We start from the raw sequence: 453,375 nt of genomic DNA on the forward strand, positions 1-453,375 counted from the left end.
CCGCCGAGTTCCTCCTCGCCCACGGCCTGGTCGACGCCGTGCTGCCGCGTTCCCGCCACCGCGACGCGCTGGCCACCCTGGTGCGCGCCGCCACCCGGCGGGACGCCCCGGCCGGCGGCCCGGCCGACCACGGCGCCATCGTGCGCGACCCGGCGCTGCTGCCCGTCCGCCCGGCCTGGGACGCGGTACGGACCGCCCGGGACACCGCCCGCCCGACCACCTTGGACCATCTCGGCCGCCTGCTGGACGAGTTCGTGGAGCTGCACGGCGACCGGGCGAGCGGCGACTGCCGTGCGGTGGTCGCCGGACTCGGGCTCCTCGACGGCCGCCCGCTGGCCGTCATCGGCCACCAGAAGGGCCACACCACCAAGGAACTGGCCGACCACGAATTCGGTCTGGCCACCCCGGACGGCTACCGCAAGGCGGCCCGGGTGATGCGGCTCGCCGCCAAACTCGGCGTCCCGGTGCTCACCCTCATCGACACCCCCGGCGCCTACCCCGGTGTGGACGCCGAGCGCAACGGCCAGGCGGTCGCCATCGCGGAGAACCTGCGGCTGATGTCCCAGCTGCCGGTCCCGCTGGTGGCCGTCGTGCTGGGCGAGGGCGGCAGCGGCGGCGCCCTCGCGCTGGCTGTCGCCGACCGGGTGCTGGTCGGCGAGAACGCCGTCTACTCGGTGATCAGCCCGGAGGGTTGCGCCGCCATCCTGTGGCACGACCGCGCCGCCGCCCCGGAAGCCGCCGAGGCGCTCGGGCTGGACGCCCGCTCGCTGCTCGGCCACGGCCTGGTGGACGGGGTCGTCCCGGAACCCGAAGGGGGCGCCCAGCGCGACCCGGACCAGGCCGCGGAACGGCTGCGCGGGGCGGTACGGGCCGCCTTCGGCGAGCTGGCCGGCGTTCCGGCGCCGGAGCTGGTCGCGGCCAGGCGCCGCCGGTTCCGCCGGACCGGGGTGGCCCCGCCCGGCGGGTCGGAACGCCGTCCCGGCCGTTCCCCGGACCTCACCTCCCCACCCCCGGACCCACCCTTCGATCCGCCCGAGGACAAGGACCTGGCATGACCACCAATCACTACGCCAAGGAGTTCGAACCCTTGAAGACCGGCCAGGACGCCATCCCGGAGCTGACCCCGGGAGCGGCGGCCGAACGGCTCGCGCACACCGCGACCCGGCTGGCGCACGCCCTCGACGCCCCGCTGCGCCGCATCCGCGTCCAGCAGGGCGAGACCAGCGTCGAGCTGGAATGGCCCGAATACGGCGCCCCCGAGGCCGAGGCGGTGACGGCCCGAGCCGAAGCGGCGGCCACCGCGCCGGCCCATCTCACCGGCGCCGCCGCGGAGGCCACCGGCCCGGCCGGCGATCCGCCCGGCGCGTGTGTCACCGCGCCCATGGTCGGCACCTTCTACCACGCCCCCGAACCGGGTGCCGCCCCCTTCGTCCAGGTCGGCGACCTGGTGGAGAAGGGCCAGCAGATCGGCATCGTGGAGGCGATGAAGCTGATGAACCCCATCGAGTCCGACACCCGCGGCCGGGTCACCGCCCTGCTGGTGGAGGACGGCCGCCCGGTCGAGTACGACCAGCCGCTGGTGGCCCTCGAACCGGTGGCCGACGACGAGGCCGACGCCTCCGACCCGGCCCCCGGCCCGTCCGCCCTGTCCGCCCGTGAACCCGTGTGAGCGCATGTTCTCCAACGTCCTGATAGCGAACCGGGGCGAGATCGCCGTCCGGGTGGCCCGGGCCTGCCGCGAACTCGGCATCCGCAGCATCGCCGTGCACTCCACCGCGGACCAGGGCTCCGAGGTGCTGCGGCTCGCCGACGAGACCGTGCAGATCGGCCCGGCCGCCGCCCGCCGCAGCTACCTCAACCCGGCCGCCGTGATCTCCGCCGCCCTGCAGACCGGTGCCGAGGCGATCCACCCGGGGTACGGCTTCCTCTCCGAGGACCCCGACTTCGCGGAGATCTGCGAGGCGTACGGCATCACCTTCATCGGCCCGCCCGCGCCGCTCATGCGCGACCTGGGCGACAAGGCCCGGGCCCGCGCGCTGATGGCCCGCGCCGGGCTGCCCACGCTGCCCGGCAGCGACGGCCCGGTGCAGGACGAGGCCGCCGTCGAGGCGGTCGCCGCCGAGGTCGGCTTCCCGCTGATCGTCAAGGCGGTGGCGGGCGGCGGCGGACGCGGCATGGCCGTGGTGCACGACGCCGCCGAACTGCTGCCGGTCTACCGCAAGACCCGGGCCGGCGCCCAACTGCTCTTCGGCGACGGCCGGGTCTACCTGGAGCGCTACCTGCCCACCGCACGCCACGTCGAGGTGCAGGTCCTCGCCGACGCGCATGGCAACGTTGTCCACCTCGGCGAGCGGGACTGCTCCGTCCAGCGCCGCCACCAGAAGCTGCTGGAGGAGACCCCGGCACCCAACCTGCCGGCCGAAGTGACCGGGCGGATGGGCGAGATGGCCGTGCGGGGCGTGCGGGCCCTGGGCTACACCGGGGTGGGCACCTTCGAGTTCCTGGTGGACGAGGCGGGCCGGTTCACCTTCATGGAGATCAACGGCCGCATCCAGGTGGAGCACCCGGTGACCGAGCAGGTGACCGGGATCGACCTGGTCCAGGAGCAGATCAAGGCCGCCGCCGGGGTGCCGCTCGCCATCCGCCAGGAGGACGTGCGGCGCACCGGCGTGGCCATGGAGTGCCGGGTCAACACCGAGGACCCGGCCCGCGACTTCACCCCGACCGCGGGCACGCTCACCGACTTCCGGGTGCCCGGCGGCCCGTTCACCCGGGTCGACTCGCACGCCTACACCGGCTGGCGGGTCCCGGCCGACTACGACTCGCTGCTGGCCAAGGTGGTGGTGTGGGCGCCGGACCGGGCGGGCGCGGTGGCCCGGATGGACCGGGCCCTGGCCGAACTGGTGGTTTCCGGCCCCGGGGTGCACACCACGGCGGACTTCCTGCGCGCCGTCCTCGCCGAGGAGTCGTTCCGGGCCGGCCGCCACACCACGTCCATCGTGGCGTCGATGGCGGCGGTCGGCGCCGACGGTCACCGCCGCCCCGGCGGTTAGCGCCGCGTCAGTCGCGGGCGCGCACCTCGATGTGGCCGTCGCGCACCCGGGTCTCGTACACCGGCTGCGGGGAGGAGGCCGGGCCGTGCACCACGGTGCCGTCGGCGAGCGAGAAGGTGCTGCCGTGCCAGGGGCAGGTGACGCAGCCGCCGGAGATCTTCCCCTGGTCGAGCGGGCCGCCCAGGTGGCTGCAGGTGTTGGCGAGGGCGTGGATCGCACCGCCGGAGCGGTGCAGCAGCACCACCGCGTCCCCGGCCCGCACCGCGCGCTGCGCTCCCTCGCCGAGTTCCGACTCGGCCAGCACCGGCGTCCACTCGCCGGGACGCTGCTCGAACGCGGTGCGGTTGGCGTTGACCACGTCCACGAAGGTCAGGTGGCCGCCGAGGTAGCCGCCGGCCATCAGCGCCCCGAGGCCGGCCAGCCCCAGCACCCGGCCCCGGCCGCGCCGCCCGGCGCACCGCGCGGCCAGCGACGCCGTGTAGAGCACCAGCGCCGCCGAGTTGGCCGCCGCGTGCGCCACCCCGACCCGGCGGGCCCCGCCCTTGGTGTCCGACCAGTCGTTCCACCCGGCCGCGGCGGTCGGCAGCGCGGAGAGGACCCCGGTGACCACCAGCAGGTCGGCGGCGCGGCGGGAGCGGCGCCCGCCGGCCAGGTCCAGCAGCGCGGACATCGACCACGCCCCGATCGGCACGTCGGTGAGCACCGGGTGCAGCGGGTGGCCGAGGTTGGTGCCGCTGAGCAGGTCACGCAGCGGCTGGCGGCGGGCGAGGAAGCCGCGTACCGCCCGGGAGAGCGGTTCGGCTGCCGCGTCGAGCGCCGTCATGTGCTCCAGACGCTTGGCGAGTTGGTGAAGGACGGCCATCGCGTGCACTCCCTGTCGGACGGGTCGGTGTGCTGCGTTCGGTGGTGCTGCGTGCCCCCCAGGGGTAACCGGAGCGGCCGGAGGGCAAACGCACCAACCGGGTGGGCGCCGCCCGGCCACGGTCAGCGACGCGCGCCCGCGTCGCGCGCGCCGCCCGGCGAACGCGGCGTACCGGAGGCGTCGGGGGTCTCCTGCTCCAGCAACGGCGAACGCCCGAGCACCAGCACCGCGGTGACCACCGCCGCCCCGCCGGCCAGCGCCACCAGCAGATACCAGCCGCCCCGCACCTGCTCGTGGAAGACGAGCACCCCCCACAGCACCGACACCAGCGGGTCGGTGAGGGTGAGCCCCGGCTGCGCGGCCAGCAGGTTGCCCGAGTGCAGCGCCGCCTGGAGCAGCATCATGCCGATCAGCCCGGTGCCCACCATGACGTACAGCTGCCAGGAGGTGACGACCGCGCCGACGCCCTGGTCGGAACGGCTCATCGCGCCCTTCATCAGCGCCGCGGTCAGCCCGAACTGCGCCCCGGCGGCCACCCCGTAGGCCGCCGCCGACCTGCTGCCGCCCGCCGTGCCGTCCCGCGTCCGGCCGGTGCGCCCCCACCGGACGAGGACGGCGACCACGAGGAGGTTGACCCCGACCGCCAGCACCCACTCGTACCAGGGCACCGTGAGCGCGTCGCCGGGGGAGGGGTCGAGCGCGTAGAGCAGCGCGGCGAGTCCGGCGGTCATGGCGATGGCCGGCACCCACTCCCGGGACCGCAGCCTGGCGCCGAACACCCACGAGGCGGTCAGCAGCGTCAGCGGCAGCTCGAAGACGAGGATCGGCTCGACCACCGACAGATCGCCATGGGCCAGCGCGGTGGCCTGGAGCAGGAAGCCGGCGATCACCGCCAGGACGCCCAGGCACCACACCGGGCGGCGCAGCAGCACCAGGATCAGCCCGGGCCCCGGCCCGTGACCGGACGGCAGCTCCCGGTTGGCCTTGCGCTGGAGCACCGAGGCGGCGGCGTTGGCGCACGCCGCGAGCACGGCCAGCAGATAGGTCAGCAACGCAGCCTTCTCCTGCCTCGCGTACCGGAACGGGACCTCGCGTCCGGCGTGGCCAGTCCCCGTGCAGTGTCGCACGGGGACGTCGGGGCGGCCCGACGGGTGGTGCGGTGTCCTCCCCGGTCCACGGGTTCCCCCGACGCCTCGCGGGTACCCGCCTGGCGCGACGGTCATGGCCGGGCACCCGGCCGCCCGGCCGTCCGTTGGCTCCGGCGGAGGCGTATGAGTGAAGAGAACTCGGGTAATTCATCACATTACGTACATATCTCAGTACCGTGTGAGGTAGGGATCGGCTCTGCGGGCTGCCGAGCAGACCCTCAACGACGAGGAGCGTCCATGCGGGACCGCGCGCCCTTGGAAACGGCCCGGACGGCCACGGCGGGGACGGCGCCACGCCGGGCCCCGGTGGTCACCCCGATCCGGCCGCGTGCCGCCGGCCCGGGCACGGCCCCGGTCGCCATGGTCACCGGCGCCTCCTCCGGCATCGGCGCCGCGGTGGCCGCCCGGCTCGGCACGGCCGGGGACTGGGAACTGCTGCTCAACGGCCGGGACGTGGAACGCCTGGCCGCCGTCGCCGGCCGCACCGGCGGCATCTCGCTCCCCGGCGACCTGTCCACCCCCGAGCGCTGCCGCCAACTCGCGGACCGCGCGCTCGGCGTGCACGGCCGGGTCGACGTGCTCATCGCCAACGCCGGCATCGGCTGGGCCGGCCGCTTCACCGACATGCCCGCCGACGCCGTCGACCGGCTGCTCGCGGTCAACCTCGCCTCCCCGGTGCACCTGGTACGGGCGCTCCTGCCCGGCATGGTGCGGCGCGGCGGCGGCCACGTGGTGCTGGTGGCCTCCATCGCCGGAAGCGTCGGGGTGGGCGAGGAGGCGGTCTACTCGGCGACCAAGGCCGCCGTGTGCGCCTTCGCCGACAGCCTGCGGTACGAGGTCAGCGGCGACGGCGTCCACGTCTCGGTGGTCGTCCCCGGCGTCGTCGACACCCCGTTCTTCGCCCGCCGCGGCGCCCTGTACACCCGGCAGGCCCCGCGCCCCGTGCCGCCCGAACGCGTCGCCGCGGCCGTCCACGGGGTGCTGCGCAGGCCCCGCGAGGAGGTCTTCGTCCCCGGCTGGATGCGGCTCCCGGCCCGCCTGCACGGCGCCGCCCCCACGGTGTTCCGCCGCCTGGCCGCCAGATTCGCCTGACGGACGCGGGTATTCGGCCCGCAGGCCGGCACCGGACCGCCGGGGTCAGCGGGGCGGGGGGTGCGGGGTGGCTACGGGGGAGTCGGCGAGGCCGGCGGCGCGGGCCACGAGGGCGGCCGGGTCGGCGGTGAACAGGGCGCGGCCGGCGGCTATCCGGGCCCGGCGCAGGGGGCCGTCGGCGGCGAGGGCGGTCACCTCCGCCAGCAGCCGCCCGGGGCGCTCGACATGGCTGGAGAGCCCGTCGGCGGCCATCCGGCGGGCCCCGTCCACCCCGTGCCCGGGGATCGGACGGTAGCCGACCACCGGAACCCCGGCGGCCAGCGCCTGCGCCGCGGTCTGCCCGGCCGCGTTCTCCACCAGCACCCGCACCGCGGAGAGCACCGCCGGCATGTCGTCCACCCACCCCAGCGGCAGCGCCCCGGGTATCCGCGCGACCCGCCTGCGCAACGCCTCGTTGCGACCGCACAGCACCACCGGCAGGCAGCCGCCCCGGCTCAGCGTCTCCACCGTCCGCGCCAGCCCCGCGCCCACCCCCCAGGCCCCGCTGGAGACCAGCACCGGGGTACGCCCCGGGGCCCGCCGCCCGAACCACCCGGCGTACCCGGCGTCGGGCGGGCCCCCGGCGACCTCCTCGAACCCCGGTGGCACCACCGGCCCCGGGGCGCGGGCGTCGCCGCCGCCCAGCGCGCGCACCTGCTCGGCGACCCGCGGCGTCGGACACAGATGCAGGTCGTTGGCGGGGTGCACCCACTGCCGGTGCGCGGCGAAGTCGGTGACCACCACCACGCTGGGCACCTGGAGCTGCCCGGCCGCGCGCAGCCGCCCGCACGCCTGCGCCGCCAGGTGGAACGTGGAGACCACCGCCCGCGGCGGCCGGTCCGCCCGGGCCAGCAGCCGGGCCAGCGCGCGCGCCGCCGGGACCACCACCGGCGAGGTGTCGGCCACCGGACGGCCGCGCGGGGTGAAGAACGCCCGGTAGATCCCCTCGTACAGCGGTGGCGCGTACCGCACGGTGGTGGCGTAGAAGGCCCGCAGCGCCGCCCCCGACCGCCCCGGCAGCAGCCCGAGGACGTCCACGATCCACGGCGCCGCCCCCCGCTCGCCCAGCCGCCGGGCCAGTTCGCCGGCCACCGCGTCATGGCCGGCGCCCATCCCGGCGCTGAGGATCACCACCCGTTCCGCCACGTTTCCACCGCCTTGTCCGGCCCCCCGGCGCCACGGCCGCCGAACCGGCCGCGAAACCGTGCGTGCCCTTGCTCCTTCCGGGTACCCCGTACCCTTGCCGACCCCCGCCGGGGCGCTGAGCCACCAGTACCCCGGCGGAACGTTCCGAACCGGCCAGGCCGTCCCGCACGGCCCCGGCGCCGCGGCGTCATCCGCAGTCGAAGGGAGCCACGACGCGTAACGCGACCACGGCACCGCGCACCGTCCGCCCCGGCCGTCCGGCGAGCCCACCGGCCGGGGCGGCGGCGGACGCGCGGGCCCCACGTACCGCACGGGCGGGTCTGGCGGCGGCGGCCATGGTGGCGGCCTGGCACATCGGGCCGGCCGCCACCTGGTTGCCGCCGGTGCGCCGCGTGCTGTGGCCGGCGCTCGACGGGCGGGGCAGGGCCGACCACGTCGCCCTGACCTTCGACGACGGCCCCGATCCGGTGAGCACGCCGCTGTTCTTGGACACCCTGGACCGGCTGGGCGTCCGTGCCACGTTCTTCGTGCTCGGCCGGCCGCTGCGCCGCGACCCCTGGGTCGCCCGCGAACTGGTCGCCCGCGGCCACGAGGTGGCCGTGCACGGCTGGGAGCACCGCCGTCCCTGGCGGCCCGGGCCGCGGCGCGATCTGCGGGAGACCGGCTGGGCGGTGGAGGCGGTCACCGAGGTGTGCGGGACCCCGCCGCGGTGGTACCGCCCGCCCTACGGCATCCTCACCGGCGGGCTGTGGGCCGCCGCCCGCCACCACGGGCTGCGGCCGGTGCTGTGGTCGGCGTGGGGCCGCGACTGGGTCGCCGGGGCCACCGCGCGCGGGGTCCTGGACACCCTCGCCCCGGGGCTGCGGGGCGGGGCGACCGTGCTGCTGCACGACTCCGACCGCACCTCGGCCCCGCGCTCCTGGCAGGCCACGCACGCCGCCCTTCCCGCCCTGATATCCCGCTGCCGCGAACTCGGCCTGACGGTGGGCCCGTTGAGCGACCACCAGGTGGACGGCTGACGGTGCCGGGGCTCAGCGCGGACGCTCGTCCACCACGCGGCGTATCTTGCCCACCGACCGCTCCAGCGTGCCGGGGTCGACCACCTCGACCTCCACGCTGACCCCGACGCCGTCCTTGACCCCCCGGGCTATCCGGGCGGCGGCGCGGCCGCGTTGATCCGCGTCGGCGTCGGGGCGGGCCTCGACGCGCACCGTCATGTGGTCCATGCGTCCGCGGCGGGCCAGCCGGATCTGGAAGTGCGGGGCCACCGCGGGGGTGCGCAGCACCACCTCCTCGATCTGGGTGGGGAAGACGTTGACACCGCGCAGGATGATCAGGTCGTCGCAGCGGCCGGTGACCTTCTCCATGCGCCGGAACGCGGGCCGGGCGGTGCCGGGCAGCAGCCGGGTCAGGTCGCCGGTGCGGTAACGGACGACGGGCAGCGCCTCCTTGGTCAGCGAGGTGAGGACCAGCTCCCCGGCCTGGCCGGCGGGCGGGGCGGCGTCGGTGAGCGGATCGACGGTCTCCGGGTAGAAGTGGTCCTCCCAGATGTGCAGCCCGTCCTTGGACTCCACGCACTCCTGGGCGACCCCGGGGCCGATCACCTCGGAGAGCCCGTAGATGTCGACCGCGTGGAGGTCCAGCCGTTCCTCCATCTCGCGGCGCATCTCCTCGGTCCACGGCTCGGCGCCGAAGATGCCGACGCGCAGGGAGGTGGAGCGCGGGTCGACGCCCTGGCGCTCGAACTCGTCGAGCAGGGTGAGCATGTAGGAGGGGGTGACCATGATGATCTCGGGGCGGAAGTCCTGGATCAGCTGGACCTGGCGGGCGGTCATGCCGCCGGAGGCGGGTATGACGGTGCAGCCCGCGCGTTCGGCGCCGTAGTGGGCGCCGAGGCCGCCGGTGAACAGGCCGTAGCCGTAGGAGACGTGCACCTTGTGGCCGGGGCGCCCGCCCGCCGCGCGGATCGAGCGGGCGACCACGTCGGCCCACACCGACAGGTCGTGATCGGTGTAGCCGACCACGGTGGGCCGGCCCGTGGTGCCGGACGAGGCGTGGATGCGGCGCACCCGTTCCATCGGGACGGCGAACATCCCGAACGGATACGTCTCCCGCAGGTCGGCCTTGGTGGTGAAGGGGAAGCGGGCCAGGTCGTCGAGGGTGCGGCAGTCGTCGGGGGTGACCCCGGCGGCGTCGAACTTGACGCGGTACAGCTCGACGTTGTCGTAGGCGTGGCGCAACGTGGCCCGCAGATCGGCGAGTTGGCGGGCGCGCAGCTCGTCCACGCTCAGCCGCTCGCCCGCGTCCAGCAGCGCGGCCGGCGGCGGATCGCCCAGCCGCGCCCCGGCACCACGGGCGGGGGCGGCCTGCCCGGGCCTGCTCACCGGGGACATCGGCTCGCCGCTCATCACCACTCCTCGGGTGCCGGGGTCGCGCTACCGACCGAACATTCGGTTAGCCTGTGATGCAGTCAAACCCGCCCCCGGAGCGACTGTCAAGGGGGCGCACACACCACGCAACAGGAGCGCCCGTGCCGCCGCGCGCCCCCCGCACCACGCCCCCGGACGCCCCAGGCCCGGAAGGACGGCCCCCAGCCCCCTCACCCCACCGGCATGTCCTGCTGCCGCACCTCCACGTGGCCGTGGGTGAGCGCCGACAGGTCGCGGCGGGCACGGGCGAGGTCGCCGTGGACGCCGACCTCGACGACGCCGCGGGTCCAGGACTTCTCGTCACCGGTGGAGACCGAGACGAGCTGGTAACCGGTGCTCTTGTCGGGTCGGCTGAGCAGCGGTTCGACCTCGGCGCGGAACTCCTGGAGTTCGCGCTGGGAACGGGGGGCGTCGCGCAGCGCGATGCGCTGGCCGGTGTGCAGCTTGGCCAGGGCGGCGTCAAAGGCGGCGCTCGGCTTGCGGTAGACCACCAGGCGGTCGCCCTCGTTGTCGACCGACAGACCCGTGTAGCTGTCCGGGTAGGAGGCGCCGAGCTGCTCGACCGCGTTGGCGGCCTTGTCCAGCTCCTCCTGGTGCGGCCAGGCGGACTGGACCGGGCGGGCCGGGGTCGCCGAGGAGGAGGCCGGGGCGGGCGTCGCCGGGGTGGCCGGGTGGCCGGCGGCCCGCTGGCCACCGCACCCCGCGGCCAGCAGCACCGCGCCGACCGCCAGCACCGTACCGGCGGCCCGCAGCGCCATGGACGGCGTACGAGCGGACGACAACGGCGTACGAGCAGATGACATGGGACAACCGCCTTGTCTCGACACCAACGTGGACCTGGCTCCCGCACCGGGGGCCGGCCGGACGCGCCACCCGCCGGACCGGCGTACCGCCACCCCGGCCCTGGACGACCCGGCCGGTGCCCCACCGTAGCCTCCCGGCGCACAATGACCGGCACCACGACGTGATCAACGCACAGGACGACCGATTCCGACCGTTCGCCGCCGACCAGTGAAAGGCACCGGTGACGTGACCCACGACCGGCCATCCCCCGCGGACCCGCGCTCCCCGCTCGACGGCATACTCGTCGCCGACTTCGGACGGGTGCTCGCCGCCCCCTACGCGACCATGCTCCTGGCCGACCTCGGAGCCGACGTGATCAAGATCGAGCATCCGGACGGCGACGACACCCGCGCCTGGGGGCCGCCGTACGCGCACGACGAGGCCACCTACTTCCTCTCCGTCAACCGCAACAAGCGCTCGTTCCAGGCCGATCTGCGGCAGCCCGCGACCCTTGGGCACGTCACCGAACTCGTCCGCCGCGCCGACGTCCTGGTGGAGAACTTCCGCCCCGGCACCATGGACAAGTACGGCCTCGGACCCGCCGAGGCCCGCCGGCTCAACCCCGGCCTCGTCTACTGCTCGGTCACCGGATTCGGCGCCGGGAAGGGGGCCGCGCTGCCCGGGTACGACCTGCTGCTGCAAGCCGTCGGCGGGCTGATGAGCGTCACCGGGCCGGGCCCCGGGCAGCCGGTGAAGGCCGGGGTGGCGCTGGTGGACGTGCTCACCGGGCTCCACGCGACGGTCGGCGTCCTCGCCGCGCTGCGCCACCGCGACGCCACCGGCGAGGGCCAGCACGTCGAGGTGAACCTGCTGACCACCCTGCTGTCCAGCATGGTCAACCAGTCCGCCGGATACACCCTCGCCGGGGCCGTCCCCGGCATCCTCGGCAACCGCCACCCGTCCGTCGCCCCCTACGAACTCTTCGCCGCCGCCGACCGGCCGATCGTCGTCGCGGTGGGCAACGACCGCCAGTTCGCCGCCCTGTGCCGCGCGCTGGACGTCCCCCACCTGGCCACCGACCCGCGCTTCTCCACCAACTCCGGCCGGGTGGCGCACTGCGGCCGACTCGCCGCGCTCCTCGGCGAACGGCTGCGGCAGCGCACCGCCGCCGAGTGGTTCGAACTGCTCACCCCGCTCGGCGTGCCGTGCGGCCCGGTCAACGACCTCGCCGACGCCTTCGCCCTCGCCGAACGGCTCGGACTCGACCCGCTGGTACGCCTCGACGGCCCCGGCGAGGAACCGATGGACCTGGTGGCCAACCCCATCGGGCTCTCCCGCACCCCGCCGCGCTACCGGCGCCGGCCACCCCGGCTCGGCGAACACACCGACGACCTCACCGCCTGGCTGGAGGGCCCGCCCTGACCCCGTCCGGCCCGCCGGTGCTGGCCAGGGCCGGGCGGCTGCGGCAAGGTCGCCTGCCATGGACGACGACCCCGGTTTCCTCGCCCTGACCCGGCACCGCACCACCACCGGCCAACTCCTCGCCGACGCCGCCCGCCGCCGGGGCATGGCGGTCCGCACCCTGCCCGGCGGCCGGGTGCCGCCGGAGCTGCGGGGCCGCCGCGACGCCCACTACTTCGGCGGCCCCCGCTACGGTGCCGCCGTCGCCGGTGACCTGGGCGTCGCGCTGCTCGCCCCGCCCGACGCGTGGCTGACCACGCTGCCGTACGAGTTCACCGGGCGCCGCATCACCGCGGCGACCCTCGCCGAGGCCCGGGCGCTCACCCGGCCCGCGTTCGTCAAACCGCCCAGCGACAAGAGCTTCACCGCCGCCGTCTACCCCGACGGCGGCGCCGTGCCGCACACCGCCCGGCTCGCCCCCGGCACCCCGGTGCAGATCGCCGAACCGGTCCACTTCGCCGCCGAGTTCCGCCTGTTCGTGCTCGACGGCGCGGTGCGCACGGGCAGCCAGTACGCGCGCCACGGGGTGCCGCGGGCGGCGCCGCTGGACGGCCATCCGCACCGGGAGGCGGTGCACGCCTTCGCCCGCCGGCTGCTGGATGCCTGCGGCGGGACGCTGCCCAGCGCGGTGGTCGTGGACGTCGGGCTGATGCGCCGCCCGGACGGCGGCGAGCCGCGGTGGGCGGTGGTGGAGGCCAACATGGCGTGGTTCAGCAACGCCTACGCCGCCGACCCCGAGCGCGTCCTGGACGTCGTGCTGCGCGCCGCCGGGCCCCGGCACCGGGTGGAACCCCGGGACCTGGCGTTCACCGGCGGGACGGGGTGAGACGGGGGAGGGGCGGCCTCACTCCTCCGCGGTGCGGTCGCGTTCGGCCCGCAGCATGGCCGCCTGCCACATCGCCAGGGTGTCCTCGCGGGTGCTCCCGGCGTCGGCGGCCCAGCCGGTGAGGCTCTCCGCGCTGCGGGCGGCGAGGCGGGCCACCAGACGCCGGAGGTCCCCGGCGTTCATCGGCAGGACGAGCGCGGCGAGTCCGTCCGCGTCGTCGCGCAGCGCGCACGCGATCGCCGCGTCGGCGGTCCGGTCGAGATCATGGCCATCCATGCGCCACCTCCGGCGGGATCGTGCCCATCCGTCCGCTCCGTCAAGCCCCTGACCGCCACCTTTCCGCCGTACGTGGTCCCCGGCGTACCCCGGCGCGCGCGGCACCGTCAGCCGCAGCGCAGCAGCCCGGCCCGCTCCTTGGCGACCAGGACGTGCCGGGCGCCGCGTCCGACGGCGGCGCGCAGCCCGGCGTCGGAGGGGAGCCGGGCCAGGACGGCGGCCGTCATGGCGGGCAGCGAGGCGGGGTCGGCGGTGAGCACCAGGTCGCCGCCGGCGCCGAGGAAGTCCACGGCGCGGTCCCCGGGCGGCACCGCCCGTACCGCGGCGGCGTGCCCCAGGTCGTCCGAGACGACGACGCCGTCGAACCCCAGGTCGCCGCGGAGCATGTCGCCGATGACGACGGGGGAGAAGGCCGCGAGGTGCGCCGCGTCGATGCGCGGGTAGCGGGCCGAGGAGATCATCACCAGCGGGACGCCGGCCCGCACGGCCCGCCGGAACGGGGCCAGGAACGCGTCGTCGCGCGTGGTCGTCGCATCGGTCACGTCCGCCGTGAAGTCGGTGTTGCCGGTGACCCGCCCGAGCCCGGGGAAGTGCTTGGCGGTGGCGAGCACCCCGGCCTGGTCCAGCCCGCGCAGGAACGCCGTGCTGTGGGCGGCGACGGCGGCCGGGTCGTCGCCGTACTCGCGGGAGAGCCGGCCGATCGGGGCGTTGGCCGCGCCCAGCCCGGGCGGCACGGTGTCGGCCACCGGGGCCAGGTCCACCGTGACCCCGGCGGAGCGCAGCTGACGGCCCCACCCGGCGGCCAGCTCCTGGAGGCGTTCCGGGGCCAGCCGACCCTGCCGCACGGCGGACGGGATCGTGGTGAACCCCGGCCCGCCGAGCACCTGCACGGTGCCGCCCTCCTGATCGGTGGCGACCAGCGGCGGCACCCGGACCCCGCCGGCCGTCACGGCGAGCGCGTCGAGCGCGCGGGTGACCTCCCGCACCCGGGCCACCCCGGCGGTGCTGTGGCCCATCAGCATCACCGACCCCACCGCGTGCGCCCGCAGCGGGGCCTGGCCGCCGCCCGTGGTGGGCGCCGAGACCATGAACACCTGCCCCACCCGCTGGACGTCGCTCATCCCGGCGAGCACCCGCCCCACGCAGTCCGGCGCGGACGGGGCACCGGTCGGGGCCGGCGTCGCGGGGGAGTTGGCCGACGGCCGCACGGTCGGGGTCACGCTCGGGGCCGCACGCGTCACCGACGGCGCCATCGGCGGCGGCACCGGGGAACCCGCCGCCGTGCGGGCGGCCGTCCGGCCACCCCCGCCCCCACCGCAACCGGCCACGGCCACCGCCACGGCCAGCACCACCCCGACGGCCCCGGCCCGCCGCCCGGTACGGACCGTACGGCACCCTCCGGCACCCGACGCGCGGGAACTCCTCGACCCGGCCACGACCCGACGCCACCTTTCGTCGACAACGGCGAACCCTGCCCATCCGGCGTTCCCCAGCGCACCACACCCCCGGCGCCACCGCACCTCGTGCACCCCGCCCCGCCGCAACACCCCACAAGCGGCGTTCCGTCCCTCCGCGCCGCAGACTGACAGTGGGGACAGCACAGGTTGGGGTGCATGCCGTATGGAACTCAACGCCGCGACCGCGCCGGTGGCGCCGCGTAATCCGGGGCTGAGGCGGGACATCGGGCTGATCGGGCTGATCTGGACCTCGGAGGGGTCGATCATCGGGTCGGGCTGGCTGTTCGGGGCGCTCTTCGCGGCGCAGGCGGCCGGCACGGCGGCGCTGGTCTCCTGGGGGATCGGCGCGCTGGCGATCATCGTGCTCGCCTTCGTGCACGCCGAACTCGGCGCGACGTACCCGGTGGCGGGCGGTACCGCGCGCTTCCCGCACTACGCGTTCGGCAGCGTCGCCGGTGCCTCCTTCGGCTGGTTCTCCTGGCTCCAGGCGGTCACCGTCGCCCCCATCGAGGTGATGGCCTCGCTCAACTACCTGAGCGTGCACGCCCCCTGGGTGCAGTCCGGCAAGAACCACCTCACCGGCGCCGGCTACGGCCTCGCCGTCGCCTTCATGGCCTTCTTCGTCGTCGTCAACCACTTCGGCGTCAAGTGGCTCGCCCACACCAACAGCGCCGCCACCTGGTGGAAGGTGGCCGTACCGGTGCTCACCATCGTGGTGCTGGCGGTCACCGCGTTCCACGGCGGGAACTTCGCCCACCAGGGTTTCTCGCCGTTCGGCGCGCGTGGCGTGCTCTCCGCCATCAGCACCAGCGGCATCATCTTCGCCCTGCTCGGCTTCGAACAGGCCGACCAGCTCGCCGGGGAGAGCCGCGACCCGGCCCGGGACATCCCGCGCGCGGTCATCGGCTCCATCCTCATCGGCGCCCTGGTCTACTGCGCCCTCCAGGTGGTCTTCATCGCCGCCCTGCCGCCCGGCGCGTTCGCGCACGGCTGGGCCGACCTCACCTTCAGCGGCAAGGCCGGACCGTTCGCCGGGCTGGCCACCACCGTCGGCCTGGGCTGGCTGGCCACCCTGCTCTACGTCGACGCGGTGATCTCCCCGAGCGGCACCGGGCTGATCTACACCACCGCCACCTCCCGCGTCTCCTACGGGCTCTCCCGCAACGGCTACGTCCCGGCCGTCTTCGAACGCACCACGCGGCGCGGCGTGCCCTGGGTCGGCCTGCTGTTCGCCTTCGTGGTCGGCCTGCTGATCTTCCTGCCGTTCCCCACCTGGCAGAAGCTGGTCGGCTTCGTGACCTCGGCGAGCGTGCTGATGTACGCCGGGGCGCCGCTGGCGTTCGGCGCGCTGCGCAAGCAGGACCCGGACCGGCCGCGTCCGTACCGGCTGCCGGCCGGCGGGTTCTGGGCGCCGGTGGCCTTCGTGGTCGCCAACCTGATCATCTACTGGGCCGGCTGGGACACCCTGTGGCGGCTGGGCGCCGCCATCGTGCTGGGCTACCTGCTCCTCGGCGCCTGCGTGGTGCTCCGGCTCAACCCCGAGGTGCCGCGCCTGGACTGGCGCTCCGCGAGCTGGCTGCCGGCGTATCTGCTGGGCATGGGCGTCATCTCCTGGCAGGGCGGCTTCTGCAGCACCGGACCGGCCGCCACCCGGGCCTGCGGCGCCACCGGACGGCTGCCGCTGTGGTGGGACGTCCTCACCATCGCCGCCTTCAGCCTGGCCATCTACTACTGGGCCCGGTGCGTCCGGCTGCCGGACGCCAGGACGCACGCGTACATCGGCTCGGTGGAGACCGTCTCCGCCGGATGACCGATCCCGCACCGGGTACCCGTACGGTTGCCCCGCCCGGGGCACGGGCCGATCATGGAAGGACGACAGCACGGTGGGCTGATGCCATGAACGCATGGGACGCGGCGGACAGCGGCGATTTCCGGGGCCCCCTCGACGTGCGCGAAGCGGCCACCGTGGTGGTCGACGCGGCCGGCGTGGTCACCGGATGGAGCCCCAGCGCCACGGAACTGCTCGGCCACCCGGCCGACGAGATGCTGGGCCGCCCGCTGCGCGAGCTGCTGGTGGACTCCGCCCCGGCACGCGACGAGACCTGGCCGGACGGCCTCCTCGGCGACGGCACGGTCCGCAGCGGCGCGCTGGAACTGCGCCACCGGGACGGCCGCGCGGTCCGCATCGCCATGGCCGTCTGCCCGCTCGCCGAGTCCGGGCACGGCGCCGCCGCCGTACTCGTCGCCGCCGAGCTGTGCGCGCTGCGCCAGTGGGAGGGCACCCAGGCGATGCTGCGCGGCCTGGCCACCCAGTCGCCGGTCGGGCTGAGCATCTACAACACCGATCTGCGCATCGTGTGGGCCAACGCGGCGGCCTGGCAGGAACTCGGCGGACCGCTGGCCCAATTCGCCGACCAGGGCGCCGACGAACTCTTCCCCGAAGGCCGGGTGATCTCCCCGGAGCACCCGGAGAGCCTGGAGGAGCTGATGCGCCAGGTCCTCGAAGGCGGCGAACCCGTGGTCGACCTGCACTACCGGGGGCGCACCCCGGCCGACCCGGAGCACGAGTGCGTCTGGTCCTGCTCGTACTACCGGCTGCTGGACGCCCGGGGCGAACCGCTCGGGGTGTGCGAGGAGTCCGTCGACATCACCGACCGCTACCGGGCCCAGCAGCGGCTCGGGCTGCTGGTGCGCGCCGGGGCCCGGATCGGCAACTCCCTGGAAGTGGCCGACACCGCCCGGGAGCTGGCCGCGGTGTGCGTACCGCAGTTCGCCGACAGCGTGCTCGTGGAGGTGGTCGAGCCGGTGCTGGACGGCCGGGAACCCGGACCCGGCGGGGCGGCCGGCCGGCGGCTGGTCCGGATCGAGGAGCCCGGCCGCGCCGGACCCGGTACCCCGCGCACCCCGGTGGACTACCCGCCCTCCTCCCCGCAGGCCCGCAGCCTCGCCTCCGGCCGGGCCATCATGGACCCCCCGGTGCGCACCGCGCCCCCCGGCGACCCGGCCGGCGGCGCCCGGCTCTACGTGCCGTTGCGCGCCCGCGGCTCCACCATGGGGCTGGTCACCTGGTGCCGGGAACGCGAACGCGACCCGTTCGACGTCGGTGAGCTGGCGCTCGCCGACGAACTCGCCGCCCGCACCGCCGTCTGCTTCGACAACGCCCGCCGCTACACCCGCGAACACGCCGCCGCCCTCACCCTCCAGCGCAACCTGCTGCCCCGGCACGTGCCCTGCCGCACCGCGGTCGAGGTGGCCCACCGTTACCTGCCCGCCGACAGCCGGTTCGGGGTGGGCGGCGACTGGTTCGACGTGATCCCGCTGTCCAGCACCCGGGTCGGGCTGGTCGTCGGCGATGTGGTCGGCCACGGCCTCCAGGCGGCGGCCACCATGGGCCGGCTGCGCACCACGGTCCGGGCGCTGGCCCAACTCGACCTGGCGCCCGACGAGTTGCTGTCCCGCCTCGACGACCAGATCCAGCAGACCGACGCCCCCGGCGGCCCGGACGACGCCGCCGAGGAGGCCGAACCGGCCGGCATGACGTTGCTGTACGCCGTCTACGACCCGGTCTCCGGACGCTGCTGCCTGGCCCGGGCCGGCCATCCGCTGCCCGCCGTGGTGGACCCGGAGGGCAAGGTCACCTTCCCTGAACTCCCCGCCGGACCACCGCTCGGCCTGGGCGGGCTGCCCTTCGAGACCGCCACCGTGCACCTGCCCGAAGGCAGCCTGCTGGCGCTCTTCACCGACGGCCTGGTGCAGGCCCACGAACGCGACCCGGACATCGGCCTCGGCCGCCTGGCCGCCGTCCTGGCCGACAACCGGCGCCCGCTGGAGGAGTTGTGCGACGAGGCGCTGGCCATCCTGCCGGCTGGCCCGCCCCGGGACGACGCCGCGCTGCTGCTGGTGCGCACCCGCGCGCTCGACCCGGAGCGGATCGCCGAGTGCGAGCTGGCCACCCGGCCCGCCGCGGTGCAGGACGCCCGTGCCTTCGCCGGCGAGCGGCTGCGCCACTGGGGCCTGGACGACCTGGTCTTCACCACCGAACTCGTCGTCAGCGAACTGGTCACCAACGCCATCCGGCACGCGGTCGGCCCGGTGCGGCTGCGGCTGATCCGCGAGTCCGCGCTGATCTGCGAGGTCTCCGACGGCGGCCACACCTCCCCGCACCTGCGGCACGCCGCCACCGACGAGGAGGGCGGGCGCGGGCTCTTCCTGGTCGCCCAGCTCACCCAGCGCTGGGGCACCCGCTACACCGCCACGGGCAAGACCATCTGGACCGAACAGGCCCTCCCCGAGCGGGAGTTCCGCAGCCGCCACGCTGCCTGACGTAGCGTTAGGTAAACGTTACGGCAGGTGTTGGCGAGGAAGCTCCGGCCAGTCTTGACGGCGGCGGTCACGGCCGCTTTGCTGTGCGTGATCACACAGGTCCATTGCTGTGACGCCGTACCACACCGGCCACTTGCGTGTCGCCGGAGGAGCACCTGCCGAGCGGACGCCCCGACCAGGCATCCGGAGGGGACGTACGCCGTGGAGGAAGCCCGCACATGACGCCTCCACCGCCCTGGCGCCGGATGCGTCACGCGGACGGCCCGGCCCTCGACCCCGCCCTGGACGACACCCCGCTGGCCACCGTGCGCGACGCGCTGGCCCGGGGCCGCTGGGCCGAGGTACGCGCCCTGCTCGCCGAGACCGGCGAGGACTGGGACCGCCGCGGCCACCGCCTGGTGGTGCTCGGCGAAGGCAACGCCAGCGCGGTGTGGGCCCGCGAATGGCAACTGGCCGAACCGGACAGCCCGGACGCCGCCGCGCTGCTCGCCTGCGCCACCGTCTTCCAGGCCGTCCGCGGCAAGGAGACCCCCGACACCGCCCGCCGCCACTGCCTCACCGCCGCCACGCTCGCCCCCGCCGACCCCTCACCCTGGCTCGGCCTGCTCATCCTCGCCCGCCGCACCGGCACCGACGACGAACGCGCCCGCGCCTTCGACCAGGTCCGCGCCCGCCACCGGGAACACCACCACGCCCACCACCTGATGGCCGCCTGCCTCGCCGAACACCACGAGGCCCACGACGACCCGCTGCACGAGGTCTACGACTTCGCCGCCTGGGCCGCCGAACAGGCCCCCGCCGACTCGCCGTTGGCCGTCCTGCCGGTGGTCGCCCACGCCGAGCGCTACCGGGTCCTCGCCCGGGCCGGCGCCGCCGCCGGCGACCCGGCGGCCTCCGGGCACTGGACCACCCGTCGCGCCCGCCAGGTGATGAAGGCAGCCTTCGACTGGTGGCTCGAATGGGGCGGCGAGGACCACCACCACCCCCGGCACAAGGTGGACCTCAACTACCTCGCCCACGCCAAGTACCACGCCGGCCGGCTCGCCGAGGCCGCCACCCTGATCACCCGCATCGGCCCGCACGTCACCCATGCCCCCTGGAGCTACCCGGACCGGGACCCGGCCGCCGAGTTCCGCGCCGCGGCCGACGCGGCCCTCGGCCCCGGCTGACCGGCGGCCCACCCACCCGGCACGCCGCCCCCGTTCCGACCGACCCGGAAGGACCAGCCCATGCTGACCGGCAGTACCAGCGAGATCAGCACCTACCTCGGCCAGGGAAGGCGGCTGCGCGCCGACCGGATCGGGCTGGCCGGACTCCTGCTGTCGGTGCTCGCCGCCAGCGCCCCGCTGATGGTGGTGGCCGGCGTCATGCCCACCACCTACGGCGTGATGGGCATCGTCGGCCAGCCGCTGCTCTTCGTCATCCTCGGCGTCGTCCTCGTCCTGTTCAGCTTCGGCTACGCGGAGATGAGCCGGCACGTGCACAACGCCGGTGCCTTCTACGCCTACATCGCCCGCGGCCTGGGCGGCACCGCGGGCGCCGGCGCCTCGGTGGTGGCCCTGGTCGCCTACAGCGCCATGCAGGTGGGCATCTACGGCATCTTCGGCTTCGAGATCTCCACCCTGCTCGCCGAGCACCTGCACACCACCCTCCCGTGGTGGGTGCCGGCGCTGGCCGCGGTCGCCGGCACCGGGGTGCTCGGCTGGCTCAAGATCGACATCAACGCCAAGGTGCTCGGCGCGCTGCTGCTGATCGAGGTGGCGCTGGTGGCCGTCTTCGACGCCGGCTGGCTGGCCTCGCCCGGACCTCAGGGCCTCTCCCTGCACGCCTTCGACCCCGCCACCCTCGGCGGCGCCGGCCTGGGCACCGCGCTCTGCTTCGCCATCGCCGCCTTCGTCGGCTTCGAGCAGGCCCCGGTCTACGCCGAGGAGGCCAGCCGCCCGCAGGTCGTGGTGGCCCGCGCGATGTTCCTCACCGTCACCTTCGTCGCCCTCTTCTTCGCCCTCAGCTCCTGGATCCTCGGCGTGGCGACCGGCCCCGCGCACATCGTCGACGCCGCCCGCAAGCAAGGCTCCGAGCTGCTGTTCACCCTCAGCCACGCCCGGCTCGGGACGGGCTTCACCGACGTGCTGGAACTCTTCCTCGTCACCGGCATCTTCGCCGCCATGCTCAGCTTCCACAACGTGGTCGCCCGCTACGCCTTCGCCATGGGCCGCGAGGGGCTGCTGCCGGCCGCCTTCGGCCGCACCAGCCGCACCTCCGGCGCCCCCGCCTCCGGCTCACTGCTGCAAACGGCCGTCTCCCTCGTGGTGGTCGCCGTCTTCGCGGTCACCGACCACGGCCCGGCCGGCGACCCCACCGCGCCGGTGCTCCACCTGTTCACCTGGATGGGCAACGTCGGCGCGCTCGGCATCATCCTGCTGATGGCCGCCGCCTCCTTCTCCGTCATCGCCTTCTTCACCCGCCGCGGCGCCGCCCGGGCCCAGGCCGCCCGGATCGTCAGCGCCGCGCTCGCCGGGCTCGCCCTGCTGGCCATCACCGTCTTCACCGTCAAGGACTTCGGCGTGCTGCTCGGCGCCGACCCCGGCTCGCCGCTGAGCTGGATCCTGCCCGGCGTCGTCGGCGCGGCCGTCGTCGTCGGCCTCGGCTACGGCCTCGTGCTCAAGGCGGTACGGCCACGGGTGCACGCCCGCATCGGCCTGGGCAACGAGGCGTTCCAGCTCGAACGCGCCGCCGAGGCCGCCGACCGTACCGCCTGACCGCCCCCGCGACCCGTACCCGTACCGGAAGAGCCGACATGACCGACTGCTGCCACCCGCGACCCCAGGCCGGACCGCACACCGCCGCGGCGCGGCCGGCGCCGCACCCGCTCGACCCGCTGACCGCCGAGGAGATCACCGCGGCCCGCCGCGTCCTGGCCGAGGCCGGGAAGGTCACCGACGACACCCGCTTCCCGCTGGTGCTGCTGGACGAGCCCGACCGGCACGCGGTCACCGCCCACCGGGACGGCGACCCGGTCCCGCGCCGACTGCGGGTCACCCTGCTCGACGCGGCCACCGGCGCCGCCGCCGAGGCACTGGTGGACGTCACCGCCTCCGTCCTGCTGAGCCACCGCGACCTCGACCCGGCCGCCGAGGGCCAACCGCCGCTCACCTTCGAGGAGTACGACATCGTCGAGGCCGTGGTCAAGGCCGACCCCGGCTGGCGCAAGGCGATGGCCGACCGCGGCGTCGCCGACCCCGGCCTCGCCATGTGCGCCCCGCTCGCGGCCGGCTGCGCGGACCCGGCCGCCCCGCCCGGCCACCGGGTGCTGCGCTCGCTGACCTGGATGCGCTGCTCGGCCACCGACAACCCGTGGTCCCACCCGGTCGGCGGCCTCGTCGCCGACGTCGACCTGATCGAACGCCGCGTGATCCGGCTGATCGACACCGGCGCCGTACCACTGCCGCCCCGATGCGACCGCTACGAACCGGAGTTCAACGGACCGCCCCGCACCGACCTCGAACCACTGGAGATCCGCCAGCCCGACGGCCCCTCCTTCCACCTCGACGGCAACCAACTGACCTGGCAGGGCTGGCACTTACGCATCGACTTCAACGCCCGCGAGGGACTCGTCCTCCACCAGATCACCCTGCGCGACGGCGACCGCCGACGCTCCGTGCTCCACCGCGCCTCACTCGCCGAGATGGCCGTGGTCTACGGCGACCCCGACCCGGTACGCAACTGGGTCTCCTTCCTGGACGCCGGCGAATACTCCCTCGGCCGCAACGCCAACGCGCTGCGCCTCGGCTGCGACTGCCTCGGCGAGATCCGCTACCTCGACGCCGTCCTCGCCGACGACCACGGCCGCCCGCAGACCCTGCCCAACGCCGTCTGCGTCCACGAAGAAGACATCGGCCTGCTGTGGAAACACACCGACATCTTCAACGACATGCGCGCCGAGTCCCGCCGCGCCCGCCGCCTGGTCGTCTCCTTCATCGCCACCGTCGGCAACTACGACTACGCCTTCTACTGGTACTTCCACCAGGACGGCACCATCGCCTTCGAGGCCAAGTCCACCGGCATCGTGCAGACCAGCGCCGTCGAACCGGGCACCGGCTCGCCCCACGGCACCGAACTCGCCCCCGGCCTCCTCGCCCCCTACCACCAACACCTGTTCTGCGTAAGGCTGGACGCGGCGGTGGACGGCCCCGCCAACACCGTCGAGGAGGTCGACGTCGTACCGCTGCCGGAAGGCCCCGGCAACCCCAACGGCAACGCCTTCACGATCCGCGCCACCCCGATCACCGACTCCGCTCACGCCGGACGCCTCGCCGACCCGCTCGCCGGACGCCGCTGGCGCATCACCAACCCCGCCTCACCCGGCCGCGACGGACAACCCGCCGCCTACACCCTCATCCCCCAACCCGGCCCGGTCCTACTGGCCCGTCCCGGCTCCCCGGTCGCCCGCCGCATGGCCTACGCCACCAAACACCTCTGGATCACCCGCCACCACCCCACCCGCCGCTACCCGGCCGGCGACTACCCCAACCAACACCCCGGCGGCGCGGGACTTCCTCGGTGGACCACCGCCGGCGAACCCCTGGACAACACCCAACTGACCCTGTGGCACACCTTCGGCCCCACCCACCTCCCCCGCCCCGAGGACTGGCCCGTGATGCCGGTCGACCACTGCGGCTTCACCCTGAAGCCCACCGGCTTCTTCGACCGCAACCCGACGCTGGACGTGCCGGCGGAACGCGGTCGCTGAGCGCGGTGCGCCCGCCCCTGGCCTCCGGCTCGTCCGCGGCGTGGACACCCGGTGGGCCAAGGGGGGCGGCGCCGCTTCTCAGGCCGTCAGAAACCCGCGGAACGGCGCGGGGCGAGTGCCGTCACCGTGACAGCTCGGACACGTCACCTCGGTGCCGCCGGAAGGATCGGCAAGAAACCGGGTGCCGCGCCCTTGGCAGGGCCCGCACGACACGCGCGGCGTGGTGGCCCGATGCCGGTGGATGGCCTCGACCGTTGCCGCGTACTTCGGATCGACCCAGCCCATGGAATGCCTCCTGTCGTTCCGGCCAGGGTACGGCCCGAGCGTTCTCCTTGCGGGGGTCTCGCGGCTCGGGCATGGGCTCGATCGCGCGCTCTTCGGAGTGCTGGCAATTGGCCGCGACCGGAATGGTGCCGTCCGCCGGGCTGCGCCACAGGTCCGTGTCGATGTCGAACCCCACGCTGCGGATCCGGGCCTGTGTGCGGGACAGGATGTCCGGGTCGTAGAACGTAGGGTCGTACCCGGGCGAGTGGTGGACGAACGGGCCGAAGCGGTCACACAGCGCGGCGTACAGGCGGGTGTGGAGGATCAGAGCGTGCCATCCCTCGTCCACGACGCGGCTGGGCGCCAGGGGGACGCCGGGGAAGTTGGCGGCGGCTACGACGAATTTGATCCCCTCGGTGACGATGCGGCCGGCCATGTCCTCGGTCATGCCGGGGTTGTTGCCGAGCGCGGTCGCGCGGACGGCGTCGAACTCCCGCTCAGTGAGGATGTTGCGGGCCCCGGCCGGAGCGGCGGCCGTCCCGGGGACGTTCGGTTGTACGCTCATTCCGATCTCCTTCGGAGGTTGCCGCTCCGGTGCCGCGGATCCTTGACAGATGTGGCGGCACCGGAGCGGGTGCGATACGGACGTGCTGAGCCCGGTCCAGTCATGCGGGTGCGGGCCCGGTACGGACGCTGAGGTCCACCTGCGCAAGGAATCCCCAGCGCCGTACGGCAGTTGGCTCAGTCAGGACGTTTGATCGGGACGGCTCGCGGTGCTGGCGGGAAGGCCCATGCCATCCCCGGGCGCGTCCGCGGGATCCCGTCCTTGAAGGGAAGATCCGTGAGTGGGATCAGCCCCAGCTCGGTTCGGCAGTCGAGGCAGGCGTAGTAGGACGGCCCGGTGATCGTCGCCCCCTGCTCGAAGCCGACGAGAACGAGGTCCGGCCCCGGGCCCCGGTGCCACGAACATACGTTCACCCGGTCCACCCGCCCGTAAGCGGGACGCCGAGTGCGTCCCTCCCCGGGGCGGGGAGGTGCCGCGGCACCCCAGTCGGATTGCTCACCGACTTCCGGTGGTCGTCCGGCGTGACGCGTTCACCGAAACATGTCTCCACCCGTGCACCGAGCCCCACGAGCCGCCGCACGAGGATGTCACGCTTCGCCCGGTCGTTGCTGATCCGGTCCCAGTCGAGAACTAGGCACACGCGGACGCGTTCCTTGTCGGCCGCCGCGATGGCGCGCATCAGCCGCTCGAAGTTGGGACGTTGGTTGAGCAGCAACGCCGCGTCGCCGGTGTCCACGAACCAGCCGCCGACGTCCCAGCCTTGGTCGTCGGCGTAGGCGGCGCAGGTTCTGGCCCGCATGGTGAGCAGGGCCTTGTTGCCGGCCAAGTGCCGGTCGTAGACGAACGCCAGGGGCGGTGCGGTTGCTCTGATCGTCATGGGCGGCTCCATGGACGCTGCGTGTTGTGTTGGTCACAGCGTGCCGATGGGGCGGGAGGGCGAGTTTCACCGAACGGTGCAACTCCCCACCATCAAACCGTGCTAGACCCCCACCCACTCCGCGTAGTGCGCCAACGAACTGCTGCGGATCCGCTCACGCCGCTTCAGCATCAGTACCGTCTCGCGCACCGTCGGGTGATATCTGGTCTGCTGAGGCGCGATCTTGCGCGCTCGCAGCAGGCAGGCCAACGCTTTGTCCGGATGCCCGGCCCACGCGTGCACCCGTCCCAGGTCCATCCAGTGATGCCCGGACCTGGACCTCGACCAGCCGGCCGGGATCCGTACGTTCTCCGCCAGGCGGATCGCCTGGTCCCATTGTTCCAACTCGGAGGCGATCGCCACCGCGTGCACGCCCACGTTCGGTGTGCCCCAGGTCAGTCCGTAGTCGGGAAGCTCGCCCGTCCGCTCGGCGATCGCCGCGGCTTCGGCCAGGCGAGCCTGCGCGGAGTCCTGGTCCTTCGCCCGGCCGGAGAGGACCGCGGCCCGCAGATGCAGGCTTCCACGCAGCGCGTCGATGCTTTGCGGCCGACGCGCATCCTGCCCGTCGAGCTCGCGCAGCGCCCGGTCGACCACCCTCAGCCCGACGTCGTACCGGCCCGACGACAGGACCGTCTGCGCCCGCAAATAAGCGTGGATGGCGGCCAGGCCGGGCTCGTCGGCCGGCGGGGCGCAGATGGCGATCCGGTCGAGGGCGACCGTTGCCAGGTCGATGTATCCGAAGCTCCAGGCCAGGGTGAACACGCAGCGGAACGCCCCGGCCAGGCACTCGTGTGCCAGCCTGCGCGCTTCGCCGTCGGTGGTGTGGACGGCGTGCACGGTCTCATCGATCAGGGCGGGCAGATCACGGGCCATGGGTACGTAATCGGCCTCACGGCGCTGATCGAGGGCGCGTTGGATGTCCGCGCGGATGAGGGGGACCGGCCGAGGCGGCGTGTCCCAATCCAGGGGAACGTCCCAGTTCTCCATGCCGATACGGATGGGTTGAACAAGGTCGTCCATGCGGTCACGGCGCAGTTCCTCGACGTAGGGCTGGCCCAGGAGGTCGGAGGTGGTGACGCTCAGGGCCCGCGCACATGCAGCGATCAGCGCGGGGGAGGCGGGCTTGTGCCCGGCCTCGACCTTGGAGAGCAGGGATTTCGAGATGTGGGCGCGCATCGCCAGGCCTTGTTGCGTGAGACCTCGCTGCTTGCGGTAGCGCGCCAGCCGTGCGCCAGTGTGCTCGTCAGCGTGCTGCGGCATGCTGGTTCTCCGTTCCGGCCTTCGACACACAGAACCGTACCCCCGCCCGCCAGCCATGACGCTCACGGGACGTAGACGCCCGCCCCCCGCCCCGCGGGCGCGGTCAGCGCAGGGCGCGGGCCCGGCGGCGTTCGCGCCACAGGACGCGCAGGGCGCCGGGCAGGGGCGGGCTCGCGGAGCCGCTCAGCAGGGCGGGGCCCTTGGCTTCGGCGGCGTCGGCGGTGAGGAGTTCGACGTCGATCAGGGCGGAGACCAGGGGCCGGCCGCCGGGTACGGCGAGGGTGGTGAGGGGACGGGCGGAGCGCAGGGTGGTGCGGGCCTGCTCCAGCAGATGGCGCAACAGCTCGCGTACCGCGGGGAGGTCGCGGCCGGCGGCCAGGTCCTCGGGGGTGACCGAGAAGCGCTGAAGGGTCTCGCGCGGTACGGCGAGGCGGCCGGCCCGCAGGTCTTCGGCGAGGTCGTTGACGAAGTCCAGGCGCTGGCTGCCGTCGATGTAGGTGCGGCAGGCGGCGCGGTAGCCGTCCGGGTCGTCCTCGGGCGCCAGCAGGCAGGCCACCAGCATGAAGGCGGGGAGCGAGTAGGCGTCGACGTACGCCTGGTAGTCCGCCTCGGTGTCGAAACCGGCGAACTCCAGTTCAGCGGTGGCCGTTTGGAGATAGTGTTCGACGTGGTCGCGCAGCCGGGGATGGGCCGCCACGGTGGCCAGCAGGGTGCGGATCAGCGGGTCGGCGCTCTCCCCGGTGGCCAGCGCGGCCCGCACCTGGTCGCGCCAGGCCGCGTAGGCGGCGGGACGTTCCTGCGGCGGGCCGCTGTCCAGCAGGTTGTCGCCGTGGTGCATGAAGGCGGTGGCGGCGATGACGTGGGGCACCAGCGCCCTGGGCAGCAGCAGCCGCGCGGCCAGGTACGAGGTACGGCGGAACCGGGCGACCACTTGGCGCTGTGCGCCGAAGTCGGAACGGATGCCGGGGTCACGAAGGCCGGCGGCGTCGAGAGCCTGGTTCCACGCGTTCATGGGGATGATCGTAGGGTGTGCGGGCCCTGGGGGTTCCGACGGGACCATCGGTGGGGAGTGACGGATGCGGCAAGCTGTCGTACTGGGGTCGAGCATCGCGGGACTGCTGGCGGCACGGGTGCTGGCCGAACACACCGAGGACGTGGCGGTCCTCGAACCGGATGACATGGCGGCGGACGGCGCGTTGCGTCCCGGCGCACCGCAGGGCGTCCAGCTCCACGTCCTGCTCGACATGGGGCGTATACAACTGGAGCGATGGTTCCCGGGGCTCACCGCCGCGCTGGTGGCCGACGGCGCCGTCCACGCCCAGGGCACCGAATTTCACTCGTACGTGGACGGGGCGCTCAAGGTACCGGTGCCCGGCCACGAGATGATCGGCGCCACCCGCCCCTTCATCGAGCACCGGATCCGCCGCCGCGTGCTGGCGCTGCCCAACGTCCGTACCGTGCGCGGCCGGGCCGACCGGCTCGTCCTCACCGGCGGCCGGGTCACCGGCGTCGGCTACCGCACCGCCGACGGCGGCCGGGCGGAACTCACCGCCGACTTCGTGGTGGACGCCACCGGCCGGGCCAGCCGGCTCGGCGCCTGGCTCACCGAGGCGGGGTGGCCGGCCCCGCCGGTGCGGCGCATGCCGATCGACCTGGGGTACGCCACCGCGTACTTCCGCCGCGGCGCCGAACTCCCCGGCGTCAAGATCGCCGCCTCCGTGGTCAGCCCGCCGCGCCCGGGCGAGGCGCAGCGGGACGGCAACGCCATGGCCGAGGTGGAGGGCGGCCGGTGGATGGTGATGATCGGCGCCTACGCGGACGGCCGGCCCGGCAAGGACCCCGACGAGTTCCGCGACCGCCTCGCGCGGGCCGCCGCGGCGCCGTTCCGCACGGTCGCCGCCGAGTGCGAGATGCTCGGCGACGTGGCGGTGCACCGGACCCCGGACAGCCGCCGCCGGGAGTTCACCGCGCTGGACCGCTTCCCCGGCGGGCTGGTGGCGGCCGGGGACGCGGTGGCCGCCTTCAACCCCGTCTACGGGCAGGGGATGTCCTCGGCGGCGCTGCACGCCTCCTGCCTGTCGGCGTACCTGCGCTCGGGGGCGGCGCCCGGGGAGCCGGCCCTGGGGTACTTCCGGCGGATACGGGTGGTGGTGGACGCCGCCTGGTCGCTGTCCACCCTCGGCGACCTCGCCCAGCCGCACGTGCCCGGCCCCTACCCGCCCGGCTACCGGATCAGCCAGTGGTACAGCACCCTGCTGGTCCGGGCCACCGTCACCGACCAGGAGACGCACCGCCGCTTCCTGGACGTGGTGAACATGCGCGCCCACCCGAGGCTGCTCTCCCGGCCCGACACGGTGTGGCGGGTGGCCAGAGCGCTGTGGTCCGCGCCGAACTGACGATACGTCAGCTCTGGACGGCCGGGCCGGTCTCGTTGCGCCGCTCGGCCAGCACCTCCCGTACCAGCGGATGGCCGAGCGCCCGCGCCACCCGTACCAGATGGGCGCGTTCGCGCTCCGGGGCCACGTCGGCGGGGCGCGGCGTGGCCCGGTAGCCGGGCGGTTCGCCCCGCCCCTTGCGTTCGACGGCGTCCAGCAGCATGGCCGCCGACGCCAGCGCCCGCACCTCCTCGGGCGGCAACCGGCGCCGCCGGCCCGCCTCTTCGGCCACCACCGCCAGCCGCGGGTTCATCCACGGGGACAACGCCCGCTCCGCGTCGCAGATGTCGGCCAGCCGCCGCAGCAGCAGCCACGCCCCGGCGCTCAGCAGCGACCAGCGCTCCACCAGCCGGCCGGGCGGGGCGAGCGCCACCGTGCGTTCCGCGCCGCCCACCGCCGTCTCCCACAGCACCCGCAGCCGCCGGTAGTCACGGCGGTCCCGCCACCAGGTCTGCACCGTGGAGCCGGACATCCCCCAGTTGAGGATGACCGCCCCCACCGTCCCGGACAGCGAGCCCACGTCCGTCAGCACGTCCAGTTGGTGGTGGCCGGCCGCCGCGCAGGCCAGCGACGGGCCGGCGAAGACCACGTACCCGAAGATGAAGAGCGAGGCCACGCTGATGTGTCGCAGCCCCCTGCGCAGCCGGGGGTTGTCGGTACGGGCGCCCCGGCGGCACTCCCAGGCGGCGGAGAGCATCGAGTACGACAGCCCGGCCATGAAGACCACCAGGAAGACGACGGTGTCCGGGTCGTCGGCGTGGCTGACGTTGAACGCCAGCGGCCGTTCCGGACCGCCGCCCCGGGTGCGCCAGAACGCCGCCCACATCGCCGCCAGGATCACCGCGTAGCTGACCAGGTGGACCACGATGCGCACCCGGGGCACCGGGGTGTGCCCGACCTCGGCGGCCCAGACCACCGCCAGCATGTGGCCGTGGGCGCCGTACAGCACGATGCACGAGTAGACGATCAGCGAGGCGAAGCCGATGCGCCCGGCCGCGCCGTCCAGCGTCCGGTAGACCACCGGGGCCTGCACGAAGAACGCGGAGACCCCGGTGATCAGGGAGGAGGTGATCACCAGCACCGAGAGCGAGAAGCCACGGCGCAGCGCGGCCACCTTGATCCCGGCGCTGGCGATGCCGAGGACGGCGATCACCAGGTAGAGCACGTCGGCCGTCCGCTCAGACACCTGGCCTCCGGTTCTCCAGCGCCCAGGTGTAGGCGCCGGTGGCGGCCCGGCCCGGGGTCAGGTCGAGCATCTGCATCAGCTCGGTGCCCCCGATCTCGGCCAGGCGCTCCACCGCGTCGTGGTCCTCCGCGCCGGCCAGGCAGCGGCCGAGCAGCACCATCTCCACCATGTCCGCCCCGAGGCCGGGCATGAGGGCCCGGGCGGTCTCCTGGTCGATCGGGCCGTCGTCGGGCGGCGCGTCGTCGTGGAGCAGATGGAACAACTCATGGCAGACGATGACGATCTGGAGGAACGGCGGCGCGGTCTCGTCGACCACGATGACGTCCCGGTCGGGCTGGACCGCGCAGAACCCGGTGACCCGGGGGGCGAGTCTGCGCCGGACGATCTCGATCGGCTTGCCGCTCCGGGCCGCGCCGACCGCGTCGACGAGGTCGGCGAGCGTGAGCGGGCGGCCCTGGGGGAGGGCGAGTTTCTCGCGTATGTACTTACGGGCTCGGCGCCGGTCGCTGCTGATGCCCATCAGTCCCCTCCTGTAGCGCGTCACATGGCCCGGTCGGTTCGCAGCGGCGTTGACGCCGATCGTAGTGGCCGTCACTGACAACGCGTGGCCGCGCGGCTGCGCTCCGCCCACCCGGTCCGGAATGTCCCGCCCCGGTGCGGCGTCCGCGCGGGACGCCCGCGCCGGTCCGTGGGCGCCGGTCCGGCGCCCGCGTTCTCCGTCAGCCCGGCCAGCGCTTGTTGAGCACCCGGCCCACCACGCGCTGGACCCGCTCGTCGCGCAGCGCGATCAGCATCCGCAGCGAGTCCTCGATCTCCCGCACCGCGGGCGAGTCGTCCTCCGCGGTCAGGTAGACCTCGGCCACCAGGAAGTGCTGGGCCACCGGACGCACCGGGCCGTGCACGAAGTAGGGCAGGCCGACGTCGAAGAAGTGGGCCAGCGCGGTGGCCACCGGCAGCCCGGGTTCGTTGAGCCCGGCCCGCAGGTTGCCGATGTACTGCCCCGACTTGCCGACCGCCGCGCCCACCTCGCGGTTGGAGTAGGGGCGGCCGGTCGCCGGGGATATCCGCAGGCACAACTGGTCGAGGCGGGCGGCGAAGGCGTCGCCGGCCGGCGGCACCGCCGCGCACATCCGGCGGATCTCCTCCACCGGCACCCCGGCCGCCTCGGCCACCTCCTGGTGTGTCCAGGGGCCGCGGCCGGCCGGGTAGATGTCGGAGAAGAGCAGGTTGAGCCGGCGGGCGAGGCGCTGGGCGGTGCCGATCAGCGGGGCGTCCTCCGGCGCGGTCAGCCACTCCTCGGCCACCCGGAAGTGCCGGGCCACCGCGCCGACCGCCGCCTCGTCGGCCAACTCCGCGCCGGTCAGCAGCCGTTCGACCTCGGCCAGCGGAAGACGGCAGGACTCGGCGACCTCCTGCGGCGTCCAGGGGCCGCGGCCGGCCGGGTGGACGTCGGCGAAGAGGGCGCGCAGCCGACGGGCGATGCGCCGGGCACGCTCGTCGGCGGGCTTGCGCATGCTCATTCGGCGGTCGCTCTCTTCCGGCGGTGCGGGGCCGGCACCGGTCTCCTCCGTGCGTCACGGGCCACCCCGCACGGTATCTGACGACCGGTCATGATCACGCCGGGTGACACTGCGCGCTCCTTGATCTTGGCTCCTACTGTGGCAGCGCCGGTCAGGCTCCGGCAAGAGCCGCAGCACGTCGCGGCCCGTGCGCACCGGCCGGAACTGCTCGCGTGGGCACGGGACTTGGCTGATCAGGGCAACGCGGACGGGTGAAAGTATACTTGACAAGGTATCGGCCCGTGGATCAGGATCGAGCCAACGGCAACTGATGGTCCCCGGTTCGTCACGGAGGCCCTCGGGTGCCTGGTATCGGGGGTAGTCGCAGCTCAAGGCGCACATCCGGTGCGCCTTGAACTGTGGCTCCGACGCATCCCCCGCCCCCGGGGCGCCGCCGTGCGCCCGGCTGGGTGTCGCGCGCCCCTCTCACGCGCTCCTCACCACTCTCCGTTGTCACTCGCGCCCCCTGCGTTCCGTGTCCCTCCCCGGCTCCGGATGAGAGACTGGACAAAAGCGCGCAAAATTGTTATGCGGCATCGTTCGGAAAGGGCAGCGATGGCGGCGCAGACGGACGCGGAGGCCGGGCCGGCCCGCGGGCCCACCGGCCGGCGGCGCGGCGCCCGCTCGTCGTGCGCCCGCCGGGCCGGCGCCCTCGCCCGCCTCCTCACCTCACCCGATCTGGCGACCCTGGTCACCGAGGCGATGTCCGCCGGGCTCACCGACGCGGGGGCCACCGGCGCCGTGCTCTACCTCACCGCGGACGACGCCACCCTGCGCCCCGCCGCCGGCACCGGGGCCGGCGCCAGGGCCACCGCCGAGCCCGAACCGCTCCCCGCCGACGCCCCGCACCCGGCCGCCACCGCCGTCCGCACCCGCCACCCCGCCCACGCCCAGGACCCCGCGCGGTCCTCCTCGGTCGCCTTCCCGCTGCTCACCGACGGACGCTGCCTCGGCGCGCTGCTGATCGTCCGCCCCACCACAGCGCCGCCGGACCAGGACGGGACGGCGGCCATCGAAGCGGTGGCCGCGGTCTGCGCCCACCGGATCGACCGGCTCCTCGCCCCCGAACCCCTCCCCGCCCCCTCGGTCGGACCCGCACTCGACCTCGCGCTGCGCCGGGTCGCCGGCGCCACCCGCGCCGCCCGCCTCGAACTCGCCATGAGCAGCGCCGACATCGGCGCCTTCGACTGGGACATGACCACCGGCTCGGTGCTGTGGGACGAACGGCTGTGCCGCCTGTTCGGCCTGGACCCCAAGGAGTTCGACGAACGCATCGAGACCTTCTTCGAGGCCGTCCACCCCGCCGACCGGCCCCGGGTGGAACGGGCCGTCGCCGACAGCCGGCGCACCGGCGAGTTCGCCGTCGACTACCGCATCGTCCGCCCCGACGGCGTCCTGCGCTGGCTCACCGCCAAGGGCCACGTCCTCGACGACCGCGAGGGCCGGTCCACCCGCATGGTCGGCGTCGCCCAGGACCGCACCGACGAACGCGAACGCCAGCGCCGGGAACGCGAACGCCAGCGCCGCGAGCGGGAACGCCGCGAATTCGTCCTCACCACCACCCGCGCCTTCACCGCCGGCAGCACCACCCGCGACGTGGTCGACACCATGACCGGCATCGTGCTGCCCGCCCTCGGCGCCAGCGCCCTCGCCCTCCACGTCGAACAGCACGGCCGGCTGCGGCTCGCCGGCGCCCGCGGCTACTCCGCCGACGGCATGCGCCGCCTCGGCGAGATCGGCCGGCTCGACGCCACCACCCCGCTGACCGCCGCGCTCGCCTCCGGCCGCCCGCTGTTCATCACCTCCCGCCGCCGCTACCTCGCCGCCTTCCCCGGCACCGGCGCCCTGCCCGAACCACGCCACCACGCCTGGGCCGTGCTGCCGCTCACCGCCGGCCACGCGGTCGTCGGCACCTGTGTCATCTCCTACGACGCGCCACGCCACTTCACCGAGGACGACGAGGCCCAGGCCACCGCGCTCTCCGGGATTTTGGCCCAATCCCTCGCCCGCGCCCGGCTGTCCGACGAACGCCGCCGCCAGATGACCGAGCTGCAACGCATGATGCTGCCCCGTTCGCTCCCCGACCTGCCCGGCCTCGCGGTCGCGGTGCGCTACCTGCCCGGCACCGCGGGGCTCGACGTCGGCGGCGACTGGTACGACATCCTGCCGCTCGCCGACGGCCGGGTCGGGGTGGTCATCGGTGACGTCCAGGGCCACAGCGTCCAGGCCGCCGCCGTGATGGGCCAGGTCCGCACCGCGCTGCGCGCCTACGCCGCCGAGGGCCACGACCCGGCCACGGTGATGTCGCGCACCAACACCATGCTGTGCGCCCTGGACACCGAACTCTTCGCCACCGCCGCCTACGTGGAGATCGACGGCGAGGCCGACCGCGCCCGGGTGGTCCGGGCCGGCCACCCCTACCCGGTGCGCATCCAGGCCGGCGGCGCGGTGGACGAGGTGCAGGCGGCCGGCGGCCTCCCGCTGGGCTGCGAGGCCCGGCAGGAATACCCGGTCCACGAGGTCGAACTGCCGCCCGGCGCGGGGCTGTTGCTCTACACCGACGGCCTGGTGGAGCGCCGTTCCGTCTCCTACGACGCATCCGTCGAGCAGCTGCTGCGGGTGCTCGCCGGCTGGAGCGGCACCGGCTCGCCCGACGACCCGCGCCAGGAGCTGGAACTCCTCGCCGACCACGTCACCGCCGCGGCGGCGTCCATGGCGGAACGCGACGACGTCGCGGTGCTGCTGGTGCGCCGGCACCACCCCGGGGGGTGCCCGCGGCCCGCGGCCGGCCGCCGCGCCGACTGGCGGATCGCCCCCGGCGACCTGCGCGGCGCCCACCGCGCCCGGCACGCCCTCGACCGGGAACTGGCCCACTGGGGCTTGTCCGCCGTCGGCCCGGACGCCGCACTGCTCACCGGTGAACTCCTCGCCAACGCCGTCCAGCACACCGAGGGCCCGGTCGAACTGTGCGCCCGCCACACCCCGGGCACCCTCCGCGTCGACGTCCTCGACCACAGCCACCACCGGCCGCTGCCGCCGCGGCCGGCGGTCGGCAGCGCCTCGCTGCTCGGCCGCGGGCTGCGGGTGGTGGACGCCGTCGCCGACCGCTGGGGGTGGGAGCCGCGCGGGGAACGCAAGTCGGTCTGGTTCGAACTGGGCACCGGGGAGCGGCGCGAGGCCGGCCGGCCGTGATCAGTGCTCGTGGGGCTCGTCGCGGTGGACGGGGCCGTGCGCGTCGGCGCAGTGGCCGCCGTCGCCCCCGTCGGCGTGGCGGGCGCCGGGCGGGATCAGCGCGAGGATCTGCTCGGGGGCGTGGTCGACCTGGAGCGTGGCGTGCGTGATGCCGTACTCCTCACGCAGCACGTCCTCCATGTCGCGGCGCACCGCGTGGCAGTCCTCGTCCGGCTCCACCAGGATGTGCGCGGAGAGCGCGGGCTGGCCGGAGGTGATCTGCCAGACGTGCAGGTCGTGCACCTCGACGACGTTGGGCCGGGAGACCAGGCGGTCGCCGAGCGCGTCCGGGTCGATGCCGGCCGGCGCCGCCTCCAGGAAGATCCGGCCCGACTCGCGCACCAGCCCGGTGCCCGCCTTGAGCATCAGCACCACCACGACCAGCGAGGCGATCGCGTCCGCCCGGGAGAACCCGGTGGTCAGCACCACCAGACCGGCCACCGCGGTGGCGATGAAGCCGTACAGGTCGGTGAGGATGTGCTGGAAGGCGCCCTCGACGTTGAGCGAGGTGCGGTTGGCGCGGGAGATGCACCACGCGGCGGCCACGTTGACCACCACCCCGACGAGCGCGGTCACCAGCACCGGACCGCCGGTGACGGCGGGCGGCGAGATCAGCCGGCGCACCGCCTCGTACCCCAGCCACACCGACAGCAGCAGCAGGGTGATGCCGTTGGCCTGCGCGGAGAGGATCTCGGCGCGTTTGAGGCCGTAGGTGAAGCCGCCGCGGGCGGGGCGGGCGGAGAGCCGCATGGCGACCAGGGCCAGCACGATGGAGGCGGCGTCGGTGAGCATGTGCGCCGCGTCCGACAGCAGCGCGAGCGAGTGGGCCAGCAGCCCGACCACCACTTCGGCCGCCATGTAGACCACGATCAGGGCGAGCGCGATGGTCAGCCAGCGCCGGTCGGCGTCGGCGGCGACCCCGTGCGAGTGGCCGCCGTGCCCGTGATCGTGGTCGTGGGCGGCCCCGTGCTGCTTGCCGTCGGCGTGCGCGTGCCCGTCGCCGTGGTGCGTCTCGGCACTCATCCCGTGTCCGTTCCCCTTCGCCGCAGTGCACCGGCCCGTGCTGTCCGTACCACGGGTACCCGGGCGCCTTCGCGCGCCCGGCCCCCATGCAGTCAACCGTGAATCGGCGGGAGATCCAAAGACTGCACTGGCAACGGTTATCGGCAGCGGTAGCACGGCGCTGACCTGCGGTTTTCTCAGGAGGACCGATTCACCCGGACGGCCGTGCCGGACGGGTTCGGGGACGGGCGCGTCAGCGCTTGGTGACCGCCCACTGGGTCACCGGCATCGCCGGGCGCCAGCCGGTGAAGCCGCCCACCGGGGCCGCCGAGGCGACCGCGATACGGACCAGGTCGCCGCCGTGCTCGCGGTGCCAGGCGGCGAGGACGGCCTCGGACTCCACGGTGACCGCGTTGGAGACCAGCCGCCCGCCCGGGCGCAGCGCCGACCAGCAGGCGGCCAGCAGCCCGTCCACGGTCGCGCCGCCGCCGACGAAGACCGCGTCCGGCGCCGGGAGCCCGTCCAGCGCCCGCGGCGCCGGGCCGACGACCACCCGCAGCCCGGGCACGCCGAGGGCCTCGGCGTTGCGCTCGGCGCGGGCCGCCCGCACCGGGTCCCGTTCGACCGCCACCGCCCGGCAACCGCGGTGCGCCCGCATCCACTCCACCGCGACGCTGCCGGAGCCGGCCCCGACGTCCCACAGCAGTTCGCCCGGCGCGGGGGCCAGCGCGGCCAGGGTGACCGCGCGCACGTGGCGCTTGGTGAGCTGTCCGTCGTGTTCGTACGCCGCGTCCGGCAGCCCGGGGACCAGGGAGAGCCGCGGCGTGCCGGGGGCGGCCCGGCACTCCAGGGCGATGACGTTGAGCGGATCGCCGGGCGGGTGCGGCCAGTCGTGCGCGGTGCCCTCGACGCGGCGTTCGGCGGGGCCGCCGAGCTGTTCGAGCACGGTGAGCGCGCTGGGGCCGAAGCCCCGGTCGCACAGGAGCGCGGCGACCTCGGCCGGGGTCGCGGCGCCGGCGCTGAGCACCAGCAGCCGACGGCCGTGGTGGAGCGCCGCGGCGAGGGCGGCGGCGGGCCGCCCCACCAGGCTGACCACCTCCGTCTCGTCCAGCGGCCAGCCCAGCCGGGCGCAGGCGTAGCTCACCGAGGACGGATGGGGCAGCACCCGCAGCCGGTCCGCCCCGGCGACCTCGGCCAGGGCCCGGCCGATGCCGAAGAACATCGGGTCACCGCTGGCCAGTACGGCGACCTCGCGGCCGGCGTGACGGGCGAGCAGACCGGGCACGGCGGGCCGCAGCGGGGAGGGCCACTCGACCCGTTCCCCCGGGCATTGCGGCGGCAGGAGGGCGAGTTGACGCGCGCCGCCGATCACCACCTCGGCCCTCGTCAGCGCCTCCCGGGCGGCCGGCGGCAGCCCCGCCCAGCCGTCGGCACCCACGCCGACGACGGTCAGGGAACCGGCTGCGTCTGCACTGGACACGTCGAAACACCTCGGGGTTCACGGCGGCGGGGGTCCGCAAGGAACCCTACTTGCGGGCCACCGGACGCGAGAACCGGGTGCGGGTCCGCTGTGGACCCGCACCCGGTTCCCGGTGATGCGGTGCTACCTGCGCGGTGTTCAGAACGCGAACACGTAGCGGCTCGCGTCCTGTGCCCGGCACGCGTTGGGGTACACGTGGCTGTAGGAGACCCGCTGGCCGTGCCAGACGCCCTCGGCGGTCAGGACGACCGGGTTCCACAGGTCCGGGCAGATCCGGCCGGAGTGGGTGTCGACCAGCGCCGCGAAGTCGCCCTGGGCGGCGTTGAGTTCGGCGCACGCGTCGGCCGGTGCCGGGTGGTCGCCGCCCGGGGTGGGCGTACAGCGCAGCGAGACCGCCCGCTGCACGGCGGCGTTGGTGGTCGTCTGGCCCTTGCCGATGGTCAGTACGAGCTCGGTGGGCGCGTACAGACTCGTCGGACGCGCGGGCGCGGCGTGGGCCGTGGCCGTGCCGGCCAGCGTCCCGGTGAGGCAGACCGCCGCAGCCGCCATCACGCCCAACGCCCTCTTGGTGTACCGCATTTCGAACACTCCTCAGTGCCTGGTCGCGGATATCGGACGGAAGTCTTATGGAAGATTCGGAGGAACGCACATCGAACGATCGCTTTTGGTCACCGTCCGCCATGTTTTGGTGGCGCATTGGTGACCAAGCGTCGCCCGTGGATCCCGTTCTGACCAGTGCGGCCGGATTTTCGGGCGTACCGTACGAGCGTTCGGTCGACGCGCTCCAGTCGCCCCAGCTCGACCGGATAGTGCCGGTGTACGGGCAATGGCGGGGTAACGGCGGACGAATGCGGATGTAACAAAGACCCCGCACCCCACAACGGCCAGGGACCGCGCCGCGCAACGGTCAAGACCCCGCACCGCACAACGGCCAGGGCCCCCGGCGCACACGCGCCGGGGGCCCTGGAGGAGGGGTGGGAGGGCGGCCTCAGCCGTCCCTGCGCAGCCGGGCCAGCGGCGCCGGGGCGACGATGAACCCCTCGGCCCGCGCGCTCGCCAGGCCGATCCGCGGCAGCTGCGAACTCTTCTCGAACAGCAGGAAGCGCGGCTCCCAGATCGGGCGGTACTTGGCGTTGGCCCGGTACAGCGACTCCAGCTGCCACCAGCGGGAGAAGAACATCAGCGCCGACCGCCACATCCGCAGCACCGGGCCGGCGCCAAGCCGCGCGCCCTGCTCGAAGACCGAGCGGAACATGGCGAAGTTGAGCGACAGCCGCTCCACCCCGACCTGCGCCGAACCCTGGATCAGATCCAGCACCATGAACTCCACCAACCCGTTGTCCGAGTTGCGGTCGCGGCGCATCAGGTCCAGCGAGAGCCCCTTGGGACCCCACGGCACGAAGCTGAGCAGCGCGCGCAGTTCGCCCTCGGCGTCGTGGCACTCCACCATCACGCACTGGCCGTCGGCCGGGTCGCCCAGGCGCCCCAGCGCCATCGAGAAGCCGCGTTCGGTCTGGCCGTCCCGCCAGCGGTCGGCGGCGGCCAGCAACTCGGCCATCTCCTCGGCCGGGATGTCGGTGTGGCGGCGGATGCGGGTGGTGTAGCCGGCCCGCTTGATCCGGTTGTACGCCTGGCGCACCCCGCGCATCGCGCGCCCCTCCAGGGTGAAGTCGGCGGTCTCCACGATGGCCTCGTCGCCGAGTTCCAGCGCGTCCAGGCCGTGCCGGGCGTAGACGTTGCCGCCCTCCTCGCTGGCGCCCATCACCGCCGGGATCCACGCGTGCTCACGGGCCTCCGCCAGCCACGCGTCGATCGCCCCCGGCCACGCCTCCACGTCGCCGATCGGGTCGCCGGAGGCCAGCGTCACCCCGCCCACCACCCGGTAGGTGATGGCGGCCTTGCCGGACGGCGAGAAGATCACCGACTTGTCGCGGCGCAACGCGAAGTAGCCCAGCGAGTCCCGGGCGCCGTGCTTGTCCAGCAGCGCGCGCAGCCGGTCCTCGTCGTCCCGGTCGAGCAGCTCCCGGCCGCGCGGCGAGCGGAAGAGCGCGTAGAGCACGGCGAGGAAGAGCAGCAGACCGGTCAGGTTGATACCGGTGCTCACCCAGGCGGCCACCCGCAGGGTGGGGAAGTCCTGGTCGCTGCTGAGCGTGGCCAGCCGCAGCGCCACGTACCACACCCGGTCGCCGACGCTCGTCTGGTCCGTCCCCGCGGCGGTCACCAGCGTGGTGCCGACCAGGACGGAGACGAGCGCGCCCGCGCCCAGCACCGCCAGCGCCAGCTGCGGGTTGGTCGGGTCGCCCTTGGCGTGGTTCTCCCGGCGGCCCAGCACCGCGAAGGCCAGCACCACCACGGTGATCGCGGTGGAGATCCAGTTGAACGGGTGCTCCCGGTACTCGGGGAACGTCAGCAGCCACACCGACAACGCCGCGTAACCACCGCACAGCAGCATGAAGACGATCCACGCCACCCGCTTGCGCCGGGCCAGCATCATCGCCATGAAGATCGCCGCCGCCGCCGAGCCGAACCCGGCGAAGAGCATGAACGGGGTGAACAGCTCACCGGAGTTGTGGTGGTGCACCTGCTCACGCAGGGGGAACGACACGGCGGTGAGCAAGTTCACCAGGCCGACCAGGCGCAGGTACCAGATCGGTACGGCGGCACTGCGCCGGGACAGCGCACCGCCCCGGCCCGACTTCCGTGGCTGCTGCCCGCCCGACCCCGCCCCGGTGCCGTTGTCGGCACGCGACGGGACCTTGACAGCATTGCTCATCTACGACGCCTCTCGAAATCCGCTGAACTCCTGGCCACCCGGCGCTGCGCTCCCCCCGTCGCGACGGCGTGCCACACCGTCGGCCGACGATACCAACCGCACGAAAAAGGCGACACCCACTCGTGTTCGGGCAAAGCGTCACGCACAGGCGCATAAGTGGCATCCGACGCCGCACGGGCGCGCGCGGCGGCTCGTAACCAAGACGACGTGCGCCCGCCGGAGGTTGCCTCCCGGCTCACAGGTCACGTGGCGTGACCGCTTGGTGACGCCGGGACCGCACCGCCGATTGCGTCACGCGCAACGACGCCGGGGTCGCCCGGGCGCCGGAGGTGGCCTCGGCCCGCGGGGCCGCTACTGTGCTGGCATGGCGACCAACGGGGCGGAACACGGCGGACCCGGCTACGTGTTGCTGCTGGCCTCGGCACCACCGGGCCGGCACCGCGTACTGGACACCGAGGCGGCGCTCGCCCAGCTCGCCGCGGTGCCCCCGGGGCGGCTCACCGGTTCCGCCGCCGGCACCAGCGTCGTCCAGCTCGTGGACCCGGTGGACGCCAACACCGTCACCACCCACCTGCGGACCGCCGCCGCGGCACCCGGCCCGCTGCTCGTCCACGTCTGCGGGCAGCTCACCTTCGACCGACGCCAGCGCCTGCCGCACCTCACCCTGGGCCGCACCACACAGGCCACCGTGCGCTACACCGCGCTGCCCTGGCACTGGCTGGCCGCCGCCTTCCAGGGCCGCCCGCCGGGCACCACCACCGTCCTGGTCGACGTGGTCGCCGACGCGGGCGCCTGGCCGCGGCTGGCCGCCGAACCGGACCTGCTCACCCGCGAACTCGCCGCCGGCGGCGCCGCCGTGCACGGCCTCCTCGGCCCCCCGCCGGCCAAACGCACCACCGCCCCCTGCGGTTACACCAAGGCTCTCGCCGAACTCCTGCGCACCACCGCGCACCGCCCCGGCACCGCCGCCCTCCATCACGACGCCCTCGCCGCCACCCCCGGCCTCACCGGCCACGAGATCCCCCTCTCCGCGCTCCCCTCCCTCCCCGCCGCGCACCTGGCGCCCGCGGTGCCGTTGGCGGTGGGCGACGGGGGCGCGGTTCCGGCGCCGTCCGGCCCGCCGGTGTGGGAGTCGTTCGTCGCGGAAGTGGAAGTGGCGCCTGCGGTGAGCCAGGGCGCGGCGGTGCCGTTGGCGCGGCCGGAGGAGTCCGTGGGGGACCGGGGTGCCGTCCCGGCACCGCCTGCCGTGTCGGCCGTGCCGCCCGTGCGGCTGGTGAAGTCGTCGGACGAGGAGCCTGCGACTGCCGGCGCGCGGGCGGGGTCGGACGCGGTGCCCGCGGCGGGCGAGGGTGCGGTTGTACCTCCGGCGCGGCCGGGGGAGTCCGTGGGGGACCGGGACGCGCTTCCGGCGCCGTCCGGCCCGCCGGTGCGGGATGTTGTGTCCGCGGAGTCGTCCGTCGCGGAGGCGGACGGGGGCCCCGCGCCGGACGGGGGTGCGACGCTGCCTCCGGCGCGGCCGGGGGAGTCCGTGGGGGACCGGGACGCGCTTCCGGCGCCGTCCGGCCCGCCGGTGCGGGATGTTGTGTCCGCGGAGTCGTCCGTCGCGGAGGCGGACGGGGGCCCCGCGCCGGACGGGGGTGCGACGCTGCCTCCGGCGCGGCCGGGGGAGTCCGTGGGGGACCGGGACGCGCTTCCGGCGCCGTCCGGCCCGCCGGTGCGGGATGTTGTGTCCGCGGAGGCGGGCGAGGGTGCGGCGGGGCCGTCGGCGCGGCCGGAGGAGTCTCCCGCCGCGGAGGCGGTCCCCGCGCCGGTGGTGCCGTCGGCGCGGCCGGGGGAGGGTGGCGTTGCGGCGGCGCCTGCCGTGGGGCTGCCGGCGGGGGCCGGGGCGGAGGCGGGTTCCCGGGCGGCGGATCCGATCGCGGTGGCTCAGGCGTACGCGGCGGAGCAGGCGGCGCCGGCGCCGTTGGTGGTGCCGTTGCCGCCGAGTGTGCCGCCGGGGGCGCGGCGGGGGGACCCGCACGCGTTGATCCGGGACGCGGCGCGGGCCGGACGGCACGGGGAGGCCGCCGCGATCGCCGCCGCGTGGGAGCAGGAGGCGTTGCGGGCGGGGGGTCCGGGGTCGCCGGACGCGATCCACTGGGTGGAGGTCCGCGCCGACCTGGCGATGCTCTCCGGGGACACCGCCCGCGCCTGCGAGTTGTGGATGACCGCGGCGTCCGCCCGGCTCAGCGCAGGCCAGGACGCGCGGGAGGACGCGGTGGCCGACGCGGTCGACCGGGCCCACCACTGCTGGACGCGGATCGCCGACCACCGCCGGGCGCGTGCCGTCGCCGCGGAACTGCTGCGGCTGCGCACCCGGGTGCCCGGGCGCCGGCCGGGCGCGCTCCAGGCGCTGCGGCAGCGGATGGAGCTGCTCGACACGGCACCGGACGGCGACCCCGTCCGGTGACCGGGGCCGCCCTCAGCGCGCGTCGCGCCGCGGCCGTTCCAGGGTGAACCGGTCCACCGGCACCATCGCCCCGGCCGGGCCGGTCACCGCGTAGTAGGTGACGTGGATCCGGGTCCGGCCGCCCGGCGTTCCCGGGTCGACGTCGAAGGCGCAGAACCCGTACGGGTTCTCCTTGTCCCGGAAGGCCGACCACGGGGCCTCCTCGTGGACGTAGACGGGCTGGTAGTGGCCGTTGGGGCCGGGCGTCCGGGTGTCGCCGCGGGCCACGATCACCTTGGCGGAGGGCCGGTCGCCGAGCTTGCCGTTGGAGCTGATGCCCATCCCGCCGCCGCCGATCACCAGGTGCACCGTGCCCTTGCCGGTGTCGGCCACCGCGCGGTCGGTGGAGACCGGTATCGGGGTCGCCGTGGCGTTGGGCAGCTGACCGCGGATCGGCAGTGACCGCTCGTAGTGGTGTTCGTGGCCGCAGACCACCAGGTCGACCCCGTACCGGTCGAACAGCGGCAGCCACGCCTGACGCACCCCGAGGTCGGCGCCGTTGAAGTCGGCGGTGGAGATGACCACTTGGTGCATGCAGACCACGATCCAGTCGATGTCCGCGTCGGCCCGGGTGCGCCGCAGTTCGCGTTCGAGCCAGCGCTGCTGGGCGCCGCCGGAGTAGCCGTGGATGTAGGAGCCGCCGGCGTCCTGGTAGGCCACGTCGTCGTTCTGCAGCACGATCACCCGCACCGAGCCGGCCGTGAAGGCGTACCACAGCCCCCGGAACTCCTCCTCGGCGCCGTTGCCGGGCAGGTCGAAGTAGGTCTGGTAGCCGCGGAAGCCGATCGGGCCGTTGCCCAGCTCGTTCTCGTGGTTGCCGGCGGCCGGCATCCACGGCCGGTTCCGGGCCGAGCGGCTGTTGTTGGCGAACCAGTCGCGCCACACCCGGGTCGGGTCGGCCGACAGTTGCGCGTAGCACAGGTCCCCGTTGAGCAGGTGGAACAGGGGCGCGACGCGCTCCACCGCGCTGGTGGTGTCCCCGGCGTACTGCGAGCCGAAGTTGTCCTGGCCCCACAGCCCGTTGCCCTGGGCCTTGTTGACCTGTGGGGTGGCCTGGTCGCCGAAGCTGGTGAAGGTGAACGGACGCCGGCCGCGCGGCGCGGTGCGCAGCGTGCCCGCTTCCGGGGTGGCCCCGTCGTGCACGGCCACGTACAGGTACTCGGTCTCCGGGCGCAGGCCGGTGAGGCGGGCGTGGTGGGCGTGGACCTCCTCGCCGGTCACCGGGTCCCGGTACGTCCTGGTGTGCGCCGCGACGCTGTGGCCGACGCCGTCGCCGACGGTGCCGAGCAGCACCCGGGGCCTGCGTACCGGGATGGGGGTCTGCCAGGAGACGGTGGCCTCGGTGGCGGCGTCGGCGCCGAACTGGAGGTGCACCCCGCTCAGCGACGGGGCGTCCAGCCGGCTCGGGCCGCGCAGCAGGAGCGGGGAGGGGGCGCCGGCCACCGAGGGGGAGGCCGCCGCGGGGGAGGGCACCGCGAGCGCGGAGGCGCCGGCCCCGGCCGCGGCGAGCAGCCCGCGGCGGGAGACGGAGGTTTCGCTACGACTCATGTGCCACGACGATGCCGACGCGCGGTTGCCGTGACGCGTCCCCCGGGCGTGCGGCAGGCGACACCACGGCGAAGTCCGCCGGTGCCCGGGCCCCCTCCGCCGCCGGACCCCGGTCCAAGGTTGTGTGCACCAAGCAGTGTCGTTTCACGCTATGCTTGCTGGGCACAAGCAATGCGCGGTGGTGCCGCATTCTCCCGCACCACGATTCCGACATGACGTACCGGACACAGCGTACCGATGGCGACGCACCGGACATGACATGCGCGACATGACATGACACACCGAACTTGATGTTCAGGGTATGACGTACGAAAGCGGAGGGCGATGGACAAGGGGACGGTCCATGGCGGCGTTCCGGCCACCCCGGAGGTCACGGCCGCGTCGAGCCTGGCCGACGCGGCGGCCGGACTGGGGACCGAGATCGTCCGGTTCACCCGGCTGATCGCGGCCTGGAAGCAGCGCGCCAAGCACGAGCCCGGGGCGGCCGACCGGGTCCTGCTCGCCCGGCTGGTGCTCGGAGGGGAGCGGAGGGCGACGGACCTGGCCGCCGACGCCTTCCTCGACCTGTCGACGGTCAGCCGCCAGGTCCGCTCGCTGGTCGAGCGCGGCCTGGTGGCACGCCACCCCGACCCGGAGGACCGGCGCGGCTCGCTGCTGTCGGCGACCGAGAGCGGACGGGCCGCCTTCGAGATGTACCGCAAGCAGCGGGACAGCGAACTCGCCAGCCTGCTTCGGACGTGGTCACCGCAGGACCGTGCCGACCTGATCAGGCTGCTGGCACGCCTCAACAACGACTTGGTGGAACAACAACAGGCGACGCAGTGCCCCGGCAAGGTCCCGGGCAGCGCGGCGGAGCAGGGAGACATACGAGTATGAGCACTACCGCGTCCCCGCCGACCGGGGGAGCAACGGCGGCGGCCCCGCCAGGGGCGTTGAGCCACCGGCAGATCCTGACCATCCTCAGCGGTCTGATGCTGGGCATGTTCCTGGCCGCGCTGGACCAGACGATCGTCAGCACCTCGATCCGGACCATAGCCGACGACCTGCACGGCCTCAGCCAGCAGGCGTGGGCGACCACGGCCTACCTGATCACCTCGACGATCGCCACCCCGCTGTACGGCAAGCTGTCCGACCTGCACGGCCGCAAGCCCTACTACCTCTCCGCCATCACCATCTTCGTGATCGGCTCGGCGGCGTGCACCTTCTCCACCTCGATGACCGAGCTGGCCGCCTTCCGGGCCTTCCAGGGTCTGGGTGCCGGTGGTCTGATGTCGTTGGCGCTGGCGATCATCGGTGACATCGTGCCGCCCCGCGAGCGCGCCCGTTACCAGGGCTACATGCTCGGTGTCTTCGCCACCTCCAGCGTGGCCGGCCCGCTCATCGGCGGCTTCCTGGCCGGCCAGAGCACCCTGCTGGGCATCACCGGCTGGCGCTGGGTCTTCCTGGTCAACGTGCCGATCGGCGTCATCGCGCTCTTCGTCGTCGCCAAGGTGCTCAACCTGCCGCACACCCGCCGCGACCACCGCATCGACTGGTGGGGCGCGGTCACCATCGCCATCGGCGTGGTGCCGCTGCTGCTCGTCGCCGAGCAGGGCCGGGAGTGGGGCTGGGGCTCCACCCGCTCGATCCTGTGCTACGCGATCGGCGTGGTCGGCATCATCGCCTGGGTCTTCGTCGAGCGCTGGGTCGGCGACGACGCGCTGATCCCGATGCGGCTCTTCCGCAACGGCACCTTCAGCAAGACCAGCCTGCTCTCCGTGCTGATCGGCATGGGCATGTTCGGCGGCATGCTGATGATCCCGCAGTACCTCCAGATCGTGAAGGGCGCCAGCCCCACCAAGTCCGGCCTGGAGATGCTGCCGCTGATGCTCGGCATGATGATCGCCTCGGTGGTCAGCGGCCAGATCACCTCCAAGACCGGCCGCTACAAGATCTTCCCCGTCATCGGCACCGCGCTGATGGTCGCCGCGATGCTCCTGTTCCACTTCGAGGTCCAGTGGGACACCCCGCTGTGGCAGACCATGGTCTACATGCTCGTCTTCGGCCTCGGCCTGGGTTGCTGCATGCAGACGCTGGTGCTGGCGGTGCAGAACGCGGTGCCGCCGAAGGACATGGGTGTGGCGACCGCCTCGTCCACCTTCTTCCGGCAGATGGGCGCCACCGCGGGTACCGCGATCTTCCTGTCGGTGCTCTTCAGCAGCGTCGGTGACAAGATCGCCTCGGCGTTCCGCTCGGCCGCCGGCACCGCCTCGTTCCAGGCCGCGCTGCACGACCCGGCGGTCCTGAGCGACCCGGCCAACAAGCCGGTGCTGATGATGCTCAAGCACCCCGGTGCGGCCGGCTCCGGCGGCGGCGTGCTCAGCGACTCCTCCTTCATCCAGAAGCTGGACCCGCGGCTGGGCGCCCCGTTCAAGCAGGGCTTCGCCGACTCGATGCACGGGGTCTTCCTGCTCGGCGCCATCGTCATCGCGGTCGCCTTCGTGCTGGTGCTCTTCGTCAAGGAGGTGCCGCTGCGCCAGGTCTCCGGCCTCCAGGCGCGGGCCGCCGCGGAGGCCGAGAACGCGGCCGGCGGCGAGGGCGGCGGTGCCCCCGAGGGCGTCGCCACCACCGCCGAACTGCCCGCCCCGCGCGGCGGCGGCGCCCACCGGGCCGGACCCCGGCCGGAACCGGCCCCGCAGCCCGCGCCGGCCACCACCGCGGTGCTGGACGCGGTCGCCCCGGCCACCGGTCCGGCGGTGACCGGGTCCGTCCGGGACGGCGAGGGCCACCCGGTGGCGCAGGCTGTGGTCACCCTGATCGACGCCGGCGGCCGTCAGCTCGGCCGCACCGTCACCGGTGAGGACGGCGGCTACGCGATCGCCACCCCCGGCGCCGGCACCTACGTGCTGATCGGCTCGGCCGGCGCCCGCCAGCCGCAGGCGGCCACCGTGGTGGTCGGCGACGCCCCGGTCCCGTTCGACCTGGTGCTGGCCGGCGCCGCGGGCCTGGCCGGTGAGGTTCGTCAGGAGGCCGGCGGCGCCCCGGTGCCCGGCGCCCTGGTGGTCGCCACCGACGTCCGCGGCGAGGTCGTCGCCTCCGGCGCGGCCGGTGCCGACGGCGGCTTCACCTTCGGCGAGCTGGTCCCCGGCGTCTACACCCTCGCGGTGAGCGCCGAGGGCCACCGCCCGGCCGCCCTGCCGGTCGAGGTGACCCCCGGTACGCCCAACTGGTACGAGGTGCGGCTGGCGGCCGGCGCCCGGATCGGCGGCACCGTGCTCACCCCGCAGGGGCAGCCGGTGGACGACGCCCGGGTGACCCTGGTCGACCCGGCCGGCAACGTGGTGGGCACCGCGATCACCGGTGCCGACGGCGTCTACGGCTTCTCCGACCTCGACGGCGGCGAATACACCGTGATAGCCAGCGGCTACGCCCCGGTGGCCACCCCGCTGCGGATAGACGGCCCGGGCCGCACCGAGTTCGACGTGGACCTCGGACACGACCCGGCCAACTGACACAACGTCAGGCACAGTCGACGCCCGCCCCGGCCCCGCCGGGGCGGGCGCCGTCGTTCCCGCCGCGCCCTCGCCGTAGAATCCGGGCGAAACGCCCGCACGCCGCCGTGCCGCCCCCGAACCGGAGCCACCCGCACCCCATGACCCACCGGCCAGCCACCACCCCGGACCCCGCCCGGCCCCCCGGCCCGCCGCCCGGCGTCCAGGCGCACGACCCCTACGTACGGGTACGCGGCGCCCGCGAGCACAACCTGCGCAACGTCGACGCCGACCTGCCGCGCGACGCCCTGGTCGTCTTCACCGGCGTCTCCGGCTCCGGCAAGTCCTCGCTGGCGTTCGGCACCGTCTACGCCGAGGCGCAGCGCCGCTACTTCGAATCCGTCGCCCCCTACGCCCGCCGGCTGATCCACCAGGTGGGGGCGCCCAAGGTGGCCGCCGTCAGCGGACTGCCGCCCGCGGTCGCGCTGGAACAACGCAGAACGGCACCGACCTCCCGTTCCTCGGTGGGCACCGTCACCACCGTCTCCAACCTGCTGCGCATGCTCTACTCCCGGGCCGGCGACTACCCGCCGCAGGCCACCGGGCGCCTGGACTCCGACGCCTTCTCGCCCAACACCGCGGCCGGCGCCTGCCCCGAGTGCCACGGCCTGGGCACCGTGCACCGGGTGACCGAGGAATCCCTCGTCCCCGACCCGGACCTGACGATCCGTCAGGGCGCCATCGCCGCCTGGCCCGGCGCCTGGCAGGGCAAGAACCTCCGCGACATCCTGGACGCCCTCGGGTACGACATCGACCGCCCCTGGCGCGAACTCCCCGCCGAGCAGCGCGAATGGATTCTCTTCACCGACGAGCAGCCGGTGGTCACCGTCCACCCGGTACGCGACGCCGACCGCATCCAGCGCCCCTACCAGGGCACCTACAGCAGCGCCCGGCGGTACGTGCTGCGCACCTTCGCCGAATCCCGCAGCGCGACCCTGCGCGCCCGCGCCGAACGCTTCCTGGTCAGCGCCGCCTGCCCCACCTGTCACGGCCGCCGGCTGCGCCCCGAGGCGCTGGAGGTCACCTTCGCCGGACGCTCCATCGCCGAACTGGCCGCGCTGCCGCTGGCCGAACTGGCCCGGGTGCTGCGGCCCACCGCCGACGCGCCCGGCGACCACGCCGCCGCCACCCTCGCCCGCGACCTGGTCGCCCGCATCGACGTCCTGACCGAACTGGGCCTGGGCTACCTGGCCACCGACCGCCCCACCCCCACCCTCTCCCCGGGCGAACTCCAACGGCTGCGCCTGGCCACCCAGTTGCGCTCCGGCCTCTTCGGCGTCGTCTACGTCCTGGACGAGCCCTCGGCCGGCCTCCACCCAGCCGACACCGCCGCCCTGCTCACCGTCCTGGACCGGCTCAAGGCGGCCGGCAACTCGCTCTTCGTCGTCGAGCACGACATGGACCTGGTGCGCCGCGCCGACTGGATCGTGGACGTCGGCCCCGCGGCCGGCGAACACGGCGGCCAGGTGCTCTACTGCGGCCCGGTCGCGGGGCTGGCCGGCGTACCGGACTCCGCGACCCGCCGCTTCCTCTTCCCCGACGCCGGCCCCGGTACCGTCCCCGCCGCCCCCCGCGAGCCCACCGGATGGCTGCGGCTGCGCGGGGTCACCCGGCACAACCTGCGCGGCCTCGACGCCGACGTCCCGCTCGGCGTGCTCACCGCCGTCACCGGGGTCTCCGGCTCCGGCAAGTCGACCCTGGTCGGCCAGGTCCTCGCCGGGGCGCTCGCCGCCCACCTGGGCACCCCGGCACCGGCCCCGGAGGACGAGGAGGGGCCGGCCGCCACCGTGGACGGGGCCGCCGTCACCGCCGAGGGACTGGAAGCCGTCGACCGGCTGGTCCGCGTCGACCAGAAGCCCATCGGCCGCACCCCGCGCTCCAACCTCGCCACCTACACCGGGCTCTTCGACGCGGTCCGCAAGGTCTTCGCCGCCACCGAGCAGGCCCGCGCCCGCGGCTACGGGGCCGGCCGGTTCTCGTTCAACGTGCCCGGCGGGCGCTGCGAGAACTGCCAGGGCGAGGGGTTCATCGCCGTCGAACTGCTCTTCCTGCCCGGCACCTACGCCCCCTGCCCGCAGTGCCACGGCACCCGCTACGCCCCCGAGACCCTGGAGGTCACCTACCGCGGCGCGACCGTCGCCGACGTGCTGCGGATGACCGTGGAGACGGCCTCGGAGTTCCTGGCCGACGTACCCGCCGCCGCCCGCGCCCTGCGCACCCTGCGCGAGGTCGGCCTCGGCTACCTCAGACTCGGCCAGCCCGCCACCGAACTCTCCGGCGGCGAGGCCCAGCGCATCAAGCTCGCCGCCGAACTCCAGCGCGCCCACCGCGGTCACACCGTCTACCTGCTCGACGAACCCACCACCGGCCTCCACCCGGCCGACACCGAGGTGCTGCTGCGGCAACTGCGCCGGCTGGCCGACTCCGGCAACACGGTGGTCGTCGTCGAACACGACATGGACGTGGTCGCCGCCGCCGACTGGGTGATCGACCTCGGCCCCGGCGGCGGCGACGCCGGCGGGAGGATCGTCGCCGCCGGACCGCCCCGGCGGGTCGCCCGCGTCTCCGGCAGCCGCACCGCGCCCTATCTCGCCGCCCGGCTCCGCCCCGGCGAGTGAAACCGGCGGCAACGGGAAGGAACCGCGGCGGGCGGCGCACCCGGCGCGAGTACGCACCGGCCACCCGCGACGCCGCCGACGAAGGAGGACGCCCCGTGCGCATCGGACTGCTGGGCACCGGACCCTGGGCCCGGCGCGCCCACGCGCCCGCCCTCGCCGGCCACCCGGACGTGGAGTTCACCGGGGTGTGGGGCCGCCGCCCGGAAGCCGCCGCCGCCCTCGCCGAGGAGTACGCCACCACCGCCTACCGGGACGCCGACGCGCTGGTGGCGGCGAGCGACGCGGTGGCCCTCGCCCTCCCGCCGGACGTCCAGCCGGACCTCGCGGTGCGCGCCGCCCGGGCCGGCCGCCACCTGCTGCTCGACAAGCCGCTGGCGCTCACCGTGGAGCAGGCCCGGCGGGTGGCCGACGCGGTGGACGACGCCCAGGTGGCCGCGGTGGTCTTCTTCACGCTGCGGTTCCGGCCCGCCGTCCAGGAGTGGCTGGACCGGCAGGCCGCGCTCGGCGGCTGGTTCACCGCCCGGGCCGACTGGCTCGCCGCGGTCTTCACCGCCGATACGGCCAGCCCGTACGCCGCCTCCCCGTGGCGCCGCGAGCACGGCGCGCTGTGGGACGTGGGGCCGCACGCCCTCTCGGTGCTGCTGCCGGTGCTCGGCGACGTGGTGGAGGTGACCGCGGCGCACGGCCCCGGGGACACCACGCAGTTGTTCCTGCGCCACGACCGCGGCGCCGCCAGCAGCCTCACCCTCAGCCTCACCGCGCCGCCCGCCGCCGCCGGGGTCACCGTGGAACTGCGCGGCGACCACGGCGTGGCCACGCTGCCGGCGGACGACGGCGAGGGGCCGGTACCGGCGCTGCGGCGGGCGGTGGACGCGCTCGCCGAGGCCGCCCGTACCGGCCGCCCGCACCCCTGCGACCCGCGCTTCGCGCTGCGCGTCACCCAACTGCTCGCCCAGGCGGGCCACCTCACCCTCCGGAGGGAAACCCCGTGACCGAACGCACCAAGGGCCACCACGTCACCGTGGCGCCCAGCACCCAGCACGTCCGGGTGGTCATCGACGGCCAGGTGGTCGCCGACACCCGGCGCCCGGTCGTCCTGCGCGAGACCGGGCTGCCGATCCGCTACTACCTGCCCCCCGACGACGTCGACCTCACCCTCTTCGAGCCCACCGCCACCCGCACCACCTGCCCCTTCAAGGGCGAGGCGGCCTACTGGACGTACCGTGGCGAGGACGGCTCCGAACACCGCGACGTGGTGTGGGCCTACCCCGACCCGCTCCCCGAAGTCGCCCTGATCAAGGGCCACTTGTCGTTCTACGACACGGTGGCCCGGATCACCGTGGAGGGCGAGCCCCCGGCCGCCCCCGGGGCGTGAGCGGGGCGCCTCACTTGGCGTCCGCGTAACACTCCACCACCTGCGTGCCCAGCGGGAACGGCACCGGGGTCGGGCCGAAGACCAGCGCGGTGGCCTCCGCCGCGGCGTCCGTGACGGCCGAGGCCACCACCGGGGCGAGGGCGGCGGGGCAGTGCACGACGACCTCGTCGTGCACGAAGAAGACCAGCCGCGCCCCGGGGGAGCCGGCCAGCCGGCGGCGGAGCGCGGCCAGCAGCGCCAGCGCCCAGTCGGCGGCGCTGGCCTGGACGACGAAGTTGCGGGTGAAACGGCCCCACGCCCGCGCCGCCCGCTGGGCCGGCGAGGCATCCTCCTCGTCCCCCGCGGCCCCGGCTGCCGCCTGCTGCCAGTCGTCGGCCGGCCGCGGTGAGGTGCGGCCCAGCCGGGAGCGGACGGTGCCGCCGGCCTCGCCGGTGCGCGCGGTGGCCTCCAGCAGCTCCATCGCGGCCGGGAACCGCCGGCGCAACTCGGCCACCAGCCGGCCCGCCTCGCCGCCGGTCTGCCCGTACATCGCGGCGAGCAGCCCGATCTTCGCCCGCGACCGGTCGCCGTCGAACGCGGCCCGGGCCAGCCCCGCGTACAGGTCGCCGCCGGCCGCGGCGCGCACCAGACCGGGGTCGCCGGACAGCGCGGCCAGCACCCGGGGCTCCAACTGCCCGGCGTCGGCCACCACCAGCCGGTGCCCCGGATCGGCCCGCACCGCCGGACGCAGCAGCCGGGGGATCTGCAACGCCCCGCCGCCCCGGGTGGCCCAGCGCCCCGAGACCACCCCGCCCACCACGTACTCCGGGCGGAACCGGCCGCCGCGCACCCACTGCTCACGCCACGCCCAGCCGTGCGCGGAGTGGATCCGGGACAGCTCCTTGTACCGCAGCAGCACGGCCGCCGCCGGATGGCGGGACTCGCGCAGCACGTGCGAACGGGTCGAGGGCAGCGCCACCCCCGAGCGCGCGAAGGCCGCCAGCACCTGGGCCGGCGAGTCGGGGTTGACCGGGGCGCCGACGGCCCGCTGGAACTCCTCGGTGAGCCGGCCGAGCACCTCGGGGCGGGCGGTGCCGGCCGGGCGCGGCCCGAGCAGCGAGGTGAGGACGGCGTCGTGTTCGTCGGCGCTCCACGGCAGCCCGTCCCGGCCCATCTCCACCGCGGCCAGCGCCCCGGCCGACTCGGCGGCGCACAACACCCGCAGCCGGCCGGGGTGCCCGGCCTCGGCGACCCGGCCGAGCTGGGCGGCGTGCACGGCGACGACGGCGGCCAGGTGGTCGGTGCCGGGCGGCAGCCGGTGGCGGTCGGCGGCGAAGAGCGCCGGCTGGTCGTCGGCGCCGGACTCGCGCGGGTCGGCGGGCTCGGGCAGACCGTGCAGCCGGGCCCAGGCGGCGCCGAGCGAACGCGGCCGGGCGTGCCGCTCCTCGTACCCCAGCAGCAGGGCCTCGACGAGCTTGAGGTCGTGGCAGCGGGCGAGGCGCACCGGGAGCCGGTCCAGCAGCCGGGCGTACAGCTCGTCGGTGGCGGCCCACACCCAGCGCGGCGGCCCTTCGGCCTCCCGTTCGGCGACCGCCCGGGCCAGGTCGGGCACGGTGCGCGGCGGGCCGAGCGGGGTGCCGTCGTCGGCCAGCGGCTGGAGCCGGCCGCCCGGGCCCACCGGATCGGGGGCCACCGCCACCCGTGCCGAGGCCGCCGCGGACGCGGGCGGCGGGTCGGGTCTGCCGGACGGTACGGAGGTCATCCGCCGAGCGTATGCGGTGGGTCGGACAGCCGGGGCGTCAGAAGCCGGGGGCGAAGTCGACGGACTGCCGGGTGGCGATGAGCACCGCGAGGATCACGATGTCGGCGACCCCGAGGGCGAGCCCGAGCAGCGCCCGTCCCCGGCGCCGGGTGCCGCGCCCCAGCGAGACGCAGGCCAGCACGATGGCCAGCGGCCCGAAGACCGCGTTGAACAGGAAGGTGCCGAGCAGCCCGATGACGAACGAGGCGACGGCGGGCCCGTCGGCGTCCTGCCGGGGGGAGGCGGGGGTACGGGTGGTGCGCGCGGAGGTCGCGGAGGTCACGGAGTTCACTTCCCTGGGCGTCACGGGGACCACTTCCCTGGACGAGGAGTCGGCGCGGCCGGTCCGCCGGTGCTCCGGCGGACCGGCCGCCGTCAGTGCTGCTGCTTCGCCCGGCCGGCCCGCTCGCGCACCGCGAACGCCAGCAGCCAGCCGCCGATGACCAGCGCGGCCAGCACCAAGACGGAGGCGGGCGCGTACGCGGCGGCGCCGAAGAGCGTGCCGAGGGCGATCACGATCAGTGCCAGAGCCATGACGGACCTTTCTGCGATCAGCGGTGGACGTCGAACGAGCCTGGCGGCGCGTCCGGCTCACCCGGACGCGCACTCGGTGAACAAGTGGGATGACAACTGTTCACTGACAACTCCAGCCTACCCTGGCGCATTTGGGAGAACGATTGTTTACTGGATGATGTGAGTCACACCATCGGAGCCCCGCCGGGCCCCAAGCCGCTCGGCGCCCGCCAGGCCCAGAAGCAGCGCACCCGCCAGGCCCTGCTCGACGCCGGGCTGCGGCTGCTGGAACACCAGAGCCTGTCCAGCCTCGGCCTGCGCGCCGTCACCCGCGAGGTGGGCGTCGCCCCGGCCGGCTTCTACCGGCACTTCCGCGACATGGAGGACCTCGGCGTCGCCCTCGTCGAGGAGTCCTTCGGCTCCCTGCGCGAACTCGTCCGCGCCCTGCGCGGCCGGCGGGCCCGCCCGGACGAGATGATCGACGGCACCGTCGAGGTGATCGCCGCCTACGTCCACGACCACCGCGCCCACTTCCGCTTCATCGCCCGCGAACGCCACGGCGGGGTACGCCGGGTACGCGAGGCCATCGCCGCCGAACTCGCCCTGTTCGCCGACGACTTGGCCGGCGACCTGGCCGACCGACCGGAATCGGACGGCTGGACCGGCTCCGATCTGCGCATGCTCGCCGACCTCTACGTCGACCACATGGTGCTCACCGCCGCCGCGTTCCTGGAGGCCCCGCCCGACGACCCGGCCGCCACCGAGGCCATCGCCGACGCCGCCCGCCGCCAGCTGCGCCTGATCCACCTCGGCCGCAGCCACTGGCTCGACGGCTGACCACCCCCATCGCCCGCCCCGCGCACCCCACTTGACCGTAGGCTGAGCCTGCGCGGAAGAAGAACCAGCCAGGGAGGCGACGTGGGCCACAGCCGGTCAGAGGCAACCGACGAACCCGGCGGGCGGCTGCCATGAGCCTGCTCGCCATCAGCGATCTGCACGTCCGGCACACCGAGAACCGGGAGATCGTCGAGGGGCTGCGCCCCGAGTCCGACGACGACTGGCTGATCGTCGCCGGCGACGTGGGGGAGCGCACCACCGACATCCTGTGGGCCATGGAACTGCTCGCCGCGCGCTTCGGCACCGTGGTGTGGGCACCGGGCAACCACGAACTGTGGACCCCGCAGGACGACCCGGTGCAACTGCGCGGCGACGCCCGCTACCGCCACCTCGTCGACGCCCTGCGCGGCTTCGGCGTGGTCACCCCCGAGGACCCGTACCCGACGTGGACCGGCCCCGACGGCCCGGTCGTCGTCGCCCCGCTGTTCGTGCTCTACGACTACACCTTCCGTCCCGAGGGCGCCCGCACCAAGGAGGAAGGGCTGGCCATCGCGTACGAGAGCGGCATCGTCTGCACCGACGAACACCTGCTGCACCCCGACCCGTACCCCACCCGGGACGCGTGGTGCCGGGCCCGGCTGGCGTACACCAAGGCCCGGCTGGACGCGGTGGACCCCACCGTGCCCACCGTGCTCGTCAACCACTTCCCGCTGGTCCGCGAGCCCACCCGGGTGCTGCGCTACCCGCAGTTCGCCCAGTGGTGCGGCACCGAGTCCACCGCCGACTGGCACGTGCGCTACCGGGCCGCCGCGGTGGTCTACGGCCATCTGCACATCCCGCGCACCATCGAGTGCGACGGCGTTCCCCACCTGGAGGTCTCCTTGGGTTACCCGCGCGAGTGGCGCAACCGTCCCCGTCCGCCCGAGGGCCCGCGCCGGGTGCTGCCGGCCGCCCGTACCGTGCGGGCGGGGCGCTGATGGCGGCCGAGGCGGCGGCCGGCCGGGCCGCGGGGACCACGGCCGCCGGCCGCCCCGCCGACGGGCTCATGCCGCACCTGCTCCCCGAGGACGTCGAGGTCGCCGAGGCCTTCGCCGACCCGCCGCACGCCGAACTCTTCCCGCAGGAGGCCGAGGCGGTGGCCCGCGCGGTCGACAAGCGCCGCCGCGAATACACCACCGTACGGATGTGCGCGCGCACCGCGCTGGGCCGCCTCGGCATACCGCCGGTGCCCATCCTGCGCGGCCCCAAGGGCGAGCCCCGCTGGCCCGCCGGGATCGTCGGCAGCATGACGCACTGCGACGGCTACCGGGCCGCGGCGGTCGCCCGCGACGACCGCGTCGCCTCCCTCGGGGTGGACGCCGAACCGAACCAGCCGCTGCCCGACGGCGTCCTGGAGACCGTCACCCGCCCCGAGGAACGCCCCCACCTCGCCCGGCTCGCCGCCGCCCACCCGGCCACCTGCTGGGACCGGCTGCTGTTCTCCGCCAAGGAGAGCGTCTACAAGACCTGGTTCCCGCTGACCGGCCGCTGGCTCGGCTTCGAGGAGTGCGTCGTCGTCCCCGACCCCGACGACGGCACCTTCACCGCCACCCTCACCGTCCCCGGCCCCCGCGTCGCCGGCCGCGAAATCACCCGCTTCACCGGCCGCTGGCGCACCTGGAACGGCCTGGTCGCCACCGCCATCGCGGTCACCGGGTGACCTGGTGCCGCGCCGGCCAGGGTTCGCCCGGTGAGGAGCGGCGTCCGGTGCGGTGGATCGCAAGGCGCCGGATCGGCCTCGCCCCCTGCCTCCGTCGGGGGGACCCCCGGGGCCTACTCGGTCGATCCGGCAACGCCGCGAGGCGCCGTGCCGGGCGTCGCGACGGGGCGAACCCTGGCCGGCGCGGCACCAGCCACCCCGGCGGGCGACGGCCCCGCCGGGGTGGCCCCGGCATGCCCGGACCGCGGCGGGGGCACCCGATCCTCCACACAGGCAACGGGGCGACGCGGCAGGGAGGACGGCATGGCAGCAGCCGGCGAACGGCGGAAACCACAGGCCACGTCACAGGCGACCGGGGCGACGGTCACCACCTCGGTCCCGGCCCGGCTCGACCGGCTGCCGTGGTCGCGGTGGCACTGGACGGTGGTGATCGGCCTCGGCACCGTATGGATCCTCGACGGACTCGAAGTGACCGTGGTGGGCAACATCGCCTCCCGGCTGGCCCAGCCCGGCAGCGGACTGCACATCACCAGCGCCCAGGTCACCGGGGTCGCCGCCGCCCTCTACGTCGCCGGGGCCTGCGTCGGGGCGCTCTTCTTCGGCCGGCTCACCGACCGCTACGGACGCAAACGCCTCTTCCTGGTCACCCTCGGGCTCTACCTGGCCGCCACCGCGCTGACCGGCCTGTCCTTCCAGCCGTGGTGGTTCTTCCTCTTCCGCTTCCTGACCGGCTTCGGCATCGGCGGCGAGTACGCGGCGATCAACTCCGCCATCGACGAACTGATCCCCTCCGCCCACCGTGGCCGGGTCGACCTGATCATCAACGGCAGCTTCTGGCTCGGCGCCGTCGGCGGCTCCCTGCTGTCCATCCTGATGCTGGACACCGCCATCCTGCCGGCCGCTCTCGGCTGGCGGCTCACCTTCGCGCTCGGCGTCCTGCTGGGCCTGGTCATCCTGCTGGTACGGCGCCATGTGCCGGAGTCCCCGCGGTGGCTGTTCATCCACGGCCGCGGCGAGGAGGCGGAAGCCCTGGTGGCCGACGTCGAGCGCCGGGTCACCGAGGAGACCGGCCGCGAACTGCCCGCCCCCGCCGGGGAGATCACCATCCACCAGCGTCGCGACATCGGATTCGCCGTCATCGCCCGCACCGTCTTCCGTCACTACCCGCGCCGCACCGCCCTCGGGCTCGCCCTCTTCGTCGGGCAGGCGTTCCTGTACAACGCCATCACCTTCGGCTTCGGCGCCATCCTCACCCGGTTCTTCGCCGTCCCCGCCGACCGCACCGGCTACTACTTCGCCGTCATCGCCATCGGGAACTTTCTCGGCCCGCTCGCCCTCGGCAAGCTCTTCGACACCGTGGGCCGCCGCCCGATGATCTCCGGCACCTACCTGGGCAGCGCCGTGCTGCTGTTCGGCACCGCCGCGCTCTTCGGCGCCGGCCGGCTGACCGCGGTGACGCTCACCGCCTGCTGGTGCGCGGTGCTCTTCCTCGCCTCCGCCGGGGCCTCCAGCGCCTATCTGACGGTCAGCGAGGTCTTCCCGATGGAGACCAGGGCGATGGCGATCGCCTTCTTCTACGCCGTCGGCACCGCGGCCGGCGGCATCAGCGGCCCGCTGCTCTTCGCCGACCTGACCGGCTCCGGCGTGGTCGGCGACACGGTGCTGGCGTTCTGCGTCGGCGCCGGACTGATGGCCGCCGCCGGGGTGGTGGCGGCGTTCCTCGCGGTCCCCGCCGAACGCCGCTCCCTGGAGGAGATCGCCACCCCGCTGTCGGCCGCCCCCGCCACGCCCCGCCCGGCCACCCCCTCGGCGCCCGCCTGAATCACGCTCGTTCCCCCGAACCGCCCGCACCGGATGCCGTACCGGTGCGGGCGTCCCACGATGGAGCCGACCCGAGCCGGTCCTGGCTGCCCGAGGAGTGAGCCGTGCCCCACCGCCGTCGCCGCAACGCCGCCCGCAACCGCCGCCGCAGCGCCCTGGCGGGCTCGGCGCTCGCCGTCCTCGCCGCGCTGACCGCCGCCGCCCCGCCCGCCGCCGCCCACACCGCCCGCCACCCGCGCACCAGCATCTGGACGGACGAGGACGCCGCCGGCTTCTGGACCGAGGAACGGATGGCCGACGCCACCCCGCCGGACACCCGCCGCGACACCGACGAGACGGCGGCCCCGCCCGCGTACGGCAGCCGCTCGACGGTGCTGCGGGCCCGCACCTTCGCCGGGGTCCCCACGGTCGGGGTGCTCTTCTCCCTCGGCGCCGGGATGCGCGCCCACCGCTGCACCGCCAGCGTCGTGCACAGCCCCCGCCACGACCTGATCGTCACCGCCGCCCACTGCGGCACCGGCACCCACCAGGCGTTCGTCCCGATGTACGACCGCTACCGGGACGGCCGCCACCAGCCGTACGGGGTGTGGGCGGTCACCCGCGGCTGGCGTCCCGCCCACTACCGCACCACCGGCGCGGGTACCAACTACGACGTGGCCTTCCTGCGGGTACGCGCCGACGCCCGGGGCCGCCACGTCGAGGACCTCACCGGCGCCAACCGGCTCACCCGGGTGTCCGGCTACGTCCACCGGGTCACCGTCATCGGCTACCCGGCCGCCACCCGCCACCACGGCGACCGGCCGGTCATCTGCACCACCCGCAGCACCCGGCTGCGCACCACCCGGCAGATGCGCATCCTCTGCGGCGGCTTCTACGGCGGCACCTCCGGCGCCCCCTGGCTGACCGCCTTCGACCCGCGCACCGGCACCGGGGAACTCATCGGCAACATCGGCGGACGCGACGGCGGCGGACCCGACGACGTGATCTCCTACTCGCCCCGCTACGGGCGCGCCGTCTTCCGCCTCTACGCCGAGGCCACCGGCACCGCCCGCGGCTGACCACCCCGGCCGGTGGAATCCCTCCGCCGCCACGCGTGTTGGAAACGGGTGTGACCGCAGCGACGCCCGCCACCGTGCCCCTGTCCGTCCTCGACCGTTCCCGGACCCGGCAAGGGCAGGACACGGCGCGGGCGCTGCGGGACACCGTCGCCCTCGCCCGGCACGCCGAACGCCTCGGCTACCACCGCTTCTGGGTCTCCGAACACCACGGCGTCCCCGGGGTGGCCGGCTCCGCGCCCACCGTGCTCGCCGCCGCCGTCGCGGCGGCCACGGAACGCATCCGGGTCGGCACCGGCGGGGTGATGCTCCCCAACCACCGGCCGATGGTGGTCGCCGAGCAGTTCGGCGTGCTCGCCGCCCTCCACCCCGGCCGCATCGACATGGGCCTGGGCCGCTCGGTGGGGTTCACCGACGGGGTACGCCGGGCGCTCGGCCGCGCCAAGGACGACGCCGACCGCTTCGAGGAGCAACTGGCCGAACTGCTCGGCTGGTTCACCGGAACCCAGCGCTCCTACCCCGGCGTCCACGCCCGCCCCGCCGAGGGCCGGCCGGTGCCCGCCTACGTCCTGGCCACCGGGGCCGGCGCGCGGATCGCCGCCACCGCCGGGCTGCCGCTGGTGATCGGCTCGGTCCGCGGCGAGGAACGCATGCTCGCCGCCATCGACGACTACCGCGCCGCTTTCCGCCCCTCCGACCAGCTCGCCGCGCCCTACGTCATCGTCTCCGGCACGGTGGCCGTCGCCGCCACCACCGAGGCCGCCCGGCGGCTGCTGGTACCCGAGGCGTGGGCCGCCGCCCACACCCGCACCCACGGCGAGTTCCCGCCGCTGGCCCCCGCCGACGAGATCCTGGCCCGCACCATGACCCCGCGCGAACGCGCCGCCTTCGAGGAGGCCATGGCCGGCCACATCGCCGGCACCCCCGACCAGGCCCTCGACGCGTTGAACGGCCTCGTCGCCCGCACCGGCGCCGACGAGTTCCTCCTCACCACCAGCACCTACGACACCGGCGAACTGCTGGAGTCCTACCGGCTGCTGGCCGCCGCCGCGGGGCTGTCCGGCTGACCGTCGGACGCGAAACGCTCGGCGACCTCCATCGGACCGAACGGCCAGGTGCCGGTGCGCCGCCCCCACGTCCCGGTGGGCGTGATCAGCGGGATGAAGAGCATCGCCGTCCAGGTGAACGGGAACGGCATCAGCCGCCCGGTGCGGTACTGGAACGCCTCCCGCAGATACGCGTAACTGCCGCCCGCCCCCGGCATGGCCGCGCCCAGCTCGGCCCGGACCAGACCGTCGGCGAGGGCCGGCACCGCCCCGGCGAGCCAGCCGGTCACCGCCTGCGGCCCGCCGAACGCGCCCACCATCGCCGGAACGGTGATGAACGGGCCGATCCGGCGGACGAACCCGCCCGCGCCGGGCGGCGGCACGAGGAGGTCAAGTCCAACTCCCTTACAGAATGCGGTCAAGGGTGGTGACAACCAGGCCCGCGTACCCTGAAGGCCCGCAACCGCCCCGCACCGGCCAGGAGGAGACGCTGAACGGCGTGAACGGCCCCGGACGGCCCCCCACCGCCCCCGACGGCCCCGGCGGCAGGCCCTGGAACCGCACCGCGCTGCGCGGCCACAACGAACGCGTCCTCCTCGACGCCCTGCGCGCCGCCGGCACCACCTCCCGCGCCCAACTCGCCCGCACCACCGGCCTGTCCAAGCCCACCGTCTCCGCCGCCCTGGCCGGGCTGGAACGCGCCGGACTGGTCCGCCGCACCGGCGAGGTCAGCAAGGCCCAGGGGCGCGGCCGGGCCGCCGTCCTCTACCAGGCCGACCCCACCGCCGGATACGTCGTCGGCGTCGACATCGGCCGCGACTGGATCCGGGCCGCCGTCGCCGACCTGGACGGCACCGTCGTCGGACGCCGGGACACCGCCAACAAGGCCCGCACCTCCGGCGCCATCGTGCGCACCGCCGCCGGGCTCGCCCGCTCGGTGGTCCGCGAGGCCGGCCTGGAGTGGGACACCGTGGTCCACACCGTCGTCGGCAGCCCCGGCGTCACCGACCCCGCCACCCACCGGGTGCGCTACGCCGGCAACCTGCCCGGCTGGGGCCGCAGTGGCCTGTTCGACCGCCTCCACGCCGAACTCGGCACCGGACTCGACGTCATCAACGACGCCAACCTCGCCGCGCTGGGCGAATACGCCCTCGGCGCCGGACGGGGCACCCGCCTCTTCGCCTACCTGTGGGTCGGCACCGGACTGGGCGCCGGCATCGTCGCCGACGGCCGGATCTTCCCCGGCGGCCACGGCGCGGCCGGCGAGATCGGCTACCTGCCGATGTCCCCGCTGCCCGCCGGCGACCGGCCGCCGGCCGAACCCACGCCGCGCCGCGGCACCCTGGAGGAATCGGTCGCCGCCGACGCCGTGGTCCGCCTGGCCCGCACCATGGGCCTGGCCCACGCCGCCACCGCCAAGGACGTCTTCGCCGCCGCCCGCTCCGGCGACCCGGTGGCCTGCGCCGTCACCGCGCGCGTCGCCGCCCGGCTCGCCCACGCCGTCGCCGCCCTCGCCGCCGTCATCGACCCCGAACTCGTCGTACTCGGCGGCGGCATCGGCCGCAACACCGATCTGCTGCTCGCCCCGGTACGCGCCGCGCTGCGCGACCTCACCCCGCTGCGCCCCAAGGTGGCCGCCTCCGCGCTCGGCTCGGACGCCGTCCTGCTGGGCGCGGTCGCCACCGCGGCGAAGGCGGCCCGCGAGCACGTCTTCGACACCCGCGGCGGCTGAACCGGCTCCCCCCAGGACCGAGTCAGCGCGGTGCCTTGCGCGCCGCCCGCAGGAACTCCCGGTTCATCGCCGCGATCGACGGCAACGGGATCCCCTTCGGACAGGCCACCGCGCACTCACCGGTGTTGGTGCAGCCGCCGAACCCCTCCGCGTCCATCTGCCCCACCATGTCCAGCACCCGCGACTCGCGCTCCGGCGCCCCCTGCGGCAGCACGTTCAGATGCACCACCTTCGCCGAGGTGAACAGCATCGCCGAACCGTTGGGACACGCCGCCACGCACGCGCCGCACCCGATGCACTCCGCGTGCTCGAACGCGGTGTCCGCCACCGGCTTGGGCACCGGCGTGGCATGGGCCTCCGGCGCGCTGCCGGTCGGCGCCGTGATGTAACCGCCGGAGCCGATGATCCGGTCGAACGCCGAACGGTCCACCACCAGATCCTTGACCACCGGGAACGCCGCCGCCCGCCACGGCTCGACGTCGATGGCGTCACCGTCGGAGAAGTGCCGCATGTGCAACTGGCAGGTGGTGGTGCGTTCCGGGCCGTGCGCCTGCCCGTTGATCACCATGCCGCACGCGCCGCAGATCCCCTCCCGGCAGTCGTGGTCGAAGGCCACCGGCTCCTCGCCACGCGAGATCAGCTCCTCGTTGAGGGTGTCCAGCATCTCCAGGAACGACATCTCCGGCGAGATCCCGTCGACCTCGTACCGGGTCATGGCGCCCGGTTCCTCGGGACCGCGCTGGCGCCAGATGCGCAGGGTGAGCCTCATGCGTAACTCCGCTGGGTGGGGTGGACGTACTCGAAGACCAGGTCTTCCTTGTGCAGGACGGGGGCGTGGCCGGCCCCGGTGAACTCCCAGGCCGCCACGTAGCCGAAGCGTTCGTCGTCCCGGGCCGCCTCGCCCTCGGGCGTCTGGCTCTCGGTACGGAAGTGGCCGCCGCACGACTCCTCGCGGTGCAGGGCGTCCAGACACATCAGCTCGGCCAGCTCGAAGTAGTCGGCGATCCGGTTGGCCTTCTCCAGCGCCTGGTTGAGGTCGTCACCGCTGCCGGGGACCTTCACCCGGCGCCAGAACTCCGCGCGCAGCTCCGGGATGCGTTCCAGCGCCTTGCGCAGCCCCGCGTCGTCCCGCGCCATGCCGCAGTCGTCCCACAGCAGCTCGCCCAGCTCCCGGTGGAACGAGTCCGGCGTGCGGTCCCCGTCCACCGCGAGCAGCCGGGCCAGCCGCTCACGCACCCCCGAGACGGCCTCGGTGACCGCCGGATGCGCCGGGTCGACGGTGTCGTGCGGATGACGGGCCAGGTAGTCGCCGATGGTGGACGGCAGCACGAAGTAGCCGTCGGCGAGCCCCTGCATCAGCGCGGAGGCCCCGAGCCGGTTGGCGCCGTGGTCGGAGAAGTTGGCCTCCCCGATGGCGAACAGCCCCGGCACCGTGGTCTGCAGGTCGTAGTCGACCCACAGCCCGCCCATCGTGTAGTGGATCGCCGGATAGATCCGCATCGGCACCTCGTACGGGTCCTCCGCGGTGATCCGCTGGTACATCTCGAAGAGGTTGCCGTACTTCTCGGCGACCTTCTCCCGGCCCATCCGCGCGATCGCGTCCGCGAAGTCCAGGTAGACGCCCTGCCCGCCCGGGCCCACCCCGCGACCCTCGTCGCAGACGTTCTTCGCCGCCCGCGAGGCGATGTCCCGCGGCACCAGGTTGCCGAACGCGGGGTAGATCCGCTCCAGGTAGTAGTCGCGCTCCTCCTCCGGGATCGCGGCCGGCGGACGGGTGTCGCCCTTGGTCCTCGGCACCCAGATCCGCCCGTCGTTGCGGAGCGACTCGCTCATCAGCGTCAGCTTCGACTGGTGGTCGCCGGAGCGCGGGATGCACGTCGGATGGATCTGCGTGAAGCACGGGTTGGCGAAGTACGCGCCACGCCGGTGCGCCCGCCACACGGCCGTCGCGTTGGAGTTCTTCGCGTTGGTCGACAGGTGGAAGACATTGCCGTAGCCACCGGTCGCCAGCACCACCGCGTCGGCGAAGTAGGTGTCGATCCGGCCGGTCACCAGGTCCCGCGCCACGATGCCCCGGGCCCGCCCGTCCACCACCACCAGATCGAGCATCTCGGTGCGCGGATGCATCTCCACGTTGCCCGCCGCCATCTGCCGGGTCAGCGCCTGATAGGCGCCGAGCAGCAACTGCTGCCCGGTCTGGCCGCGCGCGTAGAAGGTCCGCGACACCTGCACCCCGCCGAACGAACGGGTGTCGAGCAGACCGCCGTACTCCCGGGCGAACGGCACGCCCTGCGCCACGCACTGGTCGATGATCTCCACCGAGATCTGCGCCAGCCGCCGCACGTTGGACTCCCGCGCCCGGAAGTCTCCGCCCTTGACGGTGTCGTAGAAGAGCCGGTGCACCGAGTCGCCGTCGTTGCGGTAGTTCTTGGCCGCGTTGATGCCGCCCTGCGCGGCGATGGAGTGCGCCCGGCGCGGCGAGTCCTGGTAGCAGAACTGCACCACGTGGTAGCCCTGTTCGGCCAGGGTCGCCCCGGCCGAGCCGCCGGCCAGGCCGGTGCCGACCACGATCACCGTGTACTTGCGGCGGTTGGCCGGGTTGACCAGCTTGGCGGTGAAACGCCGGCGGTCCCAGCGCTCCTCGATCGGCCCGTCCGGGGCCTTGGTGTCGGCGATCGGCTCGCCCACCGTGTAGCCGGTGTACGAGGTCATGTCAGCTCACCACTTTGGTCATCACCGAGACGGGCACCGCGATGAACCCCGCGGTCAGGACGAGGGCCAGCACGTTGGCGCACACCTTCAACGCCCGGTCCCGGCGCCTGCCGTTGACCCCGAGGGTCTGCGCGGCGCTCCAGAAACCGTGCCGGATGTGCAGCCCGACGGCGAGCATGGCCACGATGTAGATCACGTCGGCGTACCAGTTGCGGAAGTCGGCCACCACGTTCTGGTACGGATGGCCCTGCTCGCCCAGCGGGTTGACCGTCAGCGTCGTCATGTCCAGCAGGTGCCAGACGATGAAGAGCGCCAGGATCACCCCGCCCCAGCGCATGGTGCGGGTGGCGTAGCTCGCCCGGGGCCGGCTATGGACGTAACCGGTGGGCCGGGCCGCCAGGTCCCGCCGGCTGAGCTGCGCCGCGGCCACTCCGTGCAGCACCACGCAGGCCACCAGCCCGACCCGCATGATCCACAGGAACCACGCGTAGTGCAGCACCGGTTCGCCGATGGTCCGCAGCCAGTGCGCGTACCCGTTGAAGTCGTCCGGGCCGAAGAACACCTTGAGGTTGCCCGCCATGTGCGCCACCAGGAACAGCAGCATCAGCACGCCGGTGACGGCCATCACCGTCTTCTTGCCGACGGTGGAGTGCCACAGCACCGCCACGGTGGACGGGCGCCGGGCCGCCCGCGGTGCCGGTGCGGTCGCCGCGGACTTCGCGGGCTTCGCGGTGGAAGGGGTCGCCTGTGCCATGGACACGACGGTAAGGAGCGAACACTACATCGGTCCAAGACATGGTTCCGCTCATTTCCATAGGCAACAGCTATCATCACTCGTGTGCAGCTCCACCAGCTCGCCTACTTCGTCGCCGTCGCCGAGACCCGCCACTTCACCCGGGCCGCGGCCCGCGCGCACGTCGCCCAGCCCTCGCTCTCCCAGCAGATCCGCGCCCTCGAACGGGAACTGGGCGCCGAACTCTTCCACCGCGCCCGCGGCCACATCGGCCTCACCGACGCCGGCGAGGCGCTCCTGCCGCTGGCCCGGCGGATCCTCGCCGACACCGAGACCGCCCGCCGCGAGGTGCAGGAGGTCGTCCAACTGCGACGCGGCCGGGTCCGCCTCGGCGCCACCCCCAGCCTGTGCGCCAGCCTCGTCCCCGACGTCCTGCGCGCCTTCCGCGACCGCTACCCCGGGGTGGACCTGGTGATCCACGAGGACGGCTCGCAGGACCTGGTACGGGTGCTCGCCGCCGGCGAACTCGACCTCGCCCTGGTCATCACCCCGCTCGCCGCGCAGGCCCCCGCGCTCACCACCGCCGAACTGCTGCGCGAGGACCTCGTCGTGGTCTCCACACCCGGCGCCCCCGCCCCGGGCGGCCGGCGCGCCCGGATCCGGGTGGCCGACCTGCGCGACCAGCCGCTGGTGATGTTCCGCCGCGGCTACGACCTGCGCGAGTTCACCGTCGGCGCCTGCCGCGCCGCCGGCTTCGAGCCCTCCTTCGCCGTCGAGGGCGGCGAGATGGACGCGGTCCTCGGCTTCGTCCGGGCCGGCCTCGGCATCGCCGTCCTCCCCGGGATGGTCGCCACGCGCTCCGGCCTACGGGTGACCCCCTTCGCGGGTCCGGGCCTGCAACGGACGATCGCGGTCGCGCACCGCAAGGACGTGCAGCCCCCGCGGGCCGCCCGCGAACTCACCCGGGTCCTCCGCGACCACCTCGCCACCGCCTCCGCCGCCGGCACCCTCCCCCCGAGCACGGTCCTCCCCTGACGGTTCGCTCGCGCTGGCGGTCAGCCATGACGTGGTGGCCGGTTCGCCCGTTTCGGGTTGCGGGGTCGCCTCCGGCAGGCCCGGTGTGGCGGGGGTACCCCCGAATCCCCGCACTGGCGCTTGCCGTTGCCGTGGTGGCCGGTTCGCCCGGTTCGGGGTTCCGGGGTTGCCCCGGCGGCCCCTGTCCGGTGGGTGGTTGGTGGGGTTTTTGGTTTGGTGCGGCACCGGGTGGGTTCGCCTTGGGTGCGTTGGGGGTCGGGGGCGCGCCGGGGGTGACTCCTCGCTCCCCGTATCCGCCAAGGCTTGGCTCCGGCTACTGGGTCGCTGCGGGGACACCCCCGGCACACCCCCTCCTGTCCGGTTGGCGGGTGCCTCTCTTCGCGGGTGGGGGTGAGTGAGGAGGTTGGGGTCACCCCGGTCTTTTTCTCACCCCCTCCGTGCCGCAGCGCGGAACGAGACCGGACGGGGGCGTGCAGGGGTGTCCCCGCAGCGACCCAGTAGCCGGAGCGCAACTGTGGCGGATACGTGGAGCGAGGAGTCACCCCGGAGGGCCCCCGGGAACCCAGGCAGACAGTGCGCATCCCGCGCTGGACGAATACAGCCACGGGTGGGCGGGGGAAAACATCTGTGACGTCCGCCACGACGAAAGGGGAACGGGCGCGCCCCGGGGAGGTAATGGCTGACCGCCAGCGCGAGCGCCGCGCCACGACGAGACGGGGGACCGGGGGCACCCCCGGTTGGGAGCTAGTCGCCGTCGGCCTTCGGCCGACGGCGGAGGACGAGCACGGTGGCCCCGCCCGCCAGCGCGAGCAGAACCGCTCCGTCGGCCACCTCACTCATCCCCGACCCCCCCATCACACTCCCGCCCAGCCCCGCCTTCGCCCCCATCACCGGGACCGGGGTGCCCTCCCCGGGCACCCGGACGGTGCTGGTGGTGGTCGTCCCGTGGTCACCGCAGCGGATGGTCACCCGGTAGGAGCCGGGCTTCGCGGTGACCGGGACGCGTACGTCGGCGGACATGTGGCCGACCCCCGCGGCCAGTACCACCGTGCCGAAGAGCGGCGAGGTCGCCTTGGCGCCCTTCGTCATGTCGTCGCACCGGCTGTCGTCGTTGATCAGCAGGATCTGACCGGGCTGGACCGGTTGCGGGGCCACGCTCGCCCAGGCCGCCGGGGCGGCGAGCGAGACCGTGGCGGCCCCGGCCAGTGCGACGGCGGCGGTACGACCAGCGTGCATGGGACTCTCCTGTGCCGGACGCGGACACGGTGACCGCGATCGACGAAACCGGCCTTGGGGGGATCAAAACCCGGCCGGTCCCCGCTCGCCAGGCGGAAACGCCCGACGGGGTCGGAGCCGCCCCCGCACGGGCCCCGTCACGCAGGGAAAACGGCACGTCACCGTATGCGCACCGCCGAACGGGTGGGATCGTCCCCGGTGCGCCGTCCGGGTGAGGCGGAGCCGGCGCTCAGCGCTCGTCGAGCCATGAGCGCAGTTCGGCCCGGTCCGTCTCGCCCAGTGACGCCGGGGACCACACCGGGGCGCGGTCCTTGTCGACGAGGGCGGCCCGTACGCCCTCGGCGAAGTCGTGGCCGGCCGCCACCCGGCAGGCGAGCCGCAGTTCGCGGGCGAGGCATTCCTCCAGTGAGGATCCGGCGCCGCGGCGCAGCAGTTCGAAGGTGAGGAAGAGGCTCGCCGGCGACATCCGGCCGAGTACCGTCAGTGTCTCGCGGGCCCAGTCGTCCCGTTCGGCGGTGAGCCGGTCGAAGACCTCGTCCAGCGTGGGCGCCGAGAAGCAGCGGTCGATGGCCGGGTAGTGGCCGCGCAGTTCGGAGGCGGGCGGGGCGGTGGCGAAGCCGGCCACCAGTTCCGCGGTGCGCGTCCCGCCGCCGTCCCGCAACGCCGCCTCCAGCGCGGGAAGTTCGCTCGACGGCAGGTAGTGCGTGGCCAGCCCGCACTCCACCGCCGCGGCGCCGGAGATCCGGGTGCCGGTCAGCCCCAGGTACATCCCCACCGAACCGGGCAGCCGGGGCAGGAAGTAACCGGCGCCGATGTCGGGGAAGAAGCCGATCGCGGTCTCCGGCATGGCCAGCCCGGCCCGTTCGGTGACCACCCGCAGCGTGCCGTGCACCGAGATCCCCAGGCCGCCGCCGAGCGCGAAGCCGTCGATGAGCGCGAGGTACGGCTTGGGGTAGCCGGCGATCGCCGCGTCCAGGGCGTACTCGGCGGCGAAGTACGCGCGTACCGCCGCCAGGTCGCCGCGCAGCGCCGCCTCGCGTACCGCCCTTATGTCGCCGCCGGCGCAGAACGCCTTGGGGGAGGTGCTGGCGATCACCACCGCGTGGACCGAGTCGTCGTCGCGCCAGCGGTCCAGCGCGGCGGTCAGCAGCCGGACCATCTCCAGGTCGAGCGCGTTGAGCGCGGCCGGGCGGTCCAGCAGCAGCCGGCCGACGCCGCCGTCGGCGACGGCGCGTACCGGGGGGTGGTGCGGGTGGGGTGCCATGCCGTTCCTGTCCTGGTAGTGCCGTTCAGGGGTCAACGGCCGCGTTCCGCACCGCCGTTGACCTGGATGATCTGTGCCGTGACCTGGCCCGCGCCGGGGGCGGCGAGCCAGCGCACGGCGTCGGCGACGTCCGCCGGGGTGCCCGCGCGGCCGGTGCTGGTCTGCTCGATCAGGGCCCGTTCCCGTTCGGCCGCCAGGCCGCCGGAGAAGAACTCGGTGTCCCGGATGTAGCCGGGGGCGACCACGTTGACGGTGATCCCGCGCGGCCCGAGTTCGCGGGCGAGGTCGAAGGCGTAGGGGTGGAGCGCCGCCTTGGACGCGGCGTACGAGCCGGTGCCGGAGCCGCGCAGGGCGGCGATGGAGCTGATCAGGACCACCCGGCCGCCGGGGGAGGCCAGCCGGTCCTTGAGCGCCTCGGTGAGCAGCACCGCGGTCAGGGTGTTGACCCGGAAGTTCTCCGACCAGGCCCACGCGGTGCGCTCCAGCCCCTCCGGGATCGCCTCGCCGCCGTGCGCCGCCGGGTTGCCGCCGGCGTTGGCGACGACCACGTCCACCCGGTCGAAGCGCGCGGCCACCTCGTCGGCGACCCGGCGCGCCCCGCCGGCCGAGGACAGGTCGGCGGCGACGGTCAGCGGTTCGGGCAGCCCGGGGTGGGCGGCGGTCAGCCGGCCGGCCGTCTCGCGCAGCACCTGCTCGCGGCGGCCGGTGAGCACCAGGTGCGCCTCCTCGGCCGCGAACTCCCCGGCGACCGCCGAACCGATCCCGCTGCCGCCGCCGCTGACCACCACGACCCGTGTCATCTCCACCTCCGGCGCTCCGGCGGACTCCGGCGGCCCGCCGGTGATCACCGTACCGAACCGGGGCGCGCGCCCGGTCAGACGGACGGCCGGGACCAGCGGTGTTCGACCCGGGCCAGCTTCCAGTAGGCCAGCGCGCAGGCCCAGACCACCACGAACAGCCCGGCGATCAGGAAGCCGGCGTTGCCCAGGTCGAGTCCGGAGATCCAGCCGGTGACCGGGTCGGCGAGGCCCAGCTTGTCGCGGAGGACGCCGACCAGTTCGACCGTTCCGATCAGGAAGGCGACGGCGATGGAGAGCCCGGTGATGGTGAGGTTGTAATAGACCTTGCGCACCGGGTTGCTGAACGCCCAGTGGTAGGCGACGTTCATGAAGGTGCCGTCGAGGGTGTCGAACAGGCTCATCCCGGCGGCGAAGAGCAGCGGCAGGCAGACGATGGCGTACCAGGGCAGGCCGGCCGCCGCGCCGCTGCCCGCCATCACCATCAGCGTGACCTCGGTGGCGGTGTCGAACCCGAGGCCGAACAGCAGGCCCACCGGGAACATCTGCCCGGAGCGGGTGATGGAGCGGGTGAGGCGGCCCAGGATGCGGTTGAGGAAGCCGCGCGAGTCGAGGTGGGCCTCCAGCTCCGACTCGTCGAACCGTCCGGCGCGCATCGCCTTGAAGACCCGGACGATGCCGGCGAGCGCCACCAGGTTGAGCGCGGCGATGACGTAGAGGAAGCCGCCGGAGACGCAGGTGCCGATCAGCCCGAGGGCGCGGTGGGTGCGCGAGTCGTCGCTCATCAGTGTGCCGGCCAGCTGTGCGCCGCCCGCGATGAGCGCGGCGAGCAGGATCACCATGCTGGAGTGGCCGAGGGCGAACCAGAACCCCACCGACAGCGGGCGTTTGCCGTCGGCCATGAGCTTGCGGGTGGTGTTGTCGATGGCCGCGATGTGATCGGCGTCGAAGGCGTGCCGCATGCCCAGGGTGTACGCGGTCACCCCCAGGCCGACGCCGAACACCTGGGAGCCGACGGTGTAGTGACGCGGCACCACCAGGAGGAAGAGCACCCCGAAGGCGGCCAGGTGCAGCGCGGTGATGACGGCGAGCAGCCCCGCGGTGCGCAGGGTGTCCCGGCGCTGCCAGCGCAGGGCGGGGGGGACGGCGGATATCGCGGGGGTGGCGGTGGGATCTGCGGCAGGCAGGGTCATTCGAGGATCACGCTCCAGCACCTCGTGGACGTCTTCGTGAGATGCCGTGGCCGGTCTCCTGGCTGACGGGTGGTGCTCGCGCCCGGCCCTGCCTTCCCGGCCGCGCGAACGGCCAGTGGTTCCCCGCGCCGTGGCCGGCGCGCGGAACGGGACGGGAACTCCCCGATCACAGTGGCGAGGGCCGCTCCGGTCTGGGACCCCCTGACGAGGGCCTGTCACCGGTATTCCCGAACACCACGGCCCGCTCACTGTACCGGTCCGGGGGGCCGGCGGCACGGGGCCGCCGGTACCCGTCCGTTGCCCCGGACGGCCGACTATGTCTCAGATACCGGTAAAACCCCCATCTTTACGGTATCCCTCGACTGCCCAGGCTCGTTGTACAGGGCCCCAATCACGACTCGTCCCTTGGAGGCAGTCGCATGAAGTCCCTCAAGCTCTCATCCGTCCGGGCGGCCATGGTGCTGGCCGGCGGCGCCGCCGCGCTGCTGCTGGCGGCGGGCACCTCCGTCGCGGCCGGCGCGGACAGCCCCCGTCCGCTCCCCGGCCACCAGGTCAAGGGCCATGAGCACGGCCACCACCGGCACCACGGCCACCGGCACCACCACCACTACCACCACGGCCACCACCGTCTGTCCCACCACTCCGGCTGGTTCCACGAGGGCGGGCGCGAGCACGGCCGCGAGGGGCGCGAGCACGGTCGTGAAGGCCGTGAGCACGGCCGTGAGGGCCGCGACCGCATGGAGCGGGGCCTCGGCGGCGAGCGCGGCATGCGGCACAGCTGACCCGCCCGGCCCCCGGTGAACGGCCACCGCGCGGCGCTCCAACCCCTCCCGGGGCGCCGCGCGGTGGCGTTGTCGTCACCGCCGCCGGGCGGCGCGGTTCAGGTCAGCAGCCCGGTGGCGGTCACCGCGCGCAGCCCGCGCCGCCCGAGCCCGGCCAGCAGCCCCGGCAGCGCCCGTACCGTGCCCTCGTGGCCGAGGTGGAGGCTGACCACCGAGCCGGGGCGCACCTGGCCCAGCACGGTGGAGGTGACCGCCTGCGGCCCCGGGTCGGTCCAGTCGAGGGAGTCGACGTCGTAGGAGAGCACGTGGGGGTAGCCCGCCTTGCGGGCCAGCGAGATCACCAGCGGGGTGGCGTACCGGGCCTGTGAGGGGCGGAACCAGCGCCCGGGGCTTCCGGTGAGCCGGCGCAGCCGGTCGGCGCAGCGGTTGATCTCGGCCGCCGCGGCGTCGGCGGCCATGGTGCACACCGGACCGTGGTTCTGGGTGTGGTTGCCCAGTTCGTGGCCGCCGTCCAGGATCCGGCGGGCGATGCGCGGGTAGGCGTCCAGCCAGCTGCCGACCGCCAGGACGGTGACGTGCGCCCCGGCGTGTTCGGCCGCGGTGAGCAGCGCGGTGGCGAGCGCGGGGTCGCCCTGGCCGTGGAAGGTGAGGGCGACCAGCGGCCGGTCCCGGGGGCCGTGCTCGATCTGGTCGGGCAGGGTGGCCGGCAGCGCGGCGGGCGAGGGGGTGGCGGACGGAGCGGCCGGCCGGGCCGGACGCGGGGTCCCCGGCGCGCAGCCGCCGACCACCGCCCCGGCGGCGACCCCGCCCATCGCGGCCCGCAGCACGCTGCGGCGGTCCACGCTCATCGGCCCGCACCCCCGGTCGGTCGTCCTAGGGAAATCCGGCTGCCCGATCCTTGCCCGCGCCGCCCCCGGGTGCCCCGGCGTGGCGCGGGCATTCACCCGATCGCCGCCGTCCCCGCGGTCCCGCGCCGTTCAACGGCTCGTAAAAGCCTTGCTGTCATGGCTGCGTCACACGGTAGCGTCCGGGCGTGTTGTCAGCTACGCGGAGAAACCGCGCTTCCCTGCTCGCGGTGGCGGTGGCGGTGCTCGTCACCACGCTGCTCGCCGCCTTCACCGCCCCGGCCGGCGCCGTACCGCCCCCCAGGCACCCCACGGAGAGCCGGCCCGTCTACTCCTACGCCGGCGCCGTACGGGAGACCGTCTGGGTCGACACCGGGCTCGACGGCAACCACGACGGCCGCCCCGACCGGGTGGCCGCCGACATCATCCGCCCCGCCGAACCGGCCAGGGCCGGGGTGCGCATCCCGGTGATCATGGACGCCAGCCCCTACTACTCGTGCTGCGGACGCGGCAACGAAAGCCAGCTCAAGACGTACGACAATAGCGGGCGGCCGGTGCAGTTCCCGCTCTACTACGACAACTACTTCGTGCCGCGCGGCTACGCCGTCGTCCTGGTCGACCTGGCCGGCACCAACCGCTCCGACGGCTGCGTGGACGTCGGCGGCCCCTCCGACGTCACCTCCGCCAAGGCCGTCATCGACTGGCTGAACGGCCGCGCCACCGGACACAGCGCCCGCAGCGGCGGCACCACCGTCCGCGCCACCTGGGCCAACGGCTCGGTCGGCATGATCGGCAAGAGCTGGGACGGCACCATCGCCAACGGCGTGGCCGCCACCGGCGTCGCCGGGCTGAAGACCATCGTGCCGATCAGCGCCATCAGCTCCTGGTACGACTACTACTTCGACCAGGGCGCCGCCCTCTACGACGGCGGCCCGGACGAACTCGCGAGCGCCGTCGAGGACTCCGGCGACGCCCGCACCTGCGGCGCCCAGCAGCAGGCGCTGCGCGACGGCGCCCCGCGCGACGGCGACTGGACGGCGCTGTGGCAGCGGCGCGACTACGTGGCCGACGCCGCCAAGGTCCGCGCCAGCGTCTTCGTGGTCCACGGCATGCAGGACCTCAACGTCCGCACCAAGCACTTCGGCCAGTGGTGGGACGCGCTCGCCGCACACGGCGTACCGCGCAAGATCTGGCTCTCCCAGACCGGCCACGTCGACCCGTTCGACTACCGCCGCGCCGCCTGGGTGGAGACCCTGCACCAGTGGTTCGACCACTACCTGCTCGGGGTGGACAACGGCATCGACCGCGCCCCGATGGCCGACGTCGAGCGCACCCCCGACCACTGGACCACCGACGCCCACTGGCCCGCCCCCGGCACCTCGGCCACCACCGTCGCCCTGGCCGCCGGCTCCACCGCGGGGCTGGGCACCCTGTCTGCCACCGGGCCGGCCACCGGCACCGAGACGTACACCGACGACCCGGCCGAGAGCGAGACCGACTGGTCGGCGGCGGCCGACCGGGCCACCGGCGACAAGGTCTCCTTCACCACCGGCGCGCTCCGGCACGACCTGCGGATCTCCGGCGGCGGCAGCGTCACGCTGACCGCCACCCCGTCCACCACCAGCGCCCACCTGTCGGCGGTCCTGGTCGACCTCGGCCCGGCCACCATCCGCGACTACAGCGCGGACGGCGAGGGGATCACCACGCTGACCACCCGTTCCTGCTGGGGCGCGAGCACCGCCGGCGACAGCGCCTGCTTCCTGGACACCGCGGCCGACACCATGAGCACCGGCTACACCGTCTTCAGCCGCGGCTGGGCCGACCTGGGCCACTACGACCCGTCGCTGCACGGCGTGGCGCTCACCCCGGGCACGCCGTACACCATCACGATCAAGCTGGCCGCCACCGACCACGTCGTCCCGGCCGGCCACCGGCTCGCCCTGATCGTCGGCGGCACCGACAAGGGGCTGATCACGGCCCCCGGCAGCACGCCGGACATCACGCTGGACCTGGCGCGCTCCAGCGCCTCGCTGCCGCTGGTCGGCGGTCTGCCCGCGCTGCTGCGGGTGCAGGGCCCGGCCGCCGTGGCGCACGCCGTCCACCCGGCGGGACGGCAGTTGTCCGGGATGCGCCGTCCGGCCCCGGCGTGGCGGGGGGTGGCCGACCGGCTGGGGTGACGTCCGCCTCTGGCCACCGGGCCGGATCCGGGGGAAGGTGGGCGGGGGTGCCGGGGATCTTGGCCCGGTGGCCGCCCCGGCACCGCCGCCACCGTCGTCACCCAGGGGAGATGGAATGGAACACGCAGGCCGGCTCGCCGCGCTCTACCGCGATCTGCACGCCCACCCCGAGCTGTCCTTCGCCGAGCACCGCACCGCCGGCATCGCCGCCCGGCACGCCGAGGCGGCCGGCTGGACGGTGACCCGCGGCGTCGGCCGCACCGGGGTCGTCGCCGAACTGCGCAACGGCCCCGGGCCCACCGTGCTGCTGCGGGCCGACATGGACGCCCTCCCGGTGCGCGAGCGGACCGGCCTGGAGTACGCGTCCACGGTCACCGCCACCGACCCGGACGGCGTGGAGGTGCCGGTGATGCACGCCTGCGGCCACGACGTCCACGTCACCTGCCTGATCGGCGCGGTGGAGGAGCTGACCCGGCAGCGCGACCGGTGGTCGGGGACCGTGCTCGCCGTCTTCCAGCCCGCCGAGGAACGCGGCGGGGGAGCGCGGGCCATGATCGACGACGGCCTCTACGACCGCTTCCCCGTCCCCGACGTCGTCCTCGGCCAGCACGTGTCGCCGATGCCGGCCGGGATGGCGGGGTGCCACCCGGGTCCCGCGTTCGCGGCGGCCGACGTGCTGCGGGTGCGGATGTTCGGCCGCGGCGGCCACGGCTCGCGTCCGGAGACCACGGTGGACCCGGTGGTGATGGCGGCGGCCACCGTGATGCGGCTGCAGACCGTGGTCGCCCGGGAGGTCGCCGCCGCCGACACCGCGGTGGTCACCGTCGGCATGCTGCGGGCCGGCAGCAAGGAGAACGTCATCCCCGACGAGGCCGAACTCGGCATCAGCGTACGGAGTTTCACCGAGCCGGTACGGGCCCGGGTGCTGGAGGCGGTGCACCGGATCGTCCGCGCCGAGGCCGCCGCGGCCGGCGCGCCCAAGGAACCGGAGATCACCACCGACCGCGGTTTCCCGGTGGTGGTCAACGACCCGGACGCCGCCGCCCGTACCGTGGCCGCGCTGCGCGGCGCGCTCGGCGCCGAGCTGGTGATCGACCCCGGACCGGTCAGCGGCAGCGAGGACGTGGGCCACCTGGCCACCGCCGCCGGGGCCCCGCTGTGCTACTGGCTGCTCGGCGGCGCCGACCCCGAGGTGTTCGCCCGGGCCACCGCCGATGGCACCGTCGACCGCGACCTGCCGTCCAACCACTCGCCGCACTTCGCCCCGGTCGTCGAGCCCACGCTGACCACCGGGGTGCGGACGCTGACCACGGCGGCCCGGGAGTGGCTGGACTGACCGGCGTCCCCGGTCAGGTGGCCGAACCGGCCGCCGAGCCGGTGCGCAGCTCTGGCCCCCAGCGGTCCAGCGCCGCCTGGAGGTCCAGCGGGAGCAGCCGCACCGGCTCGTCGGCGCCGGGCCAGTCCTCCCGCGGCACCCGCCACATCACCTCGAACTCGTTGCCGTCCGGGTCCTTGGCGTACAGCGACTTGGACACCAGGTGGTCGGTGGCGCCGACCAGGGCGTCCCGGGCGGTCAGCTCACCCGCGATGGCGGCCAGCTCACCGAGGGTGCCGACCTCCCACGCCAGGTGGTACAGGCCCACCCGGCCGTGCTCCGGGCCGGGCGCCCGGTCGCCGACCGCGAAGAGCCCGAGGTCGTGGTCGTTGCTGGTGTCCGGCGCGCTGAGGAAGACGGCGCGGCCGGGCAGTTCGGTGGCGACCCGGAAGCCGAGCACCTCGGTGTAGAACCGGGCGGCCCGGGACACGTCGCGCACGTAGAGCACCGCGTGGTTCAGACGGCGTACGGGCATGGCGACCTCCTTGTGCGGGGCGGGCGCCGTGCGGTCCGGCGGTGCCGCCGCTTCCACGGTACGCCACACTTACTTGAAACCTCAAGCAACTGGTTCCGGCCGTTCCCGCACCGTCCGTGCCCCGGGCGCGGCCTGCGCGACAAGGCCGCGCCCGCCCCGGCAGAATGCAGGGCACAAGCTCAGCGACGAAGCGGATCGGATTGTGACGACAACGTCTATCGGGACCCCCGGCACGGCCGGGTCCATCGGGCAGCGGATCGCCGACGAACTCGGGGTCCGCGTCAGCCAGGTCGACGCCGCCGTCGGCCTGCTGGACGGCGGGGCGACCGTGCCGTTCATCGCGCGGTACCGCAAGGAGGCCACCGGCGCCCTCGACGACGCGCAACTGCGCACCCTGGAGGAGCGCCTGCGGTACCTGCGCGAGCTGGAGGAGCGGCGCACCGCGGTCCTGGAGTCCGTCGAGGCGCAGGGCAAGCTCGACGACGAGCTGAGGGCGCGCATCCTGGCCGCCGACTCCAAGGCCCGGCTGGAGGACATCTACCTGCCCTTCAAGCCCAAGCGGCGCACCAAGGCGCAGATCGCCCGGGAGGCCGGCCTCGAACCGCTGGCCGACCGGCTCCTCGCCGACCCCGGCCTCGACCCGGCGGGCACCGCGGCCGGCTACGTCGGCGAGGCGGTCGCCGACCCGGCCGCCGCGCTGGAGGGCGCCCGGGCCATCCTGGTCGAACGGTTCGCCGAGGACGCCGACCTCATCGGCACCCTGCGCGAACGCATGTGGACCCAGGGCCGGCTCACCTCCCGGGTACGCGAGGGCAAGGAGGAGGCGGGCGCCAAGTTCGCCGACTACTTCGACTTCGCCGAGCCCTTCGAGAAGCTCCCCTCGCACCGCGTGCTGGCGATGTTCCGCGGCGAGAAGGAGGAGGTGCTCGACCTCACCCTCGACCCCGAGCCGGCCGGCGCGGAGACCGCCGGACCCTCCGGGTACGAACGCGCCGTCGCCGCCAGGTTCGGCATCGCCGACCGGGGCCGCCCCGCCGACGCCTGGCTCACCGAGACCGTTCGCTGGGCCTGGCGCACCCGCATCCTGGTCCACCTCGGCATCGACCTGCGCACCCGGCTGCGCACCGCCGCCGAGGACGAGGCGGTCCGGGTCTTCGCCGCCAACCTGCGCGACCTGCTGCTCGCCGCGCCCGCCGGGGCCCGCGCCACCATGGGGCTCGACCCCGGCTACCGCACCGGCGTGAAGGTCGCGGTCACCGACCCGACCGGCAAGGTGGTGGCCACCGAGACCATCCACCCGCACGTGCCGCGCCGCCGCTGGGACGAGTCGCTGGCGACCCTCGCCGAGCTGTGCGCCGCGCACCGCGTCGAGCTGATCGCCATCGGCAACGGCACCGCCTCCCGCGAGACCGACAAGCTCGCCGCCGAACTGATCAAGCGCCACCCGGAGCTGCCGCTGACCAAGGTGGTGGTCTCCGAGGCCGGCGCCTCGGTCTACTCCGCCTCCGCCTACGCCTCCCAGGAACTGCCGGAGCTGGACGTGTCGTTGCGCGGCGCGGTCTCCATCGCCCGCCGCCTGCAGGACCCGCTGGCCGAACTCGTCAAGATCGACCCCAAGTCCATCGGCGTCGGCCAGTACCAGCACGACCTGTCCGAGACCAAGCTCTCCCGCTCCCTCGACGCGGTCGTCGAGGACTGCGTCAACGGCGTCGGCGTCGACCTCAACACCGCCTCCGCGCCGCTGCTGCGCCGGGTCTCCGGCATCACCGCCACCCTCGCCGACAACATCGTCGCCCACCGCGACGCCAACGGCCCGTTCCGCACCCGTCGGCAGCTCAAGGACGTCGCCCGGCTCGGCCCCAAGGCGTTCGAGCAGTGCGCCGGCTTTCTGCGCATCCCCGGCGGCGACGACCCGCTGGACGCCTCGGCCGTCCACCCCGAGGCGTACCCGCTGGTGCGCCGGATCGCCGCGGCGGCCGGCGGCGACGTCAAGGCGCTGATCGGCGACACCGCCACGCTGCGGACCCTGCGCCCGGCGGACTTCGCCGACGACACCTTCGGCGTCCCCACCGTCAGCGACATCCTGCGCGAGCTGGAGAAGCCCGGCCGCGACCCGCGTCCCGCCTTCCGCACGGCCACCTACAAGGAGGGCGTCGAGGAGATCAAGGACCTCACCCCCGGCATGCTGCTGGAGGGCACCGTCACCAACGTCGCCGCGTTCGGCGCCTTCGTGGACGTCGGCGTCCACCAGGACGGCCTGGTGCACGTCTCGGCGATGTCCAAGTCGTTCGTCAAGGACCCGCGGGACGTGGTCAAGCCGGGCGACGTGGTGCGGGTGAAGGTGCTGGAGGTGGACATCGCGCGCAAGCGGATCGGGCTCACCCTGCGGCTCGACGACGACGTGCCGGCCGCCGGCGCCCCGCGGGAGCCGCGGGGCCGGGGCGAGCAGCGCGGCAAGGGCGGCGGCGGGCGCCGTCCGGCCCCGCCGCGCCAGTCGCGTACCGAACCGCCGGCCGGCGGCGCGCTCGCCGACGCGCTGCGCCGCGCGGGGCTGGTGGGCGGCGACGACCGCCCGCGCGGACGGCGCTGAGGCAGCCGGTGACGAGGCCGGGACGCGATGCCGCGTCCCGGCCTTCGCCGTTGGCGGCCGTTGGCGGCCGGAAGTGGCTACTCGCCGGTACGCGGGTCTTGCGCGCCCCCTCGGCGGTTCCTAACATCGCTGATGTTACATCAGCACTGTCACACTCGACGGTCGTCACGGCGGCCATGGCGATATGGGGGCCCCGCCGGTGGACGCAGCGCGAACTCCCGGCCCGCTCGACGGAGTCCGGGTGGTGGAGCTGGCCGGGATCGGCCCCGGCCCGTTCGCCGGGATGCTCCTGGCCGACCTCGGTGCCGACGTGGTCCGCGTCGACCGGCCCGGCGGCGCGCCCATCGGCATCGACCCCGCCCGCGACGTGACCAACCGCAACAAGCGGTCGGTGGTGGTCGACCTCAAGTCCGCCCACGGCCCCGGCCTCGTACGCGACCTGGCGGCCCGCGCCGACGTGCTCGTCGAAGGCTTCCGGCCCGGCGTCGCCGAACGCCTCGGCGTCGGACCCGACGCCTGCCTGGCCCGCAACCCCCGCCTGGTGTACGGGAGGATGACCGGCTGGGGGCAGCACGGACCGCTCGCCGACCGGGCCGGCCACGACATCGGCTACCTCGCCACCGCCGGCACCCTCGGCATGATCGGCGCCGCCGACGGCCCGCCGGTGCCGCCCGCCAACCTCCTCGGCGACTACGCCGGCGGCTCGCTCTACCTCGTCGTCGGCGTCCTCGCCGCCCTCCACCACGCCCGCGCCACCGGCACCGGACAGGTGGTGGACGCCGCCATCGTGGACGGCGCCGCCCACCTCGGCGCGATGATCTGGGGCATGCTGGCGGCCGGCGCCTGGCAGGACCGGCGCGGCGCCAACCTGCTCGACGGCGGCTGCCCCTACTACGGCGTCTACCCCACCGCGGACGGCGGCCACATGGCCGTCGGCGCCCTGGAACCGCGGTTCTACGCCGAGTTCGCCGCCCTGCTCGGCCTCGGCGACGACGCCCCCGACCGCGCCGACCTCGCCCGCTGGCCCGAACTGCGCGAGCGCATCGCCGACCGCTTCGCCACCCGCACCCGCGAGGAGTGGACCCGCGTCTTCGAGGGCACCGACGCCTGCGTCGCCCCGGTGCTGACGCTGCGGGAGGCCGCCGACCACCCGCACCTGCGCGCCCGGGAGACCTTCACCACCGCCGACGGCACCGTGCAGCCCGCGCCCGCCCCGCGCTTCTCCGCCACCCCCGGCACCCTGCGCCGCCCGCCCGCGTCCCCCGGCGCCCACACCGCCGAGGTGGCCCGCGACTGGGACGTGCCCGGACTCACCGACCTGTAAAGGACCGGCATGCAGCGAGAGTTGTTCACCGCCGAGCACGAGGCGTTCCGCGAGACCGTCCGCACCTTCCTGGCCAAGGAGGTCACCCCGCACCACGCCCGCTGGGAGACCGAGGGCATCGTGGACCGCGCCGCCTGGCGCGCGGCCGGCCGGCAGGGGCTGCTGGGCATCGCCGTCCCCGAGGAGTACGGCGGTGGCGGCACCCCCGACTTCCGGTACGCCGCCGTGCTCGCCGAGGAGTTCGTCAAGGCCGGCGCCTCCGGGCTCGCCGTCGGCCTGCACAACGACATCGTCGGCCCCTACCTGACCTCGCTCGGCACCGAGGAGCAGAAACGCCGCTGGCTGCCCGGGTTCTGCAGTGGCGAGACCATCACCGCCATCGCCATGACCGAACCCGGCGCCGGCTCCGACCTCCAGGCCATCCGCACCACCGCCATCGACGCCGGCGACCACTGGCTGCTGGGCGGGGCCAAGACCTTCATCTCCAACGGCATCCTCGCCGACCTGGTCGTCGTGGTCGCCCGCACCACCGAGGAAGGCGGCGCCAAGGGGCTGAGCCTGCTGGTGGTCGAGCGCGGCATGGCCGGTTTCGAACGGGGCCGCAACCTCGACAAGATCGGCCAGAAGGCGCAGGACACCGCCGAACTGTTCTTCCAGGACGTCCGGGTGCCCAAGGAGAACCTGCTCGGCGAGGAGAACGGTGCCTTCGTCCACCTGATGACCAACCTCGCCCAGGAACGGCTGGCCATCGCCGTCGCCGCCATCGCCGCCGCCGAACACCTGCTGGCGGTGACCACCGAGTACGTCAAGGAACGCGAGGCGTTCGGCCGTCCGCTCGCCCGGCTCCAGCACGTCCGCTTCGAGATCGCCGAGATGGCCACCGAATGCGCGGTCACCCGCACCTTCGTCGACCGCTGCGTCACCGAACACAACAAGGCCGCCCTCGACCCGGTGCACGCCTCCATGGCCAAATGGTGGGCGACCGAACTGCAAAAGCGCGTCGCCGACCGCTGCCTGCAACTCCACGGCGGCTACGGCTACATGACCGAGTTCCCGGTCGCCAAGGCGTTCACCGACGGACGGATCCAGACCATCTACGGCGGCACCACCGAGATCATGAAGGAGATCATCGGCCGCGCGCTGCTGTCCTGACCCGCCAACACCCCTCGAAAGGCATGACGTTGAGCACCGAAGCCTACGTGTACGAGGCCATCCGCACCCCGCGTGGGCGTGGGAAATCCAACGGCGCGCTGCACGGCACCAAACCGGTCGACCTGGTCGTCGGCCTCATCCACGAGATGCTCCGCCGGCTGCCCGGACTCGACCCGGCCGCCGTCGACGACGTCGTCCTCGGCGTGGTGAGCCCCGTCGGCGACCAGGGCAGCGACATCGCCAAGGTGGCCGCGATCGCCGCAGGGCTGCCGGAGACCGTGGCCGGCGTCCAGGAGAACCGGTTCTGCGCCTCCGGCCTGGAAGCGGTCAACCTGGCCGCCGCCAAGGTCCGTTCCGGCTGGGAGGACCTGGTGCTGGCCGGCGGCGTGGAGTCGATGTCCCGGGTGGCCATGGGCTCCGACGGCGGCGCCTGGGCGATGGACCCGATGACCAGCTTCGAGACCGGCTTCGTACCGCAGGGCATCGGCGCCGACCTGATCGCCACCATCGAGGGGTTCACCCGCCGCGACGTGGACACCTTCGCCGCCGAGTCGCAGGCGCGGGCCACCGAGGCGTGGAAGGACGGCCGCTTCGACCGCTCCGTCGTCCCGGTCCGCGACCGCAACGGCCTGACCGTCCTCGACCGCGACGAGCACATCCGCCCCGGCACCACCGCCGACACCCTCGCCGCCCTCAAGCCCTCCTTCGCCCTGATCGGCGAGGCCGGCGGCTTCGACGCGGTGGCGTTGCAGAAGTACCACTGGGTGGAGGCGATCGACCACGTCCACCACGCCGGCAACTCCTCCGGCATCGTGGACGGCGCCGCCCTGGTGGCCATCGGCAACCGCGAGACCGGTGAACGCTACGGCCTGCGCCCGCGCGCCCGGATCGTCTCCGCCGCCGTCTCCGGGGCGGACCCCACCATCATGCTCACCGGCCCCGCGCCCGCCTGCCGCAAGGCGCTCGCCAAGGCGGGGCTCACCATCGACGACATCGACCTGGTGGAGATCAACGAGGCGTTCGCCGCCGTCGTCCTGCGCTTCGTCAAGGACATGGGGCTCACGCTGGACAAGGTCAACGTCAACGGCGGCGCCATCGCCATGGGCCACCCGCTCGGCGCCACCGGCGCCATGCTGCTGGGCACCGTAGTCGACGAACTGGAACGGCGCGACCAGCGGTACGGCCTGGTCACCCTGTGCGTCGGCGGCGGCATGGGGATCGCCACCGTCGTCGAGCGGATCTGACCCGCCCCGCCCCCGCCCACCCCGCCTCACGGAAGACCCACACCATGCCCGAGAGCACCACGATCCGCTGGGAACAGGACGCCGACGGTGTCGTCACCCTCGTCCTCGACGACCCCGGCCAGTCCGCCAACACCATGAACGCGGCCTTCGCCGACTCCCTCGACGCCGTCGTCGGCCGCCTGGAGAGCGAACGCGACACCATCCGGGGCGTCGTCGTCACCTCCGCCAAGAAGACCTTCTTCGCCGGCGGCGACCTGCGCGACCTGATCCGCGCCACCCCCGAGAACGCCGCCGAGGTCTTCGAGGGCGGCATGCGCGTCAAGCGGCTGCTGCGCCGCCTGGAGACGCTCGGCCGGCCGGTCGTCGCCGCCATCAACGGCGCGGCCCTCGGCGGCGGTTACGAGATCGCCCTCGCCTGCCACCACCGCGTCGCCCTCGACGCCCCCGGCAGCCGCATCGGCCTGCCCGAGGTCACCCTCGGCCTGCTGCCCGGCAGCGGCGGCGTGGTCCGCACGGTACGGCTGATGGGGATCGCCGACGCGCTGCTCAAGGTGCTCCTCCAGGGCACCCGGTACACCCCGCGCCGCGCGGTGGAGGCCGGCCTGGTCCACGAACTCGCCGCCACGCCCGAGGAGTTGACGGCCAAGGCCCGCGCCTTCATCGACGCCCACCCCGACGCCCGCCAGCCCTGGGACACCGACGGCTACAAGATCCCCGGCGGCACCCCGGCCCACCCCGCGTTCGCCGCCAACCTCCCCGCCTTCCCGGCCAACCTCAGCAAGCAACTGGGCGGCGCCCCCTACCCCGCGCCCCGCGACATCCTGGCCGCCGCCGTCGAGGGCTCCCAGGTCGACTTCGACACCGCCCAGGTCATCGAGGCCCGCTACTTCACCGAACTGGCCTGCGGACCGATCTCGAAGAACATGATCCAGGCGTTCTTCTTCGACATGCAGGCGGTCAACTCCGGCGCCTCCCGCCCGGCCGGCGTCGAGCCGTCCACCGTCACCAGGGTCGCCGTCCTCGGCGCCGGCATGATGGGCGCCGGCATCGCCTACGCCTGCGCCAAGTCCGGCCTGGACGTGGTCCTCAAGGACGTCACCGCCGAGGCCGCCGAACGCGGCAAGGCGTACTCGGCCACCCTGCTCGACAAGGCGCTCGCCAAGGGGCGCACCACCGAGAGGGAACGCGACGAACTGCTGGCCCGGATCACCCCCACCGCCGACACCGCCGACCTGGCCGGCTGCGACGCGGTGATCGAGGCGGTCTTCGAGGACACCGCCCTCAAGCACAAGGTCTTCCAGGAGATCGAGGGCGTCGTCGCCCCCGACGCGCTGCTGTGCACCAACACCTCCACCCTGCCGATCACCCTGCTCGCCGAGGGCGTCCAACGCCAGGAGGACTTCATCGGCCTGCACTTCTTCTCACCCGTGGACAAGATGCCGCTGGTGGAGATCGTCAAGGGCGAGCGCACCGGACAGACCGCGCTGGCCCGCGCCTTCGACCTGGTCCGCCGGATCCGCAAGACCCCGATCGTGGTCAACGACTCCCGGGGCTTCTTCACCTCCCGCGTCATCGGCCAGTTCATCAACGAGGGCGTCGCCATGGTCGGCGAGGGCGTCGAACCCGCCTCGATCGAGCAGGCCGCCGCCCAGGCCGGCTACCCGGCCAAGGTGCTGACGCTGATGGACGAGCTGACCCTGACCCTGCCGCGCAAGATCCGCAACGAGACCCGGCAGGCCGTCGAGGCGGCCGGCGGCACCTGGACCGCCCACCCCGCCGAGGCCGTCATCGACCGCATGGTCGACGAGTTCGGCCGCACCGGACGCGGCGGCGGCGCCGGCTTCTACGACTACGCCGACGGCCGGCGCACCAGGCTCTGGCCGGGGCTGCGCGAACACTTCACCCGCCCCGACGCCGACGTCCCCTTCACCGACATCAAGGAGCGGATGCTCTTCGCCGAGGCGCTGGACTCGGTGCGCTGCCTGGAGGAGGGCGTGCTGACCTCGGTCGCCGACGCCAACATCGGCTCCATCCTCGGCATCGGCTTCCCCGCCTGGACCGGCGGGGTGCTCCAGTACGTCAACGGCTACGAGGGCGGCCTGCCCGGCTTCGTAGCCCGGGCCAGGGAACTCCAGGCGGCCTACGGCGACCGCTTCGCCCCGCCGCCGCTGCTGCTGGCCAAGGCGGAACGCGGCGAGGTCTTCACCGACGCCCGCTGACCGCTCACCGCCCGGACTGCGCGCCCGGTTCCCCGTCGAACCAGGCGCGCAGCTCCTCCTTGAGCGTCCGCTGGAACGCGGTCACCAACGCCTGCACCACCAGCGGCTGCATGGAGGCCGACAGCGACTTGACCGCCGCGATGTCCTCGGTGGCCGAGGCGTCCCCCACCTCCGCGCGGAACAGCCGGCTCAACTCCCGCGCCGCCGCCCGGGCGTGCTCCAGCACCACCTCCCGCGAGGCCAGCACCGCCTCCAGCGTGATCGGCACGTCCAGCAGCCGCACCCCCAGGTGCAGGATGCCCGGATCGACCCGGAAGACCTCCGCGTCCCCGGTGCGCTCCAGCACCCCCATCGCCGCCAGCCGGTCGACGTCCTCCCCGGTCAGCGCCCGCCCGGTCCGCCGCTCCAGCTGCTCCAAGGTCACCTCGGCGGCGTCCTCCGGCACCCAGGAGGCCACCAGCGCCCGGTGGATCGCCAGGTCGTGCGCGGAGATCCCGGGCGGCAACTGCTCCAGGTAGCGCTCGATGGCCGCCAGCGTCAGCCCCTGGTGCTGCAACTCCTCGATCAGCGCCAGCCGCGCCAGGTGCTCGGGGCCGTAGTGGCCCACCCGGCGCGGACCGAGCTGCGGCGGCGGCAGCAGCCCCTTGGTGCCGTAGAAGCGCACGGTGCGCACGGTCACCCCGGCGCGGGCGGCCAGCTCGTCCACGGTCAGCCGCGTCTGCCCGGTCATCGGCCGCCACTTCCTTCGGTCGTCGCTCGCACGGGCGGCCCGGCGCCCCCGCGGTGCAACAGTATTGCTGTCGCAGCGGAGTTGCGAAACCGACGGCACTACAGCTTGACCAGCACCTGCCCGAGGTCCTTGCGGCGGATGTCGGGCACCCGGGCGCCCTCGGCCGGGTACCCCACCGGGATGACGTAGGCGGCCCGTTCCTCCGGCGGCCGGTCGCAGATCTCGTTGAGGAACCGCATCGGACTGGGGGTGTGGGTCAGCGTCGCCAGCCCCGCCTGGTGCAACGAGGCCAGCAGCAGCCCGACCGCGATCCCCACCGACTCCTTGGTGTAGTACGGGCGCGGGGACCCGGGCCCCTTGTGCACCTCGAAGACCACGATCACCACCGGCGCCCGCTCCAGGAACGGCTTGTGCCAGTCGGTGCCCAGCGGGGCCAGCGCCGCCAGCCACTCCCGCGACGCCCGGCGCGCGTAGAACTCCCGTTCCTCCGCCTCCGCCGCCTCGCGCAACCGCCGCTTGCGCTCCGGATCGGTGACCACCACGAACCGCCACGGCTGCACGTTGGCGCCGCTCGGGGCGGTGGCCGCGGTCCGCACCGCCAGCTCCACCACCTCGTCCGGGACCGGCCGGGTGGCGAAGTCACGCACGGTACGGCGGCGTGCCATCACCTCGTGGAAGGCCCTGCTGCGGGCCGTCGCCTCGTCGGCGGGCACGGTCAGCGGGCGCAACGGCACCGTGGCGGGGACCAAGTCGTCAGCCATGGCCACAGCACAGCACACCACGGGCCCGCGCGGAAGAACGCCTGGAGGCCACCCGTCGCGGGCGCTCACGACCGGGAGAACAGCCCGATCCCCTCCGGCACCGGACGCTCCGCCCCGCCCGACGGGTGGTTGCGCACGGTCACCTGGCCGGTCGCCGGATCCCGGGCCACCAGCGTGGAGGAGCCGCCGCCGTCCAGGTTGACCGCGTCCACCGCGCCGATCTGCCGCATCACACCGGCGAGTTCGGCGATGGACAGCCCCGAGCCGTTCTCCGCGTTGCCGTCGAGCACCAGCAGGTACAGCCGCCGGCCGCGGCCGCCCACCCCGGCAGCCGTACGGGTCGCCGCCGTCACCCGGTCCAGCCCGGACAGCGGCTGCCCGCCCCGCAGCACCGGGAAGCCGCCCACCGCGAACCGCGGCACCGCCCCCGACCGGGCCACCAGCCGCTCGCGCACCGTCACCGGCTGCCCCGGCCGCAACCGCCGCAGCACCGCCGCCCCGCGCTCCCGGCCCACCAGCACCACGGTGTCCCGGCCGATCGCCCCCGACCCCGGCACCGGGGACCCCGAGACCACCCGGCCATGACGCACGACCACCTCGTAACCGTCCTTGCCGCACGGCGCCGCCCGGTCGGAATCCGTACCGCACACCGCGCGCGCCCGGGAGGCCGAACCCCACGCCGAGGTGAACACCCCGACCCCGCCGACCGGCACCGCGTACTGGTTGAAGCCACCGACCCGCACCGTCCCGTACGGCGTCGTCGCCGAGGCCGACAGCGACAACCGGTCCAGCCGCGCCACCCGGTCCGCGCCCACCCCCAGCACGTCCCGCGTCGAGGTGCCCGGCGGCAGCGGCGGACCGAACCGCTGCCCGGCCGGCACCGCCGCCTTCAACGCCACCCCGTCCGAGACCGCAGGCCCCACCGCGGCCCCGGTCGCCTCCACACCCGGGTGCTGCGCCTCACTGATGTCGAAGAAGTCGGCGTTCACCCCGGCCACCGCGTGCAACGCCACCGCCATCCGCGACACCGGCTCCCGCGCCGCCACCGCACCCGGCGTCAACAGCCCGACGGAGACCCGGCGTTCGGTCAGATCGGCGGTGAGCAGATGCCCGTACGCCGTACCGTGCGAGGCCGGCACCGAGAAGGCCCGGTACTCCACCCCGGGGGCGATCACCGACGAGGCGGCCAGCCGCACCGCGACCTCCGCCCGCCCGGCGTCCGCGGCCACCGCCCGGCCCCCGCCCGTCCCCGCCACCAGCGCCCCGCACAACGCCGCCGCCACCAACGCCGCCCCCGCCCGCCATCCGCGTCCGCCCAAGGCCTCCCCCTCACGCTCGACGTACCGCCAACCGACCACCGCATGCCACCACACCCGGCCCGGCACCGGGTGGACGCGGCCTTGCCGCCGCGCGAATTCCCCGTCCTGGACCACCACCCCGGCGCGCTCAGTGGCTGCGCCGGGTCACCAACTCCGCCAGCGCCAGCAGATCACCGGCGGCCGTACCGTCCGGCACCGCGCCCGACAGATGGCCGATGGCCTCGGCCATCCGGTCGCACGCCTGGGTCTGCGCCCAGTCCCGGCCGCCCGCCCGGTCCACCGCGTCGGTGGCCCGCAGCACCTCCTCGGCGGTGAGCGCCCGCTCGACGCGGTACAGACCGGCCAGCTCACGCCCGGCCGGGGTGGCCGACCGCAGCGCCGCCACCACCGGCAGCGACTTCTTGCGGGCCACCAGATCCGCCCCCACCGGCTTGCCGGTCACCGACGGATCGCCCCAGATGCCGATCAGATCGTCGATCAGCTGGAACGCCAGCCCCACCTGCCGGCCGAAGGCGTCCATCGCGTCCGCCACCTCGTCACCGGCGCCCGCGTACAACGCCCCCAGCGCGCAGGCACACCCCAGCAGCGCGCCCGTCTTCGCCTCGGCCATCGCCAGGCACTCCGCCAGCGACACGTCCGGGCGCCGCTCGAAGGCGCAGTCGGCCTGCTGGCCGTCGCACAGCTCGATCACGCACGCCGCCAGCCGGCCCGCGGCCCGGCCGGCCGCCGGATGGCCGTCCTCGGCGAGGAGCCGCAACGCCAGCGCGTGCAGCGCGTCCCCGGCCAGGATCGCGTCGGCCGACCCGAACACCGCCCAGGCGGTGGGACGGTGACGCCGGGTGGGGTCCCGGTCCATCACGTCGTCGTGGAGCAGCGTGAAGTTGTGCACCAGTTCCACCGCGGCGGCGGCGGTCACCGCGGCCCGCGCCGAACCGCCGAGCGCCTGCGCCGCCGCCAGCACCAGCGCCGGACGTATGGCCTTGCCGGACGGCGCCTCGTCCGCCTCCCCGGCGGCGTCCAGCCACCCCAGGTGGTAACCGGCGATCCGGCGCAACGACCCGGGCAGCGAGGCGACCGCCGCCCGCAGCACCGGGTCCACCGCGCACCGGGCCCGGGCGAGGATCTCCGCGGCCTCCTGGCCCTCACGATCGAGCATGAACGTCCCCATGGTCGGCACCCCCGGCCGGCTCGCTACGGTCTGGAAGCGGTACGCGGTACGCGGTCGTGGTGGCTGCCACCGCCCGGCGCGGCCACCACAACCACGGGACCTCAGTCCCGGCGGCCGATCTCCACGTCCTCCAGCACCCCGAGCGCGTCCGGCACCAGCACCGCCGCCGAGTAGTAGGCGCTCACCAGGTAGGAGATGACGGCCTTCTCGTTGATGCCCATGAAACGCACCGAAAGGCTCGGCTCGTACTCGTCCGGCAACCCGGTCTGGTGCAGGCCCACCACGCCCTGGTTGTCCTCGCCGACCCGCAGCACGAAGATGGAACTCGTATTGTCCTCATTGATCGGAATCTTGTTGCAGGGCAGCAGCGGAATACCACGCCAGGACGGCACCGCGTTCCCGTGGAAATCGACACTGCCCGGGTACAGCCCGCGCTTGTTGCATTCCCGGCCGAACGCGGCGATGGCCCTCGGATGCGCCAGCAGATATTGCGAGTTACGGCGCCGACTGATCAGTTCGTCAAGGTCGTCCGGGGTGGGCGGGCCGGAATGGGTGCGGATGCGCTGTGAGAACTCCGCGTTGTGCAGCAGCCCGAACTCCCGGTTGTTGACCAGCTCGTGCTCCTGGCGCTCCCGCAACGCCTCGATGGTGAGCTTGAGCTGGTGCTCGACCTGGTTCATCGGCTGGTTGTACAGATCGGCGACCCGGGTGTGCACCCGCAGCACCGTCTGCGCGACGCTCAGCTCGTACTCCCGCGGCGACGCCTCGTAGTCCACGAACGTGCCCGGCAGTTCGGCCTCGCCGTGGTGGCCCGCGGCGAGCCTGATCTCCGCCTCGCCGTGCCGGTTCTGCGCCTGGCGACGGCCACCGGTGAACGAGGCGACGTGCTCGCGCAAGCCCTCGGCGCGCTCGAGGAGTTCCCGGAACGACTCCCTGGGCAGCATCAGCACCGTGGTGTGGGTGGCCGCGGTCGCGGTGAACTCCCAGACGCGCTCGTGCTCGGTGAGCCCCTCGTCGCCGAAGTGGTCGCCGTCGGCGAGGACGCCGAGCACCGCCGGCTCGCCGAACTTGCCGGTGCCCACCTTGTTGATCCTGCCGTGCGCCACCAGGAAGACCTGGTCGACCGGGCGGCCGAGTTCGGTCAGCGGCTGCCCCGGGGCGAACTCCCGCTGCTCGAACCGCTCGGCCAGCGCGGCGAGAACCGCCGGGTCGTGGAAATCGCGCAGCACCGGCAGCTCACCCAGTTCGTCCGGGATCACCCGCACCTCGGAACCGGTCTGCACGAATTCCACCCGGCCGTTGCCCACGGTGTACGTCAACCGCCGGTTGACCCGGTACGTACCGCCGGAAACCTGCACCCACGGCAGAATACGCAGCAGCCACCGGGAGGTGATGCCCTGCATCTGCGGAGCGGTCTTGGTGGTGGTCGCCAGATTACGCGCGGCGGCCGTGCTCAGCGAAAGCTGCGGCTGCCCGGTTGCGTTGGCTGAACCGTCTGATTCCTCGCCTGATTCGGCGCCGAAGCCCGCGTCGACCGACATCGAGTTCCCTCCCCGGATAACGTCCGGACGCTCCCCGTCCGGTCCGCATTTCATGGTGGTGGCCGACCGGGGGCCTGTCATCACACGGACAGGTGGATTGCCGAGGGGTCCTCGTACGTGAGTACGGTGAACGGGCGGAACGAGCGCGGCGCGGATGGTCAGCCGGGCGGGCCGGTCACCGTCACCGTGGCCGGGCGCAGCAACTGGTCCCCGACCCGGTATCCGGGCCGCAGCACCTCCGCGCAGACCGCCTCCTCGGCGGTGGCGGACGGACGGTGGGCCAGCGCCTCGTGCACCGCCGGGTCGAAACGGTCGCCGGGCTCGCCGAAGGCCTCCAGCCCGAGCGCGGCCAGCTCGGTACCCAGCGCCTCGGCCACCGTGGCGAAGCCGCCGCGGACCTCACCGTGCTCCCGCGCCGACTCCACCGCGTCCAGCACCGGCAGCAGCCCCCGCAGCACATTGGCCACCGCCACCTGCCGCACCGCCAGCCGGTCCCGCCGGGTGCGCTTGCGGAAGTTGTCGTACTCCGCCTTGACCCGCTGGAGGTCCGCGGTGCGCTCGGCGAGCCGGTCGCGCAACTCGGCGGTCTCGGCGCGCAGCCGCCGCACCTCGGAGCCGGCGTGCGCGGACGCCCCGGCACCGCCGCCGGCCGCGCGCTCCGGACGCCGGACCGGGGCGCGCGGCCCGGCGGGTGGGTCCGGCAGCGTGGAGACCGGCACCGGCAGGCTGCCGTGGCGCGTCCCGCCCGGACCCGGGCCGGAGGCGGAGTCCGAGCCGGACGGCGTGCCGGGGGCCCGCGGGTCCTCGCCGTCCGGCGGGGGACCGGGGGAGCGGGGGTCGCGGGGCAGGCTCATGACGACCCCGCCTGCGGTTTGTCGTCGTCGACGATCTCGGCGTCCACCACGTCCTCGCCGCCCTGCTCGCCGCCGGGCTGCCCGCCCGCGCCGCCCGCGGCCGTGCCCTCGGCGCCCTGCTGCGCCTGCGCGTACATCGCCGTACCGATCTTCTGCGCCTGCGCCGCCACCTTCTCGGTGGCCTCCCGGATCGCCGTGGTGTCCTCGCCCTTGAGCTTCTCCTTCAGCTCGGCGACGGCCGCCTCGATCGCGGCCTTGTCGTCCTGCGGCACCTTGTCGGGGTTGTCACGCAGCAGCTTCTCGGTGCTGTAGACGAGCGACTCGGCGTTGTTGCGGGTCTCGGCCGCCTCACGCCGCTTGCGGTCCTCGTCGGCGTGCTGCTCGGCCTCGCGCATCATGCGGTCGATGTCGTCCTTGGGCAGCGCCGAGCCGCCGGTGACCGTCATGCGCTGCTCCTTGCCGGTGCCGAGGTCCTTGGCGGAGACGTGCATGATGCCGTTGGCGTCGATGTCGAAGGCCACCTCGATCTGCGGGACGCCGCGCGGCGCCGGCGGCAGGCCGGTCAGCTCGAACATGCCGAGCTTCTTGTTGTACGCAGCGATCTCCCGCTCTCCTTGGAAGACCTGGATCTGCACCGACGGCTGGTTGTCCTCGGCGGTGGTGAAGATCTCCGAGCGCTTGGTCGGGATCGTGGTGTTGCGCTCGATCAGCTTGGTCATGATGCCGCCCTTGGTCTCGATGCCCAGGGACAGCGGGGTGACGTCGAGCAGCAGGACGTCCTTGACCTCGCCCTTGAGGACACCGGCCTGGAGCGAGGCGCCGATGGCCACGACCTCGTCCGGGTTGACGCCCTTGTGCGGCTCCTTGCCGGTCAGCTCGGTCACCAGCCGGGTCACCGCGGGCATCCGCGTCGAGCCGCCGACCAGGATGACGTGGTCGATGTCGGAGACGTTCAGGTTCGCGTCCTTGACCGCCTGGTGGAACGGCCCCTTGCAGCGCTCCAGCAGATCCGCGGTGAGCTGCTCGAACTGGGCCCGGGTGAGCTTCTCGTCCAGGTGCAGCGGACCCTCGGCGGAGGCGGTGATGTACGGCAGGTTGACATTGGTCTCGGAGGCCGCGGACAGCTCGATCTTGGCGCGCTCGGCGGCCTCGCGCAGCCGCTGCACCGCCATCTTGTCCTTGGTCAGATCGACCCCGTAGGCGTTCTTGAACTGCTGCGCCAGGTGGTCGACGATCCGCTGGTCCCAGTCGTCGCCGCCCAGGTGGGTGTCGCCGTTGGTGGCCTTCACCTCCACCACGCCCTCGCCGATCTCCAGCAGCGACACGTCGAAGGTGCCGCCGCCGAGGTCGAAGACGAGGATGGTCTGGTCGTTCTCCTTGTCCAGCCCGTACGCCAGCGCCGCCGCCGTCGGCTCGTTGATGATCCGCAGCACCTTGAGCCCGGCGATCTCCCCGGCCTCCTTGGTCGCGGTGCGCTGGGCGTCGTTGAAGTACGCCGGGACGGTGATCACCGCGTCGGCGACCTCCTCGCCGAGGTACGACTCCGCGTCCCGCTTCAGCTTCTGGAGCACCCGGGCGGAGATCTCCTGGGCGGTGTACCGCTTGCCGTCCACGTCCCCGGCCTCCGGGAAGTGCCAGCCGGCCTCGCCCATGTGCCGCTTGACCGAACGCGCGGTGCGCTCGACGTTGGTCACCGCCTGCCGCTTGGCCACCTCGCCCACCAGCACCTCGCCGTTCTTGGCGAACGCCACCACGGACGGGGTGGTACGGGCGCCCTCGGTGTTGGTGATGACCGTGGGCTCACCGCCCTCCAGGACGCTGACCACCGAGTTCGTCGTGCCGAGATCGATACCGACCGCTCGTGCCATCTCAGTCTTCCCTCCTGGACACCACGGTCCCCCGGCCCACCGCCGGCCGGCAGTCCCGGATCAGGACAAAACCTCTCAATGACCGGGATAAGTGTCCGATTCCCCCATGTCAAGGCGGGAGCCGCCGTACGGCCCCCGGCGCTCACCCCGCGCCAGCCACCTCTCGACCGTGGCCGGGGAGACCCCGGCGTCCACCGCCAGATCCGTCACCGGCACCCCCGCCCGGTACGCGGCCACCACGGCCTTGCGCAGCCCCGCCACCCGGGCCGCCAGCCCCGCCTCCCGGGCCTCGGCCCCCGCCGCGGTCAGCGCCGGCGCCTCCTCGGCCAGCCACCGCGCCGCCTCCCGCACCGCCAACCGCGCCTCCGCCGCATCCCGCGGCGGCTCCGCGCTCACCGCGGCCTTCGTGGGCTCCGCGGGCCGGACCCGGCCGGCCACGCCTGCCGTAGCACGTCGATCACCGTCACGGCGATCCTCTCGCCGAACACCCGATGCCACCGGTCCCACCCGGCACCGGGTTCCTGCTGCCCAGGCTAACCCTGTAGGGGGCTCAGCCCCGCGCCGCGAAGCGTACGAAGCGGGCCCACTCGTCACGGCCGACGGTGAGGTGGGGGCCGTCCTCGTCCTTGGAGTCCCGGATGTGGACGGCCTGCCCGGTGACGGCCACCTCGACGCAGTTGTCGCCCTCGGTTCCGCTGTAGCTGGACTTGAACCAGCTCAGGTCGGCGATGCCGCTCATAGTGCTCCTCTGATGCGCCTCATCAGGCCCACGGAGTCAAGGGGGTTGTGGGCCTGTGAGCGGAGTGTCGCATATCGCTGATGCAGCACGGCGGCCTCCGTCACATCTGCGATCAGCCGCCCGTTCTTCTGCCCCTCGGAGTAGGCGAGGCGCTTCCCGTCCGGGGTCTCCAGCAAGGCCAGCGGCCCGTCCAGCCCCGCGTGGCACACGATGCTGGTCGGCATGATCTGGATGGTCACGTTGCGCAGTTCGGCGATGTCCAGAAGGTGATCCAACTGCTCGCACGCGACCTCCGCCCCGCCGAGCTGCCGCACGAGGATGTGCTCCTCCATCACGAAGCTGAACGACGTGTTGGGCCTCGCGCGGATGAGCTCCTTGCGCTGCATGCGCGCCGCCACCTGCGCTTCCATCTGTTCGTCGGTCAACGGGGGGACGCTGTTGTGGAAAGCGGCCCGCGCATACCCCTCCGACTGCAACAACCCCGGCACCAGCCGGCACTCGTACGTACACAGGCTCACCGCCACCCGTTCCAGCCGCGCCCACCGGCGGAACCAGGCCGCGAGGCCGGGCTCGCCCCGGGTCAGGTGGCGAGCCGCCTTCCGTAGCGCGCCGGTGTTGCCGAGGGCGTCCTCCGCGCGTTCGACGAAGGACTCATCGGGCATGCGACGGCCCAACTCGACGGATGCCACGGTGTGTTTGGAGAAGCGGACGAGCTCCGCGAACTGGGCGCGGGAGAGACCGGCGTGCTCACGCAGGGCCTGGACGACGGCCCCGAAGGTCCGCAGACTGTCCGAGGGGTCCGGTTCCCGCTCCCAGTCGGCGCTCCCCGCGACGTCGGTGCTGTCGGTCGTCATGCGCGGCCCCTCCCGGTGCTGTGCGTGTTGTCCCGCGATGGACTCACCCAGCGTGACGGACCTACCGTCGTACGGTCCACCGAACGTGCGCGTACGTTGACGCAGCGTACGGACGGGTGGGCGGTGTTGATCACGCAACCAGCCCTTCGAGAACCGCGCTCGCTCAGTTCAGCGATGCCAATGCACCCGCTATCAGAGAACGTGCCGCAGCTCCCCGCGCGGCCCCCTGGGAGAGTCGGTCGAAGGCTCGGGCGTACAGCTCGACCTGGGTGGGCTGTGTGAGGGGCACGGCAGCGTCCAGCGTGTCCGCGTGCACCCTGGTGGTGTCGAAGATCGTGAAGGTGGGCATGGGCCACATGATCCATTGCGTCGAAAACGGGACGATCCCCACGGCGACGTTATGGAGATCCATGACCCCGAGGAGATGACCGAGCTGCGCCGCCATCGTCTCGACGCTGCACGGTCGGTACCGCAACACCGACTCCTCCAGTACGAACGAGAACCGGCGCGCGCCGTTGCTCAGCACCGCGTTGCGCCTCATGCGGGCCGCTACGGCATCGCTCACGTCGTCCGGGGTTTCTCGGAAGTCCGCGATGGACGACAGCAGCGCGGCGGCGTACCCGGGCGTCTGGAGGAATCCGGGGATCACGTCGGAGACGTAGACCCTGAACGCCTTTGTTTGTTGGTACAGGTCGCCCGTGGATTCTTGCAGACGACGGAGACCACTCCGCTGGAGTCGTCTCCACTGCACATGAGCATCGGCGGACTGTCGGTTGGCCGCGATCAAGTCCGGGACCTGGTCATCAGCCGCGCAGGCTCGGCACCACGCTTTGATGTCCGCGTCGGAGGGTGGTGCCTTGGCGTTCTCGATCCGGGACGACTTCGACTCCGACCAACCGCACCTGGCAGCCAGCTCGCGCCCGCTGATCCCCGCGTCCTTCCGGATCTCACGCAGACGGCCGGCCAGCTCTTCGCGGGCCTGCTGAATGTGTGAGGACGGGTGTGTGGGCACGGAGCCGACTTTCGTCAGATCTTGTACAGGTGGTGCGGAATCGCTCGATCCCAGACCGCTTCGAAGGCGGCGGAGCACAGCTTCACCGCTTCCGGGTCCGCCGTGATCTCGTCCTCCACCACCGCGCCGTCCCCCGAGAAGTGGTGCACCCGGAGCAGCGCACCGTCGAACAGCCAGAAGTCGTTCCCCGGCAAGGGGATACTCGTGGCCCGTCGCCGTGGCAACCACCGCACTTCCTCACCCGCCGTGACGTTGGCCTGGGTGACGTAGTGCTCCCAACGGATGTATTCCGAAACGGGCTCGGAGACCACCCGGGCACGGCGGACTGCTACGCCCCGGGCCACGGTGTCCCTGATCAACTGGTCATAGTGTCCCGAGTCGTTAGTTCCCTTGCAGTTGTAGGGTGGGGCGGTGCCTGGTCCGAAGCCGTTGCCGCTGGAGTTGTCCGATCACGAACGCCGGGTGCTGCGGGGTTGGATGCGCAAGCAGACCGCCTCTCAGGCGCTGGTGCTGCGGTCGAGGATCGTGTTGGCGTGCGCGGAGGGCCGGCCGAACGCGCAGGTCGCGGATGACCTGGGTGTCTCGAGGGAGACGGTGCGCAAGTGGCGGTCCCGGTTTGCCGCGGACCGGCTGGAGGGCCTGGTGGACCGGCCGCGTTCGGGGGCGCCGCGGAAGATTACGGACGAGCAGGTCGAGGCCCTGGTCGCCAGGACGCTCGGTCAGGCGCCGCCGACAGGAGATTCGCATTGGTCGACGCGTTCGATGGCCGAGGCGGTGGGGATGTCGCAGTCGGCTGTCTCCCGGATCTGGCGGGCGTTCGGCCTCAAGCCGCACATCGTGGAGACCTGGAAGCTGTCGACCGACCCGCAGTTCGTGACCAAGGTCCGCGACGTGGTGGGCATTTACCTGTCCCCGCCGCAGAACGCCCTGGTCCTGGCAGTGGACGAGAAGTCGCAGATACAGGCCCTGGACCGGACCCAGCCGGTGCTGCCGATGGCGCCGGCCACGCCGGCGAAGATGACGCACGACTACGTCCGGCACGGCACGACCAGCCTGTTCGCCGCCTTGGACATCGCGTCCGGCTCGGTCATAGCCCAGCACTACCGACGCCATCGCCACCAGGAGTTCCTCCGCTTCCTGAAGACCATCGACGCCGCCGTACCCAAGGACCTGGACCTGCACCTGGTCCTGGACAACTACGCCACCCACAAGACCGAGCCGGTCAAGAAGTGGCTGCTCCGGCACCCCCGCTTCCACCTGCACTTCACCCCCACCTCGGCGTCCTGGCTCAACCTCGTCGAGCGCTGGTTCGCCGAGCTGACCTGCCGCAAACTCCGCCGCTCGGCCCACCACAGCGTCGTCGAACTCGAACGGGACATCCGCGGCTGGATCAACGAATGGAACAAGAACCCCAAGCCGTTCGTCTGGACGAAGACCGCCGACGACATCCTCGGCACTCTCGCCGCATACTGCACACGAATTAACGACTCAGGACAATAGGGATGCCACCAGGATGCACGATCCTCCCAGTTGATCCGCTCCCCGCGCTTCCAAGCCTCGAACCGGTCCGTCGAGGCGTAGGAGTCGCGCAGCTCCAGGTGGACGGCTGACCGCTCGCACTGGCCAAGCAGCTCAGCGAAGCTGGGCACGCTCGACGGCATCACACGCCTCCCTGATCCTGGATCATCCGGGCCGGGATCCTGACGATGCCTTCGCTGTCGGGCACCGGACCGTTCGCCGGGCTGCTGCCCTCGCACTTCGACTGGGTCTCGGTGCTCGGCTTCCAGCCTTGGAACAAGATCTCGTGAGATTCCGTGTCCACCCACACAGCCGGGCAATGGTCCCGGTCGGTGTCGGGGTCGATTCCGACGAACTCTACGGCCATGGCGGGCTCCCTGTGCCCGGACTACCACCCCCCCGGCCGACCGTCCGGATGCGGAACTGCGTGCCAGGGGCGCCGAGGTGAACAAGCGGAGCCGCCGAGGGGGCTTGTGAGTCGTCGTCCGTGGAATGGTGACTCGATTTCCGTCAAGGACGATGTGAGCGCGCGGAAGCGGGCGGGCGAATACGCTGATCTCGTGTCCAGATTCCGTGCCAAGCTTCAGGGAACGGAATCCGCTTCGGCCCCACCGTCTCCCGCTGACCGGTAGGCGGGGTTACATCGGCACGGGGATCCCATTCCCGCACAGCGGCGAAGGGAATCGTCGTGGAAAAGTTTGAATGGCGTACCGCCAGCGCGTGCGCTTACAAGAAGAACGACCCGCGTTGTGTGGAGGTGGCCACCAACGTGCCCGGCGCGGTCGCCGTCCGCGACGGGGTCAAGCTCCAGAAGGACAGACAGGCCGGTGGGCCCCAGGACCCGGAGAAGGTCTCCGCAAGCGCCCGGCTGCACCATGGAGCGCTACGGCAGGCGCCGCGCCGAGGGAGCCAAGAAGCTAGCCGCTTCCAGCGCTGCCCGCATCGGCCCGTCATCCCTGGTCCGACCAGGAAGTTCGCTCGTCTGTTGGTCACGTGACCGGTCGCGCAGCAACCGGAGAAATAGAAAGACCCCAGCTCAGCTGGGGTCTCTACTGGTGTCCGAGGGGGGACTTGAACCCCCACGCCCGATAAAGGGCACTAGCACCTCAAGCTAGCGCGTCTGCCATTCCGCCACCCGGACCGGGTTGCCTTCCGCGGGCTGCCCCGCGGCGACGAGGTAAACCATAGCAAAGATCTGGACATCCGCCGATCGCCGGGGTGGTGGGGGCGGGGCGGGGGAGCTGGTGTGACGGGCGTGTGACAAGGCGCGGGGGCCTTTGGGGGCGGGGTGGCGGGGAGGGAGGATGGCGGGGAGCGCCGTTGCGCGCACCACGGCGGACGGCGAGCGGCAGTCAACGAGGAGGCAGCGTGAGCGAGTCGAACCCGGCACGGACGATCACCGGCGAGGACGAGGTGGTCGACCTGTGCCGTGATCTGATCCGGATCGACACCAGCAACTACGGCGACCACTCGGGCCCGGGGGAGCGGGCCGCCGCCGAGTACGTGGCCGAGAAGCTCGCCGAGGTCGGACTCGAACCGCAGATCTTCGAGTCGCACAAGGGCCGGGCCTCCACCGTCGCCCGCATCGAGGGCGAGGACCCCTCCCGGCCGGCGCTGCTGATCCACGGCCACACCGACGTCGTCCCGGCCAACGCCGCCGACTGGACGCACCATCCGTTCAGCGGTGAGGTGGCCGACGGCTGCGTGTGGGGGCGTGGCGCGGTCGACATGAAGGACATGGACGCGATGACGCTCGCGGTCGTCCGCGACCGGCTGCGCAGCGGTCGCAAGCCGCCCCGGGACATCGTGCTGGCCTTCCTGGCGGACGAGGAGGCCGGCGGGGTCTACGGGGCCCGTCACCTGGTCGACAAGCATCCCGGCCTGTTCGAAGGGGTCACCGAGGCGATCGGCGAGGTCGGCGGCTTCTCCTTCACCGTCAACGACAACCTGCGGCTCTACCTGGTCGAGACGGCCGAGAAGGGCATGCACTGGATGCGGCTGACCGTCGAGGGCACGGCCGGCCACGGCTCGATGACCAACGACGACAACGCCGTCACCGAGCTGTGCGAGGCGGTCGCGCGGCTGGGCCGCCACCCGTTCCCGGTCCGCGTCACCAAGACCGTGCGCTCCTTCCTGGACGAGCTCTCCGACGCGCTCGGCACCCCGCTCGACCCGGAGGACATGGACGAGACGATCAAGAAGCTGGGCGGCATCGCCAAGCTGATCGGCGCTACGCTCCGTAACACCGTCGCGCCGACGATGCTGGGCGCCGGCTACAAGGTCAACGTGATCCCCGGCCAGGCGACGGCGCACGTGGACGCGCGTTTCCTGCCCGGTTTCGAGGAGGAGTTCCTGGCCGAGATCGACCGGGTGCTCGGGCCAAGGGTCAAGCGCGAGGACGTTCATGCCGACAAGGCATTGGAGACCAGTTTCGACGGTGCCCTGGTGGAGGCGATGCAGACCGCGCTGCGGGCGGAGGACCCGATCGCCCGCGCCGTTCCGTACTGCCTGTCCGGCGGCACGGACGCCAAGTCCTTCGACGACCTGGGCATCCGCTGCTTCGGCTTCGCGCCGCTGCGGCTGCCGCCGGAGCTGGACTTCGCCGGGATGTTCCACGGCGTGGACGAGCGGGTGCCGGTGGACGGGCTCCAGTTCGGGGTCCGGGTGCTGGACCGGTTCATCGACCTGAGCTGAACCGGCGAACGACGGTTACGGAACGTGACCGCGCCCGGCGGGACGACGTGTTCCGCCGGGCACGGGCAGAAGGAGTGAGGGACCAGGAGACGACAGCCACAGCAGTGATCTTCGGCAGCGTGTGCGGTGCTCACCGGTACGGGTGAACGGGTGAGCGTACGCGTTGCCCTGCCTTCATGCCCTCGTTGAGTGGGTGCGGTCCGCGGCTGGGACCGCACTGTCAATGAGAGGAAACATCATGGTCAAGAAGGTCATCGCCGCGGCGGCTGCCACCGGCAGCCTGGTGCTGGCGGGTGCGGGCATGGCCGTTGCCGACAGCGGTGCGCAGGGCGCGGCCGTGCAGTCCCCCGGCGTGCTCTCCGGCAACGTGGTGCAGGTCCCGGTCCACGTCCCGGTGAACGCCTGCGGTGACACCATCAACGTGATCGGGGTGCTCAACCCCGCGTTCGGCAACCACTGCGACAACAGGTGACCATCCGGGCCCGGTGACCGTACACGTCAGTGCGTGACTTCTCGTGCCGTGGGCCGTTGAGCCGAACGGTGCCGAAAGTCGGTGTCGTCGTGCGTCCGGGACGTGTGGCGTCCCGGACGACCGCGCCAGAGGCGTTCCGCGTCCGTGACGTTTTCCGCGTTTCGGCGTTTTACCTCCGTACGTGACGTCGAGTCGCACCCGTCAGCGGTCCGATTCCGCGCGGCCCTGGAGCGCTCCGGTGCTCCAGGGCCGTCGGCGATCACCGCGGACACGCGGAGTCCATCCCGCGGCCCCCCGCCACGCGGGCTCGTCAGGGCCCGTGAGCAACCAGCACAGCAGAAGGCAGGGAACAGCATGAGACAGGTCACCAGAACGGGCCTGATCACCATCATCGCAACGAGCGGCGTGCTCGCCGTGACCGGTGGATACGCGTTCGCCGACTCGGGAGCGAGCGGGGTCTCCGCGAACTCCCCGGGCGTACTGTCGGGCAACACCGTGCAGGTGCCGGTCAACGTCCCGGTGAACGCCTGCGGCGACACCGTCGATGTGGTCGGGGCGCTCAACCCCGCCTTCGGCAACAACTGCGTGAACGGCGGCCACGGCCATGGTCACGGCCACGGCCAGAGCCACAGCTACCACCACGGCGGCGGCGCCTCGGCGCGCGGGGCTTCCACCGGCTCACCCGGCGTCGGCTCCGGCAACACCGTCCAGGCGCCGGTGGACGTCCCGGTGAACGCCTGCGGCGACACCGTGGACGTGGTCGGGGCGCTCAACCCGGCGTACGGCAACGGCTGCGCCAACCACGGCGGCGGGCGCCACCACCACCAGCCTCCGCAGCACGGCCACCAGCCGCCGCCTCCCGGGCAGGGCCACCAGCCGCCCCCGCCGGAGGAGCACCAGCCCCCGGAGCAGGGCGGCGGCCACCAGCCCCCCCAGGGGCACCAGCCGCCGCCGCAGCACGTCCACGTGCCGCCGCAGCACGGCGGTCACCAGGGCAACGGCGCGCGCCCCCCGCAGCCGGTGCACCACCAGGTGACCCCGCCGCGCCCCGCGCCCCAGGAGTCCGGGGAGGCGCTGGCGCACACCGGCACCGACCAGCTCGGGCTGCTCGGCCTGGTCAGCGCCGGGCTGCTGGCCACCGGCAGCGTGCTCTACCGCCGGGGCCGGGCACACCGCTGAGCCGGCCCACCACCGGCCGGGCCGCAGGGCCCGACAGCGAACAGGGCGACCGCACGCCATGCGGTCGCCCTGTTCCGCGTTGCGCGGCCCCGCTCACCAGGTGGCGCGGACCTGACGGATGATCCGGCGGCGCAGCCGTACCTTGCGGCTGCCGTCCGGGTACAGCCGCAACCGGTCCAGCTCCCAGTGCCCGTACTCGGCATGCTCGGTCAACAGACGCCGGGCGGCGTTGCGGGACACACCACGCGGCACATACACGTCTTGAAATTCCCATTCAGGCATCGGTATCTATTGTGCGTGAGGCGGCCCGGTGCGGATAGCGTCTGCACCATGTCTGATGCCGCGCAGCCCACCGCCACCGAGGTACGTGCCGCCGCCGAGGCGGTCAAGGCGGCCATCGACCGCCACCTCGCCGCGATCGAGAACCGCACGGGCGAGGACGACCCCGAGGTCTTCGCCGCGTTCGACGCCCTGGCTTCGGCCGCCGAACACTACGACGAACTGCTCTACGACGCCTACGACGAAGTCACCCCGTTCGAAGTACCCGCCGGCGACTCGCTGCCCGCCTACGCCGGGCCGGAGAACCCCGGCGCGATCAGCGTCTTCGTCCGCCGGGACTACACCATCGCCGACCCGCAGCGCCTGATCACCCAGGCCGACCGGGTCACCGACGACGTCACCGGGGTCGGTGCCGGGGTCAACGCGGCCATCGGCGTGCTCTTCGGGGAGTACGAACCGGACGAAATCGCCTCCCGGCACAAGGAGTTCGGCCTGGAGGAGGGCGACTCGACGCTGTGGGTGTCGGCGGCCCGGCCCACCGAACCGGGCGAATGGCTGTCGGCCCCCTTCGACCAGGCCGACCCCGAGCTGATCATCTGCCGGTTCGACGTCAGCTCGGTCTACGACGACGAACTGGAGGCGCTCGACCCGGAACGGTGAGCGCCACCCCGGCCGTCGCCCGCCCACGGCCCGGACCGCCGGGCGGGCGACGGATCTCCGGGACCAGGGCCTACGCGTCCGCCAGACCGGCGCCGTGCTCACCCAGCACCGCGCGCAGCCGGGTCGTCCGCTCCTTGGCCGGCCGTTCCACCACGGTCTGCTGGAGATCGGCCCCCTGCACCACCGACAGATGCGTTTCCGCGCGGCCGAAGGCGGTGTAGACCCACTGACGGGTCAGCGCCTGCCCCGCGTCGCCCGGGACCACGGCGACCACCGCCGGCCAGCGCGAGCCGGCCGCCTGGTGGGCGGTGAGCGCCCAGCCGTGCCGCACCGCCGCCGCGACCTGGTCCGGCGGCACCACCACGGCGGCGCCCTCGCACTCCAGATGGAGCCCCGCCGCGTCACCGGACGTGACCGTCGCGGGCAGCGCGCGGCCCGGCGCCGGGACGTACACCACCCGGTCGCCCGGGTCGAAGCCGCCGAAACGCCCGGGCCCTGGGTTGAGCCGCTCCTTCAGCGCCGCGTTGAGCGCCCTGGTGCCCACCGGGCCGCCGTGGCCGACGGTGACCACCTGGGTGCGCGGCGCGGGGACGCCGATGGCCCGCGGAATGGAATCGGCCACCAGCTGGACGGTACGGTGCACCGCCTCCCCGGGGTCGCGCACCGGCACGATCACCACTTCCCGGCCGGGGGCGTCGACCGGGGTCAGCTCGCCCACCCCGATGCCCGAGACCAGCTCGCCGACCGGGCCGGGGTCCGGGGTGCGGGAGACCACCTGGGGGCAGACCCGGGCGGCCAGCAGGTCGGCGAAGACCCGCCCCGGACCGGCGGACCACAACACCGCGGGGTCGCCGCTGAGCACCAGGCGGGCGCCGTCGGGCACCGACTCGACCAAGGTGGCGGCCAGTTCGACGTCGAGGCGCGGGGCGTCCACCACCGCCAGCAGGTCCAGCGCGAAGGCGCCCTCCGCGTCCCGGCCCGGGCCCTCGGCGCCGGAGAGCAGCCCGTCCACGGTGACCGCCGCCTCGTCACCGCCCGGGCCGATCGACTCGGCGAGCCGGCGCCGCCCGTCCGGCGTGAACGCGGCGGCGTACGCCCGCAGTCCGGCCGCGCGAGCCGCCGCGACCAGCGCCGCCGGCTCGGCACGCGCCGCCTCACCGCCGGTGTGCGCGACGAGTCCGTGGCCGGCCACGGCACGGATCAACTCCGCGGCGGACGGCGTCGGCGCTGCCCCCGCCGCCGCCTCCCAGTCAACGGCGGACCGCGCGTGGTGATCCCCGCCAGGGCCGGCCTCCTCGGCGCCGTCGGTCCCGTTGACGCCCCGGGTCTGTCCGGCGCCCTGGCCGTCCGTGACCTGTCCGGCGCCGTCGGCCCCCTGGCCGTTCCCGGTGGGCCTGGCCGCGTCGTCGCTCCCGCGCTGTCCGGCCGTCTCGGCGTCTGCCACGCTCCCGGGCACCGGGCCGTCCTCGCCCGGCCCGGCTGCGTCGACGTTCCCGGACCCTCCGGCGGCGTCGGCGTCCTCGGCGACCGCGGGCTCGTCGGCCGACTCCGCGTCCCCGGCGCGCCGTTCGTCGTCCGCGTCGTCCTCCGCGCCGACGGACCCCGGCGCCCCCTCCGACGGAACGCTGTTGGCCAGCCGGACCAGGGCGTCCGCCAGGGACTCCTCGGCCAGCGCGTAGCGGTCGAGGGCGAGGAGGACGGTGACGGGGGTCTCGTCGTCGGGGGCGGCGCCCGGGGTCGGGCGTTCCTCGTGGAAGACCATGACCTGGCCCTCCTCGACGGCACGCCGGATCACCGTTTCGGCGTCCGGCACCGACTGCTTCGCCAACGCGTCGGCGAGCACCGGCCATTCGAGCGCGGTGTGGCCGGCCTCGGCGGCCTGCTCCAGCAGACGGCCGAGCACCGCCCGGCCGCGGCGTTCGTCGCCGGGTCCGCACGCCGGGCCGAGCAGCGTGCGGGCGAAGCCGTCGGCCTGGTCGAGGCGTACCCCGGGGAGTGACAGCACCCGCCACGGGTCCTCGCGCAGCAGCTCGCCGGCGCGTTCGCCGAGCACGGCCATCGCCGGGCCGGCGAGCGCGGCGGGGGCGCCGCCGGCGCCGAGCACCTGCCGGGCCGCGGCCACCGGCTCGGCGGGCAGCGGGGTCGTGGCGGGCGCGGCGGACGGGGCTACGGGCGCGGGCGCCGGCGCGGTGGGCGGCGGGGCGGGCGCGGCCGGCCGGTCACCGCTCTCGATCGCCCGTACCGCCTGGGCGAGCCGGGCCAGCTCGGGCGAGCGCGCCCCGGCCGGCGGGCGGTCGGGCCCGGGCACGGGGGCGCCCGTTCCGGGGCCGGCCTCCGCGTCCTGCTCGGCGCCTCGGGCGGTGGGGTCCGTGCTCACAGCGTGCTCCAGTCGTGGTCGGGGTAGCGATGCACCGGCGCCGACACGTCGTCCAGCGCCTGGCAGATCTCATCCGGAAGGGTAAGCGCCTCCACTGACAACGCCTGACCGAGCTGCTGCGCGTTGCGGGCGCCGACGATGGGGGCGACCACCCCCGGCCGGTCGCGTACCCACGCCAGCGCCACCTGCAACGGGGTGACGGCGAGCCCGTCGGCGGCGGTGGCGACCGCGTCCACGATCAGCCGCGCCGTCTCGTCCAGATAGGGCGCGACGAACGGCGCGAGGTCGTCGGAGCCGCCCCGCGACTGAGGCGGTATGCCGTGCCGGTACTTGCCGGTGAGCACCCCGCGCCCCAGCGGCGAGGACGGCAGCAGCCCCACCCCCAGGTCGAGCGCGGCGGGCAGCACCTCGCGTTCCACGCCGCGTTGCAGCAGCGAGTACTCCATCTGCGTGCTGGCCAGCGGGGTGCGGCCGGGGGCGGCGCGCTGCCAGGTGGCGGCCTTCGCCAGCTGCCAGCCGCAGTAGTTGGAGACCCCGGCGTACCGTGCCCGGCCGGAGGCCACCGCGATGTCCAGCGCCTGGAGGGTCTCCTCCAGCGGGGTCGCCGGATCGTAGGCGTGCACCTGCCACAGGTCGACGTGGTCGGTGCCGAGCCGCTGCAACGAGGCGTCCAGCGCGGAGAGCAGATGGCCGCGGGAGCAGTCGAAACGCCGGTCGGGGTGGGGCACGCTGCCCGCCTTGGTGGCGATGACCAGGTCGGACCGGGGCACCAGCCCGTCCATCAGCCGCCCCAGCAGATACTCGGCGCCGCCGTCGGCGTACACGTCGGCGGTGTCCACCAGCGTGCCGCCCGCCTCCCAGAACGTCTTGAGCTGGTCGGCCGCGTCCCGTTCCCCGCCGCCGCGCCCCCACATCAGGGTGCCCAGCCCGAGACGCGACACGCGCAGACCGGTACGGCCGAGATGTCTTGGCTCCATGCCCGGTGACCTTACTTGCCGAGGGGTGCGCGGGGGACGCTGTGGCGCACCCGACAGGCGCGGGGGCCGGTCCGGCGCGCTACGCTCCGGGCGACGACGACGTTACCGATCGGTAAGGGGAGCGCGATGCGGCTCGGGATCAACCTCGGTTACTGGGGCGCCGGGATGGACGCCGACAACCTTCAGGTGGCCAAGGAGGCGGACCGGCTGGGGTATTCGGTCTGCTGGGCCGCCGAGGCGTACGGTTCGGACGCGGCGACGGTGCTGACCTGGGTGGCCGCCCACACCGAGCGGATCGACGTGGGCTCGGCCATCTTCCAGATCCCGGCGCGCACCCCGGCGATGACCGCGATGACCGCCGCCACCCTCGACTCGCTCTCCGGCGGCCGGTTCCGGCTCGGCCTCGGCGTCTCCGGCCCGCAGGTCTCCGAGGGGTGGTACGGGGTCAGGTTCGACAAGCCGCTGGCCCGCACCCGTGAGTACGTGGAGATCGTGCGCAAGGCGATGAGCCGGGAGCGCCTGACGCACCAGGGCGAGCACTGGACGCTGCCGCTGCCGGACGGCCCGGGCAAGCCGCTCAAGCTCACCGTGCACCCGGTGCGCGAGTACATCCCGCTGTACATCGCGGCCATCGGACCGAAGAACCTGGAGCAGACCGGGGAGATCGCCGACGGCGCGCTGCTGATCTTCCCCTCCGCCGAGCACCTGGCGGAGACCGCCCTGGCACCGCTGCGCGCCGGACGCGAACGGGCCGGCAGGACGCTGGAGGGCTTCGACGTCTGCCCCACGCTGCCCATCGCGGTCGGCGAGGACGTCGACGCGCTGGCCGACCTGTTCCGCCCGTACACCGCGCTGTACGTGGGCGGCATGGGCAGCCGCAAGCAGAACTTCTACAACCGGCTCGCCCAGCGCATGGGGTACGAGAAGGCCGCCGCCGAGATCCAGGACAAGTACCTGGCCGGCGACAAGGAGGGCGCCGCGGCGGCCGTGCCGCGTGAACTCATCGACTCCACCAGCCTGTTGGGCCCGGTCGAGCGCATCGCCGACCGGATGGCCGCCTACGCCGAGGCCGGGGTGACCACGCTGACCCTCTCGCCGGCCGGCTTCACCCTCGAGGAGCGGCTGACCGCGCTGCGCACCGGGGTCGAGGCGCTGGAGCGGGCCGGCCTGGCGTGACCGGCGGGGCCGGCCCGTTCACCGCGGCGATGTCACCTCGGTGATGTCACCCCGCGATGTCACCTCGGCGTCGTCACCGCGGTACGAGCCGGCCCAGCAGGCGGCCGAACTCGATCAGCCGGGCTATCTGGCCCGGCCCGCCGTCCTCCAGCGACTTGCTGAACCGGAACGCCTCCGGGCGGAACCGGGCGGCGGCCACCGCGCCCTCCGGATCGGCGCGCACCGCGGTCAGTTCGTGCGGGGTGGCGGTGGCCAGCACCAGGTAGGCGCCACGGTCGACGCGGCGGCCCAGCTCGTCGCGGCCGACCAGGGTGCGCAGCCCGACATGGCCGATCACCTCCAGCGGCAGCACCTGGATCGAGGAGTCCAGCACGGTGCCGCCGCCGGCCTCGTCGGCCAGCTCCTCGCTGTGCCACAGGATCAGCCGCCGGCCGTCGCAGACCGCGGCCTCCTGCCACACCGACGCGCCGCTCTCGGAGAGGTCCACCACGCGCTCCAGCGTGAAACCGCGCACCCGCCGCCGGCCGAGCACCCCGCGCACCGCCTCCAACGCCACGTCCGCGTGGAGGAAGTAGGCGTGGACCGCGTCGTCCAGCCGTTGGTAGGGCGACCAGTCGGACCCCGGCGGGCCCAGCCGCTGTGTCGCAGGGCGGCCTCGGGCGGCCTTGCTGAACATCTCCACCTGCTTCGCGATCCCGTCCCCTGGTGTCCGCCGGCCCCTGGCGGCCGGAGGACGTCGGTGTTGCGGCGTTACGGCGACCTTACCCAGCCGTACCGACACACACGGGAACAGGGCAGGCGGGGGAGGAGATTCCGGCGGGCGGACCGAACCGCCCGCCCGCCGGGCGGAGGAGGCTTCCACGGCCGTGGTGGGGGCTCGGGGTCTTCCCCGCCACGGCCGTCACCACGTTCAACGCGGCACCCGCCGCCAAGTTACGCGCTGCGCGAACGAAGACCCGGTCGGCGCCGGGGCGTTCACAGCCAGCCGCGGCGCTTGAAGAACCGGTGCAGCACCACGCAGACCACGACCATCCCCACCAGCACCGTGGGGTAGCCGTACCGGGTGTGCAGCTCCGGCATGTGGTCGAAGTTCATCCCGTACACGCCCGCGATCAAGGTGGGCACCGCGGCGATCGCCGCCCACGCCGAGATCTTGCGCATGTCGTCGTTCTGCCGCACCCCGACCTGGGTCAGATGGGCCCCCAGGATGTCGCTCAGCAGCCGGTCCAACGCCTCCACCTGGTCGTTGACCCGGTTCAAGTGGTCGGCCACGTCACGGAAGAACGGCTGGGTACGGCGGTCGACGAAGGGCACGTCGGCGCCGGTGAGCCGCAGCATCGGCTGCATCAGCGGGGCGGCGCAGCGGCGGAACTCCAGCACCTGGCGCTTGAAGGCGTACACCCGCCCGGCCACACCCTGGCTGTCCGAACCGCCCGGGGTGAACACCTCGGCCTCCAACTCCTCCAGATCGGTGAGGAGTTGGGTGCTGACGTCGATGTAGTGGTCGACCACCGAGTCGCTGACCGCGTAGAGCACCGCGCTCGGCCCGCGGGCCAGCACCTCCGGCGCCTCCTCCAGCCGTCTGCGCACCTCGCCCAGGGCGCTGGTCTCGCCGTGCCGGACGGTCACCACGAACGAGTCGCCGACGAAGACCATCAGCTCGCCGCTGGTCACCGTGCAGGTGTCCGGGGCGTAGCCGACCGGCTTGAGCACCAGGAAGAGCGAGTCGTCGTAGGTCTCCAACTTCGGGCGCTGATGGGCCTTGAGCGCGTCCTCCACCGCCAGCGGGTGGAGGCCGAACTCGCTGCTGACCAGGTCGAACTCCTCCGGCGTCGGCTCGTGCAGCCCGATCCACAAGTAGGCGTCGCCGTCCGCCCGGGCCTGGGCGAGGGCGTCGGAGAAGTCGGCCGGGCCCTCGGTACGGTGCCCACCACGGTAAATGGCGCAGTCCACGATCACGCCGTCCATTGTCCAGGCCCGGGCGATGTCGGACCAGGGTCGTACCCTCGTGCCATGCCCATCGTGATCCTGGCCCGGCACGGCCGGTCCACCGCCAACGCCGACGGGGTGCTCGCCGGCTGGTCCGAAGGCGTCGGTCTGGACGAGCGCGGCGGCGAGCAGGCCGCCGCGCTCGCCACCCGGCTCGCCGCGCTGCCGCTGGCCGCCGTCGTCACCAGCCCGCTCCAGCGCTGCCGGGAGACGGTGCAGCCGCTGCTCGACGCCCGCCCCGAGCTGCCGGTGCACACCGACGACCGGGTGGGGGAGTGCCACTACGGCGACTGGACCGGCCGCAAGCTCGCCGACCTCGCCGGGGAGCCGCTGTGGAAGACCGTCCAGCAGTACCCCTCCGGCGCCGTCTTCCCCGGCCCCGGCGGTGAGTCGGTGACCGCCATGCAGCAGCGCGCGGTGGCCGCGATACGCGACTGGAACGAGCGGATCGAACGCGACCACGGTCCGGACGCGGTCTACCTGGTCTGCTCCCACGGCGACATCATCAAGTCCGTCGCCGCCGACGCGCTCGGCCTGCACCTCGACCTCTTCCAGCGGCTGTCGGTGGAGCCCTGCTCGGTGACCGCGATCCGCTACACCCCGCTGCGTCCGTTCCTGCTGCGCCTCGGCGACACCGGCGAGTACGGCGGCCTGGTCCCGCGCCCGGACGCCGGGGCCGCCGGGCGGGGCGGTTCGGACGCGGTGGTCGGCGGAGCCACCGGCACAACGTGATCGCCGTGCGCAGTAGGGTGGTGCCGCGGCACCCGCGCACGCACAAGTGACCAAGCAGTCGAGCAAACGGAGCAGGACGTGCCCCGTCAGGTGTTCTTCTACGAGCAGCCGGACCGGTTCGTGGCCGGTACGGTCGGGCAGCCGGGCCAGCGCGCCTTCTTCCTGCAAGCCAGCGCGGCCGGCCGGGTGACCAGCGTGGCCCTGGAGAAGACCCAGGTGGCCGCGTTGGCCGAGCGCATCGACGAGCTGCTCGACGAGGTCCTGCGGCGCTCCGGCGGCGACGCCTCGGTGCCCGCGGTGGCCCCCGCCGAGCTGGCCGACACCGCGCCGCTGGACACCCCGGTGGAGGCCGAGTTCCGGGTCGGGACGATGGCGCTCGCCTGGGACACCTCCGACCAGCGGATGATCCTGGAGGCCCAGGCGCTGGTGGAGATCGACGCGGACTCCTCGGAGGACCTGGAGGCCGCCGAGGAGATGCTCCTGCAGGACGAGGAGAACGGCCCGCCGATGCTGCGGGTGCGGCTCACCGGGGCGCAGGCCCGCTCGTTCGCCAAGCGCGCGCTGGAGGTCGTCTCCGCGGGCCGGCCGCCGTGCCCGCTGTGCAGCCTGCCCCTCGATCCGGAAGGACACGTATGCCCGCGTCAGAACGGGTACCGCAGAGCGGGCTGAAGCCCGGCGGCGGCCGTCCGGTGCCGCCGGCCCCGCGCGCGGAGGGCGACGGGCAGCTGTCCGCCGCCGACACCCTGCGGCTGCTGGGCGAGGGCCGGCTGACCGTACGCGGCCAGGTCCGGGAGGCGTCCAACGCGGTGCTGTACTGCGCCGTGGAGGCCGACGGCCACCGCGCGGCCTGCGTGTACAAGCCGGTGGCCGGGGAACGGCCGCTGTGGGACTTCCCCGACGGCACGCTGGCCGCCCGGGAGGCCGCCGCCTACCTGGTCTCCGAGGCCACCGGCTGGCAGCTGGTACCGCCCACCGTGCTGCGCGACGGCCCGTACGGCGAGGGCATGTGCCAGCTGTGGATCGAGGCCGACCCCGAGGCGTCCGGGCTCCTCGCCCTGGTCGAGGGCGAGGAGCCGGAGCCGGGGTGGAAGGCGATAGGTTTCGCCGAGGTCGGCGAGGGGCGCACCGCGCTGCTGGTGCACGCCGACGACCCGCGGCTGCGCCGGCTCGCGGTGCTCGACGCGGTGATCAACAACGCCGACCGCAAGGGCGGCCACCTGCTGCCCGGCACCGGCGGCCGGCTGTACGCCATCGACCACGGGGTCACCTTCCACACCGAGGACAAGCTGCGCACCCTGCTGTGGGGGTGGGCGGGCGAACCGCTCACCGAGGAGGCGGTCACCGTCCTGACCCGGCTCTCCGCCGAGCTGGCCGGCGCCCTCGGCACCCGGCTGGCCGATCTGCTCACGGCCGACGAGGTCGACGCGCTGCGCGCACGGGTCGCCGCCCTGCTGGCCACCGGCCGTCACCCGGAGCCCGGCGGCAGCTGGCCGGCGATCCCGTGGCCACCGGTGTGAGCGGCGCGAAGAGCGGGTAAGCACGGATCGGCGCGGAACTCAAGACCGTCAATCACGTCATCGGGACCGCTCCCGGCTCGTATACGGAACACCCGTCCGGTTAGGCTCGTGCCATGCATGCCTGGCCCGCTTCGGAGGTTCCCGCCCTGCCCGGTAGGGGACGCGAACTCCGGCTACACGACACCGCGACCGGCGGTACGGTCACCCTGGACCCCGGTCCCGTGGCCCGCATCTACGTATGCGGCATCACCCCCTACGACGCCACCCACATGGGGCACGCGGCCACTTACAACGCGTTCGACCTCGTGCAGCGCGTGTGGCTCGACACGAAGCGGCAGGTTCACTACGTACAGAACGTCACCGACGTCGACGACCCGCTGCTGGTACGGGCCGCCGAGACGGGTGTGGACTGGACCGAGCTCGCCGAGCGGGAGACCGCCCTGTTCCGTGAGGACATGACGGCGCTGCGGCTGCTGCCGCCCAAGCACTACATCGGCGCCGTCGAGGCGATACCCGGGATCGTCCCGCTGGTGGAGCGGCTGCGGGAGGCCGGCGCGGCCTACGAGCTCGACGGCGACATCTACTTCTCCGTCGAGTCCGACCCGCACTTCGGCAACGTGTCACGGCTGGACGCCACCGCGATGCGGATCCTCTCCGCCGAGCGCGGCGGCGACCCGGACCGCCCGGGGAAGAAGAACCCGCTCGACCCGATGCTGTGGATGGCCGCCCGCGACGGCGAGCCGAGCTGGGACGGCGGTTCGCTCGGCCCCGGCCGCCCCGGCTGGCACATCGAGTGCGTGGCGATCGCGCTGGACCACCTCGGGATGGGCTTCGACGTCCAGGGCGGCGGATCCGACCTGGCCTTCCCGCACCACGAGATGGGCGCCTCGCACGCCCAGGTGCTCACCGGCGAGTTCCCGTTCGCCAAGGCGTACGTGCACGCCGGGATGGTCGCCCTGGACGGCCAGAAGATGTCGAAGTCCAAGGGCAACCTGGTCTTCGTCTCCGCGCTGCGCCGGGACGGGGTGGACCCGGCGGCGATCCGGCTCTCGCTGCTGGCCCACCACTACCGCGCCGACTGGGAGTGGACCGACCAGGTGCTCGCCGAGGCGGTGGAACGGCTCGGCAGGTGGCGGGCGGCGGTCTCGCGTCCGGACGGCCCGCCCGCCGAGGCGCTGCTGGAGGAGGTCCGCGAGGCGCTCGCCGACGACCTCGACGCGCCCGCCGCGCTGGCCGCGGTGGACCGCTGGGCCGAGACGCAGCGCACCGCCGGCGGCACCGACCCGGGCGCCCCCGGCCTGGTCTCCCGCACGGTGGACGCCCTGCTCGGGGTGGCCCTGTAAGGCGCTGAGCGAAATCCGTCACTTGGCGGCGCCCCGGCCGGCAAACCGGCCGGGGCGCCCACGAACGGGTGAAACGCGCCGCGCTGTCACCGGGTGCGATCCGGCCGTGTTCGGGAAGTCCATGCCTCCGGCCCGCCAGTCCATGGTCATGTACGCGTAATCCGTACTAGACCGCTGGCATGCAGAGACCCACACGCTTGACGGCGGTCCTCGCCGCCGTGGCCGGTCTGCTCCTGACCTGGACCGGGCCCGCGAGCGGGGCGCGCGCCGCCGATCCGCCGCCCACCGCCACCACCGTCGGCGACCTCACCGGGTTCGCCGCGCACGGCGCCGAGTACGACCTGACGGCCGGAGCGGCCCGGATCCGGGTCGACTTCGTCCGCGACGACACCGTCCGCATCAGGCTCGCCCCGGACGGCACCTTCACCGACCCCACCGGCACCGACATCGTGCTGCCGCAGGGCCCGCCGCCGCACACCAGCTGGCACCGCGACGGCGACACCTACCGGATGCGCACCGCCAAGGTCACCCTGCTCGCCCACGCCCACCCGCTCCGCTTCGAACTGCGCCGGGCCGACGGCGCCGTACTGTGGTCCGAGGCCAAGGGGCTCACCTGGGACGGCGGACAGACCACCCAGACCCTGCGGCGCGGCGCCACCGAGCAGTTCTACGGCGCCGGCATGCAGAACGGCCGCGGCGACACCTCGCACCGCGACCACACCGTCCAGGTCGGCGTCGACTACGACTGGAACGACGGCGGGCACCCCAACTCCGTTCCCTTCTACCTGTCTTCGGCCGGCTACGGGGTCTTCCGCGACACCTACGCCCCGGGCACCTACGCCTTCACCGACCCGGTCACCACCACCGAGCAGGAGAACCGGTTCGACGCCTACTACTTCGCCGGTGACAACGCCAAGCAGGTCATCGGCGCCTACACCGCGCTCACCGGACGCCCGTTCCTGCCGCCGCTGTACGGCCTCGAAGTGGGCGACTCCGACTGCTACCTGCACAACGCCAACCGCGGCGAACGCCACACCCTGGACGCGCTGAAGGTGGCCGACGGCTACCTGGCCAACGACATGCCGCTCGGCTGGATGCTGGTCAACGACGGCTACGGGTGCGGCTACGAGAACCTGCCGCAGACCGCGCGGGGCCTGCGGCAGCGCGGGGCGCAGCTGGGCATGTGGACCCAGGACGGCCTCGCCACCCTGGCCCAGCAGGTCAAGGACGGCCAGCGGGTGGCCAAGCTGGACGTGGCCTGGGTCGGCGACGGCTACAAGTTCGCCCTCGACGGCTGCAAGGCGGCCTACCAGGGCATCGAGGACAACAGCGACGCACGCGGCTTCACCTGGGCCCCGGAGAGCTGGTCCGGGGCGCAGCGCTGCGGGGTGCAGTGGTCCGGCGACCAGAGCGGCGGCTGGGACTACATCCGCTGGCAGATCCCCACCTACGCGGGCGCCACCATGTCGGGCCTGGCGTACACCACCGGGGACATCGACGGCATCTTCGGCGGCAGCCCCCAGACCTACACCCGCGACCTGGAGTGGAAGTCGTTCCTGCCCACCGTGATGTCCATGGACGGCTGGGCCCCCAGCGACAAGCAGCCGTTCCGCTACGGCGAGCCCTACACCTCCGTCAACCGCCGCTACCTCAAGCTCAAGGAGGCGCTGCTGCCGTACCTGTACACCTACGCCGAGGAGGCACACCGCACCGGCGTCGGCCCGGTACGGCCGCTGGCGCTGGAGTACCCCGGCGACCCGGTGGCCGCCGGGGACGCGGCGAAGTACGAGTTCCTCTCCGGCCAGGACTTCCTGGTCGCCCCGGTCTACCAGGACAGCGACCGGCGGGACGGCATCTACCTGCCGAAGGGCACCTGGACCGACTACTGGTCGGGACGGGTCTACCGGGGGCCGGTGACCGTCGACGGCTACAGCGCGCCGCTGGACACGCTGCCGCTGTTCGTCCGCGCGGGCGCCGCGATCCCGATGTGGCAGGGCATCAGGTCGTACCGGGACCACACCCCCGGCTCCACGCTCACCTGGGACGTCTATCCGCAGGGTGAGTCGTCCTTCACGCTCTACGAGGACGACGGCGTCACCCGGCAGCACCGCACCGGCGCCTACGCCCGCCAGCGGGTCGACGTCCGCGCCCCACGCGCCGGGTCCGGCGACGTCACCGTGGCGGTCGGCGCGAGCACCGGCCACTACCAGGGCAAGGCCGCCGCCCGCGGGTACGAGCTGACCGTGCACACCGGCAGCGCGCCCGCCGGGGTGACCGTGGCCGGACGGCCCGTCCCGCGGGCCGCCGACCGCGCGGCCTACCAGGCGGCGGAGCGCGGCTGGTGGTACGACCCGGCCGACCGGCAGGGCGTCGTCCACGTCAAGACCGGCACCCGGTCCACCGGCAGCGCGTTCACCGTACGGCTGCGCGGCACCAGCGCGCTCGGCGGACGCCGCCCGGGCGCGGTCCCGGCGGTGACCGCCCCGGACGGCCAGCAGGTCACGGCGGGCACGCCGGGCCCGGTGGCGGTCCAGGTCGCGGCGGGCAGCCGTCCGACGCCCCCGGCCACCGTCTCGCTGACCGCGCCGCACGGCTGGACCGTCTCCGCTGCGCGCACCACCGGCCGGCTCACCCCGGGCACGGCACGGCGGCTGACGTTCACCGTCACCCCGCCCCGTGACGCCCCGCCCGGCGAGAGCGTCCTGACCGCCACCGTCGTGACCGGCGGCACCACCGTCACCCAGTGCTTCGCGGTGACCGCGCTGCCACCGCCGCCGGACGGGGACACCTGGGCGAGCGACATGGTGTGGCTGCGCCAGACCAACGGCTGGGGGCCGCCCGAACGCGACCGCAGCAACGGCGAGTCCGGCGCCTCGGACGGCCATCCGCTCACCTTGCGCGGCACCGTCCACGCCAAGGGCATCGGCGCCCACGCCGACTCCGACATCGCGGTCAACCTCGGCGGCCGGTGCATCTCGTTCACCGCGGAGGTGGGCATCGACGACGAGACCGCCGGCCACGGCGACGTCACCTTCACGGTGACCGCCGACGGCCGGCCGGTGTGGACCTCACCGGCGCTCACCGAGGCCTCGGCGACCGTACCGGTCGACGTGGCGCTGACCGGCGCCCGGGTGGCCGACCTGCGGATCGACCGGGTGGGCACCTCCAACAGCGGTGACCACGGGGACTGGGCGGCGGCCCGGTTCCACTGCCGCCCGGCCGGCTGAGCCGTCGTGCGGGGCGTCCGCGCGGACGCCCCGCACGACGCGGCGGTCAGGACTCGCGGCCCTCGTCCGCGTCGTCCCCGCCCTCGTCGGCCGCCTCCGGGCCCTCCCCGCCGTCCCGCGCCTCACGCGGCGCCGGACCGCGCAGGAACGGACCGGGCTCGCGCGGCTCGCCGCTCTCGGTGGCGTGCGGGCCGTGCTGGCCGTCCCGGCGGCGCAGATACCGCTCGAACTCCCGCGCGATCGCCTCGCCGGACGCCTCCGGCAGATCGGCGGTGTCCCGGGCCTCCTCCAGCGTCTGGACGTACTCGGCGACCTCGCTGTCCTCGGCCGCGAGCTGGTCGACCCCGAGCTGCCAGGCCCGGGCGTCCTCGGCCAGCTCGCCCGGCGGGACGCGCAGGTCGATCAGGTCCTCCAGCCGGTTGAGCAGCGCCAGGGTGGCCTTGGGGTTGGGCGGCTGTGAGACGTAGTGCGGCACCGCCGCCCACAGGCTCACCGCCGGGATCCCGGCGTGGGTGCACGCCTCCTGGAGGATGCCCACGATGCCGGTGGGCCCCTCGTAGCGCGACTCCTCCAGACCGAGGGTGCGGGCCAGGTCCGGGTCGGAGGTGACCCCGGTGACCGGCACCGGGCGGGTGTGCGGGGTGTCCCCGAGCAGCGCGCCCAGGATCACCACCATCTCCACGCCCAACTCGTGGGCGAAGCCGAGCAGTTCGTTGCAGAAAGAACGCCAGCGCATGCTGGGCTCGATGCCGCGCACCAGGACGAGGTCGCGTGGCGCGGGGTCCTGGACGCGGACCACGGAGAGCCGGGTGGTGGGCCAGGTGATCTTCCGGGTCCCGCCCTCCAGGAAGACGGTGGGCCGGTTGACCTGGAAGTCGTAGTAGTCCTCGGCGTCGAGCGCGGCGAAGACCTCGCCCTTCCACTCCCGGTCCAGGTGCGCGACCGCGGAGGACGCGGCGTCGCCGGCGTCGTTCCAGCCTTCGAACGCGGCCACCATGACCGGGTCGACCAGCTCGGGCACCCCCTCGACCTCGATCACCCAGCGCCTCCTTCCGGCCGCCGCGGCCTGTGGGCCGGCCGCGGCTGCTGTCCTGCATCCCGGTTGCTTGCGGCACCAGCCTACGGCGTCCGGGCCCTGCTACCGCAGCCCCCGGAACGCCCCAGCCGATAATGATCGAACTGGTATCCGGAAATTCGCGCGGGCGTCGCACGACACCCCCGGTGACCTGGCCGCCGGCCCGGCCCACCGCCGCCCGGCGCAACGCATCGCCATGAAGACCGGCGGATTGAACCCCGCCGTGACGGGTACCGCGTCCAACCGCGGTCCGGGAACAATCCGGGACCAACCGGAACGCACGGAAAGCGCGGAGGACGGAGACCACCATGGCACCACGCTGGCAGCACGCCGTCGTCACCGGGGGCGCCGGATTCGTCGGATCCCATCTGTGCACCGCCCTGCTCGCCGAGGGCACCGCGGTCACCTGCGTCGACGACCTGTGCACCGGTCGCGCCCAGAACCTCGCCCACCTCGCGGGCAACCCCGACTTCTCCGTGCTCCGCGCCGACGTCGTGGAACCCTTCGACATCCCCCGCCGGGCCGACCTGGTCCTCCACTTCGCCTCCCCGGCCTCGCCCGCCGACTACCTGCGGCTGCCGCTGCACACCCTGGAGACCGGCAGCAACGGCACCCGCAACGCGCTGGCCATCGCCCGCGAACACGGCGCCCGCTTCGTCCTCGCCTCCACCTCCGAGGTCTACGGCGACCCGCACCGCCACCCGCAGGACGAGAGCTACTGGGGCAACGTCAACCCGGTCGGCCCGCGCAGCGTCTACGACGAGGCCAAACGGTACGCCGAGGCGCTCACCACCGCAGAGGCCGCCGTCCACGGCACCGACTGCGGCATCGTGCGGCTGTTCAACACCTACGGCCCGCGGATGCGCGGCCACGACGGACGCGCGGTGCCCACCTTCATCCGGCAGGCGCTGGCCGGCGAACCGCTGACGGTCACCGGCGACGGCAGGCAGACCCGCTCGCTGTGCTACGTGGACGACACCGTACGCGGCATCCTCGCCATGGCCGCCTCCCAGCTCACCGGGCCGGTCAACATCGGCAACCCGGACGAGACCACCATGCTCGAACTCGCCCGCACCATCGCCGCCCTGGCCGGCACCCAGGCCACCATCCGCTTCGTGGAACGGCCGGTGGACGACCCGGCGGTGCGCTGCCCGGACATCGGCCTGGCCCGCGACAAGCTCCAGTGGGTGCCACGGGTCACGGCGGCCGAGGGGCTCGCCCGCACCATCGCCTGGTTCCGTGAGCACCGCGGCGAGTACGCCACGGCCTGAACCCGCCGCCCGCCCCGGACCCGCCGGCCGAAAGGACGTGACCGACGCCATGCGCACCCTCGGCATCAACGCCCTCTTCCACGACCCCGCCGCAGCCCTCGTCGTCGACGGCCGCATCGTCGCCGCCGCCGAGGAGGAACGCTTCTCCCGCCGCAAGCACGGCAAGCGCCCGCTGCCCTTCTCCGCCTGGGAACTGCCCGTCCAGGCCGCCAAGTGGTGCCTGGACAAGGCCGGTCTGCGCCCCGAAGACCTGCATGCCGTCGCCTACTCCTACGACCCCGCGCTCGCCGAACCGGCCGACGCCCTCGGGCTGCACGACCCCTGGGACCACCTGCGCCAGATGTACGCCCGGCAGGCCCCCGGCTTCATCGCCGAGGCGCTGCCCGGCCTCGACCCGTCCCTGGTCCGCTTCGTCCCCCACCACCTGGCGCACGCCGCCTCCGGCGCGCTGGCCGCACCCGACGCCGACCCCTCCTCCGTCCTCGTCCTCGACGGCCGCGGCGAGGCCACCTCCCACCTGGCCGGCCGCCGCACCGGCAACCACGTCGAGCCGCTGTACGGCCAACGGCTGCCGCACTCCCTCGGACTGGTCTACGAGGAACTCACCGAACACCTCGGCTTCCTGCGCTCCAGCGACGAGTACAAGGTGATGGCGCTCGCCTCCTACGGCACCCCGCGCATGCTCGCCGAACTGCGCCGCCACGTGTACGCCACCGGGGACGGCGGGTTCGCCGCCACCGGGGTGCCGTGGCGCGAACTCGCCCCGCCCCGCCGCCCCGACGAGCCGTGGACGCGAGACCACGCCGACCTCGCCGCCTCCGCCCAGCGCTGCCTGGAGGAGGTCCTCCTCGACCTGGTGCGCTGGCTGCACGGACGCACCGGCGACCGGCTGCTGACCATGGCCGGCGGGGTGGCCCTCAACTGCGTGGCCAACTCCCGCATCGTGCGCGAGGGTCCGTTCGACGCGGTGTGGGTGCAGCCCGCCGCGGGCGACGCCGGCACCGCGCTGGGCGCCGCGCTGCTGTGCTCCGCCGAGTCCGGCGACCGCACCACCGTGATGCCCACCGCCGCGCTCGGCCGCGGCTGGCACGAGGACGAGCTGGCCGCCTGGCTCACCCGGGCCGGGGTGCCCTTCGAACGCCCCGGGGACATCGCCGAGGCGGTCGCCCAGGCCCTCGCCGACGACGCCGTGGTCGCCTGGTTCCAGGGGCGTTCGGAGTTCGGGCCGCGCGCCCTGGGCCACCGCTCGCTGCTGGCCCACCCCGGCCGGGCGGAGAACCTGGAACGCCTCAACGACGTCAAGGGGCGCGAGCAGTTCCGGCCGGTGGCCCCCATGGTGCTCGCCGACCGGGCCGCCGAGATCTTCGACGGCCCGCTGCCCAGCCCCTACATGCTCTTCGTGCACGACGTCGCCCCGAGCTGGCGCGACCGCATCCCCGCCGTGGTGCACGTGGACGGCACCGCCCGGATCCAGACCGTCGACCCGGTCGTCGAACCGCTCGTCGCCCGCATGCTGGAACGCTTCGAACGCCTCACCGACCTGCCGGTGGTCGTCAACACCAGCCTCAACACCGCCGGCCGCCCCATGGTGGACGACCCCCGCGACGCCCTGGAGTGCTTCGGCTCCGCCCCGGTCGACCTGCTGGCCATCGGCCCGTTCACGGTACGCCGCGGTGCCTTCTTCTCCGGCGTCCAGGAGTACGCACCCGGCCGCGCGTTGACCGAACCGGTGCTGGAGAGGGCGGCGCCGTGACCGGCGCCCCGCGCTACGCCGTCGTCGTCCCCACCCTCGGCCGCCCCAGCCTCGGCGACCTGCTGGCGGCGCTGGCGGCCACCGAGGGTCCGCGGCCGGCCCGCATCGTGCTGGTGGACGACCGGCCGCTGTCCGACTGCGCCCCGCTGCCGGTCACCGTCCCGCCCGAACTGCGCGGCCTGGTCGAGACGGTGGCCGGATGCGGGTACGGTCCGGCCGCCGCCCGCAACGCCGGTTGGCGCGCCGCGCCCGAGCCGTGGATCGCCTTCCTCGACGACGACGTGCTCCCCGGCCCCGACTGGGCCGCCGACCTCGCCGCCGACCTGGCCGCCGCCGACGCCCGCACGGCCGGCGTCCAGGGACGCGTCACCGTCCCGCTGCCGGCCGGACGCCGCCCCACCGACTGGGAACGCAACACCGCCGGGCTCGCCGACGCCCGCTGGATCACCGCCGACATGGTCTACCGGCGCGCCGCGCTGGAGGCCGTCGGCGGCTTCGACGAACGCTTCCCGCGCGCCTTCCGGGAGGACGCCGACCTCGCGCTGCGCTGCCTGGACGCCGGATGGACGCTGACCACCGGGCGCCGGCGCACCGTCCACCCGGTGCGCCCGGCCGACCGGTGGGTGTCGGTGCGTACCCAGGCGGGCAACGCGGACGACGTGCTGATGGGGCGGATCCACGGGCGGGGTTGGCGCCGCCGGGCGGAGGCGCCGCGCGGACGTGTCGCGGCGCACGCGGTGGTGACGGCGGTGGGGGTGGTGGCGGTCGCCTGTGCGGTGGTGCGGCGGCCTCGGGCCGCCGTGTTGGCGGCGGGGGTGTGGGTGGGGGGGACGGTGGAGTTCGCGGTGGCGAGGATCGTGCCGGGGCCTCGCACGGTGGACGAGATCGTCACCATGCTTCTCACCAGCGTGGTGATCCCGCCCACCGCCGTCGCCCACCGCCTCTCCGCCGCCCTCCGCCCCACCCCGCCCTCCCCGGGGTCCCCCCGGTCCCGGCTTCGTCGTGGCTGACGTCACAGATGTTTTCCCCCCGCCCACCCGTGGCTGTCATCGCATAGCGCGGGATGCGCACTGTCTTCCTGGAGTCCGGGGGCCCTCCGGGGTGACTCCTCGCTCCCCGTATCCGCCACAGTTGCGCTCCGGCTACTGGGTCGCTGCGGGGACACCCCTGCACGCCCCCGTCCGGTCTCGTTCCGCGCTGCGGCACGGAGGGGGTGAGAAGGAGATCGGGGTCACCCCAACCTCCTTACTCACCCCCACCCGCGAAGAGAGGCACCCGCACGACGGCACAAGGGGGTGTGCCGGGGGTGTCCCCGCAGCGACCCAGCAGCCGGAGCCAAGCTGTGGCGGATACGGGGAGCGAGGAGTCACCCCCGGCGCGCCACCGACCCCGTACCGGCAATAGGCGAAGCCACCGTGCCGAACCAAACCAAAACCCACCCCAACCACCCACCGGGCAGGGGCGAACGGGGGCGCCCCGGAAACCTGGAACGGGCGAACCGGCCACGGAGTAATGGCTGGCCGCCGGCGCGAGCGAACCCGTGGTGGTCCGATTTGGGCAGGTTTCGGTTGCTGATCACGGGATACCCGCGCCACCGTGCAGCAGACATTCGCCACCAAGGCATCACCAGTCACAGGAGGGCCCTGGGTCTTCCCGGTGGCCCGGCCGCGGCCGGGGCAGGGGGAGGGGCCGGTGGGCGGCCCGTGGGACGCGGTGCTGTTCGACCGGGACGGGACCCTCGTGGTGGACGTGCCGTACAACGGCGATCCGGCCCGGGTGCGGGTGATGCCGGGGGCGCGGGAGGCGCTGGAGGAGTTGCGGGCGCGTGGCATCGCGGTGGGGGTGGTGAGCAACCAGTCCGGGGTGGCCCGGGGCCTGCTGACCCGGCGGCATGTGTACGCCGTGCTGCGGAAGGTGGAGGAGTCGCTGGGCCCGTTCGGGGTGTGGGCGGTGTGCCCGCACGGCCCGGACGACGGCTGCGCGTGCCGCAAGCCCGCGCCGGGCCTGGTCTTCGCCGCCTGCCGTCGGCTGGGCGCGGCCCCGTCCCGTACCGCGGTCGTCGGCGACATCGCCGCCGACCTCGCGGCGGCCCGCGCCGCCGGCGCCCACGGCCTGCTCGTCCCCAACGCCGCCACCCGCCCCGAGGAAACCGCCCGAGCCCCCCTGACGGCCCCCGATCTGCCCACCGCGGTAAGCCTGTTGCTCTCCAACGCCCCCACGCCGGCCGCAGGCCGTACCGGTACCGCGCGCGACAACGGCGGGGCCGGCCGTCACGGAGGTATCGCATGAGGACCCTCGTCGTACGCCTCGACAGCGCCGGTGACGTGTTGCTCGCCGGGCCCGCGGTGCGGGCCGTGGCGGCGGGGTCGGCGCATACGACGATGTTGTGCGGGCCGTTGGGGGAGCAGGCGGCGCGGTTGTTGCCGGGGGTGGACGACCTGCTGGTGTACGACGCGCCGTGGGTGGGATTCGAGCCGCCGCCGGTGCGGCGCGACGAGGTGCTGGCGCTGGTGGCGGCGGTGGCGGCGCGGCGGTTCGACCGGGCGCTGATCCTGGCCTCGGCGCATCAGAGCCCGTTGCCGGTGGCGTTGCTGCTGCGGATGGCGGGGGTGCCGTGGATCGGCGCCGACAGCGAGCACTACCCGGGGGCGTTGCTCGATCTGCGGCACCGCAGGTTCCCCCGGCGGCACGAGGCGCGGGCCGGGCTCGACCTGGCCGAGGCGGCCGGCTTCGGGCTGCCGCCCGGTGACAGCGGCGGGCTGCGCGTCCGGGAGCTGCCCGACACCACGGCGCTGACCGGCCCCGATCCGTACCTGGTGGTGCACCCCGGGGCCGCCGTGCCCGCCCGCGCCTGGAGTCCGGGGCGGGCGCAGGCCGCCGCGGCGGCGCTGAGCCGGGCCGGCCACCGGGTCGTGGTGACCGGCGGCCCGGCCGAGAAGGAGCTGACCGCGCAGGTGGCCGGGGACCACGCGCTCGACCTCGGCGGGCGCACCGGGCTGCCGAAACTGGCCGCGGTGCTCGCCGGAGCCTCGGCCGTGGTGACCGGCAACACCGGCCCGGCCCATCTGGCGGCGGCCGTGGGCACCCCGGTCTGCTGCCTGTTCGCCCCCGTGGTGCCCGCCGAGCGGTGGGCCCCGTACCGGGTGGCGCACGTGCTGCTCGGCCGGGCGGACGCACCCTGCGCGGGCACCCGGGCCCGGGCCTGCCCGGTACCGGGCCACCCGTGCCTGGACTCGGTCACCGACGAGGAGGTCGTCGCGGCCGTCACCGAACTGACACAACGTCAGGAAGTCGAGGAGGCGACGGCGTGAACATCCTGCTGTGGCACGTGCACGGTTCCTGGACCACCGCGTTCGTCCAGGGACCCCACACCTACCTGGTGCCGGTCACCCCGGACCGCGGCCCGGACGGGCTGGGCCGGGCCCGTACCTACCCCTGGCCCGCCTCGGTGGTGGAGCTGAGCCCAGCCGAACTGCGCGACCACCCGGTCGACCTGGTCGTCCTGCAACGCCCGCACGAACCACGGCTCGCCGAGGAGTGGCTGGGCGGACGCCGCCCCGGCCGCGACGTCCCCGCCGTCTACGTGGAACACAACGCGCCGCACGGCGACGTCCCCGACACCCGCCACCCGTACGCCGACCGCGACGACCTCACCCTGGTGCACGTCACCCACTTCAACCGGCTCTTCTGGGACAACGGCAGCACCCGCACCACCGTGATCGAACACGGCATCCCCGACCCCGGCCACCGCTGGACCGGCCGGCTGCCGCACGCCGCCGTGGTGGTCAACGAACCGCTGCGGCGCGGCCGTACCACCGGCACCGACCTGCTGCCGCAACTCGCCGAGGGCGCCCCGCTGGACGTCTTCGGGATGGGCACCGAAGGGCTCGCCGAACGGCTGGGCATCCCCGCCGACCGCTGCCGCACCGCCGACCTGCCGCAAGGCGGCCTCCACGACGCCCTCGCCGAACGCCGCTGCTACCTGCACCCGATCCGCTGGACCTCGCTCGGGCTCTCCCTGCTGGAGGCGATGCACCTGGGCATGCCCGTGGTCGCCCTGGCCACCACCGAGGCCGTCGCCGCGGTGCCGCCGGACGCCGGGGTGCTCTCCACCCGGCCCGAGGTGCTCGCCGAGGCGATCCGCCGCTACGCGGCCGAACCCGAGGCCGCCGCGGCCGACGGCGCCCGCGCGCGCCGCGCCGCCCTGGACCGTTACGGCCTCAAGCGCTTCCTCGCCGACTGGGAGCGCCTGATGGAGGAGGTGACCCGCGTATGAGGCGCACCGACCGCCCCCACCTGTCGATCGCCCTGGTCTCCGAGCACGCCAGCCCGCTGGCCGCGCTCGGCGGTGTCGACGCCGGCGGCCAGAACGTGCACGTGGCGCAGCTCGCCGCGGCGCTGGCCGACCGCGGCCACCGGGTCGCCGTCTACACCCGCAAGGACCACCCCGACCTGGCGCCCACCGTCACCCTGCGGCCCGGCGTCACCGTACGCCACGTGCCCGCCGGACCGCCGGAACCGGTGCCCAAGGACGAACTGCTGCCGTTCATGGCCGAGTTCGGCCGCTTCCTGGCCAAGGACTGGGCCGCCGAGGCGCCCGACGTGGCCCACTCGCACTTCTGGATGTCGGGCCTCGCCACCTCGCTCGCCTGCCGTGAGCTGGGGCTGCCGTTCCTCCACACGTACCACGCGCTGGGCACCGTCAAGCGGCGCCACCAGGGCGACGCCGACACCAGCCCGCCGGACCGGATCGCGGTGGAGACGGCGGTCGGCCGCGAGTGCGACCGGATCGTGGCCACCTGCCGCGACGAGGTCGGCGAACTCCGGGCGATGGGGCTGCACCCCGCCCGCACCACCGTGGTGCCGTGCGGTGTCGACCCGCAGGTGTTCACCCCCGACGGCCCCAGGGCCCCGCGCGGCCGGCTCCCGTACCGGCTGCTGCAGATCGGCCGGCTGGTGCCGCGCAAGAACGCCGCCGTCTCCATCGCGGCCCTCGCCGGACTGCCCGACGCCGAACTCGTCGTCGCCGGCGGCCCGCCCGAGGGACGCCTCGACGGCGACCCCGAGGTGCGGCGGCTGCGCGCGGTCGCCCGGGAACGCGGCGTGGCCGACCGGGTCCGCTTCACCGGCGGCGTACCCCGCACCCACGTGCCCGAACTGCTGCGCTCCGCCGACGTGGTGCTCTGCCCGCCCGCCTACGAGCCGTTCGGCATCGTGCCGTTGGAGGCGATGAGCTGCGGCACGCCGGTGGTGGCCAGCGCGGTCGGCGGCCACCTGGACACCGTGGCCGACCCCGCCACCGGGTGCCTGGTGCCACCGGGAGACCCCGGCGCGCTCGCCGCCGCCGTCGCCGGGCTGCTGGACGACGCCGACGGCCGCCGGGCCCGGGGCGCCGCCGGCCGCCGCCGGGTGCTCGCCCGGTACGGCTGGGACCGGGTCGCCGCCGCCACCGAACGGGCCTACCACGAGGTGCTGCGCGACCGTCGCGCCGACCGGCGCGCCGCCTGACCGCCCCGGCACGCCACCGCCCCCACCCACCACCGCACCGCCGAGGAGGACGGGCCGCACCCGGCCCACGCCACCATGAACGAACCGCACCGCACCGCCCGTGCGCACTGCCGGGCCCTTCATGAAGCCCTCGCCGGGTTCGAGGAACACGAACTGCGCCGCGTCACCGCCTGGGGCCGCCACCTGGCCGCCGTGCTGCCGGTCGGCGGCCGGCTGCTCGCCGCGGGCAACGGCGGCAGCGCCGCCCAGGCCCAGCACCTGACCGCCGAACTCGTCGGCCGCTACGCCCACGACCGCCCCGCCTACTCCGCCATCGCGCTGCACGCCGACACCTCCTCGGTCACCGCCATCGGCAACGACTACGGCTTCGACGAGCTGTACGCCCGCCAGGTCGCCGCCCACGGCAGGCCCGGTGACGTGCTGGTGCTGATGTCCACCTCCGGCCGCAGCCCCAACCTGCTGGCCGCCGCCGACACCGCGCGCGCCGCGGGGCTGGCGGTGTGGGCGATGACCGGCCCGCGCCCCAACCCGCTGGCGCTGCGCGCCGCCGACGCGCTGTGCGTGGACGCCCACAGCACCGCCACCGTGCAGGAGGCCCACCTGGTCGCGCTGCACCTGCTGTGCGAGGCGTTCGACGCCGCCGCGCCCGCCCCGCGCGGGGTCGCCCACGGCACCCGGGAGGTGGCCGGACGATGACCCACGGCCCCCTTGTCGTCGTCGGCGACACCCTGCTCGACCGGGACATCGACGGGGACGCCCACCGGCTCGCCCCGGACGCGCCGGTGCCCGTGGTCGACGTCCGCGACGGACGCCACCGGCCCGGCGGGGCGGGGCTCGCCGCCGTCCTCGCCGTCCGCGACGCCCGGGACGTCGTCCTGGTCACCGCGCTCGGCACCGACCCGGCCAGCCGCACCGCCCGCCAGGAGCTGACCGCCGCCGGGATCCGCCTGGTCGAACTGCCGCTGCACGGCTCGCTGCCGGTCAAGACCCGGGTCCGGGCGGCCGGGCGCCCCCTGGTCCGCTACGACGAGGGCGGCGGGCGGCCCGGCGGCGCACCCCGTGCCGAGGTGCGCGCCGCCCTGGCCGGCGCCCGCGCGGTCCTCGTCGCCGACTACGGACGCGGCGTCGCCGGACGCCTGGCCGCCGAACTGACCGCCACCGCCCGCCGTGTCCCGGTGGTGTGGGACCCCCACCCGCGCGGTGACACCCCGGTGCCCGGGGTGCGCATCGCCACCCCCAACGCGGCCGAGGCGCTCGGCTTCGCCGGCGGGGACGACGGCGACACCCTGCGCGGCCACGCCGCCCGGGGCGCCCGGCTGGCCGCCCGCTGGGAGGCCGCCGCGGTCGCCGTCACCCTCGGCGACCGCGGCGCGCTGCTGACCCGGGCGGCCGGGATGTCACCGATGCTGGTGCCCGCCCCGGAAGCGGTCGACGGCGACCCGTGCGGGGCCGGCGACTGCTTCGCCACCACCGCCGCCGCGGCGCTCGCCGACGGCGCCCTCCCCGAGGAGGCCGTGCAGCGCGCGGTGGCCGCCGCCACCGAGTGGATCGCCGCGGGCCCCGCCACCGGCCGCCCCGCGCCGTCCGGCACCGCACGCCCCGGCCAGGACGCCTTCGCGCTGGCCGAGGCGGTCCGCTCGCGCGGCGGCACCGTGGTGGCCACCGGCGGCTGCTTCGACCTGCTGCACGCCGGCCACGTCGGCCTGCTGCAAAGCGCCCGGCGGATCGGCGACTGCCTGGTGGTCTGCCTCAACTCCGACGCCTCGGTGGCCCGGTTGAAGGGACCCGGCCGCCCGATGACCCCGCAGGCCGACCGGGCCCGGGTGCTGACCGGCCTGGGGTGCGTGGACAGCGTGGTCGTCTTCGACGAGGACACCCCCGAGACCCTGCTGCGCCGACTGCGACCGGACGTATGGGTCAAGGGCGGCGACTACACCGCCGAGACCCTGCCGGAGGCGGCCACGCTGCGCGAATGGGGCGGCCAGAGCGTCGTCCTGCCCTACCTGGAGGGCCACTCCACCACCGACCTGGCCCGCCGGGCGGCCCGCGCCTGGGGGCAGGAGGCACCCTCGTGACCGCCCCCCGGATCCTGGTGCTGCGCGCCCTCGGCCTCGGCGACCTGCTGACCGCCGTGCCCGCGCTGCGCGCCCTGCGCCGCGCCGCCCCGCGCCACGAGATCGTCCTCGCCGCCCCGCGCAGGCTCGCCGACGCCGTTCACGCCACCGGTGCCGTGGACCGGCTGCTGCCCGCCGAGGCCCCCGCCCGCGAGGTCCCCGCCGTCCTGCCGTGGACCGGGCTCGCCCCCGACCTCGCCGTCGACCTGCACGGCAACGGACCGGCCAGCCGCGACCCGCTGGCCGCCCTGAACCCCGGCCGGCTGATCGCCTACGCCGCCCCCGGCGCCCCCCGCTGGCGCCCCGACGACCACGAACGGCTGCGCTGGTGCCGCCTGTTGACCGCCCACGGCATCCCGGCCGACCCCGACGACCTGCTGCTGCCCGCCCCCGACACGATCTGCGCCGTGCCGTGCGCCACCATCGTCCACCCCGGCGCCGACGCCCCCGCCCGGCGGTGGCCGGCCGAGCGCTTCGCCCTGGTCGCCCGCTCCCTGCACGCCGCCGGACACCACGTGGTGGTCACCGCCGGACGTGGCGAGGCGGACCTCGCCCGGCAGGTCGCCGCGTCCGCCGGGCTCCCCGGCCACGCGGTCCTCGGCGGGGAGGGCGACATCCCGTTCCCACAACTGGCCGCGCTGGTCGCCCGGGCCCGCGCGGTGGTGGTCGGCGACACCGGCGTGGCCCACCTGGCGACCGCCTGCGGCACGCCGTCGGTGGTGCTGTGCGGACCGGTGTCACCGGCGATCTGGGGGCCGCCGGCCGGCCGCGTCCACCAGGTGCTGTGGCACCCCGCGCCGGACGACGGGGTACGCCCCGGCGACGCCCACGGCACCCGCCCCGACCCGCGGCTGCTGCGCATCACCCCCGCCGAGGTCCTGGCCGCCGTCGAACGGCTGCCCGTCCACGCGGAGCACCCATGACCCCACCCGTCGGCATCGTCGTCATCACCCGCGACCGCCGCGAGCGGCTGCTGCGCACGCTCGCCCGGCTCACCACACTGCCGCAACGCCCGCCCGTCGTGGTGGTCGACAACGCCTCCACCGACGGCACCGCCGCCGCGGTCCGCGACGCCTTCCCGGCCGTCCGGCTGCTCACCCCCGGCCGCAACCTCGGCGCCTGCGGACGCAACCTGGGCACCGCCGCCCTCGACACCCCCTACGTCGCCTTCGCCGACGACGACTCGTGGTGGGAGCCGCAGGCCCTCACCCGGATCGCCGCGCTCTTCACCGCCCACCCGCGGCTCGCGCTGATCGCCGCCGCCGTACGGGTCGGCCCGGACGGCCACCGCGACCCGGTCGAGGAAGCCCTGGCCGCGGCCCCGCTGGGCACCGAACCCGACCTGCCCGGCCCCTCCGCGCTGGGCTTCCTCGCCTGCGCCTCGGCGGTACGCCGCCGGGCCTTCGAGGCGGTCGGCGGCTTCCACCCGCTGCTCCACTTCGGCGGCGAGGAGGAACTGCTCGCCCTCGACCTGGCCGCCGACGGCTGGGGGCTCGCCTACTGCCCCGAGGTCGTCGCCCACCACGACCCCGGCCCGCAGCCCCGGACCGGCCGCGCCGCCCGGCTGCGCCGCAACGCCCTGCTCACCGCCTGGCTGCGCCGCCCGCTGCGGCACGCGATCCGGGCCACCGCCACCTTGACCCGGCAGGCCGTCACCGACCCCGCGGCCCGCCGCGCGCTGCCCGCCGCCGTCGTTCGGATCCCCGCCGCGCTACGCCACCGCAAGCCGCTGCCGCCCGGCGTCGAGGCCCGCGCCCGCAGTCTGGAGGGGGTGCCGTGACCGATCCGCGCACCACCGTCGTCGTCATCACCCGCGACCGCCGGGACGAACTGCTGCGCACCCTGGACGAGTTGGCGGCGCTGCCGGAACGGCCGCCGGTGATCGTGGTGGACAACGCCTCCACCGACGGCACCGCCGAGGCGGTCCGCGGCTGCCACCCCGGGGTCCGGCTGCTCACCCCCGGCCGCAACCTCGGCGCCTGCGGCCGCAACCTCGCCGCCCGCCACGTCACCACGCCCTACCTCGCCTTCTGCGACGACGACTCGTGGTGGCAGGCGGGATCCCTGGCCGGCGCCGCCGACCTGCTCGACGGCCACCCCCAGGTGGTCTCGGTCACCGCCCGCATCGTGGTGCACCCGCCCGACGCGGCACCGGACGACCCCGGCTACGAGGACCCCATCGTGCCCGAGCTGCGCGAGTCCCCGCTGCCCCGGCCCGGCGGTCTGCCCGGCCCCGTGCTCGGCTCTTTCCTGGCCGCCGCCACCGTGCTGCGCACCGACGCCTTCCGGGCCGCCGGCGGCTTCTCCACCCGGCTGTGGCTCGGCGGCGAGGAGGAACTGCTCGCCGCCGACCTCGCGGCGTCCGGCTGGTGGCTGCTGTACGCCGACGACCTGACGATCCATCACCAACCGTCGCGGCGGCGGGACTCCACGCTCCGCCGCCGCCACGGCATCCGCAACACCCTGTGGACCACCTGGCTGCGCCGCTCCGCGCCGGCCGCGCTGCGCCGCACCGCCCGGCTGGTCACCGAGGTGCCCAAGGACCGGGTCACCGCCCGCGCCTTCGCCCAGGCCGCCGCCGGACTGCCGTGGGTGCTGCGGGAACGCCGGCCGCTGCCGCCCCCGGTCGAGCACCGGCTGCGGCTGCTGGACGACCCCCAGCACGCCTCGACCGCCCGCCGCTACGTGGGCTGACCCGAGGAGGAACCGTTGCGCACCCTGCTCACCGGATGGTTCAGCTTCGTCGAGGGCGAGGCCACCGCGGGTGACGTGCTCTCCGCCGAGACCGTCGCGCGGGTCCTGAAGGAGGAGGGCGTCCCGCACGACGTCGCCTGGTCCCCGGTGTTCCGCCCGGACGCCCTCCACCTGGACGAGGCCGACCCGGCCGACTACACGCACCTGGTCTTCGCCTGCGGGCCGCTGCACTCGCTGCCGCCCCGCCCCGGCGCCACCGCCCCGCTGCTGTGGCTGCACCAGCGGTTCGCCGGCTGCCGCCGGATCGCGGTCGGCGTCTCCGTACCCGACCCCGACGACCCGGCGGTCACCGGGTTCGACGTGGTGCTGGCGCGCGACGGCCCCGGGGTGGAGCCCGCCGTCGACCTGTCGGTGCACGCGCCCCGGGCCGCCGGGCTGCCGCTGATCGGCGTGGTCACCGCGCACGGCCAGGGCGAGTACCGCGACCTGCGGCGGCACGAGCAGGTCAACGCCGACCTCGACGCCTGGCTCTGCGGCCTCGACGTGGCCCGGCTGCCGCTGGAGACCCGGCTGGACCGCGGCGACTGGCGGCTGCCCGGCAACGTCGCCCAGCTCGAACGGGTCATCCGGGCCTGCGACGCGGTGGTCACCTCCCGGCTGCACGGCCTGGTGCTGGCGCTGCGCGGCGGGGTGCCGGCGCTCGCCGTCGACCCGGTGGCGGGCGGCGCCAAGGTGACCGCCCAGGCCCAGGCGCTCGGCTGGCCGGCGATCCTGCCCGCCGACCGCGTCCACCCGCCCGAACTCGACCGGATGCTCGGCTGGTGCCTGTCCCCGCAGGGCCGGCAGCGCGCCCGGGAGAACCCGCCCACCCCCGGCCACGACCTGCTCGACGCCCTGTGCCGGCGGCTCACCGGCTGACACGGGGCGCACCGCCGCGGCGGCCGGCTGAGCAGGGGGGAACCCCTCACCCGGCCGCCGCGGCGCCGGGGGTCAGCCCCGCTCGGCCAGGAGCGCGGCGACCCGCTCGCGCACCTGCTCGGTGTCGAGGCCGCGCACGGTCAGCGTGGTGCGCCGGCGCAGCACGTCCTCGGGGGTCTGCGCCCACTCGTGGTCGCGGGCGTAGACGACCTGGGCCCAGATCTCCGGGCCGTCCGGGTGGATCCGCTCGGCCAGCGCCGGGTCCTCGTTGACCAGCCGGGCGATGTCGAAGGACAACGCGCCGTAATGGGTGGCCAGATGACGCGCGGTCTCCGGCTCCAGCCGGGTGCCCGGCTCGCGGTCCACCAGCAGCCGGTGGGCGACCGCGTTGGGGTTGGCCACGCCCGGCAGCGGCACCCGGCGCACCAGGTCGCCGACGGGCTGCATGTCACCGCGGAGCGGGTGGCCGGGCAGCTTGGCGAGCTTGTCCATCACGGTGCGGCCGATGTGCCGGTAGGTGGTCCACTTGCCGCCGGCCACCGACAGCATCCCGCCGCGCCCCTCGGTGACCACGGTCTCGCGCTTGGCGGACTCCACGCCGCCCGGGCCGCCGGGCAGCACCCGCAGCCCCGCGAAGGCGTAGGTCATCAGCTCGCGGTCGAGGTGCTCGTCGCGCACCGAGAAGGCCGCCTCGTCCAGGATCTGCTGGATGTCGGCCTCGGTCACCCGCACGTCGGCCGGGTCACCGGTGTACTCCTCGTCGGTGGTGCCCAGCAGCAGCTGGTCCTCCCACGGCAGCGCGAAGGTGATCCGGTACTTGTCGATCGGGGTGGCCATGGCGGCCTTCCACGGCGCCTTGCGCTTGAGCACCAGGTGGGCGCCCTTGGACAGCCGGATGCTGGGGGCGGCCCCGGCGTCCTCCATCCTGCGCAGGTGGTCCACCCAGGGGCCGGTGGCGTTGAGCACCAGCCGGGCGTCGACGCCGAACTCGGTGCCGTCCAGCCGGTCCCTCAGCTCGGCGCCGGTGACCCGGCCGTCGGTGAACCGCAGCCCGGTCACCTCGGCGTGGTTGAGCACCACGGCACCGGACTCCACGGCGGCCCGGACCGTCATCACGGCCACCCGGGAGTCGTTCATCTGGTGGTCGCCGTAGACCGCGACCGCCTTGAGGTTCTCGGTGCGCAGCGCCGGGTTGTCGGCGGCGGCCCGGGCCGGGGAGATGACCCGGCCCACGCCGTCGCCGAAGGCGGAGAGCATCGAGTAGGCGAAGACACCGGCGCCCAGCTTGGCCGCGCCGTGCGGGCCGCCCTTGTACACCGGCAGGTAGAAGGTGAGCGGGTTGACCAGGTGCGGGGCGACGTCCTTGGCCAGGACCCGGCGCTCGTGGTGGTTCTCCGCCACCAGCTTGACCGCGCCGGTCTGCAGGTAGCGCAGACCGCCGTGGACGAGCTTGGAGGAGGCGGAGGAGGTGGCGCCGGCGAAGTCGCCGGCGTCCACCATCGCGACCCGCAGTCCGGCCTGGGACGCGTGCCACGCCACCGAGGTGCCGAGGATGCCGCCGCCGATCACCAACAGGTCGTACGTGGCGCGGCTCAGCAGGTCACGGGTCTCGTCACGGCTGGGGTTGCGGCCGGCGGCCGGGTGCGTCCCCAGGGCGGGGACGCGCAGCGGGGTGCTCATGTTGTCTCAGTGCTCCTCTTCGATCCAGCCCATGGTCCGCTCGACGGCCTTGAGCCAGTTCTTGTACTCGCGGTCACGGGTGGCCGCGTCCATACGGGGGGTCCATTCGGCCGCGCGCCGCCAGTTGGCCCGCAGCTCATCGGTGTCCTGCCAGAAGCCGACCGCCAGGCCCGCCGCGTAGGCGGCGCCCAGGCAGGTGGTCTCGGCGACCATCGGACGCACCACGGGGGCGTCGAGCGCGTCGGCGATGGTCTGCATCAGCAGGTTGTTGGAGGTCATGCCGCCGTCCACCTTCAAGGCGGTCAGCTCCACGCCGGAGTCCTTCGCCATGGCGTCGACGATCTCCCGGGTCTGCCAGGCGGTGGCCTCCAGCACCGCGCGGGCGATGTGCGCCTTGGTGACGTAGCGGGTGAGCCCCGCGATGACACCGCGCGCGTCGGAACGCCAGTAGGGGGCGAACAGTCCGGAGAAGGCGGGCACGAAGTAGGCGCCGCCGTTGTCCTCCACCGAGCTGGCCAGCGTCTCGATCTCGGCGGCCGTGCTGATCAGGCCCATCTGGTCGCGCATCCACTGCACCAGCGAGCCGGTCACCGCGATCGAGCCCTCCAGGGCGTAGACCGGGGCCTGGTCGCCGATCCGGTAGCCGACGGTGGTCAGCAGGCCGTTGTAGGAGTTCACCGGGGTCTCACCGGTGTTCAGCAGCAGGAAGGTGCCGGTGCCGTAGGTGGACTTCGCCTCGCCCTTGGCGAAACACGTCTGGCCGAACAGGGCGGCCTGCTGGTCGCCGAGGGCGGAGGCCACCGGCACGCCCTCCAGGGCGCCCTTGGCGGTGCCGTAGACCTCGGCGGAGGAACGGATCTCCGGGAGCACGGCGGCCGGGATCTCCATGGAGGACAGGATCCGCTCGTCCCAGCTGAGGGTCTGCAGGTTCATCAGCAGGGTGCGCGAGGCGTTGGTGACGTCGGTGACGTGCACGCCGCCCTCGGTGCCGCCGGTGAGGTTCCAGATCACCCAGCTGTCCATGGTGCCGAAGAGGATCTCGCCGCGTTCGGCGCGCTCCCGCAGCCCCTCGACGTTGTCGAGCATCCAGCGGATCTTGGGGCCGGCGAAGTAGCTGGCCAGCGGGAGACCGGTCTCGCGGCGGAAGCGGTCCTGGCCGACGTTGCGGCCCAGCTCCTTGCAGAGGGCGTCGGTGCGGGTGTCCTGCCAGACGATGGCGTTGTGCACCGGCTCACCGGTCGCCTTGTCCCACAGCACGGTGGTCTCGCGCTGGTTGGTGATGCCCAGCGCCTTGACGTCGTCCTTGCCGATGCCCGCCTTGGCCAGCGCGCCGGCCACCACTTCCTGGACGTTGGTCCAGATCTCGGCGGCGTCGTGCTCGACCCAGCCCGGCTTGGGGAAGATCTGCTCGTGCTCCTTCTGGTCGACGGAGACGATGCGGCCGTCGCGGTCGAAGACGATGCAGCGGGAGGAGGTGGTGCCCTGGTCGATGGCGGCGATGAACGGCCCGGCGTGGGTGTCGGTCATGGGGTGCTCCTGGTAAGTCGGTAGGGGATGACGGCGGTGGACTGCGTTACGCGAAGGCGAGCTGGTAGATCCCGCCGGCGAGGGCGCCGCCGACGAGCGGGCCCACCACCGGTATCCACGCGTAGCCCCAGTCGGAGCCCCCCTTGTTGGGCAGCGGCAGCAGGGCGTGCACGATGCGCGGGCCGAGGTCGCGGACCGGGTTGATGGCGTACCCGGTCGGGCCGCCCAGCGACAGGCCGAGGCCGACCACGGTCAGCGCCACCAGCAGGATGCCCAGGCCGTTGAGGGCCAGCTCCTTGGTCATGCCCTGGGTCAGGATGAAGAGCACCAGCACGGTGGTGGCGATGATCTCGGTGGCCAGGTTCTGCCAGACGTTGCGGATCTCCGGGCCGGTGGAGAAGACGCCGAGCACCGGGCCGCCCGGGTTGTCGCCGTCCTTGGTGACCGGGCCGGCCGGGTCGGCGCCGCGGCCGGCCTCGACGACCTCCGGGTCGGTCAGGTGGGCCTTGAAGTGCCCGTAGTAGGCGACCCACACCAGGAAGGCGCCGATCATCGCGCCGAGCAGCTGTCCGGCCAGGTAGACCGGCACCTTGCTCCAGTCACCGGTCTTGATCGCCACCCCGATGGTGACCGCGGGGTTGAGCTGTCCGCCCGAGTAGCCGTTGGAGATGTAGGCCCCGGCGAGGACGGCGAAGCCCCAGCCGAAGGTGATCGCGAGCCAGCCGGCGTTCTGCGCCTTGGACTTCTTGAGGGTGACGGCCGCGCACACGCCGCCGCCGAGAAGGACGAGCACGGCGGTGCCGATGAGTTCGCCGATGAAGATATGGCCGCTGGACATCGCGACTCCTTTGTCTCCGTCCACGGGGGCGGATCTCTGAATGACGTGAGGCGGCGGGCCGGGTCCCGTCCGGTGTTCGACAATGTCGACCGCCGAACGGCAGTTTTATACCCTCCGGTAGGTGCGTCAAGGGGCCTGTGACAGAGGACTCCAATCTGTGATCCTTCGGGGCGCAACCACCCCGAACCACCCCGCCCGGGCCGTCGCCCGCCGGCCGCTCAGAACCGCGTCCCGCCCAGGTCGCGGGAGACCGAACGGGCGCAGTCGCGCACCGCGGCCACCAGCCGGGCGCGGACCTCGCCGCCCTCGCAGACCCGCTCCACCGCGCCGGTGATCCCCACCGCCCCGACCGGCATCCGCCGCCGGTCGTGGATGGGGGCGGCCACCGACGCCACGCCCTCCCAGGTCTCCTCCAGGTCCACCGCCCAGCCGCGCGCCCTGGTGATGTCCAGCACCCCCTCGAAGTCCGCCGCGCCGGTCACCGTGTGCGCGGTGAACCGCTCGCGGGCCGCCTCCACCGCCTCACTGTGCGCCACCGGGTCGTACGCCGCCAGTACCTTGCCGAGGGCGCTGCTGTGCAGCGGCTGCATGGCGCCCACCTCCAGCACCTGGCGGCTGTCGTCGGGACGGAAGACGTGGTGCACGATGAGCACCCCCTGCTGGTGGAGGACGCCCAGGTAGACCGCCTCACCGCTGGCCCGGGCCAGGTCGTCGGTCCACACCAGGGCGCGGGCCCGCAGCTCGTGCACGTCCAGGTAGCTGTTGCCCAGCCGCAGCAGCTCCGCGCCGAGCTGGTAGCGGCCGGAGACCTCGTCCTGCTCCACGAAGCCCTCCTGCTGCAAGGTGCGCAGGATCCCGTGGGCGGTCCCCTTGGCCAGGCCCAGCGCGGAGGCGATGTCGGTGAGCCCGAGGCGGCGCTCGCCCCCGGCGAGCAGCCGCAGCATCGCCGCCGCGCGCTCCACCGACTGGATGCTTCCTGCCATCGGGGCAACCTCCGTATGCCATCGTTCGGCAATGCTGAACACGATTGGGCGATGCCGACCATCATCGTATGCAACGAGTCTGCCAACCACCTCGGCGGCCATGCACACCGGCCCAGTTCAGCCACGTGTTTTCGGCCATTTCCCTGTGCGACCGGGACCGGCCCGGGGCCGTCCAACCCTCGGGACGACTGGCGAAAACCCGGCCCCCGACCGCTACGCTGGCCGGGTGCGATCCCGTCCAGGGCACGCATAGCCGACAGCCGTCGCATCCCAGGGAGCATCTCCATGGCCTCGCCGTCCCAGCAGACCGCCCAGCAGTCCCGAGCCGCCGCACTGCGCGAAGCACTCGCCACCCGGGTCGTGGTGGCCGACGGAGCGATGGGCACGATGCTCCAGGCCCAGGACCCCACCCTGGACGACTTCCAGGGGTACGAGGGGTGCAACGAGGTCCTCAACGTCACCCGCCCCGACATCGTCCGCTCGGTCCACGAGGAGTACTTCCAGGCCGGCGTCGACTGCGTGGAGACCAACACCTTCGGCGCCAACCTCGCCGCGCTGGGCGAGTACGGCATCGCCGAACGCATCCACGAGCTGGCCGAGGCCGGCGCCCGCCTCGCCCGCGAGGTGGCCGACTCGTACGCCACCGCCGAGCGACCCCGCTGGGTACTGGGCTCGGTCGGCCCCGGCACCAAGCTGCCCACCCTCGGCCACGCCCCCTACACCGCGCTGCGCGACGCCTACCGCACCGAGGTGGCCGGCCTGGTCGCGGGCGGCGCCGACGCCATCCTGGTGGAGACCACCCAGGACCTGCTCCAGACCAAGGCCGCGCTCATCGGCGCCCGCCAGGCGCTGCGCGAGAGCGGACTCGACCTCCCGCTGATCTGCTCGGTCACCGTGGAGACCACCGGCACCATGCTGCTCGGCTCGGAGATCGGCGCCGCCCTGACCGCGCTGGAACCGCTGGGCATCGACATGATCGGCCTCAACTGCGCCACCGGCCCCGCCGAGATGAGCGAGCACCTGCGCTACCTGGCCCGGCACGCCCGGATCGGGGTCTCCGCGATGCCCAACGCCGGGCTGCCGGTGCTCGGCAAGGACGGCGCCCACTACCCGCTCAGCCCGGCCGAACTCGCCGACGCCCAGGAGCTGTTCGTCGACGAGTACGGGCTCACCCTGGTCGGCGGCTGCTGCGGCACCACCCCCGAGCACCTGCGCCAGGTCGTCCAGCGGGTCCGCGGCCGTGAGGTGGCCCCGCGCGACCCGCGCCCCGAGCCCGGCGCCGCCTCCCTCTACCAGAGCGTGCCGTTCCGCCAGGACACCTCCTACCTGGCGATCGGCGAGCGCACCAACGCCAACGGCTCCAAGAAGTTCCGCACCGCGATGCTGGAGGGCCGCTGGGACGACTGCGTGGAGATGGCCCGCGAGCAGATCCGCGAGGGCGCCCACCTGCTCGACCTGTGCGTGGACTACGTCGGCCGGGACGGCGCCGCCGACATGCGGGAGATCGCCGGACGGCTGGCCACCGCCTCCACGCTGCCCATCGTGCTCGACTCCACCGAGCCCGCGGTGCTCCAGGCCGGCCTCGAACTCCTCGGCGGCCGGGCCGTGGTCAACTCGGTCAACTACGAGGACGGCGACGGCCCCGAGTCCCGGTTCGCGAGGATCACCTCGCTGGCGGTGGAGCACGGCGCGGCGCTGATGGCGCTCACCATCGACGAGGAGGGCCAGGCCCGTACCGTCGAGCGGAAGGTGGCGGTCGCCGAGCGCCTCATCGCCGACCTCACCGGCAACTGGGGCATCCGTGAGTGCGACATCATCATCGACTGCCTGACCTTCACCATCTGCACCGGCCAGGAGGAGTCCCGCAAGGACGGCGCCAACACCATCGAGGCCATCCGCGAACTGAAGCGGCGCCACCCCGAGGTGCAGACCACCCTGGGCCTGTCCAACATCTCCTTCGGCCTCAACCCCGCCGCCCGCATGGTGCTCAACTCCGTCTTCCTGCACGAGTGCGTGGCGGCCGGGCTGGACTCGGCGATCGTGCACGCCGCCAAGATCGTGCCGATCGCCCGGATCCCCGAGGAGCAGCGCGAGGTCGCCCTCGACCTGATCCACGACCGGCGGCGCGAGGGGTACGACCCGCTCCAGCGCTTCCTGGAGATCTTCGAGGGCGTGGACACCAAGTCGGTCAAGGCCGGCCGCGCCGAGGAACTGGCCGCGCTCCCGCTGGAGGAACGGCTGCGGCGCCGCATCATCGACGGCGAGCGCAACGGCCTGGAGGCCGACCTCGACGAGGCGCTGGCCGGACGCCCCGCGCTGGACATCGTCAACGACACCCTGCTGGAAGGCATGAAGGTCGTCGGCGAGCTGTTCGGATCCGGCCAGATGCAACTGCCGTTCGTGCTCCAGTCCGCCGAGGTGATGAAGACCGCGGTGGCCTACCTGGAGCCGCACATGGAGAAGACCGACGACGCCGGCAAGGGCACCATCGTGCTCGCCACCGTCCGCGGCGACGTGCACGACATCGGCAAGAACCTGGTCGACATCATCTTGTCCAACAACGGCTACACGGTGGTCAACCTCGGTATCAAGCAGCCGGTTTCGGCGATCCTGGAGGCCGCCGAGGAGCACCGGGCCGACGTGATCGGGATGTCCGGGCTGCTGGTGAAGTCCACCGTGATCATGAAGGAGAACCTGGAGGAGCTCAACCAGCGCGGCCTGGCCGCCCGCTTCCCGGTGATCCTCGGCGGCGCCGCGCTCACCCGCGCCTACGTCGAGCAGGACCTGCACGAGATCTACGAGGGCGAGGTGCGCTACGCGCGCGACGCCTTCGAGGGGCTGCGGCTGATGGACGCCCTGATCGCGGTCAAGCGCGGGGTACCCGGGGCCACCCTGCCGGAGCTGAAGCAGCGGCGGGTGGCCCGGCGCGAGGCGGAGGTCGAGGAGCAGGCCCCCACCCTGGGCCAGGTCCGCTCCGACGTGGCCACCGACAACCCGGTGCCCGTCCCGCCGTTCTGGGGCACCCGGGTGGTCAAGGGCGTCCAGCTCAAGGAGTACGCCTCCTGGCTGGACGAGGGGGCGCTCTTCAAGGGCCAGTGGGGGCTCAAGCAGTCCCGGGCCGGCGGACCGAGCTACGAGGAGCTGGTGGAGAGCGAGGGACGCCCGCGCCTGCGCGGCCTGCTGGACCGGCTCCAGACCGAGGGGCTGCTGGAGGCCGCCGTGGTCTACGGCTACTTCCCCTGCGTCTCCAAGGGCGACGACCTGATCGTGCTGGGCGAGGACGGCGCCGAACGCACCCGGTTCACCTTCCCGCGCCAGCGCCGGGGCCGCCGGCTGTGCCTGGCCGACTTCTTCCGCCCCCAGGAGAGCGGGGAGACCGACGTCGTCGGCTTCCAGGTGGTCACCGTCGGCTCCAAGGTCTCCGAGGCCGCCAACGAGCTGTTCGCCCGCGACAACTACCGCGACTACCTGGAGCTGCACGGGCTTTCGGTGCAGCTCGCCGAGGCGCTCGCGGAGTACTGGCACGCCCGGGTCCGGGCCGAGCTGGGGTTCGGCGGCGAGGACCCGGTGGACGTCGAGGACATGTTCGCCCTGAAGTACCGCGGTGCCCGGTTCTCGCTGGGCTACGGTGCCTGCCCCGACCTGGAGGACCGCGCCAAGATCGCCGCGCTGCTGGAGCCGGAGCGGATCGGCGTGCGCCTCTCGGAGGAGTTCCAGCTCCACCCGGAGCAGTCCACCGACGCCATCGTGATCCACCACCCGGAGGCCAAGTACTTCAACGCCAGGTAGCGCGCGCCGGCCGCCGTGCGACCGGCGACGGCGGCGACCGGGGAATCCGGCGCGCGCTTGATCGGCGCCCGACGTACACTGGACGGTCCGGTGGAGGCCGGTCGCCCGACACGTGCGGGACCGCGGGGAGACATCCCCTCGCGGCACCGTGTGCGGCGGGCGACCGGCCTCTTCGTCCCCCATGGAGGTGCTACCCGGATGACCAGCAGCGTTCCCGCCGTCCACGCCTCGCACGCCGAGGGCTCCGACCTACAGGCGGTGCTGCTCGACATGGACGGCACCCTGGTGGACACCGAGGACCTGTGGTGGGAGGCGGAGTCCGAGGTCTTCGCCGAACTCGGCCACGTGCTCGACGAACGCGAACGCGGGATCGTCATAGGCGGTCCGATGACCCGCAGCGTGGCCCATCTGATCGAGGCCACCGGGGTGGAGCTGACCGTCGAGCAACTGGCCCCGCGGATCAACGCGCGCTTCGTCGAACTCATCGGTCGCGGCGTGCCGTTGATGCCCGGCGCCCACCGGCTGCTCGCCGAACTCGCCGCCCACCAGGTGCCCACCGCGCTGGTCTCCGCCTCGCACCGGCACATCATCGACACCGTGCTGCGCTCGCTGGGCCCCGAGCACTTCGCGCTCACCGTGGCCGGCGACGAGGTGGCCCGGACCAAGCCCCACCCCGACCCCTATCTGCTGGCCGCCGCCCGGCTCGGCGCCGAACCGGCCCGCTGCGTGGTCGTGGAGGACACCCTCACCGGGGTCACCGCCGCGGAGGCGGCCGGCTGCCGGGTGATCGCGGTGCCCTCCCTGGTCCCGGTCGAACCGGCCCCCGGGCGCACCGTCGTCGCCTCGCTGGAACAGGTCGACCTGACTTTTCTGCGCTCTTTGATCACGGCCGTGCACTGATCGCTCACCCAGCGTGCGCCGGATGGCCCGGGACAAGGCCGGACGGCTTGGTCAAGAATTCGTCCGGAAACTGTAAGCGGTTGCGCGCTTATTTTCCGTGACGAATGCGCTGGCTGAATTCGGCCGCCGGTCCTGTTGACCGGAGGTGTGATTTTTGTCACGCTACCACCTGTCGACATGGCCTGCGGGTTCTGCTCCGGGGGTGGTCGCGGGGGTTTTCCGGGTGTCCTTGTGTCCCAGTTGGTCACCTGGGGAGTGAAACGCTCCGCTGTCCGGATATCGGAGTCACGGTTGCCGTTATCTGGGCGTGATTTTGCCTCAACTTCTCCGTGTTCTGGTGCAGTCGGGCGTTCCCACTAGGGTCCTTGCTGGTCAATGCCGAATCAACCGATCGGCGTTTGAGCAAGGGGATTCACAAGATGTCACGTACGAAGCGTGTCGTCGCCGCTGCCGCCGTCGCCTTCCTGGCCGTCGGCGTGTCCGCGTGCGGAGGCAAAACCGCGTCCGGCGGTAAGGCCGTTGTGGTCGGGACCACCGAGACGGTGTCGTCGCTCGACCCGGCGGGCGCCTACGACTACGGCTCCTGGGAGGTGATCGACAGCGTCTTCCAGAAGGTGATGCACTTCCCGACCGGCGGCACCACGCCGGAGCCGGACGCCGCCAAGTCCTGCTCGTTCACCGACCCGAAGACGTACTCCTGCACCCTGAAGTCGGGGCTGGTCTTCTCCAACGGCGACAAACTCACCGCGACGGACGTGAAGTTCTCGTTCGACCGCATGCTGAAGATCAACGCGCCCAACGGCCCGGCGAGCCTGCTGGGCAACCTGGACAGCACCGAGGCCAAGGGCGACGAACAGGTGGTCTTCCACCTGAAGAACGCCGACGCCACCTTCCCGCAGGTGCTCTCCACCGACGCCGGCGTCATCGTCGACCACAAGGTCTACCCGGCCGACAAGATGCTCTCCGGCACCACCATGGTCGGCTCCGGCCCGTACACGCTGGACAAGTACACCGCCAAGCAGTCGGCGTCGTTCAAGGCCAACGACAAGTACAACGGCCCGGCGAAGCTCGCCAACAAGGCGTTCATCATCCAGTACTTCTCCGACCCCTCGACGCTGAAGCAGGCGGTCCAGGCCGGCGACATCGACGCCGCCTTCCGCACCTTCTCGCCCACCGACGTCAAGTCGCTCCAGGGCGGCAAGGGCCTGAAGGTCGTTCAGGGCACCGGCACCGAGAAGCGCTACCTGGTCTTCGACTCCAAGGTGAAGCCGGCCGACCAGAAGGCCGTCCGCCAGGCCGTGGCCCAGGTCATCGACCGCGCGGGAATCGCCAAGGCCGCCTACAACGACACCGTCCAGCCGCTGTACTCCATGGTCGGCATCGGCGTCCAGGGCCACACCGAGGCGTTCAAGGACAAGTACGGCACGCCGGACAAGGACAAGGCCGCCAAGCTCCTCAAGGACGCCGGCATCAGCACCCCGGTGCAGCTTGAGTACTTCTGGACCCCGAGCCACTACGGCTCCGCCGCCTCCGACGAGGCCACCGAGATCAAGCGCCAGCTGGAGGCCAGCGGCCTGTTCAAGGTGAAGCTCAGCTCCACCGAGTGGACGCAGTACCAGAAGGACGAGAAGGCCAACAACTACGGCGCCTACATGATGGGCTGGTTCCCGGACTTCCCGGACGCCGACGACGACCTGGCCCCCTTCCTGAACGCCAACCCCTTCCTGGGCACCGGCTACAACAACGCGCAGGTGCAGTCGAACCTCCAGAAGGAGGAGGCGTCCACCGACGCGGGCACCCGCAACCAGGCGTTCAGCGACATCCAGAAGCAGATCGCCGAGGACGTGCCGATCATCCCGCTGTGGCAGGGCAAGCAGACCGCGGTCGTGCGCGACGGCGTGAACGGGGTCGACAAGGCCCTCGACCCGACGATGTTCCGCTTCTACGAGCTGAGCAAGTAAGCGGTACGTGACGGCCGGCCGGCCCTTCGCTGACACCCCCCGTGGCGGGAGGCCGGCCACCCGTCGCCCGGTGAAGAAAGACGTCCCCTCATGAGCAAGCAGTCCGGGTCGCTGCGCCGCTACATCCTCACCAGGATCGCGCTGGCGATACCCATGGTCCTGATCCTGCTGGTCCTGGTCTTCGTCATGATGCGGGTGGCGCCAGGCGACCCCATCGCGGCGTCCCAGGGCGGGAAGCTGTCGGCAGCGCAACTCGCCGCCAAGCGCCACGCAGCGGGCTTCGACCGGCCCCTGTACGAGCAGTTCTGGGAGTACCTGAAGTCGGTCGCCACCCTGAACTTCGGCACCACCTTCTCGGACAACCTGAGCGTCCGCCAGGTGATCATCCAGCGGGGAGGTGCCACCCTCTCGCTCAGCTTCGGCGCGCTGATCGTGGCCGGCGTCATCGGCATCCCGCTCGGCCTGGTGGCCGGCCGGTTCCGGGACCGCGGCATCGACGTGGCGAGCCGGCTCTTCGCGATCATCACCTACGCGGCCCCCGCCTTCGTCCTCGGCCTCCTCGCCCAACTGGCCTTCGGGCCCAACGGGTTGGGCCTGCTGCCGTCCTCCGGACAGTCGTCGGTGATGGTCGGCCTCGAAGTGCCCACCCAGACCCACATCCTGATCCTGGACGCCGCGCTGGCCGGCGACTGGAGCGCGGTCGGTGACATCGCCCAGCACCTGGTACTCCCCTCGGTCACCCTCGGCCTGATCATCGTCGGTGTCTTCATCCGGATGATCCGGGTCAACGTCATCCAGACCCTCCAGGGCGACTACGTCGAGGCCGCCCGGGCCCGGGGCATCAAGGAGACCGCCGTCGTCACCAAGCACGCCTTCCGCAACGCGCTGGTTCCCGTGGTGACCGTGCTCGGTCTCCAGGTGGCCATGTTGCTCGGCGGCTCGGTGCTGACCGAGGAGACCTTCAACTGGCAGGGCATCGGCCAGGCGTTGATCCAGTACATCAACGCCCGTGACTACGCCGCCGTCCAGGGCATCGTCACCGTCTTCGCCCTGGTGGTCGTCGTGATCTCCATGCTGATCGACTTCGTGAACGCGCTGATCGACCCGAGGGTGCGGTACTGAGATGACCCAGACAGCTCTTCTGCCGCCCGCCGAGACCGAGACCCCGACCGTTCCGGTCAAACCCGGCCGGCTGCGCGGCCTGCGCCGCACCTTCGCCCCCATCCGCCAGGCCCACGGCATACCCAAGGTCATGTTGTGGACCGGCCTGGTGATCTCGGCGCTCTTCGTGCTGGTGGCGATCTTCGCGCCGCTGCTGGCGCCGTACAACTTCGACCAGTACACCTCCGGCGGCAAGGCGTTCCCCAAGCAGGGCGCCCCGGACGGCAGCCATCTGTTCGGCACCACGGTGCAGAGCCTGGACGTGCTCTCCCGCACGATCTACGGCGCGCGCACCGCGCTGGAGGTGATGATCCTCGCGGTCGTCTTCTCGCTCATCGTCGGTGTGCTCCTCGGCCTGCTCGCCGGGTACTTCGGAGGCTGGCTCGACCGCATCCTGGTGCTGGTCATGGACGCCCTCTTCGCCTTCCCCTACCTGCTGCTGGCGATCGTGGCCGGGTTCGTCTTCTCCGGCATCGTCGGCGGCGGCGTGGTCACCGCGGCGCTGTCCATCACGGTGGTCTACATCCCGCAGTACTTCCGCGTGGTGCGTTCCTCGGCGCTCTCGGCGCGTGAGGCGCTCTACGTGGAGGCGGCCCGCGCGATGGGCGCCAAGCCGTCGGTGGTGATCCGCAAGTATCTGTTCGGCAACGTGGTGCAGTCGGTGCCCGTCATCACCACGATGAACGCCGCCGACGCCATCTCCACCCTGGCCGGTCTGGGCTTCCTGGGCCTGGGCATCCAGCCCACCGAGGCCGCCGAGTGGGGTTACGACCTCCAGCGCGCGGTGGACGACGTCAACGCCGGCATGTGGTGGACGGCGACCTTCCCCGGCATCGCCATCATCATCGCCATCCTCGGCTTCACGCTCGTCGGTGAGGGCCTCAACGACGTGCTCAACCCGACGATGCGGCGCCGCCGGATCACCCGCGTGCTGATCCCGGCCCGTACCTCCCCCCGCCGCGTGGTCACCGCCGCCGCCCCGGCCACCGCCCCCGCCGCCTCCCCGGCGGAGGTCAAGCCGGTAGAGGCGGAGCCGGTGCAGGCGGAGCCCGCCGAGGCCGAGCCGGTCAAGGCCGAGCCCGCCGAAGCCGAGCCCGCCGAGGCGGAGACCCCGGCACCCGAGGCCGTTCCCGAGCCGGAGCCTCAGCCGGAGCCCGAGCCGGAGCCCGAGCCCGCGTCGGAGCCTCAGCCGGAACCCGCGCCGAAGCCCGAGGCCGCACCGGAGCAGCCCGCCGCACCGGCGAAGAAGGCACCCGCCAAGAAGACCGCCGCGGCCAAGAAGACCACGGCGGCGAAGAAGACGGCGGCCAAGAAGACGGCGGCCAAGAAGACGGCGGCGAAGAAGGCCACCGCCAAGACCACCACCACCCGGACCGCGGCGGCGAAGAAGTCGGCGACCACCGCCAAGAAGACGGCCACCGCCAAGAAGTCCGCACCGGCCCGCCAGAACACCAACGGCAAGCCCGCCGGCCCGGCGGCCGACACCTCGAAGGAGGGCTGATGACCACCACCGAAAGCGCGGCGACGCAGGCGGCCCCCGCCGCCACCCCTCGTGAACCCGTGCTGAGCGTGCGCGACCTCCGAGTCTGGTACGGCACCGAACGCGGCCCCATCCAGGCCGTGGACGGCGTCTCCTTCGACGTACGCCCCGGGGAGACCCTCGGGCTGGTCGGCGAGTCCGGATGCGGCAAGTCCACCCTGGGCCGGGGCGTCCTCGGGCTCACCCCGCCCGGTGTCGCCCTCGACGGCGAGGTCGTGCTGCGCAGCGAACGCGCGGCCGGCCGCAACCTGGTGGGCCTGGCCCCCAAGGAGCTGCAGAAGCTGCGCGGCCCGGAGCTCGGGCTGATCTTCCAGGAGCCGATGACCCGGCTCAACCCGCTGATGAAGATCTCCGAGCACTTCGAGGAGACGCTGCGCACCCACGAGAAGAACCTGACCAAGCAGCAGATCCGGGAGCGCTCCCTGGAGGCGCTGCGCGGCATGGGCATCCCGCCCAGCCGCTACGAGAACTACCCGCACGAGTTCTCCGGCGGCATGCGCCAGCGCATCATGATCGCCCTCGCCCTCGTGCTGCGCCCGGCCTTCGTGGTGGCCGACGAGCCCACCACCGCGCTGGACGTGCTGGTCGAGGCGCAGATCATCAAGATCCTCGCCGACCTGCGGAAGAACTTCGACACCGCCCTGGTGCTGATCACCCACAACCTCGGCATCGTCGCCGAGGCGTGCGACCGGGTGGCCGTGATGTACGCCGGGCACATCGTCGAGCAGGGCGACGCCCGCGAGGTCTTCGCCAACCCGCAGCACCCGTACACCAAGGAGCTGCTGCGGTCGACCATCTCGCTCTCCACCACCGGGCTGCACTACATCCCGGGCAGCCCGCCGGACCTGGGCGACCCGCCCGTCGGCTGCCGGTTCCACCAGCGCTGCCCGGTGGCGATGCGCGGCTGTGCGGAGAACGAGCCGCCCGAGGCCGTGCTGGCCTCAGGGGTGCGCAGCGCCTGCTGGCACCAGGCCATCGAGGTGGAGCCCTCGCTGGCCGACGAGTTGGGTAAGGACGGGCGGGAGCCGCTCGCCGCGGTGAAGGAGATCAGCGTTGCCGACGAAGCCTGACAACCGGACGGAGCCGGAAGCCGCGGCCGGCGCCGACGCCGCCGGGTCCGCGGCGCAGGACCCCGGCGCGCTGATGCAGATCGAGGACCTCCAGGTCCACTTCGGGCTGCGCGGCGGCTTCCTGTCGAAGCTGACCGGCCGCGGCACCGGCGCGGTCAAGGCGGTGGACGGGATCAACCTGACGCTGCGCAAGGGCGAGGTGCTCGGCCTGGTCGGCGAGTCCGGCTCCGGCAAGACCACCCTGGGCCGCGCCCTGCTCGGCCTCAACTCGCCCACCGGCGGCACCATCCGCTACCGCGGCGAGGACATCGCCCAGTACGGCGAGCGCCAACTGCGCCCGCTGCGTCGCAAGTTGCAGATGGTCTTCCAGGACCCGCACGCCTCGCTCAACCCGGGCATGGACATCCGCACCGCGGTCGGCCACCCGCTGCGCATCCACAACCTGGTGAGCGACGACACCGAGTGCGAGGCCAAGGTCGTCCAGGCGCTGGAACGGGTCGGGCTCACCCCGCCCGAGCGCTTCCTGTCCAAGTTCCCCTCGGACCTGTCCGGCGGCCAGAAGCAGCGGGCCGTGCTCGCCCGCGCGATCATCGCCGAGCCGGAGCTGCTCGTCGCCGACGAGCCGATCTCCATGCTCGACATGAGCGTGCGCGCCAAGATCCTCCAGCTGATGCTGGACCTGAAGCGCGATCTGGACCTGACGTACGTCTACGTCACCCACGACCTGGCGAGCGCCAAGTTCTTCTGCGACAACATCGCCATCATGTACCTGGGCCGGATCGTCGAGTACGGCCCGACCGAGCAGGTCTTCGCCGACCCCAAGCACCCGTACACCAAGGCGCTGCTGGCGGCGATCCCGGAGCCGGACCCGACCCTGGCCACCGACCGGGAGCTGCCGCGCGGTGAGATCCCGGACGCCGCCCGGCCGCCGCTGGGCTGCTCGTTCCACCCGCGCTGCCCGGTGGCGCTGCCCGGCTGCGGCTGGGAGGCGCGCGACCTGCGGGCGCTGCTGGAACGCCGGTGGCTGACCATGCCGGTGGAGGAGTACACCAAGGAGAAGGCGCTCTTCGCCGACCTCGACCAGCTCTCCGCGCCGGGGCTGACCAAGGTCGTGGTGACCCCCGGTAGAGGCACCACGGCGGCGAAGGTGCTGGAATACCTCCGGAACCTCCGCGAGGAGGACTCCGCGACCGAGCCCCGGGAGCCGTTCTGGGGCGGGGTCGTCACCATGCAGGAAGAGGCGGGCGGCGTGGCCGTGCAGTTCGAGGAGTCGGAAGACCCCAGGCTGCGTGTGCTGCCCGTCGGCGAGGTACGGGTGGCCTGCCACCTGTACCCCGCGGGCGACAACTGACGAGCACCGCCCGGGACCGGGCGGTGCGCCCACGGCGAAGCGGGTGGCGCAGGCGTAGCGCCACCCGCGGCTTACGAACAACCAACGCGCCGGAAAAACAGGGAGACCGACGAGGATGAATCGCAAGCTACTGGTGCCGGCCGCCATGGTGGGCCTGATCGCGCCCGCCCTCGCAGGATGCGGCGGATCGAACGGCGGCAGTGGGGGAAACGGCGACGCCATCGTCGTGGGCACGACCGACAACTTCACGGCCACCAAGGACGCGGAGGCACCGCTGGACCCGGCGGCGGCCTACGACATCGGCGCCTGGAACATTCTTCGCAACACCTTCCAGACCCTGCTCAACTACCCGCGGACCGGTACCGACCCGGTGCCGGACGCCGCCGAGAAGTGCAGCTTCACCGACCAGCTGGGGGAGACCTACCGCTGCTCGCTCCGCCCCGGGCTCCAGTTCTCCAACGGCGACCAGCTCACCTCGGCGGACGTGAAGTTCTCCGTCGAGCGCTCGCTGGCCATCAAGGACCGCAACGGGCCGTCGTCCCTGCTGGAGAACATCGACAAGGTGGAGACGCCCACCGCCAACACCGTCGTCTTCCACCTGAAGTCCCCGGACGCCACCTTCCCGTTCAAGCTGGCGACGCCGGCCGCGGCCATCGTGGACAGCAAGGTCTACCCGGCCGACAAGATCTACGCGGGCTACAAGGTCGTCGGCTCCGGCCCTTACGCGCTCAATTCCTTCGCCCCGGACGACAAGGCGGAATTCGTCCGCAACCAGAAGTACAAGGGTTTCGCCAAGGTCAACAACGACAAGATCGAACTGCGTTTCTTCAAGGACAGCGACGCGATGGAGAAGGCGCTGCGCGGCGGCTCCATCGACCTGATGAACCGCACCATGACCTCGGAGCAGATAGCCAAGTTCATGGACAGCACCTCGCAGTCGCTCAACCTGGTGCAGGCGGCCGGCTCGGAAATCCGTTACCTGGTCTTCAACGTCAACGACCCGTCGGTGAAGTCGCTGGCGGTGCGCAAGGCCGTCGCCCAGGTCGTGGACCGCCAGGCGCTGGTGCGGGACGTCTACGCCCGTACCGCCGAGCCGCTGTACTCCATGGTGCCGCAGGGCATCACGGGGCACACCAACTCGTTCTTCAACATCTACGGCGACCCCAGCGTCTCGGCGGCCCGCGCCACGTTGCAGAAGGCCGGCATCAGCACCCCGGTGCCGCTGTCGATGACCTACACCACCGACCACTACGGCGCCGCCACCGCCAAGGAGTTCGCCGAGCTGAAGCGGCAGCTGGAGGAAACCGGCCTGTTCCAGGTCTCCATCCAGGGCGTGCCGTGGTCGAGCTTCCGCCCCGCCATGCAGCAGGGCAAGTACCAGGTGTACGGCATGGGTTGGTTCCCCGACTACCCGGACCCGGACACCTACATCGGCCCGTTCTTCGGCAAGGACAACTTCCTGGGCAGCGTCTACCACAACGACGCCATCGAGAAGCAGCTGCTGCCGCGCACCCGCCAGGACGCCACCCGCAGCTTCACGGTGAACAACTTCTCGCAGATGCAGGACGACATCGCCCGGGACATCCCGTTCCTGCCGCTGTGGCAGGGCAAGCAGTACCTGGTCGCCAAGTCCCAGATCACCGGCACCGAGTGGGCCCTCAACTCGGCCTCCGAGCTGTCCTACTGGGAGCTGGGCCGCGGCGTGAAGAACTGACGCCCGGCACGCGCGCGACGGCGGGCGGACCCCGTGAGGGATCCGCCCGCCGTCCTCGACCTCGTCGTCCTCAGCCGGCGCCCGGCCGCACCAGCCCGCTCTCGTAGGCGTACACCGCCGCCTGCACCCGGTCGCGCAGCCCCAGCTTGGTCAGCACATGGCCGACATGGGTCTTCACGGTGGTCTCGCTGACGAACAGCTCGGCCGCGATCTCGGCGTTGGACAGCCCGCGGGCGACCAGCTTGAGCACCTCCACCTCGCGCTCGGTCAAGGTGCCCAGCGCCTGCGGCACCGGGTCCTCGCCGGACGGCAGGTGGTCGGCGTACTTGTCCAGCAGCCGCCGGGTGACGCTGGGCGCCAGCATCGCCTCGCCGGCCGCCACCACCCGGATCGCCTGGACCAGCTCGGCCGCCGGAGCGTCCTTGAGCAGAAAGCCGCTGGCCCCCGCGCGCAGCGCCTCCACCACGTACTCGTCCAGGTCGAAAGTGGTCAGCACCAGCACCTTGGCCGGGCCGTCCCGGCCGGGGCCGGTGATCTGCCGGGTGGCCTCCACCCCGTCCATCCGGGGCATCCGGATGTCCATCAGCACCACGTCCGGCTGCATCGCGCGGACCTGCTCCAGTGCCTGGAGGCCGTCCCCGGCCTCACCCACCACGGCCAGGTCCGGCTCGGCCTCCAGGATCATCCGGAAACCGGTGCGCAGCAGCGGCTGGTCGTCCACCAGCAGCACGCGGATAGCCACGGAAACTCCTTACCCCTCGGCTGCGGCCCATTCTTCCCTAAGGCTGCCGTGGCCCCGGCAGCGGCTCGGCGGCGGGGCCCCGCGGCGGGTACGGCGGGGGAGTGCCGCCGAACGACGGGCACACCGCCCGGTGGTCGCACCAGTCGCACAGCCTGCCCGGCCTCGGCCGCCAGTCGCCGGTCTCGGTGGCCCGGCGGATCGCGAACCACAGCGCGTGCAGCTTGCGCTCCACCCCGCGCAGGTCGTCCTCGGTCGGGTCGTAGCTGAGCAGATCACCGCTGCCGAGGTAGACGAGCTGGAGCCGGCGCGGCACCACCCCGCGCAGCCGCCACAGCACCAGCGCGTAGAACTTCATCTGGAAGAGCGCCTCGCCCGCGTACTCGGGGCGGGGCGCCTTGCCGGTCTTGTAGTCCACCACCCGCAGCTCGCCGGTGGGCGCCACGTCGAGCCGGTCGACGTAGCCGCGCAGCACCAGGCCGGACTCCAGTCGCGTCTCCACGTACAGCTCGCGCTCGGCGGGCTCCAGGCGGGCCGGGTCCTCCAGCGCGAACCAGCGCTCCACCAGTTGCTCGGCGCTTTCCAGCCAGCGCGGCAGCGCCTCGGCGTCCGCCTCGTCGTCGAACAGCTCCGCCAGCTCCGGGCGCTCGGCCAGCAGCCGGTCCCACTCCACGGCCACCATCGAGCGGGCCAGCGAGGGGGTGCGCCGGTCGGCCGGGGTGTCGAAGAGGCGCTCCAGCACCGCGTGGACGACCGTGCCACGGGTGGCCGCGGCGCTCGGCTTCTCCGGCAGCTTGTCGATCACCCGGAACCGGTACAGCAGCGGACACCGCATGAAGTCGGCCGCCCGCGACGGCGACAGCGACGCGGGAGGCGGTGGCGCGATCGGCTCGGTCACTGCGGTCTCGGTGTCCATGGTCCACGACCCTACGGCCTGCCACCGACAACGTGCTCCGGGCGACCTCGTTACCATCGACGGCAGGCGCCACCGCACGGCATGATCTTCACCGGCGGTCCGTCGCACGACGGTCCGCCGCACGAGGGCGGCAGGCCGAGTCGCCGGCCGCGGGCCGGCACCGTGAGGAGAACTTGCGTGAGCAACAGCGGGCAGCCGCAGTCCGGTCCCGGGTCAGCGAGCCCCGGGCCCCCGACCGGCGACCGGCGAGGCGGCAGGCGCCCGCGCGGCACCGGCGGCGGCATCCTGATGGGCCGCCCCTTCGGCGTGCCGGTGTACGTCGCCCCCAGCTGGTTCCTGGTGGCCGCCCTGATCACCTGGGTCTTCGGCGGCCAGCTCGACCGCGTGCTGCCCGAGCTGGGCGCCGCCCGCTACCTGGTGTCGCTCTTCTTCGCGGTCGCCTTCTACGGCTCGGTGCTGGTGCACGAACTCGCCCACACCGTCGCCGCGCTGCGCTTCCGGCTGCCGGTGCGCCGCATCCAGCTCCAGTTCTTCGGCGGCGTCTCGGAGATCGAGAAGGAGTCGGACACCCCGGGCCGGGAGTTCGTCCTCGCCTTCGTCGGCCCGCTGCTCTCGCTGGTCCTGTCCGGCCTGTTCTACCTGGGCATGCGGTACGTGGAGCCGGGCACCGTCCCCGGCGTGCTGCTGGCCGGGCTGATGGTCAGCAACCTCATCGTGGCCGCCTTCAACCTGCTGCCCGGACTGCCGCTGGACGGCGGCCGGATGCTGCGCGCGGTGGTGTGGAAGATCAGCGGCAAGCCCATGACCGGCACCGTCGCCGCCGCCTGGACCGGCCGCGCGCTCGCGGTCGCCGTACTGATCGGACTGCCCCTGCTCTCCTACGCGGGCGGCGCCGGGGAGACCGTGGGCGACGCCGGATCGATCACCGACGCGCTGCTCGCCGCCATCCTGGCCGCCATCATCTGGACCGGCGCCGGCAACAGCCTGCGCATGGCGAGGCTGCGCGAACGCCTCCCGGAGCTGCGGGCCCGTACCCTGACCCGCCGGGCCGTCCCGGTGGCCGGGCAGACCCCGCTGTCGGAGGCGCTGCGCCGGGCCAACGACGCCGGGGCCCGCGCCCTGGTCGTGGTGGACGCCTCCGGCGAGGCCACCGGTGTGGTGCGGGAGGCCGCCATCGTCGCGGTCCCCGAACACCGGCGGCCGTGGGTGACGGTGAGCGCGGTCACCCAGGAGCTGCGCCCCGGCATGCGGGTCTCGGCCGAACTGGTCGGCGAGGACCTGCTGGAGACCCTGCGGGCCACCCCGGCCACCGAATACCTGGTGGTCGAGGCCACCGGCGAGATCTACGGGGTGCTCGCCACCGCCGACGTGGAACGCGCCTTCGTGGCCGCCATGGCGCCCGCGGCCCGGGTCTGACCCGACCCCGCCACCGCCCGGGGACGGAAGGACCCCCGGCCTCGGATACCCTGGTCACATGTCCGAACCGACCGGTGCCGCCCGCCGTCGCGGGCCCTTCCAGGTCGGGGACCAGGTCCAGCTCACCGACCCCAAGGGACGCCACCACACCTTCACGCTCGAAGCCGGGAAGAGTTTCCACACCCACAAGGGTTCCTTCCCGCACGACGAGCTGATCGGCGCCCCCGAGGGCACTGTTGTGCGTACCACGGGGAACATCGCCTATCTCGCGCTGCGCCCCCTGCTCCCCGACTACGTCCTGTCCATGCCCCGCGGCGCCGCCGTGGTCTACCCCAAGGACGCCGGCCAGATCCTGGCGATGGCCGACATCTTCCCCGGCGCCCGCGTCGTCGAGGCGGGGGTGGGCTCCGGTTCGCTCAGCTGTTTCCTGCTGCGGGCCGTCGGCGACCAGGGCATGCTGCACAGCTACGAGCGCCGGCCCGACTTCGCGGAGATCGCCGCCGAGAACGTGCGCCGCTACTTCGGCGGTGAACACCCGGCCTGGCGGCTGACCGTCGGCGACCTCCAGGACAACCTGTCCGACACCGACGTCGACCGGGTCATCCTCGACATGCTCGCCCCCTGGGAGTGCCTGGAGGCGGTCTCCAAGGCGCTGGTGCCCGGCGGCATGCTCTGCGCGTACGTCGCCACCACCACCCAGCTCGCCCGCACCGTCGAGGCCATCCGCGAACACGGCACCTTCAACGAGCCGAGCGCCTGGGAGACCATGGTGCGCACCTGGCACGTCGAGGGGCTGGCGGTCCGCCCGGACCACCGGATGATCGGCCACACCGGCTTCCTGCTCACCGCCCGCCGGCTCGCCGACGGCGTGGAGCCCCCGCTGCGCCGCCGCCGTCCCGCCAAGGGCGCCTACGGCGAGGACTACGCCGGCTGGGGTGCCAAGGACGCCTCCGCCACCACGCCGCCCACGGCCTGACGGCCCCCGCTGCCCCGCGCGCCGCCGCCACCGTCCCGTACCGGGACCGGTGCCGGCGGCGCGCCGCGTCTTCCGGCGCGCAGCGGTGGTACTGCGCGGCGTGTGACGTGTGGCACGATGGGCCATCACCTCGGTTGTGATCAAGCCCCTCGGATCAAGCCCCAGGAGACAGGCGCGTGCAGCCTTCGGCAGGCTCTGACCTTCCCCACACGCGAACCCGCCCGGCCCACTGGATCGTCACCGGCGCCGCCCTGGCCGCCGTGGTCGCCGCCGGCGCGCTGGTGACACCCGCGGACGCCACCGCCCCGCCCCCCGGCGCCCCGGCCGCCGCCACGCGCGGCGCCCCCGACGCCCGGGCCGCCCACTACCCGCTGCGGTGCGCCGGAGCGCCCGTGGACGTCCTCGAGCACGCCACCGCCGACCTCGACGGGGACGGCCGCCCGGAGACCGTCGCCGAGGTGCGCTGCCACACCGCCTTCGGCACGCCCCCCAGCGGCCTGTACGTGCTCTCCCCGGGCACCTCGCCCGGCGCGCCGCCCAGGGTCACCGCCACCCTCGTCGACCCGGCCCGCAAGCTCAGCGTCAAGGGCCTGAAGGCCGAGGGACGAATCGTTTCCGCGACGCTGCTCGGCTACTCCTCCGACGCGGTGCCGCGCTGCTGCCCGGACCTGGCCCGCGACTACACCTGGCGCTGGCACGACGGCCGCTTCACCGCCGCGGGCGCACCCCGGGCGGGCAGCGTGTGACCCACCGCGAGCGCCCCCGCGCACAACGGGCACGGGGCGCTCGCGGTCACCGGGCGCAATGTCAGGCCGCGTCGGGCCCGTACACCTCGACCTTGTCCGAAACGCGCCGGACGTGGATGCACTCGCCGGGGCACTCCTTGGCCGAGTCGACCACGTCGTGCAACAGCGGAAGCGGAACGGGAGCGGTCGCACCCGGTTCGGTGCGCAGTTCGCCCTCCTCACCAGGCTCGGCCGGGGCCTTGACGTACGCCAGCCCGTCGATGTCGAGCTCGAAGACCTCCGGCGCGTACTGCGCGCAGATCCCGTCTCCCGTGCACAGGTCCTGGTCGATCCAGACCTCCAGCTCCTCGCCGGTCGCGTCGCTCACGGGTACCTCGCCTGCCGTTCGTCCATCGCGCGGTGCCGTCCAGGGGCCCGGTTGCCCGGGAATAACTGCTCCTGACGGCTGTTGACCGGATCGACGATACAACCGGTCGCTTTCCGATGTTGATGGGTGGGTATCTCCCAGGCATGGGGAGGTGCGCAAGGGTGAAGATCGGACACACCCCGACCGGGTTTGTGATCTAGGGGTTTCAACCCGTACCGGTCCAGGTAGGGTCTGAAAGCGTCCAGCTCCCCCTGGAGGAGGTGAGGACCGTGGCAGCCCACGACGACGACATCAACCGTGGCAACCGGCCCGCGCGGGGTTCGGAGGACCCCGCGAGCCAGGTGGCCTTTCTTGAGCAGGAGATCGCCGTCCTGCGACGCAAGCTCGCCGACTCTCCGCGACACACGAGGATTCTAGAAGAGCGGATCGTCGAGCTGCAGACCAACCTGGCAGGCGTGTCCGCCCAGAACGAACGCCTGGCCAACACGCTCCGCGAGGCGCGTGACCAGATCGTGGCCCTCAAGGAAGAAGTGGACCGGCTCGCCCAGCCGCCTGCCGGCTTCGGCGTCTTCCTGCAGGCCAACGAGGACGGAACGGCGGACATCTTCACCGGTGGCCGCAAGCTGCGGGTGAACGTCAGCCCCAGCGTCGAGTTGGACCAACTCCGGCGTGGCCAGGAGGTCATGCTCAACGAGGCGCTCAACGTCGTCGACGCGATGGCGTTCGAGCGGGTCGGCGACATCGTCACCCTCAAGGAGATCCTGGAGGACGGCGAACGCGCCCTGGTGATAGGGCACACCGACGAGGAGCGGGTGGTCCGGCTCGCCGAACCGCTGCTGGACGTCAACATCCGCGCGGGCGACGCCCTGCTGCTGGAGCCGCGCTCCGGCTACGTCTACGAGGTGGTGCCCAAGAGCGAGGTCGAGGAGCTCGTCCTCGAAGAGGTCCCCGACATCGATTACAACAAGATCGGCGGGCTGGGGAACCAGATCGAGCTCATCCGCGACGCGGTCGAACTCCCCTACCTGTACCCGGACCTGTTCAAGGAGCACCAACTCCGGCCGCCCAAGGGCGTTCTGCTGTACGGCCCGCCCGGCTGCGGCAAGACGCTGATCGCCAAGGCGGTGGCCAACTCCCTTGCCAAGAAGGTCGCCGAGGTCACCGGGCAGCCCCAGGGCAAGAGCTACTTCCTCAACATCAAGGGCCCCGAGCTGCTCAACAAGTACGTGGGCGAGACCGAGCGCCACATCCGCCTGGTCTTCCAGCGGGCCCGGGAGAAGGCGAGCGAGGGCACCCCGGTCATCGTCTTCTTCGACGAGATGGAGTCGCTCTTCCGCACCCGTGGCTCCGGCGTCAGCTCGGACGTGGAGAACACCATCGTCCCGCAGCTGCTCGCCGAGATCGACGGCGTGGAGGGCCTGGAGAACGTCATCGTCATCGGCGCCTCCAACCGCGAGGACATGATCGACCCGGCGATCCTGCGGCCGGGCCGGCTCGATGTGAAGATCAAGATCGAGCGGCCGGACGCCGAGGCCGCCAAGGACATCTTCTCCAAGTACCTCACCGCCGACCTGCCGCTGCACGCGGACGACCTGTCCGAGCACGGCGGCTCCACCGAGGCCACGGTCGGCGCCATGATCCAGTCCGTGGTGGAGCGGATGTACGCCGAGTCCGAGGAGAACCGCTTCCTGGAGGTCACCTACGCCAACGGTGACAAGGAGGTCCTGTACTTCAAGGACTTCAACTCCGGCGCCATGATCCAGAACATCGTGGACCGGGCGAAGAAGATGGCGATCAAGGACTTCCTGGACCACCAGCAGAAGGGCCTGCGCGTCTCCCACCTGCTCTCCGCCTGCGTGGACGAGTTCAAGGAGAACGAGGACCTGCCCAACACCACCAACCCGGACGACTGGGCCCGCATCTCCGGCAAGAAGGGCGAGCGGATCGTCTTCATCCGCACGCTGGTCACCGGCAAGCAGGGCGCCGACACCGGCCGTTCGATCGACACCGTAGCCAACACCGGGCAGTACCTGTAGCGCGGCATCCGGCCGCGGGTACCGGAGGTCCGGTACCCGCGGCCGGACGCGTTCCGGTACCGCCCGCGCCTTTGCCGCGGCCGAGTCCCACAGCCGAGGAATGAAGCAAAATGATCTCCCCACCGCCGCTTCCGCGTTCTAGGCTCTTCGGTACCGCGCCACGCGGTGCCGCCGCGGGGCGGTGCCGGGCAAGGAGGGCCGCATGACCGTACGGCGAGTAATGGGCATCGAGACGGAGTACGGAATCTCCGTCCCCGGTCACCCGAACGCCAATGCCATGCTCACCTCGTCCCAGGTGGTCAACGCCTACGCCGCGGCGATGCACCGGGCGCGGCGGGCCCGCTGGGACTTCGAGGAGGAGAACCCGCTGCGGGACGCCCGCGGCTTCGACCTCGCCCGCGAGACGGCGGACGCCAGCCAGCTCACGGACGAGGACATCGGCCTGGCCAATGTGATCCTCACCAACGGCGCGCGGCTCTACGTCGACCACGCGCACCCGGAGTACAGCGCCCCCGAGGTGACCAACCCGCGCGACGCCGTGCTGTGGGACAAGGCGGGGGAGCGGATCATGGCCGAGGCCGCCGAACGCGCGGCCCAGCTCCCCGGCGCCCAGCCGATCCACCTGTACAAGAACAACACCGACAACAAGGGCGCCTCCTACGGCACCCATGAGAACTACCTGATGAAGCGGGAGACGCCGTTCTCCGACATCGTGCGCCACCTGACGCCGTTCTTCGTCTCCCGTCAGGTGGTCTGCGGCGCCGGGCGGGTCGGCATCGGCCAGGACGGCGGCGAGCACGGCTTCCAGATCAGCCAGCGGGCCGACTACTTCGAGGTCGAGGTGGGTCTGGAGACCACCCTCAAGCGGCCCATCATCAACACCCGCGACGAGCCGCACGCGGACGCCGAGAAGTACCGCCGGCTCCACGTCATCATCGGCGACGCCAACCTCTCGGAGATCTCCACCTACCTCAAGCTGGGCACCACCTCGCTGGTGCTCTCCATGATCGAGGACGGCTTCATCGCCGTCGACCTCGCGGTGGACCAGCCGGTGCGCACCTTGCACCAGGTCTCCCACGACCCCGGACTGCGACAGCTGATCACGCTGCGCAGCGGTCGCACGCTGACCGCCGTGCAACTGCAGATGGAGTACTTCGAGCTGGCCCGCAAATACGTCGAGGACCGCTACGGCCCCGACGCCGACGAGCAGACCAAGGACGTCCTCGCCCGCTGGGAGGACGTGCTGGGCCGGCTGGAGACCGACCCGATGAGCCTCGCCGGCGAGCTGGACTGGGTGGCCAAGCGGGAGCTGCTGGAGGGCTACCGGCGCCGCGACGGCCTCGGCTGGGACGCCGCGCGGCTGCACCTGGTGGACCTCCAGTACGCCGACGTACGCGCCGACAAGGGGCTCTACAACCGCCTGGCGGCCCGGGGCCGGATGAAGCGGCTGCTGGCCGAGGAGGACGTCTCCCGGGCCCGCCTCAAGCCGCCGGAGGACACCAGGGCGTACTTCCGGGGCCGCTGCCTGGAGCAGTACGCCGACGACGTGGCCGCCGCCTCCTGGGACTCGGTGATCTTCGATCTGCCGGGTCGGGACTCGCTCCAGCGGGTACCCACCCTGGAACCGCTGCGGGGCACCCGCAACCACGTCAAGGAGCTGCTCGACCGGTGCCGCACCGCGGAGGACCTGGTACGGATCCTGTCCGGAGGGTGAAACACCCCCGGTCCGGAGGCTGAAACACCAGGGAAGCGGGAATCATCCGGATGGCTCCCGGCTTTTCCACCAAGGCGAGCACCACCAGTGCGGTCACGAGATCACCGGAGAACGGAGCCGATGTCGGACCCGGCTTGTAGGGTCTGATCTTGCAGGGCATGCCGGGCCGAGGCGCGGGCATGCAACCGAGTGGGCGAGCGGGGTGAAGGTGAACATGGCTACTAAGGACACCGGCGGCCAGCAGAGGGCCACACGCACCACCGAGGAGGTCGAGGAGACCGCCCCGGAGGCGCAGACCTCCGACGACCTCAAGGAACGCCACGAGAAGCTGTCGGACGACGTCGACTCCGTCCTGGACGAGATCGACGACGTCCTGGAGGAGAACGCCGAGGACTTCGTCCGTTCGTTCGTGCAGAAGGGCGGCGAGTAACCGCTCCCGGTCCGTCCCGTACCCGGTGGGCAACCGCCGGGTGCGGGACGGATGACGTGCACGGCCGAGGGTAAGGTCCGTGCTGTGATCCGTAATACCGGCCGGATGCCCGGCCGGTCTGCCGCCTCGTGGAAGGAATCGCGTGGAAGCCAACTCTCGCAAGCCCGGGCGTCTGCCGGCTGCCTTCCTGACGCCAGGTTCGTCCTCGTTCATGGACTTCCTCGGTGAGCACGCGCCCGAGCTGCTGCCGGGCAACCGCAAGCTGCCGCCGCTCCAGGGCGCCGTCGAGATCCCGCACGGCACCACCATCGTCGCCGCCACCTTCCCCGGCGGCGCGGTGCTCGCCGGTGACCGCCGGGCCACCATGGGCAACGTCATCGCCCAGCGCGACATCGAAAAGGTCTTCCCCGCCGACGAGTTCTCCGCGATCGGCATCGCCGGCACCGCCGGGCTCGCGGTGGAGATGGTCAAGCTCTTCCAGCTGGAGCTGGAGCACTACGAGAAGATCGAGGGCGCCGTGCTCTCGCTGGAGGGCAAGGCCAACCGGCTCTCCACGATGATCCGCGGCAACCTGGGGATGGCCCTGCAGGGGCTCGCCGTGGTGCCGATCTTCGCCGGTTACGACATCGACCGGGGCAAGGGCCGGATCTTCTCCTACGACGTCACCGGCGGCCGTTCCGAGGAGCACGGCTACGCGGCCACCGGCTCCGGTTCGGTCTTCGCCCGCGGCGCGCTCAAGAAGCTCTACCGCGACGACCTGTCGGAGCAGCAGGCCCTCACCATGGTGGTCCAGGCGCTGTACGACGCCGCCGACGACGACTCCGCCACCGGCGGTCCCGACCTGGCCCGGCGCATCTACCCCATCGTCACCGTCATCACGGAGGATGGTTTCCGCAGGCTCACGGAGGCCGAGATGTCCGAGATCGCCCGTGCCGTCCACGAGGGCCGCCTCCAGCAGCCGGACGGCCCGCGGGCCGCGGTCATCTGACCCGCCGCCCCGCCTTCCCAAGGCCCCTCCGGATGAAAGCCTCACCGACAGAAAGGGACGGATAGCCGGTGTCGACGCCGTTCTACGTCTCACCCCAGCAAGCCATGGCGGACCGCGCCGAATACGCCCGCAAGGGCATCGCGCGAGGCCGTAGCGTCGTCGTGGTCCAGTACACCGACGGCATCCTGTTCGTCGCCGAGAACCCGTCCCGCGCGCTGCACAAGGTCAGCGAGATCTACGACCGCATCGCCTTCGCCGCGGTCGGCAAGTACAACGAGTTCGAGAATCTGCGGATCGGCGGTGTCCGCTACGCCGACCTGCGCGGATACACCTACGACCGGGACGACGTCACGGCCCGCGGGCTGGCCAACGTCTACGCGCAGACGCTGGGCACCATCTTCTCCAGCGTCGGCGAGAAGCCGTACGAGGTGGAGCTGATCGTCGCCGAGGTCGGCGCGGCCCCCGAGGACGACCAGATCTACCGGCTCCCGCACGACGGCTCCATCGTCGACGAGCACGGCGCGGTGGCCGTCGGCGGCAACTCCGACCAGATCGGCAGCTACCTCGACCAGCGCCACCGCGACGGGATGTCCCTCGCCGAGGCGCTCAAGCTCGCGGTGGACTCGCTGTGCCGTGACAACAACGGCCAGGAGCGCCGCCTCACCGCCGAGCAGCTGGAGGTCGCGGTCCTCGATCGCACCCGCCCCCAGCAGCGCAAGTTCCGCCGCGTTCTCGGCGACCGGCTCACCCGCCTCCTGGAAGGGTCCTCCGCTGCCGAACCCGCCGCGTCCACCGAGGACACCGGCGCCGACACCGACTGACCCCTCCCGCCCCGCTCACGAGCCCCGCGCGCCCTCCCGGCGCCCGGGGCTCGGGCGTTGCGGGCGCCCCCGCGCGTCAGGGTTCGGGGGTGGGCGGGGCGGCCGTGGAGGCGCGTACCACCAGGCGCACGGGGAGTTCGGCGTCGGGGGCGGGGCGGCCGGCCAGGACGGCGAGGAGGAGCCGCATGCCCTCGGCGCCGGCCTCGGTGGCGGGCAGCCGGACGGTGGTCAGCTCCGGCTCCACCGCGGTGGCCAGCGCCAGGTCGTCGAAGCCGGTGACCGAGACGTCGTCGGGGACCCGCAGCCCGAGCCGGCGCACCGCCTTGCAGGCACCGGCGGCCAGGATGTCGTCGTCGCAGACGAGCGCCGTGGGCCGGGGACCGGGCCCGGTGAGCGCGCGGTGGGCGGCGCGCATGCCGTCGGTGACGTCGAGCCCGGCCGCCTCGCGCACCGCCGCCGTGCCGGGCACCGCGCCCACCGCCCGGTCGAAGCGCTCCCGGCGCACCCGGAACGTCCACGAGTCCACGTCCGCCGTCAGATGGGCGATGCCGCGGTGCCCCAGCCCGACGAGGTGGGCGACCACCTGGTCCATGCCCTCGGCGAGCGCGGGGTTGACGGTGGCGGCGACCCCGGGCTCCCCGGGGCGGCTGTCCAGCATCACCAGCGGCAGTCCGTCCGGGCCGCCGGAGGTCCGCCCGCTGATCGCGGCGAGCGCGTCGGCGGCCATGGACGAGGCGATCACCCCGTCCAGCGCGGCGCGGGCCGAGGCGAACGGGTCGCGGGCCGGCCCGACCCCCTCCGGCGAGGGGTAGAGGATCACCCCGAAACCGTGCTCGGCGGCGACCTCCGCGGCGCCGGTGTACACCCGCGCGAAGTACTCGTTGGTGAGCGCCGGAACGACCAGCAGCGCGGTCCGGGTGCGCCCGGTCCGCAGGTCGCGGGCGGCGAGGTTGGGCCGGTACCCCAGGGCGCGGGCGGCCTCGCGGACCGCCTCGGCGGTGCCCGCGGAGACCCGGCCGGGCCACTTGCCGCCCATCACCAGGGAGACCGTGGCCTGCGAGACCCCGGCCGCCCGGGCCACGTCCCGTGACGTCGGGCGGGTGGTCGATGTCACCGGCGCCACGTCCTTCCTCGTTCCGCACGTCCCGCGGCTGGACCCGCGGCCCGCTGACATGTTACGTATGACCTCCCAGACGTTATACGTAACACGACCACGCCGGCGAAGCCCGGAGGGATGAGGAAACGCCGATGGCCACCGGCTATCTGGAACTGCTGCGCGCGCGACACGCGGTACGGCTGCTGACCGGCACCCTGGTCGGCCGGCTGCCCAACGCCACGGCCGCCCTGGCGGTGGTGCTCTTCACCCGGGCGCACGGCGGCGACTACACCCTGGCCGGGGCGCTGTCGGCGGTGTACGGGCTCGGCAACGCCGTCGGGCAGCCCCTGCTCGGACGACTTGTCGACAAACGTGGCCAGCCCCGGGTGATGCTCGGCGGCGCGCTGGTGGCCGCCGCCGCCACCACGCTCTTCGCGCTGACCGGTCCGCGCCCGGTGGCGCTGTCCTGTGCGCTGATGGCCGTCGCCGGGCTGGCCACCCCGCCGCTGGAGGGCGGTCTGCGGGCGCTGTGGCCCAGCGTGCTCAGCGTCCCGGGCCAGGTGCACGCCGCCTACGCGCTCGACGCCGCCGCCCAGGAGGTGATGTACGCGGCCGGGCCGCTGCTGGTCACCTTGCTGACCGCGGCCGGCTCCGCCGGGTTCGCCGTCGTCGCGCTCGCCCTGGTCGGGGTGGCCGGCACCGTGGCCGTGGTCTCCTCGCCGCCGTCCCGCCGGTGGCGCGCGCCGGAGCGCGAGGCGCACTGGCTCGGCCCGCTGCGCGCCCCCGGGCTTCTCGCGCTGCTGGGCTCGCTCTTCTTCGTCGGCCTGGCGCTCGGCTCGATAGCGGTGGCCGCGGTCGCCTACGCCGACGCGCACGGCGGCGGCATGGTCTCCAGCTATCTGCTCTCCGCGCTCGGCCTGGGCGCGCTGGCCGGCGGGGTCGGCTACGGCGCCCGGCGCTGGGCCGGCGTCCCCGAGCGGCGGCTGCGGCTGCTGATGGTCTGTCTGGCCGTCTGCTACCTGCCGCTCGCCCTGACGCCCGGGGTGCCGCTGATGACCGTGCTGGCGGGCATCTCCGGCCTCTTCCTCGCCCCCGTCCTCGCCTGCGCCTTCGTCGTGGTCGACCGCCACGCCCCGGCCGGCACCGTCACCGAGGCGTTCTCCTGGCTGGTCACCGCCTTCGGGGTGGGCGCCTCCGCGGGCACCGCGGTCGCCGGCCCCGCCGCCCAGTACGGCGGCGTACCGGCCGCCTTCGCGGTGGCCGGCGCCGGCGGGGTCGTCGCGCTCGCCGTACTGCTGGCCTGCGGACGCTTCCTGGTGGTGCCAACCGTGCGACAGCAACGGAAAAATGATCGAATCGGCACCGTCGAACCCGGTTTCAGCGGCACTCATCGGGCGTAATGTTCAGTCATGGACCGCCGCATTTTCGGGCTGGAGAACGAGTACGGCGTCACGTGCACGTTCCGGGGACAGCGTCGGCTGTCACCGGACGAAGTGGCGCGGTACCTCTTCCGCCGTGTCGTGTCATGGGGGCGCAGCAGCAATGTCTTCCTGAAGAACGGTGCCCGGCTCTACCTGGACGTGGGCTCGCACCCGGAGTACGCCACTCCCGAGTGCGACAACGTGACCGAACTGGTCACCCACGACAAGGCCGGTGAGCGCATCCTGGAAGGTCTGCTGGTCGACGCCGAACGCAGGCTCCACGAGGAAGGGATCGCGGGCGACGTCTATCTGTTCAAGAACAACACCGATTCCGCGGGCAATTCCTACGGCTGCCACGAGAACTATCTGGTGGCCCGGCACGGCGAGTTCTCCCGGCTCGCCGACATTCTCATTCCGTTCCTCGTCACCCGCCAACTGCTGTGCGGGGCGGGCAAGGTGTTGCAGACCCCGCGGGGCGCCGTCTTCTGCGTGAGCCAGCGCGCCGAGCACATCTGGGAGGGCGTCAGCTCCGCCACCACCCGCTCGCGCCCCATCATCAACACCCGCGACGAGCCGCACGCGGATGCCGAACGCTACCGCCGGCTCCACGTCATCGTCGGCGACTCCAACATGTCCGAGACGACCATGCTGCTCAAGGTCGGCGCCACCGACCTGGTGCTGCGCATGATCGAGGCGGGCACCGTGATGCGCGACCTCACCCTGGAGAACCCCATCCGGGCCATCCGGGAGGTCAGCCACGACATAACGGGACGCCGCAAGGTCCGCCTCGCCAGCGGCCGGGAGGCCTCCGCGCTCGACATCCAGGAGGAGTACTACGCCAAGGCGGTCGACTTCTGCGACCGCCGCGGCATCCGCACCGGCGTCATCGAGCAGGTGCTCGACCTGTGGGGACGTACCCTGCGGGCGGTCTCCTCCGGCGACCTCGGCTCGGTCGGCACCGAGATCGACTGGGTGATGAAGTACCAGCTGATCGAGCGCTACCGCAGCCGCGACAACATCACCATGTCGCACCCGAGGATCGCGCAGATAGACCTCGCCTACCACGACATCCACCGCCGCCGCGGCCTGTACTACCTGCTGGAGCGCAAGGGGCAGGCCAAGCGGATCTGCAACGACGTGAAGATCTTCGAGGCCAAGTCGGTGCCGCCGCAGACCACCCGGGCCCGGCTGCGCGGCGACTTCATCCGCCGCGCCCAGGAGCAGCGCCGGGACTTCACCGTCGACTGGGTCCACCTCAAGCTCAACGACCAGGCGCAGCGCACCGTGTTGTGCAAGGACCCCTTCCGCTCGGTCGACGACCGGGTCGAGAAGCTCATCGCCGGCATGTGAGCCGGCCCCGCCCCGGTCCGTCCGGGGACGGACCGTAACGTGCCCCGGGCCCCGTACGTTGCTCGTACGGGGCCCGCAGCACGCCGTAGAGTGGCGCGCATTGCGTAGACAAGATCCATAGACGAGCTGAGGCATACGTGCGCCGATTCGCCGCCGCCCTCGTCGTACCGCTGCTGCTGCTCACCGCGGCCTGCGGGAACGACAAGGGCTCTTCCAACTCCTCCGCGCCGGCCCCGTCCGCCGGCGGCAAGTTCGGTGAGAAGCCGACCATCCCCAAGGGCCAGGGCGACCCGCCGAAGAACCTGGTGGTCAAGACGCTCAGCGCCGGCAACGGACCGGCGGTCGCCAAGGACGACTTCATCCAGGCCAACTACCTGGGCCAGACCTGGGACTCCGACCAGCCGTTCGACACCAGCTTCGACAAGGGCCAGCCGCTCAGCGTCCGGATCGGCGCCGGCCAGGTCATCAAGGGCTGGGACCAGGGTCTGGTCGGGCAGAAGACCGGCAGCCGGGTCGAACTCGTCGTCCCGCCCGGCCTCGGCTACGGCGATAAGGCCAACCAGAACATCCCGGCCAACTCCACGCTGGTCTTCGTGGTCGACATCGTCAAGGACGTCAAGGTGCCGGCCGGCCCCAAGGGCGCCGTCCAGCCGCAGAACGACGCCAGGCTGCCCAAGGTCGGCACCAACACCGACGCCAAGGCGCCCTCGGTGGACATCCCGCACACCGCGGCCCCCAAGGACCTGGTCTCCAACTACGTGATCGAGGGCACCGGCCCGGCCGTCAAGGCCAGCGACACGGTGGTGGTCAACTACAAGGGCCTGCTGTGGGACGGCGGCAAGCAGTTCGACAGCAGCTACGACCGCGGCCAGCCGCTCGCCATCGGCCTCGGCCAGGTCGTCAAGGGGTGGTCGCAGGGGCTGGCCGGCAAGAAGGTCGGCAGCCGGGTGCTGCTGGTCGTCCCCCCGGAGCTGGGCTACGGCGCCCAGGGCAGCCCGCCGGCCATCCCCGCCAACGCCCCGCTGGTCTTCGTGGTGGACATCCTCGGGACGCTGTGACCGGGTCTGCCAGACTGTGCAGGTTGCACAGCACGTACTGAGGAGTATTTCACTGTGAGCATCGACAAGCCCGAGATCGACTTCCCGGGCGGCGAGCCGCCGAAGGACCTGGAGATCGAGGACATCTGGGTCGGCGACGGCCCGGAGGCCACGGCCGGCCAGACGGTCACCGTCCACTACGTGGGCGTGGCCTTCAGCACCGGTGAGGAGTTCGACGCCAGCTGGAACCGCGGCACCCCCTTCAGCTTCCCGCTCGGCAAGGGCCGGGTCATCAAGGGCTGGGACCAGGGTGTGCAGGGGATGAAGGTCGGCGGTCGCCGCAAGCTCGTCATCCCGGCCCACCTCGCCTACGGCGACCAGAGCCCGTCCCCGCTGATCGGCCGTGGCGAGACGCTGATCTTCGTGGTCGACCTGCTCGCCGTCTGACCCGCGCCCACGCGCCGGTACGGCCCGACGGCCCCCGCCCCCGCTCGCCGGTGGCGGGGGCCGTCGCCGTATCCCGCCACCACGCCGGGGCGTCCCCGCCCCCGGCCCGGCGATCACGGCTTTGCCTGGCGCCCGGCGAGCGGTACGGTCATCGGTCGAGAGCTGAACAGGAAGGGTGCACCCGTGGCCATTGCCAAGGCCGAGCGGCTGATGAACCTGGCGCTGTGCCTGATGAACACCCGCCGCCCGCTCAGCAAGCGTGAACTGCGCTCCTCCGTCGAGGCGTACCGGGAGATCACCTCCGACGACGCCTTCAACCGGATGTTCGAGCGCGACAAGGACGATCTGCGCGAACTCGGCCTGGTCATCGAGATCGTGGAGTCCCTCGACGGTGACACCGGCTACCTTGCTCGCCGGGACCGCAACCGGCTGCCGGAGATCGCGCTGGACGCCGAGGAGGCGGCGGCGCTGAGCCTGGCCGCCCGCGTCTGGCAGCAGGCCCGGCTGGCCGGCGCGGCCAGCGGCGCGCTGCAGAAGCTGCGGGCCGCCGGGGTGCCGTTCGAGACCGCCGACGACACCGGCCACGCAGGGTACCCGCACGGCGTGGGCGGGGTCATCGAGCCGCGCATCCCGGCCCACGAGCCCGCCTTCGAGCCGCTGATGCTCGCCGCCCGCGACCGCCGCCCGGTCACCTTCGAGTACCGCAAGGCCAACGCGGTGCGCCCGCAGACCCGGCAGGTCGAGCCGTGGGCGCTGGAGTGCTGGCGCGGCCACTGGTACCTGGCTGGCTGGGACCGGGACCGTAAGGCACGCCGGGTCTTCCGGCTCAGCCGGATCGTCGGCCGGGTGCGGTCCCGTTCCGGCGGCTTCACCGCCGAGGTCCCCGACCACGTGGACGTCCGGCAGACCGTGGAGACCTGGGCCGGCGAGGGGGCCACCAGCACCGCCCGGATCCGGCTGCGCCGCGGCGCCGGCTACCCGCTGCGTGCCCGCGCGGTGGAGACGGTGCCCGCGCCCGGGGAGTGGGCCGCCGACTGGGACGAGCTGGAGATCCCCTACGGCCACGGACTCGACGCCTGGCTGGTGGAGTTCGGCCCGGACGTGGTCGTGCTGGGGCCGCAGGAGTTGCGGGCCGACGTGATCGAGCGGCTGCGCGCGGTGGCCAAGGGCTGAGGGGAACGACGACCATGTCCAACGCGATCGACCAGACCCGGCGGATGCTCTCGCTCGTCACCTACCTGCGCGAGCGCCCCGGCGCCCGGGTCGCCGAGGTGGCCCGCGCCTTCGGCGTCACCGAGGAGGTCCTCATCGGCGACCTCAACGTGCTGCCGATGTGCGGCACCAGCTTCCGCGGCGGCGACCTGCTCGACATCGACACCGACGGCGACCGCATCTGGTGGCACAACGTCGACGACGTCGCCCAGCCGCTGCGGCTCGCCGCCGACGAGGCCACCGCGCTGCTGGTGGCCGCCCGCGCGGTGGCCACCCTGCCGGGGCTGCGGGAGGGCGACCGGCAGGCGCTCCAGCGGGCCTGCGCCAAGCTGGAGGCGGCGGCCGGGGAGGCCGCCGGGGCCAGCGCCCGGCTCTCGGTCACCTTCGAGTCCGAGGGGTCCGTCTTCGCCGACGTCGACCGGGCCATCGCGGAGCGCCGCCGGCTGTGGATCCGCTACTACTCGCCGGCCCGGGACGAACTCACCGAGCGCGAGGTCGACCCGATCCGGCTCTTCGCGGTGGGCCACACCTACTTCGAGGCCTGGTGCCGGCTCTCCGAGGACCGCCGGATCTTCCGCCTGGACCGGGTGGCCGAGATCCGCCTCCTCGACGAGCCCTCCGACCCGCCGCGGCTGGAGCCGCGCGACCTGTCCGCCGGGCTGGTGCAGCCGGCCGGCGACGACCCCGAGGTGGTCGTCGAGGTGGGCCCGGGCGGGCGCTGGGTGGCCGAGTACTACCCGCACGACACCGCCGAGGAACTGCCCGACGGCGGGCTGCGGATCACCCTGCGCACCCCCGACCCCGGCTCGCTGCGCCGGCTCGCGCTGCGGCTCGGCCCGGACGGCAGCATCGTCGTCCCCAAGGAGCTGGCCGACAGCGCCCGCCGGGCGGCCGAGCAGGCCCTGGCCGCCTACGGCGAACGGTGAGGAGGGCCCCGTGACGATGACCCGGCACCCCGTGCTCTTCCGCGCCGCCTGCCCCGACTGCCGGGGCCGCTTCGAGCTGGCCGCGGCGGCGCTGCGGCTGGCCATCGGGCGCACCGCGCGCACCACGTTCTACTCGTTCACCTGCCCCGAGTGCGGTTCGGCGGTCCGCAAGCCGGCCGGCGAGCGGATCGTCCAACTGCTGACCGGTGGGGGAGTGCGCACCCTGCGGCTCCACGTAGGCTGACCGCCCGCGGCACTAAGCTCACGGCATGCTCTGGGTCTTCGTCTGCATCGGCGTCGCGTTCTGCGGCGTCGCCGTCCTCGGTGTCCTCGCCGTCCGCGTCTTCGTCGAGGTGCAACGGCTCGCACGGCGGATCGGGGAGAGCTCGCGGCGGCTGACCGAGGCCGCCGAGGAGTTCCAGCGGCACACCGAACCGCTGGCCGCGCGGGCCGGCGAGGTGGCGCGCGGCGTCCGGAAGTGACCGGGGGCCGGGGCGCAGTCGACGGGGGATTGCCCGGCGTTCCCCACGGCACGTTACGATCGCTGTTGCCCCCGGACCGGCGCGGGCCGCGTCGGCCGGTACTCACCGCAGCCGACGACGACGGCTACCGCACGAGATGAGGACGTGGGTTGCTCAAGTCCGCCCGCAAGCCGAAGGACCCCGAGGGGCGGATGCCGCTCGGGGATCACCTGCGTGAACTGCGCAACCGCCTGCTGAAGGCACTGCTGGCGGTGGGGGTGATCACCGGTGTCTCGTTCGCGTACTACGAGCCGATCACCAACTTCCTCACCGCTCCGCTGCGCGAGTCCGTCGGCTGCGTGGTCGGCATGGGCTTCACGCCCAAGCCCGGTCAGCACTGCGCGCAGCTCAACATCAACGGCCTGCTCGGGCCGTTCAGCCTCATGCTCAAGGTGGGGCTGATGTCCGGTGTGGTGATCGCCTCGCCGATCTGGCTCTACCAGCTGTGGGCGTTCCTCGCGCCGGGGCTGCACCGCAACGAGAAGAAGTACGCGCTCAGCTTCGTCGGCGCCGGCTTCCCGCTCTTCATCGGCGGCGCCTGCTTCGCCTACCTGCTGCTGCCGACCACCGCGCACACGCTGATCGGCCTCACCCCGGACCACGTCACCAACCTGGTGCCGCTCGACGGCTACCTGGACCTGCTGACCCGCATGGTGCTGGTCTTCGGGTTCTCCTTCGAACTGCCGCTGCTGCTGGTGCTGCTCAACTTCGGCGGCATCCTCACCGGCCGGCGGATGCTCGGCTGGTGGCGGTGGATGGTGATGGGGATCACCGTCTTCGCCGCGATCGCCACCCCCAGCAGCGACCCGCTGACCATGCTCGCGCTGGCCGCGCCGATCACCGCGCTGTTCTTCCTGGCGGTCGGCATCGCGCTCTTCAACGATCGCCGCCGGGCCCGCCGCGCCGGGGAGGAGCTCGACCCCGACGAGGCATCCGAGCTCGACCTGACGCCCGAGGCGCTGCCGGAGATCGAGTCGGTGGGCGCCCCCGCGCTGCCCGAGCAGCCCAGCCGCATGGACGACGGCCCGTCGGCCACCGGGGCCCGCGGCGACGGCTTCGACGACGCCACCTGATCCGCCGTCCCGGGCCCGGCCCGCCCGCCGGGCCCCGGCGGAAATGATCACGCCGACTGTCGTACCCGGCCGGTAGGCTCGTAAGCACAATGACGGACGAGATCCTCTCACCAGCCGAGCGCTACGCCGCCGCCCGCCGCCGGGCGGCCGAGCAGGCCACCGCCCTCGGGACCTTCCGTGAGCTGTACGACTTCGCACTGGATCCGTTCCAGATCGAGGCGTGCCAGGCCATGGAGGCGGGCAAGGGCGTACTGGTCGCCGCCCCGACCGGTTCCGGCAAGACCATCGTCGGCGAATTCGCCGTCCACCTCGCGCTGCGCGCCGGCCGCAAGTGCTTCTACACCACGCCGATCAAGGCGCTGTCCAACCAGAAATACGCCGACCTGGTCAAACGCTACGGACCCGGCAAGGTCGGTCTGCTCACCGGGGACAACAGCGTCAACGCCGATGCCCCGGTGGTGGTGATGACCACCGAGGTCCTGCGCAACATGCTGTACGCGGGCTCCCAGGCGCTCTCCGGCCTCGGCTACGTGGTCATGGACGAGGTGCACTACCTCTCCGACCGGTTCCGCGGCGCGGTCTGGGAGGAGGTCATCATCCACCTGCCGGAGTCGGTGACCCTGGTCTCGCTGTCGGCCACCGTCTCCAACGCCGAGGAGTTCGGCGACTGGCTGGACACGGTGCGCGGCGACACCGAGGTGATCGTCTCCGAGCACCGCCCGGTGCCGCTGTGGCAGCACGTGCTCGCCGGGCGGCGGATGTACGACCTGTTCGAGGAGAAGTCGGCCGCCCCGGACGCCGCCGTGCGCCCCGGCAAGCTGGACGTCAACCCCGACCTGCTGCGGTTGGCCCGCACCCAGAACACGCTCGGCTACAACCCCCGGGACCGCCGCCGCCGCGGCTACGAGGCCGACCGGGAGCGCGAACGCAGGCAGCGCAACCGGATCTGGACCCCGGGCCGCCCCGAGGTGATCGAGCGGCTGGACGCCGAGGGGCTGCTGCCGGCGATCACCTTCATTTTCAGCCGGGCCGGCTGCGAGGCCGCGGTGCAGCAGTGCCTCCACGCCGGCCTGCGGCTCAACGACGACGAGGCCCGGGCCAAGGTGCGGGCCATCGCCGAGGAGCGCACCGCCGCCATCGCCGACGAGGACCTGCACGTCCTGGGGTACTTCGAGTGGCTGGAGGGACTGGAGCGGGGCATCGCCGCCCACCACGCCGGGATGCTCCCCACCTTCAAGGAGGTCGTCGAGGAGCTCTTCGTCCGCGGCCTGGTCAAGGCGGTCTTCGCCACCGAGACGCTGGCGCTGGGCATCAACATGCCGGCCCGCTCGGTGGTGCTGGAGAAGCTCGTCAAGTGGAACGGCGAGACCCACGCCGACATCACCCCGGGCGAGTACACCCAGCTCACCGGGAGGGCCGGGCGCCGCGGCATCGACGTCGAGGGCCACGCGGTGGTGCTGTGGCAGCGCGGCCTCGACCCGGTCGCGCTGGCCGGGCTGGCCGGCACCCGCACCTATCCGCTGCGCTCCTCGTTCCGGCCGTCGTACAACATGGCGGTCAACCTGGTCGGTCAGTTCGGCCGGCACCGCTCGCGCGAGCTGCTGGAGACCTCCTTCGCCCAGTTCCAGGCGGACCGTTCGGTGGTCGGCATCACCCGCCAGGTGCAGCGCAACGAGGAGGGGCTGGCCGGCTACCGCGAGGGGATGACCTGCCACCTCGGCGACTTCGAGGAGTACGGGCGGCTGCGCCGGGAGCTGAAGGACCGCGAGTCCGCACTGTCCAGGCAGGGCGCCGCGCAGCACCGGGCCGCCGCCGCCGACGCGCTGGAGAAGCTCAAGCCGGGCGACATCATCCACGTGCCCGCCGGCAAGTTCGCCGGCCTCGCCCTCGTCCTCGACCCGGGCATACCCGCCGGCCGCAGCCCCGGCCGCCCGCACCAGCGTTACCTGGCCGAGGACGGTCCGCGCCCGCTGGTGCTCACCGCGGAACGCCAGGTCAAGCGGCTGGCGCCGATGGACTTCCCGGTGCCGGTGGAGGCGCTGGAGCGGATGCGGATCCCGCGCGGCTTCAACCCGCGCAGCCCGCAGTCCCGCCGCGACCTCGCCTCCGCGATGCGTTCCAAGGCCGGCACCGCCGGGATCCACGCCCCGGGGCGCCGTCGCAAGCAGCGCTCGGCCGCCGCCGACGACGCCGAACTGGCCCGGCTGCGCACCGAGATCCGCGCCCATCCCTGCCACGGCTGCGACGAGCGCGAGGACCACGCCCGCTGGGCCGAACGCTACTGGCGGCTCCAGCGCGACACCCAGGCGCTCCAGCGCCGCATCGAGGGCCGTACCAACACCATCGCCCGCACCTTCGACCGGATCTGCGGCCTCCTGACCGAACTGGGCTACCTCGACGGCGACACCGTCACCGAGCACGGCCGCCGCCTCGCCCGCCTCTACGGCGAACTGGACCTGCTGGCCAGCGAATGCCTGCGGGAAGGCGTCTGGAACGGCCTGGGCCCGGCCGAACTGGCCGCCTGCGCCTCGGCGTTGGTCTACGAGTCCCGGTCCGCCGACGACATGCTGGCGCCCAAGCTGCCCGGCGGCAACGCCCGTCACGCGCTCGGCGAGATGGTCCGCATCTGGGGGCGGCTGGACGCCCTGGAGGACGAGCACCGCATCAAGCAGTCCGAGGGCGTCGGCCAGCGCGAGCCCGACCTGGGCTTCGCCTGGGCCGCCCACCGCTGGGCCTCCGGCCACGGCCTGGACGCGGTGCTGCGCGACGCCGACATGCCGGCCGGCGACTTCGTCCGCTGGACCAAGCAACTGATCGACGTGCTCGGCCAGATCGCCGAGGCCGCGCCGCAGGACAGCCCGGTGCGTGCCAATGCCCGCAAGGCGGTGGACAAGCTGCTGCGCGGTGTGGTGGCCTACTCGTCGCTGGGCTGAGCCCGGTTCAGGCGGCCGGGGCCGGGGCCGTGCGGGCCCGGCCCCGGACGTCTCACAGCGCCTTGTCGAACGGCAGCGGACCGATCGTCTCCGGATCCGCCGCCAGGTCGAACAACGGGCGGTAGCCGCACGCCAGATAGAGCCCCCTGGCCTCCGGCTGACGCGGCCCGGTGGTCAGGTAGACCCTGCGGTACCCCTGCCGCACCGCCTCCGCCTCCAGCGCCGCCACCACCCGGCGGGCGAGCCCGCGCCGCCGGTGCGCCGAGGACGTCCAGATGCGTTTCAGCTCCGCCGTCTCCGCGTCGTGACGGCGGAAGGCGCCGCCCGCCACCGGCTCGTCCCCGTCGAGCAGCAGCAGGAAGGCCCCGCCCTCGTCCGGGGTGAACTGCCCGGCCGGGTAACGCGTCAGCTCGCCGTCGGCGGAACGGCCGTAGCGGCTGACGTACTCGTACTCCAGCTCCGCCAGCAGCGGACGGGCGGCCGGGTCGGTGATGGTGGTGTGCCGCAGCCGGAAGGGCGGTGCCACCGTCATACGGCAGCCGCCCGGCGCCCGCCCGCCGCGTCGCGCTTGGCGACCTCCTCGCGCACGATCGGGATGACGTGGCGGCCGAAGTCGATCGCGTCGTCCAGCAGGTCGTAGCCGCGGGCGGAGAGGATCTCCACGCCGATGTCGTAGTAGTCCAGCAGCGCCTGGGCCACCGTCTCCGGGGTGCCGACCAGGGCGGTGGAGTTGCCGGCCCCGCCGGTCTCGGCGGCGGTCGGGGTCCACAGCGCCCGGTCGTGGCGTTCCCCCTCGGCGGCCACCGCCAGCAGCCGCTGGGAGCCGGCGTTCTCCGGGGCGGTGAGCGGATGGCGGCGGGTGAGCGGCCCGGCCCCCTTGCGTGCCCGGATCCGTTCCAGGGTGCGGTGGGCCTTCTCCCAGGCCAGCTCCTCGGTGGGCGCGATGATCGGCCGGAACGCCACCTAGATGCGGGGGACGTCGGTACGTCCGGCGGCCCGCGCCGCCGCCTTCACCGAGGCGATCTGCTCGGCGGTGCGCTCCAGCGGCTCGCCCCACAGGCAGTAGACGTCGGCCTCGGCGCCCCCGGCGGCGTACGCGGCGGGGGAGGAGCCGCCGAACGAGACCAGCGGGTACGGCTGTTGGACGGGAAAGGTGTCGCTGACGAAGTCGTGGAACCGGTAGTGGTCGCCCTCGTGGTCGAAGGGCTCGTGCGAGGTCCACGCCTTCTTGACGATCCGGATGTACTCGCGGGTGCGGGCGTAGCGCTCGTCCTTGGGGTGGAAGTCGCCCTCGCGCCGCTGTTCGTGGTCGTTGCCGCCGGTGATGAAGTGGACCCCGAGGCGACCGTCGCTGATGTGGTCGAGGGTGGCGAAGGTCTTGGCGGCGAAGGTCGGGTAGGAGACGTTGGGCCGGTGGGCCACCAGCAGCTGGATGGTGTCGGTCCGCGCGGCGACGTACGCGGCGGCCGGGGACGGGTCGGGGGAGCCGGAGCCGTAGGCGAACAGGATCCGGTCCCAGCCGTACTCCTCGTGGGCCCGGGCCAGCCGCAGCGTGTACCCCTTGTCGAAGGAGGCACCGGAACGCGGGGTGACTTCGGAGCCGTCGTTGGTGGCGGCTATGCCGAGGAATTCGACGGGCATGGGTGGGCCTCTTCTCGTCGTGGGACGCGGCACGGCGCACCGGGCCCCGGACACGGGGACGCCGGAGCGGCGAAGCGGAGGGCAAGGAAGCCGCGCGGCGACGCAAGAGGCGGCGCGGCCGGAAGCGGCGGGCGCCCGCACCGCGCGGATACGCGGGGGCGCCGGGCCGTCAGGTCAGCGGCAACACGAGGCGGACCACACCCGACCGAGGTCGATGTGGCCGCGGGTGACCAGCCGCTGCCGAGGACGCATACGCCTAGTGGAACAGGAACCGCGCACAGCGTCAACCAGCCTTTGCCACACGTCCGTTGGAAGACCCACGGGCCCGCCGCCACCTCGGCGGGCCCGCGGCACCGGGCTCAGGCGACCGGTGTGCCTTCCTGCTCCTGCTCGATCCGGGCGTTCCACTCCCGCTTCGACGCCTGCCAGCCGTCCTCGTCGGCGCCGCGCCGCCAGTAGCCGGAGATGGAGAGCCGGTCCCGGTCCAGGCCGCGTTCGACCCGCAGGTAACGGCGGAGTTCCTTGACGAAGTTGGCCTCGCCGTGCACGAAGACGTGCGGGGTGCCGGCCGGGAACTCCAGCGCGCGCACCGCCTCGACCAGGGCGTCGCCGATCTGCCGGCCGTCGCGGTGCAGCCAGTGCACGGTGGTGCCGGCCGGCACGGTCAGCGGCAGTTCCTCGGCGGCGTCGGCGACCTCGACGAACGCCTCGGCGCGGGCGCCGTCCGGGATCCGCTCCAGCGCCGCCGCGATGGCCGGCAGCGCGCTCTCGTCACCGGCGAGCAGATGCCAGTCGGCGGCCGGGTCGGGGGCGTAGGCGCCGCCGGGGCCCATGAAGTGGATCTCCTCGCCGGGGCGCACCCGGGCGGCCCACGGCCCGGCCAGCCCCTCGTCGCCGTGGCCCACGAAGTCCAGCCACAGCTCGCGGGCGTCCGCGTCCCACCGCCGGACGGTGTAGGTGCGGGTGCGCGGCCACTGCTCGCGCGGCAGCTCGGCGCGGATCCGCTCGATGTCGAACGGCTCGGGGTAGGTCACCCCCTCCGGCGGGAAGAGCAGCTTGACGTAGTGGTCGCTGTACTCACCGGCGGTGAAGCCCTCCAGCCCGGGGCCGCCGAGCACCACCCGGACCAGATGCGGGGTCAGCCGCTCCACGCGCAGTACGCGGGCCCGGATGACATGTCGTTTCCTGCGCTGCGGAGCCTCCGCCATCGGCGTTCCCCTGTCCCTCGGATGTCCCTTGAACGGTGTTCCTCGAACCAATGATCGCACTATGACTTAGGGAAGCCTAACCAAGGGTGCGGGGCAACCGTGACCCCCGGGCCCGACACGCCGCGCCGCGCGGGGCCCCGGCTCACCCGGCCAGCGCCTCCAGCAGCCGTTGCGCCGAGCCGCCCAGCCCCCACCGCCGCACCAGCTCCGCCAGCGCCTCCGGGTCCCGCGGCGCGCGCGGCACCGCGGTCTCCACCGGCGGCAGCGGCACGTCGTCGGCGACCTTGACCACCTTCGGGGCCACCGCCAGGTACGGGCGGGCCTCGGTCAGCCGGCGGCGCTGGGCCGGGGTGAGCGCGGAGGCCGGGTCGTCGACCGCGGCGAGGATGCCGGCCAGGTCCCCGAAGGAGTCCACCAGCTTGGCCGCCGTCTTCTCGCCGATGCCCGCCACCCCCGGCAGCCCGTCGCTGGGGTCGCCGCGCAGCAGCGCCAGCACCGCGTAACCGGGGCCGTCCACCCCGTACTTGGCGCGCAGCACCACCTCGTCGGTGGCCTGGAGCGTGCCCACGCCCTTGACCGGGTAGAGCACCCGCACCCCGCGGGCGTCGTCCACCAGCTGGAACAGGTCGCGGTCGCCGGTGACGATGTCGACCGGGCCGGCCGCGCGGGCGGTGAAGGTGCCGATCACGTCGTCGGCCTCGTAACCGGCCACCCCGGCACGGGCGATGCCCACCGCGTCCAGCACCTGCTCGATCACCGGCACCTGCGGCGAGAGGGTGTCCGGGACCTCCTCCACGTCCGGCTCGCCGCCGGCGGTCTCCTCGGCCACCCGGTGCGCCTTGTAGGTGGGGATCAGATCCACCCGCCACTGTGGCCGCCAGTCGGCGTCCATGCAGGCCACCAGGTCGTCGGGGGAGTGGTCGGCGACCAGCCGCGCGATGAAGTCCAGCAGCCCGCGCACGGCGTTGACCGGCGTGCCGTCCGGTGCCCGCACCGAGTCGGGCACGCCGTAGTACGCGCGGAAGTACAGGCTCGCGGTGTCGAGAAGCATCAGGCGTCGGCTCACCCGCCCGATCATGCCGCACCGGACGTGCGCCGAACCCGACCGGGTACCCGTTCGCAAGGTCATGTCACTGTGATCCGGGTCACTCTTCTGTTTGGTCCGTCCGCCCCCGGGCAGCAGCCCGCCCGGAGCTGACCCGACGTACGACGGGTCGTTCGGACCGACCCGGAGGTACACAGTGTCAACCCTGGAAGGCGATCACCTGTTCAAGGTGTTCGGACGCCGCCCCGAGGAAGCCGTGACGGCGCTGAGAGCCGGCGTGGACCGTGCCGAACTGCGCGCCGCCGGCACCACGGCGGCCGTCATCGACGCCTCGTTCACCGTCGGGTCGGGCGAGATCTTCGTGGTGATGGGGCTCTCCGGGTCGGGCAAGTCCACGTTGCTGCGGATGCTCAACGGTCTCCTCGAACCCACCAGCGGACGCGTCCTCTTCGACGGCCAGGACCTCACCGCCCTGGAGCCGCGCGAGCTGCGCCGGGTGCGCTCGCACCACATCAGCATGGTCTTCCAGCACTTCGCGCTCTTCCCGCACCGCAGCGTGCTGGAGAACGCCGGCTACGGGCTGGAGGTCCAAGGCGTGGGCCGCGCCGAGCGGTTGGAGCGGGCCGCCGAGGCGCTCGCCCTGGTCGGGCTGGCCGGCTGGGAGAAGTCCTGGCCCGACGAGCTCTCCGGCGGCATGCAGCAACGCGTCGGCCTGGCCCGCGCGTTGGCCACCGACGCCGACGTGCTGCTGATGGACGAGTCCTTCAGCGCCCTCGACCCGCTGATCCGCCGCGACATGCAGGACCAGCTGCTGGAACTCCAGGCGACGCTGCGCAAGACCATCGTCTTCATCACCCACGACCTCAACGAGGCCATGCGCCTCGGCGACCGCATCGCCGTGATGCGCGACGGACGCATCGTGCAGATCGGCACCGCCGAGGAGATCCTGGTCGACCCGGCCGACGACTACGTGGCCTCCTTCGTCCAGGACGTGGACCGCTCCCGGGTGCTCACCGCCCGCACCATCATGTCCGAGCCGCGCGTCGTGCTCGCCCCCGGAACCTCCGCCGGGTCGGCGGTGCGCACGCTGCGCAGCAGCCACGCCGACGGCGGCTACGTGGTCGAGGGCGGCCGGCGGCTGGTGGGCGCGGTCACCGAGGAGGCGGTGGCGGCCGTCGCCGACCGGCCCAAGGCGGTGGTGGGCGACCTGATGGACGGCGAACCGGTCACCGTGGACGCCGACACCCCGCTGGCCGACCTGTTCACCCCCTGCTCGCTCAGCGGCCTGCCGGTCGCCGTCACCGACGAGCAGGACCGGCTGGTCGGGGTCGTCCCCCGGGAGGCGCTGCTGGCCGCGCTCGGCGACGAGCCCAAGGCCGTGGTCAGCCTCGACCGGCACCGCCAGGCCCGCGCGGCCAAGACCGCCCCGGCCCCCGCCGCCCCGTCGGACGCCGCCGCCCCGGCCGCGCCCGCCGCCCGCAAGGAGGCCGCCGGTGCCTAGGCTCCCGCTCGGCGACTGGGTCGACTCCGCCGTCGCCTTCCTCCAGCACCATCTCGCCTGGCTCTTCGACGCCGTCTCCACCGTCGTCTCCGCCATGTACAACGGCCTGGACGCGGTGCTCTCCGCCCCCGCCCCGCTGCTGATGGCCGGCATCCTCGCGGTGCTGGCGCTGTGGCTGCGCGGGGTGACCGCGGCGGTGCTCACCTTCGCCGGCTTCGCGCTGGTGGACTCGGTGGAGCAGTGGGGTCCGGCCATGCAGACGCTGTCGCTGGTGCTGGTCGCCACCGTGATCACCGTGGTGCTCGCGGTGCCGCTGGGCATCTGGGCCGCCCGCAGGTCCGGCGTCTCCGCGGTGCTGCGCCCGGTGCTGGACTTCATGCAGACCATGCCGGCCTTCGTCTACCTCATCCCCGGCATCTTCTTCTTCGGCGTCGGCACCGTCCCCGGCATCATCGCCACCATCGTCTTCGCCATGCCGCCCGGGGTGCGCATGACCGAGCTGGGGATCCGCCAGGTCGACGGCGAACTCGTCGAGGCCGCCGAGGCGTTCGGCACCACCTCCCGCAACACCCTGCTGCGGGTCCAGCTGCCGCTGGCGCTCCCCACCATCCTGGCCGGCATCAACCAGGTGATCATGCTGGCGCTCTCCATGGTCGTCATCGCCGGCATGGTCGGCGGCGGCGGTCTGGGCGCCTCGGTCTTCACCGCGATCAGCCAGGTCAACGTGGGGCTGGGCTTCGAAGGCGGCATCGCGGTGGTCATCCTGGCGATGTACCTGGACCGGATGACCGGCGCGCTGGGCAGCCAGGTCTCCCCGCTGGGCCGCCGCGCCCTCGCCAAGGCCGCCGCCACCGCCGGCCGCGGCGCCCGGATCTTCCGCTACCGCCCGCACACCGCGGTGGCCGTGGTCGGCGTCGTCGCCCTCGCCCTGGTGGCCGGCGGCATGCACCTGGCCGACCGCCCCGGCGGCACCCAGGCCGCGGCCGGGTCCGACGTCGGCAAGGGACGCACCATCCACCTCGGCTACATCTCCTGGGACGAGGGCGTCGCCACCAGCTTCCTGTGGAAGGAGATCCTGGAACGCCGCGGCTACCACGTGGACGCGGCCACCTACGACGTCGGCGCCCTCTACACCGGCATGGCCGACGGCCGCGTCGACTTCGAGACCGACTCCTGGCTGCCCACCACCCACGCCCAGTACTGGCAGCGGTACGGCAAGGACCTCGCCGACCTGGGCTCCTGGTACGGGCCCACGTCGCTGGAGGTCAGCGTCCCCTCCTACGTCAAGGACGTCCACTCGCTGGCCGACCTGAAGGGCAGGGCGTCGCAGTTCGGCGGCCGGATCATCGGCATCGAACCCGGCGCCGGCGAGATGAACCTGCTCAAGTCCAAGGTGCTGCCCGCCTACGGACTCGACAAGGAATACCAGCTCACCACCGGCTCCACCGCCTCCATGCTGGCCCAGCTGGCCCGTTCCTACGCCAAGCACGAGCCGGTGGCCGTGGTGCTGTGGTCGCCGCACTGGGCGTACAGCAAGTACCAGCTGACCAAACTCGCCGACCCCAAGGGCGCGTTCGGCACCGGTGACCGCCTGCACACCCTGGCCGCCAAGGGCTTCCCCGCCAAGGAGCCGGTGGTGGCCGGCTGGCTGAAGAAGTTCCACCTCGGCGAGGCCGACCTGTCCAGCCTGGAGGCCGCCGTCCAGGACGCCGGGCAGGGCCATGAGCAGCAGGGCGTGCGCACCTGGCTGGACAAGCACCCCGGCCTGGTGGACGAGCTGGCCCCGGTGCCCGGCGCCGCCCCCGCCCACGGCAAGGACGCCGGCGAGGCCGTCAGCCTCGGCTACTTCCCCTGGGACGAGTCGGTGGCCACCACCTACCTGTGGAAGGACGTGCTCCAGGCCCGCGGCTACCGGCCGCGCGTCCAGCAGTACGACGTCGGCGCGATGTTCACCGCCATGGCCGGCGGACAGATCGACATGGAGACCGACGGCTGGCTGCCCAACGCCCAGAAGCAGTACTGGGACCGGTACCACGACGACCTCACCGACCTCGGCGCCTGGTACGACCGCACCTCGCTGGAGATCAGCGTCCCCTCCTACGTCAAGGACGTCCACTCGCTGGCCGACCTGAAGGGCAGGGCGTCGCAGTTCGGCGGCCGGATCATCGGCATCGAACCCGGCACGGGGGAGATGAACCTGCTCAAGTCCAAGGTGCTGCCCGCCTACGGACTCGACAAGGAGTACACCGTCACCGAGGGCAGCTCGCCGAGCATGCTCGCCCAGCTGGCCCGTTCCTACGCCAAGCACGAGCCGGTGGCCGTGGTGCTGTGGTCGCCGCACTGGGCGTACAGCAAGTATCAGCTGACCAAACTCGCCGATCCCAAGGGCGCGTTCGGTGACACCAACCAGATCCACGCGCTGGCGCACACCGGCTTCGAGCGGAAGTTCCCCGAGCTGAACGGCTGGCTGCGCCACTGGCACATGAGCGAGGCGCAGCTCGGCGGCCTGGAGAAGCAGATCCAGGAGGCCGGTCCCGGCCACGAGGAACAGGCCGTCAAGGCGTGGATCGACGCCCACCCGGGCATCGTCGACGAGATGGCCCCGGTCGGCGCCACGGCGTGACCCCGCCCGGCCCCGGACCGCGCGGTCCGGGGCCGCCACCCGCTTCGGAGGAGCCCCATGCGCGTCGTCTCCCTGGTGCCCTCGCTCACCGAGGCGGTCGCCGTAACCGCCCCCGGGCTGCTGGTCGCCGCCACCGACTGGTGCACCCACCCGGCCGGGCTCGACGTGGTGCGCGTCGGCGGCACCAAGAACCCCGACACCGCGCGCATCACCGCCCTCGCCCCCGACCTGGTGATCGCCAACGAGGAGGAGAACCGGCCCGCCGACCTCGCCGCGCTGCGTGCCGCCGGGCTGACCGTCCTCGTCACCGAGGTACGCACCCTCGACCAGGGCTTCGCCGAACTCCACCGGGTGCTCACCGAAGGCTGCGGCCTGGACCGCCCCGGCTGGCTGGACGAGGCCGAGGCGGCCTGGCGCGACCTGCCCGCCCCGCACCGCCGCGTCCGCGCGGTGATCCCCGTCTGGCGCCGCCCCTGGATGGTGCTGGGCCGCGCCACCTTCGCCGGTGACCTGCTGGCCCGGCTCGGCGTGGACAACCTCTACGCCGGCCACCCCGACCGCTACCCGAAGGCGGGCATCGGCGAACTGCGCGCGTCCGGCGCCGAGTTGGTGGTGCTCCCGGACGAGCCCTACCGCTTCACCGCCGACGACGGCCCGGAAGCCTTCCCCGGGCTGCCCGCCGCCCTGGTCGGCGGACGCCACCTGACCTGGTACGGCCCCTCGCTGCGGCAGGCCCCCGAGGTCCTCGGCGCGGCCCTGGCGGCGGCGCGCAAGACGGTCAGCCGGCCGGGGCGGTGCGGGCGGACGCGTACTCCACGGCCGCCGTCACCAACGCCCGCACCACGCCGTGGTCCTCGCCCCGCTCCGGATGCCACTGGACCCCCACGGCGAAGCCGGGGCCGGGGTGTTCGAGGGCTTCCACGGTGCCGTCGGGGGCGTGGGCGGTGGCGGTCAGCCCGTGGCCGAGGCGGTCGACGGCCTGGTGGTGATGGGTGGCCACCAGGGCGCCGTCGGCAACCAGCCGGGCGGTACGGGTGCCGGGCACCGGGGTCACCTGGTGCTCGTCGAAGACACCGGCGACCGGGTTGTGCCCGACGTGGCCCACCCGGTCCGGCAGGTGTTGCAGCAAGGTGCCGCCGGCGTGCACGTTCATCAGCTGCATGCCCCGGCAGATGCCGAGCACCGGCACCTCGCGCTCCAACGCGGCGGCCAGCAGCGCCAGTTCCCAGGCGTCCCGCTCCGGCACCGGCGTGCCGCAACTCGGGTGGGGTTCCTGGCCGTACAGCGCCGGGTCCAGGTCCTCGCCGCCGGCCAGGATCAGCCCGTCGAGCCGGGCCACCACCGCCCCGGCCGCGTCCGGGGCGTCCGGCGGCAGCATGACCACCAGGCCGCCGGCGCCCTGCACGTACCGGGGATAGAGGGTCGGCAGCAGCGCGGCCGGCAACCGCCAGACCGCCCAGCGGGCCTCGGCGACGTAGGTGGTGACACCGATCAGCGGTGGGCTTGGCACCCTTCGTTCCTTCCCTCCGGGATTCCGGCCGACACGTTCCGCAATGGATCGCGGTCATACCTTTACCTGCCGGACGGCGGCGGGCAAGACCCCGGCCGGGTCAGCTCAGGAAGCCGCGCAGCAACGCCGCCGTCCCCGCGCAGTGCTCACGCATCACCTCGCGCGCCCCCTCCGCGTCCCCCTCCAGCACGGCGTCCACCAGCGCGGCGTGCTGCGCCTGCGAGTGCTCCAGGTTGCGCACCAGCAGCGGGATGGCGTCCAGCAGGTCGTTGACCTGGGCCCGCACCGAGGCGTAGGCGGCGGCCAGGGACGGTGAGCCGGACAGCTCGGCCAGCGTCAGATGGAGCCGGGTGTCCAGCCGGCGGTACTCGCCCAGCGGCGCGGCACCGGTGGCGGCGAACGCCTCCCGCAGCCGCTCGCGCTCCCCCCGCGCCAACTCCCGCGCCGCGCACTGCTCGGCCGCCCCCACCTCCAGCACCTCGCGAAAGCGCAGCACGTCCGCCAGGTCCACCCGGGCGATGCGGCGCCGCAGTTCGTCCCGGCCGCCGGGGCCGGCCACGGGGTCCACGCCGCCCGCCCGGTACCGCACGAAGGTGCCGCCGTACCGGCCGCGCCGGGACTCCACCAGCCCCTCGTCCTGGAGCACCTTGAGCACCTCGCGCAGCGTCACCCGGCTGATCCGCAGCCGCTCGGCCAACTCCCGCTCCGGCGGCAGCCGTTCACCGTAGGCCACCAGGCCCAGCCGCAGCACCTGGAGTATCTGCTCCAGCGCCTCCTCGAAACCGCTGCCCGCCCGCACCGGACGCAGCCCCGGCACCACCGGTCCGGCCGCGCCGGGCCCCCGCTCCCGCGACCCGCTCACCGGCATCCCTCCGCGACGTCTCCCGCGCCCTCTTCCCAACCAAAGGTACGAGCCCATACCTTAGGCCCCCCGGCCCACCGACAGGGAGGCTCACCCCGTGGCCCAGCGCACACCGCCGCTGACGACGCCGGAGCTAGGGCGGCTCGTGGAATCCGGCGAGCTCGACACCGTCGTCCTGGCCTTCACCGACATGCAGGGCCGCCTCCAGGGCAAGCGCTTCGCGGCCCGGTTCTTCCTCGACGAGGTCCTCACCGGCGGCACCGAGGGGTGCAACTACCTGCTCGCGGTGGACGCCGACATGAACACCGTCGACGGCTACGCGATGTCCTCCTGGGAACGCGGCTACGGCGACTTCGCCCTGCGCCCCGACCCCGCCACCGCCCGCCGCACCCCCTGGCACCCCGGCACCGCCCTGGTCCTGGCCGACCTCGCCTGGCACGACGGCACCCCGGTCGCCGCCTCCCCCCGGCAGATCCTGCGCCGCCAGCTCGACCGCCTCGCCGCACGCGGCTGGAGCGCCCAGGTCGGCACCGAGCTGGAGTTCATCGTCTTCAACGACACCTACGAGGACGCCTGGCGCGACGGCTACCGCGGACTGCACCCGGCCAACCAGTACAACGTCGACTACTCCGTCCTCGGCACCGGACGCGTCGAACCCCTGCTGCGCCGCGTCCGCAACGAGATGGCCGCCGCCGGGATGACCGTGGAGTCCGCCAAGGGCGAGTGCAACCTCGGCCAGCACGAGATCACCTTCCGCTACGACGACGCGCTGACCACCTGCGACCAGCACGTGATCTACAAGACCGGGGCCAAGGAGATCGCCGCCCAGGAAGGCAAGGCGCTCACCTTCATGGCCAAGTACGACCAACGCGAGGGCAACTCCTGCCACATCCACCTCTCGCTCCGCGACGACTCCGGCGCACCCGTCCTCGCCGACCCCGGCGGCGAGCACGGCATGTCCGCCACGATGCGCCACTTCCTGGCCGGACAGCTCGCCGCACTGCGCGAGTTCACCCTGCTGTACGCCCCCAACATCAACTCCTACAAGCGCTACCGCCCCGGCTCCTTCGCCCCCACCGCGGTGGCCTGGGGGCCGGACAACCGCACCTGCGCGCTGCGCGTCGTCGGCCACGGCCCCTCGCTGCGCTTCGAGAACCGGGTGCCCGGCGGCGACGTCAACCCCTACCTCGCCGTCGCCGGGATGATCGCGGCCGGGCTGCACGGCGTCGACCACCGACTCCCGCTGCCGCCCGCCTGCACCGGCAACGCCTACCGTGGCGACGCCGACCACGTACCCGCCACGCTGCGCGAGGCCGCCGCCCTGTGGCAGGGCAGCGCCCTGGCCCGGGACGCCTTCGGCGACGAGGTCGTCGACCACTACACCACCATGGCCCGCGTCGAACAGGACGCCTTCGACGCGGCCGTCACCGACTGGGAACGCTACCGATCCTTCGAGCGCATGTGAGGACGCACGTGCCCGACCACCCCACCGAGCACCAGGTGCTCGACCCGGCCACCGAGGACGTCATCGCCACCGTCCCCGCCACCACCCCCCACGAGGTCGACCGGGCCGTCACCCGGGCGGCCCGCGCCCAGCGCGACTGGGCCGCCGCCGCCCCCGCCGACCGGGCCCGGCTGCTGCGCCGCTTCGCCGCCACCGTCGACCAACACCTCGAAGAACTGGCCCGGTTGGAGGTCCGCGAGGCCGGCCACCCGGTCGGCAACGCCCGCTGGGAGGCGGGCAACGTCCGCGACCTGCTGGACTACGCGGCCGGCGGCGTCGAACGGCTCACCGGCGCCCAGATCCCCGTCCCCGGCGGCCTCGACGTCACCTTCCACGAACCCATCGGCGTCGTCGGCGTCATCGCCCCCTGGAACTTCCCCATGCCCATCGCCGCCTGGGCCACCGCGCCGGCGCTCGCGGCCGGCAACGCCGTCCTGCTCAAACCCGCCGAGACCACCCCGCTGACCGCCCTGCGGCTGGCCGCGCTCGCCCTGGACGCGGGACTTCCCGAGGACCTGTTCCAGGTGCTCCCCGGCGCCGGACCGGTCACCGGCACCGCGCTCGTCGACCACCCCGGCGTCGCCAAGATCGTCTTCACCGGCTCCACCGCCGTCGGCAAGGAGGTCATGGCCCGCTGCGCCGCCCGGGTCAAACGCGTCACCCTCGAACTGGGCGGCAAGTCCCCCAACATCGTCTTCGCCGACGCCGACCTGGAACGGGCCGCCGCCACCGCCCCGATGTCGTTCCTGGACAACACCGGCCAGGACTGCTGCGCCCGCAGCCGCATCCTGGTGCAGGCATCCGTCCACGACCGCTTCCTGGAACTCCTCGAACCCCACGTGAAGTCCGTCACCGTGGGCGACCCCGCCGACCCGGCCACCGATCTCGGCCCGCTGATCTCCGCCGCCCACCGCGAACGGGTACGCGGCTACGTCCCCGAGGACGCTCCGGCCGCCATCCGCGGCACCGCGCCCGCCGGACCCGGCTTCTGGTACCCGCCCACCGTGCTCACCGGGGTGGCCGAGGACGCCCCCGCCGCCACCGAGGAGATCTTCGGCCCGGTCGCCGTCGTCCTCCCGTTCGCGGACGAGGCCGACGCGGTACGGCTGGCCAACGCCACCGCTTACGGCCTCGCCGGCTCGCTGTGGACCCGCGACGTCGGCCGGGCCGTCCGGGTCGCCCGCGCGGTCACCGCCGGCAACCTGTCGGTCAACTCCCACAGTGCGGTGCGCTACTGGACCCCCTTCGGCGGCTTCGGCCACTCCGGACTCGGCCGGGAACTCGGCCCCGGCGCCCTCGCCGCCTTCACCGAGACCAAGAACGTCTTCATCAGCACGGAGGGATGACCCATGCCCCACCCCACCGACGAGGCCGTCTGCCGCCGGCTGCCCGGCCGCACCGCCGTGATCACCGGCGCCGGCAGCGGCATCGGCCTGGCCACCGCCCGCCGGCTCGCCTCCGAGGGCGCCAACGTGGTCTGCGCCGACATCGACGAGACCGCGGGCAAAGCCGCCGCCGCCGAGACCGGCGGACTCTACGTCAAGGCCGACGTCACCGACGCCGACCAGGTCGAGGCGATGTTCCAGGCCGCCCACGACACCTACGGCTCGGTCGACATCGCCTTCAACAACGCGGGCGTCTCACCCCCCGACGACGACTCCATCCTCACCACCGGCATCGACGCCTGGCGCCGCGTCCAGGAGGTCAACCTCACCTCCGTCTACCTGTGCTGCAAGGCCGTCCTGCCCTACATGCGCCGGCAGCGCCGCGGCTCCATCATCAACACCGCCTCCTTCGTCGCCGTGATGGGCGCCGCCACCTCGCAGATCTCCTACACCGCCTCCAAGGGCGGCGTGCTCGCCATGAGCCGCGAACTGGGCGTGCAGTTCGCCCGCGAGGGCATCCGGGTCAACGCCCTGTGCCCCGGGCCGGTCGACACCCCGCTGCTGCGCGAACTCTTCGCCAAGGACCCGGAACGCGCCGCCCGCCGCCTGGTGCACATCCCGCTCGGCCGGTTCGCCGAAGCCTCCGAGATCGCCGCCGCCGTCGCCTTCCTCGCCAGCGACGACTCCTCGTTCATCACCGGCTCGGAGTTCCTGGTCGACGGCGGCATCTCCGGCGCCTACGTCACCCCGCTGTAGTGGGTCACAGGAAGGTGCGGCCCTCGCCCCGGTAGGTGGGCACCGTCTCCGCCACCCGGTCGCCGTCCACCAGGTGCAACGCGGCGAACCGCTCGCACAGTTCGCCCGCCTTGGCGTGCCGGAACCACACCCGGTCACCGATGAGCAGATCGTCCGCCGCCGACCCCAGCAGCGGCGTCTGCACCTCGCCGGCGCCCTCCCGCGGGTCGTACCGCAGCCCCGGCGGCAGATACGGCTGCGGCAGCCGGTCGCGCCCCGGCACCCCGGAGGCCGGGTAGCCGCCGCCGAGCACGGTCACCACACCCACCCCGGGGTGGCGCACCACCGGCAGCGCGAACAGGGCGGCCGGCGACCCGCGGAACGCCGTGTAGTGGTCGAACAGCCGCGGCATGAACAGCCCCGACCCCGCGGCCACCTCGGTCACCGCCGCCTCCGCCGCCGTCCGCTCCACGCTGCCGGTGCCGCCGCCGTTGACGAACTCCAGCTCCGGCACGACCTCGCGCACCGCCCGTACCGCCGCCGCCCGGCGCACCGCCAGCTCCCGCGAGGCCGCCGCCTGCATCGCCCGCACCACCCGGGAACGCACCGGCCGCCCGGCCACCGCGTCCCCCACCCCGGCCACATGGCCCTCGTACGCCATCAGCCCCACCAGCCGGAACCCCGGCCGCCGGGCCACCGCCCGGGCCAGCTCCGCCAGCGCCGCCGGATCCCACAGCGGCGAACGGCGCGGGCCCACCCGCAGCTTGCCGCCCAGCGGGCGCCAACTGGTGTCCAGCTCCAGGCAGACCCGGATCTCCTCGCCGCCACCGCCCCGCGCCGCGTCGATCAGGTCGAGCTGCGCCGGATCGTCCACCATCACCGTCACCGCGCCCGCCGCCTTGGCGTCACCGGCCAGCTCCGCGTACCCCGCCCGGTCGGCCGACGGGTACGCCAGCAGCACGTCCGCGAACCCGGCCCGGGCCAGCCACAGCGACTCGGCGAGCGTGAACGCCATCACGCCGGCGAAACCGTCCCGTTCCAGCACCCGTTCCAGCAGCGCGCGGCAGCGCACCGACTTGCTCGCCACCCGTACCGGCTTGCCACCCGCCCGCCGCACCAGGTCCGCGGCGTTGGCGTCGAACGCGGCGAGGTCCACCACGGCGAGCGGCGCGTCGAGATGTGCGGTGGCCCGGTCGTAGCGGGCCCGGTCTGCGGCCGAAGACATGCGGGCAGCTTGCCCGCTGCGCGGCCGGGCGACAAGACCCGAACCGGGGCACGCGCGCCCGCCCGGAACCCGTAGAGTGACGTCCGGGAACCGGGATCCGCCGCGCGGACCCGGTGTGTTGACCACATGACGCGCACACGCGCCGGCCAGGAGGGGGCACCGGGTGGGAACCGGAGTCGGCGGCGAGACACCACCCCCGCCCGCCGCCCCGCCCGCCCCGTACGGCGCCTTCGGCGACGCCCCGCCCTGGGCCACGGCCGCCGCCCCGGCACCGCAGCGGCCCGGCCGCCGGTTCGGCGCGGGCGCCGCCGCCGGACTCTGCCTGGTGCTCGGCGTCGGACTGCTCGGCGGCGCCGCCGCCGGACGCCTGCTCGGCGGCGACCCGGCCGCCGCCAGCTCCGCCCGGGACACCGCCGCCCGCGCCTACGCCGACGCCCGCACGGTGTGGCACAGCGTCCCGGTCGACACCCTCTTCCCCCCGGTCGTCACCGGCCGCGCGGCCGGACCCGGCGGCGCCGACCGCTCCTGGACGCGCGTCGGGGTGGCCCCCGACAGCGACTGCGCCGGAGCCTTCGACCCCGCCCTCGCCCGGGCGCTGGCCCCCCTCGGCTGCGCCCGGCTGCTGCGCGCCACCTACGCCGACTCCACCTCCAGCGACGTCACCACCGTCGGCGTGGTCGTCACCACCGCGGACGCCGCCTCCTGCGCCGCGCTGCGGGACCACTGGAACACCCAACGGCTTGGCTCCCGGCGGGAGTTGATGCCCCGTCCGGTGGCCTTCCCCGGCACCCTGTCGGCCGGCTTCGGCCCCGCCCAGCGGGCCAGCTGGACGGTACGCATATCCGGCACCCTGCCGTTCGTGGTCTACGCGGTCAGCGGCTTCGCCGACGCACGCCCCGTCACCGACCCGCAGCCCGCCGCCGCGGCCACCGCCGAGCGGGCGACCTCGGTGGCCGCCCAGGCCGGACTCGGCCACGACGCGCAGGGGCTGGCCGACGCCGTCTCCCGGACGTTCGGCGACGCGGTCCAGGCCGCCGCGGACCGGAGCACCCTCGGAGCGCGCCGGTGACCGTACGCCCCCACCGCGCGCTCACCGCGCTGCTCGCCGCCCTCGCCCTCGTGCTGCTGCCCGTCGCCGCCGTCCACGCCGACCCCATCCGGGACCAGCAGTGGCCGTTGCAGACCCTGGACGCCCAGGCCGCCTGGGAGACCACCCGGGGCGCCGGCGTCACCGTCGCCGTCCTCGACACCGGCGTCGACGCCACCCACCCCGACCTGACCGGCAACGTGCTCGACGGCACCGACCTGGTCGGCTTCGGCGCCCGGCGCGGCGACACCTCCTGGGCCCGGCACGGCACCGCGATGGCCGGGATCATCGCCGGCCACGGCCACGGGCCCGGCCACGACAGCGGGGTGATGGGCATCGCCCCGCAGGCCCGGATCCTGCCGGTACGGGTGATCCTGGAGGACAGCGACCCGCAGCGCCGCCAGGCCCGCTCCACCCGCGGCGGCGCCCTCGCCCAGGGCATCCGCTGGGCCGTCGACCACGGCGCCGACGTCATCAACCTCTCGCTCGGCGACGACAGCGACTCCGCCCACCCCGACGCCGCCGAGGACGACGCCGTGCAGTACGCGCTCGGCAAGGGCGTCGTCCTGGTGGCCTCGGCCGGCAACGGCGGCGAGGACGGCAGCCCCGTCTCCTACCCGGCCGCCTACCCCGGCGTCATCGCGGTGGCCGCGGTCGACCGGCACGGCCGCCGGGCCGCCTTCTCCACCCGCCGCTGGTACGCCGCGGTCGGCGCGCCCGGGGTGGACGTGGTCATCGCCGACCCGGACCGCCGCTACTACGAGGGGTGGGGCACCAGCGCCGCCGCCGCCTACGTCTCCGGCACCGCCGCGCTGCTCCGCTCCGCCTACCCCCGGCTCAGCCCCGCCCAGGTCAAACAGGTGCTGGAGTCGACCACCCAGGACGCCCCGGCGGACGGGCGCGACGACGCGGTGGGCACCGGCATGATCGACCCGCCCGCCGCGCTGGCCGCCGCGGCCCGGCTCACCGCGGCGGCGCCGACCCCGCCGGTCGCCCGCTACGCCCGGCGGTACTTCGGCCCCGGCCCGCAGGCCGCGCCGCCCGCCGCCCGGCCCGCCTCCGGCACCGGCGCGCTCGCCACGGCGGGCGCGCTGGCCGGGCTGGCGCTGCTGGTGGCCGCCGGAATCCTGCGCGCGGTGGCGGCCGGCCGGCGGCGCTGAACCTCCCGTCCGCCCCCGTCCCCGGCCCGCGACGCCCGGCCGATACGCTCGTGCGGTGGCTGACAAGAACATCCCGGACCCCGGTTTCGCCGACGACGACGGCAGCGCCGACCCGAAGCTCGCGGCGGCGCTGACCGCGTACGCGGCGGACCGCGGCGCCGAGGCGCGGGTGGTCGCGGCGCTGCGCGGGGCCCGGCTGCTGGTGCCGGTGGTGGCGGTGCTCGGCGAGGCGGAGCAGGGCCCCGACGGGCTGCGCCGGGAGAAGTCCAGCGAGATGGCGGTGCCCACCATCCAGGCGCCCGACGGACGCAAGGCGCTGCCCGCGTTCACCTCGACGCAGACACTGGCCCGCTGGCGCCCCGACGCCCGCCCGGTGGCCGTCCCGCTGGGCCAGGCGCTCCAGGCGCTCGCCCACGAGGGGGCCGACACGCTGCTGATCGACATGGCCGGACCGGTGCCCTACGCGCTGGCCGGCCCGGCGCTGCGGGCGCTGGCCGCCGGCCGCGACCGCCTCGACCCGCTCACCGACCCCGAGGTCGGCCGGGCGGTACGGGAGGTGATCGCCGCGCAGTCCGCGGTGGTCCGCGCCTACCTCGTCCCCGCCAAGGACAGCGACGGCACCGTCGGCCTGGTGCTGGCCGAGGGTGCCGAGCCCGGCCCGGTCGCCCAGTCGGTGGCCACCGCGCTCGCCGCCGACGAGACGCTGCGCGGCCGGCTGGTGCGCGGCCTGGACCTGGCCCTGCTGCCGCCCGGCGTCACCGTCCCCGGCGAACCGCTCTTCACCCGCTGAGCCGCCGGCGGTCCCGCGCGCCGGGGTCCGCCGAGATGTGGGGGTGGCCGGGCTGACCGAGACTGGCGGATGACCATGCCGCCCGTCCCCGGGAGACGCCCATGGACCGCCCCGCGGTAGCCGGTGAGTTCCTCGGCACCCTGCTGCTCGTCTTCGTCGCCGTCGGCGCCGCCGTGCTGGCCGGCGAGTACATCGGCACCCTCGGCATCGCGCTGGCCTTCGGGCTGACGCTGCTGGCGCTGGGGTACGTCGTCGGCCCGGTCTCCGGCTGCCACCTGAACCCGGCGGTCACCCTGGGCACGCTGCTCGCCGGGCGGCTGGACGTGCGCCGGGCGGCCGGCTACTGGGGCGCGCAACTGCTCGGGGCCGTCACCGGCGCCGCGCTGCTGTACCTGGTCGTCCGCCAGGTGCCCGGTCTGCGCACCCAGGGCGCCTTCGGCAGCAACGGCTACGCGGACCGCTCCGCGGTGGGGATCGGCGCCGGCGGGGCCTTCCTGGCCGAGCTGGTGCTGACCTTCCTGCTGGTGTACGTGGTGCTGGCGGTCACCCGGCGGACCACGCTGACCGGGTCGGCCGTGCTGCCCTACGCCGCCGCGCTGGCCGCCGTCCACCTGGTCGGCGCCCCGCTGACCGGCACCTCGGTCAACCCGGCGCGCAGTCTGGGCCCCGCGCTCTTCGCGGGCGGGGCGGCGCTGACGCAGTTGTGGCTGTTCGTGGTGGCCCCGCTGGCCGGCGCGGCGCTGGCGGCGCTGGCGTACCGGACGGCCTGCTCCTGGCAGGCGGCGCGGGACGGGGGAGGGGGAGCGGGGGTCGCCGGGACGGTGGCCGCCGACGAGGCGCCCCGCTGAGGCGGCGCGGTCAGCCCAGGACCGGGCCGGTGTACTTCTCGCCGGGGCCCTGGCCCGGCTCGTCGGGGACCACGGAGGCCTCCCGGAAGGCGAGCTGGAGCGACTTCAGGCCGTCCCGCAGCGGGGCGGCGTGGTAGGAGCCGATCTCGGTGGCGCCGGCGGTCACCAGCCCGGCCAGCGCGGTGATCAGCTTGCGGGCCTCGTCCAGGTCCTTGTGGTCGGCGCCGTCCTCGGCGAGCCCCAGATTGACCGCCGCGGCGCTCATCAGGTGCACGGCGACGGTGGTGATCACCTCGACCGCGGGCACGTCCGCGATGTCACGCGTCATGGTGTCGAAGTCCGGTTCGACGGACTCGGGGGCCGGGGAGATCGGGTCGCTCATGAGGCCCACGATAGGCCCAGAGCCGTTCGGGTGTGCGACCGGGCGGCGGGCCGGACCGGCGATTGGGGGCCACGCCGGGTCACTGCTATGCTTGGAGATCGACCGGCCGGTCACACCATGTGTCCGGCCCGCAAGTGGAGCTCCCCTCCCACCTGACCGGCCTTCGGGTCGGCGGGTTCCGGTCAGGCAGTCGGCGCCGCGTGCGCCCAAGCTGCCGATGCGCCCCGCGGAACAAACGCGGCGGTGCTCCCGGTTGTACGGAGCCCCGCCTGTGTCCGTCCGGGGCGTTTCGTGCGTTCCGGGGGCGGGGTCGAGACGAAGACTTGAAGGGCGCGGCTGTCCGCCAGACGGCCGCGTGGTGCAACCGAGGAGGCCCCATCAGCGCCGAGCCCCGCATCAACGACCGGATTCGCGTCCCCGAGGTGCGACTCGTCGGTCCCAGTGGCGAGCAGGTCGGCATCGTGCCGCTTGCCAAGGCCCTGGAGCTCGCACAGGAGTACGACCTGGACCTGGTCGAGGTCGCGGCTACCGCCCGACCCCCCGTGTGCAAGCTCATGGACTACGGGAAGTTCAAGTACGAGTCGGCCATGAAGGCCCGTGAGGCGCGCAAGAACCAGGCGCACACGGTCATCAAGGAGATGAAGCTCCGGCCGAAGATCGACCCGCACGACTACGACACCAAGAAGGGTCACGTCGTCCGGTTCCTCAAGCAGGGCGACAAGGTCAAGATCACGATCATGTTCCGTGGCCGTGAGCAGTCCCGCCCCGAGCTGGGCTACCGGCTGCTCCAGCGGCTCGCGGAGGACGTCCAGGATCTCGGCTTCGTGGAGTCCAACCCGAAGCAGGACGGCCGGAACATGATCATGGTTCTCGGTCCGCACAAGAAGAAGACCGAGGCGATGGCCGAGGCCCGCGAGGCGCAGGCCGCCCGCAAGGCCGGTCGCCAGCCGCAGCAGGAGGAGGAGGCGTCCGAGGACGCCCCGGCCGACGCCGGCTGAGGTCCGTACGAATCCCGGGGTCCCGCATCCCGGGTCACGCAAAAGCATGCAGTTCTGACGCTCTCCGCCCGTTCTGACGGCGGGCGGGAGGGCCAGCGACGAGGAGACTACGGCGCCATGCCGAAGAACAAGACGCACAGCGGTGCGAGCAAGCGGTTCAAGATCACCGGCTCCGGCAAGGTGCTGCGTGAGCGCGCCGGCAAGCGCCACCTGCTCGAGCGCAAGTCGTCCACCCTGACGCGCCGCCTGACCGGCACGACCGAGATGGCCCCGGCCGACGCCAAGAAGATCAAGAAGCTTCTCGGCAAGTGACGGCCGCGCCCCGCACCGGGGCGCGCCCAGCAGACCGGGACCGACAACGTTTCGGACCGCGTGAGTACCCCCGCGGTCCCATCCAAGGAGTAACCAAGTGGCACGCGTCAAGCGGGCAGTGAACGCCCACAAGAAGCGCCGGGCAATCCTCGAGCAGGCCAGCGGCTACCGTGGCCAGCGCTCCCGCCTGTACCGCAAGGCGAAGGAGCAGGTCACCCACTCACTCGTCTACAACTACAACGACCGCAAGAAGCGCAAGGGCGACTTCCGGCAGCTGTGGATCCAGCGGATCAACGCCGCCGCCCGCGCCAACGGCATGACCTACAACCGCTTCATCCAGGGTCTGAAGGCCGCCGGCGTCGAGGTGGACCGCAAGATCCTCGCCGAGCTGGCGGTCAACGACGCGGGCGCGTTCGCCGCTCTGGTCGAGGTGGCCCAGAAGGCGCTGCCGAGCGACGTCAACGCCCCCAAGGCCGCCTGACCCACCCAGGCGCTCCTTCCGGACCCGCAGGCATCCGCCTGCGGGTCCGTGTGCTGTCCGCCCGGCGCCACCGCCCCCGCCCCGTACTCCGTCCGCACCGAGTACTCCGTCCGACCCGAAACGAGCACCCCGCATGGCGAGCCCCGAGCTGACCTCGTTGCGATCCCCCCGCGTCACCGCCGCCCGCAGGCTGGCCAAGCGCAGCTTCCGCGGCAAGGAGCGCCGGTTCATCGCCGAGGGTCCGCAGGCCGTCCGGGAGGCCGCCGGCCACCTGGTCGAGGTCTACGCCACCCCCGAGGCCGCCGAACGCCACGCGGACGTGGTCGACGCCGCCCGGGCGGCCGGCGTCCCGGTGCTCACCGCCACCGAACAGGTGGTCGCCGCCATCTGCGACACGGTCACCCCGCAGGGCATCGTCGGCCTGTGCCGCTTCCTCGACGTCCCCTTCGAGCGCATCCTGGACGCCCGGCCGCGCCTGGTGGCCGTCCTCGCCCACGTCCGCGACCCCGGCAACGCCGGAACGGTGCTGCGCTGCGCCGACGCGGCCGGCGCCGACGCGGTGGTGCTCACCGACGCCTCGGTGGACCTGTACAACCCCAAGGCGGTCCGCGCCTCCGTGGGCAGCCTGTTCCACCTGCCGGTGGCGGTCGGGGTGCCGGTGGAGCGGGCGGTCGCCGGGCTGCGCGCCGCCGGGGTGCGGCTGCTGGCCGCCGACGGCGCCGGCGACCGCGACCTCGACGCCGAGCTCGACCGGGGCGCCATGGGCGGCCCCACCGCCTGGATCTTCGGCAACGAGGCGTGGGGGCTGCCGCAGCAGACCCGGGACCTCGCCGACGAGGTGGTGCGCGTCCCCATCCACGGGCGCGCCGAGAGCCTCAACCTGGCCACCGCCGCCGCCGTGTGCCTGTACGCCTCCGCGCGCGCCCAGCGCGCCCCCGGAGGGTGCCGCACCGTCCCCTCCGCCCGGTAGGGTGGCGGCCCGAGGCGGACGCCCAGGGAGCGGCACCGGCCGCGGCCGAAGCGGGGCCGAGCCCGACCTGCGAGGCCGGCCCGAGAGGGGGTACGCACGGGGATGGACGTCACAACACCGCTGACCGTGCCGGTGGTGCCGTACGCCGCGCCGGGCGGCCTCGCCGTGCACCCCGACGACCTGCCGGACGGCCTGGTGGTCGCCGACGAGCACGGCCGGGTGGTCTGCTTCAACGCCGCCGCCGCCCGGATCACCGCGCTGCGCCCCTCCGACGTGGTGGGCCGCCCGCTGGAGAGCGCGCTGCCCCTGGAGGACCTGGAGGGACGCCGCTGGTGGCCGCTGACCGACCCGTACCGCGGGCTGGCCATCCGGATCGGCCACCCGGAACGCAACCTGCTGCTCCCCGGCGGCCGGGAGGTCCTGGTCTCCGCCCGCTACGTGCGCGAACGCCCCACCGGGCCGGTCCGCCAGGTCGTCGTCGCGCTGCGCGGCACCGAGGCCCGGCGGCGCACCGAACGCAGCCACGCCGAGCTGATCGCCACCGTCGCCCATGAACTGCGCTCCCCGCTGACCTCCGTCAAGGGGTTCACCGCCACCCTGCTGGCCAAGTGGGAGCGGTTCACCGACGACCAGAAGAAGGTGATGCTGGAAACGGTGGACGCCGACGCCAACCGGGTCACCCGGCTGATCGCCGAACTCCTCGACATCTCCCGCATCGACTCCGGCCGCCTGGAGGTGCGCCGCCAGCCGGTGGAGATCGCCGCCGCGGTCCGGCGCAACGTGGAGGCGCAGATCGCCGCCGGCGCCGCCGCGGACCGCTTCCGGATCCGGGTGGCCGGCGAACTGCCGGTGCTGTGGGCCGACCCCGACAAGATCCAGCAGGTGCTCGGCAACCTGCTGGAGAACGCGGTGCGCCACGGCGAGGGGACCGTCACCATCGACCTGGCGCCCTGCCCGCCCCAGGAGCGGGGCCGGCCGGGCACGTCCGTGACCGTCAGCGACGAGGGGCCGGGGATCCCGGAGGAGTCGATGAACCGCGTCTTCACCCGCTTCTGGCGGGGCAACAAGCGCGGCGGCACCGGGCTTGGCCTGTACATCGTCAAGGGCATCGTCGAGGCGCACGGCGGCACCATCACCGTCGGCCGGGCCCCCGGCGGCGGCGCCCAGTTCCGATTCGTCCTGCCCGCCGGGGCGCCCGCCTTCATGTCCTGACGGCACCGGACCCGGCGGGCGCCCGGCGGAAGGCGGCCCGGCCCCCGCCGGGTCCGGCGCCGCCCGCCCGGCCCAGTAGACTCGGCCTTTGGCCCCTTCGGCCGTCCACGGCCGGGCACAGGCCGCGCGCCAGCAACCGGAAGCACGGGAAGAGATGTCGGCACCCAACAAGTCGTACGACCCTGTCGAGGTCGAGGCATTGAAACCAGAAGAAGTCGAGCGGATGCGCGACGAGGCGATCGCCGCCATCGCCGCCGCGGGTGACCTGGACGCGCTGCGCGAGGTGAAAACCGCCCACACCGGGGACCGCTCGCCGCTCGCGCTCGCCAATCGGGAGATCGGCGCGCTGCCCCCGCAGGCCAAGGCCGAGGCCGGCAAGCGGGTCGGCCAGGCGCGCGGCGCGGTCAACCAGGCCCTCAAGAAGCGCCAGGAGGAGCTGGAGGCCGAGCGCGACGCCCGGGTGCTGGTCGAGGAGGCGGTGGACGTCACGCTGCCGTACGACCGCCGCCCGGCCGGTGCCCGCCACCCGATGACCACCTTCGCCGACCGCATCGCGGACGTCTTCGTGGCCCTGGGCTACCAGGTCGTGGAGGGCCCCGAGGTCGAGGCCGAGTGGTTCAACTTCGACGCCCTCAACTTCCCGCCGGACCACCCGGCCCGGGAGATGCAGGACACCTTCTTCGTCCGCCGCGACGGCCAGGCCAAGGACGAGGAGAGCGGGGTGGTGCTGCGCACCCACACCTCGCCCTCGCAGATCCGCTCCATGATCGACCGGGAGCCCCCGGTCTACGTGATCTGCCCCGGCCGCGTCTACCGCACCGACGAGCTGGACGCCACCCACACCCCGGTCTTCACCCAGGTCGAGCTGCTCGCCGTGGACGAGGGACTGACCATGGCCGACCTCAAGGGCACCTTGGACCACATGGTGCAGGCGCTCTTCGGCGAGGGCATGACCACCCGGCTGCGGCCCAACTTCTTCCCCTTCACCGAGCCGTCCGCCGAGATGGACATGGTCTGCTACGTCTGCCGCGGCGAATCCGTCGGCAACCCGGACCGGCCCTGCCGCACCTGCTCCTCCGAGGGCTGGATCGAGCTGGGCGGCTGCGGCATGGTCAACCCCCGGGTGCTGCGCGCCTGTGGTGTGGACACCGACAAGTACAGCGGTTTCGCGTTCGGCTTCGGCATCGAGCGGATGCTGATGTTCCGCCACAACATCGAGGACATGCGAGACATCGTCGAGGGTGACGTGCGCTTCACCCTTCCGTTCGGGATGGAGATCTGATGCGGGCGCCGCTTTCGTGGCTCCGGGAGTACGTCGACCTGCCGGCCGGTGAGACCGGGCGGGACGTGCAGGCCAAGCTGGTCTCGGCCGGCCTGGAGGTCGAGCGGGTGGAACAGCTCGGCGCCGGCCTCAAGGGCCCGCTGGTGGTGGGCCGGGTGCTCGCCATCGAGGAGCTGTCCGGCTTCAAGAAGCCGATCCGCTACTGCCAGGTGGACGTCGGCGACGCGGGGGGCACCTCCCAGGCCGGAGGCTCTGGGGGAGGGACCGGCGAGCCGCAGAACATCGTCTGCGGTGCCACCAACTTCGCCGTCGGCGACAAGGTCGTGGTGATCCTGCCGGGCGGCGTGCTCCCCGGCGACTTCCAGATCTCCTCGCGCAAGACCTACGGCAAGGTCTCCGAGGGCATGATCTGCTCCGCCCGCGAGCTGGGCATGGGCGACGACCACGACGGCATCATCGTGCTGCCGCCGGAGTACGAGCCCGGCACCGACGCCATCGAGCTGCTGGAGCTGGTGGACGAGGTCCTCGACATCGCCGTCACCCCGGACCGCGGCTACTGCCTGTCCATGCGCGGCGTCGCCCGGGAGACCGCGATCGCCTACGGGCTGCCGCTGCGCGACCCGGCGCTGCTGGACGTGCCCGCCCCCAACTCCTTCGGCCACCCGGTGGCCGTCGCCGACCCGATCGGCTGCGACCGCTTCACCGCCCGCACGGTGACCGGCCTGGACCCGCAGGCCCGCTCCCCGATCTGGCTCCAGCGCCGGCTCCAGAAGGCCGGCATGCGCCCGGTCTCGCTCACCGTCGACGTCACCAACTACGTGATGCTCGAACTCGGCCAGCCGCTGCACGCCTACGACCGCGGCCGGCTCGACGGCCCGATCGGGGTGCGCCGGGCGCAGCCGGGCGAGAAGCTCACCACCCTCGACGGCGCCCAGCGCACGCTGGACCCCGAGGACCTGGTGATCACCGACAACACCGGGCCGATCGGCCTGGCCGGGGTGATGGGCGGCGCCGGCACCGAGATCGACGACCACGGCGCCAGCACCGAGGTGGTCATCGAGGCGGCCCACTTCGACCCGGTCGCCATCGCCCGTACCTCCCGCCGGCACAAGCTCTCCTCCGAGGCCGCCCGGCGCTTCGAGCGCGGCACCGACCCGCAGGCCGCCTCGGCCGCCGCGCAGCGCACCGTCGACCTGCTGGTGCTGTTGGCCGGCGGCACCGCGGACAGCGGCGTCACCGAGGTCATCTCGCCCTCCGCGCCACGCACCATCACCATCCCCGCCGACCACCCCGACCGGGTCGCCGGTGCCGTCTACGGCCGCGAGACCGTGGTGCGCCGGCTCCAGGAGATCGGCTGCGACGTCTACGGCACCGACGAACTCCTCGTCACCGTGCCGAGCTGGCGCCCCGACCTGCGCGACCCCAACGACCTGGCCGAAGAGGTCATCCGGCTGGAGGGCTACGAGAACCTGCCCTCGACCCTGCCGCAGCTGCCGACCGGCCGTGGGCTGACCGGCTCGCAGCTGCTGCACCGCCGCGTCGGTCGCGCGCTGGCCGGCGCGGGTTACGTCGAGACGCTCAACTACCCGTTCCTCGGCGACGCCGTCCTCGACCAGCTCGGCCTGGAGCCGGACGACCCGCGTCGCCGCACCGTGCGCCTGGTCAACCCGCTCTCCGACGAGGAGCCGGGGCTGCGCACCACGCTGCTGCCGGGGCTGCTGTCGGCGCTGCGCCGCAACGACGGGCGTGGCTCGCACGACCTGGCGCTCTTCGAGACCGGCCTGGTTTTCCGGCCCACCGGCCAGGAGCCGCTGCCGCCCAGGCTCTCGGTCGAGCACCGCCCCTCGGACGAGGAGATCGCCGCCCTCGACGCGGCGCTGCCGGCCCAGCCGCGGCACGTCGCCGTGGTGCTCGCCGGTGCCCGCGAGCGGGCCGGCTGGTGGGGCAAGGGCACCCCGGCGACCTGGGCGGACGCCGTGGAGGCGGCCCGCACCGTGGCCCGCGAGGCCCAGGTCGAACTCACCGTCCGCCAGGCCCAGTACGCCCCCTGGCACCCCGGGCGGTGCGCCGCGCTGAGCGCCGTGGTCGACGGCGCGGAGGTCGTCCTCGGGCACGCCGGAGAGCTCCACCCGCGGGTGGTCAAGGCCCTCGGCCTGCCGGAGCGCACCTGCGCCATGGAGCTCGACCTGGAGCTGCTGGAGAGCGCCGCCGGCGGACCGCTGACGGCGCCCCGGGTCTCCACCTTCCCGGTGGCCACCCAGGACGTCGCCCTGGTGGTGGACGCCGCCGTCCCGGCCGGAGAGGTCGAGGCCGCGCTGCGCGCCGGAGCCGGTGAACTCCTGGAGGACCTGCGGCTGTTCGACGTCTTCACCGGCGAGCAGATCGGCGAGGGCCGCAAGTCGCTGGCGTACGCGCTGCGGTTCCGGTCGCCCGAGCGCACGCTGACCGCCGAGGAGGCCACCGCGGCCCGGGACGCGGCGGTGGCCGAGGCCGGCCGCCGGGTGAACGCGGTGCTCCGCGGGGCGTAGGACCCGCTGCCGCAGCACGTCGGCACCACGGTCGGCGAAGGAGCCCGGGGGCAAACCCCGGGCTCCTTCGCTTTCACTCGTTAGGGTGAATTGCCTACGCAGCGTATTCGCTCCGCTGCATACCGTCGTAAGAATCGGTCCCACGCATCAGGTAACCGGCTGCGAGGGGGAGCCGTCGGAATGATCCCGACCAGCAGCGCGACCGGGGTGTGCGACGAGGACGGGGCCGGGCCGGGGACGAGGGCCGGCCGGTGGCGGGGGTGGCTGCGGGCCGTGCCGGTGGCATGGATCGCCGTGGTGGTGGCGCTGGAGGCGGTGGCCCCCGGCGGTGACCGCCTGGTGCCGCTGCTCGCGGTGGCGCCGGCGATGGCCTGCGTCGGCGGTGGCCGCCGGCACTGCGCGGTGCTCGCCGCGGGGTGCGCGGTGCTCGCCCTGGTGCCGCTCCGTCCCACCGTGCCCTACGAGGCGGCCTCCCGGATCGGCACGGCGCTCACCGTGGTGGCCGTGATCACCGCGCACTTCCTGATCGCCGGCCGACGGGCGCGGCTGGTGGGCGAGTTGGAGCGCACCAGGGAGATCGCCGCCGCCGCCCAGCAGGCGGTGCTGCGCCCGCTGCCGGGGCGGCTGGAGGGGCTCGCGGTGGCCGGCGACTACCTGTCGGCGAGCCGTGGCGCCCAGGTCGGCGGCGACCTGTACGAGGTGCTGTCCACGCCCTACGGGGTGCGGGCCGTCCTCGGCGACGTCCGCGGCCACGGCCTCGCCGCGATCGGCACGGTGGCCGCCCTGCTCGGCAGCTTCCGGGAGGCCGCCCACGACGAGGCCGACCTCGGCGGCGTGCTGGCCAGGCTCGACCGGGCCTTCGCCCGCCATCTGCGCGAGCGGACGCACGACGGGGCTGCCGAGTCCACCGCCGAGGAGTTCGCCACCCTCCTGCTGCTGGAGGTGGGCTCCGACGGCGCCCTGTCGGTACTCAACTGCGGCCACCCCTGGCCCTATCTGATCGGCGGCGGCCACGGCCCGGCGCCCTGGGTGGTGCCGCTCTCCACCGCCGAACCGCACCCCCCGCTCGGCCTGTGCGAGCTGCGCGCGGCCCGTATGGCGGCCGAACGCGGACGCCTCGCCCTGGGCCAGGCGCTCTTCCTGCACACCGACGGCGCGGTGGAGGCCCGGGACGCCTCGGGGGCGTTCTTCCCGCTCCACCGCGAACTGGCCGCCGCCGCCCCGGCCGCCTTCCGGCACGGCGCCCTCTCCCCACCGCTGCTGGTGGAGGCGGTACGCGCCGCCCTGCTGCGGCACGCCGCCGGACGCCTCGCGGACGACGTGGCGGTGCTGGTGCTCAGCCGCGACGTCCGGGTGCCCGCGCAGAGCAGGGCCGCCCCGCTGCTGCCGCACCGGTACCGGGTCTGACGACCGGGTCGCGCCCAGGGTGACGTGGTGACGCCGTTTGCGGTGCGCCGGAGCGCCGAACCGCCGCCGCGTTGGTAGATGTAGGGCAAACCCCTCACATCACCGGAAAGGGTGCGTATGGCTACAGCTCTCGGGGTCGGCCCGGCCCTCGGCCCGGCACCGTCCGTCTCCCCGGCCGGGGCGGAACTGCTGGTGGTCGTCGGCCCGGCGGGGCCGGCCCGCACCGCCCTGCTCCACGCGCTCGGCGGCACCGGCGCCCACCGGGTGGAGGCCCCGCAGCGCCCCGGCCCCTGCTGGGCCGCCCTGCGGGCGCTCGCCGACACCGGCACCCCCGTGGTCGCCGCCTGCGACGGCACCGACCCGGCCATGGACGCCGTCGCCCACCGGGTCGTCCTCCTCCCCGTGGCCGACGGCCTCGGCGCCGGTCAGTACGGGTAGAACCCGGCCCCCGACTTGCGGCCCAGCCGGCCCGCCTCCACCATGCGCTGGAGCAGCGGGGGAGCGGCGTACAGCGGCTCCTTGTACTCGTGGTACATGCTGTCCGCGATCGCCGCGATGGTGTCCAGGCCGATCAGGTCGGCGAGCTTGAGCGGGCCCATCGGGTGGGCGCACCCCAGCTCCATGCCGTTGTCGATGTCCTCCCGGGTGGCGATGCCCGACTCGAACATCCGGATCGCCGAGAGGAGATACGGCACCAGCAGCGCGTTGACCACGAAACCGGAACGGTCCTGGGCGCGGATGGCGTGCTTGCCCAGGGTGTCGGTGACCAGCTTCTCGGCGCGCAGCAGGGCCTGCTCACCGGTGGTCAGCGCCGGGATCAGCTCCACCAGCCGCTGCACCGGCGCCGGGTTGAAGAAGTGGATGCCCATCACATGGTCCGGCCGCGAGGTGGCGACGGCCAGCTTGACCAGCGGGATGGAGGAGGTGTTGGAGGCCAGGATGGCGTCCGGCCGGGTCACCACCTGGTCGAGCACCTGGAAGATCTCGGTCTTGACCTGCTCGTTCTCCACCACGGCCTCGATCACCAGATCGCGGTCGGCGAACTCGCCGAGGTCGGTGGTGAACGACAGCCGGTCCAGGGTGGCGTCCCGCTCGGCGACGGTGATCTTGCCGCGTTCCGCCGCGCGCTCCAGGGAGTTGATCAGCCGGGTGCGGCCCAGCTCCAGGGCCTCGCCGGTGGTCTCGGCGACCATGACCTCAAGACCGGCCCGGGCGCACACCTCGGCGATGCCGGCGCCCATCTGCCCGCAGCCCACGACACCCACGTTCCGGATGTCCCCGCCCGGGGGCTCCGCACCGCCCTGCGGCGTCGCGTGCGCCGCGGTCGGCCGCGGTCCGGCGGCCTGGCCTGCCTCGCTCATGACTGATCTCTCCTTCGAGCTCTGCCGCCCCGGTCATGGGGTGGACGAAGGACGGTCCGCCGCGTGGGCCCCGGCCGCCCGGGGCCGACCCTACCGCACGGTAGCCGGGGTCAGATCCGGTCGTGCCAGGTCGCCAGGGAGAGCCGTTTGGCGGGTCCGGCCACCGTCCACACCACCCGCCAGCGGTCCGGCCCCAGCACCTCGAACTCGCCCCGGTACAGGTCGGCGGAGCACGGGTGATCGGCGGTCCACCGGCCCTCGCGCAGGTCCAGCGGGTGGAACGGACGCCCGTCGGCGAAGCACACCAGGGCCGTGCCGTCCGGACCCGGCTCGAAGCGGTGCCCACGGTACGCCGGACGGGTGACCCCGCCCCAGGTGAACTCGCCGGACTCGGAGTGCGTCAGCGCCCCGCCCGGTGCCTCGCGGACGAACACCCCCGTGCCGCGGAAGACCCCGGTGGCGCCCGCGTCCAGGTCCCGCACCTCGCGCTCCACCCGCCAGCGCCCCTCCAGATACCCCAGGACGTCCGCCACCGGATACCCCGGGCCGCCCTCGTACCCCCGCGCCGCCACCGCCATCACCTCGCCTCCCGCACCGAGCCTAACCGCCCGGCGCGACGCGCCCCGTGCCGTACCACCGCCCGGCCCCCGCCGCGGCCCTACCATCGGCACACCACCGTGCCCGCCGCGCCCGGACCCCCTGGTGCCGCGTCAGCCAGGGTTTGCCCCGTCGCGACGCCCGGCACGGCGCCTCGCGGCGTTGCCGGACCGACCGAGTAGGCCCACTACGAGGTCGATCCGGCGCCTTGCGACGCGCCGCACCGGACGCCGCTCCTCACCGGGCAAACCCCGGCTGACGCGGCACCAGGAACCGGTCGCGAGGGACGCCGACATGACGCCACGTCAGGGGGCTGACATGCACGACACCGGCACGGCCCGTACCCGTCCGATCGACCGCCGGCGCTTCGCCACCGCCGCGGCGGCCACCCTGCTGGCCGCCGCGGGGCCGGCACCCGAGGCGTCGGCCGCCCGCCACCGCCGGTGGCCCGAGCAGTTCCGCGGCATGTGGGTCGCCACCGTCGCCAACATCGACTGGCCCTCCGCGCCCGGACTGCCCGCCCACCGCCAGCGCGCCGAACTCGACACCCTCCTCGACACCGCGCTCACCCGCCGGCTCAACGCGGTGATCCTCCAGGTCAGACCCGCCGCCGACGCCTTCTGGCCGTCCCGGTACGAGCCCTGGTCGCGGTATCTGACCGGTACCCAGGGGCGCGACCCGGGGTGGGACCCACTGGGGTACGCGGTGCGCGCCGCCCACGACCGCGGGCTGGAACTGCACGCCTGGTTCAACCCGTACCGCGTCGCCAACACCGCCGACGCCGGCGCCCTCGTCCCCTGGCACCCGGCCCGCCGCCACCCCGACTGGGTGGTCGCCTACGGCGGCGGGCTGTACTACAACCCCGGGCTCCCCGAGGTCCGCCGGTTCGTCGAGGACGCCATGCTGGACGCGGTGGCCCGCTACCCGCTCGACGCCGTCCACTGGGACGACTACTTCTACCCCTACCCGGTCGCCGGCCGGCCCTTCGACGACGACGCCGCGTACGCCGCGTACGGCGGGGACTTCCCGGACCGGGCGAGCTGGCGGCGGCACAACACCGACCTGCTGGTACGCGAGACCGCCGAACGCATCCGCCGCACCCGCCCCGGCACCCGCTTCGGCATCAGCCCGTTCGGCGTGTGGCGCAACCGCTCCAGCGACCCGCTCGGCTCGGCCACCACCGCGGGCGTCCAGTCCTACGACGACCTGTACGCCGACACCCGCACCTGGGTGCGGCAGGGCTGGATCGACTACATCTGCCCGCAGTTGTACTGGAGCATCGGGCCCGGCGCCGCCGACTACGCGGTGCTCGTCCCGTGGTGGGCGCGGACCGTCGAGGGCACCCGGACGCACCTGTACATCGGTGAGGCGCTCTACAAACAGGGCGGCTCCGGCGCCTGGAGCGACCCGGCCGAACTCACCCGCCACCTCGACCTGGACGCCCGCTACCCGCAGGTCCGCGGCAACGCCTACTTCTCCGCCAAGGACGTGGCCGCCGACCCCACCGGCGCGCTGCGCCGCGTGGTGCGCGACCACTACCCGACCCGGGCCCGGGTGCCGCGCTGACGTGCCGGACGCCGGGGAAGGCTCCCACCGTCCCCGGCGCCGCGGTCAGCCGGTGGTGGGGGTGCCCACCCCGGGGGCGGGGTGGCGGACCACGGAATCGGGGCCGGGGGAGACCACGCCTTCGTGCCCGTCCTCGAACTTGACCCGGTACGGCGGTTCGCCTCCGGTACCCAGGACCTCGACGATCTTGCCGACGTGGTCCCGCTGCCCCACGACCCTGCCGTGCTGGAGCAGCTCGTCGCCCTGCTGCGCCTTCATGAGAGGACCTCCCGCCTGTTACGAGAACTGTGTCAAGGCGTACGTCCGTCGCGATATCCCAGTCTATCCACGTGGCCACCGGGTGCACCCGGCGCGCGGGCGGCGGTCCGGGACCCGCGCCGCCGTCAGCCGCGCAGCCGGGCCGCCAGTGCCGCCAGCCGCTCCCGCCAGGCGGCCAGCGCCGCGTCCCGCGCTTCCGGCACCGCCGCCGGGCCGCACTGGGTGAGCACCAGCCGGGCGCCCGGCCGGCTGCCCGGGGCGAGCCGCCAGCGCACCCGCCCGGCCGGCTCGCCGGACCCGTCCCGCCACAGGTATTCGAGGACCGCGGGCGGTTCGCACGCGGTGACCGGACCGGGCACCACACCAGGCGCGGTGAACCCCTCCGGCGGCTCCGCGCCGACCGGCGGCGCCCCCTCGGCGGAACCGCCGAGCACCGCCCACACCGCCGCCGTGGGACGGGTCAGCTGCCGCTCGAAGCAGACCAGCCACCCGTCCGTGTCCTCCCGCACCCGCCCCGCGTCCAGCCCGAACCGGGTCAGGTACGCGTCGTGCAGCTCCGGCGGCACCGGATCCGGCGCGGGGCCGGCCCCGGGACGCCCGTCCACCAGCGCGGCCAGCGCGTCCACGGCACGCTCCCACACCGCGGCGTAGCCGGCCGCCGCGTACCGGTCGTCGAAGAGGTGGGTGAGGACCAGCAGCGTGCCCCGCGCCCCTTCCCGCAGCAGGTCGAAACGGATCCGGCCCTCGCCCTCCCGGGGCATCGTCGGCGGGGTGCGCACCCGCAACTCCAGCGAACGGGGCGGATCCAACTCGTCCACGACCGCGCTGAACCCCGCCCCGCGCCCGGCGTCGAACCGGAAGACACCGCCGGTCCGCGGCTCGGCCACCAGGACCCGGAACGGATACCACCGGCTGAGCCGGTCGGCCTCGGTCAGCGCCGGCCACACCTCCTGCGGCGGACGGTCCAGCCGCCGCGCCATCCGCAGCGCCGGGCGGCCGTCCCGGGTGGTCAACGTGGCGTCCATGGCGTCGTCCTCCCGGAGCGTCGGTGGCCTCCGCCCGCCGGGTACCCCGTTTCCGTCATCCGCTCATAGCGACCGCACCACCCGGGCCGGGTTGCCCACCGCCAGCACCCGCGGCGGCAGATCGCGGGTGACCACCGATCCGGCGCCCACCACGGTGTCGGCGCCGATGGTCACCCCGGGGCAGACGATCACGCCGCCGCCCAGCCAGACGTTGTCCCCGATGGTCACCGGCACCCCCTTCTCCCACCCCTCCCGGCGCCGCGCCGGATCCATCTCGTGCACCGGGGTGAGCACCTGCACGTTGGGTCCGATCTGCACGTCGGCCCCGATCGTGATCCGCCCGGTGTCCAGGAAGACCGCGCCGAAATTGACGAACGTGCCCGACCCGATGGTGATGTTGTAACCGAAGTCGCAGCGGAACGGCGCCCGCACCCGCACCCCCTCGCCCACCGACCCCAGCAACTCCCGCAGGATCTCCTCCCGCCGGGCCGCGTCCGCCGGCGCCACCGCCTCGTACGCCGCGCACAACTCGGCCCGCCGAAGCGACTCCGCCGCCAGCTCCGGGTCGTCCGGCAGATACCACTCACCGGCCAGCATCCGCTTCTTCTGCTCGCCCACGGTCTCCCCTTCGTCGGTAGCGTCCGGGCCGGAGCCCGGTGCCGCGTCAGCCAGGGTCCGCCCCGTCACGACGCCCGTCACGACGCCTCGCGACGCACCGCGCCGGACGCCGCTCCTCACCGGGCGAACCTTGACTGACGCGGCACTAGGGTGCCGTCATGACCGTGGTGGACGTCAACTCCTGGGCCGCGCGGGCGATCCGGCGGCTGCACGCCGAGGGCGGCGGCGCGCAGACCCCGTTGCGCCGGCTGCCGCTGCCCGCCGGATGGCACGTCGAGGTGTACCTCAAGGACGAGTCCGCGCACCCCACCGGCACCGTCAAGCACCGCCTGGTACGCGCGCTGTACTGCCACGCGATCGCCTCCGGGCGGATCGGCCCGGAGACCGAGGTGGTCACGGGCACCGGCGGCCCGGTCGCGGTGGCCGGGGCGTACTTCGCGCGGCTGCTGGGGCTGTCGTTCACCGCGGTGCTGCCGGCGCGGACCCCGGCGGCCGTACGGGACGGCGTCGAGCGGTACGGCGGACGGTGGCACACCGCCGAGCAGCCGCCCGCCGCCCTCCAGCGGGAGGCCGCCCAGGTCGCCGAAGGCCTCGGCGGCCACGCCCTGGACCACTTCGCCGACGCCGCGCAGGCCGTGCTGGGCTGCGGCGCGCCGACCGTCGCCGACGAGATCTTCGACCAACTGCGCGGCACCGGGCACCCGGTGCCGCGCTGGATCGTCACCGGCGCCGGAACCGGGGCCACCTCCGCGACGACCGGCCGCCATCTGCGCCGGCACGGGTACGACGCCCGGCTCGCCGTGGTGGACCCGGAGGGCTCGGCCTACTTCCCCGGCTGGACCCTCGGCCGCCGCGACTACACCACCGGGCTGCCCTCCCGCATCCCCGGCATCGGCCGCCCCCGTGTCGAGCCCGCCTTCGAACCGGGCGTGGTCGACCTGGTGATCCCCGTCCCGGACGCGGCGAGCCCGGCGGCGGTACGGTGGCTCGCCCGGACCGCCGGCCTCGCCGCCGGCCCGGCCACCGGCACCGTCCTGTGGGGCCTGTGCCACCTGGTGGCCGGCCTGGTCGAGCGGGGCACCCCCGGCAGCGTCGTCGCCGTCGCCGGTGACGGCGCCCGCCCCGACGACACCGTGCCCGCCGCCCGGTCCCACGCCCCCGACCCGTACGAGGCCGCCCTCGACCGCTTCCTGTCCACGGCCCGTAGCCCGGTCGTGGACGGCGGGGTGGGGTAAGGGAGTCGGGCCGGTTGCACCCGTAGCCCTGCCGTGGACGGCTGCACGGCGTAGGGGGTCAGCGGCGCGCGACGGGTCGTGGCCGCCGTCGACCGGTCCCCGGGCGCCGCCCGCGTCCCCGTCACCGAACACGGTCTCCCGTAAGGGAGTCGGCGGCTCGCGGAACCCTCCGGGACCCACGCGGGACCCTCCCGGCAGGGGCCGGGGGCCGTACCCGTAGTCCTTGGGAGCTACGTGGCGGGTGGGCTCCGGAGCGGGGCGCGGGGGACGGGGCGGGGTCCGTAGCGTCCGTGGCCGCCGGTCGTTGTCGCGAGCGGTGTCGGAGTTCCCGGTACGGAAGGACCACACAAGCATGGTGTCCCGCTCTCGCGGTGGCCGGTTGGGCCGTGCGTTGCTCGCCGCGTCGGTCATCGGGTCGGTGGCCGTTCCGGTGGCGGGGGCGGCGCGTCCCTCGGCCGTGCCGGCGCCCGCCCCGGCCGCGTCGCCGTTCGTCGCGGCGGCCACCCCCGCGCTCCTCGACGCGCGGTACGCCGCCGGCCGCCAGGCCGTGCTGGACGCCGAGCGGGCCGCCACCGGCCACGGCGACCGGGCCCGGGCCGCGAAGCTGGCCGCCATGGCCGCCCCCGGCCGGCACTTCCTGTCGTTCGACGGACGGGACGGCGGCCGGAGCGTCGAGGTCTTCGGCGACTTGGCGCACGCCCGGCGGATCGCCGTACTGGTGCCGGGCACCGACACCGGGATCGACACCTACCAGCGGTTCGCGGCCGACGCGCGGGCGCTCCAGGGGCGGCTCGACGCGGCCGGGAGCGGCGCGGCCGTGGTGGCCTGGCTCGGCTACCGGCCGCCCGCCATGATCAGCCTGCGGGTGCTCGGCCCCGCCCCGGCGCGGCGGGCGGCTCCCGCGCTGCGGGGGTTCGTCGGCCGGCTGGCATCCGTCCTGCCCGCCGCGCGGATCACCGTGGTCTGCCACTCCTACGGCTCGCTCGTCTGCGCGCAGGCCGCCGACGGGATCCGGGCCGCCGCCATCGTGCTGTTCGGCAGCCCCGGCACCGGCGGCACCGGGCGCCCGCACACAACAGCGCAGTTGTGGGCGGGACGCAGCACCGGCGACTGGATCTCCGGCGTACCGCACGTGCGGCTGCGGCTGCCGTTCGGCACCCTGGGCCTGGGGGAGGACCCCATGTCACCCCGGTTCGGCGCCCGGCTGTTCGACGCCGGCCACGGCAGCCACGCCGGATACCTGCGGCCGGGGTCGCCGGCGCTGGAGAACATCGCCCGGATCGTCACCGGCGCCACCCCCACCGCGCCCACCACCGGGCAGGCCCGCCATGCGTGACCTCGTCCGGCGTATCGACGCCGCCACCCCGCCCGACCGCGACCGGGCCCTGGACGCGCTGCGTGCCCTGGCCATCTGCGGGGTCGTCCTCGGCCACTGGCTGGTGACCGCCCTGGTCGCCGACAGCGGCACCCTGCACGGCGAGAGCCCGCTCGCCCGCCTGCCGCAACTCACCCCGATCTCCTGGGTGTTGCAGACCCTCGCCGTCTTCTTCCTGGTCTCCGGCCGGGTCGCGGCGGCCGGTTACGTCACGCACCGGGCCCGGGGCGGCGGCTACCGGCGGTGGCTCGGCGCCCGGCTGGTCCGGCTGTCCCGGCCGGTGGTCGCGGTGGTGGCGGTGTGGACGGTGGTGGCCGGGGTGCTGCTCGCCGCGGGCGTGCCGGTGGCCACCGTGCACACGCTGGTGAAGCTGGTGCTCTCGCCGCTGTGGTTTTTGCTGGTGCTCGCCGGGCTGACCGCGCTCACCCCGCTGGTGGTCCGGTTGCACCCGGGGTGGCCGGCGGCCGTGGTGGCGGCGGTGGACGTGTGCCGGTTCGCCCTCGGCGGCCCCGGCTGGCTCGGCTGGGTCAACGTGGCCGCGGGGTGGCTCGTCCCGTACTGCCTGGGCGCGGCGTGGGCGCGCGGACGGCTGGCCGGACGCGGCACCGGGTGGGCGCTGTTGTGCGGCGGGGCGGCGGCCACCGTCTGCCTGGTGTGCTGGGCCGGTTACCCCGCGGCCATGGTGGGGGTCAACGGCGCCGCGGTCTCCAACCTGAACCCGCCCACCCTGGCCGCGGTCACCTTCGGGCTCACCCAGTGCGGGGCGGCTCTGCTGCTGCTCGGCGGGCTGCGGCGGCTGACGGCCCGTCCGGTGGTGTGGGCGGTGGTGGCGGTGGCCAACCTCTACGCGATGACGGTCTTCCTGTGGCACCAGACCGCGATGATGGCGGTCACCGCCGTCGGGCTGTCGGCCGGCCACCCGCTGCCCGGACTGCACACCCGGCCCGACGGATACGGCTGGGTGCTCGCCCGGCTCGCCTGGCTGCCGGTGTTCGCGACGGCGCTGCTGTTCTGCTGGGCCGCCTTCCACCGCTGGGAGCAGTCCGGCCGCCGCCGTGGCGGTGCGGTGGTGGTGCGCCAGGGATGCCCCACGGCCGCGGGGGCGGTGCGCGATGCCTAGGCTGACCGCCGTGAGACGGGACGACGTGGTGCGACGGCTGGCGCGCGGGGTGCGGGAACTGCCGCGGACCCTGGTCGAGGATCTGTGGACGAACGCGGCCCAGCCGCTGCCGCGTGTCGGCCGGCCGCGCTGGCTCGACTGGCGTCCGGCGTACGTGGTGCTGGTGGCGATGTGCGCGGTCCTGCTGTTCATCCCGTTGACCAACCGGTACATCGTGGGGTTCGGGATGGGCGTGGTGGTCGCGGTCGTGCTCGCCGGGGTCCAGGCGTCCGGGCTGGTCCTGGCGTTGTTCCGCCCGGTGCTCGCCTGGTGGGCGTCGACCGGCGCGGCGGCGCTCGGGGCGTGGACGGCGACGGTCACCCGCGTCCCCTGGCACGGCATCGGGCGCTGGGGCGAACCCGGCGCGTGGAACGGCCCCGGACTCGCCACGCAGGCCGGGGTGGTCTTCCTGGTGGCGTTGCTGACCCGGCCCAGGGTCGCCGTCGAGGTGCTGGTGATCAGCGTGCTGCTGGTGACGGCGTGGGACCGGCTGCACCTGGCCGGCGCCGGCTTCGACCACAACCTGGCCTACGAGGTGCTGGTGATCGCCGTGATCGTCGGCGCCGCGCTGCGCAGCCGCGGGGTGGCCCGTACCCAGCTCGTCGTCCAGGCGGAGCTGACCGCCGAGGAACGGGGCCGGCGCACCCTGCTGGAGGAACGCAACCGCATCGCCCGCGAACTGCACGACGTGGTGGCCCACCACATGTCCGTCATCTCCATCCAGGCCCAGGTCGCCCCGCACCTGGTGGAAGCGCCCTCCGCGGAGCTGACCGAGAACCTGGCCGGCATCCGGCAGAACGCGGTCGAGGCGCTGGCGGAACTGCGCCGGGTGCTCGGCGTGCTGCGTTCCGAGGACGCGCTCGCCGAGGGGCTGCGCCACGCCCCGCAGCCCACCCTGGCCCGGCTGGACGAACTGGTCGGCAACGTCCGCGGGGCCGGGCTCGCGGTCACCACACGCACCACCGGGCAACCGCGACCGCTGCCGCCCGGCGTGGAGCTGTCGGCCTTCCGCATCGTGCAGGAGGCGCTGAGCAACGCCATGCGGCACGCCCCCGGGGCCGGGGTACGGGTCGCCCTCGGCTACCACGACACCACGCTCACCGTGCGGGTGACCAACACCGCGCCGGAACGGGCCGCGTCCCCCTCGCCGGGCGTCGGCCACGGCCTGCTCGGCATGCGGGAACGGGCCGCCATGCTCGGCGGCGAACTGGCCACCGGACCCACCCCCGACGGCGGTTACGAGGTCTCCGCCATACTGCCGGTCCAAGCTCCGCCGACCCGCACCGAGGACCGCCCATGACGCCCATCCGCGTACTGATCGCCGACGACCAGATGATGGTCCGCCAGGGGTTCACCGTGCTGCTCAACGCCGAACCCGGCATCGAGGTCGTCGGCCAGGCCGTGGACGGCGCCGAAGCGGTCGCCCGGACCGCCGAACTCGCCCCCGACGTCGTGCTGATGGACATCCGCATGCCCGGCGTCGGCGGCATCGAGGCCACCCGCCGCATCACCGAACCGCCGGACGCCACCGCGAAGGTGCTGGTGCTGACCACCTTCGACCTCGACGAGTACGTCTACGAGGCGCTGCGCGCGGGCGCCTCCGGCTTCCTGCTCAAGGACGCCTCGGCCGCCGAACTCGCCCACGCGGTACGGGTGGTGGCGGCCGGCGAGGCGCTGCTCGCCCCCAACATCACCAAGCGGCTGATCGCCGAGTTCTCCCGGATGACCGGCGCCCCCCGCGCCCCGCTGAAGGCACGGGCGGGCACCCTCACCGAACGGGAGACCGAGGTGCTGGCGCTCATCGCGCACGGCCTGTCCAACGCCGAGATCGCCGAACGCCTCGTGGTGGCCGAGCAGACCGTCAAGACCCACGTCGGCCGCATCCTGCTCAAGCTCAACCTGCGCGACCGCACCCAGGCGGCGGTCTTCGCCTACGACACCGGACTGGTGCGCCCGGCCGGCTACTGACCCCGCCGGGCCAGTGCCTTCTCCGCGGTCCGCAGGATGTTGCGGAACGTACCCGTCAGCACCGGCCGCACCAGCAGCCGGGTCAGCGGGGCGCCCAGCACCGGCAGACGCATCTCGGCACGGGTCGTCCAGCACACCCGGGTGCCGCCGTCCACCTCGGTGAAGGTCATCCGGCCCAGCTCGTGCCGGGACGGCGGCAGGCTGCGCTCGACCACGTACTCGGTGGCGTACGGCGGGTCGTAGTGGGTGATGCGTTCCCGGAACCAGCCCATCACCCACAGATGGCTGCGCACCGCGCCCACCCCGTAGGGCGCCCGCGCGCCGCGCCGGGCCAGACGGCACCGCAACACCAGCGGGGAGCCGGTGTAGTTGGTGGTCGTGGTCAGCCAGGCGAACACCTCGCCGATCGGGGCGTCGATGACGTGCTCCACGGTCATGGTCTCCACCGCTGGTCTCCTCCTCGCGTCGGGTGCGCGGGCGCGGCCCGGCCGGACCGCCGCCCTCGTACACCAGTGGAGACAACGGGTGGGTGGCGGAGTGTGACACCGGGCCGTGGTGACGCCGGTCACCCCGGGCGGGTCAGCGGGCGGCGAGGAGTTCGAGGGTGTCGATCACGCGGTTGGAGAAGCCCCACTCGTTGTCGTACCAGGCGACCACCTTGACGTGGCGGCCGTCGACGCGGGTGAGGGCCGAGTCGAAGACGGCGGAGGCGGGGTTGCCCGTGATGTCGGAGGAGACCAGCGGGTCCTCGGAGTATTCGAGGATGCCGGCCAGCGGCCCTTCGGCGGCGGCGCGGTAGGCCGCCAGGACGTCCTCGCGCGTCACGTCGCGGGCGACGGTGGTGTTGAGTTCGACGATCGAGCCCACCGGGACCGGCACCCGGATCGAGTCGCCCGACAGCTTGCCGTCCAGGCCCGGCAGCACCAGGCCGATCGCCTTGGCGGCGCCGGTGGTCGTCGGCACGATGTTGACGGCGGCGGCCCGGGCGCGGCGGGCGTCGCGGTGCGGACCGTCCTGGAGGTTCTGCTCCTGGGTGTAGGCGTGCACCGTCGTCATGAAACCGTGCTCGATCACGGCGAGTCGGTCGAGCACCGCGGCCAGCGGGGCGAGGGCGTTGGTGGTGCACGAGGCGTTGGAGACCACGGTGTGCGCGGCCGGGTCGTAGGCGTCGGTGTTGACCCCGTACGCCAGCGTGACGTCGGCGCCCTCCGACGGCGCGCTGACCAGCACCTTCCGAGCACCGGCGGTGAGGTGGGCGCGGGCCGCGGCGGCCGAGGTGAAGCGGCCGGTGGCCTCCAGCACGAGGTCCACGCCGAGCCCGGCCCACGGCAGCCGCGCCGGTTCCCGCTCGGCGAGCACCGTGACGCGCCGGCCGTCGACGACCAGGGCGTCCCCGTCGGCGGTCACCGGACGGCCGAGCCGCCCGGCCGTGGTGTCGTAGGCGAGCAGCCGCGCGAGGGTGGCCGGGTCGGTGAGGTCGTTGACGGCGACGACCTCCAGGTCGCTGCCGCGCTCCAGCAGCGCGCGCAGCACGTTGCGTCCGATGCGGCCGAATCCGTTGATGGCGATACGAGTCATCGATGGTGTCCCTTCGGTTCGCCATCACTGTCGCCCGCCGCGTCAGCCCAGGCCAGCGGCGTGATCGCCACCGTTCGAAAGGATGTCGCCACCCCCGGCGGCGAAGGTGCGCCGGTACTCGCTCGGCGTGGTGCCCAGGATGCGCTGGAAGTGCGTGCGCAGGTTGGCGCCGGTGCCGAGGCCGACGTCGGCGGCGATCCGCTCGACGCTGCGCGCGGAACGTTCCAGCAGCTCGCGGGCGAGGTCGACGCGGGCCCGCATGACCCATTGCATCGGCGTGTACCCGGTGTCCTCGACGAAGCGCCGCGAGAACGTCCGCGGCGACACCGCGGCGTGCCGGGCGAGCGCCTCCAGGGTGAGCGGCTCGCCGAGCCGGTGGAGCGCCCACTCGCGGGTGGCGGCGAACCGTTCGCCGAGCGGCTCGGGCACGCTGCGCGGCACGTACTGCGCCTGGCCGCCGCTGCGGTACGGGGCCGCGACCAGGCGCCGGGCCGCGTGGTTGGAGGCGGCCACCCCGAGGTCGCCGCGGAGGATGTGCAGGCACAGGTCGATGCCGGAGGCGGCGCCGGCCGACGTCAGCACGGTGCCTTCGTCGACGAACAGGACGTTCTCGTCGACCCGCACGCGCGGGTGCCTGCGCGCGAGCGCCCGCGTGTAGTGCCAGTGCGTGGTGGCCCGCCTGCCGTCGAGCAGCCCCGTGGCGGCGAGCGCGAAGGCACCCGTCGAGATCGCCGCGAGCCGCGCGCCCCCCGCGTGGGCGGCGACCAGGGCGTCGACCACGGCCCGCGGCGGGTCCTCTCGGTCCGGGAACCGGTAGCCCGGGATGAAGACGATGTCCGCCCACCCGAGCGCGTCGAGCCCGTGCGCGACGTCGTACGACAACCCGTCCCCGCCGGCCACCCGCCCCGGCGCCGCCCCGCACACCCGCACCTCGTACGGCATGCTCGCCCGGGTCGTGAACACCTGCGCCGGAATCCCCACGTCCAGCGGCTTCGCCCCCTCCAGCACGAGAACGGCGACACGACGCAGACGGGACGCTGACACGGCCCCGAGACTACGCGGACCCCTCCCGCGAGCACGGCTCAGGGGGCTCGCGGTGATCGCCGCGGCATCGCGGCCGGGCGCAACCCGTACGCGGCCAGCCACCCCAGCACGTCGTCACGGGAGGCACCGACAAGGCGTCCACCCGTGAAGCGGGCGTCGTCGGTCACCTCCGCCACGCACTGGGGAGGGGGAACGAAGGCCCGCGCCTCCTCGTCGGTGGCGAACTCGGCCTCCGCCAGGACCAGGCCCCGCAGGTGACCGTCGAAGACGTCGACGCCCAACGGGGGCACGCTCAGCCGCGTCTTGCGCAGCACCGCGGCCGGCAGCGTGGCCATCAGGTCGTACTCCGCCTGCGACAAGTAGGTGTTGGTGATCAGACCCTGCACCGCGCCCGGCCGGGGAATCGGTACCTTCTGGGTGAGTTTCAACTCCCGTGTACCGTCGGCGAGTACGGCCTGCCGCAACCGCAGACGTGTTCCCGTCAGATACCGGTCGGTGATCACCCGGGTGACCGTCACCGACGACGGTGCCGGCGGCCCGGCGAGCAGGAACCGCCTCTCCCGCTCGACGCGCGCGTACTTCCCCGGGAGAACCGAGCGGCCGTGGACCCCACCGGTCTTGTCCGTCATGACCGGCCCTCAGGACAGCGCGCAGACGCAGAACTCGTGGCCCTCCGGGTCGGCCAGGCACGTCCACGGGACGTCGCCCTGGCCGACGTCGAGGTCGGCGGCGCCGAGGGCCCGCAGTCGGGCCACCTCCGCCGCCTTGTCGTCACCGGGGTACGGCAGCAGGTCGAGGTGGACGCGGTCGGGCCCGGTCGGCGCGCCGGGCGTGCGGAGGAATTCCAGGTACGGGCCGGTGCCCGTGGCGGAACGCAACACCGCGCGGTCGTCGGTGACTTCGCGCACGGTCCAGTCCACCGCCTCGCCCCAGAACCGGGCCGTCGCCCACGGGTCCGCGCAGTCGACCACCACCGCGGCGATCGGCCCGGTGTCCCGGTAGACCTCCCGTGGCTCCAGCACGCAGAACTCGTTGCCCTCCGGATCCGCCAGAACCGTCCACGGCACGTCACCCTGGCCGATGTCGGCCGGGGTCGCGCCGAGGGACCTCAGGCGCGCGACCAACTCCTCCTGATGTGCCGCGGTGTTGGTGGCGAGATCGATGTGCACACGGTTCTTGGCCGCCGTCTTCGCCTCCGGGACGGGAACGACGTCGATGCCGAGACCGTCCCGTTCCGGCCAGACGAGACCGCCGCCGGGTCCGGTGTAGGTGGTCACGCCGGTGTTGTGGGCACCCCACCCGAGCGCCTGCGCCCAGAACCGGCCGACCGTGGAGGGGTCGAGTGCCTTGATGTTCACCTGAACAGGTCGCAGTGGCATGGCGGTGATCCTATGCGCCGGCTCAGCGTTGACATCCGGCGTCGCCGTGCGGTGCCGTGGGACCCCGCCGCGCCGACGTTCGGGCGTAGCGGGGTCCGTGGCCGGACGAGCGAGTCAGACGGTGCCGAACTCCCCAGTCTTGACGCCCGCCACGAAGGCAGTGAACGCGTCGGCGGGGAAGTGCAGAACCGCTCCGCTCGGGTCCTTGGAGTCACGGACGGGGACCACGCCGCGCGAGGCGACGAGGTTGGCGGCGACCTCGATGCAGGAACCACCGTTGCCGCTGTATGAAGACTTGAACCAGGTGAGGGGGAGGGAGTCGGTCGTCACAGGGTGCCCTTTCGTACCTGCTCGATCATGGCCACTGAATCCGCCTGGGAGAGCGCTTCGGCCTGTAGTTGATGGTAGGCCCTCACCAGCGGCAGTACGGATGTGATCTCGCGCTCCAAGTGCCCGTGGGTTTCGGACTCGACGTAGGAGAGCACCGAGCGGTCCGGCAGGGTCAGCAGATTCACCAGCCGGTTGAACGGACGCCGTTCGCCTATCGAGTAGGGCGCCAACTGGAGTGTGGTGTGTGGTTGGTCGGCGAACTCCACCAGGCGTGCCAGTTGGGCGTCCATGACTGCGGGTCCGCCAACGGGCCGGCGGATGCAGCTCTCATCCAAGATCACGGCCACGAGAGGCGGTGTCCGTCGAACCAAAGCCGCCTGCCGTTCCGCCAGAAACTCGACTCGCTCTGACGCTTGTTCAGGGCTGAGCGTCCCCCGCTTTACGTTGCCCTCTTCCACGGCTCTTGCGTACTCCGGTGTCTGGAGCAGCCCGGGGATGACCCCGACTTCGAACATTCGGATCTCTGCCGCGCGAGCCTCTAGCTTCAGGTATTCCGGGAAGCCTTCCAACAGGCTGCCGTTCCGGATCTCCCCCCACGCGCGTTCGAACGACTCGGCGGACCCGGTGAGTCCGAGGGCGGTGTCCAAACTCCGCGAGAAACGACGAGTTGGCGGTTTGCGGCTTGTTTCCACAGCCGAAACATGCCTCCCTGAGTAACCCGTCCGCTCCGCCAACTCGTCCTGGGTCCAGCCGCGCGCCTCGCGAAAGCTGCGCAGACGCGCGCCGTAGGCCGCCTGTGGTGAGGCGTCCGGGTTCAACGCCTTCACGTTTACCAATGTGCCCTCCGTTACTGGAACGTTGAAGACACACCGACTCTAGGCCACGCTGAACCACCTGGGTAGTGGAACCGCTACGGAGAGGAGTGGCCGTTGTCCGGCGAGATTGACCCTGCGGAGCGCCAGGAACCCCGAAACCTTCCGCCCGTCGGCATACTCCTGGTGGACGCGCACAACCGTGTCGGCGAGTTCCGCGGTGAGTGGTGCGGACTGTGGTCCCTGCGCCCCGTCGCGGGCGGTGTCGAGTGGACCGTCGCCCCCGAGGACGTGCGCCCGGCGAGCCCGGAACAGCGGTTGCGCGCCGAGCTGGTGCGCGCGAACGCGCGGAGCCGGGGTGAGTGTCTGTGACTCGCGCACGGTTCCGGTTCTTCAAGTGCTTCGAGCCTGCCCGGGACTGGACGTTCGAGCACTTGAAGGCGAACCCCGAGCACGTCAGCTACGAACAGGTGGTGCGCCGCCCCTGGGGCATGGTGCGGGGGGAGCCGGTATGAGCACCGCGGCGGATTGGGCCCGCGGTTACTGGTGCCAAGTGATCTACGACCAACTACGCGAGGGCGCCCCCTTCACTCTCGTCACGACCGATCCCACGGGCCGGTACGTGCTCGTCGCGTGGTCCGCGGACGTTCCCTGTCCGGCTGCCGCGTACTCCGCTGTCTGCGCGACGGTCGGCAGCCGACCGGCTGTCCCACGCACAGCAAGAGGAGAACAGCCATGGGCAAGGCGAAGAACACCGTTTCCGCCGCGAAGAACGCCATCAGGCGGGACACCGGGAAGCTCGCAGTGCAATCCCAACTTGGACGGCAGCGATTGTGCGCCCGCCGAGACACCCGCTTGTGACCCTTCCATTGAAGAAAGCTAGGCACCATGGATTGGCAGAGCAGAGCGAACGCGCTCGCGGACCAGGTGACCGACCCCGATTCCCGGTGGCTCGTCCCCGTCGCCGACGTTCCCCGTCACGAGCTGGTCCCGCGCTGGTGGGAACGGGACGGCTCCGGGGCGTGGGAACTCCGTGACGGGCCGAGCGACCCGGAGGCGTGGGCGGAAGCGGCCTACGCGGACCGCTCGTTGGTCACCAGGGTGGGCCCGCTCCACGCCGACCAGGCCGAACCCGGCGACCGTCCCGAGGGACGGCCCACGTCGTCCGCCACGCTGCCGAGCCTGGTCGTGCGCATGCTGCGGCACGGCCGACTCGGCGACGGACTCTCCCTGCTCGACCTGGGCACGGGGGCCGGCGGGCTCGCCGCGTACGCCTGTCACCGGCTCGGGGACGCGTGCGTGACGAGTCTGGACATCGACCCCTACCTGGTCAGTGCGGCAGGGGAACGGCTCGCCGGCATGGGCTTCCACCCGACCCTGATCACCGCGGACGCCACCAAGGAAGTACCCGGAACGTACGACCGCATCGTGTCCACGGTCGCGTTCCCGCCCGGCCGGGGGCTCCAACCAGTATTGAGAGCACTGGAATTCGGGGGGCGGATCGCCACCACCCTGGCCCGCACTTCCTTCATCGTCACCGGGTGGAAGGACCGGCACGGGGACGTGGTGGGCCGGGTGGAACGAGAGTGGGCCGGGTTCATGGCAACTCGGTCCGGCGAGGACTACCCGCCCGCTCTTGACGACCTGTTCGCGCTCGCCCGCGAAGCGGACGGAGAACAGACCAGGACCGGCCGCTACCCCGTGGTGGACGTGGGCAACGCGTGGGAACTCCGGTCCATGCTGGAAGTCACCGTCCCCGGCATCGAGTCGGACTACGAGACCAGCGGACGGCAACGCACCGCCTACCTCGCGCACCCCGATGGTTCCTGGGCGCGCGCCTCCGCCGAGCGCACCGACCCGCCCGAAGTACACCAAAGCGGCCCGCAACGACTCTGGGACGCCCTGGAACGCATCCGCCACCGGCTCAACGCGGAAGGGAGTCTGCCCCTCTACGGTGCACACGTCCGCATCACGCCCGACGGGGTAGTCCACCTGTCCCGCGGAAAGTGGCGTGCGTCCATGGGCGCGCGATAGACCCCGGCACGGACCCCCGTTCATCCGTGCCGGACCGTGGCACCCCCGACCGGACCAGCCCCGAGCACGGGCAGACGTGCCCAACCTGAGCTGACGGGCTCAGGCTCCGGCCCCGGTCCGCCCCTTCACTGGGGTGCCGCTCCCGTTGGAGCGGTGAGGGTGTCACACCCCCGCCCGTGTGCTGTTTTCCCGTGGCACGCGGGCGGGGCTCCCTCTTCTCCGGCAGCAAGGGACCCCCTGTGCGACAGTGCCCCGCCACGGCCGAACTGCCCCCGCTGATCTACTTCTTGCGATCCTCATCGGACAACCACGAGTCACGTGGGAACTGCGACTCCGACAGGAACGGCGGCGCGCGGTCGCCCTCGCCACCATGGGCGTGGACTACCCGTACACCTACGAGGGCGCACCCTTCCCGCGCTCAGCGTTCGCGGCATCGGGGGTGAGCGCATGACCGCCGAGGAACTGTTCCCCGACGTGCTGTCCGGCCACGTGGCAGTGTGCATCGAGTGCAAGGCTCTGACGCGCGCCCCGGTCCCCGTGCGGTGGATCCAGAGCACCAGCGGCCCCGGAACGACCCTCTACGCCTGCCCTGACCACGTCGTGGAACTCGGCGTGGGGCCGACCCCGGACGACGTGATCCGGTAACCCCGTGGACCAGCCTCACCAGCCCTGTTCGGCAACCCGCTGAGCGGGGCTTTCGCGCCGGCTCGGCGACGTCATCCGGCGTCGCCGTGCGGTGCCGTGGGACCGCGGCTGTCACTGGCGCTCCGCCAGAACGCGCGCAGGGCGGTGACGAGCGCTTCGGGCGCGTCTTCCGCGATGTGGTGTCCGGAGTCGATCGGGCCGCCGTCCAACCGGTCGCCGGTCCAGTCCCGCCATACGCCGAGCACGTCTCCGTGGAGGTCGGCCATGTCGTCGCGGGTGGCCCACAGCACCTGCACCGGGCAGGTGATGCGTCGGCCGGCCCGGCGGTCGGTGTCGTCGTGCTCCCGGTCGATGCCGAGGCCGGCGCGGTAGTCCTCGCACATGGCGTGCACGGTGGCCGGGTCGTGGATGGCGCGTTGGTAGTCCTGGTACGCCTCGGCGCCCATCTGCTCGGGTGTGGCCCTGTACCAGGCGTCGGGGTCGGCGTTGATGACGCGTTCGGCGGCCTTGTCGGTCTGGCCGAGGAAGAACCAGTGCCACCATCGCGCGGCGAAGACGGCGTCGCAGCGCCGCAACGCCTCCCCGATGGGCACGGCGTCCAGCACGGTGAGGGCGGACACGGCCTGCGGGTGGTCCAGGGCGAGGCGGGTGGCCACGTACGCGCCCCGGTCGTGCCCGACGACCGCGAACCGTTCGTGCCCGAGGCGGCGCATCACCGCCAGGCAGTCGGCCGCCATGGCGCGCTTGGCGTACGGACGGTGCTCCGGATCGGTCGGGGGCTTGTCGGACCGGCCGTAGCCGCGCAGATCGGGGCAGACCACGGTGCGCCCGGACGCGGCCAGCAGCGGGGCGACGCGGTGCCAGGTCACGTGCGTGCGCGGGTGACCGTGCAGCAGCAACACCGCCGGTCCGTCGCCGCCGCGACGCACCCTCAGGTGGGCGCCGTCCCCCTCGCACCGCGTCAACGCGAAGCCGTCGAACACGTGGCCTCCTTGCCCCGGACGTCGTGACCCACGTGCCCTGGTACCCGTTCCACGCGTCCGTACCCGGTCGACGGGCGGGTGCCGGTGGTGACGCGGTGGCCGGCCCCCCGTGCGTTCCCGGCGAGGCCGGCCACCGCGGCGAACGCGACCGCCCGCGGGCAGGCGGTCCCGTTCACAAGGTGCCGCTTACGGCGCGGTGATCTCACGCTTCAGCTTCGAACTCCAGGGACACCACGTCGAATTGGGCAGGAGCGCACCGCCGACCTCGCTCAGGTGGTCGTTGACGTAGGCGATGCTCGCGTCGCACACCTCCACGGCCATGCTGAAGAACTTCACCGAGTCAGGGGCGAGTTGGTACTTCCAGGGCTTGTTGTACGGGGCCGGCGTCTTGACGACGGTGCCCATGACGCCGACGTTCTCCTTGTCCACCCCGCTGATGATGTCGCGGGCCTGCTTGATTCTGGCGGGGTCGGTGAGCTGGAAGACGAAGGTGTCCTTGCCGTCGGTGAACTCGAAGTAGGCCGCGGGACGGGTGCCCGCTCCACCGCTCTGCGCCGCCTGCGCGGGCTGGGCCACGGCCAGGGCGAACATCGAGACCGCCGCGAGGCTGCCGACCTTGGTGATGGTACGTCGCATGGTTCAGACCTCCTGTGCTCCTCGGGTCACTTCCGCGCCCGTCTGCGGCAAACGTAGGTGAGAAACCAAAGAGACGGCATATCACTGGAAAAGATTGCCCCAAAGAACCCTCCAGGGCTTCCCAATGTGCCTTGACGGGCGGCTACTTGGCGGGTCGCGGAGGGCAGCCCTCTCTGGCCGTACGAGGGGTCGCCTTGTCGTGCACCCCCGGATAGCCGCCCTTCGGAGGGGTAGGCGGATGTCCTCACCGCGCGGGGGAGGAGGAATGGGGATGTGCCGCACACCCGATCGGGCGGAATCGCCCCAGATCTCGCGATGGCGGGGTAGGCGACTTCAGGTGAGGACCGACCACCGGGGAGGACTGTTGCCGTTTGACAATAATAGCCGTGAGGCAACAAAGTTGGCCGTGACGGACGTACGCGGGGAAGGGCCTGGAATGCTCCGGTGGACGGAGACCCCTCCGCGTGCGGGCCGCGATCGTCGGCGGGCGACGATCGCGCGGGGATCGCGAACGGCGGTTCAGGCGGTCCGGCTCCCCACGCCCGGCGCGTCATCGTGTATCTGCGTCGCCGCTGTGGCGCAGAACGCCTCCAGGCCCTCCAGGAGCGCGACGCGCTTGGCGGCGGGCATGTCCGCCAGTACCTTCCGCAACTCCTTCTCCCTGCGGACGCGCAGGTCGGCGAGGAAGGCCCGGCCCCGGCCGCTGAGGTGCAGCCGCACCTCGCGCCGCTGCTCCGGGCTGGTCACCCGCTCGACGAAGCCGGCGGCCACGAGCCGGTCGCACAGCCGGCTGGTGGACGGTGGGGTGGAGGCCAGGTGCTCGGCGAGCGTGCGCAGGTTGATGCCGTCGTGGTGTTCCAGGATGTGCAGCACGCGCAGCTGGGACGCGGAGGTGGGTGCGGTGGAGGCCCGGCCCCACACGACTTCCAGCAGCTCGGCGGCCGTGGTGGTCACACGTGCGACCTCTTCGGGCTCGGGGCGGCGGCGGAAAGCAGTCACGATCACACTCTCGCAGGCACTGGGGTGGCTGCCAGCGTACTAGGCGCATGCGCCGGCCACAGGTGCTTCGGGTGACCGACGTGGCACAAGCAAGGGTTTGACCTGGTAGGGGACGTCTGTCCGTTTATCTGGCGAAAGATTGATATGTTTCATAATGTGAACAGATTCGAGGCCGCTGAACGCGCTCTGCGCACGGCGGCCCCCCACGAGTTGCTCGACGCCGTCCGGGCCGTACTGGTCGAGCGGTACGGCGCCAAGGAGGTCGAGCTGTTCATGGCCGACTACGGCCTGGCGGTGCTGCAACCGGTCTCGGAGCTGCCGCACACGCTGGATCCGGTGTCGGTGCACAACAGCCCGGCCGGCCGGGCCTTCGGGTCGCAGGAGCCGTACTGCGAGGACCTGCGGACGGGGGCGCGGCTGCATCTGCCGGTCAGCGTGCGCGGCGACCGGCTCGGGGTGCTGTCCGTCACGCTGCCCGACAGGGACGCCGCCCGGGACTGCGCGTCGGAACTGGCCCAGATCGCCGACGTGCTGGGCCACGAGGTGGTCGTCGCCGAACGCGACACCGACCTGTACCTCCAGGCGCGGCGCAAGGGGCGGCTCACGCTGGCCGCCGAGATGCAATGGCAGCTTCTGCCCGGCCGCTCCTGCTCGCGCCCCGAGTACGACCTCGGGGCCCAACTGGAGCCCGCCTACGCCATCTTCGGTGACAACTTCGACTGGTCGGCCACCGCCGACCGCCTGATGCTGTACGTCACCAACGGCATGGGCGAGGGCATAGAGGCCTCCTTGCTGACGAACCTGGCCATCAACGCGCTGCGCAACGCCCGGCGCGCCGGTATCTCCATCGCCGACCAGGCGGCCCTGGCCGACCAGGCGGTCTACGCGCACTACCAGGGGCGCTGCTACCTGTCGGTCCTGATGTTCGACTTCGACCTGGCCACCGGACGGGCGAGCGTGGTGGACGCCGGCTCCCCGCAACTGCTGCGGATGCGGGACGGCGTCGTGGAGCGGATCACCTTCGACGCCCAGTTGCCGCTGGGGATGTTCGAGGAGACCGACTACGTGGCGCAGGACTTCCAGGCCGAGCCCGGCGACCGGCTGGTCTTCGTCAGCGACGGCGTCCACGCGGTGGCCTCCCCGAAGGGCGAGGCGTACGGGGAAGCGGCGCTCGCGCGGGCCATCCAGTCCACCCGCCTGCTGCCCGCCGCGGAGGTTCCGCGTGCCATCCTGCGGGAGTTGACCGGCCACCGCGGCGAGGCGCTGCCCGCCGATGACGCCCTGATCGTGTGCCTGGACTGGCGTGGCAGGCCGCTCGGCCACTGACCGGGGTTTGCGGTGATTGTGGCGATCGCGTGTTGTTCCGCCCATCCCCCTCGCGTTAACGTTTGCCATGTAGCAATAATTGCTTGATGGCTTGCCACCCGGTGGGCCGACGGGCCTCGCGGCAGGGAGACGATGCAGGTGGCGGAGGAGCACGACATGGCCCCGGAGGTCGCGCGGGAACTGGGAGGCTTTCTGGAACAGCGCCGGGAGCAGATCGCCCAGCGGTGGGCGGACACCGCCCTGTTCCGTACGGTCTTCACCGTGTCCCGCGACGAGGCGGTGGAGGCGTGCAAGGCCGTGGTCGACGCCCTGGCGGTCGTGGCCCGCTCCGGACGGCTGGAGGACACCGAGGCGCCGGGCTTCGGCGCCGTGCGGGAACAGCTCGGCCGGATGGCCGCCTCCCGCGCCCAGGCCGGGTTCAGCACCTCCCAGGTCGCCGGCGAGGTCGCCCGCCTGCGGGAGCCGGCCACCGCTTTGCTGCGCGCCGAGTTCGACGACCCGTCCGGCGAGCCCGCGCACGCCTGCGCTCTCGCGCTCACGACGCTTCTCGGCACACTCCGCCTGGTCGTCATGGAGACCACCGTCAGCTCCGGTGAGGAACTGATCGCCCGGCAGCGCCAGCAGCTGCTGGAGGTGGCCACCCCGGTCATCAAGCTGTGGGAGAACATCGTCGCCGTACCGCTCATCGGCACCCTGGACAGCGCCCGCAGCCAGGTCGTGATGGAGAACCTGCTGGAGGCGATCGTGGACGAGCGGGCGCGGTACGCCATTCTCGACATCACCGGGGTCCCCACCGTCGACTCGCTCGTGGCGCAGCACCTGATGAAGACGGTCGCCGCGGCCCGGCTGATGGGCGCCGAGTGCATCGTCTCCGGGATCCGGCCGGCGATCGCGCAGACCATCGTCCACCTCGGCATCGACCTGGGGACGATCGTCACGCGAGCCGGTCTCGCCGACGCCCTGGCGTACGCGCTCGCCCAGCAGGGCATCGCCGTCTCCAACCGCCCGGCGGCGGGAGCGAGTTCGCGGTGACCGCGTCCTCCGCCACCACCGCGAACCCGGTGCCGGTCCTGGCACTGGGCGACGTCCTGCTGGTGACCCTGCAAGGAGAACCGCACGACGGGGCGGCCGAACAACTGCACCACGACATCTCCCACCGCATCGCCCACAGCCCGGTGCCGGTGGGCGGTGTCGTGATCGACATCTCCGGTGTGGAGATCGTCGACTCCTTCCTCGGCCGGATCCTGGCCGAGATCGCCGCGACCGCCCGCCTGCTGGCCACCCGGACGGTGCTGGCCGGGATGCGTCCGGCGGTGGCCATCACCCTGGTCGAGCTGGGGCTCACCCTGCCCGGACTGGACACCGCCCTGGACGTCGGCAGGGCTCTGGCCCTGCTGGGCCGCGCCCCCGCGGCACCCTCACCCGCCCACCCGGAAGAGGGTGCGTGATGCATGCCCCACTCGCCCCGACCACGCGCCTGCCCATCGGCTCGGACGCCGACCTCGCCTGGGTACGCAGACAGGTACGCCAGGCCGCTGCCGACATCGGCTTCCGGCTGGTCCAGCAGACCAAGCTGGTCACCGCCGCCAGCGAACTCGCCCGCAACACGCTGGTGCACGGCGGCGGCGGGCATGTGGAGATGACGCTCCTGCGGGACGGGGGCGCCCGCGGCGTGCGGCTGTCCTTCATCGACTCCGGCCCCGGCATCCGGGACGTCGAGCTGGCCATGACCGACGGCTACACCACCGGCGGCGGCCTCGGCCTGGGACTGAGCGGGGCCAAGCGGCTCGTGCGGGAACTCGTCGTCGACAGCCGTCCGGGCCAGGGCACCACCGTCACCGTCACCGACTGGGCCACCGGCCTGCCCACGCCGCGCACAGGTGCGCCATGAGCAGGGTCTGGGACATCCCGGTCCAGGACTCCACCAGGACCCGGGACGTCCGCGTGGCCGCGGAGGACGCCTGCGGCCACGCCGGTCTGGACGCCCACGCCACGGCGGCCACCGCGCTGGTCGCCACCGAGTTGGCGACCAACCTCGTCAAGCACGCGAACGGGGGCCGCATCGTCATCAACCTGACCGCCCCCTGCGACACCCTGGCGGAGGCCGCGCCCTGCGTGCAGATCACCTCGCTCGACCACGGGCCGGGCATCGGCGACGTGCCGACGGCGCTGCGGGACGGATACACCACCGCCGCCTCCTCCCTCGGCGCGGGCCTGGGCACCTGCCGGCGCATCGCCACCGACTTCGACCTGCACAGCCGGACGGGGGCAGGCACCGTCGCCGTGGCCCGCACGAGCCCGGCACGGCCACCCGGCACCACGTCCCGGCCGGTCCGTTCGCGCCCGGGCACCCGGGCCGGAGGCATCACCACCGCGCTCGCGTACGCCGAGCACTCCGGCGACGCCTTCGCCTGGGTGCGTTCCGGCCCAACGGTCACGCTGATGCTGACCGACGGGCTCGGACACGGGGCGAAGGCGGCGGAGGCGTCCGCCGCCGCCGTGCGGGAACTGCGCGGGAACGCCGGTCTTCCCCCGGCCGACATCCTGCGGCACCTGCACACCGCGCTGCGCGGCACGCGCGGTGCGGCCGTCGGCGTGGCACAACTGGACGAGGACACCAACCGGCTCTCCTTCGCGGGCGTCGGCAACATCGGCGCCCGGCTCCGCACCGGCGACGGCTGGCGCCCCCTCATCTCCCACCCGGGCATCGTCGGCGCCCACTTCCCCGCCACCGTGCCCGTACAGCGGTCGCCCTGGCGGACGGAGAGCCTGCTCGTCCTGCACAGCGACGGGCTGCCGGGCCGCTGGGTGCCGCCGGACGACCCCGGACTCGTCAGCCATGACCCGGCGGTGACCGCCGCGGTCGTCCTGCGCGACGCCGGCAGCGCCGCGCGCCCGCTGCGCGACGACACCACCGTGGCCGTCCTGGCCCCCGATCCACCGGACGGACGCCCATGACCGCACCCCCCGAGGTCTGGAAGATCGCGTCGGTCACCGACGCCGCACTGGCCCGCGCCGCCGTCGGCGCGATCACCACCGCAGGCGGGTCCCCGGCCCTGGAACGGGCCCGCTTCCTCACCGCGCTCACCGCACGGCTGCGCCGCTGCCTGAACCAGGGCGGCGAGTGGGAACTCCTGCTCCACCTCCGGCACGACACCGGCGCCCAGGACGGCCGGGTGGACGTCCTCCTGCGTCCGGTCGACGCGTCGTGGCCGAGCGCGGACGACGAGCCCGCCCTCACCTGCCCCCTGCCGCACCAGCCGGTCACAGGCCGCGTCCCGGCGCGAACGCCGCTGCCCGAGGCGCTGTTGCGCGCCGACGAGAACACCGCGGCCGTCCTGGACCTCCTCCAGGAACAAGAACGCCTCGTCCAACTGCACCGGGAGGAGCTGCACCACACCAACCAGGGCGTCCTGGCGCTCCACTCCCACCTGGAGGCCGCCGCCCTGGCCCAGCGCGAACTGCTCGAAGCCGAGCGGGCCGCGCGCGCCGAGGCCGAGCGGGCCCGGCGCCTGCTGACCTTCCTCGGGGACGCCAGCGCCGCCATCACGGTCTCCCTCAGCCCCACGGCCATCCTGCGCCGCCTGTCCGACCTGCTGGTGCCGGAGTACGCCACCAGGCTCGACGTCTGGCTCTTCGACGAGGAGGACGCCCCCGGGCACGTACGCGAGCACGCGGCAGCCGCCGTGGTCGCCGCCCGCACCGGCCGCCCCCAGCACGCGGGCCCCCGACCGGGAAACCTCCCCGGCATCGGTGACCTCCCGCCCTCCGCCCTCTCCCCGGAGCGGCCCCTGCTGGCCATCCCCCTCGGCGCACACCGCCTGCTGGGTGTCCTCACCCTCACCGCGCCCGGGCCGCGCTTCGACGCGGACACCTGCATCACGCTGGTCGAACTCGCCCGCCGCGTCGGCATCGCCCTGGACAACGCCCGCCGTTACGAGCAGTACCGCGACACCGCCGAGACCCTGCAACGCGCCCAGCTCACCGACCTGCCCGCCGTCCCCGGCCTGCTCCTGACCGCGCGCTACCTCCCCGCCACCTGGGGCCTGAACATCGGCGGCGACTGGTACGACGCCTTCCGCCAGCCCGACGGGAGCCTGCTCGTCGTCATAGGGGACGTCACCGGCCACGGACTGCACGCCGCCGTCGTCATGGGCCAACTGCGCACCGCGCTGCGCGCCTACGCCATCGACGACACCAGCCCCGGTGAGATCCTCACCCAGCTCCACCGCATGCTCCGCCACCTACAACCCGAGCTGTACGCCACCGCGTTGATCGCCCGCATCCGGCCCGGTGAACCGCGGGTGGTGTGGGCGTCGGCCGGCCACCCGCCCGCCGTCGTCCGCGACGACGACGGCACCGTCCGCGTCCTGGACGGCAAACCGGGCGTCATGCTGGGCATACCGGCCGACCACACCTATACCGACCAGGTCACCCGCCTGCCGACCGGCTCGTCCCTGGTGCTGTACACCGACGGCCTGGTCGAACGCCGGGCGCGCGGCATCGACGCCGGCATCGAACGCCTCGCCCAGGCGCTCGCCGCGCTGCGTACCCCGGAGCTGGAACAGGACCTGGACGCGGGCGCCGACGCCGTGCTCAAGCACATCCTGCACGACTCCGAGCGCGACGACGACGTGTGTCTGCTCGTGTGCCACAGGCTGACGGCGATCGCACAGGAGCCCCTTCCGTCCGCGTGAGGCGCGCGAGACGGCACACGCGGTGGTCGCCGGGCCGGACGAGCGCCACCCGGACCGGAACGGCCGCCGGGGCCGACGGCACCGGTTAAGGCTCAGGCCCGCGGTCCGCGCCCCTGGCGATGCCTTCCTGAGCGGCCATGAAGGCCCGCATGCCCTGGAGAAGCGCCTCCCGCTCCTCCGCCCGCATGACGGTGAGCACCGCGGCGAGCGCCTGGGACCGGCGCGCGGCCACCTCGCCGACGACCTGCCGGCCGGGCCCGGTGAGGTTCAGCTGCACCTCACGCCGCTTCTTGGGGTGGAGCACCCTCTCCAGCAGCCCCGCCGCCTCCAGCCGGTCGCACAGCCGACTGGCGGTCGGCATCCCTATGTCCATGCTCTCCGCGAGCCCGGTCAGATTGAGTCCGGGCGCGGCCTCCAGGATCCGCAGGGCCCGCAACTGGTGCGGCGACAATCTCAGCCGCGCCCCCTGTGCGGCGACCGACCACACGTTGGTCAGACTCTCCACGGCGTCGGCGATCCGCAGCGCGAGGGCTACGGCATCACCGCCCGGTCCATCTGTCTGGTCGTCCCCGGAACCGCCGAGACCAGTCACTAAAACATCACTCTCAGTAAAAGCCTGCCCATGGGGGTACCGCCTTCATTCGGACGCGGTACCCGACGAGCCGCCGGACAAGCGCCCGAGGCCGGGCCGTCATGGGAACGCCGGCCGGGCGGGACCCGGCCCCATCTGCTCGGTCGTGGTGGCCGGGCCCCGCGGAACCGGGAACCTCATTGCATAAAACTTCGATCGATCGTATAGTCATGCCATCGACGAGGAGGCAGGGCGATGACGTTGCGCGTGGCGGTGGCCGGGGCCAGCGGGTATGCGGGGGGAGAGGTGCTGCGGGTGCTGCTGGGCCACCCGGAGGTGGAGATCGGCGCGGTCACCGCGGGCGCCAACGCCGGGCAGCGGCTCGGGGCGCTCCAGCCGCATCTGCTGCCGCTCGCCGACCGCGTGCTCCAGGACACCGACGCCGAGGCGCTCGCCGGCCACGACGTGGTCTTCCTGGCGCTGCCGCACGGCCAGTCCGCCGCCGTCGCCGCCGGACTCGGCGAGGAGACGCTGGTCATCGACTGCGGCGCCGACTTCCGGCTGCGCGACGCCGCCGACTGGGAGCGCTTCTACGGCACCCCGCACGCCGGCCGCTGGCCCTACGGGCTGCCCGAACTGCCCGGCGCCCGGGCCGAGTTGGTCGGCGCCAAGCGGATCGCGGTGCCCGGCTGCTTCCCCACCGCCGTCTCGCTCGCCCTCTTCCCCGCCTACGCAGCCGCCCTCGTCGAGCCCGAGGCCGTCGTGGTCGCCGCCACCGGGACCTCCGGCGCCGGCAAGACCCCCAAGCCCCATCTGCTCGGCAGCGAGGTCATGGGGTCGGTCAGCCCGTACGGGGTGGGCGGGACGCACCGGCACACCCCGGAGATGGCGCAGAACCTCACCGAGGTCGCGGGCGAACCGGTCACCGTCTCCTTCACCCCGCACCTCGTCCCGATGTCCCGCGGCATCCTGGCCACCTGCAGCGCCAAGGCGAGGCCCGGCGTCACCGCGGCGGGCCTGCGCGAGGCGTACACCAAGGCGCTGCGCGACGAGCCCTTCGTCCACCTGCTGCCCGAGGGGCAGTGGCCGGCCACCGCCGCGGTGCAGGGCGCCAACACCGCGCTGATCCAGGTCGCCCTCGACCCGGCGGCCGGCCGCGTGGTGGTGGTCGCCGCCATCGACAACCTGACCAAGGGCACCGCCGGCGGCGCCGTCCAGTCCATGAACGTCGCCCTCGGCCTCCCCGAGACCCTCGGCCTGCCGGTCACCGGACTGGCGCCGTGAACCACCCGCACCCCGCCGGGGACACCGCACGCACGACGAACGACCGCCGCACCGCGGCGAACGGAGGAACACGGTGAGCGTCACCGCACCCAAGGGCTTCACGGCGGCCGGGATCGCCGCCGGGATCAAGGAGTCGGGCGCCCCCGACCTCGCCCTGGTGGTCAACAACGGCCCCCGGCTGGCCGCCGCCGGGGTCTTCACCAGCAACCGCGTCAAGGCCGCACCGGTGCTGTGGTCGCAGACGGTCGTCTCCGGCGGGCAGGTCTCCGCCGTCGTCCTCAACTCCGGCGGCGCCAACGCCTGCACCGGACCGCAGGGCTTCCAGGACACCCACGCCACCGCCGAGAAGGCCGCCGGGATCCTCGACGGCCACAGCGCCGGCGAGATCGCCGTCGCCTCCACCGGGCTGATCGGCGTCCGGCTCCCGATGGACAAGGTGCTCACCGGGCTGGAGAAGGCGGCGGCCGAACTGTCCGCGCACGGCGGCGAGAAGGCCGCCATCGCCATCAAGACCACCGACACCGTGCACAAGACCGCGGTCGTGGAGGGCGACGGCTGGACGGTCGGCGGCATGGCCAAGGGCGCCGGCATGCTCGCCCCCGGCCTCGCCACCATGCTCGCGGTCCTCACCACCGACGCCGACGTGGACGCCGCCACCCTCGACCGCGCCCTGCGCGCCGCCACCGCCACCACCTTCGACCGGGTCGACTCCGACGGCTGCATGTCCACCAACGACACCGTGCTGCTGCTCGCCTCCGGCGCCGCCGGCACCACCCCGGACGAGACCGCGTTCGCCGAGGCCGTCCGCACCGTCTGCGCCGACCTCGCGCGGCAGCTGGTCGCCGACGCCGAAGGCGCCTCCAAGGACATCGTCATCGAGGTGACCGGCGCCGCCACCGAGCGGGAGGCCGTCGACGTCGCCCGCACCATCGCCCGCAACAACCTCCTCAAGTGCGCCATCCACGGCGAGGACCCCAACTGGGGCCGCGTCCTCGCCGCCATCGGCACCACCTCCGCCGCCTTCGACCCCGACCGCCTCGCCGTCGCCATCAACGGCGTCTGGGTCTGCCGCGACGGCTGCGCGGCCGAGGACCGCGACCTGGTCGACATGCGCTACCGCGAGGTACGCATCACCGCCGACCTCGCCGCCGGCGACCACTCCGCGGTGATCTGGACCAACGACCTGACCGCCGACTACGTCCACGAGAACAGCGCCTACAGCTCATGACGACCCGCAAACACACCGCGCTGCCCAAGGCGCAGATCCTCATCGAGGCGCTGCCCTGGCTCACCCGCCACCACGGCAGGACCGTCGTGATCAAGTTCGGCGGCAACGCCATGATCGACGACGACCTCAAGTCCGCCTTCGCCCAGGACGTGGTCTTCCTGCGGCACGCCGGACTGCGCCCGGTGGTGGTGCACGGCGGCGGCCCGCAGATCAGCGCCCAACTCGACCGGATGGGGCTGGAGTCGGAGTTCAAGGCCGGACTGCGGGTCACCACCCCGGAGGCCATGGACGTGGTACGGATGGTCCTGGCCGGCCAGGTCCAGCGCGAACTGGTCAACCTCCTCAACCGGCACGGTCCGCTCGCCGTCGGCCTCACCGGCGAGGACGCCCACACCATGAGCGCCACCAAGCGGTACGCCCGCATCGACGGCAAGCAGGTGGACCTCGGCCGGGTCGGCGAGATCACCGCCGTCGACACCGGCGCCATCGAGGCCCTCCTCGACGACGGCCGCATCCCGGTGGTCTCCTCCATCGCCCGCAGCGCCGACGACGGCCACATCTACAACATCAACGCCGACACCGCCGCCGCCGCGCTCGCGGCCGGCCTCGGCGCCGAGACGCTGATGGTCCTCACCGACGTCGAGGGGCTCTACGCCGACTGGCCCAACAGCGACGAGGTCATCAGCCAGCTCACCGCGAGCGAACTGGAGGAGCTGCTGCCCGACCTGGCCAGCGGCATGGTGCCCAAGATGGAGGGGTGCCTGTACGCGGTGCGCAACGGCGTCACCACCGCCCGGGTCATCGACGGCCGCGTCCAGCACGCGATCCTGCTGGAGATCTTCACCGACGAGGGCATCGGCACCATGGTGGTGCCCGATCACAAGGGGGAGCAGGGATGAGCAACGCCGACGTCACCCGGCGGTGGCAGCACGCGCTGATGGACAACTACGGCACCCCGCGCCTGCCGCTGGTGCGCGGCGCCGGCGCCAAGGTGTGGGACGCCGACGGCAAGGAATACCTGGACCTCACCGGCGGCATCGCGGTCAACGCGCTCGGCCACGGCCACCCGGCGGTGGCCGAGGCGGTCACCGCCCAGCTCGGCCGCCTCGGCCACGTCTCCAACCTCTTCATCGCCGAACCGCCGGTGGCGCTCGCCGAACGCCTCCTGCGGCTGGCCGGCCGCCCCGGGCGGGTCTTCTTCGCCAACTCCGGCGCCGAGGCGGTCGAGGCCGCGTTCAAGATCGCCCGGCGCACCGGACGCACCCACCTGGTCGCCACGAAGGGCGGCTTCCACGGCCGCACCATGGGCGCCCTCGCGCTCACCGGTCAGCCCGCCAAGCAGGACCCGTTCCGGCCGCTCCCCGGCGACGTCACCCACGTACCGTACGGGGACGCCGACGCGCTGCGCGCCGCGGTCACCGAGGAGACCGCCGCCGTCTTCATCGAGCCGATCCAGGGCGAGAACGGCGTCGTCGTCCCGCCCGAGGGCTACCTCGCCGCCGTCCGGGAGATCACCCGGGCCACCGGCACCCTGCTGGTGCTGGACGAGATCCAGACCGGCGTCGGCCGCACCGGCCACTGGTTCGCCCACCAGGCCCAGGGCGTCGAGCCGGACGTGGTCACCCTCGCCAAGGCGCTCGGCGGCGGCCTGCCGATCGGCGCCACCCTCGCCTTCGGCCCCGCCGCCGACCTGTTCACCCCCGGCCAGCACGGCAGCACCTTCGGCGGCAACCCGGTGGTCTGCGCCGCCGCCCTCGCCGTTCTCGACACCATCGAGGCCGAGGGGCTGCTGGAACACGCCGGGCGCACCGGCGAGCGGCTGCGCGCCGGGATCGAGGCGATCGGCCACCCGTTGATCGACCGGGTACGCGGTGCGGGGCTGCTGCTGGGTATCGTGCTGACCGAGCCCCGCGCACCCCAGGTGCAGGCGGCGGCTCAGGACGCCGGTCTCCTGGTGAACGCCGCCGTACCCGAGGTGGTACGGCTGGCACCGCCGCTGAACCTGGGCGACGACGAGGTGGACACCTTCCTCAAGGCGCTCCCGGCCGTCCTCGACGCAAGCGGCGGTGACCCACGATCCGGAGAATGACGACGATGACCGAGGCGCAGCAGGGCGGCCCGGCCGTACCGCAGACCCGAACCGCGCGGCACCGCCGGATCGTGGACATCCTCAACCGGCAGCCGGTGCGCTCCCAGAGCCAGCTCGCCCGGATGCTCGCCGACGACGGGCTCAGCGTCACCCAGGCCACGCTCTCCCGTGACCTGGACGAACTGGGCGCGGTGAAGATCCGCAACGCCGGCGGCGAGCTGATCTACGCGGTCCCCTCGGAGGGCGGCTTCCGCACCCCGATGGCCCCGCTGGGCGAGTCGGTCAAGGAGGAGCGGATGGCCCGCCTCGCCGGCGAACTGCTGATCTCCGCCGAGGCGTCGGCCAACCTGGTGGTGCTGCGCACCCCGCCCGGCGCCGCCCAGTTCCTCGCCTCCGCCATCGACCAGGCCGAGGTCCACGACATCCTCGGCACCATCGCCGGCGACGACACCGTCCTGCTGATCAGCCGCGCCCCGGCCGGCGGCCAGGCGCTCGCCGAACACCTGCTGAAGCTGGCGGAACGTCACCGCTGAGCCGCCGCCGGCCGCACCGCGGGCACCCCGCCGGGGAAACCGCCGGTGCGCCAGGTGCCGCCGTCCCGGTTCACCGCGAACGCCTCGGCGCGCGGGTGGTCCTCCACCCAGCGCCGGGCCCGCGGCCCCATCGCGAAGGCCGCGGTGGCCCAGGCGTCGGCGTCGGTGAGGGAACGGGTGACCACGGTGAGCGAGAGCGGGGCGCCGGCCGGGGGCTCGCCGGTGTGCGGGTCCAGCACGTGCTCGCCGCGTTCCGCGGTGCCGGAGGTGGCCACCGCCAGCTCACCGGCGGCGGCCACCACCGCCAGGGTGCGCTCCGGCCGCGCCGGGTCGGCCACCCCGACCCGCCACGGCTGCCAGGGGCCGGGCCGGCCGAGCAACTGCACGTCCCCGCCGCCGTTGACGCACACCCCGCGCGCCCCCGCCGCCGCGACCATCCGGGCCGCCCGCTCCACCGCCCACCCCTTGACCAGCCCGGTCGGGTCCAGGCCGCCGGCGTAACCGGTGCTGAACCAGCCGCCGGTGGCCCGCGACGCCCGCTCGCACAGCGCCAGCACCTCGGCCACCTCCGGCGCGCACCCCTCCACCGTGACCTCGCCCCGGGCCAGCCGCGTCACGTCGCTGTCCGCCCGGTACGGGGAGAAGACCGCGTCCGCCCGGTGCAGGAACGCCACCGCCTGCTCCATCGCCTCCCGCACCCGGGCCCGTATCCGGGTGCCGCCGTCCACCGCCACGGCGAAGGAGACCACGGTCCCCATCACCGGCTCGGCGTGGCGCAGCCGCGGCCAGCCGCCGCCCGACTCGCTCACCGGGCCCGGTCCAGCGCGCTCTGCAGCGACCGGACGTAGCCGTCGCTGGTGTACGTCGCCCCGGAGACCGCGTCGATCCGGGCGCTCTGCGCGGTGATCGCCTCCCGGGTCAGCTGCGGCACCGCGTAGGAGGCGATCTCCTGGTCCCGCGGGCTGTCCGAGGGCATCTGGACCGCGGTGACCGCGGTGATCCGGCCGTCGGTCAGCGCCACCTTCAGCTGTACGGGCCCGTACCGGGTGTCGATCGCGTCCCCGGTGACGGTGCGGGTGCCGGTGGGACGGGCGGACGCGGAGGGCCCCGCGGCGGCGGGGGCCGGGTCGGCGGCGAGCGCCGGGGCCGGCGCGGAGTGCGGCTTGAGCGCCAGCAGCAGCACGATCCCGCCGACCGTGGCGGCGGCCCCCAGCGTCATGCGGCGCAGCGGATTCCTGGTCATGGTCTTCCCCGTCACAGTTCGAAGGACTCGTGGTGGATGCGGCGGCCCGGCACCCCGGCCGAGCGCAGCGCCGCGTGGGCGTCGGCCATCAGCCCCGGCGGCCCGCACAGGTAGGCGTCGTGGGCGGCGATGTCGGGCAGCAGCGCGCGCAGCCCGTCGGGGGTGAGCACACCGCGGGTGGCGTCGGCGCCGCTGAGCAGCGGGAGCACCCGCGCCCCGCGGGCCTCGGCGATCGCCGTCAGCTCCGGCCACAGCGCCAGGTCCTCGGCCTCGCGCGCCCGGTACAGCAGCGTCAGGTCACCGGGGCGGGCGGGCAGCGACTCGAAGAGCGCCCGCAGCGGGGTGACCCCCACGCCCCCGGCGATCAGCACCACCTTGTGCCGGGCACGCCGCCGGGCGGTCAGCGCGCCGTACGGTCCCTCCGCCCACACCCGGGTGCCGGGCCGCAGCCCGGCCACCGCCGCGCTGTGCCCGCCGACCGCCTTGACGGTGATCCGCAGGGCGTCGTCGCGGGGCGGCGCGGACAGCGAGTACGGCGCAGACGTCCCGGCCAGCCGCCCGGACAGGAACCGCCAGCGCATGAACTGCCCCGGTTCCGCGCCCAGTTCGGCCAGGCGCTCACCGTGGATCACCACCGAGCAGACCCCCGGCGCCTCCGGCACCACCGCCGCCACCCGCAGCCGGTGCCGCCGGTTGAGCCGCACCGGCGTCCACACCCGGTACCACGCCACCAGCGCCCCGGCCCCGCCGTACAGCAGGCACCACACCACCCGCGCGGTGGCGTCCCCGGCGAACTGGGCACCCAGCGACACCTGGTGGAAGAAGGCGAGGAAGACCGCGAGATAGGTGAGCAGATGCAGGTGGTACCAGGTCTCGTAGCTCACCCGGCGGCGCACCGCGCGGGCCGATACCACCCCCACGGCGATCAGCAGCACCCCGCCCGCCGTGCCGATCAACATGTCCGGGTAGTGGAACACCACGTCCACCGCCTCGCCGGCCACCCCGCGGTGGTCCTGGGCCGCGTACCCCGCGAGCACCGCCACCGCGTGCGCCGCCACCAGGCAGACCGTCCACCGCCCGGCCGCGGCGTGCCAGCGGGCCACCCGGTCGCTGCCCACCCGGCGCTCCAGCACCGGCACCCGGGCCATCAGCGCCACCAGCACCGCGCAGGCGTACCCGGCCAGCAGCCCGGCGATCCGGCCCGCCCCGGTCAGCCACCCCCCGGCCCCGGTCACCGTGGGCGTGCTCGTCCACCACGAGGCGAGCACCGCCGCGCCCCCCGCGTACAGCGCGGCGAGCACGGCCGGCGCGGGGGAGCGCTGCGGCCGGGGCGGCGGTGGGGCGGCGTGCGGGCGCCCCGTCCGGGGCCGGTGGTACGTGGTGCTCAAGGGGCCCTCCTTCGCCGGCCGGCCCCCACCGGATCCGGGGCCGGGCCGCCACTGTGCCGCCGTAAGCTCTGAGACAGCTCTGAACCCGGCCCGCGGCCACCCGCTTCACAGCGAACTCAGAAACGGCCGCGCCACTCTGGAAGAACCATGACGAACCCCGCTCCCACCCCCGCCGCCCCCCGCACCGCCGCCCCGCTCACCCGCGAGGACGGCTCCCCGGTACGCGTCCTGGTGGTGGACGACGAACCCGACCTCGCCGAGGTCCTCGGCGGCGTGCTGCGCTACGAGGGGTGGGAGGTGTCCGTGGCGGGGGACGGCGCCACCGCGCTCGACCTGGCCGCCCGCACCCGTCCCGACGCCGTGGTACTCGACGTGATGCTCCCCGACCTCGACGGCTTCCAGGTGCTGCGCCGGCTGCGGGCGCTCCAGCCGCACGTGTGCGTGCTCTTCCTCACCGCCCGCGACGCCGTCGAGGACCGGGTGGCCGGGATCACCGCCGGCGGCGACGACTACGTCACCAAGCCGTTCAGCCTGGAGGAGGTGGTGGCCCGGGTGCGCGGGCTGCTGCGCCGGGCCGGCCTCGCCCGGCGGCGGGCCACCGGCGACTTCGCCGACCCGCTGCTCGTCGTCGGCGACCTGGCGATGGACGAGGAGGCACGCGAGGTCACCCGGGGCGGCGAGGCGATCGAGCTGTCCCGTACCGAGTTCGAACTGCTGCGGTTCCTGATGCGCAACCCGCGCCGGGTGCTCAGCAAGTCGCAGATCCTCGACCGGGTGTGGTCCTACGACTTCGGCGGCAAGGCACACGTCGTGGAGTTGTACGTCAGCTACCTGCGCAAGAAGATCGACGCCGGGCGCGCCCCGATGATCCACACCGTGCGCGGCTCGGGGTACGTGCTCAAGCCCGCCCCGGAGGCGTCCCGCCCGTGATCCCCCGTACCGCCCCGGCCGGACTGTGGCCGCGCACCCTGCGGGCCCGGCTCACCCTCGGCCTGGTGGTGCTGCTCGCGCTGGGCTGCGCCGCGGTCGGGGTGGCCGCGGTGGTCGCGGTCCGCGGCTTCCTCACCGAACGCCTCGACCAGCAGCTCGCCGAGGCCGGCGGACGGTTCCCGGCCAGCCTGGAGCACGGCGGGCGGGGCGATCCGGCGGACGGCGGCGCGGGCGGCGTCCATTCCCCCGACACCCGCCGGCAGGCCCCCGGCACCTTCGGCGCCCGCCTGGTGGCCGGCCGGGTGACCGACGTGGCGGTGGTCCGCTCCGGCACCGACACCAGCGTCGTCCTGGACCGGTCCGACACCGCCGCGCTGGCCGCCCTGCCGGTCGACGGCCGCGGCCACGACGTCCGCCTGTCGCGGCTGCGCCACTACCGGCTCGCCGCGGTCGCCGGCCACGACGGCGACGTGCTGGTCACCGGGTTGCCGCTGGAGGGCGTGGAGGCCGCCGTGCACCGGCTGGAACTGGTCGGCGCCGCGGTCTTCGGCGGGGTGCTGCTGGTGGCCGGGGTGGCCGGGGCGGTATGGGTGCGCTGGTCGCTGCGTCCGCTGAGCCGGGTGGCGGCCACCGCGGCCTCGGTGACCCGGCTGCCGCTGGCCAGCGGCGCGGTGATGCTCCCGGAGCGGGTGCCGGACGCCGATCCGCGCACCGAGGTGGGCCGGGTCGGCGCCGCGTTCAACCTGATGCTCAGCCACGTGGAGAACGCGCTCACCCACCGGCAGGCCAGCGAGGAACGGCTGCGCCGGTTCGCCGCCGACGCCAGCCACGAACTGCGCACCCCGGTCGCCTCCATCCGCGGCCACGCCGAACTGGCGCTGCGCCACCCCGGCCCGGTGCCGCCGCGGATCACCCACGCCATGGAACGGGTGGCCGCCGAGTCGGCCCGGATGGGCGAGATGGTCGACGACCTGCTGCTCCTCGCCCGCCTGGACGCGGGACGGCCGCTGGAGCGCCGACCGGTGGACCTGACCCGGCTGGTGCTGGACGCCACCGACGACGCCCGGGTGGCCGGCCCCGGCCACCGCTGGACGCTCGACCTGCCCGCCGAGCCGGTCACGGTGGCCGGCGACCGCCACCGCCTCCACCAGGTGGTGGCCAACCTGCTGGCCAACGCCCGCGTCCACACCCCGCCCGGCACCACCGTGGAGGTGCGGCTACGCGACGCCCCCGACGGCGTCACCCTCACCGTGCGCGACGACGGGCCCGGGGTGCCCGAGGCCGCCCGCGACACCCTCTTCGAACGCTTCGTCCGCGCCGAGCTGCGCCGCCACGCCACCGGCGGCGGCGCCGGGCTGGGCCTGGCCATCGTGGCCGCCGTCACCGCCGCGCACGGCGGCTCGGTGGCGGTCGACAGCACCCCCGCGGGCGCCGTCTTCACCGTCTGCCTGCCGCACGGCGAGGACCGCGTTACGGTGCCGTAGAGGGACAAGTACGCCGATCCCGGGAGGCACCGATGGCCACCAGGAAACCGCAGGTACGCGTCGGCCGGATCTACGACGACCCGCAGCCGGGGGACGGCACCCGGGTGCTGGTCGACCGGGTGTGGCCGCGTGGTGTGGCCAAGGACCGGGCGGCGCTGGACGAGTGGGCCAAGGACGCGGCGCCCTCCACCGGACTGCGCAAGTGGTACGGGCACGACAGCGAGCGCTACGAGGAGTTCCGCCGCCGCTACCGCGCCGAACTCTCCGACGACGCCCACCGCGAGGCCGTCCACCACCTGCGCGACCTCGCCCGGCACGGCCCGCTGACCCTGCTGACCGCCACCCGGGACGTGGACCGCTCCCAGGCGCCGGTCCTCGCCGAGGTGGTACGCGACGGCCACTGAGGCACCGCGCGGGCCGGCTTTGATTCTCATACGGCGTCATGCATACTTATGCCATCCAACGCATGGGTGCGCTGCGCGGCCCGGCACCTCCGACCAGTCCAAGCGGGAGCTGACCTAGTGAACGAGCAGCAGGACGTACGCCTGTGGGGCGGCCGGTTCGCGGACGGACCGGCCGACTCCCTGGCCAAGCTGAGCGCCTCGGTCCACTTCGACTGGCGGCTCGCCCCCTACGACATCGCCGGCTCCAGGGCCCACGCCCGGGTGCTCCACGCTGCCGGACTGCTCACCGAGGACGAGCTGACCCGGATGCTGGCCGGCCTCGGCCGGCTCGAAGCGGACGTCGCCGACGGCTCGTTCACCGGCACCATCGCCGACGAGGACGTGCACACCGCGCTGGAGCGCGGACTGCTGGAGCGCCTCGGCCCCGAACTCGGCGGCAAACTGCGGGCCGGCCGCTCCCGCAACGACCAGGTCGCCACGTTGTTCCGGATGTACCTGCGGGACCACGCCCGGATCATCGGCGGACTGATCGCCGAACTCCAGGAGGCGCTGGTCGGCCTCGCCGAGGTCCACGCCGACGTGGTCATGCCCGGCCGCACCCACCTCCAGCACGCCCAGCCGGTGCTCTTCGCCCACCACGTCCTCGCCCACGTCCAGGCGCTCTCCCGGGACGCCGAACGGCTGCGCCAGTGGGACGAGCGCACCGCGGTCTCCCCGTACGGCTCCGGGGCGCTGGCCGGCTCCTCGCTGGGGCTCGACCCGCAGGCGGTCGCCGCCGACCTGGGTTTCGAGCACGGCAGCGCGGCCAACTCCATCGACGGCACCGCCTCCCGGGACTTCGTCGCCGAGTTCGCCTTCATCACCGCCATGATCGGCATCGACCTGTCGCGGATCGCGGAGGAGGTGATCATCTGGAACACCAAGGAGTTCTCCTTCGTGACCCTGCACGACGCCTTCTCCACCGGCTCGTCGATCATGCCGCAGAAGAAGAACCCGGACATCGCCGAGCTGGCGCGCGGCAAGTCCGGGCGGCTCATCGGCAACCTCACCGGGCTGCTGGCCACCTTGAAGGCGCTGCCGCTGGCCTACAACCGCGACCTGCAGGAGGACAAGGAGCCGGTCTTCGACTCCTGCGACCAGCTGGAGGTCCTGCTCCCGGCGTTCACCGGGATGATGGCCACCTTGACCGTCAACCGGGAACGGATGGCCGAGCTGGCCCCGGCCGGCTTCTCGCTCGCCACCGACGTGGCCGAGTGGCTGGTCAAGCAGGGCGTGCCGTTCCGGGTGGCGCACGAGGTGGCGGGGGAGTGTGTCAAGGTCTGCGAGGCGTCCGGGATCGAGCTGCACGAGCTGACCGACGAGCAGTTCGCGGCGATCTCCCCGCACCTGACCCCCGAGGTCCGCGAGGTGCTGGACGTCCGCGGCGCGCTGGCGGCCCGCAGCGGCCGGGGCGGCACCGCGCCGGTCGCCGTGGCGGTGCAGCTCGCCGAGGTCAAGGAGGACCTCGCCGCCCAGTTCGCCTGGGCCCGCGCCAAGCGCTGACCCGTGTCGTGGCCCAGGGCCCGGCCGTTACCCCGGTGAGGGGAGGACGGCCGGGCCCTGGGCGTATCCGGCGGACACACCACCGGGCGTGCCGGCCCGGGACCGACCGCGCGGCGATGCGCCATGGACTGTGCTGATGAGACAGTGGTGTCTCAACGGGATTACCCTTGTCTCATGAGCTTCGATCGTGAGCAGGTGCTGCGGGCCGCCGCGGCCGTACTGACCCGGCGGGCCACCGCGTCGATGGACGAGATAGCCCGGGCGGCGGGCATCAGCCGGGCCACCCTGCACCGCCACTTCCCGGGCCGCGACGCGCTCGTCCGGGCGCTGGGCACGCTCGGCATCGAGCAGACCGAGGAGTGCCTGGACGCCGCCCGGATCGAGGAGGGCGACCCGGAGGAGGCGGTGCGCCGGCTCATCCGGGAGGCCGTGCCCATCTCCGGCTTCCTCGCCTTCCTCTACGGCGAGAACCAGCTCTACGACCTGCCGGAGATGGCCGAGGGGTGGGCCCGCATCGACGAGCGGGTCGGCGCCCTGTTCCGCCGCGGCCAGGAGGCCGGCCGGTTCCGCTACGACCTCACCCCGGCCTGGCTGTGCGAGGCGCTCTACGCGCTGATCGCCGCCTCCGGCTGGTGCGTCCAGGATGGCAAGGTGGCCGCCCGGGACGGCGCCCGGCTCGTCGGCGACCTGCTCCTGGGCGGCATGCTGCGGGAGCCCGCATGACCCCGCGCACCATGACCGCCCCGGCCGCCCCCGCGCCGCCGCACCCGGCCCGCTGGTGGGCGCTGGGCGTGCTCACCCTGGCGCTGCTGCTGGTCGCGGTGGACGCCACCGTGCTGGCGCTGGCCATGCCGTTCCTCAGCGAGGACCTGCGGCCCTCCTCCACCCAGCTGCTGTGGATCGGCGACGTCTACTCGTTCGTCATCGCCGGACTGCTGGTCTCCATGGGCGGCCTCGGCGACCGCATCGGGCGCAAGAAGCTGCTGCTCGGCGGGGCCGCCGCCTTCGGGCTGCTGTCCATGGTGGCCGCCTACGCCAGCGGCCCGGCGATGCTCATCGCGGCCCGCGCGCTGATGGGGGTGGCCGGGGCGACGCTGATGCCCTCCACCCTGGCGATGATCCGCAACCTGTTCAGCGACGCCCGGGAGCGCTCGTTCGCGATCGGGGTGTGGGGGTCGGCCTCGATGGCCGGCGCCGCGGTCGGCCCGGTCATCGGCGGCTTCCTGCTGGAACGATTCTGGTGGGGCTCGGTCTTCCTGATCAACATCCCGGTGATGGCGGTGCTGATCCTCTTCGGCGTCCGGCTGCTGCCCGAGTCGCGCGACCCCGCGCCCGGCCCGTGGGACGCGCCCAGCGTGCTGCTCTCCCTGGTAGGGATGGTGGGGGTGGTCTACGCGGTCAAGGAGGCCGCCGCCTACGGGGTGCGGCCGGGACCGGTGGTGGCCGGGGTGGCCGGGGCGCTGGCGCTCACCGCGTTCGTGCGCCGCCAACTCACCATCGACGCGCCCCTGCTGGACATGCGGCTCTTCCGGCACCGGGGCTTCACCGCCTCGGTCCTGTCCGACCTGATGACCGTGCTCGGCATGGCCGGGATGATCTTCTTCCTCTCCCAGTTCCTCCAACTGGTCCAGCACCGCTCGCCGTTGCAGGCCGGGCTCGCCGAGGTGCCGGCCACGCTGGGGGCCGTGGTCACCGGGCTGCTGGCCGGCCAGGCGGCCCGCCGCTGGTCGGTACGGGCCGTGGTGGCCGGTGGCCTGGCCGCCATCGGGGCGGCCCTCGCGGCGCTGACCGCCGTCACCCCGCACACCGGCTACCCGCTGCTGGGCGTGGTGCTGCTGGTGCTCGGGGTGGGCGCCGGCTTCTCGTTCACCGTCACGGCCGACGTGATCCTCTCCTCGGTGCCCAAGGAGCAGGCCGGCGCCGCCTCCGCGGTCTCCGAGACCGCCTACGAACTCGGCACCGCGCTCGGCATCGCCCTGCTCGGCTCGGTGGTCACCGGGTTCTACTCCGGCATCGCGGCGCCCTCCGGCGTCCCGGCCGCCGCCGCCGACCAGGCGCGTCAGTCACTGGCCGGCGCCGTGGAGGCCGCCGGGACGCTCCCGGCCGACCTGGGCCAGGCGCTGCTGACCGCCGCCCGCGAGGCGTTCACCAGCGGGCTGCGGGTGGCCTCCGGGGTGGGCGCCGCCGTCCTGCTGCTGGCCGCCCTGTGGGCCTGGCGGGGCTTGCGCGGACAGCGGCTCGAAGACCACCCGGGGGAGTGAGGACGGGGCCGGGCGAGCACGGGGTTCCCGCACTCACCCGGCCCCGCCGCTCAAGGTCACGCCGCCTTGTCGTGGTCGCTCGCGGCGGCCTTGGCCTTGGTGGCGTAGACGTCCACGTACTCCTGGCCGGACAGCCGCATCACGTGGCTCATCACCTCGTCGGTCACCGCCCGCAGCACGTACCGGTCGCGGTCCATGCCCTCGTAGCGGGAGAAGTCCAGCGGGGCGCCGAAGCGGACGGTGAAGGAGCTGATCCGGGGCAGGCCGGCGCCGGACGGCTGGATGCGGTCGGTGCCGATCACCCCGACCGGCACCACCGGGGCGCCGGTCATCAGGGCGAGCCGGGCCACCCCGGTGCGGCCCCGGTAGAGCCGGCCGTCGGGGGAGCGGGTGCCCTCCGGGTAGATGCCGAACGCCTTGCCCTCCTCCAGCACCCGGCGGCCGGTCATCAGCGCGGCCACCCCGCCGTGCGCACCGTCCCGGTCCACCGGGATCATCCCGCAGGAGGTGAAGAACCACGCCATCAGCCGGCCCTTGAGCCCCGGCGTCTTGACGTACTCGTCCTTGCCGATGAAGTACACGGGGCGCTCCACCACCAGCGACATCACCATCGAGTCGATGAACGTCAGGTGGTTGCCGGCCAGGATCACCGGCCCGGTGCCCGGGACGTTCGCGGCACCCTCTACCCGTGGGCGGAACAGGACGCGCATGAGCAGTCCGAGCAGCGCCTTGAGCAGGATGCGGGTCAACGGGCCCTCCGGTCGGTGGTCGGCCATGCGGCAGCGGGAACGGCGTCGGACGGGCGGCGCGGCGGCCCGGAGCCGACTTCAGACGGGACCTTACCCGCGGCTACCGGTGAGTTCCATGCGGGATTGACCCACCCGGTACGAGGTCTTGACACCGGCCGCCCGGCCGTCCAGCCCCGCCGGGGGCCCGACGGAACCCCTGGGTCACCCGGCCGGCTGAACCCCGGCGGCGGACCGCAACCGCCCCCGCGGCCACCGCGTCCGCGCCGGTATGACGACGCTGCCCACCGCGTGGACCACCTTCGCCACCGCGCTCGCCGCCGAGGCCGCCGCCGAGGCGGGCCCGGCCGGGGTGGAGGCCGCCGACCTCGAACAGGCCGTCTGGCTGCGGTGGTTGGAGCACGGCGGTCCGGCACCGGTGCCGGACCGGGACTGGCTGCGCGAGGCGGTACGCGGCGAGGCCCGGGCCGCCCGCCGCCGGGCCGGGGCGGAGGTGCCGTGCGGCACCGGGCCCGTGGTGGCCGCGCCCTCCGCCGAGAGCCAGGCACTCCAGGCGCTGCGCGGGCGCTCGGTGCGCGAGGCGGTACGCCGGCTGCCCGGGCGCTGCGGTGCGGTGCTTTCCGCCCTGTTGTCCGCTTCCGACCCCACTTACCGCGAGATTTCCCGGGAGTTGGGAATCTCACAGGGCGCCCTCGGCCCGCTGCGCTCGCGTTGCCTGGGGTGTCTGCGGGCGAGCCTGCGATCGGAGGTTGAACCCCTGGAACCACGGGGTAAGGAGCGGTAAACGGTCGGCGACAGGGCGCGCGGGGCTGCCCGGATCCCGGTGGTGGACGGCGGGTGCTCGGATGTGCCACCACCCCGGACAACTGTGCGATCATCGGCGCCACGGAGGCGGGGCGAAAGCGCGTCGCCTCCGGTCAAGGGCACACATCCCGGACGCGCACCCTCACACCCTCATGCGTTCGGGAGAACAGACAGCGGAGGCTGCGCACATGGGCATGAGCGTGACCATCACCACGGCATCCGAGGACGACGCCGAGCAGATCCTCAAACTCCAGTACCTGTGTTACCAGCGCGAGGCCGAGCTCTACGGCGACTACGGCATCGAACCGCTCACCCAGACCCTCGACGCGCTGCGCGCCGAACTCGCCGAGGGGTGCGTCCTGGTGGCCCGGCTCGGCGCCGAGGTGGTCGGCTCGGTCCGCGGCGCGGTGGACACCGACGGCACGGCGCGGATAGACAAGCTCATCGTCCACCCCCGGCTCCAGCGCCACGGCCTCGGCGGCCGGCTGCTGCGGGCCATCGAGGACCGGCTCGCCGCCGAGCGGGACGCCAAGCGCTTCCGGCTCTTCACCGGCCACCGCAGCGAGGGCAACCTGCGGCTGTACCGCAAGCTCGGCTACACCCAGACCGGCACCGAGCGGGTCAGCCAGCGGGTCAGCCTGATCCACCTGGAGAAGCCGGCCGCCACCCCGGCCACCTACGCCACCAGCGCGTAACCGGCACGACGCGCGCGGGCCGCCGGCCCGGGGACGTACCCCGTCCCGGCCGGCGGCCCGCCGCCACTCCTCAGCTTTCGCCGCCCGCCCTGCGCAGCCACAGCAGACCGGTCACCGGCAGCGCCACCGGGATGAACAGGTAGCCCATGCCGTAGTAGGACCACACCGTCTGGTCCGGGAAGGCCGACGGCAGCGCGATCGTCAGCGAGCCGACCACCAGCACCCCCGCCAGCTCGGCGGCGCAGCACACCATCGCCACCCGGCGCGCCGACTCCCCGCCGCGCACCAGGGTCACCGTGATGAACGCGTAGACCACGGCGGCCACCGCGGAGAGCACGTAGGCCAGCGGCGCCCGGTGGTACTCGGCGATGAGCTGGTAGAGCGACCGGGAGGCCGCGGCCACGGTGAAGACCGCGTAGAGCGAGACGATGAGCCGCCCCGGGCCCTCGCCGATCTTCCGCTTGGCCGGCGCCTCCGCCGGGCCGCCGGTCACCGGCGCGTCAGCCATGGCCGCCTCCCCAGATGTCGAAGAGCCGTACCTCCAGCACGGCCAGGATCACCCCGCCCGCGGCCACCGTCGCCGAGCCCCAGCGGGTGCGCTCGACCAGCGACATGAAGCCCGCCGCCGGGATCGCCAGCAACGCGCCGGCCAGATAGGCGACGAAGATCACCGTGCCGCCGGCCGGCTTGTGGCCGCCCGCCAGCTCCACCACGCCGACCACCAGCTGGGCCAGGGCGAGGACCGAGACCACGGCCATGCCGATGAAGTGCCAGTCCTTGGTCGAACCGTTGCGGGCGGCGGCCAGGCCGCACCACGCGGCGAGCAGCAGCGCGGCCACGGAGACCGCCACGGTCAGCGCGCCGATCACCGGTGCTCCTCCCGCGGGCCGGCCGGTGAGGGGTGTACGAGCATGCCCGTGACTCTATTACGGCCCCCGCGCCCCCTTGGCGCGCCCCCCTCGACCGCCGCCGGGCCGGTGGTCCGGGCCCGCCCCGGACGCGTACGCTCGCCGGTCATGACCTCTTCGCACTTCCGCACCGACGCGCTGCTGTTCGACATGGACGGGACGCTGATCTCCTCGCTGGAGTCGGTGGTCCGCTGCTGGCGGCGGTGGGCGCGGGAGTACGGGATCGGCGCCGAGCGGTTCGGGCGGGTGCGGCTGCACGGCCGGCCGGCGGTGGAGATCATCGGTGAGCTGCTGCCGCCGGAGCGGGTCGCCGGGGCGCTGGCCCGGATCGAGGAGCTGGAGGTCGCCGACGTGGCCGGCGGGGTGGTGCGGCTGCCCGGCACCGCCGAGCTGCTGGCCGCGCTGCCGGCCGAGCGGTGGGCGGTGGTGACGTCGGCCACCGGGCGGCTGGCCAGGGCCCGGCTGGCGGCGGCCGGGATCACCCCCGGACTGCTGGTCAGCGCCGACGACGTGCGGCGCGGCAAGCCCGACCCGGAGCCCTTCCTGCTCGCCGCCGGGAAGCTGGGCTTCGCACCGCACCACTGCACCGTCTTCGAGGACGCCCCGGCCGGTCTCGCCGCCGGCCGCGCGGCCGGTATGTATACCGTGGCGCTCACCACCACCCACGATGTGGCCGAGCTGGCGGCGGACCTGGTGGTCGCCGACTTGTCGCAGGTCACGGCGGCTGCCGGGGCGGACGGGGTGCGGCTGACGGTGGCCACGGCGGGCGACCGCCCGGCACGGTGAACCGTCCGGCATGCGGACAGTAGGACCGTATTACGGAACCGGCGGCCGGTTTCTGGTTTACTGGGGCCCATGACGACGACGAACTGCCGCGACCGCGCGACCGAGGCGATGACGCCCGGTGTTCGTCCCATGTGTCGAATGCGCGGACTCTGAGGGCCCCCGCCGCACTCTCGCGCCCCGAAGCGAGCCCGACCGAGCGGCCTGACCGGTAAGGACGCTCCCGCCCGCGCCATGGACATCCCCGTGAAGCCTTCCGCGAACGGCCGTGCCCACCGCACCGCCATCCGCCGCTGCCGCCTCGCGCACGACCCCCAGCCGCCCGGCACCCGCTGCGTCTGACCCGCCGCCGCGCCCCGGACCGTGCCGCTCACCAGCTTGTCCAGATTCCGAGATGAATGCCGTACCCGGCGGGATCCTCCGCCGGGTACTCGACAGTGACGGAAAACCCCAGTGATCACCACAACGGGCCTGAGGAAGGTCTACCACTCACGAGGCCGCGAGACGGTCGCCCTCGACGGCGTCGACCTGCACGTCCGCGAGGGCGAGGTCTTCGGCGTCCTCGGCCGCAGCGGCGCCGGCAAGTCCACCCTGATCCGCTGCGTCAACATGCTGGAGCGCCCCAGCTCCGGCACGGTGCAGGTGGCCGGCCAGGACCTCACCGCGCTGGCCGGCGGCTCCCGGCGGGCCAACGCCGAGCTGCGCGCCGCACGCAGCCGCATCGGCATGGTCTTCCAGCACTTCAACCTGCTCTCCTCGCGCACCGTGCAGGACAACGTCGAACTGCCGCTGGAGATCCTCGGCATGTCCGGCGCCGAACGCTCCCGCAAGGCCGGCGAACTCCTCGACCTGGTGGGCCTCGCCGACAAGGCCAGGTCCTACCCGGCGCAGCTGTCCGGCGGCCAGAAGCAGCGGGTGGGCATCGCCCGCGCCCTCGCCGGCGACCCCAAGGTGCTCCTGTCCGACGAGGCCACCTCCGCCCTCGACCCGGAGACCACCCGCTCCATCCTGCGGCTGCTGCGCGACCTCAACCGCCAGCTCGGCCTCACCGTCCTGCTGATCACGCACGAGATGGACGTCGTCAAGGCGGTCTGCGACTCCGCCGCGCTGATGAAGGGGGGACGCGTCGTGGAATCCGGCACCGTACCCGAGCTGCTGGCCACCCCCGGCTCCCGACTCGCCCGCGAACTCTTCCCGGTGGGCGGCGAGCCCTCCGCGCCCGGCCGCACCGTGGTCGACCTCACCTTCCACGGCGAGACCACCACCCAGCCGGTCATCTCCCAGCTGTCGCGCACCTACAACATCGACATCTCGATCCTGGGCGCGGCCGTGGAGACCGTCGGCGAGCGCCAGATCGGCCGGATGCGCATCGAACTGCCCGGCCGCTTCGAGGACAACGTGGTGCCCATCGGGTTCCTGCGCGAACAAGGACTCCAGGTCGACGTGGCGCCGGTGGCCGGCGCCGACGGAACCGCGACCCGCGACGAGGAGAACACGAAGTGACCTGGTCCGAGATGCAACCGCTGCTGTGGCCGGGGTGTTGGGACACCCTGTACATGGTGTTCTGGTCGACGCTGGTCGCCATCGTCGGCGGACTGCCGCTCGGGGTGCTGCTGGTGCTCACCGACCGTGGCGGGCTGCTGCAGAACGCCCCGGTCAACAAGGTCGTCGGCGCCGTCGTCAACGTCGGCCGGTCGCTGCCGTTCATCATCCTCATGGTGGTGCTGATCCCGTTCACCCGGTCGATCGTGGGCACCAGCATCGGCGCGGAGGCCGCCATCGTGCCGCTGGCCATCGGCGCCATCCCGTTCTACGCCCGGCTGGTGGAGACCTCGGTGCGCGAGGTCGACCACGGGCTGGTGGAAGCGGTCCAGGCGATGGGCGGCAGCACCTGGACCGTGGTCCGCAAGGCGCTCCTGCCCGAGGCGCTGCCCTCGCTGGTGTCCGGGCTGACCACCACCGTGGTGGCGCTCATCGGCTACTCCGCGATGGCCGGCGCGGTCGGCGCGGGCGGCCTGGGCGACCTCGCCATCCGCTACGGCTACATGCGCTTCGAGACCGGGTTCATGCTGGTCACCCTGGTGGTGCTGGTGGTCCTGGTGACCGTCGTCCAGCTCATCGGCGACCTGGTGGCCACCCGGCTCGCCCGGCGCGGCGGACGGTCCGGCGCCGCCAAGCCGCGCCTGCTGCGCTCCGCCGCCCCCGCACCCGCCGCCGTCCCGGCCCAGCCCGGGCCCGCCGCACCCGTCCGCGACACGGAGCCGACGCGGACCAACTGACCATCTCCGCAGCGACACACCACGGGCACCGCGCCCACGATGAAAGGCACTTTTCGTGCGTAATGCAGCAAAGATCACCGCGACCGTCCTGACCGCCGCCGCGCTCGCCACCGGGGTGAGCGCCTGCGCCTCCTCCAGCGGCTCCGGCAGCGCCGGGCAGAGCGCCGACGGCCCCCTGGTGGTGGCCGCCAGCCCCACCCCGCACGCCAAGATCCTCGACTACGTCCGCGACCACCTCGCCGCCAAGGCCGGACTCAAGCTCGAGGTCAAGGAGTTCAGCGACTACGTCCTGCCCAACACCGCCACCCAGAACGGCGACGTCGGCGCCAACTTCTTCCAGCACAAGCCGTACCTGGACGACTTCAACAAGAAGAACCACACCGACATCGTGCCGGTGGTCGACGTCGAACTGGAGCCGCTGGGGCTCTACTCGCACAAGGTCAAGTCCCTCAAGGACATCAAGGACGGCGCCACCATAGCGGTGCCCAACGACACCACCAACGAGGGCCGCGCCCTCAAGCTCCTCGCCGACAACGGGCTGCTCACCCTCAAGCCCGGCGCCGGCACCGGGGCCACCCCCGCCGACGTGGCCGGCAACCCCAAGCACCTGAAGTTCAAGGAGCTGGAGGCCGCCGCGCTGCCGCGCTCCCTGGACGACGTGGAAGCCGGCGTCATCAACGGCAACTACGCCCTCGGCGACAACCTCAACCCGGCCAAGGACGCCCTGGTGCTGGAGAAGGCACAGGGCAACCCCTACGCCAACTTCCTCGCCGTCAAGAACGGCAACCAGAACGACCCCCGGGTCAAGAAGCTCGCCCAGCTGCTCAACTCCCCCGAGGTGAAGCAGTACATCGAGCAGACCTTCAAGGGCGCGGTGGTGCCGGCCTTCGGCAAGCCCGCCGCCTGATCCGGCCCCGGCGGCCGTGCGGCGGGCCCGGACCGGCCCGCCTCACGGCCGCCAGTGCAGCCAGTACACATCGGTGGTGTACGGCATCTCCAGCCGGTCCGCGCCGGCCGTACCGCCCTGCCGGGCCAGCAGCCGCACCGCCTCGGTCCGTACCCGTTCCTGCTCCGCGGCGCCCAGCACCACGATGTGGCTGGAGGACATCATCCGCTCCACCACGTCGGCCACCGTGGTCGGGTGCGGGTTGGGCCAGTGGCGCTCGCGTACCGCCGACCACCCCGGCCGCCCCTCGAACACCGCCCGCCAGCCGTCGTCCAGCGGGCTGGGCAGATCCCGCGGCGCCCGGCGGAAGTAGATGTCCTGGAACTCCCGCACCCACGGCACCGAGGTGTCGTAGGTGTTCCACACCAGCCCCAGCGCGCCCCCGGGACGCAGCAGCCGCTCCACCTCCGCCAGCGCCTCGCCGCCGGAGAACCAGTGCCACGACTGCGCCGCCACCACCGCGTCCGCGCAGGCCCCCGGCAGCCCGGTGGCCTCCGCCGTACCCGCCGTCACCGCCACCCCGGGCAGCAGCTCCGCCAGCCGCTCGCGCATCTGGCGCACCGGCTCCACCGCGATCACCTCGGCCCCGGTCAACGCCAGCAGCCGGGTGAACTTCCCCGTCCCCGCGCCCAGATCGACCACCGTACGGCCGGCCTGGAGCGGCAGCGCGTCCGCCAGCGCCGCGAGCGCCGCCATGGGGTACGAGGGCCTGGAGCGCTCGTAGCCGCCCGCCGCCCGCTGGTATCCGAGTCCTGCTGCGTGGTGGATGGTCACGCGGGCAGACGGTAGCAGCACCCCTCGGCGCCGACCGGAGCGGGCGGCGCCGCACCGCACCGCCAACCCCCGCCCCCACCAGGGGCGTTCGCCCCGCGACCACACCACTTCACGGCCCTTCGGCGGCCCGTCGGGGCCACCCCCTGCGCTGCGCGTTCCCCCGGCGCAACTGGCATGCTGTGCTCTCTACACGGCTTCGTACCCGGAGCTTGGCGAGGAGCGGCCAATGACATCCACCTTCCCGGAGATCTCCATCAGCACCGAACGCCTGGTGCTGCGCCCGTTCGAAGAGGCGGACATCCCGGCGCTGGCGGAGATGATGAACGACGAACTCGTCGTCGCCTGGACCGGCGTCGCCCACCCCTACACCGAACGCGCCGCCCGGGAGTGGGCCGTCACCGAGGCCCACGCGGTACGCACCTCCGGCCGCGGCGTGGTCTTCGCGGTCACCGAGTTCCTCACCCAGCGCCTGGTCGGCATCTGCCACCTGGACCGCACCGACTGGCGCTGCCGCACCACCGAGGTCGGCTACGCCATCGCCCCCTGGGCGCGCGGCGAGGGATACGCCGGCGAGTCGGTGCTCGCCACCGCCAAATGGCTCTTCGAGGACCAGGGGTTCGAACGCCTGGAACTGCGCACCGCCGCCGACAACACCGCCTCCCAGCAGGTCGCCCAGAAGATCGGCTGCATCAGCGAGGGCGTCCTGCGCGGCGCCGGCCTGGTCCGCACCCGGCGCGACGACGGCGGCTGGGCCGAGGTACGCACCGACCTGATCGTCTGGTCCCTGCTCCCGGAGGACCTGGACGGCGCGTCCGGCCCCGCCTCAGACGAGGAGGGGTACGCCGCCTACCCCGACTGGCGCTGACCACCCCGCGCCACCGCTCCCGGCCGGGCGGAAGGCCCCCGGGATACTGTGTCCCCGCCCAGGTACGAACCTGGACATCCACAGCATCACGTTGACGTGCGAGGCGAAGGACGACGATGGCGGACCGGGTCACGGTCATCGGCTGGGACGGCTCGCCGCCGCCCCCGGCGGCGCTCTCCGCGCTCCGCGCGGCCACCCTGGTGGCCGGCGCCCGGCACCACCTGGCACTCCCCGAAGTCCCCGGGCACGCCGAGCGGGTGCTGCTGGGCAGCATCGACCTGGCCGCCCGGCGGATCGCCGCCCACCGCGGCACCGCCGTCGTCCTCGCCGACGGCGACCCCGGCTTCTTCGGTGTGGTCCGCGCGCTGCGCGCCCCGGAGTACGGGCTGGAGGTCGAGGTGGTCCCCGGGGTCTCCTCGGTGGCCCAGGCGTTCGCCCGGGTCGGCATGGCGTGGGACGACGCCCGGGTCGTGGTGGCCGGCCACCGCACGCTGCGCCGCGCGGTCAACGTCATCCGGGCCCACCCCAAGGTGGCCGTGCTCACCGCGCCCGGCGCCGGCCCCGCCGAACTCGCTCTGCTCCTCGGCGACGTCCACCGCACCTTCGTCATCTGCGAGGCGCTCGGCACCGAGCACGAGGAGGTCTCCGTCCTCACCTCGGACAAGGCCGCCGACCACGCCTGGCGCGACCCCAACGTGGTGATCGCCGTCGGCGGCGCGGTCCCCGCCGGCCGCGGCGGCTGGATCGCCGGCCAGGACCCCGGCTACCCGCAGCCGCCGCGCGGCTGGGCGCTGCCCGCCACCGCGTACGGGGACGACCCGGCCGCCGCGCACACCCCGGCCCAGCTGCGCGCCCTCCAACTGGCCCGGCTCGGCCCGCGCCTGGGCGACCTGCTGTGGGACATCGGCGCCGGGGACGGCGCGGCGGCGGTGGAGGCCGCCCGGTTCGGCGCCGCCGTCATCGCGGTCGACCGTGACCCGGACGCCTGCGCCCTGGTCACCGCCAACGCCCGCCGCTACGGCGTCCAGCCGCAGGTGGTGCACGGCACCGCCCCCGCCGTACTGGAGGACCTGCCCGAGCCCGACCTGGTACGGGTGGGCGGCGGCGGGGCCGAGGTGGTCGCCGCCTGCGCGGCCCGCCGCCCCGAACGCATCGTCACCAGCGCCACCACCCGGGACGACGCCGAGGCGGTCGGCCGGGCCCTGGCCGAGGGCGGTTACACCGTCGAGCGGGCGCTGCTTCAGGAGGTCGGCCTGGACGCGGAATGGGTCGAACGGGAACGCACTACCGTCTTCCTGCTGTGCGGGCACCGGATGTGACGCACACTCGCCCGAAAGGGGCGGGGCCTGGGCAGACGCGGCCGTGATCGCCAGGTAGGCTGGCGGACCGTTGTGCCGCCTCCCGGTGCCGGTGCCGACCCCGCGATCCGTCGTCGCCGGCGGTCGCGTGGCCCCGGCGGACGTGGCGCAACCCACAGTGCCCGGGTGCTGAGATCGGGTGGCCGTGCCGCGCGGCTCGCCGGGACAATGGGCGTCCCGTGCGGCCGTGCCGTCCGCCACGCCTCCGGTACCCGGGAACGGTCCCGGGCCGAGGCCGAAGCGGGCAGCGACCGCCGGCACAGCACGGGGTGGAAGGAGATACCGATGGGCGAGGGGCACGCATGACTGACACCGGCGCCGGAGCGGCGAGCCGAGCAGCTCGCGGACAGGGCGGTGAAGCGGAGCGCACCGCCCACGGCGGAAGCGAGGAGGGGAGCGCGGCCATGGGGGGCTTCCCCGGTGAGGCGGTGCCGGAGCACGCGGGCGCGCAGCCGGTTCCGCAGCCGCCGTCCGGCGAGGCGCCCGACCGGTCCGGGCACGGCTGGAGCACCGACGCGTTCCTGGCCCCGGCCACCCCGGCGTTCACCTACCTCGACCAGCCGGACGGCCCGCAGCCGGCCGCGCCCGTCGACGACGAGGACGATCTGCTGCTGATGCCCGCGCCGCAGGGTTCCTGGGGCGACCCGCAGCCGGTACCGGCCCAGGCCCCGTCGCCCGCCGAGGTCGCCGCGCCGCTCCCGGAGGCCGACGGCCACCCCCAGGACCCGGCCGCCGCCTCGCTGACCGCCGGTCAGGCCGCTCCGCCGCGCCGCCCGCTGAACATGGGTCCGCCGGCCGAGGGCGCCACCACCCAGGGTGTGTCGGTGCGTTCGCTCGCCGATCGCGGACCGGCGCCGCAGCCCGCGCCGGCCGCGCCCGCCGCCCGCCGTCGTGCCGTCGCCCGCGGGGTCGCCGAGTCGCCCGCCGCGCCCGCGCAGTTGCCCCCGGAGGCGCCGCTCGCCGAGGCCCCGGTGGCGGGCGACCCGTGGGGTCCGCCGGCCGCCGCCGACCGCGTGCCCGTCGAGGCGCCGGCGCCGCGGCAGCCCGGGGCCCCCGTCCAGGGCGGCCCCGCGCTGCACGGCGTCCCCGCCGACGAGCCGGGCGGCCTGGCCGACCTGGACCGCGTCGAGGTCCCGCCGCAGCCGCAGCCCACGGTGCCGGCGCAGGCCCCGCAGCCCGCCGCCGAGACCGTGGCCGCCGAGCCGGTCGCGGCGGAGCCCGTCGTCGCCGCTGAACCCGTCGTCGCCGAGCCGGTCGCCGCCGAACCCGTGGCCGAGCCCGCGCCCGTCGAACCCGTCGTGGCCGAGGCCGCCGAGGCCGTCGTACCCGAGGCCGCCCCCGAGGCGCCCGAGGTCCCCGTGGCGCAGCCCGCCGCCGCCGAACAGGCCGTCGCCGAGCCGGTGGTGGCCGAGGCCCAGCCGGTCGAGGCCCAGCCCGCCGAACCGGCCCCGGCCGCCGTGGAGACCCCGGTCGCCGAAGCACCGGTCGCCGAAGCACCGGTCGCCGAAGCACCGGCCGTCGCGGCGGAGCCCGAGCCGGTGGCCGCCGAGGGCGACGCCCAGGTGACGCCGCAGCAGGCCCCGGCCGCCGCCGAACCCGTCGCCGAAGCCCCCGCCGCGCCGCAGGACGGACCGGCCCCGGAGCCCGCCGAACCGGCGTCCGAGGTACCGGCACCCGCCGAGCCGGAAACCGCCGAAGCGCCCGCCGCCGAGTCCGTTCCGCAGCCGGCCGCCGACCAGGCACCGGCCGCCGAGCCCGAGGCCCCGGTCGAGGAGTCCGCCGCCGAGCCGGTCCCCGCCGCCCCGGCCGCCCCCGGTTACGACGACGCCGCCCGCGAGGCGGTGCACCGGGTGATCCGGGAACGCCGCGACATCCGCAACGGGTTCCGGCCCGACCCGATCCCGCACGAGGTGCTGCTGCGGGTGCTGGAGGCGGCCCACACCGCGCCGAGCGTCGGCCACTCCCAGCCGTGGGACTTCGTGGTCATCCGCTCCGAGCAGACCCGGGAGAAGATGCACGCGCTGGCGATGAAGCAGCGCGACGCGTACGCCCGGTCGCTGCCCAAGGCCCGCGCCAAGCAGTTCCGCGAGCTGAAGATCGAGGCGATCCTCGACACCCCGGTCAACATCGTGGTGACCGCCGACCCCACCCGGGGCGGACGCCACACCCTGGGCCGCCACACCCAGCCGCAGATGGCGCCGTACAGCTCCGCGCTGGCGGTGGAGAACCTGTGGCTGGCGGCCCGCGCCGAGGGCCTCGGCGTCGGCTGGGTCAGCTTCTTCGACGAGCGCGAGATGGTCGGCGAACTCGGCCTGCCCGAACACCTGGAGGTCGTCGCCTACCTGTGCGTCGGGTACGTCGACGAGTTCCCCGAGGAACCCGAGCTGATGCAGGCCGGCTGGTCCAAGCGGCGCCCGCTGTCCTGGGTCGTCCACGAGGAGGAGTACGGCAACCGGGTGCTCCCCGGCGAGGACCCGCACGACCTGCTCGACGAGACGCTGCGCGGCATCCGCCCGCTGGACGCCAAGGCGCTCGGCGAGGCGTGGGAGCGCCAGAAGCGGATGACCAAGCCGTCCGGCGCGCTCGGCATGCTGGAGATCATCTCGGCCCAGCTGTGCGGACTGTCCCGGCAGTGCCCCCCGCCGATCCCGGAGCCCGCCGCGGTGGCGATCTTCGCCGGCGACCACGGCGTGCACGCCCAGGGCGTCACCGCCTGGCCGCAGGAGGTCACCGCCCAGATGGTGGCCAACTTCCTGGGCGGCGGGGCGGTCTGCAACGCCTTCGCCGGCCAGGTCGGCGCCGAGGTCTGCGTGGTGGACGTCGGCGTCGCCGGCGAACTGCCGTCCAGCGCCGGGCTGTTGCCGCGCAAGGTACGGCACGGTACCGCCGACTTCACCACCGGCGCGGCGATGACCCGCGAGGAGGCGCTGCGCGCCGTCGAGGTGGGCATCGAGACCGCCCGCGACCTGGTCGCGGCGGGCAACAAGGCGCTCCTCACCGGTGAGATGGGGATCGCCAACACCACCGCGTCGGCCGCCCTGATCGCCGCCTTCACCGGCGCCGACCCCGCCGAGGTCACCGGCCGCGGCACCGGCATCAACGACGAGATGCACGCCCGCAAGGTGGACGTCATCCGCCGCGCGCTGGAGCTGCACCAGCCCGACCCGGCCGACCCGCTCGGCACCCTGGCCGCCATCGGCGGGCTGGAGCACGCCGCCATGGTCGGCCTCATCCTCGGCGGCGCCTCGCTGCGCACCCCGGTGATCCTGGACGGGGTGAGCGCCGGGGCCGCCGCCCTGGTGGCCCGGGCCATCGCGCCCGAGGCGCTGGCCGCCTGCATCGCCGGCCACCGCAGCGCCGAACCGGGCCACATGGCCGCCCTCACCAAGCTGGGCCTGCGCCCGCTGGTCGACCTCGACCTGCGGCTCGGCGAGGGCACCGGCGCCCTGCTCGCCCTGCCGCTGGTGCAGAGCGCGGCCCGGGTGATGCACGAGGTCGCCACCTTCGACGCGGCAGGGGTCACCGAGAAGGGCTGACCCCGGCCCGGCCCGATCCGGCACCCGCACCACCGCCGTGGCCCGCCGTAAGGTGGGCCACGGCGCCCGTACATCCGCGTCGCCCGGCCGCAGCGCCGGGCCGGCCAGGGCCACCGCCGCCGGCGCGGCCCGGCACGCCACCGCCCGAACGCCCGAGGAGCCCCACCGTCATGGACCGTAACGACGCACCCGCCTACCCGGTCGGACTGCGGCTGGCCGGACGGCGTGTCGTCGTCCTCGGCGGCGGCCAGGTCGCCCAGCGGCGGCTGCCCGGACTGGTCGCGGCCGGCGCCGACGTCCTGCTGGTCTCGCCGTCGGCCACCCCGGCCGTGGAGGCGATGGCCGACGCCGGCGAAGTGCGCTGGGAACGCCGCCGCTACACCCCCGGCGACCTCGCCGGCGCCTGGTACGCCGTGGTCGCCACCGACGACGCCGCCGCCAACGCCGCCGCCTCCGCGGAGGCCGAGGAACGCCGCGTGTGGTGCGTACGCAGCGACGACGCCGAGGCGGCCACCGCCTGGACCCCGGCCACCGGACGCGACGAGGGCGTCACCGTCGCCGTCCTCACCGGCCGCGACCCGCGCCGCTCCGCCGCCGTACGCGACGCGGTGGTCGAGGGGCTGCGGGACGGCACCCTGGTCGCCCCCCGCCACCGGGCCCGTACCCCCGGCGTCGCCCTCGTCGGCGGCGGACCCGGCGACCCCGACCTCATCACCGTGCGCGGCCGGCGGCTGCTGGCCGAGGCCGACGTGGTGGTCGCCGACCGGCTCGGCCCCCGCGACCTGCTGGACGAACTGCCGCCGCACGTCGAGGTGATCGACGCCGCCAAGATCCCCTACGGCCGGGCCATGGCCCAGGAGGCCATCAACGACGCGCTGATCCAGCACGCCCGGGCCGGCAAGGCGGTGGTGCGCCTCAAGGGCGGCGACCCGTTCGTCTTCGGCCGCGGCATGGAGGAGGTCCAGGCGCTCGCCGAGGCCGGGATCGCCTGCACCGTGGTCCCCGGCATCTCCAGCTCGATCAGCGTGCCCGGCGCGGCCGGCATCCCGGTCACCCACCGCGGGGTGGCCCATGAGTTCACCGTGGTCAGCGGGCACGTCGCCCCGGAGGACCCGCGTTCGCTGGTCGACTGGGCGGCGCTGGCCCGGCTGCGCGGCACCCTGGTGCTGCTGATGGCGGTGGAACGCATCGGCGCCATAGCGCGGGCGCTGGTCGAGCACGGCCGCGACCCGCAGACCCCGGTGGCCGTCGTCCAGGAAGGCACCACCGCCGCCCAGCGCCGGGTGGACGCCACGCTGGCCACGGTGGGCGCCACGGTCGCCGCCGAAGGCGTCCGCCCGCCCGCGGTGATCGTGATCGGCGACGTGGTGGCGCTGGAGGCGGGCCGTGCGTGAGGGCTGCCCGGCGGTGACCGGCGCCGAAGGGGGCGAGGGGCGATGGGCGAACTGATCACCGTCGACGACCCGGCCGACCCGAGGCTGCGCGACTACACCGACCTGACCGACGTGGAGCTGCGGCGCCGCCGCGAACCCGCCGAAGGGCTCTTCATCGCCGAGGGCGAGAAGGTCATCCGGCGCGCCCGGCACGCCGGTTACCGGATGCGTTCGATGCTGCTGTCGGCCAAGTGGATCGACACCATGCGGGACGTCATCGACGAGGTGCCGGCGCCGGTCTACGCCGTCGACCCGGAGCTGGCCGAACAGGTCACCGGCTACCACGTGCACCGCGGCGCCCTCGCCTCGATGGAGCGCAAAGCCCTGCCGTCCGCCGCCGACCTGCTGGCCCCGGCGCGCCGCGTGGTGGTCATGGAGGGCGTCAACGACCACACCAACATCGGCGCCGTCTTCCGCAGCGCGGCGGCCCTGGGGATGGACGCCGTCCTCCTCTCGCCGGACTGCGCCGACCCGCTCTACCGCCGCTCGGTCAAGGTCTCCATGGGCGCCGTCTTCGCGGTGCCCTACGCCAGGCTCCAGGTGTGGCCGCGGGACCTGGAGACGGTACGCGGCCACGGTTTCCGGCTGCTCGCGCTCACCCCGGACGCCAAGGCGTCGCCGATCGACGAGGTCGCCCCGCACCGGATGGAACGGGTCGCGCTGATGGTCGGCGCCGAGGGGGAGGGGCTCACCACCCGGGCGCTGGTGGCCGCCGACGAATGGGTGCGCATCCCGATGGCGCACGGCGTGGACTCGCTCAACGTCGGCGCCGCCGCGGCCGTCGCCTTCTACGCGGTCACCGCCGGCCGCCCCGCCTGACGGCCGCCGCACGCTCACCGGTCCGGCGGATTGCCGTGCGGTGGGCCGTGGGTTTGCATGGGACACCACGGCCGGTGGCGTGCGGCTCGCGGCGCCTCGGAAGGGTCAGGAGGTACTGCGGCGTGGGTCACCCGGTGACGCCGGAGGCGATCACCCGGATCGCCACCGGGTTCATGGCGTCCAAGCAGTTGTTCGTCGCCTGCGAGGTCGGCATGTTCGCCGCGCTCGCCGAGGGGCCGCTGGAGCTGGACGACCTCGCCGCGCGGTGCGGCATCCCCCGGCGCACCGCCCGGGTGCTCGCCGACGGCATGACCGCGCTCGGGCTGCTCGACGCCTCGCTGGGCCGCTACACCAACCGCCCGGAGACCCAGGCGTACCTCAGCGGCCCGGTGGGCGACGGGCTCCGCCCCTTCCTGCGCTACTGGGACCGGATCAGCTACCCCGCCTGGCAGGGCCTGGAGCAGGCGGTGCGCACCGGGCACGGGGTGGGCCTGGCCGATCTGGACGAGGAGCGCCAGCAGATCTTCTCCCAGGGCGTCCGGGCGCTCACCTCGGGCGCCGCGCACGCGCTCGCCGAGGGGTTCGGCCTCGACCGCTACCGGCGGATGCTCGACCTCGGCGGCGGCATGGGGTCGTTCCTGGTCGCCGCGCTCAGCCGCCATCCCCGGCTGACCGGCACGCTGTTCGACCTGCCGCCGGTGGTCGCCATCGCCCGTCCGGAACTGGCCGCGGGCCCGGTCGGCGACCGCGTCGAGGCGGTCGCCGGCGACATGCTCACCGACCCCATCCCCGGCGGCCACGACCTGGTGCTGATGGCCAACGTCCTGCACTACTTCCTGCCGGGGACCAACGTCTCCCTGCTCACCCGGGTGCGTACCGCGGTGGAGCCGGGCACCCGGCTGCTCCTCGTCGACTTCTGGACCGATCCGACGCACACCCAGCCGATGATGGCCGCGCTGATGGCCGCCGAGTTCCTCACCAACGTCGGCGGCGACGTCTACAGCGCGGAGGAGGCCGAGGGGTGGCTGACCGACAGCGGCTGGCAGCCGGTCGGCCAGCAGCCGCTGGACGGCGCCCTGTCGGTGCTGCTGGCCACGGCGGTGTGAGGACGGGGCACGGCGTCGGCGTACCCCATCAGCCGGGCAGGTCCACCAGCGTGGCGAGGGCCGCGCGATGGCGGTCCGGGGTGCCCAGGGCCAGTTGCGCGGCCTTGGCCCGCTTCAGATACAGGTGGGCCGGGTGCTCCCAGGTCATCCCGATGCCGCCGTGCAACTGCACGCACTCCTCGGCGGCGTGGACGGCCGCCTCGGCGCAGTACGCCTGGGCCACCGCGACCGCCACCGGGGCGTCCGCCGCGCCGGTGGCCAGCGCGTCGGCCGCGGCACGCGCCGCCGCCCGGGCGGAGACCACCTCCAGCCACAGGTCCGCCAGCCGGTGCTTGAGCGCCTGGAACGAGCCGACCACGCGCCCGAACTGGCGGCGGTCCTTCAGGTAGGCCACCGTCGCGTCCAGGCACCACTGGGCCACCCCGAGCTGTTCGGAGGCGAGCAGTCCGGCGCCGGTGAGCAGCGCGGACTCCAGCGCCGCCGGGGCGGTGCCGGGCCCGGCCAGCAGGTGGCCGGGTGCCGCGGTCAGCTCCACGTCCGCCACCGGCCGGGTCAGGTCCAGCGAGCCGGTCCGGGCCACCCGTACCCCGGCGGCGCCGACGGCCACCTCGTACAGCCCCGGCCCCCGCTCACCAGTGGCCGGCACCAGCAGCACATCGGCCGCGATCGCGTCGGCGACCGCGGTGACCGTGCCGGTGAGGCGTCCGTCCGCGCCGGCCGTCACCGAGGCGGTCAGCGGCGTGCCCGGCGCGGTGGTCAGCGGCACCGCCAGCGCCGCGGTGGCCGCGCCGGAGGAGAGCCGGGCCAGCAGCTCGCCCGCCCGACCCTCGACCGGTCGGCAGCCGAGCAGCGCCGTGGTCGCCAGCACCGCGCTGCCGAGGTACGGGACGGGGGCCACCACGCCCCCCAACTCCTCCAGTACCACGGCGACTTCACGGGCCGAGGCGCCCTGGCCGCCGTGTTCCTCGGGCACCAGCAGTCCGGCGAGCCCCAGTTCGCCGGCGAGGGTCCGCCACAGCCGGGCGTCGTAGGGGGCGTCGCTCTCGCAGCGGGCGAGCACCGCCGAGTGCGGGCAGCGGTCGGCCAGCAGCTCGCGTACGGTGGCCCGCAGGTCGTCCTCGACGTCGCCGTAGAGCAGATCGGGGGTGGGGGAGGTGGCGGTCATCGGGGCAGGTCCTTCCAGGGGACGTCCTTGTCGGTGCGGGGTTCCGGGGGCAGGCCGAGGACCCGTTCGGCGATGATGTTGCGCAGGATCTCCGAGGTGCCGCCCTCGATGGAGTTGCCCTTGGCGCGCAGATAGCGGTAACCGGCGTCGCGGCCGTAGAAGTCGACCGTCTCCGGGCGGGTCATCGTCCACTCCCCGTACCGCAGCCCGTCCTCGCCGAGGAGTTCCAGCTCCAGGCCGCTGACCGCCTGGTTGAGCCGGGCGAACGCCAGCTTCAGGCCGGAGCCCTCGGGGCCCGGGGCGCCCACCGCGAGTTGCTGGCGGACCCGTTCCGCGGTCAGCCGGGCGACCTCGGCGTCCACCCACAGCCGCAGCAGCCGGTCGTGCAGGCCCGGGGTGCGCGATCGCGGGTGCTGCCGCCAGGTGGCCGCCGCCTTGCCGATCATGCCGCCCTCGCGCGGCACGGGTGAACCGCCGATCGCCACCCGCTCGTTCATCAGCGTGGTCTGCGCGACCCGCCACCCCTCGCCGACCGCGCCGAGCCGGTCGGTGTCCGGGATCCGCACGCCGGTCAGGAAGACCTCGTTGAACTCGGCCTCACCGGTGATCTGCCGCAGCGGACGCACCTCGACGCCGGGTGCGGTCATGTCGCACAGGAAGTAGGTGATGCCCTGGTGCTTGGGGAGGCCGGGGTCGGTGCGGGCGATCAGGATGGCCCGGCGCGCGTTGTGCGCGTTGGAGGTCCACACCTTCTGCCCGTCGACCACCCAGGTGTCGCCGTCGCGGACCGCCCGGGTGCGCAGTCCGGCCAGGTCGGAGCCGGCGCCCGGTTCGCTGAACAGCTGGCACCACACCTCCTCGCCGGTCCACAACGGCCGCAGGAAGCGTGCCTTCTGCTCCTTCGTGCCGTAGCGCAGGATGGTGGGCGCCGCCATGCCGAGGCCGATGCCGATGCGCCGAGGGTCGTTGTCCGGCGCCCCGGCCGCGGCGAACTCGGCGTCCGCCACGCTCTGCAGGGGCCGGGGGGCGCCGAGTCCGCCCAGCCCCACGGGGAAGTGCACCCACGCCAGCCCGGCGTCGAAGCGCGCCCGCAGGAACGCCAGGCGGTCGGTGGCCGCCGGATCGTGCTCGGCGAGGAAGTCCCGCACCCGGCGGCGTACCTCCCGCACGCCGGTCGTGCCCGTCTGGTCGGTCGTCATACGCCGCGTCCTCCCCGGCCTGCCGCGACAAGCCGTTCACGTGAGCTAAGCAAGCGCTTGGAAAGCTAGCTCACCCAGGGCCCCGGCGCCACCCCCCGGTACGGGGCTCACAGCACGGCGTCGGTGCGCAACGGGCCCGCGGTGACGTGCAGCGTCCTGATGTGCGCCGGTTCGGCGTCGTCGAGGCGGTAGATGTGCATGAACGGGGCGCGCACCACGGTGCCCGGGTCGTCCCTGCGCGCCATGACGGCCTCGCCGCGCAGCAGGTGGACGCCGTCGGGTGCGGACCAGTGCTCCAGCACCTCGTGGGTGATGTGGAGCGGCGCGTCGATCTTCACGAAGAACGCCTTGATCGCCTCGGCGCCGGTCACGTGCGCGGTGCCGAAGAACATCTCGGTCTCCTCGGTCATCCGCGCGAAGCCCTCGCCGAAGGAGAGCGTGTCGATCTCGCGCATGATCTGGATCACCCATTCCGGCGGTGCCGAGGGGGTGGCGGTGTACGTCATCGTGGTGTCTCCGTTCAGGCGGCGGCGGGCAGGGCGGCGAGGAAGGCGTCGATCTCGGCGTTGACCGCGTCGGGGTTCTCCCGGGCGGCCAGGTGGGCGGTGTGCGGCAGCACGCGCAGGACGCCGCCGGGGATGGCGTCGGCCATCCGCCGCACCGCGTGCACCGGGAACTGGCTGTCCTCCTCCCCGGCGATCACCAGGACCGGGATGCCGGACGGGACGGTGGCCAGCCTGCGGTGCTCGTCCTTGCGGCCGATCAGGATGCTGCGCAGCGCCCAGGCCACCGACTTGGGGTCGTTGACCAGCACGGACCGGGTGAACTCCACGAACTCCGGGCGCTCGGCCTCGGCGGTCGGCCCGGCGAACGCGGCACGGGCGGCCCGGGCGGCGAGCTCCGGCATCCTCGCGTGCACCGAGAGGTAACCGGCGAGCGCGGTCGCCCAGACGCTCTCGAACATGGTGGGCAGCGAGGCGGTGCAGTTGATGCCGACCGCGGCCGTGGTCCGCTCCGGGTGGTAGGCCGGGAAGACCCCGGCGAGCATGCCGCCCCAGCTGTTGCCGACCAGGACGCACCGGTCGATGGCGAGCGCGTCCAGCACCTCGGTGAGCGCGTCGGCGCAGTCCTTCAGGTCGATGAGCTTGCGCAGCGCGTCCGACCTGCCGTGTCCGGGGCTGTCCACCAGCACCATGCGGTGGGTGGGGGCGAAGTGCTCGTACTGGTACCGCCACATGGTGCCGTCCATCATCAGGCTCGGCCAGCAGACCATGGCCGGCCCGTCGGCGCGGCCCCCCTCCCGCACGTTGATCAGTCCGAGCGAGGTGGGGATCAGCTTCTCGGTGACGTCGTCGAGCCAGTGTGCCGTTGCCATGACCGCTCCTCTCCCGCGGGAGGTGCCCGCGGGTCCGCGAAGGCTTCCGCTAACTAGTACGAGACTACTACTAGTACGGAATTAATACTAGGAGGGGCCGTCGTCCTGCGGTGTCAGCGGCTCCAGGGTGTCCGCCTCGATGGGCCGGTGGCAGCTGCTGCACGCCAGGTACGGCTCGGTGCGGTGGCCGCAGGAGGTGTGGAGCAGCGGCCGGGCGTCGGTGGGACGGGCGTCGGCGTGGGTCTCGGCCCAGCGGGTGACGGCGACGACGGCCGGGACGACCAGCTCGCGCGCGGGGTCGGTGAGCCGGTACTCGAACCAGGGCTTGTCCGCCCGGTAGGCCCGCTTCTCCAGCAGTCCCAGCTCGGTCAGGTCGTTCAGGCGGGCGGTGAGCATGGTCGCCGAGATCCCCAGGGTGCGCTTGAGCTCGCCGAACCGGTGGACGCCGAAGAAGACCTCACGCAGGATCTGGTAGTTCCAGCGCTCCGAGATCGCGGCGAGGAACGCCTGCCCGTGCTGGAAGGTGACGTGGTCGGGACGGTCGGCCATGAGCGGTCCTCACTAGTCGGGAAACGCAACTAGTATCAGTATGGGACCACTGCGTGGGGTGGTGCGAGGACCGGCTACCCGGGCGTTCCGGGCCGGTGCTCCCGCGTGACGGCGGCACCCGGCCCCGCCGCCGGACCCAGCCCGCGGGACGGCCCCTGGCAGCCCTGGGCCGCGGCGATACCGAGGGCCACCAGCAACGTGACGGTGACGAAGACGATCAGCCGCTGCCGCAGCAGCCGGCGGTTCGGACGTCCGGGACGCCGCCCGGCCGGCGTGCGCGGGGCACCGGGACGGGACGCCGCCGGGCGCCCCTGCGGATGCGGACGCGCCGGGGTCCGCTGCCGGTCCGCCGGGCGCTCCCCGGGACGACCCGAGGCGGGCGTCCGCTGCCCCGGCGCCCGGGCCGGGGTGCGTCCCGACGCCGGATCGGCCGCCGCCTCGGGCGCCGTATGCTGCCGCGCGTACTCCTCGGGCCGCCGCCCGGGCACCCGCTCCTGACGCGGCGCGACCAGCGGACCGCCGTCCCGCCGCACCGCGTCCAGCCCCCGGGCCTCCCGTGCCGCGATCTCCGCCAGCCGCTCGGCGAGCTGCGCCGCGCTCGGCCGCTCCTCCGGCTCCTTGGCCAGACACGCGTAGACCAGCGGCGCCAACGAGTCCGGCACACCGGTCAGATCGGGCTCCTCGTGCACCACCCGATAGAGCATCACCTCCGAACTGCCCTGCCCGAACGGGGAGTCCGCGGTCGCCGCGTACGACAACGTGGCGCCGAAGGCGAACACATCGGTGGCCGGGGTGACCGCCGCGCCGCGCACCTGCTCCGGCGCGAGGAAGCCGGGGGAGCCCACCGCCGTGCCGACGTGCGTCAGCGTGCTCGCCCCGGTCGCCCAGGCGATGCCGAAGTCGATGATGCGCGGACCCTTGGGGGAGAGCAGGATGTTGGAGGGCTTCAGGTCCCGGTGGACCACCCCGGCCTCGTGCACGTGCACCAGGCCCTCGGCGAGCGCCGCCCCGATCGCCGCGGCCTCGGCGGCCGGCAACGGCCCGTCCTCGCCGACCTTGTCGTAGAGCGAGGGCCCCGGCACGTACTGGGTGGCGAACCACGGCCGCTCCGTCTCCAGATCGGCGGCCACCAGCCGCGCGGTGCACCCGCCGCGGATCCGGCGCGCCGCCGACACCTCACGGGCGAACCGCTGCCGGAACTCCGAGTCCTCCGCCAGCTCCGGCCGGATCACCTTCAGCGCCACCCGCTGCCCGCGCTTGTCGGAACCGAGGTAGACCACGCCCATGCCGCCGGCGCCGAGCCGCCGGTGCAGCCGGAACGAGCCGACGACCCGCGGATCCTCGCGCCGGAGCCGCATCATCGCCATGTCCGTCCCCTGCCTTGCGGTGGATAGGCATCCGCTGGACGGGCCCGTCCGATCCGCCGGCCGGAGCCGTCGCGAGCTGGCTGTGGCCCGCTCCCGGCCTTCGGCTTCGGTGGCCGCACTCCCTCAGCCGCCTACTGACGTGGCACAGCTTACGGACTGACCGGCCGCCGTGCGGACAGGCGCCACTCACCGCCGACGGCGGGTCGCGTCCGGCGGTACCGGGCGCCCGGTATCCCCAACACCGCTGCCCCGCCCGGGTGATGCGCGTACCGTGAGCCCAACTCGGTTGACAGCACGCCATGTTGACGCCTCGACAGCCGTCCGTCCGCGCCGGTCGCGCCCGCACCGCGGGACGGTACCGGGCGGTGGCGTCCAGGGTGAGCGAAGTCACCCGTGCCCGCCCCGGTATCCGGGCGCGCGGTCCGCCCCGTCGTGCGCGGGTCCGCTCTCCGGGGCGCCCCTGAGAGCTGGGTGGAGAACGTCTCCACCCAGGGGAGTAGGGCGCCCCGGGCGGCCTCCTCCTCGTGGAGGCCCGGGAATCGGTACGACGGCATGACGTCCGCGCCCGGCCGCCCGCCTACCGTTGAGACATGCGGCGGGCGGCACACTCGTCCCCCGAGGTCACTCGCCCGCCGCTGCACCTGATCGTCGTCCGCGGCTGGACTTGCGGCGCTGGAGACAGCGCCACGCGGCCTGGGAGAGCGGCCCGGGCCGGTCCGACCGGCGCACGACCCCGTGGGGACGGGGACGCGGACGGCACGAGGCCCGGACGCCTGGAGAGGCGTCCGGGCCTCGCGGTGCCGGCATACGACGAACGAGGGCCCGGAGCGTGTGCTCCGGGCCCTCGGTACGTGTGGACGATACTGGGATTGAACCAGTGACCTCTTCCGTGTCAGGGAAGCGCTCTCCCGCTGAGCTAATCGTCCTCGGGACGTGTGCCACCGGCGCCGAAGGCGGACGATGGACACCGCGTGCGCGATACTGGGATTGAACCAGTGACCTCTTCCGTGTCAGGGAAGCGCTCTCCCGCTGAGCTAATCGCGCGGGCTTCCGGCCGGAGCCGGAAGGAAGGTCCTCACGGACCCTGGTGGACGATACTGGGATTGAACCAGTGACCTCTTCCGTGTCAGGGAAGCGCTCTCCCGCTGAGCTAATCGTCCGAGGTGGAGACGGGATTTGAACCCGTGTAGACGGCTTTGCAGGCCGTTGCCTCGCCTCTCGGCCACTCCACCAACGTGAGGATCAAGATCCTTTGTGAGGATCGAGATCTTCATCGAGCGGACGACGGGATTCGAACCCGCGACCCTCACCTTGGCAAGGTGATGCTCTACCAACTGAGCCACGTCCGCCTGTGTCGGGCTCCGGGGCGCTCCCGCGTCCCGGCGACGTGTTGAACTCTAGCGGAATTCCGCGCCAGCTCAAATTCCGTTTCCGCAGCGTGCCGGGCAAGTGGGGCGCGCGGGCGGCGCGTCGGCACCCCGGTCCGCGGAGGTAGCGTCGGAGCCGGAGGCCCGTAAGGCGCCGCTGACGAGCGAAGAAGGAGCCACGGCTGTGAAGATCTGGATCGACGGGGCGCTGCGCGCCGCCGCCGAGGCGACGGTCTCCGTACTCGACCACGGGCTGACCGTCGGCGACGGCGTCTTCGAGACGGTCAAGACGGTGGCGGGCACCGCGTTCGCGCTCGACCGGCACGTGGCCCGGCTCGCCCGTTCCGCCCGCGGCCTCGGGCTGCCCGAGCCCGACGGCGACCGGGTGCGCCGGGCCTGCGCCGAGGTGGTGGCGGCCAACCCCGCGCCGCTCGGCCGGCTGCGGATCACCTACACCGGCGGGGTGAGCCCGCTCGGCTCGGACCGCGGCGAGGCCGGCGCCACCCTCGTGGTGGCCCTCGCCCCCACCACCCCGCACCCGCCCGCCACCGCCGTGGTGACCGTGCCCTGGGCCCGCAACGACAAGGGCGCCCTGACCGGGCTGAAGACCACCTCCTACGCGGAGAACGTGCTGGCGCTGGCCCGGGCCAAGGAGCGGGGGGCCACCGAGGCGCTCTTCGCCAACACCCGCGGCCACCTGTGCGAGGGCACCGGCTCCAACGTCTTCGTGGTGGTCGGCGGCGAACTGCTCACCCCGCCGCTGGACTCCGGCTGCCTGGCCGGGATCACCCGGCAACTGGTGCTGGAGTGGACCGGGGCCCGCGAGGCGGAACTGCCCATGGAGATCCTGCGCGAGGCCGAGGAGGTCTTCCTCACCTCCACCGTGCGCGACGTGCAGGGCGTCCACCGGGTCGACGACCGCGACCTGCCCGGCACCCCCGGCCCGGTCACCGCCAAGGCCATGCGGGTCTTCGCCGAACGCGCCGCGGCCGACCCCAACCCCTGACCGCGCCCCGGTCAATGCGGTGGCGGCCCGCTCGCCGACGGGGGTAGAACAACCCCGACGGGCACCGCCACCGCGACGAGGGGAACACGCCTGACGATGACCACCACCCTGCGGCCGGCCGCACCCGAGGACTCCGGCCCCGGCGGGACCCGCTCCCGGCGCTACACGGTGTGCGTCAACAGCCGTCCGGTCGGTGAGCTGCGCCTCGCCACCGACGTGCGGTTCGGCGCCGCCGTCGGCCGCATCACCGACCTGCGGATCGCCGGACCGGACCGGGGACGCGGCCGGGCGACCGTCGCCGCGCTCGCCGCCGAGGAGGTGCTGCGCGGCTGGGACTGCCGCCGCGTCGAGGTGACCGTCCCGGAGACCGCCCCGGCCGCGCTGCGGCTGGCCGCCGCGCTCGGCTACACCGAACGCAACCGCGCCATGCGCAAGGAACTGCCGCCCACCCCGCCCGACCTGCCGCCGGGCAGCCGCCCCCGGCCGATGGACGAGGACGACTTCGTCGCCTGGCACGCCTGGGAACGCGAGCACTACGTCGCGAGCTGGACCCGACACGGCGTCCCGCCCGAGCAGGCCCGGGCCAAGGCGGAGGCCGACCACCGCGTCCTCCTCCCGGACGGCCCGCGCACCGCCCACACCGTGCTGCGCGTCCTCGTCCACGACGGCGCCGACGTCGGCCACCTGTGGCTCAGGCTCCCCGCCACCCCCGACACCGACGCCTGGGTCTTCTTCGTGGACGTCCCCGAGGACCACCGCGGTCACGGCCACGGCCGCACCCTGATGCACCTCGCCGAACGCGAATGCCTCACCGCCGGCGTCCGCTCCCTCGCCCTCAACGTCTTCACCGGCAACACCCCGGCCGAGCGCCTCTACGAGTCCCTCGGCTACCGCACCACCCAACGGACGCTGACCAAGCCGCTGCTGTGATCCACGCGACGCGGCCGGGCGCCGTGGCCGGGGTCCGTTTCCCCCGGGCGTCGCGCGACGGAAACGGCGCCGGGCGAACCCCTGCCGCGGGCCCGCACGGTGCGGACGCGGAGGGGCCGGCTCCGCGTCGCCCGGCTGTGCAGGCCCGGTCACCGCGTCATGGGCCGACGCGGCCGGGCGCCGTGGGCAAGGCCCGTTCCCTCGGCCACCGCCGACCGGAGGGACGCCGCGCGGGCGGGCCGGAGCCGGTGCGCGGGCGGCGCCGGGGCGGTCCCGTCCCGCCGCGCCGGCGCGTCCTCGCCGGGGCCGGTTCCCCCGGGCCGCTGCCGTGATCCGTCCGGCGCGGGCGGCGCCGGGGCGGTCAGTTCTGGGCGGCTTCGGCCAGGAGGCGGTCGGCGATCAGCTCGACGCGTTCGCGCAGGCCCTCCTGGCTCTTGCCGCCGTCGAGGCGTTCGCCGCCGATGACGTAGGTGGGGGTGCCGGTCACGCCGATCGCCTTGGCCTCGGCCTCGTCGGCGTCGACGGTGAGGATGTGGCGGCCGTCGACCAGGGCGGTGTCCACCTCCTCGGCGTCCAGGCCGAGTTCGGCCGCGATCTCCACCAGCAGTGGCTCGCCGCGCTCGCCGAGTTCCTCGACGCGGGCGAGCACGGCCTCCGCGTAGGGCCATCCCTTGCCCTGGGCGGCGGCCTCCTCGGCGGCCTGCGCGGCGGCGTGCGCGTGGCCGTGCTTGGCCAGCGGGAAGTGGCGCAGCTGGATGTCGAGGGCGTCACCGTAGCGGGCACGCAGCGCGCGCAGATCGGTCAGGGCCGAGCGGCAGTCGGGGCATTGCAGGTCGCACCAGACTTCCAGCGCCGGGCGGCGGATGGCATCGTTCATGCCGCCAGTGTGTCAGCCCGGCGTGGGAGCGTCCGCCGGCACCTGCGGAGGAGGGCGACCCGGAGATCCCCCGGATCCTTGTCCCGCGGCCATGGCGGCACGGTCCGCCGCGAGGCAGGATGGAAGGGATGCGAGACCTTGTGAGGGGGACCGACCAGTGACGACGGCGAAGTGCACCACGCGGCGGGGGAGCCGGCCATGCTGACCGGCACCGTCTGCCTCGCGCTCTCCGGCGCCGGGCTGGCCGTCGCGCTGCTGACCGCCTGGCGCCGCCGCTTCCTGCGGGCCACCCGGATCGCCGCGGTGGCGCTGCTCCCGGTCGGTCTGTACCTCACCGGGCTGCTCACCATGCTCGGCCGGATCGGCCGGGCGATCGGCTCCTGGGCGGCCGGGCTCGTCCTCGACCCCACGGTGTGGGCCGGGGTCGCGGTGCTGGCGCTCGCGGTGGTCCTGTGGGTCGCGGCCCGGCTGGCCGCCGGACGCGCCGCCGGACGCCGTACCCGCGCCGAACAGCCCTCGGTGACCGGCGGCTCCGCCACCGCCCTGGGCGGCGCGACGCCCCCGCCCACCGCCACCCCGTCCGCCAAGCGCCCCAAGCGCGCCGCCGACGACCCGCTCTCGGAGTTCGGCGACATCGAGGAGATCCTGCGCAAGCGCGGCATCTGACCTGGGCCGCCGCCCCCAATAGCACCCCCGGGCTTTCGGTACAAGAACCGCCCAGGGAGGTGGGCGTGTCGAGGGGTACGCCGGCCCGGCGCTGGGTCATGATCGTCCGGGCCGCCGCTCAACTGCCGTAAGTGAACGGCAAGTTGGCGTGAGCGTGACGCACGGCTGTGCGAGTGCGGCCCTTGTCGCCCGATGCTTCATGACCTTGCCGAGGCCGCGCACCGATGAACGACGAGACCCGCGGATGCCTGTTCGCGCTCTCCCAGCCGCCGCTGATGCTCTTCCTGGGAGTGATCGGCACGTTGCTGTTCTTCGGGGCGTGTTACGACCTGTTCCTGCTGTGACCGCCGGTCAGTCGGCCGCTTCCCGGCGGCGCGCCCGGTAGGCGGCCACATGCAGCCGGTTCCCGCAGGTGCGGCTGTCGCAGTAGCGGCGTGAACGGTTGCGGGACAGGTCCACGAAGGCCCGGCGGCAGTCGGGCGCGGCGCACCGGCGCAGCCGTTCCGACTCACCGGCCACCACCAGGAAGGCCAGCGCCATGCCGCCGTCGGCCGCCAGGTGGTGGGCGAGCGAGGCACCGGGCGCGAAGTAGTGCACATGCCAGTCGTAGCCGTCGTGATCGGTCAGCCGTGGCGTGGTCCCCGCCTGCGCCACCAGCGCGTTGATCAACTCGGCCGCCGCCCGGGGGCCCGGCGCGGCGAAGACCGCGGCGAACCGTTCCCGTACCTGGCGCACCGCGAGCAGATCGGTCTCGTCCAGCCGGTCCGTCCCGCTGATCCGGTGGCGGGCGGCGAAACCGCGCAGCGCCTCCAGATCGGCGATCCCGTCCGGGGCGGGCGGCTCCGCGGCGGTGTTGACCAGGTCCACCACCCAGTCCAGAGCACGCCGGTTGTCGTGGTCGATCAGCACGGCTTCGCTCCCTGACCGGGTCGGCGGCAGACCTCGGCAGGCGGTGGCCACCGCCTGCCGACGGGTGACTTTAGCGCGCGCCTCCCCGGTCGGCGCCGGTGATCGCCCGGACGCGGAACGCCGCCGCCACGAAATCCGTGGCGGCGGCGTCACCGGCAGGCGGGGACAGGTCCGCGGCAGTCCCCCCGAGACAGGACGGCCGCGGACGGCGTACAGGGGTCCTAGCTCTCCGCCAGGATGTGCGAGAGCTCCGTGTCGAGATCGAAGTGCCGGTGTTCCGTGCCGGGCGGCACGGCGGCATCCGTGCGCTTCAGGAACGACTCCAGAGCCCGCGCCGGAGCCTCCAGCAGCGCCTCGCCCTCCGGGGAGCTGAGGGCGATGCAGACGACGCCCTGGCCGTGGCTCCTGGAGGGCCACACGCGGACGTCGCCGGTGCCGGTGGGCCGGTGCAGCCCCTCCGCGAGCAGGTCGCGGGCGAAGACCCACTCGACCGTCTCTTCGGCACCGGTGTGGAACGTGGCGTGCACGGCGTAGGGATCGGCCGTGTCGTACCGCAGGCCCGCGGGCACGGGCAGTGAGGATTCGCTCGACACAACGAGGCGCAGGTGCAGCTCGCAGCTGACCGTGGTGTTCATAAGCGCCAGGGCCTTTCGCTCAGTGTGCGCTCGGGGATTCGCACGTCGGCGAAATCGACATGCCACCTGCGGGGACGTTGTAAACCCCTCTGACCGGTTTGTGAGGATTCTGGTACTTCGTTCGGACCAATCGCCGAGCGGGCCGCTGGGCCGATCCGGTGAGGGCCTGCCCCGAGGTCCACCGAGGGCGACCGTCACCCACCGTCACCAGGTGGCTGCGAAGGTGCCGGGGCCCGGCCGGGGCCCGGCCGGGGCCCGCCGCACCGGGTGGTCGAGAGCCCCCGCTGACATGCGGTAATGTTGTCCCCGCGCCGGGGCGATTAGCTCAGCGGGAGAGCGCTTCGTTCACACCGAAGAGGTCACTGGTTCGATCCCAGTATCGCCCACCCTGCGCGAGGGCCCGGATGCCGTCACGGCATCCGGGCCCTCGGCGTCTTCGGCGCCCTCTCGCCACCACCGCGGCCCGGGCGGCAGACTCGGCCCCGTGGACTGGTCCCGCTACACCTTCCGCAGCCGCTGGCTGCTGCCCGCCGACCCCGCCGCCGTCTACGCCGTCCTCGCGGACGTCGAGCACTACCCCGCCTGGTGGCCCCAGGTCCGCGAGGTCCGGCGGATCGACGAGACCTCCGGCACCCTGCGCATCCGCTCGCTGCTCCCGTACGACCTCACCGTCACCCTGCGCCAGGACCGCCGCGACCCGGTGGCCGGCGTCCTGCGCGCCCGGCTGAGCGGGGACATGGACGGCGTGGCGACCTGGCGGCTGACAGCCGACCGCGACGGCACCCTGGTCCGCTTCGAACAGCACGTCGTGGTCGCGAAACCGCTGCTGCGCAGGCTCGCCGTCCCCGGCCGCCCCTTCTTCCGCGCCAACCACGCGCTGATGATGCGGGCCGGACGACGCGGTCTGCGCGCCGCGCTCGCCCCCGCCGCACCGGCCGTTTGAACGCGGGGCGTCCGGCACTGTATTGTTCAGGACGTGCCGCGGGGAACCGCACCGCACACAACCCGGGCGATTAGCTCAGCGGGAGAGCGCTTCGTTCACACCGAAGAGGTCACTGGTTCGATCCCAGTATCGCCCACCGCGACAAGGCCGGTCAGTCAACGTACTGACCGGCCTTGTGCGTTGACCGCCGCCGGGCCCTCCGCTCAGGCCGCCCGCGGCAGCCGGGGACGCAACGGCCACGCCGGATCGCACCGCTCCGGCGAACCGTTGCGGGCGAACCACGCCTGAAGTCCCCGCGCCTGTGCGGCATGCCACAACGCCTGGCGCACATGGAGTTCGGCCGGCGTCATGCCACCGACCCCGCCGTCGGCGAACCGGCGGCCTATCGCCCGGGTGACCTCCAGCGCCGCCAGCGCGTCGGCCGCCGCGTCGTGCGCGTCGGTGAGCGCCACATCGTAGTGCGCGCACAGGTCCGACAGCGTGCGGCGCCCCTTGCGGTAGCGGTCCGCGTGCTTGTCGAGCACCCGCGGATCGAGCACGCACAACGGCTCTTGCGACCAGTAGCCGTCCAGCCCGGTGCCGCGGTGCCGGTGCAACTCCCGGTCCAGCAGCGTCAGATCGAACGGCGCGTTCATCACCACCAGCGGCAGCCCGGCCCCCGGACCACCGGCCAGGGCACGGGCGATCGCCTCCACCGCCGGACCCGGCGGCACGCCGTGCCGGGCCACGTACCCGTCGGAGAGCCCGTGCACCGCGGTCGCCGCCTCGGGCACCGGCACCCCGGGCGAGATCAGCCAGCGCCGCGACCACGGTGTGGCGCCGGGGCGTTCCTGCACCACCAGCGCCGCCGTGACGATCCGGTCCCGCTCGACGTCCACCCCGGTCGTCTCGGTGTCGAACGCGGCGAGCGGCCCGTCGAACCAAGAAGGCATGGCCGGCCCCCTGTTCCGCTCATCCAGCCTGCCGGACGCCAACTACCGCGAAAACCCGCCGACTTGGCGAAACCGCGACGTCCGTGACGGTCTCTTACCCCCGACCCGCGCCCGGCGAACCGCACTCGTTTGCGGATCACCCGGGCCGGAGAAACCCTCAGTGGACGCCGCGTTCGCACACCACCGCGGCCCTCACCCACCACCGCCACCAGGCCCGGAAGGCACGGCAAGCCATGGCGCTCGCGCAGCCCCGACCGGGCGGGCCGCATCCCGGGCACGGCACGACGCCGAGGGGCGGACTCGCCGTCACCAGTTGCATGGAGACCCTGCAAGTGGGCTACCTGCACGCGGTCGCCGCCGCCGCGGGGTGCTCACTGGCCCAGCCCTACCCCGACAACGGCATCGACTGGCACGTCAGCCACACCTCGCCCGGCCACCTGGTGGACGACGAAGTCACCATAAAGATCCAGCTCAAGGCGACCTACCAGGTGGCGCCGCACCCGCCGGGGCCGTTCTTCTCCTTCACCCTCGACAACGACCACCTGGTCAAGCTCGCCCGCCACCCGGTCTCGGTGCACAAGATCCTCGTGGTGATGCTCGTCCCACGCGGCCAGGAACGGTGGATCGGCGCCGGCCACGAGCGGATGGAACTGCGCCACTGCTGCTACTGGACCAACCTGGCCGGCCACCCGGTGACCGGCCGCCACAAGACCACCGTGCGCATCCCGACCGCCCGGATCTTCGACGACCGGGCACTGTGCGAGATCATGGCCCGGGTCGGGGCGGGAGGGAGACCCTGATGTGGCACGACCCGGAACACCCCTCGCCACCCGCCCCCGACCAGGTGGACCCCGAGGTGCTCACCGCCCTGCTGGTACGCCACGGCTGGCAGCGCCGCGGCGGCGTGCACGGCCGCTACACCCGCTGGACCCCGCCCGGCGCCGCACCACGCGGCGGCCCCGGCGCCGGCACCTCCCTGCTGGTCCCCGCCCCCGGCGGCTACGGCGACTACTGCGACCTGCTCGGCGAGGCGCTCACCGCGCTGGCCCGCTCCGGCGCCCCCTCCGCCCGCGACGTCCTGCTCGCCCTGGCCGTACCCGGCGACGAGATCCGCTGGCGGCGCGCGGCCGGCGGCACCGGCGCTGCGGTCCCCTGGGACGAGGCCGAACGGCTGCGCACCGCCGCCGCCGACACCCTGCTGGCCGCCGCCCGCGCCACCCGGAGCCGCGCCGGATACTTCGGCGAACGCCACCGCCGGTACGCCGACGCCTACCTGCGCCAGGTCCTCGTCGGGCCCAGCCCGAGCGGCCAGGCGCTCACCGCCTACGCCCCGGCACCGGACGGCCGCGCCGTCACCGTCACCCTGCTGCGGGCGCTGCGCGCGGTCCGGGACGCCGTCGACCACCAGCGCGCCACCGGCCGGCTCGACGCCTTCGACGCCGCCGTCGAACTCGGCGTCTGCCACGAACTGGTCACCGCGATCGCCCTGCTGGTGCACGGCAGCGAGGGCGCCGAGCTCCAGCTCGACTGGTCCCCGGTGGCCGGAGTCCCCGTCGGCCTCGCCGCCCGCCCCGCACCCGTCGGCTTCACCCCCGGCGACCTGCCCGCACTCCACCTGGCCGCCGCCCGCTACCTGGCCGCCGAACCCGCGCTGCCGGCCACCGTCACCGGCACCGTCACCCGGCTGCGCAGCGACCGCCCGGAGGACGGCGGCACCGTACGGCTGCGGGTGCTGGCCGGCGCCCCGGTCGCCCGGATCCGGGCCGGCCTCGACCGCCACGCCTACCGCGTCGCCGTCCACGCCCACCTCGTCGGCCTGCCGCTGCGGCTCACCGGCAGGCTGGAGAGCCGCGGCGGCTTCCGTACCCTCGCCGCGGTCACCGCGGTGGCCCCGGTGCCGGTGGACGCGGCGGAACGGGAACGGATGCTCAAGGCGCTCGACGACGGCGAGCCGGGCCAGGACGGTTACGGCCCGACGGGCTGACCCCGGTACGATCGCACCGGGGCAGCGTCGCGCTGCCGTCGCCCAGATCCAGTCAGGAGTAACCGGTGTCTCAGATCCGTGTGGTCATCAAACGCGATTCCGTTGAGCGGGAAGAGCGGGTGGTCACGACGGGTACGACGGCCGCGGACCTCTTCGGCGGCGAGCGCACCGTGGTCGCCGCCCGGGTGGCCGGCGAGCTGAAGGACCTGGCCCACAAGGTCGCCGAGGGCGACGAGATCGAGCCGGTCGAGATCGGCAGCGAGGACGGCCTCGCCATCCTGCGCCACTCCACCGCGCACGTGATGGCCCAGGCCGTGCAGGAGCTCCACCCCGAGGCCAAGCTGGGCATCGGTCCGCCCATCAAGGACGGCTTCTACTACGACTTCGACGTCGACAAGCCGTTCCACCCCGATGACATCAAGGCCATCGAGAAGAAGATGCAGGAGATCGTCAAGCGCGGCCAGCGCTTCTCCCGCCGCGCGGTCAGCGACGAGCAGGCCCGCGAGGAGCTGGCCGGCGAGCCCTACAAGCTGGAGCTGATCGGCCTCAAGGGCTCCGCCGCCGACGCCGCGGAGGGCGCCTCCGCCGAGGTCGGCGCCGGCGAGCTGACCATCTACGACAACCTGGACGCCAAGACCGGCGAGCTGTGCTGGAAGGACCTGTGCCGCGGTCCCCACCTGCCCACCACCCGGCTGATCCCGGCCTTCAAGCTGATGCGCTCGGCCGCCGCCTACTGGCGCGGCAGCGAGAAGAACCCGCAGCTCCAGCGGATCTACGGCACCGCCTGGCCCTCCAAGGACGAGCTCAAGGCCCACCTCGACTTCCTCGCCGAGGCCGAGAAGCGCGACCACCGCAAGCTCGGCAGCGATCTCGACCTGTTCTCCATCCCCGAGGAGATCGGCTCCGGCCTCGCCGTCTTCCACCCCAAGGGCGGCATCGTGCGCCGCGCCATGGAGGACTACTCGCGCCGCCGCCACGAGGAGGCGGGGTACGAGTTCGTCTACACCCCGCACGCCACCAAGGGGAAGCTGTTCGAGGTCTCGGGCCACCTGGACTGGTACGCCGACGGCATGTACCCGCCCATGCAGCTCGACGAGGGCATCGACTACTACCTCAAGCCGATGAACTGCCCCATGCACAACCTGATCTTCCGTGCCCGGGGCCGCTCCTACCGCGAACTCCCGCTGCGCCTCTTCGAGTTCGGCACCGTCTACCGCTACGAGAAGTCCGGCGTGGTGCACGGCCTCACCCGCGCCCGCGGCTTCACCCAGGACGACGCGCACATCTACTGCACCAAGGAGCAGATGGCCGACGAGCTCGACTCGCTGCTCACCTTCGTGCTGGGCCTGCTGCGCGACTACGGCCTGGAGGACTTCTACCTGGAGCTGTCCACCAAGGACCCGGAGAAGTACATCGGGACGGACGAGAACTGGGAGGAGGCCACCGCCACGCTGCGCAAGGCGGCCGAGAAGCAGGGCTTGGAGCTCGTGCTCGACCCCGGCGGCGCCGCGTTCTACGGCCCCAAGATCTCCGTCCAGGCCCGCGACGCCATCGGCCGCACCTGGCAGATGTCCACGATCCAGGTGGACTTCAACCTCCCCGAGCGCTTCGACCTGGAATACACCGCGGCCGACGGCTCCCGGCAGCGCCCGGTGATGATCCACCGCGCCCTCTTCGGCTCCATCGAGCGCTTCTTCGCGGTGCTGCTGGAGCACTACGCGGGCGCCTTCCCGGCGTGGCTCGCCCCGGTCCAGGCGGTCGGCATCCCGATCGGCGACGCCCACGTGCCGTACCTGGCCGAGTTCGCCGCCAAGGCGAAGGCCAAGGGGGTGCGCATGGAGGTGGACTCCTCGGCGGACCGCATGCAGAAGAAGATCCGCAACGCGCAGAAGTCCAAGGTCCCGTTCATGGTCATCGCCGGTGATGACGACATGGCGGCCGGCTCGGTGAGCTTCCGCTACCGGGACGGGTCGCAGAAGAACGGCATCCCGTGTGACCAGGCCATCTCCGAGATCGTTGATGTGGTGGAGCGCCGCGTCCAGGTGTGATCGCGGTCGTGAGGACGGTCAGGGGGCCCCGCTTCGGCGGGGCCCCCGGCGTTTATGCTGGCCCGCATGACGACTGAGCCGGAAGAGCAGATCGGAGTGGGGACGCCGGACGCGTTCCAGCGCCTGTGGACCCCGCACCGCATGGCGTACATCCAAGGCGAGAACAAGCCGACCGGCCCGGGCGCCGGGGACGGCTGCCCGTTCTGCGACATCCCGGCCAAGTCGGACGAGGACGGCCTCGTGCTCGCCCGAGGTGAGCACGTGTACGCGGTGCTCAATCTGTACCCCTACAACGGCGGACACTGCATGATCGTCCCCTTCCGTCACGTCGCCGACTACACGGAGTTGAACGACGTGGAGACGGTCGAGTTGGCCGAATACACCAAGCAGGCCATGACCGCGCTGCGGTCCGCGTCCGGGGCGCACGGGTTCAACATCGGCATGAACCAGGGCGCGGTGGCGGGCGCGGGGATCGCGGCCCATCTGCATCAGCACGTGGTGCCCCGGTGGGGCGGGGACACCAACTTCATGCCGGTCGTCGGTCACACCAAGGTGCTGCCGCAGTTGCTCGCCGACACCCGGGCGATGCTCGCCGCCCACTGGCCCAAGGGCTGACCGGGCCGGCACCGCTGAAACGCCGCGGCGGGCCCGGGGACGATCCCGGACCCGCCGCGTACGCCTGTCGTCACGCGTCGTAGGCGTCGGCCTTCTTCGGCGCGGCCTCCTGCACCCCGGTGCCCAGCGCCAGCGAGCGGGCGGCGAACCGTTCGGTGTCCACGCCGTTCTCCCGCAGCACCGACAGCGCCGCGGAGTGCACCACCCGCAGCACCGGGGTCACCGCGCGCAACGCGTCGTCGGCCATGAAGCGGTGCTTCCACGGCTTGCCGGCCCAGGTGTGCCGCAGCCCGAACGGCTCGGGCAGGGTGAGCTTGCCGCCGAGGTAGTCCAGCACCGGCGGGAACCAGGTCAGCGGGGCGCGCGCGGACAGCCGCACCACCTCGGCCGAGTCCACCAGCGGCAGCCGTACGGTGCGGGTCTCCCAGAACTTGACGCTCTTGGCGACCTTCTTCTCCTTAGGGCTCGGCTTGGACAGGAAGATCCCGTCCACCGGGCCGAGGGCGTGCCCGGAGACCTCGATGCGCAGCGTGTGGTGGAGCACGGTCACCGTGATCAGCAAGGTGATCACCAACTGGCCGTCCCAGAGCACGAACTGCACGCCCAGGTAGTGCCGGTTGCCGGCGCCGAACTGCTGCTCGTTGCAGATCCGCTGGATCTCGAAGTCCTTGACGGTGAACCCCTCCACCTCGGCACCGGTGGGGCGGGTGATGCCCTTGGCGTTCTCGCCGATCGGGGCGACGACCCAGTTCCGTATCGACGGCTTGGGGAAGCCGCCGGTGTGCAGCGGGCCGCGCTCCAGTTCGCGCAGGCGGTCCTGGATGGCGCGTATCACGTCCCAGCTGCGGAACGGGTGGATGTCCTGGCCCTCCTCGCGGGGCACCAGTTCCTCGGCGAGCTGCCAGACGCCCCAGCGGGAGCCCATGCCGAGTATGCCCTTGGGGCCGGCGTAGAAGACCACGTTGCTGTTCTGCTCGGCGGCCAGCGCCACCAGGGACTTGCGCAGTTGCTCGGCGCGGGCGTCGTCGGGGTGCTGCGGTACGGCTTCGGGGATCTTGGCGCCCACGCCGCCGCCGGAGAGCAGCCCCGACCAGCGGTCGCGCAGGTCGACGGCGGTGCGTTCGCAGATCCGCTTGGCCACGTACCAGCCGGCCACCGGTACCACCAGCATCAGCCGCAGGTAGAGCGCGCCGATGCCGGTGAGCGGCGGGCGCCACAGCAGCAGCACGCCCAGGCCCACCACGACGGCGAGGACCACCCCGCCCAGCATCCCGGCGCGGCCCTGGCGTTTGGCGAGGGTGCGCCGCAGCTGGAAGGCGCCCAGCCAGATCAGCACCCCGGGCAGGAAGAGGAGCCCGAAGACCAGCATCACCACGGTGAGCCGGGCGTCGCGCTGCTGGCGGATGCGGTTGGCGGCCAGGCAGTGTTCCACCACGGCCTGCGGGTCCATGCCGAAGGACTGGACGGTCTCGGCGCGGCCGGCGCCGAGCATGCGCATCTGCACGGCGCGGGCGAACGCCTCACCGAGGTTGGGCTCGAAGAGCGACAGCCGGGGCGGCTGCACGGTCGCCTCCGGGTTGACCTCGACCAGCGCCTCGACCGGGCCGTCCCGGTAGGCGGCGGAGGCCAGCGCCTGGGTGGCGGCGGTGTCTCCGTCGCCGCCGGTCACCGGGATCTGCGCGCCCGGACTGAAGTCGAACTCCGTGCCGGAAAAATTCGACAGTACAGACAACGACGCCCCCATCTCGCCCGGCGCCGACTCCCCGCGGCCCCGGGCACGTTGGCCAACCACGGCTGACCCGCCCATTCCCCGGAACGGGCGCCGTGGAACCTCCCGGTGGCCCCGGGAGCACCACTTCTCCGATCACCGCACAGCGTATCCGTCCGGCGCACCGGCGTACCGGCGCGTTCACCCGGCGCACCGGTGGACAGGGGGGCTCGCAACGTGCCGCCCGCGGGCCTTTGTTGGCGCGGTGCGCGGACCGGGCGCCCCCGGGGCGGGGCGCCCGACGGGTCACCCGGTGGCCTGCGACTCCCGCAGTTTGGTGGCGAGTTGCGGGGGCATTGGTTCGTGGCGTGCGTAATCGCGGCTGAAACGGCCGGTTCCGTGCGAGATGGACCGCAGATCGATCGCGTACCGGCCGATCTCGATCTCGGGGACTTCGGCGCGCACCAACGTCCGTCCGGCGCCCGCCGGTTCGGTGCCCAGGACGCGGCCCCGGCGGCCGGCCAGGTCGCTCATCACCGGGCCCACGTACTCGTCGGAGACGAGCACCCGCACCTCGGAGACGGGTTCCAGCAGGTGGATGCGGGCGCCGTCGGCGGCCTCCCGCAGCGCCAGCGCGCCGGCGGTCTGGAACGCGGCGTCGGAGGAGTCCACCGAGTGGGCCTTGCCGTCCAGCAGCGTCACCCGTACGTCCACCACCGGGTAGCCGGCCGCGACGCCCTTGGCGGCCTGGGCCCGTACCCCCTTCTCCACCGAGGGGATGAACTGGCGGGGCACGGCGCCGCCGACCACCTTGTCCACGAACTCGATCCCGGAGCCCACCGGCAGCGGTTCCACCTCGATCTCGCAGATGGCGAACTGGCCGTGGCCGCCGGACTGTTTGACGTGGCGTCCGCGCCCGGCCGCCTTCTCGCCGAAGGTCTCGCGCAGCGCCACCCGGTAGGGCACCGCGTCCACCTGGACCCCGTAGCGGGCGCGCAGCCGTTCCAGGGCCACGTCGACGTGGGCCTCGCCCAGGCACCAGAGCACCACCTGGTGGGTGTCCTGGTTGTGTTCCAGGCGCATGGTGGGGTCCTCGGCGACCAGCCGGGCCAGCCCCTGGGAGAGCTTGTCCTCGTCGGCCTTGCTGTGCGCCTCGATGGCCACCGGCAGCAGCGGGTCGGGCATCAGCCACGGCTCCATCAGCAGCGGGTCGTCCTTGGCCGACAGGGTGTCCCCGGTCTCGGCGCGGCCCAGTTTGGCCACGCACACCAGGTCGCCGGCGACCGCCTTGGCCACCGGGCGCTGCTGCTTGCCGAAGGGTGAGGTGAGCGCCCCCACGCGTTCGTCCACGTCGTGGTCCTCGTGGCCGCGGTCGGTCAGTCCGTGGCCGGAGACGTGGACGGTGTCGTCGGGGCGCAGGGTGCCGGAGAAGACCCGGACCAGCGAGAGCCGGCCGACGTAGGGGTCGGACGAGGTCTTGACCACCTCGGCGGCGAGCGGGCCGTCCGGGTCGCACTCCAGGGGCTGGCGGGGGCCGCCGTCCGGTGTGGTGACCGCGGGGGCCTCGCGCTCCAGCGGGGTGGGGAAGCCGCCGGTGATCAGCTCCAGCAGCTCGACGGTGCCCAGGCCCTGGCGGGCGCCCTCGGCCGGCGGGGCGGCGGCGAGCACCGGGTGGAAGGTGCCCCGGGCCACCGCCCGTTCCAGGTCCTCCACCAGCGTCTTGAGGTCCACCTCCTCGCCGCCGAGGTAGCGGTCCATCAAGGTCTCGTCCTCGCTCTCGGCGATGATCCCCTCGATGAGCCGGCCGCGCGCCTCCTCGATCAGCGGCAGGTGTTCGGGGTCCGGGTCGCGTTCGACGCGTTCGCCGGAGGAGTAGTCGAAGATCCGCTGGGAGAGCAGCCCGATGAGCCCGGCCACCGGCGTGTGCCCGTCGGAGCGTTCCTCGCCGTGGAGCGGCAGGTACAGCGGGAGTACCGCGTCCGGGTCGTCGCCGCCGAAGGCGCGGCGGCAGATCTCGGTCATCTCGTCGAAGTCGGCGCGGGCCGCGTCGAGGTGGGTGACGACCACCGCGCGCGGCATCCCGACCGCGGCGCACTCCTCCCACACCATGCGGGTGGCGCCGTCCACCCCGTCGGCCGCCGAGACGACGAAGAGCGCCGCGTCCGCCGCCCGCAGCCCGGCCCGCAGCTCCCCGACGAAGTCCGCGTACCCCGGTGTGTCCAGCAGGTTGATCTTGACGTTGCCCCAGGTCACCGGGGCGAGGGAGAGCTGCACCGAGCGCTGCTGGCGGTGCTCGATCTCGTCGTAGTCGGACAGCGTGGTGCCGTCCTGGACCCGGCCGCACCGGCCCAGCGCCCCGCAGGCCGCGGCCAGCGCCTCCACCAGGGTGGTCTTGCCCGAACCGCTGTGGCCGACCAGCACCACGTTGCGCAGCCCCTCGGGCCGGTCGGCCGCCGGTACGCCTCCGGCGGCTCCCGCGTGTGTCTGTTGTTTGTCGCCCATCGTCTGCCTCCCGGTGATATCGGGGGTGACTGCCCGGCTGTGCGGGCACGGATGGTGTGCGCGAACGCCTGCGCCGCCGGGCCTTCGGGCCGCACCGCGGCGGGCGGCTCGCGGCTGCGCCCGCGGTCCTTCGACCTTCCCACGACCGTAACGTTGCGTCCATACGTCGTACCCTCGGCCGTGGCCGGGTGGTGCCGCGGGAGCCGCCCGGATGCGCGCCTGGCTACGATGGGGCGGCCGGTGGCCGCAGGGGCCGGCCGGCACCTGCGACTGTCGGGAAGGCCATGCTGAACAAGTACGCGCGTGCATTCTTCACGCGTGTCTTCACACCGTTCGCCGCTCTGCTGCTGCGCAAGGGGGTGAGCCCCGACACCGTCACGCTCATCGGCACCGCCGGGGTCATCGCGGGCGCGCTGGCCTTCTACCCCAGAGGGGAGTTCTTCTGGGGCACGGTGGTGATCACCCTCTTCGTCTTCTCCGACATGGTCGACGGCAACATGGCCCGGCAGATGGGCCGCTCCAGCCGGTGGGGGGCCTTCCTGGACTCCACGCTCGACCGGCTCGCCGACGCGGCGGTCTTCGGCGGGCTGGCGCTGTGGTACGCCGGGCGCGGTGACGACCGGGTGCTCTGCGCGGTCGCCATCTTCTGCCTGGCCAGCGGGCAGGTGGTGTCGTACACCAAGGCGCGCGGCGAGGCGATCGGGCTGCCGGTGGACGTCAACGGGCTGGTGGAGCGCTCCGAGCGGCTGGTGATCTCGCTGGTGTTCTGCGGCCTGTCCGGGCTCCACAAGTTCGGGGTGCCCTACATCCAGTGGCTGCTGCCGATCGCGTTGTGGATCGTGGCGGTGGGCTCGCTGGTGACGTTGGTGCAGCGGGTGGTCACGGTGCACCGGGAGGCCGCCGAGGCCGATGCGGCGGCCCGCGACGGGCAGGGGAACCCGGCGTGAACGACAAGCTCAGCGAGATCGTCTACGGCGCCGGCTGGTCGCTGGTCAAGCGGTTGCCGGAGTCGGCGGCGGCGGCGCTGGGCCGGACGGTGGCGGACGCCACCTGGCGCCGCCGCGGGCCCGGCGTGCTGCGGCTGGAGGCCAACTACGCGCGGGTGGTGCCGGACGCCGGCCCGCAGCGGCTGGCCGAGCTGTCCCGGGCGGGCCTGCGGTCCTACCTGCGCTACTGGATGGAGTCGTTCCGGCTGCCGGTGTGGAGCAAGCAGCGGATCCGGGACGGCTTCGCCCCGGCCGACGTCCATCTGCTCCAGGACGCGCTGGCGGCCGGCCGGGGCGTCATCCTGGCCCTGCCGCACATGGGCAACTACGACCTGGCCGGGGCGTGGGTCACCACCAAGCTGGGGGTGCCGTTCACCACCGTCGCCCAGCGGCTGAAGCCCGAGTCGGTCTACGACCGGTTCGTCGCCTACCGCGAGGGGCTGGGCATGGAGGTGCTGCCGCACACCGGCGGCTCGGCCTTCGGCACGCTGGCCCGGCGGCTGCGCGACGGCGGCCTGGTCTGCCTGGTCGCCGACCGCGACCTGTCCGCCTCCGGGATCGAGGTGGACTTCTTCGGCGAGCCGGCCCGGATGCCGGCCGGCCCCGCCATGCTCTCGGTGCAGACCGGCGCGGTGCTGCTCCCGGTCACCTTGTGGTACGACGACTCGCCGGTGCTCCAGGGCCGGGTGCACCCGCCGGTGCCGGTGCCGGCCGAGGGCACCCGGGCGGAGAAGGCCGCCGTGATGACGCAGGCGATGGCGGACGCCTTCGCCTCCGGGATCGCCGCCCACCCCACCCACTGGCACATGATGCAGAAGCTGTGGCTGTCCGATCTGCTGACGCCGGCCGCGGACGGCGAACGGTCCCCGCGCGGCCCCGTGGCGCGGGACACTTCCGGTGAGGGCGCGCGCCCGTCGGCCGAGGGTCCGGGGACCGCCCGGGCCACGGCGGCGGAGGGCGCCGGATCGGAGCGGCCGTGAGGATCGGGATCGTGTGCCCGTACTCCTGGGACGTCCCCGGCGGGGTCCAGTTCCACATCCGGGACCTGGCCGAGGATCTGATCCGGCGCGGCCACGAGGTCTCGGTGCTCGCCCCCGCCGACGAGGACACCCCGCTGCCGCCGTACGTGGTCAGCGCCGGCCGCGCCGTGCCGGTGCCGTACAACGGCTCGGTGGCCCGGCTCAACTTCGGCTTCCTGTCGGCGGCCCGGGTGCGCCGCTGGCTGCACGACGGCGGCTTCGACGTGATCCACATCCACGAGCCCGCCTCGCCCTCGCTCGGCCTGCTGTCCTGCTGGGCCGCCCAGGGGCCGATCGTGGCCACCTTCCACACCTCCAACCCGCGTTCCCGGGCGATGATCGCCGCCGGCCCCATCCTCCAGCCCGCCCTGGAGAAGATCAGCGCCCGGATCGCGGTCAGCGAGTACGCCCGCCGCACCCTGGTCGAACACCTCGGCGGCGACGCGGTGGTCATCCCCAACGGGGTGGACGTGGGGTTCTTCGCCGACGCCGAGCCCAAGTCGGAGTGGCAGGGGCTGGACGCCCCCGGGTCGGTGGCCGGCGGCGCCGCGCGGGCCGCCACCATCGGGTTCATCGGCCGCATCGACGAACCCCGCAAGGGGCTGCCGACGCTGATGCGGGCGCTGCCGAGGATCCTCGCCGAGCGCCCCGGCACCCGCCTGCTGGTGGCCGGCCGCGGTGACGAGCAGGAGGCGGTCGCCTCGCTCCCGGAGGCGGTGCGCGGCCAGGTGGAGTTCCTCGGCATGGTCAGCGACGAGGACAAGGCCCGGCTGCTGCGCAGCGTCGACCTGTACGTCGCCCCCAACACCGGCGGGGAGAGCTTCGGCATCATCCTGGTCGAGGCGATGTCGGCCGGCGCCCCGGTGCTCGCCGGCGACCTCGACGCGTTCCGGCAAGTGCTCGACGGGGGAGCGGCCGGTGAGCTGTTCCCGGTGGAGGACGCCGACGCGCTCGCCGCCGCCGCGCTGCGCCTGCTGTCCGACCCCGCCCGCCGGTCCGCGCTGCGGGCGGTCGGCAGCGCCCACGTCCGCCGTTTCGACTGGTCGGTGGTGGGCGGCGAGATCCTCTCGGTGTACGAGATGGTGACCGACGGCGCCGCCTCGGTGGCCCCGGACGAACGCACCCGGCTGCGCGGCCGGCTGGGACTGACCCGCGGCTGACCGGCGGCGTCCCGCCTCGCGCGGTGCGGGACGCCGGGCGGGCGGGCACCGGTTGCGACGGTAGCCTTGCGGTCCGTGGTGACGACTTTGATCTGGATCGCGGCCGTCGCCGTGCTGCTCGGTGTCTACCTGAGCTGGACGGCGAGCCGGCTGGACCGGCTGCACGCGCGGATCGACGCGGCGCGGGCGGCGCTCGACGCCCAGCTGCTGCGCCGCGCCTCGGTGGCCCAGGAACTCGCCACCTCCGGCGTGCTCGACCCGGCCGCCTCCATGGTGCTCTACCAGACCGCGCACGCCGCCCGGCAGGCCGAGGACGACCACCGCGAGGTCGCCGAGAGCGAGCTGAGCCAGGCGCTGCGCGCGGTCTTCGCCGAGCCGGCCGCGGTGGAGGCGGTACGGCAGGCCCCCGGCGGCCCGGAGGCGGTGGGGGAGCTGACCGCCGCGGTACGGGGTACGCCGATGGCCCGGCGGTTCCACAACGACGCGGTGCGGGCGGCCCGGGCGGTGCGGCGCCACCGGGTGGTGCGCTGGTTCCGGCTGGCCGGCCACGCCCCGTTCCCGATGGCCTTCGAGATGGACGACGAGCCGCCGCCGCTGTTCACCGCGGAGGGCGGCGGCCACGTGCGGCCCGGCACCGCGGGCAACTGAGGCCACCAAGCGGTCCACCCGCTGCCGATTGGCCCTTTTCCGGAGGGTACCGTCTGCGCTTTCGTCGGATACGTAGCGCGTGACCGGCTCAAGTGGACCGGACGGAAGGGTCCGGAGCCGATCCGCGCGGCCCTACGATCGGGGCCAGTCGCACGCATTAACGACGAATGAGGTCAAACCGTGTCCACCACGCCCCCCAGCACCCCCGAGACCCCTGAGACCGGCACCGCGCGCGTCAAGCGCGGCATGGCCGAGCAGCTCAAGGGCGGTGTGATCATGGATGTCGTCACCCCGGAGCAGGCGAAGATCGCCGAGGACGCCGGCGCGGTCGCGGTCATGGCCCTGGAGCGGGTCCCCGCCGACATCCGCAAGGACGGCGGCGTGGCCCGGATGTCCGACCCGGACATGATCGAGGGCATCATCGACGCCGTCTCGATCCCGGTGATGGCCAAGTCCCGGATCGGCCACTTCGTCGAGGCCCAGGTCCTCCAGGCGCTCGGCGTCGACTACATCGACGAGTCCGAGGTGCTCACCCCGGCCGACGAGGTCAACCACAGCGACAAGTGGGCCTTCACCACCCCGTTCGTCTGCGGTGCCACCAACCTGGGCGAGGCGCTGCGCCGGATCGCCGAGGGCGCCGCGATGATCCGCTCCAAGGGCGAGGCCGGCACCGGCAACGTCGTGGAGGCCGTCCGCCACCTGCGCCAGATCAAGGGCGAGATCGGCCGCCTGCGCGCGCTGGACAACAACGAGCTGTACGCCGCCGCCAAGGAGCTGCGCGCCCCCTACGAGCTGGTCAAGGAGGTCGCCGAGCTGGGCAAGCTGCCGGTGGTCCTCTTCTCGGCCGGCGGTGTGGCCACCCCGGCCGACGCCGCGCTGATGCGCCAACTCGGCGCCGAGGGCGTCTTCGTCGGCTCCGGCATCTTCAAGTCCGGCGACCCGGCCAAGCGCGCCGCCGCCATTGTGAAGGCCACCACCTTCTACGACGACCCCAAGGTCATCGCCGATGTCTCCCGCGGTCTCGGCGAGGCCATGGTCGGCATCAACTGCGACACCCTCACCGACAGCGAGCGGTACGCCAACCGCGGCTGGTGACCGCCCCGGCCGTGCGGTGACCTTGTGGTGCCGTCGCCCGCGCCCCGACGCGGGCGACGGCACCCGCCGCCGGCCCCCGCACCCGCGCCACCCCGGCGCCGCGCCCGTCGCCCCGGGCCGGCGCCGCACCCCGTATCCGAAAGGTGTTCCGTGACCGCCGTCCACCCGTCGCCCGCCGCCGTCCCCGCCCAGCGGGAAGCCTCGTACCGCCCGGCCGTCGGCGTCCTCGCCCTCCAGGGCGACGTACGCGAGCACCTCGCCGCCCTCGACGCGGCCGGGGCCGAGGCCACCGCCGTACGCCGCGCCGAGGAGCTGGCCGCGGTGGAGGCCCTGGTCATCCCGGGCGGCGAGTCCACCACCATGTCCAACCTGGCGGTCGCCTTCGGCCTGCTGGAACCGCTGCGCGCCCGGATCGCCGAGGGCATGCCCGCCTACGGCTCCTGCGCCGGCATGATCATGCTCGCCGACAAGATCCTCGACGGCCGCGCCGACCAGCGCACCCTCGGCGGCATCGACATGACGGTGCGCCGCAACGCCTTCGGCCGGCAGAACGAGTCCTTCGAGGCGGTCGTCGAGGTGGCCGGCGTCGGCCCGGTCGAGGGCGTCTTCATCCGCGCGCCGTGGGTGGAGTCGGTCGGCGCCGGGGTCGAGGTGCTGGCCCGGCTCACCGACGGCACCGTGGTCGCGGTACGCCAGGGCAACCTGCTGGCCACCTCGTTCCACCCCGAACTCACCGGCGACCACCGGGTGCACCGGCTCTTCGTGGAGATGGTCCGCGCCCGCCGCGCCGACTGACCCGCGCGCCGGCGGCACGGGGCCGGAGCGGGACCGGTGCCGCCGTTTCGCGGGTGGGCGGCCGGTGCGCCCCGGCGATCCCGGTAGGATCGCAGCAGTTCATTGGCAAGTTGGTGACGTGAAGGAGACAGGCGGATGTCCGGCCACTCTAAATGGGCTACGACCAAGCACAAGAAGGCCGTGATCGACGCCAAGCGCGGCAAGCTCTTCGCGAAGCTGATCAAGAACATCGAGGTCGCGGCCCGCACCGGCGGCGCCGACCCGGACGGCAACCCGACGCTCTACGACGCCATCCAGAAGGCGAAGAAGAACTCGGTCCCCAACAAGAACATCGACAGCGCGGTCAAGCGCGGCGCGGGCCTGGAGGCCGGCGGCGCCGACTACCAGACCATCATGTACGAGGGCTACGGCCCCAACGGGGTCGCCGTGCTCATCGAGTGCCTCACCGACAACCGCAACCGCGCCGCCTCCGAGGTGCGCGTCGCCATGACCCGCAACGGCGGCTCCATGGCCGACCCCGGCTCGGTGTCGTACCTGTTCAACCGCAAGGGCGTGGTGATCGTCCCCAAGGGTGAGCTGACCGAGGACGACGTGCTCGGCGCGGTGCTCGACGCCGGCGCCGAGGAGGTCAACGACCTCGGCGAGAACTTCGAGGTGGTCAGCGAGCCGGGCGACCTGGTGGCGGTGCGCACCGCCCTCCAGGAACAGGGCATCGACTACGAGTCCGCGGAGGCCAACTTCGTCCCCACCATGCAGGTGGAGCTGGACGAGGAGGGCGCGCGTAAGATCTTCAAGCTGATCGACGCGCTGGAGGACAGCGACGACGTGCAGAACGTCTTCGCCAACTTCGACGTGTCCGACGACATCATGGAGAAGGTCGAGGCCTGACCGAGGGTGTGACGGCGGGTCGGCGGGCGGGTGGTGGCACCCCCCACCGGCCCGCCGTCGTTGTCGGTGGCACCCGATAGCCTCCAGGGGACGCCGGTGACGTGCCGTCCGGCGACGGGGAAGGGAGGGGCGTGATGCGGGTGCTCGGTGTGGACCCGGGGCTGACCCGGTGCGGCATCGGCGTGGTGGACGGCGCCCCCGGCAAGCCGCTGCGGATGGCCGGGGTCGGGGTGGTGCGCACCCCGGCGGACGCCCCCATCGGGGAGCGCCTGGTGCTGATAGAACGCGGCATCGAGAGCTGGCTCGACGAGCACCGGCCCGAATTCGTCGCCGTGGAGCGGGTGTTCAGCCAGCACAACGTGCGCACCGTGATGGGCACCGCCCAGGCGAGCGCGGTGGCCATCCTCTGCGCCTCGCGCCGCGGGCTGCCGGTCGCGCTGCACACCCCCAGCGAGGTCAAGGCCGCCGTCACCGGCTCCGGCCGGGCCGACAAGGCGCAGGTCGGCTCGATGGTCACCCGGCTGCTGCGGCTCGCCGCGCCGCCGAAGCCGGCCGACGCCGCCGACGCCCTCGCGCTCGCCATCTGCCACATCTGGCGCGCCCCGGCCACCAACCGGCTCCAGCGCGCGGTCGAGAAGCTGGCCGCCGCGCAGCCGTCCGCCACCGGCCCGTCCGCCGTGAACCCGGCCGTCGAGAACAGGAGAGGCACCGCATGATCGCCTTCGTGACCGGACCGGTCGCCGCCGTCGCCCCCGACTCGGCCGTGATCGAGGTCGGCGGCGTCGGCATGGCCGTCCAGTGCACCCCGGGCACCCTGGCCGGGCTGCGGGTGGGGGAGCGGGCCCGGCTCGCCACCTCACTGGTCGTCCGGGAGGACTCGCTGACCCTGTACGGCTTCGCCGACGACGACGAACGCCAGGTCTTCGAACTCCTCCAGACCGCCAGCGGTGTCGGACCCCGGCTCGCCCAGGCGATGCTCGCCGTCCACTCGCCCGAGGCGCTGCGGCTCGCGGTGGCCCAGGGCGACGAGAAGGCGCTGACCGCGGTGCCGGGCATCGGCAAGAAGGGCGCCCAGCGGCTGCTGCTGGAGCTGAAGGACCGGCTCGGCGCGCCCACCGGCGCGGCCGCCGCCCGTACGGTGGCCGCCTCCGCGCCCCCCGCCTGGAGCGATCAGCTGCACTCCGCCCTGGTCGGCCTCGGCTACCAGCCCAAGGAGGCCGAGGAAGCGGTCGCCGCGGTCGCCCCGCAGGCCGAGGCGGCGGCCGGGGAGGGCAAGGCCCCGGACGTCTCCACCCTGCTGCGCGCCGCCCTGCGCACCTTGAACCGCACCCGCTGACCCGCCCCGCACCCGCGACCCCGACCCGTACCGCCTGCCTGAGGACCTCGATGACCTGGGACGAGACCGACTCCGCCGCCTCCGACCGCCTGGTCGCCGCCCTCGCCGACGGCGAGGACCGCGCGGTCGAGGCGGCGCTGCGCCCCAAGGACCTGGCCGAGTTCGTCGGCCAGGAACGCGTCCGGGAACAGCTCGACCTGGTCCTCAAGGCCGCCCGGCAGCGCGGCGGCACCGCCGACCACGTCCTGCTCTCCGGCGCCCCCGGCCTGGGCAAGACCACCCTGTCCATGATCATCGCGGCCGAGATGGGCGCCCCGATCCGGATCACCTCCGGTCCGGCGATCCAGCACGCCGGTGATCTCGCGGCCATCCTCTCCTCGCTCGCCGAGGGCGAGGTGCTCTTCCTCGACGAGATCCACCGCATGTCGCGGCCGGCCGAGGAGATGCTCTACATGGCGATGGAGGACTTCCGGGTCGACGTCGTGGTGGGCAAGGGCCCCGGCGCCACCGCCATCCCGCTGGAGCTGCCGCCGTTCACGCTGGTCGGCGCCACCACCCGGGCCGGTCTGCTGCCGCCGCCGCTGCGCGACCGCTTCGGCTTCACCGGCCACATGGAGTTCTACGCCCCGGCCGAGCTGGAGCGGGTGCTGCACCGCTCGGCCCGGCTGCTCGACGTCCCGCTGGACGCCGAAGGAGCCGCCGAGATCGCCGGCCGCTCCCGCGGCACCCCCCGCATCGCCAACCGCCTGCTGCGCCGGGTACGGGACTTCGCCCAGGTCAAGGCGGACGGCGTGGTCACCCGCGAGGTGGCCGCCGCGGCGCTCGACGTGTACGAGGTCGACGGGCGCGGCCTCGACCGGCTCGACCGCGCGGTGCTCGACGCGCTGCTGCGGCTCTTCGGCGGCGGCCCGGTCGGCCTGTCGACGCTGGCCGTCGCGGTCGGCGAGGAACGTGAGACCGTGGAAGAGGTCGCCGAACCGTTTCTGGTCCGTGAAGGACTGCTGGCCCGTACGCCCCGTGGCCGGATCGCCACCCCCGCGGCCTGGGCCCACCTGGGCCTGGCACCCCCGCAGGGCACCGGCGCTCCTGGTCAGCAGGGCCTGTTCGGGCCATGACGGCGCGGAGACTCGCCGCTTCCGGAACCGCAGTGGGATGCTGGGCGTTGTTACCGAGGTGCGGGTTCGCCTAGACTCCGCCGACGCCTCCCCGCAAGGACGGCGCCCCATCCGTAGACCAGGCCGCGCGCATGTGGCCATGCGAAGGAAACCCCCCAGGCCGTGAATTACGCCACGTTCCTCCCCTTCATCCTGATCATCGGCGTCATGTTCCTCATGACGCGCTCGGCCAAGAACAAGCAGCGCCAGGCCGCCCAGATGCGCGACCAGATGCAGCCCGGTTCCGGTGTCCGGACCATCGGCGGCATGATCGCCCGCGTCAAGGAGGTCCGGGACACCACGGTGCTCCTCGAGATCGAGCCCGGTGTGCACGCCCTCTTCGCCAAGACCGCCGTCGCCACGGTGCTGCCCGACGAGGAGTTCGAGCGCCTGGTCAGCAACGACGTCCCGCTCACCTTCGAGGAGCCGTCCGCGGCCGACGCCACCCCCGGCGACGCCGGTGACGAGCCGCACGAGGCCGCCGCCGAGGAGACCGACGCCACCGCCGGCCCGTCCCTCGTCAAGGACACGGCCGACGAGAAGGACGCGACGAAGGACGCCAAGGCCGACGGCAAGTAGCGTGTGAGGTCCGGCATGCCAGGGGCGTGCCGGGCCTTCGCCGGAGAGCGTTCGTTACGTCCTCACAACATTTCGTGGCCGCCCGTGGCACCGTTGGACGCGGAGCGGTTGGACAGGGAGAAACGAGAAGGTGGCAGCACCCAAGAAGGGGCGCAGGTCCCCGGGCGCACAGGGTCATCCCGGCCGCGCGCTGGCCGGGATCCTGGTGGCGTTGGTCGCGCTGACCGGAGCGATGTTCGTCTCCGGCGACACCACCCCGCGGCTGGGCATCGACCTGGCGGGCGGCACCAGCATCACGCTGACGGCGCACAACCCGCCCGGGCAGCCCAACGCGATCAACCCGACCAACATGAACACCGCCGTCAACATCATCAACCGGCGGGTCAACGGTCTGGGTGTCACCGAGTCCGAGGTGCAGACCCAGGGGAGCGACAACATCGTCGTCAACATCCCCAAGGGCACCAACAGCGATCAGGCGGCCAAGCAGGTCGGCACCACCGCCCGGCTGTACTTCCGCACCGTGGTGACCGAGGCGGCCGGCGCCCCCACCCCCTCCCCGTCCTCCAGCCCCTCGACGTCCCCCTCGGGCAAGGCCACCGGCAAGCCCTCCTCCGGCAAGGGCACCACCCCCTCGCCCAGCGCCACCACGCAGGGCCGGGCCGTCACCGACGCGCTGAAGAACCCGGGCGCCGGCGGCAAGCCGGCCACCCCGTCGGCCCCCGCCACCCCGCCGACCACGCCGGGCACCTCCAGCCTGGCGAGCGTGCCGCCCGCGGTGCAGAAGCAGTTCGCCGAGTTGGACTGCACCAAGCCGGCCCAGCGCAGCCAGGCCGGCGCCAACGCCACCGCGACCGACACCACCGTGGGATGCAGCCAGGACGGCAAGGCCAAGTACATCCTCGGCCCGTCCCAGGTCGACGGCAAGGACGTCACCAGCGCCAAGGCGGTCTTCGACACCCAGCAGGGCTCCGGCTGGACGGTCAGCCTCGGCTTCAACTCGCACGGCGCCAACCGCTTCACCGACGTCACCAGCCAGCTGGCCAAGCAGCAGCCGCCGAACAACCAGTTCGCCATCGTGCTGGACAACCAGGTGGTCTCCTCCCCGTCGGTCTCCCAGCCGATCACCGGCGGCCAGGCGGAGATCTACGGCAGCTTCACCCAGCAGTCCGCCGAGGACCTGGCCAACGTGCTCTCCTACGGCGCGCTGCCGCTGTCGTTCTCCATCTCCGACCGCACCACCGTCTCCCCGCAGCTCGGCGGTGAGCAGCTCCAGGGCGGTCTGATCGCCGGCGCCGTCGGCCTCGCCCTCGTCGTGCTCTACCTGCTGGCCTACTACCGGGGCCTGAGCTTCGTGGCCGTGGTCAGCCTGATCGTCTCTGCCGTGCTCACCTACACGATCATGGCGTTGCTGGGGCGGGCGATCGGCTTCGCGCTCAACCTGCCGGCCGTCTGCGGCGCCATCGTGGCCATCGGCATCACGGCGGACTCGTTCATCGTCTACTTCGAACGGATCCGGGACGAACTGCGGCACGGCCGCAGCCTCGCCCCCTCGGTCCAGCGGGCCTGGCCGCGTGCCCGGCGCACCATCCTGGTCTCCGACTTCGTGTCGTTCCTCGCCGCGGCCGTGCTCTTCATCGTCTCGGTCGGCAAGGTGCAGGGCTTCGCGTTCACGCTGGGGCTGACCACGCTGCTCGACGTGGTCGTGGTCTACCTGTTCACCAAGCCGCTGATGACCCTCCTGGCCCGCCGCAAGTTCTACGCCCAGGGCCACCCGTGGTCCGGCCTCAACCCCAAGAGCCTGGGTGTCCAGGCCCCGCTCCGCCGCGGTCGCCGCCCGGCACGCCCCGAAGCCAAGGAGGCCTGATGTCCCGGCTCGGCACTCTCGGTCACCGTCTGCACCGGGGCGAGGTCTCGTACGACTTCGTCGGCAAGCGCAAGATCTGGTACGGCGTCTCGATCCTGATCACCCTGGTCGCGATCGTCGGCCTCGCCGTCAACGGCCTCAACCGGGGCATCGAGTTCTCCGGCGGCGCGGTCTTCACCACGCCCAAGACCTCGATGTCCACCGCCGCCGCCCAGTCCAAGGCGTCCGACGCGGCGGGCGGACGCCACGACGTCATCGTCCAGAAGCTGGGCACCGGCGGGCTGCGGATCCAGATCAGCGGCATCAACGGCGGCACCGCGGACAACGTCAAGGACAAGCTCGCCGCCGGCCTCGGCGTGAAGTCCGTCGACGCCCAGGTGGTCGGCCCCAGCTGGGGCAAGGAGATCTCCCAGAAGGCCCTGCTCGGCCTGGTGATCTTCATGGTCCTGGTCGTCGTCTACCTGGCGATCGCCTTCGAGTGGCGGATGGCGCTCAGCGCGCTGGTCGCCCTGGTGCACGACCTGACGATCACCGTCGGCGTCTACGCGCTGGTGGGCTTCGAGGTCACCCCGGGCACCGTGATCGGCCTGCTGACCATCCTCGGTTACTCCCTCTACGACACCGTCGTCGTCTTCGACGGTCTGAAGGAGACCACCAAGGGCATCACCGGCCAGACCCGGTTCACCTACAGCGAGCTGGCCAACCGCAGCCTCAACCAGACGCTGGTGCGCTCCATCAACACCACCGTCGTCGCGCTGCTGCCGGTGGCCGCGCTGCTCTTCGTCGGCGGCGGCCTGCTGGGCGCGGGCATGCTCAACGACATCGCGCTCGCGCTCTTCGTGGGCCTGGCGGCCGGCGCCTACTCCTCGATCTTCATCGCCACCCCGCTGGTCGCCTCCTTCAAGGAGCGCACCCCCGAGATGCGCGGGCTGGCCCGGCGGGTCGCCGCCAAGCGGGCCAAGGGCGGCGCCGACGAGGGCGACGAGTCCGGTACCGGCACCGTCGGCCCCGACGAGAACGCCCCCGAGGACGGCGCGGACGACGACGAGCCGGTGGAAGCCGGAAGCGGAGCCGGTACCGGCATCGGCAGCCAGCGGCGCACCTCCGCCCCCCGCAGCAACCGGGGTGGCCGAGGCCGCCCCTCCGGCAAGCGCCGCTAGCCACCCTCCGGCCCCGAGGAGAAGACCATGACCACGGCCGACATAGCCGACGCCGGCCTGCGGAAACTGCTGCTCAGCAGGATCCGTGACGTACCCGACTACCCGCAGCCCGGGGTCGTCTTCAAGGACATCACCCCGCTGCTCGCCGACCACGCCGCCTTCAGCGCGCTGATCGACGCCCTCGCCGCGCTCTGCGTGCGCCACGAGGCCGACAAGGTGGTCGGGCTGGAGGCACGCGGCTTCATCCTCGCCGCGCCGGCCGCGGCCAAGGCCGGGCTCGGCTTCGTCCCGGTACGCAAGGCCGGCAAGCTCCCCGGGGCCACCCTGCGCCAGGCGTACGAGCTGGAGTACGGCACCGCGGAGATCGAGGTGCACGCCGACGCCTTCCAGCCGGGCGACCGGGTGCTCGTCATCGACGACGTCCTCGCCACCGGCGGCACCGCCGAGGCGTCCATGGCGCTGATCGAACGGGCCGGCGCCCGGGTCGCCGGCCTCGCGGTCCTGATGGAGCTGGGGTTCCTGAGCGGCCGTGACCGGCTCGCCCCGGCCCTGGCGGGGGCACCGCTGGACGCCCTGGTCACGGTCTGACCGTGTCCGGCCCCGGGGCCCGTCCGATCACCACCACCGGACGGGCCCCGGGGCCGTTACGTCCCGCCGCACCCGGCGGCCACCCGCCGCCGGCCCGCACCCCGCACGCCGTGGCCGGCGCACCGGTGCGCCCTTCCCCCCACCGCCCACCGGCGACCCGTTGTCTCGGCCATCGGGTCGATACCATGGGATTCCGGCCCGTCCGGGCCGGACCGCTTGAGGAGTGCCCTTGCCAGACGAGGCCCAACCGCTCACCGCCAGGAGCGGGAACGACACGCCGTCGTCCGCACCGGGTGGCTCCGGCGCGCCCGGGAACGGGGGTGGCCCCCGCCCGTCCGCCGAGGCGCCCAGCGGCCGGGGCGTGCGCTCGGGCCCCTCGCTGACCTCCGCCCGCTCCGGAGGCTCCTCCAACCGGGTACGCGCCCGGCTGGCCCGCCTCGGGGTGCAGCGCTCCACCCCGTACAACCCGGTGCTGGAGCCGTTGCTGCGCATCGTGCGGAGCAACGACCCGAAGATCGACTCGGCCGGGCTGCGCCAGATCGAGCGCGCCTTCCAGGTGGCCGAGCGCTGGCACCGCGGCCAGAAGCGCAAGAGCGGTGACCCGTACATCACCCATCCGCTCGCCGTCACCACCATCCTGGCCGAGCTGGGCATGGACCCGGCCACCCTGATGGCCGGCCTCCTCCACGACACCGTCGAGGACACCGAGTACGGGCTGGACGCGCTGCGCCGCGACTTCGGCGAGCAGGTCGCCCTGCTGGTGGACGGCGTCACCAAGCTGGACAAGGTCAAGTTCGGCGAGGCCGCGCAGGCCGAGACGGTCCGCAAGATGGTCGTCGCCATGGCCAAGGACCCCCGGGTGCTGGTCATCAAGCTCGCCGACCGCCTGCACAACATGCGCACCATGCGCTACCTGAAGCGGGAGAAGCAGGAGAAGAAGGCCCGCGAGACCCTGGAGATCTACGCCCCGCTGGCCCACCGGCTGGGCATGAACACCATCAAGTGGGAGCTGGAGGACCTCGCCTTCGCGATCCTCTACCCCAAGATGTACGACGAGATCGTCCGGCTGGTCGCCGAGCGCGCCCCCAAGCGCGACGAATACCTCGCCGTCGTCACCGACCAGGTCCAGCAGGACCTGCGCGCCGCCCGCATCAAGGCGACGGTCACCGGCCGCCCCAAGCACTACTACAGCGTCTACCAGAAGATGATCGTGCGGGGCCGGGACTTCGCCGAGATCTACGACCTGGTGGGCATCCGCGTCCTCGTCGACACCGTCCGCGACTGCTACGCGGCGCTGGGCACCATCCACGCGCGGTGGAACCCGGTGCCGGGGCGGTTCAAGGACTACATCGCGATGCCCAAGTTCAACATGTACCAGTCGCTGCACACGACGGTCATCGGGCCCGGAGGCAAGCCGGTCGAGCTGCAGATCCGCACCTTCGACATGCACCGCCGGGCCGAGTACGGCATCGCCGCGCACTGGAAGTACAAGCAGGACGCGGTGGCCGGCGCCTCCAAGGTGCGCACCGACGGACCGAAGTCCGCCAAGGCCGACGACGCCGTCAACGACATGGCCTGGCTGCGGCAACTGCTGGACTGGCAGAAGGAGACCGAGGACCCGGGCGAGTTCCTGGAGTCGCTGCGCTTCGACCTCTCCCGCAACGAGGTCTTCGTCTTCACCCCCAAGGGCGATGTCATAGCGCTGCCGGCCGGGGCCACCCCGGTCGACTTCGCCTACGCGGTCCACACCGAGGTGGGCCACCGCACCATCGGGGCCCGGGTCAACGGCCGGCTGGTGCCGCTGGAGTCCACGCTGGACAACGGCGACCTGGTGGAGGTCTTCACCTCCAAGGCCCCCGGCGCCGGCCCCTCCCGCGACTGGCTGGGGTTCGTCAAGTCCCCCCGGGCCCGCAACAAGATCCGCGCCTGGTTCTCCAAGGAGCGCCGCGAGGAGGCCATCGAGCAGGGCAAGGAAGCCATCGCCCGCGCGATGCGCAAGCAGAACCTGCCGATCCAGCGGGTGCTCACCGGCGACTCGCTGGTCACCCTGGCGCACGAGATGCGCTACCCGGACATCTCCGCGCTCTACGCCGCCATCGGCGAGGGCCACATCACCGCGCAGTCGGTGGTGCACAAGCTGGTCGAGGCGCTCGGCGGTGAGGAGGGGGCCACCGAGGACATCGCCGAGGTCACCACGCCGTCGCGGGGCCGCAGCAAGCGCCGCGCCAACGCCGACCCGGGCGTGATCGTCAAGGGCGAACGGGACGTGTGGGTCAAGCTGTCCCGGTGCTGCACCCCGGTGCCCGGCGACCCCGTCATCGGCTTCGTCACCCGCGGCAACGGCGTCTCGGTGCACCGCGCCGACTGCGTCAACGTCGACTCGCTGGCCCAGCAGCCCGAGCGGATCATCGAGGTGGAGTGGGCGCCCACCCAGTCCTCGGTCTTCCTGGTCGCCATCCAGGTCGAGGCGCTGGACCGCTCCCGGCTGCTCTCCGACGTCACCCGGGTCCTGTCCGACCAGCACGTCAACATCCTGTCGGCGGCCGTGCAGACCTCCCGGGACCGGGTGGCCACCTCGCGGTTCACCTTCGAGATGGGCGACCCCAAGCACCTGGGCCACGTGCTGAAGGCGGTACGGGGCGTGGAGGGCGTCTACGACGTCTACCGGGTGACCTCCGGCCGCCAGCGCTGACCGCGCCAAGTCCGCGGCCCCCGCACCCGGCACCGGGTACGGGGGCCGCGGCGAAGGCGCCGCCCGGCGTCAGCCGCCGAACTCCTGGAGCCCCTTGAGCGCCTGGTCGAGCAGGGCCTGCCGGCCTTCCAGCTCCTTGGCGAGCTTGTCGGCCTTGGCGGTGTTGCCGGCCGCCCGCGCCGCCTCGATCTGCCCGCGGAGCTTGTCCACGGCGGCCTGGAGCTGACCGGTCAGCCCCTCGGCCCGGGCCCGCGCCTCGGGGTTGGTGCGCCGCCACTCGGCCTCCTCGGCCTCCTGGATCGCCCGCTCCACCGCGTGCATGCGCGCCTCGATCCGCGGCCGGGCGTCCCTGGGCACGTGGCCGATGGCCTCCCACCGCTCGTTGACCGAACGGAACGCAGCCCGGGCCGCCTTCAGATCGGTCACCGGCAGCAGCTTCTCGGCCTCCGCGGCCAGCTCCTCCTTGCGGGTGAGGTTCTCCCGCTGCTCGGAGTCGCGCTCGGCGAACGCCTCGGAACGGGCCGCGAAGAAGACGTCCTGGGCGCCGCGGAAGCGGTTCCACAGCTCCTCCTCGGCCTCCCGCTGGGCCCGGCCGGCCGCCTTCCAGTCGGCCATCAGCTCGCGGTAGCGGGCCGCGGTGGCCCCCCAGTCGGTGGAGCCGGAGATCTCCTCCGCCTCGGCCACCAGCCGTTCCTTGACCTTCCGGGCCTCCTCGCGCTGGGCGTCCAGCGAGGCGAAGTGCGCCTTGCGCCGCTTGGAGAAGACCGACCGGGCGTGGCTGAAGCGGTGCCACAGCTCGTCGTCGGTCTTGCGGTCCAGCCGCGGCAGCGACTTCCAGGTGTCCACCAGGGCCCGCAGCCGCTCCCCGGCCGACCGCCACTGCTCGCTCACCGAGAGCTGCTCGGCCTCGGCGACCAGGTCCTCCTTGGCCTTCCTGGCCTCGTCGGCGGCCTTGGCCTTGGCCACCTTGCGCTCCTCGCGGCGCGCCTCGACCTCCGCGGAGAGCGCGTCGAGGCGGCGGGCCAGTGCTTCGAGGTCGCCCACCGCGTGCGCGTCCACCACGGAGGCGCGCAGGTGCTCGATGGCGGTCTGCGCGTCCTTGGCCGACAGGTCGGTGGTGCGTACCCGGCGTTCGAGGAGGCCGATCTCGACCACGAGCCCTTCGTACTTGCGCTTGAAGTAGGCCAGCGCCTCATCGGGAGAGCCTGCCTGCCACGAGCCGACCTCCCGTTCACCGTCGGCCGTCCGCACGTACACGGTCCCCGTCTCGTCGACGCGTCCCCATGGGTCGCTGCTCACAGCGCCTCCTCCACGTGATGCCCGTGCCGCCTCCCGGCGGCGGACATCGTCCACAGTTCTCTCCGGCCGGGCCTCGCCCTGGCCGGTCCGACGGTGCTGCCGGCCGCGCGTACCGTGCGGTCCGCGCGGTCCGGGTACTTCCTGGCATCGGGTGGCAGCCGTCGGCATAGGCACCCTATACACCGCCAACATAGGCGACCGGTGGCCTGGCTGTCCGCATCCAGCGCTGGCGAATTCACCAGCTGGACGCCGGTCGCCACGACCACCGGGACCGCTACGACCGGGTGACCGTCGCCTTGTCGACGACCACGGTGGCGTTGGGCGCGCCGTCGCCGCTTCCGGTGGACTCCCCGGCGGCGGCGATCTTCTGCAGCACCTTCATCCCCTCCGGGCTCACCGTGCCGAACGGGGTGTAGGAGGCCGGCAGCCGGCTGTCCTTGTAGACCAGGAAGAACTGGCTGCCGCCGGAGTGCGGTTGGCCGGTGTTGGCCATCGCCACGGTGCCCGCCGGATAGGTGCCCTTGGAGATCGCGGGCGCCTTCAGGTTCTCGTCCGGGATGGTGTAGCCGGGGCCGCCCTGGCCGGTGCCCTTGGGGTCGCCGCACTGGAGCACGTACAGCGGGGCGCTGGTGGTCAGCCGGTGGCACCTGGTGTGGTCGAAGAAGCCTTGCGCGGCGAGGAAGTTGAAGGAGTTGACGGTGTGCGGCGCGGCGGCGGCGTCCAGCTTGAGGGCGATGTCACCGCAGGTGGTGCGGAGATCCATGGTGTAGGAGGCGCCCTTGTCGATGGTCATCGCCGGCTCGCTCTTCCACTGCTTGGTGCCCGGCGAGCCCGGGGCCGGCTTGCCGCAGGGGTCGGCGCCCTTGTGGTCGGCGCCCGGTGTGGTGGCGGAGCCGGAGGGGGCCGCCGCGTCGGTCTTGTGCCCGTCGCCGCCGAGCCCGGTGGAGGCCCAGGCCGCGGCGCCGGCGGCCACCGCCACCGCGACCACCACGCCGATCACCGTGTTGCGCCGCCTGGCCTTGGCCCGCTGCGCCGCCCGGCGCTCCTGCTGCCGCTGGTACTTCTCGCGGGCGAGCTGCCGCCGCCGCTGATCCTTGCTTGCCACTTCAGCCCTTCCGATGACTGCCGATACCGCCTCGTGCGCGGTGCCGCCGATCCTCGCGCCGGTGCTCCGTACAGTCCAGGGGCGGCGGCACACCCGGTGCCGTGACGATACGGGTTAGCGTCCGGATCGTCCCCGCCGGTAGGCTCTTGCCCTGGACAGCCGCCCACCGCGCGGACCGTCGCGGACGACAGAAGGACGATCGTGCTCATTGCCGGGTTCCCTGCCGGGGCCTGGGGGACCAACTGTTATCTGGTCGCCCCCGCCGCCGGTGAGGAGTGCGTCATCATCGACCCGGGCCACGAGGCGGCCCGCGGCGTCGAGGAGACCATCGCCAAGCACCGGCTCAAGCCGGTCGCCGTCATCGCGACCCACGGCCATCTGGACCATGTCGCCTCCGTCGTCCCGGTGTGCGGCGCCCACGACGTCCCCGCCTGGATCCACCCCGCGGACCGCCACATGCTCAACGACCCGGAGAAGGGGCTCGGCCGCGCCATCGGGCAGCAGCTGCTGGGCGAGCTGACCATCGGGGAGCCGGACGACGTACGGGAGCTGTCGGACGGCGCGGTGCTGCGGCTGGCCGGGCTGGAGCTGACCGTGGCGCACGCGCCGGGCCATACCAAGGGGTCGGTGACCTTCCGGTTGCCGGAGACCGCCGACGTCCCGTCGGTGTTCTTCTCCGGGGACCTGCTGTTCGCCGGCTCCATCGGACGCACCGACCTGCCCGGCGGCTCCCACGCCGAGATCCTCGAATCGCTGGCCCGCGTGTGCCTGCCGCTCGACGACTCGACCGTGGTGCTCGCCGGCCACGGCCCCCAGACCACCATCGGCCGCGAACGCGCCACCAACCCCTTCCTGAGCGAGGTGGCCCGCGGCCAGGGAGCCGGCACCACGGCTCCCCGACGAGGATTGTGACGACACCGCCGTTGAACACCTTCTCCGCCCCCAAGGGCACGTACGACCTGATCCCGCCGGCCTCCTCGGCGTTCCTCGCGGTACGTGAGGCGATCGCCGCGCCGCTGAAGCGGGCCGGCTACGGCTACGTCGAGACCCCCGGCTTCGAGCACGTCGAACTCTTCTCCCGCGGCGTCGGCGAGTCCACCGACATCGTGACCAAGGAGATGTACACCCTCACCACCAAGGGCGGCGACCAGCTCGCGCTGCGCCCGGAGGGCACCGCCTCGGTGCTGCGCGCCGCGCTCCAGGCCAACCTGCACAAGGCCGGCAACCTGCCGGTCAAGCTGTGGTACTCGGGCTCGTACTACCGCTACGAGCGTCCGCAGGCCGGCCGTTACCGGCACTTCTCGCAGGTCGGCGCGGAGGCGCTGGGCGCCGAGGACCCGGCGCTGGACGCCGAGTTGATCATCCTGGCCGTCGACGCCTACCGCTCGCTGGGGCTGCGGAACTTCCGGCTGCTGCTCAACTCGCTCGGCGACAAGGAATGCCGCCCGGTCTACCGCGCCGCCCTCCAGGACTTCCTGCGCGGTCTCGACCTCGACGAGGACACCCGGCGCCGGATCGAGATCAACCCGCTGCGGGTGCTGGACGACAAGCGCGAGGCGGTGCAGCGCCAGCTGGTGGGCGCCCCGATGATGCGCGACCACCTGTGCGAGGGGTGCAAGGCCTACCACGAGCAGGTGCGCGAGCTGCTGACCGAGGCCGGCGTCGCCTTCGAGGACGACCCCAAGCTGGTGCGCGGCCTGGACTACTACACCCGCACCACCTTCGAGTTCGTCCACGACGGCCTCGGCTCGCAGTCCGCGGTGGGCGGCGGCGGGCGCTACGACGGCCTCTCCGAGATGATCGGCGGCCCGGCGCTGCCGTCGGTGGGCTGGGCGCTGGGCGTCGACCGCACGGTGCTGGCGCTCCAGGCCGAAGGGGTGGAGCTGGAACTCCCGGCGGCCACCGAGGTGTTCGCGGTGCCCGTGGGCGAGCAGGCCCGGCGCGCCCTGTTCGGCGTGGTCACCGAGTTGCGCCGGGCCGGGGTCGCCGCCGACTTCGCCTACGGCGGCAAGGGCCTGAAGAACGCCATGAAGTCGGCCAACCGCTCCGGCGCCCGCTACGCGATCGTGGCCGGCGAACGCGACCTGGCCGAGGGCGTCGTCCAGCTCAAGGACCTCGGCAGCGGCGAGCAGTCGCCGGTCGCGGTGGACGCGGTGGCCGCCGCGGTGCGCGAGCGCCTGGGGTAACCCCGCGGCGACGCCAGGTGATCGTCCACGGGCCGCCCGGCCGTCAACGCCGGGCGGCCCGCCTTCACCCCCGGATCCGCGGTAGCGGCGGGCCGGTCCTGGTGCAGAATGAGGCACGCTGGGATACGCGGTACCGGTATCGAAGACACGGCGACAGAAGGCGACATGACGACATCGGCGCTTGACCAGACGCGCAGCGGGGAGCGGACGGAGCCGGGCGGCTTCTTCGGGGCGGGCCGTGCCTTCGGCGTGCTCCTGGTGATCTGCGGAGCGCTGGGTCTGCTCGCCTCCTGGGTGATCACCATCGACGAGTTCGAGCTGCTGAAGAACCCGAACTTCGTGCCGTCGTGCAGCATCAACCCGATCCTGTCCTGCGGCAACATCATGAAGAGCGCGCAGGCCAAGGTCTTCGGCTTCCCCAACCCGATGATCGGGCTGGTCGCCTACCCGGTGGTGATCTGCGTCGGCATGGCGGCGCTGGCCGGCGCCCGGTTCCGCCGCTGGTTCTGGCTGGGCCTGCAGACCGGGAGCCTGCTCGGCGTCGTCTTCGTCACCTGGCTCCAGTACGAGTCGCTGTACACCATCGGCAACCTGTGCCTGTGGTGCATGCTCGCCTGGGTGGTGACCATCGCCACCTTCTGGTACACCGCCGTGCACAACGTCAAGCACGGCATCATCCCGGCGCCGGCGAAGCTGCGGCAGGTGGTGCTGGAGTTCCACTGGGCGGTCCCGGTGCTGTGGTACGGGGTGATCGCCATGCTGATCCTGACCCGCTGGTGGTCGTACTGGAGCACCCACGTGCTGTGACCCGGCACGGGCGCCGGGGCGGTCCCGGCGGCGTTGTCGGTGGTGTGGCCTAGGCTTCTTGGCGTGGAGGAGCCCGATCTGTTCACCGCCGCCGCCGAGGAACGCCGGGAGAAGGACCCCGGTGCCAGTCCGCTCGCCGTGCGGATGCGCCCGCGCACCCTGGACGAGGTGGTGGGCCAGCAGCATCTGCTGCGTCCCGGGTCACCGCTGCGCCGACTGGTCGGGGAGGGCGGCGGCGGTCCGGCCGGTCCCGCCTCGGTGATCCTGTGGGGGCCGCCCGGCACCGGCAAGACGACGCTGGCCTACGTGGTCAGCCGGGCCACCCGGCGGCGTTTCGTGGAGTTGTCGGCGATCACCGCGGGCGTCAAGGAGGTCCGCACCGTCATCGAGAGCGCCAAGCGCGAATCGGGCGCCTACGGACGCGAGACGCTGCTCTTCCTCGACGAGATCCACCGCTTCAGCAAGGCCCAGCAGGACTCGCTGCTGCCCGCGGTGGAGAACCGCTGGGTCACCCTGATCGCCGCCACCACCGAGAACCCCTACTTCTCGGTGATCTCCCCGCTGCTCTCCCGGTCTCTGCTGCTCACCCTCGAAACCCTCACCGACGACGACCTGCGCGGGCTGCTGCACCGGGCGGTGGCCGACCCCAGGGGGCTGGCCGGCACCGTCTCGCTGCCCGAGGACGCCGAGGCCCATCTGCTGCGGATCGCCGGCGGTGACGCCCGCCGGGCGCTCACCGCGCTGGAGGCCGGGGCCGGCTCGGCGATCGCCAAGGGCGAGCCGGAGATCACCCTGGAGACGCTGGAGGCCGCGGTCGACCGGGCGGCGGTGACGTACGACCGCTCCGGCGACCAGCACTACGACGTGGCCAGCGCGCTGATCAAGTCGATCCGCGGCTCCGACGTGGACGCGGCGCTGCACTACCTGGCCCGCATGATCGAGGCCGGTGAGGACCCGCGTTTCATCGCCCGCCGGCTGATGATCTCGGCCAGCGAAGACATCGGGATGGCCGACCCCACGGCGTTGCAGACCGCGGTGGCCGCGGCCCAGGCGGTCGCCCTGATCGGCTTCCCGGAGGCCCGGATAACCCTGTCCCAGGCGGTGATCGCGCTCGCCCTGGCGCCCAAGTCCAACGCCGCCTACCTGGCGATCGACGCGGCCCTGGCCGACGTGCGCAAGGGGCTGGCCGGCCCCGTGCCGCCCCATCTGCGGGACAGCCACTACCAGGGGGCCGGCGACCTCGGCCACGGCCACGGCTACCGCTACCCGCACGACCTGCCCGGGGCGATCGCGGCCCAGCAGTACGCCCCGGACGCGGTGCACGGCAAGCGCTACTACGAGCCCACCCGTTACGGCGCCGAGGCGCGTTACGCCGATGTGCTCGACCGCGTCCGGGAGCGGCTGTCGGGGGAGTGACCTCCCTCAACGGCGTTGGTCAGCCGGGCAGTTGCTCGCGGTACCCGTCGAGCGCCGGGGCCGTCTTGGTCGCGTAGAACTCGGTGATCCGGTAGGTGCCGACGCCTCCGGTGACGAAGGGGTCGTCGGCGATGAGCGCCTCGACGGCCGCCCGGTCCGGGGCCGTCGCGAGGATGACGCCGCCGTCCCGGGGGTTCTTGCGCCCGGAGGCGAGGAAGGCGCCGGCCGCGTAGTGCTCGTCGAGCCAGGCGACGTGGTCCGGCAGGAGGGCGTCGACGCGTTCGGCCGGCGCGGTGTAGGTGACTTCGAGGATGAACATGACCGGCACCCTAGCGCCGCCGGCCACGCGCGAGGTCAGGGCTCCCGTACCGCCTCCCGCGCCGCCTCGAAGAGCGCGTGCAGGGCGCGGGGGAGTTCACCGGGGCCGGTCAGCGGGCGGGGGAAGTCGAAGCGGGCGTCGAAGACCCCGTCGGCGCCGCCCACCGTCGTACCCCGGTCCGCCGCGCCGCCGGCGCCAGTCGTACCCCCGTCCGCCGCGCCGCCCACCGCCGTACCGCCGCGCCCGGTCGTGAAGCGCACCCGCAGCCCGAACCGGTCCAGCGCCAGCGGGACCGCCCGGCGCGGCACCGCGCAGGCGCCGCCGGTCAGCGCGCACAGCCACCCCACCTGCTCGGCATGGGAGGCGGCCAGGTGCTGGAGCACCTCGGCCTCGCGCGCGGCCAGCGGATCGGCCGCCGCCGCGGCGAACTCCTCCGGCTCCACCTGGCCCACCCCCCACAGGTCGTCCACCGACGCCTCCCCGACCTCCAGCCGCAGCCACCCCGGCTCGGCCCGGCCGCGCGGCGGGGTGAGCCAGCCGGCCACCCAGGCCCGGCCGCGGATGCGGTGGGCGACGGCGACCGGGGCCACGTCCGTCAGCTCCAGCACCGCGGTCACCTCGTCGCCGGCGGCGTGGGTGGCCGCCCGTACCGCGGGGGAGTCGGGGGCGAAGCGCAGCCACACCTCGCCGTCGGCGCCGTGGACCCGCTCGGCGGGCATCATCGGCTCGGCCGGGGCCGGGAAGGCGCCGGGAATGACGAGGACGGCCGAGGAGTTACCCTCGACGAGAGTTCGCACCCGCTCGGCTGCCGAGGGCATCCGGGCCGTTTCTTTGCCTCCGGGACGCGGCTGACCACCTTCCGGTACCTCCTGCGCCGCCGCGGCGTGGCCGGTGCCGGATGTGGGGTTCCCAGGTCGAAACATGCGATCTCCTCGGCTAAGGTAAGGCTCACCTAACTTACATGGAGGTCTGGAGAACGTGAACCAGTCGCGTCCCAAGGTCAAGAAGTCCCGTGCGCTCGGGATCGCGCTGACGCCCAAGGCGGTCAAGTACTTCGAGGCGCGGCCGTACCCGCCCGGGGAGCACGGCCGGGGCCGCAAGCAGAACAGCGACTACAAGGTCCGCCTGCTGGAGAAGCAGCGGCTGCGCGCCCAGTACGACATCAGCGAGACCCAGATGCGGCGCGCCTACGACCGGGCCCGCAAGGTCGAGGGCAAGACCGGTGACGCCCTCATCATCGAGCTGGAGCGCCGGCTGGACGCCCTGGTGCTCCGGGCCGGCCTCGCCCGCACCATCTACCAGGCCCGCCAGATGGTCGTCCACGGCCACATCGAGGTCAACGGCCGCAAGGTCGACCGCCCGTCCTTCCGGGTCCGCCCGGACGACGTGGTGATGGTCCGCGAGCGCTCCCGCGCCAAGACGCCGTTCCAGATAGCGCGTGAGGGCGGCTGGGCCGGCGAGGGCGAGGCGCCCAAGTACCTCCAGGTCAACCTCCAGGCGCTCGCCTTCCGGCTGGACCGGGAGCCCAACCGCCGGGAGATCCCGGTGATCTGCGACGAGCAGCTGGTCGTCGAGTACTACGCCCGCTGACCCGCCGCCAGTACGGCCCGCGACCGGCCCGCCGCACCCCGCCCGGGGCGCGGCGGGCCGGCCGCGTTCCGCGCCCCGGTGCCCCACGGACCGTGCCCGCGCCTTGGCGCATCGTGGCCGCCGCGTAGAATTCCCGGACCGGCCGGCGACGCGCGGCCCGCGCGCGGCGATACGCGGTACGACGGGCCAACCGCGGCGCGGTAGGGTCGATACCCTGCCGCCCGGGTCGTCCGGCGGGGGTGCCGGACGGGGCCGCGACGCGGGGCAGCCGTCCCCTCGTCCCGTCGCGCGTCCCGCTCGTGGGCGGTCACCCCGACACGAAGACCTAAGGAGCGCACAGCAGTGTCCGGTGCAGAGGTGGCCGGCCTCATCGTGGCCGTCTTCTGGGCGATCCTGGTCTCCTTCCTGGCCGTCGCCCTGGTCCGGCTCGCGCAGACGCTCAAGAAGGCGGGCCGGCTCGTCACCGAGGTCACCGAGCAGGCGGTCCCGTTGCTCGGCGAGGCGACCGCGGCGGTGCGCTCCGCCCACGTCCAGCTCGACCGGGTCGACACCATCACCGCGGACGTCCAGGAGGTCACCGCCAACGCCTCGGCGCTGAGCACCACCGTGGCCTCCACCCTCGGCGGCCCCCTGGTGAAGGTCGCCGCCTTCGGCTACGGGGTGCGCCAGGCCGTCGGCCGGCAGAACGAGACGGGCCGCGGCACCGGCCGGGGAGCAGGCCGTACGGTGATCATCGGCAAGACGCCGCCGGCCGCCGGCCCCGCGCCCACCCGCCGGGGACTGCTGCGCCGCACCCGAGGAAAGGGCTGACCCACACCATGTTCCGCCGCCTGTTCTGGTTCGTCGCCGGAATCGCCGCGGGCACCTGGGCGACCACCAAGGTCAACCGGGCCGCACGCCGCCTGGCCCCCGACAGCCTCGCCGCGACCGCCGCCGACCGGGCGGTCCGACTCGGCGGCCGAGCGCGGCAGTTCGCGCTCGACGTGCGGGCCGGGATGACCGAGCGCGAACAGGAACTCCACCACGCGCTGGGCCTGGACGGCACGCCCGCCGAACTCCCCGGGCAGCGCCCGGAGATCGCCCACCGGGACCGGGCCGCGACCGACCACGCGTACCACCGACACGTGCACAAGCAGAAAGAGGGCCACTGATGGAGTCGGCAGAAATCCGCAGGCGCTGGCTGCGCTTCTTCGAGGAGCGTGGGCACTCGGTCGTGCCGTCGGCGTCGCTGATCGCGGACGACCCGACGCTGCTGCTGGTCAACGCGGGCATGGTGCCCTTCAAGCCGTACTTCCTCGGCGAGGTCAAGCCGCCCTACGCGCGCGCCACCAGCGTGCAGAAGTGCGTCCGCACCCCGGACATCGAAGAGGTCGGCAAGACCACCCGGCACGGCACCTTCTTCCAGATGTGCGGCAACTTCTCCTTCGGCGACTACTTCAAGGAAGGCGCCATCTCCTACGCCTGGGAGCTGCTCACCACGCCCCAGGCGGCCGGCGGTTACGGCCTGGAGCCGGAGAAGCTGTGGATCACCGTCTACGAGGACGACGACGAGGCCGAGCAGATCTGGCGTGACGTGGTCGGCGTCCCCGCCGAACGCATCCAACGCCTGGGCAAGAAGGACAACTTCTGGTCCATGGGCGTCCCCGGCCCCTGCGGCCCGTGCTCGGAGATCAACTACGACCGCGGCCCCGCCTTCGGCCCCGAGGGCGGCCCGGCCGTCAACGACGAGCGCTACGTGGAGATCTGGAACCTGGTCTTCATGCAGTACGAGCGCGGCGCGGGCACCTCCAAGGAGGACTTCCCGATCCTCGGCGACCTGCCCGCCAAGAACATCGACACCGGTCTCGGCCTGGAACGCCTGGCGATGATCCTCCAGGGCGTCAACAACATGTACGAGACCGACACCCTGCGCGTGGTGATCGACAAGGCCACCGAGCTGACCGGGGTCCGCTACGGCGACGGCCACGACAGCGACGTGTCGCTGCGCGTGGTCGCCGACCACCTGCGTACCTCCGCCATGCTCATCGGCGACGGCGTCACCCCCGGCAACGAGGGCCGCGGCTACGTGCTGCGCCGCATCATGCGCCGCGCCATCCGCAACATGCGGCTGCTCGGCGCCACCGGACCGGTCGTCCACGACCTGCTCGACGTGGTGCTGAACACCATGGGGCAGCAGTACCCCGAGCTGCTGGTGGACCGCAAGCGCATCGAGACCGTGGCCCTCGCCGAGGAGGCCGCGTTCCTCAAGACCCTCAAGGCCGGCACCAACATCCTGGACACCGCGGTCACCGAGACCAAGGCCAAGGGCGCCTCCGTCCTCCCCGGCGACAAGGCGTTCCTGCTCCACGACACCTGGGGCTTCCCGATCGACCTCACCCTGGAGATGGCCGCCGAGCAGGGCCTGAGCGTGGACGAGGAGGGTTTCCGCCGGCTGATGAAGGAGCAGCGGGAACGCGCCAAGGCCGACGCCCGGGCCAAGAAGACCGGCCACGCCGACCTGTCCGCCTACCGCGAGGTGGCCGACAACTCCGGCGCCACCGTCTTCACCGGCTACACCGACCACGAGGGCGAGTCCACCGTCGTCGGCCTGCTCGTGGACGGCCTGCCCTCACCGGCCGCCACCGAGGGCGACGAGGTCGAGGTGGTCCTGGACCGCACCCCGTTCTACGCCGAGGGCGGCGGCCAACTCGCCGACACCGGCCGGATCAGGACCGGCACCGGAGCCGTCATCGAGGTCCGCGACGTCCAGCAGCCGGTGCCCGGTGTCACCGTGCACAAGGGCGTGGTCCAGGTCGGCGAGGTCACCGTGGGGGCCGGCGCGCACGCCGCCATCGACCTGGTGCGCCGCCGCGCCATCGCCCGCGCCCACAGCGCCACCCACCTGACCCACCAGGCGCTGCGCGACGCCCTCGGCCCCACCGCCGCCCAGGCCGGTTCGGAGAACGCCCCGGGCCGCTTCCGCTTCGACTTCGGCTCGCCGTCCGCCGTGCCCGGCACGGTCCTCAACGACGTCGAGCAGAAGATCAACGAGGTGCTCGCCCGCGAACTCGACGTCACCGCCGAGGTGATGTCCATGGCCGAGGCGAAGAAGCAGGGCGCCATCGCCGAGTTCGGCGAGAAGTACGGCGAGCGGGTCCGGGTGGTCACCATCGGCGACTTCTCCAAGGAGCTGTGCGGCGGCACCCATGTGCACAACACCGCCCAGCTCGGCCTGGTCAAGCTGCTCGGCGAGTCCTCCATCGGCTCCGGGGTGCGCCGGGTCGAGGCGCTGGTGGGCGTGGACGCCTACAAGTTCCTCGCCCGCGAGCACACCCTCGTCTCCCAGCTGACCGACCTGGTCAAGGGGCGCCCGGAGGAGCTGCCGGACCGCGTCTCCGGCGTGCTGGCCAAGCTGCGCGAGGCCGAGAAGGAGATCGAGCGGTTCCGGGCCGAGAAGGTGCTGGCCGCCGCCGCCGGGCTCGCCGAGTCCGCCGAGGACGTGCACGGCGTCGCGCTGGTCACCGGCCGGGTGCCGGAGGGCACCGGCGCCGACGAACTGCGCAAGCTGGTGCTGGACGTCCGGCAGCGGATCACCGGTGGCCGTCCGGCCGTGGTGGCGCTGTTCACCGTGGCCAACGGCCGCCCGCTCACCGTGATCGCCACCAACGAGGCCGCCCGGGAACGCGGCGTCAAGGCCGGTGAGCTGGTGCGCACCGCCGCCAAGACGCTCGGCGGCGGTGGCGGCGGCAAGGACGACGTGGCCCAGGGTGGCGGCAGCGACCCCTCGGCCGTCGACGAGGCCGTCGAGGCGGTCCGCCGCCTGGTGGCCGAGAAGGCCTGACGGAGGAAGAACGACCATGCGACGCGGTAGGCGGATCGCCATCGACGTCGGGGACGCCCGGATCGGGGTCGCCGCGTGCGACCCCGACGGCCTGCTGGCCACCCCCGTGGAGACCGTCCCCGGCAAGGACCAGCCGGCGGCCCGCCGCCGCATCGCGGCCATCGTCGCCGAGTACGAGCCCATCGAGGTCGTCTGCGGCCTGCCCCGGTCGCTCAGCGGCGGCGAGGGCCCGGCGGCGGCCAAGGTACGCGCGTTCGCCGCCGGTGTGGCGAAAGTCATCGCACCGGTTCCGGTACGCCTGGTCGATGAGCGGATGTCGACGGTCAGCGCCACCCAGGGCTTGCGGGCCTCCGGCGTCAAGGCGAAGAAGGGCCGTTCGGTCATCGACCAGGCGGCGGCCGTGGTGATCCTGCAGAGCGCCCTGGAGACCGAGCGGGTCGCCGGCCGGCCCCCCGGGGAGACCGTCGAGGTGGTCCTCTGATCGCGGTACGGTAACGTTCCGCGCCGAACAGGCGGGGCCCCGTCGGGCCGAGCCACCCCCACGGCTCGACAGCCGCCTTCGCGTCACCAGGAGACCCATGACCGACTACGGGCGAGGACCCGCACCGCAACCCTGGCACACCGACGATCCGCTCTACGGCGATCCGGCGGGCCACAGCGGTCAGGACGGCCACTCGACCGGCGGCTGGGACCCCTACCAGGACCACCTGGCGCAGCAGTACCCGCAGGCGTTCCCGCACCAGCAGGCCCCCTACCCGCAGCCGCAGTACGCCGAGACCTACGCCGACCAGTACGCCGACCCCGGATACCAGCAGGCGCCCTACCCGCCGCAGTACCCCGACCCCGGCCCGGCGTACTGGGACGACGCCCCGCAGCGGCAGCAGCCCTACGCCGACCCCGGCCCGCAGGCGTACCCCGGCTGGGAGCAGCAGCCGCCCGCCGACCCGTACGCCGGGTACGTCCCGCAGCAGGAGGCGTACGGCACCGGATACGCCGAACCCCACCCGCAGGCCCCGTTCCACGAGCAGCCGGTGCCCGAACAGGCGCCGGAGCAGGGGGCGTTCACCGAGCAGCCGGTCCACGAGGAGAGCGCGGTCGAGCGGACCGCCGAGTGGCAGGCGTTCGACGACGACGCGGACGGCACCGAGCAGCATCCTTTCTTCACCGGCTCCGACAGCGGTGACGACGAGGCGGACGACGACGCCGGGCAGGCCCCGGCCACCCGCCGCGAAGGGCGCCGGGAACGCCGGCGGCGCGGGGCCGGCAAGCGGCGCAGCGGCGCCTCCTGCCTGATCGCCGTCGTCGCGCTGGGCGCCGTGCTCGGCGGGGGCGGCTGGTTCGGCTACCGCTACTACCAGAACCACATCGCCCCGCCGCCGGACTACGCGGGCAGCGGCAGCGGCGAGGTGCAGGTGGAGATCCCCGAGCGGGCGTCGATCGCGCTGGTCGGCAACATCCTCAAGAAGGACGGCGTCGTCAAGAGCGTCGACGCGTTCACCGCGGCGGCCCATGCCAACCCCAAGGGCCTGAGCATCCAAAGCGGCGTCTACCTGCTGCACCAGCAGATGTCCGCCTCCGCCGCGGTCGCCATGATGCTCAGCCCCAGCAGCCAGTCGACGCTGACCATCCCCGAGGGCACCCGCGCGGTGCGGGTCTACACCCTCATCGACGAGAAGCTCCGGCTGCCCGCCGGCAGCACCGCCAAGGTCGCCCACGACCAGGCCGGCAGCCTCGGCCTGCCCGACTGGGCCACCGGCGACAAGATCAAGGACCCGCTGGAGGGCTTCCTCTTCCCCGACCGCTACGCCGCGGCCCAGGGCATGAAGCCGCAGGACGTGCTCAAGCAGATGGTCCAGCGGGCCACCAGCCAGTACGACCAGCTCGGGGTGGACTCCGCGAACGCCTCCAAGCTGGGCCTGAAGTCCCCGCTGGAGGTGCTCACCGTGGCCAGCCTGGTGCAGGCCGAGGGGAAGACCGACGACGACTTCCGCAAGATGTCACGGGTCGTCTACAACCGCCTCGACCCGGCCAACCGGCAGACCTTCGGCATCCTCGAATTCGACTCCACCTACAACTACATCAAGAACCAGAACTCCACCCGGCTCAGCCTCGGAGCCATGCGGGCGCTGGACGACCCGTACAACACCTACCGCTACAAGGGGCTGCCGCCCGGCCCGATCGACAACCCGGGCACCGCGGCGATCAAGGCCGCGCTCGACCCCGAGCCGGGCAACTGGTACTACTTCATCTCGCTGGACGGGAAGACGACCCAGTTCACCGAGACGTGGGCGGAGCACGAGAAGCTCGCCAAGCAGTACAAGGGCTGACCACGCGGGGAAGACACCATGAATCGAACGGACACCGGGATTGGCCGCGCCGCGGTCCTCGGCTCACCCATCGCGCACTCGCTCTCCCCGGTGCTGCACCGCGCCGCCTACGCCGCGCTCGGCCTCGACGGCTGGCGCTACGACCGCTTCGAGGTGGACGAGGCCGCGCTCGCCGGATTCCTCGACGGCCTCGACGACTCCGCGGGCCGCTGGGCCGGGCTCTCCCTCACCATGCCGCTCAAGCGCGCGGTCATCCCGCTGCTCGACGAGGTGAGCGCCACCGCCGCTTCCGTCGAGGCGGTCAACACCGTGGTCCTCACCGCCGACGGACGGCGGCTCGGTGACAACACCGACATCCCCGGCATGGTGGCCGCGCTGCGCGAACGCGGGGTGACCCGAATCTCCTCGGCCGCCGTCCTCGGGGCCGGCGCCACCGCCTCCTCCGCGCTCGCGGCGCTCGGCCGGATCTGCGACGGCGAGGTCACCGCCTACGTCCGCTCCGCCGCCCGGGCCGCCGAGATGCGCCGCTGGGGTGAGCGCCTCGGGGTGGGCGTGGCCACCCGCGACTGGTCCGAGGCGGCCCGCGCGTTCGACGCCGAACTGGTGGTCGCCACCACCCCGGCCGGCGCCACCGACGCCCTCGCCGACGCCGTGCCGGAACGCCCCGGCGCCCTCTTCGACGTCCTCTACGACCCCTGGCCCACCCCGCTGGCCGCCGCCTGGCGCGCCCGCGGCGGCGCCGTGACCGGCGGCCTCGACCTGCTGGTGCACCAGGCCGTGCTCCAGGTCGAGCAGATGACCGGGCACGCCCCCGCCCCGCTGGCCGCCATGCGCGCGGCCGGCGAGGCCGCCCTGGCCGCCCGCGCCCGCGTCTGACCCCCGCCGCACCCGCCGACCTGACCAGGTGTGCGTCCGTCCGCCGGACAGCCGCCCGCCCGGCCGCCCCCACGTGGGAGGATCGGGACGAGAACGTCCAACGGGTGCAGGAGAGAGGGAACACCGTTGAGCAGGTTGCGCTGGCTGACGGCGGGGGAGTCGCACGGACCCGCACTGGTGGCGACGCTGGAGGGGTTGCCGGCCGGGGTCCCGGTCACCACCGGCATGGTGGCCGACGCGCTCGCGCGGCGGCGGCTGGGCTACGGACGCGGTGCCCGGATGAAGTTCGAGCGGGACGAGGTCACCTTCCTCGGCGGGGTACGGCACGGCCGCACCCTGGGCTCCCCGGTGGCCGTCATGGTCGGCAACACCGAGTGGCCCAAGTGGGAGAAGGTCATGGCGGCCGACCCGGTGGACCCGGGGGAGCTGGAAGGGGTCGCCCGCAACGCGCCGCTGACCCGGCCGCGCCCGGGCCACGCCGACCTGGCCGGCATGCAGAAGTACGGCTTCGACGAGGCGCGGCCGGTGCTGGAGCGGGCCTCGGCGCGGGAGACCGCGGCCCGGGTGGCGCTCGGCGCGGTGGCCCGCTCGTACCTGAAGGAGACCGCCGGGATCGAGATCGTCAGCCACGTCGTCGAGCTGGCCACCGCCAAGGCGCCCTACGGCCTGTACCCGACGCCCGCCGACGTCGAGCGGCTCGACGCGGACCCGGTGCGCTGCCTGGACCCGGAGGCGAGCAAGGCCATGGTCGCCGAGATCGACCAGGCCCACAAGGACGGCGACACCCTCGGCGGCGTGGTGGAGGTACTGGCCTACGGCGTGCCGGTGGGCCTCGGCTCCCACGTCCACTGGGACCGCCGGCTCGACGCCCGCCTCGCCGCCGCCCTGATGGGCATCCAGGCGATCAAGGGCGTGGAGGTCGGCGACGGCTTCGAACTGGCCCGGGTGCCCGGCTCCCGGGCCCACGACGAGATCGTGCCCGGCCCCGACCAGATCCGCCGCGCCACCGGGCGTTCCGGCGGCACCGAGGGCGGCCTGAGCACCGGCGAACTGCTGCGGGTGCGCGCGGCGATGAAGCCGATCGCCACCGTCCCGCGCGCGCTGTCCACCGTGGACGTGGCCACCGGCGAGGTCGCCCAGGCCCACCACCAGCGCTCCGACGTGTGCGCGGTGCCGGCCGCCGGCATCGTGGCCGAGGCGATGACCGCCCTGGTGCTCGCCGACGCGGTGGCCGAGAAGTTCGGCGGCGACAGCGTCGAGGAGACCCGGCGCAACGTCACCGCCTACCTGGACCACCTGGCGATCCGGTGAGCACCGCGAACGACCGGCCGCCGGCCGCCACGGGCCCCGCCGTGGTGCTCGTCGGGCCGCCCGGGGCCGGCAAGTCCACCGTCGGGCGGGTGCTCGCCGCCCGGCTCGGGGTCGGCTACCGGGACACCGACGCCGACATCGAGGCCACCGCGGGCCGCCCCATCCCGGACATCTTCGTCGAGGACGGCGAGGAGCACTTCCGCGCCCTGGAACGGGCCGCCGTGCGCGACGCGCTCGCCGCCCACCCCGGCGTCCTCGCGCTCGGCGGCGGCGCGGTACTGGACGACTCCACCCGCGCCGCCCTCGCCGGGCTCCCGGTGGTCTTCCTCGACGTCGGCCTCGCGGACGCGGTACGCCGGGTCGGGCTGGACGCCCCCCGCCCGCTGCTCGCGGTCAACCCCCGGGCCAGATGGCGGGAGTTGATGGAGCAGCGCCGCCCGCTCTACACCGAGGTGGCCCGCGCGGTGGTGGTCACCGACGGCCGCACCCCCGAGGAGGTGGCCGAGGCGGTGCTGGCCGCGCTCGGCCGTCCGGCACCGCAGGCAGAAGACGACGCAGCAGGAATGAGGCAGCAGCGATGAGCGACACCGTCCGCATCCCGGTGGCGGGCTCCGCCGGGACGGCACCGTACGAGGTGCTGATCGGCCACCAGCTCCTGGGGGAGCTGCCCGGGCTGATCGGCGGTGCCAAGCGGGTGGCCGTCATCCACCCCGAGGCGCTGGCCGCCACGGGTGAGGCCGTCCGCGACGACCTGTCCGGCCAGGGGTACGAGGCCATCGCCATCCAGGTGCCCAACGCCGAGGAGGCCAAGTCCGCCGAGGTCGCCGCCTACTGCTGGAGCGTGCTGGGGCAGACCGGCTTCACCCGCACCGACGTCATCGTGGGCGTCGGCGGCGGGGCCACCACCGACCTGGCCGGCTTCGTCGCCGCCACCTGGCTGCGCGGGGTCCGCTGGATCGCCGTGCCGACCACCGTGCTCGCCATGGTGGACGCGGCGGTCGGCGGCAAGACCGGGATCAACACCGCCGAGGGCAAGAACCTGGTGGGCGCCTTCCACCCGCCGGCCGGCGTCCTGTGTGACCTGGCCAGCCTCGCCTCGCTGCCGGTCAACGACTACGTCAGCGGCCTCGCCGAGATCATCAAGGCGGGGTTCATCGCCGACCCGGTCATCCTCGACCTGATCGAGTCCGACCCGCAGGGCGCCCGCACCCCGGCCGGGCCGCACACCGCCGAGCTGATCGAACGCTCCGTCCGCGTCAAGGCCGACGTGGTCTCCCAGGACCTGCGCGAATCCGGGCTGCGGGAGATCCTCAACTACGGCCACACGCTGGCGCACGCCATCGAGAAGAACGAGCGCTACTCCTGGCGGCACGGCGCCGCCGTCTCGGTCGGCATGGTCTTCGCCGCCGAACTCGGCCGCCTCGCCGGCCGGCTCGACGACGCCACCGCCGAGCGCCACCGCACCGTACTGGAGTCCGTCGGGCTGCCGCTGACCTACCGCGGCGACCAGTGGCCCAGGCTGCTGGAGACCATGAAGGTCGACAAGAAGTCCCGCGGCGACCGGCTGCGCTTCATCGTGCTGGACGGGCTGGCCAAGCCCACCGTGCTGGAGAGCCCCGACCCCGCGGTGCTGGTCGCCGCCTACGCGGAGGTGGCCGGATGACCCGCCGGGTCCTGGTGCTCAACGGCCCCAACCTCGGCCGCCTCGGCAGCCGCGAGCCGGACGTCTACGGCTCCACCTCCTACGCCGGACTGGTCGAGCAGTGCACCGCGCTCGGCGCGGAACTCGGCTTCGAGGTGGAGGTCCGGGAGACCAACGACGAGGGCGAGATGATCCGCTGGCTGCACGAGGCCGCCGACGGCTCGATCCCGGTGGTGCTCAACCCCGGCGCCTTCACGCACTACTCGTACGGGATGCGGGACGCCGCCGCGCAGCGCACCGCGCCCCTGATCGAGGTGCACATCTCCAACCCGTACACCCGCGAGGAGTTCCGCCACACCTCGGTGGTGGCCGCCGTCGCCACCGGCACCGTGGCCGGCTTCGGGCTGGGCTCCTACCGGCTCGCGCTGCGCGCCCTCGCCGCCGAACTCACGGGCTGAACAGGCACGTCGGGCACGCGTGGCACCCCCCGGCCGTTGCCACGACGACGGCCGGGGAGGGTACGGTTCGGTGTCGAGCGGCCCGCACGACGGCCGCTCACCGCGACCGGCGGGCGGATCGGGCCCGGCCGGGAGCGGGCCACCGGTACCGGACGAAAGTGGGCCGACATGCAGCATGCCGTGGGGGTGCCGCCGACACCGCCGCACGGCCCGGGACACGGGCACGCCGACGGCTGGGTCCCCGGGCCGCCGCCCGGGGCGCCGGGCGTACCGCGGGTCCCCGGGTGGCCCGCCGCCACCGTGCCGCCGCCCGCCGCCGCGCCGCCAGCCCCGGTCGCCGTGCTGCTGATCGGCCCGGCCGGCGCCGGCAAGACCACCGTCGCCCGCCACTGGGCCGACCACCGGGCCACCCCCACCGCCCACATCAGCCTCGACGACGTGCGCGAATGGGTCCGGTCCGGCTTCGCCGACCCCCAGTCGGGGTGGAACGACCAGTCCGAGGCCCAGTACCGGCTCGCCCGCCGCACCTGCGGCTTCTCCGCCCGCAACTTCCTGGCCAACGGCATCTCCTGCATCATCGACGACGCCGTCTTCCCCGACCGCCCGGTCGTCGGCCTCGGCGGCTGGAAACGCCACGTCGGACCCGGCCTGCTCCCCGTCGTCCTGCTGCCCGGCCTCGACATCGTGCTCGCCCGCAACGCCGGCCGCACCGGCAACCGGCGGCTGTCCGACGAGGAGGTCGCCCGCATCCACGGCCGGATGGCCGGCTGGTACGGCTCCGGGCTGCCGATCATCGACAACTCCCAGCTCGACGTGGCCGCCGCCGCTGAGGCCCTGGACCACGTGGTCACCCGTACCCTGGCCGGCCGCTGAGCCCCTGGCCCCGGGGGTGACCCCAACGGCTCCGGCCGGGGTGCGGGCCGCGCCCGGCCGCGTAGGCTCGGTGCATGTCCGAGGCGCACGCTTCCCGACGAACGCGGCTGCGCGAGCGCTGCACGGCGGCCGGGGCCGCGGCGGCACTTGTCTCCCGCCCCGCCAACATCCGCTATCTGACCGGCTGGTCGCCGCCGGGCGCGGCGCTGCTGCTGGCCCCCGGGGCGGAGGTGCTGGTGCACGCGCGGCGCGGCTTCACCGAACCGGGGGAGGGGCGCCGCCCCGACGACCTGCGCCCAGTGGAGCTGGCCGAGCCGGGCGCCGATCCCGCGGTGGCCGCCGCCGCCCTCGCCCCCGAACTGGGCGCGGACTCCCTGGCGGTGGAGGAGCACCATCTGACCGTGGCCCGGCACCGGGCGATCCGCGCCGCCGTCCCCGGGCTCGACCTGGCCGACCTGGGGCAGGCGGTGGAGCACCTGCGGCTGGTCAAGGACGAGGACGAGATCGCCTGCCTGCGGATCGCCGCCGAGATCACCGACCAGGCCCTCGGCGAACTGCTGGAGTCCATCCTGGTCGGCCGCACCGAACGCCACCTCGCCCTGGAGCTGGAGCGCCGGCTGGTCGACCACGGCGCCGACGGCCCGGCCTTCCCCACCTACGTCGGCGCCGGCCCGCACTCCGGCGCCGCCCGCCACGTACCCACCGACCGCCGGGTGGAGGAGGGCGACTTCCTCACCGTATGCCTCGGTGCCTGCTACCGCGGCTACCGCTGCGAGGTGGGCCGCACCTTCGTCATCGGGGCCGCCCCCGCGAGCTGGCAGATCGACCTGTACGATCTGGTGTTCCAGGCGCAGCGCGCCGGGCGCGAGGCGCTCGCTCCCGGGGTGGAGTGCCGTGCCGTGGACCGGGCGGCACGCCAGATGCTGGAGCGCGCCGGCCACGCGGACGCCGTCGGCGCGTCCACCGGGCACGGCGTCGGACTGGAAATCGACGAGGACCCTCGGTTGTCCCCGTCGGCCATGGGTAAACTGGACGCTTGCGTGCCGGTCACCGTCGAACCGGGGGTCCACTTCCCGGGCCGGGGCGGTGTCCGCATCGACGACACACTCGTCGTGCGCCCCGCGGCGGACGGCGGGCCCGAGCTACTCACCATCACGACCAAGGAGCTCCTCGCCCTGTAGCGGGGCTGTCCTGGTCCCCGATGCAGCACTTTCAGGAGAATCCGCGACCGTGGCCACCACGAACGACCTCAAGAATGGCATGGTGCTCAAGCTCGAAGGGGACCAGCTCTGGTCCGTCGTCGAGTTCCAGCACGTCAAGCCGGGCAAGGGCCCCGCTTTCGTCCGCACCAAGCTGAAGAACGTGCTCTCCGGCAAGGTGGTCGACAAGACCTTCAACGCCGGCCTCAAGGTCGAGACGGCCAGCGTGGACAAGCGCGGCATGCAGTTCTCGTACATGGACGGCGAGTACTTCGTCTTCATGGACATGGACACCTACGACCAGCTCCATGTCGACCGCAAGACCGTCGGCGACGCCGCCAACTTCCTCCTCGAGGGCTTCGAGGCCGTCGTCGCCATCCACGAGGGCAACGTCCTGTACGTGGAGCTGCCGGCCGCGGTCGAGCTGACCATCGAGCACACCGAGCCCGGCGTCCAGGGCGACCGCTCCACCGGCGGCACCAAGCCCGCGAAGCTGGAGACCGGCTACGAGATCCAGGTCCCGCTCTTCATCACCACCGGTGAGAAGATCAAGGTCGACACCCGCTCGGGTGAGTACCTCGGCCGGGTGAACAGCTAGTCGTGGCTGCTCGCACCAAGGCCCGCAAGCGCGCTTTCCAGATCCTCTTCGAGGCGGACCAGCGCGGCGCCAAGCCGGTGACCGTGATGGCCGACTGGATCCGGCTCGCGCGGACCGACGACCGGCAGCCGCCGGTGACCGAGTACACGATGCGGCTGGTCGAGGGGTACGAGGCCAACGCGGCCCGGGTGGACGAGCTGATCGCCACCTACGCCGTCGGCTGGACCCTGGACCGGATGCCGGTGGTCGACCGCAACGTGCTGCGTCTCGGCGCCTACGAGCTGATCTGGGAGGACGAGATCCCGGACGCGGTCGTGCTGGACGAGGCCGTGCAGCTCGCCAAGGAGTTCTCCACCGACGAGTCGCCCGCCTTCGTCAACGGCCTGCTCGCCCGGCTGAAGGACCTCAAGCCCACCTTGCACCGCTGACCGCCACGGGCGGCCGGCCGATGCCACGCCGCGGGGCCCGGACACGTAGGAGCGTGTCCGGGCCCCGCGGCGTTTTCCGGCGGCGTCGGCGGCGTCAGGGGCGCGCGAAAGCCCGTGGGCGGTGTCCGGCGCCGGACACCGCCCACGGGCGGGACGTTTCTGCTGGCGGGGCTCAGCCCTCGTCGTGCTGGACGGCCCGGCGGGCGTCCGCGTCCAGCACGCCCCAGCCGATGAGCTGCTCGGTCAGCACCGAGGGGGACTGGTCGTAGATGACGGCGAGGGTGCGCAGGTCGTCCTGGCGGATCGAGAGCACCTTGCCGTTGTAGTCGCCGCGCTGGCTCTGGATCGTGGCGGCGTACCGCTGCAGCGGGCCGGCCTTCTCCGACGGCACCTGGGCGAGGCGCTCCAGGTCCAGGACGAGCTTCGGCGGCGGCTCGGCGGCACCACCGGGCGCCGTGCCCGGCAGCAGCTCCTGCACGGGGACGCCGTAGAAGTCGGCCAGCTCGGCAAGGCGCTGCACGGTGACCGCCCGGTCGCCACGCTCGTAGGAGCCGACGACGACGGCCTTCCAACGCCCCTGGGACTTCTCCTCGACGCCGTGGAGGGAGAGTCCCTGCTGCGTGCGGATGGCCCGGAGCTTGGCCCCGAGCTGTTTGGCGTAATCGCTGGACATAAGGCTCCCCGGATGGACACGTCGTAACTCACTGTGAGGTTACGCAGCGTAATTTGACTTCGTCAAGCCGACCGCGGGGGGCCGCCCCCTGAGCAGGGACGTCCCGGAGTCCTGATACGGTTGAGGCGTTACCCCGACGTCCTTTAAGGCCCGTCCCGTGAGGCGGGGAAGGAGGTCACCGACCCATGGTCGAAGACCGTTTCGCACCGGCCGCCCGTTCCGTACTGGAGGCGCCGGACATCGCGCGGGCCCTGACCCGCATCGCGCACGAGATCGTCGAGCGCGCCAAGGGCGCCGACGACGTGCTGCTGCTCGGCATCCCCACCCGCGGCGTCTTCCTGGCCCGCCGGCTCGCCGACAAGCTCGCCGGGATCACCGGCCGCACCACCCCGGTCGGCTCCCTCGACATCACCATGTACCGCGACGACCTGCGGCTGGGCCCGGCCCGCGCGCTCGCCCGCACCGAGATCCCCGGCGACGGCGTCGACGGCCGCCTGGTGGTCCTCGTCGACGACGTGCTCTTCTCCGGCCGCACCATCCGCGCCGCCCTCGACGCCCTCGGTGACATCGGCCGCCCCCGCGCGGTCCAGCTCGCCGTGCTCGTCGACCGCGGCCACCGTGAGCTGCCGATCCGCGCCGACTACGTCGGCAAGAACATCCCCACCTCACTGCGCGAGACCGTCAAGGTCCAGCTCGCCGAGAACGACGGCCGGGACGCCGTCCTCCTCGGCCTACGGGACGACTAGGACGGCACCGGCGCGCCCGTGCGCCCCGGCACCCCCGTACCCCGCCTCGCGCGCGGCCCGCTCCGGGCGGTCCGCCGGCCCGACGTGCCCGCGACCGCGCCGCCGCCGTCCGCCCGTACCCGTACCGCCCCCACTTCCCGGAGTTGAACCGACGATGAAGCGTCACCTGATCTCGGCCGCGGACCTCACCCGCGACGACGCGCTGCTGGTCCTCGACACCGCCGAGGAGATGGCCCGTCTCGCCGACCGGCCGATCAAGAAGCTGCCCACCCTGCGTGGCCGTACCGTGGTCAACCTCTTCTTCGAGGACTCCACCCGCACCCGGATCTCCTTCGAGGCCGCCGCCAAGCGCCTGTCGGCCGACGTGATCAACTTCTCCGCCAAGGGCTCCTCGGTCTCCAAGGGCGAATCGCTCAAGGACACCGCGCTCACCCTGGAGGCGATGGGCGCCGACGCGGTCGTGGTCCGCCACCACGCCTCCGGCGCCCCGCACCGGCTGGCCACCTCCGACTGGATCGGCGGCTCGGTGGTCAACGCCGGCGACGGCACCCACGAACACCCCACCCAGGCGCTGCTGGACGCCTTCACCATGCGCCGCCACCTGGCCGGCGCCCCGGACGGCGGCCCCACCCACCACCGCGGCCCCGGCGACGGCACCGGACGCGACCTGGCCGGCCGCCGGATCACCATCGTCGGCGACGTCCTGCACAGCCGGGTGGCCCGCTCCAACGTGCTGCTGCTGGGCACCCTCGGCGCCGAGGTCACCCTGGTCGCGCCGCCCACCCTGCTGCCCATCGGCGTGGAGCGCTGGCCCTGCGAGGTCTCCTACGACCTGGACTCGGTGCTCGCCAAGTCGGACGCCGTGATGATGCTGCGGGTGCAGAACGAGCGGATGAACGCCGCCTTCTTCCCCACCGAGCGGGAGTACGCCCGCCGCTACGGCCTGGACGGCATCCGGATGGCCGCCCTGCCCGAGCACGCCATCGTGATGCACCCCGGCCCGATGAACCGCGGCATGGAGATCACCGCCGAGGTCGCCGACTCCGGCCGGTGCACCGCCGTCGAACAGGTCGCCAACGGCGTCAGCGTCCGCATGGCCGTGCTCTACCTGCTGCTCGGCGGCAACGAACCCGCCTCCCCCGCGAACACGAACCACCGCACCGAGGAGAACAACTGACCATGAGCAAGACGCTGATCCGCGGTGCGAAGGTGCTCGGCGGCGAGCCGCAGGACGTGCTGATCGACGGCACGGTCGTCGCCGCCGTCGCGGACGCCGGGGAACTCGACGCCGCCGGCGCCACCGTCGTCGACGCGGCCGGCCAGGTGCTCCTGCCGGGCCTGGTGGACCTCCACACGCATCTGCGCGAGCCCGGCCGCGAGGACTCCGAGACCGTCCTGACCGGCACCCGGGCCGCCGCCCTGGGCGGCTACACCGCCGTGCACGCCATGGCCAACACCTTCCCCGTCGCCGACACCGCCGGCGTGGTCGAGCAGGTCTGGCGGCTGGGCCAGGAGTCCGGCTACTGCGATGTGCAGCCGGTCGGCGCCGTCACCGTGGGCCTGGAGGGCCGCCAGCTCGCCGAACTGGGCGCGATGGCCGACTCCGCCGCCGGGGTGCGGGTCTTCTCCGACGACGGCAAGTGCGTCGACGACGCGGTGATCATGCGGCGGGCGCTGGAGTACGTCAAGGCGTTCGACGGCGTCGTGGCGCAGCACGCCCAGGAGCCCCGGCTGACCGAGGGCGCCCAGATGAACGAGGGCACCGTCTCCGGGGAGCTGGGGCTGCGCGGCTGGCCGGCGGTGGCCGAGGAGTCGATCATCGCCCGGGACGTGCTGCTCGCCGCCCACGTCGGCTCCCGGGTGCACATCTGCCACCTGTCCACGGCCGGCTCGGTGGAGATCGTCCGCTGGGCCAAGTCCAAGGGGTGGCAGGTCACCGCCGAGGTCACCCCGCACCACCTGCTGCTCACCGACGAACTGGTGCGCTCCTACAACCCGGTCTACAAGGTCAACCCGCCGCTGCGCACCGAGACCGACGTGATGGCGCTGCGCGAGGCGCTGGCCGACGGCACCATCGACTGCGTCGCCACCGACCACGCCCCGCACCCGCACGAGGACAAGGACTGCGAGTGGTCCGCGGCGGCCATGGGCATGATCGGCCTGGAGACCGCGCTCTCCGTGGTGCAGCACACCATGGTCGACACCGGACTGCTCGACTGGGCCGGGGTCGCCGACCGGATGTCCTGGCGCCCCGCCGCCATCGGCCGGCTGTCCGGACACGGCCGCCCCGTCTCGGTGGGCGAGCCCGCCAACCTGACCCTGGTCGATCCGGCATACCGTGGAGTCGTCGACCCCGCGGGCTTCGCCTCCCGCAGCCGCAACACCCCGTACCAGGGGCTCCAGCTGCCGGGCCGGGTGACCGCGACCTTCCTGCGGGGCAAGGCGACGGTCATGGACGGGAAGCTCGCGTGAACGCATCGATGTACGACGTACTGCTGGCAGCCGAGAAGCACTCGCAGAAGACCACCCACCTCGGCGAACGCCTGCTGTGGGTGCTGGTCCTGGTGGCGCTGGTCGCCGCCGTCTACTGGCTGATGTGGCGGGCCTGGCGCAAGCGCGCCGCCCGCCAGTCCGACCTGCCGGAACTGCCCGCGATCCCGGAGCGGACCGGCCCGCCGCTGGCCGAGCTGACCGGCCGCTACCTGGGCAGCACCACCGCCGGCGACTGGCTGGACCGGATCGCCGCCCGCGGCCTGGGCACCCGCAGCCTCGCCGAGGTCGAGCTCAGCGAGGCGGGTCTGGCGGTGCACCGGCCGGGCGCCGCGGACTTCTTCGTCCCGGCCGCCGCGCTGCGCGGGGCCCGGCTCGACAAGGGCATCGCCGGCAAGGTGGTCCCGGAAGGCGGCCTGCTGGTGGTCACCTGGCAGCACGGCGACCGGACCATCGACTCCGGATTCCGCTCCGAGCACCCGGCCGACCACCCGGCCTGGGTCGAAGCGATCGAGAACCTCAACACCGCAAGGGAAGGCGCACGATGACCACCTCCACCCGGGGGACCCGGGCCGACCAGGGCCGCAGCCCCGCCGTACTCGTCCTGGAGGACGGCCGCACCTTCCGCGGCCGGGCCTACGGGGCCGTGGGGGAGACCTTCGGCGAAGCGGTCTTCTCCACCGGCATGACCGGCTACCAGGAGACCCTGACCGACCCCTCCTACCACCGCCAGGTCGTGGTGATGACCGCGCCGCACGTCGGCAACACCGGCGTCAACGACGAGGACCCGGAGTCCAAGCGGATCTGGGTCGCCGGCTACGTCGTCCGCGACCCCGCCCGCACCCCCTCCAACTGGCGCTCGCGCCGCTCCCTGGACGAGGAGCTGGCCGCCCAGGGCGTCGTCGGCATCAGCGGTGTCGACACCCGGGCCCTCACCCGGCACCTGCGGGAACGCGGCGCGATGCGGGTCGGCATCTTCTCCGGCGAGGCGATCGCCGACGAGGCCGCGCTGCTCGCCCGGGTCCAGGCCGCACCGCAGATGACGGGGGCCGACCTGTCCGGTGAGGTGGCCACCACCGAGCCCTACGTGGTCCCCGCGACCGGCACCAAGCGGTTCACCGTGGCCGCCCTCGACCTGGGCATCAAGGCGATGACCCCGCAGCGGATGGCCGAGCGCGGCATCGAGGTGCACGTGCTGCCCGCCACCGCCACCCTGGAGGAGGTCTACGCGGTCCAGCCGGACGGCGTCTTCCTCTCCAACGGCCCCGGCGACCCGGCCACCGCCGACCTGACCGTGGTCAAGGGCGTCCTGGAGCGCGGCACCCCGCTGTTCGGCATCTGCTTCGGCAACCAGCTCCTCGGCCGCGCCCTGGGCTTCGGCACCTACAAGCTCAAGTACGGCCACCGCGGGATCAACCAGCCGGTGCAGGACCGCACCACCGGCAAGGTCGAGGTCACCGCGCACAACCACGGCTTCGCCGTCGACGCCCCGCTCGACGGCCCGGCCGACACCCCCTACGGCCGCGCCGAGGTCTCCCACGTCTGCCTCAACGACAACGTGGTGGAGGGCCTGCGCCTGCTCGACCGGCCGGCCTTCAGCGTCCAGTACCACCCCGAAGCCGCGGCGGGCCCGCACGACGCGGCCTACCTGTTCGACCGCTTCGTCAGCCTGATGGAGGGCCAGCGTGCCTAAGCGCACTGACATCCAGTCCGTCCTGGTCATCGGCTCCGGCCCCATCGTCATCGGCCAGGCGGCCGAGTTCGACTACTCCGGAACCCAGGCATGCCGCGTCCTGAAGGCCGAGGGGCTGCGGGTGATCCTGGTCAACTCCAACCCGGCCACGATCATGACCGACCCGGAGATCGCCGACGCCACCTACGTCGAGCCGATCACCCCGGAGTTCGTCGAGAAGATCATCGCCAAGGAGCGCCCGGACGCCCTGCTGCCCACCCTCGGCGGCCAGACCGCGCTCAACACCGCGGTCTCCCTGCACGAGCAGGGCGTCCTCGACAAGTACGGGGTCGAGCTGATCGGCGCCAACGTCGAGGCGATCCACAAGGGCGAGGACCGCGAGCAGTTCAAGGCCGTGGTCGAGGCCGTCCGGGCCAAGATCGGCCACGGCGAGTCGGCCCGCTCGGTGATCTGCCACACCATGGACGAGGTGCTGGCCGGCGTCGAGCGGCTCGGCGGCTACCCGGTCGTGGTCCGCCCCTCCTTCACCATGGGCGGCGCCGGCTCCGGCTTCGCCCACGACGAGGCGGAGCTGCGCCGCATCGCCGGCCAGGGGCTCACCCTGTCGCCCACCACCGAGGTGCTCCTGGAGGAGTCCATCCTGGGGTGGAAGGAGTACGAGCTGGAGCTGATGCGCGACAAGCACGACAACGTCGTGGTCGTCTGCTCCATCGAGAACTTCGACCCGATGGGCGTGCACACCGGCGACTCCATCACCGTCGCCCCCGCGATGACGCTCACCGACCGCGAGTACCAGGTGCTGCGCGACATCGGCATCGCGGTGATCCGCGAGGTCGGGGTGGACACCGGCGGCTGCAACATCCAGTTCGCGGTCAACCCCGAGGACGGCCGGGTCATCGTCATCGAGATGAACCCGCGCGTCTCCCGCTCCTCGGCGCTCGCCTCCAAGGCCACCGGCTTCCCGATCGCCAAGATCGCCGCCCGGCTGGCCATCGGCTACACCCTGGACGAGATCCCCAACGACATCACCCAGGAGACCCCGGCCTCCTTCGAGCCGACCCTGGACTACGTGGTGGTCAAGGTCCCGCGGTTCGCCTTCGAGAAGTTCCCGGCCGCCGACCCGACGCTGACCACCACCATGAAGTCGGTCGGCGAGGCGATGGCGATCGGCCGCAACTTCACCGAGGCGCTCAACAAGGCGCTGCGCTCGCTGGAGAAGAAGGGCAGCCAGTTCGGCTTCACCGGCGACCCCGGCGACAAGGGCCAGCTGCTGGAGGCCGCCCGCAAGCCCACCGACGGCCGCATCAACACCGTGATGCGGGCGATCCGGGCCGGCGCCACCGCGCAGGAGGTCTTCGAGGCCACCCGCATCGACCCGTGGTTCGTCGACCAGCTCTTCCTGATCAAGGAGATCGCCGACGAGCTGGCCGCCGCCCCCGGACTCGACCCCGAACTGCTCGCCGAGGCCAAGCGGCACGGCTTCTCCGACACCCAGATCGCCGGCATCCGCGGTCTGCGCGAGGAGGTCGTGCGCGAGGTCCGGCAGGCGCTCGGCATCCGCCCGGTGTACAAGACCGTCGACACCTGCGCCGCCGAGTTCGCCGCGAGAACCCCGTACTTCTACTCGTCCTACGACGAGGAGACCGAGGTCGCCCCGCGCGACAAGCCCGCGGTGATCATCCTGGGCTCCGGCCCCAACCGCATCGGCCAGGGCATCGAGTTCGACTACTCCTGTGTGCACGCCTCCTTCGCGCTGCGCGCCGCCGGGTACGAGACCGTGATGGTCAACTGCAACCCGGAGACCGTCTCCACCGACTACGACACCTCCGACCGGCTCTACTTCGAGCCGCTCACCCTGGAGGACGTGCTGGAGATCGTGCACGCCGAAGCGCAGGCGGGCCCGATCGCCGGGGTCGTCGTGCAGCTCGGCGGGCAGACCCCGCTGGGCCTGGCGCAGGCGCTGAAGGACAACGGCGTACCGGTGGTCGGCACCTCACCGGAGGCGATCCACCTCGCCGAGGACCGCGGCGCCTTCGGCCGGGTGCTCGCCGAGGCCGGGCTGCCCGCGCCCAAGCACGGCACCGCCACCACCTTCGAGGGCGCCAAGGCGATCGCCGACGAGATCGGCTACCCGGTGCTGGTCCGCCCCTCCTACGTGCTCGGCGGACGCGGCATGGAGATCGTCTACGACGAGACCCGGCTCGCGGCCTACATCGCCGAGTCCACCGAGATCGGCCCGGACCGCCCCGTGCTGGTCGACCGGTTCCTCGACGACGCCATCGAGATCGACGTCGACGCCCTCTACGACGGCACCGAGCTCTACCTCGGCGGCGTCATGGAGCACATCGAGGAGGCCGGCATCCACTCCGGCGACTCGGCGTGCGCGCTGCCCCCGATGACCCTGGGCGGCCACGACATCAAGCGGCTGCGCGCCTCCACCGAGGCGATCGCCGCCGGCGTCGGGGTGCGCGGCCTGATCAACATCCAGTTCGCGCTGGCCGGGGACATCCTCTACGTGCTGGAGGCCAACCCGCGCGCCTCCCGCACCGTGCCGTTCACCTCCAAGGCGACCGCGGTGCCGCTGGCCAAGGCGGCGGCCCGGATCTCGCTCGGCGCCACCATCGCCGAGCTGCGCCACGAGGGCCTGCTGCCGGCCCACGGCGACGGCGGCACGCTGCCGCTGGACGCGCCGATCTCGGTCAAGGAGGCCGTGCTCCCCTGGAGCCGGTTCCGGGACGCCTCCGGGCGCGGGGTGGACACCATCCTCGGCCCCGAGATGCGTTCCACCGGCGAGGTCATGGGCATCGACTCGGTCTTCGGCACCGCCTACGCCAAGTCCCAGTCGGCCGCCTACGGCGCGCTGCCGACCAAGGGCCGGGCCTTCGTCTCGGTGGCCAACCGCGACAAGCGGGCCATGATCTTCCCGGCCCGCGCCCTGGTGGACCACGGCTTCGAGCTGCTGGCCACCTCCGGCACCGCCGAGGTGCTCAAGCGCAACGGCATCGAGGTCACCGTGGTGCGCAAGCAGTCCGAGGGCACCGGGCCGGGCGGCGAGCCGACCATCGTGCAGCTCATCCACGAGGGCCGGGTCGACCTGATCGTCAACACCCCGTACGGCACCGGCGGCCGGCTCGACGGCTACGACATCCGCACCGCCGCCGTCGCCCGGGGCGTGCCGTGCCTGACCACCGTGCAGGCGCTGGCCGCCGCGGTGCAGGGCATCGACGCGCTGCACCGCGGCGAGGTCGGGGTGTGCTCGCTCCAGGACCACGCGCGACGGCTGATCGCGGCCCGCGAGGGGTGACCGGCTGACGGCAGGGGGACACCGCCCGGCGGTGTCCCCCTCCGTGCTGCTCGCCTCCCGCCCGATTCACGCCGAAAGTTGCTGTATGTACGCGATCTTCTTCCGCCTGTTCTTCCGCCGCATGGACCCCGAGCGCGCCCACCACCTGGCGTTCGGCTGGATCCGCCGGCTCGCCCGCGTCCCGGTCCTGCGGACCTACGCCGCCGCCGTGCTGGCGCCGCGCGACCGCCGGCTGCGCACCACCGCGCTGGGCCTGCGGATGCACGGCCCGTTCGGGCTCGCGGCCGGCTTCGACAAGAACGCGGCCGGCATCGACGGGCTGGCCATGCTCGGCTTCGACCACGTCGAGATCGGCACCGTCACCGCCCAGCCGCAGCCGGGCAACCCCCGCAAGCGCCTCTTCCGGCTGGTGGAGGACCGGGCGCTGATCAACCGCATGGGGTTCAACAACGACGGCTCGGCCGCCGTCGCCGCCCGCCTCGCCGCCCGCCGGGCGGTCTTCAGGGTCCCGGTCGGCGTCAACATCGGCAAGACCAAGGTCGTCCCGGAGGCGGAGGCGGTCGCCGACTACGTGGCCTCCACCGAGCGGCTGGCGCGGTACGCCGACTACCTGGTGGTCAACGTCAGCTCGCCCAACACCCCCGGGCTGCGGAACCTCCAGGCGGTGGAACACCTGCGTCCGCTCCTGGCCGAGGTGCGCAAGGCGGCCGACCGCACGGTACGCGGCCGGCACGTCCCGCTGCTCGTCAAGATCGCCCCCGACCTGGCCGACGAGGACGTCGACGCGGTCGCCGACCTCGCCGTCGAACTCGGCCTGGACGGCATCATCGCCACCAACACCACCATCGGCCGCGAGGGGCTGCGGGCCGATCCCGAGGCGGTGGCCGCGATCGGCGCCGGCGGCCTGTCCGGCGCCCCGCTGAAGGAACGGTCGCTGGCCGTGCTGCGCCGGCTGTACGCCCGGGTCGGCGACCGCCTCACCCTGATCGGGGTCGGCGGCGTCGAGACCGCCGACGACGTCTGGGAGCGGATCCTGGCCGGCGCCACCCTCGTGCAGGGCTACAGCGGCTTCATCTACCAGGGCCCCTTCTGGTGCCGCCGGATCCACGCCGGCCTCGCCGCCCGGCTGGCCGCCAGCCCCTACCCCACTCTCGCGGACGCCGTGGGCGCCGCGGTCGCCAAGGAGAGCCGAGCATGACCGTAGAACCCTTCGGCGCACGGCTGCGCCGCGCCATGGACACCCGCGGGCCGCTGTGCGTGGGCATCGACCCGCACGCCGCGCTGCTGACCGCCTGGGGCCTCGGTGACGACGTGGCCGGTCTGGAGCGCTTCTCCCGCACCGTGGTGGAGGCGCTGGCCGACCGGGTGGCGGTGCTCAAGCCGCAGTCGGCCTTCTTCGAGCGGTTCGGCTCCCGGGGCGTCGCGGTGCTGGAGCGGGCGGTGGCCGACGCGCGGGCGGCCGGCGCCCTGGTGCTGATGGACGCCAAGCGCGGTGACATCGGTTCCACCATGGCCGCCTACGCCGCCGCCTACCTGGACCCGGCGAGCCCGCTGTTCAGCGACGCGGTGACGGTCAGCCCCTACCTCGGCTACGGCTCGCTGGCCCCGGCGGTCGAGGCCGCCCGGGCCCACGGCACCGGCCTGTTCGCGCTCGCCCTCACCTCCAACCCGGAGGGCGCCGAGGTGCAGCGGGCGACCGGGGCGGACGGCACCACGGTCGCGGCCACCGTGCTGGCCCACCTGAAGGCGGAGAACGCCGGTGAGCGGCCGATGGGCTCGTTCGGCGCGGTGGTCGGCGCCACCCTGGGCCGTTCCGTCGCCGGGGCCGGGATCGACCTGGACACCGGCGGCCCGCTGCTCGCCCCCGGCATCGGGGCGCAGGGCGCCACCCCGGCCGACCTGCCCGAGGTCTTCGGCGCCGCGGTGCGCAACGTGCTGCCGAGTGTCAGCCGCGAGGTGCTGCGGCACGGCCCGGACACCGCGGCGCTGCGGCGTTCCGCGGAGCGCTTCGCCGAGGAGGTGCGGGCGGTCGTCGTGCCCTGACCGCGGGGGCGGCGCGACGGGGCCGGAACGGTCGCCGGAGGGGTGCCGGAAGAGTCGGGCGGCGGGCCGAAAGCGCCGAAGTGGGCACAAACTCCGACCGTTATGGCCGATATGTCCGCACGGATCGAGTCTGACCTGGACTTTTCGTCTGTTCTCGCTGACGGGAGCGGGTTCGCCCGCTAGTCTCCGACGAGAGAACGCAAGGAAGCGCGTTGCTCGTTGCTCCGCGAGGGCGAAGCAACTAGGTTCCTCACCGGTCCGTATCCGACAGTTCTACATCCGAGGTGACGTAGGCGTGGCTCTTCCGCCCCTTACCCCTGAACAGCGCGCTGCCGCGCTCGAGAAGGCCGCCGCGGCTCGCCGGGAGCGCGCCGAGGTCAAGAATCGTCTCAAGCACTCCGGCGCTTCGCTGCACGACGTGATCAAGTCCGGCCAGGAGAACGATGTCATCGGCAAGATGAAGGTCTCCGCGTTGCTGGAGAGCCTGCCCGGTGTGGGCAAGGTCCGGGCCAAGCAGATCATGGAGCGTCTCGGCATCTCCGAGAGCCGTCGCGTCCGTGGTCTCGGCTCCAACCAGATCGCCTCGCTGGAGCGGGAGTTCGGCGGCAAGGCCTGACCTCACGGGCGGCGCCGCACGGGACGGTCCGGCATCCCGGCGCCGCCCGGCGGGACCCGTACGGACCCTTTCGCGGACCCGTACGGGCCCCGGGTACCCGGCGGTGATTTTCCGCTCGCGCGGTGAACCGGGATAATCGCTGCATGAGTACTGCGTCTCCCCGGGGGACGGCCCCCGTCCCCCCGGCCGGACAACCGCGGCTGACCGTGCTCTCCGGCCCCTCCGGGGTCGGCAAGAGCACGGTCGTCGCGCATCTGCGTCGTGTACACCCCGAAGTCTGGCTGTCCGTCTCCGTCACCACCCGCAAGCCCCGCCCGGGTGAGGTCGACGGGGTGCAGTACCACTTCGTCGACGGTGACGAGTTCGACAAGCTGGTCGCCAACGGCGAGTTGCTGGAGTGGGCCGAGTTCGCCGGCAACCGCTACGGCACCCCGCGCCAGGCCGTCCTGGAGCGGCTGGAGGCGGGCGTTCCGGTGCTGCTGGAGATCGACCTGCAAGGCGCCCGGCTGGTGCGCCGCTCCATGCCGCAGGCCCGGCTGGTCTTCCTGGCCCCGCCGAGCTGGGACGAGCTGGTGCGCCGGCTCACCGGCCGCGGCACCGAGTCGCCCGAGGTGATCGAGCGGCGGCTGGAGGCGGCCCGGGTCGAGCTGGCGGCCGAGTCGGAGTTCGACGTCACCCTGGTCAACACCTCCGTCGAGGACGTCACGCGCGAACTGCTAGCCTTGATGACGCATAACTCTGGGGGCTGACCCCAGATCCCCAGCAGCGAAAGGCAGAGCGTGTCCTCTTCCATCTCCACGCCCGAGGGCATCATCAACCCGCCGATCGACGAACTCCTCGAGGCCACCGACTCCAAGTACAGCCTCGTGATCTACGCCGCCAAGCGGGCGCGGCAGATCAACGCCTACTACTCGCAGCTCGGCGAGGGCCTGCTGGAGTACGTGGGCCCGCTGGTGGACACCCACGTCCACGAGAAGCCGCTGTCGATCGCCCTGCGCGAGATCAACGCGGGTCTGCTGACCTCCGAGGCCGTCGAGACGGCCTGAGCCGGACGACTTCCGGCACCGTGCGACCGAGGGCCCGGCGGCCACCACCGCCGGGCCTTCGGCGTGTCCTGACACGTGACAGGATCGGATCCGTCACAACACCACCGGTGGCGTCGCGCGCCACCAGCCGCGCGAGCGGACGGCCGGGGAGGGTCGATGGGCAAGCCGCAGGTAGTCCTGGGCGTGAGCGGCGGCATCGCCGCGTACAAGGCGTGCGAGCTGCTGCGGCGGTTCACCGAGTCCGGGCACGAGGTCCGCGTGGTCCCCACCGCCGCGGCGCTCCACTTCGTGGGCGAGGCCACCTGGTCGGCGCTCTCCGGCAACCCGGTCGGCACCGAGGTGTGGAACGAGGTCCACCAGGTCCCGCACGTGCGCATCGGCCAGGGCGCCGACCTGGTGGTGGTCGCCCCGGCCACCGCCGACATCCTGGCCAAGGCCGCCCACGGGCTCGCCGACGACCTGCTCACCAACACCCTGCTCACCGCCCGCTGCCCGGTGGTCTTCGCCCCCGCCATGCACACCGAGATGTGGGAGCACCCGGCCACCCGGGAGAACGTCGCCACGCTGCGGCGGCGCGGCGCGATCGTCATCGAGCCCGCGGTGGGCAGGCTCACCGGCGTCGACACCGGCAAGGGCCGCCTCCCCGACCCGGGGGAGATCTTCGCCACTTGTCTGCGGGTGCTGGCCCGCGGTGACCGCGCGGTCACCGCCGACCTGGCCGGCCGCCACGTGGTGGTCAGCGCCGGCGGCACCCGCGAGCCCCTGGACCCGGTGCGCTACCTGGGCAACCGCTCCTCCGGCAAGCAGGGGTACGCGCTCGCCGCCACCGCCGTGGCCCGGGGCGCCCGGGTCACCCTGGTCGCCGCCAACACCGAGCTGGCCGACCCGGCCGGCGCCGATGTGGTGCGGGTCGGCACCGCGGGTCAGCTGCGCGAGGCGGTGCTCAAGGCCGCCGCGGACGCCGACGCGGTGGTGATGGCCGCCGCGGTGGCCGATTTCCGCCCCGCCCGGTACGCCACCGGCAAGATCAAGAAGAAGGACGGCGAGGAGCCCGCCCCGCTGGAGCTGGTCCGCAACCCCGACGTGCTCGCCGAGCTGGCCGCCACCCGCCCGGCCCCGGGCCAGGTGGTCGTCGGGTTCGCCGCCGAGACCGACGACGTCCTCGCCAACGGCCGCGCCAAGCTCGCCCGCAAGGGGTGCGACCTGCTGGTGGTCAACGAGGTCGGGGAGCGCAAGGCGTTCGGCTCGGAGCGTAACGAGGCCGTGGTGCTGGACGCCGAGGGCGGCGAGACCCCGGTGCCGTACGGCCCCAAGGAGGCCCTGGCCGACGTGGTGTGGGACCTGGTGGCACGGCGGCTGCCGCAGCGGTGAGACGCGGCCCACGGCCGTTCCGGGGTTTGTTCGAACGAGTCCGGCGGAGCCGCCCCTTCCGCCCCCGCCGAGGGGTTATCGTCGTAACGTTCGACTCGGTACCGCAGGTCACGGCCACCCCCGGACACTCCCGGGGAGGGGAACACCCTGTCCAACGAGTCGGTAGGACCGATAAACTGGTCGCGGTCCGTCAGGCGCAGCCCTGGTGGACCGCCCGTATCAGCCAGCAGCCGCTGCAACCCCAGGGAGCGATGTGTCTCGCCGCCTGTTCACCTCGGAATCCGTTACCGAGGGACACCCCGACAAGATCGCTGATCAGATCAGCGACACGATCCTCGACGCGCTCCTGCGGGAGGACCCCACCTCGCGCGTCGCCGTCGAGACGTTGATCACCACCGGTCTGGTGCACGTGGCCGGGGAGGTGACGACCAAGGGGTACGCGGACGTGGCGTCCCTGGTCCGCAACGCCATCCTCAGCATCGGTTACGACAGCTCCAAGAAGGGGTTCGACGGCGCCTCCTGCGGCGTGTCGGTCTCCATCGGCGCGCAGTCGCCGGACATCGCCCAGGGTGTGGACGCGGCCTACGAGGCCCGGGTCGAGGGCGACGACGACGAGCTCGACCGGCAGGGCGCCGGTGACCAGGGCCTGATGTTCGGGTACGCCTGCGACGAGACGCCCGAGCTGATGCCGCTGCCGATCACGCTGGCGCACCGGCTCTCCAAGCGGCTCACCGACGTCCGCAAGAACGGCACCATCCCCTACCTGCGTCCGGACGGCAAGACCCAGGTCACCATCGAGTACGACGGTGACAAGGCGGTCCGCCTGGACACCGTGGTGGTCTCCTCGCAGCACGCCTCGGACATCGACCTCGACTCGCTGCTGGCGCCGGACATCCGGGAGTTCGTGGTCGAGCCGGAGCTGAAGGCCCTGCTGGACTCCGGCATCAAGCTGGACACCGAGGGCTACCGGCTGCTGGTCAACCCCACCGGCCGCTTCGAGATCGGCGGCCCGATGGGTGACGCCGGCCTCACCGGCCGCAAGATCATCATCGACACCTACGGCGGCATGGCCCGCCACGGCGGCGGTGCCTTCTCCGGCAAGGACCCGTCCAAGGTCGACCGCTCGGCCGCCTACGCCATGCGCTGGGTCGCCAAGAACGTGGTCGCCGCCGGCCTCGCCTCCCGCTGCGAGGTCCAGGTCGCCTACGCGATCGGCAAGGCCGAGCCGGTCGGTCTCTTCGTCGAGACCTTCGGCACCGCCAAGGTCGACACCGCCAAGATCGAACGCGCCATCTCCGAGGTCTTCGACCTGCGCCCGGCCGCCATCATCCGCGACCTGGACCTGTTGCGCCCGATCTACGCCCAGACCGCCGCCTACGGCCACTTCGGCCGCGAGCTGCCGGACTTCACCTGGGAGCGCACCGACCGCGTCGAGGCCCTGCGCAAGGCCGCCGGCCTGTAACCCCGCTCGTCCCCGGACCGCCCGTCGCCGTCACCCGGCGGCGGGCGGTCCGGTTGTCCGTGGGGTCTGGTAGGACTGAAGCCGTGAGCAGCGCGAACGAGGATCCGGCGGCCGGGCCGGCAGGGGGTGCCGAGCAGCTCGCGCTGATCAGGGAGAGCGTGCGCAAGGCGAAGGAGCCGCGCGCCAAGCCGCGTACCTGGCGCGGGGCCGCGCTCGCCGGGGAGCTGCCGGTGGCCAGGGTGCTGGTCGACAAGGGGCTGCTCCACCTCGACCAGTACTTCGACTACGCCGTCCCCGCGGCCATGGACGAGCAGGCCCGCCCCGGGGTACGGGTGCGGGTGCGGTTCGGCGCCCGGGTGGTCCGCGGCCGGCGCGAGGGCGGTGAGCTGCACGACGGCTTCGTGATCGAACGGCTGCCGGCCAGCGACTACCCCGGCCCGCTGGCCCCGTTGGCGCAGGTGCTCTCGCCCGAGCCGGTGCTCGGCCCCGCCCTGCTCAAGCTGTGCCGGGCGGTGGCCGACCGGTACGCCGGGGCGCTGGCCGACGTCGTCCAGCTCGCCGTGCCGCCACGCCGGGCCCGCGCCGAATCAGGCCCGCCGCCGGACGTGCCGCCACCGCCGGCCCGGCCGGACGCGGGCACCTGGCGCCGGTACGCCACCGGCCCGGGCTACCTCGACGCGCTCGCGGACGGCGGCAGCCCCCGGGCGGTGTGGACGGCGCTGCCCGGTCCGCACTGGCCCGACGAGCTGGCCCGGGCGATGGCGGCGACCCTCGCCTCCGGCCGTGGCGCCCTCGCCGTCCTCCCCGACGGGCGCGCGGTGGCCCGGGTCGACGCCGCCCTCACCGCGCTGCTCGGCGCCGGCCACCACGTCGTGCTCACCGCCGACAGCGGCCCCGAGGAGCGGTACCGGCGCTGGCTCGCGGTCAACCGGGGCCACGTCAAGGCCGTCGTGGGCACCCGGGCCGCGATGTTCGCGCCCGTCCAGGACCTCGGGCTCGCCGCGCTGTGGGACGACGGCGACTCCAGCCACGCCGAACCGCACGCCCCGCAGCCGCACGCCCGCGACGTGCTGCTGCTGCGCGCCGCCGAGGAACACTGCGCCTTCCTGCTCGGCGGGGTCTCGGTCACCGTCGAGGGCGCCCAGCTCGTCGACTCCCGCTGGGCGGCCCCGCTGGCCGCGCCGCGCGAACGGGTACGGGCCGCGGCCCCGCTGATCCGCACGGTGGGCGACGCCGACCAGGCCAGGGACGCCGCCGCCCGCACCGCCCGGCTGCCCTCGGCGGCCTGGCAGGTCACCCGGGACGCGCTGCGCCACGGCCCGGTGCTGGTTCAGGTGCCGCGGCGCGGTTACGTACCGCGGCTGGCCTGTGAACGGTGCCGGGAGCCGGCCCGGTGCGCGCACTGCGCGGGCCCGCTGGAGCTGGCGGAGGGCCCGGAGGCCGGCTCCTCGGGCACGCTGCACTGCGGCTGGTGCGGCCGTCCCGAGGCCGGCTGGCACTGCGGGGCCTGCGGCGGCGTACGGCTGCGGGCCCAGGTGGTCGGCGCCCGGCGCACCGCCGACGAACTCGGCCGCGCCTTCCCCGCCGTACCGGTGCGCACCTCCGGCCGGGACGGCGTGCTCGACCAGGTCTCCGGACGCCCGGCGCTGGTGGTCGCCACCCCGGGGGCCGAACCGGTGGCCGACGGCGGCTACGCGGCGGCGCTGCTGCTGGACGGCTGGGCGCTGCTGGGGCGGCCGGACCTGCGGGCCGGTGAGGAGGCGCTGCGCCGCTGGCTGACCGCCGCCGCGCTGGTGCGTCCGGCCGGCGAGGGCGGCACCGTGGTGGTGGTCGCCGAGCCGACGCTGCGCCCGGTGCAGGCGCTGGTGCGGTGGGATCCGGCCGGCCACGCGGTGCGGGAGCTGGCGGAGCGGGCGGAGCTGGGCTTCCCGCCGGTCTCCCGGATGGCCTCGGTGACCGGTACGCCGGCCGCCGTCGCCGATCTGCTGGCCGATGCCCAACTGCCGGAGGGCACCGATGTGTTGGGCCCGGTGCCGTTGCCGGTGCCGCCGCCGGGACGGCCGCGCAGGCCCGGGGATCCGCCGCCGGGGGAGAGCTGGGAACGGGTGCTGCTGCGGGTGCCCCCCGGCACCGGCGCCGCCCTGGCCGCGGCGCTGAAGACCGCCCAGGTGGCGCGGATCGCCCGCAAACGCACCGACCCGGTGCGGGTACGCGTCGACCCGCCGGACATCGGCTGAGGACGGGCGGGGGTCCGAACGCCACCGCCCCGGCGTCCGACCTGTCGGCGTGGCGGGCGTCGGGGCGGGGCGGCGTACGGACACGGCGGGCGCAGCCGCCGTCGGAAGCGGGCCCGGGCAGGCGCGTGACGCGCCGCGGGCCCCGGGATCAGCCGTTCCGGGGGGCCGGGACGGTGCCCGGGACGGGGCCGGGGACAGCGGCTCCGGGGAAGGCGTCGTCACGCAGCGCGGTGGGCTGCGCGGTGCCCATCGGCACGGTGCGGGCGGCGGGGACGGTACGCGCCGGGGCGGCGGGCAGCGGACGCGGCGCGACCGTCGGGGCGCGGCCGGCGGTGGCGGCCTCCGGCTGCGCGGTCGCCCGGCGCGAGCCGTAACGGCGGTGCACCGCCTGCTTGGTGACCCCGAGCGCGGAGCCCACCGCGTCCCAGGAGAAGCCGAGCGAGCGGTCGAAGTCGACCGCGGCGGTGACCAGGGTCTCGACGCTGTCGCGCAGCTCCTGCGCAAGGCGCACGGTGGGGGCCGGGGCACGGCCGTAGACGACGAATCCGGCGGCGGGCCCGGTACGCCGCGGGCGGTAGACGTTGCCCAACTGCGCGGTCAGGGTGCGCAGTGCGTCCACCTGCCGGCGGACCCGTTCGATGTCCCGCACCAACAGGTGCAGACTGGCCCGTGCCTGGGCGTCGTGGGTTGCGTGGTCGGCCATGAACAAGCCTCTCGAACCGGCGATGCTGAGTGAGTTTCGGACGGTCGGGAAATCCCGGACCGGTACGGGCCGATGGGAACGGCCCGATTTCGGTCAATCTGCCTTGACCAACGCGTCACGGGCCCCTCGGGTCACGCTCCGGGGGGCGTTTCGCGGCGCGGTCACCGCGTGCGCCCTTCCGTACGCCCCCGTACGCATCCCGGGCCCCCTCGCGCGCCGGGCGCGTCCGTCACGGTCACGCGCCTGATGCGCCCTGCGTGCGCGGCCCGGCCGCTTCCCGTGCGCCCCCGGGGAGGGCCGGGCACCGCCGCCCCTAGACTTGGGGGCCGGTCCCGCCCGTCCCGCCAGGTCCGTTCCCCGACAGGAGCCAGCCGTGTCCGTCCTGCCGATCCGCCTCTTCGGCGACCCGGTCCTGCGTATGAAGGCGCAGCCGGTCACCGATTTCGACAAGGAGCTGCGCACGCTGGTGAAGGACCTCACCGACACCATGGCCGCGGCCCCCGGCGCGGGGCTGGCCGCCCCCCAACTCGGCGTATCCCTGCGGGTGTTCACCTATCACGTCGACGGTGAGCTGGGCCACCTGGTCAACCCCGACCTCTCCTTGACCGAGGAGGAGCAGGACGGCCCCGAGGGCTGCCTGTCGCTGCCCGGGCTGACCTACGACTGCAAGCGCGCGTACGGCGTGGTGGCCAAGGGGTTCAACATGTACGGCGACCCGGTCACCGTCGAGGGCACCCGGCTGCTCGCCCGCTGCGTCCAGCACGAGACCGACCACCTGGACGGCATCGTCTTCATCGACCGGCTCGACCCCGAGCAGCGCAAGGCGGCGATGAGGGCGATACGCGAGGCGGAGTGGGCCGGACAGACCGCTCCGCAGGTGAAGTTCTCCCCGCACCGCACGTTCGGCCGCGCGCTGTGACCGGCGGGGGCGGCCGTGGTGTCACCGCCCGCCGCGTTCCCCGCACTTCCCGACAGGTCCCCGTTCGAAAGGCACCGCACCCACGATGAGGCTCGTCTTCGCCGGCACCCCCGAGGTCGCCGTCCCCGCCCTGGAGGCGCTGCTCGCCTCGGACCGGCACGAGGTCGCCGCCGTCGTCACCCGGCCCGACGCCCCCGCCGGGCGTGGCCGCAAGCTGGTGGCGAGCCCGGTCGCGCAGCGCGCCCAGGACGCCGGGATCGAGGTGCTCAAGCCCGCCCGCCCGCGGGACGAGGCGTTCCTGGCCCGGCTGCGGGAGATCGCCCCGGACTGCTGTCCGGTGGTGGCGTACGGCGCCCTGCTGCCGCGCGTCGCGCTGGACGTGCCCCGGCACGGCTGGGTCAACCTGCACTTCTCGCTGCTGCCGGCGTGGCGTGGCGCGGCCCCCGTGCAGCACGCCGTGCTGGCCGGTGACGAGGTCACCGGCGCCTCGACGTTCCAGATCGAGGAGGGGCTCGACTCCGGCCCGGTCTACGGCGTGATCACCGAGACCATCAAGGCCGACGACACCAGCGGCGCACTGCTTCAGCGTCTGGCGCAGTCCGGTGCCGGACTCCTGGCGGCCACCATGGACGGCATCGAGGACGGCACCCTGGTGGCCCGCCCGCAGCCCGAGGAGGGCGTCACCCTGGCCCCCAAGCTGTCGGTGGCCGACGCCCAGGTGGACTGGTCCGCCCCGGCGCTCCGTGTCGACCGCGTGGTCCGCGGCTGCACCCCGGCCCCCGGCGCCTGGACGCTCCACCGCGGCGAACGCCTCAAACTCGCCGCCCCGGTACGCCTCCTGCCCGACCGCGCCGACCTCGACCTGGCCCCCGGCGAACTCGCCGTCACCAAGAACGCCGTCTACGTCGGCACCGGCTCCCACCCCGTCCAGCTCACCGACGTCCAACCCCAGGGCAAGAAGCGCATGCCCGCCCCCGACTGGGCCCGCGGCACCCGCCTGACCTCCGGCGACCACCTGGGCACCTGACCCCCGCCCGAGCGACCTCGGCGCGGGACGCCGGGTTCCTCCGGCGGTGATTCCCGGAGGGGGCCGGGCCGCCGGGCCCCCTCCGGTTGGGGGAGGGCCGGGCGTCGGCGGATGTGTTGGCGACGGACCGCCTGCTCCGGTGTGGGCTGGGCGTGGGGTCGGCCGGGTCTCTCCGGGTGGGGAGGGCCGTGCGGGTGCGGGGTCCTGTGGCGCGTGGGGGCGGTTGGTGTGGGACCTGTTTCCGGGCCGTCGGGTGCCTTCGGGTGGGGGAGGGCCGGGTGTCGGCGGATGTGTTGGCGACCGACCGCCTGCCCCGGCGAGGGCTGAGCGCGGGGCACCGCGGCGCGCTTCGCCGCCCGTCCACGGCTCGCCGGCAGCGCGACCGCGCGAGCGGCCGACGTGGGACGACGGGGCCGCGGGCCGTCCCGCTCGGGCTCGTCTCCCCGGACCCCTCCGGGCACCGCGGCGCGTGACGCCGGTCGGCGCGGGGCCCGGCGCGGGGCCGTCGCCGAGTTCCGGTCGGCAGCGCGGCCGTGTCCCGCACGCGGCCCCGGCCCCGGGCACCGGCGTCCGAGGGGGCTTCCGGCGTACCGCCACCCGCCCCGGCGGGGGCTCGCCGCCACCGCGCCCCCGGCCCCGACCGGCCACTCGTCGGCGGGCGGTCACGTAGGGTGGGCGGACCGGGGCATCCGGTCGGCGGCGGACGTAGGGACGGGCGCGGGCGGGGTGGCCGGGTGGTAGTGCCGTCGCCGACTTCTTCCGGAGCACCTTTCCCGTGAACGACCGTTCCCGCCGCCCGCAGGGCAAGCCGTACCGACCCCGCCGACCGCGCCCCGACGCCGTGCGCGAGCTGGCCTACGACGCGCTGCGGGCGGTGGACGAGCGGGACGCCTACGCCAACCTCGTGCTGCCGTCGCTGCTGCGCGAGGCCGAGCGCAAGGGCGGGTTCGACCGGCGTGACGCGGCGCTCGCCACCGAGCTGGTCTACGGCACGCTGCGCCGCCAGGGCACCTACGACGCCGTGCTCGCCGCCTGCGTGGACCGGCCGTTGCGCGAGGTCGACCCGCCGGTGCTCGACGTACTCGCCCTCGGCGCCCACCAGTTGCTCGGCACCCGGATCCCGCCGCACGCCGCGGTCTCGGCCACCGTCGACCTGGCCCGCGCGGTGCTGGGGGAGGGGCGGGCGAAGTTCGTCAACGCCGTGCTGCGCAAGGTGGCCGCCCACGACCTGGACGGCTGGCTGGACCGGGTCGCGCCGCCGTACGACGAGGACCCCGAGGAACACCTCGCCGTCGTCCACTCGCATCCGCGCTGGGTCGTCTCCGCGCTGTGGGACGCGCTGGGCGGCGGGCGGGCCGGGATCGAGGAGTTGCTCGCCGCCGACAACGAACGCCCGGAGGTGACGCTGGTCGCGCGGCCGGGGCGGGCCACCACCGAGGAACTGGTCGCCGCGGCCGGTGGCGAGACGCTGCCGGGCCGCTGGTCGCCGTATGCCGTACGGCTCACCGAGGGCGGCGACCCGGCGGCGCTGGACGCGGTGCGCGAGGGCCGCGCCGGGGTGCAGGACGAGGGGAGCCAGCTGGTCGCCCTCGCGCTCGCCGACGCCCCGCTGGACGGCCCCGACGCCCGCTGGCTGGACGGCTGCGCGGGACCGGGCGGCAAGGCGGCGCTGCTCGGCGCGCTCGCCGCGCGACGCGGTGCCGCCCTGCTCGCCTCCGAGAAGCAGCCGCACCGCGCCCGTCTGGTGGCCCGTTCGCTCGCCGGCAACCCCGGCCCGTACCAGGTGGTCACCGCCGACGGCACCCGGCCGGCGTGGCGGGCGGAGGCGTTCGACCGGGTGCTGGTGGACGTGCCGTGCAGCGGCCTGGGCGCGCTGCGCCGCCGCCCCGAGGCGCGCTGGCGGCGCCGCCCGGAGGACGTGGCCGCCTTCGCCCCGCTCCAGCGCGGACTGCTGCGTTCCGCGCTGCGGGCCGTCCGGGTCGGCGGGGTCGTGGCGTACGCCACCTGTTCGCCGCATCCGGCGGAGACCCGGGTGGTCGTCGACGACGTGCTGCGCGGCCGGGCCGGCGGCCCTGCGGTGCCGGCCGAGTGGATCGACGCCCGGCCGCTGCTGCCCGGCCTCCCCGGCCTCGGCGACGGGCCGGACGTCCAGCTGTGGCCGCACCGGCACGGCACCGACGCGATGTACCTGGCGCTGCTGCGGCGCACCGGCTGACCACCGCGGGTCCCCGGTTCGGCCCGGCCGGGGCGGGCGCGGGATACTGGGCCCCATGCGCCCGCAGATCAACCCCAGCATCCTGTCCGCCGACTTCGCCCGCCTCGCCGAGGAGGCGGACGCCGTGGCGGGGGCCGACTGGCTCCATGTCGACGTGATGGACAACCACTTCGTGCCCAACCTCACGCTCGGCGTGCCCGTCGTGGAGTCGCTGCGCAAGGCCACCGGAACCCCGCTCGACTGCCACCTGATGATCGAGCAGCCGGACCGCTGGGCGCCGCAGTACGTGGAGGCGGGCGCGGGTTCGGTCACCTTCCACGCCGAGGCGGCGGCGGCCCCGGTGCGGCTGGCCCGGGAGATCCGGGCCAAGGGGGCGCGGGCCGCGATGGCGCTCAAGCCCGCCACGCCCGTCGAGCCCTACGAGGACCTGCTCCCCGAACTCGACATGATCCTGGTGATGACGGTCGAGCCGGGCTTCGGCGGCCAGTCCTTCCTCGACATCATGCTGCCCAAGATCCGCCGCACCCGGGAGCTGATCGCCAAGCACGGCCTCGACCTGTGGCTCCAGGTGGACGGCGGGGTCTCGGAGCGGACCATCGAGCGGTGCGCGGAGGCCGGCGCCGACGTCTTCGTGGCCGGTTCGGCGGTCTACGGCGCCGACGACCCGGCGGAGGCGGTGCGCAAGCTGCGTAACCAGGCCGGGTCGGCGCTGGCCTCGGCGAGCTGGGCCTGCGCCCACTGAGCCGGGCGGACGACGGCGGGCCACCGGCCGGCTGAACGCGGGCTGAACGGCGGCCACCCCGGCGCGGGTGCCCCCGTTCACCGGGCTCCCGTAGATTGGAATGGAGCAAGTCCCTGTGATCGGAGGGCCCCAAGCGCGTCGACATCTGCAAAGATGATGCAAAGATGAGCGTGTAGGGATTCAGATGAGCACTGGGGAGGGTGACGTGACCACTGGCCGCTCACCGGTCCGCATGGGCCCCGCCGAGATGGTGCAGGCGGCGGCGATGGCCCGTCGCTTCTACCTGGAGGGCAAGTCCAAGATCCAGATCGCGGAGGAGTTCGGCGTCAGCCGGTTCAAGGTCGCGCGCGTGCTGGAGTCGGCGCTCGAACGCGACCTGGTCCGCATCGAGATCCGGGTGCCGGCCGAACTCGACGCGGAGCGCTCCGACGCCCTGCGGGCCCGGTACGGACTGCGCCACGCCGTGGTCGTCGAGTCCCCCTCCGACCAGACCGCCGACTCGCCCGACCCGGAGAACCTCGGCGCGGTCGCCGCCGGCCTCCTGGGCGAACTGGTGACCGAGGGCGATGTGCTCGGCCTCGCCTGGGGCCGTTCCATCATCACCATGGCCAACGCCCTCGACCGGCTACCGCCGTGCACCGTCGTCCAGCTCACCGGCGTCTACGACGCGGGCACCGCCGAACGCGGCTCGGTCGAGGCCGTCCGCCGGGCCGCCCAGGTCTCCGGCGGCGAGGCCCATCCGATGTACGCGCCGATGGTGCTCCCCGACGCGGCCACCGCCGCCGCGCTGCGCAAGCAGACCGGGATCGCCGCGGCCATGGGCTACTTCGACAAGGTCACCGTGGCCGTGGTCTCCATCGGCTCCTGGGAACCGCGGGTCTCCACCGTGTACGACGCCCTCACCGACGCCGAGCGCAAGCACTACGCCGACCTCGGGGTGGCCGCCGAGATGTCCTCCCACCTGTTCGACGCCGAGGGCCGCCGGGTCGGCCGCGACCTGGGCGAACGATGCATAACCGTGGACGCCGACCGGCTGCGCCGGGTGCCCGAGGTGGTGGCGATCGCGGGCGGCATCCGCAAGGCCGCCGCGGTCGGCGCGGTGCTCCGCTCCGGGCTGGTCACCTCCCTGGTCACCGACACCGCCGCCGCCGACCACCTGCTGGAGAAGCAGTCGCCGGGCGTGCGCCCGGCCATCGAGCGGGCCGACCCGGGCACCGCGTAACCCCGCGCCCCGGTCCCGCTCCGGCGCGCGCCCGACCACCGCCGACCCGGCCGGTGCGCGCCCGCTCCGGCGCCACCCGAGTGCTGACGATCCGTCAGGAAGCGTCGGTCCACGGCCACCGGGGCGCGGCCGGAGCGGCGGTGTGGCACCATCACCGGCATGCGTCACCGCTCACCGTCCACCGCACTGCGACTGTTGTGCGCCCTGCTCGCCGCCGTGGCCCTCGCCCTGGCCGGCTGTTCCGCGCACCCCCGAACCGCCGCCGAACACCGCTCCGGCGGCCCCGCGCGCACCGCGCCGTCGGCCACCACGCAGGGCGGCCACCGGCTGCGTACCGTGCCGGCGAGCAGCCTGCCCGCCGAGGCCCAGCGCACCCTGCGGCTGATCGCGGCCGGCGGCCCGTTCCCGTACCCCAAGGACGGCGTGGTCTTCGGGAACTACGAAGGGGTGCTGCCCAAGGAGCCGCGCGGCTACTACCACGAGTACACCGTGCCCACCCCGGGCTCCCGGGACCGCGGCGCCCGGCGCATCGTGACCGGCTCCCACCAGGAGCGCTACTACAGCCAGGACCACTACCGGACGTTCGTGGCGGTGAGTTCGCGATGACCGGGGCCGACGAGGACGGGCTGGCCGCCCTGCTCGGCGGACCGCTGCCGCACGGCATCGTCCACGTGCCCCAGGGCCGCGCCGCCGGGGACGTGCTGGACGCCGCCCACGTCACCGGCTGGCAGACGGTACGGCTGAGCCTGGACGGCGTCGCCGACAAGGCCGGCTTCCTGGACGCCTGCGCCCGCCGCCTCGGCCTGCCGGAGTGGTTCGGGCACAACTGGGACGCGCTCCACGACTGCCTGACCGACCCCGACTGGGCGCTGCCCGGCCACGCGACACCGGGGCGGCGGCTGGTCCTGGTCACCGGCTGGACGGCGCTGGCCGAGGCGGCCCCCGCGGAGTGGGAGACCGCTCAGCGGGTGCTGGCCGACGCGGTCGGCCACTGGCGGTCGACCGCCACCCCGCTGCTGGTGGTCGTCGACCGGCCGCCCGCCGACCCGTTCGCCGACGCCTTCGAGGACCCGCTCACAGACCCGGAGCCCCCCACACCGGGAACCAGCGGCTGAGGTCCTCCTCCACCCGCAGGTCGTTGCCGATCAACGCCTTCACCTGGAGCTCCAGCGCGTTGTCCCGCTTCTCCCCTCGGCGCGGCGCGAACGGGTAGAACGTGCCCCGCTTGTAGAGGTAGACCAGCGCCAGCGCGCGCCCCTCGGCGTCCTGGAAACCCACCAGCGAGCACAGCAACTGCGGGCCGAAACCGCCGTCCTGCAACGTGGTGTTGACCGCGTGCAGATCGTTGACGAGCCCCGCCACGTCGTCCGGGTCGTGGCGGGAGAGCAGCCAGGTATAGCCGTAGGAATCCTGGCTGAACTCCACCGGGGCGGCGCCGCCGGCCACGTCCGCGTCCAGCAGCCCCTGGACCTCCGCGCGCAGTTGGGCGAAGGCGCCGCCCTCCACCGCGGCGAAGCAGACCGAGCCCTGGCCGGTCGGCCTCAGACCCGCGGCGGCCTGGAGGGTGACCGCGGCCGACGGCAGGCCGAAGAGCTGGTCGAGGTCGGGCCGCACCGGCTTGCTGCGGCCGAGCAGGGTGTCGAGGAAGCCCACGGGCGGTCAGCTCCTGTCGGGAAGTCGGGGAGTGGAGTGGGGGAGTCGGTTCCGGGAGCGGTGGTTCAGCCCTGGCCCAGCTCCGCGGCGATCCGGCCGAGCTGCTCCAGCCGCTGCTCCAGCGTCGGGTGGGTGGACAGCAGGTTGGACAGGCTCTCCCGGGAGGCGATGGCCGGCGCGAAGTAGAAGGCGTTGAACGGCTCGGCCTTGCGCAGGTCCTCGGTGGGGATCCGGGCCATCGCGCCGCTCACCTTGGTCAGCGCCGAGGCGAGCGCGGAGGGGCGGCCGGTGAGCTGGGCGGCCGAACGGTCCGCGGACAGCTCCCGGTACCGCGACAGCATCCGGGTCAGCAGGAAGCTGATCGCGTACACCACCGCGCTCACCAGCGGTACCAGCAGCGCGATGATCGCCGCGTTCTGGTCCCGTCCGCCCCGGGCCCGGAAGCCGCCCCACAGTCCGATCCGGGTGATCATCCCGGCCAGCACACCGAGGAACGAGGCGATCGTCATCACCGCCACGTCCTTGTGGGCCACGTGCGACAACTCGTGGGCGAGCACGCCTTCCAGCTCGTGGGGTTCGAGCCGGCGCAGCAGTCCGGTGGTGGCGCAGACCACCGCGTTGTCGGCGTTGCGGCCGGTGGCGAAGGCGTTGGGCACGTCCGATGCGGCCACCGCCACCCTGGGCTTGGGCATGTCGGCGAGGGCGCACAGCCGGTCGACCACCCCGTGCAGCTCCGGGTACTCCTCGGGCGTCACCTCCCGGGCCCCCATGCTGAACGCGGCGATCTTGTCGCTGAACCAGAACTGGGCCACGAACAGCCCGCCCGCGAAGATCAGGATCACCGGCCAGGAATGGCGCAGCAGCACCATCAGCACGCCCACGAAGACCACGTACAACAGGCCGATCAGGAACATGGTGAAAACCATGCGGCCGGCCAGCCCGCGGTCCGGCGCGAAACGCGTGCGGTTCATGATCCCCTCCCGGGGTCCACCAGGCCCGGCCGGGAGGCCGGGGGACGCCACATCACGATTGTCCCTCCGCTCCCGCGGATCACGACCCCGCCGTGCGGACACTCACAGCCGCCGTTAGGACCTTGGCCCAAGGACGGGCGCCCGATGCCGGAGATTCCTCCAAGGCGGTTTTCCCGTCCGGCATGCAAAAATGAAGTACGTGCGTTTCCTCAACGATTCCAAGCCGTCGTACGACCTGACGTACGACGACGTGTTCATGGTGCCCAACCGCTCCGCCGTGGGTTCGCGGCAGGGCGTGGACCTGTCCTCCCAGGACGGTACGGGCACCACCATCCCGCTCGTGGTCGCCAACATGACGGCGATCGCCGGCCGCCGCATGGCCGAGACCGTGGCCCGCCGCGGTGGCCTGGTGGTCATCCCGCAGGACATCCCGATCGACGTGGTGACCGAGGTCATCTCCTGGGTCAAGCGGCGCCACCTGGTGCTCGACACCCCGATCGTGCTCAACCCGCACAACACCGTCGCCGACGCGATGGCGCTGCTGCCCAAGCGGGCGCACGGCGCGGGCGTGGTGGTCGAGGACGGCCGTCCGGTCGGCGTGGTCACCGAGTCCGACCTGTCCGGGGTCGACCGCTTCACCCAGCTGTCCGAGGTCATGTCGCGCGACCTGCTCGTGCTGGACGCCGGCATCGACCCGCGGGACGCTTTCAACCGGCTTGAGGACGCCCACCGCAAGCTCGCCCCGGCCGTCGACGCCGACGGCCGGCTGGCCGGAATCCTGACCCGCAAGGGCGCGCTGCGCGCCACCTTGTACACCCCGGCCACCGACGCGGCCGGCCGGCTGCGGATCGCCGCCGCCGTCGGCATCAACGGCGACGTGGCCGGCAAGGCCAAGCAGCTGCTGGACGCGGGCGTCGACACCCTGGTGATAGACACCGCCCACGGCCACCAGGAATCCATGATCTCCGCGATCAAGGCGGTGCGGGCGCTCGACCCGCGGGTGCCGATCGTGGCCGGCAACGTGGTCGCCGCGGCCGGCGTGCGCGACCTGGTCGAGGCCGGCGCCGACATCGTCAAGGTGGGCGTGGGCCCCGGCGCGATGTGCACCACCCGGATGATGACCGGGGTGGGCCGTCCGCAGTTCTCCGCGGTGCTGGAGTGCGCCGCCGAGGCCCGCCGGCTCGGCAAGCACGTCTGGGCCGACGGCGGCGTGCGCCACCCGCGTGACGTGGCGATGGCGCTGGCCGCCGGCGCCTCCAACGTCATGATCGGTTCGTGGTTCGCCGGCACCCACGAGTCCCCCGGGGACCTCCAGGTCAGCGCCGACGGGCGGCTGTACAAGGAGAGCTTCGGCATGGCCTCGGCCCGCGCGGTGCGCAACCGCACCAGCGAGGAGTCCGGCTACGACCGGGCCCGCAAGGCGCTGTTCGAGGAGGGCATCTCCACCTCCCGGATGTTCCTCGACCCGGCCCGGCCGGGCGTGGAGGACCTGATCGACTCGATCATCGCCGGGGTGCGCAGCTCCTGCACCTACGCCGGGGCCGCCTCGCTGGAGGAGTTCCACGACAAGGCAGTGGTCGGCGTGCAGTCGGCTTCCGGCTACGCGGAAGGCAAGCCGTTGCACTCCAGCTGGTCGTAACCGGCCGGCCACCGCGAGGGCCCCGCGCGTACCGCTCCGGCGGTGCGCGCGGGGCCTTTGTCTTCTCCATCACCGCAGGTCACCGGCCAAACACCACAAATCGGCCCGGCCGCAACGAATCGCCGGGGCGGGGTAACGTTTGCCATGCGGAGGCCGAGGGCGCGCAACGATTTTTTGCATATGCGCAACGAACCCGCATTATGGGACGAAGCGCCTACCTCGTAAGGTCGTGCGCTGTACGTGGAGCAGCGGGGACCCCCAGCTCGGCGGTCCCTTGCCTGCGGGTGTGCCTTCTCGGCACGCCGTGACGCCTGGCCGGCCGCCCGCGGGTCGATCCGCGGCCCCGAGCCCGCCGACGACGATGGAGCCCCCTGTGGTGGAACCCGGCATGACGCCGACCACGCCTGCCCGGCCGGACGGGCCGGTGCCGCCCGCGCCCGCGCGGTCCGGCGGCCTCGGCGCCGCGATGATGCGCCGCAAGCCCGTCGAGCGCCTGATCGCCGAGGGCGGCCAGGGCGAGGGCGGCCGGCTCAAGCGGTCGCTCGGCATGTGGCAGCTGACCATGATCAGCATCGGCGCCACCCTGGGCACCGGCATTTTCGTGGTGCTCGGCGAGGCGGTGCCGCTGGCCGGCCCGGCCGTGGTTCTCTCCTTCGTGGCCGCCGGCCTCACCGCGCTCTTCTCGGCGCTCTCCTACGCGGAGCTGGCCGGCACCATCCCGGTCTCCGGCTCCTCGTACTCCTACGCCTACGCCACCATGGGCGAGCTGATCGCCTGGATCTGCGGCTGGTGCCTGGTGCTGGAGTACGCGGTCTCGGTGGCCGCGGTCGCGGTCGGCTGGGGGAAGTACCTCAACGAACTGCTCAGCGGCACCATCGGGGTCACCATCCCGGGCTGGATGGCCAACCCGCCCGGGGCCGGCGGCGTGATCAACCTCCCGGCGCTGCTGGTGGTGGTGCTCGCCATGGGCTTCCTGCTCGGCGGTGCCCGGGAGAGCGCCCGGGCCAACACCATCATGGTGCTGGTCAAGGTGGCCTCGCTGATCCTGTTCTGCGCGGTGGCCTTCACCGGCATCCGGGCCGGCAACTACAAGCCGTTCATGCCGCTGGGCCTGGGCGGGGTGAGCGCGGGCGGCGCCAAGCTGTTCTTCTCCTACATCGGCTTCGACGCCGCCTCCACGGCCGGCGAGGAGGCGAAGAACGCCAAGCGCGACATGCCGCGAGCGATCATGCTCTCGCTGTTCGTCGTCACCGCGCTGTACTGCCTGGTGGCCCTGGTCGCGGTGGGCGCCATGCCGTGGAAGAAGTTCGCCGACGCCGACGCGGCCCTCGCCCAGATCATGAAGGACGTCACCGGGCAGAGCTTCTGGTCGGTGCTGCTGGCGGCCGGCGCGGTGATCGCCATCGCCAGCGTGGTGCTGACCGTGATGTACGGCCAGACCCGCATCCTGTTCTCGATGGCCCGCGACGGCCTGGTGCCCAAGCTCTTCGCCCGGGTGAGCCCGAAGTCCGGGATCCCGGTGGCCAACACCCTGATCGTCTCCGCGTTCTGCGGGGTGCTCGCCGCCGTGGTGCCGCTGGGCGCCCTCGCGGACGCCACCAGCATCGGAACGCTCTTCGCGTTCGCCCTGGTCAACGCGGCCGTCATCGTGCTGCGCAAGACCCGGCCGGACATGCCGCGCAGCTTCAAGGTGGCCTTCTCCCCGGTCACCCCGGCCATCGGCTTCGCGCTCTGCCTGCTGCTGATGGGAAGCTTCGAGCTGATCACCTGGGAGTGCTTCATCGGCTGGATGGCGATCGGGCTCGTGGTGTACTTCACGTACGGCATGCGCCGCTCGCAGCTGGCCCGTGAGGCCCGGACAGAAAAGTGAACCACCGCCTGTAATGCGACTCAACGATCTCGACGAACGCATCGTGCACGCCCTCGCCGAGGACGCCCGCCGCTCCTACTCCGACATCGGCGCGGAGGTGGGGCTGTCGGCCCCGGCCGTCAAACGCCGGGTCGACCGGCTGCTGGCCTCCGGCGCCATCACCGGCTTCACCGTCCGGGTGGACCCGGCCGCGCTGGGGTGGGAGACCGAGGGGTTCGTCGAGATCTACTGCCGTCACAACACCTCGCCCGACGACATCCGCCGCGGCCTGGAGCGCTACCCCGAGGTGGCCGCCGCCTCCACCGTCACCGGTGAGGCCGACGCCGTCGTGCAGCTCTACGCCTCCGACATGCGCCACTTCGAGCGGGTGCTGGAACGGATCGCCGGGGAGCCCTTCGTGGAACGCACCAAGTCCGTGCTGGTGCTCTCCCCGCTGCTGCGCCGCTACACCTCCGGCTCGCCCACCTGACGCCACGGGGCGCGCAACGAATCGCCGGAACGGGCCGTGCGGACGCAACGAATCGGGCCGTGATGCGCAATGGCGGCGCCTTGTTGTGGTTGATCGTGAAACGTACCTTCGTGGTGTCCCCCGACCACGGCCGGAAAACGTCTCCGAGGTTCCCATGACGCCGTTGCGCATCGCGCTCCACCAAGGCCCCGCGGGGGTGCCCGGCACCCCCGACGAGAGCCTCGCCGCGCTCGACGACGCCGTCCGCCGGGCCGCCGCCGGCGGGGCGGACCTCCTGGTGACCGGCGAGATGTACCTCACCGGCTACGCGGTCGGCGACGCCCTGCCGCGCCTCGCCGAAGCCGCCGACGGCCCCAGCGCGGCCCGGGTGGCGAAGATCGCCGCCGACCACGGCGTCGCCGTCGTCTACGGCTACCCCGAACGCGACGGCGGCCGGGTGTACAACTCCGCCCAGCTCATCGGCGCCGACGGCAGCGCGCTCGCCAACTACCGCAAGACACACCTGTTCGGCGACTTCGAGATGGCCGGCTTCACCCCCGGTGACACCCCGGTCGTCCAGGCCCGCCTCGGTGACCTCACCGTCGGCCTGCTGATCTGCTACGACGTCGAGTTCCCGGAGAACGTCCGGGCCCACGCGGTGGCCGGCACCGATCTGCTGGCGGTGCCCACCGCGCTGATGCGCCCGTACGAGTTCGTCCCCCACACCCTCGTCCCGGCCCGCGCGTACGAAAGCCAGCTCTTCGTGGCGTACACCAACCGCTGCGGCGCCGAGGGCGAGTTCCACTTCGCCGGACTGAGCTGCCTGGCCGGGCCCGACGGTGTCGTGCGGGCGCGCGCCGGGACCGGTGCAGAGCTGGTGCTCGCCGACGCCGACCCGGCGCTGCTCGCCGCCGCCCGCGCGGAGACCCCGTACCTGCGCGACCGCCGCCCCGGGCTGTACACCGCGCTCACCCGCCCCGTGGCCGGCTGAGCGCCCTTACCTCCCCCGCCCTGTCCCCCAGGAGTAGCTGCCCCATGACCTCCACCGTGCCCACCGCCGTCCACGACGAGCAGCAGGCCGCGGCGGCCAAGCCGATCACCATGTTCGGCCCGGACTTCCCGTACGCCTACGACGACTACCTGGCGCACCCGGCCGGGCTCGGTGCCGTCCCGGCGACCGCGCACGGCACCGAGGTGGCGGTGGTCGGCGGCGGGCTCTCCGGCATCGTGGCCGCCTACGAGCTGATGAAGATGGGGCTCAAGCCGGTGGTCTACGAGGCCGACCGGATCGGCGGCCGGCTGCGCACGGTGGGCTTCGACGGCTGCGACCCGGAGCTGACCGCGGAGATGGGCGCCATGCGCTTCCCGCCGTCCTCCACCGCCTTCCAGCACTACGTGGACCTGGTCGGCCTCGAAACCCGGCCGTTCCCCAACCCGCTGGCCCCCGACACCCCCTCCACCGTCGTCGACCTCAAGGGCGAGTCGCACTACGCCCGGACCATCGACGACCTGCCGCAGGTCTACCGCGACGTGGCCGAGGCGTGGAACGCCTGCCTGGAGGAGGGCGCCGACTTCTCCGACATGAACCAGGCCATCCGCGAGCGCGACGTGCCGCGGATCCGCGAGATCTGGTCGAAGCTGGTGGAGAAGCTCGACAACCAGACCTTCTACGGCTTCCTGTGCGAGTCCGAGGCGTTCACGTCCTTCCGGCACCGGGAGATCTTCGGCCAGGTCGGCTTCGGCACCGGCGGCTGGGACACCGACTTCCCCAACTCCATCCTGGAGATCCTGCGGGTGGTCTACACCGAGGCCGACGACCACCACCGCGGCATCGTCGGCGGCAGCCAGCAGCTCCCGCTGCGGCTGTGGGAGCGCGAGCCGGACAAGCTCGTCCACTGGCCGCAGGGCACCTCGCTGAGTTCGCTGCACGGCGGCGAACCGCGCCCGGCCGTCACCCGGCTGCACCGCACCGCAGGCAACCGCATCACCGTCACCGACGCCACCGGCGACATCCGCTCCTACCAGGCGGTGGTCTTCACCGCGCAGAGCTGGATGCTGCTGTCGAAGATCGAGTGCGACGACGAGCTGTTCCCGATCGACCACTGGACGGCGATCGAGCGCACCCACTACATGGAGTCCTCCAAGCTCTTCGTCCCGGTCGACCGGCCGTTCTGGCTGGACAAGGACGAGGAGACCGGGCGGGACGTGATGTCGATGACGCTCACCGACCGGATGACCCGCGGCACCTACCTGCTGGACAACGGCCCCGACAAGCCGGCCGTGATCTGCCTGTCGTACACCTGGTGCGACGACAGCCTCAAGTGGCTGCCGCTGAGCGCGGCCGAGCGCATGGAGGTCATGCTCAAGTCGCTCGGCGAGATCTATCCGAAGGTGGACATCCGCAAGCACGTCATCGGCAACCCGGTGACCGTCTCGTGGGAGAACGAGCCCTACTTCATGGGCGCCTTCAAGGCCAACCTGCCCGGTCACTACCGCTACCAGCGGCGGCTGTTCACCCACTTCATGCAGGACCGGCTCCCCGCCGACAAGCGCGGCATCTTCCTGGCCGGCGACGACATCTCGTGGACCGCGGGCTGGGCCGAGGGCGCCGTGCAGACCGCGCTCAACGCGGTGTGGGGCGTCATGCACCACTTCGGCGGCGCCACCGACCCGGCCAACCCCGGCCCGGGCGACCGCTACGACGAGATCGCCCCTGTCGAGCTGCCCGAGGACTGACACAACATCACCTGATGTTGTGTCAGCTCAGGTCAGCGGAACCAGCAGGCACCGGTTGACCAGCCCGGTGCCCGCGTCCAGCCGCTGCGCGAACTCCTCGCAGACCGCGGGGAGTTCGCGCAGCCGCCACAGGATGCCGGCGGCCGACCAGGCAGCCTCCCGGGCCCGCTCCAGACTCCAGCAACCCAGCAGATGGGTCAGCGGATCGGCCAGCTCCAGCAGGTCGGGGCCGGGCATCAGCTCCTCGCGCACCCGTTCCTCCAGCGCCGCCAGCACCTCGCCGACCCGCTCGAAGTCGCGTTCCACCGCACCCGGTTCCACCCCCAGCTCCGTGCAGGTGTCCACCACGGCCAGCGCCAGGTCGTGGCCGATGTGCGCGTTGATCCCGGCCAGCGCGAACTGCACCGGCCGCACCCCGCGCCGCCGCCGCAGCTCGAACAGCGGACGCCAGCAGGCCGGCGGCCGGCGCCCCGCCCCGTCCGCCGCCACCGCCAGCAGATAACGCCGCGCGAAACACACCCCCAGCCGCTCCGTCCGCTCCGGGTCGGGGAAGAACCCGCCGTCGAGGCGGCGTGCCAGCTCCTCGGTGACCGACAGGTACACCCGGTTGAAGACGGCCACCCCGTCCCGCGGCGGCAGCCCCGCTGCCACCGTCCGCAAGGACGCCACCACGTCGGCCACCCGCCCCGCCGCGGGGGCGACCCGCTCACTCGTCGTCATGGCGCCAGCGTCGCAGGGCACCGCCGCCGGCCCCGGACGCCCCGGCGCGGCGTTCCCCGTAACGAGCGATCCCTGGGCCGCGGCGGTGACCACCGGCCGGCGTGGGAGCCTTGGGCGGGCCCCGGCGGACGCCGCCGCCGACGCCCTTCTCGTTCGATTTGTCCGATGGTGCCTGTTCGACTATTAATCACTGGGGCCCTGGGAGGCACGGGGCGCCGCGAGCGTGGAGCGTGATCAATGACCAGCTTCGGATGGAAGCTGCACGGTGATGGCAAGCATCTGGAGCCGGGAGAGGTCGTCAAGCCGGGGGAGCGCCTGACCTGGGGGCGCACCATCGGCCTCGGCGCCCAGCACGTGGTCTCGATGATCGGTGCCTGCTTCGTCGCCCCGGTCCTGATGGGGCTCGACCCCAGCCTGGCCCTGATGGCCTCGGGCGTGGCGACCGTGCTCTTCCTGCTGATCACCCGCGGCCGGATCCCCAGCTACCTGGGGTCCTCGCTCTCCTTCGTCGGCGTCTCGGCGGTCATCGCCGGCCAGGGCGGCGACGCCGGCACGCTCACCGGCGCCATGCTCGTGGTCGGGGCCTGCCTGGCCGGCTGCGGCATCGCCATCCAGATCCTCGGCGCCCGGGTCATCCACGCCGTGCTGCCGCCGGCCGTCACCGGGGCCGTGGTGATGCTCATCGGCTTCAACTTGGCACCGGTCACCGCCTCCGCCTACTGGCCGCAGGACCAGTGGACCGCGCTGCTGACCATGCTCTTCACCGGGCTGGCGCTGGTGGTGCTGCGCGGCTTCTGGTCGCGCATCGCGATCTTCCTGGGGCTGGTCTTCGGCTATCTGCTCTCCTGGGTCCTCGACCGCGCCACCGGCAAGATCCACTCCGCCAACGGCGCCGGCCAGGTGACCGACCACTGGCGCATCGACTTCTCCGGCGTCGCCAAGGCCCACTGGATCGGCCTGCCGCACTTCCACGCCCCCAGCTTCTCCGCCTCCGCGATCCTGGTCGCCCTCCCGGTGCTGGTGGCCCTGGTCGCCGAGAACGCCGGACACGTCAAGGCGGTCGGCGAGATGACCGGCGACCCGCTGGACGACAAGATGGGCCTGGCCATCCTCGCCGACGGCACCGCCACCATGCTCTCCACCGCGGCCGGCGGCCCGGCGACCACCACCTACGCCGAGAACATCGGCGTGATGGCGGCGACCCGGGTCTACTCCACCGCCGCCTACACCGCGGCGGCCGTCTTCGCCCTGCTGTTCGGGCTGTGCCCCAAGTTCGGCGCCGTGGTCGCCGCCATTCCCGGCGGCGTGCTGGGCGGCATCACGGTGATCCTCTACGGCATGATCGGCCTGCTCGGCGCCCAGATCTGGATCCGCAACAAGGTCGACTTCACCGTTCCGCTCAACCTCGTCCCCGCCGCGGCCGGCGTCATCATCGCCATCGGCGGCGTCTCACTCAAGATCACCAGTCACTTCGAGCTGGGCGGCATCGCCCTGGGCACGCTCATCGTGCTCACCGGGTATCACGCGCTGCGCTGGCTCTCCCGCCCGGCGGCCCAGCGCCGGATGCCGCTGCTGGACGGCGGCACCAGCGAGTACGACGAGTCCTCCGCCGGCCCGGAGTGATCCGGGTCCGCCAGACGCGGCGCGTACCGGGTGACGAACTCGCGGAAGCGGCGGCCGGCCAGCGACGGCGCGCGATCGGCGTGCCAGGCCAGCCCCACCGGCCGGTACGCGTCGTGCTCGGCGAGCGGGACCAGCCGCACCCCGGCCGGCGGCGGCGCGCCGTCACCGGCCGGCACCACCGAGATGCCGACCCCGGCGGCCACCAGGCTGACGATGGTGGCCACCTCCCCGCTCTCGGCGGTCACCGCCGGGGTGACGCCGGCCCGGTGGAAGATCTGGCAGGTGATCTGGCGCAGCCCCAGGGCGCGCCCCATGATGATCAGCCGCTCGTCGGCCAGTTCGGCCAGACGGACCTCGGCGCGGCCGGCCAGCGGATGGCCGGCCGGCACCGCCAGCCGCAGCGGCTCGTCGCACAGTGGCAGCCAGCCGATGCGCCGGTCGGACGGGCGCGGACTGGTCACGGCGGCGTCCACGGCGCCCTCCAGCAGCAGCCCCGGCAGGTTCTCCGCGGCCTGGGGATGCAGGGTGAACCCGGCGTCGGGCACCTCGCGCTGGTAGCCGCCGACGAGCCGGGGGACCAGCCAACTGCCCAGTGAGTGCGCGAACCCCAGGGCGAGCGTGTCGCGGGGCGGCTCCAGCAGCGCGGCGATCCGGCCCTGCGCGGCGTCGAGTTCGTCCAGCGCGCGCTGCGCGTGGCGGCGGAAGACCCGGCCGTAGTCGTTGAGCCGCAGCCGCTGCCGTTCCCGGTCGAACAGCGCGGTGCCGACGCCTCGTTCGAGCCGGCGCAGCGCGCGGGAGAGCGTCGACTGGTCGATGTGCAGCCGTGCCGCGGTCTCGGTGACGTGCCCGGTCTCCGCCAGGGCCAGGAACCAGCGCAGTTCGTCGATGGTCACCCGTCCATTGTGCCCCACCGCTTCCCCCGCCTGACGGCCGCCACCTGCGGGTTATGCGTGCGGTGCATGAAGTCCGCGGGGTTCCGTCATTTCCCTTCCGCGATGCTTGCGACGAGGCTGTTCGGCATGAGCCAGCAACACACCACCGATGAAGACAAGTACGCGCTCGCCAAGGCGTTCCACCACTGCCTGGTGACCCGCGACTGGACGGCCCTGCGGGACCTGTTCACCGAGGACGCCACCTGGACCCTCCCCGGCGACAACCGCATCTCCGGGCCGGCCGAGGGCGCCGACGCCGTGGTGGAGCGCGCCAAGCTGATCGCTGGCTTCGGCGTCGACTTCGAGTTCCAGCGGGTCCTGGTCAGCCGCGACAACATGGCGCTGTCGCTGCACAACACCGCCGAACGCGACGGCGTCGTGCTGGACGAGTACCTGGCCACCGTCTGCTTCCTGCGGGACGGCAAGATCGCGGCCATCGAGACGTACCTGTCCGACGTGCCGGGGATGAACGCCTTCTTCGGCTGAGACCCGGACCGGCCGGCGGCGCCACCCCGAAGGCGCCGCCGGCGTACCGGCTGTGACCCACCCCACACGGGCCGGTACCCAACGCCATGACCCGGCGTGGCAGACTGGACGCGTACCAGTGACGTTCAGCGCACTCCGGGGTCGGTGAAACTCCGAACCGGCGGTTACAGTCCGCGACCCGTCCGCTGCCAGCGGCCGGTTGACCAGGTGGAATTCCTGGACCGACGGTTAAAGTCCGGATGGGAGGCAGTGCGCGGCGGCCACGTACCGGTACGCCGCCGTCGGCGGTCGGCATGTCGCGTTCCCCGCGACGTGACGGCCGTTCGCGTGTTTGAGGCGTCCCCGGTGCCCGTGTCCGTCACCGTTCCTTCCCGCCCCGGAGTCCGTGCCGAAGAAGGCAGGAGGACCCGGTGGCCACCCCCGTCGAAACCGACGCCATGCGGCGCGCCGTCGCGCTGGCCGCGCGCGGACTCGGCCACACCAGCCCCAACCCGGTCGTCGGGTGCGTCGTGCTCGACGCCGACGGGCGGGTGGCCGGCGAGGGCTGGCACCGGCGGGCCGGCGGCCCGCACGCCGAGGTCCACGCGCTGCGCGAGGCCGGCGACCGGGCCCGGGGCGGCACCGCCGTCGTCACCCTCGAACCGTGCGACCACACCGGCCGCACCGGACCGTGCTCCCAGGCCCTGATCGACGCCGGGATCCGCCGCGTGGTGCACGCCGTCGCCGACCCGGACCCGACCGCCTCCGGCGGCGCCGGACGGCTGCGCGCCGCCGGGATCGACGTCGAGGCCGGACTGCTGGCCGCCGAGGCCGCCCGCGGCAACGAGGCGTGGCTGGCCTCGGTACGCCACCGCCGCCCCTTCGTCACCTGGAAGTACGCCGCCACCCTGGACGGCCGGAGCGCCGCCGCCGACGGCACCAGCCGCTGGATCACCTCCGACGCCGCCCGCGCCGAGGTGCACCGGCTGCGAGCCGAGGCCGACGCGGTGCTCGTCGGCTCCGGCACCCTGCGCGCCGACGACCCGCACCTGGCCGTCCGCGGAGTGCCCGGCGAGGTCACCCAGCCGCTGCGGGTCGTGGTGGACACCGAGGCCACCGTGGAGCCCGGCGCCCGGGTCCTCGACGACGCCGCGCCCACCCTGATCGCGGTGGCCGAGGACGCCGACGCCGGCCACCTGGGGGCCAGGGCGCTGCGGCTGCCGCGCGCCGCCACCGGCCCCGGCCTGGACATCCCCGCCCTGCTCACCGCCCTCCACCAGCGCGACGTCCGCTCCGTGCTGCTGGAAGGCGGCCCCACGCTCGCCGGTGCCTTCCTCGCCGCGGACGCGGTCGACAAGGTCGTCGGCTACCTGGCCCCCACCCTGCTCGGCGCCGGCCCGGCCGCGCTCGCCGACGCGGGCGTCCGCACCATCGCGCAGGCCCTCCGCCTGGACCTGGCCGAAGCCGTCCGGGTCGGCCCCGACCTGCGCGTCACCGCCTACCCACGCCGTCCCGGTGGGCCCAGCCCCGCCGCCACCGCCGAGGAGAACTGACGTGTTCACCGGAATCGTCGAAGAACTGGGTGAGGTCACCGCGGTCGAGGACCTCGGCGACGCCGCCCGCTTCACCCTGCGCGGCCCCCTGGTCACCGAAGGCGCCCGGCACGGCGACTCGATCGCGGTCAACGGCGTCTGCCTGACCGTCGTCGACACCCCGGGCCCGGACACCTTCACCGCCGACGTGATGGCCGAGACGCTGAAGCGCTCCAGCCTCGGCGCGCTCACCCCCGGCTCACCGGTCAACCTCGAACGCCCCACCCAGGTCGGCGGACGCCTCGGCGGCCACCTGGTGCAGGGTCACGTGGACGGCACCGGCACCATCCTCGACCGCGCCCCGGCCGAACACTGGGAGGTCGTCACCGTCTCCCTCCCCGCCGAACTCGCCCGCTACGTGGTCGAGAAGGGCTCGATCACCGTGGACGGCATCAGCCTGACCGTGGTCGAGGCCGCCGCCGACCACTTCACGGTGAGCCTGATCCCCACCACCCTGGCGCTGACCACGCTCGGCCGCAAGCAGCCGGGCGACCCGGTCAACCTCGAGGTGGACGTGGTCGCCAAATACGTCGAGCGGATGCTCGGCGAGCGCCGGACCGGGACGGAGGCCGGCCGGTGAGCGCCTTCGGCTGGCTGTCCGAGCCGGCGTTCAGCGTCCTCGGCCAGCACGTCATCTGGTCCGACATGATCGGCAACCTGCTCGGCCTGGCCGCGCTCGCGCTCGGCTGGCGCCGCTCGATGTGGACCTGGCCGGCCCAGTTCCTCTCCGGGCTGATCCTGGTCGCCGCCTACCTCACCGCCCACCTCAGCGGCGGGACCGGCAAGCAGGTCGTCGTCATCGTGGTGGCGCTGTGGGGCTGGGTGCGCTGGCAGCGCGGTCGCCGCGACACCGGCGAGGTGGCGGTGCGCTTCGCCACCTGGCGCGAGCGCCTGTGGCTGGCCGCCGGCACCGCGGCCGGCACCCTCGCGGTCGGCGGGCTCTTCGCCGCCGTGCCCGCGCTGTCCTGGAACCCCTGGCCGGACGCGTACATCTTCGTCGGCACGCTGGCCGCCATGGTGGCCCAGGCGCGCGGCTGGGTGGAGTTCTGGTTCGCCTGGCTGGCGGTGGACCTGGTGGGCGTCCCGCTCGCCTTCACCAGCGGACTGGCCTTCTCCGGGCTGGTCTACGGCATCTACTTCGTCCTGGTGCTGCTGGGCCTGCGCGGCTGGTGGCTGCGCACCCGCACCCCCGCCGCCCGGACGACGGCCCTGGAAGGAGCCGCGGCATGACCGCAATCGACAGCCGGTACGACACGCGGACCGACGCCTCCGCGCTCGACCCCGTGGAACGCGCGATCGCCGACATCGCGGCCGGCCGCCCGGTGATCGTGGTGGACGACGAGGACCGCGAGAACGAGGGCGACCTGGTCTTCGCCGCCGAACTGGCCACCCCCGAACTCGTCGCCTTCATGATGACCGAGTGCCGCGGCCTGATCTGCGCCCCCATGGAGGCCCCCGAACTCGACCGGCTCGACCTGCCGCAGATGGTCGAACGCAACACCGAGTCCATGGGCACCGCCTTCACCGTCTCGGTGGACGCCACCGCCGCCCACGCGGTGACCACCGGCATCTCCGCCGCCGACCGGGCCACCACGCTGCGGCTGCTGGCCGACCCGGCCGCCACCGCCGGCGACTTCGTCCGCCCCGGCCACGTCTTCCCGCTGCGCGCCCGGGAGGGCGGGGTGCTCACCCGTACCGGCCACACCGAGGCCGGGGTCGACCTGGCCAGGCTCGCCGGATTGCGCCCGGCCGCGGCGATCTGCGAGATCGCCAACGAGGACGGCACCATGGCCCGCCTCCCCGAACTGCTGCTCTTCGCCCGCAAGCACGGCCTGACCGTCATCTCCATCGCCGACCTGGTCGCCCACCGGCGGCGCGGCGAGCCCACCGTGCGGCGCGCCGCCACCACCTCGCTGCCCACCGTCCACGGCGGCTTCCGCGCCTACGGCTACCGCGGCACCGACGACGGCGTGGAACACATCGCCCTGGTCGCCGGCGACCTCGACGCCTCCGGCCGGCTGCTGGACGGCGAGGACGTCCTGGTGCGGCTGCACTCCGAATGCCTCACCGGTGACGTCTTCGGCTCGCTGCGCTGCGACTGCGGCCCCCAGCTGCGCGCGTCGCTGGCGAAGGTGGCCGCCGCCGGCCGCGGCGTGGTGGTCTACCTGCGCGGCCACGAGGGACGCGGCATCGGCCTGCTGCACAAGCTGCGCGCCTACGAACTCCAGGAACTCGGCCACGACACGCTCGACGCCAACCTGGAACTCGGCCTGCCCGCCGACGCCCGCGACTACGGCGCCGGCGCCCAGATCCTCGCCGACCTCGGGGTGCGTTCGGTCCGCCTGATGACCAACAACCCCGAGAAGGCCGACGCGCTGGCCCGTTACGGCCTGCGGGTCACCGCCCGCGAGCCGGTCCCCGTCCAGGCCGGCGAGCACAACCTGCGCTACCTGCGCACCAAGCGCGACCGGATGGGCCACGACCTGCCCTGGCTCGACGCCGGCCACACCGCCCCGGTCCACCCCGGGTGACCGCGGCCCACCCAGCACCAACCCGGTAACCGAACGAAGGAGCGAAGAGCCAAGTGAGCGGTAAGGGCGCCCCCGAGCTGACCGTGAAGAGCTGCGGCGACCTGCGGGTCGCGGTGATCGCCGCGCAGTGGCACCAGCAGGTGATGGACGGCCTCGTGGACGGCGCGCTGCGCGCCCTGCACGAGCTGGGCATCGCCGAGCCGACGCTGCTGCGCGTCCCCGGCAGCTTCGAACTCCCCGTCGTCGCCAAGGCGTTGGCCACCCGCGGCTACGAGGCCATCGTCGCCCTCGGCGTGGTGATCCGCGGCGGCACCCCGCACTTCGACTACGTCTGCCAGGGCGTCACCGCCGGGCTCACCCAGGTCGCGGTGGAGACCGGGGTTCCGATCGGCTTCGGCGTCCTCACCTGCGACACCGAGGCGCAGGCGCTGGACCGCGCCGGGCTGCCCGGCTCCACCGAGGACAAGGGCCACGAGGCGGTCACCGCGGCGGTGGCCACCGCGGCGACACTGCGCTCGGTCTCCGAGCCCTGGCGCTGAGTGGCCGCCGGCCACCCCGTAGGGTAGGAGCACCATGTCCAAGAAGACGTTCGAGGAGCTCTTCGGCGAGCTCCAGCAGAAGGCCACCGGCGACCCCGCCGCCTCCCGTACCGCGGAACTGGTCGGCCTCGGGGTCCATGCCATCGGCAAGAAGGTGGTCGAGGAGGCCGCGGAGGTGTGGATGGCCGCCGAGTACGAGGGCGCCGACCGCACCGCCGAGGAGATCTCGCAACTCCTTTACCACCTTCAGGTGATGATGGTCGCCCGGGGGATCTCCCTGGACGACGTATACGCTCACCTGTAGTCAGCACCCCCGCGCCCGACGAACACCCCAAGACGAAGGAATCCACCCCCATGCTGCGCATCGCCGTCCCCAACAAGGGTTCACTGTCCGAGCCTGCGTCGGCGATGCTGCATGAGGCCGGCTACCGGCAGCGCAAGGACCGCCGCGAACTGGTCCTGGTGGACGCCGACAACCAGGTGGAGTTCTTCTTCCTGCGCCCGCGCGACATCGCGGTCTACGTCGGCTCCGGCAAGCTGGACATCGGCATCACCGGCCGCGACCTGCTGCTGGACTCCGGCGCCGACGCCGAGGAGATCCTCCAGCTCGGCTTCGCCGCCTCCACCTTCCGGTACGCCACCCGCCCCGGCACCGCCACCGACGTCAAGGAGTTCGGCGGCATGACGATCGCCACCTCCTTCGCCGGGCTGGTCGCCAAGCACCTCGACGACCACGGGGTGGACGCCTCCGTGGTCCACCTCGACGGCGCCGTGGAGACCGCCATCCAGCTCGGCGTCGCCGAGATCATCGCGGACGTGGTGGAGACCGGCACCACGCTGCGCAACGCCGGGCTGGAGATCATCGGCGAGCCGATCCTGGAGTCCGAGGCGGTCGTGATCCGGCGCACCGGGGCCCCCGCCGACGACCCCAAGGTCCAGCAGTTCCTCCGCCGGATGCAGGGCGTCCTGGTGGCCCGGCGGTACGTGATGATGGACTACGACATCCGGGCCGAGAAGGTCGAGCAGGCGGTCGCGCTCACCCCGGGCCTGGAGTCGCCCACCATCTCCCCGCTGCACCACGAGGGGTGGGTCGCGGTCCGTTCCATGGTCCCGGCCCGGGATGCCCAGCGGATCATGGACGACCTGTACGACCTGGGTGCCCGGGCGATCCTCACCACCGGCATCCACGCCTGCCGGCTGTGACCGGCCGGCCGCGACCGACCGGAGCGCCCGCCGTGCCCGCCCCCGACGACCTGCCCGACCTGCCGGTGACCTTCCGCCCGGCGCGCACCCGCGCCGTGCTGCTGACCATCGGCACCGTGATGCTCGCCGTCTTCGTCACCATCGCCGTGGCGATGCCGGCCCCGTGGTCGCTCACCGACCGCAGCACCATGATCACCACCGGGCTGCTGATCTTCGCCCTGCTGGCGATGCTCGCCCGCCCCAAGGTGGTCGCCGCCCGCGACGGGGTGACCGTGGTCAACGTGGTCACCCGGCGCCGGCTGGCCTGGCCGCAGGTGCTCGGGGTCAACCTGCGCCCCGGCGACCCGTGGGTCTACCTCGACCTCGCCGACGGCACCACGCTGGCCGCCATGGGCATCCAGCCCGGCATGGCCCGCCGCCAGGCGGTCCGCGACGCCGGCCGGCTGCGCGCGCTCACCGAGGCGTACGGCACCGGCACCCCGGCCGGCCGCTGACCACGCGGCCGACCGGTGCGGCGGCCACACCTCCCCCGCCGCCCCGACCTTTGACTACTCTTGACTTCCTGACGGCGCACCGAAGCGCCCGCCCCGCCCTGCACGGCCGCGGCCCCCGCCACGGCCCGGCGGGGGATTGACGGACCTACCCGAGGAGTGACACTTTCCCGGCGATGGACGAATCGTCCTGTAGTACCTGCGCCGCCCCTGCCCTGAGCGCCTCGCGCGTGGTGGTGGCGGCATGACGCCCCTGATCCTGCTCGGCGCGGCCTTCCTGCTGATCCTGGCCAACGGATTCTTCGTCGCCGCCGAGTTCGGCCTGGTGACCGTGGAACGCCCGGAGGCCGAGCGGGCCGCGGCCGGCGGCGACCGGCGCGCCCGCAGCGTGGTGGCCGCGTTGCGCGGCCTGTCCTTCCAGCTCTCCGGCACCCAGCTGGGCATCACCATCACCTCGCTGGTCGTCGGTATGCTCGCCGAGCCCGCGCTGGCCGATCTGCTGGCCGGGCCGCTCACCGCGATCGGCGTACCGGGCGGTGCCGCCCCCGGGATCGCCGTCGTCCTCGGCATGATCCTCGCCTCGGCCGTGCAGATGGTCATCGGCGAGCTGGTCCCGAAGAACTGGGCGGTCTCCCGGCCGTTGCAGGTCGCCCGCATGGTGGCCGGCCCGCAGCGGGTCTTCTCCCGGCTCTTCCGGCCGGTGATCACGCTGCTCAACGCCGCCGCCAACCGGCTGGTACGGGCGCTGGGCGTGGAGCCCGCCGACGAGCTGGCCTCCGCCCGCACCCCCACCGAACTGGTCTCCCTCGCCCGCCACTCGGCGCTGGCCGGGGCGATCGAGCCGGACACCGCCGACCTGTTTGTCCGCACCCTCAACCTCGGCGAGCTGACCGCCCAGTCGGTGATGACCGCCCGGGTGAGGGTGGCCGCCCTGGAGGACACCGCGACCGCCGCCGACGTGCTCAACCTGACCCGCGCCACCGGGCTGTCCCGCTTCCCCGTCTACCGGGAACGGCTGGACGAGGTGGTCGGCATGGTCCACCTCAAGGACGCCCTCGCCGTGGCCGGCCACGAACGGGCCCGCACCCCGGTCGGCCGGATCGCGGTGGCCCCGCTGCTCGTCCCGGAGACGCTGCCGGTACGGCCGCTGCTGGAGCGGCTGCGCAACGAACAGCCGATCGCCGTCGTCGTCGACGAGTACGGCGGCACGGCCGGCGTGGTCACCCTGGAGGACATCGTCGAGGAACTCGTCGGCGAGGTGCGCGACGAGCACGACGCCGAGGCCGACGCCCACCCCGAGCTGGCCCCCGCGCCCGACCAGGACGGCTGCCCGGCCTGGGACGCCGACGGCAGCTGCCGGGTGGACACCCTGATCAGGGTCGGCCTCGACGTCCCCGACGGCCCCTACGAGACGGTCGCCGGCCTCGTCGCCGACCTGCTGGAACGCATCCCGGTCACCGGTGACGTGGCCCGCCTGCCCGGCTGGGAGCTGCGGGTCACCCGCACCGGCCACCACCGGGCCGAACGGGTCCGGCTGGTGCGCGACGCGGACGGGCGGGAGGAACGGTGACGATCTTCCTGCAACTGCTCTTCGCGGCCGTGCTGGTGCTGGCCAACGGCTACTTCGTGGGCGCCGAGTTCGCCATGGTCTCGGTCCGCCGCAGCCAGATCGAACCGCTCGCCGGCGTCCACCGGCGCGCCCGAACCGTCCTGCACGGCCTGGAACACCTGCCGCGGATGATGGCCGCCGCCCAGTTCGGCGTGACCATCTGCTCGCTGACCCTGGGTGCCGTCGCCGAGCCCACGGTGACCCGGCTGCTGGAGCCGATCTTCACCGCGGTACGGGTGCCGGACCAGCTGGTGCACCCGGCCGGGTACGTGATCGCCCTCGCCGTGGTGGTCTTCTTCCACCTGGTGATCGGCGAGATGGTGCCCAAGAACCTGGCGATGGCGGCGCCGGAGAAGGCCGCGCTGTGGCTCGGCCCCGGGCTGGTCGCTTTCGCCCGGGCGTTCCGGCCGGTGATCGCGGTGCTCGGGGCGTGCGCCCGGCTGGTGCTGCGGGCCTTCCGGGTGGAGCCCAAGGACGAGATGGAGACCGTCTTCACCAGCGAACAGCTCACCTACCTGGTGGAGGACTCCCGGCAGGCCGGACTCCTCGGCCCGGACGAGCAGGCCCGGCTGGCCGACGCGCTCGAACTGGGCAGCCGCCCGGTCACCGACGTCCTGCTCACCCCGGACCAACTGGTCACCGTGGGCCCGTCGGTGACCCCGCGCGAGGTGGAGGCGCTGACGGTGCGCACCGGTTACTCGCGCTTCCCGGTGGGCGGCCCGGACGGCACCTTCCTGGGCTTCGTCCACGTCAAGGACGTGCTGGAGCTGGAGGGGCCGGAGCACGGCGACGAACCGGTGCCGGCCCGGCTGCGGCGGCCGATGGTCACCCTGCGGGCCGACCTGCCGCTGGACGACGCGCTCACCGCGATGCGCCGGGCCGCCACCCACCTGGCGGCCGTCGCCGACCCGGCGGGCCGGGTGCTCGGCCTGGTGGCGCTGGAGGACGTGCTGGAGATGCTCGTCGGCGAGGTGCACGACCCGGCCCACCGGGACGCCCGCGTCGCCGACCCGCGCAAGGCCCCGCAGCCGCGGGCGTACGCGGGCTGACCCGGTACCGGACCCGGGGCGGCGGTCACTGCTGCTGCCCCGGGCCCCGGCCGGAGAGCACCTCGCCGTACGCCTGCATCAGGTCGGGCAGCCGCAGCGTGGCCAGGTCGTCCCGGGACGGGGTGCCGGGGTAGCCGGTCAGCCGCAGATCGCGGTAGGCGCAGCTCTTCTCGTACAGGGTGCGCAGGAAGCGGCCGTTGCCCAGCTCGTCGATCCACCCCTGGGCGACCACGTGGCCGCTGATGCTGTGCAGCTCCTCCAGCGCCTCCTCGTCCCAGTGGTCGCCGCCCTCGGCGGCCAGCACCTCGCCGATACGGGTGAGTTCGTCGGGACGGTAGCTGGGGAAGTCCACCCGGGTGGTGAACCGGGAGCCGAGGCCGGGGTTGGCGGCCAGCAGCCGGTCCATGCCCTCGGGGTAGCCGGCCAGGATCACCACCAGCCGGTCGCGGTTGTCCTCGGCGCGCTTGAGCAGCACCTGCAACGCCTCGTCGCCGTAGGCGTCGCCCTTGCCGTAGCCGGAGTTGGACAGGCTGTACGCCTCGTCCACGAAGAGTACCCCGCCGAGCGCGGAGTCGATCAGCTCGTTGGCCTTCACCGCGGTCTGGCCGAGGAACTCGCCCACCAGATCGGCGCGTTGGGCCTCCACCAGGTGGTCGCCGCCGAGCAGCCCGAGGGCGAAGAAGACCCGGCCCAGGATCCGGGCCACCGTGGTCTTGCCGGTGCCGGAGGGGCCGGAGAAGACGAAGTGGCGCTTGGGCGGCTGCACCGGCAGCCCCTGACCGGCCCGCAGCCGGGCCATCCGCAGCTGCGCGGAGAGCGCCCGCACCTGCCGTTTGACCGGCTCCAGGCCCACCATCCGCTCCAGCTCGCCCAGCGCCTGGGCCAGCAGCGCCGGATCCGGCGTCCCCAGCGGCACCTGCGGCGGCACCGGGGTCACCGGCAGCACCGCCTTCTGCCGCACCGGCGGGCTCTGCGGCACCGCCCCGGCCCCGGCCTCCGCGGCGGGGCCGGCCACCGGGTCGCCGGGGCGCGGCGGATCGGGCTCGGCGGCCGGCAGCCCGGGGTCCTCGGCCGGGCCCTGCCAGGTGGAACGGCTCAGCCCCGGCAGCGAGACCGCGGCCAGGTCCGCCGACTCGTCCAGACCGTCCTCGGACTCGGTGATCGCCGCGAGCCGGGCGGCGGTGTCCATGAACCCCGGGTCCACCCGGTGCACCGCGCGGTACAGGGGTAACGCGGCGGCCGAGCGGCCGGTGCCCTCGTAGGCGCGGGCCAGCCAGTAGCGCAGCTCCTTGCGCTGCGGCACCTCGCTGCGGCACCGCATCAGCGCGGTGGCCAGCAGCGGCTCGGCCTGCCCGCACATCTCCAGCCGGACCCGGGCCATGCCGCCGAAGAGCCCGGCCTCGATGCCCAGCAGCGGGTCGTCCAGCAGCGGTTCGGTGTGGCGGACCAACTGCTCCCAGTCCTTGACCAGGTAGGCGCGGCAGGCGTGCAGGAAGCGCACCTGGGGGTCGGTGTCCACCGGCGGGCACTCGGCGAGCGCCCGGTCCAGGTCGGCGACGTGCCGGCCGTCGAGCCAGTGCGAGGCGTGCGCCAGCAGCAGATCACGTCCGGTCTCCAGCACCGGTTGCACCCACCAGCCCAGCCAGTACCAGGAGTTGAGCGAACGGTGGTGGCGCCGCCGCTGCTCGCCGAAGCGCTCCCGGTGGCGGTACATGCGCAGCAGCGCGGTGGCGGTGTCGGCGCGCAGCGCGTGCAGCCCGAGCCAGGCGTCGGCCATCCCCGGGTCGAGCCGCGCCGCGGTGCGGAACTCCTCCTCGGCCTGGGCGTAGGCGCCCACCGTGTAGGCGTCGACCCCCCGCAGCCAGGCCCGGTCGGCCGGGGCGCCGAAGCCTCCCCCGACCCGCGGGGGCACCCCCTCGGTTCCGAAGTCCATCAGGTCCCCCACTGCCGTGCCCCCGTGGCCTGCCCGTCCCCTCCGACCCGTACCCGGCGGCGAACCGCCGTATCCGCGGCGGGAGTTGGCGCCGTGGCGTACCGGGCGATCCGCCCGCCGCCTCTTTCCGCATCGTACCTGCGGTGTTGCGGCGGGGGAGAGGGGTGCGCACCGGCCGGGCGGGCGGAAAGAGACGAACCGGCCGGTCCGGCGAGGGGGCCCGCGGCCGTGACGCAGGGTGAGAGGATCCGGCGGCGAAACGGACGCACCGCCCGGCACCGGACAGGACGAAGCCCCCGGTCACGGGGGAACAACCGGGGGCTTCGTGTCGGTGTGCGGCCGTTGTCCGACCGCGCATTGAGAACGTAAGTCCTGTACGCCCCCCAGGTCAAGCCGCCCTGGGCCACTGGCCGGGAGTCGTTCGTCCGGTGGGCCGGATCGGCGGCGGAAGGTTACCCTCAGTGATACGAACGGCTGTTCAGGGTTGTCGCCCGGGCCCCGGCAGCACCTGATATCCGTCCGGTACCTGGCGTACCAGGAGATCCGCGTGGGGACGGGTCGGATCGGCCGCGAAGTGCGCGTTCTCCGCGCGCATCCAGCCGCGCCAGAAAACGGCCAGCTCCGGTCCGTCCCGCCGGCGCCCCCGCCGCCACGATTCGTCCCGTGACGTATCCATCCATACGATTCGCGCCAGATGGTCGCGGAGCGCGGACCGGCCCGCCCCGACGCCCTCGACGAGCACCACCGGCGCGCACGGCACCACGGCGCGCCCGGCGAACCGGCGGGCCGTCCAGTCGTACACCGGGTACCCCGCGTCCCGTCCCCGCGCGAGCGGCTCCAGCACCCACTCCCGCAGCCGGGCGGTCCAGCCGAACAGCTCCTCGTGCGTGGCGAGGTCGTCCAGGTGGACCACGGGCGCACCGCCCAGCGCCACCGCGAGCCGGGCCGCGAAGGTGCTCTTGCCGGAACCGGCGTGCCCGTCCACCGCCACCAGGCGCACCGGACCGCAGGACGCGGGGAGCGCGCGCACCGCGGCGGCCAGCGCCGGCAGCGGGTCCGGGCGGGGTGCCGCGGGCGTGCCGCCGGGCGTTGGTGAGGGCTCCATCGCGGTCAGCCTACGGTCCTCGCGTGCCCCCCTCGGCAGGCGGCCCCCGGGGCGTCTACCGTGATCGTCGTGACTGACTCCCAGGGCGCCCGTGCCATCGCCAACCTCTACCCGGCCGACCGCATCGAGACCGCCCGGCAGGCCGCTGCCGCCGCCGGCCTCGACGCGCTGCTCGTCTCACCCGGTGCCGACCTGCGGTACCTCACCGGCTACCACGCGCTGCCGCTGGAGCGGCTGACCGCCCTGGTGGTCCCGGTCGAGGCGGACCCGGTGCTGATCGTCCCCGCGCTGGAGAAGCCGGCCGCCGCCGCCTCCCCGGTGGGCGGCCTCGGCATCGAGATCTTGGGCTGGGCCGAGACCGACGACCCGTACGCGCTGGTGGCCGAGCGGCTGCCGGCCGGGGTGAAGCGGATCGCCATCGACGACCACATGTGGGCCGAGAAGGTGCTCGCGCTGCGGGCGGCGCTGCCGCAGGCCGAGCAGAGCCTCGCCGGCGAGGTGCTGCGTCCGCTGCGGGCCCGCAAGAGCCCCGCCGAGGTGGAGGCGCTGCGCCGGGCCGGCGCCGCCATCGACCGGGTGCACCGCCGGATGGGGGAGTGGCTGCGCCCCGGCCGGACCGAGCGCGAGGTGGCCCGGGACATCGCCGACGCCATCGTCGAGGCCGGCCACGCCACCTGCGACTTCGTGATCGTCGGCGCCGGCCCCAACAGCGCCAGCCCGCACCACGAGGTCTCCGACCGGCCGATCCGCCCCGGCGAGCCGGTGGTGGTCGACATCGGCGGCACCACCCACGACGGCTACTGCTCGGACTCCACCCGCACCTACGCCGCCGGTGAGCCGCACGACGACTTCCGCGAGCTGTACGCCGTCCTCCAGCGGGCCCAGCAGGCGCAGACCGAGGCGGTCCGCCCCGGCATCACCGCTCAGGAACTCGACGCGGTGGGCCGCGACATCATCGAGGACGCCGGGTACGGCGACCACTTCATCCACCGCACCGGCCACGGCATCGGGCTGGAGACCCACGAGGAGCCGTACATCGTGGCCGGCAGCGAGGTGCCGCTGGAGCCCGGGATGGCGTTCTCCATCGAGCCCGGCATCTACCTGCCCGGCCGGTTCGGCGCCCGGATCGAGGACATCGCGGTGTGCACCGAGGACGGCGGCGAACGCCTCAACCTCACCGGCCGCGATCTGGTCGTGCTGCCCGGCTGACCCCGGCCGGCCGACCGTGCCGAAGCGCTGGCGGGCGGGCCCACGAGCCGCGATAGTGGGCTCACCCGCCAGCAGGGCAGGGGCTTCCCAGCAGAACAGGGGCTTCGCCATGACACGTTCCGCCCCCCGGCGCGCGGTTCTGGCCGCCGCGCTCGCCACCGCCGCGACCGCCGCCGTCCCCGGCACCGCCCGCGCCGCCCGGCCGGCCCGCTCCGCCACCCCACCCGACGCCGGGGCCGCCTTCGTGGATCACCACTCCTGGGCCTCGTACCCCGACTGGCGCCGGGGTACCGCCGACGGCACCCGGGCGGTGGCCGGCCGGCGCCCCGGCATCGTCATCGGCCGGCCGGCCGGCACCACCGAGTACCACGACCCGCACACCGGCACCACGGCCGCCTGGGAGTACGCCACCTGGACCGGCCCGGTGCGCACGCTGCCGCACGGCGCCACCGAACTGGTCGCCTCCTGGAACGCCCACACCCCCGAAGGCACCTGGATCCAGGCCGAGTTGGCGGGCACCTACCAGGACGGCACGGCCACCCCGTGGTACGTCATGGGCCGCTGGGCCGCCGGGGACACCGACATCAAACGCACCTCGGTGGACGGCCAGGGCGACGGGCGCAGCGCCATCTCCACCGACACCTTCGCGGTCGACGACCCGGCGAGCGGCGTCCGGCTGGCCGCCTACCGGCTGCGGCTGACCCTCTACCGCAGACCCGGCACGCAACTGACCCCCACCGTCTGGCGGGTCGGCGCGATGGCCTCCGACATCCCCGACCGCTTCACCGTGCCGCCCTCCGTCCCGGGCCACGGCGCCGGGACCGAACTGCGGGTGCCGCGCTACTCGCAGGAGATCCACAAGGGCCAGTACCCGCAGTACGACAACGGCGGCGAGGCGTGGTGCTCGCCGACCTCCTCGCAGATGGTCGTGGAGTACTGGGGGCGCCGCCCCACCCCCGCCCAACTCGCCTGGGTGGACCCGGCCTACGCCGACCCGCAGGTCGACCACGCCGCCCGGTACACCTACGACTACCAGTACCAAGGCTGCGGCAACTGGCCGTTCAACGCCGCCTACGCGGCCACCTACCGCGACATGGAGTCCGTCATCACCCGGCTGCGGTCGCTGACCGACGTCGAGCACCTGGTGCGCCACGGCATCCCGGTCATCACCTCGCAGTCCTTCCTCGCCAAGGAACTCGACGGCGCCGGCTACGGAACCGCCGGCCACCTGATGTGCGTCATCGGGTTCACCAGGACCGGGGACGTCATCGCCAACGACCCGGCGAGCGCCGACGACGCGGCGGTGCGCCGGGTGTACGAGCGGGCGCAGTTCGAGACGGTGTGGCTGCGGACGAAGCGCTACAACGCCTCGGGCAAGGTCGTCGGGGGCACCGGCGGCGTCGCCTACCTGTACTGGCCCACCGGCCTCGGCGGCGCCGCCCGGCGCGCGCTGCAGGAGGTGGGCGTGGTCTGACGGCCTCCGGCCGCCGCCTTCCGCAACGGTCCGGGACGGCGGCCGGAGGCCGGCGGCGGGGCGGTACGATCCTGGTCAGCTGGGTGTCAGGAACATGCCCGGTGAAGCAGAGACCACCGCAAGGAGCAACGTTGTCCCGCGTGAAGACCGTCCTGGCCGCCACCGTCCTGGCCGCGACCGGACTGCTGGCCTCCGGCTGCGCGACCCACCACCACGTGGTGCACCACACCGTGGTCCACCACACCGTCGTGCACCACACGGTCACCCACCACGTCGTCACCCACCACGTGGTGCACCACCACTGACCGCCGAGGCCCGGTCCCGGGCGGGGAGATCCCGCCCGGGACCGGGCCGTTCGCTACTTGCGGCCCAGGCCGAGCCCGGCCAGTGCCGTCGTCCAGTCGCCCGCGATGGCCCGCTGGGCGGCCTCCAGGGTGACCTGCTTCTTGCAGACCGCGGTGTGCAGCGAGGTCTCCACGGCGTCCTTGTCGTTGTTGGGCCCGGAGTTGGGCCGGTGGCCGGGGGAGGGCGGCTCCACCCACAGGTTGCGCGGGTCGTTGGGGTCGCCGCCGAGCTGAAGGCTGACCAGGTGGTCGTACTCGGCGTCGCGCATGTTGCCGGTGTAGCCGTAGGACTTGGCGTTGGCCGCCTTCTCCCGGTTGGTGATGTTCGTCGGCGGCCGGATGTCGGAGGTGTAGCCGCCTTTGCGGCAGATGGTGGAGTCCAGCGTGGCCTGGGTGACCTTGGGGTTGAGCGCGCCCGGGGTGCACGTCGGGTCGGGCAGCGGTTCCTTGTCCGGGCTGTAGCGGTAGTGGCAGGAGCCGGCCGGGGGCTGCCGCTGCACCCGGTAGGCCGGCTGTGGTCCGGGGCCCAATGGCAGCGGGCCGCCGGAACGGCCGCCGCCGGAGGCCGAGTTGCCGGAGGAGCCGCCGCGTCCGGACGACGGCGCGCCGTCGTGCGTGGCGGAGTGCTTGGGCGCGCACGAGGTGAGCAGCAGCCCGGACAGCAGGGCGGCGGCGACGGCGCTGCGGACGGTGCGGGACACGGCGGACTCCTCAGGGCCGGGGCGGACGATAAGTGTGATCATCTTGCCCGGCCGGGGCGCCGGAGAACCAATCGGTACCCCGTGCGCCCCCTGATGTCCTCGCCTGCGCGGTCGTGCGCCGGAGCCGCCCCCGGCGCGACTCGCGTGGCGGAACGTTTCAGCTCAAGCCCAGCTTGGCCAGTGCCGTGGTCCAGTCGGTCGCGATGGCGCTGCGTGCGGCGGCCAGGGTGACCTTGTGGGCGCAGACCGCGGTCTTCAGCCTGTTCTCCACGGTGTCCTTGTTGCCGGCGGTCTCGTTGCCGTAGCGCGGCTCGGGCCACAGGTTGCGCGGGTCCCTCGGGGCGCCGCCGAGCTCCAGCGGGACGAGGTGGTCCTCCTCGTAGTCGGCGGTGGAGGTGTCCGCGTACCCGTACTGCGCGATCTGTTGCACCTTCAGCGGGTTGGTGTACGAGGTCGGCGGGCGCACGGTGGAGGTCCACCCCGACACGCATATGGTCGAGCCTATGGTGCTCTGGGTCACGTCGGGGTTGTACGCCCCCGGCTGGCAGGACGCGTCGGGCAGCGGCAGGTACGCCTGCGAACAGCTCACGGCGGCGTTCGCCGGCCCGGCCCCGGCCACCAGCGCGCCGGCGAACAGGGCGGCGCAGGAACCGGTGGCGAGCAGATGACGGATCGTTCGGGACATGTGGGGGTCTCCCGGAGGTCGGTCGTCACCCCGGCGGAGCGCCAGGGCGTGTCCATGACACCACCGAAGCCGCTACGCGGGTAGACATCCGCCGGTGAATTCCGGGTGACCATGCTGTTTCCGTACCGGCCGCGGCGACCGGGCGGAGCCCGTCAACTCCGGTGCGGCGCGCCGCCGTTACGGGGAACCCCGGGAGAAGGGAACGGCGGCCGGACCCGGGTGTCACCGGGCCGGACGGGGGGAGAGGCCGCCGGGCGCCCGCCCGGCTCCGCTCAGCGGCCGACGCGGCCGTCGGTCAGCTCGCGCAGGACGTCGGCGTGGCCGGCGTGCCGGGCGGTCTCCTCGATCATGTGCACCAGGATCCAGCGCATGGTCGGCGGCGCCGTCTCACGCAGCGAGCGCACCCCCGGCCGCCCCAGGTCGTCACAGGCGGCCACCACCTCGTCGCTGAGGCGCGCGGCGGCCCGGTAGGCGGCGACCACCTCGGCGACCGTCTCGCCCTCCGCCACCGTCACCGTGTCGTCGGCCGGCGCGTCGCCCACCCCGGCGTACGCCCACACGAACCAGTTGTGCTCGACCGCGGCCAGGTGCTTGACCAGCCCCAGCAGACTCGTCCCCGACGGCACCCGGGGCCGCCGGGCCACCGTCTCCGGCAGCCCCAGCGCCTTGGCGATCACCGCTTCACGCAGATAGCCCAGGAAGGTACGCAGCGTGGTGGACTCGTCGGCGTCGACCTCCGGCGGACGCAGATCGCCGCGCGGGGTGCTCCGGGTCACTTCGGTCATCGAGCCATCGTACGGGCGCCGGACCCGGCGCGGCCGGTATTTCCCGGCCGTCCGGACGGCGTGCGGCACCTCGGCGAACGTGATCCCTCGATCTGGTGACGACAGCGCCCCGATCGGGCATACTCCAACCCGCCACAGCCGCTGATCTGCCCGGACCGTGACCCGGCGGGAGGTCGTCGGTGTCATGAGCAGCACCCATCGCGGCGGCGTCGCCCACCCCTCGGCGCCCGCCGCCGACCACCCGACCAGGGAGGAACGCCGCCATGCCGTACGAGGGTCCGCACCCGGTAGAACGCCACTTGCCCACCGAGGAAGCCCGCGACCTGCTCGCCCTCACCCGCGAACTGGCCGAGCGGGAACTGCGGCCCCGGGCCGCCGAGGAGGAGGAAGCCGGGATCTTCCCCCGCGACGTCCTCGCCACCGTCGGCGCCGCGGGCCTGCTGGGGCTGCCGTACCCCGAGGAGTTCGGTGGCGGCGGCCAGCCGTACGAGGTCTACCTCCAGGTGCTGGAGGAGCTGGCCGCGGCGCGGCTCACCGTGGGCCTCGGGGTGAGCGTGCACACCCTGGCCTGCCACGCCCTGGCCGGCTTCGGCAGCAAGGAGCAGCGGGCCGAGCACCTGCCGGCCATGCTCGGCGGCTCCCTGCTGGGCGCCTACTGCCTGTCCGAACCCGCGGCCGGCTCGGACGCCGCCTCGCTGCGCACCCGGGCCGTCCGGGAGGGCGAGGGCTGGCGGCTGGAGGGCACCAAGGCGTGGATCACCCACGGTGGCGTGGCCGACTTCTACACCGTGCTCGCCCGCACCGGTGAGGAGGGCCCGCGCGGCATCACCGCGTTCCTGGTGCCCGGCGACGCCCCGGGGCTGACGGCAGCTGCCCCGGAACGCAAGATGGGGCTGAAGGGCTCGCCCACCGCCCAGCTCCACTTCGACGGCGTCGTGGTCGACGACGCCCGGCGCATCGGCGAGGAGGGGCAGGGCTTCTCCATCGCGCTGGCCGCGCTGGACTCCGGGCGGCTGGGCATCGCGGCCTGCGCGATCGGGGTGGCCCAGGCGGCGCTGGCGGAGGCGGAGTCGTTCACCGCGCAGCGGGTGCAGTTCGGCCGGCCGCTCGCCGACTTCCAGGGCCTGCGGTTCATGCTGGCCGACATGGCCACCGCCATCGAGGCCGGCCGGGCGCTCTACCTCGCCGCGGCCCGGCTGCGCGACGCCGGGGAGCCGTTCGCCAAGCAGGCCGCCATGGCCAAGCTCTTCTGCACCGACACCGCGATGCGGGTGACCACCGACGCCGTCCAACTCCTCGGCGGCTACGGCTACACCACCGACTTCCCGGCCGAGCGCTACATGCGCGAGGCCAAGGTGCTCCAGATCGTCGAGGGCACCAACCAGATCCAGCGCATGGTGATCGCCCGCCAGCTGATGGGCCCCGAAACCCGCGGTTGACGAGGCGTCAACTTCCTTGCGGGGGCCGGGGAGTTCCGCGGCCCCCGCGGGGGTGGTCGCCGGGCGGCCGGTCAGGACACCCGTCCGCCGCCCGCCCGCATCGGCTGCGAGCCGACGCCGCCCACGTGCGAGAACGGCTGGGTGCGCCAGTCGAGCCCGGCCGGCAGCGTCAGGAGCGCCGCGAGGTCCTGCTCGTCGGCGGCCCGCGCGTCGTGGGCCGGCCTGGCCTGCGCCACCGGACGGCCGGAACCGGCGCACACCGTCAGCCCGAACGGGTCCCACGGCGAGGAGCACAACGCGTGCTCGGGCAGCCTCTCCTCCTCCGTGAACAGGGCGATCGGCCGCGAGCAGTCCGGGCAGAACACCCGGAAGATCTCGTACCCCTCGTCCTCGAAGGCGTCGGCCTCGCCCTCGTCGGCCTCGGCCACGATCCGGCGCTCCTCCAGCGGTTCGCCGGGATCGGTGTCCTCGTCGTGTGTGGCCCGCGTGCGGTCGGACTGCGTACGGTCGTTGCGGCCCGGTCGCTTCACAGCGCGCATGGTGGTTTCCCCCTATGGCGGGTGACCCTGAAGTGGGACGGCCGGGCATCGTGGCCTCGGCCTGAGCAGAGCATTTCCCGCCCCGGACGGCCGGTAACCGTGGCGCCCGGGGGCAGCGGACGCGCACGGTGTGGCATTGATCACACCAGGGGGTCGCACGGGGCGCACGGTACCGGCTCACTGTGCCGACCGGCCTCCGGCGCAGTAGGTTGATGCGTCGTGGAGGACTTGGACCGGCGCATCGTCGAGCTGCTCGTCGCGGACGGGCGGATGAGCTACACCGACCTGGGCAAGGCCACCGGCCTGTCCACCTCGGCGGTGCACCAACGGGTACGCCGCCTCGAACAGCGCGGCGTCATCCGCGGTTACGCCGCGATCGTGGACCCCGAGGCGGTCGGGCTGTCGCTCACCGCGTTCATCTCCGTCAAGCCCTTCGACCCCAGCGCCCCGGACGACATCGCCGAACGCCTCGCCGACGTCCCGGAGATCGAGGCGTGCCACAGCGTCGCCGGCGACGAGAACTACATCCTCAAGGTGCGCGTGGCCACCCCCAGCGCCCTGGAACACCTCCTCGCCCGCATCCGCTCCCTGGCCGGCGTCTCCACCCGCACCACGGTCGTCCTCTCCACCCCGTACGAGTCCCGCCCGCCGCATCTGTGACCGGCGCCGCCCGGTGCGGCGGGGGACCCCGGCGGCGGCACGGCGCGCGGGTCAGGCCAGACTTGGGGACATGAACGAGCGCACCCCGGGCACCGTGCTGTTGCGCGGCGGCACCGTGTACAGCCCCGCGGACCCCTTCGCCACCGCCATGGTCGTCGAGGGCGGCACCGTCGCCTGGATCGGCTCCGAGGGCGCGGCGGACGCCTTCGCCGACGGGGTCGACGAGGTCGTCCAGCTCGACGGCGCGCTCGTCACCCCGGCGTTCACCGACGCCCATGTGCACGCCACCGCCACCGGGCTCGCCCTCACCGGCCTCGACCTGTCCGCCGCCCGCGACCGCGCCGACGCCCTGGCCCGGATCACCGCCTACGCCGCCGACCACCCCGGCGACCGCATCCTGCTCGGCCATGGCTGGGACGCCGCCCGCTGGCCCGACCCGCGCCCGCCGGCCCGCGCCGAACTCGACGCCGCCACCGGTGGCCGCCCGCTGTACGCCAGCCGCGCCGACGTCCACTCCGCGCTCGCCACCAGCGCGCTGCGCGACCTCGTCCCCGGCCTCGCCGACCGGGCCGGCCACGACGCCGACGGACCGCTGACCCGCGACGCCCACCACGCGGTGCGCCGCACCGCGCTGGCCTCGCTCGGCGACGGGCAGCGCCGCGCCGCCCAGCGGGCCGCGCTGCGGCAGGCCGCCGCGATGGGCATCGGCTCGCTCCATGAGTGCGCCGGCCCCGACATCAGCGGCGAGGACGACTTCACCGGGCTGTTGCGGCTGGCCGCCGAGGAGCCCGGGCCCCGGGTCGTCGGCTACTGGGCGGAGGCCGCCGGACCGGACGCCCCCGAGGTGCTGGAGAAGGTCCGCGACCTCGGCGCGGTCGGCGCCGCCGGAGACCTCTTCGTGGACGGCGCCCTCGGCTCCCACACCGCCTGCCTGCGCCGGCCCTACGCCGACGCCGGCCACACCGGCACCGCCTACCTGACCGCCGACCGCATCGCCGACCACGTCACCGCCTGCACCGACGCCGGGATCCAGGCCGGCTTCCACGCCATCGGCGACGCCGCCGTCGACGCGGTCCTCACCGGCGTACGGCAGGCCGCCGACCGCCTCGGCATCGCCCGGGTCCGCGCCGCCCGGCACCGCGTCGAACACGCCGAGATGCTCGACGAGGACGCCGTCGCCGCCTTCGCCGACCTGGGGCTGACCGCCTCCGTCCAGCCCGCCTTCGACGCCGCGTGGGGCGGCGACGACGGGATGTACGCCACCCGGCTCGGCGCCGACCGGGCCCGGGGGCTCAACCCGTACGCCGCCCTGCTGCGCGCCGGGGTGCCGCTGGCGCTCGGCTCGGACTCCCCGGTGACCCCGCTCGACCCGTGGGGGACGGTGCGCGCCGCCGCCTTCCACCGCACCGCCGCCCACCGGATCTCGGTACGCGCCGCGTTCACCGCGCACACCCGGGGCGGCTGGCGCGCGGTGGGCCGGGACGGCGGCGGCGTACTGGTGCCCGGCGCCCCGGCCGACTACGCGGTCTGGCGCACCGGCGACCTGGTGGTGCAGATCCCCGACGACCGGGTCGCCAACTGGTCCACCGACCCCCGCTCCGGCACCCCCGGCCTGCCCGACCTGACCCCGGGCCTGCCGCTGCCGCGCTGCCTGCGCACGGTGGTCGGCGGCCGTACCGTCCACTAGGGGCCGAACGAGTGACGCGGGGCCTGGCCGTACCGCCGAACGATGTGCCCTCGGCCTGTCGCACCGCCTCCGGCAGAGCCGCACTGACCTGCTGATTCTCCAGATTCCCGCAGGTCAAACGGGTGTTGACAGGCGGCGGTCGCGGGCGAGTAGGTTCGGCCGGGTCCACCACAGGACGTCCGACCCGGGATCCTCCGTGTCCTCCGTCGACCGCCGCTGGGCCACGGGGTGCCGCGCCTGAGCGCCGCGGCGCCACTGGGAGCCAGGTCCAGCGCCCGTGGCACGGAACGCGGCCCGCCCAGGGCCCTCTCCCGCCGCCGGGCGGGCAGGGGGGAGAGCCCCCGGGCGGCGGGTGCGACCCGGGTGGGGCCCGGACGTTCAGTAGACAACGGCTCCCGGCCGCCCGCAGCCAGCGGGTCCGGGGTCGGCCCGAAGAGCGTTCCGGGCCCCCACCCGCAGCCGCCGGGGAGCCGTCGCGCATGGCTTTCCTCACCCGGGCGGCGGCAGCCGGGGAAAACCGTTGTACGGTCACTGCACGACGCCCGCGGCCGACGGGCGCCGGCCCCCGCGCAAGAAGAGGAAACGCCGCGACCGTGTCCCCGGAATCCGACACCGCCACCGCCCAGTTCGTCGAGGCCGCCGTCGGCGTGCCCGCCGACGCGGCCCGGACGACCGGGGAACGCCCAGGGCGGCTGCGCCGGCTGGGCCGGGCCGCCCGGCGCGACTGGCGGCGCACCGCCACCGCGGCGGCGGCCGGCCTGCTGCTCACCGTCGCCTTCCCGCCGTACGGGATCTGGCCGCTGTCGCTGCTGTCGGTGGCCGCGCTGGCGCTGCTCACCCGGGGCCGCCGGCTGCGGCAGGGTGCCTGGACCGGGTTCGCCTTCGGCTTCCCGTTCATGCTGTGGCTGTTGCAGTGGCTGCACGTGGTGGGGTGGGACGCGGTGGTGGGTCTGGCGCTGATCGAGGCGCTCTTCTTCGTGCCGCTGGGGGCCGCGCTGGCGCTCACCTCGCGGCTGCCCGGGTGGCCGCTGTGGGGCGCCTGCCTGTGGGTGGCGGAGGAGGCGGCGCGCGACCGGCTGCCGTTCGGCGGATTCCCGTGGGGGCGGCTGGCGTTCGCCAACACCGGATCGCCGTTCACCCCGCTCGCCGCGGTGGGCGGGGCGCCGCTGGTGACCTTCGCGGTGGCGCTGGCCGGCGGGCTGCTGGCCGCGGCGGCGCTCGCGGCGTGGCGGCTGCGCGGCCCGGTACGCGGCCGGCGCACCGCGGCCACCGCGGCGGGCGCGCTGCTGCTCGCGGTGGCCGTGGCCGGCAGCGGCCTGGCCGTGCCGTCGACGACCGAGCCGGCCGGCAGCCTGAAGGTCGCGGTGGTCCAGGGCAACGTCGAGCACCCCGGCATGCACTTCCTGGGCCGGCCGCTGATGATCCTCGACAACCACGTCGCCGCCACCTTGAAACTCGCCGACGACATCAAGGCCGGCCGGGTCGCCAAGCCGGACCTGGTCATCTGGCCGGAGAACTCCTCCGACCTCGACCCGTTCACCTACCCCGAGGCGTACGCCAGGATCAACCGCGCCGTGCAGGCGGTCGGGGTGCCGGTGCTCGTCGGCGTCCTGGTCGAGGGGCCCGACGCCGACCACGTGCAGAACGAGGGCATCGTCTGGGACCCGGTCACCGGCCCCGGCGCCTCCTACACCAAGCAGCACCCGGTGCCGTTCGGCGAGTACGTGCCGTTCCGCAAGGAGCTGACCCGGTTCATCTCCCGGCTGAAGATGGTGCCCCGGGACTTCTACCCCGGCCACCACACCGGGGTGATGACGATGGGACCGGCCCGCCTCGGCGACGTGATCTGCTTCGAGGTGGCCTACGACGGCATCGTGCGCGACACCGTCAACGCCGGGGCCAAGGCGCTCGTCGTCCAGACCAACAACGCCACCTACGGGCGAACCGGTCAACCCGAGCAGCAGCTCGCCATGTACCGGCTGCGCGCGGTCGAGCACGGCCGGACCGTGATCACCGCCGCCACCAGCGGCATCAGCGCGATCACCGCGCCGGACGGTACCGTCAAGCAGCGCACCCGGGAGTTCACCCGCGCGGTACTGGACGCCACCGTGCCGCTGCGCACCGGAACCACCCTCGCCGACCGGATCGGCACGGCACCGGAGTGGACGCTCGCTATCGTGGGCCTCCTGTCCTGCGCCGCCGCATCATGGCTTGGCCGGCGGGGACGTACGGAGAAATAAAGGGGAAGCAGTGAACGACGGCGCTCAGGTCACCCAGGGCGATACCCAGGGGAGGCGGTCCGCCCCGCTCGGCACGGTTCTGGTCGTCATCCCGACCTACAACGAGGCCGAGAACATCAAGCCGATCGTCGGCCGGGTCCGCGCCGCCGTTCCGGAGGCGCACATCCTGGTCGCGGACGACAACAGCCCGGACGGCACCGGCAAGCTCGCGGACGAACTGGCCGCCGCCGACGACCACGTCCACGTGCTGCACCGCAAGGGCAAGGAGGGGCTGGGCGCCGCCTACCTGGCCGGCTTCCGGTGGGGCATCGACCACGGCTACGGCGTGCTGGTCGAGATGGACGCCGACGGCTCCCACCAGCCCGAGGAGCTGCCGCGGCTGCTCACCGCGCTGGGCGGCGCCGACCTGGTGCTCGGCTCGCGCTGGATCCCCGGCGGACGGGTGGTCAACTGGCCCAAGTCCCGGGAGTTCCTCTCGCGCGGCGGCAGCACCTACTCGCGGCTGATGCTCGGGGTGCCGATCCGGGACGTCACCGGCGGCTACCGGGCCTTCCGCAAGGAGACCCTGGAAGGGCTCGGCATGGAGGAGGTCGCCTCGGCCGGCTACTGCTTCCAGGTCGACCTCGCCTGGCGGGCCCACAAGAAGGGGTTCCACGTGGTGGAGGTGCCGATCACCTTCGTCGAGCGGGAGCTGGGCGACAGCAAGATGAGCCGCAACATCGTCGTGGAGGCGCTGTGGCGGGTCACCACCTGGGGCATCGGCGCCCGGGTGGAACGGCTGCGCGGCGGACGCAAGAGCTGACCGCCGGATACCCGGCGGCCCCCGCGACGACCGGGGCCGCCGGGCCTTCCGCGCCGCCAGGCACAATTGACGTATGACCTTCGGCGCAACCGATCCGTCCCGTAACCCCCGGCCCCGCCGCTCCCGTGCCCGGACCCTGGCGCCCCTGGTGGTGGCCGCCTGGGTGGTGCTGGAGATCTGGCTGCTGACCCTGGTCGCCGACGCGGCGGGCGGTGTCACCGTGCTGCTGTTGCTGCTGGCCGGTTTCGTGCTGGGGGCGGCGGCGGTGAAGGCGGCCGGGCGCCGGGCGTGGCGGGAGCTGACCGAGTCGGTGCGCGCGGGGCGGACGCCGGGGGAGGAGGGCACCGGGACGGCGCCGGGCGGCGGCCACGCGGGGCTCGCGATGCTGGGCGGGCTGCTGCTGATGGTGCCCGGGATCGTCTCCGACGCGGCCGGGCTGCTGTGTCTCTTCCCGCCGACCCGACGCCTCATCGGCCGCGCCGCCGGCCGGGTGGTACGCCGCCGCACCTGGGCCCCGGGTTCGTTCGGCGACGCCTACCAGCGCATACGCGTGCACCGTCCGGACGGCAAGGTGGTCCAGGGCGAGGTGGTCCGGGACGACGAGCCCGCGGGGCGGCACGACGGCGACCGGCACGGCGCCACCCGCCGGCCGCTGGGCCCCTGACCGGCGCCGGAACCCGGAAAACGCCTGCGGGCCCGCCGACCGAGGTCGGCGGGCCCGCACAGTGGCTGGCTGAAAATACTCAGGCGCTCTTGCGGTTGTCCCGCGGATGTACTGCGATGTTCATGCCGCCGGAACGCAGCACCGCGAGCCGTTCGGCCAAGACCTCTTCCAGCTCTTCACGGGTGCGTCGCTCCATGAGCATGTCCCAGTGCGTACGCGCGGGCTTCGTCTTCTTCTCCTCAGGGCCCTCGCCGTCGACCAGCAGGGCGGTCGAGCCGCAGGCGCGGCACTCCCACTCCGGCGGGATCTCGGCTTCCATGGAGAACGGCATCTCGAATCGATGGCCGTTCGGGCATGCGTACTCCACCGTCTGGCGCGGAGCCAGATCGATGCCGCGGTCGGTCTCGTAGCTGGTGGCCCCGAGTCGCGTGCCGCGGAGAGCTCGCTCACTCATGAATCGTGCCTCCCGGGCTTGTCGCCCACAGGACAGGTGTCGCTGTCGTCGTCATCCGGTCAACGTCCGGTCGGCGGTGAAGATTCCCGTTTCGGAACATGCGCCCACCCGCCAGTGGCTCGCACGGTGAGTTGCGCCCATCGCCGCCACCCTCCACGGAGGCGCTACGCGCCCACAGCACCGCCCGCCTGTTCGTGCCGCCCCCTTGTTGTACCCGCCGCCGCCCGTTTTGTCACATCTGACGGGAGATATCACCCGGCGTTTCCGTATCATTAGCGCGCAGTAACGGTCCCTCCGGCTGGACAACGGCGTACACTACCGCCTCGCACTCCCAGTGCCTAACGCGGGCGGGTGTGGACCCCCTCGGCCCGGTCGCCGGGCCCGCCATGGCGGGGCGTGACGGCCGGTCGCTCCACGTGTTGATCAACTCACGCTGCGTGAGGCGGAGTTGGCGCCCGTGGCCGGTCAACCGCCTTCGGGCGGCGGGGCGGCTGGAGGTCCGGGGCGCCGATCGGGCGTCGCGGAGGGGGAGTTGGACCGGTGGACCAGTCCGCCGGGGGCCAGGCGCCGCGCTCCACGAGCAGGGTGCGCAGCGCGTCGATGTCGTCGGTGATGATGCCGTCCACCCCCAGGTCGAGCAGTGCCGCCATGCGGGCCGGATCGTTCACCGTCCACACGTGTACCTGCAACCCCCTGCGGTGCGCCGCGCGCAGGAATGTGGCGTCCACCACACGGACCCCGGCGTGATACTCCGGCACCTGCACGCAGACCGCGGTACGCACCCCCAGCGACGACAGCGCCCGGCCGCCGTAACTGAGCAGCCGCAGCGCCGCCACGCCCCGGGTGCCCAGCGAGGTGGCCAGCCGATCCCCGGCCAGCGCCCGCGCCCGGGCCACCCGCCCCTGCGAGAACGACCCCACGCACACCCGGTCCCACGCCCCGGTCCGTCCGATCGCCGCCACCAGTGGCTCGACCGCGGCCGGCGCCTTGACGTCCACGTTGAACCGGGCCCGGGGGAACTCCTCCAGCAACTCCTCGAAGCGCGGCAGCGGCTCGCGCCCGGCCACCCTGGCCCGCCGCACCTGCCGCCACGGCAGCGATGCCACCGCCCCGGTGGCGTCGGTGACCCGGTCCAGCGTGGCGTCGTGGCAGGCCACCAGGACCCCGTCGGCGGTGGCGTGGACGTCGGTCTCCAGATAGCGGTAGCCGAGGTCCACCGCGCGCCGGAAGGCCGTCACGGTGTTCTCCAGCCCGTCCGCGGCGCCGCCGCGATGGGCGAACGCCAGCGGCCCGGGATGGTCGAGGAACGGGTGGCGCGGCGCTGCGGGCCGCCGGGCCTGCCGGGGCGACGGGGTGGACATGGCAGCAGTATGCGCCCGGTTCACCCGCACTCGGCGGCCGGCCGGACGGCGCCCGGGTCCACGGCCGGTCCCGCCTCCGATGCCGGGCCCGTGGTGTCCGCCGCGGCCGCCTCGCCGCGCGCCACCGTCCGTCCCGGCCGGTGCGCCGGCAGCGCGAAGAACCGCAGGAAGAACTGGGCCAGCGGCCCGATCAGCAGCGCGTACGCCACCGTGCCCACCCCCACCGTGCCGCCCAGCAGGAAGCCGGCCACCAGCACGGTGACCTCGATCCCGGTGCGCACCAGCCGGATCGAGCGGCCGGTGCGCAGATGCAGCCCGGTCATCAGGCCGTCCCGGGGGCCGGTGCCGAACGCGGCCGAGATGTACAGCCCGGTGGCGGCGCCGTTGAGCACGATCCCCGCGGTCAGCAGCGCGGCCTCGGCGGCCAGGCCGTGCGCCCGCGGCACCAGCCGCATCGTGGCGTCCAGGGTGAGCCCGACCAGGAAGACGTTGGAGACCGTGCCCAGCCCCGGCCGCTGCCGCAACGGCCACCACAACAGCAGCACCAGCGCCCCCACGCACACCGACACCGTGCCGATGCTCACCCCGGCGTGCCGCGCCACCCCCTGGTGGAAGACGTCCCACGGGTCGAGCCCCAGCCCGGAGCGGACCACCAGCGCCGAACTGGCGCCGTACAGCGCGAGCCCCGCGTACAGCTGCACGAGCCGACGCGGCAGCGCCCGGCCGGACGCGGCACCCGCCGGGCCGGCACCGGAACGTCGGACACGGAACGCGGAGCGGGACGGGCGGCTGGACGGCGTACGGCGTGACGGCCCGGGCAAGGCGGACTCCCCCCTGGAGAAGTGGCTGGACCCGTGCGATTCTGGAGGTGGCGTGTGGTCCAATTCCACAGCCAATCCAGGGAAGGTGGACTGCTCTTCATGGCTCAGTGGACCGCGGCGGTCAGCGCGGCGCAATTGGCCCGGCTCCTCGGCCCCCGCTTGGAACGCTCCGGCCGTGCCGCCGGCGGCCACCCCGACAGCCGCCGGGTGCCGGCCTACCGCGGGCTCGCCGACGGGGTGCGGCTGCTGGTGCTCGAAGGACGGGTGCCGGTCTCCGCCCGGCTGCCCGCCGAACGGGAACTGGCGTCGGCGCTGCGGGTCAGCCGTACCACGGTGGCCGCCGCCTACGACGCGCTGCGCGCCGACGGTTTCGTCAAGTCCCGTCGCGGTGCCGGGAGTTGGACGGCGATCCCGGACGGCCGCCCGGTGCCGGCCGGCGGGCTGGAGCCGCTGCCCCCGGAGGCCGCCGCCTCCATGATCGACTTCGGGGCCGCCGCGTTGCCCGCCCCCGAGCCGTGGCTGACCCGGGCCATCGAGGGCGCCCTGGCCGAACTCCCCGCGTTCGCCGCCACCCACGGCGACTTCCCGGCCGGGCTGCCGCCGCTGCGCGAGGCCATCGCCGACCACTACAGCGCGCGCGGCATCCCCACCATGCCCGAGCAGATCATGGTCACCACCGGTGCGATGGGCGCCGCCGCCGCGGCCTGCCGGCTCTTCGCCGGACGCGGTGAACGCATCGCGGTGGAGGCCCCCAGCTACGCCAACGTCCTCCAGCTCTTCCGGGAACACGGCGCCCGGCTGGTGCCGGTGGCCATGGCCGAACACCTCGCCGGCTGGGACATGGCCGCCTGGCGCCGCGCGCTTCGGGACGCCGCGCCGCGGATGGCCTACGTCATCCCCGACTTCCACAACCCCACCGGCGCCCTCCCCGGTGACGACCAGCGCCGGGAGCTGGTCGAGACCGCCCGGGCCGCGGGCGTCGCCGTGGTCGCCGACGAGACCATGACCGAGCTGGCCATCGACCCGGTGGGCGGCATGCCCCGCCCGCTGTCCTACTACGACCGGGGCGGCGGCACCGTGGTCAGCTTCGGCTCGGCGAGCAAGGCGTTCTGGCCGGGGATGCGGATCGGCTGGCTGCGCGCGGCCCCCGAGGTGGTGCGCCGGATGGCCTCGGTGCGCGCCTTCCTCGACCTCGGCTCGCCGGTGGTCGAACAGCTCGCCCTGGTCTGGCTGCTGCGCGGACAGGGGTGGGACCAGGCGGTCTCGCTGCGCCGCGCGCTGGCCCGCGCCAACCGGGACGCGCTGGTCGCCGCGTTGCGCCGGCACGTGCCGGACTGGGAGTTCGACGTGCCGCGCGGCGGTCTGACGATGTGGGTGCGCACCGGGGGGCTCTCCGGCTCCCGGATCGCGGTGGCCGGCGAGCAGTTCGGCGTCCGGGTGCCGGCCGGGACCCGGTTCGGCGTCGACGGTGCCTTCGAGGGCTACGTCCGGCTGCCGTTCTCGGCCGCCGCGCCGGTGGCCGAGGAAGCGGTCGCCCGCCTCGCCGCCGCCGCCGACGCGGTCCGCTCCGGCGGCCCGCTCGACCTGCACAGCGGAGGATCGCTGGTCGCCTGACGGGAAGTTGACGCCTCGTCAGCTCGCCGGGTCGTGCACCGGGCGCTGCGGGGTGGCGGGCGGTTTGACCATGCTGACGGCGGGGTGGGGCGCCGGGAGGAGGGCGAGGACCGCTCGGCGGTGGGCCTCCGTGGTCTCCTCGTCGTGCGGATCCGGGGTGGCCGGCACCTGGAGGCGGTGCACCGGGCCGTCCCCGAGCCGGGCGTAACCGCGGCCGGGCGGGGTGCGCGGGGGCGGCGTGGTGGGCGGCGCCGTACCGAGCACCACCCGGGCCGCCTCCACCGTGGCCGGCCCGAGCAGCACCCTGGCCCGGGCCCGCGCGCGCAGCCCGGCGCCGAGACCCTCGTACGCGTCGAGATGGTCGCCGAGGGCCACCGTGACCCCGGCCGCCCTGCCGTGCCGCAGCGGGCCCTCCAGCGACGCCTGCGGATCCCGGCGGCCCTGGACCCGGGAGAGCTGGGCCAGCGCGGAGGGCCGGTCGAGCACGATCCACAGCGGTCGCCGGGTGTCCTCCGGCGCCGGACGCCCGCTCTGCCGCGCCCGGTTGACCGCCAGCAGCCGGCGTTCGGTCTCGTGGCCCGCCCACTCCAGCGCGGCGAGGGCGCCGACGGGTCCGCTCTCCACCGCCAGCACCCCGGGCCGGCCGGTGAGGAAGGCGTACTCGCCGGTGCCGCCGCCGTCGATCACCACCAGGTCACCGTGGTGCAGCGCCTGGAGGGCGAGGGAACGCAGCAGCGTGGTGATCCCCGAACCGGCCCGGCCCAGCGCCAGCAGATGGGGTTCGGGCGAACGCGGCCCGGTCCGCCACACCACCGGGGCCGCGTCCCGGCGCCCCTCGCCGTGGACCACCGGGATGGTGCGCCGCACGTCGGCGTCGTCGGTGAAGCCAAGGATGGCCTCCCCGGCCGCGGTCACGAAGCGCTGGGCGACGATGTCGGTGGCCAGCGGGGGGAGCGCCACCAGCGTCAGCCGGTTCTCCTCCTCCTGCCAGTCGAACCGGAACTCGCGCCCGCGCCCCGCCTTGACGTGCAGCAACTGCTCGATACGGGCCCGGGATTCGGGCTCCCCGTCGGTGAAGTAGGCCGGGTAGCGCAGCGTCAGCCGGGTCAGCCGGCCGTCCTCGAAGGCGTACGAGGGGAACGCCCGCGTCCAGTCGCCGTCGTGGGCGTAGAGCGGCTTGGGGTCGGCGGGCAGCGACAGATGGGGCACCAGGGACTCGTAGAGCGCCCGCAGCCGGGCCTCCTCCGCCTCGCTCGGTCCGGTGGGTACGGCGGCGCGGCGGCGCCCCGACCAGGCGGCGGAACCCATCAGCCCGAGCCCGGCCAGCAGCACCCCGTACGGCAGCAGGGCGACCACCAGGACCCCGGCGGCCAGCATGAACAGCGTCGGGCCGCGGCGGTCCTTGGGCGTCTGGGCCCACCAGCCGCGTACCCACCCGGCCTGCCGTCGCAGGCCGCGGCCGATGACCAGGAGCGGATGGAGGACGTCGGTGGCGCCCTCGCCGGCGGTGCGCACCGCCTCCCGGCCACGGGCCAGCGACGGCGGGACGCGCAGGATGCTGGGGAGGGGGAGGGGGCGCCGGGCCACGGGGACTCCAGTCGTGCGACGCGGGGGCGGTCGGGGTTGTCCGGGGTGCGGGAGGGCGGGGCGGGCCGAAGGCCGGGGCGGTGGGCGCGGACCCGGTGGGCCGGGGACCGGCAGGCCCGGAACCGCGCGGGTCCCGGGCCGGCTCCGGGCTTCGGCCGGCCCTTACAGCTTCAGGCCGCCCAGCAGGCTGGCCAGACTCTGCCCGCCGGCCTTGATGCTGGGCGCGATGGCGGTGCCGGCCAGGTAGAAGCCGAACAGGGAGCAGACGAGGGCGTGGGAGATCTTCATCCCGTCCTTGCGGAAGAACAGGAACGCGATGACACCCAGCAGGACGACGCCGGAGATGGACAGGATCATGGGGTTCTCCTGAGTGATGGGGACGGTCACCATGAGTTCTTCCAGGGTCACATAAAGTAATAATCCCTTAAAGGGGTTATTAGAGTGATTTTCGGGATGTAGCACCCGGGGGATCGCGCGATGTCACGGCATGGGCGCGATCATTGCCGCACCGCGCGCCGGACGCCGGTGAACCCCCGCGCAGCGGGGCGAAAACTCCCCCGGCCGGGTGAAGCGACATAGGGTGAGGCGGCGCGCGGCGCCCCGTGGCGGGCCGCCGGCCGGCCCATGACGTACGAACGATCCAGGAGCCGACGAGGATGACCGACCCCACGCAGGGCCCCGAGCACACCGGCAACCGCGGACCCGAAGGCGAACCCGCGCACGACCCCGAGGTGTTGCAGCTCGCGGCGAAGATCTTCGACCTCGCCCGGCACGGCGACACCGACACCGTGGCCGCCTACGTCGACGCCGGGGTGCCGGCCAACCTCGCCAACGACCGCGGCGACACCCTGGTGATGCTCGCCGCCTACCACGGCCACCCGGAGACCGTGGCCGCCCTGCTGCACCGCGGCGCCGACCCCGACCGGGCCAACGACCGCGGTCAGACCCCGCTGGCCGGCGCCGTCTTCAAGGGCGAACGGGCCGTCGTCGACGCCTTGTTGGACGGCGGGGCCGACCCCTCCGCGGGCTCCCCCTCCGCCCTCGAGACCGCCCGCATGTTCGGCAAGGACGACCTGGTCGCCCTCTTCGAGAAGCCCTGACCCGTCACCACACGCCGTCGGCCGGGACGATGACTCCCGGCCGACGGCGTCTCCCCGCGGCTCAGAAGGCCCCGGTGCCGTTCGGCGTGCCCAGCCCGGTCGGCCCGTCGTACCCCGGACCGGCGGTGCACAGGTATCCGCCGCCGCACGACCCGTTGGCCCCGGACGTCACGTCGTTGAGCGCCGAGGTGTGCGCGTAGGGGTACGAACCGGCGTTCACCGACGCGGTGTTGCCGGCCAGCGCGTACACGCTGGCGATGATCGGCGAGGAGGCGCTGGTGCCGCCGACCTCCACCCAGCCGTCCGCGCCCTGCGCCAGCCCGAGCGAGAGCAGCACGTCGCACCACGAGCTGGTGCCGCAGCTGTTGTACGTGTCGTGGACGGCGACCCCGGTGGCCGGGTCCGCCACCGCGGAGACGTCGGCGACGGTGCGCTTGGCGCACCCGGTGTCGTGCTGCCAGGCGGGTTTGGGCTCGTAGGCCGAGCAGCCGGACCCGGCGCCGTTGCCGCCGGAAGCGGAACCCCAGGCGCTCTCGCTCCAGCCGCGGGCGTTGGACGCCTTGGTCAGCGAGGTCCCGCCGACCGCGGTCACGTACGGCGAGGACGCGGGCCAGGAGACCCCGTAACCGGAGTCGCCGGAGCTGGCGGTGACGGCCACCCCGGGGTGGTTGAAGTGGCTGTCGGCGGCGGTGATCGTGGTGTCCTCCGCGCCGCCCCAGCTGTTGGAGACCGCCACCACGCCCGGCGTGGCCGCGGCGGTGTCCTCGGCCGCCGAAAGGTCGTCGGTGGTCGCCGAGTTGGCCTCCACCAGCAGGATGTGGCAGTCCGGGCAGACCGCGGAGACCATGTCGAGGTCGAGGCTGATCTCCTCGGCCCAGCCGTAGTCGCCGGCCGGCAGCGGTGAGGCCTGCCCGTTCTGGTTGGTCTTGCGGAAGCAGCCGTTGGCGGTGGTGCAGGCGGGCAGTCCGTAGGCGCCGCGGTAGGCGGCCAGGTCGCTCTCGGCGTTGGGGTCGTCCTGGGCGTCGACGATGGCCACGGTACGGCCGCCGCCGGAGGTGCCGTCCAGGTGGTAGGCGGCGTGCAGGTCGGAGGGGACGAAGCCGACGGTGGTCGGGGACCCGGTGGTCATCGGGGCGAGCCGGCCGGCCGGGGTGCGGTGCGCGCGCAGCTTGCCGAAGCAGCGCAGGTGCCCCGCGGCGGCCGGGTGCGCGCACCCGAAGTCCACGGTGGCCACCGGGGCGGGGCCGGCCGCCCGCGCCGTGGGGGCCGTGAAGCCCGCCAGCCCCGCGACGAAGGCGACGGTGAACAGGGCGGTCAGCAGCGCGGCGAGCCGCCGCGAGCGGAACGGGCGACCGGCGGGGCGGTCGGGCGGAGGGGCGGAACGACGGTCCATCGGGCCTCCTGCGGTGGTGGGGGCACTCGTGGGGCGCTGTTCGCCTCGGCCGCCCGTCCGTCGTACGGCGGAGCGGCGGCCGGGGCCACGCCGGGCGCGCGGCGCCGCAACACCATGCAGGCACCCGGCAACGGCGTCAAGGGCATGACAATACGCGGCGGTGCGGCACGCTCCGATCGCGCCACACCGGCCGGTTCCCTCCTCGGGCGGGTCGCCGGGGCGCCTACGGAACGTCGAACTCCACCGTCACCGGCGCGTGGTCCGACCACCGCTCGGCGTAGCTCGCGGCCCGCTCCACCCGGGCGGCGACGGCCCGGGCGGCGATGCCGGGGGAGGCGCAGACCAGGTCGATGCGCCAGCCGGCGTCGTTGTCGAACGCCTTGCCGCGGTAGGACCACCACGAGTACGGCCCCTCGGTGGCCGGGTGCAGCGCGCGGACCACGTCCACGTAGCCGGCCTCGTCGAAGACCCGGGCGAGCCAGGCGCGTTCCTCGGGGAGGAAGCCGGACTTCTCGGTGTTGGCCTTCCAGTTCTTCAGGTCGGCCGGGGCGGGGGCGATGTTCCAGTCGCCGCACACCAACACCTCGCGCCCGTCGGCGGCGGCCTTCTGGCGCAGTTCACCGAGGTGGACCAGGAACTGAGCCATGAAGCGGTACTTCTCGTCCTGCCGCTCGGTGCCCACCTCGCCGGAGGGCAGGTAGAGGCTGGCGACCGTTACCCCCGGCAGATCGATCTCGACATAACGCCCGGAACGGTCGAACTCCGGCGAACCGAACCCCACCCGCACCCGCTCCGGCTCCCGCCGGGACAGCAGCGAGACCCCGGCCCGCCCCTTGGTCTCGGCGGGGGCGTGGACGACGTGCCAGCCGTCCGGGGCGCGCAGCTCGGCGGGGAGCTGACCGGGCTCGGCCCGTACCTCCTGGAGGCAGACCACGTCCGCGCCGGTCGCCGCCAGCCAGGGCAGGAACCCCTTCTTCCCGGCGGCGCGCAGCCCGTTGACATTGACGGTGGTGACGGTGAACACAACAGCTCCGGGGGTGACGACGACGGCCCGCCGCAGCCTACTCGACGCCCCCCGGCGGCCCCGTCCCCGGCCGCCCGTACCATGCCGGGGTGGAGATTCGACGCGTGCGCTACGACCACCCGGACGCGGTGCTGCTGTCCGGGCGGGTGCAGCAGGAGTACATCGAGCGGTACGGGGACCCGGACCGCACCCCGATGGATCCGGCCGACTTCGACCCGCCGCGCGGTCTCTACCTGATCGGCTACCTGGACGGCGAGCCGGTGGCCACCGGCGGCTGGCGGGCCCAGGACCACTCGCCCGAGGGGTACGCCGACGGCGACGCGGAGCTGAAGCGGATGTACGTGGTGCCCGGCGCCCGGGGCCGCGGACTGGCCCGGCGCGTCCTGGCCGAGCTGGAGCGCAGCGCGGCGGCGGCCGGGCGGCGCCGGATGGTGCTGGAGACCGGCACCCGGCAGCCGGAGGCGATCGCCCTGTACACCTCGGTGGGGTACGCGCCGGTGACCAAGTTCGGCATCTACCGCGACGACCCGCTGAGCGTGTGCCTGGGCCGGGACCTGACGCCGGCCGCGATGCCCTCCGCCGGGCGGCTCGGCACCGTGCCGCTGCCGCGTCCGGTCACCCAGTCCCCGCCGGCGGCCGACGCCCCCGCGGGCGCCTGACGCCCCCGCCGCGTACCGCCGCGGGGCGGTCCCGTCGTGACCGACGCCATATCGAGGCGTCCGGTGGATTCCCATTCACGCGGTGTTTGTCCATCATGGCGTCACTACTGCGTGTAAGTGCATCTGCACGCGCGTCTGCACGTGCGTGCGCGCTATGATCCGGCTGGTGACCGCACTACAGGAGGTTCAAGTGCGCCGTACGTTCAACGGCATGGCAGCGTCGGACCTTGCTGACGTGGTGTGGCAGAAGAGCCGGCACAGCAACTCCCAGGGAACCTGTGTGGAGTTCGCGCGACTGCCCGACGGTGAGGTGGCGGTGCGCAATTCCCGTTTTCCCGAGGGCCCCGCGCTGATATACACCCGCGCGGAGATCGAGGCGATGCTGCTCGGGGTGAAGGACGGCGAGTTCGACCACCTGGTGGAGCCCTGAACCGCCGGACGATTCACGGCGGTTGGTGAACGCGGTCGGCGAAACGCTACAACGGCGCCGGAAAGAGCGCCCAGACCACTTTCCCGGCGCCGGCCAGCGGATGCCATCCCCAGGTCTCGCTGCACGAGGCCACCAGATGGAGTCCGCGGCCGGACTCGGCTATGTGGTCGGGTGCGCGGGTGACCGGCCCCCGGCTGCTGGGGTCGCGCACCGCGCACACCACGCGCTCGGTCCAGTGCGCCAGGCTCAGCCGTACCACCGGATCCACGGGCGGGGAAGTCGGCAGTGACGTCGGGTGCGGCCCCGTGCCCGTCCCGACGCCGTGCCGCAACGCGTTGGTGACCAGTTCGGAGGCCACCAGCGCGACGTTGTCGAAGAGGTCGGCCAGTCTCCATCGGTGCAGGGTGTCCCGGGCGAAGGCGCGGGCGTCACGCACCGATTCGTACCGCGCGGCCAGCTCGCAGGACGACGACGCGAGCTGCTGGGCCGGGGAGGAGACCTCCGTGAACGGCAGCGCCCGCGGCACAGAGATCACCTCCTGCGACGGGGCGAGCGCGCTGGAGCCTTCACTCCTCATCCGGCACCTCGGCAGTCGTGGGAGATGTTCGACCTCTGCACAGTGACCATGCTCCCGAACGGGCAGAGTAGATGCAAGGGCGGATGCACGTGCATCTGCAAAGTTGGCATATGCGCTGGCCTATTACCGTCCATAACGGGCGCCGCTCGGGTGATCCCGCGCCGCGCCCGGCGATCAGGTGGCAGACTGCGCCTGTTCACCAAGGAGGGCCCAGGCACATGACGACAGAGCACCCGGGAAGCGGGTCGATGGTGCGCCGTATCCTGCTCGGCTCCCAGCTGCGCCGGCTGCGTGAGTCCCGGGGCGTCACCCGGGAGGAAGCCGGTTACTCGATCCGTGCCTCGGAGTCCAAGATCAGCCGGATGGAACTCGGCAGGGTGAGCTTCAAGGAACGCGACGTCGCCGATCTGCTCACCCTCTACGGGGTGACCGAGCCGGGCGAGCGGGACGCCCTGCTGGGCCTGGCCCGCGAGGCCAACGTGACCGGCTGGTGGCACTCCTACGGCGACGTGCTGCCAGCCTGGTTCCAGACCTACGTCGGCCTGGAGGAGGCCGCCCGCGAGGTCGACACCTTCGAGGTGCAGTTCGTCCACGGGCTGCTCCAGACCGAGGGGTACGCCCGGGCCGTGGTGCGCCTTGGCCAGCCCACGGCGGCCGACGCCGAGGTGGACCGCCGGGTCGACCTGCGGATGCGGCGGCAGAAGATCCTGCTCGGCGACGCCTCGCCGCAGTTCTGCGTGGTCCTCGACGAATCCGCGCTGCGCCGCCCGTTCGGCGGCCCCGAGGTGATGCGCGAGCAGTTCCGCCGGCTGCTGGAGGACTCCGAACGCCCCAATGTCGACCTGCGCGTCATCCCCTTCGAATTCGGCGGCCACGCCGCCGAGACCGGCGCCTTCACGCTGCTGCGCTTTCCCGAACCCGACGTGCCCGACGTGGTCTATCTGGAACAGCTCACCGGGGCGCTCTATCTCGACAAGCGCGACGAGGTGGCGCAGTACGCCAAGGTGATGGACCGGTTGCGTACCGAGGCGCTGCCGCCGGAGAAGACCCGCGATCTGCTGCGGGCGATGCTGGAGCAGTGCTGAAGCGCCAACTGGCGCCAACGCCCCGGAGCCATAAGTAACATGAGTGCCCATCAGGTCCGGCGCGGCAGAGCGTGAATGGGCCTCGGGCGCCTGCGCGGTACCCAAGGGGTCCAGCGAAAGGGATGGCATGTCCTATTCTTCCGAATTGGCGCTTCAATACATCGACGGCCAGTGGAAGTCCGGCAGCGGCTCCTGGGAGATCATCGATTTCAACCCCTACAACGGGGAGAAAATCGCGGCCATAACGGTGGCCACGGTCGACGAGGTGGACCAGGCGTACCGGGCGGCCGAGCGGGCCCAGCGGGAATGGGCCCGGGTCAACCCGTACACCCGGCGGCTGGTCTTCGAGCGGGCGCTGCGCATCCTGGAGGACCGGGAGGCGGAGATCACCGAGGCCATCATCGAGGAGCTGGGCGGCACCCGGGTCAAGGCCGGCTTCGAGATCGGGCTGTCGAAGGACATGCTCCGGGAGGCGATGCAGCTCGCGCTGCGCGCCGAGGGACGCATCCTGCCCTCCCCGGTGGACGGCAAGGAGAACCGGCTCTACCGGCTGCCGGTCGGCGTGGTCGGCGTCATCAGCCCCTTCAACTTCCCGCTCTTCCTCTCCCTGAAGTCGGTGGCCCCGGCGCTGGCGCTGGGCAACGGCGTGGTGCTCAAGCCGCACCAGAACACCCCGATCGTCGGCGGCACCCTGATCGCCAAGCTCTTCGAGGAGGCCGGGCTGCCGCCGGGGCTGCTCAACGTGGTGGTCACCGACATCGCCGAGATCGGCGACGCGCTCATCGAGCACCCGGTGCCCAAGGTGATCTCCTTCACCGGCTCGGACAAGGTGGGCCGCCACGTCGCCCAGGTCGCGGCCAGCCACTTCAAGCGCACCGTGCTCGAACTCGGCGGCAACAGCGCGCTGATCGTGCTCGACGACGCCGACCTCGACTACGCGGTGGACGCCGCCGTCTTCAGCCGCTTCGTCCACCAGGGCCAGGTGTGCATGGCGGCCAACCGGGTGCTGGTCGACCGGTCGGTGGAACGGGAGTTCAGCGAGCGATTCGTCGCCAAGGTACGCACCCTCAAGGTCGGCGACCCGCAGGACCCGGCGACCCACATCGGCCCGCTGATCAACGCCACCCAGGCCGGTGCCGTCGAGGCCCAGGTGGCCGGCGCCCTGGAGGCCGGGGCCACCGCGCTGCTGCGCGGGCGTACCGAGGGCACCTTGATGGAGCCCTCGGTGCTGACCGGGGTGCCGCGGGACGCGGCGATCCTCGGCACCGAGATCTTCGGCCCGGTGGTGCTGCTGATCCCCTTCGACGGCGAGGACGAGGCGGTCCGCATCGCCAACGACTCCCCGTTCGGCCTCAGCGGCGCCGTCCACACCGCCGACGTCGAGCGCGGGGTGCGCGTCGCGCAGCGCATCGAGACCGGCATGATCCACGTCAACGACGGCACGGTGGCCGACGAACCCCTCGTCGCCTTCGGCGGGGAGAAGCACTCCGGGGTGGGCCGCCTCAACGGCGAGTCCACGGTGGAGGCGTTCACCACGCTGAAGTGGATCTCCATCCAGCACGGGCGCAGCGTCTTCCCGTTCTGACGCTACGTCAGAAACCGTAGCGCGTCCCGCCGTCCGGTCCGCCCGGGCGGCGAGACGTCCGCACCCGCGCGGGCGCCCGCCGCCGCAAAACCTCAGATCTTGCTCAGATCTCACGTCAGTTGACCCCCGCCCGGTGTACCTGTGCGACCCGCCCGGTACGGTCGAAACCGACAACCCACCCGGTAGCGCGCCCGTACGAGCCCGTACGCGCCGCCCGGGACCGGCCGGAGAAGGAGAACAGGGCGGCATGCGTGATGCCCTTCGGGAAGCGATCCGCGTCACCGATGACGTCACGGCGGAACTCGCCTCGCAGCTCCACGCCGAGCGCGGGCTGGACGGCACCGACCCCGACGCCGACCCGGCACGCTACGCCGCGACCGGCGCCAAGCACCTGCGCAACCACCTGCCCGCCGCCGTGCTGGAACGCCTCGCCACCTGGCGCGGCTCGACGGCCCCCTGGCTCACCGTGTCCGGCCTGCCCGGCCCGGCCGAACCGGTCGCCACCCCCGTCACCGGCTTCGTCGACGAGGCCAGGCTCACCACGGTCAACCTCGTCCACTTCGGCATGCTCCAGCTCCTGCGGCTCGCCCCCGTGGCCTACCGCTGGGAGAACGACGGCCGCCTCATCCGCAACGTCGCCCCGCGCCCCGACGCCGGCGACACCCTCACCTCCTGGGGCTACTCCGCCCCGCTGGACTGGCACACCGACGACTCGGTGCTCGACCACCGCCCCGGCGCCGACCCGGGCCACGCCATCCCGGCCTGCCTGTCCTTCGTCGGCCTGCGCAACGACGAGCGGGTGCCCACCGGGCTCCTCCCGGTCACCGAGGTCCTGGCCGGCCTGCCCGAGGAGGCCGTCGCCGGTCTGCGGCGCCCCGAGTTCACCATCACCGCCCCCGAGTCCTACGCCGCCACCGACGACGGCCACCTCACCCAGGAGGGCGTACCGCTGCTGTGGACGCTGCCGGACGGCCACGCCGCGCTGCGCTACGGCCCCGGCCGCGCCACCGGGCGTACCACGCGGGCGGCCGGCGCGCTGGCCGCCCTGGAAGCCCGCCTCGCCGCGCTGACCGGCACCGAAGTGCTGATCGGCGCCGGGGACTTCCACGTCTTCGACAACCGCCGGGTGCTCCACCGCCGGGTCCCCTTCCGCCCCGGCGCGCCCGGGGCCGCCCGCTGGCTGCGCCGGGTCTACGCCGCCCCCCGGCAGGCCGGCTGACCCTCCGCCCCGCCCCGTCCGGGCGCGACACGGCCGGACGGCGGTTCGGTGCGGGAAGCGGCGCCCCCGCTCTACCGTGAAGTGGGCGGGGCCGGCCATCCCCGGCCCGGTCCGCACCACGGATGGGAGGGCCATGGGCAGCGACGGCCGCACCACCTCGGTCACCCGGCTCCACCGGGTCACCGCACGCGTCCCCGCCTGGGTCGGCGGCTTCTTCGGCCTGCTCGGCACGGCCTGCGCGCTCACCACGCTGATCAGCCCGCTGCGCTTCCTGCTCGATCCGGTGCTGCGGGTGGTCAACGAATGGCTGGTGCCCGCCTCCCCGAACCTGGCGTACGCGGTCTTCCTGCTGCTGCTCGCCGGCGCGCTGCTGGCCCGCAAACGGGCCGCGTGGTGGGTGGTCACCTTCTACACCGCGCTGCTGCTGGCCGCCGAGGCGATCACGGCGGACCTGGTGGGCGTGGTCGAGGCGGTGGTCTCGCTGACCATCACCGGGGTCGTGCTGGCGGTGCTGCTGGTGTCCCGGTCGCAGTTCCCGGCCCGGGTGCGGCGCGGCGCGTTCTGGCGGGCGCTGGGCGTCCTGGTGCTGGGGCTGGCGGTCTTCGTGCTGATCGGCTGGGGGCTCACCGAACTCTTCCCCGGCGGGCTGCCGCCGGGGGTACGGCTGCTGTGGGCGGCCAACCGGGTCTGCGGCGGGCTGATCAGCACCCGGCACTTCAACCACCACCCGCCGGTCGCCCTCGGCTTCCTGCTCGGTCTCTTCGGCGCGCTGGCGCTGCTCAACGCCGCCGCCGTGCTCTTCCGCTCGCAGAAGGCCCAGGCCGGACTCCACGGCGACGAGGAGACCCGGATCCGCGCCCTGCTCGCCCAGTACGGCGGCCAGGACTCGCTGGGCTACTTCGCCACCCGCCGCGACAAGGCCGTCGTCTTCGCCCCCGGCGGCGGCGCCGCGGTCACCTACCGGGTCGAGGCCGGGGTCTGCCTGGCCAGCTCCGACCCGGTGGGGGAGCACGGCGCCTGGGGCCCGGCCATCGACGCCTGGCTCGACCTCGCCCGCCGCTACGCCTGGACCCCGGCCGTGATGGGCGCCGGCGAGGAAGGCGCCAAGGCGTATGCACGGGCCGGCCTCAACGCCCTGCAACTGGGTGACGAGGCCGTCCTGCACACCGCCGAGTTCGACCTGAACGGCCGCGAGATGCGGGTCACCCGGCAAGCGGTCAACCGGGTCCGGCGCACCGGCATGACACTGCGCGTCCGCCGCCACGGCGCGCTGACCCCGCAGGAGATGGCCGAGGTCGTCGCGCTCGCCGACGCCTGGCGCGACACCGAGGTGGAACGCGGCTTCTCCATGGCGCTCGGCCGCCTCGGCGACCCCGCGGACGGCGACTGCCTGCTCGCCGAGGCGGTCACCGCGCAGGGGCGCACCGTGGCGCTGCTCTCCTTCGTCCCCTGGGGACGCGACGGCATCTCGCTGGACGTGATGCGCCGCGACCGGGCCGCGCCCAACGGCGTCATGGAGTTCATGGTCGCCGAACTGGCCGGCCACGCCACACGCCTGGGCATCCGGCGCATCTCGCTCAACTTCGCCGTCTTCCGGGCCGTCTTCGAGCAGGGGGCACGCATCGGCGCCGGCCCGGTGCTGCGGGTCTGGCGCAGGCTGCTGCTGTTCTTCTCCAAGTGGTGGCAGCTGGAGGCGCTCTACCGGTCCAACGTCAAGTACCGCCCCGAGTGGGTGCCGCGCTTCCTGTGCTTCGCCGAGGCCCGGCAGATCGCCCGGATCGGGCTGGCGGCCGGCATCGCCGAGGGCTTCGTGGAGTTCCCCCGGTTCGGCCGCCGCCGTCCCCCCTCCGGGGTGCGCCCCCCGGTCAGCGCCGCCCCGCTGCCCCCGCTCACCGCCCGCGAACTGGCCCTGCTCGCCGGGGAACGGGCCACCACCACCGTCGAGGACGTCTCCGCCCTGCCCGAACAGGTACGGGTACGCCGGGCCAAGCTCGACCGGCTGCGCGAGCAGGGCACCGACCCGTACCCGGTGCTCGCCGGGCGCACCGACACCCTCGGCCAGGTCCTCGCCCGCCACCCCGCGCTGCCCCCCGGCACCAGGACCGGCCACCAGGTCACCGTCGCCGGCCGCGTGCTGCGCAGCCGCGACTTCGGCGGCGTGGTCTTCGCCGTGCTGCGCGACTGGTCCGGCGACCTCCAGATCGCGCTCACCCGGGCCGACTCCGGCGAGGAGGAGCTGCGCCGCTTCACCTCCGACACCGACCTCGGCGACCATCTGGAGGTCACCGGTGAGGTGGGCGCCAGCGACCGCGGCGAGCCCACCGTCTTCGTCCACTCCTGGCGCATGACGGCCAAGTGCCTGCGCCCGCTGCCCGACAAGCGCCGCGGCCTGACCGACCCGGAGGCCCGGGTCCGCCGCCGCTACGTCGACCTGGTGGTCCGCCCCGAGGCCCGCGAGGTGCTGCGGGTGCGCGGCGCGGCGGTGCGGGCGTTGCGCGAACAACTCGCCGCCCGGGACTACCTGGAGGTGGAGACCCCCATGCTCCAGCAGGTGCACGGCGGCGCCAACGCCCGTCCGTTCACCACCCACATGCACGCCTACGGCCTCGACCTGTACCTGCGCATCGCCCCCGAGCTGTATCTCAAACGACTCTGCGTCGGCGGCGTGGAGCGCGTCTTCGAACTCGGCCGCACCTTCCGCAACGAAGGCACCTCCTACAAGCACAACCCCGAGTTCACCATGCTGGAGGCGTACCAGGCGTTCGCCACTTACGACGACATGCTCCAGCTGACCCGGGAGCTGATCCAGGCCGCCGCCACCGCCGCGTACGGCACCCCCGTCGCGCGCCGCACCGCCCCGGACGGCACCGCGGTGGAGTACGACATCTCCGGCGAGTGGCCGGTGCGCACCGTCTACGGCGCGCTCGGCGAGGCGCTGGGCGAACCGGTGGGCCCGGACACCCCGGTGCACACCCTGATCGAGCTGTGCGACCGGGCCGGGGTACCGCACCAGCCGGGGATGACCCACGGCGAGCTGGTGCTGGAGATGTACGAGCGCCTGGTGGAGGAGGCCACCACGCTGCCCACGTTCTACAAGGACTTCCCCACCGACGTCTCCCCGCTGACCCGGCAGCACCGCACCGACCCCCGGCTCGCCGAACGCTGGGACCTGGTCGCCTTCGGCACCGAACTGGGCACCGCCTACTCGGAGTTGACCGACCCGGTGGAACAGCGCAAACGCCTCACCAAGCAGTCCCTGCTGGCGGCCGGGGGCGACCCGGAGGCGATGGAGGTCGACGAGGACTTCCTGACCGCCCTGGAGTACGCCATGCCGCCCACCGGCGGGCTCGGGCTCGGCGTCGACCGGCTGGTGATGTTCCTGACCGGGCTGTCGATCCGCGACACGCTCCCGTTCCCGCTCGTCCGCCGTCGCTGATGTCGTGTCAGGTGCCGCCGCTGCCGGTCGCCGCCCGCCGGTACAACTCGCCCACCGAGGCGTCGAAGTAGCTGCTGTACGACACGTCCGGGGTGGCCCCGCCGTGCTGGTAGCCGCCGATCACCCCGACCACCGGACCGTCCTCGCGCCGCCCGTCACCGGCCACCCACGGGCTGCCGCTGGTGCCCACGGTGAACCCCGGGCAACGCACCCGCAGCCGCTGCGGATGCGGGCGCTCGGCCCGCGCGGCGCACGTCACCGCCTCCTCGGACGAGGCCGGATACCCCACCAGCCGCACCGCCCCCGGAACGACCCCGGTCAGCAGCGGGTTGCCGCCCACCAGATCCTCCACCGCGGCGCCCGCCCGGGTCTCCAGCGCCAGGAACGCCACGTCGATCGCCGCGTCCCCGGCGGTGGTCCAGCGCGGCGCCACGAACACCCGGCGCACCCGCCACAGCCCGGCCGGCGCCCCGCCCGCCCGGTACCCCGGGGCGAACGCCAGCTCGGTGCGGTAACCACCGCCCGGACCGCCGTGCACGCAGTGGGCGGCGGTCACCACCAGGTTGCGGTGCGGGCTGGTCACCACGCCGGCGGTGCAGAAGTGCCGCGGCCGGCCCGTGAGGGCGAAGACCGCGCCGATCCGGTAGCGGGCCGGGAACACCGGAACGGCGGCCGGACGCGCGGGCGTCGCGGCCGGTGCGGTCGGCGCCGGCCCCGCGGCGGCCAGCACGATCAGCGCCGCCCCGGCCGCCCGCACCGCGGCGAAGCGCCCCGGCCGCCCGCCGGCCGGGCGTACGAACCCCTTCACCACTGCCTCGCCGTCACCTCCGCAGCCGTGACGCACCGGAACCCGAGGGGCGGGCCCGCCCGGCGTCATCGGTGCCTTGCCCGCGCATGATCCGACGGCGCGCGGTCCGCCCGGCCGCGGACACTCCGGCGGTTCCCCCGGCCGGACCAGCCGGTCCCGGCGCCACCGCCCGGCGGGCGCCGTGTGAGGATGGCGCCCGTGCGGCTCACCCCGATCTCCTGGCCCCGGCTGACCGACGCGCTCGCGGTACGGATCGCCGACGCCACCGCGGCCGACGGCTCGCCCTGGCTGCGGGTGGCGGTGGACGGCGCCCCGGCGGCCGGCCCCGGCGCGCTGGCGGACGGCCTCGCCGAGGCGCTGCCCGCCCTCGGCCGCCCGGTGCTGCGGATCCACGCGGACTCCTTCTGGCGCCCGGCCTCGCTCCGCTACGAACTCGGCCGCCACGACCCGGACTCCTACCTGGACCGGTGGCTGGACACCGGCGCGCTGTGGCGGGAGGTCTTCGACCCGCTCGGCCCCGGCGGCAGCGGACGGGTGCTCCCCTCGCTGTGGGACCCGGCCACCGACCGGGCCACCCGCGCCCCGTACACCCCGCTGCCGCCCGGCGGGGTGCTGCTGCTCGACGGCGCCTTCCTGCTGGGCCACTGGTTCCCCTTCGACCTCGCCGTCCACCTGCGCCTGACCCCCGCCGCGCTGGCCCGCCGCACCCCGCCCGACCAGCGGTGGACGCTGCCCGCCTTCGCCAGGTACGACACGGAGACGGACCCCGGGTCGGCGGCCGACGTGGTGATCCGCTGCGACGGCCCGCGGCACCCGGCCTGGACCGGCTGATCGCCGCCGCCGGGCCGGCCGTCCGTTTCGCCCCGGTCTGCCAGGGCAGGCGACGACAAGAGGCGGGCGCCGGAACGACACGACAGACGGCATCCGGTGCCCTCGTCGCCGATCGGAAGGACGTGGTTGACCGTGAAGATCGCCTTTCTCGTGGCCCCCGAGGGCGTGGAGCAGGTCGAACTCACCGAACCCTGGCGGGCGGTCGCCGAAGCGGGCGGCACCCCACGGCTGGTCTCCACCGACAGCGGCAAGGTGCAGGGGTACAACCACCTGGACAAGGCCGACACCTTCCCCGTCGACCAGACGGTGGCCGAGGCCACGGTGGACGAGTACGACGGGCTGGTGCTGCCCGGCGGCGTCGCCAACCCCGACTTCCTGCGGATGGACGCCAAGGCGGTGGCGTTCACCAAGGGGTTCTTCGACGCGGGCAAGCCGGTGGCCGCCATCTGCCACGGGCCGTGGACGCTGGTCGAGGCCGACGTGGTACGCGGCCGTACCCTCACCTCGTGGCCCAGCCTGCGCACCGACATCCGCAACGCGGGCGGCACCTGGGTGGACGAGCAGGTCAAGGTGTGCACCGGCGGCCCCAACACCCTGGTCACCAGCCGCAAGCCGGACGATCTGAAGGCGTTCTGCGCGGCGGCGCTGGAGGCGTTCGGCGCCACCTGACGCGATTGTCTTCATGTCGTCGCGGTGTGGTCCGCCGGGACGTCCCCGGCGGACCACACCGCGTCCGGTCACCTCACAACTCGCGCAGCGCGGGCAGCAGCACCTTCTCCGACCAGTCCAGGAACGGCTGTTGGGCGTCGCCGCCCACCTGGACCAAGGCCACCTCGGTGAACCCGGCCTCCACGTACGGGCGTACCGCCGCGACGAAGTCGTCCACGTTGTCCCCGCACGGGATGGAGTCGGCCACGTCCTCCTCGCGCACGAACTGCGTGGCGCCGGCGAACGAAGCCGGGCCCGGCAGCTCGGAGTTGACCTTCCAGCCGCCGCCGAACCAGCGGAACTGGTCGTGCGCCCGCCGCACCGCCGCCCCCCGGTCGGGGTCGTAGCACACCGGCAACTGGCCCACCCGCGGCTTGCCCGCACCGCCGTGCCGGTCGAAGGCGTCCAGCAACTCCGCCTTGGGCTCCACCGCGATCACCAGATCGGCCAGGTGCCCGGCGAGCCGGCACGACACCGGACCGGAGACCGCCACCCCGATCGGCGGCGGCTCGTCGGGCACGTCCCACAACTTCGCCTGCTCGACGTCGAAGTGGGTGCCGTGATACGTCACGTACTCGCCGGTGAACAGCTCACGGATGATCTCCACCGCCTCGCCCAGCATCTCCAGCCGGACCCCGGCGGTGGGCCAACCATGGCCGACCACATGCTCGTTGAGGTTCTCCCCGGACCCCAGCCCCAGCCGGAAGCGCCCCTGCGACAGCAACCCCACCGTCGCCGCCTTCTGCGCCACCACCGCCGGGTGATACCGCACGGTCGGGCACGTCACATACGTCATCAACGGTATCCGCGACGTCGCCTGCGCGGCCGCCCCCAGCACACTCCACGCGTACGGCGCGTGCCCCTGCGAGTCCAGCCACGGAAAGTAGTGGTCCGAGGTGACGGAGAAGTCGAACCCGACCTGCTCGGCGCGGACCACGTCCTCCACGAGCTGCCGCGGTCCGGCGTGTTCGGTCATCATCGTGTAGCCGATTCGCACCATGCGCCCCGAGTGCCCGTCGCCACCCCGGAAAAACCCGCCGGTCCGGCGGGGTCCCGCCCCGTCGCGGGGGGGCGCGCTTGAGTCGAGGTCGGCCTCCTCGGGGGTGGCGCTGCCGTGTGGGCGGCTCGGGGGGCCGCCGGGTGGGGGTTCGGAGTGTGTGTCGGCGCGGGCTGGGCGGTGCGGTTCCGTGCGGGTACCTGTGGGTGGCTTCGTGTGGTGTGAGGGGGGGACTCCCGGTGGGCCCCGTCGGGCGTTGCGGTGGCGGGGCGGGTGCCCGTGGGCGCGCGGTGCGGGCTTGGGCGGTGGCTTCGCGCGTGCGGTCCGGGTGCCATGGGCCGGCCTGGGCTTCGGGCGTGCGCCGGAATGGCGTCGTGTGGTCCGGGTTCCCCGTGGGCGGCTCCCGAGTGGTGCGGAGCGCACCCGGTCGGGCCCGCGCCGGGGTGGCGGACGCGGCTGCGCGGGGCGGCACGGTCGCCTCCGGCGGGGCGGGAGACGGTCCGCCGCGCGGACGGGGGGCGCATGGCGGAGGCTGGACGGGGTAGGCGGAATGGCCGGTCCCGCCCCTCGTCGCTGGGAGGTCACGATGTGCTGTCCGTCAGAGACGCTTTCGTCGGCGCGCGGGTACGCGCCGGCGGTCGCGTCGTCGCCGACCGAGCCGGGCGAGCCCGCGCCGGGCCCCGGGCCCGTGCCCGTTCCGGATCCTGATCCCGTGCCGGAGCCGGATCCGGGGCCTTCGCCGGGCCCGGGGCCGGCGCCGCAGCCTCGGCCGGTGCCGGAGCCGCCGCCGAATCCGTTGCCGGGGCCCGCGCCGCGTCCCGTGCCGACGCCGCCGCCGGGACCTGGGCCATTGCCGGTGCCGGATCCGGTGCCGTCGCCGCCGGGACCGGGGCCGTTGCCGGAACCCGAGCCGGAGCCGATCCCCGACCCCGGGCCGTTGCGGTGATCCGGTGGGGGACGAGCGGGGTAGCACCGACCAGGTGACCGTGGTGCTGCTGGCGGCGGCCTCCGGCGGGGTGGACGCCCTCGCCTTCACCACGCTCGGCCACGTCTTCGCCGGGGTGATGACCGGCAACCTCGCGCTGCTGGGGATCGCGGTGGGCCCGTACGCCCGGCGGACGTCGGGGCGCCGCTGCTGGCGCTCGCCGGGTTCACCACCGGCAACCTCGGCGCCGGGCGGCTGTGCCGTACCGGACCCTGGCCCCGCCGGGTGCCGGCCTGCCTGGGCGGCGAGGTGGCGCTGCTGGCCGTGGCGACGGGGCTGTGGGCCGCCTGCGGCGGGGCGCCCGGGGGTGCGGCGCGCCGGGTGCTGCTGGTGCTGGCGGCGCTGGCGATGGGCGTCCAGTCCGGGGCCATGCTCGCGGCGAGCCCGGCGCTGCGGCCGTCGACGTATCTGACCGGCACCCTCGCCACGTTCCTCATGCGCGGCGCCGGCGGCCTCCAGGGCACCGCCGACCGCTGGGTCCCGGTACGGCTGCTCGCCCTGGCCGCCGGGGCCGCAGCGACCGCCGCCGTCCGCCACGCCGCACCCGCCTGGGCCGCCGCGCTGCCGTCCGCCACCGTCGCGGCCGGCCTGCTCACCGCCCTCCCGCGCCGACGGATGAACCCCCGCGAACCGGGCACGTGACCACTGCACCCGGGCACCGAGGAGGACCACCATGGCCATCGCGACCGTCAACCCCGCGACCGGCGAGACCGTCAAGACCTTCGAGCCGTTCGGCCCGGACGAGATCGAGCGGCGGGTGGCCCGCGCCGAGGCCGCCTTCCGCCAGTGGCGCACCACCGACTTCGCCTCCCGCGCCGCCCTGCTGGAAGCCGCCGCGGACCTGCTGGAGAAGGAGCAGGACGAGATCGCCCGCACGATGACCACCGAGATGGGCAAGACCCTGGCGGCGGCCACCGCCGAGGCGGCCAAGTGCGTCAAGGCGATGCGCTGGTACGCCCGCAACGCCGAACGGCTCCTCGCCGACGAACTCCCCTCGGCCGCCGACGTCGCCGACTCCGGCGGCTCCCGCGCCTACGTCCGCTACCGCCCGCTCGGCGTGGTGCTCGCCGTCATGCCGTGGAACTTCCCGCTGTGGCAGGTGGTGCGGTTCGCCGCCCCCGCGCTGATGGCCGGCAACACCGGACTGCTCAAGCACGCCTCCAACGTGCCGCAGACCGCGCTCTACCTCGGCGACCTCTTCCGCCGCGCCGGCTACCCGGACGGCTGCTTCCAGACCCTGCTGATCGGCACCGACGCCGTGGCCGGCCTGCTGCGTGACCCCCGGATCGCCGCCGCCACCCTCACCGGCAGCGAACCGGCGGGCCGCTCGGTGGCCTCCATCGCCGGCGACGAGGTGAAGAAGACCGTGCTCGAACTGGGCGGCAGCGACCCGTTCATCGTGATGCCCTCGGTCGCCGGCGACCTCGACCGCGCGGTACGCACCGCGGTCACCGCCCGGGTGCAGAACAACGGCCAGTCGTGCATCGCCGCCAAGCGGTTCATCGTCCACCGCGACGTCTACGACGACTTCGCCGCCCGGTTCACCGAGGCCATGGGGGCGCTGACGGTCGGCGATCCGATGGCGTCCACCACGGACGTCGGCCCGGTGGCCACCGAGAAGGGCCGGACCGACCTGGAGGACCTGGTGGCCGACGCGACCGCGCACGGGGCCCGGGTGCTGTGCGGCGGCCGGCGCCCGCAGGAACTCACGGCCGGCTGGTACTACCGGCCCACCGTGCTCTCCGGGATCACCGGGGAGATGCGGATCCACCGGGAGGAGGCCTTCGGCCCGGTCGCCACGGTCTACCGGGTGGACGACGCCGACCAGGCCGTCCGCCTCGCCAACGACTCGCCGTTCGGCCTCAGTTCCAACGTGTGGACGCACGACGAGGACGAGCAGCGCCGCTTCGTCCGCGACATCGAGGCCGGCGGCGTCTACTTCAACGGCATGACCGCCTCCCACCCCGCGATGCCCTTCGGCGGCGTCAAACGCTCCGGCTACGGACGCGAGCTGTCCGGCCACGGCATCCGCGAGTTCTGCAACGTGACCACCGTCTGGTACGGCGCCTGACACGCGCGGGGGAGGACGCGATGGAACTGGCCATGGTGCTCGACTGCGCCGACCCCGAGCGGCTGGCCGCCTTCTGGGCCGGCGCCCTCGGCTACCGGCGCACCGGCGGCGACCCGCCCTACGTGGGCCTCGCCGACCCCGCGGGCCGCCGGCCCGACCTGCTGCTCCAGCGGGTGCCGGAACCCCGGTCGGGCAAGAACCGGATGCACCTCGACCTGCGGGTCGACGCCCTCCAGCCGCACCTCGACCGGCTGCTGGCCGACGGCGCCCGTCGGCTGCGCGGCCCGTTCGACGACCGCGGCTGGCTGACCGCCGTCCTCGCCGACCCGGAGGGCAACGAGTTCTGCCTCATCGTGCCGCCGCGCTGACGGCTCCGTTCAGGCGGTGGCCTCCGGCGGGGTCTGGAGCACCAGCGGACGCACGTTCCACGAGGCGATGGCGGGGTGCCCGTGCTCGGTGCCCAGCCGGCTCACCGAGGCGGTGTCCAGCCGGAAGAGCGCCCCGGAGGAGGCCGGCAGCCCCAGCCGGCGGGCCGCCAGCGCCCGGAAGAAGTGCGCGTGGCCGACGAGCACCACGTCACCGCCCTCACCGTCCAGGTCGGCGTCCCGCAGCGCCGCGTCCACCAGCTTCAGCACCCGGTCGGCGCGCTCGCCGACCTGCTCCGGCGACTCCCCGGGGTGCTCGGCGGGGCCCGCGGCCACCCCGTGCCGCCACAGGTCCCAGTCGGGCCGGGTGCGGTGGATCTCCACGGTGGTCACCCCCTCGTAGCCGCCGTAGTCCCACTCGTGCAGATCGGGCTCGACCACCGGGGTGCCCAGGCCCGCCAGGTCCGCGGTGCGCAGCGCCCGGGCCATCGGGCTGGACATGGTCACGGCGATCCGCCGCCGGGCCAGCAACGGGCGCAGCGCCCGCGCCTGTTCCTCACCCTTGGCGGTCAGCGGCAGGTCGGTCCAGCTGGTGTGTTTCATGGTCCGGCTCCACTCGGTCTCGCCGTGCCTGACCAGGATCAACTCGCCCATGTCCTAACCCACGTCCCTCATCGGTGCCCGGCGGCGCGCCCGGTGGGCGGCGCCGTCGGACGGTTACCAGGTGCACCCCCCATCTTGCGCCCGGCCCCTCCGGGCGGCGCACGCCGGGTGCGTACCCCGGCGCGCTGACGCAGGATGGGGGCGGCGTCGTACGCCGCACGGGCGAGCATCGGGAGGCCGGATCGTGACAGCCGCAACGGACGCGACGAGGGGCGGGACGGCCGGGGAGTACGACGTGATCGTGCTCGGCGCCGGACCCACCGGCGAGAACCTCGCCGACCGCACCCGGGCCGCGGGGCTCACCACGGTGGTGGTGGAGAGCGAACTCGTCGGCGGCGAGTGCTCCTACTGGGCCTGCATGCCCAGCAAGGCCCTGCTGCGCCCGGTGATCGCCCACGCCGACGCCCGTCGCGCCCCCGGCGCCCGCGAGGCGGTCCGCGGCGGCCTCGACGCCCCGGCCGTCCTCGCCCACCGCGACGCGTTCGCCTCGCACTGGCGCGACGACGGGCAGGTGGCGTGGCTGGAGTCGGCCGGCATCGAGCTGGTGCGCGGCCACGGACGGCTCGCCGGGGAACGCCGGGTCGAGGTGCGCGGGGCGGACGGGACGCCGCGTACCCTCACCGCCCGGCACGCGGTGGCGGTCTGCACCGGCAGCCGCGCCGCCCTGCCCGACCTGCCCGGGATCGACCGGGCACGCCCGTGGACCAGCCGGGAGGCCACCTCGGCCAAGGAGGTCCCCGGCCGGCTGATCGTGGTCGGCGGCGGTGTGGTGGCGGTCGAGATGGCCACCGCCTGGCGGGCGCTCGGCGCCCAGGTGACCGTCCTGGTCCGCGGCGGCCGGCTGCTGGAGCGGATGGAGCCGTTCGCCGGTGAGCTGGTCACCGGGTCGCTGGCGCGCGGCGGGGTCACCGTGCGCTTCGGCGCCCCCGTCACCGCGGTGCGCCGCGACCGTACGGACGGGCCCGTGGTCGTCACCGTCGAGGGCGGCCACGAGTTCATCGGCGACGAGGTGCTCTTCGCCACCGGACGGGCACCGCGCACCGACGACCTGGGCCTGGAGAGCGTGGGGCTGACCGCCGGCCGCCCGCTGGAGGTGGACGACACCTGCCGGGTGACCGCGGTCGCCGGCGGCTGGCTCTACGCCGCCGGCGACGTCAACCACCGCGCCCTGCTGACCCACATGGGCAAGTACCAGGCCCGGATCGCCGGCGCCGCCATCGCCGCCCGGGCCAAGGGCGAGCCGCTGGACACCGCGTCCTGGGGGCGCCACGCGGCCACCGCCGACACCGCCGCGGTGCCCCAGGTGGTCTTCACCGACCCCGAGGTGGCCTCGGTGGGCCTCACCGCCGAGGCGGCCGAGCGCGCCGGCCACCGGGTGCGCGCCGTCGACCACGACCTCGGCCAGGTGGCCGGCGCCGCCCTGTACGCCGACGGCTACCAGGGCCGGGCCCGCATGGTGGTCGACGAGGACGCCGGCCACCTGCTCGGCGTCACCTTCGCCGGCCCCGGCGTCGGCGAACTGCTCCACTCCGCCACCGTCGCCGTGGCCGCCCGCGTCCCGCTGGACCGGCTCTGGCACGCGGTGCCGGCGTACCCGACCATCAGCGAGGTGTGGCTGCGCCTGCTGGAGGCGTACCGCGGCTGACGGCGCGGTACGCCTTCGGGACGGCCGCGCCCGGGCGGAGGCAGCGGGCCCTGCCGCAGGCTACGACGCGGGCTGGCGGGCGGTCAGGCCGGTCAGGAGGCGGTCGAGTACGGCGCCGGCTTCCCGGCGGGCCTCCTCGTGGTCGTCGGCCCGGGCGATGTACAAGCTGGCCTCGGAGATCAGCGCGGCCAGCATCCGGGTCAGCGGGCGCACCGGCAGCGGGTCGACCCGGCCCTCCGCGATCGCCTCGGTCAGCGCCTCGGCGAGCAGCCCGTAGCCGTGCCGTTCGACCAGCGCGTCCCAGGCGCTGTGGCCCAGCACGGCGGGCCCCTCGATCAGCACGATCCGCTGGAAGTCGGGGTCGGTGCACGCGTCCAGGAACGACTGGAAGCCGGTGCGCAGCAGCTGCCAGGCGTCGCCGGGGTGCTCCTCGGCGCGCCGCACCTCCTGCTCGACCAGGCGCTCGGCCATCTCCTGCGCGCATTCGGCCATCACCGCGCGGAACAGGTCGGCCTTGTCGCGGAAGTGGTGGTAGAGCGCACCGCGGGTGACCCGGGCCGCGGTGACGATGTCCTCGGTGCCGGTGGCCGCGTAGCCGCGGTCGGCGAAGAGGCGTCGGGCCGCCGAGAGCAGGGCCCGGCGGGTGTCGGTCACATGTTCGGCGCGGCGGCTGCTGGGCAAGTGTGGCACGGTCATACATACATCCTGTTCCATACAGACTGTATGTTGGAAGGGAGGCCGGGGTCCGTGCCACGGGTTACCGCCGCACGGCACCGGAAACGAAGGGCTCGGGAACGGAGACATCGACCATGGGACTCCCGCTCAACCTCACCGTCAAAATGGGCGGTTACCTGCTGAAGCAGAAGCTGTTGCGGCGCGAGAAGTTCCCGCTCATCGTCGAGGTGGAACCGCTGTTCGCGTGCAATCTCAAGTGCAACGGCTGCGGCAAGATCCAGCACCCGGCCGGTGTGCTCAAGCAGCGTATGCCGGTCCAGCAGGTCATCGGCGCCGTCGAGGAGTGCGGCGCGCCGATGGTCTCGCTGGCCGGCGGTGAGCCGCTGATGCACCCCCAGATCCACCTGATGACGCGGGAACTGCTCGACCGCGGCAAGTTCGTGGTGCTGTGCACCAACGCCGTGCTGCTGCCGAAGCACTTGCACAAGTTCACCCCGCACCGCAATTTCGCCTGGATGGTCCACATCGACGGGCTGCGCGAGCGGCACGACGAGTCGGTGAGCAAGGAAGGTGTCTTCGACGACGCCATCGAGGCGATCCGCCAGGCCAAGGCGGCCGGGTTCGCGGTCTACACCAACTCGACCTTCTTCAACAACGACAGCCCCCAGGACGTCATCGAGGTGCTGGACTACCTCAACGACGAACTGAAGGTCGACCGCATGGAGATCTCGCCCGGCTACGCCTACGAGAAGGCCCCCGACCAGGAACGTTTCCTCGGCGTCGAGCAGACCCGGCAGCTGTTCCGGAAGGCGTTCTCCGAGGGCCGCCGCCGCAAGTGGCGGCTGAACCACTCCGAGCTGTACCTGGACTTCCTGGAGGGCCGCACCGACTTCGAGTGCACCCCCTGGGCGATCCCCTCGTACTCCCTCTTCGGCTGGCAGCGCCCCTGCTACCTGATGTCCGACGGTTACGCGGCCACCTACAAGGAGCTGCTGGAGACCACCGAGTGGGACAAGTACGGGCGCGGCAGGGACCCGCGGTGCGACAACTGCATGGCGCACTGCGGCTACGAGCCCACCGCCGTGCTGGCCACCATGGGGTCGCTCAAGGAGTCCTTGCGCGCGGTGACCGGCCGCTGACCCGGCCGGGCGCCGCCGGGGCCGCCCGGCCGGGCCGTGACCGGCCGGCCGCGGTGACCCCGGCTTCTCGCGTCAGCCCACGGTGACCTGGAAGACCGGGGAGGCCGTGGAGCCGCTGACGATCCGCAGCTGGTTCACCCCGCGAAGGCCCAGCTTCACCCGAAGGGAGTACGTCCCGTCGCGGTGGACGGGGGCGCTCGCGGGCAGCGAGACCCAGCGGCCCCGCTGCTTCTGCTGAAGGGTGATCGAGGCGCCCGGCCGCAGCCCGGTGGTCTTGCCGGTGACGCGGAACTCCTGCCACGCCCGCACCGTGCCGACCGAGGCATGGGCGGTGATGGTGGCCGGTACGGAGACGGCGGCCCGGGCGGCCGGAGCGGCGGACGGGACGGGGACGGCGGGGCCGGCCGCGGAGGCGGTGGTGGCCGCCAGCAGCACCGCGGTGGCGCCGAGCACGCCGGCGGCGGCGAGGCGGGTGGCGGAGCGCTTCGTGGCGTTCATCTGAGTCCCTTTCGACGAAGGACCATCGGGGTCACGGCCACCGCGCCGGGATTCGGCTGATTGCCGTGATGTCGTCTCCATAGACAAGCTGACCGTCGGACGCGTTGCGGCGTTCCATGTCACCAGTTCGCAACAAGAGGTGAATCGCCCCCCGAAGACGATTGAAATCGGGCAATGCGTCATCTTCGCGGCGACCTGGCCGGGCCGCCGCGCGTCATCGCGCCGTCGTCAACGCGCGCTCTTCCCAACGGTGTTGGGGTCGATGAGGGCGGCGAGCGCGTCCAGCACGCGTTCCAGTCCGAAGGCGTAGGCGTGATCGGGGTTGTAGGCGCTGCCGTGCGCGGCGCCGGCCGCGGCGCCGACCCGGGCCGCCAGCGGATAGGCCCGTTCGTCGAAGACCCGGGCGAACAGCGGCCCGTTGACCGCCCACCACTCCTCGTCGTCCATGGCGCTCTCCTGCCGCACCGCCCGCGCCTCGGCGTCCGCGCGGGCGCATGCCTGCACGAACGCGAGCAGATACGCCAGGCAGTCGTCCATGGTGACGTCGTCGAGGCCGAGCCCGTCGAGCGCCGACAACTCGTGCTCGTACTTGGCCATCTGCCCCGGGCCCAGCGGCGGACGGCTGGTGGAGACCGCCGCGGCCCAGGGATGCCGCCGGTAGAGCGCCCGGTTCTCCTCCGCCACCGCGGCCACCCGTTCCCGCCACGGCCGGCCGGTGGTGTCGGTGCGGGCCATCCGCCCGTACGCGGCGTCCAGCATCAGCTCCAGCAGCTCGGCCTTGCCCGGCACATAGGTGTAGAGCGTCATCGGGACCACGCCGAGCGCCTGGGCCACCTTGCGCATGGTGACCGCCGCGAGCCCCTCCGCGTCGGCGATCGCGGTCGCCGCGTCCACCACCGCGTCGATGCTCAGCCCCGGGCGCGGTCCGCGCCGGCGGTCGGAGGTGGGCTGACGCCACAGCAGTTGCAGGGTGCGGGCGGGGTCGTGGGCGGCGGGTCGTCGGCTGGTCACGGGGAGATCTTCTCGCACCGGGCGCGGGCCCGGGTCGGCGGATGGCCGCCCCTTGTACTCTGTACCTCGTACAGAGTACGTTGTACAGCGTTACTGGGACCGACCACGAGGAGTCTTCGTGCGGATATCCGCGAGCGCGGTGTCGTTGAACGTGGCGGACGTCGCCGCCTCCAGCGCCTTCCTGGTGGAGCACTTCGGGTTCCGGGAGGAGATGGCGGCCGACGGGTTCGCCTCGCTGGCGCGGGACGGGCTCGGGTTCGACGTGGTCTTCCTGCGGTGCGGGCTGGAGACCCTCCCGGCCGACCAGCGGGACGTCCACGCGGCCGGGCTGATCCTCGCCTTCACGGTGGACGACCTCGAAGGCGAACTCGCCCGGCTCCGTGCCGAAGGCGTGCCCGTCACCATGGAGCCGACCGAGGAGGAATGGGGTGAACGCGCCTTCCAGGTGCGCGACCCCAACGGGGTGATCGTGCAGCTGATGGACTGGAAGGGGGCCGGGGCGCAGGCCGGCTGAGAACGCGGCACGGGGGGGGCGACGGCGGGGCCGAACCGCCGCCGCCCCCCTTGGCGTACGCGCCGCGCGGTGCTTCAATTCACGGCAGCCGTCAAGTTAGGAAACTTTACTAACTTGGTTCGGCTCCGCTGCCCAGCCCGAACCATGGCCGCCCACGGCCGGAAACGGAGAGGCAAGTGCACCGACACCGCGCATTACGCTCCCGGGGACGTATCGCCCTGCTGGTCGCCGGCGGGGTGATCGCGGCGGGCGCCGTACCGACCGCGTTCGCGGCGACCGGCGACACCGCGCGGCCGGCGTCGACCGCCGCGGCCGCGCACGCCGTGGCCGCCGGCGCCGGACTGGACGACCCGCGCAAGAAGGAGATCGCCATGGAGCTGGTCTCCAGCGCGGAGAACTCCAGCCTCGACTGGAAGGCCCAGTACAAGTACATCGAGGACATCGGCGACGGCCGCGGCTACACCGCCGGCATCATCGGCTTCTGCTCCGGTACCGGCGACATGCTCGACCTCGTCGAGTACTACACCAAGCGGGAACCGGGCAACCCGCTGGCCCCGTTCCTCCCCGCGCTGCGCAAGGTCAACGGCACCGACTCGCACGCCGGGCTCGGCACCCCGTTCGTCAACGCCTGGAAGAAGGCCGCCCAGGACAAGGTCTTCCAGGCCGCCCAGGACGAGGAGCGCGACCGCGTCTACTTCGACCCCGCGGTCGCCCGGGCCAAGGCGGACGGGGTGCGCACGCTGGGCCAGTTCATCTACTACGACGCGATCGTCATGCACGGCAACGGCGACGACAAGGACAGCTTCGGCTCGATCCGCAGGAACGCGCTGAAGAAGGCGAAGCCGCCGTCCCAGGGCGGCGACGAGACCGCCTACCTCAACGCGTTCCTCGACGCCCGCAAGGTGGCGATGAAGGACGAGGAGGCGCACAGCGACACCAGCCGGGTCGACACCGAGCAGCGGGTCTTCCTGCGCAACGGCAACCTCGACCTGGACCCGCCGCTGAAGTGGAAGGTCTACGGCGACAGTTACTCCATCGACCACTGACCGCCCGCGGGGGCGCCCGCCTTCCCGGGCGCCCCCGAACGGTATTGCATCGCTCGGTCCAAAACGCATAGGCTCCCGGACATGGGACGACCCCGGCAGTTCGACGAGGACGGGGCGGTCGAGGCGGCGATGCGCGCCTTCTGGGCCGCCGGCTACGAGGCGACCTCGACGCACGACCTGTGCGAGGCCACCGGGCTGGGCCGCAGCAGCGTCTACAACACCTTCTCCAGCAAACGCGACCTCTACTGCCGGGCCTTGCGCCGCTACACCGAACGGGTCTTCGCGCGCCAGGCCGCCGTGTTGGAGGGCGCCGGACGCGTCCGCGAGCGGATCGGCGCCCTGTTCGGGCAGGTGGTCTCCGACGAGTACGACACCGCCCGCGAGGTGGAGGACCCCGGGGTGCCGGGCTGTTTCGTCGTCAACTCCATGGTGGAGCTGGGCGGACGCGACCCCGAGGTCTCCGAACTCCTCGCCCGTGACCTCGACCGCCGGCTCGCCCTGCTGACCGGCGTGTTCGCGGCCGGCCAGGCGGCCGGGGAGATCGACCCCGCCAAGTCGCCGCGCGACCTGGCCCACTTCGTGGTCGCCACGGTTAGCGGCATGCGCGTGCTGGCCCGTGGCGGCGCGCCCCGCGAGGCACTGGAAGGGGCGGCCGCCACCGCGCTCGCCGCCCTGTGAGCCGCCACCCCGCCGGGGTGCCGGCCTTTGCCGTGCCCATGTTTTGAATCGATCTGTCCAATACGAGTACGGGGTGGCCCCGCGTCCGCGGCCGGCCGCCCGGGAGGGTCTGCCGTGCCGTTGGTCGTCTACGTCCTGGGCCTGAGCATCTTCGCCCAGGGGACGTCGGAGTTCATGCTGTCCGGGCTGCTGCCGCAGATCGCCGGTGACCTGGGGGTGAGCATCCCGGACGCCGGACTGCTGGTGTCGGCCTTCGCGGTCGGCATGGTGGTGGGCGCGCCGCTGCTGGCCGTGCTCACCCTGCGGTGGCCACGGCGCACCGCGCTCCTGGCGTTCCTGGTGGTCTTCGCCGCCGACCAGGTCGCCGGGGCGCTCGCCCCCGGGTACGGGGCGCTCTTCGCCACCCGGGTCGTCGGGGCGCTGGCGTACGCGGGGTTCTGGGCGGTGGCCGCCGCCACCGCGGTGGAGCTGGTGCCTTCCGACTCGCGGGCCAGGGCGCTCGCCGTGGTGGTCGGCGGACTGGCGGTCGCCAACGTGGTGGGGGTGCCGGCCGGTGCCCTGCTGGGCCAGCACGCGGGCTGGCGGGCGGCCTTCTGGGCGGTGGCCGTGCTGTGCGTACTGGCCACGATCGGGCTGCTGTTCACGCTGCGTTCCGCGACCGGCCGCACCGAGCAGCCACGTGCCATCGCCGGTGAGCTGCGGGCCCTGGGCCGGCCCCGGATCTGGGTCGCCTACGGCACCACCGCGCTGACCCAGGGCGCGCTCTTCTGCACCTTCAGCTACCTGGCCGCCCTGCTCACCCGGGCCGGCGGACTGGCCGAGGGCTGGGTGCCCGCGGTGCTCACCCTCTTCGGGGTCGGCGCGGTGATCGGGCTGACGGTCGGCGGCCGGTTCGCCGACTCCCGTCCCACCGCCACGCTCACCGCCGGACTCGCCGCCATGGTCGCCGTCTGCGTGACGCTGGCGTTCACCGCGCACCAGGCGGTGGTCACCGTGGTCGTCACCGCCGCGCTGGGACTGGTGGGGTTCGCCGTCAACCCCGCGCTCAACGCCCGGGTGTTCTCGCTGGCCGCAGAGGCGCCCACGCTCGCCGGGGCGGTGAGCACCGCCGCGTTCAACGTGGGCAACACGGTGGGCCCGTGGCTGGGCGGCGTCGCCATCGGGGCGGGCTGGGGCTACCCCTCGGTGGCCGTGGTCAGCGCGGTGCTGGGGGCCGGGGCGCTGGCCACCGCGGCGGTCTCGGTAACCCTGGACCGGCGGGCCGGCGCGGGGCGTACGTCGCGGACGGTGGCCGGGAGCGTGCCGGAGCGGCGGCCGGAGACGGCGGCACGCTGACCGCCGGCCCCGGGCCGCCCGGCCGCGCTCAGCGGGCCCGGCCCCGGCCCATCCGGCGGCCCAGCCGCAGCCCGAAGAGGATCAGGCTCAGCAGGAAGACCACCACCCCGATGACCAGCAGGTAGAGCAGCCCCTTGACCACCGCCCCGATGATGCCCAGGGCGATGGCGACGATGATCAGAAGAAGCAGAAGGGGGACCATGATGCCTCCGTACGGCGTCGGTCGGTGCGGGGAAGACGTCGGGTGCCGGGTCGGTACGGGTCAGCGGCGGGCCAGCCGCCGTTCCCCGCCGCTGCCCGGCTCGAACGGCAGCTCGTAGTGGGCGAAGACCTCCGGTTCGGCCTCGGCGGTCAGCTCGCCGTCGGTCGCGATCGACGGCGCCTTCTTCACCCGGCCGCGCGGATACCCCACCCGCAGATGGTCCGGGGTCACCGTGGCGCCGGCCAGCGGGACGAAGACCAGCCGGCGGCGGGTCGGCAGCCCCACGGTGACCGCGGCGAAGGCCGGCCGGTCGGTCGCGGTGTCCACGTACACCGACTCCAGCGAACCGATCCGGTGGCCGTCGGTGTCGACCACGTCACGGCCCCGCCACTGGCGGATGTCCTCGGCTTCGAGCACCGTTCCTCCCTAACGCCTGAGCATGCCGGGGGCCGGCCGGCCGGTCAGCGGTGACCGGCGCTTTCGCCGACCTCCTCGGCCACGTCCTTGTCGAGCGCGGAACGCACCAGCGCGGCGGCGAGCGCGGCCCACCGCTCCCGTCCGGCGAGGTGGGCAAGCTCCTCCGGCGAGGTGGGCAGCCCGACGCGCCCGGCGCCCCTGACCGCCTTGTCGTCGAAGAACGGGCCGAACTCCGGCCACAGCGACTGCGCTTCGCGGATGAAGATGTCGGCGCCCACCGGTCCGATGCCGGGCACCTCGCGCAGCGACCGCCGCAGCGCGTCCGGGTCGCCGTCGCTCGCCTGCCGCATCCGGCGCACATCGCCGCCGTAGCGGTCGAGGAGGAGCGCGGCGCCCTCGCCGAGCTGGGTGGCGGTGCGTTCGTCGTAGCGCCGGTAGTGGCCCTCGCCGAGCGCGTCCACCCGCCGCTGCCAGTCGGCGTCGGCCATGCGGCGCGGGTCGCCCAGCCCGGCCTCGAACAGTGCCCGGGCCGCCGCCGTGGCCACCTGCGCTTTGATGCGGGCGCTGAGCAGGGTGGCCAGGACCACCAGCTGGTACAGCGGCTGCGGGGTGTCCTTGAGGTGGATCCCCGCCTCCTCGGCGTACGTCCGCCCGTGCTCGTCCAGGAGCGCGCGGACCGTCTCACGCTGCCGTTGCGAAACCGCCATCGCCGTGCACCGCCTTCCCGGTCAGGCGGGCTTGAGCGGATCGTGGCCGATGGTCATCAGCCGGTGCCGCCAGTTGCTCTGGCCGGCGGTGGGCTCCAGGTCCTGGCGGCGCTCGGTGGTGACCACGTCGACGACCCGGCGCATGGTCTCCACGTCGTCGCCGGTGACATCGCGCTTGCGCTTGCCGAGGATGGCCAGGACGCGCCGGCCGCGCTCGGTGCCGGCCTCGTCCGGCAGCGCCTCGCCGGACTCGTCGGCCGAACGGGTCCTGAGCCAGTCGCTCAGTTCCTGGGAGGTCATGTTGACCACCCGGTGGAACTCGTCCCACAGCGTGTCCAGTTCGGCGGAGGGGATGTCGCTCATGGTGCTGCCTTCCGGATCTCGCGGGCGGTCGGGGTTCAGGACGCCGGGCCGGGCCGTTCCTGGGGGAGGCGTTCGAGCAGTCCGCGCATGTCGTCGGCGTGCTCCTCCTCCTGCGCCAGCACGTCCTCGAAGACCCGGCGGGTGGTCGGGTCCTTGTCGCCGAGCCACTGGGCGATCTCCGTGTACGCGGCGATCGCCACCCGCTCGGCGATCAGGTCCTCCTTGATCATCGCCACCAGGTCGCCGCTGGCGTCGTACTGGGCGTGGGCCCGGCCGGTGAGCGTGTCGGGGTCGAAGTCCGGTTCGCCGCCGAGCTGCACGATGCGTCCGGCGAACCGGTCGGCGTGCTCCTGCTCCTCCCGCGCGTGCTCCAGGAACTCGGCGGCGACCGGCTCGGAGAAGAGCCCGGTGGCCGTGAAGTAGTGGCGCTTATAGCGCAGGGTGCAGACGATCTCGGTGGCCAGCGCCTCGTTGAGCACCTGGAGCACCCGGCCCAGATCGGCGCCGTAGGCGTCGGTCACCGGGCCCTTGTCGATCTCCTGGCGGGCGCGGGCCCGGATCGTCTCGATGTCGGTCAGGAACTCCGCCATGTGGGGGAAACCGCCCTTTCCTTGCGTGTCCGCGGCGGACGGCGGTGGCCGCCCGCGGCAATGCGGGTACCCGTTTCCCGCGACGCGAACGCCGTGCCGGTGACCCGGTCAGCCAGGTGGCGGCGGACGCCCCGGGGCCCGGCCGACCGGCGTCGTGGCGCGGCCGTGGGCGCCTCGGGCCGGGCCTGCGGAGAGGGCATGGTGGTTTTGGGTTAAACTAGCGATGCGTGGTTGGCCGACGGAGGCCCGCACCGTCCGGTGCCCCGTTCCGCCGCCCGCCCCCAGTCGGCCCCGGTCAGGTCCCCCCCGTCCTGACCGGGGTCTTCCACGTTCCGCGTCGCTTCGTCGTGCCGCGTACTTCAAACCTCCCTGGCCGGAAAACCGCCGATCGCGTGAATCTGCGTGGGGTTCGGTCTGCCGGGGCCGCCGGAGGGACAGCCTGGTCCCCAGCGGGTCCGCCGTCACCGGACGGGCCCGCGGAGGAGGGGAGCGGTACGGCGGCGTCCGTGCCGCCGCCAGGCACGTGCGGAAGGGCGGTGCCCAGTGCGCTGTTCACGCCATGGCCGTAAGCCGTCTCCCGGCCGGCCCCCGGGGCCGGCCGGGGAGGACGCGGGGGAGAGCGCGGCGCGGCGGCGCCCGTCGGCGCTGCTGCTCACCGCGGTCTTCCTCGCCGCGTCCGCGGCGCCCGCCGCGACCGCCCACGCGGCGCCACCGCGCGGTGGGCCGCCCCCGGTGCCGCGCGCGGCGGCCCACTGGGCGGCCACCGGACGGCTGTCGGGCGCCTGGCCCGCGCCCCCGGCGCCGTGGCCGGCCGGACGGTCGCGCGACGACGCCGAACGGGCCGCGGCGCAGGACACGGATCACCGCTTACCGTCCGTGTTCCGCCACCGGTGGCTGCCGCCCGGCTCCACCGGTATCGGACACCGGTTGCCGCCGTTCCCCCGCTTCCCCGGCGTTCCCGGGGCGTCGCCGCCCGGATTCCCCGGCGGCCACCACGGGCCAGGGGGGGATCCACTGTCTGGCCGGGCTGTGGTCCGGGGCCGGGATCGCCGGCTGCCGGGCCGAGGTGAAGGTCGTGGTCTGCGCGCCGCTGCTGCGGGTGGACGTCTCCGGCGCGGTCGCGGTGGTGCGTCACGGCGGCGAAGGAACGTTGCACCGGCTGGTCTCCCTGGCCGACGCCGACTGCGCGGCCCCGCCGCGCCACCCGGCCCCGCCGACCCCACGGCCGCCCACCCCGCAGCCGCCCGCGCCCGGCCCCGGCGCCGGCGCCGCCCGCGCCGCAGCCGCCCGCCAGGCCGCCCGCGCCCGCCGCCCCGGCCGTCTTCGCGCCGCCCGCCCCCTGGGTGCCGCCGCCCCGGCCGCACCCGAGCCCGCGTCCCGGGCCGCGGCCGGCGGCGCTGCGCATGCCGCGCCCCGCATCCGGGCTCTCCGCCGACCTGCCCACCGCCGACGTGCTCTTCCTGATCCTGCTGCCGGCCGCCGTCGCCGCGGCCGTGGCCGGCTCACGCGTCCAGGGCCGCCGTTCCTGACCGTCGCGCGCCCCGCCGTGGGCCGTTCCCTCCGCCTGTCCAGGAGTCGCCGTGTTCCCCCTGCTCACCACGCTCGGCATCGTGATCGGCGGCGCGCTGCTGGCCGCCGTCTGCGTGCTGGTCAAACACCGTTTCTTCCCGCCCGGCCCGGACGAGGAGCCGCGCGAGGACGTGGCCGAGTACATCTCGATGATGATCGGCGTGGTCTACGCCCTGGTGCTCGGGCTCGCCCTGGTCTCGGTGTGGGACACCCGTTCCAGCGCCGAGAACCACGTCCAGTCCGAGGCCGGCGCGCTGCACCAGGTCTACCTGCTGGCCGACGCGCTGCCGCCGTCCGCCGAGACGCAGGTGCGGCAGACCGCCACCGCCTACGCCCACCAGGTCACCGGGGCGGAGTGGACCCGGATGACACACCGCGAACCGCTCGGCGACACCGGCTGGCACCTGCTGGACCGGATGCGCGACACCTACGAGAAGACCGGGGTGACCGGCCCCGCGCAGAACGCCGGCCAGGAGGCGCTGGCCCAGATGTCGGTGCTGGACGACGCCCGCCGGGGACGCGAGTCGGACGCGCAGAGCAGCCTGTCACCGGTGCTGTGGGCCGGGCTCTTCATCGGCGGCGGGCTCACCGTGGGCTTCATGTTCATCTTCGGCGTCCAGCGCCGCGCCACGCACCTGGTGATGGTGATGGGGCTCAGCGGCTTCATCGTCTTCCTGGTGCTCCTGATCCACCAGCTCGACATGCCGTTCGGCGGGGTACTGGGGGTGGACGCGGAGCCCTTCACCCGGTACTTCCCCACCGGGTGAGGGTCACTCGTGCTGGCTGATGATGGAGAAGAGCCCGCCTTCGGGGTCGCGCAGCCCGGCCACCCGCCCGTAGGCGGAGTCCTCCGGCTCGCCGGTGACCTCCCCGCCCAGCGTCCGGGCCCGGGCCACCGTGGCGTCCACGTCGGCCACCGAGAAGAACACGTGCCAGCGCGGCCGCACCCGGGGGTCGGCCGAGCCCTCGTAGCCGCCGCCGCGCAGCGCCGCCGCGCTGTGGCCGTCCACCCGCAGCACCACCCGGTCGTGCTCGTAGATCACCTCGTACCGCTCGGGATCCGCCTTGTCCCAGGCGAAGACCTGGCCGTAGAAGAGGGCGGACTCGAAGGCGTCCCGGGTCCGCAGCTCGATCCAGACCGGGGCGCCCACCGGCGCGTCGGGGCCGTGGGTGTGCTGCGGCCCCTCCCACAGCCCGAACGCGGCCCCGGCCGGGTCGGCGGCGAGCGCCATCCGCCCGGCGCCGAACTCCAGCGGCCCCACCGCCACCGTGCCGCCCCGCTCCCGCACCGCCGCCGCCGCGGCGTCGGCGCTCTCGGTACCGAAGTACGTCGTCCAGCTCACCGGCGCCGCCCAGCGCCGCGCCACCCCGCCGATGCCCGCGATCTCCCGGTCACCGCTGAAGGCACGCAGATAGGGCCCCCCGCCCTCCGGCCCCTCCTCGAACCGCCACTCCAGCAGCGGCCCGTAGAACTTCGCGGCTTCCTCGAGGTCACGGGCCAGCAGACTGACCCAGCACGGGGCACCGGAGACGCACCCCTTCGGCATTCCGGACACGTCGCAACTCCCGCCCGCACGGCAAAAGGACTGGCACGGTCCATGCGGAGGACCGCATTCAGCTTATGCCCGCCCCGGTGCCGCCGCGCCGCCCCCGCCGACCCGCCGGACCGTCTCCCCCGTCCGGCGCAACGCACCACGGCGCGCAGCCGGTGCCGACGGCGATCTCGGCGAGGACGAAGTGGCGAACCGTCACCTTCGGGCGGAGCGGGCGAGCCAGCGGCCGTCGTGGTGGGAGACGTCGATGGGCCGGCCGAAGCAGGCGGACAGGGCCTCGCCGGTGAGGACCTGTGCCACCGGGCCGAGGGCCTGGACGCGGCCCTCCTTCAGGAGCAGGGCGTGGCCGATGGCGGGGGAGAGCTCTTCGAGGTGGTGGGTGACGGTGACGGTCGCGAGCCGGGGGCGGACCGTCGCCAGCCGGTGCATCGCGTCGATCAGGTCCTCGCGCGAGGGCAGGTCGAGGGCGTTGAACGGCTCGTCCAGCAGCAACAGCGACGGATCGGCCATCAGCGCCCGGGCGATCAGCACGCGGGCCCGCTGGCCGCCGGAGCAGACGCCGAACGGCCGCTCCGCCAGTTCCTTGCAGTCCAGCTCGGCCAGGAGCGCCTCCGCCCGGTCCCGTACCGCCTGGTCGTACTTGCCCCACAGCGGCTGCACGGTGCCGGTGGCGCCGGTGAGGACGACGGTGCGGGCGGGGGCGTCGAGCGGGACCTTCTGGGCGCTGGAGACCAGCCCGATCGCGGCGCGCAGCTCGCGGACGTCCACCCGGCCGAGCCGGTGGCCGAGCACCTCCACGGTGCCGGTGGTGGGGTGCATCAGCGCCCCGATCAGCCGCAGCACCGTGGTCTTGCCCGCCCCGTTGGCGCCCAGCAGCGCCCAGTGCTCGCCGGCGCCCACCCGCCAGCTGACGTCGTCCAGGATCACCTGGCCGGTGGTGAGACGGCGCACGCAGACGCCGTCCAGCGCCGCCACCGTCGTCGTCCCGCGGCCTTCCGCGGTGCTCGTGTCCATGCCCGTGCCTCCCCTGCCCGGCGGCTCCCCGACCGATCCCGGCACGATAGCTGCATCGGGCAACGGTGTGCCGTGGCGTCCGCAGGGTGGACCGGCCGGGGGACCGGCGGCGGGGGAACGGGTGGCCGCCGTGGGCCGCCCCGGTGACCTGCCGCCCGCGCGGCGCACTGTCACCGGTGGTGCGCGCCGCCGCCGTTGCACACTGGTGCCATGACGAGCGGCGGTCGTGAGTCCGTCCGGTTCACCGCGGACGTGACGACGGGGCCGGGCGGGGCGATGACGTACGAAGGCGGAACGGTGACCGGTGAGCTGACGGTCGCCACCAGCGTGCTGCCCAGCGGCCGGGCCAAGGTCGTGGTGCGCCGCCGGTTCGGCGGCGGCGAGTGGTTCACGCTGGCGGGCAGCCCGTTCACCGTGCCGCCGGAGGGCCCCGAGGCGCTGCACGCGGTGATCGTGGCGGCGCTGGACGCGGGGCACCTGGCGGACGAGGAGGAGGACGAGGAGCCGGACATCACCGCGGAACGGTGACCTCCCGGCCCCGCGGCTCACAGCGTCCGGTCGGCCAGCGTGTTCCAGAACATCAGCTCGTACTCCTGGAGCAGCCGCCCGTACCGCCGGGCCGCCCCGGTCAGGCGTCCGGCCGCCAGTCCCTCGCCCACCGCGGCCAGTGAGCGCTCCCGCAGCCTGGGATCGGGGCGGGCGAAGAAGTCGAAGAAGGCACACGCCCCGTCGGGGAGGCCGTAGTGGGCCCGCAGCGCCCGGCCCATCGCGGCGCAACAACCGCCCCAGGCCGCGAAGTTGGCGCTCAGCGCGACGACCACGTCCACCGGCTCGGCGTTCAGCGCCAGCCAGGCGGTGTACGCCGGGTACGCCTGGCAGCCGGCCAGCGGCTCGTAGTCGTCGGCCACCGCCCGGTCCAGCCCCAGGGTGCCGCTCAGCGCGGCCAGGTGGTCCAGGGCGAGGTCCTCACCCTCGGCGAGCGCGGCGAAGAACGCCCGGGCGGCCGGCTCGCCGGTGCGCTCCCGCGCCAGGTGGCGGAAGGCGTGCCGGTCGCCGGTGATGATGTGCCGCTGCTCCAGCGCGAACGCGGTCAGCGCGGCGAGCGGGGCGCGCCCGGCGGCGAACTCGGGGACCAGCCGGTTGGCGTCCTCGTCCGGGGCGAGCCCTCGCACGGCCGCCGCCAGCACGTCCTGCGGGGTGCGGGTCATGGCGCCACCTTCCCGTGCTCCGGGGCCGGCGAAGGCGCCCGGGGTGCGGCTCGCTTCCTCCGCCACCGTCTCACGCCGCGCCCGCCCCGTCGCGTCACCCCGGCGGATCCGCGGTGCCCGCCGCCAGCAGCGCCCGGGCGACGGCCGCGACGGGAGGCCAGCTCCACCGGCCGCGCCGGGCGATCACCGAGCTGCGGCGCACCCCCGCCAGCGGGTCCAGCCGGCGGAAGGCCACGTCGGTACGGTGGCGTTCGATCCCCGACTCGGCCAGCAGCGCCACCCCCAGACCGGCCCCGGTGAGGCTGTTGACCAGGTGGAGGCTGTCCACCCGGTGGGCTATCCGGGGGACGAAGCCGGCCATCGCGCAGACCCGCTGCACCAGCTCGTCGTCGTCGGTGCCCCGGGAGTTGGCGATCCAGCCGGAGTCGGCCAGCGCCCGCAGGTCGGCCAGGGCGGCGGGGCACCCGGCATCCGGGTGGCCGGCCGGGACGGCGAGGTAGAGCGGCTGCTCGTCGACGGGGCGGGCGCTCAGCCCGGGCGGCAGCTCGCGGGGGACGAGGCTGTAGTCGTAGACGACGCCCAGATCGCTGTCGCCGGCCAGCACCAGCTCGACGGTCTGCTCCGGCTCGTGCTCGGAGACCTCCGCCTCGACCCTCGGGAACTCGGCGCGCAACCGCACCAGCGCGGGCAGCACCACCGGCTCCATCGCGGTGAAGAACGAGGCCAGACGCACCCGCCCGACCGGCTCCGACTCCCCGCACAACTCCGCGGCGGCCTGCTCGACGCGGGCCAGGATGCCCACCGCGTGCTCGGCCAGCCGCTCACCCGCCGGCGTCAGCTGCACCCGCCGCCCCGCCGGGGTCAACAACCGCACCCCGACCTCCTGCTCCAGCACGGCCAGGTGCTTGGAGACCGCCGAGGTGCCGTAACCGGTACGCCGCGCCACCTCCGCCATCGTGCCCACCCGGCTCAGCTCCAGCAGGAGCCGCAACCGCAACAGATCGGGCAGATTCCCCGACGCTCCCGCAACCATCCACCGATGGTAAACGTTCCGTCCACCAATGGCCCGTGGACAGAAACGGACCGGGCCCGGTGCAATGGCCCGGTGACCGCGACGACACCCTGCTCCAGCACCCCTGACCAGGCCGGACCCGTCCTCGTGCCGGCTTCCTCGACCGGCCGGGCCGGCCCCGCCGGGGAACGCCGCCGGCTGCCCGGGCCCGTGCTGCTGCTCGGTTCGATGGTCACGCTGCACATCGGCAGCGCGCTGGCCACCGAGATGTTCGGCGTCGCCGGTCCGGCCGGGACCACCTGGCTGCGGCTGAGCTGGGCGGCGCTCTTCCTGCTGGCGGCCACCGGCCGGTCGTTGTGGCCGGTGCTGCGCGCGGCGCCCCGGCGGGACCTGGCCGCCGCCGTCGGGCTGGGCGCGGTCAGCTCCGGGATGATGCTGCTGTTCGCCGAGTCCGCCGCGCGGCTGCCGCTGGGCACCGCGACCGCGCTGGAGTTCCTCGGGCCGCTCGGGGTGGCGGTGGCCTCGCTGCGCCGCCGCGCCGAGCTGGCCTGGCTGCTGCTGGCCGGGGGCGGGGTGGTGCTGCTCACCTCGCCGTGGGCGGCGGGCGGCGCCGACCTCGCCGGGGTCCTCTTCGGGCTCGGCGCGGGCGCGTGCTGGGCGTTGTACGTCATCGGTACGCAGGCCGTGGGCAGCCGGTTCGCCGAGCCGGCGCACGGGCTGGCGGTGTCGTTGACGGTGGCGGCGGTGTGCACGGCGCCGTTCGGTGTGCCGGACGTGGCCGCCGCCGGCGGACCGCGCTGGACGGTGCTGGCGGCCGGCGCCGGCATCGCCCTGCTGATGCCGCTCGTGCCGTTCCTCCTGGAGATGCGGGCGCTGCAACGCGTCGGCCGCACCGCCTACGGCACCCTGGCCGGCCTGGAGCCCGCCATCTCCATGGCCGCCGCCCTCCTCATCGTCGGCCAGACCCCGGCCCCCCTCCAACTCGCCGGCACCGCCCTGGTGGTCACCGCCGGCATAGGCGCCGCCCGAGGCGAGTCCCGCCGAGCCCGTGGTGCGGCGTCCGGCTGACGTTGCCGTACCCGGAGCCGTACGCCCCGTCGTGGCGCGGCCGGCGGCGGCCGGGCCCTCACACGCCTGCCGCGCCCAGCAGCGTGCCGACCGAGTAGGTGACGCCCATCGCGACGGCGCCGCCGAGGGCGTTGCGGAGGACGGCGGGGCGGACCGGGGCGGTGCCGAGTCGGGCGCTCACCCAGCCGCACAGGACGAGGGCGGACAGGACGGCGACGACGGTGACGGCGAGGCGGGAGGCGGGCGGCGGCAGGACGATGGCGAGCAGGGGCAGCAGGGCGCCGGTGGTGAAGGCGGCGAAGCTGGCCGCGGCGGCTTGCCAGGGGTTGGTCAGGTCCTCCGGGTCGATGCCGAGCTCGACGCGGGCGTGGGCGGCGAGCGCGTCGCGGGCGGTGAGTTGCCGGGCGACCTCGGCGGCGAGTTCCGGGGTGAGCCCGCGCCCCTGGAGGAGCCGGGTCAGTTCGGCGAGTTCGGCGCCGGGCTGGGCGGCCAGTTCGCGGCGTTCGGTGGCGAGCGCGGCCCGTTCCGAGTCGCGCTGGGTGCTCACCGAGACGTACTCGCCCACCGCCATGGAGAGCGAACCGGCCAGCAGTCCGGCGAGCCCCGCGGTCAGCAGCGCGGCCCGGGATGTGGTGGCCCCGGCCACGCCGACGACGAGGCCGGCGGTGGAGACCACCCCGTCGTTGGCGCCGAGGACGGCGGCCCGCAGCCAGTTCAGCCGTGCGCCCAGGGCACCGCCGTGCGGCTCGTCGTGTCCCGGGGAGGGGGCGTTACCGGTGTCGTGGTCCACCGCGAAAGAATCCCACGGGCACGGGTCAGCCGGCGCGGCGTTGCAGTGGCGGATGGGCGGGACGCACCAGATGGCCGAGCGAGGGCAGCGCGCCGGGCCGGGTGATGGTGAAGCAGTGGGCGGTGTCGGAGTTGGCGAGCAGCGCCAGCAACTGAGGACGCGGGCAGAGCAGCCGCAGCCGCACCCCGGCCTCGGCGGTCAGCCGCCGGGCACGCAGCAGCGCGTTGAGCCCGGAGCAGTCGCAGAACGAGACGCGGCTGAGGTCGATGGACAGGCTCCGCGGGCCCTGCTGGAGGCAGGCGGAGACGGCGAGTCGCAGCTCCGGCGCGGTCTCCATGTCGAGTTCACCGGCGACCGAGATCACGGCGGCGCGGTCGGCGACGGTGGAGCGGACGATGATCGGGGGGCTGGGCATCTCCTACGCCTCCGGAAGTGAACCGCGGTATCCCCGCGGGCGGGCACCTGACGCCTGCCGGCGTGGCGGTCATCGGACGACCGCCGCGTGTACCTCCCTGCATTCCGAAGGCGGGTACCCGTCGATCGTCCCCCCGCGGGCGGTCGCTGTCAACGGACATACGAAGAATGTTTCGTTAATAAAGCAACGGGTAATCCATGGCCCATGAGTGCGACGCCAACCCCCTTGGGAAACCCCGGACTTGCGGTGACATCCGGCACATTCGCGGTGCCCGGAGCGGACGCGGGGCGGAGGCCGCTCCGTACGATGGGTCCATGAGCGATTCCGCAGACGGACGTAGCGGCCGGTGGACCTTTCTGACCAGCCACGCGCGCGTGCTGCTGGAGATCGCCAAGGACCCCGAGGTGCGGCTGCGGGACGTGGCCGCCACCGCCCGGATCACCGAACGCGCCGCCCAGGGCATCGTCTCCGACCTGGAGGCGGCGGGTTATCTGACGCGTACCCGGGTGGGCCGTCGCAACCGGTACACGGTCAACACCGACAGCCGGTTCCGGCACCCCAACGAGGCCGATCGGCGCATCAGCGGACTGCTCGCCCTGTTCATCGACCGCTTCGACGGCGGCACGCGCCCGGCAGGCGCCCAGGGGGCCGCCCCGGACGGGCCCGCCGCCCCGTCCCCGGCGCCCCGCGACGGTTCCTGAGCCCGCCGTCCCGTCCGGCGTCCGCGCGTCATTCCTCGCCGTCGCCGAGGGGGTGGACCGCCCGGGTCAGGGCGCGCCGGGTCTCGCGGTAGGTGCGGGTGGCCACCGCGTGCCGGATCACCGGATGGCTGTTGACCGCGTGCGCCGCCCGCCGGTACGCCTCCCAGCGCTGCTCCCACTCGGCGCGCTGCCGCGCCGACCACTCCCGCGGCGGCCCCACGTCGGGCCCGCCGAGCGCCGCCAGCGCCTCGTGCCGTGCGCGCTCCAACGCGATCAGGTCGGCAGGGATCTCCACGGACTCGGACATGTGGTGATCGTATGCGGGTTTTGTGATGACCGTGTCACGGCATCCGGTCCGGTGCGGCGGGTGGCGCCGGACGGGGTAGCCATCGCCGGAACGCCCGGCCGGACCGGCGGCGGGGCCGCGGCGGAAGGGTGTCCCGGGCCGATGGGTGTACGTGTGGAACGGCGAGGTCCGGTCACCACGGTCGTGCTGGACCGGCCGGAACGCCGCAACGCCGTGGACGGGGCCACCGCGGCCCAACTCGCCGACGCCTTCCGCGCGTTCGACGCCGACGACGAGGCGAGGGCGGCCGTGCTGTGGGGCGCGGGCGGCACGTTCTGCTCCGGCGCCGACCTGACGGCGGTGGGCACCGCGCACGGCAACCGGGTCGCCCCGGACGGCGACGGGCCGATGGGCCCGACCCGGCTGCGGACGGCCAAGCCGGTGATCGCCGCCATCGCCGGGTACGCGGTGGCCGGCGGTCTGGAGCTGGCGCTCTGGTGTGATCTGCGGGTGGCCGAGGAGGACGCCGTCCTCGGGGTGTTCTGCCGCCGGTGGGGGGTGCCGCTGATCGACGGCGGTACGGTGCGGCTGCCCCGGCTGATCGGACTGGGCCGGGCGATGGACCTGGTGCTGACCGGACGCCCGGTGGACGCGGCCGAGGCGCTCTCCATCGGGCTGGTCAACCGCGTTGTGCCACCCGGGACTTCACGTGCCGCCGCGGAACAGCTCGCGGCCGGTCTGGCCCGCTTCCCCCAGGACTGCCTGCGCGCCGACCGCGATTCCCTCCTGGGCCAGCAGGGCCTGCCGGAGGAGGAGGCGATGGCGGCCGAACTGCGGGGCGGGCAGCGGGTGCTGGGGCAGGCGGTGGAAGGCGCCCGGCGGTTCGCCGAGGGCGCCGGACGACACGGTGACTTCGAGGCGATCTGACCACCCGGCTCCCTCGGAGCTGACGTTGTGTCAGTTGTGAGCGGAATCGCGTGGCGGGCGGTCGCCGGCCGCTGGCAGGCTCTGCCCCATGCAACCCACCTTCGTCTTCGTGCACGGCACCTTCAGCAACTCCTTCGCCTGGTCCCCGCTCCAGCGCGAACTGGCCCTGCGCGGACACCGCACCCTCGCCGTCGACCTGCCGGGGCACGGCTTCGATGCCGCCTTCTGGGCCGCCTACCAGGCACCGCAGGACCCGGCCGCGTTGGCCACCGCACCGGCCCGGGTGGCCGGCGTCACCGTCGCCGACAACGCCGCGCACGTCGTGGCGGCGGTGCGCCGGGTGGCCGAGCACGGCCCGGTGGTGCTCGTCGGCCACAGCGGCGGCGGGCTGACCATCGGCCAGGTGGCCGCCGCCGTGCCGGAGCTGGTCTCCCGGCTGGTCTACATCTCCGCCTGGTGCCCGGTGGCCGCCTCCGTGGCCGAATACCACAGCTCGTCCGAGTACGCGACGAGCAAGCTCAACGAGACGGCGGCGCTGCTGGCCGGCGACCCCGCCGCGCTCGGGGTCATCCGCCTCAACTGGCGTACCGCCGACCCGGTGTTGCTGGCCACCCTCAAGGAAGCGCTCTGCCCGGAGGCCACCGACGCGGAGTTCCTCGGCTACCTCAACACCCTGGAGCCCGACGAGTCGCTCGCCCTCAGCGCCGACACCTCCCGCGTCGACCCGGCCGTACTCGCCCGCCTGCCGCACAGCTACATCCGGCTGACCCGGGACCGGTCGATACCGCTCGTCCTCCAGGACCGGCTGATCGAGGAGGCCGACGCGCGCGTCCCGGAGAACCCGTTCGACGTCCACTCCCTGGACAGCGGCCACGCCGGATTCCTGATCCGGCCCGCCGAGGCCGCCGCGCTCCTGGACCGGCTGGCGCCGCGCGGCTGATCCCCTCCGCGCGGCGCCGGTGCGTACCGGTCGCGTTACTCCGTCGAGGTGACGGCGGAGCCTTCCAACTCCGGTCCGCCGACGGCGGAGGCGGACTCCCCGTCCGCCTCCGCCGTCGGCTCCGCCGTGTCGTCGTCCCTGGTGGGCGGTGCCAGCACCGCCTCCTCGAACCTGCCCAGCGCCAGCACCATGCCCAACAGGGCGGCAGGCAGCAGCAGGGGTATCAGCACAGTCAGCGCGGGCATGGCGCTGTCCCTTCGCCGAGGGGGCCGTTGACGGGCCCCGAGGAGTCCGGGAACGGACCGGCGGCCCCTTCGACGGGGCCTGCTGTTCGAGTGACCGGCCAACGTCACCGTAAACCCGGATGAATCACCCGGCTCGTCGAAGCGGCCCCGTCCCCGGTTCGGCCCAGCCGGCCGGGCGGAACCGCGCGGGAGGGGGTAAGCAGGGGAGAACGGGGCACTCCGCCTTGCGGTCGGCACCGGCCCCCGCACGTCCGCCCACGGCGTGCGGGGGCCGGTGCGACGGCGTCCACGACGGCTCACGGAGGACAGATGGCGTTGCGCGACCTCGTCCAGCGCTGGCCCGCCTACCGCCAACTCACCGGCGGTGACCGCCTGGGCAGGGGCAGCGCGGCCCGCTCGGCCACCACCGCACGGCTCACCGCGCGCACCGCCACCGTCGACCGGGTGGTCAAGTCCGTCTGCCCGTACTGCGCGGTGGGCTGCGGACAGAACGTGTACGTCAAGGACGAGCGGGTGGTGCAGATCGAGGGCGACCCCGACTCCCCGGTCAGCCGCGGCCGGCTGTGCCCCAAGGGCTCGGCCACCCTCCAGCTCACCACCGGCCCGGCCCGCGAACACCAGGTGCTGTACCGCCGCCCGTACGGCCGCGACTGGGAACCGCTCGACCTCGACACCGCCCTCGACATGGTCGCCGACCGCGTCCTCGCCACCCGGCGGGCCACCTGGCAGTGGGAACAGGACGGGATGCGGGTGGCCCGTACCCTCGGCATCGCCAGCCTGGGCGGCGCCACCTTGGACAACGAGGAGAACTACCTCATCAAGAAGTTGTTCACCGGCCTCGGCGTGGTCCAGGTGGAGAACCAGGCCCGGGTCTGCCACAGCTCCACGGTGGCCGGCCTCGGCACCAGCTTCGGCCGCGGCGGCGCCACCACCTTCATGCAGGACCTGCAGAACTCCGACTGCATCGTCATCCAGGGCTCCAACTACGCCGAGGCCCACCCGGTCGGCTTCCAGTGGGTGATGGAGGCCAAGGCCCGCGGCGCCACCGTCATCCACGTCGACCCGCGCTACACCCGCACCAGCGCCCTGGCCGACCTGCACGTCCCCATCCGGGCCGGCACCGACGTCGCCTTCCTCGGCGGGATCATCAACCACGTGCTCACCGAGGGCAAGGACTTCCGCAGTTACGTCCGCGCCTACACCAACGCCGCCACCATCGTCGCCGAGGACTTCCAGGACACCGAGGACCTCGACGGTGTCTTCTCCGGCCTCGACGCCGAGCACCGCCACTACGACGCCACCACCTGGCAGTACCAGGGCGCCGAGGTGCAGGCCGCCTCCGGCGAACGCGACCAGCTCTACGACGAGTTGGCCGAAGGCGAGCGGCTCAGCGGCATCAAGTCGGCCGGCGGCGCGGAAGCCCACGGCTCCGGCGGCGCCCGCGCCGACGCCCGTGCCCAACGCGACGAGACCCTGCGCCACCCGCGCTGCGTCTACCAGATCCTCAAACGCCACTACGCCCGCTACACCCCCGAGATGGTCCAGGACATCTGCGGAGTGCCGCCGGAGACGTTCCGCACGGTGTGCGACGCGCTCACCGCCAACTCCGGCCCCGACCGCACCAGCGCCTTCGTCTACGCGGTCGGCTGGACCCAGCACTCCACCGGCGCCCAGTACATCCGCGCGGCCGCCATCCTCCAACTGCTGCTCGGCAACATCGGCCGCCCCGGCGGCGGCATCCAGGCGCTGCGCGGCCATGCCAGCATCCAGGGCTCCAGCGACATCCCCACCCTGTTCAACCTGCTCCCCGGCTACCTGCCGATGCCGCACGCCCACGCCCACCAGGACCTCGACAGCTTCATCGCGGCCAGCCGCACCGAGAAGGGCTTCTGGGGCGAGATGCGGGCCTACTTCGTCAGCCTCCTCAAGGCGTACTTCGGCGACGCGGCCACCGCGGACAACGACTACTGCTTCGACCACCTGCCCCGGCTCACCGGCTCGCACAGCACCTACGACACCGTGATCGCCCAGCTCGAAGGGGTCTGCAAGGGATACTTCCTGATGGGCGAGAACCCCGCGGTGGGCTCGGCCAACACCCGGCTGCAACGCCTGGGGATGGCCAACCTCGACTGGCTGGTGGTCCGTGACTTCTCCCTGATCGAGTCGGCCACCTGGTGGAAGGACGGCCCGGAGATCGCCACCGGGGAACTGGCCACCGACGAGATCGCCACCGAGGTCTTCTTCTTCCCCGCCGCTTCCCACACCGAGAAGTCCGGATCGTTCACCAACACCAACCGCTGGGTGCAGTGGCACCACGCCGCTGTGGAACCGGACGGCGACGCCCGCAGCGACCTGTGGTTCGTGTACCACCTCGGCCGCCGGATCAAGGCGAGGCTGGCCGGCTCCACCGACCCCATGGACCGCCCGCTGCTCGACCTGACCTGGGACTACCCGGTCCACGGACCGCTGCGCGAACCCTCCGCCGAGGCCGTGCTCGCCGAGATCAACGGCACCGGACCCGACGGCGCCCCGCTGAGCGCCTACACCCAGCTCAAGGACGACGGCACCACCTCCTGCGGCTGCTGGATCTACTGCGGCGTGGGCGCCGACGGCGTCAACCAGGCAGCCCGCCGCAAACCCCACACCCAGCAGGACTGGGTGGCCGCCGAATGGGCCTGGGCCTGGCCCGCCAACCGCCGCATCCTGTACAACCGCGCCTCCGCCGCCCCCGACGGCACCCCCTGGAGCGAACGCAAGGCGTACGTGTGGTGGGACCCCGACGCCGGACGCTGGACCGGCCACGACATCCCCGACTTCATCCCCGACCGGCCGCCCGGCCACGTACCCGGCGAGGACGCCGAGGGGCCCGACGCGCTGCGCGGCGACGACCCGTTCATCATGCAGGCCGACGGCAAGGGGTGGCTGTACGCCCCGGCCGGGCTGGTCGACGGCCCGCTGCCCAGCCACTACGAGCCGCAGGACTCGCCGTTCGGCAACCCGCTCCACCCCGGGCAGCAGCGCTCCCCGGTCCGGCAGGTGTATCCGCGGCCCGGCAACGACTACCACCCCAGCGGAGCCGAACCCGGCGCCGAGGTCTACCCGTACGTGGTCACCACCCACCGGCTCACCGAGCACTTCACGGCCGGCGGGATGAGCCGCTGGTCGCCCTACCTGTCGGAACTCCAGCCGGAGTTCTTCTGCGAGGTCTCCCCGCAACTCGCCGCCGAACGCGGCCTGGAACACCACGGCTGGGCCACCGTCATCACCGCCCGCAACGCGATCGAGGCCCGGGTGATGGTCACCGAACGCATCAAACCGCTGACCGTGCAGGGCCGCACCGTCCACCAGATCGGACTGCCGTTCCACTGGGGACCCAACGGCTGCTCGCCCGGGGACGCCGCCAACGAACTCACCGCCATCGCCCTCGACCCCAACGCCCACATCCAGGAGGTCAAGGCGCTCTCCGCCGACATCCGGCCCGGCCGCCGCCCGCGCGGCGCCGCCCTGCCCCGGCTGGTCGCCGCATACCGCGCCCGGGCCGGCATCACCCCGCACACCGGAACGGAGGTCCGCCCATGACCGCCCCCGACCTGCGCGACCTGCTCGCCGGCCGGGAGGACGACCCGGCCGGCGACGCCGGATGGCACCAACACCCCGAACGCGTCGGCTTCTTCACCGACACCTCGGTGTGCATCGGCTGCAAGGCGTGCGAGGTGGCCTGCAAGGAGTGGAACGCCCTCCCCGAGGACGGCATGGCGCTCACCGGCATGAGCTACGACAACACCGGCGGCCTCGGCGCCTCCAGCTGGCGGCACGTCGCCTTCGTCGAACAGGGCGGCGGCGACGGCGACCTGCGCTGGCTGATGTCTTCGGACGTGTGCAAACACTGCACCCACGCGGCCTGCCTCGACGTCTGCCCCACCGGTTCCCTCTTCCGCACCGAGTACGGCACGGTGGTGGTGCAGGAGGACGTCTGCAACGGCTGCGGCTACTGCGTGCCCGCCTGCCCGTACGGCGTCATCGAGCAACGCCCCGACGACGGACGGGCGTTCAAGTGCACCATGTGCTACGACCGGCTCGGCGCCGGCCAGGAACCCGCCTGCGCCAAGGCGTGCCCCACCGACTCCATCCAGTTCGGCCCACTGGACGAACTGCGCGAACGGGCCGCGGAACGGGTCGCCCGGCTGCACGAGGCCGGGGTCACCGACGCCCGCCTGTACGGGGACGACCCCGGTGACGGCGTCGGCGGCGCCGGTGCCTTCTTCCTGCTGCTGGACGACCCCGAGGTCTACGGGCTGCCCCCCGACCCCCAGGTCACCACCGGCGACCTGCCGGCCATGTGGAAACACGCCGGCCTCGCCGCGCTCTGCCTGGCCGGCGGCTTCCTGCTGTCCTTCACCACCACCCGGAAGGCGACCCGATGAGCACCTCGGACGTGACCCGGCACGGGGTACGCGGTGAACACCCCGGCCGGCAGGCGGTACCGGCGGCCCTGCGCGGCGGCCGGCGCCGCCGCGGTGAACGCGGCATGGTCCCCGAGGCCGAGTTCACCTCCTACTACGGCAGGCCGGTGATCAAGGCGCCGTCCTGGGAGGCGCGGGACATCGCCGGCTACTTCTTCCTCGGCGGGCTGGCCGGCGCCGGATCGGTGCTCGCCGCCGGCGCCCGGCTGACCGGACGGCCGCGCACCGCCCGGCGGATGACGCTCTCCTCGCTCGCCGCGATCTCCCTGTCCACCGCGGCCCTCGTGCACGACCTCGGCCGCCCCGCCCGCTTCGCCAACATGCTGCGGGTGGTCAAACCGACCTCGCCGATGTCCATGGGCTCGTGGCTGCTGGCCGGGTACGGCCCGGCGACCGGCGCCGCCGCGTGGTGCGCGGTCACCGGACGGCTGCCCCGGGCCGGCGCCGCGGCCACCACGGTGACGGTGCTGCTGGGCCCCGCGGTCACCACCTACACCGCGGTGCTCGCCGCCGACACCGCGGTGCCGGCCTGGCACGGCGCCCACCGCGAACTGCCGTACCTGTTCGCCGCCTCGGCGACCGCCGCCGCGGCGGGCATGGCCCTGGTGCTCTCCCCGGCCCGGGAGAACGCCCCGGCCCGGCGCGCCGCCGTCCTCGGGGCGGCGGCCGAGACCGCCGCGACCAAGCTGATGGAACACCGGCTCGGCCCGGTCGCCGAGACCTGCCGCACCGGCACCGCCGGACGACTGCTGCGCGCCGCCGATGCGCTGACGGTCGCCGGGGGTGTCCTCACCGCGCTCGCCGGCCGCCACCGGGCCGCCGCCGTGATGGCCGGCGCCGCGCTGCTGGCCGGCTCCGCCTGCACCCGCTTCGGGGTCTTCCACGCCGGTCTCGGCTCCGCCGAGGACCCCCGGTACACCGTGGCACCACAGCGCGAACGCCTCGCTCAGCGCGCTGCGCCGTCGTCGTCCCCCTCCTCCTGACGCCGCCGGGCCCGCAGGCAGCGCACCATCTCCTCGGCGTACGGCAGCACCACGAAGAGCCCCACCGAGGCGCCGAACGCCGCCAGGTAACCGGCGGGCAGCGGACGGCGCCTGGGCAGCAGCCGCCAGTCGTCGCCCCGCCCCCGACCGCGCAGCGCCGCCCGCACCTTGTCCCAGTGGAGCGCGGCGGTGAACGCGGCGGCCGACAGCGGCAGCACCTCCAGGAAGCTGTGGATGTGCTGCTCCACCGGGCGCACCTCACGCTCCCCGGTCGCGATGGAGACGTCCCACACCGCCGTCGCGCCGTGCGCCAGCGCCGCCGCCCCCATCAACGACAGCACCAGCGGGTTGACCTCCGCCACCAGCGCCGCGGTCACCGGCACCCCGGCCTCCGCCATCATCAGCGCGTGCACCGCGGACTCGCGCACCCCCGAGGTCTCCTCGATGCGGGTGCGCCGGTGCATCACCCAGTCGGCCACCGCGGGGACGAACCACAGCGGCAGCACCACGTACATCAGCATCCGCCGGCTGGCGTTCTCCACGTCGTCCGCGTGGCGCGGCACCCGCAGCTCCACCCCGGAACGCCAGTGCCGCCAGCGCCGCGCGGTCACCCCACGGAACGTACGCACATCGTCCTCCCACGGATCGGTCGGGGATCCGGGCGGGTACCCGAGGACGCCTCCGGCAAGCACCCGCGCCGCCGACGTGGTCCTCTTGAGGGGTGGACGCCGCACACCACCGCAGGCCACGACCGGACGACCCGGTGCCGGACCGGGTCACCCCGATGCTCGCCGTGCTCTCCGACCGCCGCCACTTCGACGACACCTGGGTGCTGGAGCGCAAACTCGACGGCGTCCGGGCGATCGGCTTCCGGGACGGCGACACCGTACGCCTGGCCTCCCGCACCGGGCAGCGCCTGGAGAACACCTACCCGGAGATCGTGCGGGCGCTGGCCGACCAGCCGCAGCGGGCCTTCGTGGTGGACGGCGAGATCGTGGCGCTGGACGACGGACGCACCAGCTTCGAACGGCTCCAGCGCCGCATGCAGCTCACCCGCCCGTCCGCCGCGCTCGCCAGCGGGGTGGCCGTCACCTACTTCCTGTTCGACCTGCTGCACCTGGCCGGACACGACACCACCGGGCTGCCGCTGCGCTCCCGCAAGGAACTGCTGCGCGAGGCGGTCCGCTACACCGGCCCGCTGCGCTACACCGAACACCACACCGCCACCGGTGACGCCGGGCAGCTCCTGGACGCCGCCTGCGCCCAGGGGTGGGAGGGGCTGATCGCCAAACGCGCCGACGGCCGCTACCAGCAGCGCCGCTCCTCCGACTGGCTCAAGCTCAAATGCCTCACCGCCCAGGAGTTCGTCGTCGGCGGCTACACCGAGCCGGCCGGCAGCCGCGCCGGCTTCGGCGCCCTGCTGCTCGGCTATCACCAGGGCGGACGGCTGCGGTACGCGGGCAAGGTGGGCACCGGGTACGACACCGCGACGCTGCGGCGGCTGCGCGGGCTGCTGGACGAACGCGGGCTGACGGAGCCGCCGTTCGCCGAACCGGTCCGGGAACGCGGCGCGCACTGGGTCCGCCCCGACCTCGTGGTGCAGGTGGCGTTCACCGAGTGGACCCGGGACGGCAGACTGCGGGCCCCGCGCTACCTGGGGTTGCGGCAGGACAAGCGGCCGGAGCGGGTGGTGCGGGAGGGGTGAGCGGGTGTGGTCAGGAGGCGCGCTTGCGGCTCGCCGTCTTCTTCGCGGTCGTCTTCTTCGCCGTCGTCTTCCCGGCGGGCTCCTTCCTGGCCGTCCCGCCCGCCGACTTCGCCGCCTTCTCCGTCTTTTCCGTCTTCTTCGCCGCTGTCTTCTTCGCGGCTGCCTTCTTCGGCGCGCTCTTCGCGGTTGTCTTCTTCGCCGGTTTCGCCGTCGGGGCGGTCTCCTCGGTGGCGGCCCCCGCCTTGCGTCCGCCGCGTCCGGCGTCCGCCTCGCGGATGCTGGCCTGGAGCGCCGCCATCAGGTCGATGACGTTGTCCGGGGCGGCGGTGGTCTCCTCCACCACCGGGGCCGCCTTGCCCTCCAGCTTGGCCTCCACCAGCTCGTCGAGGGCCTCCTGGTACTCGTCGTGCAGCGCGGCCAGGTCGAAGTCCTCGGAGAGGGTGTCCATCAAGCTGGCGGCCATCTTCAGCTCCTGCGGGCGCACCGTGACCCGCTCCGGCGGCGCCAGCCCCTCGGCCGGACGCACCTCGTCCGGCCAGTACATGGTGTGCAGCACCAGCGTGTCGTCGTGCACCCGCAGCAGCGCCAGCGACTCTCGCTGCCGCAGCGCGATCTTGGTGACCGCCGCCTTGCCGCTCTCCACCAGCGCCTGCCGCAACAACACGTACGGCTTGGCCGCCGCCGCCTCCGACCCCACGTAGTAGGCGCGGGAGAGCGCGAGCGGATCGATCTCGTGGGCGTCGACGAAGGCGAGCACGTCGATCAGGCGCTTGCTGGGCAGCGGCAGCTCGGCCAGGTCGGAGTCGGAGAGCACGGCGGTGCGGCCCGCGTCGTCCTGGTACCCCTTGGCGATGTCGGAGTACGGCACCTCCTCGCCGCACACCTCGCACACCCGGCGCTGCCGTACCCGGCCGCCGTCCTTGACGTGCACCTGGTGGAGGGAGACGCCGTGCTCCTCGGTGGCCGCGTACAGCTTGACCGGGATCGACACCAGCCCGAAACCGATGGCGCCTTTCCAGATGGAACGCATACTCACCTCCCTCCTGGGGACTTTCCACACTATGCCTCCCATGCCCGACCGGCAGGCCGTGGAGGTGGACGGCCACCGCCTGGTCCTCGTCAACCTCGACCGGCTGCTCTTCCCGGTCTCGGGTCACACCAAGGCCCAGCTGCTGCACTACTACGCGCAGGTGGCCGAGGTGCTGCTGCCGCACGCCACCGGCCGTCCCGCCTCCTTCGTACGCGCTCCGGACGGCCCCGGCGGGCAGACCTGGTACGCCAAACGGCCCCCGCCGGGACTGCCCGACTGGGTGACGCTGGCCGAGGTGCCCGGCAGCGAGGGGCCCGCCCCGCACGTGGTGGTCGACTCCACCGCCGCGCTGATGGCGATGGCCAACCTCGCCGCGTTCGAGGTGCACGTACCGCAGTGGACCGCCCGGACCGGCCCGGACGGCCACGACCGGCTCGTCCTCGACCTCGACCCCGGCCCCGGCGCCGACCTGGTGCTTTGCTGCACCGTGGCGCAGCGGCTGCGGCAGATGCTCGCCGACGACGGGCTGACCGCCTATCCGGTCTCCTCCGGTTCCAAGGGCCTCCATCTGTACGCGCCGCTGGAGCCCGCCCCGGAACGCGCGGTCTCCGGCTACGCCCGGTCGCTGGCCCAGCGGATGCAGGCGGAGCACCCGGGGCTGGTGACCGCCTCCATGGACCGCTCGATCCGGCCCGGCAAGGTCTTCATCGACTGGTCGCAGAACGCCACCCACAAGACCACCGCCTGCCCCTACACCCTGCGCCTGCACGAACGCCCGAGGGTGGCCGCACCGGTCGGCTGGGACGAGATCGCCGGCTGCGCCGCCCCGGAACGGCTGGTGCTCTCCCCGGAGCAGGTGGTCGAACGGGTGGCCAGGCTCGGCGATCCGCTGGCGGAACTGGCCGCCCGCACCCACGCGGCGCCGTTGCCGCGGTGACCGCGCGGTGCCGCGTGGGTGGACGGCGCCGGGGCGTCAGCCGAGCATCGCCTCGACCAGATCGGCGGCGCGCGCGGTGCCGCCCTCGGCACGGCACCGGTCCCGCAACCGGGCGCAGCGCTCGGCGACTTGGGGATCGCAGGTCAGCTCCAGCAGTGCCTCGCGCAGCGCCCGCGCGGTGGCCTGCTCGGTGTCCAGGCGGCGGGCCACGCCCAGCTCCACCAGGCGGTCGGCGTTGCCGAACTGGTCGACCGCCTGCGGTACCGCGATCATCGGCACGCCGGTGTACAGCCCCTCGCTGCTGCCGCCCATCCCGGCGTGGGTGACGAAGGCGTCGGCCTGCTCCAGCACCGACAACTGCGGCACCCACGAGTGGACCTCGACGTTGCCGGGTATGGCGCCCAGCTCCGCGGGGTCGGTGCGGCGGCCGATCTGGAGGACGACGTGCCAGCCGGGCAGATCGCCGAAGGCCGCCAGGCAACGGCGGTAGAAGGCGGGCTGCCGGGTGAAGGCGGAACCCAGCGAGATCAGCAGCACGTGCTCCGCCGTGTCCGGCCGCTGCCAGACGCCCTGGCCGGACCGGTCGCCGAAGCAGGAGCCGGTGAAGGCCACCGTCGAGGTGTCGACCCGGTCGGCGTTGGGCTGCATGGCCTCGGGGATCAGCGCCAGGGTGTGTGCCGGGCGTGCGGTGAAGGCGTCCACGTCACGGGTGACGGCGCCGTTGCCGGACAGCCAGTCGGCGAACCTGGCGAGGTAGGCGTCGGCGCCGGGCAACTGCCGTACCCGCGCGGCGACTTCCTCCGCCCAGCCGCGCCAGGCCACGTAGGTCGGTGAGAGCTGCATCAGCGCACGCCCCTGCGCCTCGGCGAGCGCCCGGGCGGCGTAGGCGGCGATGTCGTACAGGTAGACATCGGCCGGGTCCTCGTCGTAGACGGCACGCAACCGGGGCAGCATGCGGACGTTCTCGTCGAGGAAGAGGGACATGGCGGCCACCGGGTCGGACGGCCAGCCGCCGTCGGCGACCGGCAACCGCGAGTCGACGGCCACGAGTTCGGCGCCGGTGGGGGTGACCAGGTCGGCCATCGAGGGCGCGTTGGCGTACGTCACCCGGTGACCGCGGGCCACCAGCTCCCGGACGACTTCGATGCCGGGCAGCACGTGGCTGACGACCGGGACGCCGATCATGGCGATGTGGGCACGGCGAGCGGGCATGGGTGCGCTTCCCCTTCAGAGCTGCGGTGATCAGGACATGGTGAAGTGGTGCGTGCCGGGTGGCGCACCGCGTCGTACGCGGTGGCACACCGGACGCGCACCGGGCGGCGCGGTGCGCCGCTCGCCGGTCAGCCGTAGATCTGAAGGAATGCCATGCCCGCACGCTAGCCCGTGGGCCGTGACCGGGCCAAACGGTTTTCCCGTGCCCCGGTCAGCCCAGTGCCGTCAGGCAGTCGACCGCCTCCTGCACCGTGGTGATCTCCCGCGCCCGCACCTCCGGTAACCGGATGCCGAACTCGTCCTCGATGGCGAGCACCAGCTCGACGACGCCGAGGGAGTCCGCCCCCAGGTCGCCGCTGAAGGACGCCTCGTTGGTCACCACCCCCGGATCGACGCCCAGCTGTTCCGCCACGGTCTTCCTCACCCGCTCCTCGATGGTCGACAAGCCGTTGCCCTCCCGTACCGGCTGTTGCCCAAGTCCGACGAGGAATCCTTGGTCCGGGAACGCGGAGTTCAAACGTTCGAGCCGGGTGGGGGTGGTACCAGGCTCGCGGTTCACGGCGCCGGGTCGGCGGGCGGTCGCAGCGTGCCGGCCGCGCCGACGGCCACCACGCAGAACGCCACCGGGAGGAAGAACGCCAGGTTGAGCGGCATGACGTGGGTGAGCTGGCCGATCGAGGTGGGCCCGGCCAGCATGCCGAGGTAGCCCAGGCCCGCGACCCGCGAGACGTTGGCCCCGGCGGTGGCCCGGTCGACGTGGCCGGCCGCGCTGAACAGTTGGGGTACGCAGCCGGACAGGCCGAGGCCGAAGACCGCCCACCCGGTCAGGGCCAGCGCCACCCAGCCCGTCAGCGCGGTGACCGCCAGCCCGGCGGCGGCCAGCGCGGCCCCGTAACGCACCACCCGTACCGGGCCGAAGCGGGCGGCCACCCGGTCGGTGACCAGCCGGCCCAGGGTCATCGCGGTGGAGAAGGCGCCGTAGGCGAGGGCCGCGGTGCCGGCCGGCGCGTCGAGGACGTTGCGCAGATGGAGCACGCTCCAGTCGTTGGCGACCCCCTCGCACAGCATCAGCAGCAGCGCGAGCGCCGCCAGCGCCCACACCCGGGCCGGCACCCGCCGCCCGGAGGCGGCCCGGGGGAGACCGGCCGGGGCGGGCTCGGGCGGCAGCAGCGCGGGTGCGGCCAGGGCCGTCACCACCAGCCCGAAGACGGCCACCCCGGCCAGCGTGGCGGCCGGTCCCCAGCCGCGTCCCACCACGGCCGCGCCGGCCAGCGCCGCCAGCACCCCGCCCACCGAGAAGACGGCGTGGAACGCGGACATCACCGGCCGCCCGTACCCCCGTTCCACCTGCACCGCGTGGGTGTTCATGGCCACGTCCAGACAGCCGTTGCCGAAGCCCAGCGCGAACAGGGCGCCGCCCAGCGTCCAGGCGTCCCCGGCCAGCCCCGGCAGCACCACCGCCGCGCTGCACAACGCCGCCCCGGCCGGGACGATCCGGCGCCCCCCGTACCGGTCGGCGAGCGCCCCGCACAGCCGCATCCCGGCGAACGCCCCCACCCCGAGCAGCAGCAGGAGCGAACCGAGCACGGCGTGGGAGATGCCGGTACGGCGCTCCACCACGGGGATGTGCACGATCCACATGCCCATCACGAAGCCGTTGAGCGCGAAGAAGACAAAGGTGGCGAGGCGCGCGGCGCGCAGCGATCGATCCATGCCGCGACCATAACGAACAAGCTATGCGTTCGGAAGATTGATTTTCGAACACTCCTGGTGTTCGATTGCTTCATGGGAACGATGGGGAACGCCGACCGGCTGCGCCGGATCACCGAAGCCGTGCGCGGCGCGGAACGGCTGAGCGTGGCCGAACTCGCCGCGCTCACCGGCGCCTCGGAGATGACGATCCGCCGCGATCTGGAGACCCTGGCCGCCCAGGGCGTGCTGGAGCGGTACCGCGGCGGCGCCCGCAGCCTGCTGCTGCGCGGCGAGGAGCCGCCGTTCGCGCTGCGCGAGCGGGAGGCGGCCGACGCCAAGCGGCGGATCGCGGCCGAGACCGCCGCGCTGCTGGCCGACGGCGAGTCGGTGGTCGTCGACAGCGGCACCACCTGCCTGGAGGTGGCCCGCGCGCTGCGGGGACGCCGGATGACCGTCATGCCGCTGTCGCTGCCCGCGGCCAACGCGCTCACCGGCGCCGGCCGGATCCGGCTGCTGCTCCCCGGCGGCGAGCCCCGCCCCGGCGAACTCGCCCTCACCGGACCGCTCACCGAGGCCTCGCTGGCCGCCCTGCGCTTCGACACCGCCGTCATCGGCTGCTGCGGCCTGACCGCCGAGGACGGCCTGACCGCCTACGACCTCGCCGACGCCGCGGTCAAGCGGGCCGCCATCGCCTCGGCCCGCCGCGTCGTCGTGGTCGCCGACGCCGCCAAGCTCGGCCGCACCGCCCTCGCCCGGGTGACTTCCGCCTCCGCCGTGCACGCCGTGGTCACCGAGGAGTCCGCGTCGCCGGAGGAGACCCGGGCGCTGGCCGCCGAGGGGGTCACCGTCCGCCTGGTGTGACGCGCGCCGGCTCACCCGGCCCGGACGCGGGCGGGCGGCAGGCGGGTCCGCGTCCACTCCAGCAACTCCTCGGCGCTCCAGGTGTTGACGACCCGCTCGGCGGGCACCCCGCACTCCTCGGCCCGGGCGCAGCCGTTGATCTGCCAGTCGAGCTGGCCGGGCGCGTGCGCGTCGCTGTCGATGGCGAAGAACACCCCCGCGTCCAGCGCCTGCCGGATCAGCCGGCGCGGCGGATCGAGCCGTTCCGGCCGGCTGTTGATCTCCACCGCGGTACCGAACCGGGCGCACGCGGCGAAGACCAGCTCCGCGTCGAACTCCGACTCCGGACGCCCCCGGCCGGTCAGCAGCCGCCCGGTGCAGTGGCCGAGCACGTCCACCAGGTCACTGGCGACCGCGGCCACCATCCGCCGGGTCATCTCCGGCGCCGGCATCCGCAGCTTGGAGTGGACCGAGGCCACCACCAGGTCCACCGTCTCCAGCAGCCCGGCCTCCTGGTCCAGCGAACCGTCCAGCAGGATGTCGCACTCGATCCCGCTCAGCAGCCGGAAGCCGGCCCCCATCCGCGCGTCCACCTCGGCCACCACGCCCAGTTGCTCCCGCAGCCGTTGCGCGGTCAGCCCCCGGGCCACCGTCAGCCGCGGCGAGTGGTCGGTCAGCACCGCCCAGTCGTGCCCCAGGTCACGCGCCGCGCGGGCCATCTCCTCGATCGGGCTGCCCCCGTCGGACCAGTCGGAGTGCAGATGGCAGTCACCGCGCAGCGCCGCCCGCAGCCGCTGCCCGCCGGGGAGAGGAGCCTGCCGCGCCTCCTCCTCCAGCCGCGCCAGATAGCCCGGGGTTCCCCCGGCCAGCGCCTCGGCCACCACGGCCGCCGTCTTCGGGCCGAGCCCGCGCAGCTCGTGCAGCGAACCCCGCTCGGCCCGCCGCGCCACCTCCGCCGCGGGCAGCCCGCCGATCACCCCGGCCGCGGTACGGAACGCCCTGACCCGGTACGTCGGGGCCTGCGCCCGCTCCAGCAGGAACGCGATCCGCTCCAGCGCCTCCACCGGTTCCACGGCACGGCTCCTTCCGGTCCGCGGCCGGCCCGCTCACTCGTGGGCGCGTACGTAGCTTCCGGCCGCGGTCTCGATCCGGTGCGCCAGCTCGGTGTCGAGCACGGTGAGGCCGCCCACCGAGTGGGTGGTCAGCGAGAAGTGCAGCGTCTTGTAGCGCAGGTCCACATCCGGATGGTGGCCCAGCTTCTCGGTCTCGACGGCGACCGCGTCCAGGATCCGGATCGCGGTGGGGAAGTCGTACGCCTCCACCGTGCGCCGCAGCGTGTTGCCCTCCCGGCGCCAGTCCTTCAGGTCGGCCATGGCTTCGTCGATCTGGGCGTCGCTGAGCAGCTCGGGCATGGTCTCGCTCCCGCTGGTCGGATAAGGACGGTACGGCGGTACCGGAACGGGTGCCCGCTGCGCGCCGGATCACGCCTGCCGCCGCGCCGCGCACCCTCCGGTCAGGCGGTGGGCACCGGACGCTGGATGCGCACGTAGGCGCCGCTGACCCAGCCGGGCCGGTCGGAGAGGCGGTACCAGGTGCGGTTGCCGTGCACCGAGCCGCCGGCCAGCCGGTAGCGCAGCGCCACCGTCGAGCAGCGCGGCAGCCGGCCCAGCTCCTCCGACTCCGGCGTCGGATCCTGCCGGATGGTCAGCCACTCCGGGACCACCTGGCCGTACCCGACGTTCTCGTCCCCGGTGCGCAGCGCCTTGACGCAGTGCGGGACGGGCAGCGTGGCGGCGGCCCGGTCGCCCGGGTCGGCGGCGCCCAGCAGCGGCACCACGGCGGCGGCAACGGCGGCCGGGGCGAGGAGCCGGACGGTGGCCCGGCGCGCGGTGGCCCGGCGCGCGGTGGAACGGCGGGCGGCGCGGCGGCGGGCACGGCCCGCGGCCGGCCGGGGCAGGGCCAGGGGCACAGGCAGACGGACGGTCACGCGGGAAAGCTAACCCGCCGCCCACCCGCCGCCCCGCCACCCGCCGCGTCGGCGACCGGGGAACACCCGGGCGGCCCACCGCACCGCCGCCGCCCAGGTCACCGCTGCGGGGCGGGCGACTTCCCGGTGGTCACCGCGATCCGGTTCCAGGCGTTGATGGTGAGGATCAGCGCGATCAGCTGGGCGAGCCCGGCCTCGTCGAAGTGGCGGGCGGCCTCGGCGTACACCTCGTCCGGCACCCCGTCGGGCAGCCGGGTGACGGCCTCGGCGAGCGCCAGGGCGGCCCGCTCCTGGTCGGTGTAGATCCCCCGGGTCTCCCGCCACGCGTCGAGCAGGTAGATCCGCTGCTCGTTCTCCCCGGCCCGGCGGGCCTCGACGATGTGCATGTCGAGGCAGTGGGCGCAGTGGTTGATCTGCGAGGCGCGGATCTTCACCAGCTCGGCCAGGACCGGATCGACCCCTTCCCGGGCCGCCGCGTCCAGCGCGATCATGGTCTTGAACACCTTGGGCGCGGCGCGGGCGAAGTCGAGCCGCTCCGCCGTCGTCGTCGTTGTCGTCGTCATGGGGACGACGTTAGGCCGCCGACCGGCCCAGGGTATGGTGCACTTCCGTGGCGGAATCGCGGGTCACTTCGACCAGGGGGACGGGTACCGACCTCCATCTCGACCTCACCGGCGGCCCGGGCGGCAAAGGGGTGCGCGCGGCGCTGATGGACGCCTTGCGCGAGGCCGTCCGCAGCGGCCGGCTCACCCCCGGCACCCGGCTGCCCTCCTACCGTTCGCTCGCCGCCGACCTCGGCATCGCCCGCAACACGGTCGCCGAGGCCTACGCCGAACTGGTCGCCGAGGGGTGGCTCACCGCCCGGCAGGGCTCCGGCACCCAGGTCGCCGAACGCGCCGAGCCGCTGCGCCCCGCCCGCCGCCCGCCCGCGCCCCCGTCCCGCCGTCGGCCGCGTCCCGCCTACGACCTGCGCCCCGGCAGCCCCGACGCGGCATCCTTCCCCCGCGCCGCCTGGGCCGCCGCCACCCGCCGGGCGCTCACCCGCGCGCCCAGCGAGGCCTTCGGCCCCGGCGACCCCCGCGGCCGTCCCGAGCTGCGCCAGGCGCTCTCCGACTACCTCGCCCGCGCCCGCGGGGTACGCACCGAACCCGACCGGATCGTGATCTGCGCCGGCTTCGCGCACGCCCTGCGCCTGATCGCCCAGGTGCTCCCCGGCCCGTTCGCCGTCGAGGGGTACGGCCTTTCCTTCCACCGCGGGTTGCTGGAGACCGCCGGGGCGGACACCCGGCCGCTGACCGTCGACGAACGCGGCGCCCGCACCGCCGAACTCGCCGGATCCGGCGCCACGGCGGCGCTGCTCACCCCGGCCCACCAGTTCCCGATGGGCGGCCCGCTGGACCCGCGGCGCCGGGCGGCGGCGGTCGACTGGGCCCGGGCCACCGGGGCGCTGGTGCTGGAGGACGACTACGACGGGGAGTTCCGCTACGACCGGCAGCCGGTCGGCGCCGTCCAAGGGCTCGACCCCGAGCACGTGGTCTACCTCGGGTCGGTCAGCAAGAGCCTGTCGCCCGCGCTGCGGCTGGGCTGGCTGGCGCTCCCCGGCCGCCTGGTGGACGAGGCGCTCGCCGCCAAGGGGGAACGGGAGCTGTGGGTCGGCGTGGTCGACCAGCTCGCCCTGGCCGACTTCCTGGAATCCGGCGGATACGACCGCCACCTGCGCCAGATGCGGCTGCGCTACCGGCGCCGCCGCGACCAACTGGTGGCGACCCTCGCCGAACGCGCCCCGCACATCGGCGTCACCGGCATCGCCGCCGGGCTGCACGCGGTGCTCCGGCTCCCGGCCGGCACCGAGGACTCCGTCGTCCAGGGCGCCGCCTGGCAGGGCCTCGCCGTCGAGGGGCTCGCCGCCTACCGCCACCCGCTCAACCCCCACCCGGCCCCCGACGGCCTGGTCATCGGCTACGGCACACCCCCCGACCACGCCTTCGGCGGCGCGCTGGACACGCTGTGCCGCACGCTGCCGCCGGCGGAGTAGCCCGCGCGCCCGACGACGCGAAGAACCGCCGGCCACGCCATAGGCTCGGCGCCATGGCTGTGACGGCTGCGCCGGACGGCCCCGTGCCGCAGCGGCGCGTGGGCGTGGTGGCCTCCTACGACTTCGAACGCGACCGGGAGCTGTGGCGCTGGGCGCCGCCCGAGGTCACGCTCTTCATGGCGCGTACCGCCCCGGTGTCCGGCGGCGACCCGCTGCTGATGTCCTCCGCGCTGGCCCGGCCGGAGCACCTGGCCCGGCCGACCCGGGAGGTGTGCGCGATCGGCGCCGAGGTGGTGGTGCTCGCCTGCACCGCGTGCAGCTTCGTGGCCGGCGCGGCGGGGGAGCGGGCGCTGCGCCGGGCCATGCTCGACTTCGGCGCGCCGACGGCGCTCACCACCGGGGAGGCGGTGGTCGACGCCTTCGCCGCGCTGCGGGTGCGCCGGATCGCCGTCGTCCACCCGTACCCGCCGCACGTGGCGCGGCGGTTGCGCGGCTTCCTCGCCGACTCCGGCCTCGACGTGGCCCGCCTCACCGGCCGGGAGCTGGCCCGCGACGGCACCCGCGCGCTGTCCTACGCGGACGTGGCGGCGCTGGCCCGGGACGGCGACGACCCCGGGGCCGAGGCGCTCTTCCTGGGCAGCACCGCGCTGCCCAGCTACGACCTGATCGCCCCGCTGGAGGAGGAACTCGGCAAGCCCGTGGTCTCCGCCAACCAGGCCGTGGTGTGGGCGGCGTTGCGCGCCCTGGGTACGGCCGCGTACGGCCCGGGGCAGCGGCTCGTCTCGGGTACGTGATCGTGATGACGGTGCGTAGTGGGCGGGTGGCCGTGCGCGATGTGGGCGCTTGGCGGTGACACCTCCGCTGACGTCCACGTTCGGCCCAGGCGGCCGGTTTAGGCCACGGTGCCCGGCGGAGCCGGACCTTCCGGGGCCCGCCGATGACAACACGCACCGTAAGCATGCATGATGAGCGGGTGTCAGCAGAATTCATATCGGCGGCACCTGTCGTGCCCAGCGCTTACTCCGACGCGGCTGCGCCTTACGCGGCCCCCGCGGCCCCGGAGCGGGAAACCTCCGCCCGGGGCCTGATCATTTTCCTGAACGGTACATCGAGTTCGGGGAAGACGAGTATCGCTCAGGAACTGCTGCGCATACTCGACGACCCCTTCTTCCACATGCCGGTGGACGCCTTCCACGCCATGCGCACCGGACGGGAGTTGGCCCCCGGCGATCTGCCCGCCGTGCTGCGCCGCACCTGGATGGGGTACCACCGCGCGGTGGCCGGCATGGCGGCGGCCGGCAACAACGTGGTGGTCGACCATGTGCTCAGCGAGCCGTGGCGGTTGCGCGACTGCCTGTCGCTCTTCCGCCCGATGGACGTGGTCCTGGTCGGCGTGCACTGTCCCCGGGAGGAGCTGGAACGCCGCGAACGCGACCGGGGCGACCGGCCGTTGGGGCTCGCCGCGCGCCAGCTCGACCAGGTGCACCGGCACGGTGTCTATGACATCGAGTGCGACACCGGACGGTTCACCCCGGCCCAATGCGCCCAGCACCTCAAGGAGTTCCTGGCCGACCGGCCGTTGCCGACCGCCTTCCAGCGGCTGTGGGACGTCGGCCCCCGTGGCTGAACCGCGCCGCGCCCGGCGGCCGTTGTCAGTGGATGCCCCTACGCTCGTCCCGTGCCTCCCGCCACCTGCCCCGCCGCCCTGCGCCAACAGCGCGCCCAGGCCGCCATCCGCGCCCTCACCGCCCGCCACCCCCTCACCCCGTCCCAACGCCTCGAACTCGCCCGATGGCAGCGCGAATGGCTCCACGCCTACCGAGACGGCCTGACCCGCGCAGCGTGACGCCCACGCGGCGCGTTCGTGGGAGTACGCGAGCGGGCGGTGGAGCCCGCCCCGGCCCCGTGGGGGCGCCCGTGTCTGACGCCCGCGCGGCGCGTCGAGGGGGGGCGGGCGTGGGCCCGGTGCGTCGGCCTGGCCGGTGGCGGCACCTGGGGAATACGCCGGTGCCCCGCCCCTGCCGGTGGGCTGCGCCGGCGTGACGGCCGCGCGGCGCGCTGCGGGTACGGGTGCCTCGCCCGGCTGTGCCGGACCCTCGGGGGCACGCCCGGAAGGCCGACTCAGCCCTGTGGGGGCTGCGCCCGGTGCCCCGGCCTGGCTGGTGGCCGCGCCTGCGGGGGAACGCGCGGGGGCCCCGCCCCTGCCGGTGGGCTGCGCCGAGGTGACGTCCGCGCGGCGCGCCGCGGGTACGGGTGCCCCGGGTACACAGAGCCCGGGCTGCCGGTGCCCGTCGGCGACGGGGTGGAACGCGTCGTGCTGTGCGCCGGGCCGTACTTCGCGCTGGAACGCCGGCGGGTGGGCAGCATGGCCCCGATGACCGTGCCGCTGGAGACCGCGGTGATCCTCAGCAACGCCGGCGCCCCGGTCACCGTCACGGCGGGTCGCCACGGCGAACACCTCGGCCGGGCCCGTACCCTGCTGCTCCCGG

General features: G+C 73.7%; 416 protein-coding genes, 8 tRNA genes, 10 pseudogenes and 2 riboswitches (2 of these 436 cut by a window edge). Of the genes and pseudogenes, 273 read left to right on the plus strand and 161 right to left on the minus strand.

The annotated features are described in order from the left end of the window. The 3 genes in view from accD to SCATT_RS23805 are tightly spaced (at most 4 nt apart) and all read left to right on the plus strand, a layout consistent with a single transcriptional unit that may run on beyond the window. Positions 1-1,055, plus strand: the 3' portion of a protein-coding gene (gene accD, locus SCATT_RS23795; protein WP_014145733.1) for an acetyl-CoA carboxylase, carboxyltransferase subunit beta. The gene continues 736 nt to the left of window position 1, outside the view; 1,055 of the gene's 1,791 nt are visible here — the last part of the coding sequence; its start codon lies beyond the left edge, outside the window; the stop codon is at positions 1,053-1,055. Beyond that, entirely contained in the window at positions 1,052-1,669 is a 618-nt protein-coding gene (gene accB / locus SCATT_RS23800; RefSeq protein ID WP_014145734.1) for an acetyl-CoA carboxylase biotin carboxyl carrier protein, read from the plus strand. Before accD ends, accB begins: the two co-directional genes overlap by 4 nt. 4 nt (positions 1,670-1,673) lie before the next feature. After that, entirely contained in the window at positions 1,674-3,053 is a 1,380-nt protein-coding gene (locus SCATT_RS23805; protein ID WP_014145735.1) for an acetyl-CoA carboxylase biotin carboxylase subunit, read from the plus strand. Positions 3,054-3,060: 7 nt separating this feature from the next. Here the strand turns inward: SCATT_RS23805 and SCATT_RS23810 are convergent, their stop codons facing one another. Together SCATT_RS23810 and SCATT_RS23815 are read right to left on the minus strand one after the other, a co-directional pair. After that, positions 3,061-3,915 (minus strand): Rieske (2Fe-2S) protein, encoded by an 855-nt coding sequence (locus SCATT_RS23810; RefSeq protein WP_014145736.1) that lies wholly within the window; start codon positions 3,913-3,915, stop codon positions 3,061-3,063. A gap of 122 nt (positions 3,916-4,037) precedes the next feature. After that, positions 4,038-4,967, minus strand: coding sequence for a DMT family transporter (locus SCATT_RS23815; protein WP_014145737.1), 930 nt, complete (start codon positions 4,965-4,967; stop codon positions 4,038-4,040). 333 nt (positions 4,968-5,300) lie between these two features. Here SCATT_RS23815 and SCATT_RS23820 point away from each other — a divergent pair, with 333 nt between their 5' ends. Then, positions 5,301-6,155, plus strand: coding sequence for an SDR family NAD(P)-dependent oxidoreductase (locus SCATT_RS23820; protein WP_014145738.1), 855 nt, complete (start codon positions 5,301-5,303; stop codon positions 6,153-6,155). Between the two features lie 45 nt (positions 6,156-6,200). Here the strand turns inward: SCATT_RS23820 and SCATT_RS23825 are convergent, their stop codons facing one another. Continuing rightward, the gene (locus SCATT_RS23825; protein ID WP_014145739.1) at positions 6,201-7,340 is read right to left on the minus strand and encodes an MGDG synthase family glycosyltransferase; all 1,140 of its coding nucleotides are present in this window, start codon (positions 7,338-7,340) and stop codon (positions 6,201-6,203) included. A 335-nt stretch (positions 7,341-7,675) separates the two neighbouring features. Between SCATT_RS23825 and SCATT_RS23830 the strand changes: the two genes are divergently transcribed. Further along, positions 7,676-8,359, plus strand: a complete 684-nt coding sequence (locus SCATT_RS23830; protein WP_014145740.1) for a polysaccharide deacetylase family protein — start codon at positions 7,676-7,678, stop codon at positions 8,357-8,359. Positions 8,360-8,371: 12 nt separating this feature from the next. On the opposite strand, the gene paaK is transcribed toward SCATT_RS23830, so the two are convergent. Next, on the minus strand, positions 8,372-9,748 hold the full coding sequence (paaK, locus tag SCATT_RS23835) for a phenylacetate--CoA ligase PaaK (RefSeq protein ID WP_014145741.1): 1,377 nt from the start codon (positions 9,746-9,748) through the stop codon (positions 8,372-8,374). A 191-nt stretch (positions 9,749-9,939) separates the two neighbouring features. Continuing rightward, entirely contained in the window at positions 9,940-10,572 is a 633-nt protein-coding gene (locus tag SCATT_RS23840; RefSeq protein WP_014628594.1) for a hypothetical protein, read from the minus strand. A gap of 226 nt (positions 10,573-10,798) precedes the next feature. Here SCATT_RS23840 and SCATT_RS23845 point away from each other — a divergent pair, with 226 nt between their 5' ends. Together SCATT_RS23845 and SCATT_RS23850 are read left to right on the plus strand one after the other, a co-directional pair. Further along, a complete protein-coding gene (locus tag SCATT_RS23845; protein WP_014145744.1) occupies positions 10,799-11,974 on the plus strand; it encodes a CaiB/BaiF CoA transferase family protein in 1,176 nt (391 codons plus the stop codon). 58 nt (positions 11,975-12,032) lie between these two features. Further along, positions 12,033-12,839, plus strand: coding sequence for an ATP-grasp domain-containing protein (locus tag SCATT_RS23850; protein WP_014145745.1), 807 nt, complete (start codon positions 12,033-12,035; stop codon positions 12,837-12,839). An 18-nt stretch (positions 12,840-12,857) separates the two neighbouring features. Here SCATT_RS23850 and SCATT_RS23855 read toward each other — a convergent pair whose 3' ends face one another. Together SCATT_RS23855 and SCATT_RS23860 are read right to left on the minus strand one after the other, a co-directional pair. Continuing rightward, positions 12,858-13,115, minus strand: a complete 258-nt coding sequence (locus tag SCATT_RS23855; RefSeq protein WP_014145746.1) for a hypothetical protein — start codon at positions 13,113-13,115, stop codon at positions 12,858-12,860. Positions 13,116-13,222: 107 nt separating this feature from the next. Beyond that, on the minus strand, positions 13,223-14,335 hold the full coding sequence (locus SCATT_RS23860; protein ID WP_231905157.1) for a glycoside hydrolase family 3 N-terminal domain-containing protein: 1,113 nt from the start codon (positions 14,333-14,335) through the stop codon (positions 13,223-13,225). A 400-nt stretch (positions 14,336-14,735) separates the two neighbouring features. Here SCATT_RS23860 and SCATT_RS23865 point away from each other — a divergent pair, with 400 nt between their 5' ends. The 5 genes from SCATT_RS23865 to SCATT_RS23885 all read left to right on the plus strand — a co-directional run bounded on the left by SCATT_RS23865 (position 14,736) and on the right by SCATT_RS23885 (position 23,645). After that, on the plus strand, positions 14,736-16,382 hold the full coding sequence (locus SCATT_RS23865) for an APC family permease (protein ID WP_014145748.1): 1,647 nt from the start codon (positions 14,736-14,738) through the stop codon (positions 16,380-16,382). 86 nt (positions 16,383-16,468) lie between these two features. After that, positions 16,469-18,895 carry a SpoIIE family protein phosphatase gene (locus SCATT_RS23870; RefSeq protein ID WP_014145749.1) on the plus strand — a complete coding sequence of 809 codons (2,427 nt, stop codon included), beginning with the start codon at positions 16,469-16,471 and terminating at the stop codon, positions 18,893-18,895. Positions 18,896-19,113: 218 nt separating this feature from the next. Then, a complete protein-coding gene (locus SCATT_RS23875) occupies positions 19,114-20,064 on the plus strand; it encodes a hypothetical protein (protein ID WP_014145750.1) in 951 nt (316 codons plus the stop codon). Positions 20,065-20,124: 60 nt separating this feature from the next. After that, complete coding sequence (locus SCATT_RS23880) at positions 20,125-21,654, plus strand: APC family permease (protein ID WP_014145751.1); 1,530 nt, start codon at positions 20,125-20,127, stop codon at positions 21,652-21,654. A gap of 38 nt (positions 21,655-21,692) precedes the next feature. Then, complete coding sequence (locus tag SCATT_RS23885) at positions 21,693-23,645, plus strand: primary-amine oxidase (protein ID WP_014145752.1); 1,953 nt, start codon at positions 21,693-21,695, stop codon at positions 23,643-23,645. Between the two features lie 121 nt (positions 23,646-23,766). Here the strand turns inward: SCATT_RS23885 and SCATT_RS23890 are convergent, their stop codons facing one another. The 4 genes from SCATT_RS23890 to SCATT_RS23905 form a co-directional block, all read right to left on the minus strand. Next, positions 23,767-24,474 (minus strand): glycine-rich domain-containing protein, encoded by a 708-nt coding sequence (locus SCATT_RS23890; protein WP_014145753.1) that lies wholly within the window; start codon positions 24,472-24,474, stop codon positions 23,767-23,769. Between the two features lie 409 nt (positions 24,475-24,883). Further along, positions 24,884-25,351: a recombinase family protein gene (locus SCATT_RS23895; protein WP_014145755.1), complete on the minus strand. Its 468-nt coding sequence runs from the start codon at positions 25,349-25,351 to the stop codon at positions 24,884-24,886. Between the two features lie 102 nt (positions 25,352-25,453). Beyond that, positions 25,454-26,650, minus strand: coding sequence for a helix-turn-helix domain-containing protein (locus tag SCATT_RS23900; protein ID WP_014145756.1), 1,197 nt, complete (start codon positions 26,648-26,650; stop codon positions 25,454-25,456). Positions 26,651-26,753: 103 nt separating this feature from the next. Beyond that, positions 26,754-27,662 (minus strand): phytoene/squalene synthase family protein, encoded by a 909-nt coding sequence (locus SCATT_RS23905; protein ID WP_014145757.1) that lies wholly within the window; start codon positions 27,660-27,662, stop codon positions 26,754-26,756. 64 nt (positions 27,663-27,726) lie between these two features. Between SCATT_RS23905 and SCATT_RS23910 the strand changes: the two genes are divergently transcribed. After that, entirely contained in the window at positions 27,727-29,046 is a 1,320-nt protein-coding gene (locus SCATT_RS23910; protein ID WP_014145758.1) for an NAD(P)/FAD-dependent oxidoreductase, read from the plus strand. Between the two features lie 7 nt (positions 29,047-29,053). Here SCATT_RS23910 and SCATT_RS23915 read toward each other — a convergent pair whose 3' ends face one another. The 3 genes from SCATT_RS23915 to SCATT_RS23925 form a co-directional block, all read right to left on the minus strand. Then, complete coding sequence (locus tag SCATT_RS23915) at positions 29,054-30,271, minus strand: MAB_1171c family putative transporter (protein WP_014145759.1); 1,218 nt, start codon at positions 30,269-30,271, stop codon at positions 29,054-29,056. After that, a complete protein-coding gene (locus SCATT_RS23920; RefSeq protein ID WP_014145760.1) occupies positions 30,264-30,791 on the minus strand; it encodes a hypothetical protein in 528 nt (175 codons plus the stop codon). Before SCATT_RS23920 ends, SCATT_RS23915 begins: the two co-directional genes overlap by 8 nt. Before the next feature lie 199 nt (positions 30,792-30,990). Further along, the gene (locus SCATT_RS23925; protein ID WP_014145761.1) at positions 30,991-31,791 is read right to left on the minus strand and encodes a helix-turn-helix domain-containing protein; all 801 of its coding nucleotides are present in this window, start codon (positions 31,789-31,791) and stop codon (positions 30,991-30,993) included. A 594-nt stretch (positions 31,792-32,385) separates the two neighbouring features. On the opposite strand from SCATT_RS23925, the gene SCATT_RS23930 reads away from it, so the two are divergent. Further along, entirely contained in the window at positions 32,386-35,022 is a 2,637-nt protein-coding gene (locus SCATT_RS23930; RefSeq protein WP_014145762.1) for a SpoIIE family protein phosphatase, read from the plus strand. On the opposite strand, the gene SCATT_RS23935 is transcribed toward SCATT_RS23930, so the two are convergent. The 4 genes from SCATT_RS23935 to SCATT_RS23950 form a co-directional block, all read right to left on the minus strand. After that, the gene (locus SCATT_RS23935; RefSeq protein ID WP_014145763.1) at positions 35,023-36,084 is read right to left on the minus strand and encodes a cation diffusion facilitator family transporter; all 1,062 of its coding nucleotides are present in this window, start codon (positions 36,082-36,084) and stop codon (positions 35,023-35,025) included. A 232-nt stretch (positions 36,085-36,316) separates the two neighbouring features. Next, positions 36,317-37,543: a bifunctional cobalt-precorrin-7 (C(5))-methyltransferase/cobalt-precorrin-6B (C(15))-methyltransferase gene (locus tag SCATT_RS23940; protein ID WP_014145764.1), complete on the minus strand. Its 1,227-nt coding sequence runs from the start codon at positions 37,541-37,543 to the stop codon at positions 36,317-36,319. A gap of 138 nt (positions 37,544-37,681) precedes the next feature. Beyond that, on the minus strand, positions 37,682-38,122 hold the full coding sequence (locus SCATT_RS23945; protein ID WP_014145765.1) for a subtilase-type protease inhibitor: 441 nt from the start codon (positions 38,120-38,122) through the stop codon (positions 37,682-37,684). Positions 38,123-38,531: 409 nt separating this feature from the next. Next, entirely contained in the window at positions 38,532-40,316 is a 1,785-nt protein-coding gene (locus SCATT_RS23950; protein ID WP_014145767.1) for a phosphatidylglycerol lysyltransferase domain-containing protein, read from the minus strand. Between the two features lie 364 nt (positions 40,317-40,680). Between SCATT_RS23950 and SCATT_RS23955 the strand changes: the two genes are divergently transcribed. Further along, positions 40,681-42,765, plus strand: coding sequence for a hypothetical protein (locus tag SCATT_RS23955; RefSeq protein ID WP_014145769.1), 2,085 nt, complete (start codon positions 40,681-40,683; stop codon positions 42,763-42,765). A gap of 12 nt (positions 42,766-42,777) precedes the next feature. On the opposite strand, the gene SCATT_RS23960 is transcribed toward SCATT_RS23955, so the two are convergent. Beyond that, on the minus strand, positions 42,778-44,352 hold the full coding sequence (locus SCATT_RS23960; RefSeq protein WP_014145770.1) for a purple acid phosphatase family protein: 1,575 nt from the start codon (positions 44,350-44,352) through the stop codon (positions 42,778-42,780). A gap of 324 nt (positions 44,353-44,676) precedes the next feature. Between SCATT_RS23960 and SCATT_RS23965 the strand changes: the two genes are divergently transcribed. The 5 genes from SCATT_RS23965 to SCATT_RS23985 all read left to right on the plus strand — a co-directional run bounded on the left by SCATT_RS23965 (position 44,677) and on the right by SCATT_RS23985 (position 51,875). Then, positions 44,677-45,228: a MarR family winged helix-turn-helix transcriptional regulator gene (locus SCATT_RS23965; RefSeq protein WP_014145771.1), complete on the plus strand. Its 552-nt coding sequence runs from the start codon at positions 44,677-44,679 to the stop codon at positions 45,226-45,228. Further along, complete coding sequence (locus SCATT_RS23970) at positions 45,225-47,843, plus strand: MFS transporter (protein WP_014145772.1); 2,619 nt, start codon at positions 45,225-45,227, stop codon at positions 47,841-47,843. Before SCATT_RS23965 ends, SCATT_RS23970 begins: the two co-directional genes overlap by 4 nt. A 140-nt stretch (positions 47,844-47,983) precedes the next feature. Then, positions 47,984-50,500 (plus strand): excinuclease ABC subunit UvrA, encoded by a 2,517-nt coding sequence (uvrA, locus tag SCATT_RS23975; RefSeq protein WP_014145773.1) that lies wholly within the window; start codon positions 47,984-47,986, stop codon positions 50,498-50,500. Between the two features lie 95 nt (positions 50,501-50,595). Next, positions 50,596-51,492: a Gfo/Idh/MocA family protein gene (locus SCATT_RS23980; RefSeq protein ID WP_014145774.1), complete on the plus strand. Its 897-nt coding sequence runs from the start codon at positions 50,596-50,598 to the stop codon at positions 51,490-51,492. Further along, positions 51,489-51,875 (plus strand): DUF427 domain-containing protein, encoded by a 387-nt coding sequence (locus SCATT_RS23985; RefSeq protein WP_014145775.1) that lies wholly within the window; start codon positions 51,489-51,491, stop codon positions 51,873-51,875. The genes SCATT_RS23980 and SCATT_RS23985 overlap by 4 nt, the downstream gene beginning before the upstream one ends. A 10-nt stretch (positions 51,876-51,885) precedes the next feature. Here SCATT_RS23985 and SCATT_RS23990 read toward each other — a convergent pair whose 3' ends face one another. The 3 genes from SCATT_RS23990 to SCATT_RS39055 all read right to left on the minus strand — a co-directional run bounded on the left by SCATT_RS23990 (position 51,886) and on the right by SCATT_RS39055 (position 54,189). Beyond that, positions 51,886-53,616: a bifunctional 3'-5' exonuclease/DNA polymerase gene (locus SCATT_RS23990; protein ID WP_014145776.1), complete on the minus strand. Its 1,731-nt coding sequence runs from the start codon at positions 53,614-53,616 to the stop codon at positions 51,886-51,888. Between the two features lie 37 nt (positions 53,617-53,653). Then, positions 53,654-53,938 (minus strand): hypothetical protein, encoded by a 285-nt coding sequence (locus SCATT_RS23995; RefSeq protein WP_014145777.1) that lies wholly within the window; start codon positions 53,936-53,938, stop codon positions 53,654-53,656. Positions 53,939-54,030: 92 nt separating this feature from the next. Further along, entirely contained in the window at positions 54,031-54,189 is a 159-nt protein-coding gene (locus SCATT_RS39055) for a hypothetical protein (protein ID WP_014145778.1), read from the minus strand. A gap of 159 nt (positions 54,190-54,348) precedes the next feature. On the opposite strand from SCATT_RS39055, the gene SCATT_RS24000 reads away from it, so the two are divergent. From SCATT_RS24000 to SCATT_RS24025, 6 genes are all read left to right on the plus strand, one after another. Next, positions 54,349-55,005 (plus strand): TetR family transcriptional regulator, encoded by a 657-nt coding sequence (locus SCATT_RS24000; RefSeq protein ID WP_014145779.1) that lies wholly within the window; start codon positions 54,349-54,351, stop codon positions 55,003-55,005. Between the two features lie 131 nt (positions 55,006-55,136). Beyond that, complete coding sequence (locus SCATT_RS24005) at positions 55,137-55,982, plus strand: metallophosphoesterase family protein (RefSeq protein WP_014145780.1); 846 nt, start codon at positions 55,137-55,139, stop codon at positions 55,980-55,982. Then, entirely contained in the window at positions 55,982-56,704 is a 723-nt protein-coding gene (locus tag SCATT_RS24010) for a 4'-phosphopantetheinyl transferase family protein (RefSeq protein WP_014145781.1), read from the plus strand. The genes SCATT_RS24005 and SCATT_RS24010 overlap by 1 nt, the downstream gene beginning before the upstream one ends. 303 nt (positions 56,705-57,007) lie before the next feature. After that, complete coding sequence (locus SCATT_RS24015) at positions 57,008-58,525, plus strand: MFS transporter (protein WP_014145782.1); 1,518 nt, start codon at positions 57,008-57,010, stop codon at positions 58,523-58,525. Positions 58,526-58,629: 104 nt separating this feature from the next. Then, positions 58,630-59,583: a trypsin-like serine peptidase gene (locus SCATT_RS24020; protein ID WP_014145783.1), complete on the plus strand. Its 954-nt coding sequence runs from the start codon at positions 58,630-58,632 to the stop codon at positions 59,581-59,583. Positions 59,584-59,633: 50 nt separating this feature from the next. Then, entirely contained in the window at positions 59,634-60,647 is a 1,014-nt protein-coding gene (locus SCATT_RS24025) for an MsnO8 family LLM class oxidoreductase (RefSeq protein WP_014145784.1), read from the plus strand. A 62-nt stretch (positions 60,648-60,709) separates the two neighbouring features. Here SCATT_RS24025 and SCATT_RS38130 read toward each other — a convergent pair. Continuing rightward, positions 60,710-60,946, minus strand: a pseudogene (locus SCATT_RS38130) (amino acid permease); the annotation flags it as partial. Between the two features lie 179 nt (positions 60,947-61,125). On the opposite strand from SCATT_RS38130, the gene SCATT_RS24035 reads away from it, so the two are divergent. Then, a complete protein-coding gene (locus SCATT_RS24035; protein ID WP_014145786.1) occupies positions 61,126-62,358 on the plus strand; it encodes an ROK family transcriptional regulator in 1,233 nt (410 codons plus the stop codon). 22 nt (positions 62,359-62,380) lie between these two features. On the opposite strand, the gene SCATT_RS24040 is transcribed toward SCATT_RS24035, so the two are convergent. Genes SCATT_RS24040 through SCATT_RS24050 form a run of 3 tightly spaced genes read right to left on the minus strand, consistent with a single transcriptional unit; the run spans position 62,381 to position 65,824 of the window. After that, positions 62,381-63,127, minus strand: a complete 747-nt coding sequence (locus SCATT_RS24040; protein WP_014145787.1) for a succinate dehydrogenase/fumarate reductase iron-sulfur subunit — start codon at positions 63,125-63,127, stop codon at positions 62,381-62,383. Further along, on the minus strand, positions 63,124-65,070 hold the full coding sequence (locus SCATT_RS24045) for a fumarate reductase/succinate dehydrogenase flavoprotein subunit (protein ID WP_014145788.1): 1,947 nt from the start codon (positions 65,068-65,070) through the stop codon (positions 63,124-63,126). The genes SCATT_RS24040 and SCATT_RS24045 overlap by 4 nt, the downstream gene beginning before the upstream one ends. Position 65,071: 1 nt before the next feature. Further along, the gene (locus tag SCATT_RS24050) at positions 65,072-65,824 is read right to left on the minus strand and encodes a succinate dehydrogenase cytochrome b subunit (protein ID WP_014145789.1); all 753 of its coding nucleotides are present in this window, start codon (positions 65,822-65,824) and stop codon (positions 65,072-65,074) included. 84 nt (positions 65,825-65,908) lie between these two features. Between SCATT_RS24050 and SCATT_RS24055 the strand changes: the two genes are divergently transcribed. Then, on the plus strand, positions 65,909-66,838 hold the full coding sequence (locus tag SCATT_RS24055) for a LysR family transcriptional regulator (protein WP_014145790.1): 930 nt from the start codon (positions 65,909-65,911) through the stop codon (positions 66,836-66,838). A gap of 744 nt (positions 66,839-67,582) precedes the next feature. On the opposite strand, the gene SCATT_RS24060 is transcribed toward SCATT_RS24055, so the two are convergent. From SCATT_RS24060 to nicT, 4 genes are all read right to left on the minus strand, one after another. Further along, positions 67,583-68,074, minus strand: coding sequence for a hypothetical protein (locus SCATT_RS24060; RefSeq protein WP_014145791.1), 492 nt, complete (start codon positions 68,072-68,074; stop codon positions 67,583-67,585). Positions 68,075-68,303: 229 nt separating this feature from the next. Beyond that, complete coding sequence (locus tag SCATT_RS24065; RefSeq protein WP_014145793.1) at positions 68,304-69,338, minus strand: enoyl-CoA hydratase/isomerase family protein; 1,035 nt, start codon at positions 69,336-69,338, stop codon at positions 68,304-68,306. A 32-nt stretch (positions 69,339-69,370) separates the two neighbouring features. Further along, complete coding sequence (locus SCATT_RS24070) at positions 69,371-70,138, minus strand: SDR family NAD(P)-dependent oxidoreductase (protein ID WP_041825205.1); 768 nt, start codon at positions 70,136-70,138, stop codon at positions 69,371-69,373. A gap of 74 nt (positions 70,139-70,212) precedes the next feature. Continuing rightward, a complete protein-coding gene (gene nicT / locus SCATT_RS24075; RefSeq protein WP_014145795.1) occupies positions 70,213-71,328 on the minus strand; it encodes a Nickel transporter NicT in 1,116 nt (371 codons plus the stop codon). A gap of 31 nt (positions 71,329-71,359) precedes the next feature. Further along, positions 71,360-71,582, minus strand: a riboswitch (cobalamin riboswitch). Between the two features lie 165 nt (positions 71,583-71,747). On the opposite strand from nicT, the gene SCATT_RS38685 reads away from it, so the two are divergent. Further along, positions 71,748-72,110: a hypothetical protein gene (locus SCATT_RS38685; RefSeq protein ID WP_014628610.1), complete on the plus strand. Its 363-nt coding sequence runs from the start codon at positions 71,748-71,750 to the stop codon at positions 72,108-72,110. A 98-nt stretch (positions 72,111-72,208) separates the two neighbouring features. On the opposite strand, the gene SCATT_RS24085 is transcribed toward SCATT_RS38685, so the two are convergent. Beyond that, on the minus strand, positions 72,209-72,958 hold the full coding sequence (locus tag SCATT_RS24085; RefSeq protein WP_014145798.1) for a polysaccharide deacetylase family protein: 750 nt from the start codon (positions 72,956-72,958) through the stop codon (positions 72,209-72,211). 227 nt (positions 72,959-73,185) lie between these two features. Here SCATT_RS24085 and SCATT_RS24090 point away from each other — a divergent pair, with 227 nt between their 5' ends. Together SCATT_RS24090 and SCATT_RS24095 are read left to right on the plus strand one after the other, a co-directional pair. Then, the gene (locus SCATT_RS24090) at positions 73,186-75,132 is read left to right on the plus strand and encodes a Xaa-Pro dipeptidyl-peptidase (protein WP_014145799.1); all 1,947 of its coding nucleotides are present in this window, start codon (positions 73,186-73,188) and stop codon (positions 75,130-75,132) included. Positions 75,133-75,247: 115 nt separating this feature from the next. Beyond that, entirely contained in the window at positions 75,248-76,468 is a 1,221-nt protein-coding gene (locus SCATT_RS24095; RefSeq protein WP_014145800.1) for an amidohydrolase, read from the plus strand. A 13-nt stretch (positions 76,469-76,481) separates the two neighbouring features. Here SCATT_RS24095 and SCATT_RS24100 read toward each other — a convergent pair whose 3' ends face one another. Then, the gene (locus tag SCATT_RS24100; RefSeq protein ID WP_014145801.1) at positions 76,482-76,982 is read right to left on the minus strand and encodes a VOC family protein; all 501 of its coding nucleotides are present in this window, start codon (positions 76,980-76,982) and stop codon (positions 76,482-76,484) included. Between the two features lie 202 nt (positions 76,983-77,184). Here SCATT_RS24100 and SCATT_RS24105 point away from each other — a divergent pair, with 202 nt between their 5' ends. The 5 genes from SCATT_RS24105 (at position 77,185) to SCATT_RS24125 (ending at position 85,511) form a co-directional block, all read left to right on the plus strand. Beyond that, positions 77,185-79,572: a Tex family protein gene (locus SCATT_RS24105; protein ID WP_014145802.1), complete on the plus strand. Its 2,388-nt coding sequence runs from the start codon at positions 77,185-77,187 to the stop codon at positions 79,570-79,572. A 199-nt stretch (positions 79,573-79,771) separates the two neighbouring features. Then, entirely contained in the window at positions 79,772-80,896 is a 1,125-nt protein-coding gene (locus tag SCATT_RS24110) for a CaiB/BaiF CoA transferase family protein (RefSeq protein ID WP_231905158.1), read from the plus strand. A gap of 9 nt (positions 80,897-80,905) precedes the next feature. After that, entirely contained in the window at positions 80,906-82,048 is a 1,143-nt protein-coding gene (locus SCATT_RS24115; RefSeq protein ID WP_014145804.1) for an acyl-CoA dehydrogenase family protein, read from the plus strand. A 29-nt stretch (positions 82,049-82,077) separates the two neighbouring features. After that, a complete protein-coding gene (locus SCATT_RS24120) occupies positions 82,078-83,292 on the plus strand; it encodes an acetyl-CoA C-acetyltransferase (RefSeq protein ID WP_041825206.1) in 1,215 nt (404 codons plus the stop codon). 44 nt (positions 83,293-83,336) lie between these two features. Next, positions 83,337-85,511 carry a 3-hydroxyacyl-CoA dehydrogenase NAD-binding domain-containing protein gene (locus SCATT_RS24125; protein WP_014145806.1) on the plus strand — a complete coding sequence of 725 codons (2,175 nt, stop codon included), beginning with the start codon at positions 83,337-83,339 and terminating at the stop codon, positions 85,509-85,511. Between the two features lie 4 nt (positions 85,512-85,515). Here SCATT_RS24125 and SCATT_RS24130 read toward each other — a convergent pair whose 3' ends face one another. From SCATT_RS24130 to SCATT_RS24185, 12 genes and pseudogenes are all read right to left on the minus strand, one after another. After that, entirely contained in the window at positions 85,516-86,241 is a 726-nt protein-coding gene (locus SCATT_RS24130; RefSeq protein ID WP_014145807.1) for a MerR family transcriptional regulator, read from the minus strand. A 98-nt stretch (positions 86,242-86,339) separates the two neighbouring features. Then, positions 86,340-87,002 carry a nitroreductase family protein gene (locus SCATT_RS24135; RefSeq protein WP_014145808.1) on the minus strand — a complete coding sequence of 221 codons (663 nt, stop codon included), beginning with the start codon at positions 87,000-87,002 and terminating at the stop codon, positions 86,340-86,342. A gap of 65 nt (positions 87,003-87,067) precedes the next feature. Continuing rightward, positions 87,068-88,321 (minus strand): phosphodiester glycosidase family protein, encoded by a 1,254-nt coding sequence (locus tag SCATT_RS24140; protein WP_407696640.1) that lies wholly within the window; start codon positions 88,319-88,321, stop codon positions 87,068-87,070. A 127-nt stretch (positions 88,322-88,448) separates the two neighbouring features. Further along, positions 88,449-89,477: a family 2 encapsulin nanocompartment cargo protein polyprenyl transferase gene (locus SCATT_RS24145; protein WP_231905159.1), complete on the minus strand. Its 1,029-nt coding sequence runs from the start codon at positions 89,475-89,477 to the stop codon at positions 88,449-88,451. Positions 89,478-89,590: 113 nt separating this feature from the next. After that, positions 89,591-91,030, minus strand: a complete 1,440-nt coding sequence (locus tag SCATT_RS24150) for a family 2B encapsulin nanocompartment shell protein (protein WP_014145811.1) — start codon at positions 91,028-91,030, stop codon at positions 89,591-89,593. A gap of 158 nt (positions 91,031-91,188) precedes the next feature. Next, positions 91,189-91,884, minus strand: a complete 696-nt coding sequence (gene grpE, locus SCATT_RS24155; RefSeq protein ID WP_014145812.1) for a nucleotide exchange factor GrpE — start codon at positions 91,882-91,884, stop codon at positions 91,189-91,191. Next, entirely contained in the window at positions 91,881-93,752 is a 1,872-nt protein-coding gene (gene dnaK / locus SCATT_RS24160) for a molecular chaperone DnaK (protein WP_014145813.1), read from the minus strand. Before dnaK ends, grpE begins: the two co-directional genes overlap by 4 nt. 75 nt (positions 93,753-93,827) lie before the next feature. Then, positions 93,828-94,148, minus strand: coding sequence for a helix-turn-helix domain-containing protein (locus SCATT_RS38140; protein ID WP_157894848.1), 321 nt, complete (start codon positions 94,146-94,148; stop codon positions 93,828-93,830). Positions 94,149-94,302: 154 nt separating this feature from the next. Further along, a complete protein-coding gene (locus SCATT_RS24170; protein ID WP_014145815.1) occupies positions 94,303-94,491 on the minus strand; it encodes a DUF397 domain-containing protein in 189 nt (62 codons plus the stop codon). Then, positions 94,488-95,345: a helix-turn-helix domain-containing protein gene (locus SCATT_RS24175; RefSeq protein WP_014145816.1), complete on the minus strand. Its 858-nt coding sequence runs from the start codon at positions 95,343-95,345 to the stop codon at positions 94,488-94,490. Before SCATT_RS24175 ends, SCATT_RS24170 begins: the two co-directional genes overlap by 4 nt. A 163-nt stretch (positions 95,346-95,508) precedes the next feature. Continuing rightward, the gene (locus tag SCATT_RS24180; RefSeq protein WP_014628616.1) at positions 95,509-96,357 is read right to left on the minus strand and encodes a helix-turn-helix domain-containing protein; all 849 of its coding nucleotides are present in this window, start codon (positions 96,355-96,357) and stop codon (positions 95,509-95,511) included. A gap of 14 nt (positions 96,358-96,371) precedes the next feature. Further along, positions 96,372-96,725 (minus strand): annotated as a pseudogene (locus tag SCATT_RS24185) (DUF6879 family protein); the annotation flags it as partial. A 43-nt stretch (positions 96,726-96,768) separates the two neighbouring features. On the opposite strand from SCATT_RS24185, the gene SCATT_RS24190 reads away from it, so the two are divergent. Beyond that, positions 96,769-97,857, plus strand: a complete 1,089-nt coding sequence (locus SCATT_RS24190) for an IS630 family transposase (protein WP_014145819.1) — start codon at positions 96,769-96,771, stop codon at positions 97,855-97,857. Here SCATT_RS24190 and SCATT_RS40615 read toward each other — a convergent pair. From SCATT_RS40615 to SCATT_RS24200, 3 genes and pseudogenes are all read right to left on the minus strand, one after another. Further along, a pseudogene (locus tag SCATT_RS40615) lies at positions 97,854-98,018 on the minus strand (DUF6879 family protein); the annotation flags it as partial. The gene SCATT_RS24190 and the pseudogene SCATT_RS40615 sit on opposite strands and share 4 nt — an antisense overlap. Further along, positions 97,990-98,242: pseudogene (locus SCATT_RS39740) on the minus strand (hypothetical protein). The pseudogenes SCATT_RS39740 and SCATT_RS40615, both read right to left, overlap by 29 nt. A gap of 686 nt (positions 98,243-98,928) precedes the next feature. Next, a tRNA-Leu gene (locus tag SCATT_RS24200) sits at positions 98,929-99,016 on the minus strand. 227 nt (positions 99,017-99,243) lie between these two features. Between SCATT_RS24200 and SCATT_RS24205 the strand changes: the two genes are divergently transcribed. The 3 genes from SCATT_RS24205 (at position 99,244) to SCATT_RS40620 (ending at position 102,220) form a co-directional block, all read left to right on the plus strand. Next, complete coding sequence (locus SCATT_RS24205; RefSeq protein WP_014145824.1) at positions 99,244-100,569, plus strand: M20/M25/M40 family metallo-hydrolase; 1,326 nt, start codon at positions 99,244-99,246, stop codon at positions 100,567-100,569. A gap of 238 nt (positions 100,570-100,807) precedes the next feature. Beyond that, a complete protein-coding gene (gene chpH / locus SCATT_RS24210) occupies positions 100,808-101,041 on the plus strand; it encodes a chaplin ChpH (protein WP_014145825.1) in 234 nt (77 codons plus the stop codon). Between the two features lie 354 nt (positions 101,042-101,395). Beyond that, complete coding sequence (locus tag SCATT_RS40620) at positions 101,396-102,220, plus strand: chaplin (protein ID WP_014628619.1); 825 nt, start codon at positions 101,396-101,398, stop codon at positions 102,218-102,220. Between the two features lie 93 nt (positions 102,221-102,313). Here the strand turns inward: SCATT_RS40620 and SCATT_RS24220 are convergent, their stop codons facing one another. Further along, positions 102,314-102,502, minus strand: coding sequence for a DUF5703 family protein (locus SCATT_RS24220; RefSeq protein ID WP_041824963.1), 189 nt, complete (start codon positions 102,500-102,502; stop codon positions 102,314-102,316). A 48-nt stretch (positions 102,503-102,550) separates the two neighbouring features. On the opposite strand from SCATT_RS24220, the gene SCATT_RS24225 reads away from it, so the two are divergent. After that, on the plus strand, positions 102,551-103,159 hold the full coding sequence (locus SCATT_RS24225; protein WP_014145828.1) for a hypothetical protein: 609 nt from the start codon (positions 102,551-102,553) through the stop codon (positions 103,157-103,159). 70 nt (positions 103,160-103,229) lie between these two features. Here the strand turns inward: SCATT_RS24225 and SCATT_RS24230 are convergent, their stop codons facing one another. Both SCATT_RS24230 and SCATT_RS24235 read right to left on the minus strand, forming a co-directional pair. After that, positions 103,230-105,536, minus strand: coding sequence for an ATP-binding domain-containing protein (locus SCATT_RS24230; RefSeq protein WP_014145829.1), 2,307 nt, complete (start codon positions 105,534-105,536; stop codon positions 103,230-103,232). After that, the gene (locus tag SCATT_RS24235) at positions 105,533-106,513 is read right to left on the minus strand and encodes an aldo/keto reductase (protein WP_014145830.1); all 981 of its coding nucleotides are present in this window, start codon (positions 106,511-106,513) and stop codon (positions 105,533-105,535) included. Before SCATT_RS24235 ends, SCATT_RS24230 begins: the two co-directional genes overlap by 4 nt. Positions 106,514-106,639: 126 nt before the next feature. Between SCATT_RS24235 and SCATT_RS24240 the strand changes: the two genes are divergently transcribed. After that, positions 106,640-107,689 carry an LLM class F420-dependent oxidoreductase gene (locus SCATT_RS24240; protein ID WP_014145831.1) on the plus strand — a complete coding sequence of 350 codons (1,050 nt, stop codon included), beginning with the start codon at positions 106,640-106,642 and terminating at the stop codon, positions 107,687-107,689. Between the two features lie 73 nt (positions 107,690-107,762). On the opposite strand, the gene SCATT_RS24245 is transcribed toward SCATT_RS24240, so the two are convergent. Beyond that, the gene (locus tag SCATT_RS24245) at positions 107,763-108,365 is read right to left on the minus strand and encodes a hypothetical protein (protein ID WP_014145832.1); all 603 of its coding nucleotides are present in this window, start codon (positions 108,363-108,365) and stop codon (positions 107,763-107,765) included. Between the two features lie 299 nt (positions 108,366-108,664). Further along, positions 108,665-109,657, minus strand: a complete 993-nt coding sequence (gene corA, locus SCATT_RS24250; protein WP_014145833.1) for a magnesium/cobalt transporter CorA — start codon at positions 109,655-109,657, stop codon at positions 108,665-108,667. Between the two features lie 45 nt (positions 109,658-109,702). Here corA and SCATT_RS24255 point away from each other — a divergent pair, with 45 nt between their 5' ends. From SCATT_RS24255 to SCATT_RS24275, 5 genes are all read left to right on the plus strand, one after another. Further along, positions 109,703-110,410, plus strand: coding sequence for a histidine phosphatase family protein (locus SCATT_RS24255; protein WP_014145834.1), 708 nt, complete (start codon positions 109,703-109,705; stop codon positions 110,408-110,410). A gap of 78 nt (positions 110,411-110,488) precedes the next feature. Beyond that, on the plus strand, positions 110,489-111,079 hold the full coding sequence (locus tag SCATT_RS24260) for a DUF3090 domain-containing protein (RefSeq protein WP_014145835.1): 591 nt from the start codon (positions 110,489-110,491) through the stop codon (positions 111,077-111,079). After that, the gene (locus SCATT_RS24265; protein WP_014145836.1) at positions 111,043-111,927 is read left to right on the plus strand and encodes an SCO1664 family protein; all 885 of its coding nucleotides are present in this window, start codon (positions 111,043-111,045) and stop codon (positions 111,925-111,927) included. Before SCATT_RS24260 ends, SCATT_RS24265 begins: the two co-directional genes overlap by 37 nt. A gap of 113 nt (positions 111,928-112,040) precedes the next feature. Then, complete coding sequence (gene mshC / locus SCATT_RS24270; protein WP_014145837.1) at positions 112,041-113,270, plus strand: cysteine--1-D-myo-inosityl 2-amino-2-deoxy-alpha-D-glucopyranoside ligase; 1,230 nt, start codon at positions 112,041-112,043, stop codon at positions 113,268-113,270. 179 nt (positions 113,271-113,449) lie between these two features. Then, positions 113,450-116,497: an NPCBM/NEW2 domain-containing protein gene (locus SCATT_RS24275; protein ID WP_173405658.1), complete on the plus strand. Its 3,048-nt coding sequence runs from the start codon at positions 113,450-113,452 to the stop codon at positions 116,495-116,497. 46 nt (positions 116,498-116,543) lie between these two features. Here the strand turns inward: SCATT_RS24275 and SCATT_RS24280 are convergent, their stop codons facing one another. Next, on the minus strand, positions 116,544-117,536 hold the full coding sequence (locus SCATT_RS24280; RefSeq protein ID WP_014145840.1) for a PAC2 family protein: 993 nt from the start codon (positions 117,534-117,536) through the stop codon (positions 116,544-116,546). A 344-nt stretch (positions 117,537-117,880) separates the two neighbouring features. Between SCATT_RS24280 and SCATT_RS24285 the strand changes: the two genes are divergently transcribed. The 13 genes from SCATT_RS24285 (at position 117,881) to SCATT_RS24345 (ending at position 131,830) form a co-directional block, all read left to right on the plus strand. After that, positions 117,881-118,843: an NAD-dependent epimerase/dehydratase family protein gene (locus SCATT_RS24285; RefSeq protein ID WP_014145841.1), complete on the plus strand. Its 963-nt coding sequence runs from the start codon at positions 117,881-117,883 to the stop codon at positions 118,841-118,843. Positions 118,844-118,892: 49 nt separating this feature from the next. Next, positions 118,893-120,596 carry a carbamoyltransferase family protein gene (locus tag SCATT_RS24290; protein WP_014145842.1) on the plus strand — a complete coding sequence of 568 codons (1,704 nt, stop codon included), beginning with the start codon at positions 118,893-118,895 and terminating at the stop codon, positions 120,594-120,596. Beyond that, on the plus strand, positions 120,593-121,606 hold the full coding sequence (locus tag SCATT_RS24295) for a glycosyltransferase family 2 protein (RefSeq protein WP_014145843.1): 1,014 nt from the start codon (positions 120,593-120,595) through the stop codon (positions 121,604-121,606). Before SCATT_RS24290 ends, SCATT_RS24295 begins: the two co-directional genes overlap by 4 nt. 586 nt (positions 121,607-122,192) lie before the next feature. Then, the gene (locus tag SCATT_RS24300; protein ID WP_078590818.1) at positions 122,193-122,885 is read left to right on the plus strand and encodes a D-glycero-alpha-D-manno-heptose-1,7-bisphosphate 7-phosphatase; all 693 of its coding nucleotides are present in this window, start codon (positions 122,193-122,195) and stop codon (positions 122,883-122,885) included. Further along, positions 122,882-123,907, plus strand: coding sequence for a glycosyltransferase family 9 protein (locus tag SCATT_RS24305; protein ID WP_014145845.1), 1,026 nt, complete (start codon positions 122,882-122,884; stop codon positions 123,905-123,907). Before SCATT_RS24300 ends, SCATT_RS24305 begins: the two co-directional genes overlap by 4 nt. Further along, positions 123,904-124,872 (plus strand): glycosyltransferase, encoded by a 969-nt coding sequence (locus tag SCATT_RS24310; protein ID WP_014145846.1) that lies wholly within the window; start codon positions 123,904-123,906, stop codon positions 124,870-124,872. Before SCATT_RS24305 ends, SCATT_RS24310 begins: the two co-directional genes overlap by 4 nt. Continuing rightward, positions 124,869-126,104: a glycosyltransferase gene (locus tag SCATT_RS24315; protein WP_014145847.1), complete on the plus strand. Its 1,236-nt coding sequence runs from the start codon at positions 124,869-124,871 to the stop codon at positions 126,102-126,104. The genes SCATT_RS24310 and SCATT_RS24315 overlap by 4 nt, the downstream gene beginning before the upstream one ends. Positions 126,105-126,179: 75 nt before the next feature. Then, a complete protein-coding gene (locus SCATT_RS24320) occupies positions 126,180-126,800 on the plus strand; it encodes a D-sedoheptulose-7-phosphate isomerase (protein WP_014145848.1) in 621 nt (206 codons plus the stop codon). Further along, positions 126,797-128,179 carry a D-glycero-beta-D-manno-heptose 1-phosphate adenylyltransferase gene (rfaE2, locus tag SCATT_RS24325; protein WP_014145849.1) on the plus strand — a complete coding sequence of 461 codons (1,383 nt, stop codon included), beginning with the start codon at positions 126,797-126,799 and terminating at the stop codon, positions 128,177-128,179. Before SCATT_RS24320 ends, rfaE2 begins: the two co-directional genes overlap by 4 nt. Beyond that, the gene (locus tag SCATT_RS24330) at positions 128,176-129,141 is read left to right on the plus strand and encodes a glycosyltransferase family 9 protein (RefSeq protein ID WP_014145850.1); all 966 of its coding nucleotides are present in this window, start codon (positions 128,176-128,178) and stop codon (positions 129,139-129,141) included. The genes rfaE2 and SCATT_RS24330 overlap by 4 nt, the downstream gene beginning before the upstream one ends. Next, a complete protein-coding gene (locus tag SCATT_RS24335) occupies positions 129,138-129,998 on the plus strand; it encodes a glycosyltransferase family 2 protein (protein WP_014145851.1) in 861 nt (286 codons plus the stop codon). Before SCATT_RS24330 ends, SCATT_RS24335 begins: the two co-directional genes overlap by 4 nt. After that, positions 129,995-130,912: a glycosyltransferase family 2 protein gene (locus SCATT_RS24340; RefSeq protein WP_014145852.1), complete on the plus strand. Its 918-nt coding sequence runs from the start codon at positions 129,995-129,997 to the stop codon at positions 130,910-130,912. The genes SCATT_RS24335 and SCATT_RS24340 overlap by 4 nt, the downstream gene beginning before the upstream one ends. 15 nt (positions 130,913-130,927) lie before the next feature. Then, positions 130,928-131,830 carry a polysaccharide pyruvyl transferase family protein gene (locus tag SCATT_RS24345; protein ID WP_014145853.1) on the plus strand — a complete coding sequence of 301 codons (903 nt, stop codon included), beginning with the start codon at positions 130,928-130,930 and terminating at the stop codon, positions 131,828-131,830. A gap of 72 nt (positions 131,831-131,902) precedes the next feature. Here the strand turns inward: SCATT_RS24345 and SCATT_RS24350 are convergent, their stop codons facing one another. From SCATT_RS24350 to SCATT_RS24365, 4 genes are all read right to left on the minus strand, one after another. Further along, positions 131,903-133,510: a glycerol-3-phosphate dehydrogenase/oxidase gene (locus SCATT_RS24350; protein WP_014145854.1), complete on the minus strand. Its 1,608-nt coding sequence runs from the start codon at positions 133,508-133,510 to the stop codon at positions 131,903-131,905. 6 nt (positions 133,511-133,516) lie between these two features. Beyond that, the gene (gene glpK / locus SCATT_RS24355; protein WP_014145855.1) at positions 133,517-135,037 is read right to left on the minus strand and encodes a glycerol kinase GlpK; all 1,521 of its coding nucleotides are present in this window, start codon (positions 135,035-135,037) and stop codon (positions 133,517-133,519) included. A gap of 46 nt (positions 135,038-135,083) precedes the next feature. Then, positions 135,084-135,875, minus strand: coding sequence for an MIP/aquaporin family protein (locus tag SCATT_RS24360; RefSeq protein ID WP_014145856.1), 792 nt, complete (start codon positions 135,873-135,875; stop codon positions 135,084-135,086). A 218-nt stretch (positions 135,876-136,093) separates the two neighbouring features. Continuing rightward, positions 136,094-136,858, minus strand: coding sequence for an IclR family transcriptional regulator (locus tag SCATT_RS24365; RefSeq protein WP_014145857.1), 765 nt, complete (start codon positions 136,856-136,858; stop codon positions 136,094-136,096). 285 nt (positions 136,859-137,143) lie between these two features. Here SCATT_RS24365 and metH point away from each other — a divergent pair, with 285 nt between their 5' ends. The 8 genes from metH to SCATT_RS24405 all read left to right on the plus strand — a co-directional run bounded on the left by metH (position 137,144) and on the right by SCATT_RS24405 (position 150,344). Then, complete coding sequence (gene metH / locus SCATT_RS24370; protein WP_014145858.1) at positions 137,144-140,647, plus strand: methionine synthase; 3,504 nt, start codon at positions 137,144-137,146, stop codon at positions 140,645-140,647. A 198-nt stretch (positions 140,648-140,845) separates the two neighbouring features. After that, complete coding sequence (locus SCATT_RS24375; RefSeq protein WP_014145859.1) at positions 140,846-141,547, plus strand: HAD family hydrolase; 702 nt, start codon at positions 140,846-140,848, stop codon at positions 141,545-141,547. A gap of 419 nt (positions 141,548-141,966) precedes the next feature. Beyond that, on the plus strand, positions 141,967-143,508 hold the full coding sequence (locus SCATT_RS24380; RefSeq protein WP_014145860.1) for an ABC transporter substrate-binding protein: 1,542 nt from the start codon (positions 141,967-141,969) through the stop codon (positions 143,506-143,508). Between the two features lie 90 nt (positions 143,509-143,598). Beyond that, positions 143,599-144,630 carry an ABC transporter permease gene (locus tag SCATT_RS24385; RefSeq protein WP_014145861.1) on the plus strand — a complete coding sequence of 344 codons (1,032 nt, stop codon included), beginning with the start codon at positions 143,599-143,601 and terminating at the stop codon, positions 144,628-144,630. Position 144,631: 1 nt separating this feature from the next. After that, positions 144,632-146,170, plus strand: a complete 1,539-nt coding sequence (locus tag SCATT_RS40420; protein ID WP_014145862.1) for an ABC transporter permease — start codon at positions 144,632-144,634, stop codon at positions 146,168-146,170. Continuing rightward, positions 146,170-147,279 (plus strand): ABC transporter ATP-binding protein, encoded by a 1,110-nt coding sequence (locus tag SCATT_RS24395; protein ID WP_014145863.1) that lies wholly within the window; start codon positions 146,170-146,172, stop codon positions 147,277-147,279. Before SCATT_RS40420 ends, SCATT_RS24395 begins: the two co-directional genes overlap by 1 nt. Next, on the plus strand, positions 147,263-148,630 hold the full coding sequence (locus tag SCATT_RS24400) for an ABC transporter ATP-binding protein (RefSeq protein ID WP_014145864.1): 1,368 nt from the start codon (positions 147,263-147,265) through the stop codon (positions 148,628-148,630). The genes SCATT_RS24395 and SCATT_RS24400 overlap by 17 nt, the downstream gene beginning before the upstream one ends. 115 nt (positions 148,631-148,745) lie before the next feature. Then, entirely contained in the window at positions 148,746-150,344 is a 1,599-nt protein-coding gene (locus SCATT_RS24405) for an ABC transporter substrate-binding protein (protein ID WP_014145865.1), read from the plus strand. Between the two features lie 70 nt (positions 150,345-150,414). Here the strand turns inward: SCATT_RS24405 and SCATT_RS24410 are convergent, their stop codons facing one another. Together SCATT_RS24410 and SCATT_RS24415 are read right to left on the minus strand one after the other, a co-directional pair. Beyond that, positions 150,415-151,086, minus strand: coding sequence for a response regulator (locus SCATT_RS24410; protein ID WP_014145866.1), 672 nt, complete (start codon positions 151,084-151,086; stop codon positions 150,415-150,417). A 37-nt stretch (positions 151,087-151,123) separates the two neighbouring features. Further along, entirely contained in the window at positions 151,124-151,999 is an 876-nt protein-coding gene (locus SCATT_RS24415) for a RecB family exonuclease (RefSeq protein ID WP_014145867.1), read from the minus strand. A 177-nt stretch (positions 152,000-152,176) separates the two neighbouring features. On the opposite strand from SCATT_RS24415, the gene SCATT_RS24420 reads away from it, so the two are divergent. The 3 genes from SCATT_RS24420 to SCATT_RS24430 all read left to right on the plus strand — a co-directional run bounded on the left by SCATT_RS24420 (position 152,177) and on the right by SCATT_RS24430 (position 155,137). Further along, complete coding sequence (locus SCATT_RS24420) at positions 152,177-153,415, plus strand: site-2 protease family protein (protein WP_014145869.1); 1,239 nt, start codon at positions 152,177-152,179, stop codon at positions 153,413-153,415. Between the two features lie 58 nt (positions 153,416-153,473). Next, positions 153,474-154,391: a tRNA (adenine-N1)-methyltransferase gene (locus SCATT_RS24425; RefSeq protein WP_014145870.1), complete on the plus strand. Its 918-nt coding sequence runs from the start codon at positions 153,474-153,476 to the stop codon at positions 154,389-154,391. A gap of 176 nt (positions 154,392-154,567) precedes the next feature. Continuing rightward, entirely contained in the window at positions 154,568-155,137 is a 570-nt protein-coding gene (locus SCATT_RS24430) for a hypothetical protein (RefSeq protein WP_014145871.1), read from the plus strand. A gap of 61 nt (positions 155,138-155,198) precedes the next feature. On the opposite strand, the gene SCATT_RS24435 is transcribed toward SCATT_RS24430, so the two are convergent. Continuing rightward, positions 155,199-155,504, minus strand: coding sequence for a ferredoxin (locus SCATT_RS24435; RefSeq protein WP_014145872.1), 306 nt, complete (start codon positions 155,502-155,504; stop codon positions 155,199-155,201). 269 nt (positions 155,505-155,773) lie between these two features. On the opposite strand from SCATT_RS24435, the gene arc reads away from it, so the two are divergent. The 5 genes from arc to prcA all read left to right on the plus strand — a co-directional run bounded on the left by arc (position 155,774) and on the right by prcA (position 161,493). Continuing rightward, positions 155,774-157,540, plus strand: a complete 1,767-nt coding sequence (gene arc / locus SCATT_RS24440; RefSeq protein WP_014145873.1) for a proteasome ATPase — start codon at positions 155,774-155,776, stop codon at positions 157,538-157,540. A gap of 202 nt (positions 157,541-157,742) precedes the next feature. Next, positions 157,743-159,254: a depupylase/deamidase Dop gene (dop, locus tag SCATT_RS24445; protein ID WP_014145874.1), complete on the plus strand. Its 1,512-nt coding sequence runs from the start codon at positions 157,743-157,745 to the stop codon at positions 159,252-159,254. Positions 159,255-159,468: 214 nt separating this feature from the next. Further along, entirely contained in the window at positions 159,469-159,684 is a 216-nt protein-coding gene (locus tag SCATT_RS24450) for a ubiquitin-like protein Pup (RefSeq protein ID WP_014145875.1), read from the plus strand. 142 nt (positions 159,685-159,826) lie between these two features. Next, a complete protein-coding gene (prcB, locus tag SCATT_RS24455) occupies positions 159,827-160,672 on the plus strand; it encodes a proteasome subunit beta (protein ID WP_014145876.1) in 846 nt (281 codons plus the stop codon). 68 nt (positions 160,673-160,740) lie between these two features. Continuing rightward, positions 160,741-161,493 carry a proteasome subunit alpha gene (gene prcA, locus SCATT_RS24460; protein WP_014145877.1) on the plus strand — a complete coding sequence of 251 codons (753 nt, stop codon included), beginning with the start codon at positions 160,741-160,743 and terminating at the stop codon, positions 161,491-161,493. A gap of 76 nt (positions 161,494-161,569) precedes the next feature. Here prcA and SCATT_RS24465 read toward each other — a convergent pair whose 3' ends face one another. Then, entirely contained in the window at positions 161,570-162,616 is a 1,047-nt protein-coding gene (locus tag SCATT_RS24465) for a LacI family DNA-binding transcriptional regulator (protein ID WP_014145878.1), read from the minus strand. A gap of 113 nt (positions 162,617-162,729) precedes the next feature. Here SCATT_RS24465 and SCATT_RS24470 point away from each other — a divergent pair. From SCATT_RS24470 to SCATT_RS24515, 10 genes and pseudogenes are all read left to right on the plus strand, one after another. Beyond that, positions 162,730-163,989, plus strand: a pseudogene (locus SCATT_RS24470) (MFS transporter); the annotation flags it as partial. A 9-nt stretch (positions 163,990-163,998) separates the two neighbouring features. Continuing rightward, positions 163,999-165,360 (plus strand): Pup--protein ligase, encoded by a 1,362-nt coding sequence (gene pafA, locus SCATT_RS24475; RefSeq protein WP_014145880.1) that lies wholly within the window; start codon positions 163,999-164,001, stop codon positions 165,358-165,360. A gap of 137 nt (positions 165,361-165,497) precedes the next feature. Beyond that, the gene (locus SCATT_RS24480) at positions 165,498-166,418 is read left to right on the plus strand and encodes an FKBP-type peptidyl-prolyl cis-trans isomerase (protein WP_014145881.1); all 921 of its coding nucleotides are present in this window, start codon (positions 165,498-165,500) and stop codon (positions 166,416-166,418) included. Positions 166,419-166,472: 54 nt separating this feature from the next. Next, positions 166,473-166,844 (plus strand): FKBP-type peptidyl-prolyl cis-trans isomerase, encoded by a 372-nt coding sequence (locus SCATT_RS24485; protein ID WP_014145882.1) that lies wholly within the window; start codon positions 166,473-166,475, stop codon positions 166,842-166,844. 183 nt (positions 166,845-167,027) lie between these two features. Next, positions 167,028-168,017, plus strand: coding sequence for a helix-turn-helix transcriptional regulator (locus SCATT_RS24490; protein ID WP_014145883.1), 990 nt, complete (start codon positions 167,028-167,030; stop codon positions 168,015-168,017). 14 nt (positions 168,018-168,031) lie between these two features. Continuing rightward, positions 168,032-168,982, plus strand: a complete 951-nt coding sequence (locus tag SCATT_RS24495; protein ID WP_014145884.1) for a helix-turn-helix transcriptional regulator — start codon at positions 168,032-168,034, stop codon at positions 168,980-168,982. A 16-nt stretch (positions 168,983-168,998) separates the two neighbouring features. Next, the gene (locus SCATT_RS24500; protein ID WP_014145885.1) at positions 168,999-169,226 is read left to right on the plus strand and encodes a hypothetical protein; all 228 of its coding nucleotides are present in this window, start codon (positions 168,999-169,001) and stop codon (positions 169,224-169,226) included. A 25-nt stretch (positions 169,227-169,251) separates the two neighbouring features. Then, entirely contained in the window at positions 169,252-169,464 is a 213-nt protein-coding gene (locus SCATT_RS24505; RefSeq protein ID WP_014145886.1) for a hypothetical protein, read from the plus strand. 149 nt (positions 169,465-169,613) lie between these two features. After that, on the plus strand, positions 169,614-170,576 hold the full coding sequence (gene tatC / locus SCATT_RS24510; protein ID WP_014145887.1) for a twin-arginine translocase subunit TatC: 963 nt from the start codon (positions 169,614-169,616) through the stop codon (positions 170,574-170,576). A gap of 89 nt (positions 170,577-170,665) precedes the next feature. After that, entirely contained in the window at positions 170,666-173,509 is a 2,844-nt protein-coding gene (locus SCATT_RS24515; protein WP_014145888.1) for a DEAD/DEAH box helicase, read from the plus strand. 52 nt (positions 173,510-173,561) lie between these two features. On the opposite strand, the gene SCATT_RS24520 is transcribed toward SCATT_RS24515, so the two are convergent. From SCATT_RS24520 to SCATT_RS24535, 4 genes and pseudogenes are all read right to left on the minus strand, one after another. Beyond that, positions 173,562-174,041 carry a GNAT family N-acetyltransferase gene (locus SCATT_RS24520; RefSeq protein ID WP_014145889.1) on the minus strand — a complete coding sequence of 160 codons (480 nt, stop codon included), beginning with the start codon at positions 174,039-174,041 and terminating at the stop codon, positions 173,562-173,564. After that, a pseudogene (locus SCATT_RS24525) lies at positions 174,038-175,150 on the minus strand (LLM class flavin-dependent oxidoreductase). The gene SCATT_RS24520 and the pseudogene SCATT_RS24525 overlap by 4 nt, the downstream one beginning before the upstream one ends. A gap of 359 nt (positions 175,151-175,509) precedes the next feature. Next, positions 175,510-176,358, minus strand: coding sequence for a siderophore-interacting protein (locus SCATT_RS24530; protein WP_014145892.1), 849 nt, complete (start codon positions 176,356-176,358; stop codon positions 175,510-175,512). Between the two features lie 142 nt (positions 176,359-176,500). After that, the gene (locus tag SCATT_RS24535; protein ID WP_014145893.1) at positions 176,501-177,436 is read right to left on the minus strand and encodes a 5'-3' exonuclease; all 936 of its coding nucleotides are present in this window, start codon (positions 177,434-177,436) and stop codon (positions 176,501-176,503) included. A 163-nt stretch (positions 177,437-177,599) separates the two neighbouring features. Here SCATT_RS24535 and SCATT_RS24540 point away from each other — a divergent pair, with 163 nt between their 5' ends. The 3 genes and pseudogenes from SCATT_RS24540 to SCATT_RS39750 form a co-directional block, all read left to right on the plus strand. Next, entirely contained in the window at positions 177,600-178,904 is a 1,305-nt protein-coding gene (locus tag SCATT_RS24540; RefSeq protein ID WP_014628628.1) for a quaternary amine ABC transporter ATP-binding protein, read from the plus strand. After that, complete coding sequence (locus tag SCATT_RS24545) at positions 178,897-181,527, plus strand: ABC transporter permease/substrate binding protein (protein WP_014145895.1); 2,631 nt, start codon at positions 178,897-178,899, stop codon at positions 181,525-181,527. The genes SCATT_RS24540 and SCATT_RS24545 overlap by 8 nt, the downstream gene beginning before the upstream one ends. Positions 181,528-181,584: 57 nt before the next feature. Beyond that, a pseudogene (locus tag SCATT_RS39750) lies at positions 181,585-182,298 on the plus strand (helical backbone metal receptor); the annotation flags it as partial. 7 nt (positions 182,299-182,305) lie between these two features. Here the strand turns inward: SCATT_RS39750 and SCATT_RS24550 are convergent. Then, positions 182,306-183,037 (minus strand): gamma-glutamyl-gamma-aminobutyrate hydrolase family protein, encoded by a 732-nt coding sequence (locus tag SCATT_RS24550; RefSeq protein ID WP_014145896.1) that lies wholly within the window; start codon positions 183,035-183,037, stop codon positions 182,306-182,308. Positions 183,038-183,137: 100 nt separating this feature from the next. Then, complete coding sequence (locus SCATT_RS24555) at positions 183,138-183,905, minus strand: FadR/GntR family transcriptional regulator (RefSeq protein WP_014145897.1); 768 nt, start codon at positions 183,903-183,905, stop codon at positions 183,138-183,140. Positions 183,906-183,996: 91 nt separating this feature from the next. On the opposite strand from SCATT_RS24555, the gene SCATT_RS24560 reads away from it, so the two are divergent. The 3 genes from SCATT_RS24560 to SCATT_RS24570 are packed head-to-tail and all read left to right on the plus strand — an operon-like array spanning position 183,997 to position 187,544. Next, the gene (locus SCATT_RS24560) at positions 183,997-185,364 is read left to right on the plus strand and encodes a glutamine synthetase family protein (RefSeq protein WP_014145898.1); all 1,368 of its coding nucleotides are present in this window, start codon (positions 183,997-183,999) and stop codon (positions 185,362-185,364) included. A gap of 8 nt (positions 185,365-185,372) precedes the next feature. Continuing rightward, entirely contained in the window at positions 185,373-186,749 is a 1,377-nt protein-coding gene (locus SCATT_RS24565; RefSeq protein ID WP_014145899.1) for an aldehyde dehydrogenase family protein, read from the plus strand. A gap of 3 nt (positions 186,750-186,752) precedes the next feature. Beyond that, positions 186,753-187,544 carry a 3-oxoacyl-ACP reductase gene (locus SCATT_RS24570; protein ID WP_014145900.1) on the plus strand — a complete coding sequence of 264 codons (792 nt, stop codon included), beginning with the start codon at positions 186,753-186,755 and terminating at the stop codon, positions 187,542-187,544. Positions 187,545-187,548: 4 nt separating this feature from the next. Here SCATT_RS24570 and SCATT_RS24575 read toward each other — a convergent pair whose 3' ends face one another. After that, positions 187,549-188,748, minus strand: a complete 1,200-nt coding sequence (locus tag SCATT_RS24575; RefSeq protein ID WP_014145901.1) for an amino acid deaminase/aldolase — start codon at positions 188,746-188,748, stop codon at positions 187,549-187,551. Positions 188,749-188,911: 163 nt separating this feature from the next. Between SCATT_RS24575 and SCATT_RS24580 the strand changes: the two genes are divergently transcribed. From SCATT_RS24580 to SCATT_RS24595, 4 genes are all read left to right on the plus strand, one after another. Further along, the gene (locus SCATT_RS24580; protein WP_014145902.1) at positions 188,912-189,817 is read left to right on the plus strand and encodes a hypothetical protein; all 906 of its coding nucleotides are present in this window, start codon (positions 188,912-188,914) and stop codon (positions 189,815-189,817) included. Beyond that, positions 189,814-190,995: a type VII secretion-associated serine protease mycosin gene (mycP, locus tag SCATT_RS24585; protein WP_014145903.1), complete on the plus strand. Its 1,182-nt coding sequence runs from the start codon at positions 189,814-189,816 to the stop codon at positions 190,993-190,995. The genes SCATT_RS24580 and mycP overlap by 4 nt, the downstream gene beginning before the upstream one ends. Positions 190,996-191,050: 55 nt before the next feature. Continuing rightward, positions 191,051-191,785 (plus strand): SseB family protein, encoded by a 735-nt coding sequence (locus tag SCATT_RS24590; RefSeq protein WP_014145904.1) that lies wholly within the window; start codon positions 191,051-191,053, stop codon positions 191,783-191,785. Between the two features lie 101 nt (positions 191,786-191,886). Then, positions 191,887-192,633, plus strand: coding sequence for an aquaporin (locus SCATT_RS24595; protein WP_014145905.1), 747 nt, complete (start codon positions 191,887-191,889; stop codon positions 192,631-192,633). A 10-nt stretch (positions 192,634-192,643) separates the two neighbouring features. On the opposite strand, the gene SCATT_RS24600 is transcribed toward SCATT_RS24595, so the two are convergent. After that, the gene (locus SCATT_RS24600; protein ID WP_014145906.1) at positions 192,644-193,015 is read right to left on the minus strand and encodes a DUF1844 domain-containing protein; all 372 of its coding nucleotides are present in this window, start codon (positions 193,013-193,015) and stop codon (positions 192,644-192,646) included. A 323-nt stretch (positions 193,016-193,338) separates the two neighbouring features. On the opposite strand from SCATT_RS24600, the gene infC reads away from it, so the two are divergent. From infC to SCATT_RS24645, 9 genes are all read left to right on the plus strand, one after another. Next, complete coding sequence (infC, locus tag SCATT_RS24605; protein ID WP_014145907.1) at positions 193,339-194,013, plus strand: translation initiation factor IF-3; 675 nt, start codon at positions 193,339-193,341, stop codon at positions 194,011-194,013. A 117-nt stretch (positions 194,014-194,130) separates the two neighbouring features. Continuing rightward, positions 194,131-194,325: a 50S ribosomal protein L35 gene (gene rpmI, locus SCATT_RS24610; protein ID WP_014145908.1), complete on the plus strand. Its 195-nt coding sequence runs from the start codon at positions 194,131-194,133 to the stop codon at positions 194,323-194,325. Between the two features lie 97 nt (positions 194,326-194,422). Further along, positions 194,423-194,806: a 50S ribosomal protein L20 gene (rplT, locus tag SCATT_RS24615; RefSeq protein WP_014145909.1), complete on the plus strand. Its 384-nt coding sequence runs from the start codon at positions 194,423-194,425 to the stop codon at positions 194,804-194,806. A 133-nt stretch (positions 194,807-194,939) separates the two neighbouring features. After that, the gene (locus SCATT_RS24620) at positions 194,940-195,776 is read left to right on the plus strand and encodes a TrmH family RNA methyltransferase (RefSeq protein WP_014145910.1); all 837 of its coding nucleotides are present in this window, start codon (positions 194,940-194,942) and stop codon (positions 195,774-195,776) included. A 102-nt stretch (positions 195,777-195,878) separates the two neighbouring features. Continuing rightward, positions 195,879-196,988, plus strand: a complete 1,110-nt coding sequence (locus tag SCATT_RS24625; protein ID WP_014145911.1) for a sensor histidine kinase — start codon at positions 195,879-195,881, stop codon at positions 196,986-196,988. A 154-nt stretch (positions 196,989-197,142) separates the two neighbouring features. After that, positions 197,143-198,270, plus strand: a complete 1,128-nt coding sequence (gene pheS, locus SCATT_RS24630; protein WP_014628634.1) for a phenylalanine--tRNA ligase subunit alpha — start codon at positions 197,143-197,145, stop codon at positions 198,268-198,270. Beyond that, on the plus strand, positions 198,270-200,798 hold the full coding sequence (gene pheT / locus SCATT_RS24635) for a phenylalanine--tRNA ligase subunit beta (RefSeq protein WP_014145913.1): 2,529 nt from the start codon (positions 198,270-198,272) through the stop codon (positions 200,796-200,798). The genes pheS and pheT overlap by 1 nt, the downstream gene beginning before the upstream one ends. A gap of 180 nt (positions 200,799-200,978) precedes the next feature. Beyond that, positions 200,979-202,205 carry a PP2C family protein-serine/threonine phosphatase gene (locus SCATT_RS24640; protein WP_014145914.1) on the plus strand — a complete coding sequence of 409 codons (1,227 nt, stop codon included), beginning with the start codon at positions 200,979-200,981 and terminating at the stop codon, positions 202,203-202,205. Between the two features lie 117 nt (positions 202,206-202,322). After that, the gene (locus SCATT_RS24645) at positions 202,323-202,643 is read left to right on the plus strand and encodes a hypothetical protein (RefSeq protein WP_014145915.1); all 321 of its coding nucleotides are present in this window, start codon (positions 202,323-202,325) and stop codon (positions 202,641-202,643) included. On the opposite strand, the gene SCATT_RS24650 is transcribed toward SCATT_RS24645, so the two are convergent. Both SCATT_RS24650 and SCATT_RS24655 read right to left on the minus strand, forming a co-directional pair. Next, a complete protein-coding gene (locus tag SCATT_RS24650; protein WP_014145916.1) occupies positions 202,631-203,566 on the minus strand; it encodes a 3-hydroxybutyryl-CoA dehydrogenase in 936 nt (311 codons plus the stop codon). The two genes, SCATT_RS24645 and SCATT_RS24650, sit on opposite strands and share 13 nt — an antisense overlap. Positions 203,567-203,676: 110 nt before the next feature. Next, positions 203,677-204,144, minus strand: a complete 468-nt coding sequence (locus tag SCATT_RS24655) for a DUF6314 family protein (protein WP_014145917.1) — start codon at positions 204,142-204,144, stop codon at positions 203,677-203,679. A 337-nt stretch (positions 204,145-204,481) separates the two neighbouring features. On the opposite strand from SCATT_RS24655, the gene SCATT_RS24660 reads away from it, so the two are divergent. Next, positions 204,482-205,729: a glycoside hydrolase family 10 protein gene (locus tag SCATT_RS24660; protein ID WP_014145918.1), complete on the plus strand. Its 1,248-nt coding sequence runs from the start codon at positions 204,482-204,484 to the stop codon at positions 205,727-205,729. Positions 205,730-205,774: 45 nt separating this feature from the next. On the opposite strand, the gene SCATT_RS24665 is transcribed toward SCATT_RS24660, so the two are convergent. The 3 genes from SCATT_RS24665 to SCATT_RS24675 form a co-directional block, all read right to left on the minus strand. Then, positions 205,775-205,987 (minus strand): DUF1918 domain-containing protein, encoded by a 213-nt coding sequence (locus SCATT_RS24665; protein ID WP_014145919.1) that lies wholly within the window; start codon positions 205,985-205,987, stop codon positions 205,775-205,777. A gap of 125 nt (positions 205,988-206,112) precedes the next feature. Beyond that, positions 206,113-207,012: an SRPBCC domain-containing protein gene (locus SCATT_RS24670; RefSeq protein WP_014145920.1), complete on the minus strand. Its 900-nt coding sequence runs from the start codon at positions 207,010-207,012 to the stop codon at positions 206,113-206,115. Positions 207,013-207,075: 63 nt separating this feature from the next. Continuing rightward, on the minus strand, positions 207,076-207,630 hold the full coding sequence (locus SCATT_RS24675) for a sugar O-acetyltransferase (RefSeq protein ID WP_014145921.1): 555 nt from the start codon (positions 207,628-207,630) through the stop codon (positions 207,076-207,078). A 158-nt stretch (positions 207,631-207,788) separates the two neighbouring features. Here SCATT_RS24675 and SCATT_RS24680 point away from each other — a divergent pair, with 158 nt between their 5' ends. The 5 genes from SCATT_RS24680 (at position 207,789) to SCATT_RS24700 (ending at position 213,367) form a co-directional block, all read left to right on the plus strand. Continuing rightward, entirely contained in the window at positions 207,789-208,865 is a 1,077-nt protein-coding gene (locus SCATT_RS24680; protein ID WP_014145922.1) for a PLP-dependent cysteine synthase family protein, read from the plus strand. Positions 208,866-209,217: 352 nt separating this feature from the next. Further along, the gene (locus SCATT_RS24685) at positions 209,218-210,201 is read left to right on the plus strand and encodes an alpha/beta hydrolase (RefSeq protein WP_014145923.1); all 984 of its coding nucleotides are present in this window, start codon (positions 209,218-209,220) and stop codon (positions 210,199-210,201) included. Further along, the gene (locus SCATT_RS24690; protein ID WP_014145924.1) at positions 210,194-211,360 is read left to right on the plus strand and encodes an acyltransferase family protein; all 1,167 of its coding nucleotides are present in this window, start codon (positions 210,194-210,196) and stop codon (positions 211,358-211,360) included. The genes SCATT_RS24685 and SCATT_RS24690 overlap by 8 nt, the downstream gene beginning before the upstream one ends. Further along, the gene (locus tag SCATT_RS24695) at positions 211,353-212,699 is read left to right on the plus strand and encodes a sensor histidine kinase (RefSeq protein ID WP_042507586.1); all 1,347 of its coding nucleotides are present in this window, start codon (positions 211,353-211,355) and stop codon (positions 212,697-212,699) included. The genes SCATT_RS24690 and SCATT_RS24695 overlap by 8 nt, the downstream gene beginning before the upstream one ends. Continuing rightward, the gene (locus SCATT_RS24700) at positions 212,696-213,367 is read left to right on the plus strand and encodes a response regulator (protein ID WP_014145926.1); all 672 of its coding nucleotides are present in this window, start codon (positions 212,696-212,698) and stop codon (positions 213,365-213,367) included. Before SCATT_RS24695 ends, SCATT_RS24700 begins: the two co-directional genes overlap by 4 nt. Here the strand turns inward: SCATT_RS24700 and SCATT_RS24705 are convergent. The 7 genes from SCATT_RS24705 to SCATT_RS24735 all read right to left on the minus strand — a co-directional run bounded on the left by SCATT_RS24705 (position 213,361) and on the right by SCATT_RS24735 (position 218,534). Further along, positions 213,361-213,813, minus strand: a complete 453-nt coding sequence (locus SCATT_RS24705; protein ID WP_014145927.1) for an SRPBCC family protein — start codon at positions 213,811-213,813, stop codon at positions 213,361-213,363. The two genes, SCATT_RS24700 and SCATT_RS24705, sit on opposite strands and share 7 nt — an antisense overlap. Positions 213,814-213,946: 133 nt before the next feature. Then, complete coding sequence (gap, locus tag SCATT_RS24710) at positions 213,947-214,945, minus strand: type I glyceraldehyde-3-phosphate dehydrogenase (protein ID WP_014145928.1); 999 nt, start codon at positions 214,943-214,945, stop codon at positions 213,947-213,949. A gap of 42 nt (positions 214,946-214,987) precedes the next feature. Beyond that, entirely contained in the window at positions 214,988-215,989 is a 1,002-nt protein-coding gene (locus SCATT_RS24715) for a GlxA family transcriptional regulator (RefSeq protein WP_042507587.1), read from the minus strand. Positions 215,990-216,027: 38 nt separating this feature from the next. Further along, entirely contained in the window at positions 216,028-216,618 is a 591-nt protein-coding gene (locus tag SCATT_RS24720) for a CYTH domain-containing protein (RefSeq protein ID WP_014145930.1), read from the minus strand. Positions 216,619-216,627: 9 nt separating this feature from the next. Then, on the minus strand, positions 216,628-217,368 hold the full coding sequence (locus SCATT_RS24725; protein WP_014145931.1) for a VOC family protein: 741 nt from the start codon (positions 217,366-217,368) through the stop codon (positions 216,628-216,630). A gap of 114 nt (positions 217,369-217,482) precedes the next feature. Next, entirely contained in the window at positions 217,483-217,698 is a 216-nt protein-coding gene (locus SCATT_RS24730; RefSeq protein ID WP_014145932.1) for a DUF397 domain-containing protein, read from the minus strand. Further along, a complete protein-coding gene (locus SCATT_RS24735) occupies positions 217,695-218,534 on the minus strand; it encodes a helix-turn-helix domain-containing protein (protein WP_041824973.1) in 840 nt (279 codons plus the stop codon). Before SCATT_RS24735 ends, SCATT_RS24730 begins: the two co-directional genes overlap by 4 nt. 93 nt (positions 218,535-218,627) lie before the next feature. On the opposite strand from SCATT_RS24735, the gene SCATT_RS24740 reads away from it, so the two are divergent. The 4 genes from SCATT_RS24740 (at position 218,628) to SCATT_RS24750 (ending at position 221,189) form a co-directional block, all read left to right on the plus strand. Then, positions 218,628-218,882, plus strand: a complete 255-nt coding sequence (locus SCATT_RS24740; RefSeq protein ID WP_014145934.1) for a hypothetical protein — start codon at positions 218,628-218,630, stop codon at positions 218,880-218,882. Continuing rightward, positions 218,879-219,025, plus strand: coding sequence for a DUF7848 domain-containing protein (locus tag SCATT_RS38690; protein WP_157894849.1), 147 nt, complete (start codon positions 218,879-218,881; stop codon positions 219,023-219,025). The genes SCATT_RS24740 and SCATT_RS38690 overlap by 4 nt, the downstream gene beginning before the upstream one ends. Before the next feature lie 373 nt (positions 219,026-219,398). Then, a complete protein-coding gene (locus SCATT_RS24745) occupies positions 219,399-220,544 on the plus strand; it encodes a methyltransferase domain-containing protein (protein ID WP_014145936.1) in 1,146 nt (381 codons plus the stop codon). 447 nt (positions 220,545-220,991) lie between these two features. Beyond that, a complete protein-coding gene (locus SCATT_RS24750) occupies positions 220,992-221,189 on the plus strand; it encodes a hypothetical protein (protein WP_014145937.1) in 198 nt (65 codons plus the stop codon). Positions 221,190-221,260: 71 nt separating this feature from the next. On the opposite strand, the gene SCATT_RS24755 is transcribed toward SCATT_RS24750, so the two are convergent. The 3 genes from SCATT_RS24755 to SCATT_RS24770 all read right to left on the minus strand — a co-directional run bounded on the left by SCATT_RS24755 (position 221,261) and on the right by SCATT_RS24770 (position 223,762). Further along, positions 221,261-222,172, minus strand: a complete 912-nt coding sequence (locus SCATT_RS24755; RefSeq protein ID WP_014145938.1) for an alpha/beta fold hydrolase — start codon at positions 222,170-222,172, stop codon at positions 221,261-221,263. Positions 222,173-222,358: 186 nt separating this feature from the next. Further along, positions 222,359-222,808, minus strand: coding sequence for a BP74-related protein (locus SCATT_RS24765; protein WP_014145939.1), 450 nt, complete (start codon positions 222,806-222,808; stop codon positions 222,359-222,361). Positions 222,809-223,327: 519 nt separating this feature from the next. After that, positions 223,328-223,762, minus strand: a complete 435-nt coding sequence (locus tag SCATT_RS24770; RefSeq protein ID WP_014145940.1) for a MarR family transcriptional regulator — start codon at positions 223,760-223,762, stop codon at positions 223,328-223,330. A 201-nt stretch (positions 223,763-223,963) separates the two neighbouring features. On the opposite strand from SCATT_RS24770, the gene SCATT_RS24775 reads away from it, so the two are divergent. From SCATT_RS24775 to SCATT_RS24800, 6 genes are all read left to right on the plus strand, one after another. After that, a complete protein-coding gene (locus SCATT_RS24775; RefSeq protein WP_014145941.1) occupies positions 223,964-225,133 on the plus strand; it encodes a PP2C family protein-serine/threonine phosphatase in 1,170 nt (389 codons plus the stop codon). A gap of 132 nt (positions 225,134-225,265) precedes the next feature. Further along, the gene (locus SCATT_RS24780; RefSeq protein ID WP_014145942.1) at positions 225,266-226,165 is read left to right on the plus strand and encodes an STAS domain-containing protein; all 900 of its coding nucleotides are present in this window, start codon (positions 225,266-225,268) and stop codon (positions 226,163-226,165) included. Next, a complete protein-coding gene (locus tag SCATT_RS24785; protein WP_014145943.1) occupies positions 226,162-226,581 on the plus strand; it encodes an STAS domain-containing protein in 420 nt (139 codons plus the stop codon). The genes SCATT_RS24780 and SCATT_RS24785 overlap by 4 nt, the downstream gene beginning before the upstream one ends. Further along, a complete protein-coding gene (locus tag SCATT_RS24790) occupies positions 226,581-227,024 on the plus strand; it encodes an ATP-binding protein (RefSeq protein ID WP_014145944.1) in 444 nt (147 codons plus the stop codon). The genes SCATT_RS24785 and SCATT_RS24790 overlap by 1 nt, the downstream gene beginning before the upstream one ends. Then, entirely contained in the window at positions 227,021-228,091 is a 1,071-nt protein-coding gene (locus SCATT_RS24795; RefSeq protein ID WP_014145945.1) for a SpoIIE family protein phosphatase, read from the plus strand. Before SCATT_RS24790 ends, SCATT_RS24795 begins: the two co-directional genes overlap by 4 nt. Beyond that, positions 228,088-229,830, plus strand: a complete 1,743-nt coding sequence (locus SCATT_RS24800; protein WP_014145946.1) for a PP2C family protein-serine/threonine phosphatase — start codon at positions 228,088-228,090, stop codon at positions 229,828-229,830. Before SCATT_RS24795 ends, SCATT_RS24800 begins: the two co-directional genes overlap by 4 nt. A gap of 85 nt (positions 229,831-229,915) precedes the next feature. On the opposite strand, the gene SCATT_RS24805 is transcribed toward SCATT_RS24800, so the two are convergent. Next, positions 229,916-230,422: a MarR family winged helix-turn-helix transcriptional regulator gene (locus SCATT_RS24805; protein ID WP_014145947.1), complete on the minus strand. Its 507-nt coding sequence runs from the start codon at positions 230,420-230,422 to the stop codon at positions 229,916-229,918. Positions 230,423-230,656: 234 nt separating this feature from the next. On the opposite strand from SCATT_RS24805, the gene argC reads away from it, so the two are divergent. From argC to SCATT_RS24830, 5 genes are all read left to right on the plus strand, one after another. Then, a complete protein-coding gene (argC, locus tag SCATT_RS24810; protein WP_014145948.1) occupies positions 230,657-231,685 on the plus strand; it encodes an N-acetyl-gamma-glutamyl-phosphate reductase in 1,029 nt (342 codons plus the stop codon). A 73-nt stretch (positions 231,686-231,758) separates the two neighbouring features. Beyond that, on the plus strand, positions 231,759-232,913 hold the full coding sequence (gene argJ, locus SCATT_RS24815) for a bifunctional glutamate N-acetyltransferase/amino-acid acetyltransferase ArgJ (protein WP_014145949.1): 1,155 nt from the start codon (positions 231,759-231,761) through the stop codon (positions 232,911-232,913). Beyond that, entirely contained in the window at positions 232,910-233,812 is a 903-nt protein-coding gene (argB, locus tag SCATT_RS24820; protein WP_014145950.1) for an acetylglutamate kinase, read from the plus strand. The genes argJ and argB overlap by 4 nt, the downstream gene beginning before the upstream one ends. After that, complete coding sequence (locus tag SCATT_RS24825; RefSeq protein WP_014145951.1) at positions 233,809-235,002, plus strand: acetylornithine transaminase; 1,194 nt, start codon at positions 233,809-233,811, stop codon at positions 235,000-235,002. The genes argB and SCATT_RS24825 overlap by 4 nt, the downstream gene beginning before the upstream one ends. 5 nt (positions 235,003-235,007) lie before the next feature. Next, entirely contained in the window at positions 235,008-235,535 is a 528-nt protein-coding gene (locus tag SCATT_RS24830; protein WP_014628644.1) for an arginine repressor, read from the plus strand. Here the strand turns inward: SCATT_RS24830 and SCATT_RS24835 are convergent. The 3 genes from SCATT_RS24835 to SCATT_RS24845 are packed head-to-tail and all read right to left on the minus strand — an operon-like array spanning position 235,526 to position 238,166. Continuing rightward, a complete protein-coding gene (locus SCATT_RS24835) occupies positions 235,526-236,344 on the minus strand; it encodes an FAD:protein FMN transferase (protein WP_014145953.1) in 819 nt (272 codons plus the stop codon). The genes SCATT_RS24830 and SCATT_RS24835 overlap by 10 nt on opposite strands. Next, complete coding sequence (locus SCATT_RS24840) at positions 236,341-236,778, minus strand: FMN-binding protein (RefSeq protein ID WP_014628645.1); 438 nt, start codon at positions 236,776-236,778, stop codon at positions 236,341-236,343. Before SCATT_RS24840 ends, SCATT_RS24835 begins: the two co-directional genes overlap by 4 nt. Positions 236,779-236,789: 11 nt before the next feature. Next, positions 236,790-238,166 (minus strand): ferredoxin reductase family protein, encoded by a 1,377-nt coding sequence (locus SCATT_RS24845; RefSeq protein ID WP_014145955.1) that lies wholly within the window; start codon positions 238,164-238,166, stop codon positions 236,790-236,792. A gap of 147 nt (positions 238,167-238,313) precedes the next feature. On the opposite strand from SCATT_RS24845, the gene SCATT_RS24850 reads away from it, so the two are divergent. The 6 genes from SCATT_RS24850 (at position 238,314) to SCATT_RS24875 (ending at position 244,787) form a co-directional block, all read left to right on the plus strand. Beyond that, positions 238,314-239,096 carry a response regulator transcription factor gene (locus SCATT_RS24850; RefSeq protein WP_014145956.1) on the plus strand — a complete coding sequence of 261 codons (783 nt, stop codon included), beginning with the start codon at positions 238,314-238,316 and terminating at the stop codon, positions 239,094-239,096. Further along, a complete protein-coding gene (locus tag SCATT_RS24855) occupies positions 239,093-240,580 on the plus strand; it encodes a sensor histidine kinase (protein ID WP_014145957.1) in 1,488 nt (495 codons plus the stop codon). The genes SCATT_RS24850 and SCATT_RS24855 overlap by 4 nt, the downstream gene beginning before the upstream one ends. A 32-nt stretch (positions 240,581-240,612) precedes the next feature. Beyond that, a complete protein-coding gene (locus SCATT_RS24860; RefSeq protein ID WP_014145958.1) occupies positions 240,613-240,984 on the plus strand; it encodes a DUF488 domain-containing protein in 372 nt (123 codons plus the stop codon). A 117-nt stretch (positions 240,985-241,101) separates the two neighbouring features. Then, positions 241,102-242,526 carry an argininosuccinate lyase gene (argH, locus tag SCATT_RS24865; RefSeq protein ID WP_014145959.1) on the plus strand — a complete coding sequence of 475 codons (1,425 nt, stop codon included), beginning with the start codon at positions 241,102-241,104 and terminating at the stop codon, positions 242,524-242,526. A gap of 174 nt (positions 242,527-242,700) precedes the next feature. After that, the gene (locus SCATT_RS24870; protein ID WP_014145960.1) at positions 242,701-243,249 is read left to right on the plus strand and encodes a TetR/AcrR family transcriptional regulator; all 549 of its coding nucleotides are present in this window, start codon (positions 242,701-242,703) and stop codon (positions 243,247-243,249) included. Further along, entirely contained in the window at positions 243,246-244,787 is a 1,542-nt protein-coding gene (locus SCATT_RS24875; protein WP_014145961.1) for an MFS transporter, read from the plus strand. Before SCATT_RS24870 ends, SCATT_RS24875 begins: the two co-directional genes overlap by 4 nt. 56 nt (positions 244,788-244,843) lie before the next feature. On the opposite strand, the gene SCATT_RS24880 is transcribed toward SCATT_RS24875, so the two are convergent. Then, positions 244,844-245,536, minus strand: a complete 693-nt coding sequence (locus tag SCATT_RS24880) for a lysophospholipid acyltransferase family protein (RefSeq protein WP_014145962.1) — start codon at positions 245,534-245,536, stop codon at positions 244,844-244,846. A 268-nt stretch (positions 245,537-245,804) separates the two neighbouring features. On the opposite strand from SCATT_RS24880, the gene SCATT_RS24885 reads away from it, so the two are divergent. Then, positions 245,805-246,317, plus strand: coding sequence for an RNA polymerase sigma factor (locus SCATT_RS24885; RefSeq protein ID WP_014145963.1), 513 nt, complete (start codon positions 245,805-245,807; stop codon positions 246,315-246,317). A 208-nt stretch (positions 246,318-246,525) separates the two neighbouring features. Next, positions 246,526-247,032, plus strand: a complete 507-nt coding sequence (locus SCATT_RS24890) for a GNAT family N-acetyltransferase (RefSeq protein WP_014145964.1) — start codon at positions 246,526-246,528, stop codon at positions 247,030-247,032. Positions 247,033-247,102: 70 nt separating this feature from the next. Here SCATT_RS24890 and SCATT_RS24895 read toward each other — a convergent pair whose 3' ends face one another. Then, positions 247,103-247,540 (minus strand): hypothetical protein, encoded by a 438-nt coding sequence (locus tag SCATT_RS24895; protein ID WP_014145965.1) that lies wholly within the window; start codon positions 247,538-247,540, stop codon positions 247,103-247,105. Next, positions 247,533-247,901: a hypothetical protein gene (locus tag SCATT_RS24900; protein ID WP_014145966.1), complete on the minus strand. Its 369-nt coding sequence runs from the start codon at positions 247,899-247,901 to the stop codon at positions 247,533-247,535. Before SCATT_RS24900 ends, SCATT_RS24895 begins: the two co-directional genes overlap by 8 nt. Before the next feature lie 147 nt (positions 247,902-248,048). On the opposite strand from SCATT_RS24900, the gene SCATT_RS24905 reads away from it, so the two are divergent. The 4 genes from SCATT_RS24905 to SCATT_RS24920 all read left to right on the plus strand — a co-directional run bounded on the left by SCATT_RS24905 (position 248,049) and on the right by SCATT_RS24920 (position 251,909). After that, complete coding sequence (locus SCATT_RS24905) at positions 248,049-248,726, plus strand: HAD-IA family hydrolase (RefSeq protein WP_014145967.1); 678 nt, start codon at positions 248,049-248,051, stop codon at positions 248,724-248,726. Between the two features lie 450 nt (positions 248,727-249,176). Next, positions 249,177-250,226 (plus strand): methionine ABC transporter ATP-binding protein, encoded by a 1,050-nt coding sequence (locus SCATT_RS24910; protein WP_014145968.1) that lies wholly within the window; start codon positions 249,177-249,179, stop codon positions 250,224-250,226. Beyond that, complete coding sequence (locus tag SCATT_RS24915; protein WP_014145969.1) at positions 250,223-251,002, plus strand: methionine ABC transporter permease; 780 nt, start codon at positions 250,223-250,225, stop codon at positions 251,000-251,002. Before SCATT_RS24910 ends, SCATT_RS24915 begins: the two co-directional genes overlap by 4 nt. Positions 251,003-251,057: 55 nt before the next feature. Then, positions 251,058-251,909 (plus strand): MetQ/NlpA family ABC transporter substrate-binding protein, encoded by an 852-nt coding sequence (locus SCATT_RS24920; protein WP_014145970.1) that lies wholly within the window; start codon positions 251,058-251,060, stop codon positions 251,907-251,909. 42 nt (positions 251,910-251,951) lie between these two features. On the opposite strand, the gene SCATT_RS24925 is transcribed toward SCATT_RS24920, so the two are convergent. Further along, positions 251,952-252,722, minus strand: a complete 771-nt coding sequence (locus tag SCATT_RS24925) for a class I SAM-dependent methyltransferase (protein ID WP_014628648.1) — start codon at positions 252,720-252,722, stop codon at positions 251,952-251,954. 226 nt (positions 252,723-252,948) lie between these two features. Here SCATT_RS24925 and SCATT_RS24930 point away from each other — a divergent pair, with 226 nt between their 5' ends. The 6 genes from SCATT_RS24930 to SCATT_RS24955 all read left to right on the plus strand — a co-directional run bounded on the left by SCATT_RS24930 (position 252,949) and on the right by SCATT_RS24955 (position 261,839). Continuing rightward, the gene (locus SCATT_RS24930) at positions 252,949-253,587 is read left to right on the plus strand and encodes a GNAT family N-acetyltransferase (RefSeq protein ID WP_014145972.1); all 639 of its coding nucleotides are present in this window, start codon (positions 252,949-252,951) and stop codon (positions 253,585-253,587) included. A 116-nt stretch (positions 253,588-253,703) separates the two neighbouring features. Continuing rightward, on the plus strand, positions 253,704-254,906 hold the full coding sequence (cbiE, locus tag SCATT_RS24935) for a precorrin-6y C5,15-methyltransferase (decarboxylating) subunit CbiE (RefSeq protein WP_014145973.1): 1,203 nt from the start codon (positions 253,704-253,706) through the stop codon (positions 254,904-254,906). Between the two features lie 443 nt (positions 254,907-255,349). Then, positions 255,350-258,481 carry a nicotinate-nucleotide--dimethylbenzimidazole phosphoribosyltransferase gene (gene cobT / locus SCATT_RS24940; protein WP_014145974.1) on the plus strand — a complete coding sequence of 1,044 codons (3,132 nt, stop codon included), beginning with the start codon at positions 255,350-255,352 and terminating at the stop codon, positions 258,479-258,481. A 170-nt stretch (positions 258,482-258,651) separates the two neighbouring features. Beyond that, a complete protein-coding gene (gene cobA / locus SCATT_RS24945) occupies positions 258,652-259,875 on the plus strand; it encodes a uroporphyrinogen-III C-methyltransferase (RefSeq protein ID WP_014145975.1) in 1,224 nt (407 codons plus the stop codon). A gap of 42 nt (positions 259,876-259,917) precedes the next feature. Beyond that, on the plus strand, positions 259,918-260,733 hold the full coding sequence (locus tag SCATT_RS24950) for a TrmH family RNA methyltransferase (protein ID WP_014145976.1): 816 nt from the start codon (positions 259,918-259,920) through the stop codon (positions 260,731-260,733). Positions 260,734-260,855: 122 nt separating this feature from the next. After that, positions 260,856-261,839, plus strand: a complete 984-nt coding sequence (locus SCATT_RS24955; protein ID WP_014145977.1) for a methyltransferase — start codon at positions 260,856-260,858, stop codon at positions 261,837-261,839. A gap of 28 nt (positions 261,840-261,867) precedes the next feature. Here the strand turns inward: SCATT_RS24955 and SCATT_RS24960 are convergent, their stop codons facing one another. The 11 genes from SCATT_RS24960 to SCATT_RS25010 all read right to left on the minus strand — a co-directional run bounded on the left by SCATT_RS24960 (position 261,868) and on the right by SCATT_RS25010 (position 268,843). Then, positions 261,868-263,004, minus strand: a complete 1,137-nt coding sequence (locus SCATT_RS24960) for an acyl-CoA dehydrogenase family protein (RefSeq protein ID WP_014145978.1) — start codon at positions 263,002-263,004, stop codon at positions 261,868-261,870. Further along, complete coding sequence (locus tag SCATT_RS24965) at positions 263,001-264,203, minus strand: acyl-CoA dehydrogenase family protein (protein WP_014145979.1); 1,203 nt, start codon at positions 264,201-264,203, stop codon at positions 263,001-263,003. Before SCATT_RS24965 ends, SCATT_RS24960 begins: the two co-directional genes overlap by 4 nt. Positions 264,204-264,310: 107 nt before the next feature. Beyond that, complete coding sequence (locus SCATT_RS24970) at positions 264,311-264,709, minus strand: hypothetical protein (RefSeq protein ID WP_014145980.1); 399 nt, start codon at positions 264,707-264,709, stop codon at positions 264,311-264,313. A 14-nt stretch (positions 264,710-264,723) separates the two neighbouring features. After that, positions 264,724-265,578, minus strand: a complete 855-nt coding sequence (locus SCATT_RS24975) for an alpha/beta fold hydrolase (protein WP_014145981.1) — start codon at positions 265,576-265,578, stop codon at positions 264,724-264,726. An 87-nt stretch (positions 265,579-265,665) separates the two neighbouring features. Continuing rightward, positions 265,666-266,127: a winged helix-turn-helix transcriptional regulator gene (locus tag SCATT_RS24980; RefSeq protein WP_014145982.1), complete on the minus strand. Its 462-nt coding sequence runs from the start codon at positions 266,125-266,127 to the stop codon at positions 265,666-265,668. 74 nt (positions 266,128-266,201) lie between these two features. Next, positions 266,202-267,494 carry a serine/threonine-protein kinase gene (locus SCATT_RS24985; protein WP_014145983.1) on the minus strand — a complete coding sequence of 431 codons (1,293 nt, stop codon included), beginning with the start codon at positions 267,492-267,494 and terminating at the stop codon, positions 266,202-266,204. A gap of 854 nt (positions 267,495-268,348) precedes the next feature. Further along, positions 268,349-268,420, minus strand: a tRNA-Val gene (locus SCATT_RS24990). A gap of 46 nt (positions 268,421-268,466) precedes the next feature. Continuing rightward, positions 268,467-268,538 (minus strand) — tRNA-Val (locus tag SCATT_RS24995). Between the two features lie 41 nt (positions 268,539-268,579). Further along, a tRNA-Val gene (locus SCATT_RS25000) sits at positions 268,580-268,654 on the minus strand. 1 nt (position 268,655) lies between these two features. Continuing rightward, positions 268,656-268,726, minus strand: a tRNA-Cys gene (locus tag SCATT_RS25005). 44 nt (positions 268,727-268,770) lie between these two features. Further along, positions 268,771-268,843 (minus strand) — tRNA-Gly (locus tag SCATT_RS25010). 202 nt (positions 268,844-269,045) lie between these two features. On the opposite strand from SCATT_RS25010, the gene SCATT_RS25015 reads away from it, so the two are divergent. Both SCATT_RS25015 and SCATT_RS25020 read left to right on the plus strand, forming a co-directional pair. Further along, the gene (locus SCATT_RS25015) at positions 269,046-269,867 is read left to right on the plus strand and encodes an aminotransferase class IV (RefSeq protein ID WP_014145984.1); all 822 of its coding nucleotides are present in this window, start codon (positions 269,046-269,048) and stop codon (positions 269,865-269,867) included. Between the two features lie 96 nt (positions 269,868-269,963). Next, complete coding sequence (locus tag SCATT_RS25020) at positions 269,964-270,797, plus strand: GNAT family N-acetyltransferase (protein WP_014145985.1); 834 nt, start codon at positions 269,964-269,966, stop codon at positions 270,795-270,797. 361 nt (positions 270,798-271,158) lie between these two features. Here the strand turns inward: SCATT_RS25020 and SCATT_RS25025 are convergent, their stop codons facing one another. Continuing rightward, complete coding sequence (locus SCATT_RS25025) at positions 271,159-271,674, minus strand: DsbA family protein (RefSeq protein ID WP_014145986.1); 516 nt, start codon at positions 271,672-271,674, stop codon at positions 271,159-271,161. Between the two features lie 198 nt (positions 271,675-271,872). Between SCATT_RS25025 and SCATT_RS25030 the strand changes: the two genes are divergently transcribed. Beyond that, positions 271,873-272,340, plus strand: a complete 468-nt coding sequence (locus SCATT_RS25030; protein WP_014145987.1) for a hypothetical protein — start codon at positions 271,873-271,875, stop codon at positions 272,338-272,340. A gap of 351 nt (positions 272,341-272,691) precedes the next feature. On the opposite strand, the gene SCATT_RS25035 is transcribed toward SCATT_RS25030, so the two are convergent. Together SCATT_RS25035 and SCATT_RS25040 are read right to left on the minus strand one after the other, a co-directional pair. Beyond that, positions 272,692-273,249, minus strand: coding sequence for a CGNR zinc finger domain-containing protein (locus SCATT_RS25035; RefSeq protein WP_014145988.1), 558 nt, complete (start codon positions 273,247-273,249; stop codon positions 272,692-272,694). 221 nt (positions 273,250-273,470) lie between these two features. Next, complete coding sequence (locus SCATT_RS25040) at positions 273,471-273,884, minus strand: SsgA family sporulation/cell division regulator (protein WP_003959770.1); 414 nt, start codon at positions 273,882-273,884, stop codon at positions 273,471-273,473. 314 nt (positions 273,885-274,198) lie between these two features. On the opposite strand from SCATT_RS25040, the gene SCATT_RS25045 reads away from it, so the two are divergent. The 3 genes from SCATT_RS25045 (at position 274,199) to SCATT_RS25055 (ending at position 274,963) form a co-directional block, all read left to right on the plus strand. After that, positions 274,199-274,270 (plus strand) — tRNA-Val (locus SCATT_RS25045). Positions 274,271-274,368: 98 nt separating this feature from the next. After that, positions 274,369-274,827: an SRPBCC family protein gene (locus SCATT_RS25050; protein WP_014145990.1), complete on the plus strand. Its 459-nt coding sequence runs from the start codon at positions 274,369-274,371 to the stop codon at positions 274,825-274,827. Between the two features lie 64 nt (positions 274,828-274,891). Then, a tRNA-Val gene (locus SCATT_RS25055) sits at positions 274,892-274,963 on the plus strand. Between the two features lie 67 nt (positions 274,964-275,030). On the opposite strand, the gene SCATT_RS25060 is transcribed toward SCATT_RS25055, so the two are convergent. Then, complete coding sequence (locus tag SCATT_RS25060) at positions 275,031-275,759, minus strand: exonuclease domain-containing protein (RefSeq protein ID WP_014145991.1); 729 nt, start codon at positions 275,757-275,759, stop codon at positions 275,031-275,033. A gap of 233 nt (positions 275,760-275,992) precedes the next feature. On the opposite strand from SCATT_RS25060, the gene SCATT_RS25065 reads away from it, so the two are divergent. The 4 genes from SCATT_RS25065 to SCATT_RS25080 all read left to right on the plus strand — a co-directional run bounded on the left by SCATT_RS25065 (position 275,993) and on the right by SCATT_RS25080 (position 280,406). Further along, a complete protein-coding gene (locus SCATT_RS25065; protein ID WP_041824975.1) occupies positions 275,993-276,559 on the plus strand; it encodes a DUF4365 domain-containing protein in 567 nt (188 codons plus the stop codon). Then, positions 276,559-277,743: a hypothetical protein gene (locus tag SCATT_RS25070; protein WP_014145993.1), complete on the plus strand. Its 1,185-nt coding sequence runs from the start codon at positions 276,559-276,561 to the stop codon at positions 277,741-277,743. Before SCATT_RS25065 ends, SCATT_RS25070 begins: the two co-directional genes overlap by 1 nt. A gap of 65 nt (positions 277,744-277,808) precedes the next feature. Further along, entirely contained in the window at positions 277,809-279,791 is a 1,983-nt protein-coding gene (thrS, locus tag SCATT_RS25075) for a threonine--tRNA ligase (protein WP_014145994.1), read from the plus strand. A 54-nt stretch (positions 279,792-279,845) separates the two neighbouring features. After that, positions 279,846-280,406 carry an HIT family protein gene (locus tag SCATT_RS25080; protein WP_014145995.1) on the plus strand — a complete coding sequence of 187 codons (561 nt, stop codon included), beginning with the start codon at positions 279,846-279,848 and terminating at the stop codon, positions 280,404-280,406. Positions 280,407-280,476: 70 nt separating this feature from the next. Here SCATT_RS25080 and SCATT_RS25085 read toward each other — a convergent pair whose 3' ends face one another. Next, positions 280,477-282,150 (minus strand): hypothetical protein, encoded by a 1,674-nt coding sequence (locus SCATT_RS25085; protein ID WP_042507589.1) that lies wholly within the window; start codon positions 282,148-282,150, stop codon positions 280,477-280,479. Between the two features lie 270 nt (positions 282,151-282,420). Then, positions 282,421-284,616: an elongation factor G-like protein EF-G2 gene (locus SCATT_RS25090; protein ID WP_014145997.1), complete on the minus strand. Its 2,196-nt coding sequence runs from the start codon at positions 284,614-284,616 to the stop codon at positions 282,421-282,423. A 284-nt stretch (positions 284,617-284,900) separates the two neighbouring features. Between SCATT_RS25090 and pgsA the strand changes: the two genes are divergently transcribed. The 15 genes from pgsA to SCATT_RS25165 all read left to right on the plus strand — a co-directional run bounded on the left by pgsA (position 284,901) and on the right by SCATT_RS25165 (position 300,580). Further along, entirely contained in the window at positions 284,901-285,563 is a 663-nt protein-coding gene (gene pgsA / locus SCATT_RS25095; protein ID WP_014145998.1) for a phosphatidylinositol phosphate synthase, read from the plus strand. Next, positions 285,560-286,582, plus strand: a complete 1,023-nt coding sequence (locus SCATT_RS25100) for a phosphatidylinositol mannoside acyltransferase (protein ID WP_014145999.1) — start codon at positions 285,560-285,562, stop codon at positions 286,580-286,582. The genes pgsA and SCATT_RS25100 overlap by 4 nt, the downstream gene beginning before the upstream one ends. After that, a complete protein-coding gene (locus SCATT_RS25105) occupies positions 286,579-287,781 on the plus strand; it encodes a glycosyltransferase family 4 protein (RefSeq protein ID WP_014146000.1) in 1,203 nt (400 codons plus the stop codon). Before SCATT_RS25100 ends, SCATT_RS25105 begins: the two co-directional genes overlap by 4 nt. 75 nt (positions 287,782-287,856) lie before the next feature. Next, a complete protein-coding gene (locus SCATT_RS25110; protein ID WP_014146001.1) occupies positions 287,857-288,429 on the plus strand; it encodes a hypothetical protein in 573 nt (190 codons plus the stop codon). A 180-nt stretch (positions 288,430-288,609) separates the two neighbouring features. Beyond that, positions 288,610-289,524: a pyridoxal 5'-phosphate synthase lyase subunit PdxS gene (gene pdxS, locus SCATT_RS25115; protein WP_014146002.1), complete on the plus strand. Its 915-nt coding sequence runs from the start codon at positions 288,610-288,612 to the stop codon at positions 289,522-289,524. 150 nt (positions 289,525-289,674) lie between these two features. Further along, a complete protein-coding gene (gene pdxT / locus SCATT_RS25120) occupies positions 289,675-290,319 on the plus strand; it encodes a pyridoxal 5'-phosphate synthase glutaminase subunit PdxT (protein ID WP_014146003.1) in 645 nt (214 codons plus the stop codon). Positions 290,320-290,454: 135 nt separating this feature from the next. Next, positions 290,455-291,207 (plus strand): YebC/PmpR family DNA-binding transcriptional regulator, encoded by a 753-nt coding sequence (locus SCATT_RS25125; RefSeq protein ID WP_014146004.1) that lies wholly within the window; start codon positions 290,455-290,457, stop codon positions 291,205-291,207. 134 nt (positions 291,208-291,341) lie between these two features. Next, positions 291,342-291,923, plus strand: coding sequence for a crossover junction endodeoxyribonuclease RuvC (gene ruvC / locus SCATT_RS25130; RefSeq protein WP_014146005.1), 582 nt, complete (start codon positions 291,342-291,344; stop codon positions 291,921-291,923). Next, positions 291,920-292,543, plus strand: coding sequence for a Holliday junction branch migration protein RuvA (gene ruvA, locus SCATT_RS25135; RefSeq protein WP_014146006.1), 624 nt, complete (start codon positions 291,920-291,922; stop codon positions 292,541-292,543). Before ruvC ends, ruvA begins: the two co-directional genes overlap by 4 nt. A 50-nt stretch (positions 292,544-292,593) precedes the next feature. Continuing rightward, positions 292,594-293,658: a Holliday junction branch migration DNA helicase RuvB gene (gene ruvB / locus SCATT_RS25140; RefSeq protein WP_014146007.1), complete on the plus strand. Its 1,065-nt coding sequence runs from the start codon at positions 292,594-292,596 to the stop codon at positions 293,656-293,658. 162 nt (positions 293,659-293,820) lie between these two features. Continuing rightward, on the plus strand, positions 293,821-294,276 hold the full coding sequence (gene yajC / locus SCATT_RS25145) for a preprotein translocase subunit YajC (RefSeq protein ID WP_014146008.1): 456 nt from the start codon (positions 293,821-293,823) through the stop codon (positions 294,274-294,276). A 130-nt stretch (positions 294,277-294,406) separates the two neighbouring features. Next, positions 294,407-296,140, plus strand: coding sequence for a protein translocase subunit SecD (secD, locus tag SCATT_RS25150; protein ID WP_014146009.1), 1,734 nt, complete (start codon positions 294,407-294,409; stop codon positions 296,138-296,140). Then, positions 296,140-297,300 (plus strand): protein translocase subunit SecF, encoded by a 1,161-nt coding sequence (secF, locus tag SCATT_RS25155; RefSeq protein ID WP_014146010.1) that lies wholly within the window; start codon positions 296,140-296,142, stop codon positions 297,298-297,300. The genes secD and secF overlap by 1 nt, the downstream gene beginning before the upstream one ends. Before the next feature lie 27 nt (positions 297,301-297,327). Next, on the plus strand, positions 297,328-297,888 hold the full coding sequence (locus SCATT_RS25160; protein WP_014146011.1) for an adenine phosphoribosyltransferase: 561 nt from the start codon (positions 297,328-297,330) through the stop codon (positions 297,886-297,888). 361 nt (positions 297,889-298,249) lie between these two features. Beyond that, on the plus strand, positions 298,250-300,580 hold the full coding sequence (locus tag SCATT_RS25165; protein WP_014628660.1) for a RelA/SpoT family protein: 2,331 nt from the start codon (positions 298,250-298,252) through the stop codon (positions 300,578-300,580). Between the two features lie 69 nt (positions 300,581-300,649). Here the strand turns inward: SCATT_RS25165 and SCATT_RS25170 are convergent, their stop codons facing one another. Together SCATT_RS25170 and SCATT_RS25175 are read right to left on the minus strand one after the other, a co-directional pair. Further along, positions 300,650-301,879: a DUF349 domain-containing protein gene (locus SCATT_RS25170; protein WP_014146014.1), complete on the minus strand. Its 1,230-nt coding sequence runs from the start codon at positions 301,877-301,879 to the stop codon at positions 300,650-300,652. Positions 301,880-302,153: 274 nt separating this feature from the next. Then, positions 302,154-302,984 (minus strand): peptidylprolyl isomerase, encoded by an 831-nt coding sequence (locus SCATT_RS25175; protein ID WP_014146015.1) that lies wholly within the window; start codon positions 302,982-302,984, stop codon positions 302,154-302,156. A 201-nt stretch (positions 302,985-303,185) separates the two neighbouring features. Between SCATT_RS25175 and SCATT_RS25180 the strand changes: the two genes are divergently transcribed. From SCATT_RS25180 to SCATT_RS25195, 4 genes are all read left to right on the plus strand, one after another. Then, a complete protein-coding gene (locus SCATT_RS25180) occupies positions 303,186-303,896 on the plus strand; it encodes an MBL fold metallo-hydrolase (RefSeq protein WP_014146016.1) in 711 nt (236 codons plus the stop codon). Positions 303,897-303,907: 11 nt separating this feature from the next. Then, the gene (hisS, locus tag SCATT_RS25185) at positions 303,908-305,170 is read left to right on the plus strand and encodes a histidine--tRNA ligase (RefSeq protein ID WP_014146017.1); all 1,263 of its coding nucleotides are present in this window, start codon (positions 303,908-303,910) and stop codon (positions 305,168-305,170) included. Positions 305,171-305,335: 165 nt separating this feature from the next. Next, entirely contained in the window at positions 305,336-305,977 is a 642-nt protein-coding gene (locus SCATT_RS25190) for a vitamin K epoxide reductase family protein (protein WP_014146018.1), read from the plus strand. Between the two features lie 63 nt (positions 305,978-306,040). Further along, on the plus strand, positions 306,041-307,393 hold the full coding sequence (locus tag SCATT_RS25195) for a replication-associated recombination protein A (RefSeq protein ID WP_014146019.1): 1,353 nt from the start codon (positions 306,041-306,043) through the stop codon (positions 307,391-307,393). Between the two features lie 19 nt (positions 307,394-307,412). On the opposite strand, the gene SCATT_RS25200 is transcribed toward SCATT_RS25195, so the two are convergent. Together SCATT_RS25200 and SCATT_RS25205 are read right to left on the minus strand one after the other, a co-directional pair. Continuing rightward, positions 307,413-307,712 (minus strand): YciI family protein, encoded by a 300-nt coding sequence (locus SCATT_RS25200; protein WP_014146020.1) that lies wholly within the window; start codon positions 307,710-307,712, stop codon positions 307,413-307,415. A 35-nt stretch (positions 307,713-307,747) separates the two neighbouring features. Continuing rightward, positions 307,748-308,530, minus strand: a complete 783-nt coding sequence (locus SCATT_RS25205) for a hypothetical protein (protein ID WP_014146021.1) — start codon at positions 308,528-308,530, stop codon at positions 307,748-307,750. Positions 308,531-308,690: 160 nt separating this feature from the next. Here SCATT_RS25205 and rpsD point away from each other — a divergent pair, with 160 nt between their 5' ends. From rpsD to nusB, 15 genes are all read left to right on the plus strand, one after another. Further along, positions 308,691-309,302, plus strand: a complete 612-nt coding sequence (gene rpsD, locus SCATT_RS25210) for a 30S ribosomal protein S4 (RefSeq protein ID WP_014146022.1) — start codon at positions 308,691-308,693, stop codon at positions 309,300-309,302. A 342-nt stretch (positions 309,303-309,644) separates the two neighbouring features. Continuing rightward, positions 309,645-310,112, plus strand: a complete 468-nt coding sequence (locus tag SCATT_RS25215; RefSeq protein WP_014146023.1) for a DUF948 domain-containing protein — start codon at positions 309,645-309,647, stop codon at positions 310,110-310,112. 8 nt (positions 310,113-310,120) lie between these two features. After that, the gene (locus SCATT_RS25220; protein WP_014146024.1) at positions 310,121-310,453 is read left to right on the plus strand and encodes a DUF6167 family protein; all 333 of its coding nucleotides are present in this window, start codon (positions 310,121-310,123) and stop codon (positions 310,451-310,453) included. Further along, positions 310,453-313,122, plus strand: a complete 2,670-nt coding sequence (alaS, locus tag SCATT_RS25225; protein WP_014146025.1) for an alanine--tRNA ligase — start codon at positions 310,453-310,455, stop codon at positions 313,120-313,122. The genes SCATT_RS25220 and alaS overlap by 1 nt, the downstream gene beginning before the upstream one ends. 16 nt (positions 313,123-313,138) lie before the next feature. Continuing rightward, positions 313,139-313,603: a Holliday junction resolvase RuvX gene (gene ruvX, locus SCATT_RS25230; RefSeq protein WP_014146026.1), complete on the plus strand. Its 465-nt coding sequence runs from the start codon at positions 313,139-313,141 to the stop codon at positions 313,601-313,603. A 97-nt stretch (positions 313,604-313,700) separates the two neighbouring features. Then, positions 313,701-315,449 (plus strand): endolytic transglycosylase MltG, encoded by a 1,749-nt coding sequence (gene mltG / locus SCATT_RS25235; protein WP_014146027.1) that lies wholly within the window; start codon positions 313,701-313,703, stop codon positions 315,447-315,449. An 18-nt stretch (positions 315,450-315,467) separates the two neighbouring features. Beyond that, positions 315,468-316,325 (plus strand): shikimate dehydrogenase, encoded by an 858-nt coding sequence (locus tag SCATT_RS25240; RefSeq protein WP_014146028.1) that lies wholly within the window; start codon positions 315,468-315,470, stop codon positions 316,323-316,325. Between the two features lie 126 nt (positions 316,326-316,451). Continuing rightward, on the plus strand, positions 316,452-317,636 hold the full coding sequence (gene aroC / locus SCATT_RS25245; RefSeq protein ID WP_014146029.1) for a chorismate synthase: 1,185 nt from the start codon (positions 316,452-316,454) through the stop codon (positions 317,634-317,636). Continuing rightward, on the plus strand, positions 317,633-318,217 hold the full coding sequence (locus SCATT_RS25250; protein WP_014146030.1) for a shikimate kinase: 585 nt from the start codon (positions 317,633-317,635) through the stop codon (positions 318,215-318,217). The genes aroC and SCATT_RS25250 overlap by 4 nt, the downstream gene beginning before the upstream one ends. Continuing rightward, the gene (gene aroB, locus SCATT_RS25255) at positions 318,214-319,299 is read left to right on the plus strand and encodes a 3-dehydroquinate synthase (RefSeq protein WP_014146031.1); all 1,086 of its coding nucleotides are present in this window, start codon (positions 318,214-318,216) and stop codon (positions 319,297-319,299) included. The genes SCATT_RS25250 and aroB overlap by 4 nt, the downstream gene beginning before the upstream one ends. Then, positions 319,296-319,736, plus strand: a complete 441-nt coding sequence (gene aroQ / locus SCATT_RS25260) for a type II 3-dehydroquinate dehydratase (protein ID WP_014146032.1) — start codon at positions 319,296-319,298, stop codon at positions 319,734-319,736. The genes aroB and aroQ overlap by 4 nt, the downstream gene beginning before the upstream one ends. Before the next feature lie 168 nt (positions 319,737-319,904). Continuing rightward, on the plus strand, positions 319,905-320,609 hold the full coding sequence (locus SCATT_RS25265) for an AAA family ATPase (protein ID WP_014146033.1): 705 nt from the start codon (positions 319,905-319,907) through the stop codon (positions 320,607-320,609). Between the two features lie 74 nt (positions 320,610-320,683). After that, positions 320,684-321,790 (plus strand): aminopeptidase P family protein, encoded by a 1,107-nt coding sequence (locus SCATT_RS25270; protein ID WP_014146034.1) that lies wholly within the window; start codon positions 320,684-320,686, stop codon positions 321,788-321,790. A gap of 49 nt (positions 321,791-321,839) precedes the next feature. After that, on the plus strand, positions 321,840-322,406 hold the full coding sequence (gene efp / locus SCATT_RS25275; RefSeq protein ID WP_014146035.1) for an elongation factor P: 567 nt from the start codon (positions 321,840-321,842) through the stop codon (positions 322,404-322,406). Positions 322,407-322,408: 2 nt separating this feature from the next. Beyond that, the gene (nusB, locus tag SCATT_RS25280; protein WP_014146036.1) at positions 322,409-322,834 is read left to right on the plus strand and encodes a transcription antitermination factor NusB; all 426 of its coding nucleotides are present in this window, start codon (positions 322,409-322,411) and stop codon (positions 322,832-322,834) included. A gap of 172 nt (positions 322,835-323,006) precedes the next feature. Here the strand turns inward: nusB and bldD are convergent, their stop codons facing one another. Next, a complete protein-coding gene (gene bldD, locus SCATT_RS25285) occupies positions 323,007-323,507 on the minus strand; it encodes a transcriptional regulator BldD (protein WP_014146037.1) in 501 nt (166 codons plus the stop codon). Positions 323,508-323,692: 185 nt separating this feature from the next. Between bldD and pyrR the strand changes: the two genes are divergently transcribed. From pyrR to SCATT_RS25355, 14 genes are all read left to right on the plus strand, one after another. Next, complete coding sequence (gene pyrR, locus SCATT_RS25290) at positions 323,693-324,253, plus strand: bifunctional pyr operon transcriptional regulator/uracil phosphoribosyltransferase PyrR (RefSeq protein ID WP_014146038.1); 561 nt, start codon at positions 323,693-323,695, stop codon at positions 324,251-324,253. 154 nt (positions 324,254-324,407) lie between these two features. Continuing rightward, positions 324,408-325,430: an aspartate carbamoyltransferase catalytic subunit gene (locus SCATT_RS25295; RefSeq protein ID WP_014146039.1), complete on the plus strand. Its 1,023-nt coding sequence runs from the start codon at positions 324,408-324,410 to the stop codon at positions 325,428-325,430. Positions 325,431-325,432: 2 nt separating this feature from the next. Next, positions 325,433-326,725, plus strand: coding sequence for a dihydroorotase (locus SCATT_RS25300; RefSeq protein WP_014146040.1), 1,293 nt, complete (start codon positions 325,433-325,435; stop codon positions 326,723-326,725). Between the two features lie 8 nt (positions 326,726-326,733). Continuing rightward, positions 326,734-327,291, plus strand: a complete 558-nt coding sequence (locus SCATT_RS25305; RefSeq protein ID WP_014146041.1) for a PH-like domain-containing protein — start codon at positions 326,734-326,736, stop codon at positions 327,289-327,291. Next, positions 327,288-328,436 carry a glutamine-hydrolyzing carbamoyl-phosphate synthase small subunit gene (gene carA, locus SCATT_RS25310; RefSeq protein WP_014146042.1) on the plus strand — a complete coding sequence of 383 codons (1,149 nt, stop codon included), beginning with the start codon at positions 327,288-327,290 and terminating at the stop codon, positions 328,434-328,436. The genes SCATT_RS25305 and carA overlap by 4 nt, the downstream gene beginning before the upstream one ends. Then, complete coding sequence (carB, locus tag SCATT_RS25315; RefSeq protein ID WP_014146043.1) at positions 328,429-331,740, plus strand: carbamoyl-phosphate synthase large subunit; 3,312 nt, start codon at positions 328,429-328,431, stop codon at positions 331,738-331,740. The genes carA and carB overlap by 8 nt, the downstream gene beginning before the upstream one ends. An 85-nt stretch (positions 331,741-331,825) precedes the next feature. Then, positions 331,826-332,938 (plus strand): quinone-dependent dihydroorotate dehydrogenase, encoded by a 1,113-nt coding sequence (locus SCATT_RS25320; RefSeq protein WP_014146044.1) that lies wholly within the window; start codon positions 331,826-331,828, stop codon positions 332,936-332,938. After that, positions 332,935-333,783 carry an orotidine-5'-phosphate decarboxylase gene (pyrF, locus tag SCATT_RS25325; protein WP_014146045.1) on the plus strand — a complete coding sequence of 283 codons (849 nt, stop codon included), beginning with the start codon at positions 332,935-332,937 and terminating at the stop codon, positions 333,781-333,783. Before SCATT_RS25320 ends, pyrF begins: the two co-directional genes overlap by 4 nt. A 295-nt stretch (positions 333,784-334,078) precedes the next feature. Next, positions 334,079-334,399, plus strand: a complete 321-nt coding sequence (locus SCATT_RS25330; RefSeq protein ID WP_014146046.1) for an integration host factor — start codon at positions 334,079-334,081, stop codon at positions 334,397-334,399. Between the two features lie 143 nt (positions 334,400-334,542). After that, positions 334,543-335,148, plus strand: coding sequence for a guanylate kinase (gene gmk / locus SCATT_RS25335; protein ID WP_014628668.1), 606 nt, complete (start codon positions 334,543-334,545; stop codon positions 335,146-335,148). 30 nt (positions 335,149-335,178) lie between these two features. Further along, a complete protein-coding gene (rpoZ, locus tag SCATT_RS25340) occupies positions 335,179-335,445 on the plus strand; it encodes a DNA-directed RNA polymerase subunit omega (protein ID WP_014146048.1) in 267 nt (88 codons plus the stop codon). A 156-nt stretch (positions 335,446-335,601) separates the two neighbouring features. Beyond that, positions 335,602-336,816, plus strand: coding sequence for a bifunctional phosphopantothenoylcysteine decarboxylase/phosphopantothenate--cysteine ligase CoaBC (gene coaBC, locus SCATT_RS25345; RefSeq protein WP_014146049.1), 1,215 nt, complete (start codon positions 335,602-335,604; stop codon positions 336,814-336,816). 253 nt (positions 336,817-337,069) lie between these two features. Further along, positions 337,070-338,278 carry a methionine adenosyltransferase gene (metK, locus tag SCATT_RS25350; protein ID WP_014146050.1) on the plus strand — a complete coding sequence of 403 codons (1,209 nt, stop codon included), beginning with the start codon at positions 337,070-337,072 and terminating at the stop codon, positions 338,276-338,278. Between the two features lie 83 nt (positions 338,279-338,361). Continuing rightward, positions 338,362-340,515, plus strand: coding sequence for a primosomal protein N' (locus SCATT_RS25355; RefSeq protein WP_014146051.1), 2,154 nt, complete (start codon positions 338,362-338,364; stop codon positions 340,513-340,515). A 148-nt stretch (positions 340,516-340,663) separates the two neighbouring features. Here the strand turns inward: SCATT_RS25355 and SCATT_RS25360 are convergent, their stop codons facing one another. Further along, a complete protein-coding gene (locus tag SCATT_RS25360) occupies positions 340,664-341,218 on the minus strand; it encodes a hypothetical protein (protein WP_014146052.1) in 555 nt (184 codons plus the stop codon). 373 nt (positions 341,219-341,591) lie between these two features. Between SCATT_RS25360 and def the strand changes: the two genes are divergently transcribed. From def to SCATT_RS25395, 7 genes are all read left to right on the plus strand, one after another. Continuing rightward, complete coding sequence (def, locus tag SCATT_RS25365; protein WP_014146053.1) at positions 341,592-342,137, plus strand: peptide deformylase; 546 nt, start codon at positions 341,592-341,594, stop codon at positions 342,135-342,137. Between the two features lie 85 nt (positions 342,138-342,222). Continuing rightward, on the plus strand, positions 342,223-343,164 hold the full coding sequence (gene fmt / locus SCATT_RS25370) for a methionyl-tRNA formyltransferase (RefSeq protein ID WP_014146054.1): 942 nt from the start codon (positions 342,223-342,225) through the stop codon (positions 343,162-343,164). 775 nt (positions 343,165-343,939) lie between these two features. Beyond that, positions 343,940-345,379, plus strand: a complete 1,440-nt coding sequence (locus SCATT_RS25375) for an RsmB/NOP family class I SAM-dependent RNA methyltransferase (protein ID WP_014628671.1) — start codon at positions 343,940-343,942, stop codon at positions 345,377-345,379. 55 nt (positions 345,380-345,434) lie between these two features. Then, entirely contained in the window at positions 345,435-346,121 is a 687-nt protein-coding gene (gene rpe, locus SCATT_RS25380) for a ribulose-phosphate 3-epimerase (RefSeq protein ID WP_014146056.1), read from the plus strand. Between the two features lie 184 nt (positions 346,122-346,305). Continuing rightward, positions 346,306-347,343: a sugar-binding transcriptional regulator gene (locus tag SCATT_RS25385; RefSeq protein WP_041824977.1), complete on the plus strand. Its 1,038-nt coding sequence runs from the start codon at positions 346,306-346,308 to the stop codon at positions 347,341-347,343. 159 nt (positions 347,344-347,502) lie between these two features. Further along, entirely contained in the window at positions 347,503-347,949 is a 447-nt protein-coding gene (locus SCATT_RS25390) for a guanyl-specific ribonuclease (protein ID WP_014146058.1), read from the plus strand. Beyond that, on the plus strand, positions 347,946-348,458 hold the full coding sequence (locus SCATT_RS25395; RefSeq protein WP_014146059.1) for a barstar family protein: 513 nt from the start codon (positions 347,946-347,948) through the stop codon (positions 348,456-348,458). Before SCATT_RS25390 ends, SCATT_RS25395 begins: the two co-directional genes overlap by 4 nt. Here the strand turns inward: SCATT_RS25395 and pspAB are convergent. Both pspAB and htpX read right to left on the minus strand, forming a co-directional pair. Further along, entirely contained in the window at positions 348,418-348,996 is a 579-nt protein-coding gene (gene pspAB, locus SCATT_RS25400; protein ID WP_014146060.1) for a PspA-associated protein PspAB, read from the minus strand. The genes SCATT_RS25395 and pspAB overlap by 41 nt on opposite strands. Before the next feature lie 65 nt (positions 348,997-349,061). Further along, a complete protein-coding gene (gene htpX / locus SCATT_RS25405; protein WP_014146061.1) occupies positions 349,062-349,967 on the minus strand; it encodes a zinc metalloprotease HtpX in 906 nt (301 codons plus the stop codon). A gap of 190 nt (positions 349,968-350,157) precedes the next feature. On the opposite strand from htpX, the gene SCATT_RS25410 reads away from it, so the two are divergent. The 5 genes from SCATT_RS25410 to SCATT_RS25430 all read left to right on the plus strand — a co-directional run bounded on the left by SCATT_RS25410 (position 350,158) and on the right by SCATT_RS25430 (position 356,660). After that, entirely contained in the window at positions 350,158-351,606 is a 1,449-nt protein-coding gene (locus SCATT_RS25410) for a GuaB1 family IMP dehydrogenase-related protein (RefSeq protein ID WP_041824978.1), read from the plus strand. Between the two features lie 388 nt (positions 351,607-351,994). Continuing rightward, positions 351,995-353,476, plus strand: coding sequence for an amino acid permease (locus tag SCATT_RS25415; protein ID WP_202446737.1), 1,482 nt, complete (start codon positions 351,995-351,997; stop codon positions 353,474-353,476). Between the two features lie 13 nt (positions 353,477-353,489). Continuing rightward, a complete protein-coding gene (locus SCATT_RS25420) occupies positions 353,490-353,945 on the plus strand; it encodes an Lrp/AsnC family transcriptional regulator (protein ID WP_014146064.1) in 456 nt (151 codons plus the stop codon). 154 nt (positions 353,946-354,099) lie between these two features. Further along, a complete protein-coding gene (locus tag SCATT_RS25425) occupies positions 354,100-354,915 on the plus strand; it encodes a carbon-nitrogen hydrolase family protein (RefSeq protein WP_014146065.1) in 816 nt (271 codons plus the stop codon). Between the two features lie 44 nt (positions 354,916-354,959). Next, entirely contained in the window at positions 354,960-356,660 is a 1,701-nt protein-coding gene (locus tag SCATT_RS25430) for a flavin monoamine oxidase family protein (RefSeq protein ID WP_014146066.1), read from the plus strand. A gap of 27 nt (positions 356,661-356,687) precedes the next feature. Here the strand turns inward: SCATT_RS25430 and SCATT_RS25435 are convergent, their stop codons facing one another. Then, a complete protein-coding gene (locus SCATT_RS25435; RefSeq protein ID WP_014146067.1) occupies positions 356,688-357,380 on the minus strand; it encodes a DUF5995 family protein in 693 nt (230 codons plus the stop codon). Between the two features lie 237 nt (positions 357,381-357,617). On the opposite strand from SCATT_RS25435, the gene SCATT_RS25440 reads away from it, so the two are divergent. Beyond that, entirely contained in the window at positions 357,618-359,003 is a 1,386-nt protein-coding gene (locus tag SCATT_RS25440; RefSeq protein ID WP_014146069.1) for a uracil-xanthine permease family protein, read from the plus strand. Here the strand turns inward: SCATT_RS25440 and SCATT_RS25445 are convergent. Then, positions 358,901-359,896, minus strand: coding sequence for a LysR family transcriptional regulator (locus SCATT_RS25445; RefSeq protein ID WP_014146070.1), 996 nt, complete (start codon positions 359,894-359,896; stop codon positions 358,901-358,903). The genes SCATT_RS25440 and SCATT_RS25445 overlap by 103 nt on opposite strands. A gap of 126 nt (positions 359,897-360,022) precedes the next feature. Here SCATT_RS25445 and SCATT_RS25450 point away from each other — a divergent pair, with 126 nt between their 5' ends. The 11 genes from SCATT_RS25450 (at position 360,023) to SCATT_RS25500 (ending at position 369,414) form a co-directional block, all read left to right on the plus strand. After that, on the plus strand, positions 360,023-360,421 hold the full coding sequence (locus SCATT_RS25450; protein WP_014146071.1) for a nuclear transport factor 2 family protein: 399 nt from the start codon (positions 360,023-360,025) through the stop codon (positions 360,419-360,421). Positions 360,422-360,547: 126 nt separating this feature from the next. Then, positions 360,548-360,678, plus strand: a riboswitch (FMN riboswitch). A gap of 153 nt (positions 360,679-360,831) precedes the next feature. Beyond that, complete coding sequence (ribD, locus tag SCATT_RS25455; RefSeq protein WP_014146072.1) at positions 360,832-361,953, plus strand: bifunctional diaminohydroxyphosphoribosylaminopyrimidine deaminase/5-amino-6-(5-phosphoribosylamino)uracil reductase RibD; 1,122 nt, start codon at positions 360,832-360,834, stop codon at positions 361,951-361,953. A gap of 1 nt (position 361,954) precedes the next feature. Continuing rightward, on the plus strand, positions 361,955-362,572 hold the full coding sequence (locus tag SCATT_RS25460) for a riboflavin synthase (RefSeq protein ID WP_014146073.1): 618 nt from the start codon (positions 361,955-361,957) through the stop codon (positions 362,570-362,572). Then, complete coding sequence (locus SCATT_RS25465; RefSeq protein WP_014146074.1) at positions 362,569-363,222, plus strand: nicotinamide mononucleotide transporter family protein; 654 nt, start codon at positions 362,569-362,571, stop codon at positions 363,220-363,222. The genes SCATT_RS25460 and SCATT_RS25465 overlap by 4 nt, the downstream gene beginning before the upstream one ends. Then, positions 363,219-364,523 carry a bifunctional 3,4-dihydroxy-2-butanone-4-phosphate synthase/GTP cyclohydrolase II gene (locus SCATT_RS25470; protein ID WP_014146075.1) on the plus strand — a complete coding sequence of 435 codons (1,305 nt, stop codon included), beginning with the start codon at positions 363,219-363,221 and terminating at the stop codon, positions 364,521-364,523. Before SCATT_RS25465 ends, SCATT_RS25470 begins: the two co-directional genes overlap by 4 nt. Before the next feature lie 53 nt (positions 364,524-364,576). Next, a complete protein-coding gene (ribH, locus tag SCATT_RS25475) occupies positions 364,577-365,062 on the plus strand; it encodes a 6,7-dimethyl-8-ribityllumazine synthase (RefSeq protein ID WP_014146076.1) in 486 nt (161 codons plus the stop codon). A 34-nt stretch (positions 365,063-365,096) separates the two neighbouring features. Then, positions 365,097-365,366: a phosphoribosyl-ATP diphosphatase gene (locus tag SCATT_RS25480; RefSeq protein ID WP_014146077.1), complete on the plus strand. Its 270-nt coding sequence runs from the start codon at positions 365,097-365,099 to the stop codon at positions 365,364-365,366. Positions 365,367-365,416: 50 nt separating this feature from the next. Beyond that, complete coding sequence (gene hisG, locus SCATT_RS25485; protein WP_014146078.1) at positions 365,417-366,265, plus strand: ATP phosphoribosyltransferase; 849 nt, start codon at positions 365,417-365,419, stop codon at positions 366,263-366,265. Between the two features lie 32 nt (positions 366,266-366,297). Further along, entirely contained in the window at positions 366,298-366,759 is a 462-nt protein-coding gene (locus tag SCATT_RS25490) for a PH domain-containing protein (RefSeq protein ID WP_014146079.1), read from the plus strand. A gap of 241 nt (positions 366,760-367,000) precedes the next feature. Next, a complete protein-coding gene (locus tag SCATT_RS25495) occupies positions 367,001-368,326 on the plus strand; it encodes a hemolysin family protein (protein WP_014146080.1) in 1,326 nt (441 codons plus the stop codon). Next, the gene (locus SCATT_RS25500; RefSeq protein WP_014146081.1) at positions 368,323-369,414 is read left to right on the plus strand and encodes a hemolysin family protein; all 1,092 of its coding nucleotides are present in this window, start codon (positions 368,323-368,325) and stop codon (positions 369,412-369,414) included. Before SCATT_RS25495 ends, SCATT_RS25500 begins: the two co-directional genes overlap by 4 nt. Before the next feature lie 25 nt (positions 369,415-369,439). Here the strand turns inward: SCATT_RS25500 and SCATT_RS25505 are convergent, their stop codons facing one another. Both SCATT_RS25505 and SCATT_RS25510 read right to left on the minus strand, forming a co-directional pair. Then, positions 369,440-371,347, minus strand: coding sequence for an AAA family ATPase (locus SCATT_RS25505; RefSeq protein ID WP_173405660.1), 1,908 nt, complete (start codon positions 371,345-371,347; stop codon positions 369,440-369,442). Between the two features lie 478 nt (positions 371,348-371,825). Beyond that, complete coding sequence (locus SCATT_RS25510; protein WP_014146083.1) at positions 371,826-372,452, minus strand: uridine kinase family protein; 627 nt, start codon at positions 372,450-372,452, stop codon at positions 371,826-371,828. Between the two features lie 60 nt (positions 372,453-372,512). On the opposite strand from SCATT_RS25510, the gene SCATT_RS25515 reads away from it, so the two are divergent. The 3 genes from SCATT_RS25515 to SCATT_RS38695 all read left to right on the plus strand — a co-directional run bounded on the left by SCATT_RS25515 (position 372,513) and on the right by SCATT_RS38695 (position 375,440). Beyond that, positions 372,513-373,661 carry a M24 family metallopeptidase gene (locus SCATT_RS25515; protein ID WP_014146084.1) on the plus strand — a complete coding sequence of 383 codons (1,149 nt, stop codon included), beginning with the start codon at positions 372,513-372,515 and terminating at the stop codon, positions 373,659-373,661. Positions 373,662-373,770: 109 nt separating this feature from the next. After that, positions 373,771-375,135: a peptidase C39 family protein gene (locus SCATT_RS25520; RefSeq protein ID WP_014146085.1), complete on the plus strand. Its 1,365-nt coding sequence runs from the start codon at positions 373,771-373,773 to the stop codon at positions 375,133-375,135. A 131-nt stretch (positions 375,136-375,266) separates the two neighbouring features. Next, positions 375,267-375,440 (plus strand): hypothetical protein, encoded by a 174-nt coding sequence (locus SCATT_RS38695; RefSeq protein WP_014146086.1) that lies wholly within the window; start codon positions 375,267-375,269, stop codon positions 375,438-375,440. Between the two features lie 53 nt (positions 375,441-375,493). Here SCATT_RS38695 and SCATT_RS25530 read toward each other — a convergent pair whose 3' ends face one another. The 3 genes from SCATT_RS25530 to SCATT_RS25540 form a co-directional block, all read right to left on the minus strand. Continuing rightward, on the minus strand, positions 375,494-376,180 hold the full coding sequence (locus tag SCATT_RS25530; protein ID WP_014146087.1) for a hypothetical protein: 687 nt from the start codon (positions 376,178-376,180) through the stop codon (positions 375,494-375,496). A gap of 157 nt (positions 376,181-376,337) precedes the next feature. Further along, entirely contained in the window at positions 376,338-376,865 is a 528-nt protein-coding gene (locus SCATT_RS25535; protein WP_014146088.1) for a hypothetical protein, read from the minus strand. A 272-nt stretch (positions 376,866-377,137) separates the two neighbouring features. Then, positions 377,138-377,650 (minus strand): DinB family protein, encoded by a 513-nt coding sequence (locus tag SCATT_RS25540; RefSeq protein WP_014146089.1) that lies wholly within the window; start codon positions 377,648-377,650, stop codon positions 377,138-377,140. 263 nt (positions 377,651-377,913) lie between these two features. On the opposite strand from SCATT_RS25540, the gene SCATT_RS25545 reads away from it, so the two are divergent. Then, entirely contained in the window at positions 377,914-379,089 is a 1,176-nt protein-coding gene (locus SCATT_RS25545) for an acyl-CoA dehydrogenase family protein (RefSeq protein WP_014146090.1), read from the plus strand. A 71-nt stretch (positions 379,090-379,160) separates the two neighbouring features. Here the strand turns inward: SCATT_RS25545 and SCATT_RS25550 are convergent, their stop codons facing one another. Continuing rightward, positions 379,161-379,628 (minus strand): hypothetical protein, encoded by a 468-nt coding sequence (locus SCATT_RS25550; protein WP_014146091.1) that lies wholly within the window; start codon positions 379,626-379,628, stop codon positions 379,161-379,163. Positions 379,629-379,847: 219 nt separating this feature from the next. On the opposite strand from SCATT_RS25550, the gene SCATT_RS25555 reads away from it, so the two are divergent. From SCATT_RS25555 to fxsA, 5 genes are all read left to right on the plus strand, one after another. Then, positions 379,848-380,288, plus strand: coding sequence for an Lrp/AsnC family transcriptional regulator (locus SCATT_RS25555; RefSeq protein WP_014146092.1), 441 nt, complete (start codon positions 379,848-379,850; stop codon positions 380,286-380,288). A 70-nt stretch (positions 380,289-380,358) separates the two neighbouring features. Further along, entirely contained in the window at positions 380,359-381,975 is a 1,617-nt protein-coding gene (locus SCATT_RS25560) for an amidohydrolase (protein WP_014146093.1), read from the plus strand. Between the two features lie 593 nt (positions 381,976-382,568). Then, positions 382,569-384,215 (plus strand): apolipoprotein N-acyltransferase, encoded by a 1,647-nt coding sequence (gene lnt, locus SCATT_RS25565; RefSeq protein ID WP_014146096.1) that lies wholly within the window; start codon positions 382,569-382,571, stop codon positions 384,213-384,215. A gap of 10 nt (positions 384,216-384,225) precedes the next feature. Then, on the plus strand, positions 384,226-385,017 hold the full coding sequence (locus SCATT_RS25570) for a polyprenol monophosphomannose synthase (RefSeq protein ID WP_014146097.1): 792 nt from the start codon (positions 384,226-384,228) through the stop codon (positions 385,015-385,017). A 73-nt stretch (positions 385,018-385,090) separates the two neighbouring features. Further along, the gene (fxsA, locus tag SCATT_RS25575) at positions 385,091-385,681 is read left to right on the plus strand and encodes an FxsA family membrane protein (RefSeq protein WP_014146098.1); all 591 of its coding nucleotides are present in this window, start codon (positions 385,091-385,093) and stop codon (positions 385,679-385,681) included. A gap of 79 nt (positions 385,682-385,760) precedes the next feature. Here fxsA and SCATT_RS25580 read toward each other — a convergent pair whose 3' ends face one another. The 3 genes and pseudogenes from SCATT_RS25580 to yczE all read right to left on the minus strand — a co-directional run bounded on the left by SCATT_RS25580 (position 385,761) and on the right by yczE (position 388,197). Further along, positions 385,761-386,135 (minus strand): RNA polymerase-binding protein RbpA, encoded by a 375-nt coding sequence (locus tag SCATT_RS25580; protein ID WP_014146099.1) that lies wholly within the window; start codon positions 386,133-386,135, stop codon positions 385,761-385,763. A 560-nt stretch (positions 386,136-386,695) separates the two neighbouring features. Continuing rightward, positions 386,696-387,496, minus strand: a pseudogene (locus SCATT_RS25585) (glycerophosphodiester phosphodiesterase); the annotation flags it as partial. A gap of 20 nt (positions 387,497-387,516) precedes the next feature. Next, positions 387,517-388,197, minus strand: a complete 681-nt coding sequence (gene yczE / locus SCATT_RS25590) for a membrane protein YczE (protein WP_014146101.1) — start codon at positions 388,195-388,197, stop codon at positions 387,517-387,519. Between the two features lie 219 nt (positions 388,198-388,416). Here yczE and yczR point away from each other — a divergent pair, with 219 nt between their 5' ends. After that, entirely contained in the window at positions 388,417-389,931 is a 1,515-nt protein-coding gene (gene yczR / locus SCATT_RS25595) for a MocR-like transcription factor YczR (RefSeq protein WP_014146102.1), read from the plus strand. An 18-nt stretch (positions 389,932-389,949) separates the two neighbouring features. Here the strand turns inward: yczR and SCATT_RS25600 are convergent, their stop codons facing one another. Both SCATT_RS25600 and SCATT_RS25605 read right to left on the minus strand, forming a co-directional pair. Further along, positions 389,950-391,518, minus strand: coding sequence for a membrane protein (locus SCATT_RS25600; protein ID WP_014146103.1), 1,569 nt, complete (start codon positions 391,516-391,518; stop codon positions 389,950-389,952). Positions 391,519-391,680: 162 nt separating this feature from the next. Further along, the gene (locus tag SCATT_RS25605) at positions 391,681-391,875 is read right to left on the minus strand and encodes a hypothetical protein (protein WP_014146104.1); all 195 of its coding nucleotides are present in this window, start codon (positions 391,873-391,875) and stop codon (positions 391,681-391,683) included. 299 nt (positions 391,876-392,174) lie between these two features. Here SCATT_RS25605 and SCATT_RS25610 point away from each other — a divergent pair, with 299 nt between their 5' ends. Continuing rightward, on the plus strand, positions 392,175-392,618 hold the full coding sequence (locus SCATT_RS25610; protein ID WP_014146105.1) for an ankyrin repeat domain-containing protein: 444 nt from the start codon (positions 392,175-392,177) through the stop codon (positions 392,616-392,618). Positions 392,619-392,679: 61 nt separating this feature from the next. On the opposite strand, the gene SCATT_RS25615 is transcribed toward SCATT_RS25610, so the two are convergent. Both SCATT_RS25615 and SCATT_RS25620 read right to left on the minus strand, forming a co-directional pair. Further along, the gene (locus SCATT_RS25615) at positions 392,680-394,011 is read right to left on the minus strand and encodes a S53 family peptidase (protein WP_014146106.1); all 1,332 of its coding nucleotides are present in this window, start codon (positions 394,009-394,011) and stop codon (positions 392,680-392,682) included. 223 nt (positions 394,012-394,234) lie between these two features. Further along, positions 394,235-395,035 carry an exodeoxyribonuclease III gene (locus SCATT_RS25620; RefSeq protein ID WP_014146107.1) on the minus strand — a complete coding sequence of 267 codons (801 nt, stop codon included), beginning with the start codon at positions 395,033-395,035 and terminating at the stop codon, positions 394,235-394,237. Positions 395,036-395,124: 89 nt separating this feature from the next. Between SCATT_RS25620 and SCATT_RS25625 the strand changes: the two genes are divergently transcribed. Continuing rightward, positions 395,125-395,694 (plus strand): GNAT family N-acetyltransferase, encoded by a 570-nt coding sequence (locus SCATT_RS25625; protein WP_231905160.1) that lies wholly within the window; start codon positions 395,125-395,127, stop codon positions 395,692-395,694. A 154-nt stretch (positions 395,695-395,848) separates the two neighbouring features. Further along, on the plus strand, positions 395,849-396,124 hold the full coding sequence (locus tag SCATT_RS25630; protein WP_042507590.1) for a DUF397 domain-containing protein: 276 nt from the start codon (positions 395,849-395,851) through the stop codon (positions 396,122-396,124). A 46-nt stretch (positions 396,125-396,170) separates the two neighbouring features. Here the strand turns inward: SCATT_RS25630 and SCATT_RS25635 are convergent, their stop codons facing one another. Next, positions 396,171-396,701: an ATP-binding protein gene (locus SCATT_RS25635; RefSeq protein WP_202446740.1), complete on the minus strand. Its 531-nt coding sequence runs from the start codon at positions 396,699-396,701 to the stop codon at positions 396,171-396,173. A 218-nt stretch (positions 396,702-396,919) separates the two neighbouring features. Here SCATT_RS25635 and SCATT_RS25640 point away from each other — a divergent pair, with 218 nt between their 5' ends. The 4 genes from SCATT_RS25640 to lysX all read left to right on the plus strand — a co-directional run bounded on the left by SCATT_RS25640 (position 396,920) and on the right by lysX (position 404,026). Further along, the gene (locus SCATT_RS25640; RefSeq protein ID WP_014146111.1) at positions 396,920-397,786 is read left to right on the plus strand and encodes a helix-turn-helix domain-containing protein; all 867 of its coding nucleotides are present in this window, start codon (positions 396,920-396,922) and stop codon (positions 397,784-397,786) included. Positions 397,787-397,913: 127 nt separating this feature from the next. Beyond that, the gene (locus SCATT_RS25645) at positions 397,914-399,371 is read left to right on the plus strand and encodes an aldehyde dehydrogenase family protein (protein WP_014146112.1); all 1,458 of its coding nucleotides are present in this window, start codon (positions 397,914-397,916) and stop codon (positions 399,369-399,371) included. 247 nt (positions 399,372-399,618) lie between these two features. Beyond that, positions 399,619-400,590, plus strand: a complete 972-nt coding sequence (locus tag SCATT_RS25650; RefSeq protein WP_014146113.1) for a TauD/TfdA family dioxygenase — start codon at positions 399,619-399,621, stop codon at positions 400,588-400,590. A 133-nt stretch (positions 400,591-400,723) separates the two neighbouring features. Then, a complete protein-coding gene (gene lysX, locus SCATT_RS25655; protein ID WP_014146114.1) occupies positions 400,724-404,026 on the plus strand; it encodes a bifunctional lysylphosphatidylglycerol synthetase/lysine--tRNA ligase LysX in 3,303 nt (1,100 codons plus the stop codon). 7 nt (positions 404,027-404,033) lie between these two features. On the opposite strand, the gene SCATT_RS25660 is transcribed toward lysX, so the two are convergent. Further along, a complete protein-coding gene (locus tag SCATT_RS25660) occupies positions 404,034-404,837 on the minus strand; it encodes a trypsin-like serine peptidase (protein WP_014146115.1) in 804 nt (267 codons plus the stop codon). 195 nt (positions 404,838-405,032) lie between these two features. Here SCATT_RS25660 and SCATT_RS25665 point away from each other — a divergent pair, with 195 nt between their 5' ends. Further along, the gene (locus SCATT_RS25665; RefSeq protein ID WP_014146116.1) at positions 405,033-405,665 is read left to right on the plus strand and encodes a nucleoside/nucleotide kinase family protein; all 633 of its coding nucleotides are present in this window, start codon (positions 405,033-405,035) and stop codon (positions 405,663-405,665) included. Between the two features lie 132 nt (positions 405,666-405,797). After that, complete coding sequence (locus tag SCATT_RS25670) at positions 405,798-406,334, plus strand: type 1 glutamine amidotransferase domain-containing protein (protein WP_014146117.1); 537 nt, start codon at positions 405,798-405,800, stop codon at positions 406,332-406,334. Positions 406,335-406,407: 73 nt separating this feature from the next. Here the strand turns inward: SCATT_RS25670 and SCATT_RS25675 are convergent, their stop codons facing one another. After that, positions 406,408-407,373: an LLM class F420-dependent oxidoreductase gene (locus SCATT_RS25675; RefSeq protein WP_014146118.1), complete on the minus strand. Its 966-nt coding sequence runs from the start codon at positions 407,371-407,373 to the stop codon at positions 406,408-406,410. 986 nt (positions 407,374-408,359) lie between these two features. On the opposite strand from SCATT_RS25675, the pseudogene SCATT_RS40425 reads away from it, so the two are divergent. From SCATT_RS40425 to SCATT_RS25690, 4 genes and pseudogenes are all read left to right on the plus strand, one after another. After that, positions 408,360-408,458: pseudogene (locus SCATT_RS40425) on the plus strand (DUF1275 family protein); the annotation flags it as partial. Between the two features lie 41 nt (positions 408,459-408,499). Then, positions 408,500-408,997, plus strand: a pseudogene (locus SCATT_RS25680) (DUF1275 family protein); the annotation flags it as partial. 31 nt (positions 408,998-409,028) lie between these two features. Further along, on the plus strand, positions 409,029-410,426 hold the full coding sequence (locus SCATT_RS25685) for an NADP-dependent succinic semialdehyde dehydrogenase (protein ID WP_014146121.1): 1,398 nt from the start codon (positions 409,029-409,031) through the stop codon (positions 410,424-410,426). A 20-nt stretch (positions 410,427-410,446) separates the two neighbouring features. After that, on the plus strand, positions 410,447-410,794 hold the full coding sequence (locus SCATT_RS25690; protein ID WP_014146122.1) for a VOC family protein: 348 nt from the start codon (positions 410,447-410,449) through the stop codon (positions 410,792-410,794). A gap of 9 nt (positions 410,795-410,803) precedes the next feature. Here the strand turns inward: SCATT_RS25690 and SCATT_RS25695 are convergent, their stop codons facing one another. Next, positions 410,804-411,445 carry a histidine phosphatase family protein gene (locus SCATT_RS25695; protein ID WP_014146123.1) on the minus strand — a complete coding sequence of 214 codons (642 nt, stop codon included), beginning with the start codon at positions 411,443-411,445 and terminating at the stop codon, positions 410,804-410,806. Positions 411,446-411,638: 193 nt separating this feature from the next. On the opposite strand from SCATT_RS25695, the gene SCATT_RS25700 reads away from it, so the two are divergent. After that, the gene (locus SCATT_RS25700) at positions 411,639-413,099 is read left to right on the plus strand and encodes a dihydrolipoyl dehydrogenase family protein (RefSeq protein WP_014628686.1); all 1,461 of its coding nucleotides are present in this window, start codon (positions 411,639-411,641) and stop codon (positions 413,097-413,099) included. Between the two features lie 60 nt (positions 413,100-413,159). On the opposite strand, the gene SCATT_RS25705 is transcribed toward SCATT_RS25700, so the two are convergent. Then, positions 413,160-413,795, minus strand: coding sequence for a TetR/AcrR family transcriptional regulator (locus SCATT_RS25705; protein WP_014146126.1), 636 nt, complete (start codon positions 413,793-413,795; stop codon positions 413,160-413,162). Between the two features lie 113 nt (positions 413,796-413,908). Between SCATT_RS25705 and hpnH the strand changes: the two genes are divergently transcribed. Next, the gene (gene hpnH / locus SCATT_RS25710) at positions 413,909-414,913 is read left to right on the plus strand and encodes an adenosyl-hopene transferase HpnH (protein ID WP_014146127.1); all 1,005 of its coding nucleotides are present in this window, start codon (positions 413,909-413,911) and stop codon (positions 414,911-414,913) included. A gap of 72 nt (positions 414,914-414,985) precedes the next feature. On the opposite strand, the gene SCATT_RS25715 is transcribed toward hpnH, so the two are convergent. Both SCATT_RS25715 and SCATT_RS25720 read right to left on the minus strand, forming a co-directional pair. After that, complete coding sequence (locus SCATT_RS25715) at positions 414,986-415,411, minus strand: hypothetical protein (protein ID WP_014146128.1); 426 nt, start codon at positions 415,409-415,411, stop codon at positions 414,986-414,988. Positions 415,412-415,639: 228 nt separating this feature from the next. Beyond that, positions 415,640-416,422 carry a TetR/AcrR family transcriptional regulator gene (locus SCATT_RS25720; RefSeq protein ID WP_014146129.1) on the minus strand — a complete coding sequence of 261 codons (783 nt, stop codon included), beginning with the start codon at positions 416,420-416,422 and terminating at the stop codon, positions 415,640-415,642. A gap of 118 nt (positions 416,423-416,540) precedes the next feature. Here SCATT_RS25720 and SCATT_RS25725 point away from each other — a divergent pair, with 118 nt between their 5' ends. The 4 genes from SCATT_RS25725 to SCATT_RS25740 all read left to right on the plus strand — a co-directional run bounded on the left by SCATT_RS25725 (position 416,541) and on the right by SCATT_RS25740 (position 419,995). Continuing rightward, on the plus strand, positions 416,541-416,936 hold the full coding sequence (locus SCATT_RS25725; RefSeq protein WP_014146130.1) for a VOC family protein: 396 nt from the start codon (positions 416,541-416,543) through the stop codon (positions 416,934-416,936). Positions 416,937-417,112: 176 nt separating this feature from the next. Further along, positions 417,113-417,982 (plus strand): chitosanase, encoded by an 870-nt coding sequence (locus SCATT_RS25730; RefSeq protein ID WP_014146131.1) that lies wholly within the window; start codon positions 417,113-417,115, stop codon positions 417,980-417,982. An 81-nt stretch (positions 417,983-418,063) separates the two neighbouring features. After that, entirely contained in the window at positions 418,064-418,660 is a 597-nt protein-coding gene (locus SCATT_RS25735) for a TetR/AcrR family transcriptional regulator (protein ID WP_014146132.1), read from the plus strand. Between the two features lie 114 nt (positions 418,661-418,774). After that, on the plus strand, positions 418,775-419,995 hold the full coding sequence (locus SCATT_RS25740) for a Cmx/CmrA family chloramphenicol efflux MFS transporter (protein WP_014146133.1): 1,221 nt from the start codon (positions 418,775-418,777) through the stop codon (positions 419,993-419,995). Between the two features lie 28 nt (positions 419,996-420,023). On the opposite strand, the gene SCATT_RS39060 is transcribed toward SCATT_RS25740, so the two are convergent. The 5 genes from SCATT_RS39060 to SCATT_RS25760 are packed head-to-tail and all read right to left on the minus strand — an operon-like array spanning position 420,024 to position 422,274. Continuing rightward, positions 420,024-420,197, minus strand: coding sequence for a hypothetical protein (locus tag SCATT_RS39060; RefSeq protein ID WP_014146134.1), 174 nt, complete (start codon positions 420,195-420,197; stop codon positions 420,024-420,026). Between the two features lie 60 nt (positions 420,198-420,257). Next, a complete protein-coding gene (locus SCATT_RS25745) occupies positions 420,258-420,614 on the minus strand; it encodes a PRC-barrel domain-containing protein (protein WP_014146135.1) in 357 nt (118 codons plus the stop codon). 44 nt (positions 420,615-420,658) lie between these two features. Then, complete coding sequence (locus SCATT_RS25750) at positions 420,659-421,321, minus strand: HhH-GDP family DNA glycosylase (protein ID WP_014146136.1); 663 nt, start codon at positions 421,319-421,321, stop codon at positions 420,659-420,661. Positions 421,322-421,342: 21 nt separating this feature from the next. Continuing rightward, on the minus strand, positions 421,343-421,684 hold the full coding sequence (locus SCATT_RS25755; RefSeq protein WP_014146137.1) for a DUF3140 domain-containing protein: 342 nt from the start codon (positions 421,682-421,684) through the stop codon (positions 421,343-421,345). A gap of 35 nt (positions 421,685-421,719) precedes the next feature. Next, positions 421,720-422,274, minus strand: a complete 555-nt coding sequence (locus tag SCATT_RS25760) for a ferritin-like domain-containing protein (protein ID WP_014146138.1) — start codon at positions 422,272-422,274, stop codon at positions 421,720-421,722. A gap of 1,403 nt (positions 422,275-423,677) precedes the next feature. Here SCATT_RS25760 and SCATT_RS40430 point away from each other — a divergent pair. Together SCATT_RS40430 and SCATT_RS25765 are read left to right on the plus strand one after the other, a co-directional pair. Then, complete coding sequence (locus SCATT_RS40430) at positions 423,678-423,803, plus strand: hypothetical protein (RefSeq protein WP_014628688.1); 126 nt, start codon at positions 423,678-423,680, stop codon at positions 423,801-423,803. Between the two features lie 51 nt (positions 423,804-423,854). Next, positions 423,855-424,610: a bestrophin-like domain gene (locus tag SCATT_RS25765; RefSeq protein ID WP_014146140.1), complete on the plus strand. Its 756-nt coding sequence runs from the start codon at positions 423,855-423,857 to the stop codon at positions 424,608-424,610. A gap of 3 nt (positions 424,611-424,613) precedes the next feature. On the opposite strand, the gene SCATT_RS25770 is transcribed toward SCATT_RS25765, so the two are convergent. Next, entirely contained in the window at positions 424,614-425,399 is a 786-nt protein-coding gene (locus SCATT_RS25770; protein ID WP_014146141.1) for a VOC family protein, read from the minus strand. Between the two features lie 192 nt (positions 425,400-425,591). Continuing rightward, positions 425,592-426,410, minus strand: coding sequence for an ABC transporter ATP-binding protein (locus tag SCATT_RS25775; RefSeq protein ID WP_014146143.1), 819 nt, complete (start codon positions 426,408-426,410; stop codon positions 425,592-425,594). A gap of 210 nt (positions 426,411-426,620) precedes the next feature. Between SCATT_RS25775 and SCATT_RS25780 the strand changes: the two genes are divergently transcribed. Continuing rightward, entirely contained in the window at positions 426,621-426,938 is a 318-nt protein-coding gene (locus tag SCATT_RS25780) for a hypothetical protein (protein ID WP_014146144.1), read from the plus strand. Positions 426,939-426,955: 17 nt separating this feature from the next. On the opposite strand, the gene SCATT_RS25785 is transcribed toward SCATT_RS25780, so the two are convergent. Together SCATT_RS25785 and SCATT_RS25790 are read right to left on the minus strand one after the other, a co-directional pair. Beyond that, positions 426,956-427,618, minus strand: a complete 663-nt coding sequence (locus SCATT_RS25785; protein ID WP_014146145.1) for a hypothetical protein — start codon at positions 427,616-427,618, stop codon at positions 426,956-426,958. A gap of 94 nt (positions 427,619-427,712) precedes the next feature. After that, complete coding sequence (locus SCATT_RS25790) at positions 427,713-428,651, minus strand: LysR family transcriptional regulator (RefSeq protein ID WP_014146146.1); 939 nt, start codon at positions 428,649-428,651, stop codon at positions 427,713-427,715. A gap of 72 nt (positions 428,652-428,723) precedes the next feature. On the opposite strand from SCATT_RS25790, the gene SCATT_RS25795 reads away from it, so the two are divergent. After that, entirely contained in the window at positions 428,724-429,698 is a 975-nt protein-coding gene (locus tag SCATT_RS25795; RefSeq protein ID WP_014628690.1) for an EamA family transporter, read from the plus strand. A gap of 58 nt (positions 429,699-429,756) precedes the next feature. Here SCATT_RS25795 and SCATT_RS25800 read toward each other — a convergent pair whose 3' ends face one another. Both SCATT_RS25800 and SCATT_RS25805 read right to left on the minus strand, forming a co-directional pair. Beyond that, entirely contained in the window at positions 429,757-430,488 is a 732-nt protein-coding gene (locus tag SCATT_RS25800) for a VIT1/CCC1 transporter family protein (RefSeq protein WP_014146148.1), read from the minus strand. A gap of 25 nt (positions 430,489-430,513) precedes the next feature. After that, entirely contained in the window at positions 430,514-430,903 is a 390-nt protein-coding gene (locus SCATT_RS25805; RefSeq protein WP_014146149.1) for an STAS domain-containing protein, read from the minus strand. Positions 430,904-431,217: 314 nt separating this feature from the next. Here SCATT_RS25805 and SCATT_RS25810 point away from each other — a divergent pair, with 314 nt between their 5' ends. Beyond that, positions 431,218-431,604 (plus strand): helix-turn-helix transcriptional regulator, encoded by a 387-nt coding sequence (locus tag SCATT_RS25810; RefSeq protein WP_014146150.1) that lies wholly within the window; start codon positions 431,218-431,220, stop codon positions 431,602-431,604. 28 nt (positions 431,605-431,632) lie between these two features. On the opposite strand, the gene SCATT_RS25815 is transcribed toward SCATT_RS25810, so the two are convergent. Further along, a complete protein-coding gene (locus SCATT_RS25815; RefSeq protein ID WP_014146151.1) occupies positions 431,633-431,911 on the minus strand; it encodes a hypothetical protein in 279 nt (92 codons plus the stop codon). 141 nt (positions 431,912-432,052) lie between these two features. Between SCATT_RS25815 and SCATT_RS25820 the strand changes: the two genes are divergently transcribed. Then, the gene (locus SCATT_RS25820; RefSeq protein WP_014628692.1) at positions 432,053-432,817 is read left to right on the plus strand and encodes a crotonase/enoyl-CoA hydratase family protein; all 765 of its coding nucleotides are present in this window, start codon (positions 432,053-432,055) and stop codon (positions 432,815-432,817) included. Positions 432,818-432,905: 88 nt separating this feature from the next. Continuing rightward, positions 432,906-433,757, plus strand: coding sequence for an alpha/beta hydrolase (locus SCATT_RS25825; protein ID WP_014146153.1), 852 nt, complete (start codon positions 432,906-432,908; stop codon positions 433,755-433,757). Positions 433,758-433,792: 35 nt separating this feature from the next. Here the strand turns inward: SCATT_RS25825 and SCATT_RS25830 are convergent, their stop codons facing one another. Next, complete coding sequence (locus tag SCATT_RS25830; RefSeq protein WP_014146154.1) at positions 433,793-434,002, minus strand: hypothetical protein; 210 nt, start codon at positions 434,000-434,002, stop codon at positions 433,793-433,795. 309 nt (positions 434,003-434,311) lie between these two features. Between SCATT_RS25830 and fdh the strand changes: the two genes are divergently transcribed. From fdh to nrfD, 3 genes are read left to right on the plus strand one after another with little or no spacing between them, the layout of a single operon-like run. After that, positions 434,312-437,581 carry a formate dehydrogenase gene (gene fdh / locus SCATT_RS25835; RefSeq protein ID WP_014146155.1) on the plus strand — a complete coding sequence of 1,090 codons (3,270 nt, stop codon included), beginning with the start codon at positions 434,312-434,314 and terminating at the stop codon, positions 437,579-437,581. After that, the gene (locus SCATT_RS25840; protein WP_014146156.1) at positions 437,578-438,426 is read left to right on the plus strand and encodes a 4Fe-4S dicluster domain-containing protein; all 849 of its coding nucleotides are present in this window, start codon (positions 437,578-437,580) and stop codon (positions 438,424-438,426) included. The genes fdh and SCATT_RS25840 overlap by 4 nt, the downstream gene beginning before the upstream one ends. Further along, a complete protein-coding gene (gene nrfD, locus SCATT_RS25845) occupies positions 438,423-439,448 on the plus strand; it encodes an NrfD/PsrC family molybdoenzyme membrane anchor subunit (RefSeq protein WP_014628693.1) in 1,026 nt (341 codons plus the stop codon). Before SCATT_RS25840 ends, nrfD begins: the two co-directional genes overlap by 4 nt. Here nrfD and SCATT_RS25850 read toward each other — a convergent pair. Beyond that, entirely contained in the window at positions 439,412-440,077 is a 666-nt protein-coding gene (locus SCATT_RS25850; protein ID WP_014146158.1) for a hypothetical protein, read from the minus strand. The genes nrfD and SCATT_RS25850 overlap by 37 nt on opposite strands. A gap of 92 nt (positions 440,078-440,169) precedes the next feature. On the opposite strand from SCATT_RS25850, the gene ligD (SCATT_RS25855) reads away from it, so the two are divergent. Then, positions 440,170-441,153, plus strand: coding sequence for a non-homologous end-joining DNA ligase (gene ligD / locus SCATT_RS25855; RefSeq protein ID WP_014628695.1), 984 nt, complete (start codon positions 440,170-440,172; stop codon positions 441,151-441,153). A gap of 10 nt (positions 441,154-441,163) precedes the next feature. On the opposite strand, the gene ku is transcribed toward ligD (SCATT_RS25855), so the two are convergent. Next, complete coding sequence (gene ku / locus SCATT_RS25860; RefSeq protein ID WP_014146160.1) at positions 441,164-442,183, minus strand: non-homologous end joining protein Ku; 1,020 nt, start codon at positions 442,181-442,183, stop codon at positions 441,164-441,166. A 40-nt stretch (positions 442,184-442,223) separates the two neighbouring features. Between ku and ligD (SCATT_RS25865) the strand changes: the two genes are divergently transcribed. Then, positions 442,224-443,120: a non-homologous end-joining DNA ligase gene (ligD, locus tag SCATT_RS25865; protein WP_014146161.1), complete on the plus strand. Its 897-nt coding sequence runs from the start codon at positions 442,224-442,226 to the stop codon at positions 443,118-443,120. 36 nt (positions 443,121-443,156) lie between these two features. Here ligD (SCATT_RS25865) and SCATT_RS25870 read toward each other — a convergent pair whose 3' ends face one another. The 3 genes from SCATT_RS25870 to SCATT_RS25880 all read right to left on the minus strand — a co-directional run bounded on the left by SCATT_RS25870 (position 443,157) and on the right by SCATT_RS25880 (position 446,045). Next, complete coding sequence (locus SCATT_RS25870) at positions 443,157-444,332, minus strand: macrolide family glycosyltransferase (protein ID WP_014146162.1); 1,176 nt, start codon at positions 444,330-444,332, stop codon at positions 443,157-443,159. A 211-nt stretch (positions 444,333-444,543) separates the two neighbouring features. After that, a complete protein-coding gene (gene acpP / locus SCATT_RS25875; RefSeq protein WP_014146163.1) occupies positions 444,544-444,777 on the minus strand; it encodes an acyl carrier protein in 234 nt (77 codons plus the stop codon). Between the two features lie 110 nt (positions 444,778-444,887). Beyond that, positions 444,888-446,045, minus strand: coding sequence for an MFS transporter (locus SCATT_RS25880; RefSeq protein WP_014146164.1), 1,158 nt, complete (start codon positions 446,043-446,045; stop codon positions 444,888-444,890). 81 nt (positions 446,046-446,126) lie between these two features. On the opposite strand from SCATT_RS25880, the gene SCATT_RS25885 reads away from it, so the two are divergent. Next, on the plus strand, positions 446,127-446,885 hold the full coding sequence (locus SCATT_RS25885; protein WP_014146165.1) for a DeoR/GlpR family DNA-binding transcription regulator: 759 nt from the start codon (positions 446,127-446,129) through the stop codon (positions 446,883-446,885). A gap of 11 nt (positions 446,886-446,896) precedes the next feature. On the opposite strand, the gene SCATT_RS25890 is transcribed toward SCATT_RS25885, so the two are convergent. The 4 genes from SCATT_RS25890 to SCATT_RS25905 all read right to left on the minus strand — a co-directional run bounded on the left by SCATT_RS25890 (position 446,897) and on the right by SCATT_RS25905 (position 449,414). Beyond that, positions 446,897-447,937, minus strand: coding sequence for a PHP domain-containing protein (locus SCATT_RS25890; protein ID WP_014146166.1), 1,041 nt, complete (start codon positions 447,935-447,937; stop codon positions 446,897-446,899). A gap of 33 nt (positions 447,938-447,970) precedes the next feature. Continuing rightward, entirely contained in the window at positions 447,971-448,276 is a 306-nt protein-coding gene (locus tag SCATT_RS25895) for a 4a-hydroxytetrahydrobiopterin dehydratase (protein ID WP_014146167.1), read from the minus strand. Between the two features lie 101 nt (positions 448,277-448,377). Beyond that, positions 448,378-448,851, minus strand: coding sequence for an SH3 domain-containing protein (locus SCATT_RS25900; protein WP_014146168.1), 474 nt, complete (start codon positions 448,849-448,851; stop codon positions 448,378-448,380). A gap of 98 nt (positions 448,852-448,949) precedes the next feature. Then, positions 448,950-449,414 carry a carboxymuconolactone decarboxylase family protein gene (locus SCATT_RS25905; RefSeq protein ID WP_014146169.1) on the minus strand — a complete coding sequence of 155 codons (465 nt, stop codon included), beginning with the start codon at positions 449,412-449,414 and terminating at the stop codon, positions 448,950-448,952. Positions 449,415-449,461: 47 nt separating this feature from the next. On the opposite strand from SCATT_RS25905, the gene pdxR reads away from it, so the two are divergent. The 5 genes from pdxR to SCATT_RS25925 form a co-directional block, all read left to right on the plus strand. After that, a complete protein-coding gene (gene pdxR / locus SCATT_RS25910) occupies positions 449,462-450,886 on the plus strand; it encodes a MocR-like pyridoxine biosynthesis transcription factor PdxR (RefSeq protein WP_014146170.1) in 1,425 nt (474 codons plus the stop codon). A 53-nt stretch (positions 450,887-450,939) separates the two neighbouring features. Continuing rightward, positions 450,940-451,680, plus strand: coding sequence for a maleate cis-trans isomerase family protein (locus tag SCATT_RS25915; protein ID WP_014146171.1), 741 nt, complete (start codon positions 450,940-450,942; stop codon positions 451,678-451,680). A gap of 290 nt (positions 451,681-451,970) precedes the next feature. After that, entirely contained in the window at positions 451,971-452,513 is a 543-nt protein-coding gene (locus SCATT_RS25920; RefSeq protein WP_042507690.1) for a chloramphenicol phosphotransferase CPT family protein, read from the plus strand. Between the two features lie 51 nt (positions 452,514-452,564). Further along, on the plus strand, positions 452,565-452,732 hold the full coding sequence (locus SCATT_RS39065; protein ID WP_014146173.1) for a hypothetical protein: 168 nt from the start codon (positions 452,565-452,567) through the stop codon (positions 452,730-452,732). Positions 452,733-453,170: 438 nt separating this feature from the next. Next, positions 453,171-453,375 carry the 5' portion of a hypothetical protein gene (locus tag SCATT_RS25925; protein ID WP_014146175.1) on the plus strand. Its footprint extends 152 nt past the window's final position, so the window shows 205 of its 357 coding nt (coding positions 1-205); it begins with the start codon at positions 453,171-453,173; its stop codon lies beyond the right edge, outside the window.

Source organism: Streptantibioticus cattleyicolor NRRL 8057 = DSM 46488 (assembly GCF_000240165.1).
Lineage (GTDB): Bacteria > Actinomycetota > Actinomycetes > Streptomycetales > Streptomycetaceae > Streptantibioticus > Streptantibioticus cattleyicolor.

Coding starts and splice junctions, on each gene's coding strand:
- SCATT_RS23905 (WP_014145757.1), bottom strand. CDS start 27,662: ATGAACGCGTGGAACCAGGCTCTCGACGCCGCCGGCCTTCGTGACCCC.
- SCATT_RS24320 (WP_014145848.1), top strand. CDS start 126,180: ATGAACGAACCGCACCGCACCGCCCGTGCGCACTGCCGGGCCCTTCAT.
- SCATT_RS23955 (WP_014145769.1), top strand. CDS start 40,681: ATGGCGACCAACGGGGCGGAACACGGCGGACCCGGCTACGTGTTGCTG.
- SCATT_RS23930 (WP_014145762.1), top strand. CDS start 32,386: ATGGCGGCGCAGACGGACGCGGAGGCCGGGCCGGCCCGCGGGCCCACC.
- SCATT_RS24115 (WP_014145804.1), top strand. CDS start 80,906: ATGCAGCGAGAGTTGTTCACCGCCGAGCACGAGGCGTTCCGCGAGACC.
- SCATT_RS24745 (WP_014145936.1), top strand. CDS start 219,399: ATGGATTGGCAGAGCAGAGCGAACGCGCTCGCGGACCAGGTGACCGAC.
- cobA (WP_014145975.1), top strand. CDS start 258,652: ATGGACCGTAACGACGCACCCGCCTACCCGGTCGGACTGCGGCTGGCC.
- SCATT_RS25435 (WP_014146067.1), bottom strand. CDS start 357,380: ATGACGACGAGTGAGCGGGTCGCCCCCGCGGCGGGGCGGGTGGCCGAC.
- SCATT_RS23855 (WP_014145746.1), bottom strand. CDS start 13,115: ATGGATGGCCATGATCTCGACCGGACCGCCGACGCGGCGATCGCGTGC.
- SCATT_RS25430 (WP_014146066.1), top strand. CDS start 354,960: ATGACCTCCACCGTGCCCACCGCCGTCCACGACGAGCAGCAGGCCGCG.
- pheS (WP_014628634.1), top strand. CDS start 197,143: ATGTCGGCACCCAACAAGTCGTACGACCCTGTCGAGGTCGAGGCATTG.
- SCATT_RS24100 (WP_014145801.1), bottom strand. CDS start 76,982: ATGCCCGTACGCCGTCTGAACCACGCGGTGCTCTACGTGCGCGACGTG.
- SCATT_RS24245 (WP_014145832.1), bottom strand. CDS start 108,365: ATGTTCAGCAAGGCCGCCCGAGGCCGCCCTGCGACACAGCGGCTGGGC.
- hpnH (WP_014146127.1), top strand. CDS start 413,909: ATGGGACTCCCGCTCAACCTCACCGTCAAAATGGGCGGTTACCTGCTG.
- SCATT_RS38685 (WP_014628610.1), top strand. CDS start 71,748: ATGAAGTCCCTCAAGCTCTCATCCGTCCGGGCGGCCATGGTGCTGGCC.
- SCATT_RS24050 (WP_014145789.1), bottom strand. CDS start 65,824: ATGGCACAGGCGACCCCTTCCACCGCGAAGCCCGCGAAGTCCGCGGCG.
- SCATT_RS24425 (WP_014145870.1), top strand. CDS start 153,474: ATGTCCGAACCGACCGGTGCCGCCCGCCGTCGCGGGCCCTTCCAGGTC.
- SCATT_RS24125 (WP_014145806.1), top strand. CDS start 83,337: ATGCCCGAGAGCACCACGATCCGCTGGGAACAGGACGCCGACGGTGTC.
- SCATT_RS25265 (WP_014146033.1), top strand. CDS start 319,905: ATGCAGCATGCCGTGGGGGTGCCGCCGACACCGCCGCACGGCCCGGGA.
- SCATT_RS25125 (WP_014146004.1), top strand. CDS start 290,455: ATGTCCGGCCACTCTAAATGGGCTACGACCAAGCACAAGAAGGCCGTG.
- ligD (WP_014146161.1), top strand. CDS start 442,224: ATGCCCGACCGGCAGGCCGTGGAGGTGGACGGCCACCGCCTGGTCCTC.
- SCATT_RS25220 (WP_014146024.1), top strand. CDS start 310,121: ATGTTCCGCCGCCTGTTCTGGTTCGTCGCCGGAATCGCCGCGGGCACC.
- SCATT_RS24905 (WP_014145967.1), top strand. CDS start 248,049: ATGACCTCTTCGCACTTCCGCACCGACGCGCTGCTGTTCGACATGGAC.
- SCATT_RS24085 (WP_014145798.1), bottom strand. CDS start 72,958: ATGAGCGTGGACCGCCGCAGCGTGCTGCGGGCCGCGATGGGCGGGGTC.
- SCATT_RS25535 (WP_014146088.1), bottom strand. CDS start 376,865: ATGTCCCGAACGATCCGTCATCTGCTCGCCACCGGTTCCTGCGCCGCC.
- SCATT_RS24130 (WP_014145807.1), bottom strand. CDS start 86,241: ATGACCGGGCAGACGCGGCTGACCGTGGACGAGCTGGCCGCCCGCGCC.
- SCATT_RS24800 (WP_014145946.1), top strand. CDS start 228,088: ATGACCGCACCCCCCGAGGTCTGGAAGATCGCGTCGGTCACCGACGCC.
- SCATT_RS25300 (WP_014146040.1), top strand. CDS start 325,433: ATGAGCAAGACGCTGATCCGCGGTGCGAAGGTGCTCGGCGGCGAGCCG.
- SCATT_RS24500 (WP_014145885.1), top strand. CDS start 168,999: ATGACCCGGCACCCCGTGCTCTTCCGCGCCGCCTGCCCCGACTGCCGG.
- secF (WP_014146010.1), top strand. CDS start 296,140: ATGTCCCGGCTCGGCACTCTCGGTCACCGTCTGCACCGGGGCGAGGTC.
- SCATT_RS24950 (WP_014145976.1), top strand. CDS start 259,918: ATGGGCGAACTGATCACCGTCGACGACCCGGCCGACCCGAGGCTGCGC.
- metH (WP_014145858.1), top strand. CDS start 137,144: ATGGCCTCGCCGTCCCAGCAGACCGCCCAGCAGTCCCGAGCCGCCGCA.
- SCATT_RS25630 (WP_042507590.1), top strand. CDS start 395,849: ATGATCCGGCTGGTGACCGCACTACAGGAGGTTCAAGTGCGCCGTACG.
- SCATT_RS25160 (WP_014146011.1), top strand. CDS start 297,328: ATGACCACGGCCGACATAGCCGACGCCGGCCTGCGGAAACTGCTGCTC.
- SCATT_RS24285 (WP_014145841.1), top strand. CDS start 117,881: ATGGCACCACGCTGGCAGCACGCCGTCGTCACCGGGGGCGCCGGATTC.
- SCATT_RS25240 (WP_014146028.1), top strand. CDS start 315,468: ATGAATCGAACGGACACCGGGATTGGCCGCGCCGCGGTCCTCGGCTCA.
- SCATT_RS24670 (WP_014145920.1), bottom strand. CDS start 207,012: ATGGACGCCACGTTGACCACCCGGGACGGCCGCCCGGCGCTGCGGATG.
- SCATT_RS25320 (WP_014146044.1), top strand. CDS start 331,826: ATGTACGCGATCTTCTTCCGCCTGTTCTTCCGCCGCATGGACCCCGAG.
- corA (WP_014145833.1), bottom strand. CDS start 109,657: ATGGACGGCGTGATCGTGGACTGCGCCATTTACCGTGGTGGGCACCGT.
- SCATT_RS40430 (WP_014628688.1), top strand. CDS start 423,678: ATGCCGCGCCCCGCATCCGGGCTCTCCGCCGACCTGCCCACCGCCGAC.
- SCATT_RS23935 (WP_014145763.1), bottom strand. CDS start 36,084: ATGAGTGCCGAGACGCACCACGGCGACGGGCACGCGCACGCCGACGGC.
- SCATT_RS24220 (WP_041824963.1), bottom strand. CDS start 102,502: ATGCCTGAATGGGAATTTCAAGACGTGTATGTGCCGCGTGGTGTGTCC.
- SCATT_RS24825 (WP_014145951.1), top strand. CDS start 233,809: ATGAGCAACGCCGACGTCACCCGGCGGTGGCAGCACGCGCTGATGGAC.
- SCATT_RS24235 (WP_014145830.1), bottom strand. CDS start 106,513: ATGGAGCCAAGACATCTCGGCCGTACCGGTCTGCGCGTGTCGCGTCTC.
- SCATT_RS25090 (WP_014145997.1), bottom strand. CDS start 284,616: ATGGGCGACAAACAACAGACACACGCGGGAGCCGCCGGAGGCGTACCG.
- lysX (WP_014146114.1), top strand. CDS start 400,724: ATGGGCAGCGACGGCCGCACCACCTCGGTCACCCGGCTCCACCGGGTC.
- SCATT_RS25295 (WP_014146039.1), top strand. CDS start 324,408: ATGAAGCGTCACCTGATCTCGGCCGCGGACCTCACCCGCGACGACGCG.
- SCATT_RS24655 (WP_014145917.1), bottom strand. CDS start 204,144: ATGGCGGTGGCGGCGCGGGGGTACGAGGGCGGCCCGGGGTATCCGGTG.
- SCATT_RS25580 (WP_014146099.1), bottom strand. CDS start 386,135: ATGAGTGAGCGAGCTCTCCGCGGCACGCGACTCGGGGCCACCAGCTAC.
- SCATT_RS24685 (WP_014145923.1), top strand. CDS start 209,218: ATGGTGTCCCGCTCTCGCGGTGGCCGGTTGGGCCGTGCGTTGCTCGCC.
- SCATT_RS24255 (WP_014145834.1), top strand. CDS start 109,703: ATGCCCATCGTGATCCTGGCCCGGCACGGCCGGTCCACCGCCAACGCC.
- SCATT_RS24795 (WP_014145945.1), top strand. CDS start 227,021: ATGAGCAGGGTCTGGGACATCCCGGTCCAGGACTCCACCAGGACCCGG.
- ruvX (WP_014146026.1), top strand. CDS start 313,139: ATGCGACGCGGTAGGCGGATCGCCATCGACGTCGGGGACGCCCGGATC.
- SCATT_RS24960 (WP_014145978.1), bottom strand. CDS start 263,004: ATGACCGCCACCTCCCCCACCCCCGATCTGCTCTACGGCGACGTCGAG.
- SCATT_RS25685 (WP_014146121.1), top strand. CDS start 409,029: ATGGCCATCGCGACCGTCAACCCCGCGACCGGCGAGACCGTCAAGACC.
- SCATT_RS24985 (WP_014145983.1), bottom strand. CDS start 267,494: ATGGCGATGATGCGGCTCCGGCGCGAGGATCCGCGGGTCGTCGGCTCG.
- SCATT_RS25505 (WP_173405660.1), bottom strand. CDS start 371,347: ATGGACTTCGGAACCGAGGGGGTGCCCCCGCGGGTCGGGGGAGGCTTC.
- SCATT_RS24750 (WP_014145937.1), top strand. CDS start 220,992: ATGACCGCCGAGGAACTGTTCCCCGACGTGCTGTCCGGCCACGTGGCA.
- accB (WP_014145734.1), top strand. CDS start 1,052: ATGACCACCAATCACTACGCCAAGGAGTTCGAACCCTTGAAGACCGGC.
- SCATT_RS25775 (WP_014146143.1), bottom strand. CDS start 426,410: ATGGACACGAGCACCGCGGAAGGCCGCGGGACGACGACGGTGGCGGCG.
- SCATT_RS24360 (WP_014145856.1), bottom strand. CDS start 135,875: ATGTCCAGCGGCCATATCTTCATCGGCGAACTCATCGGCACCGCCGTG.
- SCATT_RS23890 (WP_014145753.1), bottom strand. CDS start 24,474: ATGAGCGTACAACCGAACGTCCCCGGGACGGCCGCCGCTCCGGCCGGG.
- SCATT_RS25915 (WP_014146171.1), top strand. CDS start 450,940: ATGGCTGTGACGGCTGCGCCGGACGGCCCCGTGCCGCAGCGGCGCGTG.
- SCATT_RS25385 (WP_041824977.1), top strand. CDS start 346,306: ATGAGCACTGGGGAGGGTGACGTGACCACTGGCCGCTCACCGGTCCGC.
- SCATT_RS24135 (WP_014145808.1), bottom strand. CDS start 87,002: ATGGCTGACGACTTGGTCCCCGCCACGGTGCCGTTGCGCCCGCTGACC.
- SCATT_RS23925 (WP_014145761.1), bottom strand. CDS start 31,791: ATGAGCATGCGCAAGCCCGCCGACGAGCGTGCCCGGCGCATCGCCCGT.
- SCATT_RS24415 (WP_014145867.1), bottom strand. CDS start 151,999: ATGGACACCGAGACCGCAGTGACCGAGCCGATCGCGCCACCGCCTCCC.
- coaBC (WP_014146049.1), top strand. CDS start 335,602: ATGGGCAAGCCGCAGGTAGTCCTGGGCGTGAGCGGCGGCATCGCCGCG.
- gap (WP_014145928.1), bottom strand. CDS start 214,945: ATGACTCGTATCGCCATCAACGGATTCGGCCGCATCGGACGCAACGTG.
- SCATT_RS25395 (WP_014146059.1), top strand. CDS start 347,946: ATGACCGGGGCCGACGAGGACGGGCTGGCCGCCCTGCTCGGCGGACCG.
- SCATT_RS24515 (WP_014145888.1), top strand. CDS start 170,666: ATGACGGACGAGATCCTCTCACCAGCCGAGCGCTACGCCGCCGCCCGC.
- SCATT_RS25895 (WP_014146167.1), bottom strand. CDS start 448,276: ATGCCCGAGCTGCTCAGCGACGCCCAGATCGACGAAGCCATGGCCGAC.
- SCATT_RS23990 (WP_014145776.1), bottom strand. CDS start 53,616: ATGACCTCCGTACCGTCCGGCAGACCCGACCCGCCGCCCGCGTCCGCG.
- pafA (WP_014145880.1), top strand. CDS start 163,999: ATGGACCGCCGCATTTTCGGGCTGGAGAACGAGTACGGCGTCACGTGC.
- SCATT_RS24350 (WP_014145854.1), bottom strand. CDS start 133,510: ATGAGCACCCCGCTGCGCGTCCCCGCCCTGGGGACGCACCCGGCCGCC.
- SCATT_RS24145 (WP_231905159.1), bottom strand. CDS start 89,477: ATGCTCGATCGTGAGGGCCAGGAGGCCGCGGAGATCCTCGCCCGGGCC.
- SCATT_RS40420 (WP_014145862.1), top strand. CDS start 144,632: ATGACCCAGACAGCTCTTCTGCCGCCCGCCGAGACCGAGACCCCGACC.
- SCATT_RS24530 (WP_014145892.1), bottom strand. CDS start 176,358: ATGGCGGAGGCTCCGCAGCGCAGGAAACGACATGTCATCCGGGCCCGC.
- nicT (WP_014145795.1), bottom strand. CDS start 71,328: ATGACCCTGCCTGCCGCAGATCCCACCGCCACCCCCGCGATATCCGCC.
- SCATT_RS24780 (WP_014145942.1), top strand. CDS start 225,266: ATGCAGGTGGCGGAGGAGCACGACATGGCCCCGGAGGTCGCGCGGGAA.
- SCATT_RS24555 (WP_014145897.1), bottom strand. CDS start 183,905: ATGCCGGTGAGCGGGTCGCGGGAGCGGGGGCCCGGCGCGGCCGGACCG.
- SCATT_RS25695 (WP_014146123.1), bottom strand. CDS start 411,445: ATGGGCGAGTTGATCCTGGTCAGGCACGGCGAGACCGAGTGGAGCCGG.
- fxsA (WP_014146098.1), top strand. CDS start 385,091: ATGACCTTCGGCGCAACCGATCCGTCCCGTAACCCCCGGCCCCGCCGC.
- SCATT_RS23945 (WP_014145765.1), bottom strand. CDS start 38,122: ATGCGGTACACCAAGAGGGCGTTGGGCGTGATGGCGGCTGCGGCGGTC.
- SCATT_RS24885 (WP_014145963.1), top strand. CDS start 245,805: ATGACGACGCTGCCCACCGCGTGGACCACCTTCGCCACCGCGCTCGCC.
- SCATT_RS24535 (WP_014145893.1), bottom strand. CDS start 177,436: ATGATCGGGCGGGTGAGCCGACGCCTGATGCTTCTCGACACCGCGAGC.
- SCATT_RS24875 (WP_014145961.1), top strand. CDS start 243,246: ATGACCCCGCGCACCATGACCGCCCCGGCCGCCCCCGCGCCGCCGCAC.
- SCATT_RS25305 (WP_014146041.1), top strand. CDS start 326,734: ATGTACGACGTACTGCTGGCAGCCGAGAAGCACTCGCAGAAGACCACC.
- SCATT_RS25830 (WP_014146154.1), bottom strand. CDS start 434,002: ATGCCCGCGCTGACTGTGCTGATACCCCTGCTGCTGCCTGCCGCCCTG.
- SCATT_RS23810 (WP_014145736.1), bottom strand. CDS start 3,915: ATGGCCGTCCTTCACCAACTCGCCAAGCGTCTGGAGCACATGACGGCG.
- SCATT_RS24045 (WP_014145788.1), bottom strand. CDS start 65,070: ATGACCTCGTACACCGGCTACACGGTGGGCGAGCCGATCGCCGACACC.
- argC (WP_014145948.1), top strand. CDS start 230,657: ATGACGTTGCGCGTGGCGGTGGCCGGGGCCAGCGGGTATGCGGGGGGA.
- SCATT_RS24070 (WP_041825205.1), bottom strand. CDS start 70,138: ATGACACGGGTCGTGGTGGTCAGCGGCGGCGGCAGCGGGATCGGTTCG.
- SCATT_RS25885 (WP_014146165.1), top strand. CDS start 446,127: ATGGGGAACGCCGACCGGCTGCGCCGGATCACCGAAGCCGTGCGCGGC.
- SCATT_RS24150 (WP_014145811.1), bottom strand. CDS start 91,030: ATGTCGGTCGACGCGGGCTTCGGCGCCGAATCAGGCGAGGAATCAGAC.
- SCATT_RS25735 (WP_014146132.1), top strand. CDS start 418,064: ATGGGACGACCCCGGCAGTTCGACGAGGACGGGGCGGTCGAGGCGGCG.
- SCATT_RS24290 (WP_014145842.1), top strand. CDS start 118,893: ATGCGCACCCTCGGCATCAACGCCCTCTTCCACGACCCCGCCGCAGCC.
- SCATT_RS24005 (WP_014145780.1), top strand. CDS start 55,137: ATGAGCCTGCTCGCCATCAGCGATCTGCACGTCCGGCACACCGAGAAC.
- paaK (WP_014145741.1), bottom strand. CDS start 9,748: ATGAGCGGCGAGCCGATGTCCCCGGTGAGCAGGCCCGGGCAGGCCGCC.
- SCATT_RS24895 (WP_014145965.1), bottom strand. CDS start 247,540: ATGGCTGACGCGCCGGTGACCGGCGGCCCGGCGGAGGCGCCGGCCAAG.
- ruvA (WP_014146006.1), top strand. CDS start 291,920: ATGATCGCCTTCGTGACCGGACCGGTCGCCGCCGTCGCCCCCGACTCG.
- SCATT_RS24680 (WP_014145922.1), top strand. CDS start 207,789: ATGACCGTGGTGGACGTCAACTCCTGGGCCGCGCGGGCGATCCGGCGG.
- SCATT_RS23920 (WP_014145760.1), bottom strand. CDS start 30,791: ATGGGCATCAGCAGCGACCGGCGCCGAGCCCGTAAGTACATACGCGAG.
- SCATT_RS23965 (WP_014145771.1), top strand. CDS start 44,677: ATGGACAAGGGGACGGTCCATGGCGGCGTTCCGGCCACCCCGGAGGTC.
- SCATT_RS23865 (WP_014145748.1), top strand. CDS start 14,736: ATGGAACTCAACGCCGCGACCGCGCCGGTGGCGCCGCGTAATCCGGGG.
- SCATT_RS24175 (WP_014145816.1), bottom strand. CDS start 95,345: ATGACGACCGACAGCACCGACGTCGCGGGGAGCGCCGACTGGGAGCGG.
- SCATT_RS23885 (WP_014145752.1), top strand. CDS start 21,693: ATGACCGACTGCTGCCACCCGCGACCCCAGGCCGGACCGCACACCGCC.
- uvrA (WP_014145773.1), top strand. CDS start 47,984: ATGACCCACCGGCCAGCCACCACCCCGGACCCCGCCCGGCCCCCCGGC.
- SCATT_RS25025 (WP_014145986.1), bottom strand. CDS start 271,674: ATGAACGATGCCATCCGCCGCCCGGCGCTGGAAGTCTGGTGCGACCTG.
- SCATT_RS25040 (WP_003959770.1), bottom strand. CDS start 273,884: ATGAACACCACGGTCAGCTGCGAGCTGCACCTGCGCCTCGTTGTGTCG.
- SCATT_RS24930 (WP_014145972.1), top strand. CDS start 252,949: ATGACATCCACCTTCCCGGAGATCTCCATCAGCACCGAACGCCTGGTG.
- argB (WP_014145950.1), top strand. CDS start 232,910: ATGACGACCCGCAAACACACCGCGCTGCCCAAGGCGCAGATCCTCATC.
- pyrF (WP_014146045.1), top strand. CDS start 332,935: ATGACCGTAGAACCCTTCGGCGCACGGCTGCGCCGCGCCATGGACACC.
- dnaK (WP_014145813.1), bottom strand. CDS start 93,752: ATGGCACGAGCGGTCGGTATCGATCTCGGCACGACGAACTCGGTGGTC.
- SCATT_RS24650 (WP_014145916.1), bottom strand. CDS start 203,566: ATGAGCGAGGCAGGCCAGGCCGCCGGACCGCGGCCGACCGCGGCGCAC.
- SCATT_RS24640 (WP_014145914.1), top strand. CDS start 200,979: ATGATCCCGACCAGCAGCGCGACCGGGGTGTGCGACGAGGACGGGGCC.
- aroB (WP_014146031.1), top strand. CDS start 318,214: ATGAGCGACACCGTCCGCATCCCGGTGGCGGGCTCCGCCGGGACGGCA.
- rfaE2 (WP_014145849.1), top strand. CDS start 126,797: ATGACCCACGGCCCCCTTGTCGTCGTCGGCGACACCCTGCTCGACCGG.
- SCATT_RS25760 (WP_014146138.1), bottom strand. CDS start 422,274: ATGGCGGAGTTCCTGACCGACATCGAGACGATCCGGGCCCGCGCCCGC.
- SCATT_RS24505 (WP_014145886.1), top strand. CDS start 169,252: ATGCTCTGGGTCTTCGTCTGCATCGGCGTCGCGTTCTGCGGCGTCGCC.
- SCATT_RS25780 (WP_014146144.1), top strand. CDS start 426,621: ATGACGAGCGGCGGTCGTGAGTCCGTCCGGTTCACCGCGGACGTGACG.
- SCATT_RS25470 (WP_014146075.1), top strand. CDS start 363,219: ATGACCGCAATCGACAGCCGGTACGACACGCGGACCGACGCCTCCGCG.
- SCATT_RS25635 (WP_202446740.1), bottom strand. CDS start 396,701: ATGAGGAGTGAAGGCTCCAGCGCGCTCGCCCCGTCGCAGGAGGTGATC.
- SCATT_RS24095 (WP_014145800.1), top strand. CDS start 75,248: ATGGAACACGCAGGCCGGCTCGCCGCGCTCTACCGCGATCTGCACGCC.
- SCATT_RS24870 (WP_014145960.1), top strand. CDS start 242,701: ATGAGCTTCGATCGTGAGCAGGTGCTGCGGGCCGCCGCGGCCGTACTG.
- SCATT_RS25410 (WP_041824978.1), top strand. CDS start 350,158: ATGAAGTACGTGCGTTTCCTCAACGATTCCAAGCCGTCGTACGACCTG.
- SCATT_RS25425 (WP_014146065.1), top strand. CDS start 354,100: ATGACGCCGTTGCGCATCGCGCTCCACCAAGGCCCCGCGGGGGTGCCC.
- SCATT_RS24840 (WP_014628645.1), bottom strand. CDS start 236,778: ATGACCAGGAATCCGCTGCGCCGCATGACGCTGGGGGCCGCCGCCACG.
- SCATT_RS24980 (WP_014145982.1), bottom strand. CDS start 266,127: ATGGCCGACCGTCCCGACCACGTCACCTTCCAGCACGGGCAGGCGTTC.
- SCATT_RS23870 (WP_014145749.1), top strand. CDS start 16,469: ATGAACGCATGGGACGCGGCGGACAGCGGCGATTTCCGGGGCCCCCTC.
- SCATT_RS24970 (WP_014145980.1), bottom strand. CDS start 264,709: ATGACGTACACCGCCACCCCCTCGGCACCGCCGGAATGGGTGATCCAG.
- SCATT_RS25200 (WP_014146020.1), bottom strand. CDS start 307,712: ATGTTCATCCTCGAAGTCACCTACACCGCGCCGGCCGAACGCGTCGAC.
- SCATT_RS25690 (WP_014146122.1), top strand. CDS start 410,447: ATGGAACTGGCCATGGTGCTCGACTGCGCCGACCCCGAGCGGCTGGCC.
- SCATT_RS25070 (WP_014145993.1), top strand. CDS start 276,559: ATGTGGCACGACCCGGAACACCCCTCGCCACCCGCCCCCGACCAGGTG.
- mshC (WP_014145837.1), top strand. CDS start 112,041: ATGCATGCCTGGCCCGCTTCGGAGGTTCCCGCCCTGCCCGGTAGGGGA.
- SCATT_RS25650 (WP_014146113.1), top strand. CDS start 399,619: ATGCGTGATGCCCTTCGGGAAGCGATCCGCGTCACCGATGACGTCACG.
- SCATT_RS25360 (WP_014146052.1), bottom strand. CDS start 341,218: ATGGCCGACCACGCAACCCACGACGCCCAGGCACGGGCCAGTCTGCAC.
- SCATT_RS24010 (WP_014145781.1), top strand. CDS start 55,982: ATGGCGGCCGAGGCGGCGGCCGGCCGGGCCGCGGGGACCACGGCCGCC.
- gmk (WP_014628668.1), top strand. CDS start 334,543: ATGAGTACTGCGTCTCCCCGGGGGACGGCCCCCGTCCCCCCGGCCGGA.
- SCATT_RS24965 (WP_014145979.1), bottom strand. CDS start 264,203: ATGACGACCGACCAGACGGGCACGACCGGCGTGCGGGAGGTACGCCGC.
- aroQ (WP_014146032.1), top strand. CDS start 319,296: ATGACCCGCCGGGTCCTGGTGCTCAACGGCCCCAACCTCGGCCGCCTC.
- SCATT_RS25080 (WP_014145995.1), top strand. CDS start 279,846: ATGCTGGCCCGCATGACGACTGAGCCGGAAGAGCAGATCGGAGTGGGG.
- carA (WP_014146042.1), top strand. CDS start 327,288: ATGACCACCTCCACCCGGGGGACCCGGGCCGACCAGGGCCGCAGCCCC.
- SCATT_RS24060 (WP_014145791.1), bottom strand. CDS start 68,074: ATGCACGCTGGTCGTACCGCCGCCGTCGCACTGGCCGGGGCCGCCACG.
- cbiE (WP_014145973.1), top strand. CDS start 253,704: ATGGCGGACCGGGTCACGGTCATCGGCTGGGACGGCTCGCCGCCGCCC.
- SCATT_RS24495 (WP_014145884.1), top strand. CDS start 168,032: ATGTCCAACGCGATCGACCAGACCCGGCGGATGCTCTCGCTCGTCACC.
- SCATT_RS25805 (WP_014146149.1), bottom strand. CDS start 430,903: ATGCCCAGCCCCCCGATCATCGTCCGCTCCACCGTCGCCGACCGCGCC.
- SCATT_RS24570 (WP_014145900.1), top strand. CDS start 186,753: ATGCCCCACCCCACCGACGAGGCCGTCTGCCGCCGGCTGCCCGGCCGC.
- SCATT_RS25810 (WP_014146150.1), top strand. CDS start 431,218: ATGAGCGATTCCGCAGACGGACGTAGCGGCCGGTGGACCTTTCTGACC.
- rpe (WP_014146056.1), top strand. CDS start 345,435: ATGCGCCCGCAGATCAACCCCAGCATCCTGTCCGCCGACTTCGCCCGC.
- SCATT_RS25020 (WP_014145985.1), top strand. CDS start 269,964: ATGACCACCACCCTGCGGCCGGCCGCACCCGAGGACTCCGGCCCCGGC.
- SCATT_RS25675 (WP_014146118.1), bottom strand. CDS start 407,373: ATGGTGCGAATCGGCTACACGATGATGACCGAACACGCCGGACCGCGG.
- glpK (WP_014145855.1), bottom strand. CDS start 135,037: ATGACCGACACCCACGCCGGGCCGTTCATCGCCGCCATCGACCAGGGC.
- dop (WP_014145874.1), top strand. CDS start 157,743: ATGACCGTACGGCGAGTAATGGGCATCGAGACGGAGTACGGAATCTCC.
- hisG (WP_014146078.1), top strand. CDS start 365,417: ATGCTGCGCATCGCCGTCCCCAACAAGGGTTCACTGTCCGAGCCTGCG.
- SCATT_RS25840 (WP_014146156.1), top strand. CDS start 437,578: ATGACCGCCCCCGACCTGCGCGACCTGCTCGCCGGCCGGGAGGACGAC.
- SCATT_RS23850 (WP_014145745.1), top strand. CDS start 12,033: ATGGACGACGACCCCGGTTTCCTCGCCCTGACCCGGCACCGCACCACC.
- SCATT_RS25705 (WP_014146126.1), bottom strand. CDS start 413,795: ATGACCGTGCCACACTTGCCCAGCAGCCGCCGCGCCGAACATGTGACC.
- alaS (WP_014146025.1), top strand. CDS start 310,453: ATGGAGTCGGCAGAAATCCGCAGGCGCTGGCTGCGCTTCTTCGAGGAG.
- SCATT_RS25750 (WP_014146136.1), bottom strand. CDS start 421,321: ATGGCGGTTTCGCAACGGCAGCGTGAGACGGTCCGCGCGCTCCTGGAC.
- SCATT_RS25790 (WP_014146146.1), bottom strand. CDS start 428,651: ATGGTTGCGGGAGCGTCGGGGAATCTGCCCGATCTGTTGCGGTTGCGG.
- SCATT_RS25825 (WP_014146153.1), top strand. CDS start 432,906: ATGCAACCCACCTTCGTCTTCGTGCACGGCACCTTCAGCAACTCCTTC.
- SCATT_RS39060 (WP_014146134.1), bottom strand. CDS start 420,197: ATGGTCCCCCTTCTGCTTCTTCTGATCATCGTCGCCATCGCCCTGGGC.
- pyrR (WP_014146038.1), top strand. CDS start 323,693: ATGGTCGAAGACCGTTTCGCACCGGCCGCCCGTTCCGTACTGGAGGCG.
- SCATT_RS25820 (WP_014628692.1), top strand. CDS start 432,053: ATGGGTGTACGTGTGGAACGGCGAGGTCCGGTCACCACGGTCGTGCTG.
- SCATT_RS24305 (WP_014145845.1), top strand. CDS start 122,882: ATGAGGACCCTCGTCGTACGCCTCGACAGCGCCGGTGACGTGTTGCTC.
- fmt (WP_014146054.1), top strand. CDS start 342,223: ATGAGGCTCGTCTTCGCCGGCACCCCCGAGGTCGCCGTCCCCGCCCTG.
- SCATT_RS25615 (WP_014146106.1), bottom strand. CDS start 394,011: ATGGACCGTCGTTCCGCCCCTCCGCCCGACCGCCCCGCCGGTCGCCCG.
- cobT (WP_014145974.1), top strand. CDS start 255,350: ATGGGGGGCTTCCCCGGTGAGGCGGTGCCGGAGCACGCGGGCGCGCAG.
- SCATT_RS24450 (WP_014145875.1), top strand. CDS start 159,469: ATGGCTACTAAGGACACCGGCGGCCAGCAGAGGGCCACACGCACCACC.
- SCATT_RS24380 (WP_014145860.1), top strand. CDS start 141,967: ATGTCACGTACGAAGCGTGTCGTCGCCGCTGCCGCCGTCGCCTTCCTG.
- ruvB (WP_014146007.1), top strand. CDS start 292,594: ATGACCTGGGACGAGACCGACTCCGCCGCCTCCGACCGCCTGGTCGCC.
- SCATT_RS25450 (WP_014146071.1), top strand. CDS start 360,023: ATGAGCCAGCAACACACCACCGATGAAGACAAGTACGCGCTCGCCAAG.
- chpH (WP_014145825.1), top strand. CDS start 100,808: ATGGTCAAGAAGGTCATCGCCGCGGCGGCTGCCACCGGCAGCCTGGTG.
- SCATT_RS24520 (WP_014145889.1), bottom strand. CDS start 174,041: ATGACGGTGGCACCGCCCTTCCGGCTGCGGCACACCACCATCACCGAC.
- SCATT_RS25030 (WP_014145987.1), top strand. CDS start 271,873: ATGCTGACCGGCACCGTCTGCCTCGCGCTCTCCGGCGCCGGGCTGGCC.
- SCATT_RS25085 (WP_042507589.1), bottom strand. CDS start 282,150: ATGGGGGCGTCGTTGTCTGTACTGTCGAATTTTTCCGGCACGGAGTTC.
- SCATT_RS25785 (WP_014146145.1), bottom strand. CDS start 427,618: ATGACCCGCACCCCGCAGGACGTGCTGGCGGCGGCCGTGCGAGGGCTC.
- SCATT_RS24315 (WP_014145847.1), top strand. CDS start 124,869: ATGAGGCGCACCGACCGCCCCCACCTGTCGATCGCCCTGGTCTCCGAG.
- SCATT_RS25605 (WP_014146104.1), bottom strand. CDS start 391,875: ATGATCCTGTCCATCTCCGGCGTCGTCCTGCTGGGTGTCATCGCGTTC.
- SCATT_RS25550 (WP_014146091.1), bottom strand. CDS start 379,628: ATGCGCGCTGTGAAGCGACCGGGCCGCAACGACCGTACGCAGTCCGAC.
- SCATT_RS25560 (WP_014146093.1), top strand. CDS start 380,359: ATGAACGAGCGCACCCCGGGCACCGTGCTGTTGCGCGGCGGCACCGTG.
- SCATT_RS24725 (WP_014145931.1), bottom strand. CDS start 217,368: ATGCCACTGCGACCTGTTCAGGTGAACATCAAGGCACTCGACCCCTCC.
- SCATT_RS24665 (WP_014145919.1), bottom strand. CDS start 205,987: ATGAAGGCGCAGCAGGGCGACGAGCTGCTCCAGCACGGCAGGGTCGTG.
- SCATT_RS23805 (WP_014145735.1), top strand. CDS start 1,674: ATGTTCTCCAACGTCCTGATAGCGAACCGGGGCGAGATCGCCGTCCGG.
- SCATT_RS24690 (WP_014145924.1), top strand. CDS start 210,194: ATGCGTGACCTCGTCCGGCGTATCGACGCCGCCACCCCGCCCGACCGC.
- SCATT_RS23830 (WP_014145740.1), top strand. CDS start 7,676: ATGGTGGCGGCCTGGCACATCGGGCCGGCCGCCACCTGGTTGCCGCCG.
- SCATT_RS24790 (WP_014145944.1), top strand. CDS start 226,581: ATGCATGCCCCACTCGCCCCGACCACGCGCCTGCCCATCGGCTCGGAC.
- SCATT_RS24375 (WP_014145859.1), top strand. CDS start 140,846: ATGACCAGCAGCGTTCCCGCCGTCCACGCCTCGCACGCCGAGGGCTCC.
- SCATT_RS25190 (WP_014146018.1), top strand. CDS start 305,336: ATGACGACATCGGCGCTTGACCAGACGCGCAGCGGGGAGCGGACGGAG.
- SCATT_RS23875 (WP_014145750.1), top strand. CDS start 19,114: ATGACGCCTCCACCGCCCTGGCGCCGGATGCGTCACGCGGACGGCCCG.
- SCATT_RS25390 (WP_014146058.1), top strand. CDS start 347,503: ATGCGTCACCGCTCACCGTCCACCGCACTGCGACTGTTGTGCGCCCTG.
- SCATT_RS24890 (WP_014145964.1), top strand. CDS start 246,526: ATGGGCATGAGCGTGACCATCACCACGGCATCCGAGGACGACGCCGAG.
- nrfD (WP_014628693.1), top strand. CDS start 438,423: ATGAGCACCTCGGACGTGACCCGGCACGGGGTACGCGGTGAACACCCC.
- SCATT_RS25640 (WP_014146111.1), top strand. CDS start 396,920: ATGACGACAGAGCACCCGGGAAGCGGGTCGATGGTGCGCCGTATCCTG.
- pgsA (WP_014145998.1), top strand. CDS start 284,901: ATGCTGAACAAGTACGCGCGTGCATTCTTCACGCGTGTCTTCACACCG.
- SCATT_RS25880 (WP_014146164.1), bottom strand. CDS start 446,045: ATGGATCGATCGCTGCGCGCCGCGCGCCTCGCCACCTTTGTCTTCTTC.
- SCATT_RS24695 (WP_042507586.1), top strand. CDS start 211,353: ATGCCTAGGCTGACCGCCGTGAGACGGGACGACGTGGTGCGACGGCTG.
- grpE (WP_014145812.1), bottom strand. CDS start 91,884: ATGAGCCTGCCCCGCGACCCCCGCTCCCCCGGTCCCCCGCCGGACGGC.
- SCATT_RS23840 (WP_014628594.1), bottom strand. CDS start 10,572: ATGTCATCTGCTCGTACGCCGTTGTCGTCCGCTCGTACGCCGTCCATG.
- SCATT_RS25440 (WP_014146069.1), top strand. CDS start 357,618: ATGACCAGCTTCGGATGGAAGCTGCACGGTGATGGCAAGCATCTGGAG.
- SCATT_RS24600 (WP_014145906.1), bottom strand. CDS start 193,015: ATGAGCGACCCGATCTCCCCGGCCCCCGAGTCCGTCGAACCGGACTTC.
- SCATT_RS23895 (WP_014145755.1), bottom strand. CDS start 25,351: ATGACGATCAGAGCAACCGCACCGCCCCTGGCGTTCGTCTACGACCGG.
- SCATT_RS25755 (WP_014146137.1), bottom strand. CDS start 421,684: ATGAGCGACATCCCCTCCGCCGAACTGGACACGCTGTGGGACGAGTTC.
- SCATT_RS24170 (WP_014145815.1), bottom strand. CDS start 94,491: ATGAGCGGCATCGCCGACCTGAGCTGGTTCAAGTCCAGCTACAGCGGA.
- SCATT_RS24660 (WP_014145918.1), top strand. CDS start 204,482: ATGCACGACACCGGCACGGCCCGTACCCGTCCGATCGACCGCCGGCGC.
- SCATT_RS23900 (WP_014145756.1), bottom strand. CDS start 26,650: ATGCCGCAGCACGCTGACGAGCACACTGGCGCACGGCTGGCGCGCTAC.
- SCATT_RS23880 (WP_014145751.1), top strand. CDS start 20,125: ATGCTGACCGGCAGTACCAGCGAGATCAGCACCTACCTCGGCCAGGGA.
- SCATT_RS24405 (WP_014145865.1), top strand. CDS start 148,746: ATGAATCGCAAGCTACTGGTGCCGGCCGCCATGGTGGGCCTGATCGCG.
- ku (WP_014146160.1), bottom strand. CDS start 442,183: ATGCGTTCCATCTGGAAAGGCGCCATCGGTTTCGGGCTGGTGTCGATC.
- mltG (WP_014146027.1), top strand. CDS start 313,701: ATGACCGACTACGGGCGAGGACCCGCACCGCAACCCTGGCACACCGAC.
- SCATT_RS24365 (WP_014145857.1), bottom strand. CDS start 136,858: ATGGCAGGAAGCATCCAGTCGGTGGAGCGCGCGGCGGCGATGCTGCGG.
- SCATT_RS24275 (WP_173405658.1), top strand. CDS start 113,450: ATGCAGAGACCCACACGCTTGACGGCGGTCCTCGCCGCCGTGGCCGGT.
- SCATT_RS25545 (WP_014146090.1), top strand. CDS start 377,914: ATGCCGTACGAGGGTCCGCACCCGGTAGAACGCCACTTGCCCACCGAG.
- SCATT_RS23820 (WP_014145738.1), top strand. CDS start 5,301: ATGCGGGACCGCGCGCCCTTGGAAACGGCCCGGACGGCCACGGCGGGG.
- SCATT_RS24595 (WP_014145905.1), top strand. CDS start 191,887: ATGGACCGCCCCGCGGTAGCCGGTGAGTTCCTCGGCACCCTGCTGCTC.
- SCATT_RS25610 (WP_014146105.1), top strand. CDS start 392,175: ATGACCGACCCCACGCAGGGCCCCGAGCACACCGGCAACCGCGGACCC.
- SCATT_RS23960 (WP_014145770.1), bottom strand. CDS start 44,352: ATGAGTCGTAGCGAAACCTCCGTCTCCCGCCGCGGGCTGCTCGCCGCG.
- SCATT_RS24395 (WP_014145863.1), top strand. CDS start 146,170: ATGACCACCACCGAAAGCGCGGCGACGCAGGCGGCCCCCGCCGCCACC.
- SCATT_RS24385 (WP_014145861.1), top strand. CDS start 143,599: ATGAGCAAGCAGTCCGGGTCGCTGCGCCGCTACATCCTCACCAGGATC.
- SCATT_RS25065 (WP_041824975.1), top strand. CDS start 275,993: ATGGCGCTCGCGCAGCCCCGACCGGGCGGGCCGCATCCCGGGCACGGC.
- SCATT_RS23910 (WP_014145758.1), top strand. CDS start 27,727: ATGCGGCAAGCTGTCGTACTGGGGTCGAGCATCGCGGGACTGCTGGCG.
- SCATT_RS25480 (WP_014146077.1), top strand. CDS start 365,097: ATGTCCAAGAAGACGTTCGAGGAGCTCTTCGGCGAGCTCCAGCAGAAG.
- SCATT_RS24240 (WP_014145831.1), top strand. CDS start 106,640: ATGCGGCTCGGGATCAACCTCGGTTACTGGGGCGCCGGGATGGACGCC.
- htpX (WP_014146061.1), bottom strand. CDS start 349,967: ATGAACCGCACGCGTTTCGCGCCGGACCGCGGGCTGGCCGGCCGCATG.
- SCATT_RS24720 (WP_014145930.1), bottom strand. CDS start 216,618: ATGACGGACAAGACCGGTGGGGTCCACGGCCGCTCGGTTCTCCCGGGG.
- SCATT_RS25205 (WP_014146021.1), bottom strand. CDS start 308,530: ATGCCCTCGGCAGCCGAGCGGGTGCGAACTCTCGTCGAGGGTAACTCC.
- SCATT_RS25520 (WP_014146085.1), top strand. CDS start 373,771: ATGACACGTTCCGCCCCCCGGCGCGCGGTTCTGGCCGCCGCGCTCGCC.
- SCATT_RS24620 (WP_014145910.1), top strand. CDS start 194,940: ATGGCGAGCCCCGAGCTGACCTCGTTGCGATCCCCCCGCGTCACCGCC.
- SCATT_RS25060 (WP_014145991.1), bottom strand. CDS start 275,759: ATGCCTTCTTGGTTCGACGGGCCGCTCGCCGCGTTCGACACCGAGACG.
- SCATT_RS25420 (WP_014146064.1), top strand. CDS start 353,490: ATGCGACTCAACGATCTCGACGAACGCATCGTGCACGCCCTCGCCGAG.
- SCATT_RS39055 (WP_014145778.1), bottom strand. CDS start 54,189: ATGGCTCTGGCACTGATCGTGATCGCCCTCGGCACGCTCTTCGGCGCC.
- SCATT_RS25905 (WP_014146169.1), bottom strand. CDS start 449,414: ATGACGACGACAACGACGACGACGGCGGAGCGGCTCGACTTCGCCCGC.
- SCATT_RS24065 (WP_014145793.1), bottom strand. CDS start 69,338: ATGGCACCCCACCCGCACCACCCCCCGGTACGCGCCGTCGCCGACGGC.
- SCATT_RS24850 (WP_014145956.1), top strand. CDS start 238,314: ATGACGAACCCCGCTCCCACCCCCGCCGCCCCCCGCACCGCCGCCCCG.
- SCATT_RS24830 (WP_014628644.1), top strand. CDS start 235,008: ATGACCGAGGCGCAGCAGGGCGGCCCGGCCGTACCGCAGACCCGAACC.
- SCATT_RS24265 (WP_014145836.1), top strand. CDS start 111,043: ATGCCCGCGTCAGAACGGGTACCGCAGAGCGGGCTGAAGCCCGGCGGC.
- SCATT_RS25510 (WP_014146083.1), bottom strand. CDS start 372,452: ATGGAGCCCTCACCAACGCCCGGCGGCACGCCCGCGGCACCCCGCCCG.
- SCATT_RS24575 (WP_014145901.1), bottom strand. CDS start 188,748: ATGTCTTCGGCCGCAGACCGGGCCCGCTACGACCGGGCCACCGCACAT.
- SCATT_RS25495 (WP_014146080.1), top strand. CDS start 367,001: ATGACGCCCCTGATCCTGCTCGGCGCGGCCTTCCTGCTGATCCTGGCC.
- SCATT_RS25815 (WP_014146151.1), bottom strand. CDS start 431,911: ATGTCCGAGTCCGTGGAGATCCCTGCCGACCTGATCGCGTTGGAGCGC.
- SCATT_RS25270 (WP_014146034.1), top strand. CDS start 320,684: ATGTCCGAGGCGCACGCTTCCCGACGAACGCGGCTGCGCGAGCGCTGC.
- SCATT_RS25870 (WP_014146162.1), bottom strand. CDS start 444,332: ATGCCCGCTCGCCGTGCCCACATCGCCATGATCGGCGTCCCGGTCGTC.
- SCATT_RS24860 (WP_014145958.1), top strand. CDS start 240,613: ATGGCCACCAGGAAACCGCAGGTACGCGTCGGCCGGATCTACGACGAC.
- rpmI (WP_014145908.1), top strand. CDS start 194,131: ATGCCGAAGAACAAGACGCACAGCGGTGCGAGCAAGCGGTTCAAGATC.
- SCATT_RS24645 (WP_014145915.1), top strand. CDS start 202,323: ATGGCTACAGCTCTCGGGGTCGGCCCGGCCCTCGGCCCGGCACCGTCC.
- fdh (WP_014146155.1), top strand. CDS start 434,312: ATGGCGTTGCGCGACCTCGTCCAGCGCTGGCCCGCCTACCGCCAACTC.
- pheT (WP_014145913.1), top strand. CDS start 198,270: ATGCGGGCGCCGCTTTCGTGGCTCCGGGAGTACGTCGACCTGCCGGCC.
- SCATT_RS24765 (WP_014145939.1), bottom strand. CDS start 222,808: ATGCGACGTACCATCACCAAGGTCGGCAGCCTCGCGGCGGTCTCGATG.
- SCATT_RS25645 (WP_014146112.1), top strand. CDS start 397,914: ATGTCCTATTCTTCCGAATTGGCGCTTCAATACATCGACGGCCAGTGG.
- ruvC (WP_014146005.1), top strand. CDS start 291,342: ATGCGGGTGCTCGGTGTGGACCCGGGGCTGACCCGGTGCGGCATCGGC.
- SCATT_RS25415 (WP_202446737.1), top strand. CDS start 351,995: ATGACGCCGACCACGCCTGCCCGGCCGGACGGGCCGGTGCCGCCCGCG.
- SCATT_RS24975 (WP_014145981.1), bottom strand. CDS start 265,578: ATGGCAACGGCACACTGGCTCGACGACGTCACCGAGAAGCTGATCCCC.
- yczR (WP_014146102.1), top strand. CDS start 388,417: ATGGCTCAGTGGACCGCGGCGGTCAGCGCGGCGCAATTGGCCCGGCTC.
- SCATT_RS40620 (WP_014628619.1), top strand. CDS start 101,396: ATGAGACAGGTCACCAGAACGGGCCTGATCACCATCATCGCAACGAGC.
- bldD (WP_014146037.1), bottom strand. CDS start 323,507: ATGTCCAGCGATTACGCCAAACAGCTCGGGGCCAAGCTCCGGGCCATC.
- SCATT_RS24625 (WP_014145911.1), top strand. CDS start 195,879: ATGGACGTCACAACACCGCTGACCGTGCCGGTGGTGCCGTACGCCGCG.
- SCATT_RS25540 (WP_014146089.1), bottom strand. CDS start 377,650: ATGACCGAAGTGACCCGGAGCACCCCGCGCGGCGATCTGCGTCCGCCG.
- SCATT_RS24700 (WP_014145926.1), top strand. CDS start 212,696: ATGACGCCCATCCGCGTACTGATCGCCGACGACCAGATGATGGTCCGC.
- SCATT_RS24225 (WP_014145828.1), top strand. CDS start 102,551: ATGTCTGATGCCGCGCAGCCCACCGCCACCGAGGTACGTGCCGCCGCC.
- SCATT_RS23970 (WP_014145772.1), top strand. CDS start 45,225: ATGAGCACTACCGCGTCCCCGCCGACCGGGGGAGCAACGGCGGCGGCC.
- SCATT_RS23950 (WP_014145767.1), bottom strand. CDS start 40,316: ATGAGCAATGCTGTCAAGGTCCCGTCGCGTGCCGACAACGGCACCGGG.
- SCATT_RS24015 (WP_014145782.1), top strand. CDS start 57,008: ATGGCAGCAGCCGGCGAACGGCGGAAACCACAGGCCACGTCACAGGCG.
- SCATT_RS24335 (WP_014145851.1), top strand. CDS start 129,138: ATGACCCCACCCGTCGGCATCGTCGTCATCACCCGCGACCGCCGCGAG.
- SCATT_RS24040 (WP_014145787.1), bottom strand. CDS start 63,127: ATGAGGCTCACCCTGCGCATCTGGCGCCAGCGCGGTCCCGAGGAACCG.
- SCATT_RS25715 (WP_014146128.1), bottom strand. CDS start 415,411: ATGAACGCCACGAAGCGCTCCGCCACCCGCCTCGCCGCCGCCGGCGTG.